Below are 461,373 nucleotides of genomic sequence, written 5' to 3' on the forward strand. Positions count from 1 at the left end.
TCCAGCGTTTTTCCTCAGCTTGATGCCGGTTTTGGGTTTTGAAATTTTACGCAGACTCTGCGGATGAATGTGCGTCGATCTATCGGTAAAGAGCTTCTCGGGGCGGACTTCCAAAGCATTTCGGTTCGCGTGCAGGGGCGGGCAAATTCACTCGTGCCCTTAGGGTATTCGCCCGGATTGGGCGTCGAAGGCGAATAAATTCACCCTGCAATATGAAAGCACTCTAGCCGTCCGTGCCAGGCCGCCGAAGCCGGCGATCTGCCACTACGGCTTGCCGTTTTCAGGAGGAGGCAGATTTAGTAGAGGAGGGCGTTTTTTTAAGCGGTTTTGAATTGCCGGCCAGTTTAAGAATCATGCCTGCCAGAGGCGGCAGGGTCAGGCCGATGGAATAGGGCAGATTCATCCACGGTATCGGGTCCGACTCGGCCGATCCGTTGGTCACGTTGCTGCCGTCGTACCCACCGGAATCGGAATTGAGGATCTCTTTATAAGTGCCGGCCGCCGGCACGCCGATGCGGTAGTCGTGCCTGACCACCGGCGTGAAATTGAGCACGACGATGATCTCTTCATCGTCCGCTTTGCGGCGGTAACTGATGACCGATTGCTCCGCATCATGGCAATCGATCCATTCGAAACCCTGATGGTCGAAATCGTGCTTGAACAGAGAGGGATGTTTTTTGTAGAGGGCATTCAAATCTTTCAGCAGGGTCTGGACGCCTTGGTGATGAGGATAGTCCAATACATACCAATCCAGGGACTGATTGAAATTCCACTGCGTGCCCTGGCCGAATTCACAACCCATGAAGAGCAGCTTCTTGCCCGGATAAGTGAACATCATCGTGTACAGCAGGCGCAGATTGGCGAACCGCTGCCATTCGTCTCCGGGCATTTTATTGACCATGGAACCCTTGCCGTGAACCACTTCGTCGTGGGAAAAAGGCAGCGTGAAATTTTCGGTAAAGGCGTACAGCATGCCGAACGTCAATTTGTCGTGGTGGTATTTCCGATGCACCGGGTCCTCTTTCATGTATTCGAGGATGTCGTTCATCCAGCCCATGTTCCATTTCATCGAGAAGCCCAGGCCGCCGACCCAGGTCGGGCGGGTCACGCCGGGCCAGGCGGTCGATTCTTCGGCCATCATCACAGTGCCCGGATGCTGCTGATGAGTCACCGTGTTCAGCTCCCGGAAAAAATCGATCGCTTCCAGATTTTCATTGCCGCCGTACTGGTTGGGAATCCATTCGTTGTCTTCCCGCGAGTAGTCGAGGTACAGCATCGAGGCGACCGCATCGACTCGGAGGCCGTCCAGATGAAACTCCTCCAGCCAGAAAATGGCGCTGGACAGCAAGAAGTTTTTCACTTCGTTGCGGCCGTAATTGTAGATCAAAGTTCCCCAATCGCGGTGCTCGCCTTTGCGCGGGTCTTCGTGTTCATACAGCGGCGTGCCGTCGAAGCGGGCCAGAGCGAAGTCGTCCTTGGGAAAATGGGCCGGTACCCAATCGAGGATGACGCCGATATCGTTCTGATGGCAATGATCGATGAAATAACGGAAATCGTCGGGCGTGCCGAAACGGCTGGTGGGCGCGAAATAGCCGGTGGTTTGATAGCCCCAGGACGCATCCAGCGGATGTTCGGTAACGGGCAATAATTCGATGTGGGTGAAGCCGAGCTCTTTGACGTAATCGACCAGTTCCTCGGCCAATTGCCGATAGTCCAGATAATTGCCGGCCGAATCGTGTTTCCAGGAGCCCAGATGGACTTCATAAACCGACATCGGTTCGTGCAGCCAGTCGTGTTCCTTGCGTTGTTCCATCCAGTCCCGGTCCTGCCATTGATAACGATCGTCGGGTACGACGATCGAAGACGTATTCGGCCGCAGCTCGAATTGCCGTCCGTAAGGATCGGTTTTGACCAGAACTTGAAGGCTTTCTCGGTTTAAAATTTCGAATTTATACAGGCTGCCTTCCGGAATCCCGGGAATGAAAAGCTCCCACAAGCCGCTGCTGCCCAGATTGCGCATCGGATGGCAGCGTCCGTCCCAGCGGTTGAAGTCGCCGACGACGCTGACCCGCGCGGCGTTCGGTGCCCAGACCGAAAACAGAACGCCGGAGACGTCGTCGACCGTGTGCAGATGAGCGCCCATTTTCCGGTAGGCGTGCCAGAATTTGCCTTCGGCGAATAAATAACGGTCGAACTCGGGGAACTGGACGTCGAAGTCGTAAGGATCGTAGTCGGTGTGCCGGCCGCCGTTTTTATCGATCCATGCCAGTTGATAATGACGGGGCAATTCGTCGGGTTGTGCCAGGTATTCGAAAAAATCGGTTCCGGGCAATCGGGGAATCTCCACCTCGTTTCCGGCAAAACTGACCGATTCCGCATAAGGCAAATAAAGCCTGACCTTGACGAGCTTGCCGTCGGGATGGCGGCCCAGGACCGAAAAAGGGTCGTGATGCCGGGCTTCGATGATTTTGATGGAATCGGGATCAAGCTTGGGATGCGTTTGGGTTTCCATCGGAAGGCCTCAAGGTCGAAGGATAGGTGGCCCATGGTATCAAATTCGTTCGGGAAGCGGAGTGTAATCTGCAAACGGCCGTCATTTTAGTTATTTCTTTCAGGGAATTATTGATATAACTCATTGTTTTTTCAATATAAGTCTGAGTGTGGGGGCTTTGGCCGGCTGCCGTCCAAGCGGCGCCGGCTGCGGATTCCGGTCGGTCTCCGGCGGCCGCCGGTTCGGGCTATTTACATGGGGAAACGAAACGCTTTACCATGTCTTGAACAACCCAAGGGTTGCCGACAAAGTCTTCGCTGTTTCGCGGACAAAAGAAGGCGGATTTTCCGAAGACCTTTCCGTCATTTTACAGTGAGCTTATTTCCTAACGATGCGCCGGTTCACTCTTACCTTTGCGCTGCTTTTCTTACTTTTCGGCGGACGAGTCGAAGCCGCCGCCTTGCCTGCCGATTTTGTCTATTTGTCCGACGTTGCGCCGTCGATCGTGCTCGACATACGTTACGCCCGGACCGATAATTTCGTCGGCCGGCCGATCGACGGCTACGTCAGGCCGACGGCCGTCACGACGCTGGCCACGGCCGAGGCGCTCAAAAAAGTGCAGGCGGATCTTCAGCGTTTCGGGCTCGGACTGAAAGTGTTCGATGCCTATCGTCCCCAGAAGGCGGTCGACCATTTCGTCCGCTGGGCAAAAGACGAGCGCGACGTCCGGATGCAATCGAAATATTATCCGCGCGTAGCGAAGCGGGATTTGTTCCGGGAAGAATACATTGCCGCGCAATCCGGCCATTCGAGGGGCAGCACCGTGGACGTCACGCTGGTTTACCGCGAGGCCGGCGGTTTCTCCATCGAGCTGGACATGGGCAGTTCCTTCGATTTTTTCGATCCTCGCTCCTGGCCCGATTACCCGGATTTGACGGGCTGGCAGCGCGCCAACCGGATGCTGTTGCAAACGGTGATGGAAAAACACGGCTTCAAGCCTTATCCGAAGGAATGGTGGCATTTTACCTTGAACCACGAGCCCCATCCCGAAACCTACTAGTCAGTCACGAAGAAACACAAGGATACAGGCGAGCCAGTTTACGTCGTGCCTGTTGCGTCGTAAATCGCCAATTGACGGGCGTCGCCTTGGTGTTGCGCGGTAGGATATTGGCTTCGACCTCACGCCGGAGGCTCTCTGTGTCCGGTATCCGCTGTGATAAACACATGTTCGACAAGACGGCCAGTTCGATCTCAGCGATGTTTAGCCAACTGCCATGCTTGGGCGTGTAGTGGAACTCCAGCCGTCGCGCCAATTCACGGGCTTGCTCTGCTGGAAAGGCTTCATACAAAGACGCCATTTTATGGGTATTCAGATTGTCCAGCACCACCCGGATCACCGCCGCGTCCGGATAAAGTTCAGCGATATGCTTCATGCTGTGCGCGAATTCGATTTTGGTCCGCCGCGCGGTGATGTCCACCTGCCGAAAACCGCGTTTAGGTTCGCAGATCATCATCAAATCGCAGACGCCTTTCCGTTCATAGCCGGTGTCATAGCGGGCCGGTTGACCGGGCTCAGGCGGGAGAGGTTGGCGGACTTCCGCAATGAGTTGCTTCGGACTTTCGTCGAAACACACAACCGGGCGCAACGGATCGTAGGGTTCTTCATAAAGGTCCAGCACGTCTTCCATCGCCGCGACAAATTCAGCACTCACCTCGGGAATGCACCACTCTTGCTTCTGCCAGGGTTTGAGAGTGTTTTTTTAAAAGCTGACGGATGGTTTCATAGCTGCAACGGTCGGCATACGCTAATTCCACCACTTTGTCCGCCAACAACCGCAAGGTCCAGTGATCATGCCCTGTCGGCGCCTCACTACAAGCCAAGGCGATAATATGGGCGGCCTGCTTCTCCGTCAGTTTTGGGGCACGTCCTGGACGGGGGCGTTCTTTCAGGGCGGCTTCCGGGCCTTCTTCCACACACCGTTGGCGCGTCGTCAACACCATTGATTCCGAGACACCCAAAGCTTGGATAATGTCTTTATCCTGAATACCCGCTGCCGCTTTTAATAAAATTCGCGCGCGTGTCAGATGGCGTGCCGCGGCTTTTCCTTTGTTGATCATGGCTTCCAAGCCACGCTTTTCGTCTTCAGTCAGATTGACTTTGTATTTAAGAGCTGGCATTGCTTGACCTCAATCAGTAACCATCAATGCCACTATAGAGTGACTTACAAGCCCAATATATCCTTTTGATTTAAATTGACTGACTACTACTTCAACTTCGACGTCGAGTAGTTGACACGGAAAGATGCCCGTAGGGCGGGGGTAAAGGCTTATTGAGGAACTACGGTGGCGATGATTCGAAGCGGCGCGCCACTGCCTCCGGCGATTTTCATCGGCAGGGCGACGACGTAGAGGTTTGTCGCCGGCAACTGCTCCAGATTGGCCAGGTTTTCGAAACCCGCCTTGTTGTGGCCCAATAAGATCCGGTGCGTCAGAAACTCCCTGGATTGGCCGTAATCGATACTGGGCGTATCGAGGCCCAGAGCCTTGATCTTTCTCTGTTCGACCAGCCACTCTGTTGCCGCCGGCAGCACGCCGGGAAAATGCAGCTCCGGTATTGCCGCCTGTCCGGTTTTAGCGGTGCCGAAATAGCGTTCGCGGTCGGGATAAAACCGTCCGTAGCCGGTTCTGAACAGAATGATCGTATCGTCGGGTATCCTGCCGTGTGCTTGTTCCCACTGTTCGACGTCTTCCCGTTTGATCTGATAATCGCGGTCGGCCAGGGCCTTGCCGCTGACGTCGATCACCACGGCCGCGCCGGTCAGACTGGCTAAAGGCAGTTGATCGACGGTCAATTTGTTTTCCGCGAAATGAATCGGCGCATCGAGATGCGTACCGCCGTGCTCCGGCGTGCACAGGCTGTAGGAAGAATAATAATAGCCCAAAGGGGTTTGGCCTTCGGCTTCGGTCGTGTGTTCGAATCCGCGCTTGTTGTTGGGCCAGTACAGGGTCTTGCCGTCGTAGCGATGGCTGAGATCGATCCAGTGAATCTCGTTCGACGACACGACCGGATGTGGCGTTTGGGAACAGGCGGAGGCGATGCAGATAACGAAAATAAACGGCAGCTTGTTCATGGGCGGCTCAATGGTAACAATGGATGGCGAATGTGGACTTTATACACAAACTTGTTATTTTTCACCAGATCCATCTGTTTTTCGCAGGGATTCCGCGATCATTTTACCTAAAGAAGATTTACCTATACCCCAGCTTCCTGGTACTCCGATAAACAGCGGTTGTCCATCAGAGTGTCGAATAAGTCGAGCTGCCGTATCGGCGGCAATAGAAAAAACGAGTAGGTCGGTCGACGTGTTGACGTCACGTCACATGGACATCCTCTGGCATTGTAAGTGTTAATACCTGATCAAATTCACGATTCCAACAAATTTTTTCGATTTCGAAATTTACCATCCTCCTATCAACATTTTCCGCCGATCTTCGGCATCCAGCACCTTACTGCAACTCTCCCAGTCAATATCGGCAACCTGGCTGTAGCGTTCGTCAAAGGGGTGACGCTTGGGAATGCTGCGGATTTTACGTTGTGCCTCCTGCACGTCGCCCAGGGCTATGTCCACCCAGGCATCTTCAAGGATGTCCGGCACCTGACCAAACAATTCAAAAATATCCTCCAAACGTTCCGATAACAACTCATGCACCCGGTCTTCAACAGAGCCCCGGTAACGCATGTTATAAAGCAATACCTCATCACGAATTTGACCGATGCGCTGAATACGTCCTTTGCGTTGTTCCAGTCGCGTTGGGTTCCACGGTAAATCGAGGTTGATTAAGGTGCCCAGGCGTTGCAGATTAAGGCCTTCGCTGGCCGCATCGGTGCCTAGCACTAAACGCAACTCCCCGGTACGAACCAAGCGTTTGATTTCATCGCGAGGCAACCGCTTGAATTGACCATTTGTTAATATCCCTGAACGATTGCTCCCCGCATAAATTGCAATCTGTTCGTCGGGAACATGATGTTCGGATAGTTGATTGGCCAGCCACCATACTGAGTCATAGTATTGCGAAAAAATGATGCAGCCTAGTTCCAGCCAGCCTTTATCAAACAAATAATCCACTACTTTCTGATACTTGGGATCATTTTCATGATCGGATTCCAATGCGCTTAGACATTGCTGCAATAACTTGATTTCGAGTGCAGTCAGGTCTTTCATGGTTTCGGCGGCGAGACTTTCCGTATCGTCTTCATCTTCCGACGCTATCAGGTCGCTATCGGCATCGGTGTTCCATTCATTCAGCAATTTTTCGATGGTTTTGTGGCCTGCATACATCGTGCTACCGATACGTCTCAAAAGCAGCGTTTTAAAAAAACCGGCGCCTTTGACCCTTTTACTGAGCTCAGTACAAAACTCTTCAGCCAAGGTGTAAGCGCGTTGAAAATAAAACGGCAAAGCGATCGACTCATGGGCTTGCTCGCCAAACAACCTGACCTTTACCGGTTGCAGATAGGGCTCGCCCGTTGCAGGATCGATGGTGTGTTCAAGATAGGCGCGAGTTCGGCGAATTATATGCAAAATGAAAGGATTAAACTCTCGGCCATAGTTGCCAAGTACACGCCGGATTTGAGTTTTATCAGGCCCTGACAACTGGTTGTAGCTTTCCGCGGAGGCAATGTAATCACTCGGTTTTAAACCCAAACGGCGGCGCAGCAATTTAAAACTGGCGTGCTCGCGTTCGTGGGGCAACGGATTTCGTATCCATTCCCACGCGAGGGCTTCCGAATTCAAGAATGATGTTTCGCCCATTACCAAGGGCACGGTGTTTTCGGCATTGCGCCAAGGACTCCAGGTATCGCCCAAGACTTGATCATTGCCTTGGGCCAACACGCTTAATAAATCGAAGGCCTCGATAGGATGCAACTGCACGGGCGTCGCCGTTGCCAACAGCAGGCTTTTGGTTTTCACCGCTATTTTCAGCAAAAAAGCCATCAAATTATTCGGCTCGGCTTTTTCTTCAATAGACTTGTCGCTCACCTTACGTCGACGTGAGCGATGCGCCTCATCAACAATCACGCATTCATACTGCAAATCCAACAGAAAATCGGCAACATTGGAGCCTGAAGTAATCAAGCCTTGCGAGACAATGCCTAATTTACGCGGACATTTGGTAATACTCTCAAGTCCAGTGGCAGGCCAAACAATTCCTTGCTCGTCAATCCAGTTTTTCCCTGTCCAAATGGCCGATGGCAAAGCCAGCAATTCCATCAATTCATCCTGCCATTGCAGCAATAAAGGCTTCGGCGCCAGAACTAATACCGGCTTGTTGCCGGTCATTGCCATCAACATGCCGGCCAGGGCTAACTGAACCGTTTTACCCAACCCTACTTGATCGGCCAATACATAACGCGCGCCGCCTTGCTGATGATCGGCAAAAGCGCGTTGCACAAAAAACTTCTGGTGCGGCCACAAGCCTAACTCTTTTCGATAAACCGGGGTTTCTACAATGGCTTGTTCAGGTGCCGGATAAGCCTGCCACTCTATCGTTCCGACAGTCTCGCGCTCGGCAATACGCTTGATGTCGGCAATCACAAAATCGCTTAAAGGGACGGCATGATGATGATTCCACAAGGTGTCGAATTCGTGCTGAACCCACTCCACGGCATCGGGGGAATCATCCTCCCATAACAGCTCATAATTCAGCTTCCATGCCGTCAGCGATTCGTTAATACTGCCTAGAAAACAGGTTTTAGAGCCGTCCTTTAAAGTGATAACGCCCGCTTTGCCATGGACCAAACCGAACGTGGCATCGGGCAATACCCGTATTTGCAATTTACCCGAGATCAAATAATCGTACAGTTTGCGGAAACGCTCCCGATTCGCTTCCGGCAGCAATTCCGGCTCGCCTGCGCACCATGATTTACGCAACGCTTGTTGCGCGGCCTTGGCGGTACTGACATCGATAGCGTCTAAATCGGAATTGCAAATAACACGAATTTTACCGCTGACTGAGTCCAACGCTTCGCCCGCCACTTCAAAAATGCTCGATCTGAAGTAACCGGCAATACGGTCATAGGACTCTGCGTTTTGCAGTTTTTGATTTAAAAAACTGCCGTCTAAAGGAGTTTGGCGGGAAGAGTAGCGGGTAATCATTCGATGCTATCAAGCCGTTGTTGCGGGGTATAACTTGATAGGCAAGTGTCGCTGATAAAATCCAAAATCCTTATCGGTCGTAAAGTTGGGCACGCTTAACCGCACTGCAACCGCGCAGATCAGCAAATCGATGTGCGATCCTTGAACGCCTTTTTGACGACATTCATTGTAGAAATTAGCGGCATTAATATAATCTTCGTCCAGAACGGCTGTGTTCTCGAAATAACTCAACTTAGTTTTTAAGACCTCAAACTTGCTCGGATCACTATAACCCGACAAGATTTCCTGCCGAATAGGGCCAATTATCAGCACGCGCTGATCTGAGATTAAAGTTTCCAAGCTCTTTACCTGAGCTTCGAATTCCGGTTTTTTAGAACGGAGTGCGTGCGACCAGATGCAGGTATCGACCAATACTTTCAAGAAAGCCACCCCTTCTTATAATCATAATCTGGGTCTGGATCGAAATGACCGAAGAGGTCAATAATTTCCAATTGCTTACGGCGGTTGATAAATTCTTTTAGCGCCGTCACTACGGTATCTTCCTTCGTTTTGAAATGGCCGAGGGTTAGTGCCTCATTAATTAATTCATCATCAATAGCAAGATGTGTTGTCATAATATTTTGCCTCCACACGTTAGGCGTTGAAGTTTTCTATCGCTCCCGCCAGGGTTTGTGCCGCTTCCGCATCCACTTCCCAATGCGGCATGTGATCGATATGGGCAAGACGATTCAAATAACGCAAAATTTCGATGATTTTCTTGCGGTTGCCCCAAAAATCGGAGATTTCTGTCCTCAAGTAGTTGACGCCTTCTCGTGCATTCTCTTTAGTGACCGTTTCATGCAAGGCGAACAGCACGTGCCGCATTAACGATCCAGCAAAGTTATCGCCGCCGAGATTGGCGCGTTTAAATTCCGTGCCGGTTTTAAAGCGTACTTCATTGGCCTTGGTTTTGGCAAACATGAACGCATATTCGCGCACGCCAAAGCCCTTGGCGAGTTCCTGATAGGCGCCGGCACGTAATTCGCCATGTTTTTCCAGCTCCAGGCCTTTTAAATAAAGCCGTTCGGATGCCGACAAGCCTTTCCATTGAAATTCGTCAAAGCTCTTCGGTATTAAGTAATTGCAGGCAATCTCAACGGCTTGGTCAATCAGTTTTTCGAATGCGGATTTTTGGTTTTTTTGTCTTTCGCGAAAAAGCTCGTTCTCGATGTTGATGCCTTCGATGGTCGAGAATCGGGTCATCACCCTGAGCGCTGCGGCATAAGCGGCCAATTGATAGTCGGTATCGCCGAAATTGGGTTCATCTTTATCGTCCAGCGCCGTCATTTCATCGAGTTGCACGCGGACTTCATCCTCAATCAGGTTGGGCAATTCGTCGGGAAAAACTTCTTCATGGTGAAGACGTTTTCGTAATACCAGCAATACCGTGCCCTGAACATAATTGCCTTTTTTAAGAGAGGATGACGTTTCAGTCGCAATGGTCCAGGCCGAACTGACGTGAAGACCGGCCGCCCACAAAATCATGCCTAAATCCGCCCAAACAGCAGGGTCTTGATGGGTGAATTGGACCATTTGCAAACCGTTGTCGGGCATGTGTTTGGCTAGGTTGGAATAAATTTCAACCATCACTTGTTTAAATTCACTCCCTGCTCCTTTAACCGCTAGAGTGGCTTTTGTTGCAGAGGACCAGCCGGGGAAGACGGTTGAGCTATTTTTTTCAATCCATGATAAAGGAAATTCAGTCAACTCGTGATAATGGACAGCATCGGCGTAGGGAGGATCCGTTATCCATACGTCATTAATGTTATTGATGAGTCTTGCATCAATTGCTTTAATAATGCTTTTTTTTGTTTCTGCCGAGTCAGGAAATCGTATAAACCAAGACCGACCAAGAGCTAAAAGCCCTCTGGAGGCGAAGCTGTACATAGTATTTAATGCTTGATTTGAGAAAGTTTGAGCCACTTTCTCATTTGCAGGGCTAGAATCCCAGCGGCATAACCGACTGTTCCAGTCGGCACATCGTGTTATTCCGAGAAGCCCGGCGGTCTTTTCCTCGGTTACTTCGAATTTTAAATTGGCAAATTCATTCAGCCATCCAGTCATCAGTAATTGTCTTGGCGTAAACAAATGATGCCAATAACTCCAGCCTCTTGTTCTTATCGGCTCTTCAGTTTTATCACCGCCTCGCTCAATTTCTCGACTGGGAATATAGCCTTTTTCCTGCCAGTCCACGAAACGCTCTGTTAACAAATCTAAAACCAGTTTTTCTCGTGCCAAATCCTCTTCAGTCACCGAACAATAATGACGGCGCGTTTTTTTCACCGACTCACCTTGGGGATTGGTGGTCCAATAAGTTTCTAACCAACGCACACAATAAAGGCGTTCTTGAAACGTATCGCCAGGACGCGGCACCAAATCTTCATTTTCCCAAAGCCGCAAGCCATACACAGTTTTCCCATCAATTCTCTTATCGCCCCGAAGTTCCGGAATAGAAAAACTTTCGCCCGTTTCAGGGCAAATCATGCGTCCATTTTGAATGGTTCCTTTTTTTGCTTTAGCAAAGGTTTCCTGATCGGCATCGACGACGATTTCAATATCGTAACGTTTATTGGTCGTATCCGCTTTGAGCACAGCGCAGACTTTATACTTTTCGCTAATAATCCAACTGGGCGCTAAAGGTAATAAGAATCCGGTTGCCGGACACACGGCTTCGACGCAATACAGATAAGCATCGGCCCGCCATCCCTTATCGTTATGCTCGATGCCCCAATCGATGATTTGTTTGTCGGCGGCGGCGAAAGCGGCTTCTTGAGCTGACCGTACCTTTTCCTGTACTTTTTTGCCGCCGCCAATTAAATGAATACTGGCCCAGGTCAGCAAGGCGGCCACCGGATTCAGATCGGAGCCGTAGGCTTCACAACCGATGCGCGCGGCTTCGAACGGAATCGAGCCGCCGCCGCAAAACGCATCTCCGACTCTGGGCGTATGGCCAAAACGTTTCTTGCCGAGCTGATCTATCAATTCTTGAATGTTGTTCGCTGTCGTATCTAAATGCGCGTTGATGTCTTGCCATGCCGTTTCACTTGGGCCTTCGATTTGCTCGGGACGGTCGCAGTATTCGAGTTTTTCGTCGTAACTTAAGTGGTCAAAATAGCGGCGGGTAATTTCATCCTTTGTTGTTTGATCCAAGCCTTTTGCCCATCGGACGCCACCCCGATTATCTTCTTCAAACCATTGTCCGGCCGGTAGAGCCGGTAGGCTGGGATGGAGCGGCAGCGCAATCCCGGCATAAGGGAGCACGAAATGCCGGGATTCGCGTTGCTCATCCCAGCCTACCTCATGGTTATTTTGCCGTAACCATTCGTAGAGCGTTTGTGCTGAAATGGCTTTGGCGCGTCGTTGCCAGAGACCGTTTGCATCCATCGTCAGGATCTTTAAAAAAATCTCCCGGTCTTTTTGCGGATTGCTGCCGGCCGGCATCAACATGCCCAGAATCGAGGCTCGAATTAATATTAGCGGTTTACGACCCCACCATTTGCCTAGGCCGGTTAATGTTTGGCTATTATTCGCTTTACGTTCTTTATAGGATTCTTTGGAGATTAACGAGACGGGAAACTGCGTTTCAATAAAGGTTTTATCGGTTTGCGGCATGAATGGTTAAAAAAGAAGAAAGTAAAAACCGGCTATCGCCAGAGTTGCTCATGCAAGGGGCGTATTTGATGGATGACGGTGAAATCCTTGTCGTTATGCAGCAGCAAACAATCGTTTTCCAACGCCAGTTGGGCAATGCAGCAATCGATGGGGCTCCGCACCGTCAGGCCCTGGCGGCGCAAATCAAAATAGATTCGCGCGGCTGCCTGCCATGTTGACGGGATTGCCTCGACATAGGTTTGGCCTTCAAGATGGCTGGACAGCAATTGCCATTCCTTGTCGTCCCGACAGCCTTGCAGAAGTTCCAACTGATTAAATTGGGTCAAGACCACTTCGCGGCCGTCCAGCCATGCTTGTATCCGTTCCGCTTCCGTGCCGGTTTCATCCTTAAAAACCGGAATCCAGACCGAGGTATCAATCAAAATCATGACGCAGGCTGCGAGCCGATTTATGATCAAAATCTTCCCTGAATTCTATTTTTCCGGCCAGTTTGAACAAGTCCTTTTTTTTACGGTTTTGCACCAGTTCTTTCAGAGCCAGGTTAACCAATTCCCGTTTGGTGTGAATCCCGGTCAAACGGATGGCTTCGTTTATTAATTCATCGTCTATGACAATATGGGCGCGCATGATGACATTTACCTGTGGTGTATGTTGATACACATCATACAAGCACCTGAGACGCTATTAAAGTTAATTCAAATGAAATTATGCGGCCTTCATTCAGCTTGTTCAAACCAGTTTTGTAAGGCCAAGTTTCGGAAATTCCCAAAATCCAGGGTGTTGCGAGTCACTAAAATTAATTGTTGAGTCGCGGCAATCGCGGCGATTTCTCCGTCAGCATAAGCACAGGTCAGTCCATGGCGCTGTAATCTGGCCCGCTCTTTTGCGTACCAATCCGCGGCGGCTTGGTCATACGGTAAAACAATCAAGCCATTGGCCAATAACATCGCTAAATAGGATTGTAATTGTTTTTTCCTTTTCGACACGGCCAGTAACTCACAGCCATAGGCCAGCTCATGCCAGACAATCGCCGCCGTTGCATATTCGCCATCGTGATCGGCAAGCTGTTGCAACACCTTGTCGTCGGGCTTTAATCGCGCGGGTTCGGACAGGATGTTACTGTCCAGCAGATAGCTTATTCGTCCCATGAAAACTTCCGTTCCTGACCGGAGGCGCGTAACTGTTTAAGTTCGGCTTCAGTCAACGCGCTGTCCTCATCCAGTTGATCGCGCCATTGCTGGATGGCCTGAAACAAGCCCTTATTTTTTTGGGTAAGCTTTTGATAATTCGCCTCTGACAGCATCACGGCAACGGGCTTGCCATGACGGGTAAGATGAATCGCTCCATCGGATTCAAGCTGATGGATCAATTTCGACAGGTTGTTTTTTGCCTCGGCTATGGTGCTGGTTTTCATCGGCGGCTATCTTATTATGGCTATAATTTTGGCCATAATAAGGCCTTTCATGTTTGTTATCAAGCTTCGATTGCCGGGATTACGCTGCGCTCCATCCCAGCCTACGGTTTTTGCGGCATGAGCGACAGTTCAAACACCGCTCGGCGATTGCGCTGCGCTCCATCCCGGTCTACGGTTTGCCCGACATTAACGACAGCTCGAACTCCGCTCGGCGATTACGCAACACGCCTTCCAGCACCGGGTTTTCGGTTAACGCAAAGCGAACGGCTTTACGCCAGCCTTTATTGCGGCCATTGATTGCGTGTCCGGTCGCGGCGTTGGTCATCGTGTAAAGCCACCAGCGTTCCTCAGGCACCAGGCCCAGCCAGTTATGCACGGCGGTGACTGCAAGTTCCGGGTCGGCATCTTCCAAGGCCCAGGCTAATAAAGTAAGCTCCTTACCCAAGGTACGGTCCACCGGTATCTGGCCCTTTTTAAGCCATTGCCCGGTTTTGGTGCCCAGGCTGCGCAAGCGGCGATTGAACTCCGCTTTAACGTGCTCTTCTATCTGTTCCCAGGTATGGCGGTTTAAGACGGCCTTTAATTGTGCATCCACATCGTTAAAAGTGGGATGCATTTCCTGTCCTTTTTCCGGTTTAATCCAATGGAAATGCTCGGAAATAAGCACCTTGGCGTCTCTCGCTTTCGAGATCGGCACCGTTACGATAAAGCAATGATCGGTTTGTTCCGGATCGAAGCCGAAACCCAAGAGTTGCGATTTCTTTGCTGGTGTTCGCCTTTCTGCGGGTGCTGCAGGACTCATTGGCGCACTTCGCCGGGTTGAAGCTGACGGCCGACTTCCGCCAGCCAGTCGGTCAATTGTTGGCCGCGTTGAAATTTGACTTCTTCGACACTGATGCTGACCTGGCTGCCTTTCATCACGCCTTGCAATTTTGCCAATACCGTTTTAATTTCTTCCCCCGTGTATTTGGTAGAGCCTTCGGTGCTATAGGTGAGCGAGGCCGATTCATCGTTGGCGAACACATCGATAATCACGCCTTGAACCGTGCCTTCGTACTTGACGAGCCGTTCGATGAAATCAAAAGCCGCTTTTGCGGATAAGGTGCCTTGTTGTTGGGTATGCCATGTTAACGGTTTCGAGGGTTCTATAACGACTTTTTTATCCCGATACTGGTCCATATCGATTTTTTCGAGCCGCGAACGTATGCCTTCTTTGATTGCAATGGCTTGTACGAACCGGCAGGAAGCCGAGACCTCGAACGGACTGTGGTAGCTTGCCCCCAAACTGCCAGGGTCGGAACCGTCGGTGGTGTAGCGTATTTCCGCACCGCCGGGTACCGCTTTCAATTCAACCAGCCATTTATCGCCTTGTTGGATCACTTCGTGTTTAAGTTGCAGGGTATTTTCCCAAACAGTGACACTGCCCTGGTCATGTTCGCCCCGGCTATCGACGCATAAAAAAGAAACACGCATGTCGCTTGTGCTGAACCTTGAATACCCGCCCTCGGTTTCAGCGACGTCCATCGATGCGGAACTGGGCAAACTATTGCCCGGTTCATAGAGTACTTTGTCGCCATTGACGGGTGTAATTTTTAAATTGACCTCGCCGGTTTCGGAATTGCGGCTTAACACTTGAATGTTGACCTGAGTTTCCGGTTTGGGAGGATCCCGGTTGATAATGCCGCCGTCGTCGACCCAAGCGGATTGATCGAGCATTTTTAACTTGAGTGCCTCGAGCGCCTTGGGGTCGTGAAAATTCCATTCCGTATTGGTTGCAGCGGCCCGGAGCACTTCGTTCCACTGGGATTTCTGCTGGTTACGGAATAAACGGGCTTCCACTTTTTTACGAAAAGTGTCGCTGCTGATATCGGTGGTGAATTTGCCTTTTTGTTCCAGAGTGTCTCTGATCAGTTTTTCACCGTCGAATTGATTGTTTTCGAAGTGAATCCGGTAATCGGTGACGCGCAGCGCATTGTCCCTGCCTGGGTAAACCAACGTCGTAAAGGTTTCTTGCAGGGCGCTGCGCAAACTGAGCATGATTTTGTCTTGGGAATTTTCGGCGTCACGATATTGCTGATCGCTGCTGGCCATGCGTTCGGCATTGAATTCCGCCAAAATGTCATTGATCGCTTTGTATTGCCGCGTTTGTTCCAGCAGTCGGCCCATGTTGCGGTGGCTACCGGTTAAAAACAGTACCCGGTTTTTAAAGTCGGCGCTGTCAAAGAATTTTTGCCATTCCTCGCTGAGTTTGCTGTTTTGCACAGGATTGGTCGCGGGTTGGGTAATAATTAAAGTGACCCGGTCCATCTTTAGTTCAACCTCGTCCAATGCCGGGAGCACCCGAATATCCTGATAGCAATCGCGGCTATGCGGGGTAAATAGACCCTCGACATATTTACGCAATTCTTTTAAACAGCTTTCTTCGTTATAGGAATTGGCCTGACTGTGGAGTTTGGCCGCTAAATTCTGGATGTTCTTAAAAAACAAACGCCCATCGACGCTCCGATGTAAATACCAAGCTTGCGTGGGCAAGTAATCGATGACGTTTTTTTTAACGGCTGAAATATCACGGCCCGGCGCACATAAAAAGCTGACAATGTCACTGTCGCGTAAGCCGTGGGTTGCGCCCGGAATTGCCGCTAATGAAGCGACCAGGATGAGTTTGGCTACGTCTTGCGCATCGTCGGTTGTGCCCAGGCGGATATCCAGCTCTTCGGCTATCGAATGTCCGTCTTTGGCGATGTCGTGGGTAATGGCTTCTGTTAAAGAAGGGTTAATTCCACGGATTTCCGACTGTATTTCTACATTGTTAAGATTAAAGTCATAAGGATGAACTAATTTAACGTGGTCTGCACGGCGGACGCCTTTGTTATTTGTTGTGTAAATATCGGCAACGATGACTCGCATTAAGCGAATTAAACCGCGTGCTTGCTGGAAGCCAGGGTTTTCTTTAAAACGCGCGTAGAGATCGCGGATGGAAAAATGAAAAGGGTAGGATTCAACGAGCTGCGCCGCAAAGGATTCGGGCGTCGCATTGGTAATATCCATTTGCCTGGCTTTGCGGACGGCCTCGGCATAGTCCTGAGCGATCTCCCGAACCGTTTCATTATCGGGTAGTTCAGAAAATAAGCGGGTCCGCAGAATGTGATACAGCTCGTCTCCCTGAGGATTTACCGGCTCTAATCGCAATGATGACCGGTTCGCTTCGTTGGCAAGGTTGTCCAAGGCTTGGTTAAGTTCGTTTGAGCCATCCCCATAAGTTGCGCGAAGATCGGAAATTATCACGCAAACATTAGATAATTCTGGACGGTCTACCGCGACCATCAAATTGGACAAAGCGGTGGTGGTGACATGCGCCAGTGTAGTTTCACCAATTTCTTTGGCTTTAGCGTTAGATAAATAAGGCGGCAATTCATCGAGAAAGATGATTGTTGGTTCACCTTTTAATAACTTTATCCATGCTGTTGTTCCAGGAGCGCTTAAAGGCGAATAAAGGTCACGAAAAACTTCTTTTTTTCCCAACTGTTCGGCAAGTTCTCCCCATATGCCAAACGCAGCATCGGACTCACGGCCATCAAAACCGATTACTCGAACCGTGCCTAAACGGGAACCTCGGCCATTGTTGCCCAGAATTTTTGACCGCAGCACAGGATTTTTAGCCAATAGGCCCAAGGCGATCATGTTGTGCGTTTTGCCTCCGCCCATCGCCTGACTGAGCAGGAACGTGCTTGCCTGATTGCTGTGCCCTTCCAGTCGCTCAAAGACTTTATCCAGTAAAGTCTGCATACCCGACGTAATAAAATTCTCATCAAAAAACCGACCAGGATTGATACGGTCTTTCAGCAGGTCATCAATATTTAAAACAACATCTCTACGGGAACGATCAAAAACACTTTGACGAGGTTTACAGGCATTGCTTAGGTTCATGTTGCTTCGCTTTCGTTTTAATAATTAACAGTGTTCTTCAGTTAAAGGGCTCTGGCAAATAGAAATTATAAATAGAGGATGACTGGTTGGAGGATTTTCTTTGGAGCATCAAGAAAACTTTCCATGTTAAGCTTTTGCCCCAGACATAATTGTTTCTCCCAATGGAAAGAATTCCTTCCATTTGAGCATCGGCCAAAGTGCCAGACTGATAAGCTTGAGCGTCGGACAGACTGGGGGAAGAGCACGGGATGAATATTAAACGAGTCGGTATCGATTTGGCAAAGCCGGTTTTTCATGTGCACGGCGTTGATGCCCAGGAAAGGGCGGTGTGACGCAAACAATTCCGCAGAGCGCAGCTCCTGTTCTACTTTAGGGAACTGCCATCCCCCACAGACGAAATTTGGATTGCTATGACTCGCTCTGTGTTGAATCGTCTAGCTTGAAGCGGGAATTTCCAAGCAACCTTTTATAAAAATTGCTTCGGGATTGGAATAACGCCGGTGGTTTGGTCAAAGCAGCCCCGGCGCGTCTTCCTTTTTCGGTAACCGTCTGCGGGTCCCGTTGGAGACAGAGGTGATCCTTTTTGGTGCGGACAGCCTGATTCGTTTCGACTGCGTCTTAATGGACGGGGCCCCGTCTGCCGATGAAACAGGCCGCCGAAAGAAGTTGAGCGGCCTTCCCGAAGTCATACGGTTGACTTAATGGCTCGGTATAAATTGGCGTAATTATTGCTGGATTTTAAGGTTATCATAGAAGGTTTTTGGGCTGGGCAGCCGGGGTGCCGTGCGCTGCCGGAAGCGTCCAGGCCCGGATTTTTCGATATTTACCCAACGCCTGTTTCCGAATGAGGCTTCATGCCATGAACTCGACTCCCAACGATAAATTAGACGCTTATTTTCGCCAGGTACAGGACATTATTCTGAGCCGCCAGGACTGGGTGACCGGCCTGTTGCCCGCGAGCACGGCGGTGACCGTGCACGGCAATTACACCGACGCCTGGGTCCGGGATAACGTCTACAGCATTCTGGCCGCCTGGGGATTGTCCCTGGCTTACCGGCGCGCGGGCGGCGGAAGCGGCCGGGCGTATCTGCTCGAACAAAGCGTCGTCAAATTGATGCGCGGATTGCTGACCGCGATGATGCGCCAGGCGCCGAAAGTGGAAAGATTCAAGCATACCCAGAATCCGATGGACGCGCTTCACGCCAAATACGACACCAAGACCGGTTTCGCCGTGGTCGGGGATCACGAATGGGGGCATCTGCAATTGGACGCGACCTCCCTGTTTTTGCTGATGCTGGCGCAAATGACGGCTTCCGGTTTGCGCATCGTGTTCACCCTGGACGAAGTCAATTTTGTGCAGAACCTGGTCCATTACGTCAGTCGGACTTATCGCACGCCCGATTACGGCATCTGGGAGCGCGGCAATAAAATCAACCACGGCATCGCCGAACTCAACGCGAGCTCCATCGGCATGGCCAAGGCAGCTCTCGAAGCCTTGTCGGAATTCAATCTGTTCGGCCGGGACGGCGGCCAGGCGTCCGTGATCCACGTGATCAGCGACGACGTCGCCCGCTCCCGGATTACGCTGGAGTCGCTGCTGCCGCGGGAGTCGACGTCCAAGGAAGTCGACTCGGCCGTGCTGAGCATTACCGGTTTTCCGGCTTTTGCCGTCGATAACGAGGCCGTCCGCAGTAAAACCGAAGCGCTGATTCTGGAAAAGCTGGAAGGCCGCTACGGCTGCAAGCGATTCTTGCTGGACGGCCATCAGACCGTCATCGAAGACCATCATCGCCTGTATTACGATCCCCACGAATTGAAACAGTTCATGGACGTCGAATGCGAATGGCCGCTGTTCTTCTGCTATTTACTGTTGAATCATCTGTTTGCCGGAAACCTGGAAGCGGCGGCGAACTACCGCGGCAAACTGGAAAGCCTGCTGGTCGAACGGGACGGACAATTCCTGCTGCCCGAACTGTATCTTGTCCCGAAGGACGCCGTCGCGGCGGAAAAAGCCCGGCCGCACAGCCAGCTTCGCGTTCCGAACGAGAATATCCCGCTGGTCTGGGCGCAGAGTCTGTTCCTGCTGGGTTGTCTGATTCAGGACGGTCTGCTGACGATCGAAGACGTCGATCCTCTGGGCCGGCACAAGGCGGTCCGGAAGCCTTGCAGCCGCCTGCAGATGGCGCTTTTAGCCCAGGACGAGGCGGTGCAGAAGGACTTGCTCGAGTGCGGCATTCAAGCGCAAACGCTGGCGGAAATTCCGGCCATCCAGATCAGGGAAGCGGACGAGCTGGCCGATGCCTATACCCAGGTCGGCCGCAACGACCGTATCGGCTTGACCGGACGGCCGCTTCGCATGCTGCGCACGCTGGCGACTTCCAAGCTGTACATCCTGTCCGGCCGGCAACTGGCGTTCTTCCCGCAGTCCCTCAACCAGAAAGGCTTTTATCTGGCCATGGACAACCGCTTGCTGATTCAGCGCCTGCGGCTGGAACTGGCCTACATCCATCGGCACTGGGACCGGGCGGGCCATCCTCTGATCGTCATCGGCATCAAACAGAACATGTTGCAGGCGGACAATCGGGACGTGCTGATCGAATTCATCCGAGAGTTACAGCAAGGCACGGTCAACCGCATTCCCGTTCGTCTGGGCAATTTGAGCGAGTTTACCGGCAGCTCCAGCCACGAAAAGATCGACTACCTGCACGACTTCGAATTCTCGAAAGTCTCCCGTGAAGAGACGGAGCGGCCTTTCTTTCAGGCCCTGCCTTACGATGCCGCGCCGTCCGCCCCGCTGGACACCCTGTTGTCGAGCGAGTGGGAAATCAGCGACGATCAGGTGCTGATTGAGCAACTGAAAGTCAATGCCAATCTCTACGTGCAACTGGAAGCTTTGAGTCAACTGGAGCATCGGCACGGTCTCGACCACGGCATCGATTTGCCGGCGCCGGACGGCGGACACTGCACCGTGCGCGACCTGCTGGAAGAAGTGTATCGGCGGGCCGGGGATCAGCATGCCTGGTATCCGGTCCGGCGTTGCGCCGGTCTGCTCGGCAAATACGACATCAACCTGGAGCAGGCGGCGACCGACATTCTGGTGCGCCAGCATCTGTTGACGGTCGGGCGCGCCTACAGCGGCCGGGCCACCTTGACGCGTCCGACCGATTCCTCGGAAATTCTGCAGATCATCCGCGCCTTCAACAATAACAATCCCAACGAAATCATCATCGTTCAGGAGTTGATCCTGTATCTGGGCATGCTGATCAAGGCCAAGCCGGAATTGTTCGACGACATGCACACGGTCCGAGTGGGGCAAATACTTCAGTTGATGCTGGCCCGGCAACAGCGCGAGACGGGTTGCACGATGGACCAGGCCTTTAACGACATCCTGTTTCTGTCGCCGTACCAACTGTCGAAAAGAGTCGAGGAAACGCTGGCCAATTACAGCCATACGAAGCATCAGTTGGGACAGATGGAAACGATGCAGTACGAAGGAGAATTTCAGGACCTCGACGGCGCGCGTTTTTCCAAGGCCCTGGATGCCGCCATGCCCGGCGAAACGGCGGACTGGTACGACTGGCGCGAACAGCAGGGCAGCGTCGGCCGGGAAAACGACGCTTTCTTCGCCAGCGTCTGGAAAATTCTGCATCACTGCAAAGGGCTGATGATCGGCGACAAGCTGAACAGCAAACGGCGCCTGGACAGCGATACGATCCTGTCGCACATGACGTCGGGGGAACGATCCTTCAAATTGCACGTCAACCATTTACTCAATAAAATTCAGGCTCCGGTCTATCGCCAGTTGACGGTGGAGGCGATCGGAGCGATCGCCTCGCTTTTTCGGGACAATACGGTCCATATCGATGATACTCTGGTCATCGACGTGATCATCGGGCATGCGGTCCGGATTTGCTGGCTGGAATCGCATCCCGAGTATAATGATCATTATGAAGAGCAGATCTCGATTGCGTGGCAGGCTTTCTATCAATTGCCGCCGCATCGGGTCGCCAACGGCATCCAGGATGCCCTGGTTCATTTATTAAACAACAGCAACACGAGGAAAAGAGAGGTTGAGTATGATTCTAGCAGGTGACATAGGTGGAACCAAAACGGTGCTGGCGCTGTTGACCAGGGAAACGGACGGAACCTGGATTTCCCATCGGGAGCAGTCTTTCGTAAGCCGGGATTTTCTCAACTTTTACGACATTCTCGCGGCGTTTTTGCCGGCCGGGCTTCCGGTCGATTTCGCCTGTTTCGGCGTCGCGGGGCCGGTCGTCAACCAGCGCTGCCATACCACCAATCTGCCCTGGGTGCTGGATGCGGCCGAGCTCCGGCAGACGCTTGCGATTCCCAGGGTAAAATTGCTCAACGATCTGGAAGCGATGGCGGCCGGAATGCTCTATTTGCCGGAAAAGGATCTGCTTGAACTGAACCCCAATGCGCAGAGCCAGCCCGGCAACAAGGCCGTGATTGCCGCCGGCACCGGTTTGGGCGAAGCCATACTGTACTGGGACGGCGGACGCCATCATCCGATCGCGACGGAAGGCGGGCATTGCGATTTCGCGCCGCTGACGCCTCAACAGGACCAGTTGCTGGCCTATCTCAGAACGATCTTTCCGGACCACGTCAGTTGCGAGCGCATCATTTCGGGTGACGGGTTCGGCCATTTGTACGACTTTCTTTGCGCTCGGCAGGGGACGGCGCCTTGCCCCGCCGTGCCGTCCGGAGCCGGCAGCGGCGAAATCGATCGCAACGCCGTCATTTCCAGGCTCGGCGTCCATGGCGAAGATCCGGTATGCGCCGAAGCGGTCAGGCTGTTCACCGAACTCTACGGCGCCGAAACGGGCAATCTGGCGTTGAAATCTCTGGCCCTCGGCGGCGTTTTCATCGGCGGCGGCATTGCCGAAAAGATCCTGCCGGCGATGCGTCAGGGCGCCTTTATCGAGGCTTTTAAAGCAAAAGGGCGGTTTTTCCCGATGCTCGACAAGATGTCGGTCAAAATATCCTTGAATCCCAGGACGCCGCTGTTGGGCGCGATCCATTATTTCGACGTCCAGGGCCAGCCTCTGGCGGCATGACGAAATCCGCCGCCGGAGACCGACGCCGGGTTCGTCCGGAGGGCCGTCGGAATTTCAAGTTCCGGAGGGATGCTCTCGACAGGCTTTCCGCAACGAAAGCCGGTTTTTTATGATCCCCTGTCAGGGAAAAATTCCGCCGAGTAAACCCGATCGGCGGAATTTGGTCTTATGCTCATGGCCTGCTCTGGTTTTGAAGAAGGTCTTCCATTCGTCCCGGACCAGGCTCGGCCGGCTTGCCGCGTTGCAGAGTGGTTTTTTTGCAGGATAAGGTGTATGTTTTATACGCGCGGTATTTTGAATGAGCTACGGCTTTTCGGCCAGGCAGTTTGTGCCCGTAGGGCTGTAACTGTTTCAATCCATCAGGAATGATCCGGCAGGTAATAAAAACAATTATAAAGGAGTCCATTATGAAAAGAGGATTATTCTATCTTGTTCCGCTTCTGACGCTTTACTGTCATACGGTAAAAGCGGGTACTTTCGAAGAAGCGATGACATTATATGAAAAGGGACAATTCGAACAGGCCGCCCAGATGTTCCGCCCCCTGGCCGAGAAGGGCAATTCGGCGGCTCAAGACAATCTTGGCCAGATGTATCAGCAAGGCGAAGGCGTCTCCCAGGATTATCAGGCAGCGCTCAAATGGTATCGCCTCAGCGCAAGCCGTGGCAATGCCGTGGCCCAATATCATCTTGGGCAACTGTATGAACAGGGGCTGGGCGTCAATCAGAGCTATGTGCGTGCGCATATGTGGTACAACCTGGCTGCGGCGCAGAATTTAAACGTGGCTAAAAGCAATCGGGATTATCTGGCTCAACAGATGATGCCCGAGCAAATCATCGAAGCGCAGGCATTGGCGCGAGAATGCAAGGCGGCCCATTATCAAAACTGCGATTAACGAGGAATGGCGGTGCGGAAACAGAATGGATCCCGGGCACAGAGGCTTTCCTTACATCTTTTACCGGGCTCCTAATGCCTGCACTCATAGACTTGAACAACCGAGTTGTTCTCGTTGACCGTTTCAAGGCACACGTCGAAGCCCCAAAGCCTGACGACGTGCTTCAACACTTCATTGATGCTTTTATCCAGCGGCATGCGGTGATGTTGCGTGTGCCGCAAGGTCAGCGTCCGGTCTCCTTTCAGATCGACGTCGTAAATCTGGATGTTGGGTTCGTTGCTGCCCAGATTGTACTGCTCGGATAGAATGTTCCGGATGTATTGATAGCCGTTGTCGTTGTGGATGGAAGTAACTTCGACGTCGCTTTTCTCGTAATCGTCGAAAATCGAGAACAGTTTGAAGTCACGGATGACTTTGGGCGACAGGTACTGGCCGATGAAGCTTTCGTCCTTGAAATTCTGCATCGCGAAATGCAGGGTTTTATTCCAGTCGCTGCCGGCGATGTCCGGAAACCAGCGCCGGTCTTCCTCGGTCGGATCTTCGCAGATGCGGCGAATGTCGGACATCATCGCGAAACCGAGAGCGTAAGGGTTGATGCCGGAATAATGTTTGCTATGGAACGGCGGTTGATAGACGACGTTCGTGTGCGACTGCAGGAATTCGATCATGAAGCCGTCCGTGACCAGACCTTCCGCATACAACTGGTTCAGCAGCGTGTAATGCCAGAAAGTGGCCCAGCCTTCGTTCATCACCTGCGTTTGCCGCTGCGGATAAAAATACTGGGCAATTTTCCGCACGATCCGGACGATTTCCCGTTGCCAGGGCTCGAGGAAAGGCGCGTTTTTTTCCAGGAAATACAGAATGTTTTCCTGCGGCTCCTTCGGAAACTGAAAGTCTTTCTTGTCGCTCGGGGCGACGGCTTTCGCCGGAATCGTCCGCCATAATTCGTTGACCTGGGATTGCATGTATTCTTCGCGCGCCTTCTGCCGGGCTTCCTCGTCCTGAAGCGACAAGCGGGAAGGGCGTTTGTATCGGTCCACGCCGTAGTTTCTCAAGGCATGGCAGGAATCGAGAATTTCCTCGACCTGCTGCTCTCCATAGCGCTCTTCGCATTGCGCGATGTAGTTTTTGGCAAACACCAGATAATCGATAATGGAGTCCGCGCTGGTCCAGGTAGTGAATAAATAATTGTTTTTGAAAAACGAATTATGCCCGTAAGCGGCATGGGCGATGACCAGGGCCTGCATCGTCATGCTGTTTTCTTCCATTAGATAGGCGATGCACGGATTCGAGTTGATCACGATTTCGTAGGCCAGGCCCATTTGTCCCTTCTTATAGCGGGCTTCGTTCATGACGAATTCCTTGCCAAACGACCAGTGGCTGTAAACGATCGGCATGCCGACCGCGGCATAGGCATCCATCATTTGTTCGGCCGTGATGATTTCGAGCTGCACGGGATACGTGTCCAGGCCGAAATTTCCGGCGATGCGGGCGATTTCCTTATGGTATTTTTCTATCAGCTCAAAAGTCCATTCGGAGGTTTCTGATAGAGGTTTGTTGGTCATGCGGATTTTTTCTCGAATAGTTTGCGGAATACCGGATAAATGTCTTTTACTGTTTCAATCCCTTGCATGGCGAAATTACTCCATTGCTCCTTGAGCGAGGTGTATTCGTACCAGAGGATCTGATGCCGGCCTTCGGTAATTTCGATATAAGCATAATATTGCACGTAAGGCATGATTTTTTCGGACAGGATGTGAGTGCACTGTTTCGAATCGTTCTCCCAGTTATCTCCGTCCGAAGCCTGAGCGGCGTAAATGTTCCATTCCGAGGTCGGAAAGCGTTGCTGAATGACGTCGCTCATTAGATTGAGCGCGCTGGAAACGACCGTGCCTCCGGTTTCCCTGGAATAAAAGAAGGTTTCCTCATCCACTTCGCGGGCCTCGGTATGGTGGGAGATGAAAACAACCTGGATTCTTTCGTAAGTCTTGGTAAGAAAAAGATACAGCAGCATGAAAAAGCGTTTGGCGATGTCTTTTTTATCGGCTCCCATCGATCCGGAGACGTCCATGATGCAAAACATGACGGCCTGAGTAATCGACTTGGGCCGGTCGATACGGTTATCGTATCTCAGATCGAAGGTATCGATAAACGGGATATGGGCGATTTTTTTCTTGAGCTCTTCGATTTCCTTACGCAGCAGGATGACGGGGATATCCGTTTCCTTATAGATTTTGAGCAGTTCCTCCAGTTGTTTTTCGGCTGCGATCAAACTTTCGCTGTAGGGCGCGCGCAGGGCGATCCTTCGCCCCAACGCGTTTCTCAGCGACCGGATGACGTTGATGTTGGTCGGAATGCCGTCGCTGGTATGTCCGGCCCGGATTTTTTTGGTTTCATTGATTGCCGCGAGTTGGGTCTTCACCAGATTGGGCAGCTCAAGATCCTCGAAGAAGAAGTTGAGAAACTCTTCGCGCGTCAATTCGAAGACAAATTCATCCTGACCTTCGCCGCTGTCCGAGGCCTGATTGCCTTGCGCGGAGCCTCCTCCCTGAGGCTTGGCGATTTTATCGCCCTGTTGGAATTCTTTGTTGCCGGGATGAACGCGCTCCCGGAATCCCCCTTGGCCATGATGAAAAAAAGGTTCGGAAGTGTCTTTGGCCGGAATGGAGATTTTTTCGCCTTTATCCAGATCCGTGACGCTGCGCTTGTTGACCGCTTCCGCCACCGCTTTTTTAATTTGCGAGCGAAAACGGTGGATGAATTTCCGCCGATTGACGGCGCTTTTGTTTTTCCCGTTCAGACGTCGGTCTACGATTTGTACCACATTATTCACCCGGGGTTAAGAGGATTTGCGTACTCTCAGATACCATTCGCTGAGTAAACGCACCTGTTTTTCGGTATAGCCTTTTTCCACCATGCGGTCGATGAATTCCTCGTGCTTTTTCTGATCGTCGGGAGACGCTTTGGCGTTAAAGGAAATCACGGGCAATAAATCTTCCGTCGTGGAAAACATTTTCTTTTCGATCACGACCCGCAGCTTTTCATAGCTGGTCCAGGCCGGATTCTTGCCTTCGTGTTTTGCGCGGGCGCGCAGCACAAAATTGACGATCTCGTTGCGGAAATCCTTGGGATTACTAATGCCGGCCGGCTTTTCGATCTTTTCCAGCTCGTCGTTCAGCGCGCCCCGGTCGAACATTTCGCCGGTATCCGGATCGCGGTAATTGGTATCCTGGATCCAGTAGTCGGCATAAGTGACGTAGCGGTCGAAGATGTTCTGTCCGTATTCGGAATAGGATTGCAGATAGGCGGTCTGGATTTCCTTGCCGATGAAATCGATGTAACGCTGGGTTAAATAGCCTTTCAGATACGACAAATATTTTTCCTCGACGTCGGCGGAAAATTGCTCGCGTTCGATCTGCTGCTCCAGCACGTACAACAGATGCACCGGATTGGCCGCCACTTCGGTGTTGTCGAAGTTGAAGACCTTGGACAGAATCTTGAAGGCAAAACGGGTCGACAAGCCGGTCATGCCTTCGTCGACGCCGGCATAGTCCCGGTATTCCTGAAACGACTTGGCATGAGGGTCGGTGTCTTTCAGATTTTCCCCGTTATAGATCCTCATCTTGGAAAAGATGTTGGAATTTTCCGGTTCTTTCAAACGCGACAACACCGCAAATTGCGCCATCATTTTCAACGTGCCCGGAGCGCAAGGCGCCGCATAGAGGGAGCTGTTCTCCAGCAGTTTTTTGTAAATTTTGATCTCTTCGGACACCCTCAGGCAGTAAGGCACTTTAACGATGTAAATCCGGTCGAGAAAGGCTTCGTTGTTTTTATTGTTTTTGAACGCCTGCCATTCCGATTCGTTGGAGTGCGCGAGAATAACTCCTTGAAACGGAATCGCCGGAAATCCCTCGGTGCCTTTGTAGTTGCCTTCCTGCGTGGCGGTCAGCAAGGGATGCAGTACTTTAATGGGCGCCTTGAACATTTCCACGAATTCGAGCAAGCCCTGGTTGGCCCGGCACAGGCCGCCGGAATAGCTGTACGCGTCCGGATCGTCCTGCGAATATTTTTCCAGTTTGCGAATGTCCACCTTGCCGACCAGCGAGGAAATGTCCTGATTGTTTTCGTCGCCCGGTTCCGTTTTGGTAACGGCAATCTGCTTCAATATCGACGGCCGCAGCTTGACTACCTTGAATTGCCGGATGTCGCCGTTGTATTCGTAAAGGCGCTTGGTCGCCCAAGGCGACATGATGGTGTTCAGATACCGCTTGGGTATCCCGTAATCCTTCTCCAGAATGTCGCCGTCTTCGTAGACATTGAACAAACCCAGCGGAGATTCGAACACGGGGGAATCCTTGATCGCGTAAAAAGGCGTCTTTTCCATCAGCGACTTCAATTTTTCCGCCAGCGACGATTTGCCGCCGCCGACCGGACCCAGCAGATAAAGAATCTGCTTTTTTTCTTCCAGACCCTGGGCGGCGTGTTTGAAAAAGGAGACGATTTGTTCGATAACGTCCTCCATTCCGTAAAATTCGCGAAATGCAGGATAAATTTTAATGACCTTGTTCAAGAACAGTCTGCTGAGCCGGGGGTCATTGTGCGTATCCAACAATTCCGGCTCGCCTATCGCATGAAGCATACGCTCGGCCGGACTCGCATAGGCAAGAGGATCTTTTCTGCATAAGTCCAGGTATTCCTGAAGCGTCAGCTCCTCTTCCTTCAGTTCGTCGAATTTCGATCTATAGTGCTCAAATATACTCATTACAACCCCACCATGATTTGGTTACATCTCTTTATTAGCATAGACCATGCATTTACGCGGAATGTCCCGATTCCCGAAAAATCCTGAACCGCTACGGTTTCCGGCCATTATGGAGATTGTTCCCGCTACTGTAAATCATTGAATGCTCCGGAAATTTGTTATTGATGAAAATAACGGGCAGGAGCATTGTTTACCGAGTAGCCGGGGCGTCAATCTCTTAATCGAGCGCATGTTCCGCTATCACTGACAGAGACTAAACAGCGGTGGCTTAGTTTCACCGAAAGCGGAAGAAAAAATAATCAGGCTTGCCCTGTGAAATGACGGTCGATGGCTCTCTAAGCGTGATTTGAATTTAACAGTTTCAGCTTGTGTCGGTTGAGGTATTTTTCAGCAGCCGGTCCGAGATGTTGCCGATCGATTGTCTTGACGCCGACGTCAGCCCTATCCGATATCAAAAAAGCTATGGAAGCCGGAAATTATTCAGAACAATCCGCTTGCCCCAGGCATAGGGGACAGACCCATCGGATCTTTTTCCAAGATTCTGCACGAAACAAGGCATTTTTTCCAGAGAGAAATATAAAGCACTCATGGCTTTTCGCTGAAAACGGAGGCTGCCGATCACGGAGAAACAACGGACGAGTCCGTCTTAAGGAAGCTTCGAACAAACGGAAAAACTCTCTTCTTTTGAAGAAAGGAGCCGATCGGATTTTTTTTCCATGGTATTGCCCTGATAAAGAAAATGTTTATCATTAAATTCAACGGCATTCCGGCTTTTTTCTTTTTTCACGGAGATCAGCATGAAAACGAAAACCCAATTTCCCGGATGGGCTCTACTCTCGGTAATCGTCCTATTGGCGGCCGGCTGCGCATCGGATGAGATCTACCGAAGTGTTTATCAGACTTGCACCGTTTCTCCCACCGATGCCTGCGACCGAAACTCCCTGCACGTATACAACAAAGGCGCCGAGGATGAATACACGCTGGGTTTCGTCGAAATCGACGATCAGGGCCAGATGCGCGACCGCAGGCAGATGCAGGCTTTACTGGACATGCTGTACCGGAAAGCCGCCGAAGAAAGCCTTTTGATGACCGTGCTCGTGCACGGCTGGCATCACAATGCCCGGCCGGGCGATCCAAACATCGAGAGTTTCAAGGATAACCTGGCCAAACTCAGCGCGATCGAAACCCGACTCAGCAAAAAACTGGGACGTCCAGCCCGCAAGATTGCCGGCATTTACGTCGGCTGGCGCGGCGAATCGATCGATCTGCCGCCGTTCAATTATCTGACCTTCTGGGATCGTAAAAACACCGCTCAGGACGTCGGCTATCTCGGCATCACCGAACTCCTGGTCAAACTGGAAGAAATCGCCAACGTGCGCAATTCGCTGCTGCCGCCGATCCGTAGCCGTCTGGTCGTGATCGGCCACAGCTTCGGCGGCGCGGTGGTCTACAGCGCGACTTCGCAACTCTTGGCGAGCCGCTTCGTCGATAGCCGGAAAGGCAAAAGCTACACCGATACCGCCAAGGGTTTCGGCGATCTGATCGTCCTGCTGAATCCGGCCTTCGAAGCGCTGCGTTACGTGCCTTTCTACGATTTGTCCCAGGCGCGCTGCAGCTACTTCCCGGAACAGGTGCCGCGCCTGGCGATTCTGACTTCGGAAGCCGACGGCGCCACCGGCACCCTGTTTCCTCTGGGACGCATCTTTTCGACCGTGTTCGAGACGCATGACGATATTGTCCGCACCGATTGCAAACATACGCTGGAACTGGACGAAGGCGAAGCCGACCGGCATACGGTAGGCCATTATCTGCCGTTGGTCAGCCATACCTTGACGCCTCTGGATGACGGAAAGAATCTGCGCGCCGCGACTTACGACAACATGAAAAACATCTGGAGCACGCAAACGCCGGGCGGCTCCACCCGGTTCGGCGAAACCGTACTGACGCATCTGAACAAGACCAATCCGCAAAACCCTTATCTGAACATCCGGGTCGACGGCGAAATCATCACCGATCACAACGACGTTTTCAACGAGAAGGTCATGGAGTTTGTTCGCTTGCTGATAGAGCTTTCGACCGTCGGCGTCGATAATGATGACGACAAATGAATGGAGAGCCATGACGAGTGTCCGGAAAATAGCGGAAACGATCAGAGAACGGGTGAACGAAGAGAGGAATCGCCATTATCTTAATCTTCCATAAGCAATGACAATCCGCAATTATTAGTGGCTGCCGTGGTTATTCGAGGCCATGGATTTTTTGCCATGTCCGACCGGCGTCAGTCGAAAGTAGATAACTTTCGGTTTATAAATAATTTTTAGTTTTTAATGGGAATTGGCACAACCGTTGCAAGCTGCATCACGACAACGGTCAACGCTGCATTTTCCGCTGCCGTTATCATCGCGGCGCAGATGATCATTCGATACACGCTCGGGAGAATACCATGAACACCACCCTGAATCCTGCTCAAGAAATAGGCGTCGAATCTTTGCCCGTCACCGCCGGGGCGAACGCACCGGAATCGGCACTGCTCTGTCCGGCCTGCGGCGGTGAAAATCCGCTGGATGCGGTATTTTGCGGCAATCCGTCCTGCCATAAGGCACTCGGCGAATTCCGCTACGTACTGGAAGAAATCGGGGCGCAGAAAAACTGGCTGGAACGCCTGGCCGACCGCGTCGCGCTGTTCGTCAGCAAGCCTCATTTCATCATTTTTCACGTGGCCTGGTTTACGCTCTGGATCATGCTTAATCAGGGGTGGATCGGACCGCTTGCCGGATTCGACGACTATCCATACGACCTGCTCAGCTTTATCCTGGCGATCGAGGCGATTCTGGTCACCGGCTTTCTGCTGATCAGCCAGAATTATCAGTACGAATATTCGGAAAAGCGCGCCGAACTGGATTACGAAATCAACATTCGCTCTTATCGTAAATTACTGGAACTGGAAAAACGCCTGGACGCCCTGAGCGCGAGTGAATCGCGCGTGAACCGGCCGTAAACCCTCCTTCGAACAGCAGCCAGGCGGGCGCGGAATGATGAAAGCGGTGATGGCGTACGCTTATGGTCACGGGTATGAACGAAAGGCGGTTAAAAGCCGGAAATTGCTCCGTGATCTCGTTTGCGCTCAGCGCGCTGGTATGGGCAGCGCTGCCGAACGCCGTTGCCGCCGAACGGACGATGATGAATGCCGGCATGGCGACTTCCATGCGCAATGCGTTTCCGCCGGCAGAACGCACACTGCAAGTCGAGACGGTGTTCCGCAGTGAAGACATCGAAGGGGCGGACAGCCTTTATCGGCTCGAACCGCAACTGCTCTGGGGAATTATCCCGCAGGGCTTCATCGCGGTCGGCACTTCGCTCGCATTCGCGAACCGCGAAGCGGAAGACTCCGGCAACGTCAATGTGCAAGCCCTGTATAATTTCGCTTCGGAAGGCCGCCGGCTTCCGGCCGCCGCTCTGATGTTCGGCACGGACCTGCCGACAGGGTCGGATGCGAATCGCTGGGGCGTGCATGCGATGGTCATTTTGACGAAGCGGATCCGGAAGGCGGAAATCAGTTTCAATGCCGAAATCGGCAAAAACGCTTTCCAGGGCGCAGACGGACGCGATTTCATTTACCGGCTGGGGCTCGGCGCGGATTATCCGCTGGACTTCCTGCCGGTGCCGGCCGGCGGATCTGCCCTGTTGCGCACTGCCATCATTCTGGAGCAACAGGAAGATCGCAGAGCCAGCCCGGTCTGGCAGTGGGAGGGCGGCGTGTTTTTCCCGCTCGATGCCGCTGCGGCGGTGGCTATCGGCGCCCATTTTGCACTGGCGCGTGAGCAGCCGGGGTTCGAATTATTTCTCGGGTATCAGCAGATGTTTCAAGGATGGTGAAACGATGGAACCGAAACTGGACCGAGTGACTTTATATTAATATGCCGAAAGTTTCGGGAATGACGGATGTTTGTGGTGTGGGGCGAGTTCCGCCAATAACGCTCAGAGTGTTGAATTACCGTTCAAAAAGTGTTAGAAATGGCCGAGCTTTTCATAAGATCGTGCCTGACGAAGGCGCAGACCTTTTCTACCCCGTCCGGACCTCGAAATGCGGCCTTGGGCCGATGCCCATCGGCCGCTTTTTCAAGACTGGCCGCTTGCCGCCGGGCAAGCCCCTGGATCCGGGGAGTTGACCATCAATCACAGGAGTTGGCCCATGAAACGGCACTATCCCTGGCAGAGCGCCTTGCTGTGCCTTCTTATTTCCGGTATCGCGGGCAGCGCGGTCGGACCGGAACCCCTTGCCCCGGAGCCCGTCCGGATCAGTGCCGATGCCGATGGCCGGGACGGTGACCGCGACAGCGATCTTTCCGGAACCGGCGCTTCTCGCTGGAGCGGCGATGGCCGCTACCTGGTGTTCCAATCCCGGGCGTCCAATCTCAATGCCGGCGACGGCGATGCTCATTCCGACGTCTACCTGTACGACGGGGATAACCGTTCTCTGCAATTGCTCAGCCGTGCCGGTGCCTCGGGCAGCAAGGCCAATCACGATTCCTTTGCGCCGGCCCTCAGCCTGGATGGACGCTTGATTGCCTTTGTTTCCCGGGCTTCCAATCTGGACAGCGCCGACACCGATTCCCGGGCCGACATTTATCTGTACGACCGAGCCGGAGACTCGCTGACGCTGATCAGCCGCGCCGGCGAGCGAAGCGAGCGGAGCGAGCAAGGCGCAAAGGGCAACGGAGATTCCACCGAGCCGGCCCTCAGCGCCGACGGCCGCTTTATCGCCTTCGCCACTCGCGCCTCGAACCTCGGCGACGGCGACGACGATACCGTGTCCGACATTCATCTCTTCGACCGCCGGAGCGGCACCCTGGAACTGATCAGCCGGGCCGGAGCCGGCAGCGTCAAAGGCAATGGCGATTCCAGGCATCCGGTGCTCAGCGCCGACGGCGGCAAGGTGGCGTTTTTTTCGAAGGCTTCCAATCTTGGCAGCGGCCGTGACGACAGCGGTCCCGGGCTCTACGTCTACGACCGGCCGAGCGGTTCCCTCCGATCGATCGTGCGTCTTGGCGCCGACGAAAGCGGGGAAGAGCGGAAATTGTCGGGACCGTCGCTCAGCGCCGACGGACGTTATCTGGCCTACAGCGCCATCGCCTCCGATCCCGGCAGCGGCGAGGCCGAGTCGTTCGCCGACGTCTTCGTATACGATCTGCAAACCGGGACCGAGGAACGGATCGGCCGGGCCGGCACCGGCGGCGTGCCCTGGAACGGCGATTCGGTCGAGCCGGTGCTCAGCGCCGACGGCCGCTACGTGGTTTTCAAAAGTTTCGCCGACAACCTGGGCGACGGCGATACCGACGATTTGCCCGATATTCACGTCTACGACCGGCAACGCGGCGTTCTTCAATGGTTGAGCCGGTCTTCCGGAAACCGCCGCGAGCTGACCGGCATCGCCTCTCCGGCTCCGAGTGCCGACGGCAGCCGGCTGGCCTTCAGCGCTTATGCCGGGCTGCCGGACGAATCGGGATGCTGCCGGCAGATCTTTGTTCAGACCACCGGCCTGGACGTTTCCAGCGTGACGGGTGTCAACGCCGCGCAAGCCGTTTCGAGCGCCGGGATGGCCGGTGACGAATTCGCCGTCTCGGCCAATGCGTTGAGCGCCGAGCCGGTGAATGCGGCCGCGCTGGTCAGTTACGAGCCCAGCCGGGATATTTCTAAATCGAACGTGTCGTTGAACGGTTCGCCCCGGCCTACCACCTACTGGGGTGCGGTGAGCGACGACACCGACAACACCTGGGTCGATACCGCGTCCCGAGCGACCCGGGCGAACGTGACTTTCGGTTATCCGGACGTCGGCATACTCAACAACGGGCAAGTCACCGTCCATTACCGTTTTCTGGCGGGCACCTCTTCCAGAAGCAATGTTTCGGTTACGGTGACCCTGTTGAACGGCAGCACGACGCTGGGCACGAGTCTGGCGAGGACCGTCACCGAAGGCACGACGGCGTTCGACTACAGCGAGACCTTCACCGGGTTGACGCTGACGAGCGGCGCCGACTTGCGCACCCGGCTGTCCTGGACGCGAACGGCGTCGACTCAATCCGCCCAGCTCAAGGAAGTCGATCTCGACGTGGACACGGGCGCTCCCTGCACGCCCGAAACCGATGCCGAGTTCTGTGCAAGGCTGGCCAAGAGCTGCGGCGAGGTAACGGGAACGGATAACTGCGGCACTGCCCGGACGGTAAGTTCCTGCGGCGAATGCACCAGTCCCGAGACCTGCTCTACGGCGAATGTCTGCACGATTCCGGGCCAGACGGCGCCGGGCTCCTGGCAGATCCCGGTAACGACCGGCAGCCCCGGCCATACCACCAATGTTGCGCTGGTCATCTTCGGTCACAGTACCGCCGATCAGGGCAATTTTCCCGACAAGCTGGCGGCCGCGCTTAACGCCAATACCGCGGACAATCGGCATTATGTCGTGCTCAGGGCCATCTTTCCGGGCGACGGCGGCCTATTCTGGACCAAATTGAAATTCGCTCAAAACGACGTCAATTATCAACGGGTTAAGGCCGGCACCGAAAACAAGCAATGGTGCACGCCGGCGGGCAGTACCGACCGCTGGAGCTGCCGGCGGCTGAATTTCGAAAAGGCCTTCAATAACGGCACGGCGCCGGCCGGGGCCAACGAATGTGCGACCGACAATACCTCCGGTCCCGAATGCAGCACGCTTGACACCGCCCTGACCAACGTCAGCGATTGCAGCTATTACTCGGGCTCGGCGGTCAAAGGCGCGGGAGGGGCCAAAACCTCGCTGTTAAACGCCTCGTTCAGAACTTGTCTCGACAAGATGGACGTCAAGATTGCGCTGTTTATGGATACCACCAGCCCGAGCTGGGTGGTGGACGATTACAATCTCGACGGCGACATCACCGATGCCGACGTGTTCGATAAGGATAATTTGACCAACGCCAGCTTGTCGCCTTGGCAGTGTCCGTCGAGCTCGGGCCTGGTCGGCACCGATAAGGTCGACTGGGATTGCGACGGAGGCTCGACTAACGATCCGGGCGACAATCCGGCCAAGGTCTACGCCGGCTGGCTGAAAAGCTTTGCGACCGAGTTGATCTCTTCGTCGTATGGTTTTGATTTTGTCGTGTTTTCCCAGAAACCGGTCGAGCGGTTCAAAAAGTCGTCGCAGTTTCCGAACGAAGTGCCGCATCCCCACAATCAGCGAACCCCGACGCCGTCCCGGCCGTTCGTGCAGTTCTACAATCCCGGCGTTTACTGGGAGCACAAGGGACTGCTTGAACTATCGGCCGATCCTGCGCTCGATTCGAGAATCCGCGTGCTTTCGCCCCTGGACCCGCAGAGTATGTGGAACAAGAGCGCAGCCTGTTACGAATCCGGCATGACCAGTACCTCCTGGTCGATTCCTTTGAGCGTGATCGACGATAAATACGAAGTGCTAAGCGCCGACCGGAACGAAACGGATGCCGCTCCCGAGACAGGGTGTTTCAAGTATATCGATCATACTCACGCTTACGATGCCGGCGCCTGGATGATAGCGGACGTCTGGTATAACGGACTGCATCCGTATCTTTGGTAGAAAATCGGGAGGAGTCGGGCAGAAGGCGGGGCCGCGTTCGGCGGCCGTCCTTTTTATCTCGGCTCCATGTCCAACGGACGGCGCGACCAGAGATCGGCATTGCGGATAAAAATCATCGCCATCGAAATATAGCCCGAAGCCAAAGCCAGGATCAGGCTGACCAAAGCGACCGGGGCGGCAATGCTCTCAAGGTTTTTCCAGCCCAGGCCGGCCAGGACCGCACCGGCGGCGACCAGTTGAAACAGGGTCTTGAGCTTGCTCAACAGCTCGGTCCGTATCACGACTCCCAGACAGGGCGCCATGCTGCGGAAGCCTTGTACGGCGAATTCGCGCGCCAGCAAAAGCAGCACCATCCATAGTGAAATCCAGGCCGGATAGCGGCAGGCCAGAAATACCAGAAGGACGTTCGACATGATTTTGTCAGCCAGAGGATCGAGAAAAGCGCCGACGTTGCTGACGCAGTGCCAGCGCCTGGCCGCCCAGCCGTCCACCAGATCGGTCAAGGCCGCAATCAAAAACAGGCCGAAAGCCAACTGAAAGGTAATCGTATTCTCCGCCTCTGCCAACATGCCCATGACCGGCAGCAAAAGCAGGATGCGTGAAAGTGTTAAAAAATTGGGAAGCCAGGTCATCAATCAGTCTCCGGGCAGCGGGCGCTGCCGTCAACCGGCGGAATACAAGTTGCCGATTGCCGGGTAAAGCAGCCGTATGTTAAGTTATTTAAAATTCATCATTGTCAGCGTCGGCTTGTTTACGCCCATAAATACTAGATTTTTTTCGGAACTTTAACAACAAGGCCGCCGGTAAATTCTGACGCCGTTCGGCATCGGATACCTGTGACTTCCGCTATTTTAAAAGAATGGATTTATAATCATGCCGCCTGGAAAGATTCGGTTTTAGAGATCGAACAGGGCCATATTCCAACTTGTCTTGCGAACGGAGCGGTTCCGGTCGAAAAGTCCTTTCAGCCGTTCGGATCTACCTTGCACGGCTCCGGAAAACCTGAAGCGAACCGATAAAAACTTACCGTTTATGGCAAGGCCGGCTAATCTTGAGAGATAAAACTGCGCCCGGTTTTTTGAATGTTTAATAATTTGAAATGATAAATATAAAAAATCTCAGTCATCTTTTCTTGATTGTTTGAAGGCGGATACGTGACAGCTATTTATTGCCGGATAATGGTGTGAACGTTCGCCGTTGTCATTTTGGAACGGCCATACTCTATGGGCGTCCTTACTTCACATGAGCGCAAACGACGCATTGATAGCCAATAAATTGAAAATGCCGGGCCACGTTATCGATCTGCTTAAACAATCGGGCATTGTTTCGCTTTATGTGTTTTTCGGCTACCTCGGTCATGACCGTTTCGGGTACGGCGGAATCGCTGATGTCATCGGCTGGGGAAACGGATTGTCCTTGGCGGCTTTGCTGCTCGGAGGCAGACGTTATTTATGGGGAGTATTACTGGGTGTTCTGATTTCCAACGTTTTGATTAAAGACTCGGTGCCGGGAGCGATAAGCAGCAGTCTGGCCAGTCTTGTGGAAGCTTTGGTCGGTTTTGGGCTTCTTAATTGCAATAGGAAATTTTCACCTTCACTGGTCACCTTGCCGGATTACCTCCGGCTGATTCTTCTGGGGGGCGGCGTTGCCAGCATGTTCGGTGCCGCTACCGGCATTTTTTCATTACAAATCGCAGGACTGATCAGTTCCGCCCATTTTTGGGAATATGCCTCGCTTTGGTGGATGGGTGATACGTTGGGAATTGTGTTGGCCGTACCATTCATTATAGCGTGGCAAAGGAAAAAACCGGATCGACTCAACCTCAAGAGACTGTTGGAAGAATCGTTGCTGATCGGCATGACGTTCATGGCCGGACAAGTCGTTTTTCTCGGCTGGTTCAACGAGAATCTTGTTTTTGCGCCCAAAGCTTTCATCATGTTCTTGTTCATAACCTGGATTGCCATCCGGTTGGGCATGCAAGCGACCACCTTCGCCCTGAACATGGTTGCCATCCAGGCACTGTTGGGAGCTTGCCTGAAAGTCGGCTATTTTGCCGATGAGAACATGCTGTCCGGATATCATAATTACTGGATTTACATGGTTATCCTGTCGCTGATAGGCATCGTCGTGGCGGCCTACGTCAACGACATCAGGCAGAAAGAGGTCCATCTCAGAAACAGCGAAAACCACTTGCGGCTGTGCCAGATCAATGGCGGCATCGGTACCTGGGAAGCGGATCTGCTCACCCACAAGGAAAAATGGTCGGACAGTTGCAGCTCTTTGCTCGGCTTTCCCGATCTGAAAGAGCCGACCTGGGAAGACTTTCTGGATGCGATCCATCCGGAAGACCGCTACCGGGTCGTCGAAACCGTGCAATCCCATCTTACTTTGGGCGTCAAACTTGATTTGGAATACCGTATTGCAACCTCGAAAGGCATCCGCTGGATGCGTTCGGCAGGGCAGGCGGAAGAAGGACCGGATGGCCGGCTCACCATCATGCGGGGCATTGTGCAGGATGTTACCGAGCGTATCCAGGCGGAAGAAGCCTTGCGCGAAAGCGAAACCTTGCTCAGGGAAGCGCAAACGATTGCGGGTTTGGGCAGTTACATTCTGGATATTGCCACCGGTATCTGGAAAAGCTCGCCGGTGTTGGACAAGATCTTCGGCATTGACGAAGCCTGTGAACATTCCATGGCAGAATGGTTTGGGCTGATTCATCCCGAGGATCTTGAGAAGATGGAACATTATTTTAGAAACGATATTCTGGAGCAGGGCAGGAGTTTCGACAAGGAATATCGAATTCTCCGCCCTGAAGACCGCGTCTTACGTTGGGTCCATGGCCTGGGCAAACTGGAATTCGACGCTCGGGAGCGGCCCGCGAAAATGCACGGGACTGTTCAGGATATTACCGAGCGCAAAATGATCGAAGAAAGTCTCCGGCAAAACGAAGAGAAAATGCGGGCTTATCTGGATAATATCTCCGATACCATCTGGCTGATCGGTTCCGGTTTGAATGTGCTCTACGTCTCGCCCAATGTCGAACGTTTACTGGGCTTTCCGCAGGGAGAATTAATCGGCCGGCCAAGCGCTTGGGTGATTCATCCCGAGGACATGGCTATCGTCGATGCAGCCCATCGTTATACGCTGGAGCATCCGGGCCAGCCGCATACGGTCCAGTACCGGGTGGGCCATAAGGAAGGGCAGTGGATTGACGTCGAAAGCACCGGGATAAACTTCCTGGACAATCCGGAAATCAAAGGCGTACTCGTCTCCATGCGGAACGTCACCGAACGCAAGCAGGCCGAGAACGATCTTCGCATCGCTGCGACAGCCTTTGAATCCCAGGAAGGCATATTCATCACCGATGCGGATAGCGTCATTCTCCGGGTGAATAGGGCCTTCACGGCCATCACCGGGTATACTGCGGAAGAAGCCATCGGCAAAAAGCCGACTCTGCTTAAATCCGGCCGCCAGAATTCCGGTTTTTATGCTGCGATGTGGACGAGTCTGCGGCAAACGGGAGCCTGGCAAGGCGAAATCTGGAATCGCCGCAAGCAGGGAGAAATTTATCCGCAGCATCTGACGATCACCGCTGTTAAAGATTCCGGCGGCCTCGTAACCAATTATGTCGCTACCCTGACCGATATTACTCAGCAGAAGGCGGCGGCGGACAAAATTGAACGTCTGGCCTTATACGACAGCCTGACCGGCCTGCCCAACCGGCAGCTTCTTCGGGACCGTTTGATTTCGGCACTGGCGTCCAGCAGTCGCAGCGGAAGAAAGGGCGCATTGCTGTTCATTGATCTGGATAATTTCAAGACGCTGAACGACACTCTCGGCCATGACATGGGCGATGCCCTGTTGCAGCAAGTGGCTCAGCGGCTGGAAGCCTGTGTGCGCGAAGGCGATACGGTCGCCCGTCTGGGCGGCGACGAGTTCGTGGTGATGCTGGAAGATCTGAGCGAACACGCTTTTGAAGCGGCCGCCCGGACGGAAGCGATCGGCGGCAAGATTCTGGATAGCCTGACCCGGCCTTATTCGCTGGCCCAGCAGGAATATTACAGTTCGTCCAGTATCGGCGCCACCTTGTTCAACGGGCACGAGCAGGCCGTCGACGAATTGCTGAAACAAGCCGATATCGCCATGTATCAAGCCAAGACATCGGGACGTAACGCCATGCATTTTTTTGATGTGCAAATGCAGGCTCGTATCAACGCACGCGTCCGAATGGAGGCCGACTTGCGCCTTGCCTTGTCGGAGATTCAATTCAAGCTTTACTATCAGCCGCAGGTTTGCCACGATAATCGGATTCTCGGCGCCGAAGCGTTGATTCGCTGGCAACATCCGCAGCAAGGGTTAGTGCCGCCGGGCGATTTTATTCCGGTCGCCGAAGAAACCGGTTTAATCATACCCATGGGGCTCTGGATTCTGGAGACGGCTTGCGCCCAGATCAAAGCCTGGGAAGGCAATGCCCTGTATTCCCATTTACAAGTTGCCGTTAACGTCAGTGCCCGCCAGTTCCGTCAGGCAGACTTTGTAGACCAGGTTTGCCGGATTCTCGGGCGTACCGGGATCAATCCCGACAGGCTCAAACTCGAACTGACCGAAAGTCTGCTGCTTGACGATATCGGCGATTGTATCCGTAAAATGAACACGCTTCGCGAAGCCGGAGTGTTCTTTTCGATGGACGACTTCGGAACCGGCCACTCATCATTGTCCTATCTGACCCAGCTTCCTCTCGATCAGCTCAAGATCGATAAATCGTTCATTCATAACATTGATGAAAAAGAGGCCGATGCCGTCATCGTCCAGACGATTATCGGCATGTCCAAAAATCTGGGCATGCAGGTCATTGCCGAAGGCGTCGAGACCGAATCCCAGCGGGCTTTTCTGGAGCAGCTCGACTGCCCGATTTATCAAGGTTATCTATTCAGCGAACCGCTGCCGGTCGAACGATTTGAATCCTTGTTTGAATAAAACGGGCAGCTAATTTTGACCCCTAATCAGTCAAAGTGCGTGCGAACCGGAAGATCCAATCACTATTTCAAATTTTCGCAGGCCGGTCGGAAACGACATGAGGGCTTTAAACGGCCCGCGCCGGCCGTCTGCCAACTGACGAGTATTGTGCGGAGAACGGCCGGTTCAGTTTCGAATCAATTTGATTAAACTCCAGAAAGGGCAGGGGGTTGGAAGCTATTACGACAATTTAATGACAGGGTTATCCACAATTTTTGGGGATAACCGAAGCCCGGCGGTTATCCTTTTGCACAGTATTCGCCGAATTGTCCGGCCTCTTAAAGCGGCGGCCTTACCCGCAGTTCCGGTTCCGGAATCGCTTTAAAAGCGCTTTGTGCTTCCGATGTGCCGAGGGTTTCCATCAATTGCTTCAAGGCGTCCATTGCTTTCCGAAGCGCTTCGGCCTGCTTTTCTGTAAGCGGCTCTTCGAAGCCGGGAGGAAGAGCCTGATCGGAGTTGTCGTTGCCATCGGGCCGCACGGCATTGGCGATAAGCCGGTCAAAGTCGGTCGCATAAGGCCAGCCGGGACTCATGGCGCGCAGGATTCCGGGACTTCGCGCTTCGAGCATTTTCAGCAGGGTGCACAAGCGGATGAACCGTTGATCGTCCCAGCCTTTGGCTTGGGCGCCGTCGGTACGGGCCGTGAGATAGTAGGATATGAGTGCGCCGGCCGCGTCTTCGCCCCGCGCAACGATACGCTCGATAATGGCCTGTTCCATGTCCAGATTGAGACCGCCTTCGTTGTCGTTGAGTCTCAGCCGTACAATCCGGTCGCGTACGCCCGGCATTCTCGACAGCGTGTTGTCGTTCCAGTTTTGCATGGTCGAAAGGATCGCCGACAGGAATCCGCCGAACCTGGCGGCCGAGGGCGTTTTGTCGTCGAAGAGATTCCAGCGTTCTCCATAGCCCTTACTGTAGTCCTGGGGTAGATAGAACGGATCGTCTCGATCATCGATTTTCGGTTCCAGATTGATGCCGAATGTCGGCCAAAGCGGCAGTAATCCGTCGAACAGATGAATGGGAAAATTCGAGCTGATGCCGCCGTCCGAGAACCAGCAGCGGCGAAAATCGATTTCCTCCGCAGGAACTTCGTAATTATCGATCGCCCACATCGGCACGGCGGAGAGCAGGAACGGAAAACTGAGGCTCATGCGGGCTGCCAGCAATACCGGAAAATTTCTCGGCTCCGGAATCTCCTTAAGCCCTCTTTGTTCAGCCGCTAGCAAATAAGGATCGGTTTTTTTCTGACTTTCATCGATCTTGCCTTTCCCGGCGTGTTTTTCCATCCAGTCCAGCACCTCATCCGGCAGATAAGGTTCCAGTTCCTCCGGTTTGAAAAAAAGCCGGTCGGGATCCGGGAACCGCGTATGCTCGTCCTTGGCAACCGCGAAGGGAAATAGGTAAGGACGCCCATGGGCCAGATTGGTCGAGAACATCTGCAAATCGATGGAACGAACCGTGCTTTTGGATTGTTTTATCCACTCCTCAGGAATTCCCTTCACGTCCCAAAGCAGGCCGAAAGTCAGCGGCTTGTCGTGCGGGAGCCCGGCGGCGTTCTGGATCAGCGAGTGCAGCCAGGGCGTCAGCGCTTCTTGTTTCACATCCTTTTCCGACATGCCGTTGCACAATCCGAAACCGTTGCTCACCGTATTGCGGGTGATATCGAGATAGACCCAGACGCCGATCGCAACGGCCAGCAGAACCACCAGCAGAAGTGCGGCCGTGATCCAGCCGGAACCAAAGAGGCCGACGGCCAATGCCGCGGCCACGCTCGCCAGTGTGGCCGGCCAATAGGCGAACAAGAAACCGCTCAGAATCGCGAGAATGCGCCGGTAGGTGCCTTTGCGATTCAGTGAGTTGACCAGTACGGAGAACAGGCGCCGCGTCGATCTCTGAGGCTGGAACAGACTCAGCAGCCGGCTGCGGCCGGTGTCGGGCAATCTTGCCTGGAGTTCCTCGGGAAGCTTGTCCAATAGGTCGAAGCCCTGACGCGAACCGTTCTCCCTGCGGCGGAACTCGGCGGCGGCCGTAACCGCGGCTGCGATGGCGCCGGCGGAAGTGCCGCCGATGTTCTTGAAATGGTAGTGATGAGATAAGCGGGTGATCGCTTTGGGGTAGACGATGCCGCTGGTGATGCCCCCTTTCATCACGAGATCGCAAAAGCGATAGTCGGGAGGTTCTTTGGTATTTTCCGTCATGGTGCGGTCCCCTAAGTTCTCAGGTGGAAATACCTTATTACTCTTTTTAATCCGGTTGTCAAGAATCATTTTAAATACTAGGGTCTGTTTGATGGAGTTCGGCTCGGCGAGAAAAGCGTATGTTTTATGCAAAAATTGAAAGAATGCAGAATTTAGTTTGAGTGATAGAGAGAAGGCCAGAACTTGGCGAGAAAATGGGTAAAACATCGATACAGGATAGTTATTCACAATAACTGTGGATAACCCTGTGGAGAAGTTCGAGATAAGTCTTCCCAGGCCCTGTAATTGTTAAGTTTGAGTTAAATTGTACGATTTTTATTCAAATAAAAACTATTTAAAATCAATGAATTATAAAATAACTTTAAAAATGGCCAATAAATTCTGACCGTGAGTAATTTCTACGATTAATTGTGCATAAAGTGAAAATAAATTTGGCAATGAGCTTGTATTTTTCTCATTTTGAACTATCGCCATTAACAAGTCGGCAATTCGTTTCGTGATTAATCCGGGGCTGAGTCGTAGCGGCGGAGACAATCGGGCGAGATTGCGCAAGACGGCCGTCGCAGGAGCCAGGTTGTGCCCGCCAAACTCAGGTAACCGGAATGCCGGTCGGGTCGTACCGGCTCTTGCCTCGTGGATGAGCGGGCACCGGTCAGAATGCAGGATATCGTGCAGCGGGAAGACTTCCTTTGCCATCAGGCGGCCTTGCCTTCGGACGACAGGGGCCATGCTCATGGCGCACGAGTGAGGCGTTACGATGCGGTTCACCCGGTAGTCCTTGGTCATCCTGCCGTCGTTCTCGAAACCTGCGGCGAGCAATGATAATCCGCATTCGGAAATTTTATCCGTTATATTGTGGTTTATTCTGATGAGCTCTTGTCCGGCAGAGCCCAGATCGCGTCGGGGACCGGGTCAGGGCGAAGGTTGCGCTCCATGGCTTCCCGGAACAGCCTGACGACCGGCCACGGGCGGGCAAAGCCACCAGCCCGGACGGCAAGATCAACCTCGACCTTTCCCCGCCCGGTTCAAACGGCCCCGGCACCAACCCGGAACAGTTGTTCGGGGCCGGCTACTCGGCCTGCTTCGGCGGCGCGATCGGGGCAGCCGCAGGCCTCGCGAAGATTGTGCTGAAGCCCGGCAACGTCAAGGTCACCGCGACGGTGAACCTGAATCAGGACGAGAGCGGCTTTTTCCTGGACGTGACCTTGAACGCCGAGCTGCAAGGCATCTCCCAGGCGCAGGCCGAAGCGCTCGTCGCCAAGGCGCATACCATCTGCCCTTACTCCAAGGCGACGCGCGGCAACATCGAGGTGAAACTGCAGGCGAACGGTCAGGCGGTGCAGGTAACGGCGTAAGTGCCTGCGCTGGATTGAGCGGGGCGAAGCCGGTTCGCAGATTGCACGTGCCGCCGTCATTCCGGCAGCCCTGCCTTTCGCAGACCTTCGGAAAACGTGGCAAGATCGGCCGGTCGGCGGATCGGGAGCCAGTTCCTGAGATTGGAGATGCGGAGCGTGGGATCGAGCCGGCGCAAATGGTTCATCACTCGGCTCGCTTCGTCTTCTCGGCCGGCAAGCGCATGGCTTGCTGCGATGATACTGACGACCATCAGGAAACTTGGCAAATTCCTGAATGCTTTCTCCGCCCATGACGACGCCGTGTCGAAGCGCCCGGCGAACAGATGCGCTATCGCCATTCCGGCCTGCATCCGATACATCTCCGGGTCGAGAGGACTCAGACGCATGGCGCGCGTGAAATGCTCTACGGCGATGTCGGGATCGCCGTGCCAGACCCTCAGGAAGCCGCCGAGGAACCATGCGGCAGCGAGGTTCGGATTGAGCACGAGGGCTCTGTCAATCAGGGCGATGCCGCCATCCAGATCGCCGGAAAAGTGGCCGAGCACGGAACCGCTTCTGGAAAGAGCGACGGCATCGTCCCTGCCCAATTCGACCGCCCGCTGCGCCAATCGAACGCCGTCGGTAATGTCCTGCAGGTGATGGGTCATCCAGCCGTTGGCCTTGCGCCAGAGATGGCACCACGCCGCCATCGCGTGGGCCGACGCGAAATCCGGATCGCGCTCAATTGCCTTGATGAACAACGACAGAGCCTCGTCGATGGCTTCTCGGGTTCCCTGATGTAAGTTCCCCGTTCCGCGAAGATAGTAATCGTAGGCGTCGAGACTTTCGGTGGGTTTCCGCTTTGCGCGTTCGATTTCCGCCTGCTCCAGTTGAGGCGCGAGCGTGCCGACGACCCTTTCGGTGATCTGATCCTGCAGCTCGAAGATATCGTCGAGGTTGCCCTCGAAACGGTCTGCCCAGATGTGCCCCGAAGTCGTCGCGTCGATGAGCTGTTCCGTGATGCGCACCCGTTTCGCCGATTTCCGCAGGCTGCCCTCCAACACGTAGCGCACGCCCAAGTCGCGGCCCACCTGCTTCACGTCCACCGCCTGGCCCTTGTAGGTGAAGCTCGAGTTGCGTGCGATGACGAACAGCCAGCGATTGCGCGACAACGCTGTAATGATGTCTTCCACCACGCCATCGGCGAAATAATCTTGTTTGGGGTCTCCGCTCAGGTTCGTGAAGGGCAGAACGGCGATGGAGGGACGGTCGGGAAAGGCCAGAGCCTCTGCATCGGCTACGTCCGATGGGGTGGCCGTGAAGGACCCGAAGCCGATCGGCGTCGGTATCTCCCTGACCTTGCCGATGAACCGGAATCCCTTGCGGGCCACCGTTCGAAGCAGCCGCTGTTCCTGGCCGCTGTCGCCGATCGCCTTGCGCGCCGAATTAACGTGGCTGGCGAGGGTCGATTCGGAGACGATCCGCCCCTTCCACACCGTTTTCAGGAGGGCGTCCTTGCTGACGACGTGCTCGCGATTCTGCACCAGATAGAGCAACAGATCGAAAACTTGCGGCCCGACGGCAATGGCTTCGGATGCGCGCATGAGTTCCCGACGTTCAGGGTCGAGCACGCAATCTTCAAATAGATACTGCATTCCGGTTCTCCTTGACGCGTGCAGCGGTCGGGACTTGGCCGACACAAGCCGATGCCATCGGTTGGGGCAAGCAGCGTCGGGAGCATCGTCGTGCCGGGCCGAAGTCGTCGGACACCATTCGTCAGTGGCTTTCTTGGACGAATAATCAAGTGAAATTAAATCATAATTCAAGCTTGCCTCAAAGAATTTCGCCCGATGGTTCGGTATTCTGTGCCCACGATCAAACACGTCACCTGCCGCCAGGTCATCATTTAGCGATACTCTGAAAAGCGTACATGGCTGACCAAACATCCATATATGCCTCATGGCGGTCCGGATCTGAGACTGTCGATTTGAAATTACGGTAATCAATGTTACGGATCGAGTCAGCCATGACTGTAGCCACCTCTTCACGGTCAATCCGGGCTCGATAGCGATAATCGGTACCGCCGCCAACCTGGATCTTTGCTTCAGGAAAAAGTCGTTCGATGTCTCCCGCGCAGCGGGCACGAACCAACAAGGTTTTACCGCTGGGATCGCCCTTGTCGACAATGGATAAAAATGAATTATTAGTGAATAGCCACATTAAGGATGCTCCTGAAGAGAAAGAGATGTTATACACCCCTGACCAGAATTTCTAAAATTAGTGTTTTAATCTTGAATATTAGGAAATCCGCCTCTCACGCTTTGTTGCCACACATGCTGGAAGACAAGTTCCGCAATGTGGTCCTTGTCGTCAGATGAGTATGGCGGTTCAGGAAGCGTTTGATAGATATGATCAAGAATGAAGGTTTTGACTTCCGCCTGGGTTTGCTCTTTTTCGGTCCATTGATCGAGTGGTCCCAGCAGGTGCAAAATGTCGGCCAGCAATTCGCGGCTGACTTCTTTGACCTTCTCCCGCTCCGTTTTTGACAGGTCTCCGCGTCGGATCAGGTCGAAAATGGCTAGCTGTTCTTCGCTCAAACCTTCTTCAACCGTGCGCTGCTGCTCTTGATCCAGGTTCTGAATTAACTCCATGACCTGGACAAACGTTTCCTCGATGGTGATGCGATCCTTATCCCGGTTGTAGTCGGCGATAATCTCCTGGTATTTTTTATAATAATCGATGCGCAGCGGATTCTTGGCGAGCATCTGGGCAAGCTTTTGCTCAAGAATCTCGAAAATGTCCTGTAATGCTGTCGCTTTTCTTTTTACTTTCTTGGCGAACTCGTCACGCAGTTTTTCCAAGTCGATCTGGCTCAGGTCGTATTGTTTGCTTTCGGTATGATCCTCACCGGCGGTTTCGGCCTGAATAGCCTCATTCACGATCCGGTGCAACTCCTTGAGCAAGGAGGTTACGTCCGCCGTATCGCGTCGCTCCAACAGTTTCTTATAGATGGCTTCGATATTGTCATGCCGTTCCGCATAAGTAACTACCGAAGGTTCCGTCAGCAATGCCTTGAAACGGCTGAATACCACTCTGGCCAATATTTCAAAGCGTCGTTTGGATTCTTTGCCGCCTGTGCTTGCGTTTTTGCCAGTTTCGATTTCGGATTTTTCAGCGTGAGCTCCTGCATAAATCGATTCGACCGCATCCTTCAGCAAGGCTATCCGGGCAAAACCTTGACTGCCCAACAAATGCGAAGGGTCAAAGCCAAGGCTTAGCAAATGCGCCTCGGTCACTTCGATCGCTTCCTGTAGTGCCGCCAGACGTTCTTCGATAGGCGCGATAATATCTTGCTCGCTATTACCCTCATCTCCCAGAGCATATTGCGCCAGCGCTTCCCGCAAGGCTTTCAGCATCCCGTTGTAATCGACGATCAACCCGAAATCCTTGCCGGGATAGCGGCGGTTGGCGCGGGCAATGGCTTGCATCAGGGTATGCGCTTTCATCGGTTTATCGATATACAGCGTCGACAGCGATTCCACGTCAAAGCCGGTCAGCCACATCGCGCAGACGATGGCCACGCGGAAAGGATGTCCCGGATCTTTGAAGGCCGACTCCACATCCACCCGCTTGCCGTCCGGCGTTTCAAAACCCAGTTTCATGCACTTCCGATGCGGGATGATGTCGAAATCCCACTTCTTGAAATCGGCAACTTCGTTCTGCGCTTCGCTGATAATGATTTCGATCAGGGTCTGCTCGATCCATTTGGCCTTGGCCAACAAGCGGTCGCGTTGCGCATGGAGTTGCTGGCGTGTCACCTCGTCGCTGGCTGCGTTGATTTTGGCTAGCTTGGCCTCGGCCTCGGCACGTACCGCAACGGCTTTGGCTTGCCATAGCGGCTCGATCAATTGCAGCATCCGCGCACAGGTGATTTTATCGATGCACACCAGCATTGCCTTGCCGGCTTCCCAGCGTGTCGTGCTATGTTCGACGAAATCGTTAGCGATTTTCAACAAGCGGTCATCGGCGGTAATGACCTCGTAATCCTTGCCGAGCAATTTTTCCAACAGCGCTTCCTGATCGGGATTGAGTTCGGCTTTTTCGATTGCTGCGGCGATTTTGTCGTTCAAATCCAGCTTGGCTAATTGCAGCTTCTCGCCCCGGTTTTCATAGACCAGCTTGACCGTGGCGCCGTCTTCCTCGCTGCGCTTGAAGTCATAACGCGACACATAATCGCCGAAGATGCGCTTGGTCAGCTCATCGTGCTTGAACAACGGCGTGCCGGTAAAGCCGATAAACGCCGCATTCGGCAATGCCAGGCGCATGTTGCGCGCCAGCTTGCCGGCCTGGGTCCTGTGCGCCTCGTCGGAAATCACGATGATGTCATCGCGCTCACTGTAGGGCTGTGCTGGATTCACATCCTGATTGAATTTATGGATCAGGCTGAACACATAGCGATGATTCTGCTTCAGCAACGCCTCAAGGTCCCTGCCAGAAGCCGCTCTCGGCGTATTGTCGTCGGCAATGCCGCAGCCGACGAAAGTCTTGTAAATCTGGCTGTCCAGATCGTTGCGGTCGGTCATCAGCACGAAGGTAAAATTGCCGGGGAGGGTACGACGCACCTTTTCGGCAAAAAACGCCATCGAATAGGACTTACCGCTGCCCTGGGTATGCCAGACCACACCGAGCCGCCCCAAGTCGGGATGCGCTCGCTCGATGATTTGCAGGGTTTGTTTTTTTGACTTTACGTAAGGCTGGACGGCAGGTTCCGCCGCTTTAAGTTGAAGTGATTTTTGATTTGAAGTCGCTTTGTCCGGGGACGGCAGTTCAACCAGTCGATGCTTCAAGCGTTCTTCAGGCGGAAACAAATTTTTTAAGTCTTCCTGCCGTTTCGCCGCTGCTACGGCCCGATTCACCCCAAGCACCTGATGATTCCGGGCGACCACTTTACGGACTGCGCCCGGTTTGCTGGCATCGAAGAGGATAAAGTTTTCGACCAAGTCCAATAACCGGTCTTTTGCCAGCATCCCGTTCAACAACACCTCGGCGTCGAGGCTGCCTTGGTCGTTTTCATCCAGCCGCTTCCATTCGCCGAAGTGTTCCCATTCGCTGGTGATCGAGCCATAGCGGGCTTTGTCGCCGTTGCTGACCACCAGGAACGCATTGTGATGAAAGGCATGGGCAATGACGTTCTCGTCCAGATAGTCGCGCAAATTGCCGTCGAAGCCGGCGCGGATATTCTTGTAAACCGCCTTCAGTTCGAAAATCACCAGCGGCAGGCCGTTGACGAAACACACCAGATCGGCGCGGCGGTTGTAATGTGGCGACCGGAGACCGGTGATTTTAAGCTCCCGCACCACCAGAAAACGGTTGTTGGCGCTCAAAGGTTCCGTGAAATCGATCACCGCCGCTTGCGCGTGGCGCAGCTGGCCTTTCAGGTCGCGGTAACTGACCGGCACGCCGTCCCGAATCAGCTTGTAGAATGTGTGATTATGTTGCAGCAGCGAGCGGGAAAAATCGTGGTGGGTCAGTTTGGCGATCGCTTCGTCTATCGCTTTGTCCGGCAGTTGCGGGTTCAGCTTGATTAATGCGGCCCGTAAATCCCGTACCAGCACCATTTCGCGTTCGTTGTTGCGTCCCAGCGTTCCGAGGGCACCGAAGGTTTCCTGATTCCAGGCATAAACGCTGTCCCAGCCAAGATTGTTTTCCAGGTGTTCGGCAAAGGTTTGTTGAACCAAACGGTCTTCGTTGTTGATGTCGGTGTAGGCCATGGGCGCTTCCTAATTTCTGAGTGCCTTATTGTTTTTTCAGAACGGCTTGGCTTTAAAGAGGACAATAGGGTTAAAGATAAAAGACAAATTCTTCTTTTGTCCTCTATTGTTTTTCTTATAATTCATGGTGTTATACAAAATGTAGAAGACAACGCCAAAATTTTTCTAAAAACTACCGGGCATTTGTCTTTTACGAATTACCTTCAGCAGGCCGATATTTTCGCCAACGGCCGTTTCCAGTAAACGTCACTTTTCCTTTTTCAATCATCTCATCCAGTGCGCGCTTAACGGTTCTGGCGGAGATTTCTGCTCCGATCCGCCGATTGATATCCGTGCTCGATGAATCGGTATAGCGGGTCATGATCGTGTGCAACGATTTGCAATCGGTGGTCTGATTTTCCAGGCTCATGCGGCGATTTCCCCGCTCATCAGGCGCGGCAGTAATAAATCTCGCGCAGTTTCGAGCTTCTTATTCATTAATATAAGTGTCTTAATTTGCTCGAAGTTTTGCTTAACCGTTTCATGAAAACTACTGAGCAAATGTTCTGCCGGAATAATAACTGGCATTGACTCAAATTTACTTTTATTCACATTTGGCATCGTTGCTCCTCCTCCAATTGCCAACAATTTTTGTCTAAATTCTTTCAAAGTAAAATATGAGTAATAGGTAAAGCTTTCTTTTGTAGGTACAACAGCGTTAATTTGTTGATTTGTCTGACTTTCTAAACCATTAAGCGAGACAACACCTAATTTTGCGCCAATGCACGCAACTAAAATTGAATTTAGAGGCAATGTTTTATGCCTCTGTGAATTTGCGCCTTTTTCAGACAAGTACTCTTCTGTAAACAATACAATCGAAGATGTATGCATATCTGGGGTTTTTATAAAAGGTACAAAAGAACCGAAATTATCTAAATCTTTGGTAGATGGTGTTTTTCCAGTGATAATTTTACCTAAACTACCAACAGTCTTTCGGTCCCAACCTTCCGGCACACCATCAATCATGCGAGTGTGTTCATAGCCGGGGAAGCGCAGGCGGACGAACCATTCGCGGTACAGCAGCCGTGCCGATTCCTCCAGCAGTGCCATCCTCCGCCGGTTGTTTTCGATCAAACCATCGTAAGCGGATAACAAGTCAGCTATTCGTTTTTGCTCGTCAACGCCAATGGGGATTTTGAATTCCAGAGAAAGGAGCTTTTCCTGGCTCAGATTATCCTGGGCTGCTCCTTGGGTGAATTGCTTAAAACGTTTCTGAACTTCGGCGTCAAAGAGATACTTTATGAACCGGGGATCGGCTTTTTCAGGATCAGCTATAAAACCGATGACACTATCAGGAAAGCAAGCCTCTATACCTAGGATAGCGGTATCGGCAATATTCGCTGCAATGGTGATGCAAAGTGTACCCACCGGCCACAACTTGCTTTGTTCCAGGCCAGCTTCGCTATAAGTTTGTCCACAGCTTGTGATGTAAAGGCCGGCGTGTTTAACATCGCCTGTTTGAATGAAGGGATATGAACCTCCGTACAAATGTGCGGCATCGCGCGGCCGATGGCGCGAACGGCCGCGAGAAACATAACCCAGTTGATCGAGTCGTCGCGGTTGCCAACTCATACGCCAAGTTCCTCAAAGTTCTCCTGAATCTTTGCCGCCAGATCGAAAGCTTCCCTATTCAAGTCGGCCAGTTCGATATGAATATCACGCAATGCCTGCTCGAAATCGAAATCCTCGTCGACTTCCGGCGGCGCGACGCCGACATAACGGCCCGGCGTCAGGCTCCAGTCGGCGGCTTCGATCTCGGCGCGGCTGACCACCTTGCACAGCCCCGGCACGGCGCGCATCTGCGCCTCCGGAAAACGCTCCTGCAGCCAGACGATCTGGCGATGGAAATAGGCCGCCAGTTTCAACTGTTCCACGGCCTCTTTCCGTTCTTCGTCCAGTTGCTTCAAGCGTTTGCCGGCCTGGCGACGGTCGTAAAATTCCGATGCTTCTTCGATGGCGGCCAGTTCATGCGGCAGTTGCGTACAGCGGGCGACCAGCTTGTACAGCAGATCGATCTGCTTGACCATGCCTTTGGCTTTTTCCGCCAACGGATTGAAGGCTTCGCGGGCAGTGTGTTGGGTCGGATTTTCGGTCGGCAATGCCTCCTGGTAATCACGGCGAAAATTGGCCAAGCCGTCGAGCAGGCTGCCTCGGTCATTGCGGTAGGCGGTTTCGGCGGCTTTCAGTTCGGCGATGGCATCAATCAGCGCCGACTTTTGTTCGGTGGTGACAGCTTCCAGATCTTTCAGGCTCTCGACGAAGCTTCCAATTTGATCCCGTAGTTCATTCAGTCCGTTTTCGAAGCGGTCCAGTTCGCCGGGGATCGCGGCGGCTTCCTCGCAGAGTTTGCCCAGATAGTCCTGCACCAGCCCCAGAAAGCGGTGATTCTGTCCCCGATACAGCCAGACGATCGCGGTGAGGTTGGCGAGCTGTTCCGGGCTGAAGTCGTAAATCTTGCGGGTCACCTTGCGGTAGATGTTGCGGGCGTCGAGCATCAGGACATTGCCGCGATGATTGAGCGCAACACCCTCACCCCAGCCCTCTCCCAGAGGGAGAGGGGGTTTATTTTTGTCGAAATGCCAGAGTTCGCAGGGCACGGTGCGGGTATAGAAGAAATTGGAGCGGATCGCGATCATCACGTCGACATCGCCGGTTTCGACCAGTTTGCGGCGGACTTCCGCCTCGCCGTGGCCGGCGCTGCTGGCTTGCGAGGACATGACGAACCCGGCGCGGCCTTTGTCGTTTAAATAGCTGTGAAAGTAGGAGATCCACAAATAATTGCCGTTCGAGACCGTGGCCTTGTTTTTCTTCGGATCGATCTCGCCCTTTTTGCCTTTGCCTTTGCTGATGCCCGGCAAGCCGAACGGCAAACGGCGGTCGCTCTTGATGCGGTCGGCATCGACCATATCGACATTGAACGGTGGATTGGCCATTACGAAGTCGCAGTTGCCCCATAACGGACGGCCGTCCTGTAGCCGGTGCAGATCGTCGTAAAAGGAATTGGCTTCGCGGATGTCGCCTTCCAGACCGTGCACGGCCAGGTTCATCTTGGCCAGCCGTATCGTGGTGGCGGTTTTTTCCTGGCCGTAGAAAGTCACGCGCTGCATCGTGTCCAAGCCTTCATGTTCGATGAAGTGGCTGGACTGCACGAACATGCCGCCGGAGCCGCAGGCCGGGTCGAACACGACGCCGTGATCGGGTTCGATGACGTTGACGAGGGTTTGCACCAGAACGGGTGGCGTGAAAAACTCGCCGTTATCCTGAGCGCCCTGAATGGCGAATTTCATCAGGAAGTACTCGTAAATCCGCCCGAATACATCGCCGGAAGCGGTGCGCAGCGCCTCGCTGTCGAATATCCGCAGCAGGTCTTCCAGCAGGGTGTCGTCGAAAATGTGGTAGTCTTTCGGCAACTGGCCGGCCAGCGGTTCGAAATCGTCTTCGATCGCGTTCATCGCCTCGACCAGGGCTTCGCTTAACGACACGCCGGAAGGCAGCTTCAGCAGATAATCGTAGCGCGACTGTTCCGGTAGCATCAGCGCCCGGCGTTTGATGAAATCGGCTTTTACCAGCAGCCGATCCGCTATCTTCCCCGCCGCCTTGTCGGCTTCGATCTGACGCAGCGCTGCTTCATAGCGATTGCTGGCATGGCGCAAAAAGATCACGCCCAGCACCGGCATGCAGTATTCGCTGGAAGTGAGTTTGGAATTGGCTCGGAGTTGGTCGGCGGCTTCCCAGAGATTGTCTTCGATTTTGGTAATGTTGTGAAAGGCGTTGGCGGTCATCAAGTTATGAGATTTTTGGGTGTTTATCGCACAGTGGCGCTTTCGGAAATGAATGTCGGTTCATCCCCGGCATGCCGCGGCAATATCTGTAATTATTGCAATTTCCTTTTGAGCGAGGCCGCTACTGTACTGATTTTTGCTCATTAAGACAATGTGGTTGAGCCTTATAGTGCCTTCTTTGGTTTTATTTAAAATAGGCATTCAAAATCTTTTTACAGAATTAGCGCGTTATCCTTTATGTTAAGCTGAATTTTAGCGATGTATGGAAGGCAGAGTAGAATTTTTCAAATTGACAATGACTGGGCTAAAGAGATGATTAAAACTGAGAAAGTACTTTTCCAATTAATCGAAGGTGAGATAGAGATAATTTATCTGAACAGGCGATACCTTATTTCAATGATGTCACCGACCTCCTTCAAGAGGTCTATATAAAACTCTGTATCCAGGAGACAGAATGAAAGATCAAAGTAAATTGTTTGGTGCTTCTGGCGCTTTCCATCCCAGACTCAATGATAAAGGCGAAAAGATAATTATTGCTCACCCTACTCCCGCTACTCCGATGTCGGCCTTTGAAGATCCGAACCGTTATGCCGTGATGCTACCGAATGGCGAGGCACCAAATTCCCTGAATGATATTCGTTTTGAGCCTTGGCAAGACGTGCCCGAATCTGTGGCCGAGTGGGAGCATGTCAAAAGCCAAAGCCAACTTGACGAACCTCCCTTCACATCTAAACACGGTAAGAAACTGGCAGCCGGTGTGGTGATTGTCGAACCGGATGGGCGGTTCTGGCTGGTGGCGCCAACGAATGCGTTTGGCGGCTACAAAGCAACTTTTCCGAAAGGCCGTTTGGAGCCCGGAATGACGCCGCAGGCCACCGCAATTAAGGAAGCCTATGAGGAAGCCGGACTGCAAGTCCAAATCACCGCGTATATCGGCGATTTTGAGCGAACTACTACTCTGACCCGATATTATCTCGCACGTCGTGTTGGCGGCTTGCCGACTGAAATGCATTGGGAGTCGCAGGCGGTCATGCTGGTGCCTAAGTTGCAATTATTGACCGTGCTCAATCATCCCAATGATCATGCGGTTATTGCTGCGTTCGAAAAACTGAAACTCACCTATTGATTTGTATCACGAAACGTTGAATCGTGGCGGATCTATGCTGTAATCCTGATTTTTGATGGGGTAGAAATTGAACATGGAAACTTTGGATCGTTTTCGCGGTTGTCTGGTGGGACTGGCCGTGGGGGACGCAGTCGGGACCACGCTGGAATTCAAACCGAAAGGCAGTTTTACGCAGATTACCGACATGGTCGGCGGCGGACCGTTCCGGCTTCAACCCGGAGAATGGACCCATGATATTTCGATGGCTTTGTGCCTGGCGACCAGCCTGCTGGCATGCCAGGGCTTTAATGCCGACGATCAGATGCAGCGCTATTGCCGCTGGCGCGACGAAGGCTATTTGAGCAGCAACAGGTGCTGCTTCGATATCGGCAACACCGTCAACAGTGCATTGCGTCGCTATCCGAAACGGGCGGGTGGGAGTCGGTGGAAATGGTCAGGCGTTACGCTCATTTAAGCGGTGAGCATCTGTCTCAGTATGCAATGAGCATGACCGATGAACCGAAAAGAACGGCTACGAAATAGCTACGTTCTTAAATGAGGAAGAAGTTGAAACAAGGCTAAGTGCTTGAATTGTTGGTGGGTCGTATTGGATTCGAACCAATGACAACCGCATTAAAAGTGCGATGCTCTACCGACTGAGCTAACGACCCAACAAAGATTGCCTATTATAAAGACAACTTTAGAAATTGCAAATTTTTTGTGGTTGAATTTTCTTTTATCAGTTCCCCGTTGAATGCTCGGTTTAAGCCTGATGATGGCTTTGGCCGACATATTCTAATTCATGGTTCGCGATTCGGCTGATCTTATGAAAATGGCGGAGAATGGGTTTTTTATGGCTTAATTAGGAAGTGTTTTAAGCGGGATAGGTAAAGAAGAGTTCGCGGTTTTATTACGGAGTCATCGGCAGCCTTTGAAAATTTCTCCCGTTATGGAGTCGAATTATTTCAAAATGAGCTGCATGGCTATGCAGCCGCCTTCGCCGAAGCGATTAGCCGATTGCTAATTCGTGCTCATCCAGAAGCGAAAATGCTTTATCCGGGCGATTGTCGCAGCCGATCCGCTTCTCCGAAGAGGATTGTTCGATCAGAAAACCGATAATTTCGGGGCTTAAGGCCAGGTCGAAGCCGGTATGAGCCTCGATAAAGTCAAAATCATCGCTGAATAAGCGCCCCTGCGCTTTTTGTTTAATCCAGTCAAGTGCCATCAGTATTTCCTCGGTTTTGTTAAGAAAAATTATATAGCCGCTTTATGACAAGCAAATGACAAGCGGCAATCATGGTTGAATTTTCTTCGGCCTTGCGAATTCAGTGGATTGAGTTCAGAGGTTGTTAGCAATTTCACTAAAGATGATAAAATAACAGGTTTGCATAATTACGACGACGTCTTGCCCTGCCATGTCAAAAACATTAAAACTGCCGGTTGAATCTTTGAAATTGAACGTCGATTTGTCCGGTTTTGATCTGCAGGATGTGCCCAGAGTACCGGACGGCATCCTGGGACAGCCCCGTGCGCAATCGGCGCTGGAGTTCGGCGTGGCCATGCCCAATCCCGGTTACAACATTTACGTGATGGGCGAGCCCGGACTGGGGCGGCTATCGATGATTACCCATCATCTCGATGCCCTGGCGCAAACGCTGCCGGCGCCTTCTTCCTACGCTTATGTCGATAATTTCGAAAACCCCAGGGAACCGGTAGCGGTCGAGCTGCCGCCGGAACACGGGCAGATTTTAAGCAAGGACATCGAGAAGCTGATCGACAATATTCTGGCGACGTTTCCATCCGCGTTCGAAAGTCCTACCTATCAGCAAAAAAAGACTTCGATCGAGCGCTATTTCAATCAGCGCTACAACAGCGCGATCGATCTGGTCGATAAAAAGGCGCTTTCCTATCATATCGCTCTGTTCCGAGAGGGCGAACAGATTACCTTTGCTCCCATCCGCGACAGCAAGACCCTGGATGAAGATCAGTTCGCGCAATTGCCGCCGGCGGAGCGTGAAGTGTTCCACAAGCAGGTCGAGGAACTGGAAGATTATTTGAGCGAAGTCCTGCTGGAATTGCCTCAATGGCGCCGGGCCATGGCGGAAAGAATCAAGCAGCTCGACAACGAAACGATCAGCCAGGCGATAGAACCTCTGTTCCTGGAGTTGAACGATAAATATCAGAACATCGACGACGTCATCACGTTTCTGGAGGAAATCAAAAAAAATCTGGCCAATACGATCGCCGATTACCTGATGCCCGGAAGGCCCCTGGAAGCCGGGGAAAATACCGCCAAGCGTCAGGTGCTGACGGAACTTTACATGCCCAACGTGTTGGTCGACAACAAGCTGGAAAATGGCGCGCCGGTCATTTTCGAATCTCATCCGACCTACCAAAACCTGTTCGGACGCATCGAATACGTCAGCGAGCAGGGCACCCTGGTCACCAATTACCGGCGTATCTGCTCGGGATCCCTGCACCGGGCCAACGGCGGCTATTTGATTCTCGATGCCGAAAAATTATTGACTTATCCCTTTGTCTGGCAAGGGCTCAAGCGCGCGTTGAAATCGGGCCGCATCGAAATCGAATCGCCTTACTCCGATCTAAGCATCAATACCGTTACCCTGAAGCCGGAAGTGATCCCTTTGAACGTCAAGGTAATCCTGGTCGGATCGCAGGAGATTTACTATCTGATTCAGGAGCAGGACAGCGAATTCAACGAAATTTTCCGGATTCTGGCGGATTTCGACGACCATATTCCGCGCACCAACGCCACGATGCATCAATTCGCCATGCTGATGAGCCGGCAGGCGAGAGATTCCGGAGCCCGGCCGCTGACCCAGGGCGCCATTGAAGCCTTGATCGAACACAGTTGCAGGCTCTCGGAAAATCAGCACCATTTTTCCGCGCATGTCAACGATTCGCTCGACATCATCGGCGAAGCCAATCTGTTCTGCAAACAGGCGAGCGGCGAGCAGATCGACCGCAGCCATATCGAACAGGCGCTTCGGGCACGGGAGCACCGTAACGGCAGGCTTTCCGAGATTCTTCTGGAAGAAATCATGGACGGCACCGTACTGATCGATACGGAAGGCGAGGCCACGGGAAAAATCAACGGACTGACCGTGCTCGAAGTCGGCAACTCCAGCTTCGGCGCGCCGGCCCGGATTACCGCGACCGTTTATCCGGGTTCCAGGGGCATCGTCGATATCGAACGCGAAGCGGAACTCGGTCAGGCTTTCCACTCCAAAGGCGTTCTGATCCTGACCGGCTATCTTGGCCATACCTACGCCCAGCAATTTCCTCTGGCCATCTCGGCCAGTATCGCGATCGAGCAGTCCTACGGATACATCGACGGCGACAGCGCTTCCCTGGCGGAACTTTGCTGTCTGATTTCCGCGCTGACCCGAACGCCGATCAAACAATCGTTCGCGCTGACCGGCTCGATCAATCAATACGGCGAGGTGCAGGCGGTCGGCGGCATTAATGAAAAAATCGAGGGTTTTTTCCGTCTTTGCTACGCGAGAGGACTGAGCGGCGAGCACGGCGTGATCATTCCGGCCGCCAATAAACGCAATCTAATGCTGAAGCAGGAAGTCATCGATGCGGTTGAGAAAGGGCTTTTTTCAATCTACGCGGTATCCTCGGTGGACGAAACGCTGGAGCTGCTGACCGGTCAACTCGCAGGTACGGAGGACAGCGCCGGCAATTATCCGGAAAACAGCATCAACTACAAAGCCATTTGCCGATTGAAAGAGATTTCGGATATGGCCAACGCGGACGACGACAAAGGGGAAGAAGGCGGTAGTGTGTAAAAGTCCCGACGGGAAGCACGGCATCCCATCCCGAGAAAGCTGGATCTGTCCGATTGGCGCCCGCCCGCCTGGTTCGATAGGCGATCAAGCCAACGAAATATCTTTAGTCAATTTCATTTTATAGCTTCATAAAGATCTTATAATTAAGAAGTATTTTACTCAACTATCCAACAATTCTGCGCGCGGAACAGAACGTCCGCTTCGGAAAACTGAAACTTTACTGACTGCAGATTTGATTTGAATCCGTCAGAAAAAGAGTAAAAGGATTTACTGACAACACAGTGTCTCCTGAAACTTGAAAACGGTTAATAGCCAAGTCATAGCCTGAACTTAGTAACAATTCAAGGATAACGAATACTATGCACTTAGATGTATTTTTATCGCTATTCAGCTTAATGCTCGTTTCGCTGGCGGTTTTCATTATTTCGAAAAAAGTAGGGCTTCCCTATACCGTCTTGTTGGTGATTGCCGGCTCCCTGCTGGTGCCGCTTTCGCATGTCGAATTTTTCTCCTTCATTACCAGCTTCAAATTAACGCCGGAGCTGTTGTTTTTTGTGTTTTTGCCGATTCTGATTTTTGAGTCCGCCTACAACATGAATATCCGCAACGTCACCGAAAATATCTACTCCATCGGCTTGTTGGCGGTCGTCGGCCTGCTGATATCGACATCATTCATCGGGGTCGCGGGTTATTACCTGTTCAAATGGGTCGGGCTGGAAGTGCCGATGCTGGCGTTGCTCTTGTTCGGCGCGATTATTTCTTCGACCGATCCTGTGGCGGTGTTGGCTTTATTTAAAGAATACGGAGCGCCGCGCCGATTGACGCTTATTTTCGAGGGCGAGAGCTTGTTCAACGACTCGACCGGCTTTGCCGCGTTTCTCGTCGTGCTGGATCTGGTACAGCACGGGTACCATGGAGCCGACTCGATCGCAGCCGCGCTCGCATCGTTTTTTACGATGCTGCTGGGAGGCATCGTTTTTGGCTTGATGATGGGGTTCGTGTTTGCCAAGCTGATCGAAATGGCCAAAGGCAACGAACATCTCGAGATTACCTTGACCTTGCTCGTCGCCCATTTGACTTTTGTGCTGACGGAAGTCATCTCGGAGCATCTGGTCATCCTTGGCCAGGAAATTCGGCTGTCTTCGATTATCGCCACCCTAACCTCATCGATGGTGATCGGGAATTACGGCCGGTACAAAATGTCGCCCCAAGTGGAAGAGTACATGGAAAAGTTCTGGGGTTATTTTGCTTTTATCGCCAATTCTTTGGTATTCATTCTGATGGGTTTGCTGTTCGTGGGCTTGTCCATCAAGCTCGACGTCGCCATTTGGTATATCCTGCTGGCCATAGCGGTGACCGCAGCCGGGCGGGCAATTGCCGTTTATCTGCCGCTCTGGTTTCTTAATAAAACCGGCAAGGAAGAAACGATTCCTGCCAGTTGGATGCACTTGCTGGCCTGGGGCAGTCTGCGCGGCGCTCTGGCGGTCATCATGGTTTTATTGATACCCGGCGATCTTACCCTGCCGGGCTGGACCTTCGATTTCAGCCTCAAGCAATTTGTCGCGGCCCTAACCATCGGCAGCATTTATTTCACTCTCTTGATTAAAGCGACCACCATCGGTCGCGTCATGCACGCTCTTGAAATCGATGTGTTGACCCCCGAGGAAGAGGTCGGATATTACAAGAGCAAGGCTCAGATGTATGAAGAATCGCTGCGAACAATCGACGACCTGTTCGATAAGAAACAGTTGACTCAACAGCAATTCAATTTGCTTCAGCGGCATTACCGGACGCTTCATCAGAGCGCCTGGATCAAATGCAGGGAAACCGTCGGCGATTCGGGTGAGCTGGTCGAAAACCTGTTGCGGATTTATGCCCTGGGTCTTGAAAAAGGGGAGTTAAAAGAAATTTTTCAGCGAGGCGAAATCAACGAAAAAACATACAAAAAGATTTTCAACATGTTGAGCATACAAACGGAGCGCATCGAGCGTGGCCAGAGGCAGGTCCATTCGGCCGGCGAACATTTTCCCATCGACGGCATGGAACGCTTTGTGCTTTTGTTCAGCCGGCTGGCGTTCTGGCGCGACCATGTCTTTAATCCCGAAGAGCTGTATCATTACTATCGGACTTTAAATCGATTGACTTCGTTAGTGATTGAAGAATTGGCCGCGCTCGGTCATTCCGACCAAAGCGCGGTATTTGACGATCTGAGGGCATTGGAAAAAATTCTGAAACTCTACCGCGATCTTCAGGCCAATACCGAACGTAGAATGGCCTCCTTGCTGAAGAAAAACGCCATCATTTTAAACCGGTTAAACCGGGATGCCGCCGAAGTCTCCCTTCATGCCTTGCAAATGGAAGTCTTGAGCAAGCTGAATAAGAACGAAATTATTACCGACAAGCTTTTCATCATCCTGAAGCGGGAATTAGAGGAGAAAAGCCGGGCCGGATGACCGCGTTCGAGCAATGGCGAGACGTCTGCCGGTTTTGTTCCGCCGGCTATTTCCGAAAAATCAGCGGAACTAAAATTTTTCGATAAAAGCCCATACCGGCAGACGTCCATTGCTTCGGAAAAGAAATCTTTACTTGAGGCTGGCCATATCGATGACGAACCGGTAGCGCACGTCGCTTTTTAGCGTGCGCTCGAAGGCTTCGTTGATGCGTTGTATCGGTATCACTTCGACGTCCGCGGCGATGCCGTGCTCGGCGCAAAAATCCAGCATTTCCTGGGTTTCCCGAATGCCGCCGATCAAGGAGCCGGCAATGCGGCGGCGACCGGAGATCAAGGGCCAGGCCGCCAGCGGCGAAGGTTCGGGCACTCCGACCAGAACCAGAGTGCCGTCCCGGCGCAGCAAATTCAAGTACGCATTGTAATCGTGTTGGGCCGATACCGTATCGAGAATAAAGCTGAAGCGTCCGGCGTTGGCGACGAAAACCTCCGGATCGCGGGTGACGATAAAATCGTCGGCGCCCAATTTGAGCGCATCGTTCTTTTTTTCGGGCGAGTGGCTCAGTACCGTGACGTGCGCGCCCATGCCCTTTGCCAGCTTGACTGCCATGTGCCCCAGTCCGCCAAGACCGACCACGGCGATGGGGTCGCCCGCCCGGACGCCGAATTGCCGAAGCGGCGAATACGTGGTGATGCCGGCGCACAAAAGCGGCGCAGCCCGGTCCAGAGGCAGACTGTCGGGAATTTTCAACACATAGGACTCATCGACGACGATGCGCGTTGAATAACCGCCGTAGGTCGGCGTCACGCCGTCGCGCTCGCGGCTGTTGTAGGTAAAGCTGGCGCCTTTCTCGCAAAATTGCTCTTCCCCGTCGCGGCAGGCTTCGCATTCCCGGCAGGAATCGACGAAACAGCCGACGCCCACGGTGTCGCCGACTTCCCAGTGGTCGACCTTCTTTCCTACCTGCTGCACGAGCCCGATGATTTCATGGCCCGGCACCATCGGAAAAATGGAAGTGCCCCATTCGTCCCGGGCCTGGTGAATGTCGGAATGGCAGACGCCGCAATACAGAATGTCGATGACGACGTCGTGCGGGCCGGGCTCGCGGCGGTCGATGGTAAAAGGCGCCAGCGGGGAGGCCGCATCGGCGGCGGCATAAGCGGGTGTTTTCATCATGGCGAATCCTCGTAAAAGATGGGTAAGGGCGATGCCCGGGCCGAGAAAGTATCCGGAAAATGGCCGCCGGGAAACGGCGAGTATCTTTTTTTGCCGAGCGTGTTTTATCGGCCCGCTCTACGGCGTCAGGGGACAGCAGAAACTCAATCCGGTCGGTCGGGGGCTCACTCGGTAAAATCGTAAACCTTGTATCTGTCGACTAGAGGCTTCAAGACCTCCTGAATCACCTTGCCGTGCTCAGGATGTTTCGAATAATTTTCCAGTGACTCCTTGCTGTCGAAGGTCGCGGAAACGGCGACGTCGAAGCTGTCGTCGACCGAGGCGCTCGGCTTGTCGCGTTTGATGTCGGCGACAGGGCCGATATCGTAACTCAAAACGCCCGGCAGCCTGGATAGCCGCTTGCTGCCTTCGATGTATTTCCGCCGCGCTTCCGGATCGCCGTGCTGCTTCAGCCAGATGACGACGACATGATGATATTTTTTGCCGTCGACGATATTGGCCGGGCGTTCGGCCTGCGCGAGAGGGGCGGCGACAAGGGCCGCCAGCAGGAAAACCAATTTTTTGTTATTCATTAGGAGATCTCCTGTGACTTTGTTCAGGTTTTTTCAAAATCCGCCGCATAGACTTCTTTTGGGTAAGCCACTAAAGAAAAGTCCGCTCGATTTTGATCTGGGAAAGGAAAAAACAAATTTAAGACAGCAGAGTTTAACAGAAAATTCCGGGGAGAAGTGCTGCCTCCTGTCGTCCATGCAAACAAAATTCCGTAAATGCCCGCGTCAGACTCCTGGAAAAAACGCTATGATAACGGCTTAGTTTAGCTACCAGGATAACGCCATGTCCGAACTCGCCCTTAAGCTGATCGCCGAAAACAAAAAGACCAGAAATCCTTTTCTCGATCTCGGCAATTGCGGGTTGACCGAAGTTCCTGAAGAGATCGGCGAACTGGTTTGGCTTGAGGGATTGTTGTTGGCGAGAGCATGGACAGTAAATGACAATAAGACATTAATCTCAAACAACTCCGGCCCTGACAATAATATAGTTCGGCTTGCCCCGGTAACTTATTGCCAATCGAATCCTGAATCCAGTCCATTTTCCCGTTTAGTAAATCTGAGGTGGCTCTGTCTGAGCGACCGTTTTTTTGAACCGATGGCATTTAGTGATCTATCGCCGTTATCGAGTCTGAAAACTCTTAGGACTCTTTACATTCCGAATACCCCAGTGACCGATTTAACTCCACTGTCGGGTTTTAAGAATCTCTTATGGCTCGATATTTCAAATACGCAGGTAACAGATCTAACTCCGTTAGCAGATAGTAAAAATCTCCAAATGATTTTTGCTTCGAATACGCAAGTGACCGATCTGACGCCATTGTCAGACTTCGTAAATCTTGAACGGCTTGAAGTTTCGAATACACCGGTTAACGATGTACGGCCCCTTTCCGGTTTGGCGAATCTATATGCACTGGATATTACCGAGACTCAAGTTAATGATTTGAGTCCGTTAGAAAGATTAATCAGTAAAGGGCTTCCTGTTGAAATGCACCCTGAACTCTGGTGGACACAAGGAATATTTGTCTCCAATTGTCCTATGACTAATCCGCCAATGGCAATTGTAAATCAAGGCAATGCCGCGATCTTGCGTTATTTCGCAGAACAGCGGCGAGCCGGAACCATCAAAGTACGCGAAGCCAAACTTCTGATAGTCGGACAGGGTAAAGCGGGCAAAACGACCCTCCGGCGTAAACTGGAGAATCCCTATGCCCCTATGCCGGAACCAGGCGACACTACTCGAGGCATCGAAATTACGCGCCTGGACGAAAAAATGCCACAGACCGGTGAGCCTTTACGTATTAATGTCTGGGATTTCGGGGGGCAGGACATCCAGCATTTCGCACATCAGTTTTTCCTAACCGGCAATTCCCTCTATGCTCTGGTGACCAATGAGCGTATACAGGATTCCGTGCATCTGTCCTATTGGCTCAACATTATAGAAATGCTCGGCAAAAAAAGTCCTGTTATCTTGATTCAGAATATGGATGGCGGAAATTGTCAGCCGCTGCGTGAAGAAGCTGCGATTCGGGAACGTTTCGGCAACGTCAATAACCGGGTATTCCGTACCGACCTCTCGCAAGCGGCTACGGAGTTAGAGTTCGCTGAATTGCGACAGGAAATTGTCCATCAGGCGTCGCACCTGCTGCATATTGAACACTATTATTTAGTCTCTTTCACGGAACTGCGCGTTAAACTGGAAGCGGAAGTCGATCTCGGAACCCATTATCTGAGATGGGAGGATTATCTTTCCTTGATGCCGGAACTGTCCGAAGACTTGATGCGCGATTATGCCAATACATTAACTTATTTCGGTATCTGCCAGTATTACTCGGACGATGCCATGCTTTCCGGATTTGTATTTTTACGCCCGAAATGGATCATCGATGCTTTATTCGCGCTGCTGCTGCATCCGTGGATCGAAGACAAGCGCGGAAAGTTTGCCGAAAAAGACACATTGGGCATTTGGGACGGCGAAGAGTACCGAGGTATGCATGGGCTGTTGGTGCGTATGATGGAAGAATTTGAGCTATGTTATCGGATCGAAGGCGGCGGGCACATGTATATCCTACCGCAGCGCCTGCCCAGTGAAAGCCGCACTTACGGCTGGAACGAGCCCGATGCTACGCCGGTGCAGTACAAATATAAATTTATGCCTAAAGGTATTCTGACCCGTCTGATTTGCCGTTTGCATGCGCGCATCGAAGCCGACCCTGAACTCGGGCAACGGGTGTGGTGCGATGCGGTGATTTTCATGTTACCCGATGGTAAGGGACGGGTATTTGCCAGAGAGGTTTATAGCGAAAATACAATTGAGCTACGCGCCATCGGAGACAAAAGGGCGGAGATGTTGAACGAAGTCATACGTAATATGGACGACATCAACCGCGACGCTAAATATGATAATCTGCAAGTGGAAAAACTGGTGCCATGTCCATGCGAGGAATGCGTGCGAGCCGAAATTCCATACTTCCATGAATACGAGACTTTGCAAAAACGCATTGAGAAACACAAACCGACTTCACAATGCGATAAAAGCGGTGAGGACGTGCCGATAGATGAGATATTTTACAAGTCCGGTGTACAAAAGCCTGAGACTCACCAGATAGGCCTGAGAATTTTTATTTCTTATTCCCACGCACAGCGCGACTACTTTCCAATCTTCAAAGAGGATTTTAGACAATACGCCAAACTTCCTGGCCTTGACATAGAGATATTTGACGACTATGAAATTCCTAGCGGGGCAGATTGGGACAAATTCCTGCAAGACAAAGTCGCAAACTGCAATGTAATGGTGTTGCTGGTCAGTCAGGAGTTCATGAATTCAAAGTATATCCAGGAAAAAGAATTCGGCGCGGCGATTCGGCAACTCAAGGCCGGACGCAGATTACTGATCGTTCCGGTTTATTTTGCGCCCTGCTTATTTACGACTGATGAAGAATTGGCGCATCTGCAATTTTTTAAGCCACATGGTGATAGGTTCGACGAGGCTAAGAAAGGAGACGGCTTTGCTTATATCGATTTGGTGAAATTCAATCAAAAAGATGGAGAACCTATTCCCAATGCCAATCGCAAGCATTATATGTTGGAACTGGTGAAAAAGCTGGAACCTGATTTACGGGGTTTGGTCAACAACAATTATTCTTTGTAAAGTCTGGATAAAGGGAGCGAATCCACCTATCACGATACTTATCACAGTTTATTGATTTCCGAATTTTAAGACCTTAGTCCCTCGGAAACTGTTCGATTCGTTTCCCTGCGCGTACCAAAACCCAGCCCAATACCACCACCATCAACGCGACCACCGCCCCCAAAAACCATTGGCTGTTGAGCAGTTTGGCGAAATCCAGAGTTTCCGGAACCGGGGTTTCGGCGGATTCGGGCCCCAGTTCGGCCGGAGTGCTCTTGTATCCCCGGCGCAGCAATTCCTGGATCGAAGCGATGTCGTAAGAAGAAGGTTTGGCTTTCTCCGAGCCGTAGCGAAGCAGATAGGTTTGTCCGGGCGCGGGCAGGAAGATCAGGTGGTAGCCGGGGCCGGTTCCGGTGATTCCGGTGATGGCCAAGGGCGGGTTGTCCCGGTTGCCGAGGACGATGCGGTAGCTCTTCTGCCGTTGTTCGGGAAAGGAAACAGTGATCTGTTCCCGTTTGATGTCGCGAAAATGCAGGGATTCCAGCACACCGCTGCCTATTTCCTGCAAGGTTGTTTCGATGCCTCGCCGGACCGGAATCTGCACGGCCGCCGGACGGGTGAAATTGTCCGAAGACGTGTGCAGGGTGAAGCCGGTCAGAGGTTCCCGCAGGGTAGCCACGTCGATCAGGGTGACTTGTTTCTCCTTGTCTTCGGTGATCTTGTATTCGGCCGCCGGATAGTCGAAGCGCTTGTCGGTTTCCGGCAAGACCTGGGTTTGATTGCGCCAGAACTGGATGCGCTCGATTTGCAGCGGAATCCGGTGCAGGTCGATTCGTTCGCTGCGCGCCACTTCTTCCCCGCCGTGAAGCGTGCGGGTCAACTCCTTCAATTCCGCCTCGCGGGTCGAGGTGGCTTCCTCGACGACCAGCTTGAATTGTCGGTAGGTGTTGGCGGGCAACGGAATATCACGGTTGGCGATCGGCATGTAACTCGAATAATCGAAAATCTCGGCGTCCTTGACCAGCGAGGACCAGCGTTTGCCGTCGCCGGAGCCGAACACCTGCACCCGGTGTTCGAAATCGGTCAACGGCGTGAGGACGGTCAGACCGTCGGCATTGGGCTCGTTTTTCTCCAGACGAAGAAAAATTTCGATGGTTTTGTCTTTTTTCTTCAAGGCCAGCAATCGGCTGTTGCAGTTCAGACGCGTGGTGTCGGTTCGGGTTTCGGCGGCTTTTTCGAGCAGGTAGGGCGTTTCGGTGCCTGCCTGATCGACTAGGCGAAGATCGGGAAAACCGTCACCGGTCGCGGCGTAAATGCGGCTGTCCAGTGGCACGGTCAACAGTTCCTGTTGTCCCTTGTCCTGCCAGACGACGGGTCTGGAAAAGCGGAAATTTTCCGTTTCGGCGGCGACGGGTTGAGCCAGCAAGAGGCCTGCGGCCAGGAGCATTTTTAGAGTCATTGCTTGGAATCTCCAGCGGTTCGAGGCATGAACGTTTGTTGATATTTCATATAGGCGAACGAGCCGCCGAGAGCCAGAAGGCCCAGCACGATAAAGGCGACGATGCGGTAAATCTGTTCGAGCCGCGCCAGATCGACAAAGAACACTTTCCAGGCGACCACGGCGAACAGCGCCAGTCCCGCCAGACGAAGCGCGCGGATTTGCCGTTTAATGCCGGCGAAGACCAGAGACAAACCGAACAGCGACCACAAGATCGACACGCCGCCCGAGCGCAGCCCCGGCACGTATTGGCGCAGCAGCGAATTGAGCTCCAGCGACAGAAAGATGAACAACAACACGATCGCCGTGCCGCCGAATAAGGCGCGCATTCTCGCGGCGTCTTCGACTGAAATGGGAAAATGCAGAAAGGCGTAGGCCAGAAAAGCGATGACGAGGCCGAAATCGAGCAGCCGCATCAGGGCCAGCGCAAAGGAATAGTCGCCGCCGTAGAGAATCGTCCAGGAATCCTCGCCGCTCCAGACGTAGCCCATGCTGAGATTCCAGGTATTCAGGTCGAAGAAAAACAATTTGATCAGCACCGCGGCCAGGAAAAATTGCAGGCCGCGCAGCAGAATCGGGTCGGGAGCGGCTCTGTAGCGCAGCAATAGGGCGGCGCACAGGGCCAGCCACAGCAGCGTCAAGACCGGCGGGCGCAGCGGCGGATAAAGATAGCCGAAGGTCCGGTACAGTTCCAGTTGCAGAAACATGAACAGCATGCCGGCGCCGACGATCACGGCCGCGGCCATCATCCAGCGCTCCTTCAGCCATTGCCCGACGTCGTTCGTGGCTTCCACGGCAAGCGGCGCGGCTTTCGCCGGCGCTTCGATCAGCTTGAATGCCAGGCCGAACGAGGCGATCGGAATGCCGAAACTGATCAGGCGTTCGATCAAGCCGGTCAAAAATTCCGCCAGCGGAACGTTCGATGCCATACCGGCGCCGTATTGCCCCGGCAGATCGAAAAAACAAAAACGCAGCAGCACGACGGCATACAGAAGATACGAGACCTGGCGGAGAAATTCGCTGCGCAATTTGCCCGAGATCCACAGCATCGTCAACGCCTGCAGCGACCAACTGACGGTAATCCATTGCCGGGACAGGATCAGCGGCAGGCTGACGGCGACGAAAAAAGCGGCCAAGGCGATAAAGCTCAAGAGCAGTTCCCGGTCCAGCACCCGCCGGGCGAGGCAGTAATACACGTGGCCTGCATAGAACGCCGCCAGCGCCAGGGAGACGAAGGCGACCCAGATCTGCCCGTAGGCCTGATCGACCAGGACGTAGGCCGTGCCGAAGAAAATGCCGGCGTTGACGATGAGGGCCAAAAGATCGAGCAGCGTCGACCGGCTCTTTCTGATCAGGCAAAACAGAAAGACCATGGTCGAATACAAGGCAAAGAAAGCGGTCAAAAACGGCATCACGCGCCAGAAATCGGCCACGGTGTAATTGCGCATCACGCCGAAAAACAGCGCGTAGTTGAAGAAAAAACTCAGAAAATTGAGCAGATGCCATTGCTTGTGCCAATTGATGCCGAGAATGCCGACGCCGAGCAGCAGCAGATAGGAAAACAAACCGGTGAAATTGACCACGCCGGTCGACAGCAAAATCGGAGTGCAGTAGCCGCCGATGATCGCAAAGATCGCCACCAGCATCGAGTCCAGACGCACCGCCAGCAGGCCGGCGCTGGCGGTAATCAGCGCCATCAGGGCGAAGGCGGGGTAGGCGGCCACCAGGTGATAAAAAGCGAACGCGGCGAAAACACTGAAATACAGCACGGCGATGCCGCCGCCGAGCATGCCCTGTCCGAACAGATGGTAGCGCGTGCCCAAAAGCCGTATGCCGCCGACCAGCATGCCGAGGCCGGCCAGGACCGACAGCGCGACTCGCGCGTGTTCGCCGAGAAGGCCGGTATCGATGGAATATTTAAGAAAGAAGGCAATGCCGGTCACCAGAATGATCACGCCGATGCGCAGCAGCCAGTTGCTGGCGACGGCGTATTCCATCGACACGTTTTCCGACCGATGGCCTTCGCCGACGATGAGCCAGTTCCAGATTTCATGGAGGATTTCTTTCGCGGCGATTTCGAAACGGCTCGGCGGCAGCGTTTCGTAAAGAGCACTCTCCCAGCCCTCGGCCGAGCCGGGCTCCGGCTCCTCCTTTTGGGCGATGGCCGCGGCCATTCCGGAAGGCGCCGGTGCCTCGGCGATTTTCTCCGGTTCTTGCGGTTCAGACGGTGCGGAAGGGGCGTCGGATATCTGCCCGGCTTCGGGAACGGGTTGTGTCATGCTCGTCATCAGCGCCTGGTGGGCTTCGAGGATCTTCTCCATCCGCTGAAACCGCTCCAGCCATTCATCTCGATATTTCCGCTGTCGCCCCAGTAAGACCGCCGTCATGACAAACAGGGCGAACAAGGCGAGAACGGGAAGAAACAAGAGTAAGCTGAAGAAGTCGTTCACAGCGGATTCCCTAAATCAAGGTCGGTTCGGATCTTACATTTTGAAAGAACGCTATGGCGCATTCCCGTTTTAATTCGTTTAATTAAAGCTTACATCGGAGGAAAAATAAAATAAAAGTGCGGAGCGGGGTCGGACGAAGATCCCCGGTCGGATTTCCCGGGGCCGTGCTCATCCTTAGGTCCGGGGATGATCTGCGTCTGCCAAAGCCATTCACGGTTGACAAATACACAAGAATGTCAATTAATCCGGCATTCAAGTTCATTGCCTGTTAAAATAGTTTCGATTAAAAATTATCGATGGGAGGGTGTATTCGTGTCGACCACCTCAAATTTAAAAAGAGAACATCAATTGATTTTACAGTATGGCGATTTAATGGAGCGATCGGCCTACTGGAATCTGGCCAATCCCGAAAGCCCGCTGTTATTTGAAAACGCCGGTGTCTTTAGCGAATTCATCCGCGAATTCGCCGATGCCTTTCATCACGTGAAGGAAGAAAACATACTTTTTCGTTATCTGTCCCTGCCCGGCGTTTTGAAGCATTGCGACCCCATTCCGCAGATGCTGTACGAACACGAACTGGCGCGCAGCCGTCTGGAGGAATTGGAGAGCGCCTTGCGCCGGGCCGATCTTCCGGCTCTGGCGGAGAGCGTTCAAAATTACGTGCTCCTGATGAAGCAGCATATTTTTAAAGAGGACCATGTTTTATATCCGATGGCGGAAAAAGAGCTCTCGGATGAACATAAGTCGTCGATAGCGACAGAATATGCGTTAACCGAAGAACGATTGGAGAGCCGGAGCCTCTGGGAAAAATACGAAGCGCTCCGGCTGACCATGGAAAAGATTCTGGACGAGCGGATGACATCACCGCGGGTCCGGAGCGCGGGTTATCCGGGCTTCTAACGCTAAATCCTTCAGGGCTGCCGTTTCAGCCACTTTATATAATATTGCCTGTAGATCAGAACATTGATCAGAACGACCGTGAGGCCGAGCCCGATCTGAATTTCCCGGGTCAAGGCCGAAGGATAGATGACCGGAATGAGATAGTGTTCGATGAAGCTGCTCGAATAGCCGCTGCCGTGGCCGGTCCGCAGCCTGTTTTCAATGAAGGTTAACGGGCAAATCCAGCCGGCGAATTCAATCAGGGCGCCCCAGACGGCGGCCGGCAGATGAAGCCAGACAATCCGGCGCCATTTCAGGGCGAGCAATCCACCCAGCACGACGAACAGGATAAAACTGAAGTGGATCGCCACCACCAGATCGGCAAGAATCAGACGCCACATCGCAGCAACCGATGCCGGCCTGTGGAAATGACGTTACGCAATTTTATTCGCCGCCGCATTTTCTTTGTTTAATCGGTAAACAAGGGCACAGGAGACGACCTTTTGGCTATGGACCAAGAAACGTACCGAATCCAGCCGTCTAGTAAGGAAGCTCTTACACGCGTATCGGACCATCGGCTTCGAGTTTAACCCTTGATGCAAACGACCGGCTCCAGTTTCGCCACTTTCCGGGCCAGTCCGGCCCGATCTGCCGCATCCACGACGGCGCTGACATTCTTGTAGGCCAGGGGCGCTTCTTCGGCGATACCGCGCAGGGAAGGGCTGCGGATCAGGATTCCGCGCCGGTTCAATTCGTCGACCAGCTCCCGTCCTCGCCATTGTTTGGTCGCCTGATGCCGGCTCATCGCCCGGCCGGCGCCGTGACAGGCCGAACTGAAGGCAAGGCGTTCGCTGTCCTTCGTGCCGCACAGCACGTAGGAGCAGGTGCCCATCGAGCCGCCGATCAGCACCGGCTGGCCCGTTTCCCGGAATGCCGCCGGCAGGTCGGGGTGGCCCGGGCCATAGGCGCGGGTGGCGCCTTTGCGATGCACGAACAGGTTTTTTTTCCGGTTGCCGATCGGATGCTGCTCCAGTTTGCAGGTATTATGGGAGACATCGTAGAGCACTTCGAGCCGGATTCCCGGAAAAATGCGGACCATCGCCTGCCGGGTCAGGTGCGTGATGATCTGGCGATTGGCCAAAGCGCAATTGATGCCGGCGCGCATGGCGCCCAGATAGTGCTTGCCCAACGGCGAATTCAGCGGCGCGCAGGCCAGTTCCCGGTCGGGCAGGGCAATCCCGTACTGCGCCGCGGCCATCGCCATTTCTTTCAGGAATTCGGTGCCGATCTGGTGGCCCAGGCCCCGCGAGCCGCAATGAATGGTGATGACCAGGGCGTCGATCTGCAAGCCGAAGGTTTCGACTACCGCCTGATCGTAAATTTCTACAACGCGCTGTACTTCCAGATAATGGTTGCCCGAGCCCAGGGTGCCCATCTCCTCCCGCTGCCGCTCCCGCGCCTTGGAGGACACCTGGGCGGGCTCCGCTTCGGCCATGCAGCCGCGTTCTTCGGTATGTTCCAGATCCTGGGCTTCGCCGAACCCCTGCTCGACCGCCCATTTCGCCCCGCCGGTCAGCATCGCGATCATTTCGGAATGGTTTAGCTGCAATTTGCCCCGGCTGCCGACGCCGGCCGGAATGGATCGGTACAGTTCATCCGCTATTTGCACTTGATGCGGCTGGAGGTCGGCCATCGTCAAGCCGGTATGCAAGGTTCGGACGCCGCAGGAAATGTCGAAGCCGACGCCGCCCGCCGAAACGATGCCGCCCTGTTCGGGATCGAACGCGGCGACGCCGCCGATCGGAAAGCCGTAGCCCCAATGCGCGTCGGGCATCGCATAGGCGGCCTCGACAATGCCGGGCAGGGCCGCGACATTGGTGATCTGGTCATGCACTTTTTGATCCATGTCCCGGATCAATGCCGCATCGGCATAGATGACCGCGGGTACCCGCATCGCTCCTTCGGCAGGAATTTCCCAGCAGGTTTCGTTACGCTGTATCAGTTGACTGGTGTCCATTTCGGCTCTCCGCTAAACATCGACGACACATTGGGCCACCCACAGGCCGCCGGAATTTTGATAAACCCGCAATTCGGTAAACGTGGCGCCCTTGATTTCGACGGCGGGCTGGTGCCGGGCGACGTCAACCGCTTCCCCCGAGGCTGTGGCCGTCAATTCGCCGTCGGCGATGGCTACCCGGTAACGGCCGAACAAAAGCCTGCGCGAGGCCATTTGGAAGATCAATTCGTTGATCCAGTCCAGAAACAGTATTTCAGGATCGGCATTCGCCAAGTGGATGGCAACGTTTTCGGAAGGCGTTAGTCCTTCCGGATCGGTAACGACCGCCGTCAGTGCGGTCGCCGCCTGCTCGAAGGCCTGCGCCAGGGTCGGCGCGATGCCTCGAATGCCCATGTCGGCATCGTGATCGAAATGTTCCCAGCGGGATGGCTGAGGTGGGCGATGGAAATTGTCATGGGGCATAAAATCGGTCGGTGTCGGGGATGAATCGTCGGCCTGCGGTTGCTTCATGCTTTGGAGGGCGGGCGTTTGGTGTTGCGATGAAGGTTGTTGTAAAAGACTGTCTCGCTTCTCCGGCCGTACTTTCGCGCCCAAGAGAAGATCAAACAATATAAATTTAACCGGATGGAATAGCAAAAGTTCATTGTTTGCCGGAGTATTTTCGGCCTGCATGAACGGGCGAGAGGAAGCCCTGTCCGGTTTTTTGCCAATTGAAACGGCATATCGGCTGGGAAAAAGATGGCCGGATTGAAGACGTCTTAAGTATAATTTAGCCCGTCCCGCCGATTGATCGCTTTGCTTATGGAAAAACTTCCCGTCACTCTGTACCGCGCCGCGCAAGTCCGCGAACTGGACCGGATTGCGATCGAGGATTTCCATATTGCCGGTTACGAACTGATGAGCCGGGCCGGCGAGGCGGTTTTTCAGGTTCTTCGTCAACAATGGCCGAATGCGCAGTCGCTGGCCGTTTTTTGCGGCAGCGGCAATAACGCGGGAGACGGGTACGTCGTCGCCAGAAAGGCGCTGGAGTCGGGAATGAAAGTGCGGGTTCTGGCGCTGTCCGATCCTGAAACTCTCAAAGGCGACGCACTGACGGCTTACCGTGACTTTTGCAAGGTTTCGGGAACCGTGTCGGCGTATCGGCCCGGATTGCCCTTGGAAGCCGATGTGATTGTGGATGCCTTGCTGGGAACCGGTCTGGATCGCCCGGTAACGGGAGGATACGCCGAAGCGATTCGGGAGATCAACGGGCTCGATGTCCCCGTGATTGCCGTCGATATCCCTTCCGGGCTGCATGCCGACACCGGCAACGTCATGGATTGTGCGGTCAAGGCGACGTATACGGTCAGTTTCATCGGCCTCAAGCAGGGATTGTTCACCGGCTCTGCGCCCGAGTACGCCGGCGAGATCGTCTATTTTTCTCTGTCGGTTCCGGAAGCGGTGTTCCGGCGGGTATCTTCGAACGTCACCCGCGTCGTGGCGAAACCCTTGCCCCTCCGTGACCGGTGCGCTCATAAAGGCCAGATGGGGCACGTGTTGATCGTCGGCGGCGACCAAGGATTCAGCGGCGCCGCGCGCATGGCCGGGGAGGCCGCGTTGCGGGTCGGCGCCGGTCTGGTCAGCGTGGCGACCCGGACCGAACACGCAGGACTGATGAACCTGAACCGGCCCGAATTGATGTGTCACGGCGTGGCGGCGCCGGAGCAATTGACGGGATTGCTGGAAAAGACCGACGTGATCGCGGTGGGGCCGGGTTTGGGCCAGAGCGACTGGGCCAAAGCGCTGTGGGCGTCCGTCCTCGAATCGCAAAAACCGTTGGTGGTGGATGCGGACGGGCTGAACCTGCTGGCGTCTGCCGGTGTAAGGAAACCGAACTGGATTTTAACGCCGCATCCCGGCGAAGCCGCCCGATTGTTAGCCAGCGCAACGGCTGAAATTCTTCGCGATCGATTTGAGGCTGCCCGGGCGTTGCAGTCGCGCTACGGCGGCATCACCGTACTGAAAGGGGCCGGAACCTTGGTCGCCTCCTCGGACCGAGTTGCGGTCTCGGGCACCGGCAATCCCGGCATGGCCTCGGGCGGCATGGGCGACGTGCTGTCGGGAGTGATTGCCGGCCTGCTGGCGCAAGGGTTATACTTGCAGGAGGGCGCGGAGCAGGGCGTTTATCTGCACGGCATGGCGGCCGATCTGGCCGCCGCCAAAGGCGGAGAGCGGGGGCTGCTGGCTACCGATTTGATGCCTTATCTCAGACAATTGGTCAATTGATGCAGCGTTTTTTGCACAACGCGGAGGAAACGGAACAGGTCGGGGCGAAGCTTTACTCTTTATTGCCGGCGCAATGCGTGATTTATCTCGAAGGCGATTTGGGCGCCGGTAAGACGACGCTGGTGAGAGGTTTTTTGCGGGCGGCCGGTTTTTCGGGGGCGGTCAAGAGCCCTACCTACACGCTGGTGGAAGAATATACGCTGGCTCATCGGAAGGTGTTTCATTTTGATTTATATCGCCTTACCGATCCAGAAGAACTGGAATGGATAGGCATCGGAGATTATTTTTCGGAGGACTGCACCTGTTTTATCGAATGGCCGGACATGGGCAAAGGTTACGTCCCAGAGCCCGATTTGGCGATCCGTTTGTCTTTCGATAAAGAAGGGCGGCTTTTGCTTCTGGAGAAAGTTTCCGAGGACTTGAAAAAAATAATAACCGGCCTGTAAAAACATGGAGATACTGCTATAATTTAAATCGGATTATCATTTCATTTTTGTGGTGGTTATGCGTATTTCCTGCAAAGCTCTCATTCTGTCTGGATCACTGTTTTTCTCTCTGGCGGGACAGGCGCAGTCGGTCGATGTGAGTTCCGTGCATTACTGGACGGCACCCAAGCGGGCCCGGATGATGATCGATGTGTCTTCGCAGCCCGATCACCGGGTCGAGTTGTTGGATCAACCTCCCCGTCTGGTCGTCAACATCCGGAATGCCCATCTGGATCACGCCTTGGGTCAACCGCCGGCCGAGCATCCCTTGTTTTCCGGGGTGCGGGCAACCCAGAAAGGCGAAGACGTCAAGATTGTCGTCAATTTGAAAAAACAGGTCAGTCAGAACAGTTTTACATTAAAACCGAACAAAATGTACGGTCATCGCCTGGTGGTGGATTTGACCGAGGTGAGCCCCGGCGCCGCCGATTCCCGGGATACGGAAACAGCCGTTCCGGTTAAGGCCGGAGCCGCGGCGGTTAAGCCGGTCCGCTTGAAAAAACAGGCGGACAAAGACGTTACCGAGACTTCGAACAACATCCTGCCGGTATCCGGAAAAGCCAAGGACGTTATCGTTGCAATCGATGCGGGGCACGGCGGCGACGATCCGGGTGCCCATGGTTCCAACGGGACCGAAGAGAAGAAAGTCGTTTATTCCATTGCTCGCAAACTGGAATCGTTAATCAACAGCCAGCGCGGAATGAGGGCGGTGATGGTTCGCAAGGGCGATTATTACGTTGCACATAGAAAAAGAATGGAAATCGCCCGTGCCGCCAGGGCCGACTTGTTCGTTTCAATCCACGCCGATGCGTTTAAAAATACCCATGTCAAAGGGGCTTCGGTATTTACTCTATCGAGCAGTGGCGCCTCCAGCGAAGCCGCCCGTTGGCTGGCCGACAGCGAGAATGCTTCCGATCTGGTCGGGGGCGTCAGCCTGGACGACAAGGAAGAAGTCCTGGCTTCGGTATTGCTTGATCTATCGCAAATGGCCACTCAGGAGGCCAGCGTTAACGTGGCCAAACACGTACTGAAGCATTTTCAGGACATCGGCGAGCTGCATTTCGACAGTGTCCAAAAAGCGGGTTTTCTGGTGTTGAAATCGCCCGACATCCCGTCCATTCTGGTTGAAACCGGCTTTATCTCGAACCCTTCGGAAGAGCATAAACTGAAAAACAGCGCGCACCAGTCAAGAATCGCTCTCGCTATTTTCAAGGGCGTGCGCGACTATTTCAAACAATACTCTCCAGTCGATACGCGAGTGGCCGGATTGTAACCCGGCAAGTAGTGCCGGGGCTGCGCAAGATGTCACGCAGTCCTCGGCGCCGCCGGATATCAAACAAGATTTCAATTTCTTTCGGTTATCTGAGGAAAAAACGAACTTATTCCCGAAAGTACCATCCCGGCAGCCGGTCGGATAAAATAGCCTTTTAATTCCGGTCCGGCTCATGCGCATCCGTTTGCTTCCTCCTCAATTGATTAACCAGATTGCCGCCGGCGAGGTGGTCGAAAGGCCGTCGTCGGTGGTCAAGGAACTGGTCGAAAACTGTTTCGATGCCGGCGCAAGCCGGATTGTCATCGAGATAGAACAGGGCGGCGCCCGCTTGATTCGAATCAGGGATGACGGTTGCGGCATCGCGAAGGAAGACTTGCCGCTGGCGTTGTCACGGCACGCCACCAGCAAGATTGCGACGCTGGACGATCTGGAGCGGGTAACCAGCATGGGCTTTCGGGGAGAAGCATTGCCCAGCATCAGTTCCGTGTCGAGACTGACCCTGATTTCGCGCACGGCCGAGGCTCCTTGCGCCTGGAAAGTCACCGCCGACGGTTCGGAGCGTCATTCCGACCCGGAGCCGGACCCGCACCCGTCCGGCACGACGGTCGACGTGCGCGATCTGTTTTATAACACGCCGGCCCGGCGCAAGTTTCTAAGATCGGAAAAAACCGAATTTGCCCATATCGAAACGCTGATCCAGCGAATGGCGTTGAGCCGCGCCGACATCGGCTTCAAGCTGCTCCATAATCAAAAGGAAATCCTCAACCTGAAGCCGGCCCTTACCGAGCCTGAACAGGAACGGCGCGTGACCGGAATTTGCGGCAGCTCGTTTCTTGAGAATTGCGTCAAGATCGATTTCGAGGCCTCCGGCTTGCGCTTGCTCGGCTGGGTCGGACTGCCGACTTTTTCTAGAAGTCAGCAGGATATGCAGTTTTTCTACGTCAACGGCAGATTGATCAAGGACAAACTGGTTTCCCATGCCGTCAAGCAGGCCTACCAGGACGTTTTGTATCATGGCCGCCATCCGGTTTTTGTCCTGTATCTCGAGCTGGATCCGGTGCTGGTCGACGTCAATGCACATCCGGCCAAGCTGGAGGTCCGGTTCCGGGAAGGCCGGCTGGTGCACGACTTTTTGTTTACCGCGCTGCACCGGTCGTTGGCTGAATTGAGGCCGGGCCAATCCGGTCCCGTTTCGGAATCCGCCGGGAGACTTGCCGCTGCGGCCCCGAAGGCTCTGTTCGAAGAGCGCACGCCGGTTCATTGGCCACGGTCTCCGCAGCAGGAAACGCTGCCGTTAACCGTGCAGGAAGAGATTCGCGCTTACGCTCGGCTGTATCCGGAGCCGAAAACGCCGACGCCTTCGGCCGAAAAGCCCGATCCGGGGTTTCCGCCCTTGGGCCATGCCGTCGCCCACCTGCATAACATCTACATTCTGTCCGAAACTCAAAACGGCCTGATCCTGGTCGACGCTCACGCCGCCCACGAGCGGATAGGCTACGAGCGTTTGAAGCGACAAATGCAGGCGGGCGGCGTCGCCAGCCAGCCTTTGCTGCTTCCGATCAAAGTAAAAGTCAGCCCGGCTGAAGCCGATCTGGCCGAACAGGAGCTGGCGTATTTTCATTCGCTGGGCATGGAGATTAACCGCACGGGGCCCGAGACCCTGCTGGTGCGCTCGGTCCCGCCCTTATTGGCCGGCGCCGACGTCGAGACTTTGCTGCGCGACGTCCTGGCCGATATGTCCGAACAGGGGATGAGCCGGCGCATCGAAGAGCAAACCCACCGGGTGTTGGCGACTATGGCCTGCCACGCGGCGGTCAGGGCTCATCGGCGGCTCAGTCTGGACGAGATGAACGCCTTGCTGCGAGACATGGAACGGACGGAAAGAAGCGGACAGTGCAATCACGGGCGCCCTACCTGGATCGAGTTATCGACTCAGGATCTTGATAAATTTTTCATGCGGGGGCAGTGACCCTTTTCGGCGGAGACCCCTTTATTCAGTTGCGGTTTTTATAAAGAAAACGGCTTTGTCCGAAAAATTCGCTGTCATTAGAGAAAGGTTTTCGGTAATTCGAGAGCGCGAAGCGAAGATGAACGTGCTTATCCAAGCCATGATTCAGCCTGCTGCATGATCCGCGCGTGACTTCTATCGGATGGAAAACCGGAGCAATAATTAAGGCGAAAACCCCCCGGCTTGACCTGGCCCAAACGGTAGTTGAACCAGGTCCTCAGGATAAGGCTGTTTAGTTAGCCTGACGAACTGGCGCAGACCGCATAGACCGTATATTGTCCGGTCGGTAATACCGTGCCTAACAAGCCTCCCAGGACGCCGAAAGAGGCGCCCCATCCGTTCGCCGTTTGCCCGGCGGTAGCCAGGACGCCGTTCAAAGTCGGCGCACTGGTCTGCAGAATGCCGGTGACCACATTAAGAAGTCCTAACGGTTGAGTCGCGCCGCCGGTCAACACGATCTCGCCTGCGTTACAGGCTGCCGTGAGCAGATCGCCCGCGGCAGGATTGAGGTAAGTTGCCGTTCTGACCACCGTGCTGGCAATCGCGCCCGCGGCTCCTGTCGCTCCTGTCGCGCCGGCAGGACCCGTCGGTCCGGTCGGGCCAATCGCGCCGGTAAGACCGGTTAAACCGATGGCGCCGGTCGCTCCCGTAGCGCCTGTGGCGCCGGCCGGTCCCGTTGCTCCGGTCGCGCCGGTAGCTCCAGTAGCGCCGCCGCTGGGTCCTGTAGCGCCCGTAGCACCGGTGGCACCGGTAGCTCCTTTGGCGCCGGTAGCCCCGGTGGCACCGGTAGCTCCCGCACTGCCTGTCGAAGCCCAGATGATGTCGAGTTCGGGTTCGTGGCCTGTGCTTTTGCTTTCTTTGCTGTCAATTTTAATATTCAGCGAATCCGTTCCCGTCAAGGCAAAACCGACAGTGGGCTCCGAAATATGAGCAGCGACAAAGTTGGTTACATCCAGTTCCACCCATTGATTGATGCTGGGCGACGTCGCGGTGCTGTCGAGAATGTCGGCTCCCAAGGCAGGTGGAGTTACCTTGCCGATGGTGTATTCATTCCAGTCTGATGATAATCCATGGACTTGCAGTAAACCGTTCGTAAAATTTTTTACGCCGGAGACATAGAGCCTCAAGGTGGCTTTGGCGACCGTTCCCGAGTCCGGCACGGACTTGTCGAGATTGAATTTGAGATATCCGTTTTTCGATCCGGCCGCGATCAATAAAGTGGTTTTAGTCCCATAGTTTTTAGTGGAGCCAGTAACCACATAACTGTCTCCCATCACCGCAGGTCCGGCCCATGCCGTGGGCGAAGCAGTCAGGGAGGCTAATGAGCCCATCAGCGTTAACGTTTTAATATGGGTGTTTCTAGATCCCTGATTTATTATTTTCTTACTTTTCATAATTTTCTCGTACTCGTGAATAGACCAATAATGAAGGAAATTCCTTGTGAATGACGAGTACATTAACTTTTCATTTTTCAGAACAATTCGGTGTACCTCGCATTCAGGTAAGCATGAATAAAAAAATACTTTAAATTATAAGGTTATTGTGTATTTTACGTTCTGCTTGCCTGAAATGAAGAATAGTTCAGATTTAATATTTTATATTGGAAAGATCATTTTTATCGATTAAAAATCGATAAACCTGGATTACGGAAAAGAAAAAGTCTTATTGATTAACGCGTTTGATCGTTCCAATGGCTGTCGATTTTCTTAAAATAAATCGTTTTGCCATAGCTCAAACTCAACAATAAAGGCGGCAGGAAGCAAATTACAGATAACTTTGTAAGCTAGATATCATAATTTTTGTAAGGAAATAATTTATGGATGGGTTCCTGGGTCCTGACATCGTCGAACCAAACTTTTTTGCTCTTGTTGCTCATGAGCGAAAATGTCAAAATAACGGATATTTACGGCACTTAAAGATGAATCGGTCTGTTCTTTCCGAGTATGCCGGTCATTTTTTTTCCGAAGCCCGGCGCGACCGTTCGTTTCCGGTTAATTCGTCCGGCCATCCATCTTCACTGAAAGAAATAAAGACCTCGGGACGACATTCTGACTTTTATGAAACCATCTTCACTTCCCCCGGCCATTTTCTTAATGGGGCCTACCGCTTCGGGCAAGACCGCGCTGGCCGTTCAGTTGGCTCAGGCTATTGGCGGGGAAATCATCAGCGTCGATTCGGCGCTGGTCTATAAAGGCATGGACATCGGCACAGCCAAACCTTCGAATGAAGAGCGGGGAGGCATTCCGCATCATCTGATCGATATTCTCGATCCGGCCGAACCTTATTCGACCGGCCGGTTCAGAACGCAGGCTCTGGCATTGATGGCGGAAATCGGCAGGCGTAAGAAAATCCCGATTCTGGCGGGGGGGACGATGCTGTATTTTAATGCGTTAACTCACGGTCTGGCCGAATTGCCCGATGCGGATCCCGAAGTGCGGGCCAGACTGGACCGGGAGCTGGAAAAAGAGGGTAAAGAGGCCCTGTACCGGCGCTTGTCCGAAATCGATCTGGAATCGGCGGCAAGAATTCATCCCAATGATCCTCAACGGATTCAGAGAGCGCTCGAAGTTTATGAAATCAGCGGCAGGTCCTTGACGTCCTTTTTTCAGAGGCCCGGGACGCCGGCCATACCTTATCGAATCATCCGGCTGATGATTGCGCCAATGGATCGGGTGCGGTTGCACGAAATCATCGCTCAGCGTTTCCTGCGCATGCTGGAGCAAGGCTTGGTAGAGGAAGTCGAAGCGCTTTACCGCCGGGGCGATTTGACCGACAAACTGCCTTCGATCCGGGCGGTCGGCTACCGGCAGGTATGGGCGTACCTGCAAGGCGAGTACGATTATAAGACCATGATCGAAAAAGGCATTGCCGCCACACGGCAACTGGCCAAGCGCCAGTTTACCTGGCTGCGCCGGGAGGCGGACGGTTTTTCTTATCACACAGGAGAGGCCGAGTTGCTAAGGAAAGTGCTGGCCGACGTCAAGCCTAGGCTCGGCGGTTACAGAGGCTATGCTTCCGAAGCATGAGGCCTCCGGAAAGTGGCTTCGGTTGGATTGGAGCATGGCCCTGTATTTCCGGAAAGTCTCCGGTTTTTCCCGTCGGGAAGAATTTTTTAATTTTGTTCTTATATGATTCAAGAAACCATTGTAACTACCCGGAACCTCTCGGGCGAGGCTCATATTGCGCCGATGGGCATCCATGCGAACGGAGGCGAGCTTGTCATACTGCCGTTTCGCCCGTCCACGACGCTGGACAATCTGCTGGAAACCCGGGTTGCGGTGATCAATTATTGCGACGACGTTCGAGTATTTGCAGGCTGTTTGACCGGACGCCGAGACTGGCCTCTTAATTGCGCCGAAAAAATCAAGGGACAGGTATTGGCAGGCGCCTTGGCGCACTCCGAAGTGGAAATCGTCCGGATCGAAGAAGATTCCGTTCGGCCGAAACTGTTCGTGAAAACCGTCCATGAGGTCAATCATGCCCCTTTTAGAGGATTTAACCGGGCTCAGTATTCGGTGCTGGAAGCGGCGATCCTGGTCAGCCGTCTGGGCCGGCTGCCCATGGAGAAAATCGAAGCCGAAATAGCCTATTTGCGGATCGGCCTGGAAAAAACCGCCGGGGACCGGGAAACGGAGGCCTGGGGCTGGCTGATGGCGGCGATCGATCGTTTCAAGACCGGGAGAAGCGCATGACCGGCATGCTGGCGAGTGTGCAAAGCCTGGAAGAAACGATCATGGCGTTGTCCGCCCAGGTCGACATCATCGATCTCAAGCAGCCGGCCTCGGGCGCGTTGGGCGCTTTGGACCGGGACGCGATCAGGCGGATTTGCGACTATTGCAACGGACGGAGACCGGTCAGCGCGACGATCGGCGATTTGCCGGTGCGGCCCGATCCGGTGTTCGCTGCGGTCAAGGCCATGCAGGAAACCGGCGTCGATTACATCAAAATCGGCTTTTTCCCCGGCGGCGACCCGGAGGGAACCGCGCACAAGCTCTCGGTGTTGACCGGACGGCAGCCGGCGTTGATCGGAGTGCTCTTTGCCGACACCGAGCCGGACTTTGCGTTGATCGATTTGCTTAAATCCTCCGGCTTTACCGGCGTCATGCTGGACACGATGGATAAAAGCAAAGGCTCTTTGACGGAAGTCATGCGTCCGGAAACGATCGGGCAGTTCGTCGGTCTGGCCAGGTCCCGGCGCTTGCTGTGCGGGCTGGCGGGATCCCTGCGGCTGGCGGACATACCGGAGTTAACCGCCCTTCGGCCCGATTATCTGGGTTTCAGGGGAGCATTGTGCGTGGGCAGTGCAAGGACCGCACGACTGGATCCGGAATCGACGGTCAGAATAAGAGAGGCCGTCGCCGCGGCCGCCGGCCGATGCGCAAAAGCCCGGCCGGTTGATTTTGAGGCCGAGTTCGGTGGAATCCGCAATGTCAGCGGAAAATAAATGCAATCGCCACCAGTACCGCCGTCACCGACGCCGCCAGTACGGCGCCGGCGGCCATATCCTTGGCCGCGCCGATTTCCGGATGCCGCTCCGGGTGCAGGCGGTCGGCCAGCGTTTCCAAGGCCGCGTTCATTAACTCGGCCATCATCACCAGGCCTATCGTCAAAGCGCCGACAGCCCACCAAAGCGGCGCAGGCCGGGTAATCGACAGAACCAGCAACACGGCCGTACCGGCGAGCGTTTGAAAACGCAAGCTGCGTTCCCGGCGGAAAGCCAGAGAAAGCCCCCGCAGAGCGAAAGTCAATCTTTTTGAAAAAGGTTGTCCTTTCATTGAGTATCCTTATTGCCCGGCAGAAGGCAGTGAGCCATGGCGCCGCCCGCCAGCGCCCAGGCGGCTCCGGCCGCCCACCCGGCCAGCACGTCGCTCGGCCAGTGGACGCCGAGATAGACCCGGCTCAAGCCGACCAGTCCGCTCAGCAGGAGCGCGACCGCGATCACGTAAAGCTTCAGTCTGACCCCGGGAACCACCCCGGCAATCAGCGCGCCCAGCGTTAAATAGACCACGGCCGAGACCATGGCGTGGCCGCTTGGAAAACTGGCCGTATAGACATAGATTCCGCCGGGACCGAGATCCGGACGAGGGCGGTCGAAACCTTCTTTTAAAATCGTCACGGCCAGGGTTCCGCTCACGGTGGCCGCCAGCACGAACCACGACAGGCGTTTTTGTCCTGCCAGGAACAGAAAGAAGACCGTAATCAGAATAAAAAGCCCCAGCACGGCGGGACTGCCGAGAGCGGTAATATCGCGCACAAAATCTTCGAACCAGACGGGGCCGAGCGGATCGGTGGCGTCCCCGGCGTCCCGAAGCAGCATCAGCAGCCATCGGTCGACGGCATGGGTATCGCCTTCGACCACTTCCTCGGCTACTTTAATGAAAAAGGCCAGGAACGCGGCGGCCGCCGCCGTCAAAGCCAGGAACCTGAAGGTCGGCCAATTCCTGAGCTTGACTTCCCGATTTCCCAGTATTTTATCGATAATAACCCAACGCATGTTTTGACAGAAGTTGAAAGCCGGCCGTTAATGAAACCGTGTTTTCGATTATAGCGTTCTTTTACTGAATTCGATGGCATTTTCGTACCGCTGTGGGGTTGTTTAACTCGCCTTCGTTTTTAAACGAGACGTTCGGAAAAAAGCGGGAACTTTTTTTCTTGTAGTTCAATCGCTAATTTGTAGGTTCATCCGGCCTGCACGTCTCTGATTGAATTTTTACAAGGCAATTGTCGAGGAGGGGTTATGAATCGCATGATCAAATTAGTGCTGTTTTTCTGCTTTATTTCGGCGCCGTTGGCACTCTCGGCGCAGGATTACGGGACGGATTATTCCCGGCCGGGCAAGAAGCTGGTTCTCAGCTTCAAAACCATGTATGGGGTGGCCGGCTCTTTTCTAGGAGAAACCAATCCGGTCCGGGGCGTGAACGGCGACGAGCTCCCCTGGATCCTGAAATCGGCCAAGGGCAAGCTTTTTTCCGACGGACGCTTGATTATCCGGATTCGCGGCTTGGTTTTTCCGGACGATCCCAGCGTTCCGGAAAATCTGAGGGGCACCAATGACGAGACGCAATTTCGCGCGCTGGTCAGTTGTCTGACCGAAGAAAGCGGCGCCGTGGTCGAGCAGAACGTCGTTACGGAAGGATTTCCGGCCACCGTGAAAGGCAACTCCGACATTGTCGCGCAAATAGAGTTGCCCAGACCCTGCGTCGCGCCGATCGTCATGGTGCTGGCAGGTTCGGAAGACAAATGGTTTTCCATGACCGGCTATTAAGTAATCTACCGTTAAAGTGAGCTTGATTCATTGGGCTAAAGCATGTCGTTCCATGAAAAGGATCGGAACGACATGTCCTTGTGCCGGTTCTGTGCTGTTTTTTTCCTGTTGACTCCTGCTTTTGCCATTCCGGACGGGATTTTTTTATAGCCCGCCAAAGTTCCATAAACATTAAAAGTTAAAGAAGTTTCTCTGCTACAATCGGGACGTTCCCGAACGTAACGAAAGGACGGTATCAGAGCATGACTTCTTCAGATTCCAAGGATCTTCTCCGTAAACAGTTGCGTGAAGCCGCGCTGGAATACCATGCGTTTCCTGTGCCCGGCAAAATCAGCGTGAACTCGACCAAGCCGTTGGCCAACCAGCGCGACCTTTCTCTGGCTTATTCGCCGGGCGTCGCGGCGGCCTCCGAGGAAATCGCCGCGGATTCGGCCAACGTTTTCAAATACACTGCGCGCGGCAATTTGGTCGCCGTCATCAGCAACGGAACCGCGGTGCTGGGCCTCGGCAACATCGGCCCTCTGGCGGCCAAGCCGGTGATGGAAGGCAAGGGGGTGTTGTTCAAGAAATTCGCCGGTATCGACGTCTTCGACATCGAAATCAACGAGCCGGACCCGGACAAGCTGTGCGACGTCATCGCCGCTCTGGAGCCGACTTTCGGCGGGATCAATCTGGAAGACATCAAGGCGCCGGAATGTTTTTACATCGAGCGCCGATTGCGCGAGCGCATGAACATCCCGGTGTTTCACGACGATCAGCACGGCACCGCGATTATTGTCGGCGCCGCTATTTTGAACGGGCTGAAGATTGTCGGCAAAGACATCAAACAATGCAAGCTGGTCGTGTCCGGCGCGGGCGCCGCGGCCCTGGCCTGCCTCGATTTGATCGTCGAACTGGGCTTTCCGATCGAAAACATGATCGTGACCGATCACCTGGGCGTCGTCTATCAAGGCCGGACCGAATCGGTGGACGCCAATAAGGCGCGTTTTGCCCGTGAGACCACGGCCAGAACGCTGGCCGAAGTGATGCACGGCGCGGACATTTTTTTGGGCTTGTCGGCAGGCGGCGTATTGAAGCCGGAGATGGTCAAAACCATGGCGCCGCGGCCGCTGGTGCTGGCCCTGGCCAATCCGACCCCCGAAATTTTACCCGAAGAAGTGAAAGCGGTGCGCGACGACGCGATCATAGCGACCGGACGCTCCGATTATCCGAACCAGGTCAATAATGCGCTGTGCTTTCCGTATATTTTTCGGGGCGCCCTGGACTGCGGCGCCACGACCATCACGCGGGCGATGGAAATTGCCGCGGTCCATGCGATCGCCGAACTGGCTGAGGCCGAGCAATCCGATGTCGTCGCCAGCATTTACGGCATCGACAACCTGTCTTTCGGCCCCGATTATCTGATCCCCAAACCTTTCGATCCGCGTCTGATGACCAAAATCGCTCCCGCCATCGCCCTGGCCGCGGAAGCGTCCGGCGTCGCCGCCCGGCCGATTCAGGACATGCCGGCTTACATCGAGCGCTTGCAGCAATTCGTGTATCTCAGCGGTCCTTTCATGAAACCGGTGTTCCGGCTCGCCAAGAGCGCGCCCGAGGCGAAAAAACGCATCGTGTTTGCCGAGGGGGAAGAAAAAAAGGTGCTGCGCGCGGCCCAGATTCTGGTCGATGAGAAAATCGCCTGCCCCATTCTGATCGGCCGGCCTGCGGTCCTGCAGTACCGGATCGAAAAATACGGCCTGCGGCTCCGGCCCGGCGCCGACGTCCAGGTGGTGAATCCGGAGTTCGACGAACGCTACCGCGATTTCTGGACGACTTATCTGGCGATGACCGTCCGCAAAGGCGTCACCGAGCAGTACGCCAAGCTGGAAATGCGCCGGCGCAATACTCTGATCGGCGCGATGCTGATGCACAAAGGCTATGCCGACGGCATGATCTGCGGTACGTTCGGCACGACCGACATGCATCTCAATTACATCGATCAAGTGCTGGGCAAGCGTCCGGGAGCCACGGTGTACGCGGCGATGAACGGGCTCGTGTTGCCCGACCGCCAGTTGGTTCTGGTCGACACGCACGTCAATCACCATCCGACCGCGGAACAACTGGCCGAGATTACGCTGCTGGCCGCGGAACAGATGCGCCGCTTCGGACTGGTGCCGCGCGCCGCCCTCCTGTCTCATTCCAACTTCGGCACCAGCAACAGCGAGTCGGCGAAAAAGATGCGGGAAGCCCTGGCGATGATCCGGCAAAGGGCGCCGGATCTGGAAGTGGAAGGGGAAATACACGGCGATACCGCGCTGGATTACGAACTGTTGAAGGAGATGATGCCGGATTCGAGGCTGAAAGGCAGCGCCAATCTGTTGGTGTTTCCCAACATCGACGCCGCCAATATCGCCTATAATCTGCTCAAAGTCGCCTCCGGCAGCGGCGTTGCGATCGGGCCGGTGCTGCTCGGCTGCGCCCGCCCGGTGCATATCCTGACGCCGGCGGCTACGGTGCGCCGGATCGTGAACATGGCGGCCTTGTGCGTCGTCGATGCCAACGAAGCGGCTTGAGCTTTTCCCTTCGGACGCTCTTTCGGAAAGCTTGCGGACCGCTTTCGGTGAACATTTTTCGAACGTATCGGTCTTAGTTTGAGATTTTTAGATTTTCGACCGGTCGATTCGATTGATCTCGTTCTCAATATTTTTACAAATTGCAGGCAACTCTTGTAAGATTTAACCACTTTCTTTGTTGATTATTTTTTAAGGACTCCAAATAAAATGAAAACGTATACTTCTATCTCTCGTCCGGAAGTCGGCATCCTGACGACCAACAAAATGCTGAAAAACACCTATCTGCTGTTGTCCATGACGTTGCTTTTTAGCGCGCTGACCGCAGGTTTGGCGATGGTTCTGAATTTGCCCCATCCCGGCGTGATCCTCACTCTGGTGGGTTATTTCGGTCTGCTTTTCCTGACCACCAAATTCAGCAACAGCGCCTGGGGACTGCTTTGGGTGTTTGCGTTGACCGGATTCATGGGCTTGACTCTCGGTCCGATCCTGAACATGTATCTCAAGGTTTTCAGCAACGGCCACGAGTTGATCATGATGGCGCTGGGCGGTACCGGCGTGATCTTTCTGGGCCTTTCCGGCTATGCTCTGACGACACGGAAAGATTTCAGCTTCATGGGCGGTTTTCTGATGGTCGGCGTCCTGGTGGCCTTTCTGGCCGGGCTCGGCGCGATTTTCTTCACGCTGCCCGCTCTGTCGCTGGCGGTATCGGCGATGTTCATTTTGCTGATGTCCGGCATGATCCTGTTTCAGACCAGCGAAATCGTGCACGGTGGTGAAACCAATTACATTCTGGCGACCGTGTCGCTGTACGTGTCGGTTTACAATTTGTTTCTGAGCTTGCTGCAACTGTTCGGAGTATTCGGCGGTGACGAGTAAGCCGTCGATTTCGGCCGTTTCTTTCAAGCCGACTAAGACAAGCCCGGTCTCGACCGCCGGGCTTTTTGTTTTATTGTGGGTGCTGTCCGGCTGTCAGACCGTGGCTCCGCCGGAGCAGGTGACCGCTTCGTTCTGGGAAGCCATGGTGCGGGGCGATCTGGAGTCCGCGAGAAAACACACAACGCCGGAGACTCGAAATCTCGTCGTAAAACAGCAAAATCTGGAAAACGGCTCGGTCGACACGGGTTCGGTGGACGTGGACGGCAGCAATGCAAGAGTCTTCACGATTCTTACCCTGAAAAAGCCCGAAAACAAGGTGCTGTCTTTCGAAACGGTTTTATTGAAAGAAAATCGGCAATGGCAAGTCGATTATCAGGCCACGCTGGACAATCTTTCCTTGCTGCCTTTGGGAGCGCTTTTCAAAAGCCTCAGGACGATCGGCGATACCATTAATAAGGAGCTGGAACGGCAAATACCGCTCTTTGAAAATCAGCTCAAGTCGTTCAGCGAGGAATTACTGCGCCAACTGGAAGAATTTCGCCGGCAGCTCGAAAAAGCCGCCCCTCCCGATAACCGCCGGTCCGGAACGATTTAATCTTCGTTCTTCCTTTCTGTATGTGGCCTGGCTGGCCCGAGGTGCGTCCTTAGCCCTGCCTCCCGGATTCCGGACAACTTTTTTAGCCGGTTTGATGCTCCCTTTTCAAGGGCGGGTTAGAGTATCATAATACGATTTGGGACGAGCTCAATGAAATTACTGGCGGTGGAAACCGCAACCGAAGCCTGTTCGGCGGCGCTATGGATCGATTGCGCCGTAATCGAACGTTATCAGCGCACCCAAAGGGACCATACCCGCCTGGTCTTGCCGATGATCGACGGCTTGATGGCGGAGGCAGGGCTTAGGCCCCGCGATCTGGACGGACTGGCTTTCGGCCGGGGACCCGGTTCGTTCACCGGCGTGCGCATTGCCACCGGCATCATCCAGGGCATTGCCTTCGGCGCCGACTTGCCGATCGTTCCGGTTTCCACGCTGGCGGCCTTGGCGCAAGAGTTCTTCGACCGGAACTCGGCCGAGGTGGCGTTTACCGCGATGGATGCCCGAATGGGAGAAATTTACTGGGGCGTCTATCGGAGAGGCGAGAAGGGTTATGCCGAGTTAATAGGCCCGGAACGGGTCATTCCGGCGGATAAGATCGAGTTTCCCGACCTCCGCGGGGTCGGCATCGGCACCGGCTGGGGCGTTTACCGGGAAGAACTGGCGAAACGGCTGGCGGGCCGTCTAGACGGTATCGAAGCCGATCATCTGCCGAGAGCGGGCGCGGTCGCGCGCTTGGGAGCGCATGGCTTCGAACGGGGGCTGGCCGTGCCGGTCGAGGAAGCGATGCCCGTTTATTTGCGGGACCAGGTTGCAAAAAAAGAATCGGAGCGCTAATACGGTATAATGTCCTTCTTTGTCTCCGGTTTTTCGATAAAATGGCTCAGTTTTTTGCAATTCATCCCGATAATCCGCAACTGCGGCTAATCCACCGAACCGTGGAGATCGTACGGGAAGGCGGCGTCGTCGCCTATCCCACCGACTCTTCGTACGCCATCGGTTGCCATATCGGCGACAAGCAGTCGATGGATCGGATTCGACGGATCCGGCAATTGGACGACAAGCACAACTTTACGCTGGTCTGCAAGGATCTGGCGCAGGTATCGACCTTTACCAAAATAGGCAATGACGCTTATCGAATGATCAAGGCGCTGACGCCCGGCCCTTTTACTTTTATCCTCGAAGCCACCCGGGAAGTTCCGCGCCGGCTGCAGCATCTCAGGAAAAAAACCATCGGCGTGCGCATTCCGGACCATGCCGTGGCGATGCTGCTGGTGAAAGAACTCGAAGAGCCTTTGTTGAGCACCAGCTTGATTTTGCCCGGAGAGACCGACGGCCTGTCCGATCCCTACGAAATTCGGGAAAGGCTGGAGCATCAACTGGATTTGGTGATCGATGCCGGCAATATCGAGTTTGCCGAGACCACCGTAATTGAATTTACCAATAAAGGCCCTGAAATCATCCGGCAGGGTATTGGTATGGCGCCCATGTTAGATTGATCGAGACGACAGAATTATGATGAATGAATTGACGCTGATGCAGCGGATCGTGGTATGGATACTTCCAGTCATTTTTGCGATTACCGTGCACGAAGTCGCGCACGGCTGGGTCGCCAGGAAATTCGGCGACAACACCGCTTATCAGTTGGGCCGGTTGACGTTGAATCCGCTCAAGCACATCGACTGGCTGGGAACCGTCATTCTTCCCGGCTTGTTGTTACTGTCGGGTACCGGTTTCATCTTCGGCTGGGCCAAACCCGTTCCGGTCGACGCCAGGAATTTTAAAAAACCGCTCAAAGATATGGCTTGGGTCGCCCTGGCCGGTCCCGGCGCCAATTTGCTGATGGCCGTCGGCTGGGCCTTATTGGCCCGCCTGGGCGTGATTATCGCCGTGGAAGCGATTTCGCTGCCGCTGATCTATGCCGGCATCGCGGGCATATCGATCAATCTGGTGCTGGCGCTGGTGAATCTTCTGCCGATTCCGCCGCTGGACGGAAGCCGGATAGTCACCGGGTTTTTGCCCCATTATTGGGCATGGCAGTATAATCGGCTGGAACGCTACGGATTCATCATTCTCTTGTTGTTGCTCTATACTAGAGTTTTGAATGTTATTCTGGAATATCCCTTGTATGTCGCGCAGAAGCTCTTTTTATCGATTGCCGGCATTTAATAAAGGGGCGGCTCGTGAACATGCCCCCGTTTCTGCGAGACGATTCGCTTTGATTGCATAGATGATTGAAGAACTCACGGTCATGCCGGATATGCCGGTGATCGCAGTCGTCAACGGCACCCCCATCAATCAGTTGCCGGACGATCTGTACATTCCGCCCGATGCGCTTGAAGTCATTCTGGAGCTGTTCGAGGGCCCGCTGGACTTATTGCTGTATTTGATCAGAAGACAGAATCTGGACATCGTGAACATCCCCATCGCGCAAATCACTCATCAATACATCGCCTATATCCGGATGATGAACCAGCTCAACATGGAGCTGGCGGCGGAATATCTGGTGATGGCGGCGTTGCTGGCGGAAATCAAGTCGCGCATGCTGCTGCCCCGTCAACCCGAAGGCGAGGAAGAAGAGGAAGATCCGAGGGCGACCCTGATCCGCAGGCTCCAGGAATACGAATGCATCAAAAATGCTGCCGAAGAGCTGGATCGGCTGCCCCGGATCGAACGGGACATTTTTACCTTCGGCGTCGATACGTCGACTCTGGCGGTCGAGAAAAAGCTGCCGGACGTTCAGTTAAAAGAACTTTTGCTGGCGTTTCAGGATGTCCTCAAACGAGTGGAACAACTGAGCCATCACCATATCACCAAAGAACCCTTATCAGTCCGTGAGCGAATGTCAACCATTCTGGAAAACCTTAAAGGAACGGATAGTCTCCTTTTTTCGCAGCTATTCATTCGAAGGGAAGGCCGACCCGGGGTCGTTGTCTCGTTTCTGGCCATTCTCGAGCTTGCCAAGGAAGGACTCATCGAAATCCTCCAGCCCGAGCCCTTCGATGAGTTGTGCGTTAGAAGCGCCCGCACCGTTTTGCCTACCTGAACTGCTTGAAGTCGACGTGGAAATCAAACGCATAGTTGAAGCCATTTTATTTGCCGCCAATCGGCCTATGACCTGCAAAGAGATTCAGCAGGTGTTCCCGGAAATAGAGCAGCCCGATCTGCCGGTCATTCAGGCGGCGATCGAGGATATCGCCGAGGAATACCAACAGCGTCCGATCGAATTGAAGCAGGTAGGCAGCGGCTACCGGTTTCAGGTCAAACAGGAGTTGTCCCGCTGGGTCTCGCGCCTGTTCGAAGAAAAACCGCCGAAATATTCCCGCGCCCTGCTGGAAACGCTGGCCATCATCGCCTACCGGCAGCCGGTCACCCGCGGCGACATCGAGGATATCCGCGGCGTCAGCGTCAGTTCCAGCATTATCCAGACGCTGCTCGACCGCGAATGGGTCAGGGTCGTGGCGCACAAGGAAGTTCCGGGCCGCCCCGGCTTGTACGGCACCACCAAGCAATTTCTGGACTATTTCAACATCAAATCGCTCAACGAACTGCCGACTTTGCAAGAGATTCAGGATCTCGACTTGTCGCTGGATTCCGCGCAGCCCCCCTTACAGGTAGAGAGTGAAAAACAGGAAACAAGAGAAGAGCTCGCCGAAACGGTCGAGTGAGCCAAAGATCAAAAACACGGCCAAAAATAGAGACGACGAAGCGCCGGCGCTCGGGGAGCGCATCCAGAAAGTGCTGGCGCGCGGCGGCCTCGGTTCCCGGCGGGAAATCGAACGCTGGATCGCCGAAGGCCGGGTAAGGATCAACGGCGCGGTGATCGGTTTGGGCGCCAGGTTACGGCCGGGAGACCATTTGCAGGTCAACGACCGGGTCGTGCACTGGCAGAAATTCGCTCGGCAGCCGACCCGCGTGCTGATCTATCACAAGCCGGTCGGCGAAGTCGTGACCCGCCGCGATCCCGAAGGCCGCCCTACGATATTCAGCCAGTTGCCCAAACTGGACACGGCCCGCTGGATCGCGGTCGGTCGGCTGGACATCAATACTTCCGGATTATTGCTGGTCACCAATAACGGCGAACTGGCCAATCGCCTGATGCATCCTTCCACCCAGATCGAGCGCGAGTACGCCGTGCGCGTCCTGGGCGAGATTCCGGAAACGACGCTGGAACGGCTCAGACAGGGCGTCGAGCTGGAAGACGGCAGGGCGAAATTCGACGACGTCCGGTTTTTTGCGGGAGAAGGCGCCAACAAATGGTATTACGTCACCGTCGGCGAAGGGCGCAACCGCCTGGTGAGGCGCTTGTGGGAATCGCAACAGGTGACCGTCAGCCGCCTGATGCGCGTTCGTTACGGGCCCGTGGTTCTGCCGGAACGCTTGCGGGCGCGTTCCTTTTATGAGTTGAACGATAAGGAGCTGGATCTGCTGTTCGAATTCGCCGGTCTGGAAAAGGAAAAAGTCGCTGCATCGGTCAGGCCGGACTTGAAAACCAATAAGTCCGGCAGAAGGTAGTCCGCCGAAGTCGTGAGCGACAATCCCGATTCGAATTGAGTATTTTCCGGTTTTCCCGACTCCTACAGCAAGACACTTCGAGAATTCGGGAAGGAATTGCCGGGCGGCGTCGTCCTGGACGGAGACGGGTTCTTTCGTTCCAGGTCCGGGCCGCTTGTTGGGGTTTATCCCGGCCTGCCGGGGTTGATCGGCAGGTTCCGTGCAGACAATTCTCCGGCAAGAAATAGAGTTAACTCGGTTATTACGCGGTATTCACCATGCATGCACGAACCATCAGCTTATTACAGCACGATCACAATTTTGCCGTCATCAATAAAAAGGCGGAAAAACGGACGTGGGCGGTGCTGATTCTGACCTTTATCACCATGGCGCTGGAAGTCGGAGCCGGCATCTATCTCGGATCGATGGCGCTCCTGGCCGACGGCTGGCACATGGGTACCCACGTGGCGGCGTTCATGATCACGATTTTCGCCTACCGTTATTCCCGCGCTCATGCCCACGATCAGACCTTTGCTTTCAGCTCCGGAAAAGTCGGCGTGCTCGGGGCCTTTGCCAGTTCGGTGGCGCTCGGCGTGGTGGCTTTGATCATGCTGATCGAATCGGGGGAACGCCTTCTGCATCCTAGGATCATTCATTTCAATGAAGCCATCGCGATCGCCGGCTTCGGATTGTTCATCAATCTGATCAGCGCCTTGCTGCTCAAAAGCCGGCATGACCATGATCACCACCATCATCATGAACACGGGCACGGCCATGGCCATCACGATCATAATCTGAAGGCGGCCTACGTGCACGTCATATCCGACGCCCTGACCTCGGTGCTGGCCATTGTGGCCTTGGTACTGGGAAAATATTACGGATGGCAATGGCTCGATCCGGTCATGGGCGTGGTAGGCGCGCTGATCATTACCCGCTGGGCCTATCTCCTGGTGAAAGAAACCGGCCCCATCCTGCTCGATGAAAGCATCGACGCCGACTACAGCAAAGCCATCGTAAGAACCATCGAAAGCGATGCCGATAACCGGATTGCCGATCTGCACGTCTGGCGAGTGGCGCCCAATCATTTCGCCGTGATCATTTCGCTGGTCACTCATCATCCGCAACCGCCGGAATATTACAAGGCCTTATTAAAAAATTTCCGCAAATTGTCGCATATTACCGTGGAAGTGACCCGGTGTCCGGAAGAAACCTGCAATGACTCGATGGAGCAAGCCGTTACTTCATCGCTTAATCCAGGCTAGCCGGCAGTCAGGGGCAGTCGGTAAAAAAGGTTCAGCGGAAAAAGTCTATACTTAAGCCTGAACAGGAAGATCCAGCCCTCGCAGGAGGCCGTCCAACGAAGGCTGGAGAGGGAAGTTGCCCGTCTTGAAGCCTATGCGGTCACATTCATTTTTCCGGAAGGATGGCTGTCCGGACAATTTACAAATCATACCTGTAGACTTTATGCGAAACGATACCTTCAGCATTGTTTTACCCGCAAAAAACGAGGCTTCTTCTCTTAAATTGCTGCTGCCCCAAATCAGACGGCTGTTTCCGTCCGCCGAAATTCTGGTGATCAACGACGGTTCCACCGACGAAACGGCAAAAGTTGCAATCGAGGAAGGGGCTAACGTCGTCAGTCATCCCTACAGCCAGGGCAACGGCGCGGCCATCAAGACAGGGGCTCGCCGTGCCGCCGGAGACGTCCTGGTTTTCATGGATTCGGACGGTCAACATAATCCGGAGGATATTTCCGTCCTGCTCGATTTGCTCGAACACGGCTACGACATGGTGGTCGGCGCAAGAAATCCGCGCACCCATGCTTCCTGGTCCCGGCGCGTCGCCAACGGTTTTTACAACCGGCTGGCCAGCGTCATGACCGGCCACAAAATCGAGGACCTGACCTCGGGCTTTCGCGCGGTCAGAACCGATAAATTCCGCAAGTTTCTATACCTTTTGCCCAACGGATTTTCCTATCCGACCACGTGCACGATGGCTTTTTTCCGTTCCGGTTTCCCGGTCGCCTACGTCCCGATCCATGCCGGGCAACGGGAGGGCAAGAGTCATATCCGGTTGCTGAAGGACGGCATCCGTTTTTTCATCATCATTCTGCGCATCGGCACGCTGTTCTCGCCGATGCGGTTGTTTTTGCCGATCAGCGGTTCGATTTTCATCACCGGCCTGGCCTATTACGGCTATACCTTTATGACCAGCGGCCGCTTTACCAACATGAGCGCCTTGCTGCTGCTGTCTTCGTTATTGATCTTTCTGATCGGCATCCTTTCCGAACAGATCTCGTCGCTGCATTATAAAAATGTCGAACATCCTCACAATAGCGGCACGCCTTCGGATGAATGACCGTGTCCCCCGATATCCGGAAGATTAAGCGGTGCCTGCTTTAGATACGGACAAGCCTTCGGAAAAAATCAAGGTCTTGTGGATAACCTCGAGCTATCCCCGATTCGAGCATGACAGCGCCGCCGTTTTTTTGCGGCGGCTGGCTGATTTTCTTCTCGAGGAAGGCGTTGACCTGCATGTTCTGTCGCCCGACGATTCCGCCGTCGAAAGGCCTCTGCCCGACGACTTGATAAAAAACTACCGCTTCCGCTATTTTTTTCCCCGCCGTCTGCAATTGCTTGCCTACGGATCGGGCATTCTGCCGAATTTGCGGGCCCGGCCGTGGTTGTTTTTACAAATCCCCTTTTTTTTGCTGGGTCAGTTCTGGTCGGCCCGGAGCCTGATTCGCCGGATCGAGCCGGATCTGATCCATGCGCATTGGCTCTTTCCTCAAGGCTGGATCGCCGCCTGGCTAGGCCGAAGATGGAAGGTGCCCGTCATCGTCACCGTGCACGGAGGAGACGCTTTCTCGTTACAGCAATCAGCCCTGGCCGGAATCAAACGCTGGACCGTACACAATTGCTCGACCTGGACTTCGAATACCGCCGCCACGGCCCAGGCCGTCGGCGACCGGCTGCCGAAACCGGAAATCATTCCGATGGGAGTCGACTCCCGCCGGTTCAATTCCGGGACGGTTTTTACCAAATCGCCGGAGGTTTCGGTGATATTGTTCGTAGGCCGTCTGGTTGAAAAGAAAGGGGTGCGCGACCTGATCCACGCCTATGCGATGCTGGACGGGGGGCTTCGGGACAGAACGGAACTGTGGATTGTCGGCGACGGCGTCGAACGCGAGGCACTGGAAAGGCTGGCGAGTGAATTGAAGCTGACGGCAAAGATTCATTTTCACGGCCGGCTGCCCAACGAGCAATTACCGCATTATTATGCTGCGGCCGATGTTTTCATCGCCCCTTCGATCACCGATTCATCGGGGGACACCGAAGGGCAGGGCGTGATTTTACTGGAGGCTTTGGCCAGCGGAACGGCCATTATCAGCACCCGGACCGGCGGTATCGGCGAAGTGCTGGAGCACGGCAAGACCGGGCTGCTGGTTAGGCCCAACGATCCGGTCGAACTGAAAGCCGCCATCGAAAACTTATTGAACGACCGGAAATTGCGCGATTCATTGGCGGCGGAAGGCCAAAAGATCGTTTCCGCTTACGATTGGCGCCTCATCGCCGGCCGGTTCGCCGAATTATACCGGCGACAACTTCAATACTGATCGCCGAAGGCCCGGGCAGCGAATACGTTCCGCCGGCAGGCTTTCGCAAAAAGTCTTGCTTATTTCCGTTTTTCCTCGACCTGGCCGTTTTCGGCGCAGAAGACGACGTCGGCCAACTGGCTGAAGATGCCGTGTTCGACAATGCCGGGAATGCCGTTCAGCAGCGTGTCGAGCGTGGCGCTGTCGAGGCTCTCCGGAAACACCGCATCCAGCACCAGGCTGCCGTGGGAGGTGACGATCAGGCCGTCTTTCGCGGCGTTCTGCCTGAGTTCCGCCTTGCCGCCGATGGCTTCCAGGCTCTGCCTGACCAGTTGCCAGGCGAAGGGAACGACTTCCACCGGAATCGGATATTTTTCGCCGATCCGGTTCACCCGTTTGCCGGGATCGATCAGCACCCAGAACGACGCGCTCGCTCGGGCCAGAATTTTTTCCCGCACCAGATCCTGGCCGCGGCCTTTCAGCAAGGTGAGATCGGGCGCGACTTCATCGGCGCCGTCGACGTAGACGTCCAGGCGCGTGAGCTGTTCCAGCGCCAGTATCGGCAGTCCGTGCTGACGCGCCTTGATCGAGCTGACCACCGAACTGGCCACGGCCTCGATCTCCAGACCTTCCTCCCGGTGGCGATGCGCCAGCGCTTCGATAAAGCAGTTGGCCGTCGAACCGGTGCCGAGGCCGACGATCATGCCATTCTGGATCCGGTTGGCCGCATGCTGGGCGACCCGTTCTTTATCGTTCATAAAATCTCTCCGTACGCAGAAAATGAAACCGTTTCAATGGGAAAATCATACTACCGGCGATCGTCTCAGGCTATTTTTATTGCCTTGACGAATCTTGCGGCAGCAGGCAGCGATCGATTTCGGTCCACGGAAAACCGGCTTCGTCCTGGCCAAGCATCCATTCGATCCGGCTCTCCTGTCCCGGCGGGATTTCCCGGCATTCGAGCAGACCGTCCGCGCCGTTGAAGATAAACCAGCCCCGGTCGGTGGCAACGACCGCTTTGATTCGGGTGACCGGATACCGGGCCAGCAGATCGTACAAGCGGGCATATGAAAATAAGCAGTCCGCCGGATAAATCCGTCCTTCGCTGCGATAATCCGGCCTCGGCCCGGAGGTTGCCGAATCGTGCGAAATCTCGGCTTTACTTTGCCGATGAGCGTCCGCATGCGCTTCGGGAAAGAACGCCGACCGCTCCGGATGTCTTTGCAGATCCAGCCAATCGGCGGAAATCTTGCCTCGGCAGGTTTGCGCGGCTACGGTTTTGACGGGGCGGCTGCTGTTGACCCGCTGGTGAAACAGGGCCATCGCTTCGGCATCGGCCAGATCCGTTTTATTGGCGACCAGAACGTCGGCCAGGGCGATTTGATCGACGAAATTCTCGTTGCTCGTATAGCGGGCCTCTTTCAGCTTGCGGGGATCGACCAGGCAAATGCTGGCCCTGACGTCGAGCGCCTGCCGAAAGTAACCGCCGGTTAATTGTTCCAGGATTTTTTTAGGGTGTCCCAGGCCGGTCGGTTCGATGAGCAGACGGTCCGGCTTGATCTCGGCCAGGATCCGGTTGACCGTCACCTGAAACGGCAAACCCAGCGCGCAGCACAAACAGCCGCCCGGCAGTTCCCGCACGATGGCTTGGCGGGATGCGTAGATCGCTCCGTCGATGCCGATTTCACCGAATTCGTTGACCAGCACCGCCCAGGTCTGGCCGGCCGGCTTTTGTTCCAGCAGTTGGAGAATCGCGGTGGTCTTGCCGGCGCCGAGAAAGCCCAGAATCAGGTTGGTGGGGACAGGTGATTTTTTCAACGAAGCCGACCTTTTCCGGAATCGTCAAAACCGGGAAGAATCATTCAACCAAAGGTCGAGCCGTTCCAGCCCCAAAACTCGGCCGGGCAGTTGCTGAATTCGATGTAAACACGCTCGGGTGGTATGCCCAGTTGTTTATCCAATAATTGGCACAAGGAGGCGGACAGCGATTTCGCCTGCCGGCCGGACAGGCCGATGCTCTTGCATTCCAGATACGCCAAGGGAACGTCCGTTCCGGCAAAAATCAACGGTTTTTTATCAGCCAGTTCGACCATGACATAACTCTCGGGCTTGTTGGTTCCGTCGGCGACCAATTGCGACAATTGGCGCAATAGGGGCTGAGTCTGGTCGTCGCCGACCGAGATATTGGTATTCAGCTTAAGGTAGGGCATGGTCTTGTCTCATTAGGATGTAGAAGGGGCAAGTCATTATAAACAGCCTGATTGATATTTGTTAATGATTAAAACTTTTGAGGAATGACTGCGCAGCAAGTAATAAAAGAGTCAATTAAAAGGTCTACATAAAGGGGAGCAGACCCGAATGGCATATTATTTCCAACTTTATAAAGTCAAGATAATAACCCGATAAATTTAATTTCATCTTGAATTTTTAGATCATTTATAGTAGGTTCGCTTTGTCTGTGAATTATTTTGGAAGTCAAAAATAAAAATATTTCCAGATCCCTGAGGAGCAAGAATTGTATGGGTAGGCTAGCCCGTAGAGGCTGCTATAACCTTGAAAGCCGAAGTCGAATCACGTTCGAGACTAGAAATTAGTCTCTCCCTTCCCAGGAGAATCGCAATGGCGACAGTCAAAGAAGAAGCTGTAAACCAGCCCGACATCCCCATCATAGCCAATATGTACGAGCGCTGGACGCTCGATTACATTATTGAACTCGTCCAACTGATCGCGATGGACTTTGTATGCCGACCGCGGCAATACCGCGAGGTTCCGGCAAACATTAGCAAGATACTGCAGAATTTCCGGTTTCTAAGCGGAACGGATCCTGAGTTTCCCAGCCGCATGCAGCGTGTCATGACTTTCGAAGCGTTGCTGGGCTCCTCGGACGGCGCCGGCATGACCATGGGGCCGGACCTCAAGACGGGCACCCTCCCGGCGGGTGCAAGCGGAACCGGGGCAGGAGCGAGTAGCGGCGCCGCGGCAGGGAGCGGCATGAATGTGCCCGCAGAAGGCGCGCAGTTCAAAATGGAAGCCGCAAGACTGAGAGAGACAGCCCGTGCCTATACGGAGCGGCAGGTCACACAAGGCGAAGGCCAACTGCTTCAGGCTTTCCTTGATGAAGGCATCACGCTTCAATCGTATCTGCGTCCCATCGATGATCAAAATAATGTAGTCATTATTGGCGACGCTCAGACCAAGGCGATCTTTGATTTCGCTGTGCAGGTGCTGCGCGATAAGACGGTGGCCGGGCGTTTCGGCCGTCCGCCCGCGTTCCAGCGAACTTGGCCGTTGGGCGGTGCTCTGGATGAGAACGGTTCTTTGTTAATCCAGGAAATCGGCAGAGTGCTGGTCCACGGAGTCATGCCGTCGCCTCCGGTGATGCCCGTCTCCCAAAACAAATTCAACGTGATGCAGCGCATTGCCCATTATGGGGCTTTGACCATTACCGGCGTCATTGAGGCGAAATTTCCAGCGGACCCCAGCGAGCCGCTGCCATCCCGGCAGGAACGGTTCGAACCCTTGATCGGCGCCGCTTACAGTTGGAAGACGGCGCTCGATAATTTGGCTTCCGTGATGTAGAAAAACATCCGGCGCCCGGCTCAATAATTTCAGATCAGGAATACAAAATGGATAAAGAGGCAAAATGACAAATTGAAGATTTTGTGTTGAGCGCCTCAACATAACAGATGGCTGTTAAACAAAAAATGAGCAGGTCCGGATTATGTCTATCAACACCGATAAACCAGAACTTATCTCGAACATTGTTTCCGGCAAAATCCTGGTAAAGGAATCGGGAGCCGGAATTCCGGATTTACTCGTGATCCTTTTCGATATCGATAATTGGGGCGATCCGGAAGAACGGAGCGACGGCGCCTTGCTTCGGCAATCCGCAACGGGGCTCAATACCAGCACAAATACCGGTTTTGATGTATCTCTCCTTTTTAAGATGGGCGATCGAATCGGCTCAACGCTTACCGATGCTTCCGGAGAATTTCTTTTTGACGTCATTCCTAAAGACTTCAACCTCCCTCCCAAAACCACCGAACAAAAACCGGACTTGGTCCTGTTGGTGCTGGCGCCCGAAGAGCCGGGCCTGGATATAAACAGTCGACTGCTTTATTTATCGAATCACATACGCCTCAATGCAGGTACTCGGGAATCCTACATTATTAAACTGAGTAATGAGCTATTGGCCAATAAAGGCATTTTTCGGGACAATTTGAATCAAAAAATTCAAAATTACCGTGAAAAGAAAGACAATCAAAAAAGACTGAAAGAAGGTATCAAAAAAATTAATGAAGAGTTTTCCGAACTGGAAAGCGAACAAAAGCAGGAGTTAAGAAAAACCCTAAAAGAAGCTGTTTTGCCGAATTTGAGTATCCTTAATTCAATGGATAATTTTGTTAAGGAAAACATGGACACCATTGAAGATGTGCAAATAAAGGTTTACCGCAAAGGGGCAAATCAAATCGATGGGGTCATTGATAATCTTGATGAAAACAATCCCATTCCAGGCAAAGGGATTAAGATCAGCCTGGTTTTAACTCAGGAGGAAAAGCTGGCATTACAAGAATATAAGTTCCTATATGACGAAAAGTATTATTACCATATCCCTGAAGATAAAATTCGGGAGCTTCTTTTTAAAAGGGAAACCGACAAGGGAATAAACGCCATATTATTTTCCAATAATCCTATCAGCAAATACTGCATCCAAAAATCAACGGATGACAAATGTGCAGAAATGCATACGGGAATTGTTCCGGATACTGGCCAGCATCAAGATCCGGATCCTCTGATTCCGGAAACTGCCGAAGGCGCGACCGGAATTACAACACACGACATTCCCATTTTTCTTGAAAAGATACTGGCGGACAAGAATTCCAGTCAATTTCAAAATGTGGTCGATTATAAATCGCAAAGACCCGATCCTGGCAGTGTTCAGGCCAAGGTGGATTCTTTTCTGCTTCAGAAAGGCCCGGCCGATACCACGGCATACTATTAGTCAGTCAATTTAAATCAAAAGGATATATTGGGCTTGTAAGTCACTCTATAGTGGCATTGATGGTTACTGATTGAGGTCAAGCAATGCCAGCTCTTAAATACAAAGTCAATCTGACTGAAGACGAAAAGCGTGGCTTGGAAGCCATGATCAACAAAGGAAAAGCCGCGGCACGCCATCTGACACGCGCGCGAATTTTATTAAAAGCGGCAGCGGGTATTCAGGATAAAGACATTATCCAAGCTTTGGGTGTCTCGGAATCAATGGTGTTGACGACGCGCCAACGGTGTGTGGAAGAAGGCCCGGAAGCCGCCCTGAAAGAACGCCCCCGTCCAGGACGTGCCCCAAAACTGACGGAGAAGCAGGCCGCCCATATTATCGCCTTGGCTTGTAGTGAGGCGCCGACAGGGCATGATCACTGGACCTTGCGGTTGTTGGCGGACAAAGTGGTGGAATTAGCGTATGCCGACCGTTGCAGCTATGAAACCATCCGTCAGCTTTTAAAAAAACACTCTCAAACCCTGGCAGAAGCAAGAGTGGTGCATTCCCGAGGTGAGTGCTGAATTTGTCGCGGCGATGGAAGACGTGCTGGACCTTTATGAAGAACCCTACGATCCGTTGCGCCCGGTTGTGTGTTTCGACGAAAGTCCGAAGCAACTCATTGCGGAAGTCCGCCAACCTCTCCCGCCTGAGCCCGGTCAACCGGCCCGCTATGACACCGGCTATGAACGGAAAGGCGTCTGCGATTTGATGATGATCTGCGAACCTAAACGCGGTTTTCGGCAGGTGGACATCACCGCGCGGCGGACCAAAATCGAATTCGCGCACAGCATGAAGCATATCGCTGAACTTTATCCGGACGCGGCGGTGATCCGGGTGGTGCTGGACAATCTGAATACCCATAAAATGGCGTCTTTGTATGAAGCCTTTCCAGCAGAGCAAGCCCGTGAATTGGCGCGACGGCTGGAGTTCCACTACACGCCCAAGCATGGCAGTTGGCTAAACATCGCTGAGATCGAACTGGCCGTCTTGTCGAACATGTGTTTATCACAGCGGATACCGGACACAGAGAGCCTCCGGCGTGAGGTCGAAGCCAATATCCTACCGCGCAACACCAAGGCGACGCCCGTCAATTGGCGATTTACGACGCAACAGGCACGACGTAAACTGGCTCGCCTGTATCCTTGTGTTTCTTCGTGACTGACTACTATGATTTTCATTCGCTGCAAATCGCATTCGATTATGTATGGCACCAATTACTGGACGAAACGCTGGTTAATCTAACGGACAAGATACACAATGATCTTGAGAACTCCGGCAAAAAAGGACTGTTGCAATCAATTCAGGAAAGAATGCAGGGAGTTGTCAGTTCCAGAAAAAATATCATGGTTGCGGTACTCGACGATATACGGTGGTACACCCAAGAAGAAGTGCCTACGGAAATCTCGACGGCTTTTGATATCACCTTCATTGAATACGATGCGCTCACTCATGATAATAAGATAAAGCTGGCCTCTCTGGCCAAGGACATCAATTATTATGAAGCGCAAGCCCTTTCCTTCCAGGCAACCCATCAGGATTTTGCAACGCTTGCGTCAGTATTAAGAGATCAGGGTGAGCGAATTATCGATAATATCCGAATCAACAGCCCTTATACAACCAATCAGCTTCTCAAGGAACTGCAGGAAAGGCTGCTTTCCAAATATGAATTTACCGTATTTGCTGCCGATAAGGATTATCACAGCATTAATTTTGGCTTGATGAATACCTTTCGCCAGAAGTGGGAACCGCTCTCTTACCAGGCGGGGAAGTTGGTAAAAACCATACCGCTTTCTCCAAAAGAAGAAAGAAAGTATTCGGTGAAAACGACAATCAATTCCAAGATTACTAGAAAACAGGCTCAAAAATACAATTCCTCGCTGCATCAGGAGATTAATACCACCTCCCGCGCCGAGTCGGAAATCGTCGCCAAAGCGCACGACAAATCGAATTTCAACATGAGCGTGAAGCTGGATTATTCAAAAATCAGCTCCCAGGTCACATTCGGCAAGGATGCGGAAAAAGAATCTTCGCAAGCCAAGAAAGATTTTCGGGAAGCGGTAATGAAAGCCGTCCAGGAATATAAGGAAGAAAGAAGTTTCGAAATTGATACCGAGGAAACCTTTAACTCGGAATATAGCGAATCCGGAACTATTGTCAATCCGAACGATGAACTGTCGGTGACTTATTTGTTTTACGAACTGCAAAGGCGCTACCGGATATCGGAACAACTCTACAGAGTCATGCCCGTGGTTCTGGTCGCCCAGCAGGTGCCTTCCCCGGATCAGATTACCGAAGCCTGGATTGTCGCGCATGACTGGATAATAAACCGGGCGCTACTGGATGATAGTTTTAGAAATACGCTGCAATACATCGCCCAGAAAAATGTCGGCGATAATTTTGCCATTCGCGAACTGAGAAAAAATCTCAGGCAGCAGCGCACGCTGGTGAATACTCTCCAAATCGAATTTTCAAAACTCAAACAGGACGTGGAAAATAAATACGCGGCAATGGAGAGAGCCGTTCAGGAAAGAATTACCGAAGAGCATGAAAAAAGGACCTGGAAATGGTGGTGGTGGTGGAATGATCCAAACCGCCGGCCTGACGAACCGCCGGACCCCGAAATGGCGAAGGCGCTTGAACAGGCGGCGACCGACGAACACAAATACGCGGTGGAAAAGGCGGAAAAAATGGCGCTTTCGGTGCAGCGTGAAGTCAATGCGTTGCATCAGTTGACGAAAGATTATAACGATGTGATGCGGGAGCATCTGGACCGGATTACCCAGACCAGGAGATTAATTACCCATATCAAGGAAAACATTTTGTACTACATGCAGGCCATATGGAGCATGGAGCCTCCCGATCAAAGATTCATGCGGCTTTACAAGGTAATGGTGCCTTATTTTGAAGCCACCAGAACCTGCATTGTTGAAGATGGTGTAGCGGAAGATATTTTTGCGCAGTTCCGGGAAGAGGGAAAACAGAAATACAACGGCTGGCTGCACGGAAAAATCGACCGTAATGCCGATGGAACTCCCAAAGTAGCGTATAAGCAACTGGTGGAAGTCGCCGATCTGGACACCATGCTGGGCTTCAAAGGCAATTACATGATTTTTCCGTTAAAGGAACACAATGCGCTGACCGAGTTAATGGCGGCACCTTATATCGATGAAGCCTTTGGCGCGATGGATCCGGATCAACTGAGCAATATCAATCTGGAAGAGTTTTCAAAATACATCTGCTGTCTGCATCACGAAAAACCGGAGGAGTACGAACGGCTAAAACCGGTGTTGAAAGAATGGCTGACGCAATTACTGGCCGACCCTCTGCGCAATGGCGATGAAGTGATCGTTCCTACGGGTTCTCTGTTTATTGAAATGCTTCCTTCCGATAAGTCTCTGCTCGAAGACTTCAAACTCAAGCACCGCGAGTGGGACGTTTACAAAGTGCAGGCCGAAGTCCGGAAAATGGAAATTGAAAACCTGCGTTTTGCCGCGCGCCTGCTGAATAATGAACGCGAAGATCCGGATGTTGAAAAGAAGATCATTGTTAAGGGCGGCGCCGGACCTGTCATCGACGTGGATAATCCTTAAGGAGATGCATGCCGAAGCTGGGTCCCGAATACGATGATCCGCGAGGTGTAGCGGGAAGGACGGCTACCGGCGCTATCGCAGTGGCGGCGCGCGGCACGGAGGACAAAGCCCTGGCAGGTTTCGACATCCTGCTAGGCCAGGCGAGACTCCCTTTTGAGAATCCGGACAGGGAAGACATCTCCATCGATGCAGATGGAATAGTCTTGGGGGGCTGCGGCAAAATACCGGGTTTCGAACCAAGCGCCAATCTTTCGGACGCGGAAATTAAGCGCCTGTGGACGATGACGGGCAGCTATTCCACACCCGGTTTCGACGGTACGCCTTGTTTGTTTAAAATGGCCTGGGCCATTCAAGGCAGCCTCTACGCCATTGCGGGCAAGAATCCGGCACTGTATTTCAAATTTTTAAATCGCCTCGTTGACATCCGCGATGAGCTTGCGGCCCGCACTCAAAAACCGTATCGCATTGCCTTTGATACGCGCGATCGCAAGCCGCTACCACAAAAATTTCTCGACCTCGATCCATTCTCCGATTACAAAAAGTGGACGGAAACTCTGGCGGCGCATAAGAAAGGCAACGCGGTTATCCTCGAGCCCATCCCCGTCATTGAAGCTACCGATCCTATTTCCGAACAGGAGTCGCTGCAGGATAAGCTGAACGCTTCGCTGGAACGGCTCGACCTCGCAATCGTGAATATGCAGCTTTTCCAGCGCGGCCTCGACGCTACCCCCGCTGTGAAAAAGGCCATCGCGCGCCTGTCGGGAGTCACCCTGGGAAAAATACGGATGCAAACCGGCGTGGTCGTGAATCCCGCTTTCGAAAATCAGCCCGTCATCAAGCAGACCGAAGTCATTCTTTATCACAGCGTTTATTCCGTCGTTCTTGACGCTATCGGCGAGCCCTACACGTTGGCCGGACGATTTGACTACCCCATCCTGGTGCCGCCTCCCGGCTCGGTGATGGAACGCCACCTGGAACCGCCGGGGCTGTACTTAAGCGTCAGGCGTTATGGCGATGGGAGCTTCCGGCTTGACGACGACACGATCAAGAAACTGCTCTTCGGCGGCATCGGCGGCTTTGTGGAGAATCACGGAGGCGGCATCCGAACTCCGCATGAGTTTCAGGAGAAAATCCAGGCATATCTCATAAATCTCGGATATGCCTATGCGGCTTCCATCGTGGTGCCTTCGGCGTTTCAGCGCCAGGACATCAGCATCGATTTGCTGGAGGAAAAATTCCCGGAGCTCGCGGAAACGGTGGTCCCCTACATGGTCCGGGAAATCGAAAAGCTCGGCAGGCAGGATTATAAGAATTGGGAGGAGCTGGCCAAGAACATCGGCAAGACCATCGTCATCGAAAAGGTGAAGGAGAAGATCCGCAATTACCTGATCAAGAAAATCGGCGCCAAGGTCATTCCCCTTATCAATCTGGCTTCGACGGCATACGACCTTTTCGAAGGCGAAGCCGAGCGCATGCGCGTTCGCCATGCCATCGCCTGTATCATTATGCACGTGAAGGGCTCGGCTCCGGACGATCTTCACATCGCCGCCAAGGTGCTGGCTAAAATACTGGCTGATAAATTCCACGACGCCATCATCGGCGCCGTCACCAGCAAGGCCGCGGATCTTGGCATGAAGGCCGTCAAGCGCGGCAAGAAAGATAAGAAACTTCCCGAGGAAGAAACCGCGGGAGAGAGCACGCCTTATGAGCAGGAGAAATCCGATGACAATGATTTGAGTAAGGAGCTTGACCCGAGGAAACCGTCCACGGAACCCCAAGCCGGCGAAGCTTCCGACTCTTCCGGAACCGGTGCCAACCCGTCCAACCGCGGCTACGACCATCAGGCTATTGCCCTGGAATTGCAGGCGGGGCGGGATTTGGCCAATCGATTGCAGAGTGCTCAGGCGCAAAGTCATCCCGAAGCTCCACAGGCTGCCGTCTCTACGGGTTCCCAGAGTTCACCCGCCGCATCTTCTCATCCGAAAAAGCTCGAAGAGGAAGAAGCAACCGCATTCACCCTGTTAGAGCAAAAACAAAAACCCAAAAACAAGCCGGGCAAAGATACGGGCGAGGAAGAGGAAGCATCCCAACTCAAGTCGCAGAAAAAGCCGAAGGCCAAGCAGGACGAGCCGAGTGATGACAGCAAAGGCATAAAGGAACGCGGCACTCATGACAAGGGCACGGACGAAAAGAAAGAAGCCCGGAAAAAAGCCAAGAAGAAGCGCGAGCGCTTAAAAAAAATCGGCGTGATGGCACGGCTCAAGAAGAAATGGGGTGACAACGCCGCCATCATTCTTCGCGCCATTAGCCAACGGGACCATCTGCGGGCCGCTTGGGGCAATGTAGCGCCCAATCTTTTCGCTCATCACTTGGTACCCGTCGTCGTCTTAAAAAATAACGAAGTGGCCCAGGCGGCGGTCATCGGAGGCTTTGAATTTAACGGAAAAAAGAACGGCCGTCTGCTGAACATAACCGAGCATGCTGGAGGGCACGATGAGTACAATGAGATTATCTCCTCGGAGATGAACGAATGGGCCAAGACCAAGAGCAAGGAAAAAGGGAGCTACACTCCCGAAGAAGCGCGCAAGTTCATCGAAAGCCGGATCAGCCATTGGAGCGATATGTATGTGCAAAGCCAGGAGATTCGGCCCCGCCAACCGGGACCGGGCTCGCCGGATATTGAGCCGGATGATACGGAACCGGACGACTGAAAGGCAGGAGACCGAGGGGGCAAGCCGCCTTCGAACGCGATAGGGATATGCTTTCGCGGAACCAAGCAATTCGCCGGAAGTCGGCCCGATTGAGAATTAAACATCGGCCGACAGCCTTTCATCTCCCGCCCCGGCCCCGGCCTGATTGAACCTTTCCTTGCCCTTGGGTGCCGGCTATGGGGTTTCACGTACGTGTTCGCACGTATTTTATCTTGTGCCTATATCCGCTTTAATATGCCCCATGGTTTCTAATGGGGTCGTAATCTAATATCTATGATGTCTAGTAGACAGTCAATTTAAAGCAAAAGGATATATTGATGACATGGACTCCTCCTCACCCTCTAACGGTGTCACCATGCATCAAGCTAAATTAAACAGGGCAAAGAGGAGTCCGAGATGAATCGTAACGTAGTGGGTTTGGATATTGCAAAACAAGTGTTTCATTTGGTCACGATGAAAGACGGCAAAGCCGTAAAAAAGAAATTGAAACGGTCGGAACTGTCGGCGTTTGTGGCGCAATTGCCTGTGAGCTTGATCGCGATGGAAGCCTGCGGCGGCGCACACCATTGGGCGAGGATGTTCCAAACGTTGGGGCATGAGGTAGTGCTATTGAATGCCCGTTTCGTGAAGGCCTTCGTGGTCGGCAACAAAAACGATTTCAACGATGCCGAAGCCATTTTCACGGCCGCCTGTCAGCCGAACAAATGCACGGTGGCGATCAAAGCCATCGAGCAGCAAGACTTGGCCATGTTACATGGTATCCGTCGAGGCCGGGTGGACGAGCGTACGGCCTTGGTCAACCAACTGCGCGGCCATCTGGCTGAACGCGGTGTCGTGTTGCCGCGTAGCGTGAATCAGCTCAGAAAACAACTGCCGGGTATTCTGGAGGATGGCGATAATGACCTTAGCGCACTGGGCCGCCGGTTATTTGCCGAGCCGTATCACGCCTTGAAAGCCTTGGACGAAGCGATCACGGCTCTGGACCGGGAAATCACGGCGGTCTGTCTGCAAAATGCTTTGAGCCGGCGCCTGATCGACATACCGGGTATCGGCCCTTTGACGGCTGTTTTAGCCGCAGCGGATGTCGGTGACGGCAAGGGCTATGGTTCGAGCCGGGATTATGCGGCCAGCCTGGGCGTGGTGCCCCGACAACATAGCAGCGGCGACAAACAGGTCTTGCTGGGCATCAGCAAGCGTGGCAACCGGTCGTTGCGGACCTTGCTTGTTCACGGGGCGCGGGCGGTGCTGAAATACTGTGGCGATAAAAGTGATCCTTTGAGCCTGTGGCTCCAGCGCTGGGTCGAGCGCCGAGGTTTCAACAAGGCGGCCGTGGCCTTGGCGAACAAAAATGCCCGGATCATCTGGGCGCTGGCGACCGGTGGGAGTGATTATGTGCCGAAAACGGCCTAGCGGCATGAAGGCCGGGTTATCCACCCTTGCCCCAACGCCTCCACGCGATGGCAGGGTTCCGGCGTTGGGTCAAGCGTGGACAAGGTGCCCCGTGGGTATAACCCTCATTCCGGTGAGATAAACGAGTTTAACAGATTGCGGAGGCAAGATCCTCAAAGTGATGGCATTCAACAGGTCAGACCGGTGCTTTTGAAGTCCGTTCAACCCAGAGATTCTTGGAAATCGGTAGGTTGGTAGAGACAAAAGCGCGCGGATAGCATCATCAGGGCCCGAAGGTTAAATAAACACCTTCACCAAGAGGCCGAATAGTTGGCGGCAATCTCGATTTCTGTTGGGAACATCATTTCTGATCAATCTTGGCTTGCAATTGGGGAGGAGTCCATATATGGGTTAAGGAGCGAAACCCAGCCTATCGAGGTGTTGTTGTGCTGGGTTTCCGCAAAGCTCCAACCCAGCCTACTTTATTTGTCGCTGGGTAAACCCCCGAGGCACGGCAAGCGGGCTATCAAGGGTTGTTTAAAACGGCGATCGATCCTGATGAACTTGAGTTAATCCGCGCGAGTTTGCATTCCGGAACACCGCTGGGTAATGATTGCTTCAAAAAACGAATTGAATCCGCTGTGGGTGGTGCCGTTGGTTTCAGTAAGCGGGGCAGACCTTTGAATAGTAAACGCTCCTTTACATAAAAGAAACATAAATAGGATGCTACTCTTTTTTGCCTCCTTTTCACTGTTTGGATGGCCTACAGGATACCGCCAAGTCTGTAGACGCTCTTGCAATACCATTCTTCAAAAGGTCGAAAAACGGCTTTTTGCATTGTTTCCCCATTCCTTGATCACCCGGTACTCGACCCCTTCCGGAAGCGTGTGCGACTCGACCAGACAAAACGAATCGGACTGCCAGACGATGGGTTCGAACGTGATGGGCTTGGCGTCCTTGATTTTCCGGATCAGCGTGACGTGCGGCGTATAAGGCCGTGTATCGGTCTCGATGCCCAGAACCTGCGATACCGCATTCAATTCGACAACCAGCGTCTTGAGCTCGCTGCCTTCGGTTCGACCGGTCAGGCATAGAATGTGGGGTTTGCGCCAGAAGTCGAGCCGATCGAAAGTAATGGTCAATTTCGGGACGACGATGGCGTTTGCGGCCGAGATCAAGGCGGCTTCGGTTGCCTCGTCGACGCTGCCCAGAAATACCAGGGTTACATGGAGGTTTTCCGGCAGGACGCGTTTCCCGCCGGCGCGCTTCAAGGGTTTGACGACCTCGGCGCAGGCCTGGCGGGTGCTTTCATCGGGCCATAAGGCAAAAAATAGACGTTTCACATTTCATTCTTCTCTTTGAGATAAACTTCGGACCTTCCGGAGCGAACAAGGGGGAGGATTTTTTCCTAAAGGTACCTCATCGAACCGGTGATGGCAAACGGGATGTTTCGTCGCCGGCAATAAGAGAAGCCTCAGACCTTAAGCCGATAGCCGACACCGGATTCGGTCAGCAAATACTGCGGCTGAGCCGGATCGGCTTCCAGTTTTTGCCGAAGCTGGCTCATGTAGATACGAAGATAATGCGAGTTTTCGGCATAGGACGGTCCCCAAACTTCTTTAAGAATGTATTGATGGGTCAGCACTTTACCTGCATTTTTGACCAGGACCGACAGCAACCGGTATTGGATCGGCGTCAGATGGACTTCTTGATCGCTAAGATGCACCTGGCGCTTCAGTAGATCGACTTTGAGCTGTCCGCTGACGAAGACCTCCGCCTGGGAGGATTCCGGATTCCTTGCCGAATGGCGCATCGCCACGCGAAGGCGAGCGAGCAGTTCGCCCAGGCCGAACGGTTTGGTCAGATAGTCGTCCGCGCCGGCATCGAGCGCGGCAATTTTCTGCTGCTCGGCGTCGCGGGCCGACAGCACGATGATCGGCATCATGGACCATTCCCGGATCGCCTTGATCACGTCCACCCCGTCCATGTCGGGCAGGCCCAGATCGAGGATCACCAGATCGGGCTTGCGCACACCCGCCTCGACGATGCCTTGCCGGCCGTTTTCCGCCTCGTGCACGGTAAAACCGTAGGCGCTAAGACTGGTGCGCAAAAAACGGCGGATCGGCGGGTCGTCTTCGATGATCACCAGTATTGGGTTGTTGTTTGCCATAGCGGAATGATCTCTCCGGCTTCTTATTCAACAGGCTCCATCGCAGGCGGCTTATGATCGAGCGGAATACTGAAAGTGAACACGGCGCCGCCGCCCGGCCGGTTTTGTGCCTTTATCGCGCCGCCGTGAACGTCGACGATTGCCTTGCAAATGGCCAGACCCAGGCCGACGCCGCTTTGCGCGCCTTCGTTCCGAACCCGGAAAAATTTTTCGAACAAACGGTTTTCCATTCCCTTGGGGATTCCGGGGCCCGCATCACCCACCGCAATCTCGACGGCGGAAGGCAATGGATGAACGGTAATATCCAGGGCGCTGCCGGCCGGCGTATAACGCAGCGCATTTTCCAGAAGGTTGATCAACACTTGTTCCATCATTACCGAATCCGCATAGATCATCAGTATTCCCGGTGGAATCTCGACCTTTATCGGTCGCTGCTGCAGAGCTTTCTGCAAGCGGGTCAGTACCGTGCCGATGATTTCCTCCACCGGATGCCATTGCTTGTTCAGCGCAATAACCCCGGTATCCAGCCGGGCCATGTCGAGAATATTGTTGACCAGGTTCGACATCCGCTGCGCTTCGTCGTAAATGGCCCAGGTCAGGTCGAGCTTGTCCTCGGGCTTGAGCCTGCCGTTGTCTTCCACCAGCGTGCTGGCCGAACCGACAATGGTGGCCAAAGGAGTGCGCAGGTCATGGGAAATGGAACTGAGCAGCGAGTTGCGCAGGCGCTCGGCTTCCATCGCCACCTGAGTTTTTCTGGCCTGCTCGGACAGCCGGACTCGCGTGATCGCCTGGGCGATTTGCCGGAGGAAAGTTTCCAGCAGTTTCTGTTGTTCGGGAAGGAATATCCGGCGCAGATTGACAGGCAGCAGGGCTAAAACGCCGAGCACCGAATGATCGATGCTCAACGGAAAATACACCGCTTCCGCGCCCGGCAGAGTATTGGTGCCCTGGCCAGCAATCTCGTTATGGTCCAGCACCCATTGCGCGATGCTCAGGTCGGCGCCGCGCAAGGATTCCGGCAGGCTTTGGCCTTTCGGATAGACGATGCGACCGCCGGCGTCGGGAAACAGGATGACGTTGCGGCTGCTGAATTCGGCGTACAGGTGGCGCACCGCGGCGCGCACGATGTCATCCTCGGTCTGGCGGGTGGCCAGATCCTTGCTCATCGTATATAGAACGGTGGCCCTGCGTTCACGGTGGGCGGCCACCTTGGCCTGCGAGCGCATGTTGGCCGTCAGATGACTGATCACCATCGCCACCGTCAGCATGGCAAAGAAGGTGACCAGATACTGGCTGTGGGATACCGAAAAGCTCAGGTAGGGAGTGACGAAGAAAAAGTCGAACAGAGCGACTCCGAGAAAGGAAGCCAGAATCGAAGGGCCTTTGCCGAAGCGGGTGGCGATGAACACCACGCCCAGTAAAAATACCATGACCACGTTGGCCAACTGGAGCTTGCCGAATATAAGATGGCCCAAAAAAGCGATCGAAACGGTCACGGCGACGGCCCAGACATAGCCGATATAGACGTTTTTTTTCCGCGACGGAATCCTCGAAGTCAAACCCGGAAGAGGGCTTTTGCGGTAAAGCGCCGACTCCGCCTTGTCGCCGTCGCCATTGCTTTTTCGAGGGCTGCCCAGCAGATACAGGTTGATATTGTGCGCATGATTGATCAAGGTATCGACAATCGAGCCGAACAAAAGCCGTTTCAGGCCTTTGCGGGTCGGTTTGCCCATCACGATCTTGGTGATGTTCCGCTCGTTGGAAAACCGGATGAGGGCCGTGCTCATCTCGGGCGCGCTCAGCGTGACCGCTTCGGCCCCGAGCTGTTCGGCCAGACGCAGAATGCGCAGCACGCCGTCGCGTTGTTCGGCCGGCAGGCGCTGAAGCTCGGGCGTTTCGACGTAAACCACGAGCCATTCGGCGCGCAGGCTGTTGGCCAGCCGCTTGCCGGCGCGGACCAGGCGTTCCGCCAGGGCGTTGGGACCGATGCAGACCATGATGCGTTCGCTGACCGGCCAGACTTCGCGGATCGCATTATTCTCCCGATAATCCAGCATCTGGGCGTCGACCCGGTGGGCGGTCTGCCGAAGCGCCAGCTCCCGCAGAGCGATCAGATTGCCTTTGCGGAAAAAATTCCGGACGGCTTCCTGTGCCTGCTGCGGCAGGTAGACCTTACCTTCCTTGAGCCGAACCAGCAGTTCGTCGGGGGGCAGGTCCACCAGTTCGACTTCGGTCGCTTCGTCGAAGACCATATCGGGGACCGTTTCCCGGACCCGGACGCCGGAAATCTGTCCGATGTCGTCGTTGAGGCTTTCCAGGTGCTGCACGTTCAGCGTGGTATAAACGTCGATACCGGCATCGAGCAGTTCTTCAATGTCCTGCCAGCGTTTGGGATGTCGGCAGCCCGACGCATTGGTATGCGCCAGTTCGTCCACCAGAACGATCGAAGGCTTGCGCTTGAGCGCGCCGTCCAGATCGAACTCCCGCAGCGAGGTTCCCCGGTAGTTTATCTGCATGGGCGGCAGCACCTCCAGTCCTTCCAGAAGTCCGGCGGTTTCCTGGCGGCCGTGCGTTTCCACCAGGCCGGCGACGATGTCGATGTTTTCGGCGCGCCTCTCCCGGGCTGCCAGCAGCATTGCATAGGTCTTGCCTACACCTGCCGCCGCGCCGAAAAATATCTTCAGCCGGCCGCGCCGGGCCTTGGCTTTGTTTCGTTCGACGCGGGCTAATAGTGCGTCCGGATCGGGACGGTCGGTGTTCATTTGTAGGGGCTTTTATTTCCGATTAAAAAGTCGATTAAAGCCAGCCGGCTCTTTTCAGACGTCTATAGAGCAGCACACTGCCTATGGCCACGCCGCCGACTATCAGCGGATAGCTGTATTCCCAGTCCAGCTCCGGCATGTGTCTGAAATTCATGCCGTACCAACTGAACACCATGGTCGGAATGGCCAGGATCGCTCCCCAGCCGGCCAGCCGTTTGACCACTTCGTTCTGCCTTACAGTTTCAAAGGTCAGATGGACCTGCATCGCAGCGATCATCATCTCGCGCATGCTGTGAATGGTCTGGTCGATGCGTTGAATATGATCGGCAATATCGCGGAAATAGATTCTGATCTCCTTGGGAATCAGTCCTTCATGATGATGCATCAATTGATTGCAGATATCGATGACCGGAGTAATGGCGCTTTCCAGCAAGAGCAGTTCGCGCTTCAATTGGTATAGACCTTCCAGGGTTTGCCGGCTCGGCCGGTATTGAAAAATCGCCGACTCTAACTCGTCGAAGCGTTTCTGCAGGCCCTCGATGACCGGGACGTAATTGTCGACGATAAAATCCATGATCGAATACATTGCAAATCCCGGCCCTTTCGCCAATTGCTGCGGCATACTTTCGCAGCGTTTTCTGACCTGACTGTGGCTTTGGGTAGAGCCGTGCCGGACCGTAATCAGAAAACGCGGCCCCATGAACAGATGAGTTTCCCCGAACCTGACCCGGTCTTCTTCAAGTTGGGCGGTATGCAGCACCAAAAACAGCGATTCGCCGTATTCTTCAATTTTCGGACGCTGATGCGCCGTACTGGTGTCTTCGATCGCCAGATCATGCAGATCGAATTCCCGCTGTACTTGGGTCAGCAACTCGCTGTTGGGTTCGCGCAAGCCCAGCCAGACAAAAGTATTTTCCCGTTTCAGTACGTCGCTGATGGCTTTGATGGTCACTTCTCCGATATGGATGCCGTTTTGATAGGCCACGCATTTCATGACCATGCGGTTATCGATCGCGTCCAAAATTTCCTCCTCCGGAATGGCCGGTTTCCTGCCGCATGCCGCTAAGTCATCGGCGACTAAAGAAAGCGGTAGTGTACCCGGAGGCGGAAAGGATTTATAGCGGCTCATTTATTTACTGCGTCGGTGTCGGAAGAGGGATTAAATCGTCGCCGGCATCCTGCGCTTTCGTTTTTTCGGACGGTATCGGATCAATCGCACTCGAATTTCAGCGCGCTTCCCGTTCGAGTTTGACCGGCGTCCAGCGTCAGGTTTAACGCCAGAACGTTGACCCGAGGTTCCCCGAACAGTCCCCACTGCCGCGGCTCGGTATGTCGAGCCACGCAGGCCCTGAGCTCTTCCGGATCGATATGCCTCGCCCTGGCGACCCGGCTGATTTGATATTCCGCCGCGGCCGGGCTGACGTGGGGATCGAGGCCGCTCGCCGAGGCCGTCACCAGATCAATCGGAACCGGCGCATCGTTGCCGGGGTCGGCCGCTTTTAACGCTTCAATGCGGGTTTTAACGACCTCCGGCAGAGTCGGATTGGTCGGCCCAAGGTTCGAGCCGCCGGAAGCTCCGGCATTATAGGAAAAAGGACTTGTGGCCGAAGGACGCCCCCAGAAATGGCTCGGATCGCTGAAAGGCTGGCCGATCAACTTCGAACCGATGCTTTTGCCGGAAGCGTCGATGATCAGACTGCCGTTAGCCTGGTTGGGAAACAGAAGCTGCGCCAAGACGGTTACCAGCGCCGGATACACGACGCCGGTGATCAGGCTCAGGAGGATAAACAGCGGAATTGCCGGTTTCAGATGCTTGGTCATCAGGTGGACTCCTTTTAAACGAAATTCAGCGCGGCCAATGCCAGATCGATCAGTTTGATGCCGATAAAGGGCACGATCAGGCCGCCGAGACCGTAGATCAAGAGATGGTTTTGCAGCAGCTTTTCAGCGCCGACCGGCCGGTACCGGATGCCCTTCAACGCCAGCGGAATCAAGGCGACGATGATCAGCGCATTGAAGATGACCGCCGACAGGATGGCGCTTGCCGGCGTCGCCAGATGCATCACGTTCAGGACGTTCAAGGCCGGGTACGTGCCGGCGAAGGCCGCCGGGATGATCGCGAAATATTTTGCGACGTCATTGGCCAGGCTGAATGTCGTCAGGGCGCCACGCGTCATCAGCATCTGTTTGCCGGTTTCGACGATTTCGATTAACTTGGTCGGATTCGAATCGAGATCGACCATGTTGCCCGCTTCCTTGGCCGCCTGTGTGCCCGAATTCATCGCTACCGCAACATCGGCCTGGGCCAGCGCCGGGGCGTCGTTGGTGCCGTCTCCGGTCATCGCCACCAAATGGCCCTCGGCCTGATGCTGCCGGATTAACTTTAGCTTCATTTCCGGCGTAGCCTCGGCCAGAAAGTCGTCGACTCCGGCCTCGGCGGCAATCGCCGCGGCCGTCAGGCGGTTATCGCCGGTGATCATGACGGTCTTGATGCCCATCCGGCGCATCTCGATGAAGCGTTCCTTGATTCCGCCTTTGACGATGTCTTTCAGCTCGATGACGCCCAGCGCTCGCCCGCCGTCGGCGACCACCAGCGGCGTGCTGCCGCGGCGGGCCACGTCGTCGACCATTTTCTGCAGCTCGGGAGGAAATTGGCTGCGCAGGTCTTCAACGTAGGCGCGAATGGCATCCTGTGCGCCTTTGCGGATCTGGCGGCCTTCGACGTTCACTCCGCTCATTCGCGTTTGCGCGCTGAAATGGACGAAGGTCGCGCCCAGGAAATGAATGTCCCTTTCCCTGAAGCCGAACGTCTGCTTGGCCAGAACGACGATGCTGCGGCCTTCCGGCGTCTCGTCCGCGAGCGACGCCAGTTGCGCGGCATCGGCAAGATCCCTGGCGGAAACGCCCATGACCGGGATAAAGGCCGCCGCCTGACGGTTGCCGAGGGTGATCGTGCCGGTCTTGTCGAGCAGCAGGACGTCGATGTCGCCGGCCGCTTCCACGGCCCGGCCGGAGGTTGCGATGACGTTTTTCTGCATCATCCGGCCGATGCCCGCCACGCCGATCGCCGACAAGAGCCCGCCGATCGTCGTCGGGATCAGGCACACCAGCAACGCGACCAGCACGGTAATGCTGATCGGCTGGCCGGCGCCGGCGGTATCTACCGCATAAAGAGAGTAAGGCAGTAGTGTGACGGTGGCGAGCAGAAAGATCAAGGTCAGCGCCACCAACAGAATGGTCAGGGCGATTTCGTTCGGCGTCTTCCCGCGCCTGGCGCTTTCCACCATGGCAATCATCCGGTCCAGGAAGGCTTCGCCCGGATTGGCGCTGATGCGCACCACCAGCCAGTCCGACAGCACGCGGGTGCCGCCGGTCACCGAACTGAAGTCGCCGCCTGATTCGCGAATCACCGGCGCGCTTTCGCCGGTGATCGCACTCTCGTCCACCGACGCGACGCCTTCGATGACTTCGCCGTCACCCGGAATGAAATCGCCGGCTTCGATGAGCACCGTATCGCCTTTTCTAAGGCTTGATCCCGCTACTTTCGAATAATTCGATCCAAAGCGCGGCTCGTCGAGCTTTTTCGCGGCGATGTCGCGCTTGGCGCTGCGCAGAAAGGAAGCCTGCGCCTTGCTGCGTCCTTCGGCCACCGCTTCGGCGAAATTGGCGAACAACACGGTGAACCACAGCCATAAGGCCACGGCCAGAATGAAGCCGGCCGGCGCTTCGCCCTTTCCGGTCACCGCTTGAAGCCAAAGCAGCGTCGTTAAGAAACTGCCGATGTAAACGACGAACATGACCGGATTTTTCCACTGCTGTCTCGGCGTCAGCTTGCGGAAAGAATCCGCGACGGCGTCCTGAAGGATTCGAGTGTCGAACAGGGAGGCGGCAACGTGCTTTTTGCCGGCCTGCTTCTTCCGGCGGTCTCTTGGAGCCGGCTTATCCACGGAACTTGAAAGAAACGGTTTATTCATTGGATTCTCCTTGCCGTCCTTCAATGGACGTTCATCATCTGCAGGTGCTCGACTACCGGCCCCAATGCCAGCGCCGGAACGAAAGTCAGAGCGCCGACCAGCAGCACGGTGCCGATCAAGAGCGCCACGAACAGCGGCGTATGGGTCGGCAGCGTGCCGAGACCGGCCGGCACGATTTTCTTGGCGGCGAGCGAGCCGGCCATGGCCAGCACCGGCACGATCAACCAGTAGCGGGCGAACAGCATCGCCAGTCCGAGCGCGACATTGTAAAAAGGCGTGTTCGCCGACAGACCTGCGAAAGCGCTGCCGTTGTTGTTGCCCGCCGACGAGAAGGCATAGAGCACTTCGCTGAAGCCGTGGGTGCCCGGATTGAAAACGGACGCCTTGCCCGCGTCGAGCATGACGGCGAGCGCGCTGCCGCCCAGGACCATCAACGGCGGAATCAAAATCACGACGGCGGCCATCTTCATTTCATAAGCCTCGATCTTTTTACCGAGATATTCCGGCGTGCGTCCGATCATCAGCCCCGCCACGAACACCGCGACGACCGCAAACACGATCATGCCGTACAAACCCGAGCCGACGCCGCCGTAGATCACTTCGCCCAATTGCATCAGCCACATCGGAACCAGTCCGCCGACGGGCGTGAAGGAATCGTGCATCGAGTTTACCGAACCGTTGGAGGCCGCCGTGGTGGCGACCGCCCACAACGCCGAATTGACGATGCCGAAGCGGGTTTCCTTGCCTTCCATGTTGCCGCCGGATTGCGCTGCATTTACCGACTGATCGACGGCCAAGGCCGCCAGGGCAGGGTTGCCGCTTTGCTCGGCCGGCACCGTTACAAAAATCAGCGCGACAAAGACCACGGTCATCGCGGCCAGAATCGCCCAACCCTGGCGGGTATCCCCGACCATCGTCCCGAAGGTATGACAGAGGGCCGCCGGAATCAGCAGAATCGACAGCATTTCCAGAAAATTGGACAGCGGCGTCGGGTTTTCGAAAGGATGCGCCGAATTGACGTTGAAAAAACCGCCACCGTTGGTACCGAGCTGCTTGATGGCGACCTGCGAAGCGGCGGGCCCCACCGCGAGGGTTTGTTTCTTGATTTCGACCCGCACCATGACCGGCCGGCCGTCCGCGCCCGGTTTCGGCTGTTCGTAAACGGCCGGTTCGACCAAGGCGACTGTTTGATAGGAGCCGAACGTCTGCACGACGCCCTGGCCGGCCAGCAATAAGGCCAGAAGCAGCGACAGCGGCAGCAGGATGTACAGCGTACTGCGGGTCAGATCGACCCAGAAATTGCCGAGGGTGTCCTGATTGCGCCCGATGAAGCCCCGGATCAGCGCGACCAGAACGGCCATGCCGGTGGCGGCGGAAACGAAATTCTGCACGGTCAGCCCCACCATCTGGGTGAGATAGCTCATCGTCGTTTCGCCGCCGTAGCCTTGCCAGTTGGTATTGGTGGCGAAGCTGACGGCCGTGTTGAAGGCCGAATCCGGAGCGATGCCGTCCAGATATTGCGGATTCAACGGCAGATAAGTCTGAAGCCGCTGCAAGGCAAACACCGCCAGCATCCCCAGCAGATTGAATACCAGCAGCGCGGCGGCGTATTCGGTCCAGCCCATCTCCTGTTTCGGGACGACTCCGCTGAAGCGGTAAATCAGCGCTTCCAGCGGCGCTAGCCACCGGTTCAACCCGGCCGGCTTGTCCTCGTAAATCCTGGCCATGTACCAGCCCAACGGTTTTGCCAGAGTCAGCAGAGTAATCACATAGCATGCAATTTGTATGTAACCATTGGCAGTCATCAGAATTTCTCCGGATAAAACAGGGCGGCCAACAGGTAAACGAAAATGGCCACTGCCAGAACGCAGCTCAGAAGATAGATCCAGCTCATGACCGGCCTCTCAATTTTTCACAGGCATAAACCAGCAGAATAGTGACGCCGAAGAAAGCGGCGGTGAGCAGGAAATAGAGAAGGTCCATAAATCCTCCTTATCAAAATATGAAGGCTGAATTTCGATACAGGCTAACAGGCCTGTTGTCATGCCGGATCGCTAAATTTAACTGCGGACAGTCTAAAAGAAAGGGCTGTAAAAAAACCGTAAAATTTATCTTCCGGAAAGTAAAGGAAATGAAAAAATTTGTTGATTACTGCCTAAGGAATGATTGAGAGAAAGAGAAGAAAGGCAGAGATAAAAAAAATTAGTTTTCAAATCAATCTACTGCGTCGCTCCAAGTTCCGCCTTGCTGTCCCGCACCTTCTCAATGATGATCTAAATTGACCTTTATATAGACGAATAATCGGCATTCTCCGGATTGAACTGGCTGCATGTCATGAATCCGGTTCCGTTTATCGTCCCGTTTTAGGATGATAGGCGGTTAGCGTATCCGGCTAACATCAAAGATTCGTTGCAAAATTGCCTCGAAAAATGGAAGATATACAGAAACTGTTTGATTACTTTTGGGCATCTCGTATCGAAAAGAGGGAGGTGAGGCTTATGATTGTGCATTAACAATACTTTTAATGAATGGCAGTTCGAACCATAAGAAAATGAGGAGATGAATATGAGCACGAAGAAGATTATGCAGACCAGGGTCAAACGTGAACAATTCATGATCATGATTCTGGTCATTGGAATAGCGATGGGGAATGGGTCGGTGGCGTGGGCGGGATTCTTCGATGCCTGTGCGGCGGATGGGGATGCCACCATCACGGTTACCCAGGACACGACGGTCAAGAACGAGCGCGTGACCCTGCAAGCGGAGGATACCCAGCAAACCTGCACCATCGAGGTGGACGACGGGGTCAAGCTAAGGCTGCAAAACGTGAATGTCAGCGTCACGAATGGCAAGCGCGTCAATTTCATTGGTGGCGATACGAGCTCACTCATCATCACGAACTCGAAAATCAACGCCTGCGATTCGGATATGTTCGGATTTCAGTTGGTCGACATCAGTCATAGCACGTTCGTGGATCCACCGAACGGCGGCTGTGATGTCAAAGAGCTTGAACCAACCGGCGAAATTAAAATTATTTCAAGCGTTCTTACTACAGAGCCGCCCGGGGATTCTGACGTGCAGATTACTTCGCAACTGGGCAATGTAACGGTAAAAAACAGTACGATAATCTCGGGCGACGACGTTCTCATCGAAGCCGAAGCAGGAGATGCAACGGTTCAGGCAAATAACATAAAAGCAAACGACAACATCGAAATTATTGGCTCCGGTGCAGTAAAAGCGATCACGAATGCGTTCCAGGCCGCAGGCGTGGTGACGATCACGGGCAACCCGTGCAGGTCACAGTCCAACAGCCCGGACATACCGTGCTTGTAAGTATCTCATCCTCGTTCAAGAGAGGGCGCGGCATCACGGACTTCAAGTCCGCAATAGTATTCTCGCGTTAACTGAGTAACCGGCACGCAGCGTACATGAAGTGACAGGTTCACAATGCGGTAATGCGCCTAACGAGGTACTGGAGAGGGGCGCCGCGAACAACGCGCGGCGCCCTCGGCTTGGTAGGTAAAGTTTCATCCCGATTCACGTATGCCTTTTAAAATTGAATGTCCGCTTGCAAGAGAAGCAGTCCTTCACGGAAATCATAGGACTGTTTCTTCCTGGCCGAACCGGGACAGCCAGAAACAGCCGCAACCCAAACCCATACTTAATTGCCCGCTCAAATTCAGACTGTTTCCGCATTCACAGGGGAATGCCTTGTGTCCATTTGACACCCGTACCGTCCTCCTGTACTTTATAAATCCTCCGTTATTTCAACGACAATAACAAGCGGATTATGACCCTAGCCTCCCGTGCCCGCCCGCGCTTGCCGATTCCCGATTTTGATTGCCCGGTCGAGCCATGAGGTGCCTTCTTGTCTCCGACCTCCATTACACCCTCAAGCAGTTCGACTGGGTGCTGAAGGAAGCGGATACCTTCGACGTCATCGTGATCGCCGGAGATCATCTCGATATTTCTTCGACGGTCGACGTCGGGGCGCAGATCACGGTCGTGTTGGCCTATCTTCGCAGGCTTTGCGCCAAGACCCGGCTGATCGTCTGTTCCGGAAATCACGACCTCGACGCTCGAAACGCATCCGGCGAGAAATACTCGAAATGGATCTTGAAGGCGCGGCAGTTCGGCGTACCGACCGATGAAGATTGTCTGATGCTCGACCGCACCCTGTTTACGATCTGTCCGTGGTGGGATGGTCCTGAAAGCAGCGCCAGGGTGGGGGAGCAGCTCGAACGCGACAGTCGAATCCCCAAAGAACGATGGGTATGGGTCTATCACGCTCCGCCCGACGCCTCGCCGACCAGTTGGGGAGGCCGGCAGTACTTCGGCGATGCGCAGCTTCTTCAGTGGATTCGGCGCTATTCGCCCGACATGGTGTTGGCCGGCCATATCCACCAGTCGCCTTTCCGGAAAGGCGGCTCCTGGGTGGACCGGATCGGATCCACCTGGATTTTCAATGCGGGCCGGCAAATGGGACCGTGCCCTACCCATGTCATACTGGATACCGAGGAGCAGGCAGCCTTGTGGTTCTCTCTGGCCGGTGCGGAGACCGTCACTCTGGATCAGCCGCTGTTGCGGCCGGTGCCTTCCCTGACCGAGTTCCCGGTCTGGCTCAGATAGTTTCGTCCGGATAGCGTTCCGATCCCGGCGCATGCTCCCCGACCGGCTGATGCAGCAGGGTTTCCAGGACTTCGTCCACCATGCCCAGATGGTCCTGCCGGTCTTCGAACTGGTTTTTCAGGTCGACCAGATAGGTCGTAATGCTGTTCAGTTTCTTGGCCAGAAGCTTGGCCAACTGGAAAGTCAGGTCCGGGTGAGACCGAAGAAATGCTTCGGCGTCCTCGACCAAGTGGAACCTCGACGGAGATACGGCTCGAACCGTGGCGGTATGGGGAACATCGAGCAGGACCGCCAGTTCGCCGAAGATCGCGCCGGGCTCGGACTGGATATTGACCTGAGTCTCGCCTTTTAGGACTTCCACTTCGCCTTCGATCAGGATGTAAAGGTTCTTATCCTCGCCTGCTTCCGTAAGCAACGCTTCGCCCGCGTCAAAGGTTTTTTCGGGGAGGTCTTCGCAAAAACTGAGCAATGTGCGCATCGCTGTACTCCAGGAAAAGGGGAGGACTATAAAATTAAACTAAAAATCACTCCTGTTTCAGTCCTTTAACGGAGCGTACCGAATTTCTGAGGTTCGAGCTTTAGCCGATCGGATGCTTGAAAGTCGTCCATCAACATGGAGAATACGTCGGGCTCGGATTCCTTCAGCTCAATACAAAATTTCAAAAAGCTCTTGAGGCCGTCGGTGAGAACGGTTTGGGTTCGCTGCATCAGTTCCGGATTTTCAAGCGCCTTGCTGATGAACATTTCGTCCGGGTGCAGGCTTTTGAACAACTGGGCATCGTGAATATAATGCATCAGCATGATCATGTCATGGAATATCCGTTCGAAATCATTGCTGATCGCCCATTCGAGGAAACGGTTGAACGCTGGGTAGGCGTTCACGTATTCCATGACGACGGCTTCCATGGCCTCCGAAGAACGGTATCTGGCATTATCCACCTCGAGAAGCCAAGCTTTCAACTGATCGACGCCGGCTTCGCTGATGCCGAAAAGACTGATTTTTGGATAGTCGAGCGCTCCGAAATTGGTCAGATAGAGCGTGCGCAATTCGGTCCGGAACAGGCAGCTTTTGATCAGCATCAATTGCCGTGCGCGCCGCACTTTTTCGCTGACCGCCAGGTATTGTTCGACCAGAATCGCGCCGACCAGTATTTCTAATGGGATGGCGGCCGCATGGAGCAGAAATTCATAGTGCGTAACGTGCTCCAGATAAAGAAAAAAACCGGACAACAAAGGCAGGCTGACGATAACGATGATGTGGCTGTAATGCGCCGTTTTTTTGATTTTAAACGCGGAAAGTCTGTGTTGAAAATAAGAGATTCCGGCATTAATCCATTGCCGCACGGTTGCCAACACGCGTTGCCTTTCGCTGCGATCCGTATTGAGCAGCAATCGGCCCAGCAGCCGAAATAAACGCACCATCCGGGGCTGGACGGTTGAAAAAAGAGAAAAAATGATCTGTTTCATTTTAGATGGTTGATAGTCCTGGAAAGCGATCGGTAAGGACCGAATTCAATCGGCCGAATCATTCACGGCATAGCACGGATGCTTTAAAAGACACCGAGTAAGATGGGTTTTAAGCCCATCTTTTTTTAAAAGCGAAAGGGCGTCATGACGGGAAAGATTTTCATCCATTCCGCCTGTGCGAATCGGGACCGAAAAGATTCGAAGCAAAATCGTCCGGGTTTGAGCCCCTGTCGGGCCCCCCGGTCGACGATCCTGCCGGTTCCGGGAGAGCATCGGTTAACAGACGGCACGGCTGTTGATTATTTAAGGTTCAATTTTTTGGTATTCGAACAGGTGTAAGTAATATCTGCTGGGCAATACGGAGCTCCGCTTAAAAGCGCCGCGTCGGATTGGTTATAGTAGATCGGGGCAAGTTGACAATCCGAGTTATAATAGGTAACGTCGCCTTGGGTATCCGTAGCCGTGATTAACATCTGGGTACTCTTGACGACCATGACGGGACGGAGATATCCCGGATCGTCGTTTGGACAAATACCGGCTTCGGTAGCTACGGACCAATTCGGGTTCTGTTGTTCACAGTACGGTTCGAGCGTATTGATCGTTTGAGAATCGGTAATGGTCATGCTGACGTGCTCGCTTCCGGTGCCGCCGTTCAGGGTATCGGTAAAGGCTACCAGTTCGCTGCTGAACGAAACGTTTTCCGTAAACGGCTGCCCGACACCGCCGGTATTGCCGCCCGGGTTTTGACAATTATACAGGGCGTCGGCGTTTAATAATTGACACTGCACCTTGCACGTCCCCACTCCGCTGGGACATTCTTGCTGTGCTATTCCGGTTACATCGCCATCGCACACTAAACTGCCGATATTCAGTTTGAAACCCGTGCCGGCCGATGCAACGCCAACTGCATCGATTGCGATCAAAGTCAGGGCGTAAGCGGCTAATTTTTTTTTCATATTTTCTTCCTCGTTGTGATTTTCAATTTTTCGGTTTTTATGGTCTACCCGAGCCGCCGACCGCTCTTCTTCACTATGGAACTGCCAGCGTCACTTTGAAAAACGCCATGCGGTCGGGTATCAAATGGGCATTGTTCTTGTCGATTTCGTAATAATTGAACTTACGGTCTAATAAATTCCTTGCGCCGACGCTAAGAAAGCCGTAGCGCTTCGGAAGTCGGTAGTTGAGTGCGGCATCGACCGTCCAGAACTCATCGCTGCCGGACTGTTGTTCTCCGGTCAAGGCTCTCTGAAATTTTCCCGACTGGTTCCAATAGGTTGCCGTCACCGCCGTACTCAATCCCGACGGATGAAAGAAACTGACGCCCAGGGGAAGACTGTGGGTATTCAGCTTGAGCGGGTCTTGCGGCGGGTGCCCCGTTTCGTTGAATTCGAATCGGTCGAAATTGTATTCGGCTCTGAGCGCCAACCAGTCGTGAGGCGTCCAGAACAGATAGGTCCGGATCTGATCCTCGTCACTGGTCCTGCCGGTGGTAGCCGGAGGCGCTACGCCATCGGAATCCACGGTAATGTCGTACAGATTGACGTCTCTATGAGACAATTCCACGCCGCCGAAGAGATCTTGGGTGAATTTCTGGTCGATGCCCGCTCCGTAGCGCCATGAATCGGTCGCATTCTGATCGTCGAAAAACTGGTTGAATCCGGCGACCTGCGTCGGTTCGAGAGTCTGATTGGTTACCAGGGTTCTTTTCAGGTTTCTGAACCAGGCGGCGCGCACGGTCGTCCCGGAAAAGGGCTGCCAGGTAATCCCTCCTTTCGGGTTGAATTGATAGATTTCACCGTTATCGGCAATGACGTCCGGAGAACCGTGCACAAAGTAACCGCTGCCGCCAAGAGTGACTGTCAGATTGCTCAGCAGCTTCAGATAGGCATAGCTGTATACGGTATAGACCTCATGGTCTTCATCGAGGTTGAGGTTTAGCAAGGTAAGAGGGCCTACCGGTGGCGGGACCGTTAAAAACGCGCCGATCTGGCCATTAATGCCGGCGTAACTGGCGCCGCTGGTCAGATTGACGTATCGAGACCGGAACAGATGCTGCAATTCGACCGTATGAGCGTCTTCTTCCGAAGGAATTAAAAAGGTGCTGTCCAGGGGAAAACCGGCTATCGGCTGCAAAGGAAACCGGTTGTCATTCGTGCCGGTAACCGCGTGCTGATAGACATAGGAGGCGAGTACTATGGAATCCGGCGAAAAGGAATGCCGGCCGCCGAGCCGGAATATATTCCGTTCCTCGTCATTGGAAAGTCCCTGAAAATAATCGTCGGAGAAGAATTTGCTTTGCAGATCGCCCCAGTTGACTTGCCGGTAGCGGTATTCGGCTTGAATGCTCGTTTTGGGAGAAAGATCGTATTGAAAAAAGGCATCGCCGATGTAATCCGCTTGATCCGAATTGTTGCGCCAGCCGTCGGTCTGATAATGATAGCCGCCCACGCTGTAAGCGAAATGGTCTTGAATACCCGCAATCACTCCTTCTCCGGCATAAGTTTCATTTTCTGCGACAAGGCCGCTTCCCTGAAAGGTGAATCCGTTTCGGTTGAATATGGGATTGAACTCGTTAAAACTCATTGAGCCGGGACCGCCCGCACTGACCAGAAACAGATTGCTGAACGCCATCTGAGGCTGAATGGGCGTCATGTTCAAGGGTTGCAGCAATTGCGACTGAAGCAGTTCGCTGACTCTGGCAATTTCATGCCGAGGCAGAATCGAATACGAATCCGCCAGCAGCCGGTGAGCGGAAAAATTGGTCGGATCGGTAATGGACGATTTCCAGCCCGACCGGAGAGCCAGTTCCTGAAAGCCCAGATCGCTGTATATCCGGCCGACGCTGGCGGTGCGGGCGGCGTCGTCCGAATCGAGCAGCAAACGCGAGCGGTATACCGCGCGGTTGTCGTTCAGTTCGGCGGCCTTTTGGACCGAGTGCAGGGCTTCGACCGGGCGGTTGGTGGTTTGCTTCTCGATGGCGTCGTAAAAATACGGCGTCGGATCGTTCGGATCCAGCTCTTCGGCAGTCTCGAATTCGCGGTCGGACAGATCCTTGCGCTTTTCTTCGTAATAAGCCTTGCCGAGATAACTGCGGACGATGGCGTTATTGGGATCCAGACCTGCGGCGATCTCGAGCACGCGGCGTCCTTCTTGCAGATCGCCTTTCCGTATTTTGGCCAGGCCCAGGCCGAGTCGGGGCAGGGGATCGGAGGGCGCGGAGGCGATGGCCTTTTTGAACGACTCCGTGGCCTTTCGGGTATCGATCCGCATCAATTGGGAAAAACCCAGGACCGTCAGCGTACGCGACAGGCCGGGTTTCAGTTCGAAGCCTTTCCGGGCGCTTTTCAGTGCTTCATCGAGTTCACCGAAGGAAGCCTGCAGTTCGGACAGGCGAGCCCAGGCCAGGGCATTCTGCGGGTCGAGAGCCGTAATTTTTTCGACGGTTTTCTTCGCGCCTTCCAGATCGAATACGGCCTGCTGAGCGTAAGACAGCGCCATCAGCACCGAAGGGGAATTGGGCGAAGCCTGCGCCGCTTTTTGGGCGATTTTCAGAGCCGCCCCCTCCCGGTTTTGCACGATCTCGATGATCGTTTGCAAGGCGAGCGCATGGTCGTCGTCGGGTTTTTGCCGCAGGATGCGGCCGATGTCGCCATGGGCTTTGTCCACCCGGCCCACCGACAGCAGCAGGGCGGCGCGGTAGGACAGAAAACGGCGGTCGGTCACCGTATCGGGAACCTTTGCAATCAGATCGAAGGCCCGCTGTAAATCGCCGGCTTGATAGGCTTCGATGGAATGCCGCCAGTCGGGCGCGTCGGTAAATTGCATCCGGATGCAGGTCGAGGACCGGAGGGTAGTACAGCGCCCATTGCACGGCATCGCGCGGACGCACCACGATTCTGGGCTGCGGCGCCTGTCCGGGCCCGGCTTCCGCCGATTGGCCGTGAGTCAGCGGAAGGCTGCCCTGGTCATTTTGCGCGATGACTTTGCCTTCGAAGACGGTGATGTCGGCGCGGCCGGGCTCAACGCGGGTCAGGAATTCGGTGCCTTCGATCATCCCGTTGATGTAGGGCGTGTTAATGGCGAGTTTGCGCGGCGACCGGCTCAAGGATTGCAGGGCGCCTTTCAGAAGTTCGATAACGGAACGGTCTTCTTTCTTTTCTGTTAAATCGATCAGACGCACGGTCGTATTCTGATCGAGCCGAAGCACGACGTCGCCGATAAGCGATACGGCGGCCCGACTGTTCGCCCCGACGCGGACGCTGTCGTCCTCGCAGAGAGGGGAATCCAGTTTTCCCGGCTGCCAATCCGTGCCGCCATAGCCGATCTCCACCGTTCCTTCGACGGAGGTCAATTGGCCTTTAACGGGAGTGCAGTGAGGCAGGGAGGCGGCTGCCATCTGGCTTGCGGCTATGAGGGAACAAGGTAAAACAAGCCATTTCGAAAAAAATATTGCCACCCGTTGCCCCCATTTAAAATTGGTAACCCCGCTCTCAATTTTTACCGGCGAGTTGATCGAAAAAACTTGCCGGTCTTATCAAAAAACAATGAAAAGAAATTTCATAGCCGTAGGCGGAGAGCTTTTTTATTTTTAATTTATAACCAAATCACCGGATTCAAATCTTTTATAGAAATTTCTATCTCACGAGTTATCGAGATTGTTCTTCCGAAGAACATCTGCCTTTTAAGTAACTCAATTTTTCTGATGACTCTCCGCATATCGTCAGCGGTTCGGATCGGGTCACGGATATGGAAAGAAAACGTTGTGTAATTTACATTTAAATGATGACAATAAAGCATAAATCAGGCCAATCTCTTGATCTTCAGGAAACCTTGTACTCCTTGAGTTATTTGTTAGAGAAGAAACAGGATTTCTTTCCCGTTGCACCATAATTAAATAAATAAACGAAAAATTGCATCTGATTGGTGCAATCATTCCTCTAATTCTTTTGATGTCGCCGAAAATGGAGACACAAGGCGATAGGTCCATTTATTGCTTGTATAAGTGGATAAATAATCAGATAAGGCTGCTCCATGAATTATCGGTTAAACTGCACGACTTTAGAGGACTCGTTAAAGGAACGGTTTCTGGGTCTATGGCGCCGCTGCCTGGTCCCGGAATCGGATTGCAACGGCGCACTCGTCTATCAGGAGCTGGTAATGCGCTACGATCAGCCTGACCGAAGCTATCACAATTTAAGCCATTTGATACATTGCCTGTATCAGTTTGATCTGGTTTCTCACTTGATACCCTATCCCGATGCGGTCGAAATGGCTTTGTGGTTCCATGATCTTGTCTATGTTCCCGGAGAAGCCGATAACGAACAGAAAAGCGCCGAATTTTTCCGCGGCCGGGCCTCGAACTGTTGTTCCTGCGAATTCATCAACAAAGTCGCCGACCTCATCCTGATTACCTCTCACCGGACGGCTCCTGCCGATGATGACGAGTGTTTCATTGTCGACATCGATTTATCCAGCATGGGTTTAAACTGGAACGTCTTTCTCATGGACTCGGATAATCTTCGCAAGGAACGAGGCGATGTGTCGGACTCCGAATATTGCCGAAGGCATAACAGTTTTCTGAAATTTCTTCTGGCAAGGAAGCGCATCTTCCATACCGAATTTTTTCATGCGCGGTATGAACAGAGCGCTTTGCAAAACATTACCCGGTTGTTGGTCAAGAGAGAATCTCAAGGATATCGTTGATGCTGCAAGCCATAGACAGGCAGGGCACCATGGGTTGGGCCGGTTTTACCGGCATCGGAGCATAAAGAACGTGCGGCGTTGGCTTAGTGGCATCATGGCTGCGTCCGGGATAGCGCTGATCGGATTACTGTTCGGTTTGACTCCGTTGGGCATTCAAATGGAGCAAAATATGGGACTCCGTTTTCTGTTTCGAATGCGAGGCCCGGTAGCGCCGCCGCCGGACGTCGCCGTGGTCGCGATCGACGATCAAACCGGGGCACATCTCGAGCTCTCCAGGCTGCCGCGGGATTGGCCTCGCTCCAGCCATGGCCGTTTGGTGGATGCACTCGTTCGCGCCGGTGCTTCGGCCATTGTTTTCGATTTTGATTTTCAGACGCCCAAGCAGCCTAAGGACGATGCGCTATTCGCCAAGTCCATCGCGGCAGCGGGGCGGGTTATTCTCACCGAAAAACTGATCGGCAAACGGCAACCGCTCTTCGACAAGGAGGGAAAGGTAAAAGGAGCGCTCTGGGTCGAACAGTTGGTGGCTCCGATGCCGATGCTGGCCGACGCGGCTAAAGGCGCCGGCACGTTTCCCCTGCCCAAAGTGGATGTCGCCGTGCATGAATTCTGGGCTTTCAAGAATGGAGTCGATTATGCGCCGACCACGCCGGCCATGGGGCTGCAAATTCGTGCCCGGGAACAGTATCCCGGGCTGATTGCGCTGCTGGAAGATGCCGGAGTAAAGGAAGCGGCCGGCTTGCCCCGCAGGATTGAAGCCTCGGACCGTACGCCGGAAATTCGTAGCATCATGATGGAACTGCGCCGACTCTTTACCCGGACTCCCGAGCTTGAAATGACGCTGCGAGAAGCGCTCAAGCAGAAGGAAAACGGCAAACTCGACGACGGTGCCAATTCTCGGCTATTGGAGGCGTTGATCGGTCTTTATGCCGGCGGCGACCATCGCTACCTGAATTTTTATGGCCCTCCCGGCTCTATCCTGACGGTTCCTTACCATAAGGTAATCCAAGGAGAGTCTGGCCCGGGAGGAAAAGCATTACCCGACTTGAAAGGGAAAGTGGTTTTCGTCGGCTATTCGGATCTTTACGATCCCAGCCAGCCGGACCGGTTTTATACGGTTTACACCAACGCGGACGGCGTGGATTTAAGCGGCGTGGAAATTGCCGCGACCGCCTATGCCAATTTGCTGACCGGGCGAAGCCTGGTGCCGGCGGACCCTGTAACGGCGATTGCGGTGCAGTCGGCCTTCGGCGGCATCGTCGGCGGCACGGCCTTGATTCTTCCCGCCATTGTGTCCGTGCCGTTGATCTTCATCCTTTCCGGTGCCTATGTTTATCTGGCCGAACTGGCCTTTGCCGAAAATGAGATCTGGCTGCCGCTGGCGGTGCCCTTGCTGTTGCAATTACCGCTGGCGTTGTTTTCGGGACTTCTGACGCAATATCTGTCGGAGCGGCGAAAAAAGAAACGCGCCACTCAGGCCATCAGCTTTTACCTGCCCGAAAAACTGGCCAAGGACTTTGCCGAAAAAAATCTCGAATCCAGTGCCCTGAATCGGGTTACTTACAGCGTTTGCTTCGCCTCGGACATGGCGGGATTTACCACGATTTCCGAACAGTTGCCGCCGAAAGAACTGGCCGGTTTTCTGAATGACTATTTCGAATCCCTTTCCTGTCCGCTCAGATGCAACGGGGTGGATGTCGTCGAATTTCGCGCCGACGGCATCATGTGCGCCTGGACTGCGGAAAAAAATTTCGAGGTCATCCGCCGCCGGGCGGCCGTCGCGGCTCTGGAAGCGGTTGAGGCGATTTCGCTCTTCAGTCGGCGTTATCCCTTGCTGAGCCAGCAACTGCGCATCGGACTGGAAGCCGGCATGGTCTATGTCGGTCATTCCGGAGGAGGAGGGCATTTTGTCTACAGCATCGTCGGCGATTGCGCCAATACCTCTGCCAGGATCGAAGGGCTGAACAAAAAGATGGGAACGCAAATCCTCGCCGGCAAAGCCGCGGTAGAGGGGGTGGACGAGCTTTTATTGCGCTATCTGGGCGATTTTCAATTCGTCGGCAAAACCGAAGCTCAACCGGTTTTTGAAGTGCTGGCCCTTAAAGACGAGGCAAGCCCGGCTCAGGAACTTCTCAGCCGGCGCTATCAGGAAGCCATGACCGTTTTGTCGGACGGCCGAATTCCGGAAGCTCTGGCATTGTTCGAGGCGATTTCATCGGACTATCCGGAAGATGGCCCGGCGCGGTTTCATTCGGCCTATTGCCTGGAGTTGATGAAAAAACCGGAGCTGCCCGAAAATCCTGCCGTCATTCGTTTGGACAGCAAATAACCGGACGAAGCCGTGGAAACTTTTCTGTTTTCAGTATTGTTCCTGGCATTCCTCTTCGCCGAATAGGCCGCGAACGGCGGCTTTTGATGCAGCGCTCCTTGAAGATCTTTCAGTTTTTCAAGGATTTGATTTCGAGCGTGGCTTGCCTTACCTTCTGGCTCAGTAATTTGGCGATGTTCGTGACCAGTTTGAGCCGGATGCCCAGGAACTGTTCGGTACTGTCTTTTTCCAGTTTCGAATACTGAAGAACCAGGCAGTCGACGTCCGAATCGGCCAGAATATCCGCCGAACGCACGCCCCCGTCCAGCATGCCCATCTCCCCGAAAGCGCTGCCGGCGGATATCGTGGAAATTCTTCCCGACCTTCGCTGCGACAGCGGCAAAGTCACCCGAACTTCGCCTCGGGTTATAAAAAACAGCGAATCCGCCGGTTCGCCCTCCCGGCAAATATATTCTCCCTGGGCGAAGGTTCGAGGCTCGAGCATGGACTCGAAGACCGCCAGTTCGTCCGGCGTGAAACCGGCGCAGTAGATCTGGCTCGACAATGGAAAGAAATCGGGCTCGACCGAAGCCCGTCCGTTCAGTAACCGATCCTCGCACCATTCCAGGGCGCTGTCGATGTCTCCGTGGTTCAATAAGGGAATGTCGTCGATTTGCGCGATGCGTTTTTTGATGATGTTCACCAGCAGATACTTGGCCGAGGCATGGGTCAATAAAACCGTCAATCCTCCTGCGTAAAAGGACTGGATAAAGTCGACCAGGAGATTGATCGCACCTTCATTGACGGAAGTGACCCGCTTAAAATCCAGAATCAGATACTGAATGCGGTCGGCCGCGTTCTCGGCTTCGCTGACGACGATTTCGGTCGATGTAAACATGGGTATTCGTAAAAGTGTGTAGAAGTTGCCTGAAAAATTCAACTAGATTACAGTGTAAAAATCGTAAAACTGTGTGGAGATTTTTAATCGTAGCAACTATTAAAATTACATATGTAGGTGTGAAACGATTTTTAGCTAATTTTAGATTCGTCCCTTCATTCTAAGTCCATCCTGCAAATTGAACCCTAGCATCGTTATATTGATTGCCCCAGCAACAAGTTCAATGGTCTGGATGGTGTAAAAGGCGGCATCAAACTCGCTGGCGTTCGCTTTAGAAGCAAGGTACAAGGCCGAAGGGATAAGAACCAAAATACCGTTAGCGGCAATCAAACGCATACGCTTGATTTTTGCGCCAATAACTTGGCTCTGCCTTCCTTTTGATAAAACAAAACCGGAGCCACCTGTCGCCATCAAAGCCGGAATCAACAGGAAGAACCCCCAAGGAATCGCTGTTTTTACGGCAGTAACGGTTGCTTGAGAAGCAAATAACTCAGTCAATACTGTTGATAACCAAAAGGTCGAAATGGTAAGAATTGCGACTGCACCGGCCATAGGATGGATAATTTTTAACATGACAACCCCCTCCTTTTTGGAACACAGTTCCGGTTACGCAACACAAATGCCAGGTACGCCAACCTTTTGAAATAGGTGCGGTGTACAAACAGCGGAAGATGGGTAGGCACTGTGCTTGGCTAAAAAATCTGGATGGGTGAATGCCGCCCTAAAATCAGTAACAGACTCCCATACCGCATAGTTCAAGTACGTTGGGCTATCGCCAATGGCGCGATGCAGTTGGGTTGAGATAAACCCGGGTTGCCGTTTCATGAAATCGGCATCATCCTGCCACGCTTTGACAAAACTCTCTTCATCAGCCTTATCAAGCTTAAAAATATTGATAAGGACTACAGGTGAAACCTCAAGTCCAATCTGGCGTTCAATCGGAAAATCGGGGTCGAGCGGTTGAATGAGTGACATTTTGTTCTCCTTTTGCTATTGTTACTTAACACGTCTTTACGATACCATATTGACATTATAATGTCAATATGTAACTATTGATACAAATGTAGCCAAATATGTCTAATAAATTACAACCATACCGAACCCCAGAGGGGGAAGCTTTGACCAGTCTCATCCTAAATCTGTTTCGTGTCACAAGCCTTATGCTTACAGCGGGGGACAGGTTGGTTGAGAACTTAGGCTTAACCAGTGCGCGTTGGCAGGTGCTAGGCACGATTGTTGCCGCAGATCGACCACAACCAGTATCTTGGCTTGCCCGCGACATGGGTGTAAACCGTCAAAATGTACAACGGATTGTCAATGATTTGGTAAAAGAAGGATTTGTTACTATGGCATCGAACCCGCATCATCGACGGGCGCAGCTTGTAACACTGACCGACAAGGGTGAACTGGCCTACGATGATGCCATGAAGCTACAACTACCTTGGATAAATAAGCTATCAGACGGACTTAAGCTTAAAGACATTGAATCTACCCATAATGTACTTGTGGCATTACGTCAAAAGCTTGAAGGTACAGATGCATCCGATGGTGAAGTTTGACAGCAAGTCTGGGTAACTCAATCATCTCGATGACGGCATTAAATCGATTTATCCGCTATGCAAAAAATTTACTTAGCTCTTTAAGTAATAGGCTTTTCTGTTTAAATCAGATTATCAGATGTTGGTAGCTAGAACAAAAAAATATAGGAATTACACTGGCATGTTCACTTGTTCTTGTTTTTTTTTTTGCTGCCTTAGTATCTGATTTTGCTGTTTATACAAATAACTGAAAGTGGTTATATAAATTTTCCGTTATTAAGTATTCACAAAAATGCTTCTGAACCTCCGTTCCATCATGGTGTCTCGTTTCGAGGAAGTAAACGACCACGATTACCATGTCTATGCCGTGCCAACCTTCGAGCCGCAATTCTGCCGTGAGTGTCTAAGTGCAGCTCTTTACGGCCACGGCAGCAAGACGCACCTTTACATGGACACACCCATGCACGGTCGCCGCGTGGGAATCCTGTTAGACAGGAAGCGCTACAAATGCCGGGGTTGCGGCATCACCTTTTCCCAGCGTTGCGATGACATCAACGACCATCACCGGGCAACCAATAGGCTAGTCAGTTATATTGAGAGTAATGGCCTAAACAAGACATTCACCAGCCTTGCCGAAGAAATCGGCGTGACCGAAGGCACGGTGCGGAATATTGTTGGCGAATACATTACTTCTTTGGAGCAAAAATTCCAATTTGAGACACCCGAAATACTCGGCATAGATGAAGTCCACCTGAACCGTCAAATGCGCCTGGTGTTCACCAATATTGGTGAATGTACCATCATTGATCTCGTCAGCAGCAGAAAGAAACAGACGGTCATCCATGCTTTATACCGTTTTAAGAAACCCACAACTATCAAATACGTCACAATGGATATGTGGCGACCTTACAAAGATGCGGTCAATGCGGTTTTGCCACATGCCATTATTGTCATTGATAAGTTCCACGTCCTGAAAATGGCGAATTCCGCCGTGGAACGGGGACGCAAAGCCTTACGGGAACAGATGACCAAGGAAGAAGTCCGGCAACTCAAAAAAGACCGATTCCTGATGCTCAGAAGGCAACGCGATCTAAACGCTAGTGAGGAATTCCTCTTGTCGGGTTGGACAGAGAATTATCCCTTACTGCACGACTTGTATTTCAAAAAAGAGCGGTTTTATGAGATTTGGGAACATAATCACAACCGTAAAAGCGCAGAATTAGCCTACAAAAACTGGCAAATCAACATGAAACCGGAAATCCGGGGCTTCTTTTTTGACTTGGAGCGAGCCATCGAGAATTGGTATCACGAGATATTCAACTACTTTGATTACCGGATCACCAATGCTTTCACTGAATCCGCAAATAATTTTATCAAATCGATTGCCCGTCATGGGCGGGGTTACAGTTTTGAGGTGTTGAGGGCTAAAACATTGTTCACCAACGCCGAACACAAGCTAAAACCGAAGTCTTTTAGGTCAGAGTTCCGCAAAATAAACACCGAACTTCCAGAAGAAGTGACGGAAAAAAGCCCCGCTTATTCTGGCATTATCGAGGATAAAATCTTAAACTACGGGGTGATTTTTCCACACGAACCCGAAAAAAGAAATTTTTAGAAATTCCACACGGTTTTACGAAAACCCGTAAACATCAGGTCGCCCGCCAGTTTAAAGACTTTGACCTGTTTGCCCAATTCACTCAGCAACCGGGTTTGCTCCTGATTGCGGTTGCGCTTCGAGCGGACAGTGGAGGTATCGTAGCGAGAGTGGAGGACGGTCGAAATCGTCGTCTGACTGGAATAGAACAGGTGCAGTCCGAAATCCTTCGAGATTCTTTTGCATATTTCCACTCCGCGGAAGCTGTTGCCGCGGTCGTCGAGCCTGGGAGAAAACACCGCAATCCCCAACTGGCCCGGCAGCACGGCGACCACGCCGCCGCCGACGCCGCTTTTGGCCGGCATGCCGACATTGTAGATCCACGCTCCGGAGTAATCGTACATGCCGCAGGATCCCATCACGCCCAGCACGTGCGGGACGAACTGGCCTTTCAACGCGCGAACGCCGGTGATGGGGTTCACGCCGTTGTTGGCCAGCGTCGCACCGATAAGGGCCAGATCCCGGCAATTTACCAAAATGGAGCATTGCTTGAAATAAAGATCGAGTACCTCGTCGGTCTCTTTTTCGATGATTTCGTAGTTGCGCAGCATATAACCGATCGCCCGGTTGCGATGGCCGGTTTCCTTTTCCGACTGGTAAACGCTGTCGTCGATGGCGACTTCGTGCCCCAGGTATCTCTTATAAACGTCCAGCATGCGTTTGAGCCTGGCCGCGGGCGTCGCCTCGGCCAGCAAAGAGACGGTGGCGATGGCGCCGGCATTGATCATCGGGTTTCTGGGCCGCCCGGTTCCAGGTTCCAGACTGATGGAGTTGAAGGCTTCTCCGGACGGTTCTACGTCGACTTTTTTCAACACGTCTTCGGTGCCGTTATCCTCGAGCGCCATCCCGTAAGTGATGATTTTCGAAATCGACTGAATGGTAAATTCTTGTTGCGAATCGCCGACCTGATAGACGTGCCCGTCCACGGTGACGACGGCGATGCCCAGCCAGGCCGGATCCGCTTTCAGAAGTTCCGGAATATAACTTGCCACGGCGCCGTCGGCCACATCGGCATAGTCTCTGTGCAAGGTTTCGAGATAATTGAAAAACGAGTTCATTTTCATCGTTATGGGAACCTCGGGCGAATCGGTTGGACTTTGAAATTGGGTTGTCCGGGAAACTTGGAAATAGCCGAAAAACCGGTGTGTTTCGGAGCAAGACCCCGAGCCTTCAATAACTAAGCAATTATCAAGCCATTTGCCGGATGGAAAGGAAATGCGTCCGGGAAGAAAAACGGAGAGTTGCCGGATCCGGAATTCTCGAAAAAACGGCAGCAGGGAGGATACGCAAGAGCCGCCAGGGAAACCGATTTAGACGAAATTGTCCTCCTCGCTCCTTCAAGAGAAGACCGTTGGAGTTTTGTCCGCCTCAAGTTGCAATACCGTTCAATTGAGGTTAGAGTGCGGGACAAACGAATATCGAAGACTTTATTTAAGGAGTTTGCCATGAGAAAAATCCGGAAGGGCTGGCTGGGCTTGTGGGCGGTGCTGGTGAGCGGCTGGGTGCTGGCGGCCGATCTCGACCGCTCGCAAGTCGAACAGCGTCTGGCCCAGGCGGAAAAAGACCGTCCCGCCGATTTGCGCCGCAAGGATCTGACCGATCTCGATTTATCCGGCCTGGATTTCAGGAACGCCGATTTATGGGGTTCGGACCTGCGCCGGTCGAATCTGAGCCGGAGCGACTTGTCGGGACTGAATCTGGATTTGACAGTGATGACCAAGATCAATCTCTCCGGAGCCAATCTGGCCAACACCAGCATCTTCGGCGTCAGCATGATGGGGGCCGATTTGAGCCATGCCAATCTTAGAGGAAGCCGGTTCATCGCCAATCTGGACCGGGCCAACCTGAGCCATGCCGACCTGTCTCGTGCCGTTTGGGGCGCGGATATGAAAAATCAGCCGATGGGGTTGATGCGGGTCAGCCTGAACAGCGTCAATCTGTCGGAAGCCGATTTGAGCGATGCCAATCTCAACCGCGCGCTGTTGCGCCACGCCAATCTGTCGGGAAGTCTGCTGAAAAATACGGTTTTATCCGGAGCCGATCTGTCGGGCGCCGATCTGAGCCGGGCCGATTTGACCGGCGCCGATTTGTCCGACACCAAACTCGAAGACGCGAATTTTACCGGAGCGAATCTCGCCGGCGCGCACTTTAGCGGCATCAAGGACAAATCGAGCATCAAAGGGCTCTCCGAGGCCAGGAATCTGGAGTCGGCGATATTCGATTGAAGTAGCGCGGAACGGCGCCTTCCGGCTTCGGAAGTGGTTTCACCAGGAATTAAGAAAGCTCTGGATAAGTACCCTCACCCCGGTCCTCTCTCAGTGGAGAGGGTCGTAAAATCTCCCTTTTCTCGCAGGAGAGGGTTGAGGTGAGGGGAATCAATAAAGTAAGACATTGATAGCCCCTCTCCCTGCCCTCTCTCGGGGAGAGGGTTCTGTATTGATTTTTACGACAGCCTCGGGAGAGGGAGGTTTTTCGACGACGAGAAACGAACATGAACGATAAAACTTTACTTTTTCTTGCCTTGTTTTTCTGTGCCGCTATTGCCGAAGCGGCGGCGCCCCAGCAGATACAGCCCCCCGCCGGACAAAAGGAGGTGCTGACGGTTCATGCCGAAGGCGATCAGATTTACCAGTGCGCAACAGTTAAGGACGGCTATGCCTGGACCCTGAAGGCTCCCGACGCCCGGCTGTACGACGACCGGAGCCGTATTGTCGGCAATCATTACGCAGGTCCCGTCTGGGAATACCAGGATGGCAGCCAAGTCGCCGGACGCGTGCTGAAAAAACTGGATATGACGCCCGCTTCGGCGATTCCCTGGCTGCTGCTGGAAGCGGCCGCGCATAAAGGCCAGGGAGTGTTGGCGAAGGTGGATTTCATCAATCGAGTCCATACGAAAGGCGGCCTGGCTCCCGACTCTGGCTGCGACGCCAATCATCCCGGCGCGGAGAAACGCGTTCCCTATACGGCGGATTATGTCTTTTACGCGAAAGCGCTATGAGAGAGCTCTTTGCAGTTCTCTGAGCTTCATCAGCGCATAGATCGATTCCAGATACGGCGCCGCAACGCCCGCCCGCCGCCCGGCGCGCAGCGCATTGCCCAGAATGGCTTCGGTTTCCAGCGGGCGGCCCTGTTCGTAATCGATCAGCATGCTGGTCTTGTAAGCCGGCATGGTCCGGGTACTGTCGATGTGGTTGTCGACGATCCGTTCGGGAAGGGGATGGCCAAGCGCTGCGGCAATGCGGCAGACGTCCTCCATGATATGCCGTACGAAGGGTTCCTGGGAGGCCAGAATGGCCGAAGTCGGCAGCCCTCCCGATAAGACCGACAGCGGGTTGAAAGGCGCATTCCAGACGCATTTTTTCCAGCGCTCGGTGACGACGTCCGCGCTCGCGAGGCATTCGATGCCGGCCCGGCCGAACAAATCGTTAAGCTCACGGGTTTTGGTGCTGACCGGTCCGTTTACAGAACCCAGCGTAAGCCGCCCGTAGGCCAGATGCGCCAGTCTGCCGGGACCAATCCGGTTGCAGCAGATGAAAGCCAGGCCGCTGATGAGTTCATTGTCCGGAAAAGCCTCCTGTATTTCCCGTTCGATGTCCACGCCGTTCTGAATCAGCACGATCGCCGTCTTCGGCGACACGGCCTCGCGGATCAAGGCCGCTCTGTCCAGGTTGGGGATCACTTTGGTGCAGAGCAGGAGGCAATCGGCTTCTTCCCGAAACTCGCTCGCGTGCCGGAAGACTCCGGCAGGCGCAAATCGCCAGGTTCCGAGATCTTGGCTGTGAATCGTGAAGCCGTTCAGTTTGACGGTATCGTAATCGGAGCGGCAGACGACGGCGACGTCCGCACCCGCTTTCGCCAGCAGTGCGCCGTAAAAACCGCCGATGGCTCCGGCGCCGACGACCAGTATTTTCTTAACCATGGCCGATGCCGAGCACTTGTTTCAAAAACGGCACGGTCAATTTGCGCCGGGCCGACAGGGAGGCCAGATCGAGTTTGTCGAGCGCGTTCCAGAGCGAAGCCAGGTCTCGCTCGGTATGGGTCAATAAAAACCGTCCCGCTTGCGGAGAAATTTCCAGCCCCCTCTGCCGGGCTTTAAAGATCAACGCGGCCATGCGATCGTCGTCGTCGAGCGGTTGTATTTTTAAACCGAGCCCCCAGTTGAGGCGGGTTTTCAAATCGGGTAGCTCAATGCCGAGCGAAGAAGGCGCCAGCGCGGAGGAAACGATCAGTTTATGATTCAGATCGCGATGCCGGTTGAAAAAATTAAAAAAGGCGATTTCCCAGGCCGGCCGGCCGGCAATCGACTCGATATTGTCGAAGCAGACCAGGTCGTAGCGCTCCAGCCCGCCGAGCATTTGCGGATCGAAGCTTCCGGCCGGGGTCAAATCGAGATAGAACGATGCAAGTTCCAAATGCTGCGCTTCGTGGCAGCAGGCCTGCAATAGATGGCTTTTGCCTTCGCCGGTTTTTCCCCAGAGATAAATAAAGGGCTCTCCGGTGCCTGCGATGCACCGCCGCAAATGCTCGATCAGCTCGAGGTTGGCGCCTGGAAAGAAATCGTTGAAGGTTTGATTGGCCCGGAACTCGAAATGCAGCGGCAGTTGTTCCATCGGAATCACGGCGTTTTTCCTGCGAAGCGAATGTACAGCGAAGAGCCGAAAAAGAGCAACAGGCTGAAAACGATCTCCAGGCCGGCATAAAGGCGCTCGTCCGCATCGGCATAGGCTTCCTGCGCGCCATGGATAAAATACGGCAGGCTGAGATAGGCCATCCAGGCGCAGCTTTTTCGATTTCCCGCCAGGAAGCCCCGCATCGGCAGGAGCAGCGGGGTGACTCCGATCAATAAGACCAGCGCCACCGGAAACCGCGCCGATGGCGCAAGAACTGTATGCCAGAGCATCAGCAAGGCAAACAGCCCGAAAAAACCGGCCAGGGCGGCCCAACGATAATAAACGGGTTTGATGGTCATGAACTTATCGACGTCCGGCTTTCAAGGCTTCGGCCGTTTTCGCCAGCCTGAGGCCGAAGGCCCGGCACAAGGTTTTTTCTTCTTCGCTGATGGCGTCGTTGTTCAACGACAGACGGCTGGGACCGTACGGGGTGCCGCCCGAAGTCGTTTCCCGCAAATGACGTTCGGAATAGGGCAAGCCCAGGATGACCATGCCGTGATGCATCAAGGGCAGCATCATCGAGAGCAGAGTGCTTTCCTGGCCGCCGTGCATACTGCCGGTCGAGGTGAAGACGCCGGCGGGCTTGCCGGACAGAGCGCCGGAGAACCACAGTTCCGTGGTGCCGTCGATGAAATATTTCAACGGCGCCGCCATGTTGCCGAAATGGGTGGGGCTGCCCAAAGCCAGGCCGTCGCAGAGCTTCAAATCGTCCAGCGTCGCGTAGACGGCGCCTTGATCCGGAATCGAAGGCGCCGTCTTTTCGCAGACCGGGGAAATCTCCGGAACGGTCCGGAGCAGGGCTTCGGCTCCGGCTTGAGCTTCCACGCCGCGGGCGATATGATGGGCCATTTCGGCGGTGGTGCCGTGGCGGGAATAATAGAGAATCAGAATCCTGGTCATGGATGCGTTTCGATCGGCGATCCGGTTTTATAAAATCGGGAGCACGGCTTCCGGAGGACGGCCGACGGCGGCTTTACCGTTGGCCAGAACGATCGGCCGCTCGATCAGGATCGGATGCTTGACCATGCTGTTGATCAGCGATTTCCGGTCGAGCGAAGGATTGTCGAGACCGCTTTCTTCGTAAACGGCTTCTTTTTTGCGCATCAGATCGCGCGGCTCCATGCCCAGTTTTTGCAGAATCTCTTCCAGTTCCTGTGCGCTGGGCGGCGTTTTCAGATATTCGACGATTTCCGGCTCGATGCCGCGGTCCTTGAGCAATTGCAAAGTTTCCCGCGACTTGCTGCAGCGCGGATTATGATAAATGGTTACCGTCATGACGACCTCCCGTGAGCGCGAACGCTCGCTGAATCAAAAAAGCTATAATAGCATTTCCCGGTAAGAACTCACCTCTGGAATCACGGCTCAATACCTATCATTTTGCTCAATTTGTTCGTCATACCGGCAGGGAATGCCGGTATCCAGTCCACAGGGAGGTGCTGAAACTTTGTCATCCCTGACCTCTGGGTTCCGGCAGTCCGTGCCGGAACGACGGATTGGAAAAACTGATAGGTGCTAAGGGAATCACGGTAAGAGCCGCATTTTCCTGCTTGCTCGGTGCGGACGGGATCAGGGAGCCGGATGAGTCTTTGTTTTTCAATTTCAATATAGGTGCAATTTTCGTGACAACGACAATGACGAGAGACCGCTTCTTCGACCGAGCCAAGCAGTATTGGCTGTTGGCGCGTTTTGACCGGCCCATCGGTACGCTGATTCTCTTATGGCCGACTTTGTGGGCATTGTGGCTGGCCGGTCTGGGCAAGCCCGATGGGCTGGTGTTGACCGTTTTTTGCCTGGGCGTGATCCTGATGCGAGCGGCCGGTTGCGTGATCAACGACTACGCCGACCGGGAGTTCGACCCCCATGTCCAACGCACCCAGCTTCGGCCTCTGGTCGCAGGGCGGGTTGCTCCGAAGGAAGCCCTGGCCTTGTTCGCCGTCCTGTGTTTGACCGCATTCGGACTGGTCTTGCTGCTGAACGCGTATACGATTCTGCTGTCGTTCGTCGGCGCCTTTCTGGCCGCCAGCTATCCGTTCATGAAGCGCTTCACGCACTGGCCGCAGGCGTATCTCGGCATCGCTTTCGGCTGGGCGGTGCCGATGGCCTACGCCGCGCAAACCGGCGCCATTCCGGCCGTGGCCTGGGTGCTGTATCTGGCCGTGGTGTTGTGGGCGCTGATCTACGACACGATGTATGCGATGGTGGATCGGGAGGACGATCTCAAAATCGGCGTGAAATCCACCGCGATTCTGTTCGGCCGCCACGACCGCCTTATCATTGCCCTGCTGCAGATTGTGATGCTGATCCTGTTGGTCCTTGTGGGGCAAATGCAGCATCTGGGCGGCCCATATTACGGGGGGCTGCTGGCGGCGTCCGGATTGGCCTGTTATCAGCAGAAACTGATTTTCCGGCGGGACAGGGACGATTGCTTCAAGGCCTTCCTTAACAACAATTGGTTCGGCCTGGCGATTTTTGTCGGCATTGCTCTGGATTACTGGGTTTAGGCCGGGGAGCGTTATTATGATTGCCGCCTTCCCGCGAGACGCACTCTCCTGCAGAAAGGATTCGTGTACCTCATGCGCAGGTAGGGGCGAATTCATTCGCCTACCGCCGTGCGCGGATTCAAAACGTCGGGCTCGACGCTTTTTTAAAAGGCCGGGTTAAAGCTTGGCTTTGACAATGCCATAGATTTCTTCGACGGCCCCCTCCGCGCCTTGCAGCAGGGCTTCCAGTTCGGCCAGTTTCGATTCGGCCAAGCTTCTGTCCTTCAGGCTGCCCGCGTTGATGTAGACGTTGAGCGCCGCGCTTTTCAAGCCCGCATACGCGGCCATCGCGGCGACTCCGGCGTCGCTGATCACGCCCGGATTGCCTTTTTCGGCGGCGATCCGGCTGAGCGCGACGGCTTCGGCGCAGAGTCCGGCGCACGCCAGAGGCACTTCGGTCGCTTCTTTTAGTGCGGCCTGGATCGCTTCGCTGCGCGCCGCCTTCTGTTCGTCTTTTTCTTTGGGCAGGCCGTAGGCGGCCATCAGGCGGTCGAAGACGTCGACGTCGGCCTGGATCATCGCCGTCAGCCGTTCCCGCAGACTTTCGGATTTTGCCAGCAGGGCTTGCATGTCGGCTTCGACTTCGGCGAATTTGGGCTTGCCGACGGTCAGGTTGCAGACCATGCTGGTTAAAGCGGCCGATTGCGCGCCCATCAGCGCGGCCGCGCTGCCGCCGCCCGGCGTCGGCGCCTTGCTGGCCAGTTCGTCCAAAAATATTTGCAGCGGTTTGTCTTTGATTTCGGTCATTGATGAAAACGGATTGGAAAGTATGGATGCTTGATTAAAGACAGAAAGGTGCGCGGTACCCTGAAGGGCATAAACCCGCACCCTCCGCTCAGGCGCGCCGCCAGCTCGTGGTGCCGTTCGGGGCGTCTTCGAGAAGGATGCCCTGCTGTTTCAGTTCGTCGCGGATTTTGTCGGCGGTCGCCCAGTCCTTGGCTTTTTTGGCATCGAGGCGGAGCTGGATTTGTTGTTCGATCCATTCGCTGCTCGAGCCAGTCCTTGATCCTGTTGCTTCAACCGTTTCAGTATAAGACTCGGTTATATTCGCAGTAGCCTGGATTGTGCCTTTCAACCAAGCCTCGGGATCATCCTGCAACATCCCCAGCAAGCCTCCGAGTAATTTCAGCTCGGCCGCCAGTTCGCCGGCCTTGGCCGGATCGTTCTGTTTGGTTTTGTTCAGCTCTCGGGCCAGGTCGAACAAAACGGCGATCGCGACCGGCGTATTGAAATCGTCGTCCATCGCTTCCTTGAAGCGCGCTCCGTAACCGGAAGCGGCAGGAGCCGCCGCGGCATGGACTCCGCGCAAGGCGGTATACAGCCGGTCCAGCCCGGCCTTGGCGTCGTTCAATTGCTCGTCCGAGTAATTCAGCGGGCTGCGATAATGGCTGGACAATATGAAAAAACGGATGATCTCAGGCCGGTAGCGCTTCAGCACTTCGCGCACGGTGAAAAAGTTGCCGAGCGATTTCGACATCTTTTCCTCATTGACCCGAACGAAGCCGTTGTGCATCCAGAGATTGACGAACGGCTCGCCGGTTGCGCCCTCGGACTGAGCGATCTCGTTTTCGTGATGCGGAAACTGGAGGTCCATGCCGCCGCCGTGAATGTCGAAATGGTTGCCGAGGCAGCCCGTCGACATCGCCGAGCATTCGATGTGCCAGCCGGGACGTCCCGGCCCCCAGGGCGACTCCCAGGACGGCTCGCCGGGTTTGGCTGTTTTCCACAGCACGAAATCCAGCGCATTGCGCTTGGCCGGATCGACCTCGACGCGTTCGCCCGCCTGCAGATCGTCGATGTTTTTTCCCGAAAGACGTCCGTACTTTGTGAACCTGGCCACCGAATAGTAGACGTCGCCGTTGCCGCCGACATAGGCATAACCTTTGGCGAGCAAGGCTTCGATCATCGCAACGATTTCGGCGATCGACTGCGTCGCCCTGGGCTCGAGGTCCGGCGGCAGGACGTTCAGCGCCCGCTCGTCTTCGTGCATGGCGTCGATGAAACGTGCGGTCAATTGCCGGAAGTCTTCTCCGTTTTCGTTGGCGCGCTGAATGATTTTATCGTCGATGTCGGTGATGTTCCGGACGTAGGTGAGTTCGTAGCCGGAATAACGGAAATGGCGCGCCACCGTGTCGAACACCACCATGACCCGGGCGTGGCCGACATGGCAATAATCGTAGACCGTCATTCCGCAAACGTACATGCCGACTTTGCCCGCGACCCGGGGCGTGAAGGATTCTTTCTGACGCGTAAGCGTGTTATGGATTTTCAACATGATGATGGTCAGTAAAGCGTTCGCGTGGTTAAATCGGTGCCGGATGATGGAAAGGATTGGTCGGCGGAACGCTACAATTTACCAAGCACGCTCTTCTCTTTCAAGATAAAACCGCCTAAAATTTGCCGTTTGCATCAACCTCAAGGAAAACCATGCGCTTACCGATTCTGTTCATGATGCTGTTTTTAACCACAACACTTTCATTCGCAAAGGAAAATAAAATGTCCGACACTTCTCCCAAGGTCAAACTAACCACTTCGCTCGGCGCCATCGTCATTCAATTGAATGCCGAAAAAGCGCCTGTTTCCACGGCCAATTTCCTGCAATACGTGAATGAAGGATTCTACAACGGCACCATTTTTCACCGCGTCATCAAGGACTTCATGGCGCAAGGCGGCGGCTTCGATACCGGCTTCAAGCAAAAGGCGACGCACGATCCGATCAAGAACGAAGCCGATAACGGACTGACCAACAAACGCGGCAGCATCGCAATGGCCCGCACGCCCGATCCCAATTCGGCCACCGCGCAATTTTTCATCAATTACCGCGACAATGCCTTCCTGAACCACACCAGCCCGACTCCCAGCGGCTGGGGCTATGCCGTCTTCGGCGAAGTCGTGGAAGGCATGGACGTGGTCGACGCCATGGCGAACCAGCCGACCGGCAACCGCGGCGGACATCAGGACGTGCCCAAAACCGATATCGTGATCGAAAAAGCGGAAGTCGTAAAATAAGACGCTTCGATTAAAGCAGGATTCGAAAACACCGATCGGGCCGATCTCCGGCTTTCCGATTTCGAACGGATGAGGAGGCGGCTGGTGGGCCCGATGCTTACGGATTTCGAAATCCTCCTTATCCGCTTCGGGATGGGCCGGCCTTCGCCGTTGATATCTTTCGGCCGTCTAGCCGGTTTTATCGTGGTCTTTGTGCAATCGCTTCCTGCCGGCCGAGCGATTGGGTCTGTCTTCCCGATGCTCCTCCAGGGCCTGCTCTGAATTTTTTGCTTCATACAGTGCGTCGTCGGCCATTTTGACAAGATGTTCAAGAGACGGATGATTCTTGTACTCGATTACGCCAAGGCCGATGGTGACTTTCATGGGAAGGCCGAAGTCGAGCCGTTCAATCTTCCGCCTTATCGTTTCGGCCAACTGCCTGGCCTCGTTAAGATCCGTTTCCGGACACAAGACCAGAAATTCTTCGCCGCCCCAGCGTCCTGCCGTGTCGGGCGTTCGGATCGTATCGGCCACCGCACGGGCGATATGTTTCAGGATGCGATCGCCTTCAGTATGGCCGAACAAATCGTTGATCGTCTTGAAATGATCGACGTCCAGCATGATCACGGCAAATTTTGAGCGGTACCGCCGGGCTTTGGCGCTTTCCCTGGCAAACACGTCGTTCAGAAAGTGGCGATTGGCAATGCCCGTCAGGGGATCGGTATTCGAGATTTGTTCCAGCTCCTTGTTCAAATGTTCGAGTCTGGATTGATATCGGTTGATGACGTACTCGCGCAGCACCAATAATAGACCGAGGATGGCGACGGCGAATTTCCAGGTTTGAATCCCGTCGCCCTTGGCTTCGAATGCGGCCGGAAACCATTGGTTCGGAATGGGCAATGGGTCTCCTTCGCCAAGCGATGCTGCGGTCTCGTCGATGGCGCTCGGACGGATGCGATCGAGCCCTTGCAGAAAGGCGAGCTCTTGCGGGTCAAGCGGTAATGACGAGGAGAGGCATGCAAGAACGGACCGGCTCTGGCGGGGCATCGGACTGCTGTCGATCGATGAAAGGGCAGGTGCCGCCAAAAGAGGCAGGGACAAAGCAAAACTCAACGTTATTCCCTTGATCATCATAATCAAACTTTGCCTCTGAATGTGGTTTTGAAAGAAACCGATCCTTCATCCGTGTTAAGGGTAGATCACCGAGAAATGGTGACGGTTTGAATCATACCGTCTCGGGGCCATAATCGATATGGCCCGAATGGGTAGGCTGCACTTCGGCATCCGGTTTACTATGGCGAAACCGGATCGATCATGGCTCAAATCCAGGGCATTAAAGTGAAGAGCTTGGGGAATTTTCGGAAGGGAAGGCGAGATTGAATTTCTGGATCAAGTTACGGACTCTTGTTGTCGAATAAAAGGAAATTCTCAGGCTGACGGGATTATCCTTATTTCCGGCTTATTTAAAGGAATCAGGTGATGAAGACGATCGGATATTTTCAATTGCTGGCAATGTTGCTGTTCTGGATGGGCGTGCCGAATGTTTACGGCGATGCCTACCATTTAAAATCGTGCCGGTCTTTTTATGGACGTCCGCACGATTTGAAGCTGCAACGCCCGCCGCAGCGGGTGCTGCTGGTGCCGCTGCTGAGCAGGGATCCTCATACGAACGAAAGCCCGAGATGGTCCGAGCAGCCTGCCCGTGCGATCAAAGCGTTTTATCGTCGGCGGTTCGGGGCGTCCGTCATGCAATTGCGCAATATCTGGAGCTGGACCGATTATTATCAGCAGGTGGCGCGGTTGATCGAAACGACGGCTCCCTTCGACCGGCTTATTTTTATCAGCCACGGCGGCTTCGACGGCCCCGTGCTCAAAAACGCCGTGTACCGGCAGGATTATCGGATCAATGACGGGAAGGGCCAGTTGCTGCAATATTCCGAAGCGCAGCCGGGGCTCAGGAACGTGCTGACCATCACCTATGATACCCAAAAAAATGCCCGGTTCAGCGATTTTATGGCGCTACGTCATCAGGAATTGGCCGAGATGAAAACGGACGACATCCGGCAATTATTGAAAGGAATGGAAAAAAAATTGCAGCCTCTGGATCAGGGCTGCTTTCAGACGTATTGCGCTCCGAATAAGCTGGCCGGCAGTCCGGACGAGGTTCGCCGGCAGCGTCTCGAGATTTGCGAGGTCGTCTGCCGGGAACCTCTGTTCGAGTTCAAGACTTCGGCCGAGCTGTCCGAAGAACGGTTTCTGCATTTCGCCCATACCCTGCGCTCGCTGGTGACTTCCGACGGCCTTGTTTTTTTCGGGGCCTGTAATCCGGGCAGTGCCGCTCCGCCGGAACCGGAAAAAGCTCCGGAGAAGGACGAAACGGAACTGCTGATCCAGTCTTCCCTGGCGGGAGGGCCGTATCGGAGTTACGTTCATCTGGTCAGCGCGGCGACCGGCCGGATCAGTGCCGGACCGATAGGGCAAAGCAGCGCCGAAGACATTATTCATCGTCTCATTCTGTTCGAGAGCGATCGTCCCCAACGCTATTTATGCATTGCGGCGCCCGAGGCGTTGCAGGCGAACGGGGAAAAATAACGGTCGCGGGAAACGCGGAGCGGAGGCCGGCTTCCGGCCTGTGATGGGCGGCCGGAATGTCCATGAGCCGGACCGCTTGTCCAGGTCATACCCCGATGTCTTCGTTCCAGAGCGCCGGGTTGTCCGCAATAAACCGTTTCATCATGCCGATGCATCGCTCGTCCTGGAGGACCTCGACGACGACTCCGCGACTCCGCAACAGCGCTTCTTCCCCCATGAAAGTGACATTTTCGCCGACGACAACGCGCGGTATGCGGTAAAGCAGAATCGCTCCCGAACACATGGCGCAGGGCGACAGCGTTGTATACAGGACGCTTTGCGCATAAACGGAGGCGGATTGCCTGCCGGCATTTTCGAACGCATCCATTTCTCCGTGCAGAATAGCGCTGCCCCGCTGTACTCTGCGGTTATACCCCCTCCCGATAATCCGGTCTTGATGCACGAGTACGGAACCGATGGGAATGCCGCCTTCGGCAAGCCCTGCTTCCGCTTCGGCCAGGGCTGCCAGGAGAAAGGGATCTTGAGAGACGGGAGAGTTTTCGGCCATGGGAATTTATAAAAATGGAAGGAGAGTCATTAGGATAACACGATAAAGACACGGATATGAGAGTAATCCATGTGCAAGATAAAGCGTGTACCCGTAACCATCGTGCACCGGGCTGAACGAGTCTTGCCGCCTGCCGATGAGGCGGTTCCTCGGGCAAAAGGCAATTGGGTGCGGTACCGCTTGCGCCGGAACCCGGCAAGATCGAGAAAAAGAAGTTCGTCTCTCTCCCAACCTTGCCGTTGAGGGCAGTTCCCGGCAACCCGGCGACGGCCTAGGGTGAAGAGAATACGCTGTTGAAAAAGTCTATGACCTGCTGTCCCATCAACTGCTTGCCCGAGGTATTGGCATGGCAGCCGTCGCTTATGGTTTGGCTTGGATAGGCCAGAGGTCCCACGTTCGGCCCGGTCAGCGCCTTGCCGTTGGCGACGAGCTGGCTGGCGAGGCCGGCCATGCGCGATTGTCCGCCGATGCCTGCGATACTGCATTCGTGGGAAGACGGCGTATAGCTGGGCTGGGCGGAAACGTAAACGGTAACGCCCGGTATTCGGCGTTTGATTTCATTCAAGACCTTGAGTGCGTTGTCGTAGGTTTCGCTGGCGGCATCCTTGGAGACGGCGCACAGTTCCCACCAAATGGTTTTGGTCGGTTGAGCATTATAAGCCTTCTGGAATTCCGACCAATAAGAGCTGGTTGCGTTGGAAAGGTTTTTAGCCCAGACGTACACGCCGCCGCCGTCGTAAACGGGCACGGGATTCCAGAAAATCGTGTCGCCGAGCGCGATGGCGCCTTCAGCGGCATGCATGGTCATCGAGCAGCCCAGGTAGCCTACTGTCGCATCGGCGGAACTGCCGCGCGTGGTTGCAAAAATATTGGCGGACTTCGCGCTGGTTTCGCCGGTCGCATTGTAAGCGGAGACGTTGTATTTATAAACCGTGGCGGATTTCAGCCCGACATCCGTAAAAGACGGCTCGGCAACCGTAGCGATTTGGACGTCGTTGCGGTAGACGTCATAGCCGGTGACGCCTTGGGTGTCGGTAGAGGCTGCCCAGGACAGATCGATTTCGGACGATGAGGCCGGAGTAGCCGAAAGCCCGTCCGGAATGGTCGGACCGCTTGGGGTATCGGGCGAGGCGCCCTGCGTTACTCCGATTACCGTCTTGGACGGGGCTGAATTATTGCCCGCCGCGTCGTAAGCGGAGACCGTATAGCCGTAAGTGGTGCCGGCGGCCAGTCCGCTATCGGAAAACGAGGTCTCGGTAACATTGGCAATCTGGGTTTTGTTTCGATAAATCTTGTAGCCTTTGACGCCGACCTGATCGGTGGCCGTCTTCCAGGAAAGATCGATCTCCGCAGAAGACGTGGCGCTGACGGTGAGTCCGCCGGGAACCGTCGGGGCAGTGGTATCTTTTGACGAGGGCCGGACAGCGGCTTGTGGCGCGATGCCGCCGATCAATAATACGGCGGCGATGAAAGGAATTAAGGGTTTTGACTTCATAAACTTTACCTTATCTGGATGACTGCCGGGGCACTGGTCAGTGTAGGGGTATAAAAAGCGCCCGCACAGGCGGTCAGGGGTGAACTACAAATGGATGCGTCGGAAATCAACGCAGCTTGGCTCGCCCTTTGAAGAACAGAGCGATGACTTTACTTTACAAGATGAAATTTAAGGGGGGCTTAAATTCCCACAAAATATCCGGCTTCCAGGCAGAACCGTGCCGAATGGAAAGAGAAGGGAATGGCTAATTGATCCGTTTGCCGGATAACCGCTGCAACGGAGACACTGAACGGAAAACCCGATTCTGTCGAGTTCCTGCAAGTTTGGAGATCGGCAGCAGAAAGGCTTTAACTCAAAGGCGAGGATGCGGATAAGCGGCCAGGGCGTGAATTCGTGTAACCGGCGCCCGGCGCTCAAGCCAGCGTCGTGCCGATGGGTTCTCCCAGTTGGACCGCCTTGTCGGCCTTGAAATCTTCCCGCCACTGCGCCCTGTCCTTGCCGAACAGGACGATAATCGTCGACCCCATGTTGAAACGGCCCATTTCTTCGCCGATTTTCAAGGTGGGCGCATCGGCGCCGTATTGCCAGGTTCGTACCGATTGAACGGTGGGCGGAGTCACCACGCCGTGCCAGACGGTTTCGACGCTGGAAACGAAAATGGCGCCGACCAGCACCAGCGCCATTGGGCCTGCCTCGGTATCGAAAATGGCGGCCACCCGCTCGTTGCGGGCGAACAGGCCGGGCACCGAGTTTGTCGTCGCGGCGTTGACGCTGAACAGCCGGCCCGGAACGTGCACCATTTCCCGCAAGGTGCCGGTCAGCGGCATGTGCAGCCGGTGATAGTCTTTCGGCGACAGATAAATAGTGGCGAAGATGCCGTCCTCGAACGGCCGGGCGCGCTCCGGACTGCCGCCAAGCAGGCTGGCCGCGGTAAAACTTTTGCCCTTGGCCTGGAAAATGTCGCCGCCGGTGATGCGCCCGGCCTGGCTGACGGCACCGTCGGCAGGACAGGCGATCGCATTTTTGGCGTCGGTCAGCGGCCTGACGCCGGGTTTCAGTTCGCGGGTGAAAAAATGGTTGAAGCTTTTATACGCATCGACGTCCCGTTCCGCCGCTTCCTCCATGTTGACGCCATAGTGGCGGATGATCTGCTGGATGAACAGATTTTTCCAGGCCTTGTTTTCGCAGTGGGTCAGATGGCTCATCAGACTGGAAAGACCGTGATGAGGCAATAGGTATTGAGGCAGTGTGGTCAGGGCTTCTTTCAGATTCATCGAGACTTCTTTTAATGGATTGTGTTACCGCTCCGGAACGCCGCCGCCATTCAGGAGCGGTTGTTTCAGGGTCTGAGATTGGATTGTGGAGAGCTTGAATCAGGGCAGTACGACCTGTTCCGGCGCCTGCCATTCGCTGTTTTTATGCTCAGCGACGACGGTGGTGTAGATGCCGCCGCGGACGTTGAAGACGGCGCGGACCCGCATGAACTTGGGCTCGATGGCTTTTACCAGGTCGTCCAGGATGAAGTTGGTGACGGCTTCGTGAAAGGCGCCCTGGTTGCGGAACGACCACATATAGAGCTTGAGCGCTTTCAATTCGATGCAGTATTCGGAAGGCACGTATTCGATATGGATCGTCGCAAAATCCGGCTGCCCCGTTTTCGGGCAAAGGCAGGTGAATTCCGGAATGTCGATGCGGATGGTGTAATCCCGGCCGGGTTGCGGGTTGACGAAGGTTTCGAGTTCTTTGCTGGGTACGGTGGTCATGTCGAAAAATAAATTTACAAGGAGTAGGGTATTTTATCAGTTATTCGGTTCGATGCCATCTGTGACAAGTCGGGCACTCGCCGGAAAAAGCCCGTTTAAGTCGTGGCTCGCCTCCGGTTGGCCATCCGCTGCGGAGTTCCGGTAAGGACTTTGTCATCCGGCGGTCTTGCTTCAGCTTATCCTTGATCCTTTTTTTTGGCGCGATGATCGATGATGTCCTTGACCACCGAAGGGTCGGCCAGGGTCGAGATATCGCCGAGGCTGTCGATCTCATCGGCGGCCACCTTGCGCAGAATGCGGCGCATGATTTTGCCCGAGCGGGTTTTCGGCAGGCCCCGCGCCCATTGGATGATGTCCGGATGGGCAATCGGGCCGATCTCTTTCCGCACCAGTTCGACCAATTCTTGCCTCAACTGTTCCGTGGGTTCGACGCCCGCGTTGAGCGTGACGTAGGCGTAAATGCCCTGGCCCTTGATCGCGTGCGGATAGCCGACCACGGCGGCTTCGGCGACCTGTTCGTGAAGCACGAGCGCGCTTTCGATTTCCGCCGTTCCCATGCGGTGGCCGGAGACGTTGATGACGTCGTCGATGCGGCCGGTGATCCAGTAATAGCCATCGGCGTCGCGTCGGGCGCCGTCGCCGGTGAAATAATGGCCGGGGAAGTTTTTGAAATAGGTGTCGATGAAGCGCTGGTGGTCGCCGAATACGCTGCGCGCCTGACCCGGCCACGAGCGGCTGATGACCAGGATGCCCTCGGCGATGCCTTCCTGGATGGCGCCGGTATTGTCCACGATGTCGGGCAGGATGCCGAAAAAGGGCAGGGTGGCCGAGCCCGGTTTCAGCGGCGTCACGCCGGGCAGAGGCGTGATCAGAATGCCGCCGGTTTCGGTTTGCCACCAGGTATCCATGACCGGGCAGCGGCCGTTGCCGACGACGTGATAATACCACTCCCAGGCTTCCGGGTTGATCGGTTCGCCGACGCTGCCCAACAGTCTCAGACTGCTGCGCGAGGTACGGGCGACAAAGTCGTCCCCTTGCGCCATCAACGCGCGGATCGCGGTCGGCGCGGTATAAAAAATGCTGACCCGGTGCTTGTCGATGATTTGCCAGAACCGGCTGGCGTCGGGATACGTCGGCACGCCTTCGAACATCAGAGTCGTGGCGCCGTTGCAGAGCGGCCCGTAAATCGTATAGCTGTGGCCGGTAATCCAGCCGATGTCGGCGGTGCACCAGTAAACGTCGCCGTCGTGATAATCGAACACGTATTTATGGGTCATCGCGGCATACAACAGATAGCCGCCGGTAGTGTGCAACACGCCTTTGGGTTTTCCGGTGGAGCCGGAAGTATAGAGAATGAACAGCGGATCTTCGGCATCCATCGCTTCCGGCGGGCACTCGTCGTCGGCGTTCGCCATTGCCTCGTGATACCAGAGATCCCGGCTTTCCTGCCAGTCGACGGCGCCGCCCGTGTGCCGGATGACGACGATTTTTTCGAGTCCCGGGCAGTCCTTTGCCGCTTTGTCGACGTTGGCTTTGATCGGGATGGTTTTGCCGCCGCGGTAGCCTTCGTCGGCGCAGACCAGGAAGCGGCAGTCCGCGTCGAGGATGCGGTCTTTCAGCGATTCGGCAGAAAAGCCCCCGAACACGACCGAATGGACCGCGCCGATGCGGGTGCAGGCAAGCATCACCGCGGCCGCTTCCGGGATCATCGGCAGATAGAGGCAGACCCGGTCGCCTTTGCGAACGCCTTGCGCTTTCAACACATTGGCGAAGCGGCAGACTTCCCGATGCAGCTCGCGGTAAGTGATTTTTTTCTGTTGCGAAGGATCATCGCCTTCCCAGAGGAGGGCGGCCTGATCGCCGCGGCGTTCCAGATGCCGGTCCAGGCAGTTGAAGCTGACGTTCAGTTGGCCGCCATCGAACCAGCGGATGTGGCCGCTCGTAAAGTCGCAGTCCATGACACGGTTCCATTCCCGGCTCCAGTCGAGAAAATGCCGGGCCTGCTCGGCCCAGAACGTTTCCGGGTCGGCGACCGATTGCCGGTACAAGGTCCGGTAAGCCTCTCCGGAGAGATGGGAATGGGCCGCTGTTTCAGGGGTTACCGGGTAAAGTTTGATGTCCGACATGGGCGTGTCCTGAGTGGGATGAAGAGTGAGGGCTTCCGGTATTCGACAAGTTTTCGGGCCGGATGGTGCGGGAATTTCTCAAAGGTTCGGGATTCCAGTGGCCGATGGCCCAGTCGAGAAGCTCCGTGGGCGGCGCCCCTCTCAGTTCGTCCGGTGGTCTTTGCCTTAACAAGCCCAGCAACTGGAACAGAACCGTTTCAGGCTCGGTTAAAGCGACCGCCTCCGCCAGCGTCTGCTTGCTCAGTTTGCGGCCGTCGCGGTCGACAATGACCGGCACGTGCCTATAGCCGGGACTGGAGAAGCCGAGTATCTGCTGCAGAAAAATCTGCTTGGGCGTTTCCTGGAGCAGGTCGAAACCGCGCACGACTTCGGTGATCCCTTGCCTGGCGTCGTCGACAACCACGGCGAATTGATAGGCAATGATTTGATCCCGGCGCTTGATGATGAAATCGCCGTGTTGTTCGGCCAGCCGGTGCGAGATCGTGCCCTGGAGTTGGTCCTCAAACGTGACGATGCGGGGATCGGTTTTGATGCGCAGCGAGTAGGGGCTTGTCGCCGGATGGCGCTGGTTTCTGCAGAGTCCGGGATAAACGTCTCCCGCCGCCGGTTCGGCATGGAGCGCGGTCAGCGATTTTCGGGTGCAGGTGCAGGGATAAGCCAGTCCGTCTTGTTGCAACTGATGCAACAGATGTTCGTATTCGGCCAGATGCCGGCTTTGGTAGTCGGCCTCATCGTCCCAGTGCAGTCCGTAGGTATCCAGCGTGGCCAAAATGCCGTCGGAGGCGTCCGGCGCATTCCGGGGCGTATCGAGATCGTCGATGCGCAGCAGCCATTGGCCCTGTTGCGAGCGGGCCTGAAGATAGCCGGCCAGAGCCGTAGATAAGGAGCCGAGGTGCAAAGGCCCGGTAGGCGAGGGGGCAAACCGGCCGATATAGGATGGCTGTTCCGGCACGGCCTGGCTTTAGCCCATCTGTTTTTCCCGAATTTCGTCGAGAGTTTTGCAGTCGATGCACAACGTGGCGGTCGGTCTGGCTTCCAGGCGCCGAATGCCGATATCGATGCCGCACGATTCGCAATAACCGTAACCGCCGGTTTCGATTTCTTTCAGTGCTTCCTCGATTTTCTTGATCAGGCGGCGTTCGCGGTCGCGCGTTCTCAATTCCAGGCTGAATTCGGACTCCTGCGTGGCTCGATCGTTGGGGTCGGGAAAGTTGGCCGCATCGTCCTGCATGTGGTGAACCGTACGGTCCACTTCTTTCATCAATTCGGCTTTCCAGTTTTTCAGAATCGTCTCAAAATGTTTTAGTTGAGCCTCGTTCATGTATTCTTCGCCTTCTTTCTCAACATAGGGCGTAAAACTGAAAGGCGACACGTTGGAACTGTCGGACATCCATTAACTCCTAAAAACTAGATGAATAAAACCCTACATTTTTAGCAGAATACTAACCTATTGGCAAGAATTATTGGTATCATTCTCGTTTTTTGCGGGTGACAGGATCATGAGAGAACGAGTGGCCAGGCGTACCATCGGCATTTCTCCGTTTTATGTTATGGAATTGCTGCGTCGTGCCAAGGAACTGGAGGCGCAGGGAAGGGACATCATTCATATGGAAATCGGCGAACCGGATTTCGCGGCTCCCAGGGCGATTGTCGAGGCCAGCGTCAAGCATGTTCTGACCGGCGAAGTCAAATACACTTCGGCCGCCGGATTGCCCGAGCTTCGCGAAAAAATCGCCGCTTTCTACCGGCGGCGCTACGGTCTTGACGTGCCCGCGCGCCGCATTTTCGTGACGCCGGGCGCGAGCGGCGCTTTCCTGTTGGCTTTGGGGGCGAGTCTGAATCCGGGCGAAGAAGTATTAATGTCCGATCCTTGTTATCCCTGCAACAGCAATTTCGTGCGGTTGTTCGACGGCACGACCCGAACCGTTCCGGTCGATGCCGCTACCTGTTACCAGTTGACGGCCGGCCTGATTCGCCGGCACTGGAACGAAAACACCAAAGGAGCGTTGATCGCCTCGCCGTCCAATCCGACCGGAACCCTGATTCCGCGCGATGAATTGGCCGAGGCGGTGCGGACGGTCAATGCGCTGGGCGGCTGTTTCTATTCCGACGAGATTTATCACGGGCTGGTGTACAGCGACCAGGCCGCCTCGGCGCTCGAATTCAGCGACGAGGTGTTCGTTATCAACAGTTTTTCCAAGTATTTCGGGATGACCGGCTGGCGAATCGGCTGGCTGATCGTGCCGGACGAGTTTGTCGAGGCGGCCGAGAAGCTGGCGCAGAATATTTTTATCGCCACTTCCAGCGATGCTCAGTATGCCGCATTGGCGGCGTTCGACGAAGCGACTCTCGCCGAGCTCGAGCAAAGGCGCCGGGAATTCGAAGCAAGAAGGAATTTTCTGTACGAGGCCTTGCTCGGTTTGGGTTTTGCCATACCGGTGAAACCGGAAGGGGCTTTTTATATTTATGCGGACTGCTCGAAATTCACCGACGACAGTTTTCGCTTCGCGATGGAACTGCTGGAAGCGGAAGGCGTGGCGGTGACTCCGGGCCGGGATTTCGGAACTCACAATGCGCATCATGCCTTGCGTTTCGCTTATACCACGTCGATCGAGCGCATGGCCGAGGCGATGCAGCGTCTTCAACGATTTATCGATACGAGGTGACGCATGGCCATAAAACAACTGTCCGCGCCGGAGTTGCAAAACAAACTGCTTAACGGCGAAAGCCTTTGCCTGCTCGATGTCAGGGAGCCTTATGAATTCGCCTATGCCAGCCTGGCGAACAGCGTTTTGATTCCGTTGCATCAGCTCCCGGCGCGTCTTGGCGAACTCGATCCCGAGCGGGAGACCGTGGTCATCTGCCATCACGGCGTGCGCAGTCAGCAGGCCGCGCTTTATCTGGCGCACTGCGGGTTTCAGCGAATCGCCAATTTGTCGGGCGGCATCGACGCCTGGTCTCTGGAATGCGATGCATCGGTGCCCAGATATTGATCCGAGACCGATGCGGTTCGGTTTTTGCTTTGGGTCGGTCCGAGTTATTTGAGTCCGTAAATCTTCAGTTGGCTGCCGATGACGTGGTCGGTGCCGGGCTGCAGGCGGTAAATGATGGTATAAACCCGCCCGTTGGCGACGACCGGCGGAATCATTTTTCCCATCAGTCCGTGACCACCGTGATTGTCGTCGCCGGTACGGTAGAGCCGGCGCAGCTTTCTTCCGGGCAGGATCGTGGTGGCGTCGTAAGCGACCAGTTGGCCGTCTCCGAAACTTTTGTTGGAATCGCCGTGCCTGGGGTAGACGGCCCATAGAATGGCCGTGCCGAAGTCGACGGCGTTCGGAAGTCTGGAGTTTTTCGACGGTTGGCTGGAAATCGCCAGTAATCCGCCCGGCATGCCGCCCGGCGATGCCAGATTCGAAGAAGCGACTTCGCTGCCTTCGGCCCGGAAAACTGGAAGCACGTTGGAGGTGGTCGAAAAATCGTAGGTTTTCAGCGTCGAGTTTTCGCCCCAGACATAGACGATGCCGCCGCCTCCGTCACGCTGAGCGAACGCCAGGGAGTGGATGTGATGCATGCGGTTGTGTTCCGGCCCTGGGTTGGTGCAGGGCTGGAACCAGTCGAAGGTACCCGGGTCGACGTCGCTGCGGCCGGGACACGGAATGCTCGCATTCAAACGGTTGGCGCGATCCCAGTTCTGGTTGACATCGCCGCCGAAATAGGAGGCCACCAGAGGCGGTCTGAACACCAGCTTGTTGAAGCGGTCGTTCTTGCCCAGATCGTTCTTGTTGAGGGCATAGATGATGCCGTCCTTGGTGCCTTGCAAAAGAACATTGGAGCCGGGAATCATCAGCGGGCTGGTGGCGCCGAAATCCCAGTCCGAGCCGGCCTTGTTCACCGCGGCGCGGCCGCAGGACACTTCCGAACTGTTGTCCTGCCAGAGGCAGCCGTCGCCGGACGTTTTTTCGTCGAGAAAGGCTTTGTACCAATCGACTTTTTGCAGCTCGGGGCGGCTGCCGCCGGAGCCGGGCACAAACCGCAATTTAACCAGGCTTTCGGATAGGTCGATGTCGCCGTTGTTCGAAGTGCCGTTCGAGGTGGCGACATAGATCATGTCGCCATCGGTGACCGGAGCGCCTCCGGCATGCCAGATGCCGGCGCCCCAGCCATTGAAGGACGTGGCGCAGAAGATGGCGGGTTCCCGGGAAAAGCCGGGCATTCCCTGCAAGGCACGGGTATCGTAGGCAATGACGAAGCCGTGCGGATTCTTGCGGCCGCCCAGCAGGCTCTCGCTGTTGGCGGCAAAAGCCAGGACCAGTCCGTTATTGCCGGTCAGGGCGAGTCCGGCCCGGAGTTTCGGATACACGAATTGCTTGTCTTCGTTGTTGTCCCTGAACGTCGCGCCCGAGTCGTTGAACCAGCAGCCGTTGCCTTCCTGCGACTGGCCGAAGATGCGGACGGGCATGGCTTTTTGCGCGCCGTTCATTGGGTTCAGGGCAAAGAGTTGATGGTCCCGGAAGCGATTGTCGTTCGAGTTTTTCCGAACCATGGCGACGACAAACAAGGTATTCGTCGTCGGATCAAGGATGGGGGTGGCCGAGATGCCCCAGGTCGGAGTGTGTTGCCAAAGATCCATGTCCTGGGAGTCGGCTTCGGGGCCCAGTTTGACTTTATAAATTGTGGCGTTGGTGCGGGCGTTAATGCCGATGACTTCGTTTTTCATCGTCGTGACGATCACGAGGTCGTCGGCGCCGGCGCCGTTTTGCACGATCAAAGGCTGGGTTTCCACCTTGGCATCGAAGTCGTACATGCGTAACAGACCGAATTGCCGGGAATTGACGTTGCTTTTATTGAGTACGAACTCCTGGTTGTTCGATGCGGTGCGAAAACGGTTTCCCGAGCGCTCGCCGATGCTGACGGCCCAGGCTGAATTCGTGCCGATCCAGGAACAGCCGATGGAAAAAAGTAGAGCAATTACCAAGGAATGCATCATGAGTTCCTCCTACTGTGTCAGTCAACTGAACTTACATTGCAGGCGCCGGGCTGTCAAGCTTTTCCTGTGATTTTTCCCCGGCAAGATACCGATGGGGATTAATTTGACGATCGAATTGCTGACAGACCTGCCAGGTTGCAAAAAACCGGCAGGTCTTCTTGACTGGTTCCGCGACTTTCCCGAAGCCTTTTCGATTCGCATATGCGGCCTCCTGCAGAAGCCACAGGGAGACGGCGGATATCGAGGCGGCAGGCGCCAAACGCTGTTCCGGGCAGTCCGGTCGATTTCGGTCAAGAGCTTTCAATAAATGGCCAAAAGCTGTATAATGGTCTGTTCATTGAGGCAAATTGCCTCTCCTTGCTTCACCTTCTATGTTAAAACAGAGGAGGGAGGCTTTAACCGTAAGGAACAAACATGCGACACTATGAAATCGTCTTTTTAGTCCATCCTGATCAGAGTGCTCAGGTTCCGGCAATGATCGAGCGCTACCGCGCCACGATCGAAGGGGCTTCCGGCGCCATTCACCGCCTGGAAGACTGGGGTCGTCGGCATCTGGCCTATCCGATCAACAAGGTGCACAAAGCGCACTACGTGCTGATGAATATCGAATGCGACCAAGCCACCCTGGCGGAGCTGGAATCCGGCTTCCGTTTTAACGACGCCATCTTGCGCAGCATGACGCTGCTGCAGAAGCAAGCCATTACCGCGCCTTCGCCTATCGCCCTGTCGGCAGCGGAAGAAAGCAAGGCGTCCGAAGCCAAAGTCAAGGAATCGCCAGCCAAGCCGGCGGGAGATGCCGACCTCGACATGGAAGATATCGATGAAGACTTCGACACCGACGAATTGCCTTCAATCTAATTTAATCACAGGCTAAGAGAATATTATGGCACGTAACGTAAGACGCAAAAAAATCTGCCGGTTCAGCTCCGAAGACGGCAGCCAAATCGATTATAAAGATCTGGACATGTTGGGAGACTACATCACCGAAACCGGTAAAATCGTTCCCAGCAGAATAACCGGCACCAGTGCGAAATATCAAAGGCAATTGTGCGCAGCGATCAAGCGCGCCCGTTACATTGCCTTATTGCCGTTCTGCGACGCGCACAGCTAAACGCGGCCGGTAAACTCAGTGGCTTTTTTGGCTTCTTACATCATGCAAGGCCGGCTGCAGGCTATGCTGGTGGCGTCCACGTTTGCCTTGCTGTCACTGAAGTTTCCGCCCATCAGCGTTTTGAGCTCGGCCGCCGTTGCCCTGGTTACGTTAAGGCGCGGCGCAACGGAAGGCTTTTATGTCTTGATCAGTTCGGCGGCGGCGGCGGGGCTTCTCGGCTTTTTCGTTATCGGCAATTACCAATTCGTCCTGCTGTACGGGATGGTGCTTTGGTTGCCTGTCTGGCTGATCTCGATCGTATTGCGCGAAGGCCGCCATTTGTCTTTGGCGGTTGAAATTGCCGTCCTGCTCGGCGTGATCGGGGTCGTCGTCTATTATCAGTACAATGACGATCCTTCCTCGATGTGGAAAGGCGTCCTGTTGCAGATGGTGTCCGGGAATGCGCCTGTTGAAAACGTGCCGCGTACCGTCGACGGATTGGCGCATTACATGACCGGCGTGGTGGCCGCAGGATCGGTATTCGGTTTGTTGTTCGGCCTGTTTCTCGGGCGCTGGTGGCAATCCTTGCTCTACAATCCGGGCGGTTTCAAGCAGGAGTTTCTGGCGTTGAACACGCATCCGAGGCTGGCATTGGGCTGCATTGCCGTCATCGTTCTGGCGGCGGCCAGCAGCGGCGTGGTCTCGGAAATAGCCTGGAACGTCACCATCCTGCTGTTCGTGTTGTACATCTTCATCGGTACGGCGGTCATGCATACGGTTTTCAGCGGCATGAAGATGGGCCGTTACCTGGTGCCGATGTTTTACATCACGTTATTCTTGTTGCCGCACGCCTTGTTGCCGGTGGCATTGGTCGGCTTGAGCGACGCCTGGTTGAACATACGAAAAAAACATACGAATCAAACGAGCGCCTGAAGGGCGCACATTATCGGTTAAACATCCGAAAGGTGAGGATTAAAAGATGGAAGTCATACTTCTTGAAAAGATAGCAAAATTGGGTAATCTGGGTGACAAGGTCACCATCAAATCGGGTTATGGTAGAAATTATCTGGTGCCGCAAGGCAAGGCCGTGATCGCCACGGCCAATAAGATCGCCGAGTTCGAGGCTCGCAGAGCGGAACTTGAAAAGGCGGCCCACGAGCGGCTGAATGCTGCTCAGGCGCGCGCCGAAGCCCTGCAGAAATTGCAGGTGGTGATTACTCATAAAGCCGGCGATGAAGGCCGCCTGTTCGGCTCGGTCGGCACCCACAATATCGCCGAAGCGATAACCCAGGCGGGTGTGCCCGTGGAAAAACAGGAAATCCGTATGCCGCACGGCGCGCTTCGCCACGTCGGCGAGTTTCCGATCGACATTCATCTGCATTCCGACGTCGTGGTGACTCTGTCCATTAAAATCGCGGCCGAAGCCTGATTCCCCGCCGTAAGCCGTATCCGTGTCCGATTCAGGGCATGGGTGCGGCAATTCTATTCTCCGGCATTCGTTTGGCGTTTCGTATCTTGAGGCGGCTGAAGCTGTGTGTTAAATAGAGCGTCTTTTTGAGCGCGAAAATAATAAGACGTCCTCTTCGAACGGCTTGCGTTTTCGTCCTTGCTGAAGCGGCTTCCGATTGATTTTCTTCGCTTCTGTGTCTACCGGCATCCGGCTATGCCAAAAAGGCAGCCGCCGGCACATCCTTGGAGGGGCTAAGGCTGGGTGATTTCCCGTGCCTTGCTGAAGGCCGCCCGGAAATCGAGATACACGGGTTCTTCGGTTTTCAGCATCGATCTCAACAAGGAATTCTGCAACTGATACTTGACGTTGCCTACCGCCAGAGCGCCGATGCCCACCGCGTCAGGGGTGCCGGCAAAAGCCAGCGGTTCGCCGAAATGGCTGCGCTTGATGCCTTCGATTCCCAGGGGAGGGACGGCATTGATGTCGGCCGCCACTTTCAGCCGCCCGGCTTTTTTCAAAATTTCGCCGGTTAAAACCTGAACGCCAGCTTTTGCCGTGCAAAAGACGATGTCGGCGTCGGCGATCAGCCCGGCCTTGTCGGCATCGGAAACGGCGACCGCACCTTTCAGGTGACAGCCGAAGCGGCGGTTGTAAGCTCGGGCGAGATCGTTCGAGGTATCGGCCGACAAATGATCGACCAGCGTGGTGTCGAGGCCCGCCAGGGAAGCGATGATGCCCGTGGTAACGCCGACCGCGCCGGTGCCGCCGAAGACAACGGCGTTGCAGTCCTTGAATTCCTTGCCATGCTTCTGCTTCAGTTCCTTCTCGACACAGGCGACCAGCGCCGCGGCCGTCGTAAAGGCGCCGCTGGGATCGGCCAGCACGGAGATCACGAACGGCGGCACCATGGCTTGCTTGGCCGATTCCAGCATGTCCATCGCCAGGCCGATGTCGCGCCCTCCGATGAAAATGGCGGTGCGTTTTACTCCGGACGGGCCGCGCGAAAAAATGGCGTCCTGGGTCAGGCCGTTGACGTTGTCCAGTTTGACGTTGTTGTAGGGCATCAGGACGTCGAACCCAGCATCCAGAGCCATGTTGATGTCGAAGGGGCTGTTGTTCGGCATGGGGTCAAACATGTGAAGGATGCTGCGTTTCTTCTCCATTAGGTATCCTTGATGCGCTGATCTGTCGAAAGTTGGATTTTAAGGGTTGGCCTGAATGTACTGGCGCGCCACTTCGAAGGCGTGTTCAAAATGAAGATAGACCGGTTTTTCGGTGTTGAGCATTTTTTTTAACAAAAGATTCTGCGCCTGATATTTGATATTGCCGATGGCCAGCGCGCCGATGCCGACAGCCCCGCTGATCGAACCTTCTATCGGCGTGCCGTTGTGAAACGCGTCGACTCCGGCAATGCCGGCAGGCGGTACGGCATTGACGTCGGCCGCTACTTTCAGCAGGGGCGCCGAAGCGACGAGCTGGGCGCTCAAGAGTTCGATGCCCGCGGCGCCGGTGGCAAAAACGACGTCGGCGTTTTTGATGTATTCCGCTTTATCGGCATCGGCGCCGGCGGCAATGTTGATTTTCCCCTCGCCGAATTCGTTGTTGCACAGATCGGCGACGTGTTGGGCTTTGTCCAGTTGCCGACCGATGATCCGGACCTCGGCGCCGGCCTCGGCGGCAATCACCGCCGCGGCCTGGCCGACCGGGCCGGTTCCGCCCAGCGCCAGAATGGTTTTGCCGGCAAGAGTGGTATTGAATTTCGATTTTAGCTCGCGCTCGACCGCGGCGACCATGCCGGCGGCGGTAGTGAACGCCCCGCTCGGGTCGGCGAATACGGAGACTTCAAAAGGAGGAACCATCGACCGTTTGGCAATTTTGAGCATGTCCATCGCCTGTTTGGTATCGCGGCCGCCGATGAAAATGCCGGTCCGTTTCAGGTTTTTGGCGCTCCGGGAAAAAATGGCATCCTGCACCAGGCCCTGGACTTCGCTGGGCTCGACATTGATGTACGGTACGGCGGAAACCCAGCCGGCGTCCATCGCCATGTTGACGTCGAACGGGCTGAGGTTTTTTGCGGTAGTCAGCATATGTAGAATGAATGGTTTTTCCATGATGTCCCCTTTATTGATTTGGCCGTCAAGTATAAAAGAAAATCGGCCGGATTAATACTGGAGATGGGGCTGCCGATTTCAAATTTTCCGCTAAGCGGGTATGATCGTTCCATTTTTTTCGGAGTCGAACGGTATTCGACGGTTATCGATCATGCATATGCAGAAACTCAAAGCAGAGCAGCGCCGACAGGCTTATCAGGCTCGCAGCCGGCAAGCCGACAGGGAAACGCTCAGCCGGATCATCGGCGCCCGGTTCATGGCGCTGGACGCTTATCGCAGAGCGCAAACCGTCATGGTCTATATCGGCTGCAAAACCGAAGTCGGAACGCAGCCGGTTATCCTGGAGATGCTGGCGGGCGACAAATGCCTGGTGATACCTTACTGTACCCGGGATGATCATGGTCATCCCAAGCTCGGTCTGTGGCGGTTGGCCGATTTTGCCGAACTGTCGCCCGGAACCTGGGGCATTCTCGAGCCGCCGAAATCGCGTTGGGGCGAGCCGGGAAAAGAGATCGAGCCAACCGAAATCGATCTGATCATGGTGCCGGGCGTCGGCTTCGACCGCCGAGGCGGACGCCTGGGCAACGGCGCCGGCTATTACGACCGTCTTTTGGTCTGTGTTCGCCCCGACACGGTTCTGTGCGGCCTCTGCTTCGAATCCCAACTTTTCGACGAAATCGCCGTGGAGCCGCATGACGTGGCGATGGATGTTGTCGTCACGGAACGGTCGGTTTATTGCGGAAAAAGCCGGCCGTTTGCCGAATCATCTTCTCCGGAACTCAAATAGCCCGGTTCCGGTTTCGTGGCGATCGATTTGGATTATTGTGTGAGTTTTTACGATGTTTTACGACCATTGAAACGATTGAACGGACGGTTCTTTTGTCAAACGGGTAAATGATTTCATTTTAGAATGTAGGAGTTCAATATGAAAACGGTAAAAATGACCGCCGTCGGCGGACCTGAAGTCCTGGTTTTCCAGGAAGCTCCCGAGCCGGAGATTGCCTCGACCACGCATATCAAGGTCAGACTGCATGCCGCCGGCGTCAATCCGATCGACACCAAGGTCCGGCGCAACGGTCTGTTTTATCCGAACGCCATGCCGGCCGTCCTGGGCTGCGACGGGGCGGGCGAAGTGGTCGCCGTCGGCAGTGCCGTCAGCCGCTTCAAGCCGGGCGACCCGGTCTGGTTTTGCCATGGCGGACTGGGCCGGGAGCAGGGCAATTACGCCGAATACACCGTGCTGGATCAGCGCTGGGCGGCGTTGATGCCCACTTCCTTGTCCTTCCGGGAGGCGGCCGCCCTGCCGCTGGTGTTGATTACCGCCTGGGACGCCTTGTATGAGCGGGGCGGTCTGCAATCGGGACAGACCGTGTTGATTCATGCCGGCGCCGGCGGCGTCGGCCATGTGGCGATTCAGTTGGCCAAGCTCAAGGGCGCTCGGGTGATCACCACGGTCAGCTCGGAAAAAAAGGCCGAGTTTGTTCGATCGCTGGGGGCGGACGAAGTGGTGACGTACAAGCCGAACGGTTTTACCGATGCGGTCCTGGAACTGACGCAAGGCAAAGGCTGCGATCTGGTGCTGGACACCGTGGGGCCGTCCGTTTTTCAGGAAAGCATCCCGGTGACCGCTCATTTCGGACGTCTGGTCACTCTGCTCGATCCCGGAACTTTCGATCTGGCCGAAGCCCGCATGCGCAATCTGTTGATCGGTTTCGAGCTGATGCTGACGCCGATGCTGAAGGATCTGCACGAAGCCAGGGACCGGCACGTGGAGATTTTGCAGCAATGCGCAAAATGGGTCGATCTGAGGCAATTAAGAGTCCACATCAGCACGCCTCTGCCGTTAAAAGACGCCGCCGAAGCCCATCGTCTGATCGAGGAAGGGCACGTGTCGGGCAAGGTCGTGCTGTTGACCGATCAGGAATAGTAGGTGGCGGGAGAAGCCGTCGCAAGGCCGGCGTTTTAGAGCATTTTCATATTGCGTGTAGGGGCGAATTCATTCGCTCAGGTGTGTACCCAAGGCGAATGAATTCGCCCCTACCCCATAATCAATGCAGGCCAACCGAAAGTATTTTCTTGCTCAAGCCAGTTCGTCGACGGCTTCCTGCGTTCGGAAATACACTTTTCCGGGCGCCAGATGCTTAAAGAATTCGGTTTTGTCCAGCTTGTCCAGCACCGGGCCTTTCGCTTCCGACAGATGCAGGGTGATGCGGGACGTTTGCAGAACGCGGTTCAGATTTTCCAGCACTTCCAGCGCGGTGGCGTCGACGTCGCTGACCGAATTGAAGATCAGCACGATATGCCGGATTCCGGGCTTCAACGCCAGCTCCTCGTTGATAAAGTCCTCGATAAAGTTGACGTTGGCAAAAGTAATATTGTCGTCGATCCGAAGCAGCAGCAGATGTTGCCAGGTTTCCACCCGATAGCGCTTGATGTTCCGGTAATGTTCGGTGCCGGGAATGCGTCCCACCACGGCGATGTGAGGATGGCTGGTCTTGCGCAGGTAGCTGACGATGGTCAGCAAAATGCCCAGGGCGATGCCTTCCTCGATGCCCAGGGCCAGTACGCCGGCCAGCGTTGCCAGTTGGGCCAGGCCGTCGCCCTGGTCGTAGCGCCAGGTGTCGACGATGTTCCTCAGGCGCAGCAGCGGCACGATGGCGACCAGAATGATCGCGGCCAGCGCGGCTTTCGGAATATTTTCGAACCACGGGGTAAAGAACATCACCGCGAGGGCCAGAATGCCGGCGGCAATCAGCATCGCCATTTGCGTCCGCGCGCCGGCGGAAAAATTGACCATGGTGCGGCTAAAGCCGCCGGCTACCGGCATGCCGCCGGAAACGCCGGCGGCGAGATTGGCCGCGCCCAGGGCGATGAGTTCGTTGTTGGGCACAATCTTTTCGCCTCTCAGATTGGCGGTGACTTTGGCGATGGCGACGCTTTCCACATAGGCGATCAAGGCAATGAAGGCCGAGTAGGGCAACAATCGGCGCCATTTTTCCGGAACGAAAAAATCAAGGCTTAATTCCGGAAATCCCGAAGGGATCGATCCGACCACGGCGATTTGTTGCGGCCCAAGCCCGGGAACGTAACTGACGGCCAGCGTCGACAGCATGACGGTCAGTAAAGGAGCGCATTTACTCAAGGCCGTAATGAACGAAGGTTTCGCGCCCGTTTTTCTTATCAGGAAAGCAAGCGGTTTGCCGAAAAAGATCAGCAGCGCTACGGCTATGGCGCCAACGGCCAGCGTAAGCATCGAAGTGTTTTCGATATAAACCAGATAGCAGGAGGCGTCGGCACCGCAGGACGGCGGCTTCAGGCCGAGCATGTGCGGAAGCTGGCTGGCGATGATCAGGATCGAAGCGCCGCTGGTGAAGCCGTTGAGCACCGGATGGCTGATGAAGTTGACCAGACCGCCCATGCGCAGCAGCGCCATCCCCATCATGACCAGCCCGCTTTCGGCCGCCAGAATCAGCGCGCTCTGCACGGGCTGGCCGAGCGCGCCGATCTCGGGCGCTTGGAGGGCGCTGGCGACCATGATCGCGGCAATCGAAACCGGCCCTACCGACAAGGTCTGGCTGGTGCCGAAAACGGCATATAGGATGGGCGGCAAAATGCTGGAATAGAGCCCCGACTCAGGCGGAAGTCCGGCCACGACCGAATAGGCGATGCCTTGCGGCACCAGAATGATCGCCGTGAGCACGCCGGCGAACAGGTCGTCCTTGAAGGTGTGCCGGTCGTAGGCTTTGAGCCGGCCGAAAATGGGAAAGAATTTAATTAACGGCATGATCGAATGATGAACGGAACCAGGACGGGCAGAGGGGGGGCGCAAGGGAAAAAGCCGCGGCTCCTTACCTTGCGCCTTCGCTTATTCTTCCTTCATGAAGCGCTGGGCGTAGCTTTCCTTGTGCGGAATGTCGATTCGATAGCCCTTAAGCATCAGATGCCAGTACAGCCAGGGAAAGCCGGTGGTTTTTCCCCACCACCAGATCCAGCGGTTTTTTCTGGGATCAAACGACGGGAACGACGGCGTCACTTTGCCGCCGTAGGAAAATTCGGCCAGCATGACCGTCTTCAGCGACGTCGTGAGCGGGCAGGAGCCGTAGCCGTCGTATTGGCGCTCGGCCTGTTGGTTCTTGATCCGGTAGAGAATATTGTCGACCACCACGGGAACCTGTTTGCGCACCGCCGCGGCGGTTTTGGCGTTCGGTGTCGACGTGGCGTCGCCCAGTCCGAAAATGTTGGAGTACTTGTTGTGCTGCAAGGTATTTTCGTTGACGTCGACCCAGCCTGCGGCATTGGCCAGCGGGCTTTTCTTGATGAAATCGGGGGCGCTTTGCGGCGGTGTCACGTGAATCATGTCGAATTTCTTGACGACTTGCTGTTTGTTGCCTTCGCTGTCGGTGGTTTCGAACGTGGCCGTTTTGCCGGGGCCGTCGATCGCCACCAGGTTGTGATTGAACGACGTTTTGACGCCGTAGCCGGCGGCCACCTGGGTCAAGGCCTTGGCAAAAAACGGAATGCCGAACATGGCGGGGCCGGCATTGCAGAATTCGATGGTGAATTTATCCAGAATCCCTTTGCTGCGAAAGCGGTCGGCGGCCAGATACATGATTTTTTGCGGCGCGCCGGCGCATTTGATCGGCATGGTCGGCTGCGTGAACAACGCGGTGCCCGACTCGGCGGTTCTTATGCATTCCCAGGTGTATTCGCAGGAATCCGGGGAATAATTGCTGCAGACGTTGTTTTTGCCGAGGGTTTCCTTAAGCCCCTGGATTTTGTGCCAATCCAGTTGCAGGCCGGGGCAAACGACCAGGTAATCGTAAGTGATCACGTCGCCGGAGCGAAGCGTGACGCTGTTTTGCTCCGGCTGGAAGGATTCGGCGTAGTCCTTGATCCAGTGCACTTTGGGATGGATCAGATCGGCTTCGTTGCGGGTGGCCTGTTTTAAGGTATAGGCCCCGCCGCCGATGACGGTAAAGCCGGGCTGATAATAATGTTTTTCCGACGGTTCGATCAGGCCGATGTCCATTTTCGAATCCTGCCTGAGCATGTTGTTGGCGACGGATACGCCGGCCGCGCCGCCGCCGACGATTAAAACGGTATGGTGCTGCTGTGACATGAGTTCTCCTCAATAGTATGGAATGGCACTGCTGCCGATGGCGGCAATGCCGTTGTCGTTCGTTATTATTCTTTTCAGTTGTTGGTCGAGAATGCGGAAATAGGGGACAAAAAACCTTTTCGGGTTAGGGTAAAAATAGAAAAAAGGCTTATTTTTTATCCGGTTATCCGTCTCGGCTCAACGCTCCCTTATTACTTGAAACAAGGGATAAGTCAATAAAATTTATAATGCGAAGGCTCCGGGACAGAACGTTTGCCCCGGCAGGCCGGCGTAATAGGCGAAGTTGTTCTTGCTCCGATCCAGACGGCGGCGTCCGTGCCGCCGTGCGTTCTAAAACGGGAACATTCTCTCGGCTGCCTCAGGCACTTTTTTGCCAGGCTTCGTAGCCGCCGGCGATCGACAGCACGTTGTGATAGCCGAGGTTCTGCAGGGTTTGCGCGGCCAGCGCCGAGCGGCCGCCGGTGCGGCAGTAAAGAACCACGGCTTTCGACTTGTCCGAAAGTTCCGGCACGTTGCCGATTTTGAATTCCAGAACGCCGCGTGGCAACGGCACGGCTTTGTCGACGTGACCTGCGGCGTATTCGCTTTCCTCGCGCACGTCGACCACCGTCACGTGGCCTTCCTTGATAAGTTCTCTGGCACGGGCGGGCGAAATTTCGGTGATGTGCTGTTTGGCTTCCGCCACCAGATCCTGCGCCGTGGTTTCGTGGCGCGCCGGACGGGTCGTTTCTCTCCGGACAATGGCGTCCTGCCGCTCGTTTTCGTCGAGTCCGCAGTAACGGTTGGCCGGCACCGCTTCATCGATCAACCGGGGCCTCGGCAGATTCAGATTGTTCATGATATCAATGAACTGTTCGCGCGTTTTGCCTGCCAGACGGGGATTGGTGGTGCGCTCCTGCATGATGCTGCTGACCCAGTGTTGTTGATAGTCGTGGCCCGGATACACCAGGGTTTCGTCCGGCAGCGTGAACAGGCGCTGGGTGATGCAGTCGTACAGGGCACCGGGATCGCCGCTCTGAAAATCGGTCCGGCCGCAGCCGCCGATAAACAGGGAGTCGCCGGTAAACACCCGGTCGCGCCATAAAAAGGACACGCTGCCTTTAGTGTGTCCGGGCGTCGAGATGACTTTAATTTTCTCGCCGGCGCCGAATTCGAGCAGGTCGCCGTCCTGCAATTGCAGGCTTGCGCCTTCCGCGCCGCATAACTGGCTTACGCCGGTTTCCGAGCCCAGGCGCTGACGCAACAGGCCGCTCGCCGTGATGTGGTCGGCATGCACGTGCGTTTCCAGAGAGTATTTCAACGTCAGGCCGTGCTCTTGCAGCAGGGCGATGTATTCGTCGATATGGGATTTGACCGGGTCGATCAGGACCGCTTCCTTGCCGGCCGGGTCGCCGATCAAATACGTGTAGGTCCAGGTTTCTGGGTCGAATAATTGCTTGAAAATCATTTTATTTCTCCGGTTGTTGTACGTTGGCATTATGGCGCGCGGAACGTGCGATTGTCATCTTCGATATGGATAAAGCAAAGGCCGTGCCAATAGAGCTTTATGCTGACGCTCTATTGACTGCATTGGCTCGCAAGGAGTTCTGTTGAGAAGGATATATTTATGTTTCTTATTTCATAATGTTTCAATGAAACAACAATAAGTTTCAATGAAACTTAATGAAACGATTTGGGGGACTCCGGTCGGATCACGTCGAGCCGTTCGAGCAGAAAAAAAACCGGCATTTGCCGGTTCCGCTTGAACAGCAAAGGCTGGCCGAACCGGGAGAAGTTCGTTAAATGAAGAGTTCGATATGACCCGCAATGAATGATTCCGTTCGTGGCGAGTCCCAGCCTTGTTGAAGGAGCATCTCAGGATCGGTTCGCCAGGTATTTTTTCGGCTGTCCGGAATGTTGATCGGCTTTTCAGGGCTGCGAAAGGCCGAATCCTCAGCGGAACCGACCGATAGTGCTTTTTCTAGGGAATTTCTACGCCGCTAATCTCTCCTTTCTCGTCCAGCTTCAATTTTAACCGGCCGTAACACGATTTTTGATCGGCCTGGCAGCCGGAGCCTTCCATCACGCTTTCCAGAAAAGTGACGTACATCAAGAGGCCGTCCGGTTGCGTCTCCAGAATTCCGTAGTGGATCGAATCGTTGATGATCCAGCCGTTCTGGCTGCAAAACGCGGCCAGTTCCCGGCAGTTTTGTAAGAATGTTACTATTGCTTCGTGCTGTGTCATAGGTTGCGTTCCCAAATTGATCTGTTTGTCGCGGAGCGGCGGGCATCGCCTCCGTTCAGTCATGGTGCATTCGTTTATTCATCGTTCGGCAAGAGCCGCGCGGCTCGGACCGATGCAATAGACTCTATCACATAATAGTATCGATTCGAAACAAAAAATAACGATCGCTTTACTCTCTTCCGCTTCGTCTCGGGTCAAACGCCTCCTGTACGGCGTCGGCGAACAGGTTGGCGGCCAGAACCAGCGTGAACATGAACACGAAGGCGGCGGACAAGGACCACCATACGATCGGCTCCCGGGCCATTTCCAGACGCGCTCCGTTGATCATGTTGCCCCAACTGTAAGTGGTCGGATCGACCCCGATATTGATGTAGGACAAAACCGCTTCCGCCAGCACCAGCGAACTGAAATCCAGCACGACGGAGATCAGCACGATGTGCATGACGTTGGGCAGGATATGGCGCAAAAGAATCATGCCCTGACCGACGCCCAGAGCCGTCGCGGCCTGCACGTATTCCATCTCCCTGAGCTTCAGGGTTTCCCCGCGAAGCAGCCGACACAGCCCGGTCCAACTGGTCACGCCGAGAATCAGGCACAGAAACAGCAGGCGCATGTCGGCGCGCACGACGACGCTGGTAAAGTCTTCTTCATGATTGGCCATGTACACCTGCACCATCAGAATCGAGGCCGCAATCAGCAGGACGCTGGGAATGGAATTGAGTGTGGTGTAAACGTACTGAATCACGTCGTCGATCCAGCCCCGGAAATAACCGGCCAGGATGCCGAAAACGACGGCCAGAGGCAGCATGACCAGCGTGGTCAGTGTGCCGATCACGAGGCCGGTCCGGATGCTCTTGATCGATTGATAGAAAACGTCTTCGCCGACTTTATCCGTGCCCAGCACGTGATAATAGCCGGACAGATAACAGAGCATGTATGAGAGGGATACCAGAATGAATACCGTGGCCCACACCGCCTTGGCGGTGGCGCCGGTGAGCGCGTTCCGGCAGCGCTCTTTCAGGATGGTCCACAGCAAGACCATGAAAAAAACAAAAAGGCTGGCGCCCTGGAAGAAACCGTACAGCGATTTTTGTAAGATGTCGGGCCATCGGTCGGTTTCGGGATTGGCCAGATGCCGGCCGCCGTATTGCAGCCTTGGATAATCCCAGCGGGTGCTGCCGTCCGCTTGAGTCGTCATTTCCTTGCTGTAAAGGGTAACGGCAAACGGCGCCGAATAGGTTTTTTCCCCCTGTTGCCGAAGCGGAGTCGCCCAGTAATCCAGTAAACTGATGATGTCGTGGTCCACCCCGGTTTGGGGGCGAAAATGCACCGAATCCAAAAGGCCGATGACGACGAAGAATAAAAGTACGACCAGAGAAATCATGCCGGACCGACTGCCGGCGACTTTTTGCAAAGGCCGTCTGAACGGTTCGTGGCCGTGCAGGTAAACCGCCAGCCCGGTCAGGACGGCGATCAAGGCGAATATCAGGGAGTCGGTCCATAAAACGATCATTCAGCAAACCTTCATTCAGATAAAATCCGGGTATGAGCAGCCGCCACCCGGAAAATAAAACGGTTTTTCCGGATTATTTTCCCATAAATTTGCCTTAAGCCGCCGGTTAATTACCGGCTGACTTGTTATGGTTATTCCGCTCGATTGCCGGCTCCGACGGGAGGATGGACGATCAATGCGCAAGACAAAGCTCTCGGAGCTTTTGCCGGCATGCTCTTTTCGGGCAGTAGAATGCTACTGATTTCATCGACTTAGTCAAGCTATTCGAGCCCGTACGAAAAGCAGAAAAGGGCAAGCGATTTTCGGGTAATGTGATAAAATTCCCGCCGATTCGATTCCTTTGCCGGCGCGCTGTTCTTGCCTGGGGCGGTCATTTTACCCCAGCGCGGCTGACCGTTCCGCAGCGGAAGGATGGGGGATGGCGTGGGAGGCTTGTCCGGCCGGCACTTCGCTTTCGTTTTTATCTTTAACTTCATAGCTAACTATCTCATGAATAAACCCAAAAAAGTCGCAATATTGACCGCGGGCGGATTAGCGCCCTGCCTTAATTCGGCGATCGGCAGCCTGATCGAGCGCTACACCGAAATCGACCCTTCGATTGAAATCATCTGCTACCGCAGCGGTTATAAAGGATTGCTGCTGGGCGACTCGATCCAGGTTACTCCGGCCATTCGGGAAAAAGCCGGCCTGCTGCAACGCTTCGGCGGTTCCGCGATCGGCAACAGCCGGGTCAAACTGACCAACGTCAAGGACTGTATCAAGCGTGGACTGGTGCAGGAAGGACAGGATCCGCAAAAAGTGGCCGCCGACCAGTTGGTTAAGGACGGCGTCGACGTTTTGCACACCATCGGCGGGGACGATACCAATACTGCGGCGGCCGATCTGGCGGCTTTTCTGGCCAAAAACAATTACGGCCTGACCGTGATCGGGCTGCCGAAAACGGTCGACAACGATGTTTTCCCGATTCGCCAGTCGCTCGGCGCCTGGACCGCCGCCGAGCAGGGCGCGCGCTATTTCTGGAACGTCGTGGCCGAAAACAACTCCAACCCGCGCATGCTGATCGTGCATGAAGTCATGGGCCGCAACTGCGGCTGGCTGACCGCCGCGACCGCGCAGGAATACCGCAAGCTGCTGGACCGCGCCGAGTGGCTGCCCGAAATCGGACTGGACCGCGCCGCTTTCGAAGTGCACGGCGTGTTCGTTCCGGAAATGGGCATCGACCTGGCGGCCGAAGCCAAGCGGCTGCGCGGCGTGATGGACAAGGTCGATTGCGTGAACATCTTCGTTTCCGAAGGCGCCGGCGTCGAGGCGATCGTCGCCGAAATGCAGGCCAAAGGCCAGGAAGTGCCGCGCGATGCCTTCGGCCATATCAAACTGGACGCGGTCAATCCGGGCAAATGGTTCGGCGAGCAGTTCGCCCAGATGATCGGCGCCGAAAAAACGCTGGTGCAAAAATCCGGCTATTTTGCGCGCGCTTCCGCCGCCAACGCCGAAGACATTCGGCTGATCAAATCCTGCGCCGATCTGGCCGTGGAATGCGCCATGCGCCGGGAGCCCGGCGTCATCGGCCACGACGAAGACCGCAACAACGTGTTGCGTGCCATCGAATTCCCTCGCATCAAGGGCGGCAAGCCTTTCGATATCGATTTGGCCTGGTTCACCCGGACGCTGGGCGAAATCGGCCAGGCCAAGGGCAAAAAGGTCGAGGTAGCGCATTAACCCGCACCGACGGCTTCGAGATAAAGACCCGGAAAGAGGCTCGATTAACGAGCCTCTTTTTTGTTTTTCCGAACCTGAAATAACCCCTCCTTCTCAGGCCAGGTAAAACCGGACCCGAGTCTCTGAACGGCTCAAAGTCAGAGCATTGGATAAAATCCTTCGGCGAAAACGGGGAAACAATCCCTCTCCCGTATCGCGAAGAGCCCTGTGGCTTCTTAATGTTTTGCCTCAATCCGGCGGCCGCCTGCCGGAGAATTACAGGACGTCAAACGGGACTTTCTTAGGAAGGTCTCAATCCGCCGATTCAACAAGACTCCGAGATAACCTGTACGGAGGGACTACAGGGCCGGTAATTTATCTATCTTTTTACAACGATTCTCCGAAAATCGGCCCTGAATCCCGACGAATCTTGCCCCAGCCGAAAAAACACGAATTAAAGTATGGTTGCCGCAGTTAAATACGACGTTTTCCTGAGCTGTTGCCGGCAGGATCATCCGCAAGTCAGCGCTCTGGCGGACAAGCTCAAAGCGCAAAACCTTCGGGTGTATTTCGAGCGGTGGCAGATGCCGGCGGGCGTGCCGTGGCCTCAGGAACTCGGCCGGATTCTGGCTTCCTGCGCTTCCGTTGCGATTTGTCTCGGGCGGGGAGAGATGGATTCGTGGCAACAGCGGGAGGTTCATTTTGCGCTGGAAAGGAAAAAATCGGACGCCGATTTTCCGATCATTCCGGTGCTGTTGCCGGGCTCGCAGCCGGCGCTGAATCTGTTGGGCTTGAAGCTTTGGATCGATCTGCGGCAGGGGCTGGAGCAGTCCTTGCCGTTCACTCTGCTGGCGGCGGCCATTCGCCGCCGTCCTCTGGGCCATGATTTTCAGGCCCGGATTAGGGAAACCCTGGACGGTTTGAGCCCCTATAAAGGCCTGGCTTATTATCGGGAAGAAGACGCCGCCTTTTTTTACGGCCGGGAAGAGGCCGCCGCCAGACTCGTCGAACTCGTCCGGCGCCGCCATTGGACCGCGGTCGTCGGTAATTCCGGCAGCGGCAAATCTTCCCTGATCAGGGCCGGCTTGCTGCCAGCGCTGCGGCATGCGGTCAAAGAGCCTTGGGAAATCGTGATGCTGGTGCCGGGCGACAGGCCGCTGTTCAATTTGACCGCGGCGTTCATGCCGCTTCTTTATCCCGGCTTTGACGATGAAAAACGGGCCGTCAAGCTGAACGAACAACGAGAGCTTCTGGCCGGCCAGCCGGCCCAGCTTAAAAACTGGATCACGACGATCAGCCGGATTCAATCCTTTCCCTGCCGATTTTTACTGGTCGTGGACCCATGGGAAGAATTATACCGGTTGCCCCGACGCGAACACGGCGGGGAAAAGGAAACTTTGGCCTTTATCGATGCCTTGCTGGCGGCAACGGAGGCCAAAGTATTGTCGGTCGTATTGGCGGTCCGCGCCGATTCGACGGGGCAATTGCTCGGTTATCGGCCGTTGGCCGATCGCCTGCAGGACGGCTGGCTCAGTCTCGGACCGATGAGCGGCGCCGAATTGCGCCTAGCGGTCGAAAAGCCGGCCGAACGCGTGGGCGCCGATTTCGAGGACGGACTGGTGGCGCAATTACTGAACGATGCCGCCAGGGTTGAACCGGACAGCCTGCCTTTGCTGAGCTTTGTCCTGGCGCGGTTGTGGCGCGACCCGGAGCGCCGCGGCGGCAGTATGCGCCTTCAGAGTTATGCCGCTTTGCAGGGAATGGCGGGCGCTTTGCACCAGGCCGCCGAGGGAGCTTACCGTGTACTTTCCGGTCCCGACCAAGCAATAGCAAAGCAGGTAATGACGCAACTGGCGCAAAGCAGGCAGGGAATGGCCGACGCCGCCGGACGAAAAAAACTGTCCGAATTCGGCTCGGAGGCGGTGCCGGTCATTCGACAGTTGGCCGACGGCGGACTGCTGGCGATCGTCAGAGAATTCGAAGAAGCCGAGGAATCGGTCGAACCGGCTCATGAAGCGCTGATCCGGCAGTGGCGGCGGATCGGAAGCTGGCTGATCGAGGGCCGGCAATTCGCCGTCTGGCGCGAAAAACTCGGCTGCACCAGGGCGTCCGGGGAAATACTGAGCGGTTATGCTCTGGCCGAAGCCCGGCGCTGGCAGGACCTCAGAAAAAACGAGCTCGGTAACGAGGAACTGAAATTCATCGATCAAAGTTATCGGCAGAAGGTCGTCCGGCAGATCAAGCTGGGGACCGCGATAGGGCTTCCTTTCGGCCTGATCGCCTGGTTCGCGCTTTGGGTGGGCGGCGAAGAACTGTTGACGCCCAAACTGGGACTGTACGTCTTGCTGGCCGACGCCGGCATCACATCTTTTATCGAGCCCGACATGGTCGACATTCCGCCCGGTGAGGCATCGGAGCAAAAAGGAAATAGCCTGGCTTTTACGATGGGTCCCGGGGCTCATGAGAAAGACGCCGATAAAATCGAATTTCCGCCGCACCGGGTGACTTTAAGCAAGCCTTTCCGCATGAGCCGTTACGAGATTACGTTCGATCAGTATCAGGTGTTCGCCTATTCGGTCGAAAAGGACGGAGGGTGCTCGAACAAGCACAAGGTGGAAACCGACAGGGTTCAAGATGAAAAATGGGGTCGCGGCCGCCGCCCCGCCATCAATGTCAGTTGGAAAGACGCACTCTGTTACGCCGAATGGCTGTCGAAAAAAACCGGATCGGAAACGCCTTACCGCCTTCCGACCGAGGCCGAATGGGAATTCGCGGCGCGGGCCGGAACGGGGTCGGCCTATTGGTGGGGCGATACGATAGGGAAACAAATGGCGGTCTGCGACGGCTGCGGAAGCGACTGGCAAGGCAAAAACGAACGCCGGCAGACCGCCGAAGTGGACGATCCCGCCTTCAAACCCAACGGCTGGGGACTTTATCATACCAGCGGCAATGTTTGGGAATGGGTGCAGGATTGCTGGCATGAAAATTACGAGGCGGCTCCTTCGGACGGTTCCGCCTGGGATGGGCGGAATAACGGCAATTGCGGCCGGCGCGTCTTGCGCGGGGGCTCCTGGGCCGATACGCCGATAGGGCTACGCTCGGCCTACCGTTACAAGCTTAATGCCGATTACCGCTATTACAACATCGGCTTTCGTCTCGCTCAGGACTGAAGGACGGCCGGCCGTTTTACAGGCGGCGCTTGCCCTGCATCCGAGGCATGCTCGGCTGCAGGGCCACGCTCTAATTTATTTCAAGCCGGCGCAATCCTGATATGCAGGATGAATGGTGCTCATCATCACTACGCGATGGTGCTGGTTGGCCGTATTGTCCGGACCTTCCGCCTCGCCCATAGCCTGCACTCGAAGCTGTTCCGGCCTGGCTCCTTGTTGAATCAGCAACCGGCTGACCTCGCTCGCTCTTCTTTCCGCCAGATTCTGATTACTTTGCGCACTGCCCACCGTATCGGTGTAGGCGGTCACGTCGGCGGACGCATCGGGATGCGTTTGCAGAAATCGGCCGAGGACGGCGATTTCATCCTGGTTGATTTTAAACGGCACGGCGCTGCCGGTTTTGAAGAAGGCGGCGGCCTGATGACCCACTTCGGCCTGATGATGGTTAGGGCCGTGCACGGCCGTCAGCCACCGGCACAGCGCCTTTTCCGATTCGAATCGGTGCTTGGCGGCGGTGCGCGCAGCGTTGACCGCTTTTTCGCCTTCATCTATGTTCCAGTATTCGTCGTTTTTCCAGTGATCCAGAACCTCCGCGGCGTCCTCCAGAGCTTCTTCGGCCATTTCCTCGTGATAAATGGACTGGCCGTAATGGCCGGCGACAACGGCATCGATTTCCGAAGTCAATAAGGGAACGTCTTTGTGCGGGGGCTCCGTACAGCCGGCAAGTACGGCCGCCAGCACCGCGCAGGGCAGAGAAATTAATGGTTTGTTCATGATGGTATCCTCTTGGTCCAAATCAATCATCGCTTCCTGTAGGGAAGATGGTAACGCTGGCCGAACAATCGGCGAGTTAGTCGTCGCCGTCGTCCAGCGGTCCGTAGGTGGTCCAGAAACCCGGATAATGCGCGCCGAAATAGCGGGTATCTTCGCTGAAACGGTCCCACACGTAAGGAGGCGTTATATAGTCGTCGGTCGGGATGGGCGAGGTGATCAGTTCGCCGACGCCGACCAGGGACCGGCTGACCGCGTGCACTGCGCCGCGCAGAAGTCCCCAGGTAAAGCCGACGAAGATGTTTTGATCGTGACTGATGTTGATGATGTTCTTGGGCACTTCGATAAAACCGGTGGTGGTATTGAAGAAGCCCTGGCTGACTTTGGAGGAAAACCGGGACAGATAATCCTGCCGCGGCTCATCGGCGTAAGCCGACGGCCCTGACAATAAGGCGCCGGCCAGAACGCCGGCGGTAAAGAGGTTTTTTTTGTTCATTGTTAATTCCTCTCGGAAGGTTAAACGATGCTGAAATCCAGGAATTCCTGAAACGAAGGTGATCAGTCGAATTCCATGGGTGAAACGAAAAGAGATCGGAATACCGAAAATCCCTTTGGCGGGCAATATATAAGATTAATATCTTAATATTGCCAGATACTGTTAAATATCGGTGAATTCATTTCCTCCTGATGGTTTTTTCCAATTCGCAAACTATGACTGAGCAATCCGATAGACGTTCCAATTGAGAAACCGCCTGACGGCATTATAGGTGTCCCGGGCAATGCTGAAAACCTTTGTCTCGGTTTGCCTGGCATGTTGCCATAAAAATGGAAGGAACAAAGTCCGAACGGTCGGAGTGGCGACTCTCGATAGAGCGTTTTCCCATCACTACACACAGCTCTGCTCTCGATCAAAAGACGCTTGATGGCTTTTCCAATGCAATCGAACGCGTTAAGATGGGCCTACCTAACGAACCCGCTTCGAGACAAATCATGACCAAACCAGCTGAGCGCTACGCTACTTACGAAGATTTGCTTGATCTGCCCGAGCACGTGATCGGTGAAATCATTCACGGTCAACTGATCACCCAGCCCCGGCCGGCGCCGAGACACGCATTGGCCAGTTCCGGCATCGGCATGAAATTCGGCGATCCATATCAATTCGGCCGCGGCGGCCCCGGCGGCTGGTGGATTCTGGACGAGCCGGAACTGCATTTGGGGCCGAACGTCCTGGTTCCCGACCTGGCCGGATGGCGCCGGGAACGCTTGCCGACGTTGCCCGACGAAGCATTTTTCAGTCTCGCGCCGGACTGGATCTGCGAAGTATTATCGCCCGGCACCGCCCGCACCGACCGTGCGGTCAAAATGCCGCTTTACGCCGCCACGCAGGTCAACTGGCTGTGGCTGATCGACCCCGATCTTCGTACTCTGGAAGTTTACTCCTTGTCGGAGAGTCACTGGCTGCTCGAAGCCACCTATAAAGACGACGACCCAGTCCGTGCGGCGCCGTTCGCGGAAGTCATGTTGCGGCTGGATGACTTGTGGGTGCCGCAGGCGCCGGAAGGGACGTGAAAGGATAGGGATCGAGTGATGGAAGGAAAAAAATGTAATGTGCAGAGTCTGACCGCGGCCTTGTTTTGAAGACCGCCAAAAATACGCCGCTTTCCTCATTTCTTCATCCACAACTTTCAAGCCTGATTTGCTCAGCAATACGATAGACGTTCCAATCAAGAAACCGCTTGACGGCATTACAGGTGTCCGAGGCCACGGAGGCCACGCTGAAAACCCTCGTTCCGACTGGCCGGTGCTCATGTTCTGAAAATGGAAGGAGAAGGCTGGACAAGGAAGAGTTGACGCCTAATCGTCCGGAGGCTTTCGCTGAATCCGCTTCAACAACGCATAGAGATCGCTGTCCGTCGACAAGACGATCGTCGAATCGCGATCGATGATTTGGCGGTAGGTCTCCATGCTTTTCAGAAAGCGGAAAAATTCGGCCGCTTCGGGTTTTTGCGTATAGGCTTTGGCGTAAATTTCCGTGGCCTTGGCGTCGGCTTCTCCCCGGATTTCCTGCACGCGCTTATAAGCCATCGATTCGATCTCGTTGATGTCGCGGTCCTTCTTGCCGGAAATTCTTGCGGCTTCGCCTTCTCCTTCGGAGCGGAACCTCTGCGCGATCTGCAAGCGTTCGCTGATCATCCGCTGATAGATGCGTTCCAGCACTTCCTGGTTGTAATTGATGCGTTTGAAGCGGACGTCGAGCAGCTCGATGCCGAATTCGGCCAGCTTCGGAGCGGCGGCCTGGAACACCTGCTTTTCGATCGCCAGCCGGCCGACGCGGATGGGGCGCAGCAAGCCGAGCGTCCCTTCCTCCAGCAGCGCGCCGCTGACGTTTTCATCCGGCAGCGGGATGCGTTCTTTGTCCGAGCGGACGACTTCAATCAGCTCGTGCCGGGCGATCGCGGTGCGGGTTTCGCTGCCCAGGATATCCTCCAGCCGGGATTGGGCGCTGCGTTCGTCCCTGAGCCTCAGGTAATAGCGCATCGGGTCGGTGATGCGCCAGCGTGCGAAGGTGTCGACCTGCACGTAGGTCTTGTCCTTGGTCGACATTTCGACCATCGGTCCGTCCCAGGCCAGATAGCGTTTGTCGAAGCGGTTGACCTGCTGTATCAAAGGCAGCTTGAAGTTCAGGCCGGGCTCGGTGATCGGTTGGCCGACGGGCCGGCCGAACTGCGTGATGATCACCTGTTCGGTCTGATCGACCGTATACGCCGACAAAAAAAGGAGAAGGGCGCTAACGGCGGCAACGAGTAAAAAGCGTCCGGACAGGGTCATTTCGGCGATACCGGCAGGTCGGAGGGAGAGGAGAGGAAGGGCAGAATCTGCTGGACTTTGTCGTCGACGATGATTTGCTGCCTTGCTTGGGGCAGCACCTGGCCCAGCGTTTCCAGATAGATGCGGGTGCGGGTGACGTCGGGCGCCTTGACGTATTGTTCGAGCACCGTGGTAAACGCACGGGCGTCGCCTTCGGCTTCGTTGATCCGTTTGAAGCGGTAGCCTTCGGCCTCGCGAATCTTCTGATCGGCGGCGCCCCGGGCCCTCGGCACGGCCTTGTTATATTCGCCGTTCGCCAGATTGATCAGATTTTCCCGGTCCTGCTGCGCGCGGTTGACTTCATTAAACGAGGGCTGCACCGGGACCGGTGGATTGACGTTCTTTAACTGGACCTGGTTGATCGTGACGCCCAGCCGATAACGCCGCGCCAGCTCCTGCATCCTGGACAGCACGGAATCCTCGATTTCCTGCCGGCCGATGGTAATGATTTCATCGACCGTCCGGTCGCCGACCACTTCCCGCATGACGGCTTCGGAAAGATCGCGCAGGGTTTGGCCGGGCTCGCGCACCTCGAAAAGATAGACTTCGGGCTCGGTAATCCGGTATTGCACGATCCATTCGACCAGGGCCGAATTGAGGTCGCCGGTGACCATCGATTTTTCCAGCGCGGCTTCGGTGCCCGGCTGGTCGGGATTGGTATAGCCCGGCGTGGAGAAGCCGAATTCCAGCTTCTGCTGACGCTGCGTCGGCACGGCGACGACGCTGTCGATGCCGAAAGGAAGTTTGGAATGCAAGCCGGACGGAACTTTATCAATGTACTTGCCGAAGCGGAGCACGATGCCTTCCGATTCGGCCGGAATCGTGAAGAAAGAGGTCCACAGGCCGATCAAAACCAGGAAAACGGTTAAGGCGGCCGCCGGCGAAACAGGCAGGGCGGCTAACCGTTCCGCCAGGGATTTTTCATTCTCCAATGGGCTTTCTCCTTTCATTCAATGCGGCACGGCTCTCCGTTTTTGATGCAGAACGAAAAATGCGGCCGGCTTCTTATGGTTTGATAAGGCAAACATTACACCTTGGCGATTCCGGCAGGCAAGTCTTTTCATGCCGGCTCAAACGATCGGCACTTGCGCGCTGATGAGCATGCCCTGACCCGGCTGTGACCGATAGGTCAGCGTGCCGCCCAGCGTTTTTATTCTTTCCTGCATGCCTCTGAGGCCGAAACCGGCGGAAAACCGGCTCATGTCGCATCCTTTGCCGTCGTCTCTGACCTGGAGCAGCAGCCTCTTTTGCGGATCCGAACGGACGGAGAGAGAGACGTCGGCGCGGCGGGCCTCGGCGTGGCGGACCACGTTGGTCAGACACTCCTGGATGACCCGGAAAAGCTGGATGGAAACGGTGTGATCCAGTTCGTCGACCGCGTCGTCGCAACGAAGAGTCAGCGTCAGGCCGGGGTGGCGTTCCGACCAGTGCGCGACCATGTCCTCGAGCGTCGCTTTCAAGCCCAGTTCGGTCAGGATCAACGGGTGCAGTTGGTGCATCATCGAGCGCACCACGGCGATGAGATGATCGCAGATGCCGATGATGGCGGTGGTGATTTTTTTCGTATCGGCTTTTTCGTGCGCCGCGGTTACCGCCATGACCTTGATCGCGGTGAGCGACTGTCCGAGTTCGTCGTGCAGTTCCTGGGACAGCCGTTGCCGCTCGTCTTCCTGAATCTCCAGCGAATGCAGGGTCAGGGCGCGGTTTTCCCGCTGAGTTTTGTCCAGTTCCCCGGTCATGTGATTGATCGCCCGGGCGATGCGGGCATATTCGTGGGTCGAGAATTCCGGCAGCTTCTGCCGGTAGTCTCCGGTTTCGATGACCTTGAGCGCCTTCACGATCACCGAAATCGCCCGGATCGCCTTGTTGAAAACCACGTGCACGGCCAGAAAAGTAAACAGCATCAGAAAGAAAATGGAGATAAAAAAAGCCATGCTTTCCTGCCAGGCTTCGGTGATTTCATCGAGTGGATTGGCCATGATGACGAGGCTGATCTGTTCTCCGCGCGGGGTGGTGATTCGGTGTTCCGCCATCGGATAGTGCGCTCCGACCAGATTGACGAACCATCGAGGCGGCTTTTCTCTTCCTTCCGCGGCCAGCGCGTCGTGAGTGAAGCGGATGATCTGACCGGACTGTTTTTTCAACTGGATGCTCAAATGCCGGGTTTCCTTGAGCGTATTCAATTGAGCGAACCAATCGGCCTCTTCCGGCGGCGACGTTTTCGACAGTTGGGCGAAACCGAAGGTAATCAATTGCACCGCTAGATGGATCGAGGAATCGATTTCCTTTTCGACGGCATTTCGCGCTTGCCAGATGGCGATCGAGCCGCCCAGGAATAGGATAAAAAGTGAAAAAAATGCGATCCTTATATTCAGTTGAGAGCGTAACGTCATGTATTTTATGGAATTATAATTTATTAAAACGGGGTATTATTAAGGCATGCGATGCCGGCCGCCATAGGAAAATATCTTTTTTTCAGCGTTGATAAAAATCGAGTAATAAAAAATGCTATGTTGCCGGTTTTTTTTAAGCTGGTGATTTATGAAAGTTATGTTAATGGCGGCATTGCTGATCCTCTGCGGCAATGCCTATTCGGAAACGGTTTTTGTCACGCTGGAAAAAGATAATGCCCTGGCGATTGTCGATCCCGAGGCCGGCCAACTGATCAAAACGGTGGCGGTGGGTCAGCGGCCTCGGGGCATCGCGATCAGTAAGGATTTCCGGCAACTCTATGTGGCGGCCAGTGACGACGATACTATCCAGGTGGTGGATATCGACACGATGAAAGTCGTGGGCAACCTGCCGTCCGGCAAGGATCCCGAGACCTTTGCCGTCAACCCTAAAGGCGACTTGCTCTTTGCTTCCAACGAGGATGACGGCCGGGTCACCGCAATCGACATCCAAAAGCAAAAAGCCATCAAGGAAATTCCGGTTGGCGTGGAGCCGGAGGGGATTACGGTCAGCCCCGATGAAAAATGGGTGGCCAGCGCCTCGGAAGCCACCAATATGGTACACTGGATAGACCGCAAGACGTTGGCCGTGGCGGATAATACCCTGGTCGATCCGCGCCCGCGCGCTTTGAGTTTTACGCAGGACAGCAAGCAGCTCTGGGTGACCTCGGAAATGGCCGGAACGGTAACCGTGATTGATGCCGAATCGCGGCAGATAATCAAGAATATAAAATTTGAAATTCCCGGTCTGACCGCCGGCAAAATCCAGCCGGTCGGCGTCGTCATCGATGAAAAGCGGCAATGGGCTTATGTGGCTTTGGGGCCCGCCAACCGGGTGGCGCAAATCAATGCCCAAACGCTGGAACCTGAAAAATATTTTCTGGTGGGACAGCGGGTCTGGAATCTGGCTTTTTCGCCCAAGCAGGACAGGCTTTATACGACCAACGGAGTCAGCAACGATATTTCAATTATCGATCTTGAGCGGATGGAAGTCGCCAAATCGATAGGCGTTGGCCAATACCCTTGGGGGATCGCGGTGAAACCGTAGCGGCGGCGGGGCTCCAGTTCCAGCGCTTTGAGCTGGAACTGGAAATTCCATTATCTTTTTTCGTCGGCTTCCTCGCCGATTTCCCACTCTTCGGTGGATACCTCGATTATTTTGCCGTTGGCCGCGTTCACTTCGACCTTGGTTTCAGTGCCTTTCTCGTTGACGATATCGAACTCATAACTGGCATCGCCGTTGCTTTCGATTTCGTACTCGACTTCCACAATCTTTCCCGGATGGGCTTTAAGGGCAATGGCCGCGGCTTCTTTTTCGGAGATTTTCATGTTTTTCTTGAAAGCCTCGCTATCGGCGCTCTCGGCCTCGCCTTCCGTTTCGGTTATCTTCCCGGTTTCAACGTCGCAGATGAATTCCCATTCGTTGCCTTTGGAATCCTTTATTTCGAATTCATACAGGGATTTGCCGGACCTATTCAGTTTTTCCAGCTTGACCAATTCTCCGGGTTTTTGTTTCTGGATGGCGGCAATGCAAGTTTCAATGCTTTGAGCAGCCGCATAACTCATGGAGGCGGGCACGGCCAGGCCGAGGGCCAGTACGAGCGAAATGGATTTTGTTTTCATGGTGATTTCCTCGGTAAGTGAGCTCTGAAAAAACGATCTTATCCTGCGTCCTCTCCAAAAAATCCGGCTTTTTCTCCCTCGTTGGCCGTGACCTCCGATTTTTTGGAAAGCGGAGTCATTGTATCCGAAATACGGCTCGCTAACATCGCTCCCGACGCCAAAATAAACAGCGGCCAGAAATAATCATCGAAATATCCGATAGAGATTGCTGTCAGGCAGAGAAAGACGCCCATGAAACAGTTTCGCCAGCCCGTATGCAGGCCGTCCAGGTAAATGGTTAACGCCAGTATCAACAGCACGATCAAGCCGGCTTCTTCGTGAAAGATTCTGCCGGTCCTATGGTAGGCGTAAACGACGAGCGCAGCGAACAGCCCGCCCGACCAGTGCAGCGCTTGGCGGACAAGCCCGGCCGGATCTTCGCCGTTGTGCCGGGCTCGGTAATAACCGGGAAGGATAGCCAGGGCGCCGAACAAAACTGTCATGAGCAGCCAGTAATCATGGCTGGCGTCACGATAAGCACGGGCAATCACGATGCCGAGCAGCGACAACGCCAGCCGTACGATAAAAAGATGATGATTCGATTGCAGTCTGTGCATGGTCGTAATGTCTTCTCAAGAAAAGGGAAACGGTGGCATCGGCTGGACTAGCGGAGCCTACGAATGAACTTGCCAGGATTAGGCAGGTACACGGCGCTCAGCAGCATTAACGCCGCCAAGGCGGCTTGCCAGCGGACATCGGTCCGTACACTTTTGAGCGTGGCGAGTTCGGGCGCTTGCAAAGCCGTTTGCAGGCTGCGTAAATCCGTCAGGCGGGCGTAGTCCAGGCCGGCTTCGCCGGCGAGCTTCTGTAAATAGGCTTCATGGAGCACCGCCAGATGTTCCCGGCCCGTGGCTTTTTGACTGCCGAAAGGCGCGTTGCGGGCATCGTATCCTTCGATTTTTGAGGGATCGAGATTCGACCGGCCGAAGGTGGAGCGGTGGGGCACGTCGTCTTCGGAATAAACGCCGATTTGTTCGCCGTTCGCGTTGAATTTCGGGATCGGTACGGGTTGCAAACCGCCCGCTCCGATAATCAAGCCTTTCATTCGGGATTTCAATTCGGAAAAATCGGGCTGATAAGCCGGGTTAACCGGAGGCGCTTCCTGGCCGTCGGTAATGAAGACCAGCGTGCTTCCGCCATTTTTCAGCATCTCCAACGTGCTCATCAGTCCCTTGGCAATGTTGCTGTCGGCCGCCCAGGCCATGCGCCAGTCAATGTTATCGAGGGAAGATTCGATTTCGGCATACGAGGAACAGACTTCCAATGGCTCGAAGAGCAGGGTCGAGCGCCTTTCGGTGAACAGGCCCAAGCCCACCCTGGATTGGCAGGGCAGTTTGGCGATCAATTCGCCCAAAGTTTTTTTGACATATTCCAGACGGCTGACTTCATAGCCATCCAGGCGGTAATCGGCCGCGTTCATGCTGCGGGTAATATCGATGATAAAAGTGAAGTTATAGACCGGCTGCCGCTTGACCGCCTCCGGACGCGCGAACAGGGCCAGCATGGCCGCCAGCGCCAGGAGCAAACACCACAATCGATAATCCTTAAAGGCAAGACGGTATTTCATAGGATTCATTTCGATGCGCGATTAAAAGTTGGGACTGGATGCATTTAGGGCAGGCCGCGCGGAAATCCCGGAACCGTGGTCCATAACTGCGCTTGTTGGCGGCTTGGAGCTTCCTCCGGAAGAGTAACGCTGTCCATTTCCGGCAGCAGGCGCATCGCGACTTCGAGATTGTATTTGGCATCCCAATTGCGGCTGTCCAAGGCCAAGGCCTGGCGGTACGCCTGTTTCGCCAGTCCGGTCAGCGGCAGCGCTTCGTTGACGTTGGCCGCTTCGACTTGGCGCACGGCTTGCTCCAGATACAGGTTGCCGAGGTTGTAGCGAATTTGCGCTTGAAACCGGCGATCGCCTTTGTCCATGATCAGGCTAAGAGTGGATAAAGCCTCGTCGTAGCGGTGTTTTTGTTTTAAAAACAGGGCGCGCGCCAGGCGCAATTCGGGATGGCCGGTAATGACTTCGTTCAACTCGGCTTCCTTGCCGGAGAGCAATTGACGGATCCGTTCGTTTTCCCGATGGATACCGTAAAGAGCAAGAGCGTGATAAAGGGCGGCGGACAGGCCGGCTATCAGGCCGCCCCAGAGCAGGGCGTGACGGAGGGGTCGTATCATGAGAGGTCCCTGACTTCGCAGAATTTGGCTGCCGAAAGAATAAAAATCAATACGGCGGATAACAGATAACACCCATCGGACAAGTCCTGCCTGGGCATGCGTTCCAGATAATGGAGAGGCAGGTTTTCCAGACGGCTGATGTCGTCGATGGCTTCCTTCAGCGCATTCGGGCTTTCGGCTTCATAAGCCTTGTAGGCATTGCCCAGACCGGAAAAAAACTTGTGCAGATAGAGTTCCGGCATGGCCTGGGCGTTGTCGTCCCGAGGATCTGACGGTTTTTCGAAGATTCCTGGGCTGTTGGCCGTTCTGAGAAATATCCAGTACAGGCGGACATTTTGCTGCTTGAACCATTCGCGCAATTTTTGTTCGCTGTCGGGCTCGATGGCGGCCGCTCCGTCGGAGACTAGCAGCACGATGCGCGAGCCGGTGGCCGGTTGGTTTTGAAAAAAAGACAAGGCCATGCCCAAGCCCTTGCCGACATGGGTGTAAGCCAGCGCCGGAGTAGCGGTCGCGGCAATGGCTGCCTGCACCGCATGCCTGTTTTCGGTGAGAGGAATCACGAACAGAGGCGCGGTGCTGTATTCGGCCACCCCGATCAAGTCGGTCTTGCGCTGGGCGACGAAATCGGCCAACAAGCGCCGCGCCGCCGCCGACTTCGATTCTTCCGTGCCGTTCGGAGCGCGCCCGGCGAAGCTGTCGTCCATGCTGTTGCTGCGGTCCAGGAGTATCACGATATGGGCGCCATGGCCGATGCGTTCGATGCTTTGTTCGGTTCGGTGCAGCCCGGCCATGCCCAATACCAGCCCTATAATCGCGGCCATTGCGATCAGCCGCAATGACACCGATACGGCGGTTGAAACAGGATCGGGCGGCAGCATCGATAGATAGGCATTCGGCGTCAGGCGCATGCCTTGGCGGACCAAAGGCAGAAGCGCCAAAGCAAGGCCCGCCAGCGACCAGGGCGAATCGACCGCCAGATTCATTGGCCGCCCCGTTCGATTTGCCGGCACCGCTCGCACAGATTTTTCAACCTTTCCAGATCGTAATCGATGACCGTCAAACCGCCGCTGAAGAAATAGCGGTTGGAATAGTTGAAAAACCATGCCAGCTCCGGGTCCAGACGGCGATACTCGGGATGGCGCCGGTAAAACCGAGGCAATTGATTATGAAACAGGGGTTGTTTGTTGAGACGGTTCAGGGCCTGATGAACGATGCGCAGGGCCTGCTCCATGTCGGCCCTGGTCAACTTTTTCAGTTCGCGCAGCGCCCGTTTGAACACATTGCGCCGTGCCAGTTTGGGAAAGCAGCCGTACAGATAGCCAAGATAAAGCCCGATCGACAGAGCGGCCAACAGACTGAGGCCCAGGCCATAGAGGTTCCGGTCGTTCGGCAACAAGGAAGGAGCGGCATCGGGGCGCATGTATTCGCCTTGTTCCCCCTTGCGCACGGCCAGTTCCCGTAACGGCGATACGGTAAAAGACCAGGGCGGCACGGCCTGGCTCAAGGTCTCTCCGCCTTGCGTAAAGAGCACGTTGAAGCCGGGAACAGTCAACATTTTGACTTCGAGCGGAGCGTAAAACACCTGATAGCGTAAATCGATCTCGTAATGCCGTCCGGTCTTGGTGACGCGGGCCTCGTTCAGGTTCAGCCAGCGGTTTAGAGCGCCTTTAACCGGCAGGCTGCCGGGCTGCAAGACCATGTCTTCGCGTGTTTCCAGAATGATGCGCTGAGGAATTTCGTCTCCGAGGACATAGCCGAAGGGCCTTGGGGTTTCTACCTTGAAATAACTGACGGGATCCGGAGCCGGGCCGGAGCATCCGCTCAGAAGAAACAAGGGGATCAACAGGCGTTTCATGCCGTCCTCTGCTGTAAATAACGATTGATCGATTGGGTCGTGTAATTTTCGGCGATGAACAAAGGCTCTTTGCCGAAGGATCTGAAACAGCGCCGCAACTCGTGTTGCCGCTGCCGGTAGCGGTCGATTATTTTCCGGCGCAGCGCCGGCCGCATCAGCAAGGTACGGCGGGCATGGTTTTCCATGTCCTGAAACGAGATCAGGCCCCAGTCGGGAAGGCGGGTGTGTTCTTCTTGGTCCCAGAGCACCAATGGAATGACGTCATGGAGCTGTAGCGTGGCGAGCACTGCGCGGAGCTGTTGGAGAGGGAAATGGCAGTCCGACAGCAAAAATACCAGCGAACGGCTTGAAGGCAAATAGGCCGAGGCTTGCAGAAGCCCTTCGGCGGCGCCGACGAAACGGCTCGCCTCCAGTTGCTCGGCCAGCGCCGTCACCGGTCCTAATTGTTGGCAGGAAGGGATGAGCCATGGCCGGATGACATTGCCTTCGCAACCGATAAAGCCGAAGCGGTCGCCGTAGCTAAAGGCGGAATGGGCCGCCGTCAATAAAAACCGGATGAGCGCGGGTTTTTTGGAGGCATGGCTCATCGATGCCGACAGGTCCGCGATCAAATAGACGTTCACCGTGCTCGGTTGCTGATAGACGCGGACCCGATAGCCGGAAAAGGGGTCCAGGACAGTGGCTCGCAAATCGATGCGCCTTGGATCGGGGCTGGCCACCAGCGGCTCGTGGCGCTTGAACAAATGCCCGGCCCCTATCATCTGGCCCGGATGGGCGCCCGGATGGACTGAAACGGTTTGCCAAGGTAAACGGTAGAGCAGCAAAGGTTCGTTCATTTTCATAGGGCCCGGTCAGGGCGCTGCGATCCGGTTCAGGATGCCGTTTACCAGTTCCGGCATCAGTTGTTCCTTTCGGTAGGCATACATCGGATTCAAAAAGAGCCGATGCGCCATGCACGAATAAAATACCGCCTGCACGTCCTCCGGCAGGACATGGTCGCGGCCTTGAAGCCAGGCGTGCGTCCTGGCGATGCGGATCAGATAGCTCATGCCCCTGGGACTGGCGCCGGCGGTCAGCAATTGCTCCATTTCGACCTCCGCGAGCCGGATGCCGTAGTGCTGCGGCTGGCGGGTCGCTTTCCACAGGGTCAGGGCATAGTCGTGCAGTTTCCGGGTGGTTTGAATCGTTTGTTGCAGCGTTTGCGCAAAGTCGTTCAATTGATAGTAGGCGATGCCGGTATTTTGCATGCTGCCGATCAACCGGTCAGTATCGTGAAAACGGGGGTCGAACATGAGTTCGTGCAGGACGGTATCTTCTGCCGGCGTATCGATGCTGATTTCCAGCATGAAGCGGTCCCTGGCCGCCGCCGGCAGCTCGAAGGTTTCTTCTTTTTCGACCCGGTTGCGGTCGGCGAAGACCTGAATGTGCGGCAGCGGATAATCGCGGTTGAAAGCGGTGATGCTGCGCTCCGCCATTGCCCGCAGCAGCAGCGAGTGAACCTGCGGTCGGGCGCGGTTGATTTCGTTGAAGAAAAAAGTGGACAGTTTTTCGCCCTGTTTCAATAAAGGGCCCGGTTCGACACTGGGGCGGCCGTTATGATCGATGTAGGTATAGTAAATCAAATCGGCCGGCATCAGGTCGATGGTGCCTTCCATGCGTTGATAATCGCCGCCCAGGCCTTGAGCGACGGCCCGGAGCAGGGTGGTTTTGCCGACGCCGACGTTGCCTTCCAGCAGCACGTGGCCGCGGGAAAATACCGCCAGCACGATTTTTCTGACGGCGGCCTGCTGGCCGATGACGATTCGGTTGATTTGTTGTTCGAACTGTAACGCGCTATCGCGCCAGTTGCTGAGATAGAGATCGGTAGCCATGGGGTTTATAAAAAAATCTCCGGCTGGAGAGAGCCGGAGATATGAGGTGTCATTAGTCAAATTACACAAACTTGAAATCGAATCGTATGCCCGCAAAGCGGCTATTCACGAGTAGCCTTCCGAACATAGGTCTAGCATTCGATTCCGGGAGAATGCACGGATATCCTTCCGTTCGCATGGCGAGGAAACAGGCGGAATATCCGTGCCGAAGAAACCGCTAGTTGATTTCTTCTACGTCATAAACAAACTTGCCGGTTTTACTCAAATGTTCCCAGCGTTTTTGATTGCGGGCTTCCATTTCGAGAATCGATTGGGCTTGTTTATTCAGTTCGTTGGGATCGTGTTTCGGGTCGTACTTGCTTCCCGCCACCGTATCCGGATAACCCGGTTTGGCTTCCCAGCAGACACCGGGTTCCTTGCAGTTCTGGCCGTCATAGGCGCTTGCCGGAAGAGCCATCGCCGCGATCGTTAAACCTATGCTCAGGGATATGATTTTGTTCATAAAGGTATCCTCGTTATTTTTTCAACCATTTGGCTTTTTGCGGATCGCCGGTGTAGATGTCGCGTATCCAGGCCATAATCAAAAGCATTTCGTCGGTATTCAAGTTGACGTACTGCGGCCCCATCATGCCGTTGGCGCCGCCGAACAAGAGTTCGAACAAGCCCTTGTCGGTCGCGTTGGCAGGGTAGGTCCAGTAGTCGTCGGCGAGCCCCGGGCCGAGTTTTCCTTCGGCATTATGGCCGTGGCAGCCGGAGCAGGCGGTCATGAAAAGGTCGTGCCCTTTCTGGATGGCCTCTTTGTCGCCGTTGTAGGGGTTGCGTCCGTCCTGAACGAATTGCTTGAATGCCGGCGTATCGCCGCCTTTCTTGGCGACGCTCATGTCCAACTGTTCGCCGGTAATGGCGTGGTGGAACGTGATATCCGCCAGGGCGGACAAGCTTAGCAATCCAAGACCGACAGCTGTTGTGGTTATCAGTTTTTTCTTGTTCATCTTAAACCTAATGTTGATGTTCGATTATTCGTCATTCTCTGGTTCATCCACGAGAGGAATGCCTTCTTCTTCAAGCAAATCGGTGATTTCGCCGGAGTAATCCTCGATGACCCGGTTCAATTGAGCCAGAAGAGCCGGATCATCCTTGCGCACGCCAATGGAGGTGCTGTAGTGGTGGCCGACTTTTTGTCCGTCGGCGCGCACGTTATTGTCGGGAATGAGCGTCATCACCAACGGCGTCGGCGATTGATTGACGTAACGTGCGGCGGCAGGCCCCCACAGCGCCGCCAGTTCGGCATGGCCCGAGGCCACTTCCGAAACCAGCTTGGACGGTTCGTACTTGACGTACTGGTTGCGCCGGGATTTAAATCCGACCAGTTCCTGGGAATAATTGAACATATCGTTGTAGCGGCCGATGGCGCGCATCATGACTTCCGCCGGAGTTCCCGGTACGAAAGCGATGCGATTTGCCTTCCGCAAAACTTCACTGTCCCAATTTTCCAGGTCGAGATCGGCGTCTTCTCTAGAAACGAAAACATAGCCTGAACGGTAATAGGATTTCGTTGTTAATACCCGGGGATCGTCCTTGTCGACGCCCATCGTGATATCGCACAGTCCCTTGTCCAGAAAATCCCGAATGTAATAGCGGGGGTCCTGCCAGAAAACATATTCGATTTTCCTGTTCAACGCCTTGCCGATCAGTTGCGCCAGTTTGTTTTCAAAGCCTTCTTCTTTTTGATTGGAATAAGGCATTTCGTCCGCGGCGGCGCATACTTTGAGCGTATCGTTCACACTGGCCTCGCTGCCGCCGGAAAACCAGCCGGCTCCCAGCAACGCGGCCGTTATCACTAACTTGTTCGCTTGCATGTTCCTCTCGCCCATGATTATCCGTTACCCAGTGCGAAGACCATCACGCCGCCGCCTTGCTGGGTATAGTGAGCCAATTCCTTGAAGGCTCCCACGGCGCCCAGGCCCGCGGTCGGATCCTGCAAGTCGAACACCAGGCCGACGCCGGGCCAGCCGCCCACGCCGTAATAGATTGCGACGTATTGCTTGCCGTTATGTCCGTAAGTGATCGGATGGCCGATCACGCCGGAAGGCAGTTTGAATTTCCACAGTTCCTTGCCGTCCCTCGAATCCAGCGCCTTGATGTAACCGTCGAGCGTGCCGTAAAACACCAGATCGCCGGCCGTGGCCAGAGTGCCGCCCCAGACGGCAAATTTTTCCGGGATTTCCCATTCGAATTTGCCGGTCACCGAGTTCATGGCCTTGACTTGTCCGAGAGTCCCCTTGGGACCCGGATACATGTTTAACGTCGCGCCGACAAAGAACTGGCCGGCCCGGTAGGGCAGCATGAAAGGTTCCCAGTCCATGCAGATGTGGTTGACGCCCATGAAGAACAGGTTTTTTTCAGGATCGTAGGACTCGATGCCCTGGTTGTGGTAGCCCATGGCCGAAGGGCAGATGCCTTTGGCTTCGTGGTCCATGTGAGTGGAATATTCCGGATCGCGGATCGGCTGGCCGGTTTTCAAATCGACTTTCTTGACCCAGTTGACGGTGTCGTCGATTTTGAAGGCATTGACCAGATCGCCGTTCTCGCGGTTAAGCGTGTAGACGATGCCGTTGCGGTCGGGGTGGGTCAGCAGTTTGGTCATTTTGCCGTTCACCATCTGTTCGGACAGGCCCATGTAGTTGACCCCGGCGTAGTCCCACTCGTCGTGAGGCGTTTTCTGATAGCCGAATTTGGCTTCGCCGGTATTGATGTCGCGACCCCAGATGGTCATGGTCCATTTATTGTCGCCGGGGCGCATGGTCTCGTTCCACGGCGCCGGATTGCCGGAACCGTAATACAGCATCTCCAGATCGGGATCGAAGGCGTACCAGCCCCAGTTCGTGCCGCCGCCGATTTTCCAGGCGTCTCCTTCCCAGGTTTTCAGACCCAGACCGAATTGCCCGTAATGGGGGTTGGCTTGATTGAAATCCTTGGCCAGTTTGATGTCCTCGTCGGGACCGGTCGCATAAACGCGCCAGGCCTGTTTGCCGTCCTTGATGTTGTAAGCGGTCGCGTAGCCTCGAACGCCGAGTTCGGCGCCGGAAGAGCCGACAATGACCAGATCTTTGGCCACGAAAGGCGCCACGGTCAACGTGGAGCCCATGGCAATGTCGGAATTCTCCATTTTCCAGAGTAGCTCGCCCGTCTTGGCGTTTAACGCGACGACGTGTCCGTCCAGTTGATTGAGGAATATGGTGGCCGGATAGTCGGCGCCGGCGGGCGCATAAGCCAATCCCCGGTTGACGACGTCGCAGCAGGCCACGGCGCGGGCAGCCGGATTTTGTTTGGGTTTGTATTGCCACAGGATTTTGTCGGGATGGTCCAGATCGATGGCAAACACGTTGTTCGGGTAGGGCGTGTGCACGTACATGATGCCGTCCACCACCAAAGGCCCCCCTTCATGGCCGTTGAGCACGCCGGTCGAGAACGACCAAACCGGCTGAAGATGGTGAACGTTATGCGAGTTGATTTGGGTCATTTTGCTGAAGTGACTGGCTTTGTAGTCTTTGGTCTGCATGACCCAGTTGGTGTCTTGTTCCGATAGCCTGTCCAGTTCTTTGTTGGCCTGCGCAGGCAGGGAGACGGACAATAAGGCGCCGCCATAGATTGCTGATAAGACAGCCGTGCGGGTAAGTTTGGAAATCCGCATAGTTATTCCTCATGGTTTATGAATTTTTCTTGTGTCGGGCAGAGTCCTGCGTATTGATAGCCAATTCCGTGTCTGGCTTTCTTGACCGCAGCATATAGGGGGGGCGCTACAAGACGCAGGTCTCTGCCCGGATAATGTTAATGGAGGGGCGTAAAGAATCGTTACGGAAGAAACCCGGAAATCATCGGGAAAAAATCTTGAAACCAGCCGAGAAATTGTCTTGTCCGCAGGCGACCGCCAAAATAGGAAAATCTCCCATAGGCTTGCTCTGCTTAAACCGGCATTATTTTAGATTTAACCGGGGAGTCGGCGAGTGTCGGGAAAAATAAGCGTTTTATTGGTGGACGATCATGCCGTGGTCAGGGCAGGCTATAAAACCTATTTGGCTCTGTCCAACCGGATCGAGCAGATTTACGAGGCCGACCGTGGGGAAACTGCCTGCCAGCTTTATACTCAACATCTTCCGGATTTGGTGGTGATGGATTTGTCGATGCCGGGCATCGGCGGTTTTGAGACCATCCGAAGGCTGCTCGTCCGCGATCCTTCCTGTAAAATCCTGGTCTTCAGCATTCATAACGAACTGGTGTACGTCACTCGCGCCCTCAAAGCCGGCGCCAAAGGTTACATTACCAAAAGCAGCGTTCCGGAAACGCTGATGACGGCAGTTTGTAAAATCTCTCAGGGCGGAACTTACGTGGAGCCGGAGCTGGCTCAGCAACTGGCGGTTTCCCTGGCCATGGATCAGGACGAGTCGGAAAAAATCAAGCAGTTGTCGCCCAGAGAGTTTGACGTTTTCTGCCTCCTGGCGAACGGCTATACCGTTCGGAAAGCGGCCGAAAAGCTCTGTCTCAGCTACAAGACAGTGTGCAATCACGGCACGGCGATCAAGGAAAAACTGGGTGTGGAAACTCTGACCGAATTGACCTTGCTGGCGAGCCGGCAAGGTCTTATTAACGTGAATCAAGAATAGGCCGGGATTATTTGACCTGTTATTGTTCCAGTTTCTGCTTTAGACCCGCGAGTCCATTCTTGAAAAATTGGGTCATCGCTTTCACCGCGGCTTCATCGTTCAGATTTTCCGGCGGCGTATTGCCGGTATCGCCCCGGTAATAGCGGCTTTTCAGCGTCACTACGCTATGGCCGGCGTTGTCTCCGGGCTTGACCTGGAGTTCTATCGAATAGGAACTTGCCGGAAAAGCCTTCACGTTCTCGGTTTTCAGGCGATAGCTGTACTCGTGCTGCCGATCGTTGTAATAGTCGAGCTCTTCCACCAGTTGACCGTCATTCTGCAAAGTAATGGTGCGGGTTCCGCCCGATTCGTGCTTACCGTCGCCCAGGCTGGCCTTCACGTCCGGATGCCAGGCCGAAATAGCGTCGAATTGCTTGACCGCATTCCAGACCGTATCGACCGACGCGTTGACGGTAATGCTTTCTTTGGCTTTCTGAGGAGTTGGCCCGTGCGCGAAAGATGCCGGGGGAAACAGGAAAATACCGAGTAGAGATAATGGAATCCGCTTCATGGTTATAATTGCCTCGAACAAAAAGCGTCATTATCGTGAATTGGATTGCAGGAGTATCGGGTCAATTTCCCGATTGGCTCAGGGAAAATTTCAATATTTGCGTGGCTTGCCGGTTTATTTCTCCAACATCCCCAGCACCATCGCGATATGAGCCAGTTCGGCGGCCGTGGACACCTTGAGTTTGCCGCGGATCTGGGTGCCGTAATTGGCGACGGTTTTATAGCCGAGGCAGAGCTCGTCGGCCACTCTGTGTGCAGTCAGTCCTTTGGCCAGCAGCAGGAACACGTCGAATTCCCTGGCGGACAGGGAATCGATCAGAGAGCGGTAATCGATCTCCTGGGCGGCCGTGGGCGGGGTGATTTTCAAGCCTTGTTCGATGTAACGGCCGCCTTGGGCGATCCGCTGAATGGCTTCGACCAGGATGCCGGGGGCGCTGTTCTTGGTGATGTAGCCTTTCGCTCCGGCGTTGAGGGCGCGGTCGACGTAGACCATTTCATTGTGAACGCTGAACACCAGGATTTTGGCCTGGTCGTCGCGATAGCAAATGCGCCGGATGCATTCGAGCCCGCCGATGCCCGGCATCGACAAGTCGAGCACCACCACGTCCGGCTGCTTTTCCAGATACAATTGACAAGCCTGTTCGCCCCGTTCGGCTTCGGCTACGACCTCGACGTGTTCCGCCGTTGCCAGCAGCATGCGAAACCCCGCCCGCACGACCGCATGGTCATCGACTAATAAAATTTTTATTTGTTCTTTCATTGCTTGAAATCGAAGAGATGGGTTCTCGGCCGGAAAGAGGGCGGCCTGCCCGGTTCGCTGCTACAAAATGAATCCGATTGTATCATTTTAAGTCCGCGCTCCGGACTTTCTTCGGACGAATCGCTCCCTGTCATAAGAGTCCGTCGTTCCGGCAGGCTCGTCAGTATTGCGCCGTTAGCGTCAATCGGAAACTGACGGGTTCGACCGGGTGAAAATGAATGTCGTTGATCCCGTCACCCGCCTCGCCCGGAAGACGGGAGGCGTAATAGTAGTCGATCGCGCTGTCTTTTCGATTCAGCAAGTTGAAGAGTTCGGCCTGAACCGTCCAGACCTTGTCGAAGCGGTAGCCCAGCATTGCCGAGACCAGGAGGGTCGGGTCGGACCGCACGCTGTTGTCTTCCGTTAATGAGCGCGGGCCGAAGTAACGCAGGCGGGGGCCGCCGAAAAAGCCGCCATACAGGTCATGAACCGTGGCGCCGGCGGCGATCACCGATCCGACGGAGCCCGGGATGAAATCACCGGTAGGATCCTCGCCTCGAAAACGCGCTTTGGAGAAACTGAAGTCCGCGTCGAAAGTCAGCCAGTCGGCGGGTGAATAGTAGTTTGCCCATTCGACGCCGTAGCGCCGGCTGGGACGGCTGACTTCGGTGGTGCCGGCGTCGCCGACGAACAGCAGTTCCGAGTCGATGTCCAGCCACCAGAGAGCCAGCGTGCTTTGCCAGCCTTTGAACCGGGTCGTGCGCATCCCGATTTCCGCGCCGTAAGTTCGCACGAGCGGTGCGGCCGGCGCCGCGCTTTCTTTCGATTTGGGATCGATACGGGTATTGACGCCGCGCGCATCGTTGCTGTGGAAACCGAGTCCGCCGTTCAGATAAAATTCGGTTTGAGCCCACGGTCCGAGAGCCAGGCCGAATTTCGGGCTGATCAGGCCGTCGGTGCGATCGCCGTTATTGGCGGAGATATTGCTGTTCTCAACTTCAAAACGGTAGCCGTCGAAACGTACGCCGAGGCGGGTGCGCAGCCAGTCGTTCCAGCGGGTTGTGTTTTCGGCGTAGGGACTGATGCTGCCGACGTCCACTTCATCTTGCCGCACGATATCGTAGGCTTGCCGGGCCTGGGTAAGAAGAAGGGCGTTGCGGATGCGGTCGTGACGGATTTGCAGGCCCAGGGTGCTTTCGGATTCCGCGCCGCCGATGCGATGAAAAAGAGTATGGCTGGCCTTGAGCCCTGAAGTCCAGCGCCGGTCGGGCTGGGCAAACTGGTCGCCCTGCACCGGATGGTCGAGGAAATAAGTAAAATTCGAAAACAAATTCAGTTTGGAATAAAGACCGTACGCCATCACCCGGGTTTCGCCTCCGTCGGTCGACCGGTGCCATTCGCCGGTCAGGCTGTAGCGCTGGCTGTCGCCGCCGTCGCTGGGGTCGAGCGTGCCGAAACGGCCGATCAGGCCCGAAGCCGCCGCGCGTTTCGGAATCTGGTCGGTCGAATTCCAGTCGGCCTGATACGCCATCGCGGTCAGGCTCCAGCCCGAACGGCCCTGTTCCTTGCCGTAGCGCAGGACGCCGTTGAATTTGAGGTAGTCGTTGCCGACGGTCCAGGGTCCGTCGTTGTGCACCGTTTCGCCGGCGTAGAGCAGCCGGCCGCCGCCGAGGGCATGCGACCCTGCGATCAGCCCCCGGTAGTAATCGAAGCTGCCGCCGGTGAATTTCGCCAGGTTGCGCGGAAGGTCCTTAAAGTAACGGACGTCGGCCGAACCGGTGCTGGAAAAGTCGCCGTTCTCGGCGTAATAATTGCCTTTCTGGTAGCGAATGGTCCGGATCAGTTCGGGAATGAGGAAATTGGTGTCGGTCCAGCCCTGCCCGTGGGCATGGGAAAGCTGGTTGATGGGAACGCCGTCGATCTCGGTCAGAAAATCGGTGCCGTGGTCCAGATTGAAGCCGCGCAAATAATATTGGTTGGCTTTGCCTTCGCCGCTGTGCTGGGAAGCGATCAGGCCAGGCACGGTTTCGAGCACTTCGCCGGGCCGACTGATCGGGCGGTATTTTAATTGTTTCTGGCCGACGTTGCCTTGCGAGGCGCTGTCGGCAATGCCGAGCTGGGAGTCGGCGCGTTCGGTGACCGTGACTTCCGGAAGCGCTTCCGGTTTCGTATCCGGAGTCTGACCGTTGCCGGCATTCTTGGGGGAAGTCATCGGCTCCTGTGCGAGGGCGCCGCTGCCGATCAGAAAAGCCGCGCCGAACAACGCAAGGCGCATCGCCAGGATGCCTGCACCGTGCAGCAGCAGGGTGGCCGTGATGAAGCCCAGCGCAAAGGACAGCAGGCTGACCGAAGGATGCATCTCCTGGCCGTGGGCAAAGCCGTGAAAGAAGCCGAAAAAGACGACGAGGAACAGGCTGAAGGCGGTCCGGAAACGGATGTTGCCGATCACGATCGTGCCGAAGACGGCGACGGACAGTAGAATCATCGGTTCGGCGCCGGGGACGGAGAGGCCGCCTGCTCCGGCGAAGCCTCCGAGGCTCATCATGCCGACGAACGCGAGAGGAAGCCGCCAGACGGCGTGCCCCCGGCATTGCGCCGCCCACGCGCCGACCGCCAGCATGGTCAGAAGATGATCCCAGCCGTGCAGAGGATGGTAAAACCCGTCCAGCCAGCCGTTCGTTGCGGCGACGGCCGAATGGGCATGGGCAAGGGAGGGTGCACTCGACAGAGCGAGAAGCGGCAGGCAGCGCAAACGGAACGTCATTCAAGTCTCCAGGAGTTCGAGGATGCCTCAATGGATCCTCGGAAATACTCGCCACGGCCCTGCCGCCGCGTTAAGCCGCCCGCCGGAGGCGTGTCGGGATGAAGCGGTGACGGCAGCGGATAGCGTGGAAGCGTTTTTGCTCTCGTGCGCAGGAGCGTGAATTCATTCGCTCTGTCCGGACTGCCCCGGTCAGTCATCTTCCCGTTCGGTGTCTTGCCGCTCTTCCGGTTCCGTGCTCTCGGGTTTGAACAGCTCGGCGGCCAATTCTATTTGATCCTTGAATTGAGGCAGCTCGGGAATTTCCCAGGCCTTTCCGGTGATGCGGGAGAGCAGATTATTCAGCCAGAGCCGGTTCGATTGGGCCTGGTGTATGATCAATTGATGGGAGTTCTCGTCGCTGACGATGGCAAAATCATTCAGCCAAACCTCGATCGGCTCTTCTTCGCCCGCCAGCGTGGCCTTGACATAGGCCTGACGCGTGTCGATATCGAAGCTAAAATCGGACAATTCCGCAATGCCTTTAAGAATGATGTTGGCCACCCAGATGACGATGATGTCCGGAGCCAATTTGATCGCCATTTTTACTAGACTGGATTTCAAGCTCATGATTGTCTCTCATTCATTGGTAAGGTAAGTGGGTAATTTTAACCATTTTTCGGTTAGCCGATAAGCGCAGCCGGAAAATTCTCTATTTCCCGTTCGAGCGTTCGTGAATGGCAATCGGCGCGCCGCCGGGGCCGGCAAGATCAGGCTGTCCAGCCGGCTTCGCAGGGCTTTCGGTAACGTCGGGCCAGTCCGCTTCCTTTCGAACCTCCGGTTCAAAACTACAAATTTATGATGACATAAACCGATTTTTCACCGATTATATCGAACCGAGAGCGGCGCGGGCCGGTCTCATGGAAACGAACACCCGGCTTGAGCCGAAGCGACCGCAAGCCGTCTTCGCAGAGAGCCGTTGCTTGCCGAGTTCGGCGCCCAGCTTTCATGGCAGCCGGCAAGCCGGAGTTCTCTCTTTAAGAGCGATACTTCTATTGATCGGAAGGAAAGGGCGATGAAATTCAATATTCAAAGATGGGCTGTAGTTATTCTTGCGAGTAGTCTTGCGGTCGGCTGCTCGAGCATACGCGCCAGAACGGAAGAACGCGACGCGAATCAATGGACGGTCTATCCCGGCGTGCGCCTGGACGTCGCCGAAATGGGCAAGCTGACCGGCGGCGAGCCCCTGCCGTCCTCCGGCGCGAACTCGTCGGGACCGGGATGGGTAAAAGGTATGATCGGTACGATCCTGGTTTTCGACCTGCCTTTTTCCGGCGTTTTCGATACGTTGGTCATTCCTTACGATCTGTACCGCATTTACCATCCGGAGGATTTCGGCGACGCCGACAGCGGCTCCGGGGACTCCTCCCGATACCGTTAATCAAACCGGCCCCCAGGTTTTTATCGGAGTGGCAAATCCCGCTCCCCGGTAGATTTTTAAAATCGGCTCCCGGGCGCGGCAGGTCGGACGCCAGTCGGCGTGAACCCAAACCAGAGCCGGAGCGCCTTGCTGCTGTAAACGGTCGAAAGCCGCCCGGATAAAAGCCCCCTCGGAAGCCACGGCGTTGCCGGCCGACAGCTACAGTCAAATCAGGAAACCGAAAAATGGAATCAAAGCGTCGGCATCTGCTTGTCAATCAACCATTCTTGAAAAAGATCCGCATGCAACGCCGATAAACCGGCAGGACAGGGAATACTCCACTCTAAAAATTCATTTCAACAAAGCCCCGAGCTGACGGTGGCTACAAGGTTCATGCCGTGATTGGGATATGATTCCGAGCCGATCCCATGCCGGGCGCGTCGATTCGTCCGGACGCCGCAGACCGGACACGCGAACCGAAAAGGCTCCGGCCCGCAACGGGATCGAGCCGGATGTTTTCCGGATCATTCGAATCTGACGCGGATGCCGGCCCAGCCGGAAATCGGAGCGCCCGGCCCCAGAAAGGCTTCGGGGGAGCCGTTCTTGAAAAAATTCCGGTTCACGACGCCGTAGCTTTCGTAATTCGCGTCAAATACGTTGCGCGCCATTGCAAACAGTTCGACGTTTTGAGTCACCGCATAGCGCGTGTTCAAATTCACGATCGCGTATTCGTTGACCTTGGCGTACTGGTTATTATCGTCGCCTCGCAGATATTGACTGGAAACGTATTGCAGGTCGCCGCCGAAAAACCAGCCCTTCAGGATTTCGTATTCGGCGCCGAATTTGACGGTCTGCTGCGGAATGCCCGGAATTCGATCGCCGGGCTTGACGTTGACCGATCCCACCGCGTTGTTGAGGGTTTCCGCGGTTCGGTAGGTGGCATCGACGAAACTGTAATTCAGAAACCAGTTCAGCTTTTTCCAGACGCCGTTCAGACCGAGTTCGCCGCCTTGCCGTTGGGTCACGCCGACGTTCTGAAAATAACCGGCGACCACGCTGCCGGGGGCGTTGATGAACAAAATGTCGTTGTTCAGCCGAGATCGGTACAAGGCCATTCGCCATTGCAGAGCGTCGCCGAATTTGCCGCGCAGGCCGGCTTCGAAGGTTTTCGACACGACCGGTTTCAAGGGCGGATCGGCGGTAAAACTGTTCGGCAGCGAGCAGGGGGCGTTGGGGTCGGCGCAGGTCAGTTCGATCGGCGTCGGCGCGCGGAAGCCTTCGTTGTAATTGCCGTAAAAGGTCAGTTCCTTTAACGGCGTTTTGAAACCGAGCGCCTTCAACGGATTCAAGGTGAAGCCGGCCGATGGGTTGAGCCGGTCGAAGGTATGGTTGCCGTTTAATTCGGTGCCGATATTGTCGCGCAACACGACATTGGCCTGATTCCAGCCCGCCGAGGCGTTCAGGTGCAGCCAGGGGAGAACCGAGAAGGTGTCGGTTGCGAACGCGTTGACGTATTCGTTCTCGCCGTTGACGTTCACTTCGGTATCGAACGGCGCCGTGCCTATCGTCGCGTGGGACGGGCTGAAGATCGCGTCCTGGCCCGCCTGGGTAAAATGGGTCCGGCTCGCGTTGTAGCCGCTGCCGAGCGTGAACTGATTGTCGCGAGCGAAGATCGGCTGCGTCGAAGTGGCTTGCACATTGATGCCGGCGCCGTCCTGCACGATGCGGTTGGCGATGTTCGAAGCCGGCGCGACGGCATTTCCCGAGCCGTCCGCGCATTCGGTCAAATTGATCAAGGTCTCGCAGGTTTCATCGATATTGCCGGTGTTGCTGTTCACCGAATCGGTCGTGTTGCCCCGGTAATAGGCATTTCCGGCCAGGCTCAGAGTCTTGCTGAACTGGTGTTTGCCTTTCAGATTGAAAAAATACAGGGTATTTTCGGTCGTGTCGGGCGCGGTATAGATGGCTTCGCGGTTGACGGCGAGATCGCTCGTCGGCACCGGGCCGACCCCGTTCAACTTGTTGTCGGCAAACGTGAAACTCAGGTCGAGGTCGGTATTTTCGTTTTCCCAGCCGACCTTGCCGAAAGCCTGGTGCAAAGCGCTGTGCGTGAAAGGCCGCCAGCCGTCGTCTTCGAAAATGTTGCCGGCAAAAAACCAGTCGAAATTGCCTTCATAGCCGCCATGCTCCGCCTCGAACGCCTTGCGTCCGAACGAGCCGCCGTACGCCTGGGCGCGGCTGCCGGCATGGCTGAAGCCGCTCTTGGTGCGCACCGACAGGGCGCCGCCCAGGGTATTCAGTCCGAACAGCGGATTGGAGCCGGGGATCAGGTCGATGTTGGCGATCGCATTCTGCGGTATCAAATCCCAATTGACCGTATCGCCGAACGCTTCGTTGACGCGTACGCCGTCCTGATACACCGACATGCCGATCGGCGTGCCAAGCAAGGGCGACACGTTATAGCCGCGGTAGGTGATGTCCGGCTGAAAAGGGTTGTTCTGATTGTCGTTGATGTTGACGCCGGCCAGATTCCGCCGCATGAAATCGGATAAATCGAGCGCTTCATGGCGGTGAATGTCTTCGTCTTCGGCCGATTGCACGTTTCCCGACACTTTCTCGCGCGCCAAGCCGGTGGCGCCGAGAGGCGTGTCGCTGACCACTTCGACTTCGGGGAGTTCGAAGGCGTCGAGTTTGGTGGATTCATTTTCAGCGGCTTGCGCCAAGGGAAGCAGTAACGAGAGAATCGGAAAGATACAGTGCTTTTTTCTCGAATGAACCATGACAATACTAAAAAATGCTTATTATTTCATGGTTCATGGCCGGATAGGAATGGAATCGGGGAAAATTCCTTTTTTGGTTTTGCTGGACGTGCCTTCGATAAATCAGCCGGGATGGCGGACCGCTGCGCGTCCGTCAACAAACGTCGAGCAAGACGGACTCGACAAAAAGCGAGCCCGGAAAAATCGGCGTCTGGCCGGTGCCGAAGAACGCTCTCGGACAGGGCTTTGCGATCGACGGCCGACAAGTTTTCCCATCGCTTACGCCGAGCGCAAAAAAGGCCGCTGCCGACGGACGGATAGCCGGATACGGCGTACCTTACGCCGATTCCTGTCAAAGACCTGCCGGGTTTTTAAAACCCGGCAGGTCTACGTTAGCCATGGGGAAGTTATTTTTGACCGTATTTCGAGTCGCCTAAGTGGGCCTTTGCGAACAACTCGTACTAAGCAAATCCGGCCGGATTCCATTCGTCCATCATCTTCCGGCGCGCCGCTTCGAGACGCGTCGACATCAATCCGGCAAACTTTTTTAGAAGCTCGTAGCCCAGTTTCGGCTCCTGCTCGCACCGCGCCAGTACGTCAGGCCCAGCGAACTGAAGTAAATCCGAGTCCTCTTCGGCCTTGGCTTGAAAATTCCATTGATAGGGCGGTATCAACCACGACCAGCCCAAGACCTGGTTTTTGCTCAGAGTCTGGATTTCCAGGTTCGGGCCTATTATCGCCGGTATTTGTACGGAGACGCGTCCATTGAGGATCACGTAGAACTTGTCCGCATTTTCGCCTTGCCGAAACAGGATTTGTCCTTTTTTGATGCGGCACGTGTTCGAACATTCGGACAGCAATTCCAGAACGTCGTCACCGAGGTCGGAGAAAAACTCGTGAGCCGACAGATACTCAATAATGGATGGATTACTCATTGTTTGCCTCTATCATGACAATGGACGGGACGGTATTATGGCTTCTCAGGCCAAATTCGTACAGGGACATTGCCGGAGGAACGGATAATCAGGAACTACCGGTCAACTTCCAAGTCTTTTTTATTAGAGTCTCTTCCCGTCAGCCGGGTTCGATCCATGGGGAGTGGAAAATGTCAGACTATCGTTATCTTATCGTCGGCGGCGGCATGACGGCATACGCGGCGATGTGCGGCATCCGTGCCGTCGATCCGGAGGGCGGCATCGGCCTGATCAGCGCGGAATCTCATCCTCCCTACCAGCGCCCCCCGCTTTCCAAAGGCTTATGGAAGGGAAAGCCTTTCGAAAAAATCTGGTATCCGATCGATGAGCTGAAAGCAACGCTGCATCTGGGACGTAACGCAGAGACCCTTTCAATCGCCGATAAAACGGTCGTCGATGATCAGGGAAACAGCTATCGCTTCGACAAACTGCTGATCGCTACCGGCGGAGAAACCGTCAAGTTGCCGTTCGGCAGAGACGAGATCATTTATTATCGCTATCTGGACGATTATTTGAGACTTCGCGCACTGAGCGAACAAAAGCAGCGGTTTGCCGTGATCGGCGGCGGCTTCATCGGCTCGGAAATCGCCGCGGCGCTGGCGATGAACGGCAAGCAAGTGGTCATGCTCTTTCCCGGGGAAGGCATTTGCGCCTCCCTGTTTCCGCGCGAGTTGCATCAGTTCCTGAACGAATATTACCGATCCAAAGGAGTTGACGTCCTGCCCCGGCAGAAAGTCACCGGGATGACGCGCAAACAGGACAGATTGTTCCTGAATGTCCGCGGCGCTGATGGCACCGATCGGAGCATCGAGGCCGATGCGGTGGTGGCCGGGATCGGCATCAAGCCCAACGTCCGTTTGCTCGAGCAGGCCGGAATGTCCATCGACAACGGCATCCCGGTCGACGAAATGTTGCGCGCCGGTCACCCGGATATTTTCGCCGCCGGCGACGTCGCCAATTTCTACAATCCCGGTTTGAGAAACCGCATGCGGGCGGAACACGAGGACAACGCGCTGACCATGGGCCGATGCGCCGGCCGCAACATGGCCGGCGACTCGATGCCTTATCATCATCTTCCTCATTTTTATTCGGATTTGTTTGAGCTTGGCTATGAAGCGGTCGGCCAAACCGATTCCCGCCTGGAAACGATGGAGGATTGGATCGAGCCGCATAAAAAAGGCGTGATCTATTATCTGCGGGAGCATCGGGTGCGCGGCGTAGTGTTATGGAACGTCTGGGAACGCGTCGACGCGGCGCGGGCGCTGATCGCCGAACCGGGGCCGTTTACTGCGGAAAACCTGAAGGGCAGATTGTCGTCTTGATTCGGCATGCCCAGATAACACGGCATTGCAGCATTGCCGCCGTTTTCAGCGCCCAATTTTTACCGGGGATAAACAATTGTTATGGAATTAACGTCTCGCGGTCTATGGAGACCGGCCCGGCGGAATACGCTTCGCAATTCCGCTCCATGCGGGCTGGATGAGGAGTGCGGCTACGATCCGGCAGAAGATTCGGCTTTGCTGCCGAACAAGATGAAGATCTTGATTTGAATGGGGTGAACGATGGGGCTCGAACCCACGACAACCGGAATCACAATTCGCCTTTATTGGGTCCAGACTTTCAACAATTAACTGACATTGTCCTCAATCAGCTTGGCTAAATCCGATTGCCAATTACTTTCAAAGATCAGCGCACAGCTTACTTTAACCCCTTCGTCATCCAATAATTCGATCTCGCCCGCGGGTTTTGCATCATCCAATCGAAAAGCCCCGGAACAAATCCCGAACAGTTTTTTCTTGTAAGCCGTGTCGGGGTTGTCGAGATGGTCGCCTTTGGTTTCCAAAACCAATAACCGTTCCTGGCCGTCCTGATGGGTCAGGGCAAAAATGAAATCCGGATAGACTTTATTTTTGCGCCAACCTTGCAACGCGTATCCGTCCTGGGCTTTGGCGACGTTTCGATGCCACCAGCGCAAGGCTTTTTCACTGTCCAGGTAGCAGGCGACTTTTTGCTCGTAACCGTCAAGATCGTCTTTATAAAACGGATCGAACAAACTGGATTCGACGACCTTGCCGTCGTTGCGTTGCAGTAACGGGCTATTCGGCGGTCTGGCGGTGGATAATTCTCGCGGCAACAGCCAGTTATTTCGATCCGTCCGCAAGCGGAACTGAATGCGGCCTTCTTCCACGTCCTGTAAAAAAACGGCTTCGGCCAGCCTGTCCCGTTCTTGCAGCAAACAAACCCGAAGCGTTTCAATAAGCCGATGACCGATATCCGTAATCTGCGCCGGGGTAAACCCGGCATGTTGCAAATCTTGTAGCACTTGACCTATCAACGCACGCGCCAACCAGGGATTAGGCACGATGTCCACAATAGCACGCGTGGCATAGGCGGGATCGAATGCCTCGTCCACCGACAAACTGGCGAGTTCTTCCGACTCGACAAACTCCTTGGCATCAGGATCGTCCGCCAAATCGATGCGGATGATCTGCATATTCGCGCTTTGCCCTGTTTTCGGCAATTTCTCCGCCACGCTGCTAACATCTATCTGTTGCCAGTCGATCCGATACAAAATATCGGCTTCGTAACTCAATGGGCGGAAACTCTTGTCTTCGACCCACAATACCAGAGGCAAATAAATTCTGGCGTTCTGAAATTTTGGACGGCGCCGGATTTTGCGCGCGATGGGTGATCCACCCGAACCACTGCTGTCAGACTCGCGGATTTTTTCAACCAAATCGGCCATGCCGTCTTGCTCGAGGCCGGTTTTTATCGCCGCGACGACTTCGCTGGTCCGGGAGTGAAAACAAAAGACGTAACATTCGTTTAGCGATTGGATCGGCGTCCTGCTGGTATTGGGTTGCCGCAGAATTCGGCCCACCAGTTGCGTGATGGCTCCGCGACTCGTCACCGGAGCCAATGAACATAAGATATAAGCAAACGGGCAATCCCAGCCTTCCTGTAACGCTTGTTTGGTAATGATGAAGCGTACTTGATTGGTCTGGCTCAGCAAATCCAGGTTTTCCGGTTCGTTCAAATCGTTTGTTTCCGCCGTTTTGATGGCGATCTGTTCCTGGGACACCCCCAGAGACAACAAATAGTCTTTGACATCCTCGGCATGGATAAACTGGCCATCGCGTTGCTCCTTACCGGTCCGCTCCACTTGCACCAGGCAAATCGGCCGGATATAACGCGCCGATTCGGCCCGTAAATGTTCGGCATCCCGCTGCAAGGCATTCAGTTGCTCAACGCTTTGCCGGCAACACGCTTGCCAGCCGTCGCCGCCCTGCACGGTGACATTCATCGGCAATTTGACCATTTCTTCCCGGTCCAGATCGGTGCCGCGCACATCCACCAGCCAATTGCTGTAAGTCGGCGGATTGTCCCGGTCACGATCCACCGGCGTGGCCGTCAACTCCAGCACAAACGACGGATTGAAGCCGTACAAAGTGTCCATCGCCAACCGGGAATAGCCTTTATGCCCTTCATCCAGCACCACGACCGGACGAATTTGCCGCAAGGCATTACCCAAGGAATCCTTGACGATAGCGCCGACCATTTCCTTTTGTCCGTACACGTCCAGATTGGGAATTTGGTCCAATAGCCCGGCATGCGCCAGCACATCGTCCGAATGAGGGAAGAAGCCGTGAATATTGCCGCGATCCTTGAACAGTTTCAGCGATTCCTTGGTTTCCCGGTTCGCCGATTGCAGCATCAACAGCATCACGCACAATTGCTGTTCGGTATCGCGCTGGTCCAGACGGTCCAGCTTTTCCAGTATTTTGGTTTTACCGGCGCTGGCGCGGTCCAGGATTTGCCGGTAAGGATGTTCGCGGTCGCGTAGCGCCTTGATGGTCTGGCTGTAAATCGACTCGTTCGGTACGATCCACAGCACAAAGCCGGTATTGCGCCTGAGCCATCGGCTTTGAATCTGCGACACGGCGGCCGCGGCCAACAGCGTCTTGCCGCCGCCGGTCGGGATTTTGAAACACACCGACGGCACGCTTCGCCCAACTCCATCCCGCCTTGGGCTAAAAGGCACGGCCGCGCGCACCTTGGGCAAATGACCGGTATCCTTGAGAGCTTTCCAGGCGGCTTCGGCAAAATCCGGCACCGGACGCAACAGTTCCGGGTCGGGCTCCTTGGCGTTGGCCTGGACAATTTTATCCGCCAGCGCCTTTTTTTCGCTCAAGGTATTCAGATACAGCGTCAACGTGTCCAGCACCTGTTGTTGGAAGTCTTTCAGTTCCATCGATTCACGCCGGGTAAAGTTTCAATTGCGGAATGACAGTCGCCATGCGCGTAAAATCCTTGTCGCTATGCAGCAGAATTAAATCGTGTTCGATGGCGATTTGCGCAATCAAACAATCAATCGTGCTGCGGATCGTGAGGTCCTGTCGGCGGCAGGAAAAAAACAGATAGGCCGCTTGCGCATAACTTTGCGTCAAGTGCTTGGGGTGGTAAAACTGCACGTCATTAAAAAAATCCCGAAATGCCGCAAAGCGTTGTTCGGACTCGGCCCCTTGCAAAATTTCTTGGTAAATGACGGCGCAAATGCCCACCGCTTGGCCGGACTGAACCAGGGAGCGTAACGGGTCAACGGCGGGACCGGGTTTGCCCTGAATAAAATCGATCCATACCGACGTATCGACTAGATACATTCTTTGCCGTCCTCGTTGCGCAAGGCTTTGTAATCGTAGTCGTCGCGAATCCCGCCGAAGCCGTATAAATCCATCAGATTGCGCTTGGGCTGGGCTTGATGGCGTTGGATAAACTCTTTCAAGGCAATCGTAATCACTAGGCTTTGATCTTGCGTATCGGCCAACCGAGTAGCCTGTTCGATCAATTGATCGTCAATAGTAATCGTGGTTTGCATGGTCAACTCTCTTAAAACTAATCTTTTTCGATGCGATACAACGCAAACGGCAGCGGCGCGTATTCCACCCCCAACGGCAACAGCGTTTTGTTGGGGACGAATTTAACCGGCGCGAACACCAAATGCCGTTTGTCGGCATGGCTGGCGCCGATACGCTCGGCCAAACTCAAGGTCAAAGCCGCTTCGCGCGATTTCAGAAAATCGAGCTCAGGCCGGTAGATCAGCCAGACGTGATATTGCGCGCTTTCCCCGACATACCAGCGCCCCGCATCGGTTTGACCGGCCGGCAAAGGTTGTCCCGTCGCCGTGTGAAACAGCCATGCGCCCAAGGCTTGATAATCGGGCAACGATTCGCCGGTTAGAATATGATTGATATCGATCGGTTCGCCCAACGTATAAAAAGTAAAGCCGCCGCCCAAACCGGCCACTTTTTCGGTGATTTTCTTCTCGCCGGTCACGGTGAGCTCTCCGTCCTTGATTTCCTTTTTGATCGTGTCGAAACGCAGGCCGTCCAGATTTTCGATGCCTTCGACCTGATGCAAAATTTTCTGATGGGCTTTGTCGCGGCTGAAATTGCTCCAGGTAATCTTTTCCCGATACAGTTCTTCTTTTTGCGTGCCCTGGAATTCGTAGCCGTTGATCACTCGCCGCACCCGCTCGGCGGTCAGGCTGTCGGCGTAATCTTCGCATTCGACCAGGATGAATTTGCGGTTGCCGCCGTCTTTGGCGTTTTGGGCGAGTACCGCGTGGGCGGTGGTGGCGGAGCCGGCGAAGGAGTCCAGAACCACAGAGTTGTCTGTGGTAGCAATTTGTAAGATGCGCTGTAATAAAGAAACAGGTTTCGGCGTTTGGAAAGGAGTAAAACCCAGAATATTTTTTAATTCTGTCATAGCCCCTTGGGTATGCCCAACTTCAGAATAATTCCAGACTGTTCTTGGAACGATACTTCCCATATCCTCTAAAAATCGCTTTAATCTTGGCATTTTAGCTGTTCCATTTGCTCCCCAGTAAAGGGCACCTTGCTCCTCAAGTTGTAGATGTTTTTCTTTTGAAAATCTCCATACAGCGGATTCCGAAGGTAGAACTTTCTCACCAGTAAAGGGATTGGTAATTGGGTAGTATAAGCTTGGACGCTCTAACCGACTTTTATTACAAGTGTATGTTGCTGAATTCCAAACGCCGCGTGGATCATTATCAGGGTTTGAATAATACGCTTCTTGGTCTTCGGTTCTTTCAAGTCCATTAGGAAGCCAGGCTGATTTATTTGCCGCATAGACCAAAATAAAATCAAAGTCATCACTGAAATATTTTGCATCGTTTGCGGGTGACACTTTATTTTGCCAACTGATTGCCGCAACAAAATTCTCCTCCCCAAAAATCTCATCCAGCATCATCCTGGCCCGATGCACTTCGTTGTCGTCCAGCGTCATCCAGAAACTGCCGGTTTCGGCCAGCAGTTCATGCAATAGCTTCAGCCTCGGCCACATCAGCGCCAGCCATTTGTCGTGACGCAGCATGTCCTCCCGATTGACCGGATTGCTATTCAGCCATTCCCTCATGATCGGACTGTTCACGTTGTCGTTGTAGCACCAGTTTTCGTTGCCGGTGTTATACGGCGGATCGATGAAAATGCAGTCCACCTTGCCGGCATAGCGCGGCAATAAAGCTTTCAAGGCATGCAGGTTGTCGCCGTGAATGATCAGATTGCCGGAATCCTCGCCGATTGATTGGTCCGGCTGCGCGATCAATGGCCGAAACGGCACATTGAGATGATGATTGTAAACGTATTCCTTACCTTTAAAATGCAGTTCCGGCATGGTTTAATCCTGAGTCTGTTCGGGTTTGTCGGCAAATAATGCCGGTTGCTCGGGTAGCGTCCCCCCTTTTTGCCGGCAATAATCGCGAATCATCACTTCGATCATGTTGGTCAAGCTGCGCTGTTTCTTTTCGGTCAGTAAGCGCAAACCTTCTTTGAAAGGGGAGCGATACGCAAAGTCAACGTCGTCGTTCTAGTCGCCGCCATGGGTGAGCGCCTGGCGTTTTGGCGTTACAGTCGTGTACTGCAAATATACAGCAGTCCGCATTCTTTAACCAGTTCAGGATGGATAATGGTTAAACGGTACTCTCATCGACACTTTTTTCGACTTCCATGCCTTATCTAGACGTTATTTTCAGGAATATAAAAAGGTTTAAACAGAATTTGATTTTAAAGGCTTGAAGAAAAGAGACGCTGTTTCTCTGTTTAGAGCTCTGCTCACCTTATCGGAAGCCCAACAAGCAGAAATCGAAACGGAGTTGCAGCAGATAGACGGCATGGCCTGTCAAGGCAACATCATCGCTTTGATCGAGGAAAACGTTCGGAGAACTTTCGGCATGGCCAACATCACGACAGCTCATTGCTTGCCGGAATGACGCGATAGAGGCTATTAATCCGGACAATTGCAACCAGAATTGCAACCAATCGAACGAAACGAAGGGAATCTAAAGAAACAAGTGTTTGATTTGAATGGGGTGAACGATGGGGCTCGAACCCACGACAACCGGAATCACAATCCAGTGCTCTGCCAACTGAGCTACGCTCACCATTATAGAAATTCAGACGTATTCAAGAAATGGCGCGCTTGGCAGGACTCGAACCTGCGACCCTCGGCTTAGAAGGCCGATGCTCTATCCGGCTGAGCTACAAGCGCTAAATGGTCGGGGTAGAGGGATTCGAACCCCCGACATCCTGCTCCCAAAGCAGGCGCGCTACCAGACTGCGCTATACCCCGACGATCTTCGACTAAATGGCTTGTGACGTTCTCAACCACCCTTGAAGAGCTGACTATGATAACGGTCTTAAGTGTTATCGTCAACTGTTTTTATGATAATTTCGCAAGCAAACAAAATTCCGGATTCTTGTGAGAAGAAAATCTTCAAGATTGAAAATATTTATCATTCTTCGCTCAATGTCAGAGTGATTTCGGCCGCTTGTTGCCCGGAAATTTTAAAGCCCCGCATTTCCAGGATGCCCTTCGTGTTCAGTGAAATGATCAGATAGAGCGCTTCGGGATAGGCGGCCTGCTCCAGATCGGCGGCCGAAGGTATGGCCGGGGCGGTAGGATGGGAATGATAAACGGCAAACAACTCTTCGCCCTGATTGCGCATCTGGGACATGGCGGCGATTTGCTGTCTGGCGTCGAGCAGAAAGCGGTGTTCCGGATGCGGATCGACGTTTTCAATCGGATAGCAGGTGTTCGGGACGCCGTTTTTGCTCCCTATGAGTCCGCAGATTTCCCGGTCGGGAGAAATCTGGGCCAGATGCAGCAGTTGATTGGTCAGTTTTCGTGGTAGCTGGATTTCTTGTTGGCGCATGGTTTGCCTTGATCAATTGAAAATGACGGGCCGAAAGATGAAAAGAGAATCGGTTCCTTGCTTCAGGCCGGCTCCGGGCTGCGGCTCGAACCGTATCGACCGTAAGTCACGCGGGGCTGGCCCGACAGATCATAACAGGTTTCCACCTCGGCATAGCCGAACGCTTTAAAAACGGATTGCGCCGCCTGCTTCTGGTCATAGCCGTGCTCGATCAAGAGATGGCCGCCCGGAACCAGGCGTGCCCGGGCCGTATCGGCGATGCGGCGGATGTCGGCCAGCCCCTGTTCCGGGGCGCACAGGCTGGTTTTCGGTTCGAAGCGTAGATCACCTTGTTCAAGATGGCCGTCGTTCTCGGCGATGTACGGCGGATTGCTGACGATCAAGTCGAACTGTGTGTCCGGGACGTCGGCAAACCAGTCGCTCCGGCAAAAGCGGACATTGCGGATACGGTGCTTTTCGGCGTTCCGTTGCGCGATGCTCAGTGCCGGCAGGCTGAAATCGACTGCGACCACGTCGGCCAGCGGCCGTTCTGCAGCCAGCGTGATCGCGATGATGCCGGAGCCGGTGCCCAGATCGATCACTTTAACGGATCGATCGTCCGGGATTCGTTGCAGGCTGAGTTCGATCAACAGTTCGGTCTCCGGCCTGGGAATCAGCACGTCGGGAGTGACGATGAAATCACGGGACCAGAATTCGCGCGTTCCGGTCAGATAGGCGAGAGGAATGCCTTGCTGCCGGGTTCGAACCAAGGTCCGGAAGGCTTCGGTTTGTTCCTCCGAAAGCAAGTGCTCGGGCCAGGCGCGAAGATGCGACCGGGCTTTGCCGAGAGTTTCGGCCAACAGGATTTCCGCTTCCAGCCGGGGCGATTCGGAAAGCCGGTGCAGGTCGGCGGCCGCTTCCCTTAATGCGGATTCTATGCTGTTCATGAGCGAGGACGGTCGGGCATGATGCTAGGCCTCTTCTCCCAGTTGCGTCAACAGTTCGGCCTGATGCTCGCTGATCAAGGGTTGAACCACCTGTTCCAGTCCGCCCTGCATGATGTCGTCCAGTTTGTACAAGGTTAAATTGATGCGATGGTCGGTCAGGCGGCCCTGCGGGTAGTTGTAGGTGCGAATGCGTTCGGAGCGGTCGCCGCTGCCGACTTGCAGTTTTCGCGTCGCCGACTGCTCGGCGTGGTGTTTTTCCTGCTCCGCCGCCAACAGCCGCGATTGCAGCAGGGACATGGCCCGTGCCCGGTTTTTGTGTTGCGAGCGTTCATCCTGGCATTCCACGACCACGCCGCTGGGAAGGTGGGTGATGCGTATCGCGGATTCGGTCCGGTTGACGTGCTGGCCGCCGGCGCCCGAGGCGCGGTAGGTGTCGATCCGAAGATCGGCGGGATTGATCTCGATGGCATCGACTTCCTCGACTTCGGGCATGATCGCCACGGTGCAGGCCGAGGTGTGGATGCGGCCCTGCGATTCGGTCTCGGGAACCCGCTGCACCCGGTGCGTGCCGGATTCGAATTTCAATTGCGAATAAACGTCCCGCCCGGATACACGCAGAATGATTTCCTTGTAGCCGCCGTGATCCCCGGGGCTTTCGCTGATGACTTCGGTTTGCCAGCCTTTTTTCTCCGCATAGCGTTGATACATGCGGGACAGATCGCCGGAAAAAATGGCCGCTTCGTCGCCGCCCGTGCCGGCGCGGATTTCCAGAAATATGTTGCGATTGTCGTTCGGATCTTTCGGCAGCAGCAGAATCTGCAATTCCTGTTCCAGCGATTCGATCAGACTTCCGGCTTCGTTCGCTTCTTCTTTGGCCAGTTCTCTCAGCTCGGGATCGCTGTCATTGCTCATTTCCCTGGCGGAGGCCAGCATCGACAAGACTTGCTCGTAGCGCCGGTAGCAATCGACCAGCGGGCCGATTTGAGCGTACTCCTGGCTTAACGAACGCTGTTGTTTTTGATTGCTTTGTACTTCGGGCTGGGATAGGAGGGCGGCGATTTCGTCGTAGCGTTCGCTCAGGTTTTCTAATCGGTTTTTTATCGAAGGCTTCATTGAGTTTACTGTAATTTGAAAATTTCCCGGGCCGCCGCAATCAGGTCGCGCCGGTCGTTTTCGGCGGCTTCCCGAATTTGAGTGCTGGGCGTGTGCAATAGTTTGTTGGTCAGGCTGTGCGCGAGACGGTTCAACGCTTCTTCCGGCGAAGCGCCGTTTTTGAGTTGAGCCAGGGCTTTTTGCAGGGCTTCGTCGCGGATGAGTTCGGCTTGATTGCGGTAATCGCGAATCGTCGATTGAGCGCCCTGGGCACGAAGCCAGTTCAAGAAATAATCCACCTGGGTTTCGATGATTTCTTCGGCCTGTTCCGCCGCTTGCCGGCGAGAGTTCATGTTCTGATTGATCGTGTTCTGGAGATCGTCTACCGTATACAGGTAAACGTCCCTGAGCTGTTCGACTTCCGGCTCTATATCGCGGGGAACGGCAAGATCCACCATGAACATGGGCTTGTGTTTGCGTTTTTTGAGCGCGCTTTCGACTCGTCCCTTTCCTAAAATAGGGAGCTGGCTGGCGGTCGAGGAAATGACGATGTCCGCTTCCTCCAAATGGCTGGGTAATTCCGACAGGGCGATGGCGTACCCGTTGAATTGCGTGGCCAGAGTATGGGCTTTGTCATAGGTGCGGTTGGCGATGATGATGCGGCCGATGCCGAGCTGGACAAGGTGCCGTGCCGTTAATTCGATCGTTTCGCCGGCACCGATCAGGAGCGCGGTTTGTTCACTCAGCTTATCGAAAATCTGTTGCGCCAGTTGGACGGCGGCAAAGGCCACCGAAACCGGACTGGATCCTATGGCGGTATCGGTGCGTACCTTCTTGGCCGCCATGAAAGTATGCTGAAACAGTTTTCCCAGGCGTTTGCCCAGGGTGCCGGCCTGGCTGGCGGCCTGGTAGGCGGATTTCATCTGGCCGAGGATTTGCGGTTCGCCCAGGATCATGGAATCCAGTCCACAGGCCACGCGGAACATGTGGCGAATCAATTGGCTGTCGATATGCGAATACAGGTAGGGCGTAAAATCGCCCGGGTCGATGTTTCTGTTTTGGGCGACCCAATCGACCAGTATCTGCTGATTGGCCGTGCTCGCAGTACAATAAAGCTCGGTGCGGTTGCAGGTCGACAGGATGGCGGCTTCGCTGATGCCTTTAACTTTCAGCAGGTCCTGAAGGGAAGGTTGCAGTATCTCGGTAGGATAGGCCAGACGTTCGCGGACGGCGAGCGGCGCGGTAGTGTAATTAATCCCAACTGCAAGAAGTGTCATGGTGTCAATGTTATGAAAGCGATAATCGCTGCGATCGGCTTGTTTTAACAAAAATCGCAGTATTATTTAAAAATCACAGTATATTATGTCGGCGTATTGTAAAAAAATATAACGGCTTAAGCCAAATCGATTGAATCCGGTTTCCGAATCGGTTGATTTTTCCGATAATTATAATCAGATTATAAATTTAGGATGTTTGCGTGTTAATTTTCAGATTGTTTTCAGTGGTTGCTTTGGTTTTACTTAATGCTTGCGCTGCTTCTCCGGAAAAGCCAGGCGCCCCGAAAGAATTTCCGGTTCCAGCCAGCCCGGACAAAGCCAGTGAAAAAACATCAACCAGCGAAGCCAGGACGGCGATTGATCCCGACGTCTTGTTCATCTTGTTGTCGGCGGAAATTGCCGGGCAGAGAGGGCATTACGACATCGCTTACCAAGGTTATATGGAGGCCGCCAGGCGCGTCAAGGATCCGAAACCTGCGGAAAGAGCGGCCATGATCGCGATGTACATGAAGGACAACAAAAAATTAAACCGCGCCCTGAATTTATGGCTGAAGAATGACCCCGACAATCCGACGGCCAGAAAGCTGGCGGCATTGACCGCTCTGCGGGCCCAGGATAAACAGGCCTCGTTAGAACACTTGAACAAGATTCTTGCCATTGACCCCGCCGATTTCGAAAACACGGTGCTGGAGTTGGCGACCGCGCTGCAAGAGGAGGGCAAGACCGATTTTTTGTATGACGTGCTGGAGTCGATATCGGTAAACAATCCAAAGCAGTCGACCGTTTTGTACGTGCAGTCCCTGCTGGCGATGCAGATGAAAAAGCAGGATGTGGCCGAACATAAGATCCGGCAGGCTCTGATGATTCAGCCGGACTGGGACAAGGCTCTGATATTTCAGGCTCAGATAGCCGCGTTGTCCGGCGATATGAACAAGGCGGCGGAATTGTTGCGCAACGCCTCCGCCAAATATCCGGACAACGACAAGATCAGCAAGATGTATGCTCAGTTGTTGATCAAGAAGGCCGACTACGAGACGGCGGTCGAAGTTTATCAAAAATTGGTGACGCGCAATCCGGAAGACGTCGAAAGTCAATTTGCTCTCGGTTTACTGTATTTTCAACTGGACAGGGATGACAAGGCTGAAGAAGTTTTCACCAAGCTGCTGGAACAGCCTAAATGGCGGTATCAGGCCAGTTTTTACCTGGGTAAGCTCGAAGAAAAACATGAAAATGTGCAAAAAGCGATAGAGTGGTTCGATAAAGTCACCGAAGGACCGTTTGAATTTGAAGCCTCACTTTCGGCGGTGTCGCTGCTGATCAAGGACAAGCGGTATGAAGAAGTCGCTCCCCGGCTGAAAATAATGGAGGAGCGGTTTCCGAAGCAAATCGTCCGGATACGGCTGCTGCAGGTGGAAATGCTCAGTCACCAAAAGCGCTATGAAGAGGCTTTTAAATTATTGACTGATTTTTTAACACAATTTCCAGGCGACAAGGACATCTTGTACACTCGCGCCTTGATGGCGGAACGGCTGGGCCGGATGGATATCCTGGAGGCCGATCTGAAAAAAATCCTGGCAACCAATCCGAACAGCGCCGAAGCGTTGAACGCGCTGGGCTACTCGCTGCTGGATTATCCCGATCGTTACGCCGAAGCCGAAAAATATCTGATCAAAGCCCTGACGCTGCAACCTGACGAGCCGGTCATTATGGACAGCTACGGATGGTTGCAGTTTAAATTGGGCAAGCCGGCCAAAGCCTTGATCTATCTCGAACAGGCCTATGCCAAGCAGCCGGAGAACGAGATTGCTGCGCATCTGGCCGAAGTGCTGTGGACATTGGGTCGAAAGGACGAAGCCAGGAAACTGTTCAACAAGGCTTTCAAGAAAGCCCCGGAGGACGAATATCTTCTGGACTTTAAAAAGCGCATTCTTGATAACGAGTGATTGTGGGCTTGTTATCTTTGCGCATACAAGGCTTGCCGCCCGTTTGATAATTATTTTCATAAATGACTGTATCTCTGCTTATTTCGGCCTCCCTGTTCTGGTCGTGGAAATGGGTGTGCCCGATTTTCTTGATTTTATGGTTGACCGCTTGTTCGACGGCGCCGGTTCATCAGGAGCCCGGTTATTCCAGGGCGGCAGCCCGATCCTTGAATGTATCGGACCCGTGGTCTTTGCAGGGGCGTTTGTCGGTAGCCGATGCGAACAATTCCTGGCAGGCTGAAATCTTTTGGGATCACCAGCCCGGAATAGATCAGATAAAGCTGGCGGGTCCTGTGGGGCAGGGAGCGGTTGCCATTCATCTGACCAAGGATTTCGTTACGTTGTCGCGCGGCAACGGCGTAGTGGAGTCTTCTGACCGGCCGGAAGAGTTTATCAGCCGGCAGGTAGGGTTGTATGTGCCGATCAAATCGTTGCGTTACTGGGTCATAGGATTGCCCATGCCCGATCAGGCTTTCGACGAGGTTGTCGGGGGATTCAGGCAGGCCGGCTGGCTGATTGATTATCAGCAAATGCAGACGGTCGCAGGAAAGTCGATGCCGCGCAAAGTGACGGTTAAAAACGATCAGGTCAAATTAAAACTGTTCATAGATCAATGGAATTTCAATGACATCCAAGCAAATTGACTCTTCGGCATGGGCGGAAAGATGGCCGGCGCCTGCGAAATTGAATTTAATGCTGCGCATAACCGGCCAAAGAAGCGACGGCTATCATTTGTTGCAAACGGTGTTTCAATTCATCGATTTATGCGACTGGATCGTTTTCGAGCCGGCGGAAAACGGTCGGGTAAGTTTGCGCCGGGCTTTGCCGGGCGTGTCTGAAGCGGACGACTTGGCGGTGAAGGCTGCCAATTTATTGAAAGAGGAAACCGGATGCCGACAGGGAGTTGTCATCGACGTTGAAAAAAACCTGCCGATGGGCGGAGGATTGGGCGGAGGCAGTTCCGATGCTGCGACCACTTTAGTGGTGTTGAACCAATTATGGGGTCTGCGGCTGCCGATCGACCAGTTGATGAGTTTGGGGTTGAAATTAGGAGCGGACGTTCCTGTGTTCGTCTACGGCCATGCCGCCTGGGGCGAGGGTGTGGGCGAGCGGTTGGAAAAAATCCGGGTACCGGAAAAGTGGACGGTGGTTATCAAACCCGACTGCCACGTGAACACCAGGGAAATTTTTTCTTCTGAAGATTTGACAAGGAACAGTAAATCGATCACAATAGGGGACTTTATCGCCGGACAGCATCAAAATGATTGTCTTGATGTGGTCTGTCGGCGTTACCAGCCTGTTCGAGAGGCTTTGGCTGATTTGTCCGGGTTTTCGGAGGCCAGGCTAACCGGTACGGGAGCGTGTGTTTTTGCGGAGTTTGATTCCGAGCAGGCGGCCTCGGGTGCTTTTAGGGCGCTTGAAAAAAAGTGGCAGGCTTACTTGGTCAAAGGCGTCAATGAATCGCCTTTGTATTCAAAGCTGAGAGCTGGTAATTATATTTCTTGATTATTGGGCCGTCGCCAAGCGGTAAGGCACGGGGTTTTGATCCCCGCATACCAAGGTTCGAATCCTTGCGGCCCAGCCATTTTTCTGCATAAGTCAAATTCGCTTTAGGAGTTGCTTGAATGAATGACACCTCGGTGATGGTGTTTTCTGGAAACGCTAACTTGGCTTTATCTGAAGGCATAGTAAGAAAGCTGAATATGCGTCTGGGGATGGCGACTGTAGGCAGATTTAGCGACGGCGAGATTGCGGTAGAGATTGAAGAGAATGTTCGGGGGAAAGATGTTTTTGTAATCCAGCCGACCTGTTCTCCGACCAATGAAAATTTGATGGAGTTGCTTGTGATGATCGATGCTCTGAAGCGGGCGTCGGCATCACGAATTACAGCGGTTTTACCTTATTATGGGTATGCTCGTCAGGATCGGCGTTCACGCTCGGCGCGGGTTCCGATTACCGCCAAATTGGTGGCCAGCATGCTGGAGCAGGCCGGGGCTCATCGGGTTCTGACGGTGGATTTGCATGCCGATCAGATTCAGGGTTTTTTTGATATTCCGGTCGACAACGTTTATTCGTCGCCGCTTCTCCTGGGAGACGTCTGGCGGCAGCAATACAAGGATCTGATTGTGGTATCGCCGGATGTCGGCGGTGTGGTTAGAGCGCGGGCTTTGGCCAAGCGGCTTGACGATGCCGATCTTGCCATCATCGATAAGCGGAGACCCAGACCGAATGTGGCCGAGGTCATGCATATCATCGGCGATGTCGAAGGTCGAACTTGTGTCTTGATCGATGATTTGGTCGATACGGCCGGTACTTTGTGTCATGCGGCAGAGGCTTTAAAAAAGCATGGCGCGGTCAAGGTCGTGGCCTATTGTACCCATGCGGTGTTGTCGGGTTCCGCGATGAAAAATCTGAGCGGTTCGGTACTCGATGAATTGGTCGTTACCGATACGATACCGCTAAATCAGGAAGCGTCGAATTCCGGCAAGATAAGGCAGTTGAGTGTTGCCGAGATGCTGGCCGAGACCATCAGGCGCATAGCGGTGGGTGAATCGGTAAGTTCGCTTTATGTCGACTAGGGCATAGGAATTGATAGGGTTATAGATGCGCTTTAATGCGCGGAGTTAAGAGGAAAGATGGCTAACGTATTTGAATTTATTGCCGAGAGTCGTGGAAAGTCGGGCACGGGCGCGGCGAGAGGCATTCGTCGTCAGGGAAACGTTCCGGCGATACTCTATGGTGGAGAAAAAGAGCCCGAAATGCTGGTCTTGAATCATAATGAAGTGATCAAGCATCTTGAGCATGAAGCGGTGTATTCCCACGTGCTGGACGTGAAAGTTGACGGCAGGACCGAAAAAGCGATTCTGAAAGGGGTTCAGCGCAATCCGGCAAAATTCCAGGTAATGCATCTCGACTTTATGCGGGTGAGCATGTCTCATGCGATTAGGGTGCACGTTCCTCTGCATTTCATCAACGAAAGCACCTCCATCGGCGGAAAAAAAGGCGGAGTTGCCGCGCATTCCTTGGTTGATGTCGAGGTGTCCTGTTTGCCGTCGGCGTTGCCGGAGTATATTGAAGTGGATATGGCCAAACTGGATATCGGTGAATCTCTCCATTTGTCGGATCTGGTGTTGCCGGCCGGCATTGAGATCGTTGCTTTGGCTCAAGGGTCGGAGCACGATTTGTCGGTAGTGTCCATGATGCCTTCAAAAGGCGGTGCGGAAGCCGGCGAGGCCTGAGCGCTGGGTCTGGGTGATGATTAAACTTGTCGTGGGATTGGGTAATCCGGGACGGCAATATGAAAATACCCGGCACAACGCCGGGTTTTTATTTCTGGATGATCTGGCGGCTGCGTGGGGTTGTTCATGGGTGAGTGAGCCTCGTTTTGAAGGGTGGCTTGCGGAAGGTGGCATGGCTTCGGTCAGGGTGATGTTGTTGAAGCCGGAAACCTTCATGAACCGGAGCGGGCAGTCGGTAGGAAAAGTGGCTCGCTATTACAAGTTGCAGCCCGAAGAGATCCTAGTCGTTCATGACGAGCTGGATTTTAACGTCGGCGTGGCCAGACTGAAAAAAGATGGCGGTCATGCAGGGCACAACGGTCTGAGGGATATCATTGCGCATTTGGGCTCCAATGCGTTTTACCGGCTGAGAATAGGTATTGGCCGTCCGGCGGCGGGTCGGCCTGTAGCGGAATACGTATTGTCGGCGCCGGCAAAGAAAGAATTGGAAATGATGCGGGATGCGTTCGAATATTGTTCGGGCTTCATGCGTCAAATAGTTACCGGAGACATGGCGTCCGTAATGAGTCAGTTGAATGCAGGCGCGCCGAAAACGAATGAAATAAATTGTTGACAGACTGTTGTCTATAAAAGATAATGGTCGACTTACTCGATACTGGAGGGGTTCCCGAGCGGTCAAAGGGATCAGACTGTAAATCTGCCGGCTCTGCCTTCGGAGGTTCGAATCCTCCCCCCTCCACCATCTATTTTAGGTAGTCTGCGGGTGTAGTTCAATGGTAGAACTCCAGCCTTCCAAGCTGATCACGTGGGTTCGATTCCCATCACCCGCTCCATCTTCTGTGATATTCGCCCATATAGCTCAGTAGGTAGAGCACTTCCTTGGTAAGGAAGAGGTCACCGGTTCAAATCCGGTTATGGGCTCCAAATTATAGAATAGATAAAGGTGTAAAATGGCCAAAGAAAAATTTTCACGTAGCAAGCCGCATGTAAACGTAGGCACGATCGGTCACGTGGACCACGGCAAGACGACCCTGACCGCCGCCCTGACCAAGGTGATGGCGGAGCTGCAAGGCGGCGAAGTAAAAGCGTTCGATCAGATCGACAACGCGCCGGAAGAGCGCGCGCGCGGGATCACCATTGCGACCTCGCACGTGGAATATCAATCGGCGACCCGTCACTATGCGCACGTGGACTGCCCGGGCCATGCCGATTACGTGAAGAACATGATCACCGGTGCGGCGCAGATGGACGGCGCCATTCTGGTGTGCTCGGCGGCGGACGGTCCGATGCCGCAGACCCGTGAACACATTCTGTTGTCCCGTCAGGTGGGTGTGCCTTACATCGTCGTGTTTCTGAACAAGGCCGACATGGTGGACGATCCCGAGCTGATCGACCTGGTTGAAATGGAGCTGAGAGAATTGCTGGACCTGTACGAGTTCCCGGGCGACGACACGCCGATCATCGTGGGTTCGGCGCTGAAGGCTTTGGAAGGCGACACCAGCGAGATCGGCGTGCCCTCGATCGTCAAGCTGGTGGAAGCCTTGGACAGCTACATTCCGTTGCCGGAAAGAGCGGTGGACGGTGCTTTCCTGATGCCGATCGAAGACGTGTTCTCGATCTCGGGCCGCGGCACCGTGGTGACCGGCCGGGTGGAGCGCGGCATCATCAAGGTGGGTCAGGAAGTGGAAATCGTCGGCATCCGTCCGACCACGACCACCACCTGCACCGGCGTGGAAATGTTCCGGAAGCTCTTGGATCAAGGCCAGGCGGGCGACAACGTCGGTATTTTGCTGCGGGGCACCAAGCGCGATGAAGTCGAGCGCGGTCAGGTGCTGGCGCAAAAAGGCACGATCAAGCCGCACAACCATTTCAAGGCGGAAATCTACGTCTTGTCGAAGGAAGAAGGCGGCCGTCACACGCCGTTTTTCAATGGCTACCGTCCGCAGTTTTATTTCCGGACCACCGACGTGACCGGCGCCGTGGAGTTGCCGGAAGGCGTGGAAATGGTCATGCCGGGCGACAACATTGCCGTCGAAATCAAATTGATCTCGCCGATTGCAATGGACGAAGGCTTGCGTTTTGCGATCCGGGAAGGCGGTCGTACCGTCGGCGCGGGCGTCGTGGCATCAATTATTGAATAATAAAATAAATTGGTTTATTATTAGCAGTTCTGTAAGTTTCTCTGAATAGGTCAGTAGCTCAATTGGTAGAGTAGCGGTCTCCAAAACCGCGGGTTGGGGGTTCGAGACCCTCCTGGCCTGCCATTCAGGGGAAGGTATAACACATAATCCATTTTCATAGTAAACACTCATGAATACTCAAGCAGAAGCTGCCACATCTATCGGGGATGTTGTCAAACAGGTCCTCGCGGTAGTTCTTGTAGTTGCAGGTGTGGCCGCATTCTACTATTTCTCGGAAATTCAGCTTCTTTACCGGGTTCTTGGTTTGGTGGTTGTCGTATTGGCTTCTTTGGGGCTGGTATTGACTACCGATTTGGGGCAGAGCGTCTGGAGTTTTGTTCTGGAATCCAAAGTGGAGGTCAGAAAAGTGGTTTGGCCGACCCGTGAAGAAACGACGCGTACCACCATGCTGGTCTTCGCGATGGTGTTCATCGTGGGTTTGATTTTGTGGTTGTTGGACATGTTTCTTTTTTGGGGCGTTCGCCTTATAACCGGTCAGGGCGGGTAAGCATATGGCATTGCGTTGGTATGTGGTACACGCCTATTCAAACTTTGAAAGCAAAGTTAAACAGGCGCTGGAAGAAAGAATCAAAAGAGAAGGGTTGGAGCAGTATTTTGGAAAAATACTGGTGCCGACGGAAGAAATTGTTGAAATGCGCATGGGTCAGCAGCGGAAAAGCGACAGAAAGTTTTTTCCCGGGTACGTATTGGTTCAAATGGAATTGACCGATGAGACGTGGCATCTGGTAAGGGACATTCCCAGGGTTTTGGGTTTCATCGGCGGAACCTCCGATCGTCCTGCACCGATTTCGGATAAGGAAGCAATGTCCATCCTGAGTCGGGTGGAAGAAGGCGTCAACAAGCCTCGGCCCAAGATTTTGTTCGAAGTAGGGGAAGTGATCCGGATTATTGACGGACCTTTCAAGGATTTCAACGGCGTGGTCGAAGAAGTCAACTACGAAAAAAGCAAATTAAGAATTTCCGTGCTCATTTTCGGGCGCTCCACATCGGTTGAACTGGGTTTCAATCAAGTCGAAAAAAGTTAATCATTTTTCATTGAATAACTGTTTTAATTTGGATCTCTGTCTGAATAAGGCAGGGATTTTTGTGTCTACGGGGAGCAGAAATGCGTTCGCACCCATATTGGAGTAAAAAATGGCAAAAAAAATCACGGCATACATCAAGCTGCAGGTGAAGGCAGGCGAGGCGAATCCCAGCCCGCCGGTAGGTCCGGCCCTGGGTCAGCGTGGCGTCAATATCATGGAATTCTGCAAGGCATTTAACGCCAAGACTCAAGACGTTGAAAAAGGATTGCCTTTGCCTGTCGTCATCACGGTTTACAGTGACCGCAGTTTCACTTTTATCACTAAAACGCCGCCGGCTTCCATATTGCTTAAAAAGGCATCGGGCATCAAAAGCGGCAGCAGTCACCCGAATACTAAAAAAGTAGGGACGGTAACCCGCGCCCAACTGGAAGAGATTGCCAAGACAAAAATGGAAGATTTAAATGCGGCCGATCTTGAAGCCGCGGTAAGAACCATCGCCGGCAGCGCACGCAGTATGGGTCTGAATGTGGAGGGACTGTAAATGGCCAAGTTGACGAAAAAAGCAAAATTAATCAGAAGCAAGATCGATGGCGCCAAGCAGTATACAGTTGCCGAAGCGGTTCAATTATTAAAAGAGCTGGGAACTGCAAAATTCAACGAATCCGTCGACGTGAGCGTGAATTTGGGCGTCGATCCGAGAAAATCGGATCAGAATGTAAGAGGCGCGACCGTCTTGCCTCATGGCACCGGCAAAACGGTGAGAGTGGCGGTATTCACTCAGGGGCCCAATGCGGACGCTGCGAAAGCGGCGGGCGCCGATATCGTCGGCATGGACGATCTGGGCGATCTGGTTAAAAAAGGCGAAATGAATTTTGACGTCGTCATCGCTTCGCCGGACGCCATGAGAGTCGTAGGTCAATTGGGCCAGATTCTGGGACCGAGAGGCTTGATGCCGAACCCTAAAGTGGGTACGGTGACTCCGGATGTTGCCACCGCAGTCAGAAACGCCAAGTCCGGCCAGGTGCGTTATCGTACCGACAAGGCGGGCATTATTCATTGTACTTTGGGAAAGCTCACCTTCGACGCTGACGCCATTCAGGGCAATCTGGAAGCGTTGTTGTCGGATTTGAGAAAGGCAAAACCCGCTTCTTCAAAGGGTGTTTACATCAAAAAAGTCACATTGTCGTCAACCATGGGTCCCGGCTTGTGGCTGGATCACAGCAGTTTGGCGGGATAACCAATTATTTATAAGGCTTTGGGTTGCCGGTATTAACGGCAACCGTCAAAGACCGCAGGCGTTGCAAAACTTAATCTGTCCTGCGCAGACGGAAGCTGGAACCTAAAATCTGGGGAAAGGGACCGTAAGGTGCATCCACCTGGATGCGTTTTATCATTCTGAAATTTTTTCAGAAAAATACCGGAGGTAAGCTGTGGCACTAAATTTGGATGGCAAGAAAGCCGTCGTCGAAGAGGTCGCTGAATTCGCCGCTAAAGCTCATTCCGCCGTTGCTGCGGAATATCGCGGGTTGACTGTTACGGAGCTGACCGAACTTCGAAAAACTGCGAGAGAAACAGGCGTTTATCTGCGAGTAGTAAAAAATACACTGGCAAGGCGGGCCGTTTCCGGAACGGAATTTGAATGCATGCAGAATGGCCTGGTTGGGCCTTTGTTGCTGGCATTTTCAATGGAAGATCCGGGTTCGGCAGCGCGCTTGATCAGTAATTTTGCCAAAACGCATGATAAGCTGATTACCAAGATTGTGGCTATCGGAGGGCAATCCTACGGGCCGTCTGAGCTGAATCGGCTGGCAAGTTTGCCGACGCGCGATCAGGGCATCGGCTTGCTGATGTCGGTGATGAAAGCGCCGGTAGAGAAGCTCGCTCGGACCTTGGCAGCGATCAAGGACCTGAAAGAAGCGGCATAGGCTTGGCTAAAACCCGATTAATACCACTATTTAGAGGAAAACAAGATGGCAGTAACAAAAGAAGATATATTGGAAGCGGTATCCAACATGACCGTTATGGAAATCGTTGATTTGATTTCCGCGATGGAAGAAAAATTCGGCGTGTCCGCGGCTGCGGTGGCCGTCGCCGCTCCGGCAGCCGGCGCCGCTGCGGCAGCGGTCGAAGAGCAAACCGAGTTCGACCTGATACTGACTGGCTTCGGCGAAAACAAGGTCGCGGTGATCAAGGCGGTACGCGGAATGACCGGTCTGGGATTGAAAGAAGCAAAGGATGCCGTAGAAGGCGTTCCTACTACATTGAAGGAAGGCATATCCAAGGCAGAAGCCGAAGATTTCAAAAAGCAATTGCTGGAAGCCGGCGCTACGGTTGAAATCAAATAAACAGCAGCGCCTTAGTATGTAAGGGGTGATGGCGAATCACCCTAATTCAAATATGGCTGGTGGCGATTTTGTCACCGGCCTTTTACTGTTTGCAAAACCTGCACAGTAGAAAATTCTCAATGACGAAAAGGTTTGGAATCCATATGTCCTACTCTTTTACAGAAAAAAAGCGTATTCGTAACAACTTTGGGAAAAGTAAGGAAGTACTTGACGTCCCGTATCTTTTGGCAACGCAGATAAATTCCTACGCCAGTTTTTTGCAAGACGGGGTTTTTCCCGAAAAGCGGGCGGACATAGGATTGCATGCCGCATTTTCCAGTGTTTTTCCAATTGAAAGCCATTCCGGCTATGCAGTATTGGAATATGTAAGATACCGGTTGGGAGAACCCGTATTCGATGTAAGAGAGTGTCAGCAACGCGGCGCTACCTATGCCGCGCCTTTAAGAGTATTGGTCCGTCTGGTTATCTACGATAAGGATGCGCCGGCTACTGCAAAAGTGGTCAAGGACATTCGCGAGCAGGAAGTCTACATGGGCGAACTGCCGCTGATGACGGAAAACGGAACTTTCGTAATTAACGGAACCGAGCGGGTCATCGTTTCTCAGTTGCACCGTTCGCCCGGCGTTTTTTTCGACCACGACAAAGGAAAGACCCATTCGTCGGGAAAACTGTTGTTTAATGCCCGCGTTATTCCTTATCGCGGCTCCTGGCTGGACTTTGAATTCGACCACAAAGATTGCGTTTACGTCCGGATCGACCGGCGGCGGAAAATTCCGGCAACGATCCTGTTGCGCGCCTTGGGCATGGATAACGAAGAAATCATCAATATTTTCTTCGAAAAAAATCACTTTACCGTTACCGCCGATCAGTGTCTGTTTCAAATCATTCCCGAAAGAATGCGCGGCGAAATAGCGGCGTTCGACATCAAGCACGAAGGCAAGGTACTGGTTCAGGAAGGCCGGCGCATCACCAGCAAACACATCCGGGAAATGATCAAGGCCGGCTTGTCGGAAGTGGACGTGCCGAGGGACTATCTGATCGGCAAGATACTCGCGAACAATATTATCGATCCATCCACAGGGGAATTGATTGCGAACGTCAACGACGAGGTGACCTCGACCACTCTCGACCGTTGCATCGAAAATGGCATCACCGACATTGACACTTTGTTCGTCAATGATCTGGACAAAGGTCCGTATATGTCCAATGCGATGAAACTGGACGTGACGACGAATACTCTGGAAGCCTTGGTTGAGATTTACCGGATGATGCGTCCGGGCGAGCCGCCTACCAAAGAATCGGCGGAAAATCTGTTCCAGAATCTGTTTTTCACCGACGAGAGATACGATTTGTCCACCGTCGGGCGGATGAAGTTCAACCGCCGTCTGGGACGCGAAGAAACGACGGGCCCCGGTACGTTGACGAAAGAGGACATCATTGATGTACTTAAGGAATTGATCGATATCCGGAACGGCAACGGCAATGTCGACGACATCGACCATCTGGGCAACAGGCGGGTCCGCTCGGTCGGTGAAATGATCGAAAACCAGTTCCGGGTCGGCCTGGTCCGAGTTGAAAGAGCGGTCAAGGAACGGTTGACGCTGGCGGATTCCGAAGGCTTGATGCCGCAGGAAATCATCAATGCCAAACCGGTTTCCGCCGCGGTGAAAGAGTTTTTCGGATCCAGTCAACTGTCCCAGTTCATGGACCAGAACAATCCGCTTTCGCAGGTGACTCATAAACGCCGGGTTTCGGCGCTGGGTCCGGGCGGTCTGGCCAGAGAGCGGGCCGGGTTTGAAGTGCGCGACGTTCACACGACGCACTACGGCCGCGTCTGCCCGATCGAAACGCCGGAAGGCCCGAACATCGGTCTGATCAATTCCCTCTCGGTCTATGCGCGAACCAACGATTACGGCTTTCTGGAAACGCCTTATCGGAAGGTGATCGACGGCAAGGTGACCGATCAGGTCGATTATTTGTCGGCGATCGAAGAAGGAGAATTCGTCATTGCTCAGGCGAGTGTGCCGGTGGACGAAAACGGCAGGCTGGTCGAAGGGCTCGTTTCTTGCCGGCATAAGGATGAATTTACCTTGGCGATGTCCGATACCGTGCAATACATGGACGTTTCGTCCAAGCAGATCGTGTCGGTCGCGGCATCGATCATTCCGTTCCTGGAGCACGACGACGCGAACCGGGCTTTGATGGGATCCAACATGCAGCGCCAGGCGGTGCCGACGTTGAGAGCCGAAAAACCGTTGGTAGGCACAGGGATGGAAAGAACCGTGGCCAAGGATTCGGGCGTGACCGTGGTGGCCAGCCGCGGCGGCCGGATTGAAGCCGTCGATGCCGCAAGGATCGTGGTGCGCGTCAACGATACCGAAACGGAAACCGGAACGCCGGGCGTCGATATTTACAATCTGACCAAATACACCCGCTCGAACCAGAATACCTGCATCAATCAGAAGCCTCTGGTAAGACCGGGCGATATCGTCAAAGCGGGCGACATCCTGGCCGATGGCCCTTCCACGGACATGGGCGAACTGGCGTTAGGGCAGAACATGCTGGTCGCGTTCATGCCCTGGAACGGTTATAACTTCGAGGATTCCATCCTGGTTTCCGAGCGGGTTGTCCGGGACGACCGGTTTACCACGATTCATATCGAAGAGAAAACCTGTGTCGCACGCGATACGAAACACAGTCCGGAAGAAATTACCGCGGATATTCCGAACGTAAGCGAAGAAGCCCTGTCCAAATTGGATGAATCCGGAATCGTCTACGTCGGCGCGGAAGTCAAGGGTGGCGATATCCTGGTGGGCAAAGTCACCCCGAAAGGTGAAACCCAATTGACTCCCGAAGAAAAATTGCTGCGGGCCATTTTCGGAGAAAAAGCCGCGGACGTGAAGGATACGTCACTGCGCGTGCCGAGCAGTATCGAGGGTACCGTTATCGATGTCCAGGTGTTCACCCGCGACGGCGTCAAAAAAGACAAAAGGGCGCTGGATATCGAGGATGCCGAAATCAAGCGTTACCGAAAGGATCTCGACGACCAGTTGAAAATCCTGGAAGGCGATATTTTCGATCGGGTAGCCAAGTTGCTGATCGGCAAAGTGGCTCAGTCGGGCCCCGGACAATTGAAAGCCGGTACTGAAATCACCCGGGATTACCTCGACGGTCTGAAACATTCCGATTGGCTGAAGATCAGAATGAAGGACGAAGATCTCAACGTGCAGTTGGAAGCCGTACAGGCACAGGTTGAACAGCAACGGAAGGATTTCGACGAAAAATTCGACATCAAGCGGAAAAAAATCACGATGGGCGACGATTTGGCGCCTGGCGTGCTGAAAATGGTCAAAGTTTATCTGGCCGTCAAGCGCCGAATTCAGCCCGGAGACAAAATGGCGGGCCGCCACGGTAACAAAGGGGTTATTTCGATGATCCGGCCGATCGAAGACATGCCTTATACGGCGGACGGCAATCCGGTGGATATCGTGCTGAATCCGCTGGGGGTTCCGTCGCGGATGAACGTGGGCCAGGTTCTGGAGACCCATTTGGGCTGGGCGGCGAAAGGGCTTGGCATCAAAATCGGCAAAATGCTGGAGGCAAAAGCCAGAATCGCCGAGATTCGCGAGTTTTTAAACAAAATCTACAACAGCAGCGGACGCAAGGAAGATCTGGATTCGCTTGCCGACAGCGACATCCTGGAGCTGGCAACGAATCTGATCGATGGAGTGCCGATGGCGACGCCGGTATTCGACGGCGCCACCGAAGAGGACATCCGCACCATGCTGAAACTGGCTGATTTGCCCGAGCATGGACAAACGACTCTGTATGACGGACTGACCGGCGAGCCGTTTGAGCGTGAAGTTACCGTCGGGTATATGTACATGTTGAAATTGAATCATTTGGTCGACGACAAGATGCATGCCCGCTCCACCGGCCCTTACAGTCTGGTCACGCAGCAGCCGTTGGGCGGCAAGGCCCAATTCGGCGGCCAGCGTTTCGGAGAAATGGAAGTCTGGGCGCTTGAGGCGTATGGTGCGGCCTATACCCTGCAAGAAATGCTGACGGTCAAGTCGGATGACGTCACCGGAAGGACTCGCATGTATAAAAACATTGTCGACGGCGACCATAAAATGGAAGCCGGAATGCCGGAATCATTCAATGTATTGATTAAAGAAATACGCTCACTGGCGGTAAACATAGAGCTTGAACGCGATTAGGTTTTACTTTGAAAAATACCCGATAGCCTTGTTCTGGACCAAGCCGGAAACTATTTAAAGAGGACATACTCTTGAAAGATTTAATGAATTTCTTAAAACGTCAAAACCGTGCCGATGATTTCGACGGGATTCGGATCGGTTTGGCTTCGCCGGACATGATTCGTTCATGGTCTTACGGTGAAGTCAAAAAACCGGAAACCATCAACTACCGCACCTTCAAACCGGAACGCGACGGCTTGTTCTGCGCCAAGATCTTCGGACCGGTCAGCGATTACGAGTGCCTGTGCGGTAAATATAAAAGGCTGAAGCACCGGGGCGTCATTTGCGAAAAATGCGGCGTGGAAGTTACTTTATCCAAAGTTCGCCGTGAAAGAATGGGGCATATCGATCTGGCCAGCCCGGTGGCCCACATCTGGTTCTTGAAATCGCTCCCGTCCAGAATCGCGCTGTTGCTGGATATGACGCTGAGAGAAATCGAACGCGTCCTGTATTTCGAGTCTTTTGTCGTGCTGGAGCCGGGCATGACTCCTTTAAACAAGGGGCAACTTTTGACCGACGACGAATATCTCGACGCGGTGGAAATGCACGGCGATGACTTTGTCGCCAAAATGGGCGCCGAAGCCATTTACGACCTGCTGAAAGCGATTGATCTGAAGGAAGAGATCGACCGGTTGCGGGAAGAAATCAATTCGACGAACTCCGAAACCAAAATAAAAAAATATTCGAAGCGATTGAAGGTCATCGAGTCTCTGCTGAGCTCCAAAAACCGTCCCGAATGGATGATTCTGAAGGTTCTGCCGGTGCTGCCGCCGGAACTGCGCCCGCTCGTGCCGCTCGACGGCGGCCGTTTCGCCACGTCGGACCTGAACGACCTGTACCGCCGGGTCATTAACAGAAATAACCGTTTGAACCGCTTGCTCGACCTCAATGCGCCGGACATTATCGTCCGCAACGAGAAACGCATGTTGCAGGAGTCGGTGGATGCCCTGCTGGACAACGGCCGCCGCGGCCGTGCGATTACCGGCACCAACCGGCGTCCTTTGAAATCGCTGGCCGACATGATCAAGGGCAAACAGGGCCGTTTCAGACAGAATCTGCTCGGCAAGCGGGTGGACTATTCCGGCCGTTCCGTTATCGTGGTCGGTCCGACCTTGCGTCTGCATCAATGCGGCTTGCCGAAAAAAATGGCGCTGGAATTGTTCAAACCGTTCATTTTCAGCAAGCTTCAGTTCAGAGGATTGGCAACCACCATCAAGGCTGCCAAGAAAATGGTGGAACGCGAAGGCACCGAAGTTTGGGACATCCTGGAAGAAGTCATTCGCGAACATCCCATCTTGTTGAACCGCGCGCCGACGTTGCACCGGTTGGGCATCCAGGCGTTCGAGCCGATTCTGATCGAAGGCAAGGCGATCCAACTGCATCCTTTGGTCTGTAGCGCATTCAACGCCGATTTCGACGGCGACCAGATGGCCGTGCACATTCCGCTGTCGATTGAAGCGCAGTTGGAAGCCCGGACTTTGATGATGGCTACGAACAACATCCTGTCTCCTGCAAACGGCGAGCCGGTGATCAACCCGTCGCAGGACGTGGTCTTGGGACTGTACTATATCAGCCGGGAAAAGATCAATGCGAAAGGCAACGGCAGCATCTTTGTCAGCGTCGGCGAAGTCCATAAGGCATTGCTGGCGAAGACCGTGGAATTGCAGTCGAAAATTCAGTTGCGGATAACCGAGAAAAGCCGCGATGAACAGGGCGAAGTCACGGAAAAGACGCATCGTGTCGAAACCACGGTAGGCCGTGCGTTGATCTGGGAGATCGTGCCCGATTTCATTCCATACGAACTGGTCAATTGCGATATGACCAAAAAGAACATATCGCGCCTGGTCAATTACTGTTACCGCTATTTGGGTAATAAAGATACCGTGGTTCTGGCCGATCAGTTGATGTATCTGGGCTTCAGGTACGCGACCATCGCGGGCGTGTCTTTCGGTATTGAGGACATGGCGATTCCGGCAAAAAAGGTCGACATTATCAAGGCCGCCGAAGCCGAAGTGAGCGAGATTCAGACTCAATACGCCTCCGGCCTGGTAACCGACGGCGAGCGTTATAACAAGGTTGTCGACATCTGGTCTCACGCCAACGATCAGGTGGCCAAGGTGATGATGGACGGATTGGGAGAAGAGTCTGTCGTCGATGCCGACGGCAAAGCCGTAAGACAGAAATCCTTCAACTCGATCTTTATGATGGCCGAATCCGGAGCCCGGGGTTCCGCGGCCCAGATTCGCCAGTTGGCGGGTATGCGCGGATTGATGGCCAAGCCGGACGGTTCGATCATCGAAACGCCGATTACGGCGAATTTCAGAGAAGGACTGGACGTATTACAGTACTTTATTTCGACTCACGGCGCCCGGAAAGGTTTGGCGGATACCGCATTGAAAACCGCAAACTCCGGTTATCTGACGCGCAGACTGGTCGACGTCGCGCAAGACCTGGTGATCACCACCGAAGATTGCGGCACCGTCAACGGCTTGATCATGACCCCGATCATCGAAGGCGGGGATGTGGTCGAACCTTTGTCCGAGCGCGTGTTGGGCCGAGTGGCCGCGGTCGACATCATGGATGCTACCGGCGAAAAAGTAGTCGTGCCGCAAGGAACCTTATTGAACGAGCATTGGGTTTCCGTTTTGGAAGAACAAAGTATCGATCAGATTCTGATTCGGTCGATCATCACCTGTGAAAATCGGCACGGCGTTTGTGCGAAATGTTACGGCCGGGATCTGGGACGCGGCCATCTGGTCAACATCGGCGAAGCGGTGGGTGTTATTGCGGCGCAATCGATCGGCGAACCGGGCACGCAGTTGACCATGCGGACGTTCCATATCGGCGGTGCGGCCTCCCGGTCCGCTGCGATCAGCAACGTTCAGGTGAAATCATCGGGAACGGTGCGCTTAAGCAATCTGAAATCGGTGGTGAACAGGGAAGGCAATCTGGTGGCCGTCTCGAGATCGGGCGAAGTGTGCGTGGTCGACGATTACGGCCGTGAGCGCGAACGCTATAAAATTCCCTATGGATCGGTTTTGTCGGTTCAGGAAGGAAGCCGCATCACTGCAGGCGACATCATCGTAACCTGGGATCCCCATACCCATCCGGTCATCACCGAGGTGGACGGTGTCGTGGAATTGACCAATTTCATCGACGGCGTTACCGTACAAAAAGTATCGGACGAGGTAACCGGCTTGAGTTCATTGGTCGTGACCGATCCGAAACAGCGCGGCAGTGTCGGCAAGGAACTGCGACCGATGGTAAAACTGGTAGGCCACAACGGAGAAACCATTTATCTACCGGGAACCGAAATTCCTGCCCAGTATTTCCTGCCGGCCGGAGCGATTGCCGGCATTAAGGACGGCGGCGAGGTCAAGGTGGGCGATGTCTTGGCGAGAATTCCTCAGGAATCGAGTAAAACCCGCGATATTACCGGCGGTCTGCCGCGCGTGGCCGATTTGTTCGAGGCAAGAAAAACCAAGGACCCTGCGATTCTGGCCGAGACCAGCGGTACCGTTTCGTTCGGGAAGGAAACCAAAGGCAAGCAGCGGGTCATCATTACCGATGCCAGCGGCGAAATGGTGGAAACCTTGATACCGAAATGGCGTCATATCACCGTGTTTGAAGGGGAGTATGTCGAAAAAGGCGAAACCATCGCCGAAGGCGAACTGACTCCGCACGACATCCTGAGATTGCGCGGTGTCGAGGAACTGTCCAATTATCTGGTCAAGGAAATTCAGGACGTGTACCGCTTGCAAGGCGTGAAAATCAACGACAAGCACATTGAAGCGATCATTCGCCAGATGTTGAGAAAAGTCGAGATAACCGCTCCGGGCGATACTTCGTTCCTGAAAGGCGACCAGGTCGAACGGTCGGCTTTGCGTGAAGAAAACGACAGAATGGAAACCGAAAGCAAGATTCCTGCCAGTTACGAATCTGTATTGCTGGGTATTACCAAGGCTTCGTTGGCGACAGAGTCATTCATCTCTGCTGCCTCGTTCCAGGAAACGACCCGGGTATTGACCGATGCGGCAGTGCGGGGATTGAGCGACGGGTTGCAAGGCTTGAAGGAGAATGTGATCGTTGGTCGCTTGATTCCAGCGGGAACGGGTCTGGCCTATCATGAGAATAGAAAGAATAGGGCGGCTCAGTACCAGGCTGTGGAAAGCGAAGCAGCTCCGGTAGTCGATGCGGGAGATGTAGAAGAGCAACTCAAACAGGCTTTGAATATCTAAACGAAGCGTATGCGAAAAAATGGGCTTGACCTGATGAAAGTTAGCAAGTAATATATCCGGCTAACATGAACTAACGTGATTGATCAGGTCAAATTAAATCAACCGCCGCGCGGTTGCGCGGCGGTTATTTTTTATTATCTGACATTTATTTATATTGTAAATCGGAGTAAACACAAATATGGCCACGATCAACCAATTGGTTCGTAAGCCGCGCGCTAAGAAAATAGAAAAAACCAACGTTCCTGCATTGGAGGCCTGTCCTCAGCGGAGAGGGGTTTGTACGCGTGTTTATACAACAACTCCCAAGAAGCCGAATTCGGCGCTGAGAAAAGTCGCTCGGGTCAGATTGACCAACGGTTCCGAAGTGAGTAGCTATATCGGTGGCGAAGGGCATAACCTGCAAGAGCACTCGGTGGTTCTGATCAGGGGTGGCCGGGTAAAGGATTTGCCGGGCGTTCGGTATCACGTGGTGCGGGGCAGTCTGGATACATCAGGTGTAAACAATAGAAAGTGCGGGCGTTCCAAGTATGGAACAAAGCGGCCAAAAGGCAAGTAATAGGTTGAGCGATAATGTCTAGAAGAAGAGTTGCTACAAAAAGAGAGATCATTCCTGATCCACGGTATGGCAGTGTCATGTTGACCAAATTTATGAACATGATCATGGAAAGCGGCAAAAAGTCCGTTGCCGAAGGCATCGTTTACGGTGCTTTGGACGTGATCGGAAGCAAGGGGCATCACGAGCCTCTGGATGTGCTTTCGAAAGCATTGGAGAACGTTCAGCCCAGAGTGGAAGTGAAATCCCGGCGCGTTGGCGGAGCTACCTATCAGGTGCCTGTTGAAGTGCGTCCTTCCAGAAGAATGGCTTTGGCCATGCGTTGGCTGATTGATGCCTCGCGCAAAAGAAATGAAAAAAATATGCCGGCCAAGTTGGCGGGCGAGTTGCTGGATGCGTTCGAAAACAGAGGGGCTGCCGCCAAGAAGCGCGAAGACACGCATCGAATGGCGGAAGCGAACAAGGCGTTCTCTCATTACCGTTGGTAATCCTGAATAGGAAATACGACAGTTGTGGCGCGAAAAACTCCCATAGAGCGATATCGTAATATTGGCATCATGGCTCACATCGATGCCGGCAAGACCACTACGACGGAGCGGGTCTTGTATTATACGGGAGTGTCGCACAAAATCGGCGAAGTGCATGAAGGCACTGCAACCATGGACTGGATGGAGCAGGAGCAGGAGCGGGGAATTACGATAACTTCTGCGGCAACGACCTGTTTTTGGTCGGGCATGGAGAAGCAATTCCCGCAGCACCGCATTAACATTATCGATACGCCCGGGCATGTCGATTTTACGATCGAGGTCGAGCGTTCGCTGCGCGTTCTGGACGGTGCCTGTGCGGTGTTTTGTGCCGTGGGAGGAGTCGAGCCGCAGTCGGAAACGGTGTGGCGCCAGGCTAATAAATACCATGTCCCTCGGCTGGCTTTCGTCAATAAGATGGATCGTTCGGGAGCCGATTTTCTGAAGGTCATTGAGCAAATTAAAACCAAGCTGGGAAGTCAGGCTGTTCCCTTGCAGTTGCCCATCGGCGCCGAAGACAAGTTCGAAGGCGTGGTGGATCTTATCAAAATGAAAGCCATCTATTGGGAAGAAGCCAATATGGGCATGACTTTTGTTGAGAAGGAAATTCCTGAGGGCATGCAGGCCAGTTGCGAGGAATGGAGAGAGCGCGCAGTTGAAGCCGCGGCCGACGCCAATGAAGAATTGATGGAAAAATATCTTCAGGAAGGCTCTCTGACGGAAGAGGAAATCAAGCAGGGGTTACGGCAGCAAACCATCGCGAATCGCATTGTCCCGGCCTTTTGCGGATCGGCCTTTAAAAACAAGGGCGTCCAGGCGATGCTTGATGCGGTGGTGGAATATCTGCCGGCTCCAACCGATATTCCGGCGATAAAGGGTGTGCTCGAGTCGGATTCGAGCGAGGTCGAGCGACCGGCCAGAGAACAGGCGCCTTTTGCTGCGTTGGCGTTCAAGATAGCCACCGATCCTTTTGTAGGCACGCTGACTTTCTTTAGAGTGTACTCCGGAGTGCTGAATTCCGGAGACAGTGTTTACAATTCGGTAAAAAAGAAAAAAGAGCGCATTGGTCGTATCGTGCAGATGCATGCCAATAGCCGGGAAGAAGTAAAAGAAGTTTTTGCCGGAGACATAGCGGCTGCAATAGGGCTTAAAGAAGTTACTACCGGCGATACGCTGTGCGACCCCAAGGAAGCCATCGTATTGGAAAGAATGGAGTTTCCCGAACCTGTGATTTCGGTGGCGGTGGAGCCTAAAACAAAAGCGGATCAAGAAAAATTAGGTATTGCTTTAGGAAAATTGGCGCAGGAAGATCCTTCGTTTCGCGTGCAAACCGATGAAGAATCCGGGCAGATCATAATTTCCGGCATGGGTGAGCTTCATCTCGAAATCATCGTCGACCGGATGAAGAGGGAATTCAATGTGGAGGCCAATGTTGGCGCTCCGCAGGTAGCTTACCGTGAAACCGTACGGGCAACGGTAGAACAGGAAGGTAAATTTGTAAGGCAATCGGGCGGCCGTGGGCAATATGGTCATGTCTGGTTGAGAATCGAGCCGCAAGAGCCTGGGACGGGTTATCAGTTCGTCAATGAGATTGTTGGCGGGGTTGTTCCCAAGGAATATATCCCGGCAGTCGACAAAGGCGTTCAAGAACAGTTGAAAAGCGGTGTTCTTGCCGGTTATCCGGTGCTGGACGTAAAGGTTTCATTGATCGATGGGTCGTATCATGACGTCGATTCCAGCGAAATGGCTTTTAAAATAGCGGGTTCCATGTGTTTCAGGGAAGGCGCGAGAAAAGCGAATCCGGTTTTGCTTGAGCCGATCATGAAAGTTGAGATTCTGACCCCTGAGGAATACATGGGAGACGTGGTCGGCGACATCAACAGACGCCGCGGAGTCATTCAGGGCATGGAAGATACACCGTCTGGCAAAACGATTGGCTGCGAAGTTCCTTTAGCTGAAATGTTCGGTTATGCAACCGATTTGCGTTCTGCAACACAGGGGCGGGCAACCTACAGTATGCAGTTTGAAAAATACAGTGAAGTACCTGCTGGTATTGCGGAAGCGATTATTAAAAGATCTTCATAAAATAGAAAGTAACATTTAAATAAGGTATTGACTCATGGCCAAAGAAAAATTTTCACGTAGCAAGCCGCATGTAAACGTAGGCACGATCGGTCACGTGGACCACGGCAAGACGACCCTGACCGCCGCCCTGACCAAGGTGATGGCGGAGCTGCAAGGCGGCGAAGTAAAAGCGTTCGATCAGATCGACAACGCGCCGGAAGAGCGCGCGCGCGGGATCACCATTGCGACCTCGCACGTGGAATATCAATCGGCGACCCGTCACTATGCGCACGTGGACTGCCCGGGCCATGCCGATTACGTGAAGAACATGATCACCGGTGCGGCGCAGATGGACGGCGCCATTCTGGTGTGCTCGGCGGCGGACGGTCCGATGCCGCAGACCCGTGAACACATTCTGTTGTCCCGTCAGGTGGGTGTGCCTTACATCGTCGTGTTTCTGAACAAGGCCGACATGGTGGACGATCCCGAGCTGATCGACCTGGTTGAAATGGAGCTGAGAGAATTGCTGGACCTGTACGAGTTCCCGGGCGACGACACGCCGATCATCGTGGGTTCGGCGCTGAAGGCTTTGGAAGGCGACACCAGCGAGATCGGCGTGCCCTCGATCGTCAAGCTGGTGGAAGCCTTGGACAGCTACATTCCGTTGCCGGAAAGAGCGGTGGACGGTGCTTTCCTGATGCCGATCGAAGACGTGTTCTCGATCTCGGGCCGCGGCACCGTGGTGACCGGCCGGGTGGAGCGCGGCATCATCAAGGTGGGTCAGGAAGTGGAAATCGTCGGCATCCGTCCGACCACGACCACCACCTGCACCGGCGTGGAAATGTTCCGGAAGCTCTTGGATCAAGGCCAGGCGGGCGACAACGTCGGTATTTTGCTGCGGGGCACCAAGCGCGATGAAGTCGAGCGCGGTCAGGTGCTGGCGCAAAAAGGCACGATCAAGCCGCACAACCATTTCAAGGCGGAAATCTACGTCTTGTCGAAGGAAGAAGGCGGCCGTCACACGCCGTTTTTCAATGGCTACCGTCCGCAGTTTTATTTCCGGACCACCGACGTGACCGGCGCCGTGGAGTTGCCGGAAGGCGTGGAAATGGTCATGCCGGGCGACAACATTGCCGTCGAAATCAAATTGATCTCGCCGATTGCAATGGACGAAGGCTTGCGTTTTGCGATCCGGGAAGGCGGTCGTACCGTCGGCGCGGGCGTCGTGGCATCAATTATCGAGTAATAGAATTATGGCAAATCAAACTATCAGAATCCGCTTGAAATCATTTGATCATAAACTGATTGATCAATCGGCTGGCGAGATAGTAGAAACAGCAAGGAGAACGGGCGCCCTGGTCAAGGGCCCCATCCCTTTGCCTACTAAAAAAGAACGGTTTACGATTTTAATCTCCCCGCATGTCAACAAGGATGCGAGAGATCAGTACGAGTTAAGAACTTATAAGAGATTGCTGGATATCGTAGAACCTACCGAAAAAACGGTAGATGCATTGATGAAATTGGATCTTGCAGCTGGCGTTGATGTACAAATAAAGTTGAATTAAAAATAGAGGAATTGGCAGATGTCAATAGGTCTTGTAGGTCGTAAGTGCGGAATGACCCGGGTTTTTTGTGATGATGGCTCGTCAGTACCGGTGACTGTTCTTCAGATTGATTCGAATAGAATCACTCAAGTGAAAGGTATTGAAGTTGATGGTTATCGTTCAATTCAAGTAGCGGTTGGCGAAAAAAAATCATCGAAAGTCAATAAAGCAATGGCTGGCCATTATGCTGCGGCAAATGTGACTGCCGGTCGTGGTCTTTGGGAGTTCAGACTCGAGGACGGCGAAGGCGAAGATCTATCTGTCGGTTCCGAATTGTCCCTGGACATTTTTTCGGTGGGCCAAAAAGTCGACGTGCAGGGACGGAGCATCGGTAAAGGATTTGCCGGCGGTATCAAACGTCACAACTTCAGCATGCAAGATGCGACTCATGGTAACTCGCGCTCGCACAGGGTGTTAGGTTCGATCGGTATGAACCAAACCCCCGGTCGGGTATTTAAGGGAAAGAAAATGGAAGGTCATCTGGGCGACGTAAAAACGACGGTTCAAAACCTGATCATTCATTCGATCGACAAAGAGCGGAACATCATACTGGTTAAGGGCGCAGTACCTGGTGCGAAGGGCGGCGACGTAGTCATCCGGCCTGCATCTAAAATGAGGAATAAAGGTTAAGTTATGGGTTTGCAAATACCTGCTATCAACGAACACGACTCAGCCGGAAAAATTGAGGTATCCGAATCGGTTTTCGGGCAGTCGTTCAACGAAACATTGGTGCATCAACTGGTGACAAGATATCTGGCCGGGGCAAGAGCCGGCACCAAGGCGCAAAAAACGCGCTCGGATGTCAGTGGCGGCGGTTCCAAACCGTGGCGGCAAAAAGGCACCGGCCGTGCGCGCTCCGGTTCGACGCGCAGTCCGATCTGGCGCACCGGTGGCGTTACTTTCGCAGCAAGACCGAGATCCTACGAGCAGAAACTGAATAAGAAAATGTTTCGTGCCGGTATACGTTCCATATTGTCCGAATTATTGAGACAGGAGCGTTTGGCGGTCAGCAGCGATTTTTTACCTTCTTCGCCGAAAACTAAAGAGCTGGCTGCTAAATTAAAAACCCTGGATGCAAAACGTATCCTGATTGTGGTCGAAAGCATTGATGAAAACCTGGCTCTGGCTTCAAGAAACATTCCTTACGTAGAAGTCATCGAGGCCATTAATTTGAGTCCCGTTTTATTAGTCGCGGCAGACAAGGTTATTGCTTCACCGGGTGCGTTGAAAAAAATTGAGGAGCACTTGGCATGAATTTGACAAACTATCAATTGGCAAATGTTTTACAGGCGCCGATTATTTCGGAAAAAAGCACTAATGCAGCCGAACAGAATAAACGAATTGTTTTTAAGGTAAAGCCCGAGGCTACCAAAAAACAGGTCAAAGATGCAGTAGAAGCCATGTTTAAAGTCGAAGTGGATTCGGTCAATATTTTAAACGTTAAAGGCAAGCAAAAACGATTTGGCCGAACTCTGGGCAAGCGATCTGATTGGAAAAAAGCCTATGTAAAGCTTAAGCCCGGTCATGATATCGATTTTTCAGCTGCATAAATCTATTTAAAGTATAAATACGATAGGAAACGGTAATCATGGCGATTGTAAAATCAAAACCGACATCTCCGGGATCTAGGTTTGTCGTCCGAATCAAAAACGATGATTTGTACAAAGGCAAGCCTTATGCTCCTTTGTTGAGCAAAAACGCGAAAAGCGGCGGCCGGAATAATCAAGGGCGGATCACTACGCGGCACGTGGGCGGCGGTCACAAGCAGCACTACCGCATCATCGACTTTAAAAGAAATAAAACCGACATTCCGGCCGTGGTGGAGCGTCTGGAGTACGACCCGAACAGAACGGCTCATATCGCGTTGATCCTGTACAAAGACGGAGAGCGTAGATACATTATCGCTCCGAAAGGCATGGAAGTCGGTCAGGAAATCATTTCATCCGAGACAGTGCCGGTCAAACCGGGGAATTGCATGCCGTTGCGGAATATTCCCATGGGCACCACGGTTCACTGTGTCGAATTAAAGCCCGGCAAGGGTGCGCAATTGGCTAGAAGTGCCGGTACTTCCGTGCAATTGGTCGCCAGGGAAGGAGCGCATGCAACCATCCGCTTGCGGTCGGGAGAAATGCGCAAAGTCATGGCCGATTGCCTGGCGGTGATCGGCGAGGTATCGAATGCAGAGCATAATCTGGCTTCACTCGGAAAAGCCGGCGCCACCCGCTGGAGAGGCGTTCGCCCGACAGTTCGTGGTGTCGTTATGAATCCGGTAGACCACCCACATGGTGGCGGTGAAGGCCGTACATCGGGTGGAAGGCATCCCGTATCTCCATGGGGTATGCCGACCAAGGGCTATAAAACCAGAAAGAATAAGCGTACCGACAACATGATTGTCAGACGCCGTAAGCAAAAATAGAGAGGAATTAGCGTGCCACGTTCAATTAAAAAAGGTCCTTTTATTGATCATCATCTGCTGAAGAAAGTAGAGGATGCTGTTAAAAGCAATAATCGGAAACCGATTAAAACCTGGTCAAGAAGATCGATGATTATTCCCGATATGTTGGGTTTAACAATTGCAATCCACAATGGGCGTTTGCACATTCCTGTTCTCATCTCCGAAAACATGATTGGGCATAAGTTGGGAGAGTTCGCTCCCACGCGAACATACAAAGGCCATGTGGCTGATAAAAAATCTAAATAGGTCGAAAGATGGAAGTTACTGCAAGGTTAAATAATGCCCCACTATCGGCGCAAAAGGCCCGATTGGTTGGTGATCAGATACGTGGCATGCCGGTTGATAAAGCGCTGAATTTGCTGAAATTCAGCTCTAAAAAGGCGGCCGCTATTTTTAAAAAGGTTCTGGAATCCGCCATTGCGAATGCGGAACACAATGAGAGTGCCGATATTGATGAATTAAGGGTGTCCACCGTTTATGTCAATGAAGGGGCGACCATGAAAAGATTTAAGGCAAGGGCGAAGGGGCGTGCGAATCACATCCTGAAGAGAACCTGCCATATCACAGTTAAAGTCGCAGAATACGAATAGAGGCAGAAAATGGGTCAAAAAGTACATCCGGTAGGCGTTCGCCTGGGCATAGTTAAAGATTGGAATTCAAGATGGTATGCAAGCAATCAGGATTATTCCGTTTTTTTGCATCAGGATTTGACCGTCCGGGACTATATCAAGAAAAAACTGGCTCATGCATCGGTGAGCCGTATCCAGATCAATCGTCCTGCCAATAACGCTCATATCACGATTCATACGGCAAGACCGGGCATCGTTATCGGTAAAAAAGGCGAGGACATCGATGTTCTGAAGCAGGAAGTGTCCAAAATGATGGGCATTCCAGTTCAGCTTAACGTCGAAGAGATCAGAAAGCCCGAACTGGATGCTCAGTTGGTGGCGGAAGGCGTTGCACAGCAATTGGAAAAGCGGATCATGTACCGCAGAGCCATGAAGCGGGCCGTGACCAATACCATGCGATTAGGGGCGGAAGGCATCAAAATCAACGTCGGCGGTCGTTTGAATGGCGCCGAAATTGCCCGCAGCGAGTGGTACAGAGAAGGCCGCGTTCCTCTGCACACGTTAAGAGCCGATATCGATTACGCCACGGCTGAAGCAAAAACCACCTATGGAATTATCGGCATCAAGGTGTGGATATTCAAGGGTGAAGTATTCGATATGGATGCGCATGTTGCATCGATAAATTCTGAAACCAAAAAATAGTTGAAGGGATAAGACAATGCTTCAACCAAAAAGAACCAAATTCCGTAAGCAGCACAAAGGCAGAAACAACGGTATCGCCGTGCGTGGATCCTCCGTCAGTTTCGGAGAATACGGCTTGAAAGCCGTTTCCCGTGGCAGATTGACGGCGCGCCAAATAGAGTCGGCGCGTAGAACCATTACTCGTCACGTTAAGCGGGGCGGAAAAATATGGATCCGAATCTTTCCGGACAAGCCGATTACGAAAAAACCTTTAGAAGTTCGTATGGGAAAAGGCAAAGGTAGTGTAGAATACTGGGTTGCTCAAGTAAGGCCGGGTGCCATGTTGTATGAAATTCAGGGTGTCAGTGAAGAATTGGCGCGCGAAGCGTTTACTTTAGCAGCGGCAAAATTACCTTTGAAAACAATGTTTACTGCGCGGACCATAATGTAATGAAAGCAAGTGAATTACGCCAAAAAAGTAAAGACGACCTGGGGAGGCTGTTGCTCGAGTTATCCCGGGAACGCTTTAATTTGAGAATGCAAAAAAGTACCGGACAGTTGGCTAAGCCTGCTGAAATTAAAAGGGTGAGACGCGACATCGCGAGAATTTTAACCGTTATGAATGAAAAGACGGGCGGCTAACGATGACTGAGAATGTAAGCAAAATCCGGACAATCAACGGAAAAGTAGTCAGCAACAAGATGGATAAGACCATTACTGTTCTGGTCGAGCGCGTGGTCAAGCACCCGGTGTATGGAAAATACGTTAAACGCTCCACCAAGCTGATGGCACATGATGAAAACAATATCTGCCAGGAAGGCGACATTGTGGCCATTACCTCTTGCCGGCCGTTGTCCAAAAACAAAACTTTCAAACTTGTTGAAGTTTTGGAAAGTGCCGGCAAATAAATTGAGCTCTATCTAAAAATTAGGAAACAATCATGATTCAGATGCAAACTAGCCTTGACGTCGCCGATAATAGTGGCGCAAAAAAGGTCATGTGTATCAAAGTATTAGGTGGTTCGCACAGACGCTATGCGAACATCGGCGACATCATTAAAGTCAGCATCAAGGATGCAATACCTCGCGGACGCGTAAAAAAAGGCGAAGTGTACAACGCCCTGGTTGTCAGAACCAGCAAAGGCGTTCGCCGTCCGGACGGTTCCGTCATTCGTTTCGACGGCAATGCGGCAGTGATACTGAACAACAATCTGCAGCCGCTCGGTACCCGTATCTTTGGCCCGGTAACCCGTGAGTTGAGAGGTGAGAAATTCATGAAAATCATCTCGCTGGCTCCAGAAGTTCTGTAAGGTTAGGTGACGAACATGCAAAAGATTAGAAAAGGCGATGACGTCATTGTCCGCACCGGTAAAGACAAAGGTAAAAGCGGTCGAGTCACCAAGGTATTGAAAGACGGCATGGTTGTGGTTGAAGGCATCAATCAGGTCAAAAAGAATCAGAAACCGAATCCTAATAAAGGCGTGTCCGGCGGTATCATCACCAAAGACATGCCTATCAATATTTCCAATATCGGATTGTATAATCCTGCAACTAAAAAGGCGGACCGCGTTGGCTTCAAGTTTCTGGAAGACGGCAAGAAAGTCAGATATTTCAAATCAACAAAAGAAGTTGTTGATGTTTAAGGTATAAGATCATGGCTAGACTGGAAACTGAATACAAAGAAAAAATACTGCCCGCACTGGTTAAGCAATTTGGCTATAAATCGGTCATGCAGGCTCCGAAAATCACTAAAATCACGCTGAACATGGGCGTGGGCGGTGCTGTTGCCGATAAAAAAATTCTGCAATCCGCGCTTTCCGACATGGAAAAAATCTCGGGTCAGAAACCGATCGTCACGCTGGCGAGAAAGTCCATCGCAGGATTTAAAATACGCGACGACATGCCGATCGGTTGCAAGGTGACTCTGCGCAGCGACAGAATGTACGAATTTCTCGATCGACTGATCAATATCGCCATTCCCCGGATCCGGGACTTCAGGGGATTGAACTCCAAAAGCTTCGACGGTCGGGGCAATTATTCTATGGGTGTCAAAGAGCAAATCATTTTTCCTGAAATTGATTATGACAAGATTGACGCTTTGCGTGGCATGGATATTACGATTACGACAACCGCTCAAACCAATGAGGAAGGCTTGGCGTTGTTGAGATTGTTCAATTTTCCATTTAAGAATTAAAGAGCGTTTTGTTATGGCAAAAAAGTCAATGGTTGCGCGTGAAGTCAAGCGTAAAAAATTAGTACAGAAATATGAAGCGAAACGGAAAGCTCTGAAAGAAATTATCAGAAGTCCGAAATCGACATTCGAAGATAAGGAATCGGCTCAGATACAACTCCAAAAATTACCGAGAGATTCCAGCGGGGCCCGAATCCGGAATCGTTGCAGCTTGACCGGCCGCCCGCATGGTTTCTACCGCAAGTTCGGGCTTAGCCGCAATAAGCTGAGAGAAGCGACCATGCGCGGCGATGTTCCCGGCGTGGTCAAGGCGAGCTGGTAAGGTCCGTGGATCAAGTTTGGAGATATTAAAATGAGTATGACAGACCCGATAGCAGACATGCTGACCCGAATTCGGAATGGTCAGGCTGCTAGGAAAAAGTTTATAAAACAACCCTCTTCAAAGCTTAAGGTATCTATAGCCAGAGTTTTGAAAGAAGAGGGATACATTACCGATTTCAGCACAGAAACGATCGGTAACCATACCGAGATGACGATCGAATTGAAATATTACAAGGGCGCGCCCGTCATCGAAAGCATAAAAAGAATTAGTAGACCCGGTTTACGTATTTATAAATCTAAAGACGAATTGCCAAAAGTGCTTGGCGGCTTAGGGATTGCTATTGTATCAACATCTAACGGTGTAATGACTGATAGGTCCGCGCGCGCGATCGGGCACGGCGGCGAAGTTATTTGCACGGTTTGTTAACATAGGTGTGTTATGTCAAGAATTGCTAAAGCCCCAGTTGCCATTCCAAGTGGCGTCGACGTCAAGCTCGATGGCAATACGATGACCGTAAAAGGAAGTAAAGGTCAGCTATCTTTCAATTTCAATTCGGCAATCCGCATGGAAGTTGCAAATAATACGATCCAGATGCAATGGAACAAGGACGATAAAAATGCAACTTCGCAAGCAGGGACTGCAAGAGCCATCGTCAACAACATGGTGACCGGGGTTTCGGCCGGATACGAAAAAAAATTGTCGTTGGTAGGCGTCGGTTACCGTGCTCAGGCCAAGGATAAAAATCTGAATCTTGCGCTCGGATTTTCTCATCCGATCGATTTCGAAGTGCCGGCCGGCATTACTGTTGAAACGCCAAGCCAAACCGAAATAGTGGTCAAAGGCAGTGACAAACAGTTGGTGGGAGAGATTGCGGCCAAAATCAGATCCTATCGTCCACCGGAGCCTTATAAAGGCAAGGGCGTTCGTTATGCCGATGAACATGTGGCAAGAAAAGAAGCTAAGAAGAAGTAAGGTGGCGTGATGGATAAGAAACAGGCTCGTTTAAAACGCGCAATAAAATTGCGCAGTAAAATTAAAAAGATAGGCGCAACCAGGCTGTCGATTCATAAATCCGGCCAACATATTTATGCGCAAGTAATCAGCGACGACGGAAGAAGTACTTTGGCTAGTGCATCCACTACCCAGGCGGATATCAAGGCTTCCTTGAAAAGTACCAGCAACATGGAAGCGGCTGCCGAAGTTGGAAAAATAATAGCGCAACGGGCATTGGCCGCCGGTATTACCGAAGTGGCTTTTGACCGTTCCGGATTTAAGTATCATGGCCGCGTGAAAGCATTAGCCGATGCCGCTCGTGAAGCCGGTTTGAAATTTTAGGGGAATAATATGGCTACAGCACCTGCTCAAGGCAGCACTGACGGTCTGCAAGAAAAATTAGTATCAGTACGGCGCGTTGCAAAAGTTGTAAAAGGCGGTAGAGTATTCGGCTTCACGGCGTTGACCGTGGTGGGAGACGGCGAAGGACGCGTCGGCTACGGGGTGAGCAAGGCTCGGGAAGTTCCGATCGCCATCCAGAAATCACTGGAGCAAGCCCGGAAAAACATGCGCAAGGTTTCACTGAAGGGCGATACCTTGCAGTATCCCATTATGGATTCCACGGGCGCAGCAAAAGTATACATGCAGCCTGCCTCCGAAGGTACCGGCATTATTGCCGGTGGCGCGATGAGAGCGGTATTCGAAGTGGTTGGCGTTCACAACGTGTTGGCGAAGTGCATCGGCACCAGCAATCCGATCAATGTGGTTCGAGCCACGATCAATGGTTTGACTCGCATGCATAATGCCAATCAGATAGCCGCAAAACGCGGTTTGTCGGTAGAAAAGATCCTCGGGTAGTTAATATGTCGAGCAATAAATTGAGCGTAACGATGATTAAGAGCAAGTTTGGCAGGTTGCCGAGCCACCAGGCCTGCTTGCACGGGTTGGGATTGAAAAAAATCAATCAGACCGTTGAAGTACTCAATACCCCGGAAAACAGAGGTATGATCAATAAAATATCATACATGCTAAAAGTTGAGGAAAAGTAATGTTTTTAAATACCATTCAGGCGAGTGAAGGATCGCGCAAGAAAGCGAAGCGAGTTGGTCGCGGAATAGGTTGCACCCTTGGAAAAACTTGCGGAAGAGGCCATAAAGGTCAAAAGGCAAGAGCGGGCGGGTTCCATAAAGTCGGATTTGAAGGCGGTCAGATGCCTTTGCAACGGCGATTGCCTAAAATCGGTTTCAAATCCCGGAAAAGCATGTACAGTGCCGAAGTCAGACTGAGCGAACTTAACTCATTGTCTGTTGATGTGATCGACTTGAAGGCTTTGATTGAACATAACGTAGTTCCTGCTTTTACAAAAACAGTGAAAGTCATCAAATCCGGCGAGCTTAACAAAGCGATTACCGTTAAAGGCATCAAGGTAACCGGTGGCGCTAAACAATCCATCGAGTCCGTTGGCGGCAAAGTCGAGGTCTAAGTGAGCGCATCACCCAACCAAATAGCAAACAAACCTGCGGGCTTGTCTGAATTAAAATCGAGATTGCTTTTCGTGCTGGGGGCGTTGTTCGTCTACCGGGTCGGAGCTCATATTCCGGTTCCGGGTATCGATCCTAAGGCCCTGGCTGCTATGTTCGAACAACAGAGCGGTTCAATCTTGGATATGTTCAACATGTTTTCGGGCGGCGCCTTGATGCGGTTGAGTTTATTTGCTCTTGGGATCATGCCTTATATTTCGGCGTCAATTATCATGCAATTGATGACCGTGGTCATTCCGGCCATGGAGCAGATAAAAAAGGAAGGCGAATCCGGCAGGCGCAAGATATCGCAATATACCCGATACGGCACCGTCGTGCTGGCTTCGTTTCAAGCCGTCGGCATTTCGTTGGCTCTGCAGAACCAGAGCGCCGGAGGGATGCCGGTAGTCTTGCATCCGGGTATCGGATTCATTGCAATTACCGCCATTACTTTGGTTACCGGCACGGTTTTCCTGATGTGGTTAGGCGAGCAGGTGACCGAACGCGGTATCGGTAACGGAATCTCCCTTATCATCTTTTCCGGTATCGTGTCGGGCTTGCCAAGAGCCATCGGAGGCACGCTGGAACTGGCGAGAACCGGGGAAATGAACGGCGGTTTCATCATTCTGCTGTTTCTGATTTCCATATCGGTAACCGCTCTGGTGGTTTTCGTGGAGAGAGGACAAAGAAGGATAATCATCAATTATCCTAAAAGACAACAAGGACGTAAAATGTATGCTGGACAAAACAGTTTTCTGCCTTTGAAACTCAATATGGCGGGAGTCATTCCGCCCATTTTTGCGTCGAGCATCATATTGTTTCCTGCAACGGTCGCTGGCTGGTTCGGTAATACCGAAGGTCTGTATTGGCTGCGGGACGTGGCTACCATGCTGTCGCCCGGTCAGCCGGTTTATGTGATGTTGTACGCAACAGCGATCATTTTCTTTTGTTTTTTCTATACCGCTTTGGTTTTCAATTCCAAAGAAACTGCAGAAAACTTAAAAAAATCCGGTGCTTTTCTGCCCGGGATTCGTCCCGGTATCCAGACCAGTGCTTATATAGATAAAGTAATGACCCGGTTAACGTTGATCGGTGCGTTCTATATTACGCTGGTGTGTTTGTTGCCTGAATTTCTGATCGTTTACTGGAATGTTCCTTTTTATTTTGGTGGAACCTCCTTGTTAATCATTGTTGTGGTGGTCATGGATTTCATTTCACAAATGCAAACTCACGTGATGTCGCATCAATACGAAGGATTAATGAAAAAGGCTAATTTAAAGAAATAATTATTGAACAATTGTGGAGTCGGTTATGAAAGTTCGTGCTTCGGTTAAAAAAATATGCAGAAATTGCAAAATCGTAAAAAGAAACGGGATTGTTAGAGTCATCTGTGAAGACGGTACTCATAAACAAAGACAAGGTTAAAAATTTGTTGTGCCGAAATTATCGCAGTGCTATAATTCGGCGCTTAACTACAGTATATACAACTCAGGGGAATATCTAGATGGCGCGTATTGCCGGGATAAATATACCAGATCATAAGCATGCCGTTATTGCCTTAACAGCTATTTATGGGATTGGGCGTCAGACAGCAAATAATATTTGCGTTGAAGCCGGAATAACACCTTCAGTGAAAATTAAAGAACTTACTGAAGAACAGTTGGAAACTATTCGTAATATAGTTTCGAAGATGACCGTGGAAGGTGATCTTCGCCGTGAAGTTTCAATGAATATTAAGCGTTTGATGGACCTCGGTTGCTATCGCGGCATAAGACATCGCCGGGGGTTGCCGTTAAGAGGGCAGAGAACGCGAACCAATGCCCGCACACGCAAAGGTCCTCGTAAACCGATCAAAAAATAAGATATTCTCCTTAAGAGGTTGATGAAATGGCTAGTCCAAATCGTTCCAGAAAACGTATCAAGAAAGAAGTGGCTGATGGCGTCGTCCATGTACATGCCTCATTTAACAATACAATAATTACCATTACAGATAGAAAAGGAAATACCTTGTCCTGGGCGACCTCGGGCGGTTCGGGGTTCCGTGGCTCGAGAAAGAGTACGCCTTTTGCCGCGCAGGTGGCGGCTGAAAAAGCGGGAGTCGTTGCGCAGGAATACGGCATGAAAAACCTGGACGTTATGATCAAAGGCCCGGGTCCGGGTCGTGAGTCGGCAGTGCGTTCATTGAACAATCTGGGGTTCAAAATTAACAATATCATTGACGTGACGCCCATTCCGCATAACGGATGCCGTCCTCCCAAGAAACGCCGCGTATAGGAATCTGGAGTAGTAATTATGGCAAGATATCTAGGACCTACCTGTAAATTAAGCCGCAGAGAGGGAACCGATTTATTTTTAAAAAGCCGGGGTAAATCTTTAGAAAACAAGTGCAAGCTTGATCAAAGACCGGGACAACATGGCACCAAGCGTACCAGAAACTCCGACTATGCGATGCAGCTCAGAGCAAAGCAGCGTTTGCGTAGAATTTATGGAATTCTGGAAAAGCAATTCAGAAATTATTATAAGATTGCCGACATGAAGAAAGGCGCCACCGGCGAAAATCTTCTGAATCTGCTCGAATCTCGCCTCGATAATGTGGTTTACCGGATGGGCTTTGCTTCAACCAGAGCGGAAGCAAGGCAATTGGTTACTCATAAGGCGGTACTGGTTAACGGCGCTGCGATCAATGTGCCGTCTTATCAATTAGCGCCAGGCGATACCTTGTCAATCCGCGACAAGGCAAAAAAACAGCAAAGAATTTTGGATGCTTTGGCTGTTACCGAACAATACGGATTTCCTTCCTGGGTTGAAGTAAACTCGAAAACCATGTCCGGTACATTCTCTTCCTTGCCTGATCGCGCTGATTTAGGTAGCGACATCAATGAGCAGTTGGTTGTTGAGCTTTACTCCAAATAATTGCAGTTCTGAGGAATTTAAATGCAGAATACAATTGCTGGCTTATTAAAGCCTCGGTTGGTTGAGGTTGTAAGCAAATCCCCTACCCATTCCAGAATTGTTATCGAGCCTCTTGAAAGAGGCTTCGGTCATTCCATAGGCAATGCCTTGCGTCGGGTTCTGTTATCCACCATTCCTGGTTGTGCGGTGACCGATGTCGAAATTGACGGGGTTCTTCATGAATTCACCACCATTGAGGGGGTTCAGGAAGATGTTATCGACATCCTGCTGAACCTCAAACAGTTGGCCGTCGTGTTGCACTCCAAGGATGAAGTGGTGCTGACGTTAACCAAGAATGGTGCAGGTCCCGTGACCGCGGCCGATATTACGTTGCCGCACGATGTGGAAATCAAGAACCCGGACCTGATCATCGCTAATTTAACTCAGGCCGGTGTATTGAGCATGAAGATCCGGGTGCGTCGTGGGCGAGGATATGAACCGGTGTCGGCAAGAAAGTCGAATTCGGATTATAACCACGCCGTAGGAGCTCTGCATCTGGATGCATCGTACAGCCCCATCGTTAAGGTGGCCTATTCGGTCGAAAGCACCCGCGTTGAGCAACGTACCGATTTGGATAAATTGATCATCGAGCTCGAAACGAACGGTACGGTCGACCCCGAAGAAACCATAAAGCTGGCGGCAACGATATTGCATGATCAATTGTCCGTATTTGTCGATTTCGAAAAGGTTCACGAACAAGTGACTGAAGAAGCGGTTGTTGAAGAGCAGCCGTTCGATCCGGTATTGCTCCGCCCTGTCGATGATCTTGAATTAACGGTGCGGTCGGCCAATTGCTTGAAAGCCGAAAATATATTTTATATCGGTGATTTGATCCAGAGAACGGAAGTTGAATTGTTAAAGACTCCTAATCTCGGTAAAAAATCTCTTACTGAAATAAAAGACATACTTGCATTAAAAGGTTTGTCGCTAGGTATGCGCCTGGAAAACTGGCCGCCTGAAAGCCTTGCAGATCATAATCACGCCGTAAATTAATCATATTAGGTCCTTGCTACAATGAGACATCGTAAATCGGGTAGAAAATTCAATATAAATAGCAGCCATAGAAAGGCTTTGTTCAGTAATATGGCCAGCTCGTTATTCAAGCACGAGCTTATTAAAACGACTTTGCCCAAAGCAAAGGAATTAAGAAGTTTTGCCGAGCCTTTAATTACCTTGTCGAAAGAAGATAGTGTGGCAAAAAGACGTTTGGCCTTCGCCCGGTTGCGTGACCGTGAAGTGGTAAGCAAGCTGTTTAACGAATTGGGGCCTCGCTATAAAGACAGACAAGGCGGTTATCTTCGTATTATGAAGTGCGGTTTTAGAACCGGCGACGATGCCCCTATGGCGTATGTCGAATTGGTAGACCGTCCTGAATAAAGTGCAGTATCGGGCATAGAAAAAGCCGGACTTTTCCGGCTTTTTTTATGCTTCAGGAAAAATAGAGCTTATTTTTCCAGTAATTCTTTTTTATTTTCCTTGCCATTCCACTCGTCGGCATCCGGCATGGCCGGTTTAACTTCTGTAATGCTGGGCCATTGTTTCGCCAGTTGTGCATTCAGTTTAATGAATTCCAACTGGTCTTCCGGCACTTCATCTTCTGAAAAAATCGCATTGGCTGGACACTCCGGTTCGCATAAGGTGCAATCGATGCATTCGTCAGGATCGATAACCAAAAAATTGGGTCCTTCATGAAAACAATCGACAGGGCACACATCGACGCAATCGGTAAATTTACATTTAATACAGTTTTCGGTGACTACAAAAGTCATAGTAATTTCCAGTGATGTTGTAACAAAATATAATTTTTTAGCTGCTATCTTATCAGAAACCCGATATCGATAAAATAGCGAATTAGTTTATAAAGATGGTTTAAAACCGAGTTTCAGTTTATAAACCCCCCTGAGGCTATGTTAACAAAAACGTCAGGTTATCCGTTATTTTCTCCCAGGCCTTTTCTAATTTCCCGTAACCGCTATAAGAAGATCATTGAGTTTGCTCATGGCGGTCAGATCGATAAGGCAATGAAATAAAAAAATTTTGAGCCTTACGTTCTTTGCAGTAGAAGGGGACGGGAGAAGGTATTCAGGCTCGCCTTGGACGCGAATAAGGGAGTAATTAGTTTATGCCGGCCGAATTAAAGGAGGATAAGAATACGGGATCTTCTTTATTTTTCAGTTGTGCCATGGTTTTGTTAAGCGCGTTCTGAGCTTCTGCTTTCAGTTGATTGTCCGCAAAAAGCTGTTCCTTTCGCGCAGGGGCTTTAACGGCTTTCGCCAGATAATGAATGGCCTCCGAAGGGCGCCCGGTGGTTAGGAGAAAATCTCCGAAATAATAATTGGTGTCAATTCCGTCCGGATTGATCTTTAAGGCTGTTTGCAGCATTTTTTCTGCTTTTTCGTCATCTCCGAATGAGACCGGCCATTTAGGCACCATGTAATAAAGCGTGCCAAGAGTGACATAAGCCGAGCCGTCCAGGGTTTTGGGATTCATCTGAATGACTTTCAGCAATAAATCGCGCGCTTCCTTGATGGCATCCAATGCCGCCAAAGCGGCTTGATGATCGGCATAAGTTGCTTTGATGACGGCCTGCCAGAACAAGGGTTCCGGTTTATTGGGAAATTGCTCCGACAGGCTGATCGTTTTATCGAGCAGGTGCTGATAAGCCTCCCCTTGTTTTGCTTTAGGAGTTTGATAGTAAATGGAAGCCCATTCCGACTCAATGCGCTGAAGCGATGACATGAGGCTATCAGCAACACACTGAGCAGAAAGTATCAAAAATGCAACAAATGTAGTGAATCTCATACAATCACTATAGAACAAATTTTTTTTTAATTCAATAGGTGTATGAAATAATTAGTTTTCACTTCCATTCGGAATAAGGATGTAGCGCAAGATTGTTGTTGTAATAACGCAAATCATCAGTGACTTCTGCTCCTAGCCAGGCCGGCTTTGTGAAAGTTTCCCCTGTCTCGCTCAGTTCGATTTCGGCAATAATCAGTCCCTTGTTCTCGCCTTCAAATTCATCGATTTCCCAAATTTTATTGTTGTCTTCGACAAAATGCCGGATTTTTTCGATCAATGGTTTTTTACACAGCATAGTTAGAAGTTCATCGGCGTCCGGGAGCGGAATCTCATATTCGTATTCGTGCCGTTGAGTGCCGATGGTGGCGCTTTTTATATTGAGCCAGGCGTGATTGTCGCTCACTCGAATCCGGATCGAACTCGTCGGGAGAGAGCTTAAATAGCCTTGGCGGTATCTGACGGAGCGTTGAATGTGATTCCGCCAGTCATCGTTGGCGAGTAAGAATTTATGCTCGATTTCAAGTGCCATAACTAAAGTTGAAAAGTTGAGAAGGAAAGATAAGGGATTATTTGTTTAATCTTTATATCAACAAGATAAAGAACTTAAGCGGTTGCGGACGTGTCAATATAAGAGTCTCCGCTTTATTTATAGAGTGGTAAATGTTAAAGTATAACCGACAAAAATACTTGGTATTGAGGTTTATAATACTGCCCGATAAATCGATTTTTTAATTTTTTGTTATCAACAACTAAAAAGGTGATTAATAAATGGCTTTCGAACTACCGGCTTTACCCTTTGCTAAAAACAGTCTGGCTCCTCACATTTCCGGGGAAACACTGGAATATCATTACGGCAAACACCATCAAGCTTATGTTACGAATTTAAACAACCTTGTTTCGGGAACCGAATTTGAAAAGTTGTCTCTGGAAGAAATTATCGTTAAATCTTCAGGAGCCATTTTCAATAACGCCGCCCAGGTTTGGAATCATACTTTTTACTGGAATAGTCTTTCTCCAAACGGCGGAGGAGAACCTTCGGGTGCGTTAGCGGACGCAATCAACTCGTCTTTCGGCTCATTTGCCAAATTCAAGGAAGAATTCACCAAATGCGCCGTCTCCACTTTCGGTTCGGGTTGGGCGTGGCTCGTGAAAAACGTGGACGGCAGTCTGGCACTGGTCAGCACCAGCAATGCCGGCTGTCCTCTGACTTCCGGCCAAATTCCGCTGCTGACCTGCGATGTCTGGGAACATGCCTATTACATCGATTACCGCAATGCCCGTCCTGCTTACGTGGAAGCTTTCTGGGCGTTGGTCAACTGGAAGTTTGCCGAAGCGAATTTTGCGGCTTGATTTTTGGATCAATGCACGGCTCCTTCCGCCTTAAGGGCGGATGGGGCTTGCTGAAACGGGATGGCCGAATTGCAGAGTTTCGTAAAATGGCAGTGCTGATTCGGTTGTCTTGGCAAACAGGCTTTTTCTTGGGCTCCGTTCTTCGGCTTAAGGAAACGCTGAAGCCATCGAATTTGTTAGCGGCGCCTTTTGACTGCTCGAAAGACCGGCAGGGTGGACATCTTACCTTTCAATCGGATTGTGTCCGAAGCGGCAGAAACGGAACGAAGGCATTTTTTGTCCCGATTCTGCCTGAGAACAGGTTCGATCACTGCTTGATCGGCTGCGCTGAATCAAAAATACCTTAAACCTTCGGCATTGCTCTGAGCTTCGCAGCCACCTTGTCGCCGAATTCTCGGGTGCTGATCATCTTGACGCCGCTGCCCGGCTTCGATAAATCGGCTGTCGAATAGCCGTCGCCGAACACGCCCTGCATCGCTGCCCAGACGTTTTTTGCTTCTTCTGCCATGCCGAAGCTCATTTCCAGCATCATGGCGACGGAACCGATCATCGAGTAGGGGTTGGCAATGTTCTTGCCGGCGATGTCGGGCGCCGATCCGTGCGAAGGTTCGTAGTACGCCTTATCGTCGCCGAGGCAGGCCGACGGCATCAAGCCCAGCGAGCCGAGGATGCCTCCGCCCTGATCGCTGAGAATGTCGCCGAACATGTTTTCCATGACCATGACGTCGAACTGGGTCGGTTTCAGGCAGAGTGCGGTGGCGGCCGCATCGACCAGATAATTGACGACCTGGACTTCGGGATATTCCCTGGCGACTTCTTCCATGACCTCGTTCCAGAGCACGCTCGACTTCAGCACGTTGCTCTTGTGAATGTTGTGCAACAACTTGCGGCGTTTCATCGCCAGCTTGAATGCCTGATGCATGATCCGGCGGATTTGCAGTTCGTCGTATTCCAGGGTTTCTCGCACGTAACGAAGCCCCTGTTCATTAACGCCCATTTCCTTGTTGCCGAAGTAAAGGCCGCCGACCAATTCGCGCACCATGATCAAATCGATGCCTTCCCCAATGATTTCGGCTTTTAACGGAGAAAAATGCGCCAAAGCCTTGGGCAGCGAAACGGGACGAAAATTGGCGTAGGTGTTGTAACGGCGGCGCAGCGGCAGCAAGGCCCCGCGTTCGGGCTGTTTGTCGACCGGAATTTTTTTCGATTCTTCATGGCTGAGTCCGATAGGCCCTTTTAGAATCGCGTCGGCTTGATCGCAGATATCGATGGTCGCTTGCGGGAAAGCGTCGCCGGTGGCGAAATAGGCGCAGGCACCGAACAGAGCGGGCAACAGTTCGAAAGAGACGGCGTTGCGTTCTTCGACCACTTTAAGAATTTTGATGGCTTCTTCGGTGATTTCGGGACCGATGCCGTCGCCGGCCAATACTGCGATTTTATATTGCTTCATGTGAACCCTGGTTAAATCGTTAATCAATAATAAATAAATGGATGCGAATTGGTCATTATACTGTAATTTGTCGTATTGTAACGGTGGACGATAGGACAAGAGGGCTATAGCGAGCGCCTTTTATCGGTGGGTTTCAGGCCTATGGGCGCATCCGAAATCCGGCATGACCGGCAAAGCCTCGTCATCTTTTAAGGCGCTCGTTTTTGTTAAGGGAACGAAAAAAAACTGGCAGAGGGAAGGGTGAGCGCCCGATTCGCCATCTAATCAATCAGGCCTCTTCTTTTCAGCCGGCGGTTTACCTGGCGATGATAACACCGGGCCAGAAGCGGGCGAATTCCCGGCAGACCGATGAACCAGGCCATGGGTTTCAAAAGCGGAACCTGATTCATCAATAAAATATAGGCGTTCATTTCGGACACGACCCGTCCTGTTTTATCTTTGACGTGCAATTCCGACAAGGCTTTTTTCGGGTCGATCCCGAGCGCCTCCAGTTGATTTTCCCGTCCGGTAATATCGAACCAGCAAACCTCGTCGCTCGCTTTACCTGAAAGTTTCTCATACAGTTGCCGGTCGCGAACGCATTTCGGGCAGGCGCCGTCGTAATACACGGTGATTTTATCGATGGGTTCATCCATGCAGGGAGTTTCGTTATCAAGCAGGGTAAGCGATTGTGCTCATCAGGGCGAGCTCCGGCTGGCGCGAATCGAGACGGGTATGCTGGACGATGATCGGTACGTCCGATTCGATCACGCTGGCGTAATCGGTATTGTGAGGGATCGGTTCGGGATCGTCAAACTCGTTAAAGCGCAAATGCCGGGTGCGCGCCGCTTCGACCGTAAAGCGGTAGGGTCCGGCGGGCTCCCGGTCCGAAAAGAAAACCATGATCTGCACCTGGGCCTCCTGGAGACCGCAGTTCAGAATACATAGCGCATCGTGGCTGACCAGTTCACGGCGAGTACCGGTACTGGCCGGCGGAATGTAACCGTCGGCGATGACCCAACGTTTATGCCCGATATTCATAATCACTTGCCTCCGAATTGTTGAAGCGTTTTGGAGCCGGGCCATTGGCTTCCGTTTGTCCTGGTAACATCGCATACCCGATCCGGTCCCTTTGCTGTTTGCGGCGCCACAGCCGGTAACCCAAAAGACCGGCAGTCAGCAAGCCTAGAGCAAGGGGGCCCCGGTAAAGGCTGGCCCAAAGCTGTACAGTGCCGGGCTTGGCCAGTTTGTCGAACCGGCCGTGCGCGGCAAAGTTGCCCGGAACGGGCTGCCATAAATTGTCGGCGGCATCGGGATCGGACGGTTGAGGGCTTTGCTGGCCTGCATAACCTGCACGGACCAGATAGCGGTCGATCAAGCCGGGGATGAACTTGTTTGCCCAAATGGTTTTAATGGTCGGCCAGCCCAAATAAACTTCGCGCCGTGGGTGGCGGCTGGCCCAGAAAATAGCCTTGGCCGCCATTTCCGGCTTAAAAATGGGCGGCACCGGCTGAGGCCGCATCGGCATCTGGTTTTTGCCCCAATCGAACTGAGGCGTATTGTGCGCCGGAAGATGAATCATCGTGATCCTGATGTTGCTGCGGTCGTGCAGCAGCTCGCTGCGCAGGGCATCGGTAAAGCCGCGGATTGCGAACTTGGCGCCGCAATAGGGGGATTGCAGTGGAATGGCCCGGTATGCCAGAGCCGATCCGACCTGAAGGATGATTCCGCTATTTTGCAGTGTCATGCGCCGGAGCGCCGCCATCGTGCCGTAGACCGTGCCCAGATGGGTTACTTCGGTAGCCCTTTTGTAGTCTTCCGACGATATCTTCTGAAAAGGCGAATAAATGGTCGCCATGGCGTTATTGATCCAGACGTCGATCCGCCCGAATTCGGCGGCCACGTTCGCCGCCGCCGCTTCCACCTGGTCCGCATCGGCGACGTCCGCCCGGCAAATCAGCGCTTCGCCGCCCAGCCGGCGGACTTCGTCGGCAGTTTGTTCGAGACGCTCCGGATCCCGTTCGATCAGCCCGATGCGGGCGCCGGTTCTGGCGAATTCACGAACCGTTGCCCGGCCGATGCCGGCTCCGGCGCCGGTGATCACTACCACCCGATTTTCAGCGACCGGAGCGGAGCGGTTCTTTTTCGGATTGTTGAAATTCATGGAAAAATCTCCCGGTCATGGCAAAACTTTCTTTTGATTCGGCTGCGGATCGGCCAACTCTGCACTTGCCCGGTCCTGCAGCGCCAGGAACAGGACTTCGGCGATATGCAGGCCGCGGCGGCCGGTCAGTTGCGCTATCTGCTCGCGGCAACTGAAACCGTCGGCCACAATCAGGGTGTCGGAAGAGGCGGCTCGCACCGCCGGCAACAACACCAGCTCGCCTATCTGGCGCGACACCTCGAATTTTTCTTTTTCGAAACCGAACGAGCCCGCCATGCCGCAGCAGCCCGAGTCGAGAGGATGCCAGTCCAGTCCGAGCTTGCGTAGAACCGTCTGGTCATGCTCCATGGCAACGGTTGCTTTTTGATGGCAATGGCCGTGTAGCAGAGCTTTCCGGGCAAGCTTCGGATAGTCGAATTCCGGTGCTTTCGTTGTCAGGAACTCGCTGAAAAAATAGCTTTGCCGGACCAGTTTCTGCGCGGTTTCATCCTCGGGAAAGAGATTGGCCAATTCGTCTCGGAAGACCGTGATGCAGGCGGGTTCCAGACCGACCACGGGAATGCCCCGATCGATGTCCTCGCCGAGGTCGATCAGAATTCGGCGCAGTTGCTGCTTGGCCTGGTCGAGCAGGCCGAAGTCGTACAAAGGACGTCCGCAGCAAAGCGGCCGCTTGGGAAGGCGCACCTGAAAGCCTGCGGCTTCCAATAGCGCGACGGCGGCTTTGGCCGTTTCCGGATGGAAATGGTTGTTGAACGTGTCCGGCCAGAGAATGACGGAAGGCTTGTCCGAATCGACCGGGTTGCGTTCCTGGAACCAGCGGCGGAAGGTTTGCGGCGCAAAGTGCGGAAAACGGCGCTCCGGATGCATGCCGGCCACGCTTTTCATGACGCTGCTGAACCCCGGAGCTTCAGCCAGCCAGTTAACCAGCCCCGGCGCATGAGACGCCAGAACGCACCAGCGGTCGATCCAGCCGAACACGTAAGCCTCGCGCGGGCGTCGCCTGGCCCGGTAATAATGCGCCAGAAATTCGGACTTGTAGGTCGCCATGTCCACGTGCACCGGGCAATCGCCCTTGCAGCCTTTGCAGGCCAGGCACAGATCGAGTGCTTCCTTCATCGCTTCGCTTTGCCACAGGTCGGTAATGACTTCGCCGCGCAGGGTTTCGAACAACAGCCTCGCCCGGCCACGGGTCGAATGCTTTTCTTCGCGAGTTACCCGGTAACTGGGGCACATGGTGTGGGAATGATGCTGACGGCAATTGCCGATGCCGACGCAGCGCAGGACAACCCGGTCGAATTCGCCGTTGTCTTTCGGATACTGAAAATGCGTCGGGTGATGAACCGGCTTATAGTCGGCTCCCAGCCTGAGGTTCTGCGTCGGCAGATAGGCATCGACGATCTTGCCCGGATTCATTTTCCCGTCCGGATCCCAGATCGATTTGAATTCGCGAAACGCCGCGACCAATTCGTCGCCGAACATTTTCGGAAGAAATTCCGCTTTCGACTGGCCGTCGCCATGCTCTCCCGAAAGCGAGCCGCCATAACGCACCACGAGATCGGCCGCTTCGTTCAAAAAGGCATGGAAGGTTTTGATTCCATCTTCCGTTACGAGATCGAAATCGATGCGGGTATGGATGCAGCCTTCGCCGAAATGGCCGTACAAATCGCAGGCATAACCGAACTTATCGAGCAGTTTGCGAAAATCGCGCAGATAGTCGCCCACTTTGTCGGGGGGCACGGCTGCGTCCTCCCAGCCTTCCCAGGTGATTTCCTTACCCGGCACGTGCGCGGTCGCGCCCAGCCCTGATTCTCGCACGGTCCAGATCATTTTCTCTTCCGCCGGATTGTCGAATAACTTCATCGTCGGCGGGTTACTCGACTGCTTGAGCGCTTTCATGCAGTCCCTGGCCTTGGCGTCGGCTTCGCTTTTACTGTTGCCGCCGAATTCGGCCAGCAGCCAGCCGCCGCCGTCCGGCAGCAACTGAACGTTCCGAGGATGCAAGTGGATGGCTTTCATGTCCTCGACCAAAAGATCGTCGAGACCTTCGAGACCGACGGGTTTATGCCGGAGGACATCGGGCACGTGATCGCCCGCACTGAATACGTCCGGATAGCCGAGCACCAGCAGGGACCGCGACGGCGGGCTGTCGACCAGCCGCAAGGTGGCTTCCAGGACGACCACGCAGGTCGCTTCCGAGCCGACCAGGGCGCGCGCGACATGAAAGCCGTTTTCCGGCAACAGCTCGTCCAGGTTATAGCCGGAGACGCGGCGCGGGATTTTCGGGTAGCGCGCCCGAATCCTTTCGGCCTGGGCATCGGCCAGCGCTTTCAGGCGGCTATAAATCTCGCCGCGCCGTCCGCCTTCGGCGACGATGCGAGCAAATTCCTCTCCGTCGGTTCGTCCGACCTTCATGCGGCTGCCGTCGTAGAGCAGGACGTCCAGCTCGATGACGTTGTCGACGGTCTTGCCACCCATCAGCGAATGCACGCCGCAGGAGTTGTTGCCGATCATGCCGCCGAGCGTGTTATGGGTGTGGGTCGAGGGGTCGGGAGCGAAAGTGAGATGAAATTTTTCAGCCGCGTCCCGCAAATCGTCCAGCACGCAGCCCGGCTCGACCCGGGCCGTTTTCCCTTCGGGATCGAGCTCAAGAATGCGGTTGAGATATTTGGACATATCGATGACCACGGCCACATTGCAGCATTGTCCCGCCAGACTGGTGCCGCCGCCGCGCGAGACGACCGGCGCTCCGTGTCGGCGGCAGGCGGCAACGGTAGCAACGACGTCGTCGATCGATTTGGGAATCACCACGCCGATGGGAACTTGGCGGTAGTTCGAGGCATCGGTGGCATAAAGAGCGCGGCTGCCGTTGTCGAATCGCACTTCACCCCGGATTTCCCGGCTGAGTTCGGCGGCAAGAGTGATTGCGTCAAGCGTGGCAATGGTCATCGATAACTCCTGCGAATCAGGATTCTGAAAAAGATCGGTTCGGGTTCAAACCTCGTAGCGCGACGCATCCTTGCGCTTGAACGTCAGGCCCAACCCCGGACGGGAAAGGTCGGGCGTCAGCTCGCCGTTAACCGGAGTCAACGTGCCTTCGAACAACATGGGTTCGATGCGTGCATGATCGTAAAAATATTCCAGATGGCGCACCGGGCTAGCCGCACAGCAAGGATGAACGTGGATCGACGGTGCGCAGTGACTGGACAGCGGCACCTGAAAGGCCTGGCACAGGGTGGCGGCTTGAAGAAAGCCGGTAATGCCCGCGCAGCGGGTGGCGTCGGCCTGCAGCACGTCGACGGCTCCGGCTTCCAGCATGCGGCGGAAATAACCGCTGTCGTAGCCGTATTCGCCGGCACTGATGTCGATGCCCGCCGGAGCTCTGTCGCGTATCAGGCGCAGGCCTTTCAGATCGTCGCTCGAAACCGGTTCTTCAAACCAGGACACTCCCGCTTCGGCAAAAGCCTCGGCCATCGCCAGCGCCTGTTTGCGCGAATAGGCGCCGTTCGCATCCACAAACAATTCACTGGTCGGTCCGATCGCTTCGCGCGCGGCATGAACCCGGCCCAAATCCTTTTCCGGCTCCCGGCCGATTTTCATTTTGACCCGCGAAAAACCCTGGCTGATCCAGCCGCCCAGTTGTTCCTGTAAAACCGCGATCGGATAAGACGTAAAGCCGCCGCTGCCGTACGCCGGAACCGAGGCGCGAACCTGTCCCAGCAGGGATGCCAGAGGGCGTTCGAGAATCTGTGCCTTCAAATCCCACAGCGCGTTATCGACGGCGGCAATCGCCATCGAACAGATGCCCGGCCGGCCCAGGTTGCGTATCGCACCGACCATCGCGTTCCAGCAATAGCCGACGGAAAAGGCATCGCATCCTATGACCACGCCGGCCAGGACGTCATGGATGAGCCTCGCCGTGGCGGTATCGGCGTAACTGAAGCCGATGCCGGTCTTATTATCGGAATGGACTTCGACCAGCACCAGCGTCGTCGAAGTCCATGCGAAAGTGCCGTCGGATTCCGGAGAATCGGTCGGGATACGAAAGGCAGAGACGTTCAGGCGGGTGATCGGCGGGCCGCCGAATAAAGGAGGAACCAACAGTCGAGTCTCGGTCGCCATGGCCCTGGACAGTCCTAAGGAAAGATTTGATTGATGGACGCCTTGATCATGTCGACCGAATCCGGATCGCCTTTCAAAACGGCCGAGGCATAGGCTTTGGCCTGTTTGAAGGTGATGTGCGGCGGCAGCGGCGGCACGTCGGGGTCGGCATAGGCTTCCAGAACTACCGGCCGGTCGGCGCCGAGAGCGCGCTCCCAGGCGTCGGTGATCTGTTCCGGCTGATCCACCCTGATGCCCAACAGGCCGATCAATTCCGCCATGCGCGCATAAGGAAAATCCGGCACGTCCTGGGACGCATTGAATTTGGGATCGCCTTCCATCGCGCGCTGTTCCCAGGTCACCTGGTTCAGGTCCCGGTTGTTCAGCACCATGACGATCAGGCGCGGATCGCGCCAGCGCTGCCAGTATTTGCCGATCGTGATCAGCTCGTTCATGCCGTTCATCTGCATGGCGCCGTCGCCGATCAAGGCAATCACCACGCGTTCCGGATGGGCGAATTTGGCCGCAATGGCATAAGGCACGCCCGGCCCCATGGTGGCGAGTCCTCCGGAGAGCGAGGCCATCATGCCCTGGCGTATTTTCAAGTCGCGCGCATACCAGTTGGCCGCCGAACCGGAATCGCAGGTCAGGATGCAATTGTCGGGCAATCTCGGAGAAAGCTCCCAAAAGACGCGCTGCGGATTGATCGGATGGGCCGGCTCCATGGCCCGCTCTTCCATCGTTTCCCACCATTCCTCGACGTTTTTTTCGATGCGGCGGCGCCAGCTTCGGCCTTCTTTCTTGCTCAGCAGAGGCATCAGCAAGCGGAGCGTTTCGACGCTGTCGCCGACCAGATTCACTTCCATCGGATAGCGGATGCCGATCAGACGACCGTTGATGTCGATCTGCACGCCCCGAGCCTGGCCTTCCTCGGGCAGAAACTCGGAATAAGGGAAGCTCGATCCGACCATCAGCAAGGTATCGCAATCGGTCATCATGTCGTAGCTGGGCCGCGTGCCCAAGAGGCCGATGGAGCCGGTCACGTAAGGCAGATCGTCCGGAACCGCCGCCTTGCCCAGCAAAGCCTTGGCGATGCCGGCGCCGAGCAGATCGGCGACTTCAAGGATTTCGGCCGAAGCATGCAGCGCTCCGGCGCCGACCAGCATCGCGACTTTTTCCCCGGCATTCAGAATATCGGCGGCTCGCTGCAATTCCTCGGCATGGGGCACCGTGCGCGGCGCCACGTAGCCGAGTCCCGAATGGATGCTGCCGTGTTCGCGGGGAGGCTTTTCGGCATCCATTTCCTGAACGTCGTTGGGGAGGATGATGCAGCAGACGTTGCGCTCGGCCTGGGCAATGCGCATGGCCCGATCGATGACGTGCCGGGCTTGTGCGGGCGTGGTCACCATATGAACGTATTCATGCGCCACGTCCTTGAACAGCGTGACAAGATCGACTTCCTGCTGGAAGTTTCCGCCCAGGGCCATTCGTTTCTGCTGGCCGACGATAGCGACCACCGGTTGATGATCGAGTTTGGCGTCATACAATCCGTTCAGCAGATGAATCGCGCCGGGCCCTGAGGTGGCCACGCAGACGCCGACCTCGCCGGTGAATTTGGCGTGCGCGCAGGCCATGAAGGCGGCCATTTCCTCGTGCCGCACCTGGATGAAATCCATGTTGTCCGAGGCCCGGTGCAGGGCTCCGAAAACACCGTTGATCCCGTCTCCGGGATAGCCGAAAATGCGTTTGACGCCCCATTCCGACAGACGGCGCACTAAAAAATCGCTGACGTTCTCTTTCATGGCTTGCTCCCGTTATGGTTTTTGCATTCAGGATGCCCGCAGGGGCAGACATCAACCCCCACCATGTTCTCGCACAGGTCGCTGCAATATTTTTCACCGGGTCGCGCCGGACATCGGCAACCGGGATGGGCGCATTTAAGGGCCGTGTTCTTGTTGGGGGAGGGGGCTTGAGTCGGCTGGGTCATGGGAGCTCTCCGGAACGATGAACAGGTGCGTTTTTGCAAACTGTACCTCTCGACTTCGGACAAATATGTGCGTTAGCGAACTTAAACCGTTTTTTTTATCTCGCCGTCTTGAAAAGATTCATATAAGAGAGCGTCGGAGCGGTTTAATGAGTTAATATCACGGTTACCGTTTCGGCAGACGTTGCAGGCGGCGGCAGCTTCCCGTCCGCTTCTGCAGAAGCAGGCCAAGGTCGGGTCCAACCGATCATTCAATTATCAGCAGGTTGAATCTATGTGGTTGCAAAAAGAATTTTCATTGTCCGAAAAAAGCAGAGGCTTCCATCTGGTTACGGACGCAGTCCTCGCCGCAGTACCCGAAGTAAAATCGGTCCGGTGCGGTTTGTTGCATCTTTTCATTCAACACACTTCCGCGTCGTTGACGATCAACGAAAACGCGGACCCGACGGTCAGAGCGGATCTGGAAAGCCATTTCAATGTCCATGTGCCGGAACGGGCGCCTTATTATCGGCATGACTACGAAGGCGACGACGACATGCCCGCTCACATCAAGAATTGTCTTCTGGGCTCGAGCCTGACCATTCCGGTCACCCAGGGCGCTCTGAACCTGGGCGTCTGGCAGGGAATTTATCTGTGCGAACACCGCAATCGGGGCGGAAAGAGGCGGTTGATCGCAACGATTCACGGCGAGTCGTTTTGATGTGAGGAGACCGGTATGGCTCAAGGGGAGGCGCGCAACCGGCTCCTAGAACTCGAAGTCTTTTGCGCCGCCGATCGTGAGCGGCCGTTTGCCGGGGGCCAATCCGGGACGCGATCTGTTCCCGTGAACCGGTTCGGGACCCCGCTGTTTCAAAAATCTATTGAAGAAATAAGCGGATGTGAATACCATGGGAACGTTCACTCTCTTCCTTCCTGAAAAATAAGCCCAAGCAACCTCGATTCCCGGCGGACGCATGCGACAGTTTATTCAAAGCCTTGCGGCGAAATACGGCCATCAGCCGGCCTATCTGCTGGAAATTCTGATCGAGATTCAGTCCCGATATCATGCCGTTTCGTCCGATAACATAGAATTGCTGGCCGGTTTGTTGCGCATCCCGAGAACCCGGATCGTCGATGCCGTCGAGTTCTACGGTTTTCTTTCCGGTACGCCCAACGGCCGCTATGAAATCCGGATCAGCGACTGCATTATCGATCACATGGCGGGCAGAAAAGAGCTGACCGATTATTTGTCCCACAAACTGGGCGTTGCCGTAGGCGGCGTCCGCGGCGACGGCCGGGTCAGTCTCGGTAACACGTCCTGTACCGGCCTGTGCGACCAGGGTCCGTCCGGCCTAATCAACGGCTATGCCTTGGCCCGGCTGGACTTCGAGCGCATCGACGCGATTGTCGGCCTGGTCAACGGCAAAGTGCCGCTGCGGGCATGGCCGGCGGAATTCTTCGCGGTCGAGGACAATCTCAAAAAGTCCGGTTTGTTGTTGAGCCGACCGATCGCCCGGGGCGGCGCCCTGAAAGCGACGTTCGGCCGGGGACTGGAGGAGACGCTCGCGGAAATCGAGCGGTCCGGGCTGCGCGGCAGAGGCGGGGCCGGCTTCAGGACCGCGATGAAATGGCGATTCTGCGCGGCGGAACAGGCACCGGAGCGCTACGTGGTCTGCAACGCGGACGAAGGCGAGCCCGGCACGTTCAAAGACCGGGTTCTGTTGAATTCCTTCGCCGATCAGGTCTTCGAAGGCATGACGCTGTGCGGCGCGCTCATCGGCGCGAGCAAGGGGTTTCTTTATCTGCGCGGCGAATACCGGCACCTATACGACAAACTGAAGCGGATCTTGCTGGAGCGACGCCAGGCCGGCCTGCTCGGCGCCGGGATTCTCGGAGAAAAGCTGAATTTCGACATAGAAATCCGTCTGGGCGCGGGCGCTTACATCTGCGGCGAAGAATCCGCGCTGATCGAGTCGCTCGAAGGCAAAAGCGGCATACCGCGGAACCGTCCGCCGTATCCGGTGACCCACGGTTATCTCGGGAAGCCGACCGTCGTCAATAACGTCGAAACATTCTTCGCGGCGTCGGCGATTTCGGTGTACGGCGGCGACTGGTTTGCCGGGGTCGGCACGGAAGGCTCGACCGGCACCAAACTGTTGAGCATCAGCGGCGATTGCGCCCGGTCCGGCGTTTACGAATACCCCTTCGGCACCCCGATTCGATCGATACTGGACGATTGCGGCGCGGACGACGTGCTCGGGCTGCAAATAGGCGGGCCTTCCGGCACCTTCATTTCCGACCGGGAGCTGGACCGGCAACTGGGATTTGACGATCTGGCGACCGGCGGTTCGTTTATGGTATTCAACAAAAGCCGGGACGTTCTGGAAATCGCCCGGAATTTCACCCATTTTTTCGCCCACGAGAGCTGCGGATTCTGCACTCCCTGCCGGGTCGGCACCTCGCTGTTGAAAGGGCAGCTCGACAAGATCTGCGAAGGACACGGCGCCGCCGGCGACGTCCTGGCGCTGGAAGAACTGGCCCGGCTGATCAGGACGCACAGCCACTGCGGCCTCGGCCAGACCGCGGCGAATCCGGTGCTGGCGACGCTGGAGCGCTATACCGAACTGTACCAAAGCCGGCTCAAAAAAATCAGCTTCGAACCGGGATTCGACCTGGACGGCGCGCTGGCAACCGCAAGGCGCATGGCCAACCGCAGCGATGCGGCGGCGCATCTGGAACAAACGGTGGCGGACGATGAATGACAGCCTGACGATCGACGGCGTCGCGATTCCTTTCGAAGAGGGACAGACCATCATGGAAGCGGCGGCCGCCGCCGGGATCTTTATTCCGCATTTGTGCCATCATCCCGACTACGCGCCGCACGGCAGTTGCAAACTCTGCACGGTCCGGGTCAACGGCCGGATTTGCACCGCCTGCACCTTTCCGGCGATGGCCGGGCAGGAGGTGCTGAGCAACACGAAAGAACTGAACGACGACCGGCGAAGAATTACTCAGATGCTGTTCGTCGAAGGCAACCATCTGTGTCCCGGCTGCGAAAAAAGCGGCAATTGCCGGTTGCAGGCGGTCGGCTATTATCTGAACATGCTCGACAATCATTTTCCGCATTTTTATCCGCTGCGGGCCATGGACGCGTCTCATCCCGACGTTCTGATCGATCACAACCGCTGCATTTTCTGCACGTTGTGCGTGCGCGCCAGCCGGGACAAGGACGGCAAGGACGTGTTCGCGATCGGCGGCCGGGGCATCACCAAGCATTTGATCGTCAACGCCAAAAGCGGCCTGCTGAAGGACACCGATCTCGAGGCGACCGACCAGGCTGCGCAGATTTGTCCGACCGGCGCGATCCTGATCAAGCGCACCGGCTTCAGCGTGCCGATCGGACAGCGCATTTACGATAACCAACGAATCGATCAGATCAGTCCGGACCGGGAGAAAGCGCTCGATGACCGGTAAATTCAAAATCGCGACCACTTCGCTGGCAGGCTGCTTCGGCTGCCACATGTCGTTGCTCGACATCGACGAGCGCATTCTTGAGGTGGCGGACGTGTTCGAATTCGACCGCTCGCCCCTGACCGATTTCGAACATTGCGGCTCGTGCGACGTCGGCCTGATCGAGGGCGGCGTCTGCAATTCCGAAAACGTCCACGTGCTTCGGGAATTTCGCAAACACTGTAAAATCCTGGTTTCGGTCGGCGCCTGCGCGATCAACGGCGGTTTGCCGTCGCTGCGCAACTTCATTCCGCTGGAAGACTGCCTGAAGGAAGTGTACCTGGACGGCATCGGCGTCGAGAATCCGCAAATACCGAGCGATCCCGAACTGCCCTTGCTGCTGGAACAGGTGCGGCCGATTCACGAAGTCGTGAAAGTCGATTATTTTTTGCCCGGCTGCCCGCCGTCGGCCGACGTTTTCTGGAAATTCCTCAGCGACGTGACGGCAGGGCGCGAGCCGGCCCTGCCTTACGAACTGGTGCATTACGATTGATTCGGTGTTCCGTTTTCAACTGTAGGGCAGGCGCTGCGTTCCTTACCCGGCCATAACATTACCGACATGTACGATCATTTAGAAACCGCTGAAAATGTCCATAATCTGAAACGCGTCGTCATCGATCCGGTCTCCCGCGTCGAAGGTCACGGCAAGATCACCCTGCTGCTGGACGAAGCCGGCCGGGTCCGGCAGGCGCGGCTGCACATCGTCGAGTTTCGGGGCTTCGAACGCTTCATTCAGGGCCGGCCCTATTGGGAGTTGCCCATTCTGGTGCAGCGTTTGTGCGGCATCTGCCCGGTTTCCCATCATCTGGCGGCCGGCAAGGCCATCGATCAACTGGTCGGCGTCGATCCCGATGAGCTGACGCCGAGCGCGACCAAACTGCGGCAACTGTTGCATTTCGGTCAGGTGTTGCAATCCCACGCGCTGCATTTTTTTTATCTGGCCAGCCCGGATTTGTTGTTCGGTTTCGAAAGCGACATCCACAAACGCAACATTTTCAGCGTGCTGGAGGACTATCCGGACATCGGCCTTCAGGCCGTCAAGGTCCGCAAATACGGCCAGGAAGTCATTCGCGCGGTCGCCGGCAAGCGCATTCACGGCAGCGGCGCCATTGCCGGGGGCATGAACAAATCGCTGAGTAGCGCCGAATGCGAGGCCCTGTTGGCCGATATCGACCAGATCATTGCCTGGTCCTCGGCGGCCGTACTCCTGATCCAAAAAATTCTTTATTCGGACCGGGCGTTTTACGACGACTTCGCCACCCTCCGCAGCCTTTACCTAGGCCTGACCCGGCCGGACGGCGCGCTGGAGCTGTACCACGGCGGGCTTCGCGTCAAGGACGCCGAAGGCGGTACGATTCTGGATCACGTCGATTATTGCGACTACAACTCGTACATTCACGAAGAAGTCCGTTCGTGGACCTACATGAAATTTCCCTATCTGCTGTCTTTGGGCAAGGAAAACGGCTGGTACCGGGTCGGCCCGCTGGCGCGCGTCAACAATTGCGATTTCATCGATACGCCGCTGGCCGAAGCCGCCCGGCTCGAATTCAAGGCGCACGGCACGGAGGCGATGGTGCACAATACGCTGGCGACGCATTGGGCGCGCATGATCGAAACCCTCCACTGCGCCGAGCGCATCAAGGAATTGCTGCGCGATCCGGACATTCGGGGACACGATCTGGTAACGCAAGGTGAAAAACGGTACGAAGGCATCGGCGTGATCGAAGCGCCGCGCGGTACGCTGTTTCATCATTACCGGATCGATGAAAACGACATTGTGGTCAAGGCGAATCTGATCGTTTCGACGACCCACAACAACCGGGCGATGAACGAATCGGTGCGGCAGGTGGCGGCCCGGTATCTGTCCGGCCGTGAGCTGACCGAGCCGCTACTGAACAACCTCGAAGTGGCGGTGCGCGCCTACGATCCTTGTCTGTCTTGCGCCACCCATGCCGTCGGCAAAATGCCGCTCCAGGTCGAACTGATCGATGCCGAGGGCAAGCGGGTCGACCGGTTGATCAAGCACGCCGACGGCCTGATCGAACGGCGGCCCGATGCCTAAGCCGATGTTGTTGTTCGCTTGCGGTAATCCCAGCCGGGGCGATGACGCATTAGGACCGCTTCTGCTGGACTACGTCGAAGCGCATTGCGATCTTGGCGACGTCGAGCTGCTCGCCGATTTTCAGTGGCAGATCGAACACGCTCTGGACCTGGAAAACCGGATGTTGGTGTTATTTGTGGACGCGTCCGTAGCCGCGGCCGGCCCCTTCGATTTTATCGAGCTGGAGCCTGCCGAGGCGATCCACTACACCAGCCATGCATTGAGTCCTGCCGCGCTGATGGCGGTGTACCGGGAAGTCAACAAACAATCTCCGCCGCCCTGCTTTCTGCTCGGCATCCGGGGAGAAGCGTTCGAATTGGGCGCGGATTTGAGCGAAACCGCCCGGCACAATCTGATACAAAGCCGGCGCTTCGTCGCGCAGTTGTTAAGCCGTCCCGACCCTGCCGATTGGCGGCGGCTTCGTCCGGAGGCCGGCCGGTAACCGGGACCGGTCGTTAAACAGTGCCTGTGTTCCGGAAAGATTTGAACTCAATCTGAAATTTTTAGTCATTTTGAATGATTTGATTTTTTTGCCGTGGGGTTCAATAGGTCCGAATTGCCCGGTTCTTTGCCCCAGGCGCCGAATCGGTCCGCGTTTCGCCGGTTGAATTTGGCTGATGGACGACGGTTATGCGTCGTCCTGGCGTTGGCGTCAACAAGCGAACGCCGAGCGAGCCACTAATGTTATCCGCAATGAATTCCATCCCGTTCGATTCGGGATCAAGGAGGTGTTTCGTGATAAATACGGCTTTTCTGCAATTCCTTCCGCTCACAAGGGCGGCAAGCGGTTATCCATCCGGCCGGCGCCATGGCTCGAATCTCTGACTTGCTTTCGGCGGCGTTCATCGCCGCGCCGGTTTCCTCTACTGCGGCTGACGGCCCGCTTAACTATTTTCTGCACAGCTACGGCCCCGCTTCTGAGCCGATCATGCACCTGGGTTGGGTCATCACGGCGCTGATGGCCTTGATTTTGCTGATCATCGCGTTGCTTCTGCTCGGCGCGTTGTACCGGAAACGTCCGGCCGCGGAAGCGAATGCCGTGATCGGCCCCGAAAAAAACGACCTGTTGTGGGTTACGGTCGGCACCGGGATTTCTTCAGGAATTCTGTTCGTTTTGCTGATCTACGTCCTGATCACGCTGAATTCGGTCGCTAAACCCGGCCGCGCCCCGGCGCTGGCGTTGACGGTCACCGGTTACGACTGGTGGTGGAAAGTCGAGTATGAAGACAGCGATTCCGGCCGGCGCATCGTCACCGCCAACGAAGTCCATATTCCGGTCGGCCGGCCGGTGCTGATCCGGCTGAAAAGCGCGGACGTCATCCACGCCTTTTGGGTCCCGGTGTTGGCCGGAAAGACCCAGATGATTCCCGGCCTGGCCAATCAGCAATGGCTCCAGGCGGACGCGCCGGGCGTTTACCGGGGACAATGCACGCAATACTGCGGCGCGCAGCACGCCCACATGGATTTCGAGATTGTCGCCGAGAGTCCGTCCGATTTTCAAAAATGGCTGGAACGTCAGCGGCAAACGGCGGCTCCCGTTACCGGGGGCATAGCGGAGTCGGGGCAAAAGCTGTTCGGAGACAATTGCGCCGGCTGCCATTCGGTACGAGGGACCCAGGCTCAGGGCAAGCACGGTCCCGATTTGACGCATCTGAACTCGCGCCGCCTGATCGCCGCCGGCTTGCTGGCCAATACGCCCGAAAACCGGATGAAATGGATTGCCCATGTTCAGGAACTGAAACCTGGAGCACGAATGCCCGATTTCGCGTTTTCGGACGAGGAAGCCGCCGCATTAGCGGCCTTTTTATCGACACTTGACTGAGGAGCCCCGCCATGACCGGTATCGCACACAGTTCACCTAGGCTTGAACTTTCCCGAATACCCGAAATGGGCAGCGCTCCCGCCGGCTCTCCCGAACAAGTCCGGCTCGCCGAATTGTGGGAAACCGCGCCCGGCTGGCGCGGCTGGTTGTCTACGGTCGATCACAAGGAGATCGGCCTGCGTTATCTGGTCACCGCCTTCATTTTTTTGCTGATGGGCGGCATCGAAGCGTTGATCATGCGCGTGCAATTGGCAGGCCCCGATCAAACCCTGCTGAGCCCCGACCAGTACAATCAGCTTTTTACGATGCACGGCATCACGATGATTTTTCTGTACGCGCTGCCGGTGTTGTCGGGGTTTTCCAATTATCTGTGGCCCTTGATGCTGGGCTCGCGGGACATGGCGTTTCCGCGGCTGAATGCGCTGTCCTACTGGATTTTTCTGTTTGCCGGAATGTTTCTCTACGCCAGTTTTCCCCTGGGGCAGGCTCCCGACGTCGGCTGGTTCAACTATGTGCCGGCCTCAAGCCGGGAATACGATCCGGGGCCCAATATCGACGTGTACGCGCTCGGCATGGTCTTGCTGGGCATTTCGACCACGGTCGGAGCAATCAATTTCATCGTGACGCTGTTTCGCCTGCGGGCTCCGGGAATGTCGATCGACCGGGTGCCGATCCTGGTCTGGGGCACGCTGACCGCTTCGGTGGCGAACGTCTTTGCCGTGCCTTCGGTGAGCCTTGCGTTTTTTCTGCTCTGGCTGGACCGGCATGCGGGAATGCATTTCTTCGATGTGCTCAACGGCGGCCAACCTTTGTTGTGGCAGCACTTGTTCTGGATGTTCGGACATCCCTGGGTCTACGTGGTCGTGCTGCCGGCGATGGGTATCGTTTCCGACGCGCTGCCCACTTTTTGCCGGCGCCCCCTGGTCGGCTATGCCGCGGTGGCGCTGTCGACGATGGCGACCATGCTGCTGGGCTTCGGCGTCTGGATTCACCACATGTTCGCCACCGGCCTGCCGACGCTCGCGCAGTCGTTTTTCGGAGCCACCAGCATGGTCATTTCCATTCCGAGCGCGGTGGCCGTATTCGCCTGGCTGGCGACCATCTGGCTGGGCAGGCCGGTGTTCAATACGCCGTCTCTCTTTTTTTTCGGTTTTGTCCTGCTGTTCGTGATCGGCGGTCTGTCCGGCGTGATGACGGCGGCCGTGCCGTTCGATTATCAGTTGAACGAGACCTATTTCGTCGTCGCCCACCTGCATTATGTGCTGATCGGCATCAACGTCTTTCCGGTCGTCGGCGGCATCCATTACTGGTTTCCAAAGTTCTTCGGCCGCATGATGAACGAAACCTGGGGGCGGTGGAGCTTCTGGTTCATGTTCCTCGGCTTCAATCTCGGCTTTTTTCCGATGCACGTGGCCGGGCTTCTGGGCATGCCCAGGCGGATTTACACCTATCCGCCCGAGATGGGCTGGAACACGGTCAACCTGATCACCACGGTGGGATCGTTCGTCTTTGCCGTCGGGATCCTGATTTTTCTGGTCAACCTGATCGTCAGCCTGAAGCGCGGCGCTCCTGCGTCCGCCAATCCGTGGGATGCGCCGACCTTAGAATGGGCGACGCCGTCGCCGCCGCCGCCTTACAATTTTGCCGTGATTCCGGTCATCGCCAGCCGCCATCCGTTATGGGAAGACCGTCTTAACGAGGGGACCGGCCGTTCCAGCCTGGAGAGAGGGTATCTGCTGATGGAAGGACGGGAAACGCTCGGCACGACCCCGCTGGACGCGAGGCCCGACATCATCCTGAAAATGCCGGACGACTCGTATGCGCCGTTCTTTCTGGGGTTGTTCAGCTCGCTTCTGTTCGTGGGCCTCTTGCTGGACTGGCGCCTGTTCACCGCGGCCATGATCGTTGGAGCCGGCCTGTCGCTGATCGCGTGGATGTGGCCGAGCAACCGATTGCTGCAACGCGTGCCGAGCGGCCGGACGGCCATTCAAGGAGGCGGCCGTGGCTGAAGTGATTTCTCTCGATAAACCTTTACCGGTCGGCAGCGCCGGCAAGCGCTCGGGCGGATGGTGGGGCGTCGTCAGCCTGATCGTGACCGAAGGCTCCTTATTCGCCTATCTGTTGTTTACTTATTTTTATCTGGATTCGCAAACCGCGCAGTCCTGGCCGCCGGAAGGCTTGCCGGATCTGTTCATGCCCGGCGTAAACACGCTGATTCTGCTGTCCAGCAGCGTCTTTGTCTGGGCGAGCGAACGCTGCCTTGAGTTCAGGCATCCGCGGTGGAGTTTTGCCGCGATGGCGACAGCGTCCGTGCTGGGCGTTGTTTTTGTGCTTGTTCAACTCAACGAATGGCACAAGAAAACGTACACGATCACGACCCATCTATACGGATCGCTGTACTTCACCATTACCGGATTTCATCTGCTGCACGTCGTCGTGGGGCTGGGCATTCTGCTCCTGCTCCTGATCTGGATCGGGCTCGGTTATTTCGACGACAGACGCATGGCAGCCGTCTCGATCGGAGGATGGTACTGGCATTTCGTCGACGTGGTCTGGCTGTTCGTATTTTCGACGTTGTATCTGTTTCCCTATCTTTAAACGGTAAACGCATGACTTTATCTCCCGAACTCGAATTTGCAAACAATCTTCGGCCGAATCGACCGGCATGGATGAACGCACTGCGTTTATTGCTCGGACTGTTCGGTGCGCCGGTGGCCTGGGCGTTCCAGATCGCTTTGAGCGAACCGTTGGCGGCACGGGCCTGCTATCCCAATCGGACGCCGTTGCCCGAGCCTTCCTGGGAAGGATGGTCGGTCGTCATGCCGGCGGTCAGCCTGGCTTGTCTGGCCTTTGCGCTGCTGTCGGGATGGGCCGCCTTGACCGTCTGGCGGGGGCAGACTCTGGAGCCGATGGCCGGTCGCGACGACTTCCTGCGGCTGCGCCGGGGGAGAATCCGTTTTTTATCGAGGCTCGGCCTGATGTCGAGCGGCCTCTTTATCGTGGCGGTCGTTTTTAATACGCTGGCCGTTTTACTGGTGCCGCTGTGCAGTTCCTGGTATTGATCGTCATGCGGCCGGCCATGCTTGCGTCAATTTATTTCAGGCGGCTGAGATTCGAGGCCGCAATCGGCCTTTGCGCGGCCTTCCTTTCGGGGCCGGCGGCGGTGCAGCCCGCAGAGCCCGAGTCTCTCAGCCGGGGAGCATACTTGGCCAGAGCGGCAGACTGTCACGCCTGCCATACCGCCGATCCGCCGCAGGCTCCGTTTGCCGGAGGCCGTGCGATCAATTCGCCTTTCGGCGTCATTTATTCGACCAACATCACGCCGGATCCGGACCACGGCATCGGCAAATATACTCTGGAAGATTTCAGCCGAGCCGTTCGAAACGGGATTGCCAGGGACGGCCATTATTTGTACCCGGCGATGCCTTATCCGTCGTTTTCGGCGATTCGCGACGAGGACATTCGCGAGCTCTACGATTATTTCATGCACGAGGTAGCCCCGGTCGGTCATGCTCCGCCTGAAACCAGGCTGCCGTTTCCATTCAACATCCGCCAGACCCTGTGGTTCTGGGATCTGCTCTTTGTCGAAGACGAACGCTTCAAGCCGCGGCACGGTCGCGACGAGCAATGGAATCGCGGCGCCTATCTGGTGCAGACGCTCGGCCACTGCGGCGCCTGCCATACGCCGCGCGGCCTGGCCTTCCAGGAAAAGGCTTTTTCGGAGTCGTCCCGGCACTACTTGAGCGGCGCCGTGGTCGACAACTGGTACGCCGTCAATCTCAGAGGAGATCCGGCGTCGGGATTGGGGCGATGGTCGGAAGAAGACGTTGCCTTTTTCTTGCAAACCGGCCATGGCAGTCGCGCTGCGGTGTTCGGCAGCATGGTGGAGGTTATCGAAAACAGCACTCAACATTTGCGCGGCGACGATCTGCAGGCGATCGCCCGCTATCTGAAATCGCTGTCTCCGCGCGGCGAAAAATCGTTCTATCAGCCCGAAAAAAGCGACGTGGCCATTAAACTTGCGGCATTGAAAACCGGTTCGGTGGAGCGGCCGGGCGCCGGGCTGTATCAGTCATTTTGCGCGAAATGCCACAAGCTCGACGGCCAGGGTGAAGCGAATAAATATCCGAAGCTGGCCGGTAACTCGGTCGTCCTTGCGGAGGACCCGACCTCGCTGATCCGCCTTGTGCTCGAAGGGAGCGAGCCTCACGACATGCAAATGAGCCCGAAGCATCAAAAAATGCCCAGTTTCGCAAAGAAGCTCGACGACCGGCACATCGCCGAAGCACTCACTTTTATCCGCTCCAGTTGGGGCAACGGCGCTTCCCCTGTAACCGAGCGCGACGTTTCGATACTGCGCGGCAGGGTATACGAAAAACCCCGGTAGCCGATCCCGTTGAAACGCGAGAATAAAGCCGGGCGAGTTTGCGTCGCGCCTTTGGGCCGGAAAGAGAAGCCCATATCATTCTCCTGCGGCTACGGCCTCAATGCCTGGCAAAGTGGAAGCCCTGTAGGTCGGGTTAGCGATAGCGTAACCCGACCTACGGCACTAGAAAAGCGTTATACACGGTCACCTCATCTTCCAGTGTGGCCACCCACGCGCAAATAGAGGTCGAGTTCGTCGACAAATATCCAATGGCGAATACGTCCATCCGTTTAATGCCCCTGGTACTTAAAATCCGCCAGCGCCTGCCGGATTTCTTCCGGCGTATTCATGACGAACGGTCCGTAGCCGGCTATCGGCTCGTCGATCGGCTTTCCGTTCATCAGCAGCAGTATCGAATTTGTGCGGGCGGTCAGCGTGAGCCGGGTGCCATCGCGTTTAAAGAAAGCCAGTTCGACGTCGTTCAGAATGGCCGAACGGTTGATTTCGACGCGGCCTTTCAAGGCGAACAAGATTGTCGTGTAATCTTCGGGAAGATCGACCTCAACGGTTTGTTCGGCAGAGAGGCGAAGATCCCATAAGTTGACCGGCGTGTAGGTGCGGGCCGGGCCTTTGTGTCCTTGAAAATCGCCGGCAATGATCCTGAGCATGCTGCCGTAGTCGTCCAGTTTGACCGCCGGTATCCGGGTGTAGCCGATGGACTGGTAATGAGGCGTATCCATCTTGTACCGGGCGGGCAGGTTAACCCAGAGCTGAACGGCTTCGAATGTGCCTCCCCGGCGGGTAAAGGCTTCGGAGTGCATTTCTTCGTGCAGAAGACCTTTCGCCGCGGTCATCCATTGCACGTCGCCGGGACCGATCGAACCGCCGTTGCCTGCGGTATCGCGGTGTACGACTTCCCCTTGATAAACGATGGTAACCGTTTCGAAACCACGGTGAGGATGAAAACCGACGCCCCTTGGCTTCGCCGCCGGCGCAAACTCGGCGGGTCCCGCGTAATCCAGCAGCAGGAAAGGGCTGACGTCGGCATCCTGGGTGTTATAGGAAAACAGGGTGCGTACCGGGAAGCCGTCGCCGACCCAGTGGGAATGTTCGGCGCGGGCGATTCGATGCAGTGGTTTCATGGCTGGATTCCTTATGGATGTGGAAAGGCGAAATCCTCGAAGCGATCCGGAATGGATCGCAGCGGTCAGTTTTTAGGATAGACCGATGAATCCATAAGTTCCACGGCCGGCCCGGAGGCAGAGGGCGGCGTCTTCACGGACGGAACCGCCGCCAGCAGCTTTTGGGTATAGGCGTGCCCAGGGTTCATCAGCACCTGCTGAACGGGACCTTGTTCGATGATCCGGCCCCGATACATCACCGCGACCTCGTCGGCGATTTCTCCGACTAGGGCCAGGTCGTGGGTGATGAACAGAAAACTGACGCCTTTGTCCCGCTGCAGCGACTTCAGTAAATCGACGATCTGGGCCTGTACCGAGACGTCCAGCGCGCTGGTCGGTTCGTCGCAGACGATCAGTCTGGGGTTGACGGCCAGCGCTCGGGCGATGCAGATCCTTTGCCTTTGGCCGCCGGAAAACTCGTGAGGATAGCGCAGGGCCGCGTCGGACGGCAATCCTACCTGTTCGAGCAGTTGTCGGACTCTGGTCCGTCGGGTTTCGGCATCGATTTCGGGATGCAGCGCCCGGATGCCTTCGGCGACGATGTCGCCGACCAGCATTCTGGGATTCATCGACGAGAAAGGATCCTGAAACACGATCTGTATGTCCGAACGTTTCCGCCTTAAGGCTTCGCCGTCCAATCGGTTCAGGTCGACGCCGTCGAGCAGGACCTGGCCGGTTCCGCCCGGTATCAGGTTCAACAGGGCTTTGCCGAGCGTCGTCTTGCCGCAGCCGGATTCGCCGACCAGCGCCAGGGTCTTTCCCTGCTGGATCGTGAAACTGACGCCGTCGACCGCCCGCACGTGATCGACCACCCGTTTGAAGAGTCCCTTGCGGACAGGGTACAGATAATAAAAGTCGCTGACCCGCAGCAGCGGCGGCTTTTCCATCGGTTCGTGGGCCAGGCAGCTTTGCATCGACGGCAAGGCCATGAGCAATTTTCGGGTATAAGGATGTTCCGGCCGGGCGAAGAGTTCTTCGGTCGGACCGGTCTCGACGATTTTTCCTTTCTGCATCACCGCAATGCGGTCGGCCAGGGTGGCCACCAGGGCCAGATCGTGGCTGATCAGCCACAAGGCCATGCCGGTCTGCCGCTGCAATTGCTTCAGCAGCGCCAGAATTTGCGCCTGGATCGTGACGTCGAGCGAGGTGGTCGGCTCGTCGGCGATGAGCAAATCGGGGTTCCCGGCCAGCGCGATCGCGATCATTACCCGCTGCCGCTGCCCGCCCGACAATTGATGCGGATAGTCTTTCAGCCGCTGTTCCGGATTCGGGATCTCGACCTGCTGCAGCAAGTCCAGCACTCGCTGTTTGACGGCCGCTTTGGGCAACGAGAAGTGCAGCCGGATCACTTCTTCAATCTGTTTGCCTACGGTCATCACCGGGTTCAGCGAGGACATCGGATCCTGAAAGATCAGCCCGATGCGCCGCCCGCGGACTCGGCACATCTCCAGTTCCGAACGGCAGAGCAGGTCGTCGTCCTGCAATAAGATGGAACCGGCTGTCATGGCTGCGTTCGGCGGCAGCAGTCTCAATACCGACAGGGCGGTAATCGATTTACCCGATCCCGACTCGCCGACCAGGGCGAAGGTTTCGCCGGGGCGGATGTCGAAACTGATGCCGTCGACTACGGGATTGCCGTGATTGAAGGCGACGCTGAGGTTGTTGACGGACAGTAGGGGATGAGTCATATCATTTTTTGTAAACATCTTTCCTATGTCCGATCTTTACTACAACGACATAAAGCACATCGTCTTCAATTTGAAAAATGACCCGATGTTCGCCTACTCGAACCCGATATAAACTGTGTTCCCCGGATAACTTAATGACTCCTGGATGGCGAGGATTTTCCGCCAATCGAACCAACGCGCCGGCAACGGCTTGTTGCTGATTTTTAGTGAGCTTGGCGAATTGCCTATCGGCGGCAGGCGTAAATTTGATTTTATAGGCCATGCTTGGTCTTGATTTCTTCCCAGTCAATAAAGCCGTTTTGTTTGGCCTCGGTCAGAGCAGCGCAGGCATCCATGGCATCCTCTAAATCCTCCAAGAGTTGCTGATATTCATCGATAGGCAATATGACGGATATTTTGTGACCTTCTGAATCGGTAATGAATTGTGTGGGCATGGTTTTATACTCTTAAAGTCCGTTCTTGTCGGGTTTATTCGGTAAATTGAAAAACGTATCTTTGCTGGCAATTAAAGTTAATTATCTTCGACTTCGATCCCCTATTTTCTAACCCTTAATTTATTAGGCTTTCTCTAGCTATTCTTTTTAGAGCTTCGGTTGATTTTGGAAATATGTTTTTGTAAACCTCTAGGGTTCGAGGACAGACTAAATTTTACGTCCTGCCCAGCCTCTTCTCCGTCTCCAGCACCAGTTGCGTCGTCTTCAACACCGTATCGGGATTCAGGCTCATCGAATCGATGCCGGTTTCGACCAGAAACTCGGCCATTTCAGGATAGTCCGACGGAGCCTGGCCGCACAGTCCGCAATGCCGGCCATTGCGCCGGGCGCCGGCGACGGCGAGGCGGATCATTTCCTTGACGCCGGGATCGCGTTCGTCGAAATCCTCGGCGACGATTTGGGAATCCCGGTCCACGCCCAGAGTGAGCTGGGTCAAGTCGTTGGAGCCGATCGAAAAGCCGTCGAAATGCCGGGAGAAGGCATCGATCTGAATCACGTTGTTGGGGATTTCGCACATTACATAGATTTTGAGGCCGTTTTCGCCGTGCTTCAGGCCCAGCTTTGCCATGTAGTCGAGGACGCGCTCGGCTTCTTCGACCCGGCGGCAAAACGGGATCATCAGGATCACGTTGGTCAGCCCCATCCCGTCGCGCACCCGTTTCATCGCCGCGCATTCCAGCGCAAACCCCTCGGCGTAGGCGGGATGCGTATAGCGGGAAGCGCCCCGGAAGCCGATCATCGGATTGGCTTCCTCGAACTCGAACCCGCGTCCTCCGAGCAGCGTGGCGTATTCGTTGGTTTTGAAATCCGACATTCGGACCACCACCGGCTTCGGATAAAACGCCGCGGCGATCGTGCCGACGCCCTCGGACAGTTTTTCGATGAAAAAATCCGAGCCGGAAGCGTAGCGGGCGGTCAAAAGGGCCAGTTGTTCCTTTTCCTTGGGATTCTGGACCCGGTCCGGATGGATCAGCGCCATCGGATGCGCTTTGATGTATTCGGTGATGATGAATTCCATGCGCGCCAGACCCACGCCGTCGTTCGGCAGGAAACTGGTTTTGAAGGCGATTTCAGGATTGCCGATGTTGATCATGATATGGGTTTTAGGACGCTGAAGATTCGAGAGATCGGTCCGGTTGACGTCGAATTTCAGATGGCCCGGATAAACCTTGCCGGTGTCGCCCTCGGCGCAGGACACCGTGATCGGAATCCGGTCGGCGATGGCGGCCGTGGCGTTGCCGCAGCCGATGACCGCCGGCACGCCGAGTTCGCGGGCCACAATCGCGGCATGGCAGGTGCGCCCGCCGCGGTTGGTGATGATCGCGGAGGCGATCTTCATCACCGGCTCCCAGTCGGGCGTGGTCATGTCGGCGATCAGAATTTCGCCGGCCTTGAACTCGGTCAGTTGCTCCACCTTCCGAATAATCCGGGCCGTTCCCGGCGCGATCTTACTGCCGACGGCATGGCCGGTCACGATCGGTTCGGCTCGCTCCCTCAATTCGTACTGTTCCAGAATCGCGCCCTGCTTCTGGGAGGCGACCGTTTCGGGTCGGGCTTGTACAATGTAGAGCTTGCCGTCGAGGCCGTCCTTGGCCCATTCGATGTCCATCGGTTTGGCATGGCCCGCCTTGTCGCTGTAATGCTTCTCGATTTTTATCGCGTAATCGGCCAGAACCAGGACGTCCTCGTCGCCGATGCAGAAACGATCGCGTTCCTGCAAGGACGTGGCGACGTTGCGGATCGGCTCGCGCGTACTGCCGTCGCTGTAGATCATTTTGATTTTCTTGGCGCCCAGGGAACGTCTCAATACGGAACGGTAACCCTGCCCGAACGTCGGCTTGTGGACGTAAAACTCGTCCGGATCGACCGCTCCCTGCACGACGTTCTCCCCAAGTCCGTAAGCGCCGGTAATGAAGACGACGTCGTTGAAACCCGATTCGGTATCCAGGGAGAACAGGACGCCGCTGGACGCCAGGTCGGAGCGCACCATTTTCATCACGCAGACCGAGAGCGCCAGCTTGAAATGATCGAAGCCCTGATCGATCCGGTAATGAATGGCCCGGTCGGTGAATAGGCTGGCGAAACAGCGCTTGCAGGCGTCCAACAGGGATTGCTCGCCACTGACGTTGAGATAGGTGTCCTGCTGTCCGGCGAAGCTGGCGGTCGGCAAATCCTCGGCAGTGGCCGAGCTGCGCACGGCGACGCTCAAGTCATCCCCGTACTGGCGCTTGAGTTCGGCATAGGCACCAAGAATCTGCCGTTCCAGATCCTCCGGCAGCGGCGATGCATAAACAATTTCGCGGGCTCTGCGGGCGCGCCGGGCCAGATCGGCGACATCGTCGGGATCCAGATCGTCCAGGGCCTGATGCAGCGGCTCCCAGGCGTCGGCTTGATCCAGCACGTAACGGTAAGCCTCGGCGGTGACGGCGAAGCCGTTCGGTATCAGAATGCCTTGCGCGGTCAATTCTCGGTACATTTCCCCAAGGGATGCGTTTTTGCCGCCGACCAGAGGAATATCCTCGATCGTTAATTCCTTGAACCAGCGAATGAAGTCGGGCTGTTCAGACATAATGCGTTCTCCTTGGGAATCGGCTGGCCGGAAAGGGCATCTTTTGTAGAATATCGGTATTTATCGTCGTCAATGGCATGTATAGTTAACCTTGACCATGGCTCTGAATGCCTGGTCTGGAATTGCCGTCTGATTATATGACGTTATTGGAGGGATAGAAATCGGGAATGATTCCTCGGCCTTCCTCGGTTCGCTCGATTTGGCCTTGGACGGCCTTGACGTTATACTGGTTTCAGCTTCGATGAGCCGACCGAGTGGCGCCATGTTAAAACAGACTTCCTTATATCCCCTGCATCTCGAACTGGGCGCGAAAATGGCTCCGTTTGCCGGGTACGAGATGCCGATTCACTATCCGGGCGGGATCCTGCACGAGCACCGGCATTGCCGAACGAGGGCCGGCTTGTTCGATGTTTCGCACATGGGCCAATGCCTGATTTCGGGCGATGGGGCCACGGACGAACTGGAGCGCCTGACGCCGGGCGGCATCGCAGAATTGATTCCGGGGCAGATGAAGTATACCGTGCTGACCAACGACCACGGCGGGATCATCGACGACATCATCGTGCTTCGCCGCAAGGACGGGCTGACGTTGATCGTCAATGCCGCCTGCGCCGCCAAGGATTACCGCCATCTCTCCGAGCGCTTGTCCGGCGCTTGCCGATTGCTCGAAATGTCCGATCGTTCGCTGCTGGCTCTGCAAGGACCCATGGCCGCCGCCGTGATGCAAAACTATTCCGCTGCCGCCGCCGGGCTGACCTTCATGCACGCGGTCGAAACCGAATTGAACGGCGTGCCGTGCCTGGTGAGCCGCAGCGGTTATACCGGCGAGGACGGCTTTGAAATTTCGCTGGAAAACCGGCATGCCGAGCGGCTGGCCCGGAAACTGCTCGAAGAAACCGGAGTGGAGCCGATCGGCCTCGGCGCCCGAGACACGTTGCGGCTGGAGGCCGGATTGTGCCTCTACGGGCATGAGCTCGACGACAACATAACGCCGGTGGAAGCCGGCTTGCAGTGGCTGATCAGAAAAGGGCATCGCGAGTTTCCGGGAGCCGGCAAAATCCATCGGCAACTGGAGCAGGGCGTCGAGCAAAAACGGGTAGGCTTTATCGTAGAAGGCAGGATTCCGGTCCGGGAAGGCGTCGGGCTTAAGGACGAAAACGGCTGCGATGCCGGCCGAATCACCAGCGGCGGCTTCGCTCCCAGCCTGGACCGTCCCGTGGCGATGGGTTTTGTCCGCAGCGAACTGGCTGCGCCCGGCGTTGTTCTGTATGCGCAAGTCCGAAGCCATCGCATTGCGCTGACTGTGACTCGCCTCCCATTCATTTCCCCTCGCTACCACAGGTAAACCGCCATGACCGAATCCCGTCCCAGCCTGAACCAGTTGGAAATGCGCGGCGATTTCATTCAGCGCCACATCGGCCCCGATTCGCAACAGATTCGGGAAATGCTGGCCGAACTGGGCCTGACCGAACTCGAACAGATCATCGAGCGGGCGCTGCCCGAGGACATTATCGACCGCGAGCCGCTGAAACTGACCGAAACGATCAGCGAAATCGCCGTCATCAAGCACATGCGCCGGATGCGGGAGCGCAATAAAGTGTTTACCTCGATGATCGGCATGGGCTATTACGATACCGTCATGCCGGCGGTGATCAAGCGGAACGTGCTGGAAAATCCGGGCTGGTACACCGCTTACACGCCGTATCAGGCGGAAATCAGCCAGGGCCGCCTGGAAGCCTTGCTGAATTTCCAGCAAATGGTCATCGATCTGACCGGTCTCGACATCGCCAACGCCTCGCTGCTCGATGAAGCCACGGCCGCCGCCGAAGCGATGGCGATGTCGCGCCGCTTGTCGAAAAGCCCGGTCAATACCATTGTGGTCGATTGCGATTGCCATCCGCAAACCATCGCGGTGGTGAAAACCCGGGCCCGTTCGATGGGGTATGAAGTGATTGTCGCCGATCCCTACCGGGATCTGCACCGGTACTCGTTTTTCGCCGTGCTGGTACAGTATCCGGGCTCTCGGGGAGAAGTCAGGGATTTGAACGAGATCGTGCAGACCGCCCATACCCGGTCCGCGCTCGTTACCGTGGCGGCGGATCTGTTGAGCCTGGTGCTGTTGCAACCGCCCGCCGCGTTCGGGGCGGACATCGCAATCGGCAATTCTCAGCGTTTCGGCGTGCCGATGGGCTACGGCGGGCCGCATGCGGCTTTTTTCGCCACCCGCGACGAATACAAACGATCGATGCCGGGCCGGCTCATCGGCGTCTCGAAGGATCGCCACGGCCAGGTCGCGCTCAGAATGGCGCTGCAAACGCGCGAGCAGCACATCCGCCGGGAAAAAGCGACCAGCAACATCTGCACGGCCCAGGTCTTGCTTGCGGTCATTGCCGGATTCTACGCGGTTTACCACGGGCCTCAAGGACTTCGCCTGATCGCTGGCCGGGTCCATCGCTACGCGCAAATCCTGGCGGCGGGTCTTGCCCAATTAGGGTACGAAGTGATCAGCAAGAGCTATTTCGACACCATCGTCGTCTGCGCTCCGAACCGGGCCAAACGTCTGGCGGCGCAGGCGGCCGAGGCGAACATCAATCTGCGCGTCATCGATGCGGACCATCTCGGCATTGCTCTCGACGAAACCACGACCCGGCGGACTATTCGGGATCTGTGGCAGGTCTTCGCACCGTCCTCCGCCGATTTTCCCAACATCAACCGACTGCACGAGACGGTGGGCGAATGCCTGCCGCCCTCGCTGCTGCGCAGCGACGAGATTTTGCGGCATCCGGTGTTCGAACGCTATCATTCCGAGACCGAGATGATGCGCTACATGAGAAAGCTGGCCCGCCGCGACGTCGCGCTGGACCGCTCGATGATTCCTTTGGGCTCGTGCACGATGAAGCTGAATGCCGCCGCCGAAATGCAGAGCATTTCCTATCACGAATTCAACGGGCTGCATCCGTTCGCGCCGCTCTATCAGACCCTGGGCTATCAACAGATGTTCGCCGAACTGGAAGACATGCTGTGCGATCTGACCGGCTTCGATGCCTTTTCCTTGCAGCCCAACGCCGGCTCGCAGGGAGAATACACAGGCCTTCTGGTTATCCGCAAATACCACGAGGTCTCCGGGCAGCCTCAGCGCACCGTCTGCCTGATTCCGGCGTCCGCACACGGCACCAATCCGGCCAGCGCGGTCATGGCGGGGCTCGAAGTGGTGGTGGTCGCCTGCGACGAGCACGGCAACGTCAGTCTGGACGATTTGCGGGCGAAGCTCGAAGCGCATCGCGATACGGTGGCGGCCCTGATGATCACCTATCCTTCAACGCACGGGGTCTATGAGCAGTCGTTCCGGGAAATTTGCGACCTGATCCATCGCCACGGCGGCCAGGTGTATCTGGACGGAGCCAACTTCAATGCGTTGGTCGGATTGAGCCGGCCCGGCAGGCTGGGCGCCGACGTCGCCCATCTCAATCTGCACAAGACTTTTTCGATCCCTCACGGCGGCGGCGGCCCCGGCGTCGGGCCGATCGGGGTCAGGGCGCACCTGGCGCCGTTTCTGCCCGACCATCCGGTCGTGAAAGGCGTCAATCCCGCCAAAGGGCCGGCCGGTACAGTCGGCACCGTTTCTGCCGCTCCCTGGGGATCGGCGAGCATTTACAGCATTTCCTGGGCTTATATCGCGATGATGGGCTCGGCCGGCCTGAAAAAGGCGACGCTTACCGCCATCCTGAACGCTAACTACATCGCCAAACGGCTTTCGCCTTACTATCCGGTGCTTTATACCGGCAAGAACGGCTGGGTGGCGCACGAGTGCATCATCGACTGCCGGGAATTTAAAAAATCCGTCGGCATTACCGTGGAGGACATCGCCAAACGATTGATCGACTACGGTTTTCATGCGCCCACCGTGGCTTTTCCGGTCGCCGACACGCTGATGATCGAACCGACCGAAAGCGAGGATAAAGCCGAAATCGATCGTTTTTGTGAGGCGATGATCGCCATCCGTCAGGAAATCGAAGACGTCGCCGAGGGGCGCGCCGATCCTGAAAACAACCTGCTGCGCAATGCACCGCATACCCATCGTCTGCTGCTCGAGGAATGGGTTTTGCCGTACAGCCGGCAACAGGCGTTTTTTCCGGACGGCCGGCAGCACGACGACAAGTACTGGCCGCCGGTCGGCCGGATCGACAACGTTTACGGCGACCGGCACGTGGTCTGCACGTGTCCTCCAGTGTCGGATTATCAGTAAAAGAGGCGGCCGCAGTCGATCGGCGCCGGCTGCTCCGTTTTTTCCGGATTTACGGTCAACCGCGCCGCTCCGACTTTTCATCGATCATGATCATGCAGACTGCATTACAAACCCCGCTGACCGATCTGGCACACGTCATTCAGCTTGCCGTCGCGCCGGTGTTTCTTCTCACCGGCGTCGGCTCGGTCCTGTCGGTGTTGACCAACCGCGTCGGACGGATCGTCGACCGCACCCGCCTGCTCGAAGGCCGCCTTTCGGCCGGTGAAAGCGAGAGCTCGGCTTCTGCCGGAATTCGGTGCGAGCTGGCTCTGCTGTCGCGGCGGATTCGCGTGATCAATTGGGCCATCAGCCTGTGTTCCTTATGCGCCTTGCTGATCTGCACCGTGATTGTTTCTTTGTTCGTGGGCACGTTGGTAGGGCTTGATTTCCACATCTTCATCGCCACGTCGTTCATCATTGCGATGATCGCCTTGATTCTCGCCTTGCTGTTCTTTTTGAGAGAGATCTATCTGGCGACCGCCAGTCTGAGGGACAAGCCGCAGACGGTCAGGCGAAAATGACCGTAGGCCGTTTCGGCAAAAAGACGGTTTCTTGACCGGCAAGGCCCTGCTTCAATCATCACACGGCGAGAAAATTTTGACAGATTCCGGGCAAACGGTTTCAAATACCGAGGGAATGATAAAGCAGTGCCGCTGTCGAAAGGCAGGGAAAAATTAGATCAAATTGAATTCGCGGGTGAAATGAAGTGAACATGAATAAAACGCTCTGCGGCTTGCTTTTTTTAGCATTGCTGTCGACCGGAGCCGTCGGTGCCGAAACCGATGAAGTCGAGTGGAATAACGTATTGAAAGAACAGTATTTTGCCGGCCGGTCTATCGACGAGGCGAGCGGCATGATCGAGCTGGAAGCGCCTTACCGGGCCGAGGATCCGGCGCTGGTGCCGCTGAGGATCGTCAGCAGGATGAAGCAATCCGGAGAAAGCTACGTCAAAAGGATTCTGGTGCTGGTCGATAAAAATCCTTTTCCGTTCGTCGGCGAATTCGAATTGACTCCGGCCAGCGGCAAGGCCGACCTGGCCATGCGGATTCGCGTCAATACCTACAGCTATGTCCGCGCCGTTGCCGAAACGAACGACGGAAAATTATTCATGGCCAAAAAGTTCGTCAAGGCCAGCGGCGGGTGTTCGGCGCCGATTACCGCCGATCTGGACGCTTCGATGAAACGGCTCGGAAAAATGAAATTCCGACTGGACGAAGGGCTCAAAACGGCAGAGCCTTCCCTGGTGCAACTGTTGATCAGCCATCCCAACATTACCGGCATGCAGATGGATCAGGTCACCCGGTTTGTAAAAAAATCCCATTTCATCAAAAACGTCCGGGTCTCGTTCAACGATAAGCCGGTATTGACCGCCAAAACCGACATCGCCATCAGTTCGGACCCCAATTTCAGGTTTTATTTCGTGCCGGAAAAGGAAGGCGTTCTGAAGGCCGAGATGACCGATACTTCCTGCGAGAGTCCTACCGCCCGGGACGCCTGCGTGCAGGGGACGACCTATACCGAAACGTTTTCGGTAAAGCCGTAGCCGTCTGCCGTTTCCTGCCGAACAGTTAACCGGGTTCCGGAAAAGCAACACCGGCGGATCGACACAAGCCGCGCGGCCGGCGTTGAAGCCGCCCATTTTACAACGGACTTCGAGCCGCCGGGTCGAAATTGACGAAAGAGCGCGGCGGAAAGGGCTTCATGAGTACCGGTGGATTTTGCTGCATGGCCATAGAATCCTGGCGCTGATCGGTATGATGAGTTAAAATTACCCGGTTTATTTGTGATAATTGTTGCGTAATGACTGTTTGTCTTCCAGGGAGTTGCGGAATGATATATCGGATCAAGAGTTTATAACTACTTACGAAGAGGCTGCTCGTGAACAAAACTAAGCAACTATTCGCAGGCCTGATTTTGATGGCGTTAGGCCAGGAATCAGCGCGGGCGGAATACTCGCTCAATTTAGTAAAAGGGGTCACAAAAATCAGTAATGACATTTATGACCTGCATATGCTGACCCTATGGATTTGCGTATTAATTGGCATCGTTGTGTTCGGCACTATGTTCTATTCGATCTACCATCATCGCAAGGACAAAGGGCATAAAGCCGAACAATTTCATGAGAACACGACCGTCGAAATCATCTGGACGATTATTCCGACCGTCATTTTGATCAGCATGGCCATCCCAGCCACCAAAACCATGCTGGAGCTCGACGACGTTCAAGATTCCGATATGTCCATCAAGGTGACCGGCTGGCAATGGAAATGGGAATACGACTATCTCGACAGCGGCATCCATTTTTTCAGCAGCCTGGACGAGGCCAGCAATAAGGCTCGTCAGTTGGATTCCGGCATCGATCCCCGTTCGGTTTCGAACTACCTGCTGAACGTCGATCATCCGCTGGTGATTCCCACCAACAAGAAAATCCGTTTCGTCTTTACCGCCGCCGATGTGATTCACTCCTGGTGGGTTCCCGCTCTGGGCTGGAAAAAGGACGCAAACCCGGGTTTCATCAATGAAGCCTGGACAATGGTCGAAAAACCCGGCACTTATCGCGGCCAGTGTACCGAACTGTGCGGCAAGGATCACGGTTTCATGCCTATCGTCGTGGTGGCCATGGATCAGCCCGACTACGACGCCTGGGTTAAAAAGACTCAGGAAGAAGCTCAAAAAGGCCCCGATTTAAGCGATCAAAGCCATGACCAATTGGTTGCCAAAGGCGCCACGGTTTACGAGAAAAATTGCTCGACCTGCCATCTGCCCGGCGGCGAAGGCGTCCCCGGTGCTTTCCCGGCGCTCAAAGGCAGCTCGGTCGTGAAAGGCGACATCAAGGCGCAGGCGGAAATCGTGCTGAACGGTAAAAACGCGATGCCTGCCTTCGCAAAAATGTTGAAGGCCGATGAACTGGCCGCGGTCATTACTTATACCCGGAATGCGCTGGGCAACAAGGTCGGCGACGAAATCCAGCCGAAAGCGATCCAGGAGATGCTGCCGGAAGGCGCGGGTGCTTCGGCCCCGGCTGCCGAATCCTCGGCGCCGAAGGCCGAGGCGCAACCGGCGGTCTCGGAAATGACGAAGGATGAACTGATCGCCAGAGGCAAGGAAGTTTACGAGAGCAATTGCGTGTCCTGTCATCAGGCCGAAGGTCAGGGCATGCCGCCCACGTTCCCCGCGTTAACCGGAAGCCCGGTGGTGACCGGCGACATTAAAGCCCAGGTCGATCTGATGATGAACGGGAAGGGCATGATGCCGGCTTTCGGTAAAACCTTGAGCGCAACCGATTTTGCGGCTGTCGTTACCTATACACGGAACGGTTTGGGCAATGCGGTGAATGACTTCATTCAGCCGAAGGAAATCGAGGCCATGCAATAGCCGTCCGGACCGGATGATGGCTGTACGCTGTTGAATCGTTGCAAGCAATTTTAAAAATTTTTGAGGTATAAATTATGTCCGCTGTAATAGCACCACATGATGATCATCATGATCATGATCACGGTCCTGCCAAAGGGTGGTTAAGATGGGTTATCACCACCAACCATAAAGATATCGGCACCCTGTATCTCGTCTTCGCGCTGGCGATGTTCTTTGTAGGCGGCGCCATGGCGATGGTTATCCGCGCCGAATTGTTCGAACCCGGCATGCAGTTCGTCAATCCGCAGTTTTTTAACTCGATGACGACCATGCACGCTCTGGTGATGGTGTTCGGGGCGGTCATGCCCGCTTTCGTGGGGCTCGCCAACTGGATGATTCCGTTAATGATCGGCGCGCCCGACATGGCGCTGCCACGAATGAACAACATGAGCTTCTGGATGTTGGTAGCCGGCATCTTGCTCCTGGCCAGCACCCTGCTGATGGAAGGCGGCGCGCCCGCAGCCGGCTGGACTCTGTATCCTCCGCTGGTATTGCAAACCGGAGCGGCACTGCCGTTCGCAATTTTTTCGGTGCATTTGCTCGGGATTTCCTCGATCATGGGCGCGATCAACATTATCGCGACCATTTTCAACATGCGCGCTCCGGCGATGACCTTGATGAAAATGCCGTTGTTCGTCTGGACCTGGCTGATCACCGCCTTTTTGCTGATCGCCATCATGCCGGTCTTCGCCGGCGCGGTCACCATGCTGTTGACCGACCGCTTTTTCGAAACCAGTTTTTTCGATGCGGCGGGCGGCGGCGATCCCGTGCTTTACCAGCACATTTTCTGGTTCTTCGGCCATCCTGAAGTGTATGTGATGATTCTGCCGACCTTCGGCGTGGCTTCCACGATCATTCCGGTATTTTCCCGAAAACCCCTGTTCGGTTACAGTTCGATGGTCTATGCGACCGCCTCGATCGCTTTCCTGTCGTTTATCGTCTGGGCGCACCACATGTTCCTGGTCGGCATGCCGATGGCGGGAGAACTGTACTTCATGTATGCGACCATGCTGATCGCGATTCCCACCGGCGTGAAAGTCTTCAACTGGACCGCGACGATGTGGAAAGGCTCGCTGACGTTCGAAACGCCGATGTTGTTCTCGATTGCTTTCGTCGTCCTTTTTACGATGGGCGGTTTCACCGGCCTGATGATGGCGGTCGCTCCGGCGGACTTCCAGTACCATGATACGTATTTCATCGTGGCGCATTTTCATTACACTCTGGTGCCCGCTTCGGTCTTCATTTTGATGGCCGCCGGTTACTACTGGCTGCCTAAATGGACCGGGCACATGTACAACGAAAGAATCGGCAAGCTGCATTTCTGGCTTTCCGCCATTTCGGTCAACATCCTGTTTTTTCCTCAGCACTTTCTTGGCTTGGCCGGCATGCCGAGAAGAATTCCCGACTATGCGGTGCAATTTGCCGACTGGAACATGATTTCAAGCATCGGAGGATTCATCTTCGGCGCCAGCCAGTTGCTGTTCCTTTATATTGTGATCGACACCATCAAGGGCGGCACCGGCGAAAAAGTCACCGATGAAGTTTGGGAAGATGCGAGCAAGCACGGCCTGGAGTGGACTCTGCCGTCGCCTCCTCCTTATCATACTTTCACGACGCCGCCTGAATCGGTTCCGAGCGAGCATCACTAAGAAAGGGATGGCCCAAGGTGAATGGATTTTTAACCTTGGGCCGTTCGAGTCATTGCTTGGCATCGAATTAAAATAATGGACAGAAAAAAGAAAAACATATTGACGGCAGTGATATTGGTTCTGATAGCCGTCGTGATCTATGCCTTCGCGGTCATGAAAGCGCTTTCACAATGATCGACGACGCCGGACAAAAGAACAGAAAACTGATCCGAACCCTGCTGTTAGTCGTCGTCGGCATGTTCGGTTTCGGTTATGCCTTGGTGCCTCTTTACGACGTTTTGTGCGAGGTGACCGGAATCAACGGTAAAGTCGAATCCGTCGCGGCCAAAGACGATGTCTATCAGCCGGATGCGAACAGAGAAATAACCGTAGAATTCATGACGTCGCTCAATGAAGCGGCGCCGATGGAGTTTCGTGCGGAAACCAGGAAAATGAAGATTCATCCCGGCGCCTATTACACGGTGAATTTTTATGCGGAAAACAAGACGGACAAAGACTTGGTCGCCCAAGCCATTCCCAGTATTTCTCCGGGACCCGTTGCGGAATATTTTGAAAAAACGGAATGCTTTTGTTTTTCCGAACAAAAATTCAAGCCTCGCGAGGGCAGAACCCTGCCGGTAAGGTTTGTCGTAAATCCTGCAATTCCGGAAAAATATAAAACGATTACACTTGCCTACACATTTTTTGATAATACTGGAAAATCAGTAAACCAATAGAGAGGAGACTTATGTCGACACCCAACGCTTATTATATTCCGCATAAAGCGACCTGGCCCATAATCGGAACCATCGGGTTGATGTTGATGCTGGCGGGCTTTGCCAATTATTTGAACGGTTCATCGGCGGGTTCGTTCTTCATGATCCTGGGCCTGATGGTGTTTGTCCTGATGTTGACCGGCTGGTTTACCCTCCAGGCGCTGGAAAGCGAAACCGGAATGTACAATACCCAAGTAGGCATATCGTACCGCATGGGCATGATGTGGTTCATCTTCTCCGAAATTATGTTTTTCGGCGTGTTTTTCGGCGCTTTATGGTATATCCGCAACTTATCGGTGCCTTGGCTCGGCGAAGGCGTCACGAAAGAGATGCTGCATCCGTTGTTCGACGCCACCTGGCCCACTAACGGTCCGGAAAAACTCGGCGGCAAGATCGTTGACGGACAGATGACGGGCGAGTTCGAGCCGATGGGAGCCTGGGGTCTGCCGTTTTTGAACACTCTGATCCTGTTGAGCAGCGGCGTCACCTGCACCTGGGCCCATCACGGCTTGCTGGCGAAAAACCGTGACCAGTTGATCAAGGGCTTGATTGCCACCGTCGTATTGGGATTTCTGTTTGTTTCGTTCCAGGCTTACGAATATCACGAAGCTTATACCGAAATGGGACTGACTTTGGGTTCGGGCGTTTACGGATCCACTTTCTTCATGCTGACCGGTTTTCACGGTTTTCACGTTTGCGTCGGAGCCATTATCCTGAGCGTCGTTCTGTTCCGCAGTTGGAGAGGGCATTTCAAACCGGAAAACCACTTTGCTTTCGAGGCCGCGGCCTGGTACTGGCATTTCGTTGACGTGGTCTGGTTGGGCCTGTTCATTTTCGTTTATTTGATGTAAATAATACGAAGTCCTGTTAAAAGCGCTGCCTGACGGGCAGCGCTTTTTTTTTGTCGGGATTTTACCGAGCAGGGATTGTCCGAGATTGATCGAGCTTTTCCGTTTCCATTTGTCCGGTTTTTTTCAAATGCATTCGGGCTCCGATGCCGTGAGGCTGGTAAAGACCGGTGGCGATCAATAGAAAGACGAATATGAACAGAATCACGGAGAGCGAAATGCGGACAGTCAGTGCTTTTGCCGTTTTTTCCGAATGATCCCGGGATTGGTGTTTAATCAGGTGATACAGCGCGGACCCCAGGCTGATAATGATCAGAATAAAGGCAATAGTTACGATGCTTTGTATTATCATGGGATAATGAACGTTTTTGAAAGGGTTTCGGGTATTGTCGGCGATTCGGATGCAAATGCCAATACAGGACGGCAAAATGTAACGTGACTCAGGACCTTGCTATGAAATTTCAAAAGATTCCTACACTGGTTTTTCTGATCTTTCTGCCTTTGCTGTTGGCATTGGGATTTTGGCAACTGGACCGCGCCGAGCAGAAGCGCGCCTGGCTGGAGCAGCAAAAACTAGGCTTGACGGCCGAAGTCGTGCGTTTGTCCCCGGCTACGACAGAGCCGCCGGCGGCACTCAAATTCAAACGTGTCGAAGCCCAGGGGCGCTACGATGCCGATCATCAGTTTCTGCTGGATAACCGGATCAGCGACGGTAAAGTAGGCTATTTTGTATTGACGCCGTTTATTCTGGAAGGCTCCGGCAAAGCGGTTCTGGTCAATCGGGGCTGGGTGCCTTCAGGCCCGGACCGGACAAAGCTGCCCGATCTGCGCATTCGACAAATGCCGGCGCTCGTGAAGGGGCGAATCAACAGCTTTCCCGGCGTCGGCATTAAACTGGAGGGCGCGGAAACTCCTGCCGCCGGCTGGCCTTCGACGGTTCAGGTGGCCAATTCCGATATTTTGTCCAAAAGACTGGGGTATCCCTTGTTTCCGTTTCAGATCGAGCTGGATAAAGACCAGCCCGAAGGCTACCGGCGCGAATGGCGCAGTTCCGACGTCATGCCGCCCGCTCAACATGTGGCCTATGCGACGCAGTGGTTTGCGTTGGCGTTTTTACTTTCGATGCTATTTGTATGGTTCAGCCGCTTAAAACATGATGAATAACCCGCAGAAAAAAAATCGTCTGATCATTCTGACGTTGTTCGGAATGTCCATTGTTCCTTTCCTGATCGCCTACATTTTGAAAGAAAATCCCCAATGGCTGCAGGGTAGGACCAATCACGGTCAGCTCATCATTCCGCCGGTGCCGGTGGAGCGCAGCGATTTGACCGGTTTCGATCCGTTTTCGCAAGAACATATCGGCGAATTGGCCGGACACTGGCTGATCATTAACGTCATTCCGGAGGCGACCTGCCACGAGGCGTGCCGGGATGCGATTCATAAAAGCCGGCAATTGCAATTAATGATGAACAAGGATCTGACCCGGACGCGCAGGGTGGCGCTGATTTTTAAAGACAGTGAGGAAGCGGCTTCCGGCATATGGTGGCAGGACGACAAAGTCTTGTTGAGAGTCAGGCCGAATGAAAACGTAGTGAAGAAAATAGCCGGCATCAGGCCTGACGGAGTGCCGGACGGAATGCTGCTGCTGATGGATCCTTTAGGCAATTTGATGATGCAGTACGAACCGGGCTTCGACCCTTACAAAGTCAAAAGCGATTTGGCCCATCTGTTGAAAATTTCACAAATTGGTTAACGGAAACATGTTTAGAAAAATAACTTTGATAGGCATTCTGCTGGCATTGATCGTCATCGTCATGGGGGCGTACGTCCGTTTGTCGGACGCCGGATTGGGCTGTCCCGACTGGCCGGGCTGCTACGGGCGGGCCATTCTCGAAGACAGCGCCGAATTCCGGTCCGAAGCGGAACTCGCTTTTCCGGACCGGCCTCTGGACATCGCCAAGGCCTGGAAAGAAATGGGGCATCGATATCTGGCAGGAGCGCTGGGCGTGGTCGTCCTGTGGCTGGCCTTGTCGTCATGGTGGCAGAAATCGTGCCGGGCGGCGGCGATGAGCGCTTCCTGGGGGCTGGCGGCGATGGTTGCGATGCAGGCGGCCCTGGGCATGTGGACCGTGAAAATGCACACCATGCCGGTCGTGGTGACCGCGCATTTGCTGCTTGGAATGCTGACGTTCTGGCTGCTCTTCTGGCTTTATCTGCGAGCCGCTCCCGGCGTTTCCAGGCTGACGGTTCGCATCGGACCGGTAAATTTTGCTCGACTGGGCATGCTGGTGCTGTTCTTTCAGATCATTCTCGGCGGTTGGACCAGCACCAATTATGCCTCGCTCGCTTGCCCCGATTTTCCTCTGTGCCGGGGGGAATGGTGGCCCCAGGCCGATTATCGGGAGGCTTTGAACTTTTTTCATGGTATCCTGACAGGAGAAACCGGAATACTTTCTGCGGAAGCGCAAGTGGTGGTGCATTGGCTGCATCGTGTCGGGGCCGTTCTTACTCTGATTGTTTTGGGCGGAGTGGCGCTCTGCGCCGCTTCGGCAAGCTATCCCAAACCCGTCAGAAGAGGCGCTTTATGGCTGGGGCTGGGGCTGGTCATACAATTCGGTCTGGGCATTGCCGTCGTCAAACTGGCGCTGCCTTTATGGATTGCGGTAGCGCATACCGCTTTCGCCGCTCTGTTGATGTTGCCGCTCATCGCGATCAGTTTTTATAGCCGTTATGGCTACCAGGCGCCGCGGAAGGAAGCGCCGGCGGTGGAGGCCGTCAGCGTTCCGGCCGAAAGGGTTGTTGAAAAAGACTATGTCCCGGCCGCGCCCGAGACGCTTTATCTGCGGTTGAAATCGCAACTGAAGCGCACCCGGACAGGCTTGACCGGCGCGCTTGCCCAACTGACGTTCGGGCAGAAAGAGATCGACGACGACCTGCTGGAGCAAATCGAGACGAGTTTATTGACGGCCGACATTGGCGTCGAGACCACGGCCAACATTATCAACGGCCTGACTCAAAGCATGGAACGTCATCAGTTGAATGATGCGTCGGCGTTGTCGACCGCGCTAAAGCAGGAATTGTTGACTATTCTGGAGCCATGCAGCCAACCCTTGCAGATTCAAAAAGAGGACGGCCCTTTCGTCATTCTGGTCGTGGGCGTCAACGGCGCGGGCAAGACCACCACCATCGGCAAGCTGGCCAAGCGGTTACAGGCGCAGGGGTTGAGCGTGATGCTGGCGGCGGGCGATACCTTCCGGGCGGCAGCCGTCGAGCAGTTGCAAACCTGGGGCGAGCGCAACGACATTCCGGTGGTTGCGCAGCATACCGGCGCCGATTCGGCTTCGGTGATCTACGACGGACTGCAATCGGCCAGAGCCAAAAACATCGACGTGCTGATTGCCGATACCGCAGGTCGATTGCATACCAAATCGAATCTCATGGATGAACTGAAAAAAGTAAAACGGATCATGGGCAAACTGGACGAGACCGCGCCTCATGAAGTGCTGCTGGTGCTGGATGCCGGCACCGGCCAGAATGCCTTGTCCCAGGCGCGGCTGTTCAACGAGACGGTCGAGTTGACGGGCATTGTTTTGACCAAGCTCGACGGGACGGCCAAAGGCGGGGTCATTTTTGCGTTGGCCAGGCAGTTGGGCATTCCGATCCGTTATATCGGCGTCGGCGAAGGAATAGACGATCTGCAGGATTTTAACGCCGAAAATTTTGTCAACGCTTTGTTTGCCAAAGATTGAACGAGTATTATGCTGATTTTCGAAAACGTCTGTAAAAGGTACCCGGATACGGGCGACGTCCTGCTTAATGTCAGTTTCCATTTGCAGCCGGGCGAAATGGCCTTTCTCACCGGTCACTCCGGCGCCGGCAAAAGCACGCTGTTCAAACTGACGGCCATTATTGAGCGTTGCAGTCGGGGGCAGATTTATTTCGATGGACAGAATCTCAATCAGGCCAGGGAAAAGCAGATTCCATTTTTACGCAGAAAAATGGGACTTATTTTTCAGGATTACCGGTTATTAAACGACAGAACCGTTTTCGATAATGTCGCCCTGCCGCTGGCAATTGCCGGCTATGGGCATCTTGAGGTATCGCGCAGGGTCAGGGCGGCGCTGGACAAGGTCGGCCTCTTGGGCAAAGAAAAGAAATTGCCTTTGACCTTGTCGGGTGGGGAACAGCAGCGGGTGGGTATCGCCCGAGCCGTGGTCAATAAGCCGTCCATCATCCTGGCCGATGAGCCTACCGGCAACCTCGATCCCGAATTGTCCGCCGAAATCATGCAGTTGTTCGAGAAATTTCAGCAGGTCGGCGTCACCGTGCTGGTGGCTTCTCACGACATCAACTTGATTTCGAAGATGAACCATCGAGTGTTAACCCTGGATCACGGCCAGTTATTGGGGGATTGAACGATGAAACATGGAATAAAACAACAGATCAGGCAGGAGGTGGGCCAGAAAAGGCAAGAAGGCGGACAGACGAAAAAGGCCGGCGGTAATCTGATCGATAAATTCAAGGCCTACCGCGATCTTCACGCTCACAGCCTGTTTTCCAGCCTGGGTCGGCTGGCCGATGCGCCCTTTACGTCGCTGTTGACCGTCGGCGTCCTGGCCATTGCGATTTCTCTGGCGGCCAGTTTTTATTTGCTGGTCGTCAATTTGCAGCAACTGGCCGGCAACATCGAAACCACCAATCAAATCTCGCTGTTTCTCAAGGACGAAGTGTCCGAATCGAAAGCCGGGGAGTTGGCATCCGATATTAGAAAAAATCCCGATGTTCAGGAAGTCAAAGTGATCAGCAAGGAGCAGGCCCTGAAGGAGTTCCAGACTTACAGCGGATTCGGTGCAGCGATCGATAACCTGGAAATCAATCCGTTGCCGATCGTTCTCGAAGTTCTGCCCAGAAGCACGATGGATGACCCGAAGGCGCTTGACGACCTGGTGCGTCATTTTCAGAAGTCGGAGGAAGTGGATTTCGCTCAAACGGACAGGCGATGGTTCGACCGTCTTCATGCCATCATCAAACTGGCGCGAAGAGGCATGATTTCCCTGAGCTTGTTGCTGGGAGCGGGCGTCTTGTTCGTGACCGGCAATACGATTCGTCTGGAGCTGCACAACCGCCGGGATGAAGTTGTTATCGCCAAGCTGGTCGGCGCCACCCATGCCTTCATTCGCCGGCCTTTTCTTTACACCGGCTTCTGGATCGGCTTTTCTTCCGGAGTGCTGGCCTGGTTTATCGTGACGGTGATCATGCTGGTCTTGTGGCTGGCGGTCGAAGATCTTTCCCTGCTTTATGAAGGTTCTTTTCATCTGCTGTTTCTGAATTATTCCGAAACGATGGCTCTGCTGGCCATTTCCTCCGGACTGAGCGTACTGGCTTCATGGCTGGTCCTGACGTATCAACTCCGCCAACTGAAACCCGAATAGAAAATTTGAACTTGCAAAATGATTAGCACTCTTAGCCATCGAGTGCTAGAATTAATCCGGTTCATTTTATAGAGGTTCATCTATGAGCAATGCATTAGCCTTACCTGTTAATTTGTCGACGGGAACCTTCGAGTCTTATTTAACTGCCGTCAGGCAAATGCCTCGGTTGACGTCCGAAGAAGAGCGGGAGCTGGCCTTGCGGTTCAGGGATCACGGCGATCTGGAAGCGGCCCGGCAGTTGGTGCTGAGCAACTTGCGCTTTGTCGTGCATGTTGCGCGAGGCTATAGCGGCTACGGCTTGCCCATGCCCGACATCATTCAGGAAGGCAATATCGGCTTGATGAAGGCGGTCAAGCGTTTCGATCCCGACGTCGGTGTCCGGTTGGTATCGTTTGCAGTGCACTGGATCAAGGCCGAAATTCACGAGTATGTGATCAAAAACTGGGGCATCGTGAAAGTGGCCACGACCAAGGCCCAACGGAAACTGTTTTTTAATCTACGTAAATTCAAGCAAGACGTCGGCTGGCTGTCCGCCGACGAGGCGAAAGCCATTGCGAAAGATCTTGACGTCGAACTCAGCACGGTCTACGAAATGGAACAGCGCCTGGGCAACCGCGACGTGTCCTTCGATTTGCCGGTCGATGAGTCCGAAGAGGAAAGCGCGGTGGCGCCTAATCATTATCTTCAGCAGCATGGCGCCGATCCGGCCGAATTACTGGAAAATGCCGATTGGTCCGGGCACGAGCAGGACTTGCTCACGGAAGCCCTGTCCGAACTGGACGAACGGAGCCTGGACATTCTTTCCAGCCGCTGGCTGGCCGACAAGAAGGCGACTTTGCATGAACTGGCGGAGCGCTACAACGTATCGGCAGAAAGAATCCGGCAACTGGAACAAAACGCAATGAAAAAACTGCGTTCGGCGGTCGTTCTGGAAGCCTAGTTTCTCCCTCTTTTTCAAAGAAAACCCGAGGCTTCGTCTTCTCTGAGGCCAGACCTCCTGTCCCCCCTGAATCGACCGGTTGAATGCGTCCTTCTCCTGCCGCGTGATGACGTTTGCGCCGGGTTGGGCGGTATCATCCCGGCAAACTTCCGCCATCTTGCCTGACTGCCGGCGTTTTCGCGATAATGCTCTTCCCGTAAAGGCATAAGTTTAAAGATTGGAACTCCCTGTAGACCGAACGTTTTTCTTGTCGCTGCTCGAAGCAGACTACCCGGTGGGCGCCGTCATCGAGACTCTGCTTGCCCGGTGCCGGCACGCGACGAGCAATGAACCGAATTGAAAAATAATCGTCTATTAAAGAATTTATATGTATTAATATTGAATGACCAGAATCAAACAGTACCGGCTCTCCGTCTCCGGCATGCAATGCACTGACTGCGAGAACAACATTGAAACGGCCGTGGCCGGTCTGCCCGGAGTGGCGCGGGCAAAAGCCGATTTCGCGGCAGGCAGTCTTGTTCTGGATGTCAATACGGAAGTGACTTCGCTAAAAACGGTATGCGCGGCCGTCAAGGCCACCGGTTACGACTGCATTCAGGCCGCCGCCTCCAAAAAAAGCGCAAGCTCTCTAAAACGCACCGTTCTGATATTGACGGCCCTGGCCGGCATTATCCTGTTATTGCAGTTAAACCGGTGGATTCGGCTCGATGTTTCCTTCACCGACTTGAATGAACAGGCCGGCTTCGGCGTCATTTTTCTGATCGGCGTTCTTTCCAGTTTTCATTGCATCGGCATGTGCGGCGGCTTTGTGCTGAGCTATGCCGCAGACGGCGCCCGGACAGGCGGGCCTTCTTATTCAAGCCATCTTGCCTACGGCTTCGGCAAAACCGTTTCTTACGCGGCCTTCGGCGCTCTGTTCGGTTTTCTCGGCGGTGCGGTCAATATTACCACCGACATGCAAAGCGTTGCGATGGCGCTGGCGGGGGTATTTTTAATCGTCTATGGATTGAGTTTGCTCGACACGTTTTCGGGCCTGAGGCGTTTTCACATCCGATTGCCCAGGTTTTTGATTTACCGTCTCAATGAAAAACGCAGAAAGACCTCCAATCCTCTGATGATCGGCTTGTTGAACGGTCTTATGATCGCCTGCGGACCCTTGCAGGCCATGTACATCATGGCGGCCGGAATAGGCAGTCCGGCCTACGGAGCGGCATTGTTGGCGGTTTTTGCCTTGGGCACCTTGCCGATCATGTTCGCCTTCGGTTTGCTGTCTTCTCTGATGACCGCAAACGCCACCCGGAGTCTGCTAAAAATATCCGGGATGGTGATCATGCTGATGGGGAGCGTCATGCTGAACAGAAGCCTGTTGCTTTCCGGCACGGGCTACGACGCGAATTCCCTGCTGGCAAAAATTTCGGAGAAATCGGCGGTATTGATAAGCGCAATCGGCGGAAATGCACTTGAAAGCCCGTTTCATCTTCAGGAAGGGTATCAGGTCATCTATACCGAAGTGGAAAGTTACCGGTATGTTCCGGACCGTTATACGTTGAAAAGAAATATTCCCGTCAAATGGATACTCAACGTCAAGGAGTTGTCTCTCTGCAATCAACAGATTGTCGTTCCCGATTTGAAGAGAACGATCGATTTGAAACCGGGTTTGCAAATCGTGGAGTTCCTGCCCAGGGAAAACGGCACCATCGGCTGGAGCTGTGCGATGGGAATGATTTCCGGAAGCTTTATTGTGAAGGATTAAGCTCCGGCTTGCGTTCCCATCCGGAAGGGACGGCCAGTGGCGCTCGGAATCAATCGTCTTGAAAACCGGCCTCCGGGCGGAGGAGATTTTTTTATCGGTATTCAGGCTTATTACTGGCTGGAGCGCTTTCCCGAAGACTCCAGCCAGTGGCAATTGCGTTATATTTTTTTCTTGATGATGACCTTGTCGTCAATGATCAATTCGGAGATGCCGCCCAACGTGCCGTAGACGGTACAGGAGGCTTTTTTGAAGCCTTTTTCGCCGACCCATTTCAGCGTGATGTAGGTTTCCTTGTCGCTTACCGTTTCCGAAGGGAAATACACTTCTTCGCCAGTTTGTTTCAGGATGGCTTCAGGGCATTTCTGATTGGCCATGGACTGGATCGTTACGTAATTTCTGATCATCGAAGCGGCTTCTTTTTGTTCGGGCGATTCTTCCTGTTTGCTCAGGCCGACCACTATAAAGCCGATAGCAAAGGCGCCCAGAACCGCCCACAACATTTTGCTAGTTTCAGACATTATCTCTCCTCGTATTGATTGTAATTGGAATCGATGCTACCGGCACGGCGGTAAACTCCCTTACAGATTCTATGCGAATTGCCGGCTAACGGCAATGGAAGATGTTAAAGCCCGTGTTCGGGAGACGGCAACGAAAAGGAATCAACGGTCGTTGCCGGCGTTAAAACTCAATGCCTTGCTCGGCCTTGATTCCTTGTTCGTAGGCGTGTTTGCGCTGAGTCATTTCGGTGACCGTGTCGGCGATCTCGATGACCTCGGCGGGAGCGTTGCGTCCGGTCAGGATCAGGTGCAGCCAGGCGGGCTTGTGGTTTTTTATGAAATCGGCGATTTCCCGGCCGGAGATCCACTGATAGCCGCAGCAATAATTGATCTCGTCGAGAACGACCACGTCGTAGGCTTCGGAAAGAATTTTTTGCTTGCTGAATTCCCAGATTTCCCGGCTGGTTTTAACGTCCTGTTCGGGATTTTTCGTGTCCCAGGTAAAGCCGTCGCCCAGGGCATGCCATTCGATATTGTCGAAATGCTGCGCGGCTTTTTGTTCCCCTGTCTGCCATTGTCCTTTGATGAATTGAATGACGCAGACTTTCATGCCCCAGCCGGCCGCGCGAAAAACCATGCCGAACGCGCTGGAAGACTTGCCTTTGCCTTCGCCGGTATTGACTACCACCAATCCTCTTCGTCTGTTTCTTGTTTTCACGGTTTTCCTTGGAAATGAGCCCCGGCTGGTTATAAAGAAAAGATGTCGCGGCAGCGGAGCGGAAGAATATTATAACAGCAACCGAGGCTCGCTCCGGTCTAATCGGCCCCTTCGTTGAGCAGGGCGGCGTGTTCTTCTTTTGACGGCAGTCCGGGACGCGCGCCCATCTTTGTGCAGCACAGCGCGCCTGCGGCGCTGGCGTAGCGCAGGGTAGCGATCCAGTCTCGGCCCGTTGCGACGGCCGCGGCAAACGCGCCGTGAAAGGCATCGCCCGCGCCGGTCGAATCGATGCTGGTTACGGCAAATGCGGGCAGGGCGCCTGTCTTGCCGTCTTTTTTCCAGACCAGGCCCCTTTCGCTTAACGTGACGACTACGGCCGGGGCCGCTTCAGACAGGCGATGCAAGGCCTGATCGAGCGTTTCCGCTACCTGAAGAGCGAATTTTTCCGAACAGACCAGGTAGTCGACCAGTCCCATAAGCGCTTCGGTCCCTTCATGCAGAGAACCGGCATCCAGCACGGTCGGTATATGTCGAGTTCGAAGCTCGCGGCAGTAAGCCACCGATATCCGGGGCTCGTGGCCATCCAGCAGGACCGCCCCGGGAGCGATCCCGGAAAAGTTCAGGGCATTCGCCGCCAGGGGCCGGGTTTCGCTTTTATAGTTGATCAGGGCTCTTTTGCCGTCCGGCTTGACCAATACCGCGGACAGCGGAGTGGGCGCTTCGCCCCGGACGATGAAGCGGGTGTCGACTCCCTGTTCGATCAGTTCCTGCCGATGCCGTTCTCCGTAAAGATCATGACCCAAATAACCGGCGAAAGCGGCCTTGAAACCCAGTTTGGCGACAGTGACCGCGGCATTGGCGGCAGGTCCGCCGCCGCAGCCCAGAAAGCCTTGAGCGAAAATCTTTTCATCTTCGGCCGGATGATGCGGCACCGAAAAGACGAGGTCGTAGGACGCATGGCCTATGCAAAGGACATCGATATCGTTAGAGAAAACAGTCATGGCATCGGGAGAGGTTAGCGGTAAAATTCGGTCAAATTATAACGGCCGGCAACATCCGTCGAACCGTTCCGCTGCCTGGCCCGGCCGGAATTAACTCGGGGAAATCGCCCGGTTTTAGATTATCACTCGTCAGGCGCGGCTGGCAAGCGAACGGCGGGAGAAGCGCCGCCCATAGGGCAACGGGTGCTGGACAGCAGAAAGGCAGCGAGTTATTCTTGAACTCCGCATCATCGTTAGGAGGACATTCACCATGCAGATCGAGCCTGTTTTATTGCCGGATTTCATCCGGGCCATCAACGAAACGATAGACAAAAATGCCGACGAAGTAACCGCACTCGATCAGGAGATCGGAGACGGCGATCACGTGTTCAACTTGAAGCGCGGCCTGCATGCCCTGAGCGAGCAAAGTACGGAGCTCGCCGGCCTCGATTGGGCGGCCGCCTTGCAGAAGATCGGCATGATCCTGATGTCGACGATCGGAGGCGCGTCAGGCTCGTTGTACGGCACGCTGTTCGTCACGATGAGCAAAACGGCCAAGGGGAAGCCGATGGCTTTGAAAACCTTTGCCGATGCTTTCTCTCAGGGCGTGGAATCGGTCAAATCAAGAGGCCGGGCCGGCGCCGGAGAGAAAACCATGCTGGACGTGCTGATTCCCGTCGCTGAAAAATTGCAGGCTTCGGCGGAGGCGGACGTTCCGCTGCCGGACTTGCTGGAAAGCCTGGCGCAGACCGCCGTTCAGGGAATGGAGTCGACCCGGGACATGGTGGCGACCAAAGGGCGCGCGTCTTTCCTCGGAGAAAGAACCAAAGGCCATATCGACGCCGGGGCCAGAACCGCGCAATTGATGATTTGTTCGATTATAGATGTGCTGTCCCAGCGGTCAGCATCCCCATCTTAAAGCCGCCGTATGGACCGGCGCATCCCAGAGCCGGATCAGTTCTTCGTCCATCAGGCTGAGGGTAAGCGAACAGCCCGCCATGTCCAGCGAGGTAGTGTAGTTTCCGACCAGGGAACGGGCGATGTTGATGCCTTTTTTCTCCCAGAATTGATGCGCCAGACCGTAGATCAGATGAAGTTCGAGCAACGGCGTGGCACCGGACCCATTGATATGCAGCAAGGCGGCTTGTCCGGATTTGGGTTGCAGTTCTTCGTCGATGGCGGAGGCCAGTCTGTCGACGATTTCGGTAGCGGAAAGCAGGTTCATCGTTTCGCGTCCGCGCTCTCCGTGAATGCCGACGCCCATTTCCATTTCGTCGTCCTTCAATTCGAAGGTCGGTTTGCCCAGGGCCGGCACCGTGCAACTGCTCAAGGCGACGCCCATCGAGGCGGTGCTTTGCGCGATCCGCTCGCCCAAGGCCTTGCAGGCCGCCAGATCCTTCCCGGACTCGGCCGCGGCGCCGACGATTTTTTCCACGATCAAGGTGCCGGCCACGCCGCGGCGTCCGATGCTGTGCGTTTTGGGCAAAGCGACGTCGTCGCTGACCAGGACGGTTTCATGCGGACACTCCAGCATTTCCGCGGCGATTTCGAAGTTCATCACGTCGCCGGCGTAATTTTTGACGATAAACAGGACGCCGCCGCCGTTTTCGACTTCCTGTGCCGCAGCCAGCATCTGATCGGGCGTGGGCGAGGTAAAGATCTGGCCGGGGCAGGCCGCATCCAGCATGCCCATCCCGACAAATCCGGTATGCAGGGGCTCGTGTCCCGAACCGCCGCCGGAAATCAGCGCGACTTTACCGGATCGGGCAGGATTCAACCGGCTGACGAAATGGGGTTGCCGGTTCAATTTGACGATATCGGCATGGGCCTTGGCGAAGCCGGCGAGACTGTCGTCCAGCAGCGTGTCGATGGTATTGATGAATTTTTTCATGGCCACAGTTCCTGATAAACGGAGGAGGGTTCGATAACCCGCACTATATGACGGAACGATCCTTTGTTTCAACCTCCATAGTCAATATAGATATTGGTTCGGCTAAGGTGGCCGCTGTCAGCGCCGCAATGCTTCGGTAATGGCACGAATGTCCGGCATGATCCAGGTCGGTTGGTAATCGGCTTTTTGCGCGTCTTCCAGCGTGGAAATTCCCGACAGCACCATGAGACTGCGTATGCCGGCGTGCACGGCTCCCAGAATGTCGGTCTCCAGCCGGTCGCCGATCGCCACTGTTTCGTCCGGGCTGGAGCCCAATAGATTCATGGCCTGCCGGTACATGATCGGTTCGGGTTTGCCGATGACCGTGGGCGACACTCCGCTCGCCGTTTCCAGCGCGGCCAGGATGGCGCCGTTACCGAGAACCACGCCGCGTTCGGTCGGCAATGTCGTATCGCCGTTGGTGCCGATAAATCTGGCGCCGGCCCGCAGGTTTAACGTGGCCGTCGCCAGTTTGTCCCAGGTTAACGTCTTGTCCTTGCCGCAGACGACCACATCGGCGCCACGTGAGGTCTTGCCGTCGCCGACTTCATACAATCCGGTCAGGATAAAGCCGTGTTCGAGCAATGGCTGCGTCAAGCCGGCCTCGCCGACGACAAACACTCGAGTTTTGGCCGGTTCGGTGTGTTCGGCCAGATACCGCGCCGTAGCCATCGCCGAAGTCAGGATTTCATCCCGGTCCACCGTTACGCCCATGCCGGCGAGTTTTAATACGTACTGCTCTTGAGTCAGGCTGGCGTTATTGGTTGCGAGCAAGAAACGGATCCCGGCATTCCGCAATGTCTGAAAGAAATCGGCCAGGCCGGGCAACGGGCGATCTCCATGCCATAAAACCCCATCCATATCGATGATGAGGGCACGAATATTAGTAAAAGCTTCCATAGGGCTCTATTAGAAAAAGATTTAAAAGGATGACGTTGAGGGAAAGGGTTGGTTAAGCCGAAATGATTCTCCCGTGCTTGTTTGCGAATTCGAAAGTTCGATATTCGTTGAAATATCTGTTTATCGCAAGATCCTTTCGGCTAGATTGTGTTATCGAATGGGTCGGGCAGAATGCCGCTTACTATTATATATTATCGAAGCGGACTTGGCCGGCTTCGGAATGGCGCCGCGGCTTCAAACGCAAGGTTGTCCCTGATTGACGAAGCCGTTTTGATGAGAAAGCGGACAGATAAAAAACAATCTCAGCGTTATTTTTCGGATTTTTCCGGAATTACAATCAAGAGGAGAGAATTGGTAACCGTTCTGTGCCGTTCATAAAAGGCCGGTTTTGTGCTACCCTTCGGATGTCCGTCATAAGCGAAAACGGAGGGATTTTTTTACCATGGATCGAGTAAACAACATCCGCAAGCGAATTTCCAAAACCTGCATTTACGCCCGATATGGACGGATTCATCCTTTCCAGTAGCTCCAAATAATCAAATAACTCATTGATAAATATTATTTATGGGGATGGTTCAAAATCCTTGCGCTCAGGCCGTCTTACGCCCGATAATCATCGGACATTGACATTTTTCCCCTTTCTCTTTACAGTTACATCCGCTTAAAAGAGGTATTAACTCATTCCTATAACAACTCATTGGAGCTTACATCATGGCAAGACCATTAATACAAATGGCGTTAGATTCATTAGATTTCAATCAAACCATTGCGCTGGCTGAAAAAGTGGCACCCAGCGTTGATATCTTTGAAATCGGAACACCTTGTATCAAACACAACGGCATCAATCTGGTTAAAGAATTGAGAGCAAGATTCCCGGACAAATTGTTGCTCGTCGACCTCAAAACAATGGACGCCGGCGAATACGAAGCAACTCCATTCTATGCGGCAGGTGCGGATATCTGCACTGTGTTGGGCGTATCCGGTCTTGCAACTTGCAAAGGCGTTATCAAAGCGGCCAACGCGCACGGAGCAGAAGCTCAAATCGACCTGATCAACGTTGAAGACAAAATCGCATGCGCACGTGCTTGCGCGGAAGCAGGCGCTCACATCATGGGCGTACATACCGGTCTTGATGCACAAGCTGCCGGCCATACGCCATTCGGCGATTTGAACGATATCGCAAGATTGGGTCTGAACGTCAGAATTTCCGTTGCCGGCGGTATCAAACAATCCACGGTACAAGACGTCGTCAGAGCCGGTGCGAACATTATCGTGGTAGGCGCTGCAATCTACGGTGCTCCATCTCCTTCCGATGCGGCCCGTGAAATCCGCGAATTAGTCGACGCTGTATAAATATGCATCAGCAGCTTATCATTGAAAAGATTTCAAGCATTCTTGGGGCTACCGATCCTGGCTATGATCAAAAACTGACCCAAATGCTCGATAAAGCGAAGCGTATTTTTGTTTCGGGAGCAGGAAGATCAAAGTTGGTTGGCAATTTCTTTGCCATGAGACTGGTGCATGCGGGATACGATGTCAGTGTGGTCGGCGAAATAGTTACGCCGAGCATTAAAAACGGCGATTTGCTTATTATTATTTCAGGCTCCGGCGAGACTGAACAATTGATAGCATTTACCAAGAGCGCCAAAAAAGTAGGCGCGGACATTGTATTGATCTCTTCAAAAAGCAGCTCGACCATCGGTGATATGGCGGACGCGGTTTTCCAGATCGGCAAGGCCGAACAATACGGAAAAGTAGTCGGTATGCCAATGGGAACGGTTTTCGAGCTTTCCACATTATTCTTTTTAGAAGCGACGATCTCACACGTGATACACGAAAAAGGGATTCCTGAAGAAGAAATGAGATCACGGCACGCTAACTTAGAGTAATGCCATCATGAACGAGTGGCCATGACCACTCGTTCTTACTAATTCACAGTTAAGCATCGGAACAAGCGGTTTGATGCTTAGGCAGATACACCTCAACATCACAGAATACAAAGGAGAAGAACATGGCATCGCGCCGAGAATTAGCAAACGCCATTCGCGCTTTGAGCATGGACGCAGTGCAAAAAGCAAATTCAGGCCATCCAGGGGCTCCCATGGGGATGGCGGATATTGCCGAAGTTTTGTGGAACGATTATATGCGCCATAATCCTTCCAATCCTCAATGGTCTAACCGGGACCGCTTTGTGCTCTCGAACGGCCACGGTTCCATGCTGATTTACTCATTACTGCATTTGACAGGCTATGATTTGCCGATCGATGAGTTAAAACAGTTCCGTCAGCTTCATTCGAAAACTCCGGGGCATCCCGAATACGGTTACGCGCCGGGAGTGGAAACCACCACAGGACCTTTGGGCCAAGGCATTACCAATGCGGTCGGTATGGCGATCGCCGAAAAGGCACTGGCAGCACAATTCAACCGCGACGGACACACCATCGTTGATCATAAAACCTATGTTTTCCTGGGCGATGGCTGTTTGATGGAAGGGATCTCTCACGAAGCCTGTTCTTTGGCCGGCACCCTGGGTTTGGGCAATCTGATTGCATTTTGGGATGACAACGGAATCTCGATCGACGGCCACGTGGAAGGATGGTTTACCGATAACACGCCGAAACGCTTCGAAGCTTATGGCTGGCATGTCATTCCGGACGTGGACGGCCATGATGCCGGCGCGGTCGGCAAAGCCATCGAGATGGCGCATGCCATGACCGACAAACCGACATTGATCTGCTGCAAGACCACGATCGGTTTCGGTTCGCCGAACAAAGCCGGCAGCCACGCCTGCCATGGCGCGCCGTTGGGCGAAGCGGAAATTAACCTGACCAAAGCAGCCATAGGCTGGGATCACGGTCCTTTCGAAGTGCCCGCCGATGTTTATGCCGGCTGGGATGCCAAAGCGAAAGGGGGCGCTGCCGAGAATGAATGGAATCAACGCTTTGCCGCTTATAAATCGGCTCATCCGGAACTGGCGGCCGAATTCGAGCGCCGCATGGCCGGCGATCTGCCATCCAACTGGACGGCCGATGCCGACAAATTTGTTGCTTCGGTCAACGAAGCGGCCAAAACGACGGCGACCCGTCTTTCTTCACTGGCCTCCATTGAAGGCTATGCCAAGCTGCTGCCTGAAATTTTCGGCGGTTCGGCGGACCTGGGATGCTCCAATATGACCGAGTGGTCTGGCTACAAGCCCATGCGCGCCAATAAACCGGATGCGAACTATGTCAATTACGGCGTGCGCGAGTTCGGCATGTCCGCCATCATGAACGGCATTGCGTTGCATGGCGGCCTGATTCCGTTCGGCGCCACGTTTTTGATGTTCTCCGAGTATGCGCGTAATGCCGTGCGGATGGCCTCGTTGATGAAGATCCGCTCGATCTTCGTTTATACCCACGATTCCATCGGCCTCGGCGAAGACGGTCCGACCCATCAGCCGATCGAACAAACCGCCACGTTGCGCATGATTCCGAACATGCAGGTATGGCGCCCTTGCGACGCGGTGGAAACGGCAGTGTGCTGGCGCGCTGCGATTGAACGCAAGGATGGTCCATCGGTACTGGTATTCTCTCGTCAAAATCTGCCGCACATTCCCCGCGCTGCCGATCAAATTCAGGCGATCAGCCGCGGCGGCTACATTTTGAGCGACAGCGACGGTCAGCCCGACGCCATCATTATTGCGACAGGCTCCGAAGTCGAATTGGCCTTGAAAGCAGCCGACGAAATAAGAGCAAAAGGCAAGAAAATCCGTGTGGTATCGATGATTTCCACCAATGTTTTCGATGCTCAGGATGCCGAATACCGCGAATCGGTACTGCCTTCCGCAGTGACCAAACGAGTAGCGGTTGAGGCTGGCGTCAGCGACGGCTGGTGGAAATATGTCGGCAGCCAGGGCGGTATTGTCGGGCTTGATCGATTCGGTGAATCGGCACCGGCAGGATTGCTTTTTAAAGAGTTCGGCTTCACCGTTGAAAATGTTGTAAAGAACGTGGAAGCAGTGCTACAAAAATAAAAAGATTAAGGATAAAATTCCTTTATCAGGTAGAAGATCCTTGCGTTTTTGGGTAACTATTCATGAGCGCAAGGAACTCTAATCGACATCCACGAGAAATTAGGTGAGTAACGTGAAAATAATTAATATAACAACCGGTACCTTTGCCGTTTTCCTATTGGCTAGTTCCATGGCAAGCGCAGATACCAACTATCCTGCATCGGACTTTCAGCCGAAAGTGGTTTATCAAGATCCCGATTACAAGCCTGCCCAATCGACTGCAGCCGCATCGTCTGCAACCGATTCGCAATACCCGGCGGCTAATTTTCAGCCGAAAGTTTTATATAACGATCCGACCTATCAACATGCTCAGTCTTCTTCAGCAAGTGCCGGCAGCATGCAGAAGAGTGTAAGCGAGTCGGGCGGCGCTGCTTCGGGCGCTGCCGAAAAGAAGGAAGAATCCAGCTCCAATTATCTTATTGGATTGATTGTTCTCGCCTTGGTCGGCGTGGTTCTGTTCAGAAAAAAATCGTCCCCGGAAACGCGGGAGTCCAGAGCCGCTTACAGCTCTTCCGGAGCGGGCGGGGGCATGACCGGTGTTGCCAAATACCTTAACCGAATCTCCGGCACGGGAGTGAGCCGTTATCTGGAGAAGCAGCAAAAGTCTTCGCCGACTGCTTCAGCGGCAACCGGTGTGGCGAAATACATGGCGAAGCAGGCTGAGAGCACAAAAACCACCGCAACGGAAGCTAAAACCGGAGTTGAAAAGTATATGCGTAACCGGGGGTGATGAATGGATCAGACCCGATTGATCGGTTTCATCGACGGCCTATTTCCCTTCGCCAAACGCTCCCAGACACAAGAAACTCATTCTGAATCCCTGGCTTTATCCGGAGTCTCTTCAGCCGGCTCCGGAGGAGCCGGTCAGCTCTCTCTCGGCTCCCGCTCGACTGGCGTTACTCAATATTTGAATCGGCTTCCAATCGAATCCGGCGTCAGCAAGTATCTTAAAAAACAAGAAAACAAGCCGGCAACGGGAGTTGCAAAATATCTCTTGAAAAAGGCGGTTGCCGGAAAGGATGAGGTGAAGGTAACCCGCGTTGCCAAATATCTGTCGAAAATCGAGGGCGAAAAGCCGCAAGCCAGCAGTGTAGCCAAGTATGTGGCCCAGCAACTTATCATGGCAAAACAGAGGCCGGCAGCTACCAGTGTCGCAAAATATCTGCAAAAACTGGAAATGGCGGAAAGATCGTTCGTCAAACTGAGTGGTGTTGCAAAATATCAGGCTGAACAGGACCGATTGGCGAAAAAAGCGGCAGCTCAAATTCTGATTGCAAAATACCAAAAAGAAGAAGCCGAGATGGCAAAAGAAAAAGAAGCGGCGCAAGCGGCAATCAAAAGCGATTTTGAATCTCAAGAGGTGCCGATGGATCCAGCCGATACCGGCGTGGGAAGGTATCTGCAAATGCAGGAGCAAGTCTGGAAGAGTCGCCTTCCTGCCAGCGGAGTAGCCAGATATCTGGCCCGGCAGATAGTATTGGCAAGCCAAAAGCCTCCTGTCAGCGGAGTGCAGAAATATTTGTCGAAACAAAAAGCAAGCGCTCCGGTAAAACCAAGTTTAAGCGGCGTCGCCAAATATCTGGAGACTCAGGAACAGAAAGCCAAGGAAAAACCGGCGCTCAGCAGTGTTTCAAAATATATCACGAACCAGTCGCTTTTAGCGAAAAACGGCCCCGCAGTGAGCGGTGTTGCCAAATACGTGAAAAAACAATCGCTGACGGTCCAAGCTAAAGCCTCAACAAGCGCTCCGTCTGCCGGTGACGAGACCGGCGTAGCCAAGTATCTAAAGGAATTGCTCACGACCGATGTGACTGAAGATCAAAGTTCTTTAGTCGAAAAAACCATCGAGGGCGAGTTCATTCCGGCGAGTGAAGCCGCAGAGCAGGCAGGTCAGGTAAAGGATATTGAAGAACCGGTAAAGAAATCTTCGGTCAAAAAAACGAAGAAAACGGGTGTTTCAAAATATCTGGATGAACAAAACGCCTTTCGGAAAAAACAGAAGACGGCCAAACAAACGGGAGTTGAAAAATATCTAATGGATATTGCGTCGTCATAGTGTTAAAGTTTAACGACTTTTCACTCTAATATACCATAACTAGGGTGATGAAGCCTGTAATCGAATGATGAATAGCGGGTAATTCAATGAGCTGCAAATCCGTATGGAATTTCACCCGATTTCTTGGATCCGCCGGCTTTTAGAGTGAATGCGGTGCGATTTTTTAAATTAGGCAGTCATTGCCATGAATGAATCATTACCGTCCTTGTCAAGAGATATTCAGTTTAGCACTGACGGAGTGGGGATGGTTCCTCGTTAGAGGATTTTATTGTGTGGCGGCCCATTTTATTCGATCATTCACTATTACAACAGTATATGGTAACATCCCACAGTTAGTTGTTTTTTTATAATAAATTTAAAGGTACTAAATTATGGCTAAGAATTTACTCGAACAACTCCGGGAAATGACCGTTGTTGTGGCTGATACCGGAGATATCCAGGCAATTGAAACGTTCAAACCACGGGATGCGACGACCAATCCTTCCTTGATTACCGCAGCAGCGCAAATGCCCCAGTATCAAGGAATTGTCGACGACACCTTGAAAGGTGCGAGAGATACGCTGGGCAGAGCGGCAGCGCCGGCTTTGGTGGCAAATCTTGCATTCGACCGTCTGGCCGTCTCTTTTGGCTTGAAAATTTTGGAAATCATCCCCGGCCGTGTATCGACCGAAGTCGATGCGCGTCTTTCCTACGATACGGAAGCCACCATTGCAAAAGGCCGTGAAATCATCGCTCAATACGAAGCCGCCGGCATTTCGAAAGAGCGCGTCTTGATCAAAATCGCTTCCACTTGGGAAGGCATTCAGGCAGCGGCCGTGCTTGAGAAGGAAGGCATCCACTGCAACCTGACCTTGTTGTTCGGCTTGCATCAGGCCATCGCCTGCGCCGAAAACGGCATTACTTTGATTTCGCCATTCGTGGGACGTATCCTGGATTGGTACAAGAAAGATACCGGCCGCGACTCTTATGCTCCGGCTGAAGATCCGGGCGTCGTATCGGTAACGTCCGTTTACAACTATTACAAAAAATTTGGTTACAAAACCGAAGTTATGGGAGCCAGCTTCCGCAACATCGGAGAAATTACCGAACTGGCCGGCTGCGACTTGCTGACCATTGCGCCTTCCTTGCTGGCGGAACTTCAGTCAACCGAAGGCGAACTGCCGCGCAAGCTGGATCCAGTCAAAGCCGCGTCCGCTCAAATCGAAAAAATCAAGATGGACCGTGCTACTTTCGACCGCATGCATGAAGAAAACCGCATGGCGACCGATAAGTTGTCGGAAGGCATCGTAGGCTTTGAAAAAGCGTTGGTTTCGTTGGAAGAAGTTCTTGCCAAACGCCTGGCCGTTTTGGAAAACCGTCCTGAAACAGCGGAAGCCTAAGAATTATAATTCGGCCTTCTTGACGTTGATCCGATCGATCGGCGTCGGAAGGCTTTTATAATTTCGATCTCGGTTCCTCTCTGGCGTGAGCTTTTTATCAAGCTCTCTAACTATTAATGATCAGAATCCCGATATGTCAAAAAAAATTTTAGATGCAGTTAAGCCGGGCGTCGTAACCGGCGAAGACGTACAGAAGATTTTCGCTATTTGCAAGGAAAATAAATTTGCCTTGCCGGCGGTCAACGTCATCAATACAGACTCGATCAACGCTGTTTTGGAGGCCGCGGCCAAGGTCAAGTCGGCAGTCATCATTCAGTTTTCCAATGGTGGCGCTCAGTTCGTTGCCGGCAAAGGCTTGAAGCTGGAAGGACAAAAAACTGCGATTCTGGGCGCGATTTCCGGTGCACAGCATGTGCACATGATGGCGGAACATTATGGCGTGCCCGTTATAGTTCATACCGATCACGCAGCAAAGAAATTGTTGCCGTGGATAGACGGACTGCTGGAAGCCGGCGAAAAAAGATTTGCCGAAACCGGCAAGCCTTTGTTCAGCTCGCATATGCTGGATCTTTCGGAAGAAAGTCTGAAAGAAAACATTGAAATTTGCGGAGAATATCTGAGGCGCATGTCGAAAATGGATATGACCCTGGAAATTGAACTGGGTGTCACCGGCGGCGAAGAAGACGGCGTCGACAATACCGGTCTGGATCATTCGATGCTGTATACCCAGCCGGAAGATGTTGCGTACGCTTACGAGCATTTGAGCAAGATCAGCCATCGTTTTACCATCGCAGCCTCATTCGGAAACGTGCACGGCGTTTACAAACCCGGCAACGTTAAATTAACTCCGAAGATTCTGGATAATTCGCAAAAATACGTTTCCGAAAAATTCGGCGTGGCGCACAATAGCCTGAATTTCGTATTCCACGGTGGCTCGGGATCCACTCCTGAAGAAATCGCCGAGTCGATCAGCTACGGCGTCGTCAAAATGAACATCGATACCGATACCCAATGGGCCACCTGGGCTGCGGTGATGGATTATTACAAGAAGAACGAAGCTTATCTGCAAGGCCAAATCGGCAACCCCGAAGGCGACGACAAGCCCAATAAGAAATACTACGATCCTCGCGTCTGGCAACGCGCGGGAGAAGTAGGGATGGTGACTCGATTGGAACAGGCCTTCCAGGAATTGAACGCGGTCAATTCGCTGTAAACCCTTTTTCTCAAGTCGATATTACAAAAGGCTTACATGAACGTGTAAGCCTTTTGTCGTTTTATTGGAGGAGCGATTATCCTCTCCGCCTTCTAAGATTCAATACCTTCAGCTCTCGGGATTAATGCTGCTCATATCGCAGCCTCTCTGATAAAACACAAAGGAAGGAGAAAAAGGCGCGACGTCAATCGTCAAGGTCGTCTCTTTTTGAAACGCTTTTACCTCGGGAGTGGCGGCAATTCGGAAATTCCTGACCAACTGCGTGGCCAGTTTTTGCTGAGCCTCGTCTTCCCCTAACGAAAATGGATCTTCTTCAAGATTGGTTGCTTCGATGGCTTCCTGCAGCACACGGGTTGAAAAAGCCTGAATCTTGTCTTCGAAGTCCTTGAATATCGCGGGAGTTTTCTCTCGTTTGATGCGTTCGATGTCTTTTACATCGGCATAAACCAGAAACTCTCCTTTGACGCCTTGAAAATTGTTTTTACAGATTCCTCCGTCCATTATTCTTACCAGACTCAAAGATTTGTTGTCTTTGACTATCTTAGCAGGAGGATAAACTCCCGCTCTCGGCGAGGAGTCTTCCGGAGAAGATTCCGCTTCCGTGGATTGGGGTTCGCTAACGGAAGACCGCTGTACCTGCTGCGTGGAGCAGGCGGTCAGTAATAGACAAATTATGCCGGTAATGAGTTTTGCCCTGCACTTCATACCATGATTCTCTTGTGGGTAACGAGTTAGTCAAGTAGCTGTTTATGAATATATTATAATCGTTAAGAAAATGAGTAATCTATTTTTTTAAAGAAAAAACAACCGTGGTTTTTCTGCCATTAATTTGGCTGGATCGATATTTGGAAAGATGATAAAGAAAGAAAATAGTCCGGGTAGCGCAAAAATTAGAAATAAAGATAAGTATTTAGTTCAATTCTTGTGACAGAGCATGGGCAAATTATACTTTTCAAGTAATAAACCGATGTTCGGAAATTATGGGAGAGCTTGATGAAAATATTGGTCACCGGCGCGGCCGGTTTTATAGGCTGCCAGCTTGGCCTCAAGTTGTTGGAGCGGGGAGACGAGGTTGTCGGTATAGACAACCTGAACGACTATTACGACGTGAATTTGAAACTGGCCAGGCTGAATCGTCTTCGGCAACATGAGCGATTTAAATTTATCCGGATGGACATTGCCGACAGGTCGTCCATCGAGCAGTTTTTTGTTCAGGAGCAGTTCCAACGGGTGATCCATCTGGCGGCTCAAGCCGGAGTCCGATATTCTTTGATCAATCCGCACGCTTACATGGAATCCAATATCGTCGGTTTCATCAACATACTGGAAGGATGCAGGCATAATAAGGTTGAACATTTGGTTTACGCGTCATCCAGTTCCGTTTATGGGGCCAATACCAAAATGCCGTTCTCGGTTCACGATAATGTGGATCATCCGGTATCGCTGTATGCGGCCAGTAAAAAAGCCAATGAACTGATGGCTCACAGCTACAGTCATCTTTACAAACTGCCGACCACGGGATTGCGTTTTTTTACGGTTTACGGACCCTGGGGACGGCCGGACATGTCCTTGTTCCAGTTTACCCGGAATATTCTCGCCGGAAAACCCATCGACGTGTTTAATTACGGCAATCACCGGCGGGACTTTACTTATATCGACGACATCGTGGAAGGAATCATCCGGGTCGTCGGCAAACCGGCAGAAGGAAATTCAAACTGGTCGGGCGATTACCCCGATCCGGGCACCAGCAGGGCTCCTTATCGAGTCTATAACATAGGCTGCCACCGTCCCGTTCATTTGCTAACTTTTATTGAAACTCTGGAGCAATGCCTGGGTAAAAAAGCCATAAAAAATATGCTTCCGTTACAGGATGGGGACGTTCCCGATACCTATGCGGATGTCGGTGATCTGGTGGAAGATCTGGATTACGCTCCGGCGACCTTGCTGGAGGAAGGGATTCGGAATTTCGTGCTATGGTACAAGGATTATTACCGGATAGCCCCATGAGTGCCTGCAACAGAAAAATATCGGTTATCGGCCGATATGTCGGCCTTCCGGTCGCGGCCGTGTCGGGACAATGGACCGGGGTCGTGAGGGATGTAAAAGCGCGGCTGGTCAGGAAACTGTGTCCCGACGACATCAACTTGCGGCGGCTGTGACGGTAACCTGCAAGTAACGAAACCGGAAAAACAACGCCCTGATGCGCCTGTCGGACGCAGTGCCTCTGCCTCACGTTGACGAGGCCGGCAACAGTCTAACGGGCGCTTTGCGGCAAAGACCGGTCAATCGGCGGGAAAACCGTATTGGCGAGTCAAGCCATCAGATGGATACGGCGTTCAGATTTTTATCTTCGTATAACCGCTTCTTTTTCCAGCCGGCAAACTTGCTTTCATCAAAAGTCAAATCATTGTCTATCGAAAATTCATAGCAACTTCTGAACAGGCGGGCCGTCCGGAATGCGTGCAATTCATCGTCGGCGGTGATTTTTTCAATGTTTCCGACCTGGAAAGTCTTGTTTTTCGATTTCTTGTTGCTGACCCAAAAAACCGTATAGCACAAGTAGCTTTTGTCTTTCCGGTGATCGTATTTGATAGTTTTGGATACGCCGGTGACCCCGGTCGTCGTTTTATTTTTCGGCGGCTTGAGAAAACGGGTTTTGCTGCCTTTTAAAACGACCAGCATCTGATCCCGCCACGCAATGGCGGCCTGCAGGGATTTATTTTTATTGCCCCACAATTTATGCGAAAAATATCGGCTGCTTTCTTTACCGCGCCTGACGATACGGACTTGATATCCAAAAACGTCCGGTTCTGTGATATGTTTGTTTTTTGCCATGGAGTGTCCACCCTACAATAACGTAGAAAACTTGAAATAACTGCAAGGTTGTGTTGCTTAAGACCATCAAGTCTCAAGGAAATTACATTGAAATCATAATTTGTAATCCTATGATTACAAATTATGACCAAAGTATGTAAAAAGGCAAGAAAAAATTTACTAGAGTCGAAAGAAATGGCCGTTAGTTATATCGTTAGTCTAAAAAGTTCTTATTTAAAGGCACTTACGGCATTCGAAGGACGCGGGCGGAAATTGAACATAAGAAATTTTGTCAGTAAAAGCTGGCATCTTTTGCGGCTTTCTCAGCTTCCGGGACAGGTGATTTCTGCCCATGGGAAATAAAGACAAGAAACAATTCCTACTGAATTAGTGTAAAATGCGGTTAGTCCACTCTGACGGTGGTCAGTTAATCGTATAAAAACTTAAGTTAATAATTCGGAGAAAATCGATGAGCGTACTAGTTGGCAAACAAGCCCCTGATTTTACAGTTCCTGCTGTGTTGGGCGATGGACAAATTGTGGATTCCTTCACTTTCTCGCAAGCCACAAACGGAAAATATGCCGTATTGTTTTTCTATCCGCTGGATTTCACTTTCGTTTGTCCAAGCGAGTTGATTGCTCTGGATCATCGCATCGATGATTTCAAGAGCCGGAACGTGGAAGTCATCGCCGTATCGATCGATTCCCATTTCACCCATAATGCCTGGCGTAATACGCCGGTCAACAAAGGCGGTATCGGTCCGGTGCGTTATACGATGGCGGCGGACATGGGGCATACCATTTGCCGGGATTACGACGTGGAAGCGGAAGAGCCAAAGGTGGCTTATCGAGGTACTTTTTTGATTGACCGCAACGGCATCGTTCGTCATCAGGTGGTTAACGATCTGCCTTTGGGCCGGAATATGGATGAATTGCTGCGTATGGTCGATGCTCTGCAATTCCATGAAGAGCACGGCGAAGTATGCCCTGCTGGCTGGAACAAAGGCGATGCCGGAATGAATGCAAGCCCTGCCGGAGTGGCCGAATATCTGGGCAAGAATGCGGAAAAGCTGTAAGGTCGATTAAAGCCGATAAGGCGCATGGTTTTACCTCTCTGCGCCTTATCCTTTTTATCCTTGATACACAGCCTAACTTTTTCCGCCGGCGGCGTCCGCAATCAATTTTCTTCTGATAAAAAAGCAGGCGGCGGTGGCGATGGCGACCGGTAATTGATAGACAAGAAACGCCATCATAAAATTGCCCTGGATCATTCCGACCAGACTCTTTACGAGGGTCAGATAAACCAGCCCCCAGGCAAGCCAGTAACCGATAAAGCCCAGCAGAGCCCACTTTAAAGGAGGCTCGCCCTTATTCTTCGCCGTTATATAAAACCAGACCAGGACAGCGACTCCTGCAAGTCTACCGATTAATAACATTTGTTATACCCCTTTGTATTTAGACAATTATTTTATTTACTCCCCGCTCCGGTTAGAATTAAACCGGCCGGCAAACCTCGGGTCGAGTATCATATTCGATTATCAGGCAACAATACATAGTTATTCCTGCAAAGGTGGACAGAATCTTCGGATTTCCGGGGCTTTGGGCGGGTCACAGGATTTTCTTAAGCAATTCAACCACCGCTCCAATCTATTTTGTCAGTGACGTATTCAGCATGGCGTTTGTCGAAAAACCATTAAAAATCCTGGCGGCATTGGCGATCGGGCTGCTTTTGTCGGGGCTGACGGCCGCAGCCGTTTTATCGTTCTTCATCGATCCCAACGCCTATAAACCTCAAATCATCGCGCTGGTCAAAGAAAAAACAGGACGCGAGCTGCAGTTGCCGGGGGAAATCGATTGGTCGGTCTTTCCCAGGCTGGGGATCAGCACCGGCCGAATCGTTCTGAACAATACTCGGGACTTTCCCGATCGGCCCTTTGCTACCGTTGAAAAAAGCGAAATTATAGTCAAATGGTTGCCTCTTCTTAGAAGACAAGTTCAGGTGAGCCGGATCGCTTTGCAAGGGCTTCATCTGAACCTGATAAAAAACAATCAGGGCCTCGTCAATTGGGCCGATTTAATGGCCCTGAATCAGGCCGAAGCGGGAAAAAACGTGGACCTTGACGAGGCTCGGCAAGCGCCGGAAAAGAACGCCGACGCCCGAACCGATTTTGCCGTCAATGACGTCCGTCTGACGCAGGCTTCGCTCGACTGGGACAACCGGCAAAGCGGCAAGCGCATTGAGGTGAGGGACCTTGAGTTGAAAGCCGAAAATGTGGCATTCGAGCAGCCGTCGATAATCAACGCTTCTTTCCGGATGACCAGGGCGGGCGCTCAACCGCTGCATTCGTTTCGGATCGCCTCCGAACTAACAGTAAACCGGTATTTTGATTCATTTAATTTAACGGGTTTCGAGCTGAACTATTTGCGGGAAGACAAGACGGCCACGGCCCGCTCGTTGGCCGCGAGCCTTAAGGCCGCCGACATGACCTACGATAGGGTAGGCCAATCGATGAAAATGACGGGAGTCATGCTGGATTCCGGCGAACTTCACGTCGGCGCCGAACTGAGCGGTGAAACGATGATCGACCACCCTGCCGTCCGGGGATCGGTAGCGATTCCCCGTTTCAATCTGGCCGAATACTTGCTGCAGGCGGGTCTTGCCTTGCCGGCCATGCAGAATGCCAAGGCATTGACCGCGGTAGAGCTCCAGCTCAATTTGCTGGCGACTGCGGAGGGAATAACGCTCGAAAAAATCGCAGGCCGGGTGGACGACACCCAGGTGAAAGGCTTCGCGAGCTTCCGGAATTTTGCCCGGCCTGAAACCGATTTTGATCTGCAACTGGACACGCTCGATGCGGATCGTTACCTGCCGCCTCAATTGAAAAAAGAGAAGCCGATGACCACGCCGGGCATCGCGCTGGCGGCCGCTTTGTCCAAATTGCCGGCCGAAACCCTGAAAGAATTGGATATCGACGGTAATTTGTCGCTGAGTCAACTGAAAATCAATGATTTAACGCTTCAGGACGTCCGCCTTCGGATAACCGGAAAACAGGGTGAAATAACGTCGACGCAAGCGATCGGGCGGTTTTATCAGGGTGCCTACGACGGCAGCCTCAGCCTGTCGCTGCATGATGACGATGGCGCGCCGCTCTTGTCGCTTCATGAAAACATGGACCGTGTCCGGATCGAGCCTTTGTTGAAGGATTTGAAAGGCAAGTCCTCCATGACCGGCATCATGAAACTTTCGAGCCAACTGCAAGGGCAGGGGCGTACGGCAAAAGAACTCAAATCCAGCCTGAACGGGAAAATGGATTTTCAATTCCGGGATGCCGCCGTCAAGGGATTCAACCTGCAAAAGATCATCGACGATGTCAAGGCATTGAATAAAGAATCGGCCGTGCTCGCGCCCGGCGGGAACGAGCAGACCGTGTTTTCGGAGATCAGCGGTACGGCAAAGCTCAGCCAGGGCTTGATACAAAACGATGACCTGGTGGCCGACTCTTCGCGATTCCGGATGGACGGCAAGGGGAGCGCCAATCTGAACACCGACGGGCTGGATTATCAACTCGTAACCCGGCTGAAAAAAAACCGGGCGGCTCCGGCCGATGCCGAGCAGTTTCACAGCACCCCCGTGGTCATCCACATCGGAGGCACCTTCGGCAAGCCCGTCTATAGCCTCGACGTTTCGGCCCTGTTGACCGAAAAAAACAAGGCGAAGCTCGAAAAACTGCTGGACAAAAACAAGGAAAAAGTAGACAAGTTATTGGATAAACTCGATAAAAAACTGGGGCCCGGCGCCGGCGATTTACTAAAGAAAATTTTCTGACATTGACCAAAACACATAGATTGCTTCCCTCCCTGTAACCGGGTCGTCGAAAGTCATTTCCAGCCTTAACCATGTCTTCTTCCATTCCGAATTTAAGTCCGACGGTTTTTCAGCAGCACATTCTTGCCTGGTTTGACCGATGCGGCAGAAAGGATTTGCCCTGGCAGCAGAATAAGACGCCTTACCGGGTGTGGATTTCCGAAACAATGCTGCAACAGACGCAGGTCGCCACCGTCATACCGTATTTTCAGGCTTTTACGGAACGCTTTCCCGACGTCGAAGCCCTGGGCGAGGCTTCGGTCGACGACGTGTTGCTGCTTTGGTCGGGACTGGGCTATTACAGCAGAGCCCGAAACCTCCATAAAGCGGCGCAGCGGATTGCCCGAATGCCGAGTTTTCCGGATACCCTGGAGGAACTGCTGCAACTGCCCGGAATCGGCCGGTCGACCGCAGGCGCCATCCTGAGCCTTGCATTCCATAAAAGCCACCCCATACTGGACGGAAACGTCAAAAGAGTATTGTGCCGATTCGAAGGCGTAGCAGGATGGCCCGGCCAGGCGGCCGTGGACAAACAACTTTGGGCCCTGAGTTCACATTACACGCCTGTGGACCGGGTGGCCGATTACACGCAAGCCATGATGGATCTTGGGGCGACCGTCTGCACCCGGAATCGTCCGAATTGCGCGGCTTGCCCTTTGGCAAGCGATTGTGCCGCCCGTCTCGCCCAGCGGATTTCCGCTTATCCGGAGGCGAAACCCCGGAAGGTCAAACCGGTAAAAGAGAGCGTCTTTTTGATTTTGAGCAATGGCGAAAATCGGATTCTGCTTGAAAAAAGGCCCCCTGCCGGAATCTGGGGCGGTTTATGGAGCCTGCCCGAGTTCGACAGCGTCGATTCGGCGTTAAATTGGTGTTCCGAGAAAAAAATCGGCATGGTCTGCCGGCAACTCATGCCGAAGAGGCGCCATACTTTTTCCCATTATCATCTCGATTATCAGCCTCTGGTCGTCCGGACGGACGCTTTGCTCGACGATACGGTCGGGGAAGCGGATCGCAGCGTATGGCATAAAGCGGAACAGATCGAGGGTCTGGGGCTGGCCGCCCCGGTTAAACTATTGTTGCAACAGGCAATCCAATTCAACTGAAACTCTAAGGGGAGACTCGTTATGGCAAGAATGATTCATTGCGTAAAATTGGGAATAGAAGCGGAAGGCTTCGACGAACCGCCTTTTCCGGGGCCCCAGGGGCAGGAAATCTATGAAAAGATCTCGAAAAAGGCATGGCAGCAATGGCTGGCCAAACAAACCATGCTGATTAACGAATACCGGCTGGCCAGTTTCGACCCGAAAGCAAGAACCTTTTTAGCCGAAGAAAGAGCCAAATTCCTGTTTGAAGGAAATAACGACATGCCGGCCGGCTACGTGCCGCCCAAGCCCTGAAACGGCCATGAGCGTTTCAGGGCAAGAGGCAGGTGCGAATTTTCGAGCATTCGATTCAAAGAGGGCGTCTCTTGACTTATCATTAACCTCTGGGTAGAAACCGCCGCTCCGGAGATCGATCGGTGGTCCGCCGGCTTGAGAAATCACGGCTGATTGCCGTTGCTTTCGGCGGTTCATTCAAGCGATGCGGGCAGTTCCGTGGCTTGCACGGGCGTTAGTTTAGAAAACTGCATTCGCCTTATTTTATTTTGAGAAAGAAATGACATGCGATTATTACTGGTTGAAGATGATGAAATCCTTGGAGATGGACTGGTAGCCGGTCTTAAGATGGAAGGATATGCCGTCGACTGGTTGACGAATGGAAAACTTGCCGAGGAGGCGCTAAAGACCAATGTTTACGAACTGATCGTACTGGATTTGAACCTGCCCGACCGGGATGGGCTGGATATTCTGCGAGAGCTGAGAAACCGCAAGAATGAAACGCCGGTGCTGGTATTGACCGCCAAGGATACGATTCAGGACCGGGTGACCGGACTGGACAGCGGCGCCGACGATTTTGTAATCAAACCGTTCGACCTCAACGAAGTGTGCGCCCGGTTGAGAGCCCTGGCGAGAAGAAACGAAGGGCGGGGCACTCCGACGATCGAATACCGGGACATCGTCCTGGACCCGGCCTCGCATCAAGTCACCCTGCGCGGCGAAAAGGTCGACCTGTCGCAAAAGGAATTCGAGATATTAAGTTTTCTGATGAGCAATATCGGCAAAGTGGTATCGAGAGCCCGGCTCGAAGAGAGTCTTTACTCGTGGGATTCGGACATTGAAAGCAACACCGTCGAAGTACACATCCACTATCTGAGAAAAAAATTGGACCCGGGCATTATCCGAACCGTCAGAGGCGTGGGCTACATCATCGATGCCGAAGAGGATTAATGAATTATTCGCTCAGACATTTGCTATTGGTGACGTTGCTTTCGGCCACCATGCTGATTTGGGGGGTGACCGCCTTTTACAGTTACAAGGTCACCCGGAATGAAGTCTCCGATTTATTCGATGCGGAACTGGCGCAATCGGCCAAGGTGCTTCTGACTTTCGTCGAAAGTCTGTCCCGGGACGGCTCGTTGCCGGATTACTGGAAGGGCAACCAGAGCAGTCAACTGGGCTACACCTATCCTTTGGGCAGCAAATACGAACGGAAACTGGCTTTTCAATTGTGGTCGGAAGATAACGTGCTGTCGCCGCCGAAACCTGAAAAAAAACCGGATTTTTCGGTAGACGACTTTAAAGTGACCGAAGAGGACAGTCAGCTATGGAACGTGTTCGAAGAATTCATGCAAACCCATACGCTGCCGCAGAAATACGAAAGAAAAATAGCTTTTCAATTGTGGTCGAAAGCGCGGGGACTGCTGCTGCGTTCCGACAGCGCGCCCAAATTTTCTTTTTCGTCGACGCTCCGGGGCTTCAGCAAGGCGATGGTGGACGGCGATTTGTGGCATATCTACAGCATTTCCAACACCAGCGGCGACTACGTCATTCACGTTGCGCAAAAAGAAGAGATCAGGACCGAATTGTCGGATGAAATTTCTCAGCAACTGGTCACTCAGTTTCTGATTGGTCTGCCGATTCTGGGCATCTTTATCTGGCTGATCGTCGGCCACACGATGAAGCCGATCAGCCGTCTGGAAAAAGCGATTTCCAAACGCGAGGCCAGCTACCTGAAGCCCTTGAAAATCGCCAAACTGCCCAAGGAAATCGTGCCGGTAGTCAAAGAGATCAATAATCTGTTCGTGCAACTGGAAGAAGCGTTCGAACACGAGCGCCGCTTTACCGCCGACGCCTCGCATGAGTTACGAACCCCGCTCGCCGGACTGCTGACCCAGGTGCAGGTGGCTTTGAGGACCGACGACGACAGCGTGCGCAGGCAGTCGCTGAAACGGATCGAACAGGCGGTCAACCGCATGACCTATATGGTGCAGCAACTTCTGACCTTTTCCCGGATTGAATCCGGCGCCGAATATCTGGTGAAAGAACCCATCTCGATCAGCCGGGAAGTTGTCCAGGTCATCGCGGACATCGAGCCGGAAGCGCACAAGAAGCGGATTCAGATGGAATTCGAGGAAGAAAAAGTGCCGCCGGTCATCGCCAACAGCCAACTGATCAGCATCCTGATCCGGAACATCATCGACAATGCCATCAAATACACGCCGGTGAACGGCATGATCATGATTTCCCTGGCCGAGAAGGAGAAAAAGGTTGAACTTTGCGTTGAAGACTCGGGGCCCGGCATTGCTCCGGATCAATATGAAAAATCTCTGGAGCGCTTTCACCGGTGTGCCGAAACAGCCAATACCGTGCAAGGCACCGGGCTCGGCTTTTCGATCGTTCAGAGGATCGCCATGAGCCACGGCGCAGAAATCCACCTGGGCGTCTCCCAGTTCGGCGGCCTGAAAGTCACCGTATCGTTCCCGCTGCCGCGAAGAAAATCGGATACACGATTACAGAAGAGACTGGGGTTATTTTCGGTCGTAAAAAACGGCAAAGCCGGGCAATGAACGGCCTTTCTTTAAGAGAGGCTGTCGTAAAAGTCAATACAGAACCCTCTCCCGCGGGGAGAGGGAGCTTTTACGAGGCTCTCTAAGAGTCGTCCGGTTCCTGGATCACCGGATTGACGAGCGCGCCTATTTTTTCGATTTCGACCCTGACCGTCTGGCCCGGTCGCAGATAGCCCCGCGGCGTCATTTTAACGCCGACCCCCGCCGGCGTGCCGGTGCTGATGACATCCCCGGGCTCCAGCGTCATCGCTTGCGACAGATAGGCGACCATTTCATAGCAATTGAAAATCATCTGGCCGGTGTCGGCATTCTGGCGCAATTCGCCGTCGACCCAGGTTTTTATCGCCAGACGGTGAGGATCGCCGATTTCGTCCGGCGTGACCAGCCAGGGACCCAACGGGCCCGCCGTATCGAACGATTTACCGATCATTAGGGTCGGCGATCGCGCCTGCCAGTCCCTGACCGACACGTCGTTGGCGACGGTGAAGCCGGCGATCACCTCGTGCGCCTTTTCGACGGGAACATGACGGCAGCGCCGGCCGATGACGAAAGCCAGTTCGCCTTCGTAATCGAGCTTGTCGGAGACTTTGGGCCGCTGAATGGCCTCGCCCGGGCCGATGACGCAGGTGCTTTGCTTGGTAAAGAAACTCGGATAGTCGGGCTTGTCCTTGCCGGTTTCGGCAATGTGATCGGCATAGTTGAGACTGATCGCCAGAAATTTGCCCGGTCTCGGCACCGGCGCTTCGAGCTTGACTTCGCGCAGGGCAAGACGGTGCCCGCCGCCGTCGATCTGCCGCTGCATCGCGGCCAGAGCCGGGGCCCCGCCGTTCAGAAAAGCGATCATGTCCGCCGGAATGTCCGGGCTGCCGGCGCTGTCAATGACGAATTCGCCGACGACGGCGCCGACGCGGGTTAATCGGTTATGAGTGAAAGTGATCAGTTTCATCGGCAGATTTTCCGGTATTATTACATTCCGGATATTGTATAACGAAGATTACGGGCAAAAAAAAAGTTATAATTTGCAATTTTAACCTCGAGGATAAGAAAATGAACGAAAACTGGATTGCTCCCTCCATTCTGTCCGCCAATTTCGCCAAACTGGGCGAGGAAGTGGACAACGTATTGGCCGCCGGCGCCGACATAGTGCATTTCGATGTGATGGACAATCATTTTGTCCCCAATCTGACCATCGGCCCCCTGGTCTGCGAAGCTTTGCGCAAGCACGGCGTGACCGCGCCGATCGACGTGCATTTGATGGTTGAGCCGGTGGACCGCATCATTCCCGATTTCGCCAAGGCCGGAGCCACCTATATTACGTTTCATCCGGAAGCCTCGGTGCATATCGACCGTACCCTGCAATTGATCAAGGACAACGGCTGCAAGGCCGGCCTGGTATTCAATCCGGGCACGCCTCTCAGCTATCTCGATTACGTCATGGACAAACTGGACATGATTCTGTTGATGTCGGTGAATCCCGGTTTCGGCGGCCAATCCTTCATTCCGTCGGCTTTGCCCAAACTGCGTGAAGTCAGAAAACGAATCGACGAGAGCGGCCTCAATATTCGCCTGGAGATCGACGGCGGCGTCAAAACCGACAACATCCGCGAAATCAAGGCCGCGGGCGCCGATACCTTCGTTGCCGGTTCCGCCATTTTCGGCAAGCCGGATTACAAAAAAATCATCGACGAAATGCGGGCTGAAATGGCCAAGGCGGGGTAAATCCCGCCTTCAGGCGGACCGTTTTTCCGGTTAACCCGAATGTGCAGATCCTTTTGACATCTCCGATAATGACTCCAGAACAATTCAATCAATACGCCCGCGAGGGATTCAACCGTATTCCGATTATCCGCGAAGTCCTGGCCGATCTGGATACGCCGCTCAGCGCCTATCTGAAACTGGCCGACGGCGCTTATTCCTATTTATTCGAATCGGTTCATGGCGGAGAACAATGGGGACGCTATTCGATCATCGGTCTGCCGTGTCAAACCGTCATCAGGATTACCGGCAAGCAAATCAGTCTGGAAAAAAACGGCAGGAAGGAACAAACGATCACGCACGAGAATCCCTTGCTGTGGATCGAGCAGTTCAAGGAAGGCTACAAAGTGCCGGACATCGCTCATCTGCCCCGGTTCAACGGCGGCCTGGTCGGCTATTTCGGTTACGAAACGATCGGCTACATCGAGCCGCGCCTCGGCAATTCCCGCAAACCCGATCCTCTGGGCAATCCGGACATTGTCCTGATGGTTTCCGAAGAGATGCTGGTCTTCGATAATCTGTCGGGCAAACTGCTGCTGTTGACCCACGCCAATCCCGAAGAAGAGCGGGCGTTCGAGCGCGCGGAGGCCCGGCTGAGCGAGCTGGCCCGCAAGCTGAGGGAAGTTCAGGCCCGTCCGGCCAGGCATCCGTCGCCGAAAAAAGTGAACGAATCCGACTTCGTCTCCGGCTTTACCCAACAAGGATTCGAGGATGCGGTCCGCAAAGCCAAGGACTACATCACCGACGGCGACATCATGCAGGTGGTGCTGTCGCAGAGATTGTCGATTCCGTATACGGCGGAGCCGCTCAATCTGTACCGCGCGCTGCGCTGCCTGAATCCTTCGCCTTACATGTTTTATCTGAATCTGGGCGACTTCCATATCGTCGGCTCGTCTCCGGAAATTCTGGTCCGGCTCGAGGACAACATCGTCACGGTGCGGCCGATCGCCGGCACCCGCCGCCGGGGCGCCACGCAGGAGCAGGATCTCGCCCTGGAAAAGGAACTCCTGGCCGATCCCAAGGAAATTGCGGAACATCTGATGCTGATCGATCTCGGCCGCAACGACGCCGGGCGCGTCGCCGAAATCGGCAGCGTTCAGCTCACCGACAAAATGATCGTCGAACGCTATTCCCACGTCATGCACATCGTATCCAACGTCATCGGCCGCCTGAAACCCGGAAAAAACGCGTTCGACGTGCTGGCGGCCACGTTTCCGGCGGGCACCGTCAGCGGCGCGCCGAAGATTCGGGCAATGGAAATCATCGACGAACTCGAACCGGTCAAGCGCGGCGTCTATTCCGGAGCGATCGGCTACATCGCCTGGTCCGGCAATCTCGACACCGCGATTGCGATACGGACCGCGGTGATCAAAAACAACATGCTGCACATTCAGGCCGGCGCCGGCATCGTCTACGATTCGATTCCGCGCAACGAATGGGATGAAACGATGAACAAGGGCAGGGCCATTTTCCGTGCCGTCAGCATGGCCGAAGCCGGACTGGAAGGAGAGCAGGCATGAGCGCAATCAAATTGGTCATGATCGACAATTACGATTCGTTTACCTACAACCTGGTGCAATACCTGGGCGAGCTCGGCGCCGACGTGACCGTCGTGCGCAACGATCAGGTGACCGTGGCAGAAATCGAAAGCCTCTCGCCCGACAAGATCGTCATCTCGCCGGGCCCCTGCACGCCCAAGGAAGCCGGCGTCTCGGTCGAAGCGATCCACAAGCTGGCCGGGCGTTATCCGATCCTCGGCGTATGCCTCGGCCATCAGAGCATAGGCTATGCCTTCGGCGGCAAGATCGTGCACGCCAAAAGCATCATGCACGGCAAGACCTCGAAGGTCTACCACCATAACGTCGGCGTCTTCAAGGGGCTCGAGAATCCTTTTACCGCTACCCGCTACCATTCGCTGGTGATCGAGCGGGCTACCCTGCCGGACTGCCTCGAGATTACCGCCTGGACCCAGGACGAACAGGGCGGCTTCGACGAAATCATGGGCGTGCGGCACAAAACGCTCGACATCGAAGGGGTGCAGTTCCATCCGGAATCGATCCTGACCGAGCACGGGCACGATCTTCTCCGGAATTTCTTGGAAAGATGAAAAGTAGGGCGCGCCTCGCGTACCTTGTTCAAGGCCCCAATGAATCGGATAATTCTGAAAATGGCATGTGCGATCAATACCATCTTCTACAAGTTTGAGAAATTTTCTCGAAAGACGATAATTTGGTAGGGTACGCATCGCGTACCTTGTTCGAGGCCTCGATGAGTCGGATAATTCTGAAAATGGTATGCGGTACATACCCTACAAGGCTTAAAAATAACCATTTAAAACCGAGCCATTCATGCAAATCCAACAAGCCCTGCAAAAACTGCTCGACAAACAAAACCTGACCGCCGAAGAAATGCATTCGGTGATGCGCCAGATCATGAGCGGCGGCGCGACCGACGCCCAGATCGGCGGTTTTTTGGTCGCGCTGCGCTGCAAGGGTGAGACCGTCGACGAGATGGTCTCCGCGGCGGAAGTGATCAGGGAATTGGCCGGCAAAGTGCCGGTCGTCGGCGACCACGTCGTCGACACCTGCGGCACCGGCGGCGACGGCGCCAATACCTTCAATATTTCCACGGCCTGCGCCTTTGTCGTGGCCGCGGCCGGCGGCCAGGTCGCCAAGCACGGCAACCGTTCGGTGTCGAGCTGCTGCGGCAGCGCCGACGTGCTGGAAGCCGCCGGCGTCAATCTGGAATTGACCGCCGAGCAGGTGGCGCGCTGCGTCAACGACATCGGCGTCGGCTTTTTGTTCGCGCCCAAACATCACGGCGCGATGAGACATACGATCGGACCCCGAAGGGAAATGGGCATCCGGACCTTGTTCAATTTATTAGGGCCTCTGGCCAACCCGGCCGGCGCGCCGAACCAGTTGATCGGCGTATTTGCCAAGGAATGGGTGAAGCCTCTGGCCGAAGTGTTGAAGAAGCTGGGCAGCCGGCATGTTTTGGTGGTCAGCGCCGAAGACGGTCTGGACGAAATCAGTATCGCCGCTCCGTCGCACATCGCCGAGCTGAAGGAGGGTAAGGTATCGGTTTATTCCGTAACGCCGGAACAATTCGGGTTGAAACGGGCCAGCCTTGCCGAGCTGACCATCCGCGACGCCGAAACGAGTCTGTTAATGATGAAAGCGGTGCTGGACAACCGGCCGGGGCCGGCGCGGGACATCGTCGTATTGAACGCCGGGGCGGCCATTTATGCGGCAAATTTAACCGATTCCCTGGCCGCAGGCATGGACAAGGCGGACCGGGTCATCGCCGGCGGCGCCGCGCGCGCCAAGCTGGACGCCCTGGTCGATTACTCGAAAACTTTAAGATAACAAAGAACCATGACCGATACTCCCGATATTTTAAAAAAGATCCTCGATAAAAAAGAAGAAGAGGTCGCCCGGCGTAAATTGCGCACGCCCGTCGCCGATCTGGAAAGTTTTGCCGAGTCCGTCGAGAAGCCCCGGGGGTTCTACCGGGCGCTGCAAAGCAAGGTACTGACCCAAAAGCCTGCCATTATCGCCGAAATCAAAAAGGCGTCGCCGAGTCAGGGCGTCATCCGGGAGGATTTTCAGCCGATCACGATCGGTCTGGATTATGCGATGAACGGCGCCGCCTGCCTGTCGGTCCTGACCGACAAGGAATTTTTTCAGGGCTCCGAAGTGTACCTGCAAATGGTCCGGGAACGCTGCCCGCTGCCGGTTCTGAGAAAGGATTTCATGATCGATCCCTATCAGGTCTACGAAGCGCGCGCGCTCGGCGCCGATTGCATCCTGTTGATCGTCGCCGCTCTCGACGACGGCCGGATGCGCGAGCTGGCCGAATTGGCGGCCAAACTGGGCATGGACGTTCTGGTCGAAGTGCACGACGAAAAAGAATTGCACCGGGCGCTGCGGCTCGATACCCCGCTGATCGGCATCAATAACCGTAACCTGCGCACTTTCGAAACCTTATTGCAGACCACGCTGGACCTGAAGGCGCAAATCCCCGAGGACCGCCTGGTCGTCACCGAAAGCGGCATCCATACGCCGGCAGACGTGCAACTGATGACCGACAACGGCATCCATGCCTTTCTGGTCGGCGAAGCGTTCATGCGCGCCGACAGTCCGGGACAAAAAATGCGCGAATTGTTCGGCTTGTAATCGGCGGCAAAGCGAGACGGGCTTTTGTTTCTTATGAAGATTCCGGACCATGAACTTGAAATAATGGCGGTGAGCCGGGGTGGCCTGCCGGAGTCGTTTTGATGGCTTGCCGTTTGCGAACCGGTCATCCGGAACCTGCGGGAATTTAGGAAAATGGACGCCTCGCATCCTGTTGGCGTATTCGATTCCGGCGTCGGCGGTTTGTCGGTGCTGCGCGAGATCCGGCGGCAATTGCCGTCGGAACACCTGCTGTATGTGGCCGACTCGGCCTTTGCGCCGTACGGCAACAAGCCGCAGGAATTCATCGAGGCCAGGTCGATGGCGATTGTCGAATTTCTGTTGCGCCGGAATGCCAAGGCCATCGTGGTGGCCTGCAACACGGCGACCGGCGCCGCGGTTGCAACAATACGGGCACGCCACTTGTTGCCGGTCGTGGCGATGGAGCCTGCGATCAAACCGGCGGCGGCTTTGACCCGGTCCGGCGTCGTCGGAGTGCTGGCCACGCAAAGGACGCTGGCCAGCCATAATTTCGTCAAATTGTTCGAGCGCTACGGCAACGGCGTCGAGATATTGGCTCAGGCCTGTCCCGGCCTGGTGGAACAGGTCGAGACGGGCGATCTGGCCGGTCCCGGCACGCGCCGCCTGCTCGAACGCTATCTGTCGCCTCTGTTGGCCAAAGGCGCCGATACGCTGGTGCTCGGCTGCACGCACTATCCCTTTCTTCGGCCCTTGATCCAGGAAATGGCGGGGCCGGACGTCGCCGTCATCGATTCGTCCGAAGCGGTCGCGCGCCAGCTTTGGCGGCGGCTCGAGGCGCACGACCTGTTGGCTGCCCCGGAGCAAAAAGGAACGGAGCGGTTCTGGACCAGCGCCGACCCGGCGTCGGCTGCCCCCATCCTCCGGCAATTATGGCCCTTATGTCACGAAGTCCGCAGGCTGACCGAAATTGATGCCGGAGAGGCGGCATTCTTGTGTCCCTGAACACGAGCCATTCGGCAAAGTGATCGAAAAAATTTTTCACGGCGGAGCAAAATCGATGGAAAAAAACGTATTGATCACCGGTGCGGCCAGGCGCATCGGCGCGGCTTGCGCAAGGCGATTGCACCGGGAAGGCTGCCACGTCATTGTGCACTATAAGTCGTCGGAGCAGGAAGCATTGGCGTTGTGCGGCGAATTGAACCGGCTGCGTCCGGATTCGGCCAGCCTGTTGCAGGCCGAGCTGTTGGACCTGAATCAGTTGGCGGAAATGGCCGAAGCCGCGAAAAAAGGCCGGGGCGGCATCGACGTCTTGATCAACAACGCGTCGGCGTTTTATCCGACGCCTTTCGGCGAAGTCACCGAGGCGCAATGGGACGAGTTGCTCGGCAGCAATCTGAAAGCGCCGTTTTTTCTCGCGCAGTCCTTGCACGAAACATTGACGGCCAGGAACGGCTGTATCGTCAATATCGCCGACATTCATGCCGAGCGAGGCTTGCCCGATTATTCCGTTTACAGTATCGCCAAGGCCGGACTGGTGGCGATGACGCGGGTGCTGGCCAAGGAAATGGGGCCGGAAGTCAGGGTCAACGGCGTGGCGCCCGGCGCGATCATTTGGCCGGAACACGATTTGTCGGAACAAGGCAAACAGGAGATCTTGCAGCGGGTGGCTTTGAAAAGGAGCGGCGAACCGGACGACATCGCCAAAGCGGTCCTGTTTTTGATCCGGGATGCCGGGTACGTGACCGGACAGATCATCACGGTCGACGGCGGGCGTACGTTATTCTATTGACGACCAGCCCGGCTTGAGGCGTTTTTGCCTGAGATCGGATTTATCGAATTTTTCCCACATTTCCCGATAATCGGTCCCAGTGACGGGATGTTTTTCGTCGCCTGCGATTTCCGCCAAGGGTTCCAGCACGAACGCATAGCGCTCGATTTCATCGCGCGGTATCTGCAGGTATCCGTCGCTGACGATCAGATCGCCGTACAGGATCAGGTCGAGGTCGAGCGTCCGCGAGGAAAATTTCTTGCAATTGCGCGTCCGGCCGTGTTCCAGTTCGATTTGCCGCAATTCCTTGGCGATGGTTTTGACGTCGAGCCCGGAGTCGAAGCCGACGACGAGATTGTGAAAGGTTTCGCCGGAAAAACCCACCGGCTCGGATTCGTAAGTACTCGATACGATCAGACCGCCAAAATATAAAGACAGCGCGCGCAAGGCGCTCAGAATGTTTTTTTCCTTGTCGATATTGCTGCCGATGCTGATATAGCCTCTGGTCACGGTTTTCGCTCCCCCCGTTCCATCGTGATGCCGACGTCGCTGGCGCCGCTGATGGCGCCTTTCTTGTTCAACGTCAGTTTGACCCATGGAACGTTGAATTCGTTTTGAATGATTTTGACAATTTCGGAACTCAACTTTTCAACCAGGTAGAACTGGCTTTCTTCGACAAAGGAAATGATTCGTTTCGAGACCTTTTTATAGTCGAGAGCATATTGAATATCGTCAGTTTCGGCGGCTTTGCCGATGTCGAAGCCCATTTCAATATCGAGCACCACGGTTTGCTTGGTTTCCCGTTCCCAGTCGTAGATGCCGATGATCGTTTTGATTTCGAGACCGCCTAAAAATATGATGTCCATGGTGATTTCCGGTTATTATGTGCGTTTTTAAATGGCTAAGTATCCGGCAATTGAGTCCGGCTTACAAGTTTCGAATGATGAAAGGTATAAAATGATTGAATGGGTGTTTTTTCCGGCGGCCTATCTGATAGGCTCGGTTTCCAGCGCTATTATTATCTGCCGCATGATGGGCCTGCCCGACCCGCGCGAGCAGGGTTCGGGCAATCCGGGCGCGACCAACGTGATGCGCATCGGCGGCAAGAAGGCCGCGGGCATTACCTTGCTGGGCGATTTGTTGAAGGGACTGATTCCGGTCTATGCCGCCCAGTTGCTCCAAGCGCCGGCGGAACTTCTGGCGGCCACCGGGCTGGCGGCCTTCCTCGGCCATCTCTACCCGGTTTTTTTCGGATTCAAAGGAGGCAAGGGCGTCGCGACCTCGATCGGCGTTCTGCTCGGCTTTTCCTGGTTGTTGGGCCTCGCGTTCGTCGCCACCTGGCTGCTGGTCTACAAACTCGGCAAGATCTCGTCCCTTTCGGCGCTCGTCGCCTCCGCTCTATCGCCGCTGTACGCCTGGTTCATTATCGGCAATTCCGTGCTCGTCGCCGCCACCGGCGTCATGACGATCATCCTGCTCTGGCGCCATAAAAGCAATATTCAGCGCTTGATGGCCGGTGCGGAGCAGGAAATAAAATCTTGAAGCCTTCCGGTAAAATGATTCGTGTTTACGACCTCCAAAGGTAGGGGCGAATTTATTCGCCCGATCCCTCTTTATCGTAGGCGAATAAATTCGCCCCTACCCAGGTTCCGTACACAGAACTGAAAATATTCCAGTTTTCTTCAATACCTTCTTTCCTTTTTCGCCCGATCTCAGCCGCTTCTCTGCGCACGCACAATAAGGTCCGATGCTTCGCATTTGTTCGAGACCGAACGGAGCCGGTCTCGAATTTCATGTATTTTAAAAATGAATTTTTTCAAAGAATGAATTTTAAAAATCATGAACACTTTTCCCGGAACCGTAAAATTTTGCCGCGGCTGCGGGCAAGCCGCGCTGGTCTTGACTCTGGCGTTGTTCGGATGTTCTGAAAAAGAACCGGACACAACCGCCAAAACCAAGAAAGAAAGCAAGGCGACCTACAAGGAAGTCGGCGAGGCCTCCTGGTACGGACCCGGATTTCACGGGCGCAAGACGGCCAGCGGCGAGATCTACGATCAGCACGACATGACCGCAGCCCATCCCACTTTGCCGCTGGGAACCGACGTCGAAGTGACCAATCTCGAAAACAAGAAGAAGGTCGAGGTCGAAATCACCGATCGAGGACCTTATGTAAAGGATCGTGCTATCGATCTGTCGAAAGCCGCCGCGAAAAAGCTCGGTATGAAAGAAGAAGGGGTCAGCGAAGTCAAGATCGAGACGACCGAACCGATAAAGAAAAAAAGCACGGCCGGCAAGAGCAAGAAAAAACAGACCGCTAAAACGCAAACAAAATCCGCAAAGAAGAATCAGGCAGTCAAGAAAAAGAAAAAAACTGCTTCCGGCACATCCGACGCGACAAAATAAATAACCCAGGCGCCGTATGTTCGTCACCGCACCGACACGGGCTGAATTTCAGCCTAAAGTAATGCCAGTCTTGCCTTCAAGCCACAAGCCAATCTTTGGAGACCGTCCGTGCGTTCAGCCGGAGGCATTGATTCTTTTGGCATAAGGCCTGTTTCCGGACCGGCAAGGCAGAGGCCGGATGAATCCATCGACTTTGCCTGCCGCGACTTGCCGGTTCATCCCCAGGCAGGGATTTTCGCCGTCCGGGGAGCAATCGAACCGGCCGTCATCATTTTATTTTCATGGAGAAGCCGTTATGAAATCACTTAAACATTATTCAGCATTATTTCTGGCGTTGGCCTTCATTTCCTTGTCCGGCTGCGCGACCGACAACGGCCGCACGGATCGAAGCGGAACGGGAGAAACCGCCGGCGCCTATCTTGACGACAGCGTGGTCACCACCAAGGTGAAAACCGCCCTGTTTAATGAACCTGGCCTGGATTCCGGAGAAATCACCGTGGAAACCTATAAAGGCGTGGTGCAGTTGAGCGGTTTCGTGGAATCTCAAAGCGACATCGATCGCGCGGTTGAGGTGGCCAGGAAAGTCGAAGGCGTCAAATCGGTAAAAAACGATATGAGGCTTAAAACCAAGTATTGATGGTTTTGGAAAAAAACGAGCCGTTGCCTTGGAAAACGGCCCGGATTTTCCCAACCGATCGTCAACCGCCCTTCGGAGAGGCCGTCATGTCTAATCCACATCCATTAACCGACGTTCAAACCTTGCGTGCGCAAGCTCGCCAGCATCTGGCCGACGGCGCGGTAACGGCCGGGTATTCGGCCGACGCACAGACCGTCATCGGACTGCTCAATGAAGCATTGGCGACGGAGCTGGTCTGCGTGCTGCGCTACCGGCGCCACTATTTCATGGCCAAAGGCATTCAATCGAAAGGCATCGCCCAAGAGTTTCTCGTGCACGCGAACGAGGAACAGGAACATGCCGATCAGATTGCCGCGCGCATCGTCCAGTTGGGCGGCGAGCCCGACTTTTCGCCCGACACACTGACCAGCCGAAGCCATGCGGAATACGTCGAAGGCCGTACGCTGGACGACATGATCAGGGAGGATCTGGTGGCGGAACGGATTGCCATCGACAGTTATCGGGAAATGGTCGGGTATCTGGGCGACCGGGACCCGACCACCCGCAACCTGCTGGAAGGGATTTTGGCGGTCGAGGAAGAGCATGCCGACGAGCTGGCCGAGCTCTTGCAGGGAAGATCGGCGGAGGCAGGGATGTGACAATGAAGCGGCTGGCAACGTTGATCGCGCTGTCGGCCGCGTCTTTTCGGCAAAAACAGCGGGCGGAAACGGTCGCCGAAGAGATGGGCGGCGTCGTCGAGTCCGTGGCGAATGAGCTTGTCTCTAGGGAGCCGTCATGACAAAGCATGGCTTTAAAAACGGCGCCGGGGGGACTGAGGTCTTCAGGCTATTTCAAAGCATGGGCAGGATTCTCTTGACCGCTTCGATCGGCGCCTGTTCCGGGCTGCCCGGAGCGAAGCTGGAGCGGATTTCGCTCCCGCCGGGCTTTTCGATCCGCCTGTATCAGAACGACGTGCCCGGTGCCCGGACGCTGGCGTTCGGAGACCAGGGCACGTTGTTCGTCGGTGCCTACGAAGAAGGGAAAATCTACGCCATTCCCGCAAGACGGGACGGTACAGGCAAGGTGCTGGTGATTGCCGAACAGTTGCAAAGCCCATACGGCATCGCCTTCAAGGACGGCGCTTTGTATGTGGCCGAACGCAGCCGCATCGTGCGCTTCGACGATATAGAAAATCGTCTGGACCACCCGCCGAAGCCCGCCGTCTTTTACGACCTCGGCCTCAAATACGCCCGCCAAGGCTTGCGCGTCCTCCATTTCGGACCCGACGGCAAGCTGTACGTATCGATCGGCGTGCCCGAGCTGGATCGCTACAGCGTCATTCTTCGCATTGACCTGGGCGGCAGCGCGGAAGTGTACGCGCACGGCATCCGCAATTCGGCCGGCTACGACTGGCATCCCGAAACGCACGAGCTGTGGTTCATCGATAACGGACGCGATCTCCTAGGCCGCGATGCGCCGCCGGGCATGCATTTCGGCTACCCCTATTGCCTTGCGGGAGAACTGGCCGATCCGGTGTCCGGCCTTGGAAGGCCCTGTTCCGGGTTCACGAGGCCCACCCAGCGGTTGGGTCCCGCCGCCCTGGGCATGCGGTTTTATACCGGCTGCCAGTTTCCGTCTGCGTACCGGAACCGTATTTTTATCGCCGAGCACGGCTCCTGGAACCGCAGTCCCAAGCTGGGTTACCGAATCAGCATGGTGACGCTGAGCGGCAACGACGCCGTGCACTATGAACCGTTCGCGGAAGGCTGGCTGCAGGGAAGCACGGCATGGGGACGGCCGGTGGACGTCGCCGTTGCGCCGGACGGATCCTTGCTGGTCTCCGACGACAAGCAGGGCGCGGTTTACCGAATCAGCTATGACGACGGCCGCTGAAACATTTTTTCCTTGATACCGCCGGCCGGACGGATTCGTTTGCCCGGCTGCAATCGGGAAAAAATCGGCTAATGTCCGCTTCGGCGCATCCTGCATTTATGTGCGCTATCGAACCGACTGTTCCGGCTTTTAGGCTTATTCTGTTACTCAAGATGCATCCCGGTAAAGAAAAGAACCGCAGAAAACGGCGGAAATTTTTTAGCGAAGGCATCTTCTTATCAACACTCCGGCGGCAGACCGTCGGACAAGATAAACGGGAAGAGCGACGTGACGCTCGATAAACGACGAGGAGATTATGATGGGTAGATACGTGCTTGCCTGGTTACTTGGTGTACCACTGTCCTTGCTGGTCATCATTTATCTGATCTTTCACTGATTTTGTGTTCATGATTTCGGACGTCTGGTATCGGCGCTCCGGATGGAACTAATCAACCATGCCGTAAAACGGCACTCACTGTAACTTTAAATTGATAGAGGAGATTGTTATGGAAACCACAAGAAAAGGCACTACAGGCGAAACTGTAGAACGCGTGAAAACCGGTGCGCACGATACGGTGGAAACCGTCAGAGCCGGTGCGCACGAAGCGGTGGAAAGAGTCGCCGAAGCCTCGACCAGAGCCGCGGAAGCGCTCAACGAGAAAACCGAACAACTTACCGAAGCTCAAGAGCGGCTGAGAGAACAGATACGCGAATACGTGCGCGAAAATCCTGTGACTTCATTAGGCATAGCCCTGGGCAGCGGTTTTATTCTGAGCCGTTTGATGAGCCATCGCTGAATCGGGCCCGAAGGTTGGGAACGGTTGTCCCGGAAAGAGAGAAAGCCCAGGTAAATTAGAAGGAATAGCGCTCGCGCGTTGCCGCCCGTCCGGTTGATGGAGCCTGTCTTGAATGAAAAGGCGGTTTTAACGCCGAATGGGCCGAACGTCAGAAATTTGCCGTCATGACGGCGATAAACAGGAAAATGCCCGCATCCTTTCCGGACGTCCAACAGTGACGGAACGTATTCGCGTTTTTTCCTCATCCTGATCCGTGTCTTCATGAAATCAGGCTCGCGGCCACGGCGGTTCTTGATCCAACTGACCAGAAATCATCCGGGCATGGCGGAAAACGCCGAGAGAGCTTATGGGCTTTGCAATTAATTGAAGTTTTTATTTAAGGAGTATCGTTATGCCTCAACGATTGTCATTACTAATCCTGGCCCTGGCTGCCGGATTGATGCTGGCGGCGGGGCCGGCCGGAGCCGCAGGCGGCACGGCGGGCAGTCCTGCGGAAAATACCGGACGCAACGTGCGCGACAAGGGCGATGCGACGCTAACTCCGTCAGATCAGGATCAAGACGAGAGCGATGTAAAAATCACGGCAGCCATCCGCAAAGCGGTTACCGACGACGATTCCTTGTCGGTCAATGCGCACAACATAAAGATCATCACCCGTAACGGCCTGGTCACGTTGCGCGGACCGGTCGACAGCGCAAAGGAAAAAGCCGCTGTGCAAGCCATTGCTCAGAAAACGTCGGGCGTCACTCGGGTGGATAATCAACTCGAAGTCGCGACGCCCTAAGCGCTTAGGAGAATCTCATGAATAAAGCAGTTTTTTGTATTGCTCGAACCAACGAGCAGGTGGAACGAATCGTCAGCGAATTGAAAGCGGCCGGTTTTTCCAACACCGATATTTCGGTGTTGCTGCCGGACAAATCCGGTACGCATGAATTTGGTCATGAAAAACACACCAAATCCCCCGAAGGCACCGCAGTCGGCGGCACGATCGGCATCGGCACGGGCGCGATCCTGGGCTGGCTGGCCGGCATCGGCACCCTGGCCATTCCGGGCCTGGGACCGTTTATTGCCGCAGGACCGATCATGGGCGCACTGAGCGGGGCCGCCGTGGGCGCGGCGACCGGCGGGGTAGCCGGAGCCTTGATCGGACTCGGCATTCCGGAGTATGAGGCCAAACGCTACGAAGGCAGAATTCAAGGCGGCAATGCCCTGGTGTCCGTCCATACCACGAGCTCCGAAGCCCGCTCCAAAGTGGAAGATATTTTCGAGAGAGCGAACGCAGAGGACATCTCGTCGGCCGATGAAGCCGAACCCAAGCATCCCGCCTCGCCTTCGAGCACGGTGGAACCGCGACATTACTGACTTCTTGTTTGATTTAAAGATTTTTTAGGAGGAGTTTATGCACCACCTTGACAAAGTTGAGAAATTACTCAAAAACGAATTGGCGGCGGCCGAGACCTATCATCAGGCATTGGAAAAGTTCGAAGAAGAGGGACAACGCAACGAAGTGTCCTATCTGGAACCCATTTATGAGGAACACACTCAGGCCGTCTCCGAATTACAGGAAAAAATTCAGCAGATGGGCGGCTCGCCCACCACCGACTCCGGCCTGTGGGGCTCGTGGTCCGAAACGGTCATGAGCGGCGCCGGAATGATAGGCAAGGATGCCATGCTGAACGCCCTGCTGGCCGGAGAAAAAAGCGGCCTGGACGATTATGAGGAAGCGATGCAGGACACCGACATTCCTTCCGACGTCAGTTCGCTGATTCAGACGAAATTCGTGAATTGTCAGCAAGAGAATATCCGCGTACTCAACCGGCTGCTCCAGAGCTAGATTGGGACAAGGATGCGCACGGCTACCGGAGGCGAGCGTGGACAATGCATCGTATTGTCCACGCGTTTCCTGGGTATCGCTCAAACCACGATGCCAGGACATGCTGAAAGGCGAATGCACACACCGTGATTTCCGGTCGGTCTTGCCGCCGTGCTTTTAACGGAAATGCAGGGGTATTTTTTTGACAACTTAGCCATCGGATGAGGGTGAATATGAAAATTGTGAATCGATTGCAAAGAAAATTGTGGTGGCCCATCGTATTCGGCGCCAGTCTGATCACTTTGATTCAGCCGGCCATGGCTGAAGAAAGATACCCCGGAGAAACGAGTCGCACCATGGAAAGAGGCGGGCCGATCACCAAGGTTCCTACCTATGGCCAGCGTAAAAGTAAAGAGCCGGAAGGTAACGTTCAGGAAAACCCTAGTAATACGGTGAACGGCGTTTCTAAGGGTACTGGCTCGGTCGCCGGCGGTCTGGAACGAGGTCCGGAAAATACCGGCCCGGTTGCCGGCGGTTTGGAGCGCGGTTCGGAACGTAGCGGCGATATGGAGGGAGGCGATCCCGGCGATACCGGAGCGGTACCTTCGGCGCCTACTTTTCAGCAAGCGGACAAGAATGGCGATCACTATGTCAGCCGGGACGAATTGCGGGACTATCCTGTTCTGCTCAAACGCTTCGACGAAGTGGATGCCGGCAAGGACGGCAAACTGGAAGAGCACGAATACGGAAATCTGGTGATGGAAAAAAGCCGCGAAAAAGGCCGGTAGCTGCCCCTTGCAAGCCTCCGACAGGCGGAAACGAAGGTTTCGTCAGAAGCCTGACCTTTAAAATACCGCAACAACTCGAAAACAATCTTAACCGAGGTAACATCATGGAAACAATAGACACTTTATCGAACGCGGCAGAGGAGGCCGCCGAAAAAATCGCCGGGGCGACCAGTCAGGTTGCGGAAACCCTGAGCGAAAAAAGTGAAGAAATAGCCGAAGCGGTCAGCGAAAAAGGCAGACAACTGATGGCGATGGAAGATCAATTTCTGAAAAATTGCCGGGCCTACGTTCAGGAAAATCCGATGGCCGCCTTAGGCATCGCTCTGGCTACGGGTTTCGTCCTGAACCAGATTCTGTCCGTCGGCGAGCAGCGCGGGCACCGGAGAGCCTAAATGGCCATCCGTTCGACAGAGGAAAGCGCATTCCGGATTTCCAGCGCTTCCGTCCGTCCCGAAAAACACGCCGACTTGCTGGAAGACATCCGGCTGCTGTGGCTCGACCTGCGCGGACTGACGCACGATCACGTCAAGCTGGCCACCCTGGAAGCCAGGCGGGCAGGCAACAGTCTGGCCAGCATGGTGGCCGCGGGAGTGGTCATGGCGGTGCTGCTGATCGGCGTCTGGATCGGACTGATGACTGCCGCGGTGCTGGCGTTGATTCAGAGCAATACGGTAGGCCCTATCGAAGCGGTCCTGCTCATGGCCGGCGCGAATCTGGTGGGGGCTCTGGTGTTGTTTTGGTTCATTCGGCGCAAGAGCCGGTATCTGTTATTCCCTGAAACGGTGCACAGCCTCAGGAGCAAGGGGGAATCATGAATTTGGGCAAGAACAACCATCGCAGAGAGAACTTCAGGGATTTGCCTGCCGAGATACGGGAGACCGAATTGCAGCTTCTCGATCGGCAGCACCAGGTGCACGTCCATACCCATACCCTGGTCAGGAATCTCAAGAAGGAACTGGCTTCTCCGGCCGCTTTGCTGTTGGCCGGCGAGCTGGGTTTTATCCTGGGCGAGTTGACCAGGAGTCCGCCCAAGAAACAAGAGAAAAAACCGCCGGTTTCTGAAGGAAGAAATACGGTCAGAAAAGGCTCGGGCAGTCCGTCGTACGCCGCGGTCATAACGCCTCTAAGAAAATTTTTGGGAGTGCCGGATTTGACTACGTCTCTTTTTCAGGCGCTGCCGTTGGCGTTGATATGGCTTATGGACACCTTCCATCCGGAGCATGCGCTCAAAAAAAGGTCCGCCGCCGATCCTTCGGTCAAAGCCGAAAAAGCTCCCCATTAAATCATCAAGCCGGTTCGAAAGTCATGCATTGTCTGTTCCCTGGCGCGGTTTTGCTTGGGCTTTTTTTGCTGAAAGGTTAGCCAGAATATAAGAAAAAATGCATGGTAGGGTGGATAAGCGAAGCGCATCCACCGCACGCCTACGGGACTTGGGCTTTTTTTTGCGGAAAGGCTGGCTAAAACAGGGAGTAAAAATAAGCATAAAAAAACCTCGGTATTTAAAATACAAATTCAACCGAGGCATTCACGCTGAGGATAAGACGTGAATAAGTAGGAGGTTCCCCCTAGTAATTCGATAATCCGCCGTCGCAGGGCCTTCGCCTGAATCGGCATTCGGCCTTGCGCCGGCACAACCATAACAAAAATCTACTGAACGGCTCGAAGATGTTCCACCGCCGCTTCGGCGGCTTTTTTGGCCAGAGCGCCCTCGTTCCTGTTGGCGTGTTCGATGGCTTTGTCGAGGTTGTCCAGTCCGGCATCGAGATGTTTGTCGGCCGTTCCGGCATGAGCCCGGGATTCTTCGGCATGCATCGCGATGGCTTTCGCGTCTGTTGACTTGGCGGCCAGCTCGGCCTGTTTGACGGCTTCCTGCAGATGATTTTCTTCCGTCGGGCTGGCCAACGCAGTCGCACTGAAAACGGCGGCCGACAGCAGAGCGGCCGATTTGATGTTCATACAGACGTTTTTCCCGTAGTTTTTCATTTCAAGAAGACTCCCGCTCAATAAAAACATACTGCGCTGCACGGCAGCGCAGCATGAGAAAATAATTAATGGCGAGTGGTTCCTTTCGTGCTCGACGTTCCGCCCATCGTTCCCGTGGTACTTCCTACGGTACCGGTGCCCGTCGTACCCGATGGGCTTGAGTAAGGCTGGGTTCCGTAAAAGGAATGGACTTCTCTCGCCCAGGTTTCGTCCGCCATGTCCGGCCAGCGATCCGGGTCGAAGCCGGGCGCCATTTCCAGGCGTTCCTTATCCACATCCAACATGAAACGTTTGTTTTTCGTATCCAGTTTCAAGGCATTCCAGGGTACCGCAAACAGTTTTTCGCCCAGCGTCAGAATCCCGCCGAAAGACAATACCGCGTAGGCTATGTTGCCCGATTCCATGTCCAGCATGATTTCCTTGACGTCGCCCAGATCTTCTTCCTTGCTGTTGTAGACGTCGTTGCCCAGCAGCGTGTCGGCGCCCATCAGGCGGGGACCGGGACCTTCTCCTTCCTGATCGTATCTGCCTTTATAGATGCCATAGGTATCGCGTTCTATATAACTCATGTTCATCTCCTCGCTTCGATAAAGATTTTCGCTATCACTGGAGCAATGCTCCAGTACCGTAGGGTAAAGAATACCCGGAAGAAAGCTAAGAATCGGTTCGGTGCCGCACATAGAAATCCGAACCGGATAAAAAATCTCCGGCTTGAACGGATCGCCTTGTATGTGCGTCAGCGAACCGACACGACGGCCGTTTTTCCTTAATATTTTCGCCATCTATTCATATAGATCAACGAAATACGGTTTGAGCAACTGTTCGGCGATCGCTGAATTCGTTATTTCCCGAATAGATGCTTGTCAGTCTTCAACTGATTTTTGGAGAATATGGTTATGAGCAATTTACCTTTTGAAGAAACCCGTATCAGGGGTGCCGGCCGCCTGTCGCCTCAGAAGCCGCGCCGGATGCGGTGGATCATGCACGTATCCTGGACCTCGGTGTTTGCCGGCGTGGCGGTTGCCCTGGGCGTGCAAGTGTTGTTGAGCATGTTGGGCACCGGCATCGGCATGAGCACGATCGATCCTTTGCACGTGCGGGGCACTCCGAGCGCGACCGCATTCAGCGTCGGCGCCGGTTTGTGGTGGGTTGTTTCCAGCTTTATTTCGCTGGTCGCCGGAGGATGGGTAGCGGCCCAGTTCTCGGGTTACTTGCGTCATCTTGACGGCCTCTTGCACGGTTTGCTGGTCTGGGCGGTCACCACGTTAATCACGATTTATTTATTGGGCAGCGCGATCAGCACGGTAGTGAGCGGCGCCGGCAACGTGTTGAGCGCAGGCGCGCGGGGCGTGGCGGAGTCTGCATCCTCGGTCGTCTCCTGGGACAATATCAAACAGGACGCCATGTCGCTGCTTTATCCGGGATCCCAGCGGGGAATCGATCGAACCACCGGTATGCCTGCTCGGCCGATCCTGATGGATCCCGAGTTCAATATGGCCCTGGAGCGTTTTCTGACCGCGGACGACGCGACGGTCAAGGAAAACAATCGTACCGCATTGATTAATTTACTGACGGCCAGGACCGGCTTGAGTGTCGACGACGCGACGAATCGGGTAAACAGTTGGGAAAGGACTTACGAGCAAGCCGAACAAAGGGCCCGGGAAGCAGCCGACAACACGGCCAAGGCGATATCCTGGGCAGCCCTGTGGGGCTTTCTCACGATCTTGCTGAGCGCCGTCGCCGGAGCGGTGGGCGGCATCGTCGGGACGCCGATCCCCGAAGTGAGCGTTCGCGAGCAGCCTTAATCCGGCGGCCAGCCGCCGCACGAGCGGCTTTCATCGTTAGTATGGGAGGTAACGTCATGAGTCGGAAACAACAACATTTCGCCGCAATCGGCGGTAACGAACAGGATGCGATCGAACTGCTTACCCAAGACCACAACAGGGTAAAAGATTTGTTCGAGAAATTCGAAATGCTCCAGACGGAGGAGGGTGCCGAAAGCGACAAACTGGATCTTGCACAGCAGATATGCACGGAGTTGACGATTCATACGAAGCTCGAAGAGGAAATATTCTATCCGGTCGCCATCGAAGAGATCGGCCAACTGGACATCATGGATGAAGCCGCCGTCGAACATGCCGCGGCCAGGGAAATGGTCGAGCAACTGGCGGCCATGGCGCCGGAGGACGAGTGTTTCGACGCCAAGGTCAAGGTGCTGCAGGACATGGTGGAGCAGCATATCGCCGAACAGGAGGGAAAGATGTTTCCCAGGTTGCAAAAAAACAGAATGGATCTGGCTGCCCTCGGTGAACGGATGAGCCGGCGCAGGCGGGAGCTTCATTTCATATGGACATGGGCATGCTGGGCACCCCGATGGACAGGCCGCGGGTAGAGACGAGACCGGACGCGGCTTCCATGCGCTAGTTTCCGTCCGGCCGGAGAAAGACTGCGGGTCCGGCATTTTCCGGACCTCGCAGGCCGAAGCGGCAGGCCGAGTCTTGTCTCTTAAGATGCCTGCTTCCAGGATTCATCGGCAAGTGTCGGCACCGACTCGGCAACGGACGGGCGGAGCGTTCAAGTTTAACCAATTTTTACTTGATGGCAATCAGGCAGGCGAAGTTGAGCCAGCGAAAGTAGGTATCGATACGCTTAAAGCCGGCTCTCTCCAGTAATTGAATATTTTCTTCCAGCCGGTAAGGGATCAGCACGTTTTCCAGCGCTTCACGTTTGCGTTGGTTTTCTGTGTCGGTATAACCGCTTTGCGATTTTTTAAATTGCAGGTAATGATCGATATAAAGACGATTTAAGGCGGCATCGCTGCTTAAAATCTTTTCCGACAAAAACAGTGCTCCGCCGGGTTTAAGTGCGGCATGGATGTTTTTAAGCAGATGCTCCCGGCCGATCGGCCGCACGAACTGCAAGGTCCAGTTGAGAATGACTACGTTGCAAACCGGCAGCGGCGGCAAATCCCCCAGATCGGCCATCAGCAGAGACACTCTTTCCTCTGCAATAGACGATAATTTGGTTCGTGCTTTGTCCAGCATGGGCTCGGAATTGTCCAAACCCACAAACTTGGCCGTTAAGGAACATTGAGGATGATTGATGATGTGCTCAATGGTCGTTCCCGTGGAACAGCCGAGATCGCAGACTACGCCGTCGTCCTGCTCCGATAAGAACTCCACGATCAGATCTGATTGCAGGCGCTGAATTTCACTATAAAAAGGCACGCTCCTGGAAACCATGTTATCAAACACGGCCGCAACGCGTTCGTCAAAAGCAAAATCTTCCACGCGACGGTTGTGCTGAAAGATTCGATCTTCCTGAGTCATTGATTTGCTCTTTGTCATGATGTTTTGTTAATGAATGCGGTCATCTCATCGATCTAAGGCGTTCGGTTTTCTTGAGAAAACGCACAATGACATACGCTGAAACGATCAGTATGGCCGCTGTTAAGACTGGCGTCCTGTTTTGAGCCAGATTGTGGGCAAGGTTAAGTTTCCAACCGATCAATGCCAATGAAACAATCAGCGAGGTAAACAAGGTGCCGTACTCTTTAACGGCGACCCCAGGCCAGTCAAATTTATAATTATTGATGGTTTTGCGCAACCCTTCAAATCGGAACCGCCAACGCGGCACGCCGGAGCAAAAATCGAGATAGGCCTGACCAAACTTTGCAGTTAAAAACCGTTCTTCACTGAAGACGATAAGCCGGTAAATCGCCATGAAGCCCAAGGAGCCGAGAAGGATGCCGTTTGTATTGCCGGCAATGAACATAAAACCGCTGACGATAAGAATATTGCCCACGTAAAGTGGATTTCTGCAATGCGCGAATAGGCCGCCCGTGACGAGATTCTCGGCATAAATGCATCTGTTTCTGCCGCCCCGGACGATATAGGCCAGACCGATAGTCATTATCCGCAAAGCTTGCCCGGCTATTACCAGCAAGAGGCCCATGGCCAGGAAATAATCGCCGGGTACCGTGCCTAGGGCAACGGGCGGGAAGAGAAACAGCAATGCGGCGATCAAAACAGGAAATAGCACATTTCTGGTGTGAAAGAAGAAATTACCCCATAGATTGAATACATCATTCATTGTTTATTATTCGTAACGGTAAAGGTCCTAATGATAAAGGCGATTATTAAGAGATACGAGTAGTATTTTAACAGCCGCCATTCTGGCGAAAACCTGTTTTCGATATCCGAGCCCTCGGCAGCGATATTTGCTTGGCTCTACCTCTTGCCGGCAGCTTAATTTTTAACAACGTCGGCATGGATCCGGTTGCCGCCGGAGTTCTCGGTATCCTGTTAGGCCAGGGAAGCGGGGAAATCGGCCTCGTCGTCGGTTCCTGTGCTATGTTCGGCAGCGTACAGAAATAAGAAATATTTCGGCATAAATTAACGTTTGGGTTTTGACTGCGTGCGCGTGGCGAAGCCTGATTATTATGAAAATAGCGAGGTTTTACCGTTCGCGTTTATTTATTTTAATTTTGGAGAACTCGACCATGTATACTTCTCAGTCCGAACAGAAAAAAACTTCAACGCCTTCTTATCAATCCATGCAGTCATGCATTGACATTTGTAACCGCTGTGCTCAGATCTGTCTGCAAACGGCCATGAATCAATGTCTGGAAATGGGCGGGCGGCACGTCCAGCCCGAGCACTTCCGTCTGATGATGAGTTGCGCCCAGATTTGCCAGTTGTCGGCCAACTTCATGTCGATGAATTCCCGTTTCCACAACCGTACCTGCGAAGTCTGCGCCGAAGTCTGCGAAGCCTGCGCCACCGATTGCGAGAGCATCGGCGGTATGGAAAACTGCGTCTCGGTCTGTCGTGAATGCGCCGAAAGCTGCAAGCAAATGGCGAGCATGGCGGTGCACTGATTGTCGATAAAAAAGCGGAGAAACTGGCGGCTGCAAACGGTTATCCGCTTTTTCGTGCGCGAAAGGATGAGTTGGACCCGTGCGGCACCGTCAAATGAAATAACTTCCTGAAGGATTTGGGCGCTCACCCGCGAGGGGAGCGCCCTTTTCTTTATTCGCTCCGCTGACATAGCGACGCATCGGCCGCCATGCAAGGCCCGTGGCCGGCTGCCGGGCTGGATTCCGGACCATGTCCGCAAGCCGCCCGTTCCTCAAACCCGTCCTATGTGCGGTATTGTACAGACGCTGGTCAATTACGGCGTTAGACTGTTTTCATGCTGAGAGTCCTGCGCAATCCGGGACAGGAATCAGGCCAGAGAAATTCGTCGATCCTGCTTGTACCCAGTCGTCCGGAGATTGCGCGGCAGCGTATGAATTACCGTAGGCGTTCCGGGCTGAGTCCTTGTTAAAGATTTCAAACCGAAATGCGGCCTTCGGACTGACGTTCACATTTTAAAGGAGCATTGTTATGACCACACACACTCTGTTACTGATCATCTTGATTCTGGTTATCCTGGGCGCGATTCCGGTTTGGCCTTACAGCCAGAGCTGGGGGTATGGGCCGAGCGGCATACTCGGGCTGATCCTGGTCGTATTTCTGGTTCTACTGCTGCTCGGCATGATTTAGCCGGCGGAAGATTACCGAAGCATCCCGTTCATGGATCCGAGGATCGCTGCCTTTCAGCGAAGCCAGACCGAAAACGATCTGCATTTTTGACCTGCGAGCACTGCGAACCGGAAGGGCCGAATTCATTGGCCGAATAGGATAGTCGGAACACGTCCATGCGCCTTGACGGCACGGTGGAAAAACGCGCCGGCGCCTGTCCCGACAGGCCCGGTGCCGCGGTTCGCCTGCACGGCAGAATAATGAAAAATCAGGAGGAAATATCATGAAAACAAAAAACGAAAATCGCCGGTTCAATTTGTCGGAAAAAGGACGGGTCCGCGCCATGGCTCTATTGGCGATCGGGACGGTCTCGACCAGGGAAGGCCGTGTCACGCGGAATGGTGAAGGTCTGGAAGAAAGAACGGGCCGGCAGATCGACGAGGCGGCCTCGAAAGCGGGAAAAAAGGTACAGGAGACGCAACAATCGATAGGCAAGCAAACCGGGAAAGCCGGGGAGTATCTCAGCGACGCGGCCATTTTCGCCCGGATCAAGACCGATCTTTTGAATGACTCGCTACTGGCCCTGGTGCCTGTCAACGTCACCACGGAGGGCGACGTGGTGACGCTCAGCGGTACCGTCGATTCACAGCAGGCGATAGACAGAGCCGTTGCGATAGCCCGCAGCCATCCGAACGTGACGTCGGTCGAGAACAGGCTGGTCATCAGCGTCCCCTAGACGATCCCTGCAAAGCAGAAAGGTTGCCGTCTTCAATCCTGAGGCGGTTTTTTCTTGAGCGCCTGACAGGTTTTATTGGCCACCCGTAAAAATCGGCGGCGGTTCATGATATTCCTGCGGAAGGCGGCGCTGTACTTGGAAAAATATTGATCGCTTTTGATCCTTTGATTATTTCTAAAATGCGTGGCCTCCGTATGGGATTTTCGCAACAATACCGCGAATTCCTCCGCCGTCAGAGGGGCACTGTAGAGATAGCCCTGATAAATGTCACAGCCTTTCTCTTTCAGGAAAGCCAGTTGGCTCGACGTCTCGACGCCTTCGGCGATGACTTTGAAACCCAGGATGTGGCCCATGGCGATGATGGTGGCGGCGATTTCCATGTCGTCCTGATGGTACGGAATGTCTTCGATAAAACTTTTGTCGATTTTCAGCACGTCCAGCGGGAAGCGTTTGAGATAGGCCAGCGAGGAATAGCCGGTGCCGAAATCGTCGATCGCCAGGCGAACGCCTTGCGCCCGAAGATTGTGCAGAAGGGCAATGATGTCGGACTGGCGCTCCATCAGGCCGCTTTCCGTCAGTTCCAGTTCGAGATATTTGGCGGGGAACTGGGTTTCTTTCAAAACGTCCGCCACCAGCGTGCTGATGTCGCCTTGCCGTAACTGATGCTGTGAAACGTTGACCGACAGGGAAAACGGTTTGATGCCGGCTTTCAGCCACCGGCTGCCTTGTTCGCATGTCGCTTTTAGAATCCAGGCGCCGATCGCCTGAATCAGACCGCTTTGTTCGGCCACCGGAATGAACTGGCCGGGAGGAATCAGGCCTTCCACCGGATCGTGCCAGCGCAGCAAGGCTTCCGCACCGACGATGTCGCCCGAAGCGATGTCGATCTGGGGTTGGTAATAGACCCGCAGTTCGTTCTGCATCAGAGCCCGGCGCAGGCGCGCCTCCATGTCGAGACGCTGCCGGGCGGCAATGGTAAATTCGTTGGAGTAAAAGGCGTAACGGTTGCGGCCGCTTTCCTTGGCTTTATACAGCGCGGCGTCCGCTTGCTGCAACAGCAGTTCGGGCGTGTGGCCGTGCTGAGGACACAGGCTGATCCCGACGCTGACGCCGATCAACACTTCGCCTCCGTTGGCCAGAGACCAGGGTTCGTTCAGATCCTGGATGATCGACTGGGCGATGCGCGCCGCATCCTCCGGCTGGTTGATGTTTTCCAGAACCACCGTGAATTCGTCGCCGCCCAGACGAGCCACGGTATCGACGTGCCGTACTCTGTCCACCAGACGATTCGCCACCAACTGGAGCAACTGGTCTCCGGCCAGATGGCCGAAACTGTCGTTGACGTCCTTGAAGCGGTCCAGGTCCAGCATCAGCAGGGCGAGGGATTTGCCCCCCCGCTTGGCGGCTTCTATGCTGTGCTCCAGCCGGAAAAACAGGCGCAAGCGGTTGGGCAGCGAGGTCAGCGAATCGTGGTGAGCGAGAAATTCGAGCCGGGCTTCGGAAGCCTTGAGCTGGGTAATATCGGCAAAAACGCTGACGTAGCCGCTGATGTTGTTCGAATTGTCGCGCACCACGCTGATGTTGAGCAGCTCGGGATAGATTTCGCCGTTCTTGCGCCGATTCCAGATTTCACCTTGCCAATAATTTTTATTTTGCAGCGACTCCCGCATATCCCGGTAAAATTCCCGGTCATGGCGGCCGGATGCCAGCATTTTGACGTTGCTGCCGACAGCCTCGTTTTCGCTGTAGCCGGTGATTACGGTAAAGGCCGGGTTGACCTTGACGATGTTCCGCCTGGCGTCGGTGATCATGAATCCTTCCTGGCTTTGCTCGAACACTTTGGCCGCGAGTTTGAGCTGCGTTTCGGTCCGCTTGCGGTCGATGGTGATCGAGATGAAATGCGCGACGGTCTCGATCAGTTTGAAGTCATGGCTGTCGGGAAGGGAAGAGGTTCGTTGATAGACCGCAAAAGTTCCCTGTACCTTGTTGTCGACTCCGAGCAAGGGAATCGACCACCACGACGTTAAACCGGCTTCGGCGGCGAGGCTTTGCAAGGCCGCGCATCCCGGATCGCCGGCGATATCGTCGGTCATCACGGGTTTTCCGGTCAGCGCGGCGGCGCTGCAGCAGCCCTGATTGTCTTCCAGTTGCAAGCCGTTCAGAAATTGCCGATAGAACTGGGGCAGGCTGGGCGCGGCGCCCAGTTGCAGCCGGCGGTTTTCGTCGTCGAACAGCAGGATGGCGCACAACGCTCCGGACTTCAGGCTTTCCACCTTGCGCACGACGGCGTCCAGAATCTCGGCCAGGGACATGCTGCTGGTCAGGCATTCCAGCATGAAGCTGCGCACTTCTTCCAGTCGTTGCGCGCGGCGCTGCTCGGTCAGATCCATATTGGTGCCGGAGATGCGCAGTACCTTGCCGTCCTGGTCGCGAGTAATGAAACTGCGCTCGAGTATGGGCACGTAATGGCCGTCCTTGTGGCGCAGCCTGAATTCAACCGAGAACGTGTCCCGGCCGCTTTGCAAAGCATTGGCCAAATTTTGCCGGACCAGTTCAAGGTCGTCCGGATGGACCAGGCTTTGCCACAGTTTGGCATCGCTCGGCAGTTCGCCCGTCTCATAGCCCAGCATGTGCCACCATTGCGGCGAATAGTACATCTGATCGCTTGCCAGGTCCCAGTCCCACGGCGCATCGCTCGAACCCTTGATCGCCAGCATCAGGCGGTTTTCCGAAGCCAGCAGCGCCTGTTCGGTTTGTTTGCGCTGGGTAATGTCGCGGGTAACGGCGAGCATCATGAAAGTTCCGTCGGTCGAGTCGGTCAACGGTGCCGCATGAGTCTCCAGCCAGCGTCGAGTGCCTTTGAGGCCGCGAATTTCGAATTCCAGTGTGCCTGTTTCGCCCTTCATGACCCGATTTTGCAGTGCGAGATAAGAATCGCGGTACGGCGGCAGAACGAACTTGAGGAGCGAGTGCTGCTTGACGGCTTCGAGCGAATCCGCTTCCAGCATGTTGAGCCCCGCCGCGTTCATGTTGATCAGCCGGCCTTTCTGGTCTACCACTTTGACGCATTCCGGCTCGGTCTCGATGACGGTGCGCAGAAATTGTTCGCTTTGCTGTAACGAGGCTTCGACCTGTTTACGCTTTAAATCGCGGTCGAAATTATCCAGGGCAAAACTGATGTCCCATGCCATCTTGACCAGCAAGTCGCGCACTTCTTCGTCAAAGGCCGCCAATTTGTTCGCGTAGAGGCAGAAGATGCCGATCACGATGCCGTTTTTATGAATCGGCAACGCGGCCGTCGAACGCCAACCGTAACGGGAGGCGCGTTGCCGCCACGGTTGAGTCATGGGGTCCTTGAAGAAATCCTGGCACCAGACCGGCCGGTTTTCACGGATGGCGACGCCGCTTGGGCCGTGACTGTAGGGATCCTCGGAATCGACGGAAATTTTCACGTCATGCAGATATTCGAGCCCCGTGCCGGCGCTGGCAATGGGTTTGACCTGGCGGCTCTCCCGATCGATGAGACCGATCCAGGCCATTGCCATGTCGCCGATTTGCACCGAATCGCGGCAGATCTGTCCGAACAATTCCGCTTCGCTGGCGCACCGGACGATGGCCTGGTTGCACTGACTCAGCACTGCATAAAGTTGGGCGAGACGCTGTAGTTGGGCTTCGGTCGTCTTACGCTCGGCGATTTCGCTTTCCAGTTCCCGGGTGCGGAGTTTTACCACGTTTTCCGTTTGCATCGTCCGGCCGGTCAACATGAGCAGGCCTATGCCTGTCAGCGCGGTAAACAAATAACATCCCAAAATCAGCCACCATACGTTCCAGGTCAACTGCTCCTGATAAAATTGCGGAGCGGGAGTATACGTTATCTTCCAGGAGCGGTCGGCTATGTCGAGCGGCAGCGATTTTTCCAGCTTGGGAAAATCCAGGGACAGGGTGGGGACGTGAACTGTTTCATTGAACAGTTCGTCGTCGGCGTCGGTGATCTTCAACAACAGTTGCAAACGCTGGAATTGGCCTTTTACCTCGGCGATCTTTCGATGGACCTGAAAAACGTTCGCGACAAAACCGCTTAGATGATCGCGGCGTTCCTGTACCGTGCGCAACGGCTGGCGCGTTTGATAAATGGGCGTGTAGACGACCACGCCGAGCTGACCGGCAGGATCCTGAACCAGACGGAGCATTCTCGATACCGTGGTTGTGGCCGTGTCTACGGATTTTTGGATCGCTTCGAAAGAATACGGCTTGGAAGAAATATCCAGGCCCAAAGCCCGCTCGTTGCCCTGAAGAGGCTCGACGAAGATGATGGGATAATAGTCGGCCTGACCGGCAGCCGGGCGAACGGCATTTTCATTGTCCGAAGCCTGACGGGTAAAAGAAATTTGCCATTGCCGCTCGTAATCGGCGCGTTTTTCGGCAGGAACGCGCGGTATCCATTCCAGCGCCTGAATGTCCGGATGGTCGTTTAAAAAGGCGCCGGTAAAATACTTGAACTCGTCGGCACTGACCGTATTTGAACTGTCGAAAAAGGTCTTGATGTTCTGGTTGATTTCCACGTAGCGGGTCAGTTCGTCCTGCAGGGCGTGGTGCAGCAGGCGGCAATGCTCTTCGAACAGCGTGGTGATGCGCGCCTGCTCCTGTTGTTTGCCGAAATGAAGGATGACGATGACCAGCAGGGATAGTATGGCCAGAGGCAAGGCCACCGGATTGACCCGCATGACCCGGCGGTTGCGCAGGGTGCCGATGAAGCACAGCAGCAGGGGAGCGAAGATCAGTACGCCGATCGTGTCGCCCGTCCACCAGGTCAGCCAGCTCGCCGAGATGTCTTCCCGAGTAACGGCGCCTTTGAAAAACAGGGTGACAACGCCCACCGAGGCGGAAACAACGCAACTGATCGGACCGCCCAGCGCCATGAAGCGCAGGATGCTGGCGTCATCGATTAACGGATTGTCGGGACCGACGTAGCGCCGGGTCAGTTCGGCGCCCAGCACTGCTTGCAGCGTGGCGGCAATGCTGGCAATGGCGCCGACGACCAACGTGAACAAAAGACTTTCCTGATCGGTATGATCCAGAAACGAATAAATTTGCGTAATCAAAGCGCCCAGCCAGACGCCGGGTATGACTTTACGCCCGTACGTCACCATGCCGGCAAAGGCAATGCCGGCGGCGGGCCAGATGGGGCTGGCGTGGCTGGGGGGAATGGACAATAACGTGCCGAAATAACCGCCCAGAAAATAGCCGGCGGCCAGGAAAATATTAATTCTTAACATAGGGTTTTAAAAATCTGTCGGGGCCGGCTGGCTGAGGTGCGTGCGCTGCAAATGTATTTTTCATTATTATTCGGCAAGTTCCGGTGTTTCTTAAGCCCCTCACGGCGATCGAGCCGCCGCGAGAAAGGCGTCCGACAGAAGAAATTCCTGTTTTCTCAAGATCCGGCCGGTTACAGCGTAAACCCTTCTGCACATCATTTTAAGCATGGAAAGGGTAACGGGAGCATGGCAACTCTGCCTGGAGTAAAATTAAAAAACACTGCTTCCGTCATGCCGATGTGCACAATGACAATCCTTTTCAAAATTAGGCTGGTATTTATTATAGTCAATGAAACGCATTAAAAAATCACGATACCCCTTACCCAAAACAGGCAGTCCGAAAACCTTCAAGGACGAATCGGCGGTCCTGCCGGGCGTTTCAATTCCTTCCGCAGGACAAGCCAAAGCGGTGCCGGCGCAAAATGCAGATTTTGGCGGGAGGTTGTTTCCGGCAGACGCCAGCCGGAGCAGATCGTATTTCAGCGGAAGAATAACGGAGACTCGAAGTCCTGCCGTAAGGAGCCGTGCAAGGGAATAATAACGGGGCCGGCGGCTGTTTCCAGCAGGATTAAAATGAAAACATTCTAATATTAATAATTTATAATAATATGGATTATAAGCTGAATGCGCGTTTACACCTCGGCTAATTCGAAATTAAACACTAGACTATATAACTAACTTCCGCCGCTTCCATCCCGGGCATGCCGGAAAACAAGCGAATCTCAAGCGGATCCGAAATACTGAAACGGAACACGATTTGTTGATTATGTTCAAGTTGAAACCCTTATGGAGCTATGGGCTTGTCCTTGTCGCCTGGGGCACGGCAACCTTCGTTACGATGGCGCTGGTGTTCAAGCTGGTGCTGCAGGAGGTGAACGTTGCTTTCACCCAGAGGGTCGATCAACTGCACGACAGCATCGAACATATCGCCAGAGACAACGAAGCGGTTCTGGAAGGTTTCTCCGCGTTTTTGGGCGCCATCGAATACGCCGACCGAGAGAGCGCCTCCCGTTATGCCCAGCAAATTCTGGCCCGGTACCCTCATATTTATGGGCTCGAAGTCGCGCTGAAAGTAAAACGCAAGGAGTTGCCGAGGTTTATAGCAAGGCAAAGACAGTCGTGGTTTCCCGAGTTCAAATTGAAAGAGTTCAATGAAGACGCGAGCGGTACCCGGCCTTCGGTAACGAACAAACCGGTTTACTATCCCGTCATTTTTTTGGAACCGATGCAGTCCGATGCCCGGCAACGCATCGGCGCCGACATGAGTTCGGCGCCTTTTTTAAACGACGCCCTGCAGCAAGCGATAAAATCCCGGTCGTCGGTGGCGACCGTACCGTTCAAGTTTGCCGGCGGCCCTAGAGGATATATTCTTTTTCGGCCTGTCCCCAGCCCGCCCCAGGGCGCCCTCGCCAAGCGGAAAGAAGCCGTGGCATTGCTCGAGGTGAATGCCGAAGCGATCGAGCAAGAAATCGCTTCCAGGGTGCACAATCTTGAATTCCGTCTCTATCCTGCCGATTCTTCCGGCAGCGCGAAGGATATGTTAATTCATATTCCGGCGCCCGCGCCGCAGCGGCTGGAAGCCAACTATTTTCCCAAACTGAATGCCGAAAGAAAGTTGAAAAGCCGCGGCCAGCCGTTTGTTCTGACTGTTCACAAACAATTGCTCTGGTCCGATCTGAACCTGCCTCTGGTCATTACCACCGCCTGCACTTCGCTCCTGTCCCTCGCCCTGATACTGGTTTTTCTGGCGGATCATTTTCGCCGCGAAAAAGAAAGGGAAAGATCGTCGGAGCGTTTGCTGCATATGGCCACGCATGATGCGCTAACCGGCCTCCCCAACCGAATCTTGCTGGCGGATCGGTTCAGCCAGGCCGGTTCCAGAGCGCAACGAAGCCATTCCGCGTTTTCGATAATGTTCATCGATCTGAACGGATTCAAGCAGGTGAACGACACTTACGGCCACGAAATGGGGGACGAGTTGCTCAAGTCCGTCGGCTTTTTACTCAAGGAATGCATCCGGGAAACCGATACCCTGAGCCGGATCAGCGGCGACGAGTTCGTGATTCTGCTGGAAGATACCTCGCGGGAAAACGCGGAAAGAGTCGCCGGAAAAATTCAGACCCGGTTAAAGCGGCCTTTGTCGATTCGGGACGTTCAACTGAACGTCGGTCTCAGCCTGGGCATTGCGGTTTATCCCGAGGATGGCGCGACGATGAACGACTTGCTTAAAATGGCGGACGAAAGAATGTACGCGGCCAAGGAGCAAAGCAGGCGGGGCAACATAACGAAATCGATCTAAAGCCGGGGTTTCGGGATAACGGCAAGTGATCTGCCCAGTCTTTCTTTCATATTTCTTGCACATTCGTTTCCGATAATGAACGATTCTCTGACTGAGCGGCCGCGTGCTTAAATCGATCCGATTCAAACTGTTTTCAACCTTGCTGCTGACCACGATGCTGGTGGTCGTCGGCATGCATTTCTTCATGCGCTGGTCGCTGGACCGCGGATTTGCCGAGTTTGTCGCAAAGCGCCGCAGCGAGCATGTCGCCGCGCTGCTCGAGAATCTGAGCGAACATTACGCCTCCGATCCTGATTGGCGCAAACTGGCCGGCGACAAGCGGAAATGGATGGAACTGCTGGGGCAAAGCTCCGGCCATCGGCATTTTCCTCCGGCCCCCTGGTCCGAGCAGGCCCTAAAGGAACCGTCCGGCCTGTGGCCGCCCGATTTTCCCGAGCCGCGCACGAGCCGGCGCATCAAACCGCTGGAGCTCAGCGTGATGCTGTTGTCCGCCGACAAGTCCGTCGTATTCGGCCGCCAGGAGATGCTGGCCGATCTGACCCTGCATCCGATTCGCCGGCAAGGCCGGACAGTCGGTTACCTCGGCGTGTTGCCGGGCAAGCCGGCGCATCAGCCGAACGAACTTCAGTTCATCGAGCGGCAGGCCCGTTCCTTCGTCTGGATTGCCGCGTCCATGGTCGTGCTGTCTGCCGCGCTGGCGTTCCTGCTGGCTTATTTTCTGGGCCGTCCACTCAAACAAATAGCCGCCGCGGTCAAAATGCTCGCCGTCGGCCGCTATCATCTGCGCCTGCCGGTCGAATCCGGCGACGAATTGGGCCAACTGGCGCGCGATTACAACGACGTGGCGGCGGCGCTGGCGCAGTCCGAACAGGTACGCCGACGCTGGATCGCCGATGTTTCGCACGAACTGCGCACGCCGCTGGCGGTGTTGCGCGGCGAGCTGGAAGCGCTCCAGGACGGCATCCGTCCGTTCAGCCGGGAAGCGGTCGATTCGCTGTACGGCGACGTCATGCGTCTCAACCGCCTTACCGAGGACTTGTATCAATTATCGCTGTCCGATCAAGGCGCTTTAAGTTACCGGAAGGAGCGAATCGATCCGGTGGCGCTGCTGCAGGAAGATGTGGCTGCGTTCGCTCGCGACTTCGCCGACAAGCGGATTTCGGTTCAACTTGACGATCAACTGTCCGCACCGGTAAGGATTCATGCCGATCCCGACCGCCTGTCGCAACTGTACCGAAATTTATTGAACAATAGCCTCAACTACACCGAAAGCGGCGGGCAATTGAGGATTACTCTGATGCGGCAGCCGGAGACGCTGGCGATCGAGTTCGCCGACAGCGCGCCCGGCGTGCCGGAGCCGGAACTGGCGCATTTGTTCGACCGTTTTTACCGTGTCGAAAGCTCGCGCAGCCGGCACTACGGAGGTGCCGGCCTGGGTCTTGCGATTTGCCGCAACATCGCCGAAGCCCATCGCGGCACGCTCACGGCCGGGCCGTCCGAATTGAACGGCCTGGCCATTCGCATCGAATTGCCGATCGACTGACATGAATTCCATTTTGATTGTTGAAGACGAAGAGAAATTGGCACGGCTGATGGCCGATTATCTACAGAATGCGGGTTTCTCCCCCCAAATTCTGAACGACGGCCTCAGGGTGCTGCCGTGGCTCGACGGCAATGCCGCCGATCTGATTCTGCTGGACCTGATGCTGCCGGGCCGGGACGGCCTGGATTTGTGCCGCGCGATACGCCGCTTCAGTGCGGTGCCGATCATCATGGTAACGGCGCGTATCGAGGAAGTGGACCGCCTGCTCGGGCTGGAACTGGGCGCCGACGATTACATCTGCAAGCCGTTCAGCCCGAGGGAAATGGTGGCAAGAGTCAAGGCGGTATTGCGCCGCCTGGAGCCTCGGATATCGGAACACGGCGAGGCCCTCTTGAGGCTCGATCCGGAACGGTTCCGCATCCGGGCCGGCCGGCTCGAAGCGGAACTCACCGCGGTCGAATTTCAGTTGCTGCAAACGCTCTACCGGCAGCCGGGCCGGATTTTTTCCCGCGCCCGGCTGATGGATCTGATCTATCCGGATCAACGCATCGTTTCCGACCGCACCATCGACAGCCATGTCAAAAAGCTTCGAAAAAAACTGGCCGAGCTGTTGCCCGGACAGGAATTGATCCATTCGGTCTACGGAGCGGGTTACCGTTACGATCCGCAAGCGGACACCGGCGATTGAAAAATTCCTTATTGTTTGCACAATCGTTGCAAATTATTTGCACGGTTTGTCGTCAAACTAAAGGCCAGGAACGGAAAACAGCCGTTCCCGGCCTTTTTTCAATCACTCAAGGAGTAATAACATGAACAAAATCGTATCCGTGTTGGCCATCGTCTTTCTTCTTCCGTTAACCGCAGCGGCCAACCCCGGCGCCGGCGGCGGTCCCGGACCCGACGACTACCACGGCCGCAAAGTGGAGCGCCTGGCCAAGGATCTGAATCTTACGGCTGAACAGAAAACCCAGGTGGAAGCCCTGTTCAAGGAGCAGCACGAGAAATTCAAAGCCCTGCATGAGGAAACCAACAGCAAACTGAAAACCATTCTGACTCCGGAACAGATGACCAAAATGGAAGAAATGCAGAAACAGCATCAGGAAAAATGGAGCCACAAAAAAGGCATGAAAGAAGGCATGGGAAAGCCCGAGTAATCGATCTTCAGGCAACTGCGCCGTCAGGGACGATGGGCGCAGGCTCGCAGTAACCGGCTATTGGGAGCGTTTTTACCGTGTGTAAGGGTAAATTGATTCGTCCGGGTTGCGGCGGAACCATGGACGCCTGCAACCGGCCGAGCCCTGTTAAATGGTCCCATTGTCGACCACCGGCATGACCCAGTAGCGGATGCCGGCTCCTGAGAATTCCTGCCTGAGCCGGGCCAGCAGGTCGGACAATACCGCTTCCTCGACATACATCTGGAAACGGAGCTTTTTCTGGCGTCCGGAGACCTGTTCGGCCAGCGACAGTCCTTCGTTGCGATGATCGTGCGCATACACCGCAAAACTGCTGAAGCCGTGTTCGGATTCGAACGTCAGCAGGCAATCGACGATGGCTTCTTCGAGACTCGGAGGCGCGTTCAGGGTGATCAGATATTCTTTGTGATTCATGGCTGTCTCTCCGTCTGCTGTTGGCCGAACAACTTGAATAAAATCGGCAACAGAAACAGGGTTAAAAAGGTGGACGACACCAGTCCGCCGATGACGACGATGGCCAGGGGGCGTTGAATTTCGGAGCCCGGCCCCGTCGCGAACAGCAATGGGATCAGGCCGAAGGCGGCGATGCTGGCGGTCATCAGCACCGGACGCAAACGCCGCGCGGAGCCGACGACGACCACTTTGGCCAGGTCCATGCCGGTGGCCAGAAGCTGGTTGAAATAACTGACCATGACCACGCCGTTGAGCACTGCGATGCCGAGCAGCGCGATAAAGCCGACGGAGGCCGGCACCGACATATAGTCGCCGGACAGCCACAGCGCGAAGACGCCTCCGATCATCGCCAGCGGAATGTTGGCCAGCACCAGCACCGCCTGGCGCACCACGCCGAAGGTTGAGAACAGCAGCAAAAAGATCAGCCCCAGCGATACCGGCACGACTAAGGACAGCGTCGCGGCGGCGCGCTGCTGGTTTTCGAACTGGCCGCCGAATTCGATCGTGTAACCGGTCGGCAACTGGATCCTTTCGGCGACCTTTTGCCGGGCTTCGTCGACGAAGCCGACCAGGTCGCGGCCCTGAACGTTGCTGCGCACCACGACGAAGCGCTGGCCGTGCTCGCGTCCGATCGAGACCGCGCCTTCGACCTTTTCTATTCTGGCGATGCCGGTAATCGGCACGTGGCCGCCGCCGGGCAGGGCGATCTGCAGATTGTCGAAGTTGGCGGTGTTGCTGTCGCCGCGCAGAATCAGCGGCGTGCGTTTGATGCCTTCCTGGACGATGCCGAGATTGAGCCCTTCGATTTGCGCGCGCAGCAGGGTTTCGATGCTGTCGGCGTCAAGGCCCAGGCGACCGGCGCGGCTCCGGTCGATGGTCAACTGCAGGAACTGCATGCCGCTGTTTTGCCTGATGAACACGTCCGAGGAGCCCGAAATGTGGCGCAGCACGTCGGCGATCTGTTCGCCTTTTTCGTTGAGGACGTCGAGATCGGAACCGAACAGCTTGACCGCGACGTCGCCGCGGGTGCCGGTCAGCATTTCGGACACGCGCATCTCGATCGGCTGGGTGAAACCGAAAGCGATGCCCGGCGTTTCCGCCATTACCTTCCGAATCGCTTCGATCAACTCTTCCTTGCTTTGCATCCGCCACTGCTCTTTCGGCTTCAGCACCAGGAAGGTATCGGTTTCGTTCAGTCCCATCGGATCGAGCCCGAGTTCGTCCGAGCCGACCCGGGACACGATGGTTTCGATTTCCGGTATGTTTTTCAGCAGATTTTTTTGCACCTGCCCGTCGAGGGCGACCGATTTGTCGAGAGAAATGGACGGGAGCTTTTCCAGTTGGACGATGATGTCGCCTTCGTCCATCGTGGGCATGAAGATGCTGCCGATCCGGGTAAAGGCGATAGCGGTTAAAATCAGCAGGACGCCGGCGCCGATGAACAGTTTTTTGCTGTTGCCGAGACACCATATCAGCAGGGGCTGGTACAGCTTCAGCAATTGCCGGGGCAGCCACGGTTCTTCGTGCGACACTTCCTTGAGCAGATAAGAGGCCAGCACCGGAATGACGCTGAGCGACATGACCAGGGAACCGCTGAGCGCGAACACGATGGTCAGAGCGACCGGCGTGAACAGCTTGCCTTCCAGGCCCTGCAGGGTCAGAAGCGGCAGAAAGACGATGATGATGATCAAAATGCCGGAGGTCACCGGCACCGCGACTTCGCGCGCGGCCCGGTAAATCAGGTGCAGACGGGGCAGACGCCGGGCTTTTTCGACGTGCGCCAGATGGGTAATGACGTTTTCTACGACGACGACGGCCGCATCGACCAGCATGCCGATGGCGATGGCGAGTCCGCCGAGGCTCATCAGATTGGCCGACATGCCCATTGCGTTCATCAGAATGAAGGTGAACATCGCGGCCATCGGCAGCGCCAGCGCGACGGTCAGGGCGGCCCGCAAATTGCCGAGGAACAGGATCAGCAGCACCACGACCAGAGCGATGGCTTCGATCAGCGCATGCAATACCGTATCGACCGCTTTGTCGACCAGATGGCCGCGGTTGTAGAAGACCTGGGCTTTGACGCCGGGCGGAAAGCCGGGGCTGATCTCGGCTAGCTTTTTTTCAATGCCGGCGATCGTTTGCCGGGCATTGGCGCCGCGAAGGCTCAGCACCAGGCCGGTCACCGATTCGCCCTGGCCGTTTTTGCTGACGGCCCCGTAGCGGGTGAGGGCGCCGATTTTTACCTCGGCCACGTCGCCGACCGTGATCGGAATGCCTTGATTGTTGGCGACAACGATGGCCCTGACGTCGTCCAGCGTTTTGATCCGGCCCTGGGCGCGGACGATCAGGGCTTCTTCGCCGTCGGTCAGACGGCCCGCGCCGTCGTTGCGATTGTTGCTTTCGACGGCCTGCATCAGCTCATCCATGCCGATATCTCTGGAAGCCATGCGGATGTTGTCGGGCACGATTTCGAAGCTTCTGACCATGCCGCCGAGGGAGTTGACGTCGGCGACGCCGGGCACCGTCCGGAGCGCGGGCCGGATCACCCAGTCCAGCAGCGTGCGCCGTTCCATCAGGCTCAGGTCGCCGCCTTCGATCGAGAACATGTACATTTCGCCGAGCGGCGTGGTCATCGGCGCGATGCCGCCTTCCACGCCGGCCGGCAGCGAGCTCCAGATGGCGTTCAGGCGTTCTGCGATCTGTTGGCGCGCCCAGTAGATGTCGGTGCCTTCGGCAAAGTCGACGGTGATGTCGGTCAGGGCGTATTTGGCGATCGAGCGCAGCATGACCTGATGCGGAATGCCGAGCAGTTCGACTTCGACGGGACCGGTAATCCTTGCTTCGACTTCTTCCGGCGTCATGCCGGGCGCTTTGACGATGATCTTGACCTGGGTCGGCGACACTTCGGGAAAGGCGTCGATCGGAATATTTTTAAAGGCGTAATAGCCGCTGCCTGCAAGCAGGACCACCGCCAGCAGGACGAGTATCCTTTGGCTTAACGCGAAACGGATCAGGGCCGACATTATTCATCGCTCCCGAGGCCCAGCCAGTTCGCCTTGAGCGCCACCGCGCCGGTGATCGCGACGTCTTCATTGCCGCTGAAATCGCCTTTGATGATCGTTTCTTCCCCCTGTTTGCCCATGACGTCCACCGGTTTGACCAGAAAGCCGTCCCGGTTGCGGATGAAAATATAGGATTGGCCGGCGTTCTGGGCGATGGCGCCGTTCGGCACTTTAAACGCTGTCGTGTCCGTCGTATGGACGATTTGAATATTGATGCGCTGGCCGGGACGCACCGCCGTTTGTTTGCCTTCGATGAGCGCTCTGGCCAGAACGGTCTGATTTTCCGGATTCACGTTGGCGCCCAGCAGGCTGATGCGAGCGGTGACCGTCCGGCCGGCTTCTTCCTTTTGGAGATTGGCTTCGATCAGGACAAGGTCGCCGATCTTGACGTCGGCAATGCGCTCCTGGGGAATGTTGATTTCCAGCCAGAGCTCGTCCAGATTGGCGATGCGGTACAAAGGCGCCAGTATGTCGACGCGGGAGCCGGCCGTCGCCAGGCGCTCGATCACGGTGCCGGAAATCGGCGCGTAGACGTTGAGCAAGCCGCTCAGCCGGTGGGTTTTTTTCAGCCGACCGATTTCCGCGTCGGACATGCCGGCGATCTTGAGCAACTGCCTGTGCTCGCTGGCTTCCGACTCGAAAGCCTGGTACTGGCTGCGCGTCTCCTGCCAGCGGCGTTCGGCGATGACCCCGTCCTCCAGGAGCTTTTTATCCCGCTGATAGGTGAGCCGGCCTAGCTGAAGTTCGCTTTCCGCCTTCAGGTAAAGTCGTTGCATCGACAAAAGATCCGGGCTGTTCAATTGGGCCAGAACTTCGCCCTTTTTCACCTTGTCCCCTATCGATGCATTCAATTGGGTAATCAAGCCGGGCTGGGAAGCGCTGACCAGATAATCATGGCTCGACGGAACCACCACCTTGGCCGGTGCGAACAGGACCGGAATTTGTTCGACCGGCACCGGTTTGCCGAGGGTGACGCCGAGATTCCGGATATGCTCCGGAGACAGCTTGATTGCGTTTTCCGGGGTCACGGCTCCGGCATAAGCCGGGCAGGTCAGGATCAAGGCGACGGCTAAAATAGGGAAGGCCAGAGCCGATGGTTTTTTTCCGGCTTCTCGGGCTCGGGAAAACAGATGGATCGTGTTCATGGCAATACTCCTATCGCCTGATTGTATAAGGCAATGTCCCGCTGCAGCATGACGGCGCGTTCTTTGGCGGTCAATATGGCCTGTTGCGTTCGCGACTGGATTCTGAGCAAGTCCATCAGATCGATTTCGCCGACGGAAAAGGCCAGTTGGGTCATTTTGAGCAGTTCTTCGGAAACTTTTCTCTGCTGATTGGCCGTTTCCAGTTCGACTCGGTTCACTTCCAGATTGTGTTCGGCCTCGTGGTGCGCCTGTTCCAGATCCCGGTACAGTTGCTCGCGGTCGGCGATCAAGCGATTGAGTTCCACGTTGATCGCTGCAATCTGGGGGGCGAGATGAGCGCTTCCGCCGAAAGGGACGCTGATGCCGACATTGAAAAATTCGGCTTTATTGCTGCGGGAGTCGGTGCCTTCATCGCTCAGGATGCCGGCCGTGACGTGCGTTTGTCCGGAGCCGATCGATCGGGTGGCGTTGAGCTCGGCCTGTTTGCGCTCGATCTGGCTGTTGAGTGCGGCCAGCGCCGGATGGTTTTGCTCGATTCCTGTCAGGGGCGCCAGTTTTTCTTCAAATAGGCGCGGCACTCGGGTCATTTGAGTCACCGTCGAATAACGCTTGCGGGCATGCATCAGTTCCGCCTCGGCCAGGGTCAGCGACGAGCGTTTTTGCAGCATTTCGGTTTGCGCCAGCAATTCGTCGGTACGGGGCAGATCGCCCGATTCCACGCGCCGCCGGATACTGGACAAGAGCTTTTCGTAAATGTCCAGTTCCGCTTTGGCCTGATCATAGCGGATATTGGCCAGGGCCATATTCCACAAAGCACTTCTGACCAGGCCGGCGACGCGCAGTTTGACCGCCGACGTTTGCCGTCCCGCGCTGGTTTCGGCTTCATTGGCCAGCCTCTGTTCCGCGTTCCGCTGCCCGAGATTCCATAACGGCACCTGAACACTTCCCGTGGCATAATTCAATCGAAGATTGTACATCGTCTCATAACCGACGCTTGCCTGGGAGGCGCCGGCCGTCCAGCTCTGACTGCGTTCCGAGATGGCCGCTGCTTCCTCTTCAAGCGCCTTCAGCCAGGTTGCGTCGGGATACTTTTCCAAAGTCAAATCGATCAATTTGGCCAGATTCAGGGAAGCATCGATTTCAATCGGGTCGACGTGGGAAACTATCGAGTCCGGTTCGTTGCCGCCCAAGGACGAATGGCCCTTCTCGGCGACGTCGGCGTGTTCGATCGGCAGGGAAAACGACGAGGCCGATGCGGTCAATAGAACGACAGGCAGACAGCGCCTGTAAAAATTTAGGGCAATCATGGAACAAAGCTCAATGCGGGTGCGCGCCGCTTTAATAATAAAAGTGACAATCCGGTCAGGCGGAATTCGGCTTTAAGGTGTGCCGGAATTGACGTTCGGCGGCGCGCGAGGCGACAGCAAACTATTCCCGGACTGCAAGGCGAGCTGCGGCGGCAGGAAAAAACTATCCGATGGAAAAGACAAGGATACGTTATTGATGGCGATATATCGAAGAATGAGCGGGCAGTCTTGCTGGGCCGGTTTATTTGGAATTGAACGGCTTTGTTTGATTCCGTCCTCCACGTTAAAAATGAAGTTTCCGGTATTCGATAAACAGTGGTCCGTTTGTTCGGCAAGTATCGAGTTGTCCGTGCGGACTGTTTCGAGGCCCGGAACATGCAAGCCGAAAACAGACTCTTGCTGAGCGGCGTGCGCATGCGCTAACGGTGCAATGATCTGCAACAAGGTCAGACAGGCCAGAAGAAATGGACGCATCAGTAAAAATAGGCAATGTAAAAGAAAAAAATGCTGCTGAAATTATACTCGTTAAACTTAATTGAACCTGAATTAATTATTATGGGGGAAGTTGACAAACGGGAAAATTAAATGAACAAATAATTTACGGCAACGTCAGTATCCGGAACGGGGCCGTTAAGCGTTCATCCGGTCGGTTCGTCGTTTCCGCATTGCGCTGAAGATTAATCGGAAAAGTTGCTTGAAAGGGACTTATTCGACAGTGGCGTTGTTGGGGGAAGCGTTCAAGCCTGGGTAAAAACTGATTGATTCGCGTCTTGATTTGAGTAATATGAAAACGGATCATAAACCTTGTCTGCTTGTTCCAGAGGATCATGCTGTAATAAATAAACCAGGTCGACGCTGCTTGATGACTCATACCTTTCAGAACGGCATTCTTCTAGCTTGTGTATTTTTAAGCGGCTGCGCACCGGAGCACAAGGCATTACCCGAAGCGCCTTCCTATCCAAATTTTTCCGATTTTCCGGCATCCCACGGCAGCGTCTCGGGTTGGACCGGAGCGAACCGGGAAGCCTACGCTTCTCGATCCGGGGAAACTGCGGCGGAATCAAAAGAATTTACCCTGGATCAGGCAATAGATACCGCGTTGCGCGCCGACCCCCGCATCGGCGCGGCAATGGAAAACATCAGGCAGGCCGAAGCGGATCTGGTCACGGCAGGACTTGTTCCCAATCCGGATTTGTCCGCCGGCGGCTCTTTATTGCCGCTCGATAGAAAATTCACTCCCGATCGCCAGGGAGGCCCGCCCCAAATGGACGTGGGACTCGCCATGCCCATCGACTGGTTTTTATTCGGCAAAAGAGCTGCGGCCATTTCGGCCGGGCAATACGCGGTCGATGCGGTATCGGCCGACGTCGCCAATACCGTCCGCCTTCGCATTGCCGCTACGATCGACGCTTTTTACGATGTGCTGGAGGCGCAAGCGATGCTGGAGCTGGCGCAGGAAAACCAGAAGAACCTGGCCGCCACGGAAAAAATCATACTCAACCGGGTGGCCTTCGGCGGCGTCGGCACCATTGAAGCCGATCGCATAAAGCTCTCTCTGTTTTCCAGTCATAGAGAATTGCACGCCCAGGAGCTTAATCTGGCCGCCGCTCTGAACAAACTCCGGGCGGCGCTGGGCATCGGCGATAATGCCGAAATCGGCGTCAAAGGCACTCTTGACGTGATCCGTCCGGCCAAACCGATTACTATTGAAGAGGCGTTCCGGTGGGCGGAGGAGAACCGGCCCGACCTGATCGCCTTGCGGCGCCAGCTCGAAAAAACCGATGCCGACATAGTACTGGAAGAGCGCAAGGCCTATCCGCAAGTCACCCCGAGAATCGGCTATACCCGGCAGTTTCAGCAGCAGGCCATCGGTTTTCCGGACGTCAATTCCTGGGGCGCCGGCGTGGACGTCACCGTGCCTTTATTTGACCGTAACCAGGGCAACATCGCCAGGGCGAAATCGGTCCATACTCAGGCGCAACGCAATCTTCAGGCTCAATTAGTGGATTTGCGGGCGGAAATCGATCAGGCCGTGAAAACGTTCGCTTCTGCGTATCAGTTTATAATCAACGACGATGCCGGGCAATTGGAAGCGGCAAGGACCGTGCGGGATAAGATCACTCAGGCTTACGAATTGGGCGGAAAAACCCTGATCGAAGTTCTGGACGCCCAGCGCGCTTATCTTGAAACTTACAGAGTCCACATCAGCGCGCATTCCAGTTACTGGCATGCCTTATACCAACTGAATGCGGCCATCGGCAAAGACCTGCTTCATTAATTCAGATTCCATGTCCATCTTCCATTCGAAACCTTCCATACGCCTGAAGTGGATTCTGCCGGCCATAGGCCTGTTGATTGCCTTGCCGATCATTCTGGTCAGAGTATTGTCCGGTCATCCGGCCGGCCCGCCGGAGCCGCAGTACGTTCCCGTCGTCGGTTTGACCGGGCCGCGTCTGATTGCGGTTAAAACGGGCAGTCTGCTGGAAAAGAAACTCCATGTTGCAACGATACAAAAACAGCAGGTCAGTACGCCTTTACTGATTGTAACCGGAGCCGTGGTGGCGAGGCTTCCCAAAGGCGACGGTCCCGCGGAAGACCGCTGGCAGTTTAATAGCCTGGATCTTGCCGCCGTTTACGCCGACTGGCAAAGAGCGGCCGCTGAAATGGATTTTAACCGGAAACGATTGGTGAAAATCCGTGAACTGACGTCCGCCCAGTATCAGTCGCACAAATTGGCCGTGGAGCGACTTAGGAAGCTGGTGGCCACCGGTACCGAGGCCATTCGGGATTTGACGAGCGCCGAAGCCGCCCTGCTTCAGGTACAACTGGAAGGCCAAAAGGACGTTTACGAAGCGGAAACCGCGCTGACGGTCTCCGTCCGGACCCATGCCGCGCTGGAAAGAAAACTGTTTCAGGAAGGGGTCGATCCTCTGTTATTAGAGAGTTCGAGACCGGGCATTTCCCTGGTGATAGCCGACGTGCCGGAATTAAAGATTAGCGACGTGTCGGTGGGCCAGTCCTGCACCGCCCGGTTTTACGGGCTTTCGGACCGAACTTTTTCAGGCAAGGTGAAAAGCCTGGCGCCCACGCTTTCGCCGGAACGTCATACGTTGCGGGTATTTTTCGAATTGGAAGACCTCTATAATCAATTCAAACCGGGCATGTATGCCGAAATCGGCCTGGGCACCGATCCCCGCTCGGCGATACTGGTCCCGACCGACGGCGTCCTGCATAGCCAGAATTCGGATTACGTCTTCGTCAATGCCGGGCCTGGCTTGTGGCGCATTGTCGAAGTTCGGGTAGGCGAAAGCGTCGACGACCGCGTTGAAATTCTGGGAGGCTTGCAAGGCGGGGAAAACATGATAGGCAGCGGAGCGATTCTGCTGAAGCCGATGCTGGTGGAAGCGCTTCAGTATGAGGTGCCGCCCAAAGACGGCAGGGTTTCGGGAGATAAACGATGATTCCGCAGCTCATGAACAAAGCGATGCATCATCGCCTGTCCGTTCTGGGCTTCACCGTCTTCATTATGGCAGCCGGGCTTTGGTCGTTCTTCCATATGCAGATCGACGCCTATCCGGACATATCCTCCCAGATGGTGCAGGTCATTACGACGTATCCTGGACGCGCTCCGGAAGAAGTGGAACGCCAGGTCACCGTTCCGGTAGAAATTGCCATGCGCAACGTGCCGAAAGTGGACACCATCCGGTCGAGGACGATATTCGGACTGTCCGTGGTGCAGATGATTTTCAAGGAGGGCGTCGAAGCTTATTGGGCCAGACAGCGCGTTCAGGAAAAACTGTCCAATCTGGATTTGCCCGAAGGCGCATCGGCGCAGCTTGGCCCTTTGGCGACGGCCTATGGCGAAATCCTGCGTTACGAACTGGTGTCCGACGGCCGCTTCGATTTGACGGAGCTGCGTTCTCTTAACGACTGGGTGGCCATTCCGCATTTGCTGCGCGCCGACGGCGTCGCCGACGTGTCCAACTTCGGCGGGTACGAAAAACAATATGCCGTGTTATTGAATCCGTCTCAACTGCAACGATTCGGGCTCTCGCTCAACGACGTAGTGGACGCCGTACAGTCCAACAACGAAAGCGCCGGCGGCAGCGTCTTGTCCCGCGGCAGCATGTCTTTCGTCATTCGCGGCCGCGGGGCTTTGCAGGACGTCTCGGAAATCGGCAGTATTTTCATCAAGACTTTCGGCGGAACGCCGATTTACGTCCGTGACGTCGCCGACGTCGAGGTGGATGCCAAAGTGCCGGCGGGCATTCTGAGCAAGGATCGCAAAAACGAAACGATCGAGGGCATCGTTTTGATGCGACGGGGTGAAAACACCTCGGAAGTGCTGAATCATGTTAAGGCCGTCATCGACGAGCTCAATCGGGTCGATTTGCCGGAAGGCGCCGAAATTCGGCCGTTTTACGATCGTTCGCAACTGGTCGAGAACACCCTGCACACCGTCGGCCACAGCGTTCTACTCGGCATCTCGCTGGTGACTCTGGTTTTGCTGTTTTTCCTGGGCCGGCCTTCGATGGCCATGCTGGTGGCGTTAACCATTCCTTTTTCCTTATTGTTTGCGCTTGTTTTAATGAACGCGTTCGGCATTCCCATCGGTTTGCTGTCCATCGGCGCCATCGATTTCGGCATTATCGTGGACGGCTCGGTGATCATGTCGGAAAACATAGCGCACCGGTTGCATCAGGCGGCCGGAACCGACAGTAAAACAAGCACCGCCCAAACCGTGCTGAATGCCGCTCTTGAAGTCGAACGGCCGGTGTTTTTCTCGATCCTGATGATCGTGGGGGCGTTTTTGCCCTTGCTGACGTTGACCCATATCGAAGGACTGCTGTTTCGCCCGATGGCCCTGACCATCTTGTTCGCCTTGATGGGAGCAATGTTTTTTGCGATTTTTGTCGTACCGGCGCTGTCGAGCCTGGCCTTTGAAAAAGGCTACCGCGATTGGGAAAATCCGGTCCTGACCTGGCTTTATCCGCGTTATTCGGGATTCCTTTCCCGGCTTTTGAAGTATCGATGGCAGACGATAGGCCTGGCCTCGGGATTGCTGCTCGGCGTTTTGTTATTGATCACTCCCCGCCTCGGGACGGAGTTTCTGCCGTACATGGACGAAGGCGTCATCTGGGTGCGGGCCAATTTTCCCGAAGGCACCTCGCTGCAGCAGACGTCGAAATTCGGCCGGCGTCTGCGCGAAATTGCCCTGGAGTTTCCCGACATCTCGTTCATCGTGGTTCAGGCAGGGCGCAGCGACAGCGGCACGGACCCTTATCCGCCGAGCCGCATCGAAATGCTGATCAGTCCAAAACCTCGGGAGCAATGGGTTCAATTTCGCCGAAAGCAGGAACTCCTGGCGGCTTTGGGCTCGCGCTTTCGCTCGGAATTTCCGACCACTCGCTTTAATTTCACCCAGCCCATCATCGACAGCGTGACCGAGGACGCCAACGGAACGTCGGCCAATCTGGCGGTCGAATTCTCCGGAGCGGACTCGACGGTGTTGTTGAACCTGGCCAGAAAAACCCAGACTTTGCTGAACAAAGTGAAGGGCGCCGTGGATGTGAGCATCGAACAGGAAGGTCCTCAGCCGCAGTTGGTCGTCAATCCGGACCGGGCGCTGTGTGCCCGTTACAATGTCAACATCGAGGAAGTGACGAAATTGATCGACGTGGCTGTCGGGGGCGCGCCGATCGGCATCCTGTTCGAAGGCGAGCGGCGCATCGACATCGTGGCCCGGTTCGACAAGGCGCATTTACGCTCGCCCGCAGCCATCGGACGCTTGCCGGTTTACAACACGGAAGGCATCCCCATCCCATTGGCCCAGGTGGCTCATATCGATATCATCGACGGCCAGACCATGATTGCTCGCGGCGACGGCAGGCGGCGATTGACGGTGCGTACGGACATTACAGGACGCGATCAGGGCGGCTTCGTGGCCGAGGCCCAAGGTTTATTCAATCAAAACATCAAGGTTCCCGAAGGCTATCGGGTGGCCTGGCTGGGCATGTTCGAAAATCTGTCGCGCGCGGCCCGGCACTTCAAGATACTGGTTCCGGCCAGCATTACTGTGATCTTTGTTCTGTTGCTGGTCACCTTCGGCTCGTTGCGAGCGTCGCTGGTTTTGCTTCCGGCCATTCCTTTCGCGTTCGTCGGCGGAGCCTGCGCGCTTTATCTGCGGGGCATGAATCTGAACGTATCTTCCGGCGTCGGTTTTGCCGCGGTGTTCGGCGTCTCCATTATGAACGGCGTCCTGATCGTGCGCACCATCACCGAGTTGCGTTCGGGAGGGACGCCGATGGACCGGGCGATCGTCGAGGGCGCGGTGCGCTGCCTCCGGCCGATTCTGGTAGCCTCACTGGTGGCCATTCTCGGCTTGGTGCCCGCGTCCCTGGCTACCGGCCTGGGGTCCGACGTTCAGCGCCCTCTGGCTACCGTCATCGTCTGGGGATTGTTCAGCGCCACGGTCATGACGGTGCTGCTGATTCCGGTTCTTTACCGTTTATTCAGTCCGCCGGTCGTTGCCCCTACTGAGGCTCGGGCAGCGTCGGACGATCTCTGACGGGACGGCTGAAAACCGGCATGGGCTTCGGGACGCAGGCTTGGTTTGAAGAGAAGGCGGCCGAACCGCTGCTGACGGTCCGAGCGGTCCTGTCCGTTCGGCAAGGGATCGATGCCCGACGTCGTCGGGACAGTCGGTCCGGTCTCCATCCGAGCCGGCTTATTTATACAGCATCTTGACGTCTTCAGGCTTCGCATAATCGACGCCGACACTGATGACGAAACTCGAGACTTCCTCGATGTTCATCTGCGAATGCCTTATCTTTGATTTGTCCACCATCACGGTAAAGCCGGAAGTCGGGTTGGGCGAGGTCGGGATGTACAGAATGTAGCAATCGCCGATGCGATTGGTCACGTAGGCGGGAACCCACATGCCGTCCTTCGGGTATTCCACGTAAACGGCTTCGCGAAGTTGCGATTCTTCGGCGGTCAGGAACAGCCGCAGCAACTTCCGGGTGACCCGGTAAATGCTGCCGATGACCGGAATCCGCTGGATCAGCGATTCCAGATAATAAAGCAAATGCGCCCGGTCCTGCTTCAGCAGCTTGCCGAAATAGGCCAGTAATCCGATCGCGGCGGCGAACAAGGCGAGAGTGACGATCGGATTGTCGTATCGGCCGTGCACGAGCAGAACGAAATTCTTCAAAAACCGCTCGACATAGACGATGATCTGGAAGATCAGCACGATTGGAATGAAGCCGACGGTACCGATCAGAACATAGTCTACTAAAGTCTTAAGTTTTGTTTTCAGCATGGTGTTCTCCTTCGCTGTTTATCGGACGAATGAAGGATCGGCCATTATGGCGACGTCAATCCATTCGCTACCCTGTTCTTTGCAATATTATGCTTTACGCCAGCGAATTAGAAAGCTTTTTATAAAGGAACGGGGAAAGCCCGCCTCATCCGGGCGGCCAATGCATCGGACGTCCGCCCAGGAGGTGGAGATGCAGGTGATAAACGGCCTGGCCACCGTGGCTGTTGCAGTTGATCACCGTTCGGTAGCCTTCTTCGGCGAGGCCTTCCTCTTTGGCCAGTTCGACCGCGGTTTGCAACAGGCGGCCGGCCAGCAGCGGGTCGTCGATGTCGTTCAGCGTCGCGAAATGACGTTTCGGAATGATCAGTATGTGCACCGGCGCCTGCGGATGAATGTCGCGGAATGCCAGCACCGCATCGTCTTCGTACACCGTATCCGGTTTGATCTCGCCGCCGGCCATTTTGCAAAATAAACAATTCGTCATCGTCTTCACCTGGGTTTCGGGTTGATTAAGGAGACACGGTCCGGATGCTTCCGGAAAAGCCGGATTATACCGCTCTTCGCCCGTTGAAGGCATGCAGCAGCGTGCCGCTGTCGATAAACTCCAGTTCGCCGCCCATCGGCACGCCGTGAGCGATCCGACTGGCCTGCACGTGATGTTTTTTGGCCAGTTCGCCGATGAAGAAGGCGGTGGCTTCGCCTTCGACGGTGGAGTTAGTGGCCAGAATCAGTTCCTTGACGTGGCCGTCCGCCAGTTGCCGTTCCAGTTGATCGAGGCCCAGTTCCTCCGGACCGATGCCGTCCAGGGGCGACAGCCGGCCGTGCAGGACAAAATAAAGCCCCCGGAAGACGCCGGTCTGTTCGATGATCCAGACGTCGGCCGGGCTTTCGACGATGCACAGCGCCGTCCGGTCTCTGGCCGGAGCGCTGCAGAGGTCGCAGAGGGTTTCCTCGGTCAGGGTACGGCATTGGCGGCAATAGCCTATCCGTTCGGTGGCGCGCATCAGCGTCTCGGCCAGGGTTTTGGCCGCCTGGCGGTCCCGCTGGAGCAAATGGAAGGCCATGCGCTGCGCGGTTTTAGGACCTACTCCGGGCAGGCAGCACAGGTTCTGAATCAGTTGTCCGATTAAGCCTTTTCTCTGCATGTCAGAACGGCATCTGGAACCCGGGAGGCAGCGGGATTCCGGCGGTTAACTGCGCCATTTTCTCTTTTTTCAGCTTGGCGACCTTGCCGACGGCGTCGTTAATGGCCGCCGCCACCAGGTCCTCGAGCATGTCCTTGTCTTCGCCGACCAGCGACGGGTCGATATGAACCTTGCGGGCTTCCCGTTTGCCGGTCATGACGATGGTCACCAGTCCGCCGCCCGCTTCGCCGGTCACTTCCAGGGCGGCAATTTCTTCCTGAGCCCGCTTGAAATCTTCCTGCATTTTTTGTGCTTGCTGCAGCATGTTGCCAAGTGCGCTTTTCATGATGGGTCTCCTTAATCGGTTAGACGGGCTCTATGGTGCCCGGCATTATCCTCGCGTCGAAATGTTCTTTCAACGCCTGGATGTTGTCGTCGGAATTGATCGCCTCAATCGCCGCCTGCTGCCGGTTTTCGCGGTCCTTGATCTGTTGCAGTGCGGGCGTGGCGATCGCCGTTTTTTCTGCGTTGATCACCAGTTTCAGCGGCGCTCCCCGATAGGTCTGCAGGGCTTTTTGCAAATTCTCTTCGCTGGCGGGACGGCGCAGATGTTTGTGACCTTCATCCAGAATCAGATTGCAGACTGTATCGTCCAGATGAGCCAGTACGCAGTTATTGGCCAGCTCCCGGGTGAATCCGGTCAGTTTCATCGCGGCGATCATGTCCGCCCAGTCGGTGTGGCCGGTACCGACCGCCATCGGTTCTTTGCCGGATTTCGGCGGTTCGGCCGAAAGCTGCGGCCGATCGGTTTTCGGCAGGGCATCGGACGGTGGTGCGGGACGAGCGCCATCCTGTCTTTTGACCACGGTTTTCTCCGTTGTATCCGGCCGGAAAGCCAGCATCCGGAGCAGGACCATTTCAAAGCCGCTCCTCGGGTCGGGCGCCAGCTCCAGATCGCGTTGGCCGATCAGGGCGATCTGGTAGTACAACTGGACGTCCTCGGGGGACATTTGCGCCGCCAGATCCTTCAATGTTTCGGTATCCATCTCGGGATCGCTGGCCCCCGGGATTTGCTGAAGCAGCGCGATCCGGTGCAGGATCTGCAGCATCTGTTTCAGGATGTCGCCGAAATCGGGCGTCAGGTTCGCCAGTTCGCCGATTTTGTCCAGAATGGCCGCGGCATCGAGCCTGGCCAGAGCGCCCAGGAGTTCGTACACCGGCTGTCTGGCCACGGTTCCGAGCATCGCATAAACATCTTCGGCCGCCACCTTGCCGCTGCCGAAGACAATGGCCTGGTCGAGCAGGCTCAGGCCGTCGCGCATGCTGCCGTCGGCCGCGCGGGCCAGCAATTTGAGGGCGGGCGTTTCGAAATCGATGCCTTCCTGATTCAGGATGAATTCCATTTGCCGGAAAATCTGCTCCGGCAGCAGGCGCTTTAGATTGAATTGCAGGCAGCGCGACAGCACGGTCACGGGAATTTTATGGGGATCGGTGGTCGCCAGCAGAAATTTGACGTGAGGCGGCGGCTCTTCCAGCGTTTTCAGCAACGCGTTGAAGCTGTGTGCGGACAGCATGTGGACTTCGTCGATCAGGTAGACTTTGAAGCGTCCTTGATTGGGTGCGTATTGGACGTTGTCCATTAAATCGCGGGTATCGTCGACCTTGGTGCGCGAGGCGGCGTCGACCTCGATCAAATCCAGAAAGCGCCCTTCGTCCAGACTGCGGCAGATGTCGCAGACGCCGCAGGGGTTATAATCCCTAAGGTCGGGGCAATTGATGGCTTTGGCTAAAATCCTGGCGAGCGTGGTTTTGCCGACGCCCCGGGTTCCGGTGAATAAATAGGCATGATGGAGTCTGTCGTGCTGCAAAGCGTGGATTAACGATTTGACGACGTGCTCCTGACCGACAACTTCTGTGAAATTATGAGGACGCCATTTTCTGGCGAGAACCTGGTAAATCATTGCAGGCTCGGGTGCTGGCATTCGAATTGGGCGGTAACCGCATCAGCCGCATCCCGGCACACGAATCCGCTGCTACCGTTGCTTCCTTCCGGACCTGGCGGGGTTTACAGCGTATCGTTGCGGGAGGACCGACACGATTACCATAATCAAAACAGCCGTGAGTGGCTGAAAGCGGACCATTATCTTTTAATTCGCGGCGGAATACAAGTCTTGACGAAATTATTTTATCCGGAAAAAAGGTTCTTCCGGTTCAATTCGATTTCCCGGCCATTCGTCGGATAGGAAACGATCTTGCAAACATGATAAAGTTAACCCATTTCCTGATCCATTTCCGACCGACTCATAAAACACCATGACCGAAGCTACCGTATTATTTTCCGAAGCCAAACGCGTCATCCCCGGCGGCGTCAATTCTCCCGTGCGCTCCTTCAGCGGAGTGGGAGGAACGCCGGTGTTCATCGATCATGCTCAGGGCGCCTGGGTTTTCGATCCTAACGGCAAACGATACATCGATTACGTCGGCTCCTGGGGGCCGATGGTTCTGGGGCATGCGCATCCGGAGGTGATCGAGGCGGTCAGGGAAGCGGCGGCAAAAGGCTTGAGTTTCGGCGCGCCGACCGAGATCGAAACCCGGATGGCGCAAAAAGTATGCGAACTGGTGCCGTCGATCGATCTGGTGAGAATGGTCAGTTCGGGCACCGAGGCGACGATGAGTGCCATTCGTTTGGCGCGGGGCTATACGGGCCGGGATAAAATCGTCAAGTTCGAGGGCTGCTATCACGGACACTCGGATTCGCTGCTGGTCAAAGCCGGTTCCGGGGCCCTGACGCTGGGCGTGCCCAGTTCGCCCGGCGTGCCGGCGGCGCTTGCCGAAAATACGATCACTCTGACTTACAACGACAGCGACGAGGTCGCCCGATTGTTCGCACAGATGGGCGAACAGATCGCCTGCGTCATCGTGGAGCCGGTCGCCGGCAATATGAATTGCATCCCGCCGGTTCCCGGTTTTCTGCAAACGTTGCGGCAGGTCTGCGACCGCTACGGCAGCGTGCTGATTTTCGATGAAGTGATGACGGGATTCAGAGTCGGGCTCGGAGGCGCTCAAGGTTTTTACGATGTCAGACCCGATTTGACCACGCTGGGCAAGGTCATCGGCGGCGGCATGCCGGTTGGGGCTTTCGGCGGCCGCCGCGAGATCATGGAATACCTGGCGCCGCTGGGACCGGTCTATCAGGCGGGCACCTTGTCGGGCAATCCGGTTGCGATGGCGGCCGGGTTAAAAACGCTCGAGCTGGTGTCGAGACCGGGGTTTTTCGAGGAATTAACCGCCAAAACCGAAAAACTGGTTTCCGGTTTGCAGGCCCTCGCCGAAAAGGCGGGCGCCGCCATGACGACTCACGCGGTCGGCGGCATGTTCGGCCTGTTCTTCAGCCGGGAAGAGCGGATTACCCGTTTCGCCCAGGTCATGCAATCCGATCAGGACCGGTTCAAGCGGTTTTTCCATCGGATGCTGGAGCAAGGCGTTTATCTGGCGCCGTCCGCTTTCGAGGCGGGTTTCGTGTCGATGGCTCACGGCGACGACGTTCTGGAGCACACTTTCGCCGCAGCGGAAGCCGCTTTTCAGAAATCATAGATCGCGCCGTGGCATGCGGTTTCCGACTGGCCGAGTCGGACAGGACCCTTTGATCCGCCGTCACCGGCTTTGTCGACCGGGCCGTGGAAGCCGCGAAAACTCGGCCTAAACCGATAATCGAGCCGGTAGAGCCAGAGGAAGAGAAAGGTTGTAATTCGATAAAATCGGTTTGAGCTTGGCAATGCCGAATTGGATGAGCCGAAGGTACGCAATATTACAATTTGTAATATTACAAATTGTGGTAGAATTGGTGCCGGTACATAATTATTAGAACAATAGTCATATACCGCTATATCTCTACATATATACACATGAGGACTAGTTAGATATGAAAACCTTGAAAAAAGTCGTATTCGCATTGTTGGTTGCTGTTTCTATCGGGGGTGTTTCAACTTCCGCAATGGCTGAAGCGTCGGAAGGTCGAATCATTTACAAGCCGGCTGATGCTATCGACTTGGTTTTGAAAAGAATACTGGCAGCCCAGAATGCCATCGAAACCGGTTCGGATCCGGAAACTGTCTCAAAGTTGGTGAACGAAGCTTTGAACGGAAGCAAAGAAATCAACGCGAATGACAAGGTCGACATGGCGCGCATGAGAGCAAACAATATCCTGAAAAAAGCCAAAGGCCACGCGAAAGCCGGTTCTTTCCAGGAAGCGGATGCAGAGTTGAGAGAAGCTCACAAAGCGTTCAGCGATCTGAAAGGCATGCTGTAAAACATCCTTAGGACCATATCAGGATAACCCGGCGTTGCCTGATATGGTTTGACTCCTCCAGGCCGATCCTAAGTCTGTAAAGACGCCCGCTCTGATTCAAGTCGTCTTGCTGGGCTTGAACTCCAGAACAATGAAAAATTCGGCAATTTTCTTTCATTTAAAGAGCGGCCGCTTCGCTTGACCGCCTCTTATTCAACCGGCCTGCCCGGGGCGGACCCACTTTAAAAAACTGTAATCGAATCCTGCCGCCGAGTCGTCCCGGACATCTTCTCTTTCGGTTTCGATCCAGTCGCCGGGATTGATTTCCGGAAAGAAGGTATCGCCCGGAAAATCCTTTTTAATCTCGGTTATATGAAGGGTGCCGGCCAAAGGCAGAGTGGCTTGGTACAGATCCGAACCGCCGATCACAAAAATTTCCCCCGCCATCCCGCAGCCGGCCTTGATGGCTTTTTCAAGATCGTTGAAAACCAGGCAGCCGGCCTGCCGATACTCGGGATTTCTGCTGATGACGATGTTGGTGCGTCCCGGCAAGGGTTTGCCGATCGATTCGAAGGTTTTTCTGCCCATCAGGATGGGCGATCCCATCGTTATCTTTCTGAAACGCTTCAGATCGGCCGGCAAATGCCAGGGCATCCGGTTATCGAGCCCGATGACCCGCTTGCTCGTCATCGCGACGATAAGAGTAATTTTCATGTGAAGGCTGGTCTTGCCGTTTTGATTATTTTATAGTCTGACGATCGATAAAAAGAGGGTACATCATACTATGAAAAACATTCTGGTGGTATTTACCGGCGGCACGATCGGCTCGATAGCCCATGAAGGAACCATCAAGCCCGGCGAGGAGGCGCCGTTCCAGTTGCTCGCCGAATATCGGCAACGCCATGCGAACGCCGAGGATATCCGATTTAAAACAATTCAGCCGATGCGCATTCTGAGCGAGAATCTGGCACCGCCGGCCTGGAAAATTCTGATCGCGGCCATCGAGGCCGAACAGCCGGAGCAATACGACGGCATCATCGTGACTCACGGCACCGATACCCTGGCGTATACGGCGGCGGCGCTCGGTTTTTATTTTTACCGGTTACGCAGGCCGATGCTTTTGGTTTCCAGCGATTATCCCCTGGCCCATGCCCAAGCCAACGGGGTCGACAATTTCGTCTGTGCGGTCGAGTTTATCCTGAACGTCAAGGAATCCGGCGTCTTCGTGCCTTACCGCAATCAACGGCAAGCAACGATTCAGGTGCACAGAGGCGTGCGCCTGGTGTCCTCGCCGCAGCTTGGCGGAGATTTTTTCAGCGTGCGCGGAGAAAGTTATCTGGAATTCGACGGCCATCGATTTTCCCGGACGGGCCTGGCTCCGTTCACAGCGCAAGCGGAACTGCCGCCCTTGAAGCCCGAGTTTTCCGGCCGCATCCTCATGCTCAAACCGTATCCCGGCCTGGATTATTCCCATATCCATCTCGAGCGCACCGACGCCGTCCTGCATGACCTCTACCATTCCGGCACGGCTTGCACGACCGAGCGCTGGGGCGAAAATCATTCGCTGCCGGAATTTATCGCCCGCTGCCGGCAACACGGCGTCGAGGTGTACTTGGCGCCGGCGCTTAAATCCACCGACGCTTATGAAAGCACCCGCTTCCTGCTGAAAGAGGGCGCCCGGATGATCTGGAACATGTCGATGGAGGCCGCCTATGTCAAACTGCTACTGGCTTACGGCAATTTTAACGACCCGAGCCGGATCCTGGAGTTTATCGAGCGCGACGTGGCCGGCGAACACGTGGAATGGCCGGATGAGCCGGCTTCGGATTACGGCAGATAAGAAAAGTCCGCATTGAAAAGCCGTCGCCGCTTCCCCATATCGGGTTTATCTTAAAAATTCCCTGACAGAGGTAAACCACATGCGTATGGACAAATTAACCGCCAAATTTCAGGAAGCGCTGGCCGACGCGCAGAGCCTGGCTCTCGGCAAGGATCATCAATTCATCGAGCCGGTGCACCTGATGATTGCTTTGATGGACCAGGAAGGCGGCACGATCAAGCCCCTGTTGACGCAGCTTAACGTCAATACCGTCGCGCTCAGGGCCGAGCTCGGCAAGGAATTGAGCCGGCTGGCGACGGTGTCGGGAGCGGGAGGCGACGTGCAGATCTCGAACGAGCTCGGCAGGCTTTTGAACGTGACCGACAAGCTGGCGCAAAAGCGGAAAGACAAATTCATCGCCAGCGAGTTGTTCCTGCTGGCCGTGTTCGAAGAAAGAAGCGCTCTTCAGGAGCTCCTGAAAAAAGCCGGCGTCGGCAGGCAGGCGGTCGAAAAAGCGATCGACGCGATGCGCGGCGGCTTGGCGGTCGAGGATGCGGGCGCCGAAGATCAGCGCCAGGCGTTGAAAAAATACACGATCAACCTGACCGAACGCGCCGAAGCGGGCAAGCTCGATCCGGTCATCGGCCGCGACGACGAGATCCGCCGCACCATTCAGGTGTTGCAGCGGCGCACCAAGAACAACCCGGTACTGATCGGCGAGCCCGGCGTCGGCAAAACGGCGATTGTCGAAGGACTGGCGCAACGAATCGTCAACGGCGAAGTGCCCGAAGGCATCAAGGGCAAGCAGGTTCTGGCGCTCGATATGGCAGCGTTGATCGCCGGCGCGAAATTCCGCGGCGAATTCGAGGAGCGGCTGAAAGCGGTCTTGAACGATCTGGCCAAACAGGAAGGGCAGGTAATCCTATTCATCGACGAACTGCACACGATGGTCGGCGCGGGCAAGGCCGAAGGCGCGATGGATGCGGGCAACATGCTGAAACCGGCCTTGGCGCGCGGCGAACTGCACTGTGTCGGCGCGACGACGCTGGACGAATACCGGAAATACGTCGAAAAGGACGCGGCGCTCGAACGCCGGTTCCAGAAAGTCATGGTCGACGAGCCGTCGGTCGAAGATACCATCGCGATTTTGCGCGGGCTCAAGGAAAAATACGAAGTGCATCACGGCGTCGAAATCACCGATCCTGCGATCGTCGCAGCGGCGGGGCTGTCGTACCGCTACATTTCCGACCGGCAGTTGCCGGACAAGGCGATCGATCTGATCGACGAAGCCGCCAGCCGAATCCGGATGGAACAGGATTCGAAGCCCGAGGCGATGGACCGTCTGGACCGACGCCTGATTCAATTGAAGATCGAGCAGGTCGCGTTGAAAAAAGAGTCCGATGCGGCTTCGAAAAAACGGCTCGAGATTCTCGAGGAAGAAATCGCCGAAGTCGAAAAGGAATATTCCGCGCTGGAAGAAATCTGGAAAGCCGAAAAAGCCTCCTTGCAAGGCTCCGCCTCGATCAAGGAAAAACTCGATCAGTCGAAAATCGATCTCGAATCGGCGCGGCGGACCGGCGATTTGAACCGGATGGCCGAGCTTCAATACGGCGTCATTCCCGAGCTCGAAAAGCAACTGGCGCAGGCGGGAACCGGCGGCACGCAGAAAATGACGCTGCTGCGCAACAAGGTGACCGAAGAAGAGATCGCCGAGGTCGTCTCCAAGTGGACCGGCATTCCGGTGTCGAAAATGATGGAAGGCGAGCGCGACAAGCTGCTGCGGATGGAAGAAGCCCTCAGCAAACGCGTGGTCGGCCAGGAAGAAGCGCTGAAAGCGGTCAGCAATGCGATCCGCCGTTCGCGGGCGGGGTTGTCCGATCCGAACCGGCCGAACGGATCGTTCCTGTTCCTTGGGCCGACCGGGGTCGGCAAGACCGAATTGTGCAAGGCGCTGGCCGAATTCCTGTTCGACACGGTCGATGCGCTGGTGCGAATCGACATGTCCGAGTTCATGGAGAAGCATTCGGTCGCGCGTCTGATCGGCGCGCCTCCGGGCTACGTCGGCTACGAAGAAGGCGGTTATCTGACCGAAGCGGTGCGCCGGAAACCGTATTCGGTGATTCTGATGGATGAAGTCGAAAAGGCGCATCCGGACGTGTTCAACGTTCTGCTGCAGGTGCTGGACGACGGGCGTCTGACCGACGGCCAGGGGCGGACGGTCGATTTTCGGAATACCGTGGTCGTGATGACGTCGAATCTGGGCTCGAGCCGAATCCAGGAACTGGTGGGCGAAGCACAGGGACGTGCGAGTGCCGCGGAAGGCAGGACGCCGGAAGCGGCCGAAGCACAGGGACGTGCGAGTGCCGCGGAAGGCAGGACGCCGGGAGCGGTCGAAGCGAACTACCAGGAAATGAAAGCCGAGGTGATGGAGATCGTCGGCATGCATTTCAGGCCCGAGTTCATCAACCGAATCGACGAGGTGGTGGTGTTCCATCCGCTCGAACGCGAACAGATCCGGGCGATTGCAAAGATTCAGATCGCGTATCTGCAAAAGCGTCTGGCGGAGCGCGAGATCGGCTTCGAAATCAGCGATGCCGCCCTCGACCGTCTCGGCGAAGCCGGCTTCGATCCGGTCTACGGCGCGCGACCGTTGAAGCGTGCGATCCAGCACCAGCTCGAAAATCCATTGGCTCAGGAGATTCTGGCAGGCCGGTTCGAATCCGGGGATATAATTAAAGTCGAGCTGGAAGATGGGCTTTTGCGGTTTGTAAAAGCCTGATCCTCAACCCCTGGCAGGATAGGTTCAAACCCGGCTTGTCGCCATTCGCGCGGCATACAGTCTATCCATTTTCACTTGCCGAGGATTTGCTATGCTTTAGGTGCGGTGTTAGCCATGACTAACACCGCACCTATCCTAATTGACAAGCATACGCATGTGAAATATCTCGCCATCCTGCTGATTGTTTTCTATCAAAAATTCATCTCGCCCTACAAGGGTTTTCGCTGCGCTCATGCCGCTCTCTATGGGGGCGATTCCTGCTCCGAGGCCGTCAGCAAAATTGTTGGAGCTCAAGGCCCTTTTGGCGGCTATCGGGACATCCGTGCCCGTTTTCAAGCCTGCAAGGAAGCCAACGAAACGTTAATCAGAAACGGTCAACGGCGGCGAGGGCGGAACGATTGCGACGAGTGTCCTGACTGCGATTGTTCCGATGCCTGCCGCTCCAGAAAATGGGATGCCTGCGAGGGAATCAACTGCGATCTGCCGGAGTTGCCTTGTGACTGTTCTTTTTAGCACGCAATAAGGATTGGACGGGAAAGTTATGGAATTACTTTTCGCTGATAAACCCCGATCAACTCCGCCCGGTCGAGAACATGGCCGTTCATTGCTTTCTCGAGTGTGGCGTAATCGGGCAGATGCAAATTCGGCAATACCTTGTCCAGAGCCAGCAGCTTGAAAAAATAACGGTGCCTGCCGATCGGCGGGCACGGGCCTTTATACCCGGTTTCTTTCCAGTCGTTTTTGCCCAATAGCGCGCCTTTGGGCAATTCGTCCGGGCCGGCATTTTGGGGCAATCCGGAAGCGGACGGAGGAATGTTGTAAATCAGCCAATGGACCCAGCTCATCAGCGGTACGGCGGGAACGGGCGTATCGGGATCGTACATGATCAGGACAAGACTCTTGGCGTTCTTCGGTACGTTCGTCCAGATCAGGCGCGGGGATAAATTCGCATCGTCGCAGGTAAATTGTTTGGGAATCGGATGTTGATGGGTAAATGCATAAGATCGAAGAGTCAGACGCGGAGCGTTCGCTTGGTCCGCCGATAATAAATCGGTGGAACAAAAGAAGAGCATCAAGCCGATCAAGCGCAAGCTTTGGGTGATTTTTGTCGTTCGCACGGGTGTCTCCTTGCATGCCAAGGCAATGGCCAACAGAAAGGGTGGGAAATGGACCGAAATAGCTCAAGCGGCCGGTCTTCTCGTCCGATTCCAAGAAATAATAGACGAAACCCGGTCCGCTCTTCGTTCAAATCCACTTTCTCAATGCATTATATTAGCCGCTTGAGCGCCGGAACAGGCAAGTCCTGAACCCGACATGAAATGCCATCGCTGAAATTCAGCTCCAGCCTTCGACTGAATTGGCGTTATCGTTCGGAAAACCGGATCTTCAAAGCGTCCGGCCTCATCGTGAACGAAAAGATCTCCCGGACCGGCGGCCCGGTTTCATCAGGATGGACGGAAAAATTCCTGCACGCCATCGCCGTCGCCATTTTAATTTCCAGCATTGCCAGCGTGCGTCCGGGGCAGAATCTGGGACCCGATCCGAACGGGACGAAAGCCTGACGGTTATGGGCGCAGCCGGAACGTTCCGGATCGAGCCAGCGCTCGGGTTTGAACCGGAGAGCCTCGGTGAAGTTTTCTTCCTGCAGAGCGCCGTAGCGAGTCAGCAGGATCAGAAACGTGCCTTTCGGAATCCGGACGCCGCCCAGTTCGACGTCGTTGTTCGGCTCCAGATAAAGCATCGGCGTGACGCTTTTCAGCCGGAGCGTTTCCAGGGCGACCGCTTCAATATAGGTGAGGCGGTCGAGGACAAACGGGTTCGGCGCCAACGTTTCCGTTTCCAGTACGGCATCGACTTCCTGCTGCATCTTCCGTTGCACTTCCGGGTGCCCGGCGATCAGATACAGCAGCCAGGAGAGCGTATGCGCCGTGGTATCCTCGCCGGCCAGAAGCACGGTCAGAATATTGCCTTGAATTGCTTCATCGGACAAACCGGTGCCGTCTTCGCTCTGCGTTACCAGTAACGTTTCCAGGAAATTGGCAGGCTGCGCCGCGAGCTCGGGCTGTTGCCGCAGCCGAAGGCGGGTCTGATCGACAAATCCGTTAATTGTGGCCTTGATGGCGTCGAGGGACTTTTCCATGGCGCGGTCGCCGGGCAGTTTGACGTAATGCCAGTAAGGAAACGGCGCATTGGCCCGGCGGTTGAAAGCCGGCAACTGGTGCTCCAGATGGCGCTGAAAATCGTCGTCTTCTTTTTCCAGCAGGTTGATGTCGAAACCGAAGGCAAACAGCGTGGTGACGTCCACCGTGAAACGCATCCAGTCTTTTTCCACGTCGACGGACTGCGCGCTGCCGGCCAGATTTTTCCACCGGTTTTGCAGCCGTGCCGTGATCGTGCGCAGGTGCGGAAAAAAACGCCTCAAATTGTCCGGTTTGAACGCCTGGGCGACAAGAGCGCGCTGCTGCTGCCATTGTTCGCCCTCGGCGGTAAACACTCCGTGCGTGCCCAGTTCTCGCGCGACTCGTTCCATGGAACTCAGCCGGCGGTAACTTTGCGGACGATCCCGGAGTACGGCCTGGATCAGCTCCGGATTGCCGATGACGACGGCGGACTTGCCGGCCAGCCTGACGCGGTAAAGATCGCCGTAAGTCCCGGCCCAGTCTTCGAGAATCCGATGCAGTTTCTGTAAATCGATTTGCAGTAGATTGCCCAGGAAAGGCAGTCCCGCAGGCCCAGGCAATTGGGCGATCGTACGCGGCCGGCTCGCGGTGGACATGAGAGCGCCTCCTGTGGCAGTTACCGCAAGCCGGGCCGGGCTCTGCGGAGCACGGGTGGTGGCTGTTGTCGGCGGTCGGGTTTGATCATGGCTCCTCTTGCAATCCCGAAGGCTTTCCGGCTCTCCGAAGCCGAAAGCCTGCCGCATTGGTAAACGTTTCGGCAGTGGCAAAGAGAAGCTGCGGTTGGGCGTTTACTATTTTAAATTTTTTTCCAGAGCGGTCTGGCAAGCCAGGCAGTATTTACAAGGAATGGCCTTTCTTCGGCTTTCCGGTATCGGATCTCCGCATTCTTCGCAGTGAGTGGCCGATTCACCCGTATAAATCGATTTCCGTGTCTCTTCGATAAAGAGATTGGTCATTTGCTCCATTCTTTCCACGATGGCGTCCGTGCCGCCGGCCCATGCTGTCGACATAATAGTATTGGCTCAAACTGTAGGTTAAAAATCATCAATGATGAGGTATTACCAAAAAAATTCGACTTTTTTCATGAGAAAAAGTTTCAATGCTTTTCCGGTCCCCTTCGAGCAGCGTAAGAAATCGCCCGTACGGATCGCGCCAAAAGGGTGACCTCTCAAGCTATCCCGCAGAACCGGAATTTCGAACAGGTTATTTTCTTTCCTTTAATAAATCCCGGATTTCCGTCAGCAGGATTTCTTCTTTCGAAGGGGCCGGAGGAGTCGCAGGGGCTACCGCTTCCGCTCTTTTAAATCGATTGATCAGTTTGATGACTAAAAAGATCGCGAAAGCGACAATGGTGAAGTCCACGATGGTTTGAATGAAATTGCCGTAATTGAGGGTGACGGCGGGCGCATCGGCCGACGCTGCCTTCAGCGTGACGGCAAGATCGGTGAAATCAACGCCGCCGATCAAGAGGCCGATGGGCGGCATGATCACGTCGGCGACGAAGGACGATACGATCTTGCCGAAGGCGGCGCCGATAATAATGCCGACCGCCATGTCGACCACGTTTCCTTTAACGGCGAATTCTTTAAATTCCTGCAAAACACCCATCTTTTTTCTCCTATGGCAGCGATAAAATTATTAAAACTTCTTCAGCTTTTTTGAATATTTCCAAACGATTGATAAAGTATCCGTTTGAAAAATCGGAACGACGGCGAAATAAAGATACCGCTTCCCGATCAAACATTCAATAAAATAACAAAAATCAAGGGGGAATTCGATGAAGCATGCCGATTTTATGCGACGAGCCATTGCCCTGGCGGCCCAGGTTCCCGAATTTCCGTTCGGAGCCGTAATCGTCCGCCGTGCCGACGGGCATTGTATTGCCGAAGGTTATAATCAGTCGGCGCTTAATCCGACTTTTCACGGGGAAATGATGGCGATACACCGATGCGCCGAATTGTACCGCCCGGCCGACTGGAGCGGCTTCGATTTGTATACGACGGCGGAACCGTGCCCGATGTGCCAGAGCGCAATCGAATGGGTGGGCATAGGGACGGTCTACTACGGGACGTCGATGCCTTATTTACGGGAACAGAACTGGTGGCAAATCGACATCCGCGCCAGCGAGGTGAGCCAAAGAACTTTTTTTCGCAATACCCGTATTGTCGGAGGGTTGTTGGAGGCGGAATGCAATGCGTTGTTCGATAATGCCCCGAGAGGCGCATATCACGTGAAGCCGAACCTGAGTCTATCGTAAAATGGCTTTCTCCTTCATCAAGAGGCAGCGATCGCTTCGGTTGTCATCAAAGTGTCATAAATCCTTTGTTACAATCCGGTTTTGTTTATCTACATTCACTTATGAATAAAAATAGCATTCTCGTTGTTGAAGATGAAGATGCCATTCGAGGAATGCTCACGGTAGTTCTCGAACAGGCCGGTTTTGAAACGATGGCGGTGGCCAGTGTGGCCGATGCACAGAAAACTCTGGAAAAGTCCATGGTGGACCTGATTCTGCTGGACTGGATGCTGCCGGGAATCAGCGGCGCGGAATGGGCCAGGCGGCTGAAGAAAGAGGGCTTGTACCGGGAGCTGCCCATTATTCTATTGACGGCCCGCGGCGAAGAAGAGGACAAGGTAAAGGGCCTCGAGATCGGCGCCGACGATTATATTACCAAGCCTTTTTCGCCCAAGGAACTGGTGGCGAGGATCCGCGCCGTGTTGCGCCGGAGCGGTAAAATGCAGGGGCTGACCCAGATCACTCTGGGCGACATGATGCTCGATACGGAGCAGCATCGGCTGGCTATCGGCGAGAAGCAACTGGAAGTCAGCCCCACCGAATTCCGCTTGATGCAGTTCTTCATGACCCATCCGGACAAGGTCTACAGCCGCACCCAACTCTTGGATCAGGTTTGGGGGCGCAGCGTTTATATCGAGGAACGAACGGTCGACGTGCATATTCGCCGGTTAAGAAAAATTCTTGCCGAATACGGCAGGGAGGATCTGGTGCAGACGGTGCGCGGTTTCGGCTACCGGTTTTCATTGATCGATTAGGCATGATCGGACTCTGGCGCAGAGAGATAGGGATTTTCCTGCTGTTGGCGACGGTGACGTCGATCATCGGCGGAGTGACCGGGCTGTTTTTTCCGTTGACTTGCGCGTTGCTGCTGGCCGTTCTGATGCGCCAGATTTTTCAGATCAACCGGTTCGAACGATGGATCAGCATGGGCGCGAGAGGCTCCTATCCCAAAACGAGAGGCATCTGGGAAGAAATCTATTACGGCGTCTACCGCATCAAAAAGAACGAAAAACGCCGGAAAAAGAAGCTGGGCAAAATGGTGGACCAGTTTCGCCAGTCGACCGAAGCCTTGCCCGACGCCGCCGTCGTGCTCGGGGCTTACGACGAGATCGAATGGTCCAACAAAGCGGCCCGGGAGGTCCTGGGTCTGCAGACGTCGGACAAAGGCCAGCGCATCCCCAACCTGGTCCGGTTTCCGGAGTTCATCCGTTATCTCAAATCCGGCAATTATCAGGAAGACATCATTTTGCCGTCACCGGTCGACAGCCGCATCACATTGTCGGTCCGGATCGTCAGCTACGGCGCCGGATTGCGACTGTTGCTGGCGCAGGACGTGACTCAGTTGAAACAGATGGAGCGGATGCGCAAGGATTTCGTCGCCAACGTGTCTCACGAGCTGAGAACGCCGTTGACGGTTTTGAAAGGTTATCTCGAAACGTTGCAGGATCTGGACGACGGCACTTCCCCGTTGCTGACCGGTTCGCTGGAGCAGATGCGCGGACAAACCGAACGCATGCAGCATCTGGTCGATGATTTGCTGCTGTTGGCGCGATTGGAAACCCAGAAGAAAAAATCGCAGTGCGTCAACGTTCCGGCCCTGCTCAATCAAATCTGCAGGGAAGGCGGCGACTTCGACAAAAGCGCCCGGCACATTGAATTGTCGCTGGCGACCGAGGAGAATATTTTCGGCGACGAGCAGGAACTGCGGAGCGCTTTTACCAATCTGCTGGAAAATGCGATCAAATATTCTCCCGACGATACCGAGGTCAAGGTTCGCTGGTATCGAAACGGCGAGGCGGTCGTGCTGGAGGTCGAAGATTTCGGAGAAGGAATTGCTCCTGCCGACATTCCCCGGGTTACCGAACGGTTTTACCGGTCCGAAGTCAAACGCAATCGCAAGGTGGCCGGCACCGGCTTGGGCCTGGCCATCGTCAAGCACGTGCTGATGCGGCACGATGCCCGCCTGGCCATCGCCAGCGAACTCGGCAAAGGCAGCCGTTTCAGTTGCCATTTCCCGTTGAACCGGGTTTGCAGTTAGGCAGGCTCTCCGAGTCGTTCAGATTCCTTTCCTTTTCATCGGATTTGTGACCTATAATAACCGGCGCCTGCAACCGCACCGGCGCTTGGGGATGAAGGCTCCTGCATTCAAATAATAATAAAAACGGAATCCTCATGGGTTTGAGGATTTTGTTCACCATGAGAGGCGAAGTTATAAAATGAAAACGATGTTTAATTATTTCCTGATCGGCGTGCTTGCAGTCATTCCGATCGTGGTGGTTCTTCAGATCATGATCTTCGTGAAAGATCGGATTTCCGATCTGATCGGGATGGTGTACGCCGTGGCCGATAATTATCTTTATACAATTATCGTGTTCGGCGTCAGCATCGCCTTGTTGATCTGGATCGGTCATAAAATCGTCAAGGAAGGGCGCCATTGGGTCATTGCCTGGTTTGATCAAATCATCGACCGGATTCCGTTGCTGAACACGATTTACCGGGTCATCAAAAAAGTCATCAACATGTTTTCGGGCCGCGACAAGGCCATCGCCAAGGAAGTGGTTTATGTGGAATATCCGAAAAAGGGCGTGTGGATGGCCGCATACGTGACCAACCGGTACGACGACATGTACGTGCTGTTCATTCCTACTTCGCCCAACCCGACCTCGGGTTTCACCGTGATCGTCAACAAATCCCAGGTGATCAAGTCGGCGATGAACATCGAAGAAGCCAGCAGTTTGATCATCAGCGTGGGCGTCGATTATAACAAGGTGGCGGAAATCGCCGCGTTAAAAGGTGAAGCGAGCACTGCGGTTTCCGGATAGCCGCCCGGCTTCAGAGCTGGCCGCATATATCTTTTCGACCCTGGCCGACCCGCTTCGGCGCCTACCAAACAAGATCTCATGATAAAAATCCTGGCTTTTTCCGGAAGTGCACGAAAGGATTCGTTCAATCAACGGCTCGTGAAAATTGCCGCTCGCGGCGCCGAACAGGCGGGCGCGGAAGTCACTGTCGTCAATCTCGGCGATTTTCCGATGCCGCTGTTCAATCAAGACGACGAAGCCGAGTTCGGCCTGCCGGCGCCGGCCCGGGAATTCAAAAAACTATTGATCGAGCACGACGGTTTCTTGATTGCCTCGCCCGAATACAACAGCGCTTTCAGTCCCCTGCTGAAGAATGCGATCGATTGGGCTTCCCGGAAGGAACATCCGGACGAAGCGCCGCTTTTAGCCTACCGGGGAAAACTGGCGGTCATCATGGCGGCTTCCGCCGGCGCTTTGGGCGGTTTGCGGGGACTGGTTTTTCTGAGGCTGCTGCTCGGCAATATCGGGGTGACCGTGCTGGCCAGGCAGCAGGCGGTGTCGCAGGCGGACAAAGCTTTTGATCCGGACGGCCGGCTCTTGGACGAAAAACTGCATGAAACCGTTGAAGGGCTGGGGCGGGAGCTGACGCAAATGCTGGCAAAGCTAACAGCCGGCCATACCGCTCGATCTTGAAGGCTATCCGGCCGTTTTCTACGGTAACTGCTCACGGATGAACTCGGGAATTCGTTGATCCAGCCAGTAACGAGGCCTGAACGGCAGATGGCCGTGGATGAATCCGACATGCCCGCCGCCCTGGGTGATCTCCAGATCCACATGGGATGAAAGTTCGTCCACGGAAGGCAGCACCGCTTCAGTCATGAACGGATCGTCAACGGCCTGGATCAACAAGGTCGGCACGACGATTCGTTTTAGAAATTGCCGCGAGCTGGAGCGCAGGTAATAATCGTGAACGTCTTTGAAACCGTGCAGCTTCGCCACGACCCGATCGTCGTATTGCCAGAACGAACGAATTCCGGACAAATCGCCCAGTTGCTCGATCTTTTCCGCTTCGGACACATTTCCGATCCGGTGCAAATGCCGCAATTTCAGTTTGATGTAGGTTTTTAATTCGCGCAGCAGACTGGCCCGATAGAGTTTGGAAAAACCGGTGTCCAGTTTCGAGGCGCAGGTGCTCAACACCAGCGGGACGGACACTGCCACCGCGGCAAACAGCGATATGTCGGAGCCTTGCTCGCCCAGCCATTTCAGCAGAACGTTCCCGCCCAGCGAAAAACCGACCGCGGCCAGAGGCGTATCCGGCTCCCGCCGGCGCAGGGTCCGGTATAAAAAATCGATGTCCTGGGTCTCGCCGGAATGATAACACCGGGCCGAATTATTGGATTCTCCGCTGCATCCCCGGAAGTTCAGGGCGACGCTGCGGAATCCCTGTTTCAGCAGAATGCGCTGCAAGCTTTTGATGTAACCGGACCGGGAACTGCCGGTCAGCCCGTGCAACAGGATGACGATGGGTTGCGGGCCTTCGCCGCAGCAGTCGACGTCGATGAAGTCGTGGTCCGGCGTCTCCAGCCTTTCGCGCGTGATCGCAACGGGAGGCGAGGGGCGGCGCAAAAAATCGGGATAAATCGTTTGCAGATGGCCGTTGTTCAACCACCAGGCCGGCCGGAATGAGGTTTTGATTAACACGACTGTTGACTTTCTGTTGAATTGGAAAATAAAAAAAGAGCGTCCGACCGGAGACCATCCGGAATGGTTGGCTATTATTTATGCAAATCAAGCATTCATCAAGAGCTACAGGCTATGGGTCCGTTTATGAACCCTGAATGAACAACTTTATCCACAAATTCTGTGGATAAGCGTCGCGGCGGACCGCCTTCGGCTTTTTTCGGCAACTCCGATTTGATATCATGCGCCGATTCGAACTTTGTTAAGTGAAAGGGGCGCCGATGCATCGCCTGGAATCGATCGATATGCTGCGCGGATTGGTCATCGTCTTGATGGCGTTGGACCATACCCGCCACTTTTTCACGAGTGCGATGTTCAGTCCTACCGATCTTAACCAAACGACTCCTGCGTATTTTTTGACCCGCTGGATCACTCACCTGTGCGCGCCCACGTTTGTTTTCCTGGCCGGTACGGGCGCCTTTCTGTCCACCGGGCGCCGCCTTCTGAGTCCCGATCAACTGGCCGGCTATCTGGCCAGCCGAGGAATCTGGCTGATCATTCTCGAGCTGACCCTGGTGCGCTTCGGCTGGACCTTCAATTGGGACTTTCATTATTTTTTTGCTCAGGTGATCTGGGCGCTGGGCTGGTCGCTGTTGGCCCTGGCCGCTTTGATTTTTCTGCCGCGCCGGATAACGGCCTGGCTGGCGCTGGCGGTCATTGCCGGCCATAATGCCTTCGACGGCGTTCGTTCCGAAGACCTGCCGGAATGGGGGTGGCTTTGGACGGTTTTGCACGCTCCCGGCAAAATCGAATTTTTGCCGGGTTACCGGATTTATATATCCTACCCGCTGATCCCCTGGGTTGCGGTCATGGCGGCGGGTTATTGCTTCGGGCCCGTGTTCCTGCGGGAGGACGCGCGCCGGAGAAGAATCTTGTTGCTGTTGGGAGGGGCGTGCCTCGGTTTGTTCCTGCTGCTTCGCCTGACCAACCTGTATGGCGATCCGAAGCCCTGGACGTTCCAGAAAAATTGGGTTTTTACCCTGTTGTCGGTGTTGAACTGCACCAAATATCCGCCCTCGCTGCTTTATTTGCTGATGACTCTGGGCATGATGTTTTTCTGTCTCGCGGTATTCGATCAAGGCAGGATTCAACGGATGGGACGGCCCTTGATCGTCTTCGGCAAGGCGCCGCTGTTTTTCTATCTGATCCATCTGCCGCTCATTCATGGCGCCATGCTGGCGGCCACCCGGCTTAGGGGATTGCCGGCCGAGTGGCTGATAGGTACCGCCCATGCTCCCTTTCCGAAACTGCCGGCGCCCGAATTCGGCTACAGTCTGCCAGCGGTCTATGCCATTTGGCTGGGATTATTATTGCTGCTTTATCCGGTGTGCTACGGCTTCGTCGAGATCAAGCGAAAATTCCGGCATATCGTCTGGCTGACTTATCTGTAAGCGGTTGCCGTTTCCTTTCTAGTCCGGGGACGGCGTCCGCATCGTCACAAATTCTTCCGCCGCCGTCGGATGAATGCCGATGGTCGAATCGAAAACGGCCTTGGTCGCGCCGGCCCGAATCGCCACCGCCATTCCCTGAATAATCTCGCCGGCGTCGGGACCGACCATATGCACGCCGAGCACTCGGTCGGTACTTTTTCTGACGACCATCTTCATCAGCGTTTTGTCGGCCAGACCGGAAAGCGTATGTTTCAACGGAGTGAACATCGTTTTATAAACTACGACGTCGGAGTAGCGCTCCTTCGCTTCCTTCTCGGTTAGACCGACTGTGCCGATGTTGGGCCGGCTGAAGACCGTGGTGGGAATGTGATCGTAATCGACCGGCGTCGGCCGAGGTCCGTAGAGCCCGTTCACGAAGGCCATGGCTTCGGCGATCGCCACCGGGGTCAGATTGAAGCGGTCGGTCACGTCGCCGAGCGCGTAAATGGAAGGAATATTGGTCCGGTAATCGGCATCGACCTTGATCGCGCCTTGATCGTTCAGGTCAACGCCGGCCGCTTCCAGGCCCAAACCGTCCGTATTCGGTCGGCGGCCGGTCGCATACAGCACAAGATCGGCGGCAATTTCGAAATTCCGGTCGGTATGAGCGGTCAGTTGTTCGTCGTTTTTCTCGATCTTGTCGATGCGGGTGTTCGGCAGCAGGAGGATGCCTTTTTTGCTCATTTCCCGGGCCGCAAATTCCCGGACGTCTTCGTCAAATCCTCTGAGCAGTTTGTCGCCCCGGTAGCCGATCGTCACGGCCACGCCCAGCCCCTGCATGATGCCGGCAAACTCGGCCGCAATGTAGCCGCCGCCGACGATCAACAGCCGCTCGGGAAGTTTTTCCAGTGCGAACATGTCGTTGGAAGTAACCGCCCATTCCTTGCCGGGAATATCGGGGACGGAGGGCCGGCCGCCGGTCGCGATCAGAATGCGTTCGGCGCGGAGCGAGCGCTCGCCGGCCTGTACGGTATGCGCATCCTGTAGTCTGGCCGTGCTTTCGAGGATTGTGACGCCGGAATCGGCCAGCATTTTTTGATAAAGACCTTGCAGCCGTGCGATTTCCTTGTTCTTTTGCGCCATCAGGCGGGACCAGTCGAACCGGGGTGGAGAAACCGACCAGCCGAAACCTGCGGCGGCCCTGAATTCTTCATCGAACTGCGACGCATAGACGAACAGCTTTTTCGGCACGCAGCCGACGTTGACGCAGGTGCCGCCCAGATGGCGGTGTTCGACAATGGCTACTCGTACGCCGAGTCCCGAAGCCATGCGTGCGGCGCGGACGCCGCCGGAGCCGGCGCCTATCACCAACAGGTCATAGTCAAAATGAGTCATTCGAGGTTTCCGTTGATCTGCTGCTATGAAATTGTGTTCTCATGAACTTCGGGCGGCTTCGTCGGGAAAAACCGGATAAGAGAAAGTCGTTTACCGTCGCTGCAAAACTTGCCTCCCGTTCGCCTTGAGCCGGGCAGGGAACCGAACGTCGGTTTTGCATACTTTACACGAAAAGGACCTGGGCATCATCCGAATCGGAAAACAAGGCTTTTCCGCCTTCGTTTAAGGTATTGAAGCGTTGGGAAGAAGCAGGCAAAAATGCGTGACGGCCGGAAATTTTTTTGAAGACTTCACGAAAGCCGTCATGAACTGAATTCTTGAGGCCAAGCCCTGACCGCCCGCTATCCGGACGGAGAGCTTAATGCGACATCCTTGTCAAAAAGATCTCCTTTGAAGGAAGATATCCTTGGAGACATGATTTTCATCATGGCGTTCAGTCCGTTGAACGAACGATCCCCTTCCTTTTCATCCCGGAACGGTTAATGGATCCGGTCCTCGAAATCCCTGATGCGGCGTTCCGCTTCGTCCCTTTGGATACCGTAACGTTCCTGAATTTTGCCCAGCAAAACGTCCCGTTTTCCGGCAATTTGATCGAGCTCGTCGTCGGTCAATTCGCCCCAGGTTTCCTTTACTTTTCCTTTGAACTGTTTCCAGTTGCCTTCTATTCGATCCCAAGCCATGTCGGTTCTCCCAAGAATTGATGAAAAGATGAAATTTCCCGCTAATCAGGAAATTGAGTTTCGCGGCCACCCATGCCGGGCGCCTTCGTAAACTTGAGAAACACTTTATCGATGAAAGCCAAACAGATCTGTGCGGTGACCCACATAAGTCATACGCCCTGTTTTAATGCCGAACTGTCGCTCTTCCTGTAAGGGATCGGGCGGATTGGCGGTGGAAAGAAGATGGAGAGGAAAGCCTACAAATAGCGGTCCAACCGCGCCTGAAAGAAAAGAACGGCTCCGCTTTAATGAGGTCTGATAGTATATGTCCAGGTCGATCTCATGGATTCAGTCGGCCAACTCTCGGTGACGGAAGGAGTTTTTATCGAGGCGGTTTGAAGAAAGGTTCCGGCCAGGCCGGAAAACCCGTTCACTTTTCGCGGGATTGGGTATGTTTTGTCAAGAAGCTCGAAGGACTGAAAACATGATTGTCCGATCGAGATTAAAAACGGACGATTGTAAACGCCGCTTTTGCCTATCAAAAGGAAATGCAGGAAGATGAACGAACTGGAAAATTTCAAACTTCTGGGAGTCGCCTTGGCGATCGGTTTGTTGATCGGTCTGGAGCGGGGCTGGCGGTTGCGGGAAAGCGATGAAGGAACGCGCATCGCCGGCCTTCGCACCTACGGACTGATCGGTTTGATGGGCGGGGTAGGGGGACTGCTGGCGGAGCATATCGGACCGTTGTTGCCGGTAGTGATGTTTCTGGCTTTGACCCTGATTTTGCTGGTGGCATACAGCCTTAGTCTGGGTAAATTCGAAGACGTCGGCATTACCAGCATGATTGCTTCGCTGATGACCTTCCTGCTCGGCACATTGACCCTCTACGGCCATACTGTCCTGGCTTCCGCTACGGCCGTGATCATTACGCTGCTGCTGGGATTCAAGCCTTTACTGCACTCGTGGGTCAACAAACTGGAACGGCGGGAGCTGGAAGCCACGCTGAAACTGCTGCTGATTTCGGTCGTCATGCTGCCGATATTGCCCGATCAGGGGTACGGCCCCTGGGAGTCGTTTAATCCTTATAAAATCTGGCTGTTGGTGGTGCTGATCGCGGGTATTTCTTACATCGGCTATTTTGCGGTCAGAATATTGGGCAATCGCCACGGAACGGTGGTGACCGGTGCGTTCGGCGGGCTGGTATCTTCCACCGTGGTCAGCCTGAATCTGGCCCGCCATGCCGCGCATTATCCGAAGATGGAAAATGCGCTGGCCTCCGGGATACTGATGGCCTGCGCCACGATGTTCGTCCGGGTGCTGCTGCTGCTGTCGATTCTCAATCAGGCGCTGGTGCGAACGCTGCTGCCGTCGCTGGCGGCGATGAGTGTTTTTACATATGCTGTCGCCCTGGTGCTGTGGAAAAAAGCCGGCGACGGGACCCCTCGCCACGAATTCGGGCTGGAAAATCCCTTTCAGTTGGGAATGGCGCTGAAGTTCGCCGCCTTTTTAACCCTGGTCCTGTTACTGTCCCGCCTGGTCAAGCAGTATTTCGGCGATATGGGAACTTATTTTCTGGCCGCCGTGTCGGGACTTGCCGACGTGGATCCCATCGTATTGTCCATGGCAAAAACCAGCAGCGGCGCCGCCGAACTGGCCGTGGCGGTGCGCGCCGTTCTGATCGCAGTATCGGTCAACTCGATTTTTAAAGGCATTCTGTCCTGGGTTGTCGGCGGTGCCGCCATCGGCTTGAGAGTGGTCGGGGCGCTGACAGGCGCCATCCTCGCCGGATTGGCCGTCAGCTTGGCGTAATTAAATCCGGGCCGGCGTCAGACCTTCAGTTGCCACGACAGTTGTTCCCCTGCTTTTAAAGGCGTAATCGCGACATTGTCTTCGCCGCGATAAACCGCAGGCACTTCCCAGCTTGTTTTCGTCAGCGTGACGGTGCCGGTATTTCTGGGCAGACGGTAAAAATCGGCGCCGTGAAAGCTGGCGAACGCTTCCAGTTTGTCGAGAGCGCCGGCGCTCTCGAACACCTCGGCATAAAGCTCCAGCGCGGCGGGAGCACTGAAACAGCCGGCGCAGCCGCAGGCGTTTTCCTTTAACGAAGTCAAATGAGGCGCGCTGTCGGTGCCGAGAAAAAATTTCGGATTGCCGCCAGTGGCCGCGGCCACGAGGGCCTGCCGATGAGATTCGCGCTTGAGGACCGGAAGGCAATAATGATGCGGCCGGATGCCGCCTGCGAGCAGCGCATTGCGGTTGAACATCAGGTGCTGGGGCGTGATCGTCGCGGCGATGCGCTCGCTTGCCGATTCGACGAACTGGACGGCTTCGCGGGTCGTCACGTGTTCGACGACGATGCGCAAGCCCGGAAAATGGCCGGCGATCCCGGTCAGCGCGGTATCGACGAAGACGCGCTCCCGATCGAAAATGTCGCATTGCTCGTCGGTTACCTCGCCGTGTATCAGCAGCGGCACGTCGTGTTTTTCCATGGCCGCAAACAGCGGATAAGCCGACCGGACGTCGGCGATGCCGGCGTCGGAATGGGTCGTGGCGCCCGCCGGATACAGTTTGAAGGCGTAAACATGCTCGCATCGGGCGGCTTTTCCGATTTCCTCGACCGAGGTCGAGCCGGTCAGATAAAGCGTCATCAGGGGAGTGAAAGCCATGCCCTGGGGCAGGGCTCGTAGAATTTCTTCCCGGTACGCCAGGGCTTGTTCGACGCTGGTGACCGGCGGCTTCAAATTCGGCATGATGATGGCCCGGCCGAATTGCCTCGCCGTATGCGGCAGAACGGCCTTCAGCAGAGCGCCGTTGCGGACGTGCAGATGCCAGTCGTCGGGGCGAACGAGGGTGAGTGTCTTCATTATGATCGTCATTTTCTGTAAAATGGGCCGTTATTTTATAGGAAGTGACTTGAAAAACCAGTACGGTCCCCTATTGTAGTTATTATTTTTTTTGTTATCGGAGCGGTCAATGCCAATATACGAGTATCAATGTCAATCCTGTGGTCATGAACACGAAGCGTTGCAAAAACTCAGCGATCCGCCGCTGCTTCATTGTCCTGCCTGCAGCAAGCCGGAATTGATGAAAAAGATTTCGGCCGCGGGATTCCGGTTAAAAGGCTCGGGCTGGTACGAAACCGATTTTAAAAGCGGTTCGAAGAAGAACGTGGCGGGGGAGAATACGTCGGGCGGTTCCTGCGACAGTTCCTCCAAGCCGCACAGTTGCGGCGGCGGTTGCAGCCATTAGCATCGCTTGAACAAATCGGTTTTAGCGGTTAACATCGGTAATTTTTGGGATCAACAGGGAAATCAACAATGCGTACTCACAAGTGCGGAGAATTAACCAGACATCAGCTGGCCCAGGCCGTTGAGTTATGCGGCTGGGTGCATCGGCGCCGGGATCATGGCGGGGTCATCTTCATTGATCTGAGAGACCGGTCCGGCCTGGTTCAAGTTGTCTTCGACCCGGTTGCGCCCGAGCCTTTCGCGCTGGCCGAGAGCGTGCGCAGCGAGTATGTGCTGAAAGTGGCGGGAACCGTTCGCGAGCGGCCTCTGGGCACCGTCAACGCCAATATGAAAACCGGCGAAATCGAAGTGCTGGTCAGCGGCATGGAAGTGCTGAACGAATCCGAAACCCCGCCTTTCCCGGTGGAAAGCGAAATCGAAGTCAATGAGGAACTGCGTCTTCGCTACCGCTACATCGATCTGCGCCGTTTCGCGATGCAGGAAAAAATGAAGGTGCGCCGGGACGTGGCGCGAGTCCTCCGCAATTTTCTCGACGATCACGACTTTTTCGAGATCGAAACCCCTTATCTGACCAAAGCGACTCCGGAAGGCGCCCGCGACTACGTCGTGCCAAGCCGGACTCACGAAAACGCCTTTTTCGCGTTGCCGCAATCGCCGCAGTTGTACAAGCAGATCCTGATGGTGGCCGGCATGGACCGGTATTATCAAATCGTCCGCTGTTTTCGCGACGAAGACCTGCGTGCGGACCGGCAGCCGGAATTCACCCAGCTCGATATCGAGACGTCGTTCATGGACGAAGACGAAATCATGCACGTCATGGAGGAAATGATCCGGCAACTGTTTGCGAAAGTGATCGGCGTCAATCTGGGCGCGAAATTTCCCCGGATGACGTATCAGGAAGCCATCTCCAGATACGGCATCGATCGTCCGGACCTTCGCATTCCTCTGGAACTGGTCGATATCGCCGAGGACATGAAAGAAGTCGACTTCAAGGTCTTTTCGGCGCCCGCCAACGATCCCCAGGGCCGGGTGGTGGCGATGCGCCTGCCGGGCGGCGGCGACTTGAGCCGCAAGGAGATCGACGAACTGACCAAATTCGTCGGCATCTACGGCGCCAAGGGTCTCGCTTACATCAAGGTCAACGATCTTTCGGCGGGTATCGACGGGCTTCAGTCGCCGATCGTCAAATTCGCTCCGGCCGAGGTCTGGGACAGCGTCCTGGCGAAGACGGGCGCGCAGAACGGTGATTTGATCTTTTTCGGTGCGGATAAGGCCGCGATCGTCAACGAAGCGATGGGAGCGCTCCGGGTCAGGCTCGGGCACGATCTGAATCTGCTGGAAGGCGAATGGAAACCGGTCTGGATCATCGATTTTCCGATGTTCGACTGGGACGAGAAGAGCCGCCGCTGGAATGCGATTCATCACCCTTTCACCGCGCCGAAGTGCTCGGCTGAAGAATTGCAGGCCAATCCGGGCCAAGCCTTGTCCAGGGCCTATGATCTGGTGCTGAACGGCACCGAAGTCGGCGGCGGCTCGATCCGGATCAATCGTCCTGCGATGCAGCAGACGGTTTTTAAAATTCTGGGCATCGAAGAAGAGGAAGCCAGAGAAAAATTCGGTTTTCTCCTGGACGCCCTCAAATACGGAGCGCCTCCTCACGGCGGTCTGGCGTTCGGCCTCGATCGACTGGTCATGCTGATGACCGGCTCGCAGTCGATCCGCGACGTCATTGCTTTTCCTAAAACCCAGTCGGCGGCCTGTCCTCTGGTCAATGCGCCGGCCCCGGTGTCCGACGAACAGTTGCGGGAATTGGGCATCAAACTGGTGAAATCTTCCGTAAAAGACAAGAGTTGATTCAATGCTTGAAGGGGAGGGCGGTCTTCGCCGTTCTCCCCGACCGCGCGAAGGATGGACCGGAGGATCCGGCAAGGAAACTTTCGGAATGAGGCGCCGGCCTCGGCTGAATTAAATCAGGATTTCTCTGGCCGTCTCTCTATCGGTCGGCTTGATTGACGGCTCGTTGAACCGGTAGTTTTTGTTCAGACAATGATCCAGCCATTTCTGCAGAAAATAATTCAAACGCCATTTGTAGTTCATGATGTCGTAACTGCGTCCGGGATCCTTAAACACCAGCGAGACGGCCGCCCGGGCGTGATCGCTGATGACCTCGGCCAGCTCCGCGTCCAGATAAAGCCTGATCCTGACCGCAGGCGTCGGCAGTTCTCCGGCGTTTTTGTTAAAGCGGTGAGTCAGTTCGACGGTCATCGTGTAAGGAGACCTCTCGATTACTTCAAGGTGCAAGGCCGAATGGTTGGCCGTTTCGCCGATGGCCTCTTCCTTGTATTCAAACAGGTAAGGGATCAGCTTGAGCAATTTCCGGTAGTTGGAGGCGCAGATCTGCTCCAGCAGATAAGATTTATTGACGGGATTGATCAAGGCCATGGCAATCGTCAGTTTTCGCTGTAGCGGGCATTGGCGCTGGCGGTTTCCCACAAAGTCACGTGCGCAACGTTGAAGCCGGCTTCCTGCAGGTATCGATAAATCATTTTACTGAGCACTTCCGCGGTAGGATGTTCATCGAGGGCAAGAAACCGTTCGTTGTTCTGAATCAGCATCGGGATTAACGGGTCGTCTTTGTGAAGCAATAAATTATGATCGAGGTGACGGTCGATATACGCCTCGACACAGTCCCTGATTTCGGCAAAATCGCAGACCATGTCCTGATCGTTCAATTGCGGCTGCTGAATCGAAATGGATGCCTTCACGCTATGGCCGTGCAGATGCCTGCATTTGCCGGAATGCTTCATGAGCCGGTGTCCGTAACAAAAATACACCTCTTTGGTAATCGTAAACATAGACATTTCAACGTTCAGGGATTAGTTTCCCTTGATGCTTTTAATTATGGCTGCAATTTCGTAATGATTATCGGGCTGCCGGGTAATCCTGAGCACTTCGATAAAAGCAATGATTGACGGGACCGTCGAATATTTGGATATGACATTGATTTCCAAAGCCTTGCCCTGATCTATGGCCCGGTCGGCAATGAACGACACGCCGGCGCCGCTGATCGACTTGCAGTGACCGCGATAGACTTCCGCCGAGTCGGCGAGCTTGAAAGTAATGTCGCAGTCCAAATGCATTCGACCGTAGTTTCGTTTTTCATCACAGTGGAGCATGTGTTTCACATTTTGTTGGCAAATGATTCCGGCTGCGGGGCCTTATTGAAGTGGTTAAAGTTTACTATAAAAACCATCGCGATGGCTCAAGAATTAATAGATTCTTCAGCAACTTGTTCTTGCGCTGAAAATTGGCCAGAAGTTAATTAATATGGTGCAATATGCATCGTCTGCTCATCAATCGAACAAAACACGTTTCCGATGCTTTTTTACCCGAAGAAAAATAGAGATACAGCATCGAGGTGAAACGTTTGGAGCCCATGCATTAAAATCAACCCAACCATTGAGCGTCAAATAATGAACAAAGCAACTATTTTAACGGGAATTACCACGACCGGCACGCCGCATTTGGGCAATTATGTCGGTGCCATCCGGCCGGCGATTGCCGCCAGTAAAGACGACAATGTCCGGCCTTTTTATTTTCTTGCCGATTATCACGCGCTGATTAAATGCCAGGAGCCCGAGCGTGTCAGGCAGTCCAGTCTGGAAATTGCCGCCTCCTGGCTGGCCTTGGGGCTCGACACTGCCAATGCGGTTTTTTACCGACAGTCGGACGTGCCCGAGATTATGGAACTGACCTGGATACTCACCTGCGTGACGGCCAAGGGATTAATGAACCGGGCGCACGCCTACAAGGCGGCGGTGGCCGATAATGAGCAGGGCGGCGAGAGGGATGCCGATAAGGGCATCACCATGGGCTTGTTCAGTTACCCGATTTTAATGGCGGCCGATATTCTGATGTTTAATGCCAACAAGGTTCCGGTCGGCAAGGATCAGGTTCAGCACATCGAAATGGCGCGGGATATCGCCGCCCGCTTCAATCATATTTACGGCGAACATTTCACCTTGCCCGAAGCGGTCGTCGAGGAAAACAGCGCGACGTTACTCGGTCTAGACGGACGAAAGATGAGCAAGAGTTACAACAACACCATCCCGCTGTTCGAGCCGGAGAAAAAATTAAAAAAACTGATAAGTAAAATCAAAACCAATTCGCTCGAGCCGGGCGTGCCCAAGGAGACCGAAGGCTGTACTCTGTTCGGCATTTACAAGGCGTTCGCCACGCCTTCGGAAGTGGCCGAAATACGCCGACGCTACGCCGAAGGCATCGGCTGGGGCGAAATGAAGCAGATTCTGTTCGACTATATCAACGACCATATCGCGCCGGCCAGGGAACGTTACGAAGCCTTGCTTGAGGCGCCCGATCACATCGAACAGCAATTGCAGGAAGGTGCGGAAAAAGCCAGAGCGATCAGCATTCCGTTTCTCCGGGAAATCCGCAAAGCGGTCGGGATTTCGAGGATCTCTTCGTGAAGAAAGGGCAATTCGGCGACTGGCTTAGAGAAAGCCTGCTGTTTATCGCTCGCGGTCCTTTGGTGTGGGTCGGCTACACCCTGGCGACCGGCGTCATTTTATTGGTAGGACGTATTTCCCTGGCGTTAGGCATTTTTTTCTCGGTCACCTCGTTATTTGTCGGGGTCGGGATTGCGAAATACATCGACCTTAATTATTCGGGCGACAATCCGGTCCCTTTGGCATGGGCGATCAGGAAAAGCCTGCCTCTGGCCGTTCTGGCGGCGGCCAGCCTGGTTGTCTGCTGGTTCGGCATCAATGTCGTGGCCAATCTTGTCTCGGGCGATCTTCTGAAGACCGGACGCTTTTTCTTTTACTGGGAGCTGACCCCGGAGAATCTGCACCGCCGGCCGATGCGGGAAATCGCGAGCTGGTTTTATACCTACGCCAACGTCGCGCTTGTTTTTGTGCTGGTCATGTTGTCCACCTTTGCCAGTTGGTTCAGTTATCCGCTCATGCTGTTCAGAAACTACAGTTTCAGTCAGGCCAGAGAGCGGGGCGTTCACGAGATCTCTCGAAACCGGGGCGCTTTTTATAAACTCTACGGTTTTATCGTTCTGGAAGCGCTGCTCTGCTCCTCGGTGACGCCCTTGTTGACGCCCGTTTTGTACATGCTGGTATCCACGCTGATGTATGTTACGTATCAGGATCTTTTGGGCGTCAAGGACGGCTAGAACGGCCGGGCTTCAGGCAGGAAGTCCGCCGCTGCAGGGAAGGACTGCAACAAGACGCTTAAATGTTCGGCGGGCAGTTCAACGACAAGCCGGACCCGTTCGGTAAAATCCTGCTTCAGGATGCGTCCTTCCCATTTTTTCAGGGCGTATTCCAACGGCTGCATCTGGCCGTAATCGAGAGTCATCGGCACTTGGACCCATTCGACGTAGTCCGAGATTTCCGCCGCTTCGATCGCTTTTTTCGCGGTATTGCCGTAAGCGCGAGTCAGACCGCCGGCGCCGAGTTTGATGCCGCCGAAATAGCGGATGACGGCGACCAGCACGTTGATCAGGTCCTTGCCTTCCAGGTGTTGGAAAATCGGTTTGCCGGCGGTTCCGGCCGGCTCGCCGGCGTCGTGGCAGCGGTAGACGAAGCCCTGTTCCGTTTTCAGCCGGTAAGCGTACGCGACGTGAGTGGCGTGAGGATGCTCAAGATGCAGAGAACGCAGATGCTCCATCGCTTCCCGTTCGCTCCGGCAGGGCATGACGATGCCGATAAAACGGGATTTTTTAATTGTGTCTTCAATTGTTTGCCTGCTTTTGACACAATACACGGAAGCACTCCTCAAAATACGAACAACGTCTATGAAAATCGTCAGGCCGCATACTTCCGAAACGATTCGTCATCAGGTAGACCGCCGCCTTTTGATTGACGAGTTTAAAACATTTTTACCGGCCGCATCGATTATTTCCGAAACGGAAGCGCTCAGGCCTTTCGAATGCGACGGCTTGTCGGTGTATCATTGTCTGCCCTGGCTGGTTCTGTTGCCGGATACCGTCGAGCAGGTGCAGCGCATCCTGGCGATCTGCCATCGATACGGGGTGCCGGTCGTGGCGAGAGGCGCCGGTACGGGACTGGCCGGAGGGGCGCTGCCGTTGGAAAACGGTGTATTGTTGAGTCTCGCCAGGCTCAATCAAATTCTCGAAATCGACTGCGCCAACCGGCTGGCGAGGGTTCAGCCGGGGGTGCGCAATATCGCCATTTCCCAGGCCGTGGCTCAACAAGGCTTGTTCTACGCTCCCGATCCGTCGTCGCAGATCGCCTGCACGATCGGCGGCAACGTCGCCGAAAACTCCGGCGGAGTGCACTGCCTTAAATACGGCCTCACGACCCATAATATTCTACAGGTCAGGATCGTGACGATGGACGGCGCCCTGGTTACCGTGGGAAGTCACGGCCTGGACGGCCCCGGACTGGATTTACTGGCTTTAATGGCCGGTTCGGAAGGCTTGCTCGGCGTGGTGGTCGAAGTGACTGTCAAGTTGTTGCCCCTGCCCGAACATTGCGAAGTCATTCTGGCTGCCTTTGCAGACGTCGAACAGGCGGGCTCGGCGGTGGCGGCCATCATCGCTTCGGGTCTGCTGCCGGCCGGATTGGAAATGATGGACCAAGCCGCCATTAAAGCCGCGGAAGATTTTATTCATGCCGGCTATCCGGTAGAAGCCGAAGCCATTCTGTTATGCGAACTGGACGGTACTCGAAAGCAGGTCGAAGAAGAACTCGACCGGGCCTGCGAGGTATTGAAATCGAACGGGGCTTATGAATTAAGACGGGCCGGAAGTCGGGAGCAAAGACAGGTTCTCTGGGCAGGACGCAAGGCCGCATTTCCGGCGGTCGGGCGGATTTCTCCGGATTATTATTGCATGGACGGCACGATTCCCCGACGGTTTCTGGTAAAAGTGCTGAAATCCATAGCGGAATTGTCCGAGCGTTACGGTCTGGCGGTAGTCAACGTGTTTCATGCCGGCGACGGCAATCTGCATCCTCTCATCCTGTACAATGCCGACCGTCCGGGGGAACTGGAAAAAGCGGAACGGTTCGGCGGCGACATTCTCGAACTCTGCGTGGCCGTCGGCGGCACGATCACCGGCGAGCACGGGGTGGGCGTGGAAAAGATCGATCAGATGTGTTTCCAGTTCAGCGAAAACGAGCTGGCCCAATTTCGGGCCGTGAAAGAAGCGTTCGATGAAAAAGGGTTGCTCAACCCCGGAAAAGCCGTGCCGTCTTTGCACCGGTGCGCGGAACTGGGGGCCATGCACGTGCATCGGGGCGTGTTGCCGCATTCCGAACTGGAACGGTTTTAAACGATCTGGCCCAGTCCGAACGCTCCGAAATAAGTCGTAATGAAATAGAGTAGCGACAGGGCCATGCTGGCCAATACATTGATGCCGACCACTTTTTTAATGATGTAGGTCACCAGGGCATAATCCCAGAGGATTAATGAAAAGGTAATGTAGTAGCTGAGAGGATCGTCGCTTACCGTCAGCCAGATGATGACCGGCACGATGAACAAGGACACCACGTTCGCGCACAGTATCAGCGCTGTCGCCACCTGTACGAAAGCATACAGCGTCTTGTTGAAGAACAGCAAAATACCGATGAACAGCAGCGTCAGCAATGTTTCAAAGCTGACTTCATAAAATGACTCGATCGGATCGTCGGTCATGTTCGCCTGCATGAAATACTCGACCAAATAATAAAAGATCAGGTTTTGTTTGAAAAAACTGGTCGATCTCGTTAACTCCAACGGGTTGTGTTTAAACCAGCAAAGAGGTAGGTATTGTTTTATCAGGTCGACGTAGGCTACCATGATCCGGTGAGTAGGTTAGGCAAGGTCAGTATCTGTTACAACGTTTATGTCCTTTGATTGTTCTGACGGTGAAGGAATGCTTTAGTGTCCCGAAGTATCCGAAAAACCCGGAACGAGATGCTCGTTATAAGCACTGAAGCTGTCGTTCAGGGCCTGCACCAGCTCCTGGGTTTTGGCCGAAAGCTGTGCCAGGCGGGATTTGGTTTTCTTGTTCCATCCGGCCGGCTCCGAGATGGGCAGCACGATGCGGGCGAAGGTCAGATTTTTTTCGAATAAATTGCTCAGGTTTTCGAGCAAATGCAGTTCTTTTTGCCGTGCATTGAGCTGATTGATGATGACCTTGGCGTGAAGTTTGCTGATGACCAGATGAATGGGAATCATGAAGGCTATCAGCACCAGGAGCGAAATCGGGCCTAGAATCGGATCCACCAGCGTGGCCAGGACTATCCCTGAATTAATTTCGGCAAACAGGCTCAACACGATGATAAAGCTCAGGATCAGCAAGCTCGACATGGTGGCTCTTTCTTTCCAGGTGGTGATGCCTTTCTTTACTTCCGGAATAACCACGCCTTCAATTTCGCGAATGTTTTGTTCCAGCGATTGCAGGATACGGTAGGTGCGGTTATTCGCTACCGTAGCCAGGTACTGGTCCATTGAAGAAAAATCGGTTTTGGTGGTTTGCGGTATGAAACTGGCTTCCTGACCGGGAAGGATAAGAAACTGGCCGCCGGTGATGCCTTTTTCTGCCAGCTTTCGCTGCCAGGAAGCGATGATCTCGCTGTGGCGGGAAGAGCTCAGCGCGGCTCCCGGCGCATCGATGAGATAGGTGAATTTGCTGGAATCCTGAGCGGAAGCAATGTTCGCCAGCAATTCGTCCACCATCGGAGAAGAGGAGTCGAACGTATCGGTAAATATCAGTACCAGATCGGAATGCTCGATGCTGTATCGGGTCAGATAACGGGTGATCGGGCTGACGGAAGCGCTGTCGATATCGGGCGCATCGATAAAAAGCCGGCCTTTTAACCGTTCGCTCGGGATGGTTTTTAATTCAAGATAAGAATTGATTCGGCCGCCTTCGCCGGGCTGTTGCTGCTCAATTTTCTGGCTGATCTGATAAAACGGGAAGCGGTGATCGACGTCCAGCGCGGTGCCGGGCAGCGTGGCGGAGTTCGGCTGGGCGTTATGCAGCAGGACGGTAAATTTTTGGCCGGAGGTCTGGATTCCCGACAGTTGCATGTCGGAGCCGAAATAGCCGTTCATGAACCGGGATTTGGCGGTCGAACTGCCGCCTATCAGGGTGATGATGGGCCACCAGGAGTTTTTGACGGCGGTTGTTTCATCGGTATCGAGAAGACTCAGATCGTATTCGAGTTGGTCGAGTTCATGAAACACTCTGGAAGCTTTTTGCAATATCGGATTGTCATTGGCAAAATATTTTTCAAGGTTGAGCAGATACTTGCTCACTGTTTTTTCAGCCATTATTTTTTACACCCTGTTTGTAGTTTTTATTTTTGATTAGAAAGCCAAGCTGATTCACGTTCCGGAAAGGCGGGGGAGAGTCTCGATTCTCTATTGCCTGCCGGTCACGTTTGCTGCTTCCGAGATTAATGATATTGCTCTCGTTTTGTGGCATTGCTTCTTTATAAATTGCCGACGGATAGAAGAAATAGCCATTTTCATCGTTTTAGGATGATACAAAAAACAGAGAAAATAGCAAAGGTATTTTATCTTGGGAAAAGATCGGCGCGGAGAGACGCCGTGGTTGTCCTTCTTCACCTGGGATTTTCTCTAAAAAGAAGAGTGGACCGAAGGACTGGATACAGAAATCGCCGAGACGATCACGTAACAAAGCAAAAGCCACATGCCCGCCGGCTTCGGCTTACTGCAGACTTTTTTGCAGGGATCTTTCTTCGTCCGTTCCGCCATTGTGATAAAAGACGTCATTCACTAAAATGAGCCGGTAGGACTTGGCCGCATTTTCAGGCTAAAATTGAACGGCGTATTATTATCTTGAACAGATCGACTGGTGCAATTTATTTCATGGCAAGGCAAAATAACAATTTGAGTTATCTTAGAATCGCGATGCTGGCTTTATTTATGGCGGCGTTGCCGAGTTGCACGGCCCCTTTGTTCGGAGCATACGGTCCGATCGGCCATTCCAGGGAAGAGTTCGAGCATTATGTGGAAGAAGTCTTCCGGTTTCAGAACGAGATGACCACCAAGGTGATGATGCTTCTTGAAACCGGGGAGAAAAGCAATATGGAGCAGATCTTGCAATCCGAACAGCACATGCACCAGATCTGTGAACCGCTCAACGTGTATGTTTCCCGTGAAATGGACGGTTTAAGCGAGCCGTTTTCATTGCGGCGCCAGGTCATGAAATCCACTACCGATTGCGATCATGCCGCGCACGAACTGGACAAATTGCTGGAAGAATAAGACCTTCTTTATTCGGTATCAAAATGCAGAGCGCGATTTAGCGAAGTTCACCTTGTTGGGTCCGGCTATGATTCTGTTTTTATGGGTGGCGTCGGAAGCGCCTTGTTTAAAAAGGGCGAAGCGGCTCATTTTATAAGTTAGAATCCGGCTTATGGCCGAACCCCGGTTTTTGCGCTTTAGTCCAGTCCTCAAGCCGCTTTTCCTTAAGTCGGAGTCCGGCTCACTGCTCTTTAATCCTGGCTTCCGGAGTTAATACCGTATTCTGCGCCGGGTGGGCATCGTCTGTGTACGGATAATCCAGCGTATAATGCAGCCCGCGGCTTTCCTTGCGCTGCCGGGCGCAGCGGATGATCAATTCCGCCACAATCACCAGATTGCGCAACTCGAGCAGATCGCTGGTCACCCTGAAATTTCCGTAATATTCGGCAATTTCCTTTTTGAGCAGTTCCACGCGATGCAGGGCTCTGGCCAGGCGTTTATCGGTTCTGACGATGCCCACGTAGTCCCACATGAAATTACGTAATTCGTTCCAGTTGTGGGAGACGACGACTTCTTCATCGGAATCGCTGACCAGCGATTCGTCCCAATCCGGTATTTCCGGCACCGGCTCGATCGAAGGAAAACGGTTTAATATGTCTTCATAGGCGCGCTCGGCAAACACCAGGCATTCCAGTAATGAATTGCTGGCCATGCGGTTGGCCCCGTGCAACCCGGTACAGGCGGCTTCTCCGATGACGTACAGATTAGCGATGTCGGTACGGGCATAACTGTCGGTCAATACGCCGCCGCACGTATAATGAGCGGCGGGCACGACCGGAATCGGCTGTCGGGTGATGTCGATGTTGAATTTTAGGCACTGCTGGTAAATCGTAGGGAAGTGGCTGCGAATGAACTGCTCGGATTTATGGCTGATGTCGAGATAGACGCAGTCGATGCCGCGTTTTTTGATTTCGTGGTCGATCGCCCGGGCAACAATATCGCGGGGTGCCAGTTCGCCTCTCGGATCGAATCGCTGCATGAACGGCGAACCGTCGGGCAGGATCAGCCGGCCGCCTTCGCCCCTGACTGCTTCGCTGATTAGAAAGGAGCGGGCTTCCGGATGATACAGACAGGTTGGATGGAACTGCATGAATTCCATATTGCTGATCCGGCATCCGGCCCGCCAGGCCAGGGCGATGCCGTCGCCGGTGGCGCTTTGCGGATTGGTGCTGTAAAGGTAAACCTTGCTGGCGCCGCCGGTCGCCAGCGCCACGACGGGCGCTCCGAAGGTCATGACCTGCTGATGTTTGCTGTCCAGAACGTAGGCGCCGACAACGCGTTTGTGGGCCGGGAATGGGGTGTTGCTGAGGGTGGAGCGAGTGATCAGTTCGACGACGTTGTGGAATTCGAATAATTCTATGTTTTCGTGTTCCCGGGCGCGTTCGATCAACGACAAGGATACGGCTTTACCGGTCGCATCGGCGGTATGTACAATACGCCGGTGGGAATGGCCTCCTTCCCGGTTGAGATGGAGTTTGGTCTCTCCGGATTGAGTCTGTTCTTCGGTAAAGACGACGCCTTGTTGACGGAGCCAGTCGATCGAGCTTTTGCCATGAGTAACGGTAAGCCGTACGATTTCGGGATTGCACAGTCCGGCGCCGGCATTCAGGGTGTCTTCTATATGGGATTCAATCGAGTCTTCGGCATCGAATACGGCGGAAATGCCGCCTTGGGCATAATAAGTGCTGCCGGCCGTTAACGCAAACTTGGACAGTACGGCAATGCGCAGGGAATGGTCGGCGAGTTTGAGGGCCAGACTTAGTCCGGCACCGCCGCTGCCAATAATAAGAACGTCGTAATTTTTGGAAATCTGCATAAAATGGGCATAAAAAGGGTCACTCTTCTCGTTTCCACCGGTCAATAGGCAAGGCGGAAACGGATGATTGACGCCATTACAAGAATAGCTTTGTCTACTGGATTGACGGATAATAACGTTTTTTATAGTGATGGCAATTTTTTTTGCAACCAGAGAACTTATGACTTTGAATTCTGTCCATTTTAACAAGGAATAACTAGTGAATAGTCATACCCGAGCAGGCGAACAATTAGATGAAGAGTTGGTTTTGCGTGTGCAGCAGGGCGATAAATCGGCTTATGATCTGCTAGTGATTAAATATCAACACCGGATTATTCAACTGGTTAATCGCTATATCAAAGATCCGAGTGATGCCCAGGACGTGGCGCAGGAAGCATTTATTAAAGCCTATCGGGCACTCGGCAACTTCCGGGGAGAAAGTGCGTTCTATACTTGGTTATACCGGATTGCCATCAACACGGCAAAGAATTATCTGATGTCCCGGTCACGCAGAAGCGCGGACGCTCAAGTGGATGTTCTGGACGCAGAGCAGATCGAAAAAGCGCCTCAGTTGCAGGGCATGGAAACCCCTGAAAGACAGCTATTAAACGAGGAAATTGTGGAAACGATTAAAACGGCCATCGCTAAATTGCCGGAAGAAATGCGCGTTGCGATCATGTTGCGAGAGTTTGAAGGAATGAGCTATGAAGAAATAGCGGAGGCGATGGATTGTCCTGTAGGTACGGTGCGTTCACGGATATTCAGAGCTCGTGAAGCCATCGATAGTAAATTAACCCCTTTGCTCGATTTACGGTGAACATTCAATGCATGAAGATTCGACACAAAAAATTTCTCAACTACTGGATAATGAACTTGACCGGAACGAGGCATTGATTCTTCTGAAAAAAATCCAGTCTTCTGCCGATTTGAAAGACAAACTGAATCGGTACGAAGCGGTCAGTCAGGCATTAAAAACAGATGTTTTTTTTATGCCTGATCCTGATTTTTCTGCAAAAATCAGCGAGAAGCTCCGGCAGGAGCCGACTTATTTATTACCCCAATCCAGGGACGTCAAAATCAGCCGTAAAATTTTCGCCACCGCGGCGTCCATTGCTTTAGTCGCAATGATCGCGGGATTGAAAATCAACAGACCCTCGGAAGAAATCAGAACGGCCTCGGCAATCCAGACCTCCATCACCCCTTCTAGGCCGGCCGGAGAAACCAATCCGCAAATTGACCAAAGCTCGATCAATAAACAAATCAACGATTATCTGCAGGCGCACAACAGCAGTGTTTATATCAATGGTCAGGCTAATTTTCAGCCGTACGCCCGCGTTACCGCTTATAACCAGCAATGACAATCTTTAAGCGTTTTTTTCTTTCCTTCTTTTTATCGACAGGGACTGTATCGGCGCAAGACACTGGCATGACTGCCCGACAGACTTTGACTAAAATGAACAATGCGATGCAAGTCCTCAATTATCAGGGAACGGTCGCGTTTTTCAAAAACGACAAGCTGGAAACGATGAAGTATTTCCATGCGGTTAAAAACGGTAAGGAGCAGGAGCGTTTGTTATCGTTGAATTCTCCGTTGCGGGAGGTCGTCAGGGAAGTCGGCAAGGTGCAATGCCGGTTCAACAATAATCGGCAAATGATGGTCGATTACCGCCCTTATGAAAGCTCCTTTCTCATAGACATGCCGAAAAATCTGGACGACCTGGCCGGCATCTACCAGTTCGAGCTGGACGGCGAGGAAGACATCGCGATGCTGCCGAGTTACGTCATTGCGATAAAACCGACCGATGAATTCAGATATGCCCGGAAGGTCTGGGTCGAGAAAAAGAAGTTCCTGCCTCTTAAAGTCGTTGTGTTCGATCCCTCCGGGGCGATTCTGGAACAGATCATTTTCACCGAACAACACGTTACGGAACAACTGGCCTTTGTCGATCTAAAGCAGCCCGACGCGGATACCGCAGGATCGATGCTGCAGGGCCGGCAGACGTTTCAGAATCAACCGCCGGACCGGGCGCCGTTTGAAGCAGTTCAATTGCCGCCGGGATTCAAAGAAATATTTTTTAACCGGAAGCCCATGCACAATGTCGATCAATTGGTCGATCATCTGGTACTCAGCGACGGTTTTGCTTCGGTTTCGGTCTATTTGGAAAATAAAAAGCTCGCGATACCGGCCGGTTTTCGATCGGCCGGAGCCATCAATTCCTTCAGCCGGGTTCTGGATGATTATTTGATAACCGTTATGGGCGAAGTGCCCGCGGCAACGGTCCGGATGATTGCCGAAGGAGTCAGGCTAAAGAGCCCGCCGGCGGTTTCCAATGAGGAGACTTCCAAAAAGGATTGAGCCGCCGGCGGCATGAAGCAAAAAATTCTACCGCCGCGAGGCCGGCCAGCCGAAACGGCGACCAAAGCCGATACTATTACCGTAAGGGTGAAATGCAGGATGCGTGCGTTTGCAGGCTGTGGTCAACAATCGCCGAACTGAGTTTCAGAAAGTATGGAGCCTCATGTAAGCAAGTGGCTGGTGCGGCCCAAGGGAAATTTTGCCGTTATTCGACGGCATCGGCTGGTTTATCTGTTACGGAAATCAATCGGAAAACTTCAGTTTGTCCGGAAGATGCGCAGTCTTCCTTTCGGAGAGGCCGGACGTCGACAGGAAGCGTAATATCGGTCCGGTCGAACAAAATAAGATGCAGTATTTAAATTTACATATTCAAAGTTGAAACTGGAGTTGATATGCTCAAAAAGCTAAGGTGGTGTCTTTTCTTAGTGATTCTGATAAATCACAACGCATGGGCGCAAGTGCCTAATTTACCTCAAATGGTAAAAACCAAAGGAGCTGCGGTGGTCAACGTCAGCACCACGCAAAAAGCGCCGCCCGAATCCGACAAATTGCCCAACGATCAGCAATTACCCGAAGGACTGCCGCCTGAAATGGAAGAATTGTTCAAGCATTTTTTCAATGGTCCGGGCGGAGATTACATTCCAAGGGATACTCAATCCCTGGGTTCGGGATTTATTATTTCCCAGGACGGTTATGTGCTGACCAACCATCACGTCGTGAAAGATGCCGACGAGATCGTCGTCAAATTGTCGGACCGGCGCGAATTACTGGCTAAAGTCATCGGCTCCGACGCCCGCACCGACGTGGCTTTGTTAAAGGTGGACGCCAACGATCTGCCGGTGGTCACCATCGGTTCCGCCGACAAGCTGGAGGTCGGTGAGCCGGTATTCGCCATCGGTTCGCCCTTCGGGTTCGAACAGTCGGTGACCGACGGCATCGTCAGTGCCAAGGGCCGTAGTTTGCCGGGAGGCAATTACGTTCCGTTCATCCAGACCAATGTGGCGATCAACCCGGGCAATTCAGGTGGGCCGTTATTCAATAAGGACGGCGAGGTAGTCGGCATCAATTCCCAGATTTATAGCCGAACCGGCGGGTTTATGGGCTTGTCGTTCGCCATTCCGATGGACGTCGTCATGAACGTCGTGTCCCAATTGAAATCCACCGGCAAGGTCGCCAGGGGGTGGCTGGGCGTTCAGATCCAGGACGTCACGCGGGAACTGGCCGAATCGTTCGGCATGCAAAGACCGCAAGGCGCTCTGGTCTCCAAAATTATTCCCGGCAGTCCGGCAGAGAAAGCCGATCTGCATATCGGCGACATCATCATCGAATTCAACGGAAAAGAAATCGAGACGTCGGGTGAATTGCCGCCTATGGTGGGCATGACGCCCATTAACGAGAACGCCAAGCTTAAAATCATCAGGCAGGGTGAAACCAAGACCGTTCCTATTATGATCGGATTGCTGCCGGAGCAGGAAGAGAAATTGGCCGAAGCCCAAACGGAAGACAAGCCTTCCAATAAACTCGGCATCAGCGTGGTTGAACTGACCGGCGAGCAAAGAGAAGCGCTCGACGTGGCCAAAGGCGGCGTTTTAGTGAAGAACGTAGCGAACGGCCCGGCTAAAAATGCAGGCATCCAGCCCGGTGACGTGATCCTCAGGATTCAGGGCACGGTCATCCGTAACGTCTCGGATTTCAATAAATCCGTGAGCAATCTGCCCGTCGGCAAGTCCCTGGCGCTCCTGGTTCAGCGCCGAGGAAATCCGATGTTCCTGGCGCTTAAAATCGATAAAAACTGAGCCGGATTGAGTTTTGAGCCCGGAACCGCCGATGGAAGCAGGAGCCTTCCATCGGCGGCTCGGAAGAATGATCAGGTTTCCCCCGTCGCAGTCCAGGGATGCAGCCGGCCTTTCAACTGGTTCTTGACGAGAATTTTTTTGTCGCTTATTTGTTTTTCCGTGTAGGGAATCTTCTCCGTCTTTCCCCAAATCGCAGCGGGCCAGACTTTATCGGTCTTGTATCGGACGATGTGATGGACGTGGAGCTGAGGCACCATGTTGCCGATGGCGCCGATATTCATCTTGTCCGCGAGAAACAGCTCCGACAAATTTTTTGCGAGAAAACTCGATTCTTCGATCAGCAGAATCTGATCCTCTTTGCTCAACTGATAAATTTCAGTCACGTCCGGCTTTTCCGGGACCAGGATAAACCAGGGATAAAGGCTGTCGTTCATCATCAGCAAGCGGCAGAGCTCAAAACGGCCTAACGGGATGCAATCCTGTTCCAACTGTGGGTGTAGACGAAAAGATTTAGTCATGAGCATAGGGATCGCGCAAGGGAAGGGTTCTCGGCAAGATGAATCCGTTCCATTAAATAGCACAGGCAGTCCTGCCTGATAATCCGCTCGTCCAGGGTCAGCATCGAAGGCATGAGAGGACGGATAATCTGCAAGTCCCGATCACTCAGGCAAAAAAATGCCTCGGTCACGATATTGCCGGATTCATCCTGAACGATCAGCGGCATGTCTACGTCGGCTTTGGTCTTGCCCAGGATGGTGCCCGGCGTTACTTCGGTGAAATTCATGCGTTCGAGGTCCTCGGAAAGCAAAAGATCGGCATCCGTTTCGTGAAAGCTGAATTTGATTTTCTCGTCGACTTTGACCAGGGCGACGGTATGAAAAAGATCGACGTCTTGCGGATACACCCGATGTTCATGAAATTCATTCAACTTCAGGCTGCACTCCAGAAATTCCAGGGCGTGCTCGATGCCGTATTGTTGGCCCGGCCGCCCGCATTCCAGAGTAACCGCAGGGCAGATTTCCGCAAAAGCGGCGGATTGCACTCCTTTAGGCTGGGTAAAATAGACGATCAGGCGGCCGAACAGGGAAGCCAATTGTAAAAAACGGTTGTCGAGCCGGTTGATGCAGGCATAATGAGGGTTCATGCCGCTATTGTTGTGTATGTCGATGCTGGCGAAAACCCGGCGCTGATGCATGATCGAGACCACGGCTTGCGCCATCTCGGTTTCCGCAGAGGCCGGCAAGACGGAGCCGGGCCATATGCGGTTGTAATCGGGCTGGTCGTCCAGCCGCCTCAAATTGTCACGGGCCGCCGCGATATTGCCCAGGAATATCGACAAGGAACGGGGCAGTTCTTTGTTTTGATATTTTTTCAAAAGCAACTGGACCGCCTTGAAACCGGTCGGTTCATTGCCGTGCAGCAAGACGGAAATGAACAGCGGTTCCGCCTGGCGTCCCGCCAAATGGATCAAGGTGGGGCCGGGCAAGATCGTATGCAAAGTTTCGGTGTCCGCTTCCAGCAGGCCTTCGGGAATGGCGTCGAATTGGGCAAGGTTCGGTTTATTCACTGAAATATCCATTCGCTGACAGGATGTCCGGCGTTTTGATTGACGAGGTATTGTTCGGTCATTCCGGTGAAGTCGCCATGACACTCCTTGATGAAGCGGCGCTGCCAGTCGCAGCCGTTTTGTTTCGAGACAATCCGCCGACGGATGACGCCAAGGTAGTTGTCGATGTCCGAGGCGTCGACTCCGAACGACTGAAGTCCGGAAACGGCTCTTGAAAGGAGTTCCGCCTTGAACAGATGATCCAGTCGATGTCTGGAATGGTCGAACCAGAGAATCACGCCGTCGAGCCCGTGTCGGGCGGCCTGATAAAAATTGTCTTTGGCCTGGGCGAAAGTGAGCGGCAAACCTTTGTCGATGATTTCGTCGCACAGATTTTTGCTCAGACCGTAATAAAAAGCGGCGTTGGCGATGGCGTCCACCACCGTAGGGCCGGCCGGAGGCGTTCGATGCTCGATTCGAATGTGGGGAGCGCCGTCTTCGTCAAAACCGACCAATGGCCGGTTCCAGCGCCAGATGGTGCCGTTGTGCAGCCGTAAATGGGCAAAGGCTTCGGTGTCGGTATTCTGGAGAACCGGCAACAAAACCGGAAAATGCGCCAGGTTTTCCTGAAAACATTCGATGATGGAATGCCGGGCGAAGCCGGAACCGAAACTGACCCTCCGAAGCGGGCCTGAGGCTGCGCCTTCAAATCCTCCGGATTCGACGGCCTGCTCGAACAGAGGAATCCGAGTTTCGTGCCAAAGTTCCTTGCCGAACAGGAAGGGCGAATTGGCGCACAGAGCCACCATCGCGGCAGAGGCTATGATGGAGGCATTGTAGTAATGATGGGCTATCTCGGCCGGAAGTTGAATGTGGGTCTGAAACGACGTCGTCGCCGATTCCAGCATGACGTCGTGGTGGTCGAATCTCAAATGTTCGGCGCCGCCGATATCGATATGAACCGGCTTGCCGCGCGCCAGCAGAATTTGTTCGTTCAAGGCACGGTATCGGTGCATGTCGGACATATTGCTCAGGGTTAAATCGGCCTGTTCCAGAGTGGGCAGAATGCCGATCATGACGATATGATGGTCCATGCTTTCCGCATGCCGGTGGGCTCGTTGCCAGGTGGCCTGCAACTGCCGATGCAATCGGGCAAAGACGTCGCCCGTTAACGATACCGGGGCGCTGTTGAGTTCGATGTTGAATTTGGCCAGCTCGGGCGAAGCTAGGGGATCTTTCAACGTCTCAAGATAGCGTTGGTTGATCGGGGAAGGCCGCAGGTCCCGATCCACCAGCCAGGCTTCGATTTCAAAACCGGCTACGGGACTGCGCGAAGAGCAGGCTTTTTGGTCGATCAGGCGGTTTAACAGCGACGTTTCCTGTTCCAGTCGGCGACGAAAAGATTGAAAATCGCCTTCTTCAAATTGAGTTAACGAAATTTCCTGGCCCATCTTCGCACGTGAATCTATTCCGGTAATTCATCATACGGCGTTTATGGAGATAGCGTCAATAAGGAGATCGCGCGATGCCTCAAGCTTGACGATTTGCCATATAAGGAGGGGGCGGGATGCGGCTGCCGGGTATCGGATTCATGCGCACGGGAAAAGCGCGCTTCTTCCGTTAGTCCCTCAGACCGCGTCCATCCAGCGGTTGGGAATCCAGTTGTTTCCAGCGGTTCACTATCCGGCAGAACAGTTCGGCCGTGACTTCCGCGTCGTAGAGCGCCGAGTGGGCTTTTTCATTGTCCCATTCCAGCCCGGCCGCCTTGGCGATTTTCGCGAGCACGGTTTCCTGGTAGACCAGTCCTCCCAGCGTGGCCGTATCGAAAGTGCTGAACGGATGAAACGGGCTGCGTTTGTTTTGTGTCCTATGGATCGCGGCGTTCAGAAAATTGATGTCGAAAGCCGGGTTATGGCCCACCAGAATGGCCCGCGTGCACTGATTCCGTTTCATGGCGTGCCGGATCGGCCGGAAGATCGTATGCAGGGCTTCGTCCTCTTCGACCGCCATACGGAAAGGATGATAGGGGTCGATGCCGTTGAATTTGAGCGCCGATTCGTCCAGTTCCGCATTTTTAAAGGGAATGATATGAGTCGAATAGCGCTCGGTGATTTGCAGGTCCCGGTTGCCGTTGAATTCGACGATGATCGCGGCAATTTCCAGTAAAGCGTTTTTTTTGGGATTAAAGCCGGAGGTTTCGATGTCTATAATAACGGGTAAATAGCCTCTGAATCGTTTTTCCAAAGGAATAAAGGATGTGTCCATTTAGAAAGAAGGAAAAAAAGAGATAAAGCGATTCGATCGGTGTAATTACGCAGGTGCTCGATGGCGTAATTCATTTATGATATGGTACGCGCATTCAAGCTGGAATAACCCTTTAGCGAAAATTAGAGTCGATACAATGCAAAATAATAAATTAATCACGCGAATTGCCGGGTTTCTGGGAATGATTCTTTTAGTGAGCTGTGCAACCTCGAATAAGGATCGTCAGGATCCCTGGGAAGGTTGGAATCGAGGCGCGCAGACTTTTAACGATAATCTGGACGATTATATAATGAAACCCGTAGCCGAGGGTTATCAATTTGTAATGCCTTCGTTCGCCGATCGCGGGGTGAGCAATTTTTTCAGCAACATTAACGATATCGGCGTCATCCTCAACGATTTGCTGCAATTGAAGTTCGCCCAGGGCGGCAAGGATGGCGCGCGCTTTCTCGTCAACACCGTTGCCGGTATCGCCGGCTTCATCGACGTAGCGGACATGATCGATTTGCCCAAACACAATGAAGATTTCGATCAGACTTTGGGCGTCTGGGGCGTGCCGACCGGACCTTATCTGGTCCTGCCGTTTTTCGGGCCCAGCACTCCTAGGGGCGTCGGCGGCATGATCGGCGATTCCGCGATGAATCCGATCACTTATGTCGGTTTTTTCAGCAGCGGCGCCGCTTCCACGGGTTTGTTCGGAGTCAATACGGTCGACTTGAGAGCGGATAATTTAACTACCGAAAAAATCGCTACGGAAGCGGCTCTGGATCGTTACGAGTTTTTTAAAAATGCGTACTTGCAACAGCGCGAATATCTGGTCCATGACGGCAATATTCCTTTCGATGAGGAATATGAAGAGTTTCATTTCGAGGACGATTCCAGTGAAAAGGGGAAAATGGGGCCGGTCAGACCTTATTGATCCGATGACTTCTGCTTGAGACCCCGTCACTGCACATCCGCCCACATTCGCAGAAGATTATGGTAGCACCCGGTGAGACTGATGGCCGGAGGAGAATCCCCCTGCGTTTCTCGCAGTTGCAGAATCGCCATGTCCATTTCGAACAACAGCCGGCGCCGTTCGGTTTCCCGTACCATGCTTTCGATCCAGAAAAACGATGCCAGCCTTGCGCCGCGCGTGACCGGTTCCACCCGGTGCAGGCTGGAGCCCGGATACAGAACCATGTCGCCGGCCGGCAGTTTCACCGCGTGTTCGCCGTAGGTATCCTCGATCACCAGTTCGCCGCCGTCGTAGTCGTCGGGATTGCTTAAAAACAGCGTTGCCGACAGATCGGTCCGGATCCGTGCCCCCGTGGCGGCACAGGTGCGCACCGCGTTGTCGATGTGATTGCCGAAGGCGTTGTAGACACCTTCGTAGCGATTGAACAGCGGCGGAAAAATGCGTTTGGGCAAGGCCGCCGAAAAGAACAGTGCGTTCCGGTTCAGCGCATCGAGCACGATCTGACGGATGGCCAGGCTGGCCTCGCACAGCTCCGGCAATTGCAGGTTCTGTTTGACCCTGGCCGACTGCGTGCCGGCAGTGATCCGGCCGTCCGCCCAGTCCGCGCCGGTCAGGACGGCCCGGCACCGATCCAGGGCCTCCGGGGATAAAACTTCGGGAATCTGGATCAGCACGTTCAGCCTCCCGCCGCTTGCCAGGTAAAAGCGGCAGCCAAAGCGAGCGAACCGAATCCCAGACCGGCCGCGACAAGGCGTCCGCCGTGCAGGCGCGTCCACAGCAAAATGCCGGTCAGGCTCAATACGATCAGTCCGCCCGCCAGCGTATCGGCCAGCAGCACCCAGCCGATGCCCATGCCGACGCCTTTATGAAGATTGGTCAACAGCGAAAACAGATTGCCGCTGCCGCGTTTGACGGTCACGAAACGATTGCCCGGCCAGTATTCGGCCTGCACCGATTCGCGGGGGGTGCGCAGCGTGATTTGCCAGCGCGGCGGCTGCTCGATGCCGACACCGTTCCAGACCAATGTTTTTTTAGGCTCGCGCAGAATTCTGGCGGTGCCGGCGTCCAGATTGAATTTCTGCCCCAGCCAGAAGGCCAGCGCTTGCGGGTCGCCGGGCAGAGGCTCCGGTAGCGTCAATTGCGCTTCGGTTTTTTCAACCCTGGCGGCCGGGATTTTCATTAATTCATGGTGATTCAGCAGGACGCCGGAAAAGCCGAACAAGAATCCCAAAGACGCTCCCCAGAGTCCGATCCAGCCATGAGTGCGGCGCAGCCATTTCAGAAAAGGGCCGCGCGCCCAGCGTTTCGGCAGGAACAGATAGCCGCCGCCGGTTTTCCGGCGGGGTTCGAAGACAGGATCGGAGGAGGTGCGCATGAAGTTCGGTATTTGAAATGGATTGAAGAATAAGGCGATTTGCTGATCAAGCCTTCGTTAAAATTTCAATCTGACCGACAATTGACCGGATACCGGCACCCCCGGCAATGCCGAGCGGGTCTGCCCGGACTCGTAATACACCGTGTCGGTCAGGTTGAACACGTTCAACTGCACGTCGTAATGTTTCTGATGGTACGCCACTACCGCATCGAGCCGCGCGTAGCCGGGCAGGGTCACTTCGTTGACCGTGTCGGTATGGCGTTCGCTGCTGTAGAACACCCCGCCGCCGATCTCCCAGTCGTCGGTCAGATGGTAGCTGAGCCAGGTGACGCCGCTGTGCCGGGGCACGTTGACCGGAATCATGCCCTGCAGGGATTTGGTCTGGCCGCTGACCGTGCCGACCGCGGTCGAGTTGGACTTGGTGACTTCGGCGTCCAGATAGGCGTAAGTCATCGACAGATCCAGGCGCGGCAGGATTTCTCCGGACAGGCCCAGCTCGAAGCCGTCGGTGCGCTGTTCGCCGGACAGCACCGTCAGGTCGGGATTCGTCGCCGACGCGGTGCGGGCGTTGGTTTTCTCCAGACGGAACAACGCGGCGGTCGCCGCCAGCCGGCCGCCGAACAGATTGTATTTCGCGCCGATCTCGAAGTTGCGGTTCTTTTCCGGCGGCAATGTGTTGGTCGCCTCGCTCAGGCTGTAGGCCTCGGCCGAGGGGTTGAACGAGGTGCCGTAGCTGAAATAGTACGACTGGGCCTTGGTCGGCTGCCAGACGATGCCGGCGCGCGGATTCCATTGGCGATCGATCCGGGCGAAATCGTTGGCATTGTTCAGGCGGTCGTTCTGTGCCGCCGAAAACACGTCATAGCGCACCCCGGCCAGCAGTTTCCACTCGGGCGAGAGCTCGAACTGATCCATCAGATAGCCGGCATAGGTGCGGGTTTCGGTGTAACGGTCGGTCGCCAGCGTACCGCTGAAATCGGTGGCGAGGCCCGCCCCGACCGACGGCGTCAGCACCGGATTGAAAATCGAGATCGAGGGCACGCCGGTCGAGTTCTTCGATTTGAAATCGTAATTTTCCCAGCCGAATTCGGCGCCGAACATCAGAGTATTGCCGAAACCGAACAGCGGTCTTTTCAATACGAAATCGGTCTGGTTATACAGGTTTTCCTGCCGGTTGCCGCGCAGCGCCTGCGTTCTCGCGACCGTCGAAGTGAGCCCCGTGTCGGTGACCGAGCCGAACAGATGAGTCAGGTATTTCCGGTCGTATTCGCCGTAGCGTACCGTATTCTTGACTGAAAACTCGTCGTTGAAACGATGCGACAGGGCGACCGTGCCGACGTTCACGTCGGTATCCAGCATCCGGTTGTCGGGAAAACCGTAATAGATATTGATCGGCACTCCGGCCGGCTTGCCCTGGTACATCGGCACGCCGTAATCGAACACGCCGTCTTCTTCCTGATGCAGGAGATTCATCGACAACTCGGTGTCCGGCGTAATCTTCAATAGAAACGACGGGGCAATGCCCCAGCGGTTGTTAAAATTGTAGTCGCGGAACGAATCGCTGTCCTGCCACATCAGATTCAGCCGCGCCGACAACTTGTCGTAAGCCGTTTCCGCATCGATTGCCGAGCGTTTGAAATCGTAGGTCCCGTAAGTGAAATCGCCGATCACCTGGTTTTTGCCGGTCGGCTTCTTGAAAATCTGATTGATCACGCCGCCGGTCGTGCCCCGTCCGAACAGGATCGACGAAGCGCCTTTCAGTACTTCGGCGCGTTCCAGAAAAAACGTATCCCGGCTGTATTGGCCGTTTTCCTTGACGCCGTCCAGATACTGATCGGAATTGGCCGAAAAACCACGCAGAGTGATCGAGTCGCCGGTGCGTCCGCCTTCGCCGGCGGCAATCGTCAGACCCGAGACGTTTTTCAACGCATCGCGCAGATTGAATGCGTTTTGCGACTGGATCAGTTCTTTCTTGACCACGCTGACCGATTGCGGAATGTCGCGAATCGGCATCGCGATCTTGCTGCCGGTCGAGGCCGTATCGGCCTTGAATCCGTCGTTTTTTTTATCGCGTGCGGCCTTCACCTTGACGTCTTTCAACACGATTTCTTCGTTTGCCTCGGCTGCCGGAGGCGTTTCGGCAGCAAGCGCCATTCCGCTCAAGGCCGCCCCCAACGGCAAAAGCGTGCCCAACCGCCATTTACCGGCGCGTTTTGTAAAAATTTCGGACATAGGTTCCTCTTGTTCAATGCAGTAAAAACTTCATGGCTGCCTGGCGAGGAACGCTGGGTGGCTTGATCGGGAAGGTTAGAAATAGGTTGAATCAATATGGGTGCAAATAATAATAATTCTCATTATAAATAAAAGCTGAATGCTGTCAAGCTTCTCATCACTATGAAGTCCGGTACGGAATTTGCCGTAGGCGGGGGATATCCATATAATTCGCAAAACAGCAATCGAGTGGAAAAGTCTGTCGGATGCGCTGGCCTGCGCCGGGGAATTTATCCTCTATCTTAAGCCCTTGGGAGAAATCATAATGAAAGGCGATGATCAAATAATTACTCACCTTAACAAATTGCTGGCCGGTGAACTGAGCGCCATCGATCAGTATTTCATTCATTCCAGAATGTATGAAAACTGGGGCTTTAGCAAACTCTACGAGCGCATCAGCCATGAAGTCCAGGACGAAATGAACCATGCCGACGCCTTGATCAAACGTATTCTGTTTCTGGAAGGCACGCCCGATTTAACCAAGCGGGAACCTTTGCATGTCGGGCGCACCGTGCCGGAAATGTTAAAAAACGATCTGGATCTGGAGATCAGCGTAATAGGGGCGCTGCGCGAGGTGATCGCGTATTGCGAAAAACACCACGATTACCAGACCCGGGAGATTCTCGGCGTGATGTTGAAGGATACCGAAGAAGACCACGCCCATTGGCTGGAAAAGCAACTGCATCTGATTGACGCCATAGGATTGCAAAACTATTTGCAATCGCAGCTATAGAGACCGGCAGCCGATACGATAGCCGTCATGGCTGTGGCAGCAGCGGAAGATGAAAATTGCCTTCGCATTGCCACTTATCACCCGTTGGCAAGATGGAAATGCCAAGCCATTCATTCAGGCTTATTTTCCCGGGCGGAGTTTTTTTTTGAGAAGAGACCGGTACTCCAGGCCGACAACCGCAACATGATTATATAAAGTACGGGCACGAACGGAATCGCCAATAACGTCGACGACAGCATCCCGCCGAACACTACCGTGCCAATGGCCTGCTGGCTGGCTGCGCCGGCTCCCGAGGCACTTAGTAAAGGCAAGACGCCCATAATAAAGGCAAAAGACGTCATTACAATGGGGCGAAAGCGCCGGCGCGTGGCCTCCACCGCCGCATCGGTCGCGGTCATTCCTTCGGTCTGAAGTTGCCGGGCGAATTCGACGATCAGGATCGCATTTTTGCAGGCCAGCCCGATCATCAGGATCAAGCCGACCTGGGTGTACAGATTATTGTCGAAACCCTGCATGATCAAAGCCAGAAGCACTCCGACCAGAGCCATGGGCACCACCATCACCACGGCCAGAGGGCTGGTCCAGCTTTCGTATAAAGCCGCAAGTACCATAAAAACCAGGACGATCGAAAGACCGTAAATGAAGTAAGCTTGTTTGCCTATCTGCTTTTCCTGGAAGGAAGTTGCGGTCCAGTCGAAACCGATTCCTTTCGGCAAGGTTTTAGCAGTCAATTGTTCCATGAGATTTAACGCTTGCCCCGAACTGAATCCGGGAGCCGCGGCGCCGTATATTTGCGCTGCAGGATAAAGGTTGTAGCGCAATACCAGCTCGGGGCCTACTGTTCTTTTCACCTCCAGCAGAGTTCCTAACGGCACCATTTCGCCTTGTCCATTTCGCACATAAAGGTTTTTAATGTCTTCCGGCTGCGCTCGAAACGGGGCGTCGGCCTGCACGTAAACCTGGAAGACCTGATTGAATTTGTTGAAAAGATTGACGAAGGACGAGCCCAGATAGGTCTGCAACGTTGAAAACACGTTGTTGAGCGGGATGTTGAGCGATTCTACCTTGGTTCTATCGATGTCCAGAAACAACTGGGGACTGCGTGCATTGAACGTAGAGGTCAAATTTCGTAAGCCGGACTGGGTGCTCCCCGAACGGATGACTTCGTCGACGGTTTTTTGCAGTTCGGCAAGGCCTAAACTTTGGCGGTCTTCCACCATCAACTGGAAACCGCCGCCCTGGCCCAGTCCCCGGATCGGCGGAGGAATCAATACGATGGACCGGGATTCTTCGATGGCCGTCAGATCCCGGCGCAGATTGGCGGTGATCGCATCCTGGTTCAAATTCGATCCGCGCCTGTTCCAGTCGTCAAAAACGATAAACGTGGTGATCATGTTGGAGACGTTGGCGCTGTCCAGTATGGACAAGCCGCCGATCGTTACCCAGGCTTCCACGCCTTGGGTTTTATGGAATATCCTGTTCAACTGCCTGGTTAAGGCGACTACCCGCGGCTGCGAAGCCGCGTCCGGAAGTTGTGTGATGACCATCGCATAGCCCTGGTCTTCGGTAGGTAAAAAACCTGTCGGATGGTAAGCAAAGCGCCAAACGCTGACGGCAATGATCAGCGCATACAGCAGAGTTATCGCAACGGCCCGCTGCACCATCCAGGCGACCAGGCGCACGTAGGCATTCTCAAACCATCCGTAAGCCTTGTTGAAGCCTCGGGAAAACCAGTTGCTCTCTTTATTTCCAGCCGGACGCAGCCACAGAGCGCACTGGGCCGGTTTAAGCGTCAGGGCATTGATCGCGCTGATGATGGCAGTGGCGGCGATGATCAACGCGAACTGGCGGAACAACTGGCCGGTAATGCCCGGCAGAAAGGCGGCCGGCAAAAACACCGACGCCAGCACCAGCGTAATCCCCATGATCGGCCCGGTGATTTCCTGCATTGCCTTGATTGTGGCGTCTTTAGGGGACAGGCCTTGTTCGATGTGAAACGAGGCGTTCTCGACGATGACGATCGCATCGTCGACGACGATGCCGACCGCCAGAATCAGCGCGAACAGGGTTAACAGATTGATCCCGAAACCCAGCAGGGCCATCGCCGCGAACGAGCCGATCAGCGTGACCGGGACGGTGGTGGCGGGCACCAGGGTCGCCCGCCAGTCCTGCAGGAACAGCACGACGACCACGAGCACCAGGATGCCGGCCTCGAACAGCGTGATGTAGACGTCGTGGATCGCGCTGCGGACGAACTTGGTGGTGTCGTAACGGATTTCGTAGCTCAGGCCCGGCGGAAAATCCTTGCTCATCTTGGCCATCGCCTGTTTCACTTCTTCCGCGACATCGAGCGCGTTGGCGCCGGGCAGGGTAAATACCGGCATCACGGCGGCTTTGTGCCCGCTGGATTGGGAAAAATTGCTGTAACTCTGCCGGCTGAGCTCGACGCGGGCGACGTCGCGAATGCGCACGATTTGCGCCGATTCGTTGCGGGCGCTCTTGATCACGATGTTCTCGAACTGCGAGACGTCGGCCAAACGGCCGAGCGAATTGACCGTAAACTGGAAAGCCTGGTTGACAGGCGCGGGAGGTCCGCCCAACTGTCCTGCGGCCACTTGCAGATTCTGGCTCTGGATCGCGCCGATCACGTCGAGCGTGGTCAGGCTGAAGTAACGGAGCTTTTCCGGATTCAGCCAGACCCGCATGCTGTAGGGTCCCGCGCCTCGAACCGCAATCTGGCCGACGCCGGGCAGACGCGCGAGCGGATTTTGCAGATTGATTACCGCGTAATTGGAAAGGAAAGTTTCATCGAAGCGGTCGTCCTCCGAATACAACCCCACCACCAGCAGGATGTCCGTGGACACTTTTTTGACCGTGACTCCCTGCGGCTGCACCGAGGAAGGAAGTTGGGGCAACGCGCTGTTGACGAGGTTTTGCACCAGCGCCATCGACGTATTCAGATCGGTGCCCACATTGAACGTAATCGTCAAGGTGTAACTTCCGTCGCTGGCGCTGGTCGAGGACATGTACAGCGAGTTCTCCACGCCGTTGACCGCTTGCTCGATCGGAATGCCGACCGTGGCGGCCACCACCTCGGCGCTGGCCCCCGGATAGCGGGAAGTCACCTGAATGGTCGGCGGCACGATGGGAGGGTACTGCGACACAGGCAAATTCAAAAAACACACCAGTCCTAGAATGACCGTAACGATCGCGATGACGTTCGCGAAAATGGGGCGTTCGATAAAATATCGGGAAATCATGGGGACGGCTTCTCGAGTTTGGCCGGGTCTGCAGCATGCTCCCGGCCGCCTTCCGCTTTTGTCGGCGCTTGGGATTCGGAAACCACTTTATTTCCCGGAATTGCATGCAGCAGACCCGCTATAATGATCCGATCCTGATCGTTGATCCCATTCTCGATCACTCGTTCTTCATCCACTCGAGCCCCAAGTTTGACTGACTTTCGTTCGACGCGGTTGTTACTGTCCACTGCCAGCAGGTAGGAACCCAATTGGTCGTAACCGATCGCCGTTTCCGGGACCACCAAAGCCATCCTTTCCGAGTTGACGACAAGGACTCGAACGCGTGCAAACAAACCCGGCAGGATCGCGCCGTCGGCATTCGGGAAACGGGCCCGCAACAGTAACGTGCCCGTCGTCGGAGTCACCGAAATCGCGGTGAAATCGAGAAAACCGTGATGGGGATAATCTTTTTCGTCGGACAATGCGAGCGAGACCGGAATTTTCATTTTTTCGGCTTCCCCCGGGCCGACATTGGTTTGTCTAATAACCTTTAGAAGTTCAGTCTCGTTGATCGTGAAGTAGACGTAGATCGGATCTATCTGATTAATGTGCGCCAGGGGAGTAAATTCACCCGCTCCCACCAGATTGCCGGGATCTTTGAGGCGGCGGTCGACCCGGCCGTCGAAAGGAGCCGCCACTTCGGTATAACCCAGATCCAATTGCGCCAGATCGCGTTTGGCCTCGGCAGCGATCAGTGCGGCCTTGGCATTGTCGCGTTCGAATCGCCATCGATCCACGTCGGTCTGGGCGGCCGCATGCTGCCGCACCAAGCCGCCAAACCGCTCCAACTCGGTTTGGGCATGGTCGAGGCTGGCTTTTTGCTGCAACACTTGCGCTTCCGCCTGTTTCAGTTTGGCCTGATAAGTATCCTGCTGGATCAAGAACAGCGGCTGACCTTTCTTTACGCTGTCTCCGTCGTTAAACAATACTTTTTCCAAATAGCCCTGCACGCGCGCGACCAGTTGGACCGTGTTGAACGCCTGGGTATTTCCGGTAAATTCCAGATATTCCCTTACTTTTCGGTAAATCGGCCGATTGACGGTGACCTGTGGGGGCGGTGGCTCCACGTAGGTGTTCTTTTCTTCGCAACCGCTTCCGAAGATCATGACGCCCCATACTAATGCAGCGATGTTGCTCTTCGCCATCGGTCTTTGCTCCATTTACCAGCGTGGCCAGGCAATGCCCGGCGACGGTTGCGCGGCAGGGGATAAGAGTCCGCCCCAATCGGTACGTTTCGCCATCTCCGCCTTGACCGAATCGGGCACGACGTCCTTGCCTTCACGAATCTGCCAGCCGCCTCCCAGGGCCCGGTACACTCCCACCAGGTTGTTCGAGATGTCGCCTAGCGTGACGGCCAGACTGTCTTGTTCGTTCAGCAGATCCTGCTGAGCCGTCAGCACGGTCGTAAAATCGGTGATGCCCTGACGATACTGCAACGTGGCCAGTTCCAGCGAATGCCGGGCGGCCGCGATGCTCTCTCCCAAAGACTGCGCTCGTTCCTGGGAACGCAGAAACGCCACCAGGTTGTCCTCCACTTCGCGTTGCGCGTCGAGCACGGTGTTCCGATAACTGATCAGCAATGCCTGAAACCGGGCGTCCTGCACCCGGACTTGATTGGTGATTTGCCCGTAATTAAAGATATTCCATTGCAGGGACGGACCAAAGTTGGCGGTTCGGCTTTTCCATAGAAAAACATCGCCCAGCGCAAACGAGCCGACGTCGGTAGAGAGCAAGCCGAAGGTGCCGGTAAGTGAAAAGGCTGGATAAAGGGCGGCTTCGGTCACGCCAATACTTGCCGATTGGGCGGCGGCACGCAGTTCGGCGGCGCGGACGTCGGGGCGGCGGCGCAGCAGATCGGCAGGTACTCCCACCACTACCTCTGAAGGAGGCGAGGGAATTTGAGCATGGCCTATCAGCAAATCACCGATTCGGCTCGGCGGCATGCCCAGCAGAAAACTCAACGCGTTCTGCTGCTGACGAAGCTCGATTTCGAGAGTAGGTATCGAAGCCTTTGTGCTTGCCAACACCGTTCTGGCCTGTTCGACGTCGCGCTCGGAAGTCGTGCCGCCCTCATAGCGGATTTTGGCAAGCCGCAGGTTTGCCTGCTGCGTATCGACGTTTTGCCGGGCAATGTCCAGGCGTTTTTCAACGGTGCGGATCGTGACGTAGGCATGCGCCACGTCGGCAGTGAGACTGACTAACGCGGTATTGTAATTAGCCACCGCAGCCTGGAATTCGGCATCAGCCGATTCGATGGCGCGGCGAAATTTGCCCCAGAAGTCGATTTCCCAACTAGCGGACAAGCCCAGTTGTGTCTGGGCATAATCGAAAATATGAGAAAAAGCCGCCTGCGAAGCCCGTTGGCTGAGGTGGATTTTGTTGAGCGATCCGGTCAATTGCTGATTTTGCGGATAAAGATTGCCGGTGGCGACGCCTAACTGTGCGCGGGCCTCGAGTACCCGCACGCCGGCGACACGGACATTAAGGTTGTTGAGATAGGCGCGCTCGATCAGCCGGTCAAGAATCGGGTCGTTAAAAGTTTTCCACCAATCCCGAACGGTTGTGAAATTTGTTTTAAGCCGCTCATCCCGTGAGTCCAGCCATTGGGACGCCGTTTCAACGGGAGGGCGAACATAGTCGGGTCCGACCATGCAGCCGGAAAGCAACAGAAAAATCCACAACCAGGCCGGGCGATAACCGGCTGACTTGACCGTCTTATTCATCCTGACTCCGGAAGATGCCAGTGTAGGCGAATGAGGTAAAGGAAAGGTCGTACCTTGACTCTTGGATGTTGTCGAAAGCGAGTGCAAGTAAGAGAGTAGGGGCCTGCGTTGACGAAAGGCTTTTTCAAGCCGTGTGAAAACAGGATCCACTTTCCTCTTGAACTAAACGTTTTGACTCCATGCCCGGCTTGCCGTTCAATGGATTCTCTATCGGGAGCTTAATAGAGGTATAAGTGTTCTTCGGCGAAACCCACTGAATGGCCAGGGCTTTCTCGACGTGCGGCCGGTACAGGCCCGTATGACCGAGCTCTCTTGGGATGAGCTATTTGGTAACGAGGCTGTCGAGCGGATGTTCTTGCGTCAGAAGAGCGCGGTAAAAAATCAGGAGAGTGCATTATGGCCACTTCAAAAAAAATTGTCCGGGCAAGAGACGATCCGGCCATTATCTGGAGACTTCAGGCTCCGAAATAAAACCGATGCGGCTGACTCCCGCCCCGGCCGCGTCGGCGAGAGATTCGGCCACGGCTCGATAAGGCACCTTTTGGTCGGCTCGAATGTGCAGTTCCGGCTGCGGCGACTCGTCCGCGATTTGTTGCAGGTTGTGCCGGAGCCGGTCGCGGTCGACCAAAGCGGCGTTCCAATAAATTTGCCCGTCCGCATTAATCGTCAATTCGATGTGTTTGACTTCCTGGGTCTGCGCCGTGCTGTCGGCTTTGGGCAGATCGATTTTGACCGCGTGGGTCATCAAAGGCGCGGTGATCATGAAAATGATCAGTAGCACCAGCATGACGTCGATCAGCGGCACCATGTTGATTTCGGCGACCGGATGCGCGGAATTATTCCGGTTAAAACTTCCGAATGCCATCAGTATTCTCCCGAGACGGTTGCCGGCGCCGACCCGGTGGTCAACAGTGCGAACAAGTCGTGCGCAAACGCATCGAGTCTGGACAGGATCAGCCGGTTCGAGCGCGCGCAGGCATTATAGGCCAGTACGGCCGGAATGGCGACGGCCAGCCCCAGGCCGGTCATGATCAGCGCTTCGCCGACGGGACCTGCGATTTGCTCCAGCGTCGCCGCGCCGCTCTGACCGATGGCCGTCAGTGCATGAAAAACGCCCCAAACGGTGCCGAACAGGCCGACGAACGGCGCCGTGCTCGCAATCGACGCCAACGCAGTCAAACCCCATTCCAGGCGTGCCGTTTCCTCGTCGATTCTGCGGCGCATCGCGCGAGTCAGAAATTCGGCTGCCGATCCTGCTTCCTGGAGCCGGTCTCCGCCGTGCCGAGCATGATGGCGTCGGGCGTTAATCGCGTGCCGGGTCAGCAACGAAAACGGTTCTTCGGGTATTTCCTGCTGTAGCTTGTCGGCGATCTGTTCGATCGAGGCTGCGTTCCAGAAGGCAAGCAGAAACCTAGCCGAGCGGCGGCGCATTCTGAAGCCTTGCCAGGCTTTGATCAGGATGAAGTACCAACTGGCGGCCGACATCGCGGCCAGGATCAAGAACAGCGCTTTTCCCACGCCGTCGCTTTGGGCGAGAAAATGGTGCAGAGGTATTGTCGTATTCATCGTTATCCTTCGAGAGTAAAAGAAACAGGCACCACGACCCAGGCCGAAACTTTAGTGTCGCCGCGCCGTGCGGGCACGAAGCGCCATTTTTTGACGGTTTCCAGAGCGGACCGGTCGAGGTCGGGAAAGCCGCTGCTTTTTTTTATCGCAAGCTCTGCCACAGTGCCGTCGGCATTGATCAGTGACTTGATCAGGACCTTGCCTTCTTCTCCGCGTTCGCGTGCCTCTTCCGGATAATGGGGCGGCGGGTTATTCAGATAATCGGCATTCAGATTGGGCTGCACCAACGGTTGCCGGCTATCGGCGCTTTCCGGGGAGGACGCAGAAGCGGTCGGCTGCACTGTATTCGCCGCCGGCGCGGCAACGGCCGGAATCGTCGTATTCTTTGCGCTCTCTGGCGGTACGGTAGCCGCGGCCGGCACCGCAGCGCTGGAAGAAAGCACGGCCTTGGGCTTGGCTTTGATCGGCTTGGCGATTTTGGGCTTCGGTTTCAGGGCCGGTTTCCGGGGTTTCTGCGGTGTCGCCGGGGAGGCCGGAGTGCTTTCGGCGTGCGGATGGGGCGCGGCAATCCAGGCGACCTGTATCGGCGCCGATTCGGTCAGGGCTTGTTCGTGCGCGTCGCCTTGCAACAAGGCAAATCCGGCCAGATGCAGACCGGCCGTCAGCAGCAAAGCTGTGGCCATCTCCTGGCGCCGACAATAAGGGGCTGTTTCTCCGGGGCGGCGTTCCGGCAGAAATCGGGTTTCCGGAGCAAAAGGAATCACCTTGCGGCGGACGGAATGCAAATGGCTTGAAACGTCCGAATAAACCGCAGCGGAAGAGTCGATTTTATGAATCGTTGCGGGCATGGCCGGCCTCCTTGATCGGAATTTTGGAGTGGCTGGCTACCCGGTACGGGATGGCTGGCTATGGGGTGGCGAAAATTTCTATTTGGTCAGTATCAGCTTGCCGTTGCTGGTGATGCGCAAACGGTATTCTTCCTCGTTATGGACGATCACGATTTCGTTTCGTGCACCGAACAGCACGCTGCTGCTGAGCCGTCGTCTGTCGTTGACCGTGCCATCAGGCGGCAGCGCGTTATTCTTAAAAGGATCTTTAGCGTTTTTCATCGGCTTCGTTCAATGGTAAACGACGGCGGCTTTGCGGGCAGGGCGTTGATCCGACAGTTGAGCCGCGATTTTTTGCCAATGTTCCAGTAATTGCAGATACATGGCGTGTGTGTTGGAGGCGGGTTCCAACTCGGGATGCGCCAGCAGTTGATTTAATTGGTGAAGAATTCTCCGGGCCAGTCCGGGGCAGTGATGGCCGTTGATGAATTGGGTCATTGACAGGCAGGTTGCCGCATGCAGATGCGACAATTTATCTTTTTGTGCAACTGTTTCTAGTTCGGGCATAACATTTTTTTTATGGTTGGGATGGGGAAGATTCGGCGCGTATTGCCGGGAGAGAACGTTACGCGCCGAACGAAAGCAGCGAGAGGTCAATTCACGGCCTTCAGTTAAATGATAATGATTATCGTTTATAAATGCAAGATTTTATAAATTCAGCGGGAAAGCCGGTTGACGGACCCAACAAAAAATTGATCCTTTATAAAACCTTGCTCCTACAGAGAAGCCAACCGAATCGCTTCGCCGGACGCTAAAAACGAAGGTTTGTAAAACTCCGGCTAAAGAGCAGCAAGTCGGATTCGAGGATTTTCGGATTTGTATTGCTGCGAACTTTAAAGAAACGAATCGGTCCGAACCCGGGAATTAGGCTAGGAATGTTTTCTTTTAAAAACGATAATCATTATCATTTATGAAGCAAGAGCTCATCCGTCAGGACATCGATGACAAGTGAGGATCGAACATACTGTTTTCTTGGAAATAAATTCATCAGGACTTCGGAAAACAACGTTGCCGATGTTCAAGACATTCCAGCCGACAATTGCAAATGGATAGTTTGAAGTCGCCGCCGGAGAACTTCATCATTTAAAAGAACAGCTCGGGATTTTTAGAAGCTTATTAAGAACGTTCTCCTGCGTTTGGTCTTGACTGAAAGGATTTTGTATAATGAACAATCCGCTAATCCTCCCGCGTCCTTGCCGGGATCATCTAAAATAGAAGTTTTTTCAACAGCTTCCTCATGTCATTGTCCTCATTGATGTCTTCCCCCTTCCGCTATGGGTACGGCGTTCTGCTGGTTATCGCAATAGCGGCAGCCGTTGGTCTAGGGTTTTATCTGACTCAGCAGGGCAAGGTGGAACCGTTCAAAACGGACGAAACGATCGCGACCATCGGCTACGGAGACATTGAAGAAAACGTGACCGCTCAAGGCAAACTGGAGCCGAAGGAATATGTCGACGTCGGAGCGCAGGTGACAGGACAGTTGCAGAAACTTCACGTGGAAATCGGCGACGTCGTCAAGACCGGACAATTGCTGGCGGAAATCGACCCCAGGATTTACGCGTCTCGAGTTCAGGCGGACGAAGCCCGCATCAATACCCTACAGGCGCAACTGGTCGAACAGGAGGCTTTGATCCTCTTCGCCAACCGCCAGTATGCCCGGAATCAAAAAATGTACCTGACCAAAGCGGTCAGTCTGGAAGCGTTGCAAAACAGCGAATCCACCAGCAAGGCCGCTCTGGCTCGGGCGGATTCGATCAGGGCGCAATTGAAAGAGGTCCAGTCGACGCTGGCGGGGGATCGAACCAATTTGGGCTACACCAAGATTTTTGCGCCGATGGACGGCACCGTCGTGCAACAAACCGCGCGCGCCGGCCAGACCCTGAATGCAAATCAGCAGACGCCGACCATCATGCAACTGGCCAAGCTCGACAAAATGACGGTACGGGCGCAAACCGCCGAAGCGGACATCATGCGCATCAAGCCCGGCCTGCCGGTTTATTTTACTACGCTAGGATCGGAGCAGCGCCGCTGGCAGGGCAACGTGCGGCAGATACTGCCGACTCCCGAAGTGCTGAACAACGTGGTTCTTTACAATGTGCTGGTGGACGTCGACAACGAGGATGGGCAGTTGATGACCGGCATGAGCGCGCAGGTTTTCTTTGTTCTGGGCGAAGCCAAGCATGTGCTGATGATACCGGTCAACGCACTGGGCAGGCGGCTGCCCGACGAGGACAATGACAAGGGCAGGGCTTACCAGGTCAAAGTCCTGAGTTCTGCCGACAACAAACTGCACGAACAATTGATTCGCGTCGGCCTTCAGAATCGCCGTTTTGCCGAAGTGCGGGAAGGCTTGTCAGAAGGCGACAAGGTCAAACTGGCGCTGCCCCCGAACAAAAACAGCCGTAGTCAGTTCAAGCCGCCGACGATGCCGAGACTATGAGCTATCCTGACCATTCCCAACAGGAACCGTTGCTGAAACTGCAACGTATCTGCCGTGTTTTCCACAGCGGAGACAACGCGATTCGAGCGTTGGACGACGTTTCGCTCAACATATGGCCCGGCGAGTTCGTCGCGATCGTCGGCCAGTCGGGCTCGGGAAAATCGACCCTGATGAATTTGCTGGGCTGCCTCGACCGGCCGAGTTCCGGGCAATATTATGTGATGGGTAAGGAGGTTGCCGGATTGGATCCGGACGAACTGGCGGCGCTCCGCCGGACCACGTTCGGCTTTGTTTTTCAGCGTTATAACCTCCTGGGTTCGGCCAGCGCCGAGGAAAATGTCGAGATTCCGGCACTCTATGCCGGCGAAGACAAACACCGGCGCCTCGCAAGAGCCCGCACCCTGCTGGCCAATCTGGGGTTGGGCGATCGTCTTGGCCATCGGCCGAGGCAATTGTCCGGCGGACAACAGCAGCGGGTAGCGATCGCCCGCGCGCTGATGAACGACCCTCCGGTCATCCTGGCCGACGAGCCGACCGGAGCTCTCGACAGCCGCAGCGGCCAGGAAGTAATGGCCTTGCTGGCCGAGCTGCACAAGGCCGGCCGCACCATCTTGTTGATTACCCACGATGCTCAGATCGCAGCTCATGCCGAGCGCATCATTCATATTCGGGACGGCAGAATCGACGACGATTCCGCGCCCTCCGGCGGGAAGACGAATGGCCCCATGCCTCTGATCAAAGTGAAGGGCAAGGCCGGCGTGTTTGCCGACGTCGGCGAGGCCGTCAAGACCGCCTTGCGGGCATTGCGAGTCAATCTGTTCCGTACCTCGTTGACGCTGCTGGGCATTATCATCGGTGTTGCGGCGGTCGTGACGATGCTGGCGGTAGGCGAGGGGAGCCAGCGGCAGGTGCTCGATCAGATCCGGTCGATGGGCACCAATCTGCTGTCGATCCGGCCGGGAGCGCCGGGTTTGCGGGGAGCCAGCGACGTCATTACGCTGACCCCGGAAGACGGCGAAGCCATTCAGGAATTGCCCAATGTGGAGGTCGCGTTAGCCGAGCGCAGCGCCCGCATGACCGTGCGCTTCGGCAATATCGATTATGCGACCAGTATCCAGGGCGTCGGTTCGGATCTGCCGCGCGTGCGCGACTGGCCGGTGGCCGTCGGCGACTTCTTCAACGAGCGCGACATGCGACGTTATGCGCCCGTGGTCGTGCTGGGAGAAACCGTCGCGAAAATTCTTTTTGCGGAAGGAGCGGATCCGTTGGGACGATACATTCTGATCGGCAACATCCCGTTCGAAGTGATTGGCGTGATGACGCCCAAAGGCGCATCGGCCTATGGCGGAGACCAGGACGATACCGTTTTCGTACCGGTCACCACCGGGTTGATCCGGTTGTTCGGACAAAATTATCTCAACGGCATTACCGTACGGGTCGACGATGTGACGGCCATTGAAGACACTCAGGAGGCCATTTTCAATTTGTTGCTGGCTCGTCATCAAACCGAAGATTTTCGCATACGCAACATGGCTTCCATTCTGGAAACCGCGACTCAAACCCAGAATACCCTGACCACGCTGCTTGGCACGGTCGCGGCCATATCGCTGCTGGTCGGAGGCATCGGCGTCATGAACATCATGCTGGTCAGCGTGACCGAGCGTACTCGCGAAATCGGCATCCGCATGGCGGTCGGCGCCCGCCGCCGCGACATTCTGCTGCAATTCAACACGGAAGCGGCCGTGGTCTGCACCTTGGGCGGCGTTCTGGGCGTTTTGCTGGGCTACGGTACCGGCCACGCGATCTCGATGCTCGAAATGGCGGTGATTTTTTCGCCGTTGCCGGCGATTATGGCTTTTTCCTGTGCTTTCGGCACCGGCGTGCTGTTCGGCTATTTGCCGGCGCGCAAGGCCGCTCTTCTGGATCCCGTCGTGGCGCTGGCGGCTGAATGAGAAAAATTAAAATCTGGCGGTTATTGGGGCTCGTGCCGGCGTTCGCAGGATGTTCGGTAGTGAGCGAATACCGCCGTCCTGCCGCCGTCACCCCCTCACAATGGAAGAATCAAGCGTCCGTTCAGGAACCGGCGGCAGAAAAGATTGCCTCGAACTGGTGGAAGCAGTTCGGCAGTACCGAACTGGATCGTCTGATCGCCGAAGCTCTCGGCAATAATATGGATCTTACTGCGGCCAAGGAACGCATCCGTCAGTTCCGAGCTCTGGCCAAAATCGCAGGCGCTCCGTTGTGGCCGGCAGTAAACGCTTCCGGCAATTTCGATTATACCGATCGCCCCAGGTCGGCTCGCGCCACCGGCGCAGGGGGCGGCTCCGAAGTCTGGCAAGGCGGCTGGAACGTGGCCTATGAAGTCGACTTGTGGGGCGGCCTACGCGCCGGGCGCGATGCAGCGCTGGCGGAGGCCGATACGGCTCGGTTCAATCTGGAGTCGTTGCGGCTGGTGGTAATGAGCGACGTTGCTCAGGCTTATTTTGCGATTCTCGGCCTGAAAGAGCGGCGACGGATTGCGGAAGATAATCTTGACAACATCGGCGAGGTGCTCGACATCATCGTTTCGCGTTTCGAAGCCGGCGGCGCATCGGCTCTGGACGTGGCGCAGCAGCGGACTGAGCGGGCCAATGCCGCCGCGTCGGTGGCGTCGCTGGAGCAGCAAATGGCGCAGTCGGAAAATGCGCTGGCCGTCCTGCTTGGGCGGGCACCTCAACAATTCCGGGTGGGAGAAAGCAGTCTACGGCCTATTTTGCTGCCCAAACCGCATCCTTCACCTTCGGCGACGTTACTCGACCGGCGTCCGGATATTCGCGGCGCCGAAGCGCAACTGATTGCCGCTCAAGCCAACATCGGGGTGGCGCGCGCCGCGTTTTATCCCCGTCTGCAACTGGGAGCCGACAATGTGTTCGCCACGGCGGCCTCGTCCCAACCCGCCGGTATGGCCTGGCTGATTACCGCCTCTTTAATGCAGCCGATCTTTCAGGGCGGACGTCTGGAAGGAGAGCTTGAACGCACGCTGGCCAGACGCACCGAATTGCTGGAGATGTATCGCCAAACGATCCTGACGGCTTACCGCGAGGTTGAAGACGCGCTGGCGCTCGGCAGCCGCTCGACGCTCCGCCGCAATGCATTACTGCAATCGGTCGACAGTGCGAAACAGGCGTACGAGCTTGCCCGGGACCGTTATCTGGCCGGCGCGGTCGACTATCAGACTCTGCTGAATGTGCAGCGCAGCCTGTTCAATGCACAAGACAGCGAAGTGCAGGCTCATGTCGACGTCTTATCCGCCTCCGTATTGCTGTTCAAGGCTTTGGGCGGCGGCTGGAACGGTTAGCGACGACAGATTGCAAGAAAGGTTTTGCCGGATGGTTGTTGCTCTCCTCGCGGGATGATTTCGTCGTCCGGGAGGCTGTAATATCCGAATTGGAATTTTAATAAAGATGGAGAGAATATGTAATTTATTTATGTTTTAACTTTATTTATGGTGAAAAACTTTTTAAAACAAGCGTTAAATAAAGAATATTTGTAAGATTATCCCTGATATTTGGTATCGATTCGATATGCTATGCGGGCGGCCAGTAACGAGTTCGCTGCGGTTTTTTATTGATTTACCGAGTTGTCGGTTTTACTATGCGCACTCGTTTAATCGGAAAATTGCCCCGATTCTCATTAAACTAGTCAAAAGGAGCCTAGCATGAAATTATCGTATGCCCTCGCTTTATTCATTTCGTCAATCGGCTGTGCTTTCGCCGCAGATGTCGTTGTTCCCATGAATACCGTCAACGAAAAGGGGGTGGTCAAACCCATCGGCAACATTACAATGACTGAAACGGCTTATGGTTTGGTCTTCACTCCGTCACTGGAAGGATTGCCCGCCGGCGTTCATGGTTTTCATGTGCATGAAAACCCCGGTTGCCAGCCCAAGGAAAAAGACGGCAAGATGGTGGCCGCGTTGGCGGCGGGCGGTCATTACGATCCGAAGGGCACCAAACGCCATGGCATGCCTTGGGGCGACGGCCATTTGGGCGATCTTCCGGGGTTGGTAGTGAAGGCGGACGGCAAAGCCGATTACCCGGTGTTGGCTCCGCGCCTGAAGATGGAAGATATGCAGTCCCGTGCGATCATCATTCACGCCGGCGGCGATAATTATTCCGATGAGCCCGCTCCTCTCGGCGGCGGCGGAGCCCGCATCGCTTGTGGAATAGTTAAGGAATAAGGTTTTTTGATCTCTTTGCGCGGTCATTCCGTTATTGTCGGCTGCTTACGAATGTGTCCCTGCTGCCACAAGAATCTTTTTTATCGGAATAACCGTTTCCTTTAACAATTGTGTCGATTCCCCCGAGGCGTTCCTGATCGGTAAGTAATAACAATGCCGAGTCAAACAGGAAGCTCGGGGCCCTTTTTTAAAATACGATATTTTTCGTTATTTTTTCTTTTTCTCCTCGTCTTCACTTCCCAACTTCTCCAACTCTTATAAAATGAATGGGTCTGTTTGAGTTAAGGCCGTAATTCATACAAGATTTTCTCGAACAAAGGAGAGGTTAGTTATTCACAGAGCGATCCCGTCTTATCGTTGTGATTCTGTTCGCTGCAAACCTAAGCCGACGTCCGATCATTGGTTTGCGAACGTTAATTGATAGGTTCGTGAAATGAATTCCCGGCTGGAATAATTTTGTAATAATCGTCGGCCGATAAGGTCTGTTTGTTTTATAAGTTTCGGTTTTTTAAAGAATCCGGGGAGAAAAATATGAATAATCCGCTATCTATTGTATTTGCTGCTCTATTGATTTTTATAGTCGGAATCATGATTAGTAGGGAATTTGAACCGAAAATGGCGCGGACTCAACTGAGCCGGAACAACTGGCCGAGCATGAATGAAAAAGGATTCAGTAATGTGAAATTAATGGAAAAACAAGACCGCTATGTCGTCACTGTGAAAGGGGAACCTGCCAGTTTGACTTCCGTGGACATCAAACTGAATGGAAGGCAATTGAATCTTTCCCTTAAAGCCAGTCGTGCCGAGAAGCGAACCGATGACCAAGACGGCGATTACAGCTATCAAGCGCGTTATCGAGGAGAGTTTAAAAGAAGTCTGACCTTACCTGGCCCCGTTGATGAAGATAAAATGAAAACCGTCTATGAAAATGGCGTTTTAACCATTACGCTTCCCAAGAAGTAGTGCTTAGCCCCCAGACTGGCTCGGCAAGTTTTCGGTCCAAGGTTTTGCAAGGCTTAAAAATTGTAAAAAATATTCATTTCGTCTCGATTTGTGAATACAATGATGGTTCATGATTAGATCGTGCGAATCTTTATTTTTTCAACCGGATATAAACATCAACAAAGGACGGTTCGCGTACTCCTTCTCGGCAGTCCTCTTTTGGACAATCGTTTAAGCGGGAGGAAATCATGCCTGATTGCCGTGTAATGGTTAGATTATTCTTTGAAAGAATCGACGAGATGACACAAAAGTATCGAATCCGGCTACCATGACTCATTATTGAAACTTTTTACATGGCATTATGAATACTCATCGGAAAGTGATTTCTTCCCCTTGTATCAGAAATTGTTGTCTTGACCAGGCAGAGATATGTCTGGGTTGCTTCCGTTCATTGTCTGAAATTATCGGTTGGGGGCAGGCGGATGAAACGACGCGCCGGATTATTCTGGAAAATACCAGCCGACGTCGGGATGCTTATAGAGAAAAATATAATGTCTACCGGAATTCGCTCCGATGAATGCCGTACCGGCAAGAGAAGAATAAGGACGGAGAAATGAAACAACTGCATAGAAAAGATTTGTTCGGATGGTCGGAGTTCAATAACGAACGGAATCTCGATTTTCATAGCGTGCTTTGGGTGCGCGAGGGCGGCAATGTGGTCATCGACCCCCTGCCTTTGTCCGAGCACGATCATGGGCACCTCCAAAGTCTCGGTGGAGTAAGCATCATCGTAATCACCAACAGCGATCATTGTCGGGGTGCCGAGCAGCTCGCCGCGGATACCGGAGCGAGAATTTTCGGTCCGGCAGAGGAAGAAGATACTTTTCCTCTGGAGTGCGACCGATGGCTTTTCGATCTTGACGAAATAGTTCCTGGATTGATCGCCTATAGGCTGGATGGTTCGAAAACGCCCGGCGAACTGGCATTGCTTCTGGAAAAGGAAACTCTGATCACCGGCGATTTAATACGTTGCCATATGGGCGGAGAATTATGTATTTTGCCTGATAACAAGCTGTCTGATCCCATAAAAGCCGTTCATTCGGTCAAACGTCTCGCAGCTCTTCCCGGAATTAAAGCCGTTTTGACCGGCGACGGCTGGCCGTTATTCAACCATGGTGCCGAGGCTCTTCATCGGCTGGCAAGATCTCTGTGATCCTTTCAATCTTTCAGTTAATTATGAATTTGTTTGGATTTTGCAGGTCTGCTTTTGGTCAATCAGAAAAGGCAAAACGAAGAATTTTCCAAATGAAAACTACGGCATGCTCTTTTTGGACTATATTATAAAGAGATGCCATAAGTTATCTTAGTCATAAAATCGTCCCATTATAAAATATGCATCATATTTTGAAGGAAGGTAGTATTAAATGAATATCATCAATCTGCGCAAAAATTTAAGAAGGTTGTCGAAGACTCGGCGTGTCGCCGACAGAAGGGTTGTTCCTTATGAGTTTGGCACTCCGGAATGGGAAGAGAACATAAAAAAGAACTATCTGGCCTGGCCTAAAACGGACCGGCGTAAACAGGACAGAAGAGTCAGTGAGCGGAGAGTGCCTGAGCGCCGCCAAAGCAGCAGCCAACTGGAAGCTCTTGAACGCAGCCGGCTGGAAAGAAAATATGCACGGATCTTATTGACTCCGGAAGAAAAAAGATTAATTGAGGATATGTATTTAAGAGATTTGGATTAACGGGCCAGACCCATGTTCCGGCGTTGACGAATGAACGAAATTCAGCAGGATAATTGTCTCCCGGCCGGCTCATGTAAGTAGTTCATGTGGTTTTTTACATCCTATGACACTTGCGATCCGAGTTTTTCGATATCCGGATTTCGGCAGAAAGCAGGGTAAAAATTATTCAAGCGCCGGGCAATGGCTGTTCCCTTTTTTTTCGCAGAGTTGATGGCTTAACTGATTTGCCCAGTAAATATAAGCCTGTTCGACATCATCCCAATGGTTAAAGGAGCCGGCCAGGGTTTTTCCGCCGGCTCTGGCATCGGCGGAAGCCATCAGTAATTCCCCCGTTCCGGAATCGGTAATCTTCCTTTCGATACTGGCTTTTCCTACATACGACTCCGTACCTGTAGCCAACCGTTTAAGCAGGGATAATGTCCGTGCGGAAGGGTAAAGAGTGGTGAATTGATCCAGCCAAAGCGTCGAGGTTTCGGCATCGGTAATCGCCAACTCGATGCGCAAGGTATCCGGTCCCGGCTTGGTGACCAATTTGAAGTCTTTTTTCAAAGCCTGACGAATCCGGTATTCGAAAAACTCTTTTAGCCGATAATTATCGGAATGCGGGATGTCATTGAGCTGAGAACCCGAGATCTTCCTGACGACCACCGGTTCTACGATAACCTTGCTGTATTTGGTCCAGTCGGTTCCTTCTTTCCAGTAACTTAACAAGGCATCGTCGTCTACGTCTTTTTTTAATATGGCATAATCGTCAAGAAAATTCGCGGTATCGACATGGCGTGTCTGATAAGTGCGAGCGCAGGCGCTGATCAGAAAGATAACGCCCATAGTAAAAATTCGGCCAAAATTAAGCATAATCGGATCAATTGAAGTGCACCTGGATTAAAGTGTAATTCAATTTGCCGAAATGGCTACCGCCATCGGAATCTGAAAAGTGCTTGGAAAAATCGATAACGGCGAAGAAAAGCAAGAAGCGAGCCGGAAGAGGGCGATTTCCTTTACAGAGGTGGCGACCGATCGGGATTGATTAAGGCATGGAATTTATGGAACGGCAGGCGACACTATGCCTGCCCGCCGTCCATGTTCCCGATTAATCCCGGAAATTATCAAATTGCAGCGGCTGCTCCCATTTTTCTTCTTTCAGCGTTTGAATGACTTCCTGCAAATCGTCCTTTTTTTTGCCGGAGACCCTGATTTGCTCGCCCTGAATGGCTGCCTGAACCTTTAGTTTTTTATCCTTGATCAGCTTGACGATTTTTTTCGCCAGCAGCGAATCTATACCTTGTTTCAGAGTGATTTCCTGGCGAACGATCTTGCCACTGGTCTTGGCTTCGCCGATATCCAGGCAGGCAATGTCCACACCTCGTTTACTCAGTTTGGTTTGCACGATGTCCAGCATTTGCTGCAATTGAAACTCCGATCCGGAAGTCATCAGCAGTTTGTCTCCGTTCAGTTCGAAGGTCGAGTGAGTGCCTTTAAAATCGAAACGGGTGGATACTTCCTTATTGGCTTGATCAACGGCATTTTGAGCTTCGTGCTTGTCGTATTCGGAAACGATATCGAAAGAAGGCATGAGTTGACTACCCGGTTTATGAAAAAACCGAAACTATAATTTGAAACGGCGCCTTATTCAATATCGCAGAGAAATTTGGGGCTGGAGCCAAGCCATTTCGAATCCGGGAATGGGCGAAGAAAAAAACCGACGATGAACGGCTTCGGCTTGGAATCTCCTCGGTCCTGGGCTCATACAGTCGTGCGGGATGCTTTCCAATTAACTTGAAACTCGGCGATGGCCTCGATCCGCAGGCGGCGAATGGCTTCGCCTATTTGCGCTCCGGAAAGATTCTTGTTGGCGACGTCCCTGATCCCGACCGAAGAGCCGGCTCGGGCGGCGCCCTGGAAAAAATCGGCTTGCGGGTAAGGCCTGTTTTCCAGCCCGGTTCTTCCTCTGGCGTCCGCCTCGCACGCCATCAGAAATTCGTTCAGACGATTGGGAATTTTGAAGGCGCCCAAATCCGACAGCGTATCGGTCAGGGTCGAAGTGCGCAATTCAAAGGCCTTATGGCAATGGGTGTGATAGCGCATGACCTGCATCGCCAGCGATTTGAACGAATTGGGGACGCGCAAGCGGGCGCACATTCGTTCGAGTACGGGCAAGCCCCGGGTTTCATGTTGATGGTGATGAGGCCAGATGTCTTTCGGCGTCAGACCTTTGCCCAGATCGTGCACCAGTGCCGCAAAGCGCACGGACGGATTCGGCGTTAATCGGGCTGCCTGATCCAGGCACAGCAGGCAATGAATGCCGGTATCGACTTCCGGATGGTATTTTTCCGGTTGCGGAACGCCGAACAGGCAGTTTATCTCGGGAAAGATCGGGGCAAGCGCGTCGCATTCTTTGAGCGTGAAAAAGAAAGCGGAAGGAGAGGGTTCGGTCAGCGCTTTCAGCAGCTCCGCCCAGACGCGCTCGGCCACCAGATGATCCACTTCTCCCGCGGCAACCATTTGCCGCATCAGGCGGCGGGTATCTTCGTGCAGAGTGAAACCGAGATGCCGGTACCGGGCGACGAATCGCGCCACTCTCAGGATGCGTACCGGATCCTCGGCAAACGCCGGCGAAATATGGCGGAGAATGCGTTGCTGCAGATCCTGCCGGCCGCCATAGGGATCGACGATCCGGCCTTCCGGGGTCATGGCGATCGCGTTGATGGTCAGGTCGCGGCGCTGTAAATCCTGCTCCAGGCTGACGTCGGGGTCGGCATGGACGGCGAATCCCCTGTAGCCCGGACCGGTTTTTCTTTCGGTCCGGGCCAGAGCGTATTCTTCATGGCTTTCAGGATGCAAAAATACCGGAAAATCCTTGCCTACCGGACGAAATCCCCGTTTTATCATGGAGTCTGGAGTTTCCCCCAGGACGACCCAATCCCGTTCCTTGACCGGCAAATGGAGTAATTGATCACGGACCGCGCCGCCGACAAGATAGATTTCCACTCTTTGTACCCGATTCAATCGAATTATCTTAGAATAACACGATAAATGCCAAAAATTCTAACGCCGGGACGAGCCGGCATTCTCGTCGAACATTTTAATTCGCAATCGTCATCAAAGGGATGCCCATATGATAGAAATTATTCTGGATAGCCTGATATTAGGTGCGATATCGGGAATGTTGGCGGGACTTTTCGGCATCGGAGGCGGATTGATCATCGTGCCGATGCTGGCAATGCTGTTTTCGGCCCACGGATTCGATCCGGAACTGGTGATGATCATGGCGGTGGCGACCTCCCTGGCAACCATCGTTTTCACTTCTCTCTCCTCGATCTGGGCTCATCATCGTTTGGGTTCCGTCCGGTGGAGCAAAGTGTACCGGCTGGGTCCCGGCATCATGATCGGGGCTGCGATCGGTGCCGTCATAGCCGATTACGTGGCCGCCGGTGCCTTGCGCCTGATATTCATCGTCTATCTCCTCGTCGTTGCCGTTCAGTTGCTCTTTCAGGTGAACCCCAAGCCGGGCCGGATGAATCCGTCCAAAAATCTGGAGCGTTTCGTCGCCGTGCTCATCGGATTGTTGTCCTCCATTTTGGGCATCGGCGGCGGCAGTCTGATCGTTCCTTTTTTAATTTATTATCAAACACCGATGCGCAATGCCGTGGCGATATCGAGTGCTTGCGGTCTGCCCATCGCCGTAGCCGGCGCCACCAGTTATGCGTTTTTAGGTCGTCACGTACCGCATTTGCCCGAATGGAGTCTCGGATATATTCATATTCCATCCTTTATAGGGATAGCGCTGACCAGCATCATTACCGCTCCGGTCGGCGCGAGGCTGGCGAACAGTTTGCCTTCGGCGCAATTAAAACGTTATTTCTCGTTATTACTTTTGCTGATGGCCGCCAAATTGATGTGGTTTTGATTCTTTCCGGAAAGACGACGGATCGTCGCGATAAATCCCGAACAAAGAAGAAATCGGATAAAATAAGCCGATCGGCGCATTTTTGAGTTTATTCCTAAAGGTATTCCATGAAGTTTTTATGTCGGTTTAAGTGTTTGAAATTCAACCCGAGAATCTGGTTTTTTCTAGGCTTTCTTGGGTGTGTTTTTCTGCTGTCGATGGGCGCTTATTTTCAGTTTGTCGGCGGACTGGAGCCGTGCCCTTTGTGTATTTCCCAGCGGCTGGGAATTTTATTGACCGGCATCGTCTTTTTGATTGCGGCTCTTCATAATCCGGGCGCTGCCGGCGTGAAACGCTACGCCATTCTGGGCGCGCTGGCCGCCGTGGCCGGAGGAAGCGTTTCAGTCCGGCACGTCTGGTTGCAGCATTTGCCTCCGGACCAGGTGCCGGAATGCGGTCCCGGACTCGAATACGTGTTTCATAATTTTCCGTTGACCGATACCATCAAACTCATGCTGAGCGGTACCGGTGATTGCGCCAAAGTCGACTGGACCTTCTTGGGCATGAGCATGCCCGCCTGGACTCTGCTTGCTTTTTTAATGCTCGCCACGTTGAGTTTGCTGCAATTCTGGAATACGGAAAAATTGCCCAACCGTATATAATATTAATTTCTTCTGCGATTGGGCGTACACAGCCGTACGGTTCTACCGATCTTCGGGTACACTAGTTTTTTTCACGCACGATCTGATTCCGCAGCGGAGCCATTCGGGTTAAGCCGCCGGCAAGAAAATTATTTTGCCGATGACTGCGCTTTAGAAAGCGTAAGCGAGCTGAGAAACATTTAGCTACCCCATCCAGTAAAAACTAATTCACAATAAGGCCGCATCGGACCGAAAACGAGCCGGAGAGTGTGCAATTCCTCTATTTGAATTGTAAGATATTGAAATTTAATGAAAATATGTTGTGACCAAAATGTGACCAAGTTAACAAAACTTCAATAAAAACCGTTGTTAAGCACCGTTAAAAACCTGTTATTCACAGACTTATCCACAGATTTTGTGGGTAACTTTACCGTCAAGCCTGCATAGAAACTTGGCAATTCCTTAGCAAAAATCATGTAACCCTATGGCTGAGTTTCCGGCTGAAAACGGGCCCGTATTCAGGGTTGCGGTTGCCGTTCCCATTTATCGGCTCTTCGACTATTTACCGCCCCAATCTTTTGAAACCGAATCGTCACAACCCGGCATACGTCTTGAAGTTCCTTTCGGCAAAGGCAAAAAAATCGCGTTTCTGGTCGACGTGGTCTGGAAAAGCGAGTTCGCTGCCGATAAGTTGAAACGGGTGCTGCGAGTTCTGGATTTGCAGCCGCTGCTGTCTGCAAACGATATCCGTTTACTGCATTGGGCCAGTCGCTATTATCATCATCCTTTGGGCGAAGTGTTCGCAGCCGCGTTTCCGGTGGCTCTGAGACAGGGCAAGCCGGCCGGCCCGATCACAGAAAAACGTTATGCTCTAACTGAATCGGGCAAAACGATGGCGCTTCAACAATTGACTAGGGCTCCGGCTCAACAGAAATTGCTGGAAATTTTCCGCGAACATCAATCGATTCTGGCCGAGACGGAACTTTCAGCAGCGGGAAAAAACTGGCGCCCTGCATTAAAACAGTTAATGACGAAGGGTTGGGTTTGTCTTGCGTCGCCCGTTACGACGTTGGCTCCCCTTCCGGCTTCGAACCGGGATGATACCATACAATGCAATCCTGAACAGCAGGCGGCAGTAACCGCCGTTTGTGAAAAATTAGACCGGTTCGGGGTGTTTTTGCTCGAAGGGGTAACCGGTAGCGGTAAAACCGAAGTGTACATGCAAATCATCCGTACCGTATTGGAACGGGGGCAGCAGGTCCTGGTGCTGTTGCCGGAGATCACGCTGACTCCGCAACTGGAAGAGCGCTTCCGGCGGCGTTTCGTCGTCCCCATCGCGCTGTCCCACTCCAAATTGACCGATAAGGAGCGGCAAAATGCCTGGCTGGCCATGCAGCAGGGAGAGTGTTCGATCTTGTTGGGGACACGCTCGGCTTTATTTACGCCATTGCAAAAGCCGGGTCTGATCATTCTGGATGAAGAGCACGACTCGTCGTTCAAGCAGCAGGAAGGTTTCCGTTTTTCCGCCCGCGACGTCGCCGTGGTCCGGGGCAAATTATTGAATATCCCTGTCCTTCTGGGTTCCGCAACGCCTTCCCTGGAAAGTCTCTACAACGTGCGCAGCGAGCGCTACCGTTTGCTGCAATTGCCGAACAGGGCCGGTAATGCCGTCGAGCCGGTTCTTCAGTTGCTGGATATTCGCAATAAACCACTGCAGGAAGGATTATCGGAGCCCCTTCTGGCGGAAATAAACAAAACCTTGTTAAAAAATGAGCAGGTGCTGCTGTTTCTGAATCGGCGCGGCTTCGCGCCTACGTTGATCTGTCACGGATGCGGCTGGGTGGCCCGATGTACCCGTTGCGACGCCAATCTGGTCATTCATGTCCGGGAGCAGAAGCTGTGCTGCCATCATTGTGGCCGGGAGCGGCCTCTGATCAAGCATTGTCCTTCCTGCTGCCAGGATGCCTTAATGCCGCTGGGGCTAGGTACCGAACGGGTCGAGAAAATTTTGGAAGAACTGTTTCCTGACAAGTCCATCGTCCGCCTCGACCGCGACTCGACCCGCAGCAAAGGCGCGCTCGAAGATTATCTGCAACAGATAGGCCAGGGCCGTGCCGATATTATTTTGGGCACCCAGATGTTGGCCAAGGGACATCATTTTCCTAACGTGACCCTGGTGGCCATACTCGACGTCGACAGCGGACTTTACAGCATCGATTTTCATGCTTCGGAAAAATTGGCGCAAATGATCGTGCAAGTGGCCGGACGCGCCGGACGCGCAGAGAAGCCGGGCAGGGTGATTTTACAAACCCGTCATCCGGAACATGCCTTATTAACGACTCTGGTCGATCAAGGCTACCACCGGTTTGCCGAAACCGCTCTGGCGGAACGGCGGGAAGCTTCGTTGCCGCCCTACAGTTATCAGGTCTTATTGAGAGCAGAGGCTGCCGATAGTGTAAGGCCGCTGAAATTTCTCAAGACGGTCAGGCACGTCGCAGAGCAACTCAACACCGGCCAGACCAGCATTATGGGGCCGGTATCGGCGCCGATGGCCCGGCGGGCGGGACGTTTCCGTTTTCAATTGCTGTTTCAAAACAACGGACGTCCTGCTCTGCATGCCTTGTTTGACGCTCTGATACCGGAAATCGAAAGAATGAAGTTGAGTAAGAGCGTGCGCTGGTCGTTGGACGTCGATCCGGTGGATTTGTATTGACGAGCCGGTTTCTTGACAATGACCTGCCGGGCCGGAGAGATCGGCTTTTTTCAAACCCGCTTTGCGAGGGATGAAAAAACAACGGTTGTGGCGTCAAATCCGCTTCGGATTGAAAAAGCATGTCGATCCAGGAAACCTGAGCTGATTTCCATTGTCCTTAATGAATAGATGGATTGTATTATCCGCTACGTCCGAATCATTTGCCGTGGTAGCGGAGAAAAGGCATTCCAGACAGTGGGGATGTGTCCAGTTTTAACCTGTGGAGAATTTTATTGACTGAGTTTCTTTTTTATAGAGATGAGATTGAGAAGCGTTTTTCTTATCAATTATTAAATTTCAAAAGTCTTTCTCCAGGTCCTGGGTTAGGCTTTTGATGCATGTCCGGTTGAAGAATTGCAGGGAGGGAATACGTGGAATACACTCCAGCCGGCATGTGAATGCCAAGATACAGCCGGGAAAGGCGCACAGGGGGAAAGGAGCCAGCGCTTGGCAATGGAGAAAGATGTAGCGGTAAAAGCCGCCAATAATTTCAACCTGTGTGAAGAAGGAGATGAGTATGTATCAACATCCTATGACCAAATCAAAAGTCGCGGTAGCTCTTTTGGGCGCGCTCGGTATTACCGCACCTGCCATGGCCCTGGACAATTTTACGGCGAAAATGACGGGAATCAAGGAAGTTCCTCTTTGTTTGAGTGTGGGCAGCGGCAAATTCGAAGCCACCGTCAGCAATGACAAAACCTCGATCGATTATACGCTGACTTATGACAAACTGGATGGAGTTCCTACAGTAGCCCATATCCATCTGGGCAAGCCCACCGACGCGGGCGGCATCATAGTTAACCTCTGCGGGGAAAGCGGAACCGGCGGTAATGGCAATGGAGGCGATGGCAATGGAAGCGGGGACAACGGCAGTGGCGACAACGGAAACGGCAGCAACGGAACCAATGCTTGCTCCGAAGGATCCGGTACCGTCAGTGGAACCATAACCGCCGAAGACGTTGTCGGTCCCGTTGACCAAGGTATCGAGGCAGGCAATTTTGACGACTTATTGCTGGCCATGAAAAGAGGCCTGACTTACGTTAACGTCCATTCGGACATATGCCCCAACGGAGAAATACGCGGGCAAATCGTAAGAAGAGCAGTTCAGCCCTAAATAGGAACAGAATCTCCATCATGGATACGCGAAGATACTGTTTCGTACCGCAGACGTAAGAAAAGGAATACCGTCTGCATGTCTTGGCTAGAGCTTTTACTTTCCCGCGCCTGCACGCTTTCAGAATTTTCCTATTCATCCAGCGCATGGGCCAGGCGCGGGAGGACGAGCCAAGCTCTTGTCAGAACAGACCCGAGCAAGCACGGAAAGGAGAAAGGATTTTAAGTTTTCAGAAAGAAGGATTGATTTTCTGGATAAAGCATCCCCATCCCGGCGGTTAATTTCGCTAAAAGATAAGACTGAATTGTTAACGCTCAGGATGGATAATCCCATCATTATCAGGGATAATGCGCGTTTATTTTATGATGATTGAACGCGCAGAATAATGAAAGAAAAGATAGAGGAACTTCTCCGCCAAGCCGTTGCCGCATTGAAGGCCGACGGTCTTATTGCCCGGGATCTTGGTGTTAACATTGCCGTAGAAAGAAGCCGCGATGCGCAGCACGGCGATCTGGCCACGAATCTGGCTCTGACGCTGGCTAAGCCGGCGGGTCTGAATCCGAGGCAACTGGCGGAAAAACTGATTGCCGCGCTGCCCGAGGATCCTGTTGTGGTCAAGGTGGAGGCGGCAGGTCCAGGTTTCATCAATTTTTTTATCAATCCGAATCAACAGTACGAGATTGTCCGGAAAATCCATCAGGAAGGCCCGGGCTTCGGCTTGAGTGCGATCGGCGCCGGTAAAAAGGTACAGGTCGAATTTGTTTCGGCCAATCCGACCGGGCCCTTGCACGTCGGCCACGGCCGCGGCGCCGCCTACGGCTCGGTTGTGGCCGATCTGCTGGAGGCCGTCGGGTTCGAGGTGCATCGCGAATATTATGTCAACGACGCCGGCCGGCAGATGGACATTCTGGCGACCAGCATCTGGCTGAGATATCTGGAAGAATGCGGCGAAGTGGTGCATTTCCCGAGCAACGGTTATCGGGGCGAATACATACGGGAATGCGCCTGGAGTATCCATAAAAAAGTCGGCGAGGCTTACCGCCGAACCGCGGAGCAGGTGTTCGAACAAATACCGCCCGATGAAATGCAGGGAGGCGATAAGGAAGCGCATATCGATGCCTTGATCGTCAGGGCCAAGAACTTGCTGGGGCCTGCGATTTATCAAGAAGTGTTTCAATCCGGTCTGGATACCATTCTGGACGACATCAAGGAAGACTTGCAGGAGTTCGGCGTCGAATATCAGGAATGGTTTTCCGAGCGCAGCCTGATGGACGACGGTTCGGTCGAAAAAGCGCTTAAACTCCTGCGCGAGGGCGGCCATCTCTACGAAAAGGACGGCGCGCTCTGGTTTGCCTCCAGCCGGTTGGGCGATGAAAAAGATCGGGTGGTGGTGCGCGAAAACGGGCAATTCACTTATTTCGCTTCGGATATCGCCTATCATATGAATAAACTGGATCGCGGTTTCGACCAGATCATCGATATCTGGGGCGCCGATCATCATGGCTATATCCCTCGGGTCAGGGCGGCCATCCAGGCGCTGGGCGCCGATGAAGCCAGGCTGAAAGTGTTGCTGGTGCAATTTGCGACGCTTTACCGAGGTGAAGAAAAAGTGCAGATGTCGACCCGGTCCGGCGAATTCGTCACCTTGCGGCAATTGCGGAACGAAGTGGGACGTGATGCCGCCCGTTTTTTCTATCTGCTGCGCCGCTCCGAGCAGCATATGGACTTCGACTTGAAACTGGCTACCTCGCGAACCAATGAGAATCCGGTTTTTTATGTACAATATGCGTATGCCAGAGTTTGTAGCGTATTTCGGCAATTGGACGAAAAAGGCTGGGAAAGAGATTTGAGGCTGGGCATGGGCCATCTTGCAAGATTGGTCGAACAGCATGAAATCGATCTGCTCGCCACTTTGGCGCGTTATCCTGATGCGCTGGAAAGAGCGGCTTTACAGCACGAACCGCATCAACTGATCCTTTATTTGCGCGAACTGGCGAATGACTTTCATACTTATTACAATGCCCATCAGTTTCTGGTCGAGGACGCGCCGCTGCGCAATGCCCGCTTGAATCTGATCGATGCGGCAAGACAGGTTTTGGCTAACGGACTAAGCTTATTAAGTATTACCACGCCCGAAGTAATGTAACATGCCCAGAGACTATAAATACCGATCGGAAAACAGAAACATAAAACGGAGCAGACATCACTCAGGCCGTGAAGACCGCCTGGCTCTATGGAAATGGATGCTGATCACGGCATTGATCATTGCCTTCGTCGTCTTTCTCTTTTATTTGGGCAGCAAGGGCAGCAAACAGGTTAATACCCCTCCGGTTTCGCAATCGGCGATTGATAATAAACAGGCGGAAACAACGGCCGCGGCAGCGGCTAACAAAAAAGCCGAAGTCAAGGCCGAGCCCGAGATTCCGCAGTTTGATTTTTATACCATTTTGCCCCGGAAAGAAGTGGTCGTACCCGATCATGAGATCGATACCCGCAGCAGAGAAGAACGGGTAGGGGAGGCAAAAGCCACTCAATACATTCTGCAGGCGGGATCCTACAAGGATTTCAAGGAAGCCGACCGGTTACGGGCAAAGCTGGCTTTGATGGGCATAGAATCCCGAATCGAAAAAGCCAAAGTGGGCAACGTAACCTGGTATCGCATCAAAATGGGTCCTTATACCCGTATGAACAGCGTCAGCATTATTCGTTCGAGATTACGGGACAATGGGATCGATGCAATCGTTACGGAGATAGAAAACCGGTAGTCAGTCCTGCGAAAGGAAAAAATGGAACCGGACCTGCGAGATTTTAAAAACCTCGTAGGTTTTTTAATACAACGCCGAACGGGAACGGACGAGGCGGCTGACCGGTTTTGCAAAGTCTTGATTAAGGCAGCATGGTTTTTTCCGAATGCAAGAAGCCTTCCTTACATTTCTTATGGACATCCGATCGATGAGAAAGCTATTGTTTTTTTTAATGCTGTTGGCAAGCCGGACCGCCGCAGCCGCGCCGGTGTTGTCGATTACCGAGGTGGCGCCCGGAATCCACGTGCATTTCGGCGTTCATGAAGCGCCGGATACCCGCAATCACGGCGCCATAGCCAACATCGGTTTCATCGTCGGCGACCGCTGCATCGCCGTCATCGACACCGGCGGAAATCCCGAGCAGGGCAGGGCACTCAAAAACGCGATCAAGCATGTCAGCAATAAGCCGGTCTGCTACGTCATCAATACGCACGTTCATCCGGATCATATCTACGGCAATTCGGCTTTTAAAGAGGCCGGCGTTCAATTTGTCGGCCATGAGAAACTGGCCAGGGCCATGGCCGCACGCGGTCCTTTTTACCTAGAAAAGGCCAGGGATCTTCTCGGAATCGAGTTATCTCCGAAAGACATTATTCCTCCGGATCTTCTTGTCGGCCATTCGATGGACCTCGATCTGGGCGGCCGAATACTGAAATTAACCGCCCATCCCGCCGCGCACACCGACAATGATTTGACGGTTTACGATCCCTTAACGGAAACGTTCTGGATGGCCGATTTGCTGTTTATCGAGCATTTGCCGGTCATCGACGGCAGCTTGAAAGGCTGGTTGGGAATACTCGACGAGCTGGAGCGGCAATCCTTTAAACGGGTCATTCCCGGACACGGCCCGTTGGTAACGGACTGGCCGCAAAGCATGCAGCCCGAAAAGCAGTATCTGCAAATGCTGCTGACCGAAATCAGAGCCACCATCAAAGAGGGCGGGTATCTGGAGCAGGCCCTGGAAACGGTCGGTTACACGGCCAAGCCGCATTGGAAGCTTTTTGACGAGTTTCACCGTAAAAATGTCTCCACCGCCTTTGCCGAACTTGAATGGGATGAGTGATTTTACGGATTTATAAGTGTGAAACTCCGAACTTGAACTGATGGATTCAAAAATTAGCTTCAATTGACATTGGAAGGGTGAGTTCGACCCTAACCGACCTTTCGACTATGTTGAACTAAACCGCTGCGCGGTGCCTTGGCACAGCTCTAAATTTCCCTTTCGTAACAATAAGTCGCACACTCCTGATTGACCGCTGTTGGTCAGTCTTTAGAGGAGAAATGTGATGACTCCGTTACGTCAAAAAATGATCGATGCCATGCTGGTACGCGGCATGGCTCTGAGAACCCAGCGCAGTTATCTGATGGCTGTCGCCGAGTTGGCGAAGTATTATCATCGTTCGCCGGCTCAACTGTCGGGGGAAGAACTGCAAGGGTTCTTCCTCGCACTGGTCAAAGAACGCCACCTCTCGCCGGCCACTTGCCGCTTGTATCTGAATGCGCTCCGTTTTTTCTATCTGCACGTCCTCGGCCAGGACAGCTTTGGCGTCAAGCTGCAGGTGCCTAAACAAGAACAACGCATTCCGGAACTGCTGATGCGCAGTGAAGTCAGCCGCATCCTGGCGGCCCACGGCAACCTCAAACACCGCATGTTACTGTCGACCTGTTACGGTTGCGGACTTCGTGTCAGTGAATTGGTGTCGATTCAGATTCGCCACCTGGATGGCGAACGGCGACTGCTGCGAGTGGAACAAGGCAAAGGCGCTAAGGATCGGGCCGTGATCCTGTCGCCTACTTTATTGCAGCTATTGCGTGCCTATTGGCGTGAACTGCGGCCGCCGCAATGGCTGTTTCCCGGTGCCGATCCCCACTCGCCGTTGAGTATTGCCAGTGCGCAAAAGCTTTTTTCGGAGGCCAAACGACGCGCCGGGGTCGACAAGATCGGCGGCATTCACAGCCTGCGTCACGCCTATGCGACCCATCAGCTGGAAGCCGGCATGCCGCTGCATCAACTGCAGCATCAGCTGGGCCATCAGAATATCCGCTCGACCTTGCGTTATGTCCATTGGGTGCCGGGTTATCAGGAAAGCCGAAGCGGCGGCGACCTGTTGGCCCAACTGGAGCAGCCGTTATGAGCGGCGACGTCGGCTTGCAGGCGGTCTTCGAGCGATTTCTGCCCGCCTATCAGACGCAGCATGCGCTCACCCCGATTCAGCAAAAAGCCTGCCGGCATATCGAACAATGCCGCACCGAAGCCTTGGGTGGCCTGCGACGGCGTTGCGGGCAGTGCGGCTTCGAGCAGCCGCAGTATCATTCCTGCCGTGACCGCCATTGCCCGCAATGCCAGGGCCAAGCCCAACAAGCCTGGTGCCAACAGCAGTTGCAGGCGGTTCTGCCGGTGACCTACTATCACCTGGTGTTCACACTGCCGCATACGCTCAATAGCTGGATCGAACTGCACCCCGAAGTGATCTACCGGTGCTTATTCCAGAGCGTTTGGGAAACCTTGGATCATTTTGGCCAAGACCCGAAACGATTGCACGGCACCCTGGGGATGACCGCGGTCTTGCATACCTGGGGGCAAAATCTGAGTCGGCATGTGCATCTGCACTGCCTGGTCGCCGGCGGCGCCTTGACCGAAGCAGGCGACTGGCATCCGGCCAAAAGCAATTACCTGTTTCCGGTCCGGGCCTTGTCCCGATTTTTTCGGGGTCGAATGGTTTGCCGCCTGCGGTACAGTGCGCAACGCGGTGAACTGCAACGGATCACGCGTCCTGCGGAAATCGATACGCGACTCCGTGAGCTCATGCAAACAGACTGGGTGGTGTACACCAAAGCCTATCTCAACCAAGCCGAAACAGTGGTCCAGTATCTGGCCCGCTACAGTCGCAAAACCGCACTCAGTAATGGGCGGATCCGGCAGATAGACGAAGACCAAGTGCATCTGCGCTACAAGGACTACCGGGATCATGACCGCAACAAAGTCATGGTGTTGGGCGGTGAAGAACTGATTCGACGCTTCTTATGGCATATTTTGCCGATCGGGTTCATGCGCATTCGCCATTACGGCTTTCTCGCCAACCGATGCCGGCGACAAAAGCTGGCGCAAATCCGGCATACTCTGCAAGCCATAGCCGAGCAAGAGATCGTCGAGCAGGAAGTTGTAAACAGTCAGCCCGTTACCGCGCCGATCATTGAAAAACCGCAGTTATGTCCGCAATGCCAAACAGGCCGTATGATCGTCGTCGGAGAGATAGCGCCCAAGCGCATAGAGTATGGCTAAGCGATAAACCGATCGGAAGCTTAAGCCAGGAACGGCACAGCCCGTCCACAGGCGCCAAAAGGCCTGGGATACCGTGCGGCCGAGAGAAAGAAAAAACCGAAAAACTAACAAATGAAGCGAACAAAATTGAATAAATCCTTCCCTCGACGGACCTATCAGAAGCTAATCGGTCAGTTACAAACAAGACTAACGTCCATAGAAAGCCGATAAATCTTGGACAACCCTGCTCGAAAACAATACAATCCCCATTAATAAAGAAGGCGGGCTAAGCCAAACATCCAGAGCGGCTTAGTCCAACACACATTTATCTGTCATGCTTGCGCACGACAGATAAAATGCTTATTTGTTAGTCGGTCTCGATCAGCGAGCATCATGGATAATATTTAGAAAATGAGCCCAACTGTTTTCCGCGAAAGCGGTTTCCGCTTCTATTTCTTCTCGCGTGAGGAACCGAGAATGCACGTCCACGTTCAGAGCCAGAATGGAGAGGCAAAATATTGGCTTGAACCCAAAGTTGAACTTGCACAACACACTGGGCTTTCTCGGAACGAAATCAACGAAGCACTTCGCTTAGTTCAGGAGCACGAAAATGAAATCCGCAGCGCTTGGCTTAAACACTTCCCTGGTTGAAGTAACCAATATTTCTAGGCATGGTTTCTGGCTATTGCTGGAAGATGAGGAATTGTTTCTTTCGTTCGCAGACTTTCCCTGGTTTCGGGATGCAGCAGTCGGGAAAATCCTTAATGTCGAGCTTCCATCACTTAACCATTTGTATTGGCCTGAGTTAGATGTGGACTTGGCTGTTGAATCTATTCGTCATCCCGAGAAATTCCCGCTGGTGAGCCAACTCAATGCCTAACAAAACGCTTGAGCCGACCCACTTCCGCTACGCTCCAGCGGTCGGATTAGCTCTACGTTATGCGTCATGATTGATATC

425 protein-coding genes, 9 tRNA genes, 1 other RNA gene and 2 pseudogenes (1 of these 437 only partly in view) are annotated in these 461,373 nt (G+C 54.4%); 242 read left to right on the top strand and 195 right to left on the bottom strand.

From position 1 onward, the window contains the following. Positions 1–280 precede the first annotated feature (280 nt). Positions 281–2,512: a 1,4-alpha-glucan branching protein GlgB gene (glgB, locus tag A3OW_RS0119430; protein WP_020565129.1), complete on the bottom strand. Its 2,232-nt coding sequence runs from the start codon at positions 2,510–2,512 to the stop codon at positions 281–283. Positions 2,513–2,882: 370 nt separating this feature from the next. On the opposite strand from glgB, the gene A3OW_RS0119435 reads away from it, so the two are divergent. Next, a complete protein-coding gene (locus A3OW_RS0119435) occupies positions 2,883–3,551 on the top strand; it encodes a M15 family metallopeptidase (RefSeq protein WP_020565130.1) in 669 nt (222 codons plus the stop codon). Between the two features lie 4 nt (positions 3,552–3,555). Here A3OW_RS0119435 and A3OW_RS27365 read toward each other — a convergent pair. The 13 genes from A3OW_RS27365 to A3OW_RS0119500 form a co-directional block, all read right to left on the bottom strand. Further along, positions 3,556–4,669, bottom strand: a protein-coding gene (locus tag A3OW_RS27365; protein WP_085984322.1) for an IS630 family transposase whose coding sequence is annotated in 2 segments (ribosomal slippage) — positions 3,556–4,243 and positions 4,242–4,669 — 1,116 coding nt in all. Because the reading frame shifts where the segments join, the coding sequence is not laid out codon by codon here. 149 nt (positions 4,670–4,818) lie between these two features. Next, the gene (locus A3OW_RS0119450; protein WP_020565131.1) at positions 4,819–5,622 is read right to left on the bottom strand and encodes a cyclase family protein; all 804 of its coding nucleotides are present in this window, start codon (positions 5,620–5,622) and stop codon (positions 4,819–4,821) included. A gap of 54 nt (positions 5,623–5,676) precedes the next feature. After that, a complete protein-coding gene (locus A3OW_RS29165; protein WP_157386044.1) occupies positions 5,677–5,829 on the bottom strand; it encodes a P-loop NTPase fold protein in 153 nt (50 codons plus the stop codon). A 120-nt stretch (positions 5,830–5,949) separates the two neighbouring features. Beyond that, positions 5,950–8,649 (bottom strand): phospholipase D-like domain-containing anti-phage protein, encoded by a 2,700-nt coding sequence (locus tag A3OW_RS0119455; protein ID WP_020565132.1) that lies wholly within the window; start codon positions 8,647–8,649, stop codon positions 5,950–5,952. A 9-nt stretch (positions 8,650–8,658) separates the two neighbouring features. Next, positions 8,659–9,069: a type II toxin-antitoxin system VapC family toxin gene (vapC, locus tag A3OW_RS0119460; RefSeq protein ID WP_020565133.1), complete on the bottom strand. Its 411-nt coding sequence runs from the start codon at positions 9,067–9,069 to the stop codon at positions 8,659–8,661. Beyond that, positions 9,066–9,263: a type II toxin-antitoxin system VapB family antitoxin gene (locus tag A3OW_RS0119465; RefSeq protein ID WP_020565134.1), complete on the bottom strand. Its 198-nt coding sequence runs from the start codon at positions 9,261–9,263 to the stop codon at positions 9,066–9,068. The genes vapC (A3OW_RS0119460) and A3OW_RS0119465 overlap by 4 nt, the downstream gene beginning before the upstream one ends. Before the next feature lie 19 nt (positions 9,264–9,282). Continuing rightward, positions 9,283–12,300 carry an anti-phage-associated DUF1156 domain-containing protein gene (locus tag A3OW_RS0119470; protein WP_020565135.1) on the bottom strand — a complete coding sequence of 1,006 codons (3,018 nt, stop codon included), beginning with the start codon at positions 12,298–12,300 and terminating at the stop codon, positions 9,283–9,285. Between the two features lie 32 nt (positions 12,301–12,332). Then, the gene (vapC, locus tag A3OW_RS0119475) at positions 12,333–12,728 is read right to left on the bottom strand and encodes a type II toxin-antitoxin system VapC family toxin (RefSeq protein ID WP_020565136.1); all 396 of its coding nucleotides are present in this window, start codon (positions 12,726–12,728) and stop codon (positions 12,333–12,335) included. After that, positions 12,715–12,927 (bottom strand): type II toxin-antitoxin system VapB family antitoxin, encoded by a 213-nt coding sequence (locus tag A3OW_RS0119480; RefSeq protein WP_020565137.1) that lies wholly within the window; start codon positions 12,925–12,927, stop codon positions 12,715–12,717. The genes vapC (A3OW_RS0119475) and A3OW_RS0119480 overlap by 14 nt, the downstream gene beginning before the upstream one ends. An 89-nt stretch (positions 12,928–13,016) precedes the next feature. Next, entirely contained in the window at positions 13,017–13,448 is a 432-nt protein-coding gene (locus A3OW_RS0119485; protein WP_020565138.1) for a type II toxin-antitoxin system VapC family toxin, read from the bottom strand. Then, positions 13,436–13,714 (bottom strand): type II toxin-antitoxin system Phd/YefM family antitoxin, encoded by a 279-nt coding sequence (locus A3OW_RS0119490; protein ID WP_020565139.1) that lies wholly within the window; start codon positions 13,712–13,714, stop codon positions 13,436–13,438. Before A3OW_RS0119490 ends, A3OW_RS0119485 begins: the two co-directional genes overlap by 13 nt. 169 nt (positions 13,715–13,883) lie before the next feature. Beyond that, positions 13,884–14,516, bottom strand: coding sequence for a DUF3780 domain-containing protein (locus tag A3OW_RS0119495; RefSeq protein ID WP_157385939.1), 633 nt, complete (start codon positions 14,514–14,516; stop codon positions 13,884–13,886). Then, entirely contained in the window at positions 14,513–17,641 is a 3,129-nt protein-coding gene (locus A3OW_RS0119500; protein ID WP_026223744.1) for a DUF499 domain-containing protein, read from the bottom strand. Before A3OW_RS0119500 ends, A3OW_RS0119495 begins: the two co-directional genes overlap by 4 nt. Before the next feature lie 859 nt (positions 17,642–18,500). Between A3OW_RS0119500 and A3OW_RS0119505 the strand changes: the two genes are divergently transcribed. From A3OW_RS0119505 to A3OW_RS25480, 3 genes are all read left to right on the top strand, one after another. After that, positions 18,501–21,734, top strand: coding sequence for a glycoside hydrolase family 15 protein (locus tag A3OW_RS0119505; RefSeq protein WP_033411805.1), 3,234 nt, complete (start codon positions 18,501–18,503; stop codon positions 21,732–21,734). Beyond that, complete coding sequence (gene glk / locus A3OW_RS0119510) at positions 21,718–22,719, top strand: glucokinase (RefSeq protein WP_026223745.1); 1,002 nt, start codon at positions 21,718–21,720, stop codon at positions 22,717–22,719. The genes A3OW_RS0119505 and glk overlap by 17 nt, the downstream gene beginning before the upstream one ends. A 407-nt stretch (positions 22,720–23,126) precedes the next feature. Next, positions 23,127–23,612, top strand: coding sequence for a tetratricopeptide repeat protein (locus A3OW_RS25480; protein WP_020565144.1), 486 nt, complete (start codon positions 23,127–23,129; stop codon positions 23,610–23,612). A gap of 71 nt (positions 23,613–23,683) precedes the next feature. Here the strand turns inward: A3OW_RS25480 and A3OW_RS0119520 are convergent, their stop codons facing one another. The 3 genes from A3OW_RS0119520 to A3OW_RS0119530 are packed head-to-tail and all read right to left on the bottom strand — an operon-like array spanning position 23,684 to position 28,374. Next, entirely contained in the window at positions 23,684–25,177 is a 1,494-nt protein-coding gene (locus A3OW_RS0119520; RefSeq protein ID WP_020565145.1) for a SpoVR family protein, read from the bottom strand. Continuing rightward, positions 25,174–26,436, bottom strand: a complete 1,263-nt coding sequence (locus tag A3OW_RS0119525; protein WP_020565146.1) for a YeaH/YhbH family protein — start codon at positions 26,434–26,436, stop codon at positions 25,174–25,176. Before A3OW_RS0119525 ends, A3OW_RS0119520 begins: the two co-directional genes overlap by 4 nt. 15 nt (positions 26,437–26,451) lie before the next feature. Beyond that, positions 26,452–28,374, bottom strand: coding sequence for a PrkA family serine protein kinase (locus tag A3OW_RS0119530; RefSeq protein ID WP_020565147.1), 1,923 nt, complete (start codon positions 28,372–28,374; stop codon positions 26,452–26,454). 797 nt (positions 28,375–29,171) lie between these two features. On the opposite strand from A3OW_RS0119530, the gene A3OW_RS25485 reads away from it, so the two are divergent. From A3OW_RS25485 to A3OW_RS0119555, 4 genes are all read left to right on the top strand, one after another. After that, positions 29,172–30,482 carry a hypothetical protein gene (locus tag A3OW_RS25485; RefSeq protein ID WP_020565149.1) on the top strand — a complete coding sequence of 437 codons (1,311 nt, stop codon included), beginning with the start codon at positions 29,172–29,174 and terminating at the stop codon, positions 30,480–30,482. Between the two features lie 335 nt (positions 30,483–30,817). Continuing rightward, on the top strand, positions 30,818–31,372 hold the full coding sequence (locus A3OW_RS26625; protein WP_020565150.1) for a DUF1003 domain-containing protein: 555 nt from the start codon (positions 30,818–30,820) through the stop codon (positions 31,370–31,372). Between the two features lie 110 nt (positions 31,373–31,482). Continuing rightward, positions 31,483–32,250 carry a hypothetical protein gene (locus A3OW_RS0119550; RefSeq protein WP_157385940.1) on the top strand — a complete coding sequence of 256 codons (768 nt, stop codon included), beginning with the start codon at positions 31,483–31,485 and terminating at the stop codon, positions 32,248–32,250. A 316-nt stretch (positions 32,251–32,566) separates the two neighbouring features. Beyond that, entirely contained in the window at positions 32,567–35,956 is a 3,390-nt protein-coding gene (locus tag A3OW_RS0119555) for a TolB family protein (protein ID WP_198291340.1), read from the top strand. A 53-nt stretch (positions 35,957–36,009) separates the two neighbouring features. Here the strand turns inward: A3OW_RS0119555 and pgsA are convergent, their stop codons facing one another. Next, entirely contained in the window at positions 36,010–36,588 is a 579-nt protein-coding gene (gene pgsA / locus A3OW_RS0119560) for a CDP-diacylglycerol--glycerol-3-phosphate 3-phosphatidyltransferase (protein ID WP_020565153.1), read from the bottom strand. Positions 36,589–37,198: 610 nt separating this feature from the next. Between pgsA and A3OW_RS26630 the strand changes: the two genes are divergently transcribed. Continuing rightward, entirely contained in the window at positions 37,199–40,933 is a 3,735-nt protein-coding gene (locus A3OW_RS26630; RefSeq protein ID WP_020565155.1) for a bifunctional diguanylate cyclase/phosphodiesterase, read from the top strand. Positions 40,934–41,250: 317 nt separating this feature from the next. On the opposite strand, the gene A3OW_RS0119575 is transcribed toward A3OW_RS26630, so the two are convergent. Both A3OW_RS0119575 and A3OW_RS0119580 read right to left on the bottom strand, forming a co-directional pair. Beyond that, positions 41,251–43,170: a patatin-like phospholipase family protein gene (locus A3OW_RS0119575; protein ID WP_020565156.1), complete on the bottom strand. Its 1,920-nt coding sequence runs from the start codon at positions 43,168–43,170 to the stop codon at positions 41,251–41,253. A 348-nt stretch (positions 43,171–43,518) separates the two neighbouring features. Then, positions 43,519–43,956 (bottom strand): hypothetical protein, encoded by a 438-nt coding sequence (locus tag A3OW_RS0119580; protein WP_157385941.1) that lies wholly within the window; start codon positions 43,954–43,956, stop codon positions 43,519–43,521. Between the two features lie 191 nt (positions 43,957–44,147). Here A3OW_RS0119580 and A3OW_RS25500 point away from each other — a divergent pair. Further along, positions 44,148–44,525, top strand: a pseudogene (locus A3OW_RS25500) (Ohr family peroxiredoxin); the annotation flags it as partial. A 56-nt stretch (positions 44,526–44,581) separates the two neighbouring features. Here A3OW_RS25500 and A3OW_RS0119590 read toward each other — a convergent pair. The 6 genes from A3OW_RS0119590 to A3OW_RS0119615 all read right to left on the bottom strand — a co-directional run bounded on the left by A3OW_RS0119590 (position 44,582) and on the right by A3OW_RS0119615 (position 54,096). After that, complete coding sequence (locus tag A3OW_RS0119590) at positions 44,582–46,159, bottom strand: winged helix-turn-helix domain-containing tetratricopeptide repeat protein (protein WP_020565159.1); 1,578 nt, start codon at positions 46,157–46,159, stop codon at positions 44,582–44,584. Between the two features lie 247 nt (positions 46,160–46,406). After that, on the bottom strand, positions 46,407–46,724 hold the full coding sequence (locus A3OW_RS0119595) for a hypothetical protein (protein ID WP_020565160.1): 318 nt from the start codon (positions 46,722–46,724) through the stop codon (positions 46,407–46,409). Positions 46,725–46,789: 65 nt separating this feature from the next. Continuing rightward, entirely contained in the window at positions 46,790–50,275 is a 3,486-nt protein-coding gene (locus A3OW_RS0119600; protein WP_020565161.1) for a type I restriction endonuclease subunit R, read from the bottom strand. A 190-nt stretch (positions 50,276–50,465) separates the two neighbouring features. Further along, positions 50,466–50,684, bottom strand: coding sequence for a hypothetical protein (locus A3OW_RS0119605; RefSeq protein ID WP_020565162.1), 219 nt, complete (start codon positions 50,682–50,684; stop codon positions 50,466–50,468). Further along, positions 50,681–51,886: a restriction endonuclease subunit S gene (locus A3OW_RS0119610; RefSeq protein ID WP_020565163.1), complete on the bottom strand. Its 1,206-nt coding sequence runs from the start codon at positions 51,884–51,886 to the stop codon at positions 50,681–50,683. Before A3OW_RS0119610 ends, A3OW_RS0119605 begins: the two co-directional genes overlap by 4 nt. Further along, the gene (locus tag A3OW_RS0119615) at positions 51,883–54,096 is read right to left on the bottom strand and encodes a type I restriction-modification system subunit M (RefSeq protein ID WP_020565164.1); all 2,214 of its coding nucleotides are present in this window, start codon (positions 54,094–54,096) and stop codon (positions 51,883–51,885) included. The genes A3OW_RS0119610 and A3OW_RS0119615 overlap by 4 nt, the downstream gene beginning before the upstream one ends. Before the next feature lie 454 nt (positions 54,097–54,550). Between A3OW_RS0119615 and A3OW_RS0119625 the strand changes: the two genes are divergently transcribed. Beyond that, positions 54,551–55,222 carry an NUDIX hydrolase gene (locus A3OW_RS0119625; RefSeq protein ID WP_051091834.1) on the top strand — a complete coding sequence of 224 codons (672 nt, stop codon included), beginning with the start codon at positions 54,551–54,553 and terminating at the stop codon, positions 55,220–55,222. A 73-nt stretch (positions 55,223–55,295) separates the two neighbouring features. Further along, positions 55,296–55,676 carry an ADP-ribosylglycohydrolase family protein gene (locus A3OW_RS25505; protein ID WP_020565167.1) on the top strand — a complete coding sequence of 127 codons (381 nt, stop codon included), beginning with the start codon at positions 55,296–55,298 and terminating at the stop codon, positions 55,674–55,676. 120 nt (positions 55,677–55,796) lie between these two features. Here the strand turns inward: A3OW_RS25505 and A3OW_RS0119635 are convergent. Both A3OW_RS0119635 and A3OW_RS0119640 read right to left on the bottom strand, forming a co-directional pair. Further along, a tRNA-Lys gene (locus A3OW_RS0119635) sits at positions 55,797–55,872 on the bottom strand. A gap of 338 nt (positions 55,873–56,210) precedes the next feature. Further along, positions 56,211–56,426 (bottom strand): hypothetical protein, encoded by a 216-nt coding sequence (locus A3OW_RS0119640; RefSeq protein ID WP_020565168.1) that lies wholly within the window; start codon positions 56,424–56,426, stop codon positions 56,211–56,213. A gap of 190 nt (positions 56,427–56,616) precedes the next feature. Here A3OW_RS0119640 and A3OW_RS0119645 point away from each other — a divergent pair, with 190 nt between their 5' ends. Both A3OW_RS0119645 and A3OW_RS0119650 read left to right on the top strand, forming a co-directional pair. Then, positions 56,617–59,016 carry a Lon protease family protein gene (locus A3OW_RS0119645; RefSeq protein WP_020565169.1) on the top strand — a complete coding sequence of 800 codons (2,400 nt, stop codon included), beginning with the start codon at positions 56,617–56,619 and terminating at the stop codon, positions 59,014–59,016. 359 nt (positions 59,017–59,375) lie between these two features. Further along, the gene (locus A3OW_RS0119650; RefSeq protein WP_020565170.1) at positions 59,376–61,469 is read left to right on the top strand and encodes a cation:proton antiporter; all 2,094 of its coding nucleotides are present in this window, start codon (positions 59,376–59,378) and stop codon (positions 61,467–61,469) included. 129 nt (positions 61,470–61,598) lie between these two features. Here the strand turns inward: A3OW_RS0119650 and A3OW_RS0119655 are convergent, their stop codons facing one another. After that, the gene (locus A3OW_RS0119655) at positions 61,599–62,642 is read right to left on the bottom strand and encodes an NAD(P)-dependent alcohol dehydrogenase (RefSeq protein ID WP_020565171.1); all 1,044 of its coding nucleotides are present in this window, start codon (positions 62,640–62,642) and stop codon (positions 61,599–61,601) included. A 164-nt stretch (positions 62,643–62,806) separates the two neighbouring features. After that, positions 62,807–63,214: a Dabb family protein gene (locus A3OW_RS0119660; protein WP_020565172.1), complete on the bottom strand. Its 408-nt coding sequence runs from the start codon at positions 63,212–63,214 to the stop codon at positions 62,807–62,809. Positions 63,215–63,476: 262 nt separating this feature from the next. Here A3OW_RS0119660 and A3OW_RS0119665 point away from each other — a divergent pair, with 262 nt between their 5' ends. Continuing rightward, positions 63,477–66,341 carry a COR domain-containing protein gene (locus tag A3OW_RS0119665; RefSeq protein ID WP_083918254.1) on the top strand — a complete coding sequence of 955 codons (2,865 nt, stop codon included), beginning with the start codon at positions 63,477–63,479 and terminating at the stop codon, positions 66,339–66,341. A gap of 73 nt (positions 66,342–66,414) precedes the next feature. On the opposite strand, the gene A3OW_RS0119670 is transcribed toward A3OW_RS0119665, so the two are convergent. Continuing rightward, the gene (locus A3OW_RS0119670) at positions 66,415–67,779 is read right to left on the bottom strand and encodes a DUF3999 family protein (RefSeq protein WP_020565174.1); all 1,365 of its coding nucleotides are present in this window, start codon (positions 67,777–67,779) and stop codon (positions 66,415–66,417) included. Beyond that, entirely contained in the window at positions 67,776–70,268 is a 2,493-nt protein-coding gene (locus A3OW_RS0119675) for a DUF2339 domain-containing protein (RefSeq protein ID WP_020565175.1), read from the bottom strand. The genes A3OW_RS0119670 and A3OW_RS0119675 overlap by 4 nt, the downstream gene beginning before the upstream one ends. 312 nt (positions 70,269–70,580) lie before the next feature. Between A3OW_RS0119675 and A3OW_RS0119680 the strand changes: the two genes are divergently transcribed. Then, a complete protein-coding gene (locus A3OW_RS0119680; RefSeq protein WP_157385942.1) occupies positions 70,581–71,168 on the top strand; it encodes a hemerythrin domain-containing protein in 588 nt (195 codons plus the stop codon). Between the two features lie 11 nt (positions 71,169–71,179). On the opposite strand, the gene A3OW_RS0119685 is transcribed toward A3OW_RS0119680, so the two are convergent. The 3 genes from A3OW_RS0119685 to A3OW_RS0119695 form a co-directional block, all read right to left on the bottom strand. Continuing rightward, positions 71,180–71,548 (bottom strand): DUF2784 domain-containing protein, encoded by a 369-nt coding sequence (locus A3OW_RS0119685; protein WP_020565177.1) that lies wholly within the window; start codon positions 71,546–71,548, stop codon positions 71,180–71,182. Between the two features lie 185 nt (positions 71,549–71,733). Then, positions 71,734–73,164 carry an RtcB family protein gene (locus A3OW_RS0119690; RefSeq protein ID WP_020565178.1) on the bottom strand — a complete coding sequence of 477 codons (1,431 nt, stop codon included), beginning with the start codon at positions 73,162–73,164 and terminating at the stop codon, positions 71,734–71,736. Between the two features lie 12 nt (positions 73,165–73,176). After that, a complete protein-coding gene (locus A3OW_RS0119695; RefSeq protein WP_026223748.1) occupies positions 73,177–73,626 on the bottom strand; it encodes an archease in 450 nt (149 codons plus the stop codon). A gap of 339 nt (positions 73,627–73,965) precedes the next feature. Here A3OW_RS0119695 and A3OW_RS0119705 point away from each other — a divergent pair, with 339 nt between their 5' ends. The 4 genes from A3OW_RS0119705 (at position 73,966) to mutL (ending at position 79,156) form a co-directional block, all read left to right on the top strand. After that, positions 73,966–75,429, top strand: coding sequence for a bifunctional ADP-dependent NAD(P)H-hydrate dehydratase/NAD(P)H-hydrate epimerase (locus A3OW_RS0119705; protein ID WP_020565180.1), 1,464 nt, complete (start codon positions 73,966–73,968; stop codon positions 75,427–75,429). Beyond that, entirely contained in the window at positions 75,429–75,875 is a 447-nt protein-coding gene (tsaE, locus tag A3OW_RS0119710; RefSeq protein ID WP_020565181.1) for a tRNA (adenosine(37)-N6)-threonylcarbamoyltransferase complex ATPase subunit type 1 TsaE, read from the top strand. The genes A3OW_RS0119705 and tsaE overlap by 1 nt, the downstream gene beginning before the upstream one ends. A gap of 58 nt (positions 75,876–75,933) precedes the next feature. Beyond that, positions 75,934–77,187, top strand: a complete 1,254-nt coding sequence (locus A3OW_RS0119715; RefSeq protein ID WP_020565182.1) for an N-acetylmuramoyl-L-alanine amidase — start codon at positions 75,934–75,936, stop codon at positions 77,185–77,187. 172 nt (positions 77,188–77,359) lie between these two features. Next, positions 77,360–79,156 carry a DNA mismatch repair endonuclease MutL gene (gene mutL / locus A3OW_RS0119720; protein ID WP_020565183.1) on the top strand — a complete coding sequence of 599 codons (1,797 nt, stop codon included), beginning with the start codon at positions 77,360–77,362 and terminating at the stop codon, positions 79,154–79,156. A 275-nt stretch (positions 79,157–79,431) separates the two neighbouring features. Here the strand turns inward: mutL and A3OW_RS28360 are convergent, their stop codons facing one another. Beyond that, complete coding sequence (locus tag A3OW_RS28360) at positions 79,432–80,589, bottom strand: CBM96 family carbohydrate-binding protein (RefSeq protein WP_198291342.1); 1,158 nt, start codon at positions 80,587–80,589, stop codon at positions 79,432–79,434. Between the two features lie 663 nt (positions 80,590–81,252). Here A3OW_RS28360 and miaA point away from each other — a divergent pair. The 3 genes from miaA (at position 81,253) to A3OW_RS0119750 (ending at position 83,639) form a co-directional block, all read left to right on the top strand. Then, positions 81,253–82,221, top strand: coding sequence for a tRNA (adenosine(37)-N6)-dimethylallyltransferase MiaA (gene miaA / locus A3OW_RS25515; protein ID WP_033411814.1), 969 nt, complete (start codon positions 81,253–81,255; stop codon positions 82,219–82,221). Positions 82,222–82,323: 102 nt separating this feature from the next. Beyond that, positions 82,324–82,887, top strand: a complete 564-nt coding sequence (locus A3OW_RS0119745) for a DUF447 domain-containing protein (protein WP_026223750.1) — start codon at positions 82,324–82,326, stop codon at positions 82,885–82,887. Continuing rightward, positions 82,884–83,639 carry a (5-formylfuran-3-yl)methyl phosphate synthase gene (locus A3OW_RS0119750; protein ID WP_020565188.1) on the top strand — a complete coding sequence of 252 codons (756 nt, stop codon included), beginning with the start codon at positions 82,884–82,886 and terminating at the stop codon, positions 83,637–83,639. Before A3OW_RS0119745 ends, A3OW_RS0119750 begins: the two co-directional genes overlap by 4 nt. Here A3OW_RS0119750 and A3OW_RS0119755 read toward each other — a convergent pair. Both A3OW_RS0119755 and A3OW_RS0119760 read right to left on the bottom strand, forming a co-directional pair. Then, a complete protein-coding gene (locus A3OW_RS0119755) occupies positions 83,626–83,970 on the bottom strand; it encodes a diacylglycerol kinase (protein ID WP_020565189.1) in 345 nt (114 codons plus the stop codon). The genes A3OW_RS0119750 and A3OW_RS0119755 overlap by 14 nt on opposite strands. Next, positions 83,967–84,689 carry a phosphatase PAP2 family protein gene (locus A3OW_RS0119760; protein ID WP_020565190.1) on the bottom strand — a complete coding sequence of 241 codons (723 nt, stop codon included), beginning with the start codon at positions 84,687–84,689 and terminating at the stop codon, positions 83,967–83,969. The genes A3OW_RS0119755 and A3OW_RS0119760 overlap by 4 nt, the downstream gene beginning before the upstream one ends. A 243-nt stretch (positions 84,690–84,932) precedes the next feature. On the opposite strand from A3OW_RS0119760, the gene A3OW_RS0119765 reads away from it, so the two are divergent. From A3OW_RS0119765 to A3OW_RS0119825, 13 genes are all read left to right on the top strand, one after another. Beyond that, the gene (locus A3OW_RS0119765) at positions 84,933–85,460 is read left to right on the top strand and encodes a hypothetical protein (RefSeq protein ID WP_020565191.1); all 528 of its coding nucleotides are present in this window, start codon (positions 84,933–84,935) and stop codon (positions 85,458–85,460) included. Positions 85,461–85,702: 242 nt separating this feature from the next. Next, the gene (locus A3OW_RS0119770) at positions 85,703–88,012 is read left to right on the top strand and encodes an NADP-dependent malic enzyme (protein WP_020565192.1); all 2,310 of its coding nucleotides are present in this window, start codon (positions 85,703–85,705) and stop codon (positions 88,010–88,012) included. Between the two features lie 207 nt (positions 88,013–88,219). Then, on the top strand, positions 88,220–88,888 hold the full coding sequence (locus tag A3OW_RS0119775) for a Bax inhibitor-1/YccA family protein (protein ID WP_020565193.1): 669 nt from the start codon (positions 88,220–88,222) through the stop codon (positions 88,886–88,888). Then, positions 88,878–89,483, top strand: a complete 606-nt coding sequence (locus A3OW_RS0119780) for a hypothetical protein (RefSeq protein WP_020565194.1) — start codon at positions 88,878–88,880, stop codon at positions 89,481–89,483. Before A3OW_RS0119775 ends, A3OW_RS0119780 begins: the two co-directional genes overlap by 11 nt. A 150-nt stretch (positions 89,484–89,633) precedes the next feature. After that, a complete protein-coding gene (gene tsaB / locus A3OW_RS0119785; RefSeq protein WP_020565195.1) occupies positions 89,634–90,317 on the top strand; it encodes a tRNA (adenosine(37)-N6)-threonylcarbamoyltransferase complex dimerization subunit type 1 TsaB in 684 nt (227 codons plus the stop codon). A gap of 41 nt (positions 90,318–90,358) precedes the next feature. Beyond that, positions 90,359–90,979: an L-threonylcarbamoyladenylate synthase gene (locus tag A3OW_RS0119790; protein ID WP_020565196.1), complete on the top strand. Its 621-nt coding sequence runs from the start codon at positions 90,359–90,361 to the stop codon at positions 90,977–90,979. A gap of 16 nt (positions 90,980–90,995) precedes the next feature. Further along, the gene (locus A3OW_RS0119795) at positions 90,996–91,649 is read left to right on the top strand and encodes a site-2 protease family protein (RefSeq protein ID WP_020565197.1); all 654 of its coding nucleotides are present in this window, start codon (positions 90,996–90,998) and stop codon (positions 91,647–91,649) included. 61 nt (positions 91,650–91,710) lie between these two features. Beyond that, positions 91,711–92,526, top strand: coding sequence for a segregation and condensation protein A (locus A3OW_RS0119800; protein WP_020565198.1), 816 nt, complete (start codon positions 91,711–91,713; stop codon positions 92,524–92,526). Between the two features lie 16 nt (positions 92,527–92,542). Continuing rightward, positions 92,543–93,148, top strand: a complete 606-nt coding sequence (gene scpB / locus A3OW_RS0119805) for an SMC-Scp complex subunit ScpB (RefSeq protein WP_020565199.1) — start codon at positions 92,543–92,545, stop codon at positions 93,146–93,148. After that, positions 93,102–93,995, top strand: a complete 894-nt coding sequence (rluB, locus tag A3OW_RS0119810) for a 23S rRNA pseudouridine(2605) synthase RluB (RefSeq protein ID WP_020565200.1) — start codon at positions 93,102–93,104, stop codon at positions 93,993–93,995. Before scpB ends, rluB begins: the two co-directional genes overlap by 47 nt. Positions 93,996–94,252: 257 nt before the next feature. Continuing rightward, entirely contained in the window at positions 94,253–95,236 is a 984-nt protein-coding gene (gene dmeF / locus A3OW_RS25520) for a CDF family Co(II)/Ni(II) efflux transporter DmeF (RefSeq protein WP_020565201.1), read from the top strand. A 202-nt stretch (positions 95,237–95,438) separates the two neighbouring features. Continuing rightward, the gene (locus tag A3OW_RS25525) at positions 95,439–96,332 is read left to right on the top strand and encodes a glycosyltransferase family 2 protein (protein WP_020565202.1); all 894 of its coding nucleotides are present in this window, start codon (positions 95,439–95,441) and stop codon (positions 96,330–96,332) included. Between the two features lie 31 nt (positions 96,333–96,363). After that, the gene (locus A3OW_RS0119825) at positions 96,364–97,590 is read left to right on the top strand and encodes a glycosyltransferase (RefSeq protein ID WP_020565203.1); all 1,227 of its coding nucleotides are present in this window, start codon (positions 96,364–96,366) and stop codon (positions 97,588–97,590) included. A gap of 59 nt (positions 97,591–97,649) precedes the next feature. Here the strand turns inward: A3OW_RS0119825 and rpiA are convergent, their stop codons facing one another. From rpiA to A3OW_RS0119840, 3 genes are all read right to left on the bottom strand, one after another. Continuing rightward, positions 97,650–98,327, bottom strand: coding sequence for a ribose-5-phosphate isomerase RpiA (gene rpiA, locus A3OW_RS0119830; RefSeq protein ID WP_020565204.1), 678 nt, complete (start codon positions 98,325–98,327; stop codon positions 97,650–97,652). A 76-nt stretch (positions 98,328–98,403) separates the two neighbouring features. Next, complete coding sequence (locus tag A3OW_RS0119835) at positions 98,404–99,387, bottom strand: CobW family GTP-binding protein (protein WP_020565205.1); 984 nt, start codon at positions 99,385–99,387, stop codon at positions 98,404–98,406. A gap of 44 nt (positions 99,388–99,431) precedes the next feature. After that, positions 99,432–99,779: a phenylpyruvate tautomerase MIF-related protein gene (locus tag A3OW_RS0119840; RefSeq protein WP_020565206.1), complete on the bottom strand. Its 348-nt coding sequence runs from the start codon at positions 99,777–99,779 to the stop codon at positions 99,432–99,434. 409 nt (positions 99,780–100,188) lie between these two features. Between A3OW_RS0119840 and A3OW_RS0119845 the strand changes: the two genes are divergently transcribed. The 6 genes from A3OW_RS0119845 (at position 100,189) to A3OW_RS0119875 (ending at position 110,321) form a co-directional block, all read left to right on the top strand. After that, entirely contained in the window at positions 100,189–101,148 is a 960-nt protein-coding gene (locus A3OW_RS0119845; protein ID WP_020565207.1) for a hypothetical protein, read from the top strand. A 142-nt stretch (positions 101,149–101,290) separates the two neighbouring features. Beyond that, positions 101,291–102,571 (top strand): hypothetical protein, encoded by a 1,281-nt coding sequence (locus tag A3OW_RS0119850; RefSeq protein ID WP_020565208.1) that lies wholly within the window; start codon positions 101,291–101,293, stop codon positions 102,569–102,571. A gap of 83 nt (positions 102,572–102,654) precedes the next feature. Beyond that, positions 102,655–103,768 (top strand): IS630 family transposase gene (locus A3OW_RS27375; RefSeq protein ID WP_085984322.1). Its coding sequence is split into 2 segments (ribosomal slippage): positions 102,655–103,082 and positions 103,081–103,768, totalling 1,116 coding nucleotides; the frame shifts between segments, so codons are not numbered across the junction. Then, complete coding sequence (locus A3OW_RS0119865; protein ID WP_157385943.1) at positions 103,765–106,200, top strand: DUF2225 domain-containing protein; 2,436 nt, start codon at positions 103,765–103,767, stop codon at positions 106,198–106,200. Before A3OW_RS27375 ends, A3OW_RS0119865 begins: the two co-directional genes overlap by 4 nt. Before the next feature lie 8 nt (positions 106,201–106,208). Next, the gene (locus A3OW_RS0119870; protein ID WP_026223752.1) at positions 106,209–108,911 is read left to right on the top strand and encodes an AHH domain-containing protein; all 2,703 of its coding nucleotides are present in this window, start codon (positions 106,209–106,211) and stop codon (positions 108,909–108,911) included. 396 nt (positions 108,912–109,307) lie between these two features. After that, positions 109,308–110,321: an IS110 family RNA-guided transposase gene (locus A3OW_RS0119875; RefSeq protein ID WP_020565211.1), complete on the top strand. Its 1,014-nt coding sequence runs from the start codon at positions 109,308–109,310 to the stop codon at positions 110,319–110,321. 788 nt (positions 110,322–111,109) lie between these two features. Here A3OW_RS0119875 and thpR read toward each other — a convergent pair. The 8 genes from thpR to kdpF form a co-directional block, all read right to left on the bottom strand. After that, positions 111,110–111,643 (bottom strand): RNA 2',3'-cyclic phosphodiesterase, encoded by a 534-nt coding sequence (thpR, locus tag A3OW_RS0119880; protein ID WP_020565212.1) that lies wholly within the window; start codon positions 111,641–111,643, stop codon positions 111,110–111,112. A gap of 131 nt (positions 111,644–111,774) precedes the next feature. Further along, positions 111,775–112,470 (bottom strand): response regulator, encoded by a 696-nt coding sequence (locus A3OW_RS0119885; protein ID WP_020565213.1) that lies wholly within the window; start codon positions 112,468–112,470, stop codon positions 111,775–111,777. Positions 112,471–112,493: 23 nt separating this feature from the next. Then, positions 112,494–115,232: a sensor histidine kinase gene (locus A3OW_RS0119890; protein ID WP_020565214.1), complete on the bottom strand. Its 2,739-nt coding sequence runs from the start codon at positions 115,230–115,232 to the stop codon at positions 112,494–112,496. 34 nt (positions 115,233–115,266) lie between these two features. Next, positions 115,267–116,361, bottom strand: coding sequence for a magnesium/cobalt transporter CorA (gene corA / locus A3OW_RS0119895; protein ID WP_020565215.1), 1,095 nt, complete (start codon positions 116,359–116,361; stop codon positions 115,267–115,269). A gap of 80 nt (positions 116,362–116,441) precedes the next feature. After that, positions 116,442–117,053: a potassium-transporting ATPase subunit KdpC gene (gene kdpC, locus A3OW_RS0119900; RefSeq protein WP_020565216.1), complete on the bottom strand. Its 612-nt coding sequence runs from the start codon at positions 117,051–117,053 to the stop codon at positions 116,442–116,444. 14 nt (positions 117,054–117,067) lie between these two features. After that, positions 117,068–119,206 (bottom strand): potassium-transporting ATPase subunit KdpB, encoded by a 2,139-nt coding sequence (kdpB, locus tag A3OW_RS0119905; RefSeq protein WP_020565217.1) that lies wholly within the window; start codon positions 119,204–119,206, stop codon positions 117,068–117,070. Positions 119,207–119,226: 20 nt separating this feature from the next. Continuing rightward, complete coding sequence (kdpA, locus tag A3OW_RS0119910; protein WP_020565218.1) at positions 119,227–121,011, bottom strand: potassium-transporting ATPase subunit KdpA; 1,785 nt, start codon at positions 121,009–121,011, stop codon at positions 119,227–119,229. Continuing rightward, a complete protein-coding gene (gene kdpF / locus A3OW_RS25530; protein ID WP_020565219.1) occupies positions 121,011–121,100 on the bottom strand; it encodes a K(+)-transporting ATPase subunit F in 90 nt (29 codons plus the stop codon). Before kdpF ends, kdpA begins: the two co-directional genes overlap by 1 nt. A gap of 671 nt (positions 121,101–121,771) precedes the next feature. Here kdpF and A3OW_RS0119925 point away from each other — a divergent pair. Both A3OW_RS0119925 and A3OW_RS0119930 read left to right on the top strand, forming a co-directional pair. Next, a complete protein-coding gene (locus tag A3OW_RS0119925) occupies positions 121,772–122,539 on the top strand; it encodes a hypothetical protein (protein WP_033411817.1) in 768 nt (255 codons plus the stop codon). A gap of 522 nt (positions 122,540–123,061) precedes the next feature. Further along, the gene (locus tag A3OW_RS0119930) at positions 123,062–123,835 is read left to right on the top strand and encodes a metallophosphoesterase family protein (RefSeq protein WP_020565222.1); all 774 of its coding nucleotides are present in this window, start codon (positions 123,062–123,064) and stop codon (positions 123,833–123,835) included. Here the strand turns inward: A3OW_RS0119930 and A3OW_RS0119935 are convergent. The 5 genes and pseudogenes from A3OW_RS0119935 to A3OW_RS29170 all read right to left on the bottom strand — a co-directional run. After that, positions 123,828–124,313 (bottom strand): cyclic nucleotide-binding domain-containing protein, encoded by a 486-nt coding sequence (locus A3OW_RS0119935; RefSeq protein ID WP_020565223.1) that lies wholly within the window; start codon positions 124,311–124,313, stop codon positions 123,828–123,830. The genes A3OW_RS0119930 and A3OW_RS0119935 overlap by 8 nt on opposite strands. A 65-nt stretch (positions 124,314–124,378) precedes the next feature. Next, complete coding sequence (locus tag A3OW_RS0119940; protein WP_020565224.1) at positions 124,379–125,302, bottom strand: hypothetical protein; 924 nt, start codon at positions 125,300–125,302, stop codon at positions 124,379–124,381. Between the two features lie 299 nt (positions 125,303–125,601). Beyond that, positions 125,602–126,258, bottom strand: coding sequence for a hypothetical protein (locus A3OW_RS0119945; RefSeq protein WP_020565225.1), 657 nt, complete (start codon positions 126,256–126,258; stop codon positions 125,602–125,604). Between the two features lie 73 nt (positions 126,259–126,331). Next, on the bottom strand, positions 126,332–129,127 hold the full coding sequence (locus A3OW_RS28025) for a tetratricopeptide repeat protein (RefSeq protein ID WP_020565226.1): 2,796 nt from the start codon (positions 129,125–129,127) through the stop codon (positions 126,332–126,334). A gap of 214 nt (positions 129,128–129,341) precedes the next feature. After that, positions 129,342–129,698, bottom strand: a pseudogene (locus tag A3OW_RS29170) (FecR domain-containing protein); the annotation flags it as partial. Between the two features lie 635 nt (positions 129,699–130,333). Between A3OW_RS29170 and A3OW_RS0119965 the strand changes: the two are divergent. Then, positions 130,334–131,005: an HD domain-containing protein gene (locus tag A3OW_RS0119965; RefSeq protein ID WP_020565229.1), complete on the top strand. Its 672-nt coding sequence runs from the start codon at positions 130,334–130,336 to the stop codon at positions 131,003–131,005. Positions 131,006–131,075: 70 nt separating this feature from the next. Next, complete coding sequence (locus A3OW_RS0119970) at positions 131,076–133,334, top strand: CHASE2 domain-containing protein (protein ID WP_198291344.1); 2,259 nt, start codon at positions 131,076–131,078, stop codon at positions 133,332–133,334. Between the two features lie 109 nt (positions 133,335–133,443). Here the strand turns inward: A3OW_RS0119970 and A3OW_RS0119975 are convergent, their stop codons facing one another. The 3 genes from A3OW_RS0119975 to A3OW_RS0119985 form a co-directional block, all read right to left on the bottom strand. Beyond that, entirely contained in the window at positions 133,444–134,211 is a 768-nt protein-coding gene (locus tag A3OW_RS0119975; RefSeq protein WP_020565231.1) for a cyclic nucleotide-binding domain-containing protein, read from the bottom strand. A gap of 141 nt (positions 134,212–134,352) precedes the next feature. Beyond that, positions 134,353–134,784, bottom strand: a complete 432-nt coding sequence (locus tag A3OW_RS0119980) for a hypothetical protein (protein ID WP_020565232.1) — start codon at positions 134,782–134,784, stop codon at positions 134,353–134,355. A 33-nt stretch (positions 134,785–134,817) separates the two neighbouring features. Continuing rightward, on the bottom strand, positions 134,818–135,186 hold the full coding sequence (locus A3OW_RS0119985) for an antibiotic biosynthesis monooxygenase family protein (RefSeq protein WP_020565233.1): 369 nt from the start codon (positions 135,184–135,186) through the stop codon (positions 134,818–134,820). Positions 135,187–135,284: 98 nt separating this feature from the next. Here A3OW_RS0119985 and A3OW_RS0119990 point away from each other — a divergent pair, with 98 nt between their 5' ends. Both A3OW_RS0119990 and A3OW_RS25540 read left to right on the top strand, forming a co-directional pair. Further along, on the top strand, positions 135,285–135,770 hold the full coding sequence (locus A3OW_RS0119990; protein ID WP_026223756.1) for a MarR family winged helix-turn-helix transcriptional regulator: 486 nt from the start codon (positions 135,285–135,287) through the stop codon (positions 135,768–135,770). A gap of 271 nt (positions 135,771–136,041) precedes the next feature. Then, positions 136,042–137,364, top strand: a complete 1,323-nt coding sequence (locus tag A3OW_RS25540; protein WP_020565235.1) for an ISL3 family transposase — start codon at positions 136,042–136,044, stop codon at positions 137,362–137,364. Here A3OW_RS25540 and glsA read toward each other — a convergent pair. After that, complete coding sequence (gene glsA / locus A3OW_RS0120000; protein WP_020565236.1) at positions 137,361–138,467, bottom strand: glutaminase A; 1,107 nt, start codon at positions 138,465–138,467, stop codon at positions 137,361–137,363. The two genes, A3OW_RS25540 and glsA, sit on opposite strands and share 4 nt — an antisense overlap. A 381-nt stretch (positions 138,468–138,848) precedes the next feature. Between glsA and A3OW_RS0120005 the strand changes: the two genes are divergently transcribed. Both A3OW_RS0120005 and A3OW_RS0120010 read left to right on the top strand, forming a co-directional pair. Further along, positions 138,849–139,628, top strand: a complete 780-nt coding sequence (locus A3OW_RS0120005; protein ID WP_020565237.1) for a pentapeptide repeat-containing protein — start codon at positions 138,849–138,851, stop codon at positions 139,626–139,628. A gap of 266 nt (positions 139,629–139,894) precedes the next feature. After that, positions 139,895–140,401, top strand: a complete 507-nt coding sequence (locus A3OW_RS0120010) for a DUF3455 domain-containing protein (RefSeq protein ID WP_020565238.1) — start codon at positions 139,895–139,897, stop codon at positions 140,399–140,401. Here the strand turns inward: A3OW_RS0120010 and A3OW_RS0120015 are convergent. From A3OW_RS0120015 to arsC, 5 genes are read right to left on the bottom strand one after another with little or no spacing between them, the layout of a single operon-like run. Beyond that, positions 140,396–141,322 (bottom strand): ketopantoate reductase family protein, encoded by a 927-nt coding sequence (locus A3OW_RS0120015; RefSeq protein ID WP_020565239.1) that lies wholly within the window; start codon positions 141,320–141,322, stop codon positions 140,396–140,398. The genes A3OW_RS0120010 and A3OW_RS0120015 overlap by 6 nt on opposite strands. Beyond that, the gene (gene hda, locus A3OW_RS0120020; RefSeq protein ID WP_033412899.1) at positions 141,315–142,013 is read right to left on the bottom strand and encodes a DnaA regulatory inactivator Hda; all 699 of its coding nucleotides are present in this window, start codon (positions 142,011–142,013) and stop codon (positions 141,315–141,317) included. Before hda ends, A3OW_RS0120015 begins: the two co-directional genes overlap by 8 nt. Positions 142,014–142,018: 5 nt before the next feature. Continuing rightward, positions 142,019–142,372: a DUF2069 domain-containing protein gene (locus A3OW_RS0120025; RefSeq protein ID WP_020565241.1), complete on the bottom strand. Its 354-nt coding sequence runs from the start codon at positions 142,370–142,372 to the stop codon at positions 142,019–142,021. A 4-nt stretch (positions 142,373–142,376) separates the two neighbouring features. Beyond that, a complete protein-coding gene (wrbA, locus tag A3OW_RS0120030) occupies positions 142,377–142,973 on the bottom strand; it encodes an NAD(P)H:quinone oxidoreductase (RefSeq protein WP_020565242.1) in 597 nt (198 codons plus the stop codon). Positions 142,974–143,000: 27 nt separating this feature from the next. After that, positions 143,001–143,348, bottom strand: a complete 348-nt coding sequence (gene arsC / locus A3OW_RS0120035) for an arsenate reductase (glutaredoxin) (RefSeq protein ID WP_020565243.1) — start codon at positions 143,346–143,348, stop codon at positions 143,001–143,003. Positions 143,349–143,704: 356 nt separating this feature from the next. Here arsC and ubiA point away from each other — a divergent pair, with 356 nt between their 5' ends. Continuing rightward, positions 143,705–144,574: a 4-hydroxybenzoate octaprenyltransferase gene (gene ubiA / locus A3OW_RS0120045; RefSeq protein ID WP_026223757.1), complete on the top strand. Its 870-nt coding sequence runs from the start codon at positions 143,705–143,707 to the stop codon at positions 144,572–144,574. 156 nt (positions 144,575–144,730) lie between these two features. On the opposite strand, the gene fchA is transcribed toward ubiA, so the two are convergent. Continuing rightward, complete coding sequence (gene fchA, locus A3OW_RS0120050) at positions 144,731–145,360, bottom strand: methenyltetrahydrofolate cyclohydrolase (RefSeq protein ID WP_020565246.1); 630 nt, start codon at positions 145,358–145,360, stop codon at positions 144,731–144,733. 88 nt (positions 145,361–145,448) lie between these two features. Further along, positions 145,449–146,888 carry a cysteine--tRNA ligase gene (gene cysS / locus A3OW_RS0120055; protein WP_020565247.1) on the bottom strand — a complete coding sequence of 480 codons (1,440 nt, stop codon included), beginning with the start codon at positions 146,886–146,888 and terminating at the stop codon, positions 145,449–145,451. Positions 146,889–147,109: 221 nt separating this feature from the next. Here cysS and A3OW_RS0120060 point away from each other — a divergent pair, with 221 nt between their 5' ends. Further along, entirely contained in the window at positions 147,110–147,622 is a 513-nt protein-coding gene (locus tag A3OW_RS0120060) for a peptidylprolyl isomerase (protein ID WP_408605658.1), read from the top strand. A 168-nt stretch (positions 147,623–147,790) separates the two neighbouring features. Here the strand turns inward: A3OW_RS0120060 and A3OW_RS26645 are convergent, their stop codons facing one another. Then, positions 147,791–148,735, bottom strand: a complete 945-nt coding sequence (locus A3OW_RS26645) for a GGDEF domain-containing protein (RefSeq protein WP_020565249.1) — start codon at positions 148,733–148,735, stop codon at positions 147,791–147,793. Between the two features lie 345 nt (positions 148,736–149,080). Here A3OW_RS26645 and A3OW_RS0120070 point away from each other — a divergent pair, with 345 nt between their 5' ends. Continuing rightward, positions 149,081–150,193 (top strand): hypothetical protein, encoded by a 1,113-nt coding sequence (locus tag A3OW_RS0120070; RefSeq protein ID WP_020565250.1) that lies wholly within the window; start codon positions 149,081–149,083, stop codon positions 150,191–150,193. Positions 150,194–150,278: 85 nt separating this feature from the next. Here the strand turns inward: A3OW_RS0120070 and A3OW_RS0120075 are convergent, their stop codons facing one another. The 7 genes from A3OW_RS0120075 to dksA form a co-directional block, all read right to left on the bottom strand. Further along, positions 150,279–150,740: a nucleoside deaminase gene (locus A3OW_RS0120075; RefSeq protein WP_020565251.1), complete on the bottom strand. Its 462-nt coding sequence runs from the start codon at positions 150,738–150,740 to the stop codon at positions 150,279–150,281. Between the two features lie 271 nt (positions 150,741–151,011). Beyond that, entirely contained in the window at positions 151,012–152,235 is a 1,224-nt protein-coding gene (locus A3OW_RS0120080) for a fibronectin type III domain-containing protein (protein WP_020565252.1), read from the bottom strand. A 413-nt stretch (positions 152,236–152,648) separates the two neighbouring features. Continuing rightward, positions 152,649–153,509 carry an archaetidylserine decarboxylase gene (asd, locus tag A3OW_RS0120085; RefSeq protein WP_020565253.1) on the bottom strand — a complete coding sequence of 287 codons (861 nt, stop codon included), beginning with the start codon at positions 153,507–153,509 and terminating at the stop codon, positions 152,649–152,651. 99 nt (positions 153,510–153,608) lie between these two features. Next, on the bottom strand, positions 153,609–153,998 hold the full coding sequence (queF, locus tag A3OW_RS0120090) for a preQ(1) synthase (protein ID WP_020565254.1): 390 nt from the start codon (positions 153,996–153,998) through the stop codon (positions 153,609–153,611). Positions 153,999–154,174: 176 nt separating this feature from the next. Beyond that, a complete protein-coding gene (acs, locus tag A3OW_RS0120095) occupies positions 154,175–156,124 on the bottom strand; it encodes an acetate--CoA ligase (protein WP_020565255.1) in 1,950 nt (649 codons plus the stop codon). Beyond that, a complete protein-coding gene (gene gluQRS, locus A3OW_RS0120100; protein WP_020565256.1) occupies positions 156,090–157,076 on the bottom strand; it encodes a tRNA glutamyl-Q(34) synthetase GluQRS in 987 nt (328 codons plus the stop codon). The genes acs and gluQRS overlap by 35 nt, the downstream gene beginning before the upstream one ends. A 9-nt stretch (positions 157,077–157,085) precedes the next feature. Continuing rightward, the gene (gene dksA / locus A3OW_RS0120105) at positions 157,086–157,514 is read right to left on the bottom strand and encodes an RNA polymerase-binding protein DksA (RefSeq protein ID WP_020565257.1); all 429 of its coding nucleotides are present in this window, start codon (positions 157,512–157,514) and stop codon (positions 157,086–157,088) included. Between the two features lie 109 nt (positions 157,515–157,623). Between dksA and A3OW_RS0120110 the strand changes: the two genes are divergently transcribed. Both A3OW_RS0120110 and A3OW_RS0120115 read left to right on the top strand, forming a co-directional pair. Continuing rightward, a complete protein-coding gene (locus A3OW_RS0120110; protein WP_020565258.1) occupies positions 157,624–158,790 on the top strand; it encodes a pyridoxal phosphate-dependent aminotransferase in 1,167 nt (388 codons plus the stop codon). A gap of 3 nt (positions 158,791–158,793) precedes the next feature. After that, entirely contained in the window at positions 158,794–159,117 is a 324-nt protein-coding gene (locus tag A3OW_RS0120115; protein ID WP_020565259.1) for a rhodanese-like domain-containing protein, read from the top strand. Between the two features lie 44 nt (positions 159,118–159,161). On the opposite strand, the gene A3OW_RS0120120 is transcribed toward A3OW_RS0120115, so the two are convergent. Beyond that, a complete protein-coding gene (locus tag A3OW_RS0120120) occupies positions 159,162–161,111 on the bottom strand; it encodes a hypothetical protein (RefSeq protein WP_232422408.1) in 1,950 nt (649 codons plus the stop codon). 31 nt (positions 161,112–161,142) lie between these two features. Continuing rightward, complete coding sequence (locus A3OW_RS28030; protein ID WP_157385945.1) at positions 161,143–161,415, bottom strand: hypothetical protein; 273 nt, start codon at positions 161,413–161,415, stop codon at positions 161,143–161,145. Between the two features lie 110 nt (positions 161,416–161,525). Between A3OW_RS28030 and rpsF the strand changes: the two genes are divergently transcribed. From rpsF to rplI, 4 genes are read left to right on the top strand one after another with little or no spacing between them, the layout of a single operon-like run. Further along, positions 161,526–161,969 carry a 30S ribosomal protein S6 gene (gene rpsF, locus A3OW_RS0120130; protein ID WP_026223758.1) on the top strand — a complete coding sequence of 148 codons (444 nt, stop codon included), beginning with the start codon at positions 161,526–161,528 and terminating at the stop codon, positions 161,967–161,969. 25 nt (positions 161,970–161,994) lie between these two features. Then, positions 161,995–162,222, top strand: a complete 228-nt coding sequence (gene rpsR, locus A3OW_RS0120135) for a 30S ribosomal protein S18 (RefSeq protein WP_020565263.1) — start codon at positions 161,995–161,997, stop codon at positions 162,220–162,222. 18 nt (positions 162,223–162,240) lie between these two features. Then, complete coding sequence (locus A3OW_RS0120140; RefSeq protein ID WP_020565264.1) at positions 162,241–163,134, top strand: hypothetical protein; 894 nt, start codon at positions 162,241–162,243, stop codon at positions 163,132–163,134. Between the two features lie 46 nt (positions 163,135–163,180). Continuing rightward, complete coding sequence (gene rplI, locus A3OW_RS0120145; protein WP_020565265.1) at positions 163,181–163,630, top strand: 50S ribosomal protein L9; 450 nt, start codon at positions 163,181–163,183, stop codon at positions 163,628–163,630. A 272-nt stretch (positions 163,631–163,902) separates the two neighbouring features. Here rplI and A3OW_RS0120150 read toward each other — a convergent pair whose 3' ends face one another. Next, entirely contained in the window at positions 163,903–164,814 is a 912-nt protein-coding gene (locus tag A3OW_RS0120150; RefSeq protein ID WP_020565266.1) for an NAD(P)-dependent methylenetetrahydromethanopterin dehydrogenase, read from the bottom strand. Between the two features lie 39 nt (positions 164,815–164,853). Beyond that, positions 164,854–165,762: an NADP-dependent methylenetetrahydromethanopterin/methylenetetrahydrofolate dehydrogenase gene (locus A3OW_RS0120155; RefSeq protein ID WP_026223759.1), complete on the bottom strand. Its 909-nt coding sequence runs from the start codon at positions 165,760–165,762 to the stop codon at positions 164,854–164,856. Positions 165,763–165,919: 157 nt separating this feature from the next. Between A3OW_RS0120155 and A3OW_RS0120160 the strand changes: the two genes are divergently transcribed. Together A3OW_RS0120160 and A3OW_RS0120165 are read left to right on the top strand one after the other, a co-directional pair. Then, entirely contained in the window at positions 165,920–166,549 is a 630-nt protein-coding gene (locus A3OW_RS0120160) for a 5-formyltetrahydrofolate cyclo-ligase (protein WP_033412908.1), read from the top strand. Between the two features lie 138 nt (positions 166,550–166,687). Further along, positions 166,688–167,689 (top strand): zinc-dependent alcohol dehydrogenase family protein, encoded by a 1,002-nt coding sequence (locus tag A3OW_RS0120165; RefSeq protein ID WP_020565269.1) that lies wholly within the window; start codon positions 166,688–166,690, stop codon positions 167,687–167,689. Between the two features lie 153 nt (positions 167,690–167,842). On the opposite strand, the gene A3OW_RS0120170 is transcribed toward A3OW_RS0120165, so the two are convergent. The 5 genes from A3OW_RS0120170 to A3OW_RS0120195 all read right to left on the bottom strand — a co-directional run bounded on the left by A3OW_RS0120170 (position 167,843) and on the right by A3OW_RS0120195 (position 174,618). Then, positions 167,843–169,546 carry a SulP family inorganic anion transporter gene (locus tag A3OW_RS0120170; RefSeq protein WP_020565270.1) on the bottom strand — a complete coding sequence of 568 codons (1,704 nt, stop codon included), beginning with the start codon at positions 169,544–169,546 and terminating at the stop codon, positions 167,843–167,845. Between the two features lie 81 nt (positions 169,547–169,627). Continuing rightward, the gene (locus A3OW_RS0120175) at positions 169,628–170,881 is read right to left on the bottom strand and encodes an NAD(P)/FAD-dependent oxidoreductase (RefSeq protein WP_020565271.1); all 1,254 of its coding nucleotides are present in this window, start codon (positions 170,879–170,881) and stop codon (positions 169,628–169,630) included. A 358-nt stretch (positions 170,882–171,239) separates the two neighbouring features. After that, positions 171,240–172,328: an MBL fold metallo-hydrolase gene (locus A3OW_RS26650; RefSeq protein WP_020565272.1), complete on the bottom strand. Its 1,089-nt coding sequence runs from the start codon at positions 172,326–172,328 to the stop codon at positions 171,240–171,242. Between the two features lie 513 nt (positions 172,329–172,841). Beyond that, the gene (locus A3OW_RS0120190) at positions 172,842–173,105 is read right to left on the bottom strand and encodes a hypothetical protein (protein WP_020565274.1); all 264 of its coding nucleotides are present in this window, start codon (positions 173,103–173,105) and stop codon (positions 172,842–172,844) included. 169 nt (positions 173,106–173,274) lie between these two features. After that, on the bottom strand, positions 173,275–174,618 hold the full coding sequence (locus A3OW_RS0120195; protein ID WP_020565275.1) for an ABC transporter permease: 1,344 nt from the start codon (positions 174,616–174,618) through the stop codon (positions 173,275–173,277). A gap of 489 nt (positions 174,619–175,107) precedes the next feature. Here A3OW_RS0120195 and A3OW_RS0120205 point away from each other — a divergent pair, with 489 nt between their 5' ends. Then, entirely contained in the window at positions 175,108–176,337 is a 1,230-nt protein-coding gene (locus A3OW_RS0120205; RefSeq protein ID WP_026223761.1) for a pyrophosphate--fructose-6-phosphate 1-phosphotransferase, read from the top strand. 440 nt (positions 176,338–176,777) lie between these two features. Further along, positions 176,778–179,486 carry an nSTAND1 domain-containing NTPase gene (locus tag A3OW_RS26655; RefSeq protein ID WP_020565278.1) on the top strand — a complete coding sequence of 903 codons (2,709 nt, stop codon included), beginning with the start codon at positions 176,778–176,780 and terminating at the stop codon, positions 179,484–179,486. A gap of 75 nt (positions 179,487–179,561) precedes the next feature. On the opposite strand, the gene A3OW_RS0120215 is transcribed toward A3OW_RS26655, so the two are convergent. Continuing rightward, positions 179,562–180,260: an OmpA family protein gene (locus tag A3OW_RS0120215; protein ID WP_026223762.1), complete on the bottom strand. Its 699-nt coding sequence runs from the start codon at positions 180,258–180,260 to the stop codon at positions 179,562–179,564. A gap of 76 nt (positions 180,261–180,336) precedes the next feature. Beyond that, positions 180,337–180,753 carry an exosortase system-associated protein, TIGR04073 family gene (locus tag A3OW_RS0120220; RefSeq protein WP_020565280.1) on the bottom strand — a complete coding sequence of 139 codons (417 nt, stop codon included), beginning with the start codon at positions 180,751–180,753 and terminating at the stop codon, positions 180,337–180,339. Positions 180,754–181,247: 494 nt separating this feature from the next. Between A3OW_RS0120220 and A3OW_RS0120225 the strand changes: the two genes are divergently transcribed. After that, a complete protein-coding gene (locus A3OW_RS0120225) occupies positions 181,248–181,826 on the top strand; it encodes a Uma2 family endonuclease (protein WP_020565281.1) in 579 nt (192 codons plus the stop codon). Positions 181,827–182,111: 285 nt separating this feature from the next. On the opposite strand, the gene hflC is transcribed toward A3OW_RS0120225, so the two are convergent. The 3 genes from hflC to A3OW_RS0120240 form a co-directional block, all read right to left on the bottom strand. Next, positions 182,112–183,086, bottom strand: a complete 975-nt coding sequence (gene hflC, locus A3OW_RS0120230) for a protease modulator HflC (protein WP_020565282.1) — start codon at positions 183,084–183,086, stop codon at positions 182,112–182,114. After that, positions 183,083–184,057, bottom strand: a complete 975-nt coding sequence (gene hflK, locus A3OW_RS0120235) for an FtsH protease activity modulator HflK (protein WP_033412914.1) — start codon at positions 184,055–184,057, stop codon at positions 183,083–183,085. Before hflK ends, hflC begins: the two co-directional genes overlap by 4 nt. 138 nt (positions 184,058–184,195) lie before the next feature. Next, positions 184,196–185,518 carry an ATP-binding protein gene (locus A3OW_RS0120240; RefSeq protein WP_020565284.1) on the bottom strand — a complete coding sequence of 441 codons (1,323 nt, stop codon included), beginning with the start codon at positions 185,516–185,518 and terminating at the stop codon, positions 184,196–184,198. Positions 185,519–185,675: 157 nt separating this feature from the next. Here A3OW_RS0120240 and A3OW_RS0120245 point away from each other — a divergent pair, with 157 nt between their 5' ends. Beyond that, positions 185,676–186,623 (top strand): PQQ-dependent catabolism-associated beta-propeller protein, encoded by a 948-nt coding sequence (locus A3OW_RS0120245; protein WP_020565285.1) that lies wholly within the window; start codon positions 185,676–185,678, stop codon positions 186,621–186,623. A gap of 50 nt (positions 186,624–186,673) precedes the next feature. Here A3OW_RS0120245 and A3OW_RS0120250 read toward each other — a convergent pair whose 3' ends face one another. From A3OW_RS0120250 to A3OW_RS0120305, 12 genes are all read right to left on the bottom strand, one after another. Continuing rightward, positions 186,674–187,198, bottom strand: a complete 525-nt coding sequence (locus A3OW_RS0120250; protein ID WP_020565286.1) for a PepSY domain-containing protein — start codon at positions 187,196–187,198, stop codon at positions 186,674–186,676. 38 nt (positions 187,199–187,236) lie between these two features. Further along, positions 187,237–187,794 (bottom strand): hypothetical protein, encoded by a 558-nt coding sequence (locus A3OW_RS0120255; protein WP_020565287.1) that lies wholly within the window; start codon positions 187,792–187,794, stop codon positions 187,237–187,239. A 47-nt stretch (positions 187,795–187,841) separates the two neighbouring features. After that, complete coding sequence (locus A3OW_RS0120260; RefSeq protein WP_020565288.1) at positions 187,842–188,804, bottom strand: vWA domain-containing protein; 963 nt, start codon at positions 188,802–188,804, stop codon at positions 187,842–187,844. A 44-nt stretch (positions 188,805–188,848) separates the two neighbouring features. Continuing rightward, positions 188,849–189,409, bottom strand: coding sequence for a YfgM family protein (locus tag A3OW_RS0120265; protein WP_020565289.1), 561 nt, complete (start codon positions 189,407–189,409; stop codon positions 188,849–188,851). Continuing rightward, complete coding sequence (locus A3OW_RS0120270; protein ID WP_020565290.1) at positions 189,406–190,392, bottom strand: VWA domain-containing protein; 987 nt, start codon at positions 190,390–190,392, stop codon at positions 189,406–189,408. Before A3OW_RS0120270 ends, A3OW_RS0120265 begins: the two co-directional genes overlap by 4 nt. Further along, entirely contained in the window at positions 190,389–191,264 is an 876-nt protein-coding gene (locus A3OW_RS0120275) for a hypothetical protein (protein WP_020565291.1), read from the bottom strand. Before A3OW_RS0120275 ends, A3OW_RS0120270 begins: the two co-directional genes overlap by 4 nt. After that, positions 191,261–192,106: a DUF58 domain-containing protein gene (locus A3OW_RS0120280; protein WP_020565292.1), complete on the bottom strand. Its 846-nt coding sequence runs from the start codon at positions 192,104–192,106 to the stop codon at positions 191,261–191,263. Before A3OW_RS0120280 ends, A3OW_RS0120275 begins: the two co-directional genes overlap by 4 nt. Before the next feature lie 9 nt (positions 192,107–192,115). Then, a complete protein-coding gene (locus A3OW_RS0120285) occupies positions 192,116–193,135 on the bottom strand; it encodes an AAA family ATPase (RefSeq protein ID WP_020565293.1) in 1,020 nt (339 codons plus the stop codon). Positions 193,136–193,352: 217 nt separating this feature from the next. Then, positions 193,353–193,637, bottom strand: a complete 285-nt coding sequence (locus A3OW_RS0120290) for a methanol dehydrogenase [cytochrome c] subunit (RefSeq protein ID WP_020565294.1) — start codon at positions 193,635–193,637, stop codon at positions 193,353–193,355. A gap of 13 nt (positions 193,638–193,650) precedes the next feature. Then, positions 193,651–194,127: a cytochrome c(L), periplasmic gene (moxG, locus tag A3OW_RS0120295; protein ID WP_051091835.1), complete on the bottom strand. Its 477-nt coding sequence runs from the start codon at positions 194,125–194,127 to the stop codon at positions 193,651–193,653. Between the two features lie 24 nt (positions 194,128–194,151). Continuing rightward, complete coding sequence (gene moxJ, locus A3OW_RS0120300; protein ID WP_033412918.1) at positions 194,152–194,994, bottom strand: methanol oxidation system protein MoxJ; 843 nt, start codon at positions 194,992–194,994, stop codon at positions 194,152–194,154. Positions 194,995–195,011: 17 nt separating this feature from the next. Beyond that, a complete protein-coding gene (locus A3OW_RS0120305; RefSeq protein WP_020565297.1) occupies positions 195,012–196,829 on the bottom strand; it encodes a methanol/ethanol family PQQ-dependent dehydrogenase in 1,818 nt (605 codons plus the stop codon). 313 nt (positions 196,830–197,142) lie between these two features. Between A3OW_RS0120305 and A3OW_RS0120310 the strand changes: the two genes are divergently transcribed. Continuing rightward, the gene (locus A3OW_RS0120310) at positions 197,143–197,799 is read left to right on the top strand and encodes a response regulator (RefSeq protein WP_020565298.1); all 657 of its coding nucleotides are present in this window, start codon (positions 197,143–197,145) and stop codon (positions 197,797–197,799) included. A gap of 19 nt (positions 197,800–197,818) precedes the next feature. On the opposite strand, the gene A3OW_RS0120315 is transcribed toward A3OW_RS0120310, so the two are convergent. From A3OW_RS0120315 to A3OW_RS0120325, 3 genes are all read right to left on the bottom strand, one after another. Beyond that, entirely contained in the window at positions 197,819–198,349 is a 531-nt protein-coding gene (locus A3OW_RS0120315) for an SRPBCC family protein (protein WP_020565299.1), read from the bottom strand. Positions 198,350–198,463: 114 nt separating this feature from the next. Then, entirely contained in the window at positions 198,464–199,108 is a 645-nt protein-coding gene (locus A3OW_RS0120320; protein ID WP_020565300.1) for a response regulator, read from the bottom strand. A 160-nt stretch (positions 199,109–199,268) separates the two neighbouring features. Beyond that, the gene (locus tag A3OW_RS0120325) at positions 199,269–201,851 is read right to left on the bottom strand and encodes a TonB-dependent receptor domain-containing protein (RefSeq protein ID WP_020565301.1); all 2,583 of its coding nucleotides are present in this window, start codon (positions 201,849–201,851) and stop codon (positions 199,269–199,271) included. Between the two features lie 22 nt (positions 201,852–201,873). Between A3OW_RS0120325 and A3OW_RS28035 the strand changes: the two genes are divergently transcribed. After that, a complete protein-coding gene (locus tag A3OW_RS28035) occupies positions 201,874–202,011 on the top strand; it encodes a hypothetical protein (protein WP_157385946.1) in 138 nt (45 codons plus the stop codon). 29 nt (positions 202,012–202,040) lie between these two features. Here the strand turns inward: A3OW_RS28035 and A3OW_RS0120330 are convergent, their stop codons facing one another. After that, the gene (locus tag A3OW_RS0120330; protein WP_026223765.1) at positions 202,041–202,457 is read right to left on the bottom strand and encodes a hypothetical protein; all 417 of its coding nucleotides are present in this window, start codon (positions 202,455–202,457) and stop codon (positions 202,041–202,043) included. Positions 202,458–202,902: 445 nt separating this feature from the next. Between A3OW_RS0120330 and A3OW_RS0120335 the strand changes: the two genes are divergently transcribed. Beyond that, positions 202,903–203,268 carry a YceK/YidQ family lipoprotein gene (locus A3OW_RS0120335; protein ID WP_020565303.1) on the top strand — a complete coding sequence of 122 codons (366 nt, stop codon included), beginning with the start codon at positions 202,903–202,905 and terminating at the stop codon, positions 203,266–203,268. Here A3OW_RS0120335 and A3OW_RS26120 read toward each other — a convergent pair whose 3' ends face one another. The 3 genes from A3OW_RS26120 to A3OW_RS0120355 all read right to left on the bottom strand — a co-directional run bounded on the left by A3OW_RS26120 (position 203,269) and on the right by A3OW_RS0120355 (position 206,941). Next, entirely contained in the window at positions 203,269–203,448 is a 180-nt protein-coding gene (locus tag A3OW_RS26120) for a thioredoxin domain-containing protein (RefSeq protein WP_020565304.1), read from the bottom strand. It abuts the gene before it with no gap. Positions 203,449–203,771: 323 nt separating this feature from the next. Beyond that, positions 203,772–206,027, bottom strand: a complete 2,256-nt coding sequence (locus A3OW_RS0120350; RefSeq protein ID WP_020565306.1) for a TonB-dependent receptor — start codon at positions 206,025–206,027, stop codon at positions 203,772–203,774. A 440-nt stretch (positions 206,028–206,467) separates the two neighbouring features. Then, the gene (locus tag A3OW_RS0120355) at positions 206,468–206,941 is read right to left on the bottom strand and encodes a Crp/Fnr family transcriptional regulator (RefSeq protein WP_020565307.1); all 474 of its coding nucleotides are present in this window, start codon (positions 206,939–206,941) and stop codon (positions 206,468–206,470) included. 170 nt (positions 206,942–207,111) lie between these two features. Between A3OW_RS0120355 and A3OW_RS0120360 the strand changes: the two genes are divergently transcribed. Beyond that, complete coding sequence (locus A3OW_RS0120360) at positions 207,112–208,302, top strand: NAD(P)/FAD-dependent oxidoreductase (RefSeq protein WP_020565308.1); 1,191 nt, start codon at positions 207,112–207,114, stop codon at positions 208,300–208,302. A gap of 305 nt (positions 208,303–208,607) precedes the next feature. Here A3OW_RS0120360 and A3OW_RS0120365 read toward each other — a convergent pair whose 3' ends face one another. From A3OW_RS0120365 to A3OW_RS27385, 5 genes are all read right to left on the bottom strand, one after another. Continuing rightward, positions 208,608–211,232 carry a DEAD/DEAH box helicase gene (locus A3OW_RS0120365; protein WP_020565309.1) on the bottom strand — a complete coding sequence of 875 codons (2,625 nt, stop codon included), beginning with the start codon at positions 211,230–211,232 and terminating at the stop codon, positions 208,608–208,610. Between the two features lie 4 nt (positions 211,233–211,236). Further along, complete coding sequence (gene vapC, locus A3OW_RS0120370; protein ID WP_020565310.1) at positions 211,237–211,641, bottom strand: type II toxin-antitoxin system VapC family toxin; 405 nt, start codon at positions 211,639–211,641, stop codon at positions 211,237–211,239. Continuing rightward, positions 211,632–211,856, bottom strand: a complete 225-nt coding sequence (locus A3OW_RS0120375; RefSeq protein WP_020565311.1) for a type II toxin-antitoxin system VapB family antitoxin — start codon at positions 211,854–211,856, stop codon at positions 211,632–211,634. Before A3OW_RS0120375 ends, vapC (A3OW_RS0120370) begins: the two co-directional genes overlap by 10 nt. A 17-nt stretch (positions 211,857–211,873) precedes the next feature. Continuing rightward, the gene (locus A3OW_RS0120380) at positions 211,874–213,529 is read right to left on the bottom strand and encodes a site-specific DNA-methyltransferase (protein WP_198291345.1); all 1,656 of its coding nucleotides are present in this window, start codon (positions 213,527–213,529) and stop codon (positions 211,874–211,876) included. 147 nt (positions 213,530–213,676) lie between these two features. Next, positions 213,677–213,820 carry an acetate and sugar kinases/Hsc70/actin family protein gene (locus A3OW_RS27385; RefSeq protein WP_020565313.1) on the bottom strand — a complete coding sequence of 48 codons (144 nt, stop codon included), beginning with the start codon at positions 213,818–213,820 and terminating at the stop codon, positions 213,677–213,679. Positions 213,821–214,070: 250 nt separating this feature from the next. Here A3OW_RS27385 and A3OW_RS0120390 point away from each other — a divergent pair, with 250 nt between their 5' ends. Continuing rightward, the gene (locus A3OW_RS0120390; RefSeq protein WP_020565314.1) at positions 214,071–214,268 is read left to right on the top strand and encodes a hypothetical protein; all 198 of its coding nucleotides are present in this window, start codon (positions 214,071–214,073) and stop codon (positions 214,266–214,268) included. Between the two features lie 95 nt (positions 214,269–214,363). On the opposite strand, the gene A3OW_RS0120395 is transcribed toward A3OW_RS0120390, so the two are convergent. The 7 genes from A3OW_RS0120395 to hemA form a co-directional block, all read right to left on the bottom strand. Beyond that, positions 214,364–214,439, bottom strand: a tRNA-His gene (locus tag A3OW_RS0120395). A gap of 30 nt (positions 214,440–214,469) precedes the next feature. Beyond that, positions 214,470–214,546 (bottom strand) — tRNA-Arg (locus A3OW_RS0120400). A 4-nt stretch (positions 214,547–214,550) separates the two neighbouring features. Further along, positions 214,551–214,627 (bottom strand) — tRNA-Pro (locus tag A3OW_RS0120405). Positions 214,628–214,790: 163 nt separating this feature from the next. Beyond that, complete coding sequence (locus A3OW_RS0120410; RefSeq protein WP_020565315.1) at positions 214,791–215,210, bottom strand: Mov34/MPN/PAD-1 family protein; 420 nt, start codon at positions 215,208–215,210, stop codon at positions 214,791–214,793. 62 nt (positions 215,211–215,272) lie between these two features. Beyond that, on the bottom strand, positions 215,273–216,136 hold the full coding sequence (gene prmC, locus A3OW_RS0120415) for a peptide chain release factor N(5)-glutamine methyltransferase (RefSeq protein WP_020565316.1): 864 nt from the start codon (positions 216,134–216,136) through the stop codon (positions 215,273–215,275). 24 nt (positions 216,137–216,160) lie between these two features. Next, on the bottom strand, positions 216,161–217,249 hold the full coding sequence (prfA, locus tag A3OW_RS0120420; RefSeq protein WP_020565317.1) for a peptide chain release factor 1: 1,089 nt from the start codon (positions 217,247–217,249) through the stop codon (positions 216,161–216,163). A gap of 5 nt (positions 217,250–217,254) precedes the next feature. Then, entirely contained in the window at positions 217,255–218,505 is a 1,251-nt protein-coding gene (gene hemA, locus A3OW_RS0120425) for a glutamyl-tRNA reductase (RefSeq protein ID WP_026223767.1), read from the bottom strand. A gap of 200 nt (positions 218,506–218,705) precedes the next feature. On the opposite strand from hemA, the gene A3OW_RS0120430 reads away from it, so the two are divergent. The 52 genes from A3OW_RS0120430 (at position 218,706) to rplQ (ending at position 255,598) form a co-directional block, all read left to right on the top strand. Continuing rightward, positions 218,706–220,448 carry a tetratricopeptide repeat protein gene (locus A3OW_RS0120430; protein ID WP_020565319.1) on the top strand — a complete coding sequence of 581 codons (1,743 nt, stop codon included), beginning with the start codon at positions 218,706–218,708 and terminating at the stop codon, positions 220,446–220,448. Between the two features lie 62 nt (positions 220,449–220,510). Then, entirely contained in the window at positions 220,511–221,131 is a 621-nt protein-coding gene (lolB, locus tag A3OW_RS0120435) for a lipoprotein insertase outer membrane protein LolB (protein WP_020565320.1), read from the top strand. Next, the gene (ispE, locus tag A3OW_RS0120440; RefSeq protein WP_020565321.1) at positions 221,112–221,993 is read left to right on the top strand and encodes a 4-(cytidine 5'-diphospho)-2-C-methyl-D-erythritol kinase; all 882 of its coding nucleotides are present in this window, start codon (positions 221,112–221,114) and stop codon (positions 221,991–221,993) included. Before lolB ends, ispE begins: the two co-directional genes overlap by 20 nt. Before the next feature lie 4 nt (positions 221,994–221,997). Continuing rightward, positions 221,998–222,072 (top strand) — tRNA-Gln (locus tag A3OW_RS0120445). A gap of 40 nt (positions 222,073–222,112) precedes the next feature. Then, positions 222,113–223,066, top strand: a complete 954-nt coding sequence (locus A3OW_RS0120450; protein ID WP_026223768.1) for a ribose-phosphate diphosphokinase — start codon at positions 222,113–222,115, stop codon at positions 223,064–223,066. A gap of 57 nt (positions 223,067–223,123) precedes the next feature. Then, a complete protein-coding gene (locus A3OW_RS0120455; RefSeq protein ID WP_026223769.1) occupies positions 223,124–223,726 on the top strand; it encodes a 50S ribosomal protein L25/general stress protein Ctc in 603 nt (200 codons plus the stop codon). A 16-nt stretch (positions 223,727–223,742) separates the two neighbouring features. Beyond that, a complete protein-coding gene (gene pth / locus A3OW_RS0120460) occupies positions 223,743–224,339 on the top strand; it encodes an aminoacyl-tRNA hydrolase (RefSeq protein WP_020565324.1) in 597 nt (198 codons plus the stop codon). A 44-nt stretch (positions 224,340–224,383) separates the two neighbouring features. Continuing rightward, positions 224,384–224,468: transfer RNA gene (locus A3OW_RS0120465), tRNA-Tyr, on the top strand. A 17-nt stretch (positions 224,469–224,485) separates the two neighbouring features. Beyond that, positions 224,486–224,559, top strand: a tRNA-Gly gene (locus A3OW_RS0120470). 15 nt (positions 224,560–224,574) lie between these two features. Continuing rightward, positions 224,575–224,650 (top strand) — tRNA-Thr (locus A3OW_RS0120475). Positions 224,651–224,676: 26 nt separating this feature from the next. After that, a complete protein-coding gene (tuf, locus tag A3OW_RS0120480) occupies positions 224,677–225,867 on the top strand; it encodes an elongation factor Tu (RefSeq protein WP_020565325.1) in 1,191 nt (396 codons plus the stop codon). A gap of 47 nt (positions 225,868–225,914) precedes the next feature. Further along, a tRNA-Trp gene (locus A3OW_RS0120485) sits at positions 225,915–225,990 on the top strand. A gap of 46 nt (positions 225,991–226,036) precedes the next feature. Continuing rightward, complete coding sequence (gene secE / locus A3OW_RS0120490; protein ID WP_020565326.1) at positions 226,037–226,414, top strand: preprotein translocase subunit SecE; 378 nt, start codon at positions 226,037–226,039, stop codon at positions 226,412–226,414. 4 nt (positions 226,415–226,418) lie between these two features. Beyond that, the gene (gene nusG, locus A3OW_RS0120495; RefSeq protein ID WP_020565327.1) at positions 226,419–226,952 is read left to right on the top strand and encodes a transcription termination/antitermination protein NusG; all 534 of its coding nucleotides are present in this window, start codon (positions 226,419–226,421) and stop codon (positions 226,950–226,952) included. A 109-nt stretch (positions 226,953–227,061) separates the two neighbouring features. After that, positions 227,062–227,493: a 50S ribosomal protein L11 gene (gene rplK, locus A3OW_RS0120500; RefSeq protein WP_020565328.1), complete on the top strand. Its 432-nt coding sequence runs from the start codon at positions 227,062–227,064 to the stop codon at positions 227,491–227,493. After that, complete coding sequence (rplA, locus tag A3OW_RS0120505) at positions 227,494–228,189, top strand: 50S ribosomal protein L1 (RefSeq protein ID WP_020565329.1); 696 nt, start codon at positions 227,494–227,496, stop codon at positions 228,187–228,189. Between the two features lie 193 nt (positions 228,190–228,382). Continuing rightward, positions 228,383–228,877 (top strand): 50S ribosomal protein L10, encoded by a 495-nt coding sequence (gene rplJ / locus A3OW_RS0120510; protein ID WP_026223770.1) that lies wholly within the window; start codon positions 228,383–228,385, stop codon positions 228,875–228,877. Positions 228,878–228,922: 45 nt separating this feature from the next. Then, the gene (gene rplL, locus A3OW_RS0120515) at positions 228,923–229,297 is read left to right on the top strand and encodes a 50S ribosomal protein L7/L12 (RefSeq protein WP_020565331.1); all 375 of its coding nucleotides are present in this window, start codon (positions 228,923–228,925) and stop codon (positions 229,295–229,297) included. A gap of 143 nt (positions 229,298–229,440) precedes the next feature. Then, entirely contained in the window at positions 229,441–233,517 is a 4,077-nt protein-coding gene (rpoB, locus tag A3OW_RS0120520) for a DNA-directed RNA polymerase subunit beta (RefSeq protein WP_026223771.1), read from the top strand. An 83-nt stretch (positions 233,518–233,600) separates the two neighbouring features. After that, positions 233,601–237,794, top strand: a complete 4,194-nt coding sequence (rpoC, locus tag A3OW_RS0120525) for a DNA-directed RNA polymerase subunit beta' (protein ID WP_020565333.1) — start codon at positions 233,601–233,603, stop codon at positions 237,792–237,794. A 178-nt stretch (positions 237,795–237,972) separates the two neighbouring features. Continuing rightward, a complete protein-coding gene (gene rpsL, locus A3OW_RS0120530; RefSeq protein WP_020565334.1) occupies positions 237,973–238,350 on the top strand; it encodes a 30S ribosomal protein S12 in 378 nt (125 codons plus the stop codon). A 14-nt stretch (positions 238,351–238,364) separates the two neighbouring features. Then, on the top strand, positions 238,365–238,835 hold the full coding sequence (gene rpsG / locus A3OW_RS0120535; protein ID WP_020565335.1) for a 30S ribosomal protein S7: 471 nt from the start codon (positions 238,365–238,367) through the stop codon (positions 238,833–238,835). Between the two features lie 24 nt (positions 238,836–238,859). Continuing rightward, positions 238,860–240,956: an elongation factor G gene (gene fusA, locus A3OW_RS0120540; RefSeq protein WP_026223772.1), complete on the top strand. Its 2,097-nt coding sequence runs from the start codon at positions 238,860–238,862 to the stop codon at positions 240,954–240,956. A gap of 34 nt (positions 240,957–240,990) precedes the next feature. After that, the gene (tuf, locus tag A3OW_RS0120545; RefSeq protein ID WP_020565325.1) at positions 240,991–242,181 is read left to right on the top strand and encodes an elongation factor Tu; all 1,191 of its coding nucleotides are present in this window, start codon (positions 240,991–240,993) and stop codon (positions 242,179–242,181) included. 7 nt (positions 242,182–242,188) lie between these two features. Next, on the top strand, positions 242,189–242,500 hold the full coding sequence (gene rpsJ / locus A3OW_RS0120550) for a 30S ribosomal protein S10 (RefSeq protein WP_020565337.1): 312 nt from the start codon (positions 242,189–242,191) through the stop codon (positions 242,498–242,500). Between the two features lie 18 nt (positions 242,501–242,518). Then, the gene (gene rplC / locus A3OW_RS0120555; protein WP_020565338.1) at positions 242,519–243,169 is read left to right on the top strand and encodes a 50S ribosomal protein L3; all 651 of its coding nucleotides are present in this window, start codon (positions 242,519–242,521) and stop codon (positions 243,167–243,169) included. A gap of 3 nt (positions 243,170–243,172) precedes the next feature. Beyond that, positions 243,173–243,793, top strand: a complete 621-nt coding sequence (gene rplD / locus A3OW_RS0120560; RefSeq protein WP_020565339.1) for a 50S ribosomal protein L4 — start codon at positions 243,173–243,175, stop codon at positions 243,791–243,793. Further along, positions 243,790–244,089 carry a 50S ribosomal protein L23 gene (gene rplW, locus A3OW_RS0120565; protein ID WP_020565340.1) on the top strand — a complete coding sequence of 100 codons (300 nt, stop codon included), beginning with the start codon at positions 243,790–243,792 and terminating at the stop codon, positions 244,087–244,089. The genes rplD and rplW overlap by 4 nt, the downstream gene beginning before the upstream one ends. Positions 244,090–244,127: 38 nt before the next feature. Further along, positions 244,128–244,955, top strand: a complete 828-nt coding sequence (rplB, locus tag A3OW_RS0120570) for a 50S ribosomal protein L2 (protein ID WP_026223773.1) — start codon at positions 244,128–244,130, stop codon at positions 244,953–244,955. Positions 244,956–244,967: 12 nt separating this feature from the next. Then, positions 244,968–245,240 carry a 30S ribosomal protein S19 gene (gene rpsS / locus A3OW_RS0120575; RefSeq protein WP_026223774.1) on the top strand — a complete coding sequence of 91 codons (273 nt, stop codon included), beginning with the start codon at positions 244,968–244,970 and terminating at the stop codon, positions 245,238–245,240. A gap of 8 nt (positions 245,241–245,248) precedes the next feature. Next, a complete protein-coding gene (gene rplV / locus A3OW_RS0120580; RefSeq protein WP_020565343.1) occupies positions 245,249–245,584 on the top strand; it encodes a 50S ribosomal protein L22 in 336 nt (111 codons plus the stop codon). 9 nt (positions 245,585–245,593) lie between these two features. After that, on the top strand, positions 245,594–246,265 hold the full coding sequence (gene rpsC / locus A3OW_RS0120585) for a 30S ribosomal protein S3 (protein ID WP_020565344.1): 672 nt from the start codon (positions 245,594–245,596) through the stop codon (positions 246,263–246,265). 16 nt (positions 246,266–246,281) lie between these two features. Continuing rightward, positions 246,282–246,695, top strand: coding sequence for a 50S ribosomal protein L16 (gene rplP / locus A3OW_RS0120590; RefSeq protein ID WP_020565345.1), 414 nt, complete (start codon positions 246,282–246,284; stop codon positions 246,693–246,695). Beyond that, on the top strand, positions 246,695–246,886 hold the full coding sequence (rpmC, locus tag A3OW_RS0120595) for a 50S ribosomal protein L29 (protein WP_020565346.1): 192 nt from the start codon (positions 246,695–246,697) through the stop codon (positions 246,884–246,886). The genes rplP and rpmC overlap by 1 nt, the downstream gene beginning before the upstream one ends. A 2-nt stretch (positions 246,887–246,888) precedes the next feature. Continuing rightward, the gene (gene rpsQ, locus A3OW_RS0120600; RefSeq protein WP_020565347.1) at positions 246,889–247,152 is read left to right on the top strand and encodes a 30S ribosomal protein S17; all 264 of its coding nucleotides are present in this window, start codon (positions 246,889–246,891) and stop codon (positions 247,150–247,152) included. A gap of 32 nt (positions 247,153–247,184) precedes the next feature. After that, positions 247,185–247,553 carry a 50S ribosomal protein L14 gene (gene rplN, locus A3OW_RS0120605; RefSeq protein WP_020565348.1) on the top strand — a complete coding sequence of 123 codons (369 nt, stop codon included), beginning with the start codon at positions 247,185–247,187 and terminating at the stop codon, positions 247,551–247,553. A gap of 15 nt (positions 247,554–247,568) precedes the next feature. Continuing rightward, positions 247,569–247,886 (top strand): 50S ribosomal protein L24, encoded by a 318-nt coding sequence (gene rplX / locus A3OW_RS0120610; RefSeq protein ID WP_020565349.1) that lies wholly within the window; start codon positions 247,569–247,571, stop codon positions 247,884–247,886. A gap of 11 nt (positions 247,887–247,897) precedes the next feature. Beyond that, positions 247,898–248,437 (top strand): 50S ribosomal protein L5, encoded by a 540-nt coding sequence (gene rplE / locus A3OW_RS0120615; RefSeq protein ID WP_020565350.1) that lies wholly within the window; start codon positions 247,898–247,900, stop codon positions 248,435–248,437. 13 nt (positions 248,438–248,450) lie between these two features. Then, on the top strand, positions 248,451–248,756 hold the full coding sequence (gene rpsN, locus A3OW_RS0120620; RefSeq protein WP_026223775.1) for a 30S ribosomal protein S14: 306 nt from the start codon (positions 248,451–248,453) through the stop codon (positions 248,754–248,756). Positions 248,757–248,786: 30 nt separating this feature from the next. Then, entirely contained in the window at positions 248,787–249,182 is a 396-nt protein-coding gene (gene rpsH / locus A3OW_RS0120625; RefSeq protein ID WP_020565352.1) for a 30S ribosomal protein S8, read from the top strand. Positions 249,183–249,194: 12 nt separating this feature from the next. Next, positions 249,195–249,728 (top strand): 50S ribosomal protein L6, encoded by a 534-nt coding sequence (rplF, locus tag A3OW_RS0120630; protein ID WP_026223776.1) that lies wholly within the window; start codon positions 249,195–249,197, stop codon positions 249,726–249,728. 9 nt (positions 249,729–249,737) lie between these two features. After that, the gene (gene rplR, locus A3OW_RS0120635) at positions 249,738–250,091 is read left to right on the top strand and encodes a 50S ribosomal protein L18 (RefSeq protein WP_020565354.1); all 354 of its coding nucleotides are present in this window, start codon (positions 249,738–249,740) and stop codon (positions 250,089–250,091) included. Between the two features lie 9 nt (positions 250,092–250,100). Further along, positions 250,101–250,607, top strand: coding sequence for a 30S ribosomal protein S5 (gene rpsE, locus A3OW_RS0120640; RefSeq protein WP_020565355.1), 507 nt, complete (start codon positions 250,101–250,103; stop codon positions 250,605–250,607). 5 nt (positions 250,608–250,612) lie between these two features. Continuing rightward, positions 250,613–250,798, top strand: coding sequence for a 50S ribosomal protein L30 (rpmD, locus tag A3OW_RS0120645; protein ID WP_020565356.1), 186 nt, complete (start codon positions 250,613–250,615; stop codon positions 250,796–250,798). Beyond that, positions 250,798–251,232, top strand: a complete 435-nt coding sequence (gene rplO / locus A3OW_RS0120650; RefSeq protein WP_020565357.1) for a 50S ribosomal protein L15 — start codon at positions 250,798–250,800, stop codon at positions 251,230–251,232. Before rpmD ends, rplO begins: the two co-directional genes overlap by 1 nt. A 21-nt stretch (positions 251,233–251,253) precedes the next feature. After that, positions 251,254–252,555: a preprotein translocase subunit SecY gene (secY, locus tag A3OW_RS0120655; protein ID WP_026223777.1), complete on the top strand. Its 1,302-nt coding sequence runs from the start codon at positions 251,254–251,256 to the stop codon at positions 252,553–252,555. Positions 252,556–252,580: 25 nt separating this feature from the next. Then, the gene (gene rpmJ / locus A3OW_RS27390) at positions 252,581–252,694 is read left to right on the top strand and encodes a 50S ribosomal protein L36 (protein ID WP_083918258.1); all 114 of its coding nucleotides are present in this window, start codon (positions 252,581–252,583) and stop codon (positions 252,692–252,694) included. Positions 252,695–252,773: 79 nt separating this feature from the next. After that, positions 252,774–253,130, top strand: coding sequence for a 30S ribosomal protein S13 (gene rpsM / locus A3OW_RS0120660; RefSeq protein WP_020565359.1), 357 nt, complete (start codon positions 252,774–252,776; stop codon positions 253,128–253,130). 26 nt (positions 253,131–253,156) lie between these two features. After that, the gene (gene rpsK / locus A3OW_RS0120665; protein WP_020565360.1) at positions 253,157–253,543 is read left to right on the top strand and encodes a 30S ribosomal protein S11; all 387 of its coding nucleotides are present in this window, start codon (positions 253,157–253,159) and stop codon (positions 253,541–253,543) included. A gap of 18 nt (positions 253,544–253,561) precedes the next feature. Beyond that, complete coding sequence (gene rpsD / locus A3OW_RS0120670; RefSeq protein ID WP_020565361.1) at positions 253,562–254,182, top strand: 30S ribosomal protein S4; 621 nt, start codon at positions 253,562–253,564, stop codon at positions 254,180–254,182. A 21-nt stretch (positions 254,183–254,203) separates the two neighbouring features. After that, on the top strand, positions 254,204–255,214 hold the full coding sequence (locus A3OW_RS0120675; RefSeq protein ID WP_026223778.1) for a DNA-directed RNA polymerase subunit alpha: 1,011 nt from the start codon (positions 254,204–254,206) through the stop codon (positions 255,212–255,214). 21 nt (positions 255,215–255,235) lie between these two features. Next, complete coding sequence (gene rplQ, locus A3OW_RS0120680; RefSeq protein ID WP_026223779.1) at positions 255,236–255,598, top strand: 50S ribosomal protein L17; 363 nt, start codon at positions 255,236–255,238, stop codon at positions 255,596–255,598. A gap of 68 nt (positions 255,599–255,666) precedes the next feature. On the opposite strand, the gene fdxA is transcribed toward rplQ, so the two are convergent. From fdxA to A3OW_RS0120695, 3 genes are all read right to left on the bottom strand, one after another. Further along, positions 255,667–255,990 (bottom strand): ferredoxin FdxA, encoded by a 324-nt coding sequence (gene fdxA / locus A3OW_RS0120685; protein ID WP_020565364.1) that lies wholly within the window; start codon positions 255,988–255,990, stop codon positions 255,667–255,669. A 346-nt stretch (positions 255,991–256,336) separates the two neighbouring features. Beyond that, positions 256,337–257,023: a tetratricopeptide repeat protein gene (locus A3OW_RS25570; RefSeq protein ID WP_051091836.1), complete on the bottom strand. Its 687-nt coding sequence runs from the start codon at positions 257,021–257,023 to the stop codon at positions 256,337–256,339. A 58-nt stretch (positions 257,024–257,081) separates the two neighbouring features. Beyond that, a complete protein-coding gene (locus A3OW_RS0120695) occupies positions 257,082–257,552 on the bottom strand; it encodes a CYTH domain-containing protein (protein ID WP_026223781.1) in 471 nt (156 codons plus the stop codon). Positions 257,553–257,791: 239 nt separating this feature from the next. Here A3OW_RS0120695 and sodB point away from each other — a divergent pair, with 239 nt between their 5' ends. Beyond that, a complete protein-coding gene (gene sodB, locus A3OW_RS0120700) occupies positions 257,792–258,373 on the top strand; it encodes a superoxide dismutase [Fe] (RefSeq protein WP_020565367.1) in 582 nt (193 codons plus the stop codon). Between the two features lie 343 nt (positions 258,374–258,716). Here sodB and leuB read toward each other — a convergent pair whose 3' ends face one another. The 7 genes from leuB to A3OW_RS0120740 form a co-directional block, all read right to left on the bottom strand. Next, positions 258,717–259,823 (bottom strand): 3-isopropylmalate dehydrogenase, encoded by a 1,107-nt coding sequence (leuB, locus tag A3OW_RS0120710; RefSeq protein ID WP_020565369.1) that lies wholly within the window; start codon positions 259,821–259,823, stop codon positions 258,717–258,719. A 260-nt stretch (positions 259,824–260,083) separates the two neighbouring features. Then, positions 260,084–260,458, bottom strand: coding sequence for a thiol-disulfide oxidoreductase DCC family protein (locus A3OW_RS0120715; RefSeq protein WP_020565370.1), 375 nt, complete (start codon positions 260,456–260,458; stop codon positions 260,084–260,086). Between the two features lie 16 nt (positions 260,459–260,474). Next, a complete protein-coding gene (locus A3OW_RS0120720; RefSeq protein ID WP_020565371.1) occupies positions 260,475–260,843 on the bottom strand; it encodes a sensory rhodopsin transducer in 369 nt (122 codons plus the stop codon). Next, the gene (locus tag A3OW_RS25575) at positions 260,827–261,966 is read right to left on the bottom strand and encodes an SDR family oxidoreductase (protein ID WP_020565372.1); all 1,140 of its coding nucleotides are present in this window, start codon (positions 261,964–261,966) and stop codon (positions 260,827–260,829) included. The genes A3OW_RS0120720 and A3OW_RS25575 overlap by 17 nt, the downstream gene beginning before the upstream one ends. A 15-nt stretch (positions 261,967–261,981) precedes the next feature. Further along, positions 261,982–264,912 (bottom strand): FAD-binding and (Fe-S)-binding domain-containing protein, encoded by a 2,931-nt coding sequence (locus tag A3OW_RS0120730; RefSeq protein ID WP_020565373.1) that lies wholly within the window; start codon positions 264,910–264,912, stop codon positions 261,982–261,984. A 45-nt stretch (positions 264,913–264,957) separates the two neighbouring features. Then, complete coding sequence (locus tag A3OW_RS0120735) at positions 264,958–266,085, bottom strand: enolase C-terminal domain-like protein (protein WP_020565374.1); 1,128 nt, start codon at positions 266,083–266,085, stop codon at positions 264,958–264,960. A gap of 14 nt (positions 266,086–266,099) precedes the next feature. Further along, on the bottom strand, positions 266,100–267,866 hold the full coding sequence (locus A3OW_RS0120740) for a thiamine pyrophosphate-requiring protein (RefSeq protein WP_020565375.1): 1,767 nt from the start codon (positions 267,864–267,866) through the stop codon (positions 266,100–266,102). Positions 267,867–268,322: 456 nt separating this feature from the next. On the opposite strand from A3OW_RS0120740, the gene A3OW_RS0120750 reads away from it, so the two are divergent. The 11 genes from A3OW_RS0120750 (at position 268,323) to A3OW_RS0120805 (ending at position 279,847) form a co-directional block, all read left to right on the top strand. Beyond that, positions 268,323–268,748: a secondary thiamine-phosphate synthase enzyme YjbQ gene (locus tag A3OW_RS0120750; RefSeq protein WP_026223783.1), complete on the top strand. Its 426-nt coding sequence runs from the start codon at positions 268,323–268,325 to the stop codon at positions 268,746–268,748. A 253-nt stretch (positions 268,749–269,001) separates the two neighbouring features. Beyond that, positions 269,002–270,789 carry an NAD(P)H-dependent oxidoreductase subunit E gene (locus A3OW_RS0120760; RefSeq protein WP_020565378.1) on the top strand — a complete coding sequence of 596 codons (1,788 nt, stop codon included), beginning with the start codon at positions 269,002–269,004 and terminating at the stop codon, positions 270,787–270,789. Then, a complete protein-coding gene (locus tag A3OW_RS0120765) occupies positions 270,782–271,501 on the top strand; it encodes a 2Fe-2S iron-sulfur cluster-binding protein (RefSeq protein WP_020565379.1) in 720 nt (239 codons plus the stop codon). The genes A3OW_RS0120760 and A3OW_RS0120765 overlap by 8 nt, the downstream gene beginning before the upstream one ends. Continuing rightward, on the top strand, positions 271,491–272,030 hold the full coding sequence (locus tag A3OW_RS0120770; RefSeq protein WP_020565380.1) for an NADH-quinone oxidoreductase subunit B family protein: 540 nt from the start codon (positions 271,491–271,493) through the stop codon (positions 272,028–272,030). Before A3OW_RS0120765 ends, A3OW_RS0120770 begins: the two co-directional genes overlap by 11 nt. Positions 272,031–272,096: 66 nt before the next feature. Beyond that, complete coding sequence (locus tag A3OW_RS0120775) at positions 272,097–273,599, top strand: Ni/Fe hydrogenase subunit alpha (RefSeq protein WP_020565381.1); 1,503 nt, start codon at positions 272,097–272,099, stop codon at positions 273,597–273,599. Further along, positions 273,592–274,080, top strand: a complete 489-nt coding sequence (locus tag A3OW_RS0120780) for a hydrogenase maturation protease (RefSeq protein ID WP_020565382.1) — start codon at positions 273,592–273,594, stop codon at positions 274,078–274,080. The genes A3OW_RS0120775 and A3OW_RS0120780 overlap by 8 nt, the downstream gene beginning before the upstream one ends. 366 nt (positions 274,081–274,446) lie before the next feature. After that, positions 274,447–275,460, top strand: a complete 1,014-nt coding sequence (coxB, locus tag A3OW_RS0120785; RefSeq protein WP_083918260.1) for a cytochrome c oxidase subunit II — start codon at positions 274,447–274,449, stop codon at positions 275,458–275,460. Positions 275,461–275,471: 11 nt separating this feature from the next. Further along, positions 275,472–277,469 carry a cytochrome c oxidase subunit I gene (gene ctaD, locus A3OW_RS0120790; RefSeq protein WP_026223784.1) on the top strand — a complete coding sequence of 666 codons (1,998 nt, stop codon included), beginning with the start codon at positions 275,472–275,474 and terminating at the stop codon, positions 277,467–277,469. After that, positions 277,462–278,058, top strand: a complete 597-nt coding sequence (locus tag A3OW_RS0120795) for a cytochrome c oxidase subunit 3 (RefSeq protein WP_020565385.1) — start codon at positions 277,462–277,464, stop codon at positions 278,056–278,058. The genes ctaD (A3OW_RS0120790) and A3OW_RS0120795 overlap by 8 nt, the downstream gene beginning before the upstream one ends. An 11-nt stretch (positions 278,059–278,069) precedes the next feature. Beyond that, a complete protein-coding gene (locus A3OW_RS0120800) occupies positions 278,070–278,522 on the top strand; it encodes a hypothetical protein (RefSeq protein WP_020565386.1) in 453 nt (150 codons plus the stop codon). Between the two features lie 17 nt (positions 278,523–278,539). Then, entirely contained in the window at positions 278,540–279,847 is a 1,308-nt protein-coding gene (locus A3OW_RS0120805) for a c-type cytochrome (RefSeq protein ID WP_198291346.1), read from the top strand. A gap of 269 nt (positions 279,848–280,116) precedes the next feature. Here A3OW_RS0120805 and A3OW_RS0120810 read toward each other — a convergent pair whose 3' ends face one another. The 5 genes from A3OW_RS0120810 to ppsA form a co-directional block, all read right to left on the bottom strand. Continuing rightward, positions 280,117–280,968 (bottom strand): pirin family protein, encoded by an 852-nt coding sequence (locus tag A3OW_RS0120810; RefSeq protein ID WP_020565388.1) that lies wholly within the window; start codon positions 280,966–280,968, stop codon positions 280,117–280,119. A gap of 65 nt (positions 280,969–281,033) precedes the next feature. Further along, on the bottom strand, positions 281,034–282,695 hold the full coding sequence (locus tag A3OW_RS0120815; RefSeq protein ID WP_020565389.1) for an ABC transporter ATP-binding protein: 1,662 nt from the start codon (positions 282,693–282,695) through the stop codon (positions 281,034–281,036). Position 282,696: 1 nt separating this feature from the next. Beyond that, entirely contained in the window at positions 282,697–282,957 is a 261-nt protein-coding gene (locus A3OW_RS0120820) for a type II toxin-antitoxin system RelE family toxin (RefSeq protein ID WP_020565390.1), read from the bottom strand. Then, entirely contained in the window at positions 282,947–283,129 is a 183-nt protein-coding gene (locus A3OW_RS0120825) for a hypothetical protein (RefSeq protein ID WP_020565391.1), read from the bottom strand. The genes A3OW_RS0120820 and A3OW_RS0120825 overlap by 11 nt, the downstream gene beginning before the upstream one ends. 214 nt (positions 283,130–283,343) lie before the next feature. Next, complete coding sequence (ppsA, locus tag A3OW_RS0120830; RefSeq protein WP_020565392.1) at positions 283,344–285,758, bottom strand: phosphoenolpyruvate synthase; 2,415 nt, start codon at positions 285,756–285,758, stop codon at positions 283,344–283,346. 262 nt (positions 285,759–286,020) lie between these two features. On the opposite strand from ppsA, the gene gcvT reads away from it, so the two are divergent. From gcvT to A3OW_RS0120880, 8 genes are all read left to right on the top strand, one after another. Then, positions 286,021–287,103, top strand: a complete 1,083-nt coding sequence (gene gcvT / locus A3OW_RS0120835) for a glycine cleavage system aminomethyltransferase GcvT (protein WP_020565393.1) — start codon at positions 286,021–286,023, stop codon at positions 287,101–287,103. 6 nt (positions 287,104–287,109) lie between these two features. Beyond that, positions 287,110–290,004: an aminomethyl-transferring glycine dehydrogenase gene (gcvP, locus tag A3OW_RS0120840; RefSeq protein ID WP_020565394.1), complete on the top strand. Its 2,895-nt coding sequence runs from the start codon at positions 287,110–287,112 to the stop codon at positions 290,002–290,004. Further along, positions 289,977–290,564 carry a DUF2721 domain-containing protein gene (locus tag A3OW_RS0120845; RefSeq protein ID WP_020565395.1) on the top strand — a complete coding sequence of 196 codons (588 nt, stop codon included), beginning with the start codon at positions 289,977–289,979 and terminating at the stop codon, positions 290,562–290,564. Before gcvP ends, A3OW_RS0120845 begins: the two co-directional genes overlap by 28 nt. Positions 290,565–290,755: 191 nt before the next feature. Beyond that, the gene (locus A3OW_RS0120850) at positions 290,756–291,586 is read left to right on the top strand and encodes a quinoprotein dehydrogenase-associated SoxYZ-like carrier (RefSeq protein ID WP_020565396.1); all 831 of its coding nucleotides are present in this window, start codon (positions 290,756–290,758) and stop codon (positions 291,584–291,586) included. 335 nt (positions 291,587–291,921) lie between these two features. Continuing rightward, positions 291,922–293,418, top strand: coding sequence for a cytochrome c oxidase subunit II (gene coxB, locus A3OW_RS0120860; protein WP_020565398.1), 1,497 nt, complete (start codon positions 291,922–291,924; stop codon positions 293,416–293,418). A gap of 74 nt (positions 293,419–293,492) precedes the next feature. Then, on the top strand, positions 293,493–295,106 hold the full coding sequence (gene ctaD / locus A3OW_RS0120865; RefSeq protein WP_026223788.1) for a cytochrome c oxidase subunit I: 1,614 nt from the start codon (positions 293,493–293,495) through the stop codon (positions 295,104–295,106). 170 nt (positions 295,107–295,276) lie between these two features. Then, positions 295,277–295,822, top strand: coding sequence for a cytochrome c oxidase assembly protein (locus tag A3OW_RS0120875; RefSeq protein ID WP_020565401.1), 546 nt, complete (start codon positions 295,277–295,279; stop codon positions 295,820–295,822). A gap of 11 nt (positions 295,823–295,833) precedes the next feature. Continuing rightward, positions 295,834–296,712, top strand: coding sequence for a cytochrome c oxidase subunit 3 (locus A3OW_RS0120880; RefSeq protein ID WP_020565402.1), 879 nt, complete (start codon positions 295,834–295,836; stop codon positions 296,710–296,712). 61 nt (positions 296,713–296,773) lie between these two features. Here the strand turns inward: A3OW_RS0120880 and A3OW_RS0120885 are convergent, their stop codons facing one another. Continuing rightward, positions 296,774–297,061: a twin transmembrane helix small protein gene (locus A3OW_RS0120885; protein WP_020565403.1), complete on the bottom strand. Its 288-nt coding sequence runs from the start codon at positions 297,059–297,061 to the stop codon at positions 296,774–296,776. 101 nt (positions 297,062–297,162) lie between these two features. Here A3OW_RS0120885 and A3OW_RS0120890 point away from each other — a divergent pair, with 101 nt between their 5' ends. From A3OW_RS0120890 to A3OW_RS0120920, 7 genes are all read left to right on the top strand, one after another. Further along, positions 297,163–297,873: an SURF1 family protein gene (locus A3OW_RS0120890; RefSeq protein ID WP_020565404.1), complete on the top strand. Its 711-nt coding sequence runs from the start codon at positions 297,163–297,165 to the stop codon at positions 297,871–297,873. After that, positions 297,866–298,462 (top strand): hypothetical protein, encoded by a 597-nt coding sequence (locus A3OW_RS0120895; protein ID WP_026223789.1) that lies wholly within the window; start codon positions 297,866–297,868, stop codon positions 298,460–298,462. Before A3OW_RS0120890 ends, A3OW_RS0120895 begins: the two co-directional genes overlap by 8 nt. 7 nt (positions 298,463–298,469) lie before the next feature. After that, the gene (gene ftsY / locus A3OW_RS0120900) at positions 298,470–300,458 is read left to right on the top strand and encodes a signal recognition particle-docking protein FtsY (protein ID WP_020565406.1); all 1,989 of its coding nucleotides are present in this window, start codon (positions 298,470–298,472) and stop codon (positions 300,456–300,458) included. A 9-nt stretch (positions 300,459–300,467) separates the two neighbouring features. Beyond that, on the top strand, positions 300,468–301,124 hold the full coding sequence (gene ftsE / locus A3OW_RS0120905; RefSeq protein ID WP_020565407.1) for a cell division ATP-binding protein FtsE: 657 nt from the start codon (positions 300,468–300,470) through the stop codon (positions 301,122–301,124). 3 nt (positions 301,125–301,127) lie between these two features. Then, positions 301,128–302,141, top strand: a complete 1,014-nt coding sequence (gene ftsX / locus A3OW_RS0120910; RefSeq protein ID WP_020565408.1) for a permease-like cell division protein FtsX — start codon at positions 301,128–301,130, stop codon at positions 302,139–302,141. Positions 302,142–302,223: 82 nt separating this feature from the next. After that, positions 302,224–303,081, top strand: a complete 858-nt coding sequence (rpoH, locus tag A3OW_RS0120915) for an RNA polymerase sigma factor RpoH (protein WP_026223790.1) — start codon at positions 302,224–302,226, stop codon at positions 303,079–303,081. A gap of 382 nt (positions 303,082–303,463) precedes the next feature. Then, on the top strand, positions 303,464–304,834 hold the full coding sequence (locus tag A3OW_RS0120920) for an urease accessory protein UreH domain-containing protein (RefSeq protein WP_020565410.1): 1,371 nt from the start codon (positions 303,464–303,466) through the stop codon (positions 304,832–304,834). A 158-nt stretch (positions 304,835–304,992) separates the two neighbouring features. Here the strand turns inward: A3OW_RS0120920 and A3OW_RS0120925 are convergent, their stop codons facing one another. The 3 genes from A3OW_RS0120925 to A3OW_RS0120935 form a co-directional block, all read right to left on the bottom strand. Next, complete coding sequence (locus tag A3OW_RS0120925; RefSeq protein WP_026223791.1) at positions 304,993–305,352, bottom strand: hypothetical protein; 360 nt, start codon at positions 305,350–305,352, stop codon at positions 304,993–304,995. Between the two features lie 160 nt (positions 305,353–305,512). Beyond that, positions 305,513–306,049 carry a cob(I)yrinic acid a,c-diamide adenosyltransferase gene (gene cobO / locus A3OW_RS0120930; RefSeq protein ID WP_026223792.1) on the bottom strand — a complete coding sequence of 179 codons (537 nt, stop codon included), beginning with the start codon at positions 306,047–306,049 and terminating at the stop codon, positions 305,513–305,515. Between the two features lie 98 nt (positions 306,050–306,147). Beyond that, entirely contained in the window at positions 306,148–307,050 is a 903-nt protein-coding gene (locus A3OW_RS0120935) for a carbohydrate kinase family protein (protein WP_020565413.1), read from the bottom strand. Between the two features lie 250 nt (positions 307,051–307,300). On the opposite strand from A3OW_RS0120935, the gene dhaL reads away from it, so the two are divergent. Next, positions 307,301–307,948 carry a dihydroxyacetone kinase subunit DhaL gene (gene dhaL, locus A3OW_RS0120940; RefSeq protein WP_020565414.1) on the top strand — a complete coding sequence of 216 codons (648 nt, stop codon included), beginning with the start codon at positions 307,301–307,303 and terminating at the stop codon, positions 307,946–307,948. Here dhaL and dhaK read toward each other — a convergent pair. Together dhaK and A3OW_RS0120950 are read right to left on the bottom strand one after the other, a co-directional pair. Then, on the bottom strand, positions 307,931–308,920 hold the full coding sequence (gene dhaK, locus A3OW_RS0120945) for a dihydroxyacetone kinase subunit DhaK (protein ID WP_020565415.1): 990 nt from the start codon (positions 308,918–308,920) through the stop codon (positions 307,931–307,933). The genes dhaL and dhaK overlap by 18 nt on opposite strands. Positions 308,921–309,037: 117 nt before the next feature. Beyond that, entirely contained in the window at positions 309,038–309,859 is an 822-nt protein-coding gene (locus A3OW_RS0120950) for an HAD-IIA family hydrolase (RefSeq protein WP_026223793.1), read from the bottom strand. Between the two features lie 711 nt (positions 309,860–310,570). Between A3OW_RS0120950 and hxlA the strand changes: the two genes are divergently transcribed. The 7 genes from hxlA (at position 310,571) to fbaA (ending at position 318,558) form a co-directional block, all read left to right on the top strand. Further along, positions 310,571–311,212: a 3-hexulose-6-phosphate synthase gene (gene hxlA, locus A3OW_RS0120955; RefSeq protein WP_026223794.1), complete on the top strand. Its 642-nt coding sequence runs from the start codon at positions 310,571–310,573 to the stop codon at positions 311,210–311,212. Positions 311,213–311,214: 2 nt separating this feature from the next. After that, complete coding sequence (hxlB, locus tag A3OW_RS0120960; protein WP_020565418.1) at positions 311,215–311,748, top strand: 6-phospho-3-hexuloisomerase; 534 nt, start codon at positions 311,215–311,217, stop codon at positions 311,746–311,748. A 122-nt stretch (positions 311,749–311,870) separates the two neighbouring features. Further along, complete coding sequence (gene tkt, locus A3OW_RS0120965; RefSeq protein ID WP_026223795.1) at positions 311,871–313,871, top strand: transketolase; 2,001 nt, start codon at positions 311,871–311,873, stop codon at positions 313,869–313,871. A 112-nt stretch (positions 313,872–313,983) separates the two neighbouring features. After that, positions 313,984–314,640 (top strand): hypothetical protein, encoded by a 657-nt coding sequence (locus A3OW_RS28370; RefSeq protein ID WP_198291347.1) that lies wholly within the window; start codon positions 313,984–313,986, stop codon positions 314,638–314,640. A gap of 3 nt (positions 314,641–314,643) precedes the next feature. Further along, a complete protein-coding gene (locus A3OW_RS0120975; RefSeq protein WP_020565421.1) occupies positions 314,644–315,966 on the top strand; it encodes a hypothetical protein in 1,323 nt (440 codons plus the stop codon). 371 nt (positions 315,967–316,337) lie between these two features. Continuing rightward, positions 316,338–317,345 (top strand): transaldolase, encoded by a 1,008-nt coding sequence (locus A3OW_RS0120980; RefSeq protein WP_020565422.1) that lies wholly within the window; start codon positions 316,338–316,340, stop codon positions 317,343–317,345. 133 nt (positions 317,346–317,478) lie between these two features. Beyond that, positions 317,479–318,558, top strand: coding sequence for a class II fructose-bisphosphate aldolase (fbaA, locus tag A3OW_RS0120985; protein ID WP_020565423.1), 1,080 nt, complete (start codon positions 317,479–317,481; stop codon positions 318,556–318,558). Between the two features lie 108 nt (positions 318,559–318,666). On the opposite strand, the gene A3OW_RS0120990 is transcribed toward fbaA, so the two are convergent. Next, positions 318,667–319,263 carry a hypothetical protein gene (locus tag A3OW_RS0120990; protein WP_026223796.1) on the bottom strand — a complete coding sequence of 199 codons (597 nt, stop codon included), beginning with the start codon at positions 319,261–319,263 and terminating at the stop codon, positions 318,667–318,669. A 288-nt stretch (positions 319,264–319,551) separates the two neighbouring features. Between A3OW_RS0120990 and A3OW_RS0120995 the strand changes: the two genes are divergently transcribed. Next, positions 319,552–320,565 carry an NAD-dependent epimerase gene (locus A3OW_RS0120995; protein ID WP_020565425.1) on the top strand — a complete coding sequence of 338 codons (1,014 nt, stop codon included), beginning with the start codon at positions 319,552–319,554 and terminating at the stop codon, positions 320,563–320,565. Continuing rightward, complete coding sequence (locus A3OW_RS28040; protein WP_020565426.1) at positions 320,562–320,717, top strand: hypothetical protein; 156 nt, start codon at positions 320,562–320,564, stop codon at positions 320,715–320,717. The genes A3OW_RS0120995 and A3OW_RS28040 overlap by 4 nt, the downstream gene beginning before the upstream one ends. 160 nt (positions 320,718–320,877) lie before the next feature. Here the strand turns inward: A3OW_RS28040 and A3OW_RS0121005 are convergent, their stop codons facing one another. Further along, positions 320,878–321,393, bottom strand: coding sequence for a hypothetical protein (locus A3OW_RS0121005; protein WP_020565427.1), 516 nt, complete (start codon positions 321,391–321,393; stop codon positions 320,878–320,880). A gap of 448 nt (positions 321,394–321,841) precedes the next feature. On the opposite strand from A3OW_RS0121005, the gene A3OW_RS0121010 reads away from it, so the two are divergent. Continuing rightward, the gene (locus A3OW_RS0121010; protein WP_026223797.1) at positions 321,842–322,447 is read left to right on the top strand and encodes a peroxiredoxin; all 606 of its coding nucleotides are present in this window, start codon (positions 321,842–321,844) and stop codon (positions 322,445–322,447) included. A 72-nt stretch (positions 322,448–322,519) separates the two neighbouring features. Here the strand turns inward: A3OW_RS0121010 and A3OW_RS0121015 are convergent, their stop codons facing one another. Next, positions 322,520–322,807, bottom strand: a complete 288-nt coding sequence (locus A3OW_RS0121015) for a hypothetical protein (RefSeq protein WP_020565429.1) — start codon at positions 322,805–322,807, stop codon at positions 322,520–322,522. A gap of 236 nt (positions 322,808–323,043) precedes the next feature. On the opposite strand from A3OW_RS0121015, the gene A3OW_RS0121020 reads away from it, so the two are divergent. From A3OW_RS0121020 to A3OW_RS0121040, 5 genes are all read left to right on the top strand, one after another. Then, on the top strand, positions 323,044–325,197 hold the full coding sequence (locus A3OW_RS0121020) for an AsmA family protein (protein WP_026223798.1): 2,154 nt from the start codon (positions 323,044–323,046) through the stop codon (positions 325,195–325,197). 71 nt (positions 325,198–325,268) lie between these two features. After that, positions 325,269–326,339: an A/G-specific adenine glycosylase gene (gene mutY, locus A3OW_RS0121025; RefSeq protein ID WP_020565431.1), complete on the top strand. Its 1,071-nt coding sequence runs from the start codon at positions 325,269–325,271 to the stop codon at positions 326,337–326,339. A gap of 21 nt (positions 326,340–326,360) precedes the next feature. Beyond that, entirely contained in the window at positions 326,361–326,633 is a 273-nt protein-coding gene (locus tag A3OW_RS0121030; RefSeq protein WP_026223799.1) for an oxidative damage protection protein, read from the top strand. Positions 326,634–326,897: 264 nt separating this feature from the next. After that, positions 326,898–327,563, top strand: coding sequence for a response regulator (locus tag A3OW_RS0121035; RefSeq protein WP_026223800.1), 666 nt, complete (start codon positions 326,898–326,900; stop codon positions 327,561–327,563). Next, complete coding sequence (locus A3OW_RS0121040; protein WP_020565434.1) at positions 327,563–329,182, top strand: ATP-binding protein; 1,620 nt, start codon at positions 327,563–327,565, stop codon at positions 329,180–329,182. Before A3OW_RS0121035 ends, A3OW_RS0121040 begins: the two co-directional genes overlap by 1 nt. An 82-nt stretch (positions 329,183–329,264) precedes the next feature. Here the strand turns inward: A3OW_RS0121040 and A3OW_RS0121045 are convergent, their stop codons facing one another. Then, positions 329,265–330,128, bottom strand: coding sequence for a fumarylacetoacetate hydrolase family protein (locus tag A3OW_RS0121045; protein ID WP_020565435.1), 864 nt, complete (start codon positions 330,126–330,128; stop codon positions 329,265–329,267). A gap of 101 nt (positions 330,129–330,229) precedes the next feature. Between A3OW_RS0121045 and rpe the strand changes: the two genes are divergently transcribed. The 7 genes from rpe to A3OW_RS0121085 all read left to right on the top strand — a co-directional run bounded on the left by rpe (position 330,230) and on the right by A3OW_RS0121085 (position 336,883). Further along, positions 330,230–330,901 (top strand): ribulose-phosphate 3-epimerase, encoded by a 672-nt coding sequence (gene rpe, locus A3OW_RS0121055; RefSeq protein ID WP_020565437.1) that lies wholly within the window; start codon positions 330,230–330,232, stop codon positions 330,899–330,901. Positions 330,902–330,969: 68 nt separating this feature from the next. Beyond that, entirely contained in the window at positions 330,970–332,457 is a 1,488-nt protein-coding gene (trpE, locus tag A3OW_RS0121060; RefSeq protein ID WP_020565438.1) for an anthranilate synthase component I, read from the top strand. After that, positions 332,454–333,044, top strand: a complete 591-nt coding sequence (locus tag A3OW_RS0121065; protein ID WP_020565439.1) for an anthranilate synthase component II — start codon at positions 332,454–332,456, stop codon at positions 333,042–333,044. The genes trpE and A3OW_RS0121065 overlap by 4 nt, the downstream gene beginning before the upstream one ends. A gap of 241 nt (positions 333,045–333,285) precedes the next feature. Continuing rightward, positions 333,286–334,305, top strand: a complete 1,020-nt coding sequence (gene trpD, locus A3OW_RS0121070) for an anthranilate phosphoribosyltransferase (protein ID WP_020565440.1) — start codon at positions 333,286–333,288, stop codon at positions 334,303–334,305. A 9-nt stretch (positions 334,306–334,314) separates the two neighbouring features. Further along, positions 334,315–335,115 (top strand): indole-3-glycerol phosphate synthase TrpC, encoded by an 801-nt coding sequence (trpC, locus tag A3OW_RS0121075; RefSeq protein WP_020565441.1) that lies wholly within the window; start codon positions 334,315–334,317, stop codon positions 335,113–335,115. A 153-nt stretch (positions 335,116–335,268) separates the two neighbouring features. Next, positions 335,269–336,096, top strand: a complete 828-nt coding sequence (murI, locus tag A3OW_RS0121080; RefSeq protein WP_020565442.1) for a glutamate racemase — start codon at positions 335,269–335,271, stop codon at positions 336,094–336,096. 55 nt (positions 336,097–336,151) lie between these two features. Beyond that, complete coding sequence (locus A3OW_RS0121085; RefSeq protein WP_026223801.1) at positions 336,152–336,883, top strand: pteridine reductase; 732 nt, start codon at positions 336,152–336,154, stop codon at positions 336,881–336,883. Here A3OW_RS0121085 and folK read toward each other — a convergent pair. Continuing rightward, on the bottom strand, positions 336,872–337,372 hold the full coding sequence (gene folK / locus A3OW_RS0121090) for a 2-amino-4-hydroxy-6-hydroxymethyldihydropteridine diphosphokinase (RefSeq protein ID WP_020565444.1): 501 nt from the start codon (positions 337,370–337,372) through the stop codon (positions 336,872–336,874). The two genes, A3OW_RS0121085 and folK, sit on opposite strands and share 12 nt — an antisense overlap. Further along, positions 337,369–337,728 carry a dihydroneopterin aldolase gene (gene folB / locus A3OW_RS0121095; RefSeq protein WP_020565445.1) on the bottom strand — a complete coding sequence of 120 codons (360 nt, stop codon included), beginning with the start codon at positions 337,726–337,728 and terminating at the stop codon, positions 337,369–337,371. The genes folK and folB overlap by 4 nt, the downstream gene beginning before the upstream one ends. A gap of 91 nt (positions 337,729–337,819) precedes the next feature. Here folB and plsY point away from each other — a divergent pair, with 91 nt between their 5' ends. From plsY to A3OW_RS0121175, 14 genes are all read left to right on the top strand, one after another. Further along, positions 337,820–338,404 carry a glycerol-3-phosphate 1-O-acyltransferase PlsY gene (plsY, locus tag A3OW_RS0121100; RefSeq protein ID WP_020565446.1) on the top strand — a complete coding sequence of 195 codons (585 nt, stop codon included), beginning with the start codon at positions 337,820–337,822 and terminating at the stop codon, positions 338,402–338,404. 297 nt (positions 338,405–338,701) lie between these two features. Continuing rightward, complete coding sequence (locus A3OW_RS25585) at positions 338,702–339,265, top strand: septal ring lytic transglycosylase RlpA family protein (protein WP_020565448.1); 564 nt, start codon at positions 338,702–338,704, stop codon at positions 339,263–339,265. Between the two features lie 295 nt (positions 339,266–339,560). Continuing rightward, positions 339,561–339,902 carry a BON domain-containing protein gene (locus A3OW_RS0121120; protein WP_020565450.1) on the top strand — a complete coding sequence of 114 codons (342 nt, stop codon included), beginning with the start codon at positions 339,561–339,563 and terminating at the stop codon, positions 339,900–339,902. 86 nt (positions 339,903–339,988) lie between these two features. After that, complete coding sequence (locus A3OW_RS0121125; protein ID WP_026223802.1) at positions 339,989–340,540, top strand: ferritin-like domain-containing protein; 552 nt, start codon at positions 339,989–339,991, stop codon at positions 340,538–340,540. 2 nt (positions 340,541–340,542) lie between these two features. Beyond that, positions 340,543–340,680, top strand: a complete 138-nt coding sequence (locus tag A3OW_RS28045; RefSeq protein ID WP_020565452.1) for a hypothetical protein — start codon at positions 340,543–340,545, stop codon at positions 340,678–340,680. Between the two features lie 59 nt (positions 340,681–340,739). Beyond that, positions 340,740–341,774: a PQQ-dependent sugar dehydrogenase gene (locus tag A3OW_RS0121135; protein WP_020565453.1), complete on the top strand. Its 1,035-nt coding sequence runs from the start codon at positions 340,740–340,742 to the stop codon at positions 341,772–341,774. A gap of 485 nt (positions 341,775–342,259) precedes the next feature. Further along, complete coding sequence (locus tag A3OW_RS0121140; protein WP_020565454.1) at positions 342,260–342,550, top strand: DUF883 family protein; 291 nt, start codon at positions 342,260–342,262, stop codon at positions 342,548–342,550. Positions 342,551–342,941: 391 nt separating this feature from the next. Then, positions 342,942–343,334 (top strand): BON domain-containing protein, encoded by a 393-nt coding sequence (locus tag A3OW_RS0121145; RefSeq protein WP_026223803.1) that lies wholly within the window; start codon positions 342,942–342,944, stop codon positions 343,332–343,334. Positions 343,335–343,351: 17 nt separating this feature from the next. After that, the gene (locus tag A3OW_RS0121150) at positions 343,352–343,912 is read left to right on the top strand and encodes a hypothetical protein (RefSeq protein ID WP_020565456.1); all 561 of its coding nucleotides are present in this window, start codon (positions 343,352–343,354) and stop codon (positions 343,910–343,912) included. Positions 343,913–343,949: 37 nt separating this feature from the next. Next, positions 343,950–344,384, top strand: a complete 435-nt coding sequence (locus A3OW_RS0121155) for a DUF2383 domain-containing protein (protein ID WP_020565457.1) — start codon at positions 343,950–343,952, stop codon at positions 344,382–344,384. A 212-nt stretch (positions 344,385–344,596) separates the two neighbouring features. Beyond that, a complete protein-coding gene (locus A3OW_RS28730; protein WP_020565458.1) occupies positions 344,597–345,151 on the top strand; it encodes an EF-hand domain-containing protein in 555 nt (184 codons plus the stop codon). Between the two features lie 104 nt (positions 345,152–345,255). Continuing rightward, positions 345,256–345,543 carry a DUF883 C-terminal domain-containing protein gene (locus A3OW_RS0121165; RefSeq protein WP_020565459.1) on the top strand — a complete coding sequence of 96 codons (288 nt, stop codon included), beginning with the start codon at positions 345,256–345,258 and terminating at the stop codon, positions 345,541–345,543. Beyond that, complete coding sequence (locus A3OW_RS0121170; protein WP_020565460.1) at positions 345,544–345,966, top strand: phage holin family protein; 423 nt, start codon at positions 345,544–345,546, stop codon at positions 345,964–345,966. It begins immediately after the preceding gene. After that, on the top strand, positions 345,963–346,433 hold the full coding sequence (locus tag A3OW_RS0121175; RefSeq protein WP_020565461.1) for a hypothetical protein: 471 nt from the start codon (positions 345,963–345,965) through the stop codon (positions 346,431–346,433). Before A3OW_RS0121170 ends, A3OW_RS0121175 begins: the two co-directional genes overlap by 4 nt. A gap of 365 nt (positions 346,434–346,798) precedes the next feature. On the opposite strand, the gene smbP is transcribed toward A3OW_RS0121175, so the two are convergent. Continuing rightward, entirely contained in the window at positions 346,799–347,107 is a 309-nt protein-coding gene (smbP, locus tag A3OW_RS0121185; protein WP_026223804.1) for a small metal-binding protein SmbP, read from the bottom strand. 92 nt (positions 347,108–347,199) lie between these two features. After that, positions 347,200–347,703, bottom strand: a complete 504-nt coding sequence (locus tag A3OW_RS0121190; protein ID WP_026223805.1) for a PRC-barrel domain-containing protein — start codon at positions 347,701–347,703, stop codon at positions 347,200–347,202. Between the two features lie 327 nt (positions 347,704–348,030). On the opposite strand from A3OW_RS0121190, the gene A3OW_RS0121195 reads away from it, so the two are divergent. Further along, positions 348,031–348,939: a hypothetical protein gene (locus A3OW_RS0121195; RefSeq protein WP_020565465.1), complete on the top strand. Its 909-nt coding sequence runs from the start codon at positions 348,031–348,033 to the stop codon at positions 348,937–348,939. 56 nt (positions 348,940–348,995) lie between these two features. Beyond that, positions 348,996–349,526, top strand: coding sequence for a hemerythrin domain-containing protein (locus tag A3OW_RS25595; RefSeq protein ID WP_051091837.1), 531 nt, complete (start codon positions 348,996–348,998; stop codon positions 349,524–349,526). A 199-nt stretch (positions 349,527–349,725) separates the two neighbouring features. Here the strand turns inward: A3OW_RS25595 and cmoA are convergent, their stop codons facing one another. Together cmoA and A3OW_RS0121210 are read right to left on the bottom strand one after the other, a co-directional pair. After that, positions 349,726–350,463: a carboxy-S-adenosyl-L-methionine synthase CmoA gene (gene cmoA, locus A3OW_RS0121205; RefSeq protein ID WP_020565467.1), complete on the bottom strand. Its 738-nt coding sequence runs from the start codon at positions 350,461–350,463 to the stop codon at positions 349,726–349,728. A 40-nt stretch (positions 350,464–350,503) separates the two neighbouring features. Then, positions 350,504–351,226, bottom strand: coding sequence for a methyltransferase family protein (locus A3OW_RS0121210; protein WP_026223806.1), 723 nt, complete (start codon positions 351,224–351,226; stop codon positions 350,504–350,506). Positions 351,227–351,689: 463 nt separating this feature from the next. Between A3OW_RS0121210 and A3OW_RS27405 the strand changes: the two genes are divergently transcribed. The 3 genes from A3OW_RS27405 to A3OW_RS0121240 all read left to right on the top strand — a co-directional run bounded on the left by A3OW_RS27405 (position 351,690) and on the right by A3OW_RS0121240 (position 353,395). Next, positions 351,690–352,013, top strand: coding sequence for a four-helix bundle copper-binding protein (locus A3OW_RS27405; protein WP_026223807.1), 324 nt, complete (start codon positions 351,690–351,692; stop codon positions 352,011–352,013). A gap of 508 nt (positions 352,014–352,521) precedes the next feature. Further along, positions 352,522–352,680 carry a DUF3309 family protein gene (locus A3OW_RS27410; protein WP_020565471.1) on the top strand — a complete coding sequence of 53 codons (159 nt, stop codon included), beginning with the start codon at positions 352,522–352,524 and terminating at the stop codon, positions 352,678–352,680. Positions 352,681–352,942: 262 nt separating this feature from the next. After that, entirely contained in the window at positions 352,943–353,395 is a 453-nt protein-coding gene (locus A3OW_RS0121240; protein WP_020565474.1) for a BON domain-containing protein, read from the top strand. Between the two features lie 32 nt (positions 353,396–353,427). On the opposite strand, the gene A3OW_RS0121245 is transcribed toward A3OW_RS0121240, so the two are convergent. Continuing rightward, positions 353,428–358,671 carry an EAL domain-containing protein gene (locus A3OW_RS0121245; RefSeq protein WP_020565475.1) on the bottom strand — a complete coding sequence of 1,748 codons (5,244 nt, stop codon included), beginning with the start codon at positions 358,669–358,671 and terminating at the stop codon, positions 353,428–353,430. Between the two features lie 805 nt (positions 358,672–359,476). Between A3OW_RS0121245 and A3OW_RS0121250 the strand changes: the two genes are divergently transcribed. From A3OW_RS0121250 to A3OW_RS0121265, 4 genes are all read left to right on the top strand, one after another. Further along, complete coding sequence (locus A3OW_RS0121250; RefSeq protein WP_020565476.1) at positions 359,477–361,009, top strand: sensor domain-containing diguanylate cyclase; 1,533 nt, start codon at positions 359,477–359,479, stop codon at positions 361,007–361,009. 103 nt (positions 361,010–361,112) lie between these two features. Further along, on the top strand, positions 361,113–362,552 hold the full coding sequence (locus tag A3OW_RS0121255) for an ATP-binding protein (RefSeq protein WP_020565477.1): 1,440 nt from the start codon (positions 361,113–361,115) through the stop codon (positions 362,550–362,552). 1 nt (position 362,553) lies between these two features. Next, the gene (locus A3OW_RS0121260) at positions 362,554–363,240 is read left to right on the top strand and encodes a response regulator (RefSeq protein WP_020565478.1); all 687 of its coding nucleotides are present in this window, start codon (positions 362,554–362,556) and stop codon (positions 363,238–363,240) included. A 121-nt stretch (positions 363,241–363,361) separates the two neighbouring features. Continuing rightward, positions 363,362–363,706, top strand: coding sequence for a hypothetical protein (locus A3OW_RS0121265; RefSeq protein WP_020565479.1), 345 nt, complete (start codon positions 363,362–363,364; stop codon positions 363,704–363,706). A 147-nt stretch (positions 363,707–363,853) separates the two neighbouring features. Here A3OW_RS0121265 and A3OW_RS0121270 read toward each other — a convergent pair whose 3' ends face one another. The 5 genes from A3OW_RS0121270 to A3OW_RS0121290 form a co-directional block, all read right to left on the bottom strand. Then, the gene (locus tag A3OW_RS0121270; protein ID WP_020565480.1) at positions 363,854–364,159 is read right to left on the bottom strand and encodes a DUF3240 family protein; all 306 of its coding nucleotides are present in this window, start codon (positions 364,157–364,159) and stop codon (positions 363,854–363,856) included. Further along, complete coding sequence (locus A3OW_RS0121275; RefSeq protein ID WP_020565481.1) at positions 364,156–367,221, bottom strand: efflux RND transporter permease subunit; 3,066 nt, start codon at positions 367,219–367,221, stop codon at positions 364,156–364,158. Before A3OW_RS0121275 ends, A3OW_RS0121270 begins: the two co-directional genes overlap by 4 nt. Continuing rightward, positions 367,221–368,405, bottom strand: a complete 1,185-nt coding sequence (locus A3OW_RS0121280) for an efflux RND transporter periplasmic adaptor subunit (protein WP_020565482.1) — start codon at positions 368,403–368,405, stop codon at positions 367,221–367,223. The genes A3OW_RS0121275 and A3OW_RS0121280 overlap by 1 nt, the downstream gene beginning before the upstream one ends. Next, the gene (locus A3OW_RS0121285) at positions 368,402–369,712 is read right to left on the bottom strand and encodes a TolC family protein (protein ID WP_020565483.1); all 1,311 of its coding nucleotides are present in this window, start codon (positions 369,710–369,712) and stop codon (positions 368,402–368,404) included. The genes A3OW_RS0121280 and A3OW_RS0121285 overlap by 4 nt, the downstream gene beginning before the upstream one ends. Before the next feature lie 72 nt (positions 369,713–369,784). After that, the gene (locus A3OW_RS0121290) at positions 369,785–370,186 is read right to left on the bottom strand and encodes a hypothetical protein (protein ID WP_020565484.1); all 402 of its coding nucleotides are present in this window, start codon (positions 370,184–370,186) and stop codon (positions 369,785–369,787) included. 388 nt (positions 370,187–370,574) lie between these two features. Between A3OW_RS0121290 and A3OW_RS0121295 the strand changes: the two genes are divergently transcribed. From A3OW_RS0121295 to A3OW_RS0121305, 3 genes are read left to right on the top strand one after another with little or no spacing between them, the layout of a single operon-like run. After that, positions 370,575–371,990, top strand: coding sequence for a TolC family protein (locus tag A3OW_RS0121295; RefSeq protein WP_020565485.1), 1,416 nt, complete (start codon positions 370,575–370,577; stop codon positions 371,988–371,990). Positions 371,991–372,000: 10 nt separating this feature from the next. After that, on the top strand, positions 372,001–373,173 hold the full coding sequence (locus tag A3OW_RS25610; protein ID WP_020565486.1) for an efflux RND transporter periplasmic adaptor subunit: 1,173 nt from the start codon (positions 372,001–372,003) through the stop codon (positions 373,171–373,173). After that, positions 373,170–376,280: an efflux RND transporter permease subunit gene (locus tag A3OW_RS0121305; protein WP_020565487.1), complete on the top strand. Its 3,111-nt coding sequence runs from the start codon at positions 373,170–373,172 to the stop codon at positions 376,278–376,280. The genes A3OW_RS25610 and A3OW_RS0121305 overlap by 4 nt, the downstream gene beginning before the upstream one ends. A gap of 159 nt (positions 376,281–376,439) precedes the next feature. On the opposite strand, the gene A3OW_RS0121310 is transcribed toward A3OW_RS0121305, so the two are convergent. The 6 genes from A3OW_RS0121310 to ffs all read right to left on the bottom strand — a co-directional run bounded on the left by A3OW_RS0121310 (position 376,440) and on the right by ffs (position 380,252). Then, positions 376,440–377,033, bottom strand: a complete 594-nt coding sequence (locus tag A3OW_RS0121310; RefSeq protein ID WP_020565488.1) for a DUF502 domain-containing protein — start codon at positions 377,031–377,033, stop codon at positions 376,440–376,442. Positions 377,034–377,178: 145 nt separating this feature from the next. Then, positions 377,179–377,517 (bottom strand): histidine triad nucleotide-binding protein, encoded by a 339-nt coding sequence (locus A3OW_RS0121315; RefSeq protein ID WP_026223810.1) that lies wholly within the window; start codon positions 377,515–377,517, stop codon positions 377,179–377,181. Between the two features lie 64 nt (positions 377,518–377,581). Further along, positions 377,582–378,178 (bottom strand): recombination mediator RecR, encoded by a 597-nt coding sequence (gene recR, locus A3OW_RS0121320; RefSeq protein WP_020565490.1) that lies wholly within the window; start codon positions 378,176–378,178, stop codon positions 377,582–377,584. A gap of 1 nt (position 378,179) precedes the next feature. After that, positions 378,180–378,503: a YbaB/EbfC family nucleoid-associated protein gene (locus tag A3OW_RS0121325; RefSeq protein ID WP_020565491.1), complete on the bottom strand. Its 324-nt coding sequence runs from the start codon at positions 378,501–378,503 to the stop codon at positions 378,180–378,182. Between the two features lie 19 nt (positions 378,504–378,522). Further along, positions 378,523–380,118: a DNA polymerase III subunit gamma/tau gene (dnaX, locus tag A3OW_RS0121330; RefSeq protein WP_020565492.1), complete on the bottom strand. Its 1,596-nt coding sequence runs from the start codon at positions 380,116–380,118 to the stop codon at positions 378,523–378,525. Between the two features lie 37 nt (positions 380,119–380,155). Next, an RNA gene (ffs, locus tag A3OW_RS27415) (signal recognition particle sRNA small type) lies at positions 380,156–380,252 on the bottom strand. A 218-nt stretch (positions 380,253–380,470) separates the two neighbouring features. Here ffs and hemL point away from each other — a divergent pair. Beyond that, entirely contained in the window at positions 380,471–381,751 is a 1,281-nt protein-coding gene (gene hemL, locus A3OW_RS0121340) for a glutamate-1-semialdehyde 2,1-aminomutase (RefSeq protein WP_020565494.1), read from the top strand. Positions 381,752–382,079: 328 nt separating this feature from the next. Next, on the top strand, positions 382,080–382,466 hold the full coding sequence (locus A3OW_RS0121345; protein ID WP_020565495.1) for a hypothetical protein: 387 nt from the start codon (positions 382,080–382,082) through the stop codon (positions 382,464–382,466). Between the two features lie 192 nt (positions 382,467–382,658). On the opposite strand, the gene A3OW_RS0121350 is transcribed toward A3OW_RS0121345, so the two are convergent. Then, the gene (locus A3OW_RS0121350; protein ID WP_020565496.1) at positions 382,659–383,159 is read right to left on the bottom strand and encodes a dihydrofolate reductase; all 501 of its coding nucleotides are present in this window, start codon (positions 383,157–383,159) and stop codon (positions 382,659–382,661) included. Between the two features lie 70 nt (positions 383,160–383,229). Here A3OW_RS0121350 and A3OW_RS0121355 point away from each other — a divergent pair, with 70 nt between their 5' ends. The 3 genes from A3OW_RS0121355 to yidD all read left to right on the top strand — a co-directional run bounded on the left by A3OW_RS0121355 (position 383,230) and on the right by yidD (position 387,556). Next, positions 383,230–384,285: an asparaginase gene (locus A3OW_RS0121355; RefSeq protein ID WP_020565497.1), complete on the top strand. Its 1,056-nt coding sequence runs from the start codon at positions 383,230–383,232 to the stop codon at positions 384,283–384,285. Between the two features lie 79 nt (positions 384,286–384,364). After that, the gene (gene clpB, locus A3OW_RS0121360) at positions 384,365–387,043 is read left to right on the top strand and encodes an ATP-dependent chaperone ClpB (RefSeq protein WP_026223811.1); all 2,679 of its coding nucleotides are present in this window, start codon (positions 384,365–384,367) and stop codon (positions 387,041–387,043) included. Between the two features lie 114 nt (positions 387,044–387,157). Continuing rightward, positions 387,158–387,556, top strand: a complete 399-nt coding sequence (gene yidD / locus A3OW_RS0121365; protein WP_232422410.1) for a membrane protein insertion efficiency factor YidD — start codon at positions 387,158–387,160, stop codon at positions 387,554–387,556. Between the two features lie 26 nt (positions 387,557–387,582). Here yidD and A3OW_RS0121370 read toward each other — a convergent pair whose 3' ends face one another. The 4 genes from A3OW_RS0121370 to mscL form a co-directional block, all read right to left on the bottom strand. Continuing rightward, positions 387,583–388,161 (bottom strand): YbhB/YbcL family Raf kinase inhibitor-like protein, encoded by a 579-nt coding sequence (locus tag A3OW_RS0121370; protein ID WP_020565500.1) that lies wholly within the window; start codon positions 388,159–388,161, stop codon positions 387,583–387,585. 245 nt (positions 388,162–388,406) lie between these two features. Beyond that, positions 388,407–389,819 (bottom strand): cytochrome P450, encoded by a 1,413-nt coding sequence (locus tag A3OW_RS0121375; protein ID WP_020565501.1) that lies wholly within the window; start codon positions 389,817–389,819, stop codon positions 388,407–388,409. 195 nt (positions 389,820–390,014) lie between these two features. Continuing rightward, a complete protein-coding gene (locus tag A3OW_RS0121380; protein ID WP_020565502.1) occupies positions 390,015–390,233 on the bottom strand; it encodes a TraR/DksA C4-type zinc finger protein in 219 nt (72 codons plus the stop codon). A 193-nt stretch (positions 390,234–390,426) separates the two neighbouring features. Beyond that, positions 390,427–390,831 (bottom strand): large-conductance mechanosensitive channel protein MscL, encoded by a 405-nt coding sequence (gene mscL / locus A3OW_RS0121385; RefSeq protein ID WP_020565503.1) that lies wholly within the window; start codon positions 390,829–390,831, stop codon positions 390,427–390,429. A gap of 169 nt (positions 390,832–391,000) precedes the next feature. Between mscL and A3OW_RS0121390 the strand changes: the two genes are divergently transcribed. The 5 genes from A3OW_RS0121390 (at position 391,001) to A3OW_RS0121410 (ending at position 395,013) form a co-directional block, all read left to right on the top strand. Continuing rightward, positions 391,001–391,480 (top strand): nucleoside deaminase, encoded by a 480-nt coding sequence (locus tag A3OW_RS0121390; RefSeq protein ID WP_020565504.1) that lies wholly within the window; start codon positions 391,001–391,003, stop codon positions 391,478–391,480. Positions 391,481–391,581: 101 nt separating this feature from the next. After that, positions 391,582–392,274, top strand: a complete 693-nt coding sequence (gene phoB, locus A3OW_RS0121395; RefSeq protein WP_020565505.1) for a phosphate regulon transcriptional regulator PhoB — start codon at positions 391,582–391,584, stop codon at positions 392,272–392,274. Positions 392,275–392,276: 2 nt separating this feature from the next. Further along, on the top strand, positions 392,277–393,557 hold the full coding sequence (phoR, locus tag A3OW_RS0121400) for a phosphate regulon sensor histidine kinase PhoR (RefSeq protein WP_020565506.1): 1,281 nt from the start codon (positions 392,277–392,279) through the stop codon (positions 393,555–393,557). A 178-nt stretch (positions 393,558–393,735) separates the two neighbouring features. Further along, complete coding sequence (locus A3OW_RS25615; RefSeq protein WP_020565507.1) at positions 393,736–394,341, top strand: DUF502 domain-containing protein; 606 nt, start codon at positions 393,736–393,738, stop codon at positions 394,339–394,341. Positions 394,342–394,419: 78 nt separating this feature from the next. Next, positions 394,420–395,013, top strand: coding sequence for an NADPH-dependent FMN reductase (locus A3OW_RS0121410; protein WP_020565508.1), 594 nt, complete (start codon positions 394,420–394,422; stop codon positions 395,011–395,013). Positions 395,014–395,031: 18 nt separating this feature from the next. Here the strand turns inward: A3OW_RS0121410 and A3OW_RS0121415 are convergent, their stop codons facing one another. Beyond that, complete coding sequence (locus A3OW_RS0121415; RefSeq protein WP_020565509.1) at positions 395,032–396,024, bottom strand: hydrolase; 993 nt, start codon at positions 396,022–396,024, stop codon at positions 395,032–395,034. 260 nt (positions 396,025–396,284) lie between these two features. On the opposite strand from A3OW_RS0121415, the gene A3OW_RS0121420 reads away from it, so the two are divergent. Next, positions 396,285–397,454 carry a DUF1624 domain-containing protein gene (locus tag A3OW_RS0121420; RefSeq protein ID WP_020565510.1) on the top strand — a complete coding sequence of 390 codons (1,170 nt, stop codon included), beginning with the start codon at positions 396,285–396,287 and terminating at the stop codon, positions 397,452–397,454. Positions 397,455–397,472: 18 nt separating this feature from the next. Here A3OW_RS0121420 and gor read toward each other — a convergent pair whose 3' ends face one another. Together gor and A3OW_RS0121435 are read right to left on the bottom strand one after the other, a co-directional pair. Continuing rightward, complete coding sequence (gene gor / locus A3OW_RS0121425; protein ID WP_020565511.1) at positions 397,473–398,828, bottom strand: glutathione-disulfide reductase; 1,356 nt, start codon at positions 398,826–398,828, stop codon at positions 397,473–397,475. Positions 398,829–399,307: 479 nt separating this feature from the next. Then, positions 399,308–399,508, bottom strand: a complete 201-nt coding sequence (locus tag A3OW_RS0121435; protein WP_020565512.1) for a CsbD family protein — start codon at positions 399,506–399,508, stop codon at positions 399,308–399,310. Positions 399,509–400,045: 537 nt separating this feature from the next. Between A3OW_RS0121435 and A3OW_RS0121445 the strand changes: the two genes are divergently transcribed. Then, entirely contained in the window at positions 400,046–401,296 is a 1,251-nt protein-coding gene (locus A3OW_RS0121445) for an MgtC/SapB family protein (RefSeq protein ID WP_020565514.1), read from the top strand. A gap of 17 nt (positions 401,297–401,313) precedes the next feature. Here the strand turns inward: A3OW_RS0121445 and pyrC are convergent, their stop codons facing one another. Continuing rightward, a complete protein-coding gene (gene pyrC / locus A3OW_RS0121450; RefSeq protein ID WP_020565515.1) occupies positions 401,314–402,351 on the bottom strand; it encodes a dihydroorotase in 1,038 nt (345 codons plus the stop codon). Positions 402,352–402,460: 109 nt separating this feature from the next. Between pyrC and A3OW_RS0121455 the strand changes: the two genes are divergently transcribed. Next, positions 402,461–402,736, top strand: a complete 276-nt coding sequence (locus A3OW_RS0121455; RefSeq protein WP_026223813.1) for an FmdB family zinc ribbon protein — start codon at positions 402,461–402,463, stop codon at positions 402,734–402,736. 68 nt (positions 402,737–402,804) lie between these two features. Then, entirely contained in the window at positions 402,805–404,589 is a 1,785-nt protein-coding gene (gene aspS / locus A3OW_RS0121460; RefSeq protein WP_020565517.1) for an aspartate--tRNA ligase, read from the top strand. A gap of 111 nt (positions 404,590–404,700) precedes the next feature. On the opposite strand, the gene A3OW_RS0121465 is transcribed toward aspS, so the two are convergent. Genes A3OW_RS0121465 through A3OW_RS0121475 form a run of 3 tightly spaced genes read right to left on the bottom strand, consistent with a single transcriptional unit; the run spans position 404,701 to position 405,911 of the window. Then, a complete protein-coding gene (locus A3OW_RS0121465) occupies positions 404,701–405,177 on the bottom strand; it encodes a DUF1249 domain-containing protein (protein ID WP_020565518.1) in 477 nt (158 codons plus the stop codon). 8 nt (positions 405,178–405,185) lie between these two features. Next, complete coding sequence (locus tag A3OW_RS0121470; RefSeq protein ID WP_020565519.1) at positions 405,186–405,590, bottom strand: 6-pyruvoyl trahydropterin synthase family protein; 405 nt, start codon at positions 405,588–405,590, stop codon at positions 405,186–405,188. A 21-nt stretch (positions 405,591–405,611) separates the two neighbouring features. Further along, positions 405,612–405,911, bottom strand: a complete 300-nt coding sequence (locus A3OW_RS0121475; RefSeq protein WP_026223814.1) for a PilZ domain-containing protein — start codon at positions 405,909–405,911, stop codon at positions 405,612–405,614. Between the two features lie 297 nt (positions 405,912–406,208). Here A3OW_RS0121475 and A3OW_RS0121480 point away from each other — a divergent pair, with 297 nt between their 5' ends. Both A3OW_RS0121480 and A3OW_RS0121485 read left to right on the top strand, forming a co-directional pair. Then, positions 406,209–407,222 (top strand): tryptophan--tRNA ligase, encoded by a 1,014-nt coding sequence (locus tag A3OW_RS0121480; protein ID WP_026223815.1) that lies wholly within the window; start codon positions 406,209–406,211, stop codon positions 407,220–407,222. Further along, on the top strand, positions 407,219–407,935 hold the full coding sequence (locus A3OW_RS0121485) for a hypothetical protein (RefSeq protein WP_020565522.1): 717 nt from the start codon (positions 407,219–407,221) through the stop codon (positions 407,933–407,935). Before A3OW_RS0121480 ends, A3OW_RS0121485 begins: the two co-directional genes overlap by 4 nt. On the opposite strand, the gene A3OW_RS0121490 is transcribed toward A3OW_RS0121485, so the two are convergent. Next, positions 407,932–408,528, bottom strand: a complete 597-nt coding sequence (locus A3OW_RS0121490; protein ID WP_020565523.1) for an IMPACT family protein — start codon at positions 408,526–408,528, stop codon at positions 407,932–407,934. The genes A3OW_RS0121485 and A3OW_RS0121490 overlap by 4 nt on opposite strands. Positions 408,529–408,559: 31 nt before the next feature. Here A3OW_RS0121490 and A3OW_RS0121495 point away from each other — a divergent pair, with 31 nt between their 5' ends. Continuing rightward, the gene (locus A3OW_RS0121495; protein ID WP_020565524.1) at positions 408,560–410,059 is read left to right on the top strand and encodes an FAD-linked oxidase C-terminal domain-containing protein; all 1,500 of its coding nucleotides are present in this window, start codon (positions 408,560–408,562) and stop codon (positions 410,057–410,059) included. On the opposite strand, the gene A3OW_RS0121500 is transcribed toward A3OW_RS0121495, so the two are convergent. Together A3OW_RS0121500 and A3OW_RS0121505 are read right to left on the bottom strand one after the other, a co-directional pair. Further along, complete coding sequence (locus A3OW_RS0121500) at positions 410,056–410,565, bottom strand: hypothetical protein (protein ID WP_020565525.1); 510 nt, start codon at positions 410,563–410,565, stop codon at positions 410,056–410,058. The two genes, A3OW_RS0121495 and A3OW_RS0121500, sit on opposite strands and share 4 nt — an antisense overlap. Before the next feature lie 81 nt (positions 410,566–410,646). Next, positions 410,647–412,044 (bottom strand): P-loop NTPase family protein, encoded by a 1,398-nt coding sequence (locus tag A3OW_RS0121505; protein ID WP_020565526.1) that lies wholly within the window; start codon positions 412,042–412,044, stop codon positions 410,647–410,649. Between the two features lie 582 nt (positions 412,045–412,626). Between A3OW_RS0121505 and A3OW_RS0121515 the strand changes: the two genes are divergently transcribed. Next, the gene (locus tag A3OW_RS0121515) at positions 412,627–413,004 is read left to right on the top strand and encodes a hypothetical protein (protein WP_026223817.1); all 378 of its coding nucleotides are present in this window, start codon (positions 412,627–412,629) and stop codon (positions 413,002–413,004) included. A 220-nt stretch (positions 413,005–413,224) separates the two neighbouring features. Here the strand turns inward: A3OW_RS0121515 and nadB are convergent, their stop codons facing one another. After that, entirely contained in the window at positions 413,225–414,859 is a 1,635-nt protein-coding gene (nadB, locus tag A3OW_RS0121520) for an L-aspartate oxidase (RefSeq protein ID WP_020565529.1), read from the bottom strand. 199 nt (positions 414,860–415,058) lie between these two features. Here nadB and rpoE point away from each other — a divergent pair, with 199 nt between their 5' ends. The 4 genes from rpoE to A3OW_RS0121545 all read left to right on the top strand — a co-directional run bounded on the left by rpoE (position 415,059) and on the right by A3OW_RS0121545 (position 418,990). After that, positions 415,059–415,655 (top strand): RNA polymerase sigma factor RpoE, encoded by a 597-nt coding sequence (gene rpoE, locus A3OW_RS0121525; RefSeq protein ID WP_020565530.1) that lies wholly within the window; start codon positions 415,059–415,061, stop codon positions 415,653–415,655. Between the two features lie 7 nt (positions 415,656–415,662). Further along, a complete protein-coding gene (locus tag A3OW_RS0121530) occupies positions 415,663–416,196 on the top strand; it encodes a sigma-E factor negative regulatory protein (RefSeq protein WP_020565531.1) in 534 nt (177 codons plus the stop codon). A 68-nt stretch (positions 416,197–416,264) separates the two neighbouring features. Further along, entirely contained in the window at positions 416,265–417,194 is a 930-nt protein-coding gene (locus A3OW_RS0121535) for a MucB/RseB C-terminal domain-containing protein (RefSeq protein ID WP_232422411.1), read from the top strand. Between the two features lie 392 nt (positions 417,195–417,586). After that, the gene (locus A3OW_RS0121545) at positions 417,587–418,990 is read left to right on the top strand and encodes a DegQ family serine endoprotease (protein WP_026223819.1); all 1,404 of its coding nucleotides are present in this window, start codon (positions 417,587–417,589) and stop codon (positions 418,988–418,990) included. A 71-nt stretch (positions 418,991–419,061) separates the two neighbouring features. Here the strand turns inward: A3OW_RS0121545 and A3OW_RS0121550 are convergent, their stop codons facing one another. The 4 genes from A3OW_RS0121550 to rnt all read right to left on the bottom strand — a co-directional run bounded on the left by A3OW_RS0121550 (position 419,062) and on the right by rnt (position 422,801). Beyond that, the gene (locus tag A3OW_RS0121550) at positions 419,062–419,508 is read right to left on the bottom strand and encodes an HIT domain-containing protein (RefSeq protein ID WP_033411850.1); all 447 of its coding nucleotides are present in this window, start codon (positions 419,506–419,508) and stop codon (positions 419,062–419,064) included. Next, positions 419,505–420,557 carry a M14 family metallopeptidase gene (locus tag A3OW_RS0121555; RefSeq protein WP_232422412.1) on the bottom strand — a complete coding sequence of 351 codons (1,053 nt, stop codon included), beginning with the start codon at positions 420,555–420,557 and terminating at the stop codon, positions 419,505–419,507. The genes A3OW_RS0121550 and A3OW_RS0121555 overlap by 4 nt, the downstream gene beginning before the upstream one ends. Beyond that, on the bottom strand, positions 420,554–421,987 hold the full coding sequence (locus A3OW_RS0121560; protein WP_020565537.1) for a glutamate--cysteine ligase family protein: 1,434 nt from the start codon (positions 421,985–421,987) through the stop codon (positions 420,554–420,556). The genes A3OW_RS0121555 and A3OW_RS0121560 overlap by 4 nt, the downstream gene beginning before the upstream one ends. A gap of 169 nt (positions 421,988–422,156) precedes the next feature. Then, entirely contained in the window at positions 422,157–422,801 is a 645-nt protein-coding gene (gene rnt / locus A3OW_RS0121565; RefSeq protein WP_020565538.1) for a ribonuclease T, read from the bottom strand. Positions 422,802–422,937: 136 nt separating this feature from the next. On the opposite strand from rnt, the gene A3OW_RS0121570 reads away from it, so the two are divergent. Then, positions 422,938–423,717: an MlaA family lipoprotein gene (locus A3OW_RS0121570; protein WP_020565539.1), complete on the top strand. Its 780-nt coding sequence runs from the start codon at positions 422,938–422,940 to the stop codon at positions 423,715–423,717. 26 nt (positions 423,718–423,743) lie between these two features. On the opposite strand, the gene A3OW_RS0121575 is transcribed toward A3OW_RS0121570, so the two are convergent. Genes A3OW_RS0121575 through A3OW_RS0121585 form a run of 3 tightly spaced genes read right to left on the bottom strand, consistent with a single transcriptional unit; the run spans position 423,744 to position 427,363 of the window. Then, the gene (locus A3OW_RS0121575) at positions 423,744–424,430 is read right to left on the bottom strand and encodes a Fe2+-dependent dioxygenase (RefSeq protein ID WP_020565540.1); all 687 of its coding nucleotides are present in this window, start codon (positions 424,428–424,430) and stop codon (positions 423,744–423,746) included. Between the two features lie 2 nt (positions 424,431–424,432). After that, positions 424,433–425,131, bottom strand: a complete 699-nt coding sequence (locus A3OW_RS0121580) for a PepSY-associated TM helix domain-containing protein (RefSeq protein WP_020565541.1) — start codon at positions 425,129–425,131, stop codon at positions 424,433–424,435. Positions 425,132–425,188: 57 nt separating this feature from the next. Continuing rightward, a complete protein-coding gene (locus tag A3OW_RS0121585) occupies positions 425,189–427,363 on the bottom strand; it encodes a TonB-dependent receptor (protein WP_020565542.1) in 2,175 nt (724 codons plus the stop codon). A 304-nt stretch (positions 427,364–427,667) separates the two neighbouring features. Here A3OW_RS0121585 and bfr point away from each other — a divergent pair, with 304 nt between their 5' ends. Beyond that, positions 427,668–428,135 carry a bacterioferritin gene (gene bfr / locus A3OW_RS0121590; protein WP_020565543.1) on the top strand — a complete coding sequence of 156 codons (468 nt, stop codon included), beginning with the start codon at positions 427,668–427,670 and terminating at the stop codon, positions 428,133–428,135. A 110-nt stretch (positions 428,136–428,245) separates the two neighbouring features. On the opposite strand, the gene A3OW_RS0121595 is transcribed toward bfr, so the two are convergent. The 8 genes from A3OW_RS0121595 to A3OW_RS0121630 all read right to left on the bottom strand — a co-directional run bounded on the left by A3OW_RS0121595 (position 428,246) and on the right by A3OW_RS0121630 (position 437,117). After that, positions 428,246–431,395, bottom strand: a complete 3,150-nt coding sequence (locus A3OW_RS0121595; RefSeq protein ID WP_020565544.1) for an efflux RND transporter permease subunit — start codon at positions 431,393–431,395, stop codon at positions 428,246–428,248. Continuing rightward, the gene (locus A3OW_RS0121600; protein ID WP_051091874.1) at positions 431,392–432,579 is read right to left on the bottom strand and encodes an efflux RND transporter periplasmic adaptor subunit; all 1,188 of its coding nucleotides are present in this window, start codon (positions 432,577–432,579) and stop codon (positions 431,392–431,394) included. Before A3OW_RS0121600 ends, A3OW_RS0121595 begins: the two co-directional genes overlap by 4 nt. Before the next feature lie 15 nt (positions 432,580–432,594). Beyond that, on the bottom strand, positions 432,595–434,157 hold the full coding sequence (locus tag A3OW_RS0121605; RefSeq protein ID WP_020565546.1) for an efflux transporter outer membrane subunit: 1,563 nt from the start codon (positions 434,155–434,157) through the stop codon (positions 432,595–432,597). Between the two features lie 442 nt (positions 434,158–434,599). After that, positions 434,600–435,022, bottom strand: coding sequence for an ExbD/TolR family protein (locus A3OW_RS0121610; RefSeq protein WP_020565547.1), 423 nt, complete (start codon positions 435,020–435,022; stop codon positions 434,600–434,602). Continuing rightward, on the bottom strand, positions 435,022–435,723 hold the full coding sequence (locus tag A3OW_RS0121615; RefSeq protein ID WP_020565548.1) for a MotA/TolQ/ExbB proton channel family protein: 702 nt from the start codon (positions 435,721–435,723) through the stop codon (positions 435,022–435,024). Before A3OW_RS0121615 ends, A3OW_RS0121610 begins: the two co-directional genes overlap by 1 nt. 2 nt (positions 435,724–435,725) lie before the next feature. Next, a complete protein-coding gene (locus tag A3OW_RS0121620) occupies positions 435,726–436,571 on the bottom strand; it encodes an energy transducer TonB (protein ID WP_020565549.1) in 846 nt (281 codons plus the stop codon). A 78-nt stretch (positions 436,572–436,649) separates the two neighbouring features. After that, positions 436,650–436,832: a hemin uptake protein HemP gene (gene hemP / locus A3OW_RS0121625; protein ID WP_020565550.1), complete on the bottom strand. Its 183-nt coding sequence runs from the start codon at positions 436,830–436,832 to the stop codon at positions 436,650–436,652. Positions 436,833–436,841: 9 nt separating this feature from the next. Next, a complete protein-coding gene (locus A3OW_RS0121630) occupies positions 436,842–437,117 on the bottom strand; it encodes a hypothetical protein (RefSeq protein ID WP_020565551.1) in 276 nt (91 codons plus the stop codon). 730 nt (positions 437,118–437,847) lie between these two features. Between A3OW_RS0121630 and A3OW_RS0121635 the strand changes: the two genes are divergently transcribed. The 8 genes from A3OW_RS0121635 to A3OW_RS0121665 all read left to right on the top strand — a co-directional run bounded on the left by A3OW_RS0121635 (position 437,848) and on the right by A3OW_RS0121665 (position 445,956). Beyond that, positions 437,848–439,050: an efflux RND transporter periplasmic adaptor subunit gene (locus A3OW_RS0121635; RefSeq protein ID WP_026223820.1), complete on the top strand. Its 1,203-nt coding sequence runs from the start codon at positions 437,848–437,850 to the stop codon at positions 439,048–439,050. Next, positions 439,047–441,002, top strand: coding sequence for a MacB family efflux pump subunit (locus tag A3OW_RS0121640; protein WP_020565553.1), 1,956 nt, complete (start codon positions 439,047–439,049; stop codon positions 441,000–441,002). Before A3OW_RS0121635 ends, A3OW_RS0121640 begins: the two co-directional genes overlap by 4 nt. Further along, complete coding sequence (locus A3OW_RS0121645) at positions 440,999–442,387, top strand: efflux transporter outer membrane subunit (RefSeq protein ID WP_020565554.1); 1,389 nt, start codon at positions 440,999–441,001, stop codon at positions 442,385–442,387. The genes A3OW_RS0121640 and A3OW_RS0121645 overlap by 4 nt, the downstream gene beginning before the upstream one ends. 360 nt (positions 442,388–442,747) lie before the next feature. After that, positions 442,748–443,269 (top strand): superoxide dismutase family protein, encoded by a 522-nt coding sequence (gene sodC, locus A3OW_RS0121650; RefSeq protein ID WP_020565555.1) that lies wholly within the window; start codon positions 442,748–442,750, stop codon positions 443,267–443,269. Between the two features lie 531 nt (positions 443,270–443,800). After that, positions 443,801–444,232 carry an Hsp20/alpha crystallin family protein gene (locus A3OW_RS26660; RefSeq protein ID WP_157385948.1) on the top strand — a complete coding sequence of 144 codons (432 nt, stop codon included), beginning with the start codon at positions 443,801–443,803 and terminating at the stop codon, positions 444,230–444,232. 340 nt (positions 444,233–444,572) lie between these two features. Further along, positions 444,573–444,788, top strand: coding sequence for a DUF1289 domain-containing protein (locus A3OW_RS27420; protein ID WP_083918262.1), 216 nt, complete (start codon positions 444,573–444,575; stop codon positions 444,786–444,788). 36 nt (positions 444,789–444,824) lie between these two features. Continuing rightward, on the top strand, positions 444,825–445,424 hold the full coding sequence (locus A3OW_RS0121660) for an MBL fold metallo-hydrolase (RefSeq protein WP_026223821.1): 600 nt from the start codon (positions 444,825–444,827) through the stop codon (positions 445,422–445,424). Positions 445,425–445,635: 211 nt separating this feature from the next. Beyond that, positions 445,636–445,956 (top strand): hypothetical protein, encoded by a 321-nt coding sequence (locus tag A3OW_RS0121665; protein ID WP_020565558.1) that lies wholly within the window; start codon positions 445,636–445,638, stop codon positions 445,954–445,956. Positions 445,957–446,118: 162 nt separating this feature from the next. On the opposite strand, the gene A3OW_RS0121670 is transcribed toward A3OW_RS0121665, so the two are convergent. From A3OW_RS0121670 to A3OW_RS0121680, 3 genes are all read right to left on the bottom strand, one after another. Beyond that, the gene (locus A3OW_RS0121670) at positions 446,119–446,784 is read right to left on the bottom strand and encodes a DUF3313 domain-containing protein (protein WP_020565559.1); all 666 of its coding nucleotides are present in this window, start codon (positions 446,782–446,784) and stop codon (positions 446,119–446,121) included. 262 nt (positions 446,785–447,046) lie between these two features. After that, complete coding sequence (locus A3OW_RS0121675) at positions 447,047–447,529, bottom strand: YajQ family cyclic di-GMP-binding protein (RefSeq protein ID WP_020565560.1); 483 nt, start codon at positions 447,527–447,529, stop codon at positions 447,047–447,049. A gap of 170 nt (positions 447,530–447,699) precedes the next feature. After that, positions 447,700–448,944, bottom strand: coding sequence for a multifunctional CCA addition/repair protein (locus A3OW_RS0121680; RefSeq protein ID WP_020565561.1), 1,245 nt, complete (start codon positions 448,942–448,944; stop codon positions 447,700–447,702). Positions 448,945–449,071: 127 nt separating this feature from the next. Here A3OW_RS0121680 and A3OW_RS0121685 point away from each other — a divergent pair, with 127 nt between their 5' ends. The 12 genes from A3OW_RS0121685 to A3OW_RS0121735 form a co-directional block, all read left to right on the top strand. Then, a complete protein-coding gene (locus tag A3OW_RS0121685) occupies positions 449,072–449,863 on the top strand; it encodes a sulfite exporter TauE/SafE family protein (protein WP_026223822.1) in 792 nt (263 codons plus the stop codon). Between the two features lie 107 nt (positions 449,864–449,970). Continuing rightward, entirely contained in the window at positions 449,971–450,504 is a 534-nt protein-coding gene (locus tag A3OW_RS0121690) for a disulfide bond formation protein B (RefSeq protein WP_083918263.1), read from the top strand. A gap of 463 nt (positions 450,505–450,967) precedes the next feature. Further along, entirely contained in the window at positions 450,968–453,196 is a 2,229-nt protein-coding gene (locus A3OW_RS0121695; RefSeq protein WP_020565564.1) for a primosomal protein N', read from the top strand. A 556-nt stretch (positions 453,197–453,752) separates the two neighbouring features. Continuing rightward, a complete protein-coding gene (locus tag A3OW_RS26665) occupies positions 453,753–454,349 on the top strand; it encodes a CHRD domain-containing protein (RefSeq protein ID WP_026223824.1) in 597 nt (198 codons plus the stop codon). 385 nt (positions 454,350–454,734) lie between these two features. Continuing rightward, a complete protein-coding gene (argS, locus tag A3OW_RS0121705) occupies positions 454,735–456,495 on the top strand; it encodes an arginine--tRNA ligase (protein ID WP_020565565.1) in 1,761 nt (586 codons plus the stop codon). A 1-nt stretch (position 456,496) separates the two neighbouring features. Further along, positions 456,497–457,114 carry an SPOR domain-containing protein gene (locus tag A3OW_RS0121710; RefSeq protein WP_026223825.1) on the top strand — a complete coding sequence of 206 codons (618 nt, stop codon included), beginning with the start codon at positions 456,497–456,499 and terminating at the stop codon, positions 457,112–457,114. Between the two features lie 187 nt (positions 457,115–457,301). Further along, on the top strand, positions 457,302–458,216 hold the full coding sequence (locus A3OW_RS0121715; RefSeq protein ID WP_026223826.1) for a quinoprotein relay system zinc metallohydrolase 2: 915 nt from the start codon (positions 457,302–457,304) through the stop codon (positions 458,214–458,216). Positions 458,217–458,439: 223 nt separating this feature from the next. Next, positions 458,440–459,288, top strand: a complete 849-nt coding sequence (locus tag A3OW_RS0121720; RefSeq protein ID WP_020563895.1) for a tyrosine-type recombinase/integrase — start codon at positions 458,440–458,442, stop codon at positions 459,286–459,288. Beyond that, on the top strand, positions 459,285–460,436 hold the full coding sequence (locus tag A3OW_RS0121725; RefSeq protein WP_020563894.1) for an IS91 family transposase: 1,152 nt from the start codon (positions 459,285–459,287) through the stop codon (positions 460,434–460,436). Before A3OW_RS0121720 ends, A3OW_RS0121725 begins: the two co-directional genes overlap by 4 nt. A 456-nt stretch (positions 460,437–460,892) precedes the next feature. Continuing rightward, positions 460,893–461,066: a DUF4160 domain-containing protein gene (locus tag A3OW_RS29175; protein ID WP_408605677.1), complete on the top strand. Its 174-nt coding sequence runs from the start codon at positions 460,893–460,895 to the stop codon at positions 461,064–461,066. Then, positions 461,026–461,295, top strand: a complete 270-nt coding sequence (locus A3OW_RS0121730; protein ID WP_020565568.1) for a DUF2442 domain-containing protein — start codon at positions 461,026–461,028, stop codon at positions 461,293–461,295. The genes A3OW_RS29175 and A3OW_RS0121730 overlap by 41 nt, the downstream gene beginning before the upstream one ends. Positions 461,296–461,361: 66 nt before the next feature. After that, positions 461,362–461,373 carry the beginning of a hypothetical protein gene (locus A3OW_RS0121735; protein WP_020565569.1) on the top strand. 441 nt of this gene lie beyond the right edge of the window, so 12 of the gene's 453 nt are visible here — the first part of the coding sequence; it begins with the start codon at positions 461,362–461,364; its stop codon lies off the right edge, out of view.

The organism is Methylosarcina fibrata AML-C10 (genome assembly GCF_000372865.1).
Lineage (GTDB): Bacteria > Pseudomonadota > Gammaproteobacteria > Methylococcales > Methylomonadaceae > Methylosarcina > Methylosarcina fibrata.

Coding starts and splice junctions, on each gene's coding strand:
- A3OW_RS0120240 (WP_020565284.1), bottom strand. CDS start 185,518: ATGACGTTACGCTCTCAACTGAATATAAGGATCGCATTTTTTTCACTT.
- rpsH (WP_020565352.1), top strand. CDS start 248,787: ATGAGTATGACAGACCCGATAGCAGACATGCTGACCCGAATTCGGAAT.
- A3OW_RS0119840 (WP_020565206.1), bottom strand. CDS start 99,779: ATGCCCTACCTTAAGCTGAATACCAATATCTCGGTCGGCGACGACCAG.
- kdpB (WP_020565217.1), bottom strand. CDS start 119,206: ATGAATAAACCGTTTCTTTCAAGTTCCGTGGATAAGCCGGCTCCAAGA.
- A3OW_RS0120270 (WP_020565290.1), bottom strand. CDS start 190,392: ATGAATCTGGCGGTCGATTCGCCCTGGTCGCTGGCGGGCCTTGCTTTG.
- A3OW_RS0120170 (WP_020565270.1), bottom strand. CDS start 169,546: ATGCCGTTAATTAAATTCTTTCCCATTTTCGGCCGGCTCAAAGCCTAC.
- moxJ (WP_033412918.1), bottom strand. CDS start 194,994: ATGCAAGCGAACAAGTTAGTGATAACGGCCGCGTTGCTGGGAGCCGGC.
- A3OW_RS0121605 (WP_020565546.1), bottom strand. CDS start 434,157: ATGAATAAGACGGTCAAGTCAGCCGGTTATCGCCCGGCCTGGTTGTGG.
- A3OW_RS0121140 (WP_020565454.1), top strand. CDS start 342,260: ATGGAAACCACAAGAAAAGGCACTACAGGCGAAACTGTAGAACGCGTG.
- A3OW_RS0120995 (WP_020565425.1), top strand. CDS start 319,552: ATGAAAATATTGGTCACCGGCGCGGCCGGTTTTATAGGCTGCCAGCTT.
- A3OW_RS0121595 (WP_020565544.1), bottom strand. CDS start 431,395: ATGATTTCCCGATATTTTATCGAACGCCCCATTTTCGCGAACGTCATC.
- wrbA (WP_020565242.1), bottom strand. CDS start 142,973: ATGACCAGGATTCTGATTCTCTATTATTCCCGCCACGGCACCACCGCC.
- A3OW_RS0120735 (WP_020565374.1), bottom strand. CDS start 266,085: ATGGCGACCGAGACTCGACTGTTGGTTCCTCCTTTATTCGGCGGCCCG.
- A3OW_RS0119495 (WP_157385939.1), bottom strand. CDS start 14,516: ATGAGTCCTGCAGCACCCGCAGAAAGGCGAACACCAGCAAAGAAATCG.
- A3OW_RS0121305 (WP_020565487.1), top strand. CDS start 373,170: ATGATTCCGCAGCTCATGAACAAAGCGATGCATCATCGCCTGTCCGTT.
- A3OW_RS0119965 (WP_020565229.1), top strand. CDS start 130,334: ATGAATTATCGGTTAAACTGCACGACTTTAGAGGACTCGTTAAAGGAA.
- A3OW_RS0120810 (WP_020565388.1), bottom strand. CDS start 280,968: ATGAAACCACTGCATCGAATCGCCCGCGCCGAACATTCCCACTGGGTC.
- pyrC (WP_020565515.1), bottom strand. CDS start 402,351: ATGAAGACACTCACCCTCGTTCGCCCCGACGACTGGCATCTGCACGTC.
- A3OW_RS0121505 (WP_020565526.1), bottom strand. CDS start 412,044: ATGGCTGAAAAAACAGTGAGCAAGTATCTGCTCAACCTTGAAAAATAT.
- gor (WP_020565511.1), bottom strand. CDS start 398,828: ATGACTCATTTTGACTATGACCTGTTGGTGATAGGCGCCGGCTCCGGC.
- A3OW_RS0121270 (WP_020565480.1), bottom strand. CDS start 364,159: ATGAATCACAAAGAATATCTGATCACCCTGAACGCGCCTCCGAGTCTC.
- A3OW_RS0121600 (WP_051091874.1), bottom strand. CDS start 432,579: ATGGCGAAGAGCAACATCGCTGCATTAGTATGGGGCGTCATGATCTTC.
- A3OW_RS0119650 (WP_020565170.1), top strand. CDS start 59,376: ATGCACTTAGATGTATTTTTATCGCTATTCAGCTTAATGCTCGTTTCG.
- A3OW_RS0120730 (WP_020565373.1), bottom strand. CDS start 264,912: ATGACCATTGCCACGCTTGACGCAATCACTCTTGCCGCCGAACTCAGC.
- A3OW_RS0121285 (WP_020565483.1), bottom strand. CDS start 369,712: ATGATTGCCCTAAATTTTTACAGGCGCTGTCTGCCTGTCGTTCTATTG.
- dnaX (WP_020565492.1), bottom strand. CDS start 380,118: ATGATTTACCAGGTTCTCGCCAGAAAATGGCGTCCTCATAATTTCACA.
- A3OW_RS0121155 (WP_020565457.1), top strand. CDS start 343,950: ATGCACCACCTTGACAAAGTTGAGAAATTACTCAAAAACGAATTGGCG.
- A3OW_RS28040 (WP_020565426.1), top strand. CDS start 320,562: ATGAGTGCCTGCAACAGAAAAATATCGGTTATCGGCCGATATGTCGGC.
- rplN (WP_020565348.1), top strand. CDS start 247,185: ATGATTCAGATGCAAACTAGCCTTGACGTCGCCGATAATAGTGGCGCA.
- A3OW_RS0121715 (WP_026223826.1), top strand. CDS start 457,302: ATGAGAAAGCTATTGTTTTTTTTAATGCTGTTGGCAAGCCGGACCGCC.
- A3OW_RS0121690 (WP_083918263.1), top strand. CDS start 449,971: ATGAAGTTTTTATGTCGGTTTAAGTGTTTGAAATTCAACCCGAGAATC.
- A3OW_RS25575 (WP_020565372.1), bottom strand. CDS start 261,966: ATGAATTTCAACAATCCGAAAAAGAACCGCTCCGCTCCGGTCGCTGAA.
- A3OW_RS0119590 (WP_020565159.1), bottom strand. CDS start 46,159: ATGCAGTATCTATTTGAAGATTGCGTGCTCGACCCTGAACGTCGGGAA.
- tsaE (WP_020565181.1), top strand. CDS start 75,429: ATGCAGCGTTTTTTGCACAACGCGGAGGAAACGGAACAGGTCGGGGCG.
- rpsE (WP_020565355.1), top strand. CDS start 250,101: ATGGCTACAGCACCTGCTCAAGGCAGCACTGACGGTCTGCAAGAAAAA.
- A3OW_RS0120025 (WP_020565241.1), bottom strand. CDS start 142,372: ATGACCATCAAACCCGTTTATTATCGTTGGGCCGCCCTGGCCGGTTTT.
- A3OW_RS0119465 (WP_020565134.1), bottom strand. CDS start 9,263: ATGACAACACATCTTGCTATTGATGATGAATTAATTAATGAGGCACTA.
- A3OW_RS0121470 (WP_020565519.1), bottom strand. CDS start 405,590: ATGTTTACGATTACCAAAGAGGTGTATTTTTGTTACGGACACCGGCTC.
- ftsE (WP_020565407.1), top strand. CDS start 300,468: ATGCTGATTTTCGAAAACGTCTGTAAAAGGTACCCGGATACGGGCGAC.
- A3OW_RS0120800 (WP_020565386.1), top strand. CDS start 278,070: ATGACTTTATCTCCCGAACTCGAATTTGCAAACAATCTTCGGCCGAAT.
- prfA (WP_020565317.1), bottom strand. CDS start 217,249: ATGAAGCCTTCGATAAAAAACCGATTAGAAAACCTGAGCGAACGCTAC.
- cysS (WP_020565247.1), bottom strand. CDS start 146,888: ATGTTGAAAATCCATAACACGCTTACGCGTCAGAAAGAATCCTTCACG.
- folB (WP_020565445.1), bottom strand. CDS start 337,728: ATGGACATCATATTTTTAGGCGGTCTCGAAATCAAAACGATCATCGGC.
- A3OW_RS0119575 (WP_020565156.1), bottom strand. CDS start 43,170: ATGACGGAAAATACCAAAGAACCTCCCGACTATCGCTTTTGCGATCTC.
- hda (WP_033412899.1), bottom strand. CDS start 142,013: ATGGAACAACTGCCGCTGCATTTCGAGTTCCGGGCCAATCAAACCTTC.
- phoB (WP_020565505.1), top strand. CDS start 391,582: ATGAATAAAAATAGCATTCTCGTTGTTGAAGATGAAGATGCCATTCGA.
- A3OW_RS0119670 (WP_020565174.1), bottom strand. CDS start 67,779: ATGACTCTAAAAATGCTCCTGGCCGCAGGCCTCTTGCTGGCTCAACCC.
- rplR (WP_020565354.1), top strand. CDS start 249,738: ATGGATAAGAAACAGGCTCGTTTAAAACGCGCAATAAAATTGCGCAGT.
- A3OW_RS0121295 (WP_020565485.1), top strand. CDS start 370,575: ATGACTCATACCTTTCAGAACGGCATTCTTCTAGCTTGTGTATTTTTA.
- A3OW_RS0119795 (WP_020565197.1), top strand. CDS start 90,996: ATGATGAATGAATTGACGCTGATGCAGCGGATCGTGGTATGGATACTT.
- A3OW_RS0121135 (WP_020565453.1), top strand. CDS start 340,740: ATGGGCAGGATTCTCTTGACCGCTTCGATCGGCGCCTGTTCCGGGCTG.
- A3OW_RS0119770 (WP_020565192.1), top strand. CDS start 85,703: ATGACTTCTTCAGATTCCAAGGATCTTCTCCGTAAACAGTTGCGTGAA.
- A3OW_RS0120815 (WP_020565389.1), bottom strand. CDS start 282,695: ATGACTCATCCCCTACTGTCCGTCAACAACCTCAGCGTCGCCTTCAAT.
- smbP (WP_026223804.1), bottom strand. CDS start 347,107: ATGAACATCAAATCGGCCGCTCTGCTGTCGGCCGCCGTTTTCAGTGCG.
- A3OW_RS0120190 (WP_020565274.1), bottom strand. CDS start 173,105: ATGACACAGCACGAAGCAATAGTAACATTCTTACAAAACTGCCGGGAA.
- rpsC (WP_020565344.1), top strand. CDS start 245,594: ATGGGTCAAAAAGTACATCCGGTAGGCGTTCGCCTGGGCATAGTTAAA.
- A3OW_RS0121630 (WP_020565551.1), bottom strand. CDS start 437,117: ATGCCCGAACTAGAAACAGTTGCACAAAAAGATAAATTGTCGCATCTG.
- A3OW_RS0121085 (WP_026223801.1), top strand. CDS start 336,152: ATGGAAAAAAACGTATTGATCACCGGTGCGGCCAGGCGCATCGGCGCG.
- rnt (WP_020565538.1), bottom strand. CDS start 422,801: ATGGACACATCCTTTATTCCTTTGGAAAAACGATTCAGAGGCTATTTA.
- A3OW_RS0121250 (WP_020565476.1), top strand. CDS start 359,477: ATGTTCAAGTTGAAACCCTTATGGAGCTATGGGCTTGTCCTTGTCGCC.
- nadB (WP_020565529.1), bottom strand. CDS start 414,859: ATGCAGATTTCCAAAAATTACGACGTTCTTATTATTGGCAGCGGCGGT.
- A3OW_RS0121020 (WP_026223798.1), top strand. CDS start 323,044: ATGGCGTTTGTCGAAAAACCATTAAAAATCCTGGCGGCATTGGCGATC.
- A3OW_RS0120990 (WP_026223796.1), bottom strand. CDS start 319,263: ATGAAGTGCAGGGCAAAACTCATTACCGGCATAATTTGTCTATTACTG.
- leuB (WP_020565369.1), bottom strand. CDS start 259,823: ATGAAGCAATATAAAATCGCAGTATTGGCCGGCGACGGCATCGGTCCC.
- fchA (WP_020565246.1), bottom strand. CDS start 145,360: ATGACCGAAATCAAAGACAAACCGCTGCAAATATTTTTGGACGAACTG.
- A3OW_RS0119875 (WP_020565211.1), top strand. CDS start 109,308: ATGAATCGTAACGTAGTGGGTTTGGATATTGCAAAACAAGTGTTTCAT.
- A3OW_RS0120805 (WP_198291346.1), top strand. CDS start 278,540: ATGCTTGCGTCAATTTATTTCAGGCGGCTGAGATTCGAGGCCGCAATC.
- A3OW_RS0121435 (WP_020565512.1), bottom strand. CDS start 399,508: ATGGCTTGGGATCGAATAGAAGGCAACTGGAAACAGTTCAAAGGAAAA.
- A3OW_RS0121445 (WP_020565514.1), top strand. CDS start 400,046: ATGAACGAACTGGAAAATTTCAAACTTCTGGGAGTCGCCTTGGCGATC.
- A3OW_RS0119690 (WP_020565178.1), bottom strand. CDS start 73,164: ATGGACACCAGTCAACTGATACAGCGTAACGAAACCTGCTGGGAAATT.
- A3OW_RS0120775 (WP_020565381.1), top strand. CDS start 272,097: ATGTACGATCATTTAGAAACCGCTGAAAATGTCCATAATCTGAAACGC.
- A3OW_RS0120290 (WP_020565294.1), bottom strand. CDS start 193,637: ATGAACAAAATCATATCCCTGAGCATAGGTTTAACGATCGCGGCGATG.
- A3OW_RS0119625 (WP_051091834.1), top strand. CDS start 54,551: ATGAAAGATCAAAGTAAATTGTTTGGTGCTTCTGGCGCTTTCCATCCC.
- A3OW_RS0119930 (WP_020565222.1), top strand. CDS start 123,062: ATGAGGTGCCTTCTTGTCTCCGACCTCCATTACACCCTCAAGCAGTTC.
- A3OW_RS0120820 (WP_020565390.1), bottom strand. CDS start 282,957: ATGGCCTATAAAATCAAATTTACGCCTGCCGCCGATAGGCAATTCGCC.
- mscL (WP_020565503.1), bottom strand. CDS start 390,831: ATGGGTGTTTTGCAGGAATTTAAAGAATTCGCCGTTAAAGGAAACGTG.
- A3OW_RS0120980 (WP_020565422.1), top strand. CDS start 316,338: ATGGCTAAGAATTTACTCGAACAACTCCGGGAAATGACCGTTGTTGTG.
- A3OW_RS26630 (WP_020565155.1), top strand. CDS start 37,199: ATGAGCGCAAACGACGCATTGATAGCCAATAAATTGAAAATGCCGGGC.
- rpsJ (WP_020565337.1), top strand. CDS start 242,189: ATGGCAAATCAAACTATCAGAATCCGCTTGAAATCATTTGATCATAAA.
- nusG (WP_020565327.1), top strand. CDS start 226,419: ATGGCATTGCGTTGGTATGTGGTACACGCCTATTCAAACTTTGAAAGC.
- rpsF (WP_026223758.1), top strand. CDS start 161,526: ATGCGACACTATGAAATCGTCTTTTTAGTCCATCCTGATCAGAGTGCT.
- A3OW_RS25615 (WP_020565507.1), top strand. CDS start 393,736: ATGAAAACGATGTTTAATTATTTCCTGATCGGCGTGCTTGCAGTCATT.
- rpiA (WP_020565204.1), bottom strand. CDS start 98,327: ATGAACGATAAAGAACGGGTCGCCCAGCATGCGGCCAACCGGATCCAG.
- hxlA (WP_026223794.1), top strand. CDS start 310,571: ATGGCAAGACCATTAATACAAATGGCGTTAGATTCATTAGATTTCAAT.
- A3OW_RS0121175 (WP_020565461.1), top strand. CDS start 345,963: ATGAATTTGGGCAAGAACAACCATCGCAGAGAGAACTTCAGGGATTTG.
- trpD (WP_020565440.1), top strand. CDS start 333,286: ATGCAAATCCAACAAGCCCTGCAAAAACTGCTCGACAAACAAAACCTG.
- fdxA (WP_020565364.1), bottom strand. CDS start 255,990: ATGACTTTTGTAGTCACCGAAAACTGTATTAAATGTAAATTTACCGAT.
- hemP (WP_020565550.1), bottom strand. CDS start 436,832: ATGAAAAACGCTAAAGATCCTTTTAAGAATAACGCGCTGCCGCCTGAT.
- A3OW_RS0121455 (WP_026223813.1), top strand. CDS start 402,461: ATGCCAATATACGAGTATCAATGTCAATCCTGTGGTCATGAACACGAA.
- vapC (WP_020565310.1), bottom strand. CDS start 211,641: ATGTATCTAGTCGATACGTCGGTATGGATCGATTTTATTCAGGGCAAA.
- A3OW_RS0120350 (WP_020565306.1), bottom strand. CDS start 206,027: ATGGTTCATTCGAGAAAAAAGCACTGTATCTTTCCGATTCTCTCGTTA.
- dhaK (WP_020565415.1), bottom strand. CDS start 308,920: ATGAAAAAATTCATCAATACCATCGACACGCTGCTGGACGACAGTCTC.
- A3OW_RS0120195 (WP_020565275.1), bottom strand. CDS start 174,618: ATGATCGTTTTATGGACCGACTCCCTGATATTCGCCTTGATCGCCGTC.
- cmoA (WP_020565467.1), bottom strand. CDS start 350,463: ATGACTCAGGAAGATCGAATCTTTCAGCACAACCGTCGCGTGGAAGAT.
- A3OW_RS0121570 (WP_020565539.1), top strand. CDS start 422,938: ATGCAAAATAATAAATTAATCACGCGAATTGCCGGGTTTCTGGGAATG.
- A3OW_RS0119500 (WP_026223744.1), bottom strand. CDS start 17,641: ATGAACCTAAGCAATGCCTGTAAACCTCGTCAAAGTGTTTTTGATCGT.
- A3OW_RS0121380 (WP_020565502.1), bottom strand. CDS start 390,233: ATGTCGACAGCATGGGCCGGCGGCACGGACGCCATCGTGGAAAGAATG.
- glsA (WP_020565236.1), bottom strand. CDS start 138,467: ATGAAAATGAACTCGTTTTTCAATTATCTCGAAACCTTGCACAGAGAC.
- A3OW_RS0119945 (WP_020565225.1), bottom strand. CDS start 126,258: ATGAAAAAAAAATTAGCCGCTTACGCCCTGACTTTGATCGCAATCGAT.
- rpoB (WP_026223771.1), top strand. CDS start 229,441: ATGTCCTACTCTTTTACAGAAAAAAAGCGTATTCGTAACAACTTTGGG.
- A3OW_RS27410 (WP_020565471.1), top strand. CDS start 352,522: ATGACCACACACACTCTGTTACTGATCATCTTGATTCTGGTTATCCTG.
- hemA (WP_026223767.1), bottom strand. CDS start 218,505: ATGACACTTCTTGCAGTTGGGATTAATTACACTACCGCGCCGCTCGCC.
- A3OW_RS0119765 (WP_020565191.1), top strand. CDS start 84,933: ATGAATCGCATGATCAAATTAGTGCTGTTTTTCTGCTTTATTTCGGCG.
- A3OW_RS0121670 (WP_020565559.1), bottom strand. CDS start 446,784: ATGGGCGTTATCTTTCTGATCAGCGCCTGCGCTCGCACTTATCAGACA.
- A3OW_RS0119520 (WP_020565145.1), bottom strand. CDS start 25,177: ATGACCAACAAACCTCTATCAGAAACCTCCGAATGGACTTTTGAGCTG.
- gcvP (WP_020565394.1), top strand. CDS start 287,110: ATGACCGAATCCCGTCCCAGCCTGAACCAGTTGGAAATGCGCGGCGAT.
- trpE (WP_020565438.1), top strand. CDS start 330,970: ATGACTCCAGAACAATTCAATCAATACGCCCGCGAGGGATTCAACCGT.
- A3OW_RS25480 (WP_020565144.1), top strand. CDS start 23,127: ATGAAAAGAGGATTATTCTATCTTGTTCCGCTTCTGACGCTTTACTGT.
- A3OW_RS0121245 (WP_020565475.1), bottom strand. CDS start 358,671: ATGTTAAGAATTAATATTTTCCTGGCCGCCGGCTATTTTCTGGGCGGT.
- A3OW_RS0119885 (WP_020565213.1), bottom strand. CDS start 112,470: ATGGCAAACAACAACCCAATACTGGTGATCATCGAAGACGACCCGCCG.
- trpC (WP_020565441.1), top strand. CDS start 334,315: ATGACCGATACTCCCGATATTTTAAAAAAGATCCTCGATAAAAAAGAA.
- A3OW_RS0119530 (WP_020565147.1), bottom strand. CDS start 28,374: ATGAGTATATTTGAGCACTATAGATCGAAATTCGACGAACTGAAGGAA.
- rplP (WP_020565345.1), top strand. CDS start 246,282: ATGCTTCAACCAAAAAGAACCAAATTCCGTAAGCAGCACAAAGGCAGA.
- A3OW_RS0121120 (WP_020565450.1), top strand. CDS start 339,561: ATGAAATCACTTAAACATTATTCAGCATTATTTCTGGCGTTGGCCTTC.
- hflC (WP_020565282.1), bottom strand. CDS start 183,086: ATGACCCTGTCCGGACGCTTTTTACTCGTTGCCGCCGTTAGCGCCCTT.
- A3OW_RS0121195 (WP_020565465.1), top strand. CDS start 348,031: ATGAGCAATTTACCTTTTGAAGAAACCCGTATCAGGGGTGCCGGCCGC.
- A3OW_RS0121410 (WP_020565508.1), top strand. CDS start 394,420: ATGATAAAAATCCTGGCTTTTTCCGGAAGTGCACGAAAGGATTCGTTC.
- bfr (WP_020565543.1), top strand. CDS start 427,668: ATGAAAGGCGATGATCAAATAATTACTCACCTTAACAAATTGCTGGCC.
- A3OW_RS0119610 (WP_020565163.1), bottom strand. CDS start 51,886: ATGAGTTGGCAACCGCGACGACTCGATCAACTGGGTTATGTTTCTCGC.
- mutL (WP_020565183.1), top strand. CDS start 77,360: ATGCGCATCCGTTTGCTTCCTCCTCAATTGATTAACCAGATTGCCGCC.
- rplA (WP_020565329.1), top strand. CDS start 227,494: ATGGCCAAGTTGACGAAAAAAGCAAAATTAATCAGAAGCAAGATCGAT.
- A3OW_RS0121685 (WP_026223822.1), top strand. CDS start 449,072: ATGATAGAAATTATTCTGGATAGCCTGATATTAGGTGCGATATCGGGA.
- tuf (WP_020565325.1), top strand. CDS start 224,677: ATGGCCAAAGAAAAATTTTCACGTAGCAAGCCGCATGTAAACGTAGGC.
- A3OW_RS0121725 (WP_020563894.1), top strand. CDS start 459,285: ATGAGCGGCGACGTCGGCTTGCAGGCGGTCTTCGAGCGATTTCTGCCC.
- A3OW_RS0119605 (WP_020565162.1), bottom strand. CDS start 50,684: ATGAGCCTGGAAAATCAGACCACCGATTGCAAATCGTTGCACACGATC.
- A3OW_RS0120360 (WP_020565308.1), top strand. CDS start 207,112: ATGTCAGACTATCGTTATCTTATCGTCGGCGGCGGCATGACGGCATAC.
- A3OW_RS0121065 (WP_020565439.1), top strand. CDS start 332,454: ATGAGCGCAATCAAATTGGTCATGATCGACAATTACGATTCGTTTACC.
- queF (WP_020565254.1), bottom strand. CDS start 153,998: ATGACCACCGTACCCAGCAAAGAACTCGAAACCTTCGTCAACCCGCAA.
- A3OW_RS0119645 (WP_020565169.1), top strand. CDS start 56,617: ATGTCAAAAACATTAAAACTGCCGGTTGAATCTTTGAAATTGAACGTC.
- A3OW_RS0120695 (WP_026223781.1), bottom strand. CDS start 257,552: ATGGCACTTGAAATCGAGCATAAATTCTTACTCGCCAACGATGACTGG.
- kdpA (WP_020565218.1), bottom strand. CDS start 121,011: ATGACTGCCAATGGTTACATACAAATTGCATGCTATGTGATTACTCTG.
- acs (WP_020565255.1), bottom strand. CDS start 156,124: ATGTCGGACATCAAACTTTACCCGGTAACCCCTGAAACAGCGGCCCAT.
- A3OW_RS0119595 (WP_020565160.1), bottom strand. CDS start 46,724: ATGTGGCTATTCACTAATAATTCATTTTTATCCATTGTCGACAAGGGC.
- A3OW_RS0121010 (WP_026223797.1), top strand. CDS start 321,842: ATGAGCGTACTAGTTGGCAAACAAGCCCCTGATTTTACAGTTCCTGCT.
- A3OW_RS0120975 (WP_020565421.1), top strand. CDS start 314,644: ATGGATCAGACCCGATTGATCGGTTTCATCGACGGCCTATTTCCCTTC.
- A3OW_RS0121240 (WP_020565474.1), top strand. CDS start 352,943: ATGAAAACAAAAAACGAAAATCGCCGGTTCAATTTGTCGGAAAAAGGA.
- A3OW_RS0120010 (WP_020565238.1), top strand. CDS start 139,895: ATGAACGATAAAACTTTACTTTTTCTTGCCTTGTTTTTCTGTGCCGCT.
- ubiA (WP_026223757.1), top strand. CDS start 143,705: ATGACGAGAGACCGCTTCTTCGACCGAGCCAAGCAGTATTGGCTGTTG.
- A3OW_RS0120315 (WP_020565299.1), bottom strand. CDS start 198,349: ATGAAGCGGATTCCATTATCTCTACTCGGTATTTTCCTGTTTCCCCCG.
- A3OW_RS0121730 (WP_020565568.1), top strand. CDS start 461,026: ATGAAATCCGCAGCGCTTGGCTTAAACACTTCCCTGGTTGAAGTAACC.
- A3OW_RS0120060 (WP_408605658.1), top strand. CDS start 147,110: ATGTCCGACACTTCTCCCAAGGTCAAACTAACCACTTCGCTCGGCGCC.
- kdpF (WP_020565219.1), bottom strand. CDS start 121,100: ATGAGCTGGATCTATCTTCTGAGCTGCGTTCTGGCAGTGGCCATTTTC.
- rplO (WP_020565357.1), top strand. CDS start 250,798: ATGTTTTTAAATACCATTCAGGCGAGTGAAGGATCGCGCAAGAAAGCG.
- A3OW_RS0119470 (WP_020565135.1), bottom strand. CDS start 12,300: ATGCCGCAAACCGATAAAACCTTTATTGAAACGCAGTTTCCCGTCTCG.
- A3OW_RS0119450 (WP_020565131.1), bottom strand. CDS start 5,622: ATGAACAAGCTGCCGTTTATTTTCGTTATCTGCATCGCCTCCGCCTGT.
- phoR (WP_020565506.1), top strand. CDS start 392,277: ATGATCGGACTCTGGCGCAGAGAGATAGGGATTTTCCTGCTGTTGGCG.
- ispE (WP_020565321.1), top strand. CDS start 221,112: ATGACATCCAAGCAAATTGACTCTTCGGCATGGGCGGAAAGATGGCCG.
- A3OW_RS0120880 (WP_020565402.1), top strand. CDS start 295,834: ATGTCGACACCCAACGCTTATTATATTCCGCATAAAGCGACCTGGCCC.
- A3OW_RS26655 (WP_020565278.1), top strand. CDS start 176,778: ATGGTTGCCGCAGTTAAATACGACGTTTTCCTGAGCTGTTGCCGGCAG.
- A3OW_RS0120885 (WP_020565403.1), bottom strand. CDS start 297,061: ATGATAATACAAAGCATCGTAACTATTGCCTTTATTCTGATCATTATC.
- rpoC (WP_020565333.1), top strand. CDS start 233,601: ATGAATTTCTTAAAACGTCAAAACCGTGCCGATGATTTCGACGGGATT.
- A3OW_RS0121420 (WP_020565510.1), top strand. CDS start 396,285: ATGCATCGCCTGGAATCGATCGATATGCTGCGCGGATTGGTCATCGTC.
- A3OW_RS0120715 (WP_020565370.1), bottom strand. CDS start 260,458: ATGGATGAACCCATCGATAAAATCACCGTGTATTACGACGGCGCCTGC.
- moxG (WP_051091835.1), bottom strand. CDS start 194,127: ATGAACAAGAAAAAACTGATAACCACAACAGCTGTCGGTCTTGGATTG.
- A3OW_RS0120895 (WP_026223789.1), top strand. CDS start 297,866: ATGAATAACCCGCAGAAAAAAAATCGTCTGATCATTCTGACGTTGTTC.
- A3OW_RS0121210 (WP_026223806.1), bottom strand. CDS start 351,226: ATGAATGATGTATTCAATCTATGGGGTAATTTCTTCTTTCACACCAGA.
- A3OW_RS0119745 (WP_026223750.1), top strand. CDS start 82,324: ATGATTCAAGAAACCATTGTAACTACCCGGAACCTCTCGGGCGAGGCT.
- A3OW_RS0121635 (WP_026223820.1), top strand. CDS start 437,848: ATGTCATTGTCCTCATTGATGTCTTCCCCCTTCCGCTATGGGTACGGC.
- A3OW_RS0121265 (WP_020565479.1), top strand. CDS start 363,362: ATGAACAAAATCGTATCCGTGTTGGCCATCGTCTTTCTTCTTCCGTTA.
- A3OW_RS0119615 (WP_020565164.1), bottom strand. CDS start 54,096: ATGACCGCCAACGCCTTTCACAACATTACCAAAATCGAAGACAATCTC.
- A3OW_RS0119845 (WP_020565207.1), top strand. CDS start 100,189: ATGGCGACAGTCAAAGAAGAAGCTGTAAACCAGCCCGACATCCCCATC.
- rpsM (WP_020565359.1), top strand. CDS start 252,774: ATGGCGCGTATTGCCGGGATAAATATACCAGATCATAAGCATGCCGTT.
- A3OW_RS0119505 (WP_033411805.1), top strand. CDS start 18,501: ATGAACTCGACTCCCAACGATAAATTAGACGCTTATTTTCGCCAGGTA.
- A3OW_RS0120330 (WP_026223765.1), bottom strand. CDS start 202,457: ATGAGCTTGAAATCCAGTCTAGTAAAAATGGCGATCAAATTGGCTCCG.
- A3OW_RS25540 (WP_020565235.1), top strand. CDS start 136,042: ATGCTTCTGAACCTCCGTTCCATCATGGTGTCTCGTTTCGAGGAAGTA.
- rplX (WP_020565349.1), top strand. CDS start 247,569: ATGCAAAAGATTAGAAAAGGCGATGACGTCATTGTCCGCACCGGTAAA.
- A3OW_RS0119660 (WP_020565172.1), bottom strand. CDS start 63,214: ATGAATAACAAAAAATTGGTTTTCCTGCTGGCGGCCCTTGTCGCCGCC.
- A3OW_RS0120265 (WP_020565289.1), bottom strand. CDS start 189,409: ATGATACGACCCCTCCGTCACGCCCTGCTCTGGGGCGGCCTGATAGCC.
- A3OW_RS25610 (WP_020565486.1), top strand. CDS start 372,001: ATGTCCATCTTCCATTCGAAACCTTCCATACGCCTGAAGTGGATTCTG.
- A3OW_RS0119655 (WP_020565171.1), bottom strand. CDS start 62,642: ATGATGAAAACACCCGCTTATGCCGCCGCCGATGCGGCCTCCCCGCTG.
- dmeF (WP_020565201.1), top strand. CDS start 94,253: ATGCATGCACGAACCATCAGCTTATTACAGCACGATCACAATTTTGCC.
- A3OW_RS0120365 (WP_020565309.1), bottom strand. CDS start 211,232: ATGGAACTGAAAGACTTCCAACAACAGGTGCTGGACACGTTGACGCTG.
- rplL (WP_020565331.1), top strand. CDS start 228,923: ATGGCAGTAACAAAAGAAGATATATTGGAAGCGGTATCCAACATGACC.
- rplD (WP_020565339.1), top strand. CDS start 243,173: ATGGGTTTGCAAATACCTGCTATCAACGAACACGACTCAGCCGGAAAA.
- A3OW_RS0121190 (WP_026223805.1), bottom strand. CDS start 347,703: ATGAGTTATATAGAACGCGATACCTATGGCATCTATAAAGGCAGATAC.
- rpmJ (WP_083918258.1), top strand. CDS start 252,581: ATGAAAGTTCGTGCTTCGGTTAAAAAAATATGCAGAAATTGCAAAATC.
- A3OW_RS0121695 (WP_020565564.1), top strand. CDS start 450,968: ATGGCTGAGTTTCCGGCTGAAAACGGGCCCGTATTCAGGGTTGCGGTT.
- A3OW_RS25595 (WP_051091837.1), top strand. CDS start 348,996: ATGAGTCGGAAACAACAACATTTCGCCGCAATCGGCGGTAACGAACAG.
- A3OW_RS25505 (WP_020565167.1), top strand. CDS start 55,296: ATGGAAACTTTGGATCGTTTTCGCGGTTGTCTGGTGGGACTGGCCGTG.
- ftsX (WP_020565408.1), top strand. CDS start 301,128: ATGAAACATGGAATAAAACAACAGATCAGGCAGGAGGTGGGCCAGAAA.
- A3OW_RS0121530 (WP_020565531.1), top strand. CDS start 415,663: ATGCATGAAGATTCGACACAAAAAATTTCTCAACTACTGGATAATGAA.
- A3OW_RS0120335 (WP_020565303.1), top strand. CDS start 202,903: ATGAAATTCAATATTCAAAGATGGGCTGTAGTTATTCTTGCGAGTAGT.
- A3OW_RS0121475 (WP_026223814.1), bottom strand. CDS start 405,911: ATGCTCCACTGTGATGAAAAACGAAACTACGGTCGAATGCATTTGGAC.
- A3OW_RS0120150 (WP_020565266.1), bottom strand. CDS start 164,814: ATGGAGAAGAAACGCAGCATCCTTCACATGTTTGACCCCATGCCGAAC.
- A3OW_RS0119715 (WP_020565182.1), top strand. CDS start 75,934: ATGCGTATTTCCTGCAAAGCTCTCATTCTGTCTGGATCACTGTTTTTC.
- A3OW_RS0119555 (WP_198291340.1), top strand. CDS start 32,567: ATGAAACGGCACTATCCCTGGCAGAGCGCCTTGCTGTGCCTTCTTATT.
- arsC (WP_020565243.1), bottom strand. CDS start 143,348: ATGACGGTAACCATTTATCATAATCCGCGCTGCAGCAAGTCGCGGGAA.
- A3OW_RS0119695 (WP_026223748.1), bottom strand. CDS start 73,626: ATGCCCCATGACAATTTCCATCGCCCACCTCAGCCATCCCGCTGGGAA.
- A3OW_RS0119640 (WP_020565168.1), bottom strand. CDS start 56,426: ATGGCACTTGACTGGATTAAACAAAAAGCGCAGGGGCGCTTATTCAGC.
- glgB (WP_020565129.1), bottom strand. CDS start 2,512: ATGGAAACCCAAACGCATCCCAAGCTTGATCCCGATTCCATCAAAATC.
- A3OW_RS0119990 (WP_026223756.1), top strand. CDS start 135,285: ATGTCTAATAAATTACAACCATACCGAACCCCAGAGGGGGAAGCTTTG.
- A3OW_RS0120890 (WP_020565404.1), top strand. CDS start 297,163: ATGAAATTTCAAAAGATTCCTACACTGGTTTTTCTGATCTTTCTGCCT.
- A3OW_RS0121030 (WP_026223799.1), top strand. CDS start 326,361: ATGGCAAGAATGATTCATTGCGTAAAATTGGGAATAGAAGCGGAAGGC.
- A3OW_RS0120825 (WP_020565391.1), bottom strand. CDS start 283,129: ATGCCCACACAATTCATTACCGATTCAGAAGGTCACAAAATATCCGTC.
- secE (WP_020565326.1), top strand. CDS start 226,037: ATGAATACTCAAGCAGAAGCTGCCACATCTATCGGGGATGTTGTCAAA.
- A3OW_RS0121390 (WP_020565504.1), top strand. CDS start 391,001: ATGAAGCATGCCGATTTTATGCGACGAGCCATTGCCCTGGCGGCCCAG.
- miaA (WP_033411814.1), top strand. CDS start 81,253: ATGAAACCATCTTCACTTCCCCCGGCCATTTTCTTAATGGGGCCTACC.
- A3OW_RS0119935 (WP_020565223.1), bottom strand. CDS start 124,313: ATGCGCACATTGCTCAGTTTTTGCGAAGACCTCCCCGAAAAAACCTTT.
- A3OW_RS0121290 (WP_020565484.1), bottom strand. CDS start 370,186: ATGCGTCCATTTCTTCTGGCCTGTCTGACCTTGTTGCAGATCATTGCA.
- A3OW_RS0121325 (WP_020565491.1), bottom strand. CDS start 378,503: ATGAAAAGCGCACTTGGCAACATGCTGCAGCAAGCACAAAAAATGCAG.
- A3OW_RS26660 (WP_157385948.1), top strand. CDS start 443,801: ATGAATAATCCGCTATCTATTGTATTTGCTGCTCTATTGATTTTTATA.
- A3OW_RS0121710 (WP_026223825.1), top strand. CDS start 456,497: ATGCCCAGAGACTATAAATACCGATCGGAAAACAGAAACATAAAACGG.
- A3OW_RS0120925 (WP_026223791.1), bottom strand. CDS start 305,352: ATGTCTGAAACTAGCAAAATGTTGTGGGCGGTTCTGGGCGCCTTTGCT.
- sodB (WP_020565367.1), top strand. CDS start 257,792: ATGGCTTTCGAACTACCGGCTTTACCCTTTGCTAAAAACAGTCTGGCT.
- A3OW_RS0120740 (WP_020565375.1), bottom strand. CDS start 267,866: ATGAAAGAGAACGTCAGCGATTTTTTAGTGCGCCGTCTGTCGGAATGG.
- rplI (WP_020565265.1), top strand. CDS start 163,181: ATGGAAGTCATACTTCTTGAAAAGATAGCAAAATTGGGTAATCTGGGT.
- A3OW_RS0119980 (WP_020565232.1), bottom strand. CDS start 134,784: ATGTTAAAAATTATCCATCCTATGGCCGGTGCAGTCGCAATTCTTACC.
- A3OW_RS0121345 (WP_020565495.1), top strand. CDS start 382,080: ATGAAAACCTTGAAAAAAGTCGTATTCGCATTGTTGGTTGCTGTTTCT.
- A3OW_RS0121375 (WP_020565501.1), bottom strand. CDS start 389,819: ATGTCCACCGCGAGCCGGCCGCGTACGATCGCCCAATTGCCTGGGCCT.
- A3OW_RS0120720 (WP_020565371.1), bottom strand. CDS start 260,843: ATGAATATCGGGCATAAACGTTGGGTCATCGCCGACGGTTACATTCCG.
- rpsQ (WP_020565347.1), top strand. CDS start 246,889: ATGACTGAGAATGTAAGCAAAATCCGGACAATCAACGGAAAAGTAGTC.
- A3OW_RS0120275 (WP_020565291.1), bottom strand. CDS start 191,264: ATGAAACGCCTGTTGATCCCCTTGTTTCTTCTGAGCGGATGCTCCGGC.
- pth (WP_020565324.1), top strand. CDS start 223,743: ATGATTAAACTTGTCGTGGGATTGGGTAATCCGGGACGGCAATATGAA.
- aspS (WP_020565517.1), top strand. CDS start 402,805: ATGCGTACTCACAAGTGCGGAGAATTAACCAGACATCAGCTGGCCCAG.
- A3OW_RS0120260 (WP_020565288.1), bottom strand. CDS start 188,804: ATGAAATACCGTCTTGCCTTTAAGGATTATCGATTGTGGTGTTTGCTC.
- argS (WP_020565565.1), top strand. CDS start 454,735: ATGAAAGAAAAGATAGAGGAACTTCTCCGCCAAGCCGTTGCCGCATTG.
- A3OW_RS0120850 (WP_020565396.1), top strand. CDS start 290,756: ATGAATAAAACGCTCTGCGGCTTGCTTTTTTTAGCATTGCTGTCGACC.
- A3OW_RS0120280 (WP_020565292.1), bottom strand. CDS start 192,106: ATGAAAATGAACGAACCTTTGCTGCTCTACCGTTTACCTTGGCAAACC.
- yidD (WP_232422410.1), top strand. CDS start 387,158: ATGACTAACACCGCACCTATCCTAATTGACAAGCATACGCATGTGAAA.
- A3OW_RS25485 (WP_020565149.1), top strand. CDS start 29,172: ATGAAAACGAAAACCCAATTTCCCGGATGGGCTCTACTCTCGGTAATC.
- A3OW_RS0121645 (WP_020565554.1), top strand. CDS start 440,999: ATGAGAAAAATTAAAATCTGGCGGTTATTGGGGCTCGTGCCGGCGTTC.
- murI (WP_020565442.1), top strand. CDS start 335,269: ATGGACGCCTCGCATCCTGTTGGCGTATTCGATTCCGGCGTCGGCGGT.
- A3OW_RS0120250 (WP_020565286.1), bottom strand. CDS start 187,198: ATGAAAACAAAATCCATTTCGCTCGTACTGGCCCTCGGCCTGGCCGTG.
- A3OW_RS0119455 (WP_020565132.1), bottom strand. CDS start 8,649: ATGATTACCCGCTACTCTTCCCGCCAAACTCCTTTAGACGGCAGTTTT.
- kdpC (WP_020565216.1), bottom strand. CDS start 117,053: ATGACCAAGCATCTGAAACCGGCAATTCCGCTGTTTATCCTCCTGAGC.
- A3OW_RS0121310 (WP_020565488.1), bottom strand. CDS start 377,033: ATGCTGAAAACAAAACTTAAGACTTTAGTAGACTATGTTCTGATCGGT.
- rpe (WP_020565437.1), top strand. CDS start 330,230: ATGAACGAAAACTGGATTGCTCCCTCCATTCTGTCCGCCAATTTCGCC.
- vapC (WP_020565136.1), bottom strand. CDS start 12,728: ATGATTTTGATTGATACCTCGGTCTGGATTCCGGTTTTTAAGGATGAA.
- A3OW_RS0119435 (WP_020565130.1), top strand. CDS start 2,883: ATGCGCCGGTTCACTCTTACCTTTGCGCTGCTTTTCTTACTTTTCGGC.
- A3OW_RS0120355 (WP_020565307.1), bottom strand. CDS start 206,941: ATGAGTAATCCATCCATTATTGAGTATCTGTCGGCTCACGAGTTTTTC.
- A3OW_RS25525 (WP_020565202.1), top strand. CDS start 95,439: ATGCGAAACGATACCTTCAGCATTGTTTTACCCGCAAAAAACGAGGCT.
- A3OW_RS29175 (WP_408605677.1), top strand. CDS start 460,893: ATGCACGTCCACGTTCAGAGCCAGAATGGAGAGGCAAAATATTGGCTT.
- gcvT (WP_020565393.1), top strand. CDS start 286,021: ATGTTAAAACAGACTTCCTTATATCCCCTGCATCTCGAACTGGGCGCG.
- A3OW_RS0121150 (WP_020565456.1), top strand. CDS start 343,352: ATGAATAAAGCAGTTTTTTGTATTGCTCGAACCAACGAGCAGGTGGAA.
- A3OW_RS0119975 (WP_020565231.1), bottom strand. CDS start 134,211: ATGTTTACATCGACCGAAATCGTCGTCAGCGAAGCCGAGAACGCGGCC.
- A3OW_RS0119665 (WP_083918254.1), top strand. CDS start 63,477: ATGTCCGAACTCGCCCTTAAGCTGATCGCCGAAAACAAAAAGACCAGA.
- rpsD (WP_020565361.1), top strand. CDS start 253,562: ATGGCAAGATATCTAGGACCTACCTGTAAATTAAGCCGCAGAGAGGGA.
- A3OW_RS0119790 (WP_020565196.1), top strand. CDS start 90,359: ATGGCTCAGTTTTTTGCAATTCATCCCGATAATCCGCAACTGCGGCTA.
- A3OW_RS0121045 (WP_020565435.1), bottom strand. CDS start 330,128: ATGAAACTGATCACTTTCACTCATAACCGATTAACCCGCGTCGGCGCC.
- A3OW_RS0120120 (WP_232422408.1), bottom strand. CDS start 161,111: ATGATGCATTCCTTGGTAATTGCTCTACTTTTTTCCATCGGCTGTTCC.
- A3OW_RS28035 (WP_157385946.1), top strand. CDS start 201,874: ATGCCTCAATGGATCCTCGGAAATACTCGCCACGGCCCTGCCGCCGCG.
- rplF (WP_026223776.1), top strand. CDS start 249,195: ATGTCAAGAATTGCTAAAGCCCCAGTTGCCATTCCAAGTGGCGTCGAC.
- A3OW_RS0120765 (WP_020565379.1), top strand. CDS start 270,782: ATGAATGACAGCCTGACGATCGACGGCGTCGCGATTCCTTTCGAAGAG.
- dksA (WP_020565257.1), bottom strand. CDS start 157,514: ATGTCCGACAGTTCCAACGTGTCGCCTTTCAGTTTTACGCCCTATGTT.
- A3OW_RS0120760 (WP_020565378.1), top strand. CDS start 269,002: ATGCGACAGTTTATTCAAAGCCTTGCGGCGAAATACGGCCATCAGCCG.
- A3OW_RS28730 (WP_020565458.1), top strand. CDS start 344,597: ATGAAAATTGTGAATCGATTGCAAAGAAAATTGTGGTGGCCCATCGTA.
- A3OW_RS0120320 (WP_020565300.1), bottom strand. CDS start 199,108: ATGAAAGAACAAATAAAAATTTTATTAGTCGATGACCATGCGGTCGTG.
- pgsA (WP_020565153.1), bottom strand. CDS start 36,588: ATGACCTGGCTTCCCAATTTTTTAACACTTTCACGCATCCTGCTTTTG.
- A3OW_RS0120770 (WP_020565380.1), top strand. CDS start 271,491: ATGACCGGTAAATTCAAAATCGCGACCACTTCGCTGGCAGGCTGCTTC.
- A3OW_RS26650 (WP_020565272.1), bottom strand. CDS start 172,328: ATGATTTTCAAGCAATTATTCGACCCAGAAACCTGGACCTACACGTAT.
- A3OW_RS0119870 (WP_026223752.1), top strand. CDS start 106,209: ATGCCGAAGCTGGGTCCCGAATACGATGATCCGCGAGGTGTAGCGGGA.
- rpsG (WP_020565335.1), top strand. CDS start 238,365: ATGTCTAGAAGAAGAGTTGCTACAAAAAGAGAGATCATTCCTGATCCA.
- prmC (WP_020565316.1), bottom strand. CDS start 216,136: ATGAACAGCATAGAATCCGCATTAAGGGAAGCGGCCGCCGACCTGCAC.
- A3OW_RS0121615 (WP_020565548.1), bottom strand. CDS start 435,723: ATGAATACGACAATACCTCTGCACCATTTTCTCGCCCAAAGCGACGGC.
- A3OW_RS0119890 (WP_020565214.1), bottom strand. CDS start 115,232: ATGAACACCGACCGTCCCGATCCGGACGCACTATTAGCCCGCGTCGAA.
- A3OW_RS0121535 (WP_232422411.1), top strand. CDS start 416,265: ATGACTGCCCGACAGACTTTGACTAAAATGAACAATGCGATGCAAGTC.
- sodC (WP_020565555.1), top strand. CDS start 442,748: ATGAAATTATCGTATGCCCTCGCTTTATTCATTTCGTCAATCGGCTGT.
- A3OW_RS0120160 (WP_033412908.1), top strand. CDS start 165,920: ATGCAGAAACTCAAAGCAGAGCAGCGCCGACAGGCTTATCAGGCTCGC.
- A3OW_RS28045 (WP_020565452.1), top strand. CDS start 340,543: ATGAAGCGGCTGGCAACGTTGATCGCGCTGTCGGCCGCGTCTTTTCGG.
- A3OW_RS27405 (WP_026223807.1), top strand. CDS start 351,690: ATGCAGTCATGCATTGACATTTGTAACCGCTGTGCTCAGATCTGTCTG.
- A3OW_RS0120455 (WP_026223769.1), top strand. CDS start 223,124: ATGGCTAACGTATTTGAATTTATTGCCGAGAGTCGTGGAAAGTCGGGC.
- A3OW_RS0119800 (WP_020565198.1), top strand. CDS start 91,711: ATGATTGAAGAACTCACGGTCATGCCGGATATGCCGGTGATCGCAGTC.
- A3OW_RS0120205 (WP_026223761.1), top strand. CDS start 175,108: ATGAATAAACCCAAAAAAGTCGCAATATTGACCGCGGGCGGATTAGCG.
- A3OW_RS0120080 (WP_020565252.1), bottom strand. CDS start 152,235: ATGAAGTCAAAACCCTTAATTCCTTTCATCGCCGCCGTATTATTGATC.
- A3OW_RS26625 (WP_020565150.1), top strand. CDS start 30,818: ATGAACACCACCCTGAATCCTGCTCAAGAAATAGGCGTCGAATCTTTG.
- A3OW_RS0120155 (WP_026223759.1), bottom strand. CDS start 165,762: ATGGAAAAACCATTCATTCTACATATGCTGACTACCGCAAAAAACCTC.
- hxlB (WP_020565418.1), top strand. CDS start 311,215: ATGCATCAGCAGCTTATCATTGAAAAGATTTCAAGCATTCTTGGGGCT.
- A3OW_RS0121495 (WP_020565524.1), top strand. CDS start 408,560: ATGAAAATCGTCAGGCCGCATACTTCCGAAACGATTCGTCATCAGGTA.
- rplV (WP_020565343.1), top strand. CDS start 245,249: ATGGAAGTTACTGCAAGGTTAAATAATGCCCCACTATCGGCGCAAAAG.
- A3OW_RS0120070 (WP_020565250.1), top strand. CDS start 149,081: ATGAAGACGATCGGATATTTTCAATTGCTGGCAATGTTGCTGTTCTGG.
- fbaA (WP_020565423.1), top strand. CDS start 317,479: ATGTCAAAAAAAATTTTAGATGCAGTTAAGCCGGGCGTCGTAACCGGC.
- A3OW_RS0120165 (WP_020565269.1), top strand. CDS start 166,688: ATGAAAACGGTAAAAATGACCGCCGTCGGCGGACCTGAAGTCCTGGTT.
- asd (WP_020565253.1), bottom strand. CDS start 153,509: ATGAATCTGAAAGAAGCCCTGACCACACTGCCTCAATACCTATTGCCT.
- coxB (WP_083918260.1), top strand. CDS start 274,447: ATGGCTCGAATCTCTGACTTGCTTTCGGCGGCGTTCATCGCCGCGCCG.
- corA (WP_020565215.1), bottom strand. CDS start 116,361: ATGAGCCGCTATAAATCCTTTCCGCCTCCGGGTACACTACCGCTTTCT.
- dhaL (WP_020565414.1), top strand. CDS start 307,301: ATGCAGATCGAGCCTGTTTTATTGCCGGATTTCATCCGGGCCATCAAC.
- A3OW_RS0119925 (WP_033411817.1), top strand. CDS start 121,772: ATGAGCACGAAGAAGATTATGCAGACCAGGGTCAAACGTGAACAATTC.
- A3OW_RS0121040 (WP_020565434.1), top strand. CDS start 327,563: ATGAATTATTCGCTCAGACATTTGCTATTGGTGACGTTGCTTTCGGCC.
- A3OW_RS0119705 (WP_020565180.1), top strand. CDS start 73,966: ATGGAAAAACTTCCCGTCACTCTGTACCGCGCCGCGCAAGTCCGCGAA.
- tkt (WP_026223795.1), top strand. CDS start 311,871: ATGGCATCGCGCCGAGAATTAGCAAACGCCATTCGCGCTTTGAGCATG.
- A3OW_RS0121355 (WP_020565497.1), top strand. CDS start 383,230: ATGAAAAACATTCTGGTGGTATTTACCGGCGGCACGATCGGCTCGATA.
- ctaD (WP_026223784.1), top strand. CDS start 275,472: ATGACCGGTATCGCACACAGTTCACCTAGGCTTGAACTTTCCCGAATA.
- A3OW_RS0120410 (WP_020565315.1), bottom strand. CDS start 215,210: ATGCGCCAACAAGAAATCCAGCTACCACGAAAACTGACCAATCAACTG.
- A3OW_RS0121500 (WP_020565525.1), bottom strand. CDS start 410,565: ATGGTAGCCTACGTCGACCTGATAAAACAATACCTACCTCTTTGCTGG.
- A3OW_RS0121275 (WP_020565481.1), bottom strand. CDS start 367,221: ATGTCGGCCCTGATCCGTTTCGCGTTAAGCCAAAGGATACTCGTCCTG.
- A3OW_RS0121665 (WP_020565558.1), top strand. CDS start 445,636: ATGAATATCATCAATCTGCGCAAAAATTTAAGAAGGTTGTCGAAGACT.
- ctaD (WP_026223788.1), top strand. CDS start 293,493: ATGTCCGCTGTAATAGCACCACATGATGATCATCATGATCATGATCAC.
- rplE (WP_020565350.1), top strand. CDS start 247,898: ATGGCTAGACTGGAAACTGAATACAAAGAAAAAATACTGCCCGCACTG.
- rpoH (WP_026223790.1), top strand. CDS start 302,224: ATGAGCAATGCATTAGCCTTACCTGTTAATTTGTCGACGGGAACCTTC.
- rpsN (WP_026223775.1), top strand. CDS start 248,451: ATGGCAAAAAAGTCAATGGTTGCGCGTGAAGTCAAGCGTAAAAAATTA.
- A3OW_RS26645 (WP_020565249.1), bottom strand. CDS start 148,735: ATGATGATCAAGGGAATAACGTTGAGTTTTGCTTTGTCCCTGCCTCTT.
- A3OW_RS27420 (WP_083918262.1), top strand. CDS start 444,573: ATGAATACTCATCGGAAAGTGATTTCTTCCCCTTGTATCAGAAATTGT.
- rplK (WP_020565328.1), top strand. CDS start 227,062: ATGGCAAAAAAAATCACGGCATACATCAAGCTGCAGGTGAAGGCAGGC.
- tuf (WP_020565325.1), top strand. CDS start 240,991: ATGGCCAAAGAAAAATTTTCACGTAGCAAGCCGCATGTAAACGTAGGC.
- A3OW_RS0121480 (WP_026223815.1), top strand. CDS start 406,209: ATGAACAAAGCAACTATTTTAACGGGAATTACCACGACCGGCACGCCG.
- A3OW_RS0120450 (WP_026223768.1), top strand. CDS start 222,113: ATGAATGACACCTCGGTGATGGTGTTTTCTGGAAACGCTAACTTGGCT.
- A3OW_RS0120175 (WP_020565271.1), bottom strand. CDS start 170,881: ATGTCACAGCAGCACCATACCGTTTTAATCGTCGGCGGCGGCGCGGCC.
- A3OW_RS26665 (WP_026223824.1), top strand. CDS start 453,753: ATGTATCAACATCCTATGACCAAATCAAAAGTCGCGGTAGCTCTTTTG.
- A3OW_RS0120245 (WP_020565285.1), top strand. CDS start 185,676: ATGTTAATGGCGGCATTGCTGATCCTCTGCGGCAATGCCTATTCGGAA.
- rpmC (WP_020565346.1), top strand. CDS start 246,695: ATGAAAGCAAGTGAATTACGCCAAAAAAGTAAAGACGACCTGGGGAGG.
- A3OW_RS0119850 (WP_020565208.1), top strand. CDS start 101,291: ATGTCTATCAACACCGATAAACCAGAACTTATCTCGAACATTGTTTCC.
- A3OW_RS0119775 (WP_020565193.1), top strand. CDS start 88,220: ATGAAAACGTATACTTCTATCTCTCGTCCGGAAGTCGGCATCCTGACG.
- A3OW_RS0119485 (WP_020565138.1), bottom strand. CDS start 13,448: ATGGGACGAATAAGCTATCTGCTGGACAGTAACATCCTGTCCGAACCC.
- lolB (WP_020565320.1), top strand. CDS start 220,511: ATGACTGTATCTCTGCTTATTTCGGCCTCCCTGTTCTGGTCGTGGAAA.
- A3OW_RS0120875 (WP_020565401.1), top strand. CDS start 295,277: ATGATCGACGACGCCGGACAAAAGAACAGAAAACTGATCCGAACCCTG.
- A3OW_RS0120075 (WP_020565251.1), bottom strand. CDS start 150,740: ATGGCCGAAAACTCTCCCGTCTCTCAAGATCCCTTTCTCCTGGCAGCC.
- A3OW_RS25585 (WP_020565448.1), top strand. CDS start 338,702: ATGAACACTTTTCCCGGAACCGTAAAATTTTGCCGCGGCTGCGGGCAA.
- A3OW_RS0121620 (WP_020565549.1), bottom strand. CDS start 436,571: ATGCCCGCAACGATTCATAAAATCGACTCTTCCGCTGCGGTTTATTCG.
- A3OW_RS28360 (WP_198291342.1), bottom strand. CDS start 80,589: ATGAAAAGTAAGAAAATAATAAATCAGGGATCTAGAAACACCCATATT.
- A3OW_RS0120015 (WP_020565239.1), bottom strand. CDS start 141,322: ATGGTTAAGAAAATACTGGTCGTCGGCGCCGGAGCCATCGGCGGTTTT.
- recR (WP_020565490.1), bottom strand. CDS start 378,178: ATGCAGAGAAAAGGCTTAATCGGACAACTGATTCAGAACCTGTGCTGC.
- rplQ (WP_026223779.1), top strand. CDS start 255,236: ATGAGACATCGTAAATCGGGTAGAAAATTCAATATAAATAGCAGCCAT.
- A3OW_RS0121125 (WP_026223802.1), top strand. CDS start 339,989: ATGTCTAATCCACATCCATTAACCGACGTTCAAACCTTGCGTGCGCAA.
- A3OW_RS0120005 (WP_020565237.1), top strand. CDS start 138,849: ATGAGAAAAATCCGGAAGGGCTGGCTGGGCTTGTGGGCGGTGCTGGTG.
- A3OW_RS0121560 (WP_020565537.1), bottom strand. CDS start 421,987: ATGGGCCAGGAAATTTCGTTAACTCAATTTGAAGAAGGCGATTTTCAA.
- A3OW_RS0119685 (WP_020565177.1), bottom strand. CDS start 71,548: ATGTGGCGTCTGATTCTTGCCGATCTGGTGGTGGCGATCCACTTCAGT.
- tsaB (WP_020565195.1), top strand. CDS start 89,634: ATGAAATTACTGGCGGTGGAAACCGCAACCGAAGCCTGTTCGGCGGCG.
- A3OW_RS0121545 (WP_026223819.1), top strand. CDS start 417,587: ATGCTCAAAAAGCTAAGGTGGTGTCTTTTCTTAGTGATTCTGATAAAT.
- rpsL (WP_020565334.1), top strand. CDS start 237,973: ATGGCCACGATCAACCAATTGGTTCGTAAGCCGCGCGCTAAGAAAATA.
- A3OW_RS0121610 (WP_020565547.1), bottom strand. CDS start 435,022: ATGGCATTCGGAAGTTTTAACCGGAATAATTCCGCGCATCCGGTCGCC.
- A3OW_RS0120950 (WP_026223793.1), bottom strand. CDS start 309,859: ATGGAAGCTTTTACTAATATTCGTGCCCTCATCATCGATATGGATGGG.
- A3OW_RS0119480 (WP_020565137.1), bottom strand. CDS start 12,927: ATGCGCGCCCATATTGTCATAGACGATGAATTAATAAACGAAGCCATC.
- A3OW_RS0121660 (WP_026223821.1), top strand. CDS start 444,825: ATGAAACAACTGCATAGAAAAGATTTGTTCGGATGGTCGGAGTTCAAT.
- A3OW_RS0119580 (WP_157385941.1), bottom strand. CDS start 43,956: ATGACCAAGGACTACCGGGTGAACCGCATCGTAACGCCTCACTCGTGC.
- A3OW_RS0120215 (WP_026223762.1), bottom strand. CDS start 180,260: ATGAACAAACCATTAATTTCTCTGCCCTGCGCGGTGCTGGCGGCCGTA.
- A3OW_RS0120675 (WP_026223778.1), top strand. CDS start 254,204: ATGCAGAATACAATTGCTGGCTTATTAAAGCCTCGGTTGGTTGAGGTT.
- A3OW_RS0121580 (WP_020565541.1), bottom strand. CDS start 425,131: ATGCGCACCTCCTCCGATCCTGTCTTCGAACCCCGCCGGAAAACCGGC.
- A3OW_RS0120325 (WP_020565301.1), bottom strand. CDS start 201,851: ATGACGTTCCGTTTGCGCTGCCTGCCGCTTCTCGCTCTGTCGAGTGCA.
- A3OW_RS0121720 (WP_020563895.1), top strand. CDS start 458,440: ATGACTCCGTTACGTCAAAAAATGATCGATGCCATGCTGGTACGCGGC.
- A3OW_RS0121350 (WP_020565496.1), bottom strand. CDS start 383,159: ATGAAAATTACTCTTATCGTCGCGATGACGAGCAAGCGGGTCATCGGG.
- A3OW_RS0121280 (WP_020565482.1), bottom strand. CDS start 368,405: ATGAACACGATCCATCTGTTTTCCCGAGCCCGAGAAGCCGGAAAAAAA.
- A3OW_RS0121005 (WP_020565427.1), bottom strand. CDS start 321,393: ATGGCAAAAAACAAACATATCACAGAACCGGACGTTTTTGGATATCAA.
- A3OW_RS0120305 (WP_020565297.1), bottom strand. CDS start 196,829: ATGCGGATTTCCAAACTTACCCGCACGGCTGTCTTATCAGCAATCTAT.
- A3OW_RS0121315 (WP_026223810.1), bottom strand. CDS start 377,517: ATGACGAATTGTTTATTTTGCAAAATGGCCGGCGGCGAGATCAAACCG.
- A3OW_RS0119750 (WP_020565188.1), top strand. CDS start 82,884: ATGACCGGCATGCTGGCGAGTGTGCAAAGCCTGGAAGAAACGATCATG.
- A3OW_RS0120285 (WP_020565293.1), bottom strand. CDS start 193,135: ATGGCTACCGATCTCTATCTCAGCAACTGGCGCGATAGCGCGTTACAG.
- A3OW_RS0120920 (WP_020565410.1), top strand. CDS start 303,464: ATGACCAGAATCAAACAGTACCGGCTCTCCGTCTCCGGCATGCAATGC.
- A3OW_RS0120255 (WP_020565287.1), bottom strand. CDS start 187,794: ATGCACAGACTGCAATCGAATCATCATCTTTTTATCGTACGGCTGGCG.
- A3OW_RS25570 (WP_051091836.1), bottom strand. CDS start 257,023: ATGAGATTCACTACATTTGTTGCATTTTTGATACTTTCTGCTCAGTGT.
- A3OW_RS0119940 (WP_020565224.1), bottom strand. CDS start 125,302: ATGAAACAGATCATTTTTTCTCTTTTTTCAACCGTCCAGCCCCGGATG.
- A3OW_RS0119760 (WP_020565190.1), bottom strand. CDS start 84,689: ATGCGTTGGGTTATTATCGATAAAATACTGGGAAATCGGGAAGTCAAG.
- hemL (WP_020565494.1), top strand. CDS start 380,471: ATGACCGAAGCTACCGTATTATTTTCCGAAGCCAAACGCGTCATCCCC.
- A3OW_RS0120750 (WP_026223783.1), top strand. CDS start 268,323: ATGTGGTTGCAAAAAGAATTTTCATTGTCCGAAAAAAGCAGAGGCTTC.
- A3OW_RS0121170 (WP_020565460.1), top strand. CDS start 345,544: ATGGCCATCCGTTCGACAGAGGAAAGCGCATTCCGGATTTCCAGCGCT.
- A3OW_RS0121260 (WP_020565478.1), top strand. CDS start 362,554: ATGAATTCCATTTTGATTGTTGAAGACGAAGAGAAATTGGCACGGCTG.
- A3OW_RS0121165 (WP_020565459.1), top strand. CDS start 345,256: ATGGAAACAATAGACACTTTATCGAACGCGGCAGAGGAGGCCGCCGAA.
- glk (WP_026223745.1), top strand. CDS start 21,718: ATGATTCTAGCAGGTGACATAGGTGGAACCAAAACGGTGCTGGCGCTG.
- A3OW_RS0120115 (WP_020565259.1), top strand. CDS start 158,794: ATGGCCATAAAACAACTGTCCGCGCCGGAGTTGCAAAACAAACTGCTT.
- A3OW_RS0119755 (WP_020565189.1), bottom strand. CDS start 83,970: ATGAAAGGACAACCTTTTTCAAAAAGATTGACTTTCGCTCTGCGGGGG.
- A3OW_RS0121550 (WP_033411850.1), bottom strand. CDS start 419,508: ATGACTAAATCTTTTCGTCTACACCCACAGTTGGAACAGGATTGCATC.
- ftsY (WP_020565406.1), top strand. CDS start 298,470: ATGTTTAGAAAAATAACTTTGATAGGCATTCTGCTGGCATTGATCGTC.
- A3OW_RS0121015 (WP_020565429.1), bottom strand. CDS start 322,807: ATGTTATTAATCGGTAGACTTGCAGGAGTCGCTGTCCTGGTCTGGTTT.
- A3OW_RS0119600 (WP_020565161.1), bottom strand. CDS start 50,275: ATGGCCTACACCGACATCAACAACGAAGACCGTTTGGTTCAACAAACC.
- plsY (WP_020565446.1), top strand. CDS start 337,820: ATGATTGAATGGGTGTTTTTTCCGGCGGCCTATCTGATAGGCTCGGTT.
- rplB (WP_026223773.1), top strand. CDS start 244,128: ATGGCGATTGTAAAATCAAAACCGACATCTCCGGGATCTAGGTTTGTC.
- A3OW_RS0120780 (WP_020565382.1), top strand. CDS start 273,592: ATGCCTAAGCCGATGTTGTTGTTCGCTTGCGGTAATCCCAGCCGGGGC.
- ppsA (WP_020565392.1), bottom strand. CDS start 285,758: ATGTCTGAACAGCCCGACTTCATTCGCTGGTTCAAGGAATTAACGATC.
- clpB (WP_026223811.1), top strand. CDS start 384,365: ATGCGTATGGACAAATTAACCGCCAAATTTCAGGAAGCGCTGGCCGAC.
- A3OW_RS0120375 (WP_020565311.1), bottom strand. CDS start 211,856: ATGCAAACCACGATTACTATTGACGATCAATTGATCGAACAGGCTACT.
- A3OW_RS0119985 (WP_020565233.1), bottom strand. CDS start 135,186: ATGTCACTCATTCAACCGCTCGACCCCGATTTTCCGATTGAACGCCAG.
- A3OW_RS0121640 (WP_020565553.1), top strand. CDS start 439,047: ATGAGCTATCCTGACCATTCCCAACAGGAACCGTTGCTGAAACTGCAA.
- rpmD (WP_020565356.1), top strand. CDS start 250,613: ATGTCGAGCAATAAATTGAGCGTAACGATGATTAAGAGCAAGTTTGGC.
- rplW (WP_020565340.1), top strand. CDS start 243,790: ATGAATTTGACAAACTATCAATTGGCAAATGTTTTACAGGCGCCGATT.
- rpsK (WP_020565360.1), top strand. CDS start 253,157: ATGGCTAGTCCAAATCGTTCCAGAAAACGTATCAAGAAAGAAGTGGCT.
- A3OW_RS0121035 (WP_026223800.1), top strand. CDS start 326,898: ATGCGATTATTACTGGTTGAAGATGATGAAATCCTTGGAGATGGACTG.
- A3OW_RS0120935 (WP_020565413.1), bottom strand. CDS start 307,050: ATGACTGTTTTCTCTAACGATATCGATGTCCTTTGCATAGGCCATGCG.
- A3OW_RS0121675 (WP_020565560.1), bottom strand. CDS start 447,529: ATGCCTTCTTTCGATATCGTTTCCGAATACGACAAGCACGAAGCTCAA.
- A3OW_RS28025 (WP_020565226.1), bottom strand. CDS start 129,127: ATGCAATTTACCGACGCGCCCGACTGGCGGCATTCCATCGAAGCCTAT.
- A3OW_RS0120225 (WP_020565281.1), top strand. CDS start 181,248: ATGACCAAACCAGCTGAGCGCTACGCTACTTACGAAGATTTGCTTGAT.
- A3OW_RS0121465 (WP_020565518.1), bottom strand. CDS start 405,177: ATGGCCTTGATCAATCCCGTCAATAAATCTTATCTGCTGGAGCAGATC.
- A3OW_RS0119490 (WP_020565139.1), bottom strand. CDS start 13,714: ATGAAAACCAGCACCATAGCCGAGGCAAAAAACAACCTGTCGAAATTG.
- rplC (WP_020565338.1), top strand. CDS start 242,519: ATGTCAATAGGTCTTGTAGGTCGTAAGTGCGGAATGACCCGGGTTTTT.
- A3OW_RS0120220 (WP_020565280.1), bottom strand. CDS start 180,753: ATGAACAAAAAAAACCTCTTTACCGCCGGCGTTCTGGCCGGCGCCTTA.
- rpsR (WP_020565263.1), top strand. CDS start 161,995: ATGGCACGTAACGTAAGACGCAAAAAAATCTGCCGGTTCAGCTCCGAA.
- mutY (WP_020565431.1), top strand. CDS start 325,269: ATGTCTTCTTCCATTCCGAATTTAAGTCCGACGGTTTTTCAGCAGCAC.
- A3OW_RS0120110 (WP_020565258.1), top strand. CDS start 157,624: ATGAGAGAACGAGTGGCCAGGCGTACCATCGGCATTTCTCCGTTTTAT.
- A3OW_RS0121585 (WP_020565542.1), bottom strand. CDS start 427,363: ATGTCCGAAATTTTTACAAAACGCGCCGGTAAATGGCGGTTGGGCACG.
- A3OW_RS0121145 (WP_026223803.1), top strand. CDS start 342,942: ATGCCTCAACGATTGTCATTACTAATCCTGGCCCTGGCTGCCGGATTG.